Genomic DNA, 455,142 nt, shown 5'->3' with positions numbered 1-455,142 from the left:
GAACCCGCAGGAGTGGGACCAGGTCCAGGCGGCGGTCGCGGCCGGCGAGGTCGACGTCCTGCTGGTCAGCCCCGAACGGCTGAACAACCCGGACTTCCGCGACAACGTGCTGCCGAAGCTGACCGCCAGCACGGGCCTGCTGGTGGTCGACGAGGCGCACTGCATCTCCGACTGGGGGCACGACTTCCGGCCGGACTACCGGCGCCTGCGCACGCTGCTGGGCGACCTTCCCGACGGCGTGCCGGTACTGGCGACCACCGCGACGGCGAACGACCGCGTGGTCACCGACGTCGCCGAGCAGCTGGGCCTCGGCACCGGCGGGGACACGCTGGTCCTGCGCGGCAGTCTCGACCGGGAAAGCCTGCGGCTGTCGGTGTGCCGGCTGCCGACGTCGCAGGCGCGGCTGGCCTGGCTCGCGGAGCACCTGGCCGAGCTGCCCGGCTCGGGGATCATCTACACGCTGACCGTCGCGGCGGCGCACGACGTCGCGTCGCTGCTGAAGGACCGCGGCTACCCGGTGGCGGCCTACACCGGCAAGACCGACCCGGCCGACCGGCAGGCGGCCGAGGACGACCTGCTCGGCAACCGCGTCAAGGCCCTGGTCGCGACGTCCGCGCTGGGCATGGGGTTCGACAAGCCGGACCTCGGGTTCGTCGTGCACCTCGGCGCGCCGTCGTCGCCGATCGCGTACTACCAGCAGGTCGGCCGCGCCGGGCGTGGCGTGGAGCGCGCCGAGGTCGTGCTGCTGCCCGGCGAGGAGGACCGCGCGATCTGGGCGTACTTCGGGTCACTGGCCTTCCCCGACGAGCTGCGGGTGACGCAGGTGCTGAACAGCCTCGCCTACGCCCACCGTCCCCTTTCGACGGCCGCGCTCGAGCCGTCGGTGGAGCTTTCCCGGTCCCGCCTGGAAATGGTGCTGAAGGTGCTGGACGTCGACGGCGCGGTCCGGCGCGTGAAGGGCGGCTGGGAGAGCACGGGCGAAGACTGGCAGTACGACCGCGGGCGGTACCAGCGGGTCGCGGAGGCGCGCGACCGCGAGCAGGACGCGATGCTCGGCTACCTGGCGACCGACGGCTGCCGCATGGAGTACCTGCGGCGGCAGCTCGACGACCCGGACGCGGCGCCGTGCGGGCGGTGCGACAACTGCACCGGCAAGCACTGGGACACGACGATCGCCGACGAGGTCGTCGACGCGACGCGGGAACGCCTGCAGCGGCCCGGCGTCGAGGTCGCGCCGCGGAAGCAGTGGCCGACGGGGATGTCCTCTTTGGACGTTCCGGTGTCCGGCCGGATCTCGGCCGACGACCAGGCCGAGCCCGGGCAGGTGCTCGGGCGGCTCACCGACGTCGGCTGGGGCAACCGGCTGCGGGAGCTCGTCGGCGCCACGGCGCAGGACACCGACGTGCCCGACTCGGTGTTCAAGGCCTGCATCCAGGTGCTGGCCGGGTGGCAGTGGGCGGAACGGCCGGTGGCGGTGGTCGCGGTGCCGTCGTCGACGCGGCCGCGGCTCGTCTACAGCCTGGCGACGCGGCTGGCCGAGGTCGGCAGGCTGGACTTCCTGGGCGCGCTCGACGCGGACGGCCCACCGCCGCGGCAGGCGAACAGCGCGCAGCGGCTGGCCGACCTGTGGCGACGGCTGAGCATGCCGGCCGACCTCGCGGCGACGTTGCCGGGCGGGCCGATCCTGCTGGTGGACGACGTCATCGACACGGGCTGGACGATGACGCTCGCCGCACGCCTGCTGCGGCGGGCCGGGGCTCCGGCGGTCCTGCCGTTCGCGCTGGCGAGCACGGCGTAAGGGAGAGGAGGACAAGGAACCGGCCGGGTCGGGATCTTTCGCACCGCGAACGAATGTGGCAAAGTCCCGTTCCACCTTCGGGTGACGTGGAGGCCGCCATGACCGAGTCCACCGTGCGGGTGACCCAGCGGCACCGGCTGCCGGTGCGCAAGCTGTTCGCGGCGAGCGCGGGCAATGCGCTGGAGTGGTTCGACTGGACGATCTACGCGACGTTCAGCATCTACTTCGCCAGCGCGTTCTTCCCCGCCGGGAACGACACCCTCGCGCTGATCAACACGTTCGCCACCTATGCACTCGCGTTCTTCTTCCGGCCGCTCGGCGGTGTCCTGCTCGGCCGCTTCGCCGACACCCGGGGCCGGAAGCCCGCCATGATCCTCACCATCCTGCTGATGGCCGGCGGCTCGGTGGCGATCGGGCTGTTGCCGACGTTCTCGCAGGTCGGCTGGCTGGCGCCGCTCCTGCTGCTGCTCGCCCGCGTCGCGCAGGGGCTTTCGCTCGGCGGGGAGGTGTCGAACGCGTCGGCCTACCTGGGCGAAATCGCGCCGCCGGCGCGTCGCGGCCGGTACTCGGCGTTCTTCTACATCTCGACCGGGTCGGCCGTGCTGGTCGCGACCGTGCTCGGGTTCGTCCTGGCCAGGACGCTGGACAAGGCCGAACTCTCGTCGTGGGGCTGGCGGCTGCCGTTCCTGCTGGGCGGCGTCTTCGGCCTGGTCGGGCTGTGGCTGCGGCGCAGCCTCGCCGAAACCGAGCTGTTCGAGCAGACGAAGACCAAGGCCCGCAAGATCGAGCGCCCGCTGCTGACGACACTGACCCACCACCCGAAGGCCGTCGGCCGGCTCGTCGGCTTCACGATGCTCTCGACCCTTTGCTACTACACGTTCTTCAGCGCGCTCACGTCTTTCGCGGTGAAGACCCGGCACGCCGACGCCGACGCCGTCTTCCTCGCCCTTTCGGTGGGCACGGCGTTGTTCATCGCGCTGCAGTACCCGCTCGGCGCGCTGTCGGACCGGGTCGGGCGGAAGCCACAGCTGCTGGTCTGGTCCGGGGCTACCGCGGTGGTCGTCGTGCCGCTGTCCACTTTGATCGGACCGAACGTCGGCGGGCTGCTCGTGGTCTTCTGCGTCGGGCTCGGGCTGTACACCGCGATGACGTCGATCGCGCCGGCCATCATGAGCGAGCTGTTCCCCACCGAGCTGCGCGGGCTGGGGATCGGGGCCTGGTACAACCTGACCGTCGCGATCTTCGGCGGTACCGCCCCGCTGCTCATCACGCTCTTCGGCACGATCTCGCCGACGCTCTACTTCTGGTACGTCGCCGCCGGTGCCGCCATCGCGTTCGCGGTGATCCTCACCCTGCCGGAGACCAAGGGCAGCGAGCTGCGGTAATCCCTTCGTCACCGGTCGGTCACGCTCGCTACGCTGCGGGCTCCGCGACCGAACCGAAGGAGGGACACCGTGCAGCAGACCGCCGACGTTACCGAGGAGCTGGCGCGCCGCGTGGTGGCCGCCGCCGGCCGGGCGCTGGACGTCGAGCTGACGCCGGAGCAGGCGCTGATCCAGGCGTCGCCGCGCGAGGGCGTCGACTACCAGGGCAACCTCGCGATGAGCCTGGGCAAGCGGCTCGGCCGCCCGCCGCGCGAGGTCGCCCAGGCGATCGCCGGGGCGCTGGAGCTCGACGGCATCGCCGATGCCCCCGAAATCGCCGGGCCGGGCTTCCTCAACTTCGTGCTGCGCAGGGAATGGCTCGAAGCGCGCACCGGCGCGCTGCTCGGCGATCCGCGGCTCGGCGTGCCGGAAACCCCGGCGCCCCGGCGGATCGCGCTCGACTACAGCAGCCCGAACGTGGCCAAGGAGATGCACGTCGGGCACCTGCGCTCGTCGGTGATCGGCGACGCGCTCGCCCGCCTGCTACGCTTCGCCGGGCACGAAGTGCTGCCGCACAACCACCTCGGCGACTGGGGCACGCCGTTCGGCATGCTCATCGAGCACCTCGCGGACGCGCCCGCCGGGCAGCGCGCGATCGCCGACCTCGATGCCTTCTACCGCGAAGCGCGCCGGAAGTTCGACAGCGACGAGACGTTCGCGACGCGGGCACGCAGCCGCGTCGTGCTGCTGCAGAGCGGCGACGAAGAGACGCTGGCCAGCTGGCGGGAGCTCGTCGCCGAGTCGACCCGGCACTTCAACGAGGTCTACGCCCTGCTCGGGATTTCCCTGACGGACGCGGACATCTACGGCGAGAGCTTCTACAACCCGTACCTCGCCACCGTGGTCGACAACCTCGAAAAGGCCGGGCTGACCGAGGTCAGTGACGGCGCCGTCTGCGTGTTCCCCGAGGGGTTCCGCAACCGCGAAGGCGACCGGCTGCCGCTGATCGTCCGCAAGCGCGACGGCGGCTACGGGTACGCCGCCACCGATCTCGCCACCGTCCGGTACTGGACGGCCGAGCGCGGCGCGACGGACCTGCTCTACGTCGTCGGAACGCCGCAGGCACAGCACTTCGCGATGCTGTTCGCCACCTGCCGTGCGGCGGGCTGGCTGACCGGCCACGCCGAACACATCGGCTTCGGCACGGTGCTGGGTGCCGACGGCAAGACCATGCGGACCCGCGCCGGCGAGACGATCAAGCTGGCCGACCTGCTCACCGAAGCCGTGACGCAGGCCGCCGCGGTCGTCGCCGAACGCAGTGAGCTCGACGCGGCGGGACAGGCGGAAGTGGCCCGGGCGGTGGGCATCGGCGCGGTGAAGTACGCCGACCTGTCCGGTGACCGCGAACGCGACTACGTCTTCGCCTGGGACCGGATGCTCGCCAAGGAGGGCAACACCTCCGTGTACCTCCAGTACGCGCACGCGCGGACGCAGTCGATCCTCCGGAAGGCGGGCGGACGGCCGGACGGCACGCAGGTGCTCCTGGAAGCGCCGGCGGAACGCGCTCTGGCGCTGAAGCTGCTTCGGTTCGGCGAAGCACTGAAGGCGGCGACGAGCGCCTACGCGCCGCACAAGCTCTGTACGTACCTGTACGAGACGGCGGTCGCGTTCTCCCGGTTCTTCGAAGAATGTCCGGTCCTGAAAGCAGCTTCGCCCGAGTTGCGCGCGTCCCGGCTCAGGTTGACTACGCTGACGTCGCAAACGCTCGTGCTCGGGCTCTCCCTGCTCGGCATCGAAGCGCCCGAACGGCTTTAGCGGAGACCACTGTGGAACTGCCTGGCGACCTGCTCGCCCTGCTGCGCGAACCGAGCCTCTGCTTCCTGGCGACGTCGATGCCGGACGGCTCGCCGCAGCTCACCCAGACCTGGGTGGACACCGACGGCACGCACGTCCTCGTCAACACCGTCCTGGGCCACCAGAAGCAGCGCAACCTCGAGCGTGACCCGCGGGTGGCGCTCAACGTCGCCGACCGCGACCGGCCGTCGCGCTACTACGCGATCCGCGGCCGCGTGCTGGAGATGACCGAGGACGGCGCGGTCGAGCACATCGAGAAGCTGGCGCAGCGCTACCTCGGCGGCCCGTACCCGTGGTGGGGCGGGCGGGACCAGACCCGGGTGCTGCTCACGATCAAACCGGATCGGATCACGCCGTCATGATCATCGTCGCCGGCTGGCTCGCCGTCGCCCCCGAGGCGCGGGCCGCCTACCTCGCAGGCTGCACCGAAGCCGTGCGGCTGGCGCGCGAAGCGCCCGGCTGCCTCGAGTACGCGCTGGGCGCGGACCTGCTCGACCCCGGCCGGGTGACGGTGTACGAGCGCTGGGAGTCCGACGAGGACCTCGAGCGCTTCCGCGGGTCCGGGCCGTCGGCCGAGCAGGCGGCGCGGATCCTCGACGCGTCGGTGGCGCGCTACCGCATTTCGGCGGTCGAGGCGCCCTGATCCGCTAGCAGCGCCACCAGTTCGCCGGCCAGGCCGCGGCCGACCGGCTCCCGCGTCGCGAGGAGCCGGTACCAGAGCGTGCCGAACACGACGTCGATCACCGTGCCGGGCGCGACGCGCGCGGGCAGTTCGCCGCGCTCGCGGGCGCGGTCGACGATCGTGCCCAAAGCGTCCCGGCGGCGGAAGAGGAAGTCCTCGCGGAACCGCTTGCCGAACTCCGGGTCGAGCTGCGCCTGCGCCATCAGCGCCCGGAGCGTGTCCGCGACCTGGTCCTTGTCCCCGAGTTCGAACGTGCTGTCCAGGAAGCGGGCCAGGTCGGCGCGGAACGACCCCTCGTCGGGGATCCGGATCTGCAGGTCCGCCTTCGTCGCGAGCGCGTCCAGCAGGACGTCGGCCTTCGAGGGCCACCAGCGGTAGATCGTCTGCTTGCCGACGCCGGAGCGCGCCGCGATGCCTTCGACGGTCAGGGCGCCGTAGCCCGCCTCCGCGACCAGTTCGAGCGTGGCGGCGAGGATCGCCAGCCGGCTCTGCTCACTGCGCTTGCGGCCGGGACGGGACTGGTCGGTCATGGGATCCGATGGTAGCGTTCATTTTGAAACGAGACGTACCGGTTCGAAATGAGGAACAAGCATGAGCATCGCTCTCGTCGCCGGCGGCACGTCGGGCATCGGCCTGGCGACCGCGCGACGGCTGCACGCCCGGGGTTACGACGTCCACATCATCGGGCGCGGCAAGGAACGTCTCGACGACGTCGCCGCGAGCGACCCGCAGCTGACGGGGCACCAGGCCGACGGCGGCGACGCTGTCGCGATGGCCGCGCTGGCCGAGTCGCTGGGCACGGTCGACGTGCTGGTGGTGAGCCTGTCCGGCACCGAAGGCCTGGGGCCGATCGCCGAACTGGACCTCGCGACGCTGCGCCGGGCCTTCGACGCGAAGTTCTGGGCGCACCTGACCACGATCCAGGCGGTCCTGCCGCACCTGGCCGCGGACGGGTCGATCACGCTGCTCAGCGCGATCACCGCCCGGGCCGCGATGGCCGGCACGGCCGGGATCGGCGCGCTCAACGCGGCGGTCGAAGCGCTGGTCAAGCCCCTGGCGGTGGAACTGGCGCCGCGGCGGGTCAACGCCGTTTCGCCGGGGGTCGTCGACACGGCCTGGTGGAGTGGTTTCCCGGCGGAGATGCGGGAGGGGTTCTTCGCGCAGACGGCGGCGGCCATCCCGGCTCGGCGCGTGGCGACGGCCGACGACGTGGCCGAGGTGGTGACCCTCGCGGCGACGAACGCCAACCTGACCGGCACGGTACTGGAAGCCGACGGCGGTGCCCGGCTGGTCTCGGTGTGATCAGCGGGGCATCACGCGTGACCGGGAAGGCATCACGCGTGATTGAGGGGGCATCACGGCGATGCCCGGCGGATCACGCGTGATGTCTGGCGGGTCAGCGGCGCAGGGGGACCAGGTTGTCGGCGTGCACGACCTCGCGGCGCTGCTCCGCCGGGAGCTCGGGTGTTGAGCGGCCGATGAGGTCCGGCAGCTCCGTCGCGTCGAAGGCGACTACGCCGCGGGCCACCGGGCGGTCCTTGGCGTCGACCAGGTCGACCACGTCGCCGGCCTGGAACTCGCCCTCCACGCCCGTGATCCCGGCCGCCAGCAGGGACCGGCGGCGGACCACCGCGGTCACCGCGCCGTCGTCGAGGCGGAGCTTGCCCGTGGTGTCCGCCGCGTAGCCGAGCCAGAACCGGCGGGCCGAGAGGCGGGTGTCCGCGGGGGCGAAGGCCGTGCCCGGGGAAGCCGTCGTCAGCGCGGCCGACGCTTCCGACGCCGCCGCGAGCAGGACCGGGATGCCCGCTCCGGCCGCCGTGCGGGCGGCCGCCAGCTTGGACACCATGCCGCCCGTGCCCAGGCCGGAGCTCGACATGCCGACCGCGATCCCGTCCACATCGGACTCCGACAGGACCTCGGTGAGCTTGCGGGTGGCGCCCTGGCGGGGGTCGCCGTCGTACAGGCCGTCCACATCGGACAGCAAGAGCAGCGCGTCCGCGCCGATCAGGTGGGCCACCAGGGCCGCCAGGCGGTCGTTGTCGCCGAAGCGGATCTCCTCCGTGGCCACCGTGTCGTTCTCGTTGACCACCGGGACCGCGCCGAGCGCCAGCAGCCGCGAAAACGTCCGCTGCGCGTTCCGGTAGTGCGAGCGGCGGACGACGTCGTCGGAGGTGAGCAGCACCTGCCCGACCGTCAGCGAATACCGCCCGAACGACTCGGCGTAGGCGTGCGCCAGCGCCAGCTGCCCCACGCTCGCCGCCGCCTGCTGGGTCGCGAGGTCCTTCGGCCGCTTGCCGAGCGAAAGCGGAGCGAGTCCGGCGCCGATCGCGCCCGAGGACACGAGCACGATCTGCGTTTCCCGGGCCACGCGCTCGGCGATCGCGTCGACCAGCGCGTCCAGGCGGGCGACGTCGAGGCCGCTGCCCGCACTGGTCAGCGCCGACGAGCCGACCTTGACCACCAGCCGCCGGGCCCCGGCAATGGCCTCGCGGGTGCCGCTCACTCGTCGACGTCCAGGTCGTCGAACTCGCCCGTGCCGTCCCGCCGGATCCGGCGGGCTTCCTTGCGCTCGGCCGCGCCGATGCGGTCGTTGCGCTCGAGCCGGACGTCGGTGCCGCGGCCGGACAAGTGCATCGCGACGCTCGGCGTCGACGGCTCCCACTCGAACTGGACGTCGCCGATCGTGACCGGGCTGCCCGGCCGCGCGCCGAGCTTCGCCAGCTTGTCCTCGACGCCGAGGCGGTTGAGCCGGTCGGCCAGGTAGCCGACGGCCTCGTCGTTGCCGAAGTCGGTCTGGCGGATCCACCGCTCCGGCCGGGAGCCGCGCACGATGAACGCGCCCTCCTCCTCGGGATCGACGTCGACGGTGAACCCGGAGTCGTCGACGGCCAGCGGCCGCAGCACGATCTTCTCCGGCTCCAGCACCGGCTGCGCCTCGCGGTACTGCTCGACGACGGCGGCCAACGCGAACGTCAGCTCGCGCAGCCCCTTGCGGGAAGCGGTCGAGACTTCGAAGACGCGCAGGCCGCGGGCCTCGAACTCGGGGCGGACGAACTCGGCGAGCTCGGCGGCCTCGGGGATGTCGATCTTGTTGAGCACGACCACACGCGGCCGCTCCTCGAGCTTGCCGCCCAGGCCCGGCGTGTACTTGGCGAGCTCCGCCTCGAGAGCGTCCACATCGGACAGCGGGTCGCGGCCGGGCTCCAGCGTCGCGCAGTCGACGACGTGCACCAGCACCGCGCAGCGCTCGATGTGGCGGAGGAAGTCGAGCCCCAGGCCCTTGCCCTCGGACGCGCCGGGGATCAGCCCGGGCACGTCGGCCATCGTGAACACCGTGTCGCCGCCGGTGATGACACCGAGGTTCGGCACCAGCGTGGTGAACGGGTAGTCGGCGATCTTCGGCTTGGCCGCGGACAGCACCGAGATCAGCGACGACTTGCCGGCGGACGGGAAGCCCAGCAGGCCGACGTCGGCGACCGACCGCAGCTCCAGCACCAGGTTGCGGCTTTCGCCCGGCTCGCCCAGCAGCGCGAAGCCGGGGGCCTTGCGGGCCTTCGAGGACAGTGCGGCGTTGCCGAGCCCGCCCCGGCCGCCCTGCGCGGCGACGAACGTGGTGCCCGGGCCGATCAGGTCGGCGACCATCTCGCCGTCTTCGGTGAACACGACGGTGCCGGACGGCACCTTCATCACCAGGGACTCCCCCGCCGCGCCCGCGCGGTTGCCGCCCTGGCCCATCTTGCCGCTGCCGGCCTTGGCGTGCGGGCGGAAGTGGAAGTCGAGCAGGGTGTGCACGTTGGGGTCGACGACCAGCAGGACGTCGCCGCCGTTGCCGCCGTTGCCGCCGTCCGGGCCGCCGAGGGGCTTGAACTTCTCGCGGTGCACCGAGGCGCAGCCGTTCCCCCCGTCACCGGCGGTCAGGTGGATGACCGCTCGGTCCACGAATCGGGACGCCATGACTTGCCTCACTTCACTCAACACTGCGACGAAAAGGGTACGAACAAAACAAACGAGGGGTGGCACCGGATATTCCGGCCCCACCCCTCGTCAGAGGTCTAGATCGAAGCCGAAACTCAGGCTTCGACCGGCACGATGTTGACCGTCTTGCGGCCACGCTTCTCGCCGAACTGGACCGCACCGGTGGCCAGCGCGAACAGCGTGTCGTCGCCGCCACGGCCGACGTTCACGCCGGGGTGGAACTTGGTGCCACGCTGGCGGATGAGGATCTCACCGGCGTTGACCTGCTGGCCGCCGAAGCGCTTGACGCCGAGGCGCTGCGCGTTCGAGTCACGACCATTGCGGGAGCTGGACGCACCCTTCTTGTGAGCCATGGCTCAGCCCTCTTTCTGAAAAAGCAGATCCGGAAAAGTTCTTACAGGGAGATGGCGGTGACCTCGACGCGGGTCAGCTTCTGCCGGTGACCCTGACGCTTGTGGTAGCCCGTCTTGTTCTTGAACTTGTGGATCCGGATCTTCGGACCCTTGGTCTGCTCGACGACCTTGCCGGTGACCGAGACCTTCGCCAACGCGTCGGCGTCCGTGGTGACATCGCCACCGTCGACGTACAAAACGGCGGGGAGGATGTGCTCGGTGCCCGGCTCGCCCTCGAGCTTCTCGACCTCGACGACGTCGCCGACGGCCACCTTGTACTGCTTGCCGCCGGTCTTGACGATCGCGTACGCCGACACGGAAGTCTCCTGCATTACTCGACAATGGGTGGGGGCTCCGCGCGATCGGCCCACCTCCGGAAAGGTGGTCCTGGACTCACGCAGGCGACCTGCTCTGGTGGCAGGCCGTACTACAGGTTACGTGGGGTGCCCCGGTGCGTTACCACCGGGGTCCCCCAAGTAGTTCACTCAGTCGTTCACTGGCTCTGGTCCGAGGCGTGCACCGGCGGACCCGCCGGCCGCGACGCCGCCCGGCGCGGACGGCGCCGGGTGGGGCGCACGGCCGGTTCGGGCACGCTGACCTCGGGTTCGGCGACCGGCTGGGCGGCCTCCGAAGACTCGTTGACCGGCACTTCCGCCGGCTCCGGCGCCGAGGTCCGCTCGACCGGCGGCTCCTCCAGCGGCACCGGCGTCTCGTCCGCCTCGGTGGTCACCGGGACGTCCGCGACCTCCGTGGCCGGCTCGACGGCTTCCTCGCGCGGCTCGGTGACTTCGGCGGCTTCCGCCGTGTCGGTCACCTCGGGAGCGGGCCCGTTGCCGTTCAGCGCGCCGTGCTCGTGCGGGTGCTCCTTGGCGGCCTTCGAGGCGTTCGCCATCGCCGCCACCGCGGACGCGATCGATTCGCGCTTCTCCGGCGGCGGAACCGCGTGCACCTCGGCCTTGGCGGCTTCGGCCTGCTCCTTGGCGGCTTCCTCGCCCTTGCCGCGGCCCCGCGACCGGCGGGAGCTCTTCTCCCCGCCGCCGCTGCTGCTGCCGCTGTTCCCGCCGTTGCCGTTCCCGCCGTGGGAGTGCGAGCCGCCGCCGGTGCGCTGCACCTCGGTCGAGACGAGCACGCCCCGGCCCTTGCAGTGCTCGCACGGCGTCGAGAACGCCTCCAGCAGGCCCGTGCCGATCTTCTTGCGGGTCATCTGCACCAGGCCGAGCGAGGTGACCTCGGCGACCTGGTGGCGGGTGCGGTCGCGGCCGAGGCACTCGGTGAGGCGGCGCAGCACGAGCTCGCGGTTGGACTCGAGCACCATGTCGATGAAGTCGATCACGATGATGCCGCCGATGTCCCGCAGCCGGAGCTGGCGGACGATCTCCTCCGCCGACTCCAGGTTGTTGCGGGTCACCGTCTCCTCGAGGTTGCCACCCGATCCGGTGAACTTGCCGGTGTTGACGTCGATCACCGTCATCGCCTCGGTGCGGTCGATGACCAGGTAACCCCCGGAGGGCAGCCAGACCTTGCGGTCGAGCGCCTTGGTGATCTGCTCGTCGATCCGGTGGTCGGCGAACGCGTCGCCGGTGCCGGTGTAGCGCCTGAGCCGCTCGGTCAGCTCCGGGGCGACGTGCCGGACGTAGTCGTTGATGGTCTCCCACGACCGGTTGCCCTGGATCTCGAGCTTGGTGAAGTCCTCGGTGAAGAGGTCACGCACGACCTTGACCAGCAGGTCGGGCTCTTCGTAGAGCATGGTCGGCGCGCCGCCCTTCTTGCCGGAACCGGCGGCGGCCTTCTCCTTGATGGCGTCCCACTGCGCCTTCAGGCGGTCGACGTCGCGGCCCAGCTCCTCCTCGCCGATGCCCTCGGAGGCGGTGCGGATGATGACACCCGCGTCCTCCGGGACGATCCGCTTGAGGATGTCCTTGAGCCGGCGGCGCTCGTTTTCCGGCAGCTTGCGGGAGATGCCGGTGGCGCCGCCCGCGGGCACGTAGACGAGGAAGCGGCCGGGCAGCGAGATCTGCGTGGTCAGCCGGGCGCCCTTGTGCCCGACCGGGTCCTTGGTGACCTGCACCAGCACCGAGTCGCCGGTGGACAGCGCCTGCTCGATCTTGCGGGCCTTGCCCTCCAGGCCGGCGGCGTCCCAGTCGACCTCACCGGCGTAGAGCACGGCGTTGCGGCCGCGGCCGATGTCGATGAACGCGGCTTCCATGCTCGGCAGCACGTTCTGGACGCGGCCGAGGTAGACGTTGCCGACGATCGAGCCGGAGCCCGACTGCGTCACGAAGTGCTCGACCAGCACGCCGTCCTCGAGCACCGCGATCTGCGTCGAGTCGCCCTTTTCGACGACGACCATCGTGCGCTCGACCGACTCGCGCCGGGCCAGGAACTCGGCCTCGGACAGGATCGGGGCGCGGCGGCGGCCCGCCTCGCGGCCGTCGCGGCGGCGCTGGCGCTTGGCTTCCAGCCGGGTCGAGCCGCGCACGCTGCGCACCTCGTCGCGAGCCGGGCGCTCACGCTCGGCTTCGGCGGCCTTGGCCTGGCGGACGTGCGTGACCGTGTTCGGCGGGTCGTCCGGGGTGGCGGTCTCGGCGTCGTCGCCGTCCGAGCCCTTGCGGCGGCGACGGCGGCGACGGCGCTTGCTGCCGCCCTCACCCTCGTCGGTGTCGCTGTCGGAGTCCGCGGCTTCCTCGGCCTCTTCGACGTCCGCTTCGTCCTTGACGGGCTTTTCGTCCCCGTTGCGGGAGCGGCGGCGCGGCTCTTCGGGCTGCTCGTCGTCGGTCTCGGCGGTGTCGTCGCCCCCGTCGGCGCCCTTGCCGCGGCCACGGCCACGGCGGCCGCGGCGGCGGCGACGCCGGCTGCCGGCGTCCTCGCCGTCTTCGTCGAGGTCGGCGGCCGGGGTGGTGTCCTCGGCCTCTTCCTCCGCGAGCTCGGGCTCCGGGCGGCGCGGCTCCGGGCGGGGCTCCGGCTCCGCGAACGGGTCCGCCGGCTTGCGGGCCGGCTTGGCCGCCGCGGGCTCCGGCGGCAGGAAGACCGGCGACGGCGCGGCGAACACCGGCAGGTGCGCGCGCGCCTTCTGCCGCGGCCGCGGCTTCTCGGCCTCGGCGGCCGGCACCTCCGGCACCTCGGGCACCGGCGGCGCCGCGGGCTCGGCCTGCCGGACCGGCTCGGCGGCCGGGGCTTCTTCGACGTCGCCGGGCGCGAAGGCCTCGGCCACCTTGAGCGCCACTTCCCTGGTCACGCTCGACTGCGCGCTCCGGACGCTTTCGCCCAGCTCGGCCAGCTTCGCGAGGACGTCCCGGCTGTGCGACTCGAGCAGCTTGGCCAGCGCGTGCACCCGGATCCGGGCGGGCAGGTCGGCCAGCGGGCCGGTCGCGGGTGTGGCGGGATTCCCGCCGGTGTGCTCGGCGGGTGTTTCCGCGTTCGACATGTGTCTCCTCCGCCCCCGGGCGCGTCTGCCGGTTCTCACCGGCAGGGACGCGGCCGCGCAGGGGCCCCTTTCTGTTCGTTCCGCCGTGGTGGTCACCAGCGGCGGGAATCCTGGCCCGACGACCGGGCGCCGCACCACCGACTCCGATGGCGCACAACCCGGTCAAAGGTCTGCTCGGCGGCGTGCGTGGCCAGGCTGTCGCGACCCCCGGGCCGCCCGCCACGTCGTCCAGCCGCCCGCTCCCGGGCGGCGACGCGCGTCGTGCTGTACATGCACATCACCGGGCCACAGCGCCGCAGGCAGCACCTCTCACGTGCGCCCCGCGGCCCAGCGGCCACCCCGAGTATCCCACACCGGGTGACCGCGCCGGTGTACTCGGTACCTCCGCCCACACCGCCGGGCGCGCCGCGGGCCCCACCGGCCGGGGGAACTTGGCCGTAGCGCTTGTCCGCCGGGCACGGGGTGGCTACCGTGCGGCTCGGGGTGACCGGGATCTCGCGCGCCGGCACCCGCGGTTCCTGCATCCGGTGGGAGGTCCGGTGTCCCTGCTGGCGCGGCCGCTGCGGGCGGCCGTGTGCACCGTCCTGGTGCTTTCGGGATGCGTCACCGCCGGAGCGGCGGCGGCCGGCGAGCCCGCCTGCGGCCACGGCCGGAGCCTGCGCTACGTCGTCACCTTCGACCGCGGCACCCCCGAGGCCACGGCCCGCGCCCAGGTCGAGGGCGCGTGCGGCGCCACGACCGTCTACTACCCGCAGATCGCCGTCGCGGTCGCCACCTCCGGCGACCCGGGCTTCGGCGGCCGCATCGGGCTCGACCGGGCGTTCAGCGCCCAGGCCGAGCGGCTGGCCGCCCAGCGCGCCACCGACTCGGCGAAGCCGCAGCCCACCCGGGCGACGCTGCCGGTGACCGACCCCGAGAAGGTGCCGCGCGCGGACCTGAGCGCGCAGCAGTGGGACATGCGGATGATCAACGCGGGCCCCGGCCGGGCCGTCCCGGAGGGCAGCCACGACGTCGTCGTCGGCGTGCTCGACTCCGGCATCGACCCGCGCCACCCGGACCTGAGCGACGCCCTCGACCGCGACGACTCCGCCGGCTGCCTGACCGGCGCCCCCGACCGTTCGCCCTCGGCCTGGGCGCCGACGACGTCGGTGCACGGCACGCACGTCGCGGGCATCATCGCCGCGGCCGACGACGGGCACGGGGTGACGGGGGTGGCACCCGGGGTGCGCGTGGCGTCGGTGAAGGTGATCGACGACCGCGGCTACGCCGACCCCGAGGCCGCGGTGTGCGGGCTGATGTGGGCGGCCTCACGGCACATGCGGCTGACGAACAGCAGTTTCTTCGTCAACCCGTGGTCGCTGTCGTGCATCCGCGGCAACGACCGCGGGGTGGTGCACGAAGCGCTGGCCCGGGCGGTGGAGTTCAGCACGTCGGCCGGCACGCTGAACGTCGCGGCGGCGACCAACGAGGCGGTCGACCTCACGCCGTCGGCCCGGTCCGGCTCCCCCGGGGCGGGCAGCGGCTGCGAAGCCCTGCCGGCCGCGCTGCGGGACGTCGTCGCGGTGTCCGCGGTCGGCGCCGACCGGGTGAAGGCGGGCTACAGCTCCTACGGGCTGGGCGTGATCGATGTCACCGCGCCGGGCGGGGAGTCGGGCGAGTGCGTGCTCTCGACGGTGCCGGGCGGGTACGCGCCGCTGTGCGGGACGTCGATGGCGGCGCCGCACGTCACCGGGGTGCTTGCGCTGCTGGCGTCGGCGGCCCCGGACGCCCGGCCGCGGCAGCTGCGCCGGACGCTCGACGCGCAGGCGATGCCGATGCCGTGCCCGGCGGACTACGACCTCACCGGCGACGGGCTCCAGGACGCCTACTGCGCCGGGTACGAGGGGTTCAACGGCTTCTACGGGCACGGGATGGCGGACGCGCGGGCGGCGGCCGGGCCGCGGGGACGGCCCGACCCGGCCCGGTGACCGGCTCACGTGAGCAGGAGCTTGGCGATCCGGCGGGTCGACGCGTACAGGCCCACGGCTCCCAGGACCACCAGGTAGGCCAGGTTGCCGAGCATGCCGGGTGACAACAGGCCCGTCGCCAGCCCGCGCATCAGCTCGATCGCGTGGTAGAGCGGGAGGCACCGCACCACCCACTGCAGCGCGTCCGGGTACACCGACAGCGGGAAGAACGTCGTGGCGAACAGGAACATCGGCGTCAGGACCAGCTGGATGTAGTCGAACTGCGCCGTGGAGCGCAGGTACGTCACCAGCGCCATGCCGATCGCCGAGAAGGCCAGGCCCACCAGCAGCGCCGCCGGGACCATCAGCAGCGCCCACCACGACGCCAGCAGCCCCATCGCCGCCGCGATGGCGAGGAACGCCACCGCGTAGAGGCCGCCGCGCGTGATCGCCCAGCCGATCTCGCCGAGCGCCACGTCCAGCGGGCCGATCGGGGTCGCCAGCATCGCGTCGTACAGCTTCGCGTAGCGCAGCTTGAAGAACAGGTTGTACGTCGACTCGAACACGGCGCCGTTCATCGCCGACGTCGCCAGCAGCGCGGGCGCCACGAACGCGACGTAACTCATCGGCCGGCCGTCGGGGCCGGCCACCTCGGTGACCAGCTTGCCGAAGCCGAGCTGGAACGCCAGCAGGTAGAGGAACGGCTCGACCGCGCCGGACAGGAAGATCAGCCAGCCGTTGCGGGCGACCATGACCGAGCGCTCGACGAGCATGCGGGCGCGGCCCGCGTACAGCCCGGGCGGCAGGATCCGCAGCACGAGACCGGCACGAGCGGGGACGTCCACCATCAGACCACCAGCCTCCGGTAGAAGGCCCGGTGCGCGAGCGCCCACCCGGCCGCGAACAGAGCCGCCAGCACCGCGAAGTGGCCGAGCATCGCCCAGCCGCCGACCCCGCCGATGCTCACGCCGCGGGCCAGCTGGGTGCCGTGCCACAGCGGGGAGATCCAGGCCAGCCAGCGGATCCCGCCCGGCAGCTGGGAGGTCGGGAAGAACGTGCCGGAGAACAACGTCATCGGCATCACGACGAAGCGGAAGATCAACCCGAACCGCTGGCCCTCGTCGAAGGTCCGCGCGGCCAGCGCGGCCATCGGCGTGGTGCAGGCGAGCCCGGTGACCGTGCCCGCGACGACGACCAGCACCACCCCGGGGCCGGTCCAGGCGCCGAAGAACATCGCGACGAACGCGTAGATCGCGCCGGCCAGCGTCAGCCGCATGGCCGACCAGATCAGGTGGCCGCCGAAGACCTGGCCCGGCGACACCGGGGTGGCCGTGACGGCGAGGTAGTCCTTCTGCCACTTGAACCCGGACAGCACCGGGTAGCTCGACTCGCCGACCGCCTGCTGCGCGGCCCCGGCGGCCAGCATCGCGGGCGCGATGTACTGCAGGTAGGACAGCCCGCCGGTGACGGCGCCGGGCCGCACCTGCGAGCCGAAGCCGAGGCCCATCGCGGCGAGGAAGAGCACCGGCTGGAGCCCGGTGGAGTAGAGGGTGGACACCCAGTGACGGCGGTACCAGGTCCAGTACCCCTCGACGCGCAGCCAGGCGCCGTGCCACTTGCCGACGACCCGGCCGGTGGATTCGACGGTGGTCATCGCCGCTCCCGGTGGAGGTCGGGGTGGCCGCGCCACGGCGCGGTGCGGCGATGACTCGGCCTGCCGCCGGCCGCGGCGTGGCGACGGGCGGGCAGTGGTCCACGCTCAGCGCCGCGGGTGGGGCAGGCGGCCAGAGGTCCACGCCCGCCACCGGCCACGGTGAGGCGGGCGGGCAACGGTCTGCGGCCGCCGCCGCGGGCGGGCAACGATCCCTGCCCTCCGCGGGCGGGCAACGTTCCGCTCCCGCCGCCGGTGAGGCGGCCGGGCTGAGCTGCGCGGTATCCGGGCATCAGTCCACCAACGTCCGGCCGGTCAGCCTGAGGAACACGTCCTCCAGGGAGCTGCGGCGCACCAGGCTCGACAGCGGGCGCGCGCCCCGCGAATGCGCCCGCTCGAGCGTGTCCTCGCCGTCGTCGCTGTAGAGCAGGACCCGGTCCGGCAGCACCTCGATGCGCTCGGCGAGCCCTTCGACCTGCTGGGCCGCCGCCACCTGCTCGCCCGTCGGGAACCGCAGCTCGACCACTTCGCGCGTCGAGTACCGGCTGATCAGCTCGGCGGGCGAACCTTCCGCCGCGATGCGGCCGTGGTCCATCACCACCAGCCTGTCGCACAGCTGCTCCGCCTCGTCCATGTAGTGCGTCGTCACGATCAGCGTCGTGCCCTGGGCCTTCAGCCGGAACAGCCGGTCCCACAGCAGGTGCCGGGCCTGCGGGTCGAGCCCCGTCGTCGGCTCGTCGAGCAGCAGCAGCTCCGGGTCGTTCACGAGCGAGCGCGCGATCGTCAGCCGCCGCTTCATGCCACCGGACAGCGGGTCGACCTTGTCGTCGGCCCGGTCACCCAGCTGGGCGAACTCGAGCATTTCCTCGGCCTTGCGCCGGGCCGCCGCCCGCGACAGCCCGAAGTACCGCCCGTAGATCAGCAGGTTCTCCCGGACGGTCAGCTCGACGTCCAGGTTGTCCTGCTGCGGCACCACGCCGAGGCGCGCGCGGATCCGCGGCCCGGCCACGTCCGGGTCGGCACCGAGCACGCGCAGTTCGCCGTCGGTCCGCGGCGACACGCACGCGATCATCCGCATCGTCGACGACTTCCCGGCGCCGTTCGGGCCGAGGAAGCCGAACGCCTCCCCGCGCCGCACTTCGACGTCGATCCCGCGCACGGCCTCGAACTCGCCGAAGCGCTTCACCAGTGCCTTGGCCTGCACCAGGGCCGGTCCCCGCTCCTCCGATTCGTCCACGCTCCGCACCATAGGACCGGGCACCGACAAAAACCGAACGGATTAGCCCCGAACCGTCACGACGAGCGTCCGCGTCACCCCGTTGACCGTCACCGACAGCCGCGCGACGCCCGGCCGCAACGCGGTCAGCACGCCGGTCGACGGGTCGAACGCGACGACGCCCCGGCCGACCGTCCAGTCCGCGCTGACCGGGTACGCCACCGGCACGTCCCGGGTGCCCTGCCGCAGCGTCGCGCGGACGTCGGCGCGAGCACCGCGCGCCAGTTCCGCAGGACCCGTGACGGTCAGCGAGTCGACGTTCGGCCGCGTCTCGAACCGCACCGGCCGGGCGCGGTCCGCCGGGTCGACGCGCAGCAGCGTCCAGCCGACGAACCCGCCGTCGCCGGGCGCGGCCGCGGGCGCCTTGCCCGAGTTGCCGTTGACCAGGTACGGCACGCCGTCGACCCGCGACAGCGAGAACACGCCGGCGTGGGAGGCCACCGAGGCGGCGGGCTTGCCCGAGGCCTGCTCGAACCCGGTCAGCCACTGGGTCAGCAACGTCGCCTCCTTCCGGTCGCCGAGCTGGGAGTTCCCGGTCGGGCTCGGGTCCTTCACCGGGTGGTGCATGGCGACGACAACCCCGTGGATCGACCGGTCCGAAGCCGCGGAGTCGAGCGCCGAGCGCAGCATCCGGACCTGGTCGAACCCGCCGGCCCGCAGCGAACCGCGCGAGGAGTCCAGCAGCACCAGCCGGATGCCGTGGACGTCGACGACGCGGTGGGTCTCGCCGAAGGCGGCCTGGAAGTTGGCGAGGCCGTTGCCCGCCTCAGCTTCATGGTTGCCCGGCACGTAGTACCAGGGCACCTTGCCGTCCAGCTCCTCGGTGATCACCGCGCGAGCCAGCACGAAGTCGGGCGCCGTGCCGCGGTCGACGAAGTCGCCGTTGATCAGCACCAGGTCCGGCTTCGCCGCGACGGCTTCGCGCAGCGCCCGCCGGGCCTGCGCGACCAGCGGGCCCGTGGGGTCGTCCGCGGTGAACTGGGCGTCGCTGACGACCGCGACGCGCAGGCCACCCGCGAGGGTGCCGTCGGTGACCAGCGCCGGGTCGCGCGGAGCCGGATCCGCGGGGACGGACGTCGTGGGCGCCACCTCGAAGGTCAGGTTGTCGAACACCAGCCGGCCCTCGTACTGCTGGTCCGGCACGTTTTCCACGGCGTAGAAGCGCGTCAGGCGCTGGCCGTCGGGCAGCCCGGCCGGGACCGCAGCGGTGACGTACCGCCAGCCCGTCCAGTCGACGCTCAGCGCAAGATCCACAATGGACGCGACGTTCGCCGCGTCGCGCAGTTCCGCCCGCAGCCACGCGCCCTTGCCGTCGCCGTTCACCCACAGGCCGATCTTCTGGGTGCCGGCCGGGACGGGCAGGGCCGCCGACGGCGTGACGTACGCGGCGCGCGTGGCGGTCGTGCCGGTGAGCCGGTAATCCAACGCGAGCCCGGCGCCGCCGTCGCGCCCGGGCGCCGCCGACAGTGCCGCGCCGACGACCGCCGGGAACACCGTGGCCGTCCAGCCCGCCGGACCGTCCAAAGGAGACGCGACCTGCGGCACGGTGCCGACCGACGCGGCCAGGTGCGTGGTCAGCCCGGCTGCCGCCGCGGTGATGGCGGTCGCGCCGGAGGAGGTCAGCGCCGTCACCGCGTACCCGTCCCCCGACGGCTCGACTTTCACGACGGAGTGGTCGTAGTCGAGCTTGACGTCGTCGGGCTCCAGCCAGGTGCCGTAGCCGTCGGTGTCGTAGCCGTAGACCTTGAACGTGCTCTTCGCGCCCACGGCCGACAGCGCGACCTGCTCGGTGCTCGTACCGAGCCGGACCGGTTCGCCCAGCACGGAAAGCGTCGTCTTGCCGGACGCGCGACCGGACTTCGCGACGACGTCGATTTCGCCCGCGTTGTGGCCCGTGACGACCCCGTGGGTCACGGTGGCCCGCCGCGGGTCGGACGTGCTCCAGCGCGGGTCGGCGGCCACCGCGGCGCCGGTTTCGTCGTGGCCGTCGGCGACCAGGTGCCGGGTCAGGCCGGACAGCACGCGGTTCGCGTCGGCCGTCGCGACCGCGGGCGCCGGAGCGAAGCCGGTGAGCCGGCCGCTGCCCGGCACGGTCGCGAAGCCGATCCCGTTGGGCACCAGCCGTTCCCCGCCGTCGGACGGCGCGTTGCGGACGCTCGGCGCGGCTTCGCCCTCTTCGCGTGCCAGGAGCGTCGACGAGCCGCCGCCATCGAGGTTGATCGCGTCGTCGGCGCCGAGGCTCTTCAGGTGCCGGGCCAGTTCCAGCTCGGTCATCCCGCGGCTGTCGGCCTGCCGTCCGTCCACAGTGGCCAGCCAGAGTTTCGTGCCGTCGGCGGAGAACCCGACCGCGGTCCGCGGGTGCATGGCCACGTTGTCGACCGGCTGCACGACGCCGTCGCGGAGCAGGACTTCGTTGCCGCCCACCGCGACCGCGATCTTCCCGGCGTCCGAGCGCGGCGCGTACGTGACGCCCACCGGGTCACCCGGCTTGAGCGCCGCGAGGGCGTCGGCCCCGGCTTCGCGAGCCAGGAGCAGGGTCGTGCCCGCCGCGATGGGACCGGTCGCGGGCTGCTCGCGCGTGGCGGTCACGACCCCGTCGCGCAGCTCGACCTCGCGCACCCGGGACGCTCCGGCTACCGAGGTCGCGCGGCCGGAGGCACCCCACAACGGCGTGTAGACGCCGATCGCGTCCTGGCCGAGGACCGGGCTGTTGAAGTTGGTCGCCTTCGCGGTACCGCCGGGCAGCGTCACGGTGGCTTCGAGGAAGACCGAAGCCAGCTGCGCCTTGCCTTCGCCGGTGATCGACGCGGTGAGGTTGTGCCCGGCGGCGGGTGCGGTCTGCAGCTGCCCGCGGTCGATGCCGACGCCGATCGGCGCGCCGGTGGCGTTGATGTCGAAGAAGTCGCCGTTGACGCCGGCGACCGCGCCAGTCCGGGCGACCTGCTGCGAGAGGGGCGTGCGCGCGGAAACCGTGCCGGGGCTGAGGTAGGCGGGGCGGAGCACCTTGCTGCCCAGGTCGACCGTGAGGGTGTCGCCGCGGATCCAGCCTGCCGGGTCGAACCGGTCGAACTGGGTGAGGTTCAGCCCCGGCGCGACCTCGGTGGTCGCGCTGCCGGTGACGAGCCCGTCGTCGGGGTCCGCGGCGGCGAAAGTGGTCACGCCTTCGCGGGCCGACGACGCGGCGGGCGCGGCCTCGACCGGCGGCGTGCCGAGCGGTGCCGCGAGGGGGCCGGCGTGGGCGGGAACGACGAACGCCGTCGCGAAGAGCGCGGCGAACGGCAGCAGAACGCGTGACTTCTTCACCAGGTACCCCGGTATCGAGTGAGAGTGAGCCGGACCAGCACAGCGCAGTGGCACGGCCGGGGGAAGACTTCCCGGTGAACGCCGCCTGAATGGTCTAGAACACCCTCAGGGCGTCAGGGGCGCGGCCAGCAACGCGGCCGCGGCGGCCCCCTCGGTGCGGGGGTCCGGGCCGGTGCGCTTCCACAGCCGCAGCAGGAGATCCCGGGCGGGCGCTTCGACGCTCGCCCCGTCCGAAGCGGCCGGGCCGAGGGCGGGCGGCTCGCCGGGGTGGACGGTCCAGACATCGCCGGTGTCGGTGGCGCGCAGGGAAACCGGCCCGGGCAGCTCGGGCACGGCGTGCCACCGGGTCACGCGCGGCAGGAGGGTGCCGAGGACCTCGTCGACGCCGTCCGCGGCCACGGCCGGGTCGAGGGTGAAGGCGGTGCCCGCGGCGCTGTGCGCGTCGGCGAGGTGCACCGCCGTCTCGTGCACCTGGCGGCGGAACCAGAACGCCTTCGTCTTGGCGGTACCGCCGAAGTGCCAGCAGGGGTCCCCGGGAGTGGCCCGCTCGAGGGCGTCGAGCAGGAGCCGCGCGCTTTCGGCGTACCAGGACGCCAGGTCGGCGCCCGGGCCGTCCTCGAAGTTCTGCCGCTGCACCTCACCGGTCGTGACGACCGTGGCGGCCCAGCGGTGGACGTTCCCGAGGTGCGTCCCGAGGTCTGCCAGGGTCCACCCGGCGCAGTCCGGCACGGTTGCCGCCGGGTCGGCGGTGCGCAGGACGCCGGCGAAGCCGTCGGTCAGCTCGCCCAGCACCGGGAGGTAGCCGCGGGCCGGGAACGGCATCGTGGTCATGGTGGCTCCGAAACGGGAACCGGGGCCACGCTCGCGCGTGGCCCCGGTGACGATCACAGGTCGGGGAACCAGAGCTTCAGCTCGCGCTCGGCCGACTCCGGCGAGTCCGAGCCGTGGACCAGGTTGAACTGGGTCTCCAGCGCGAAGTCGCCCCGGAGGGTGCCCGGCGTGGCCTTCTCGACCGGGTCGGTGCCGCCGGCCAGCTGGCGGAACGCCGCGATGGCGCGCGGGCCCTCGACGGCGAGCGCGACCAGCGGGCCCGACGTGATGAACTCCAGCAGCTCGCCGAAGAACGAACGCTCCTTGTGCTCGGCGTAGTGCTCCTCGGCCAGGGCCCGGGGGACGGTCCGCAGCTCGAGGGCGGCGAGCTTGAGGCCCTTGCGCTCGATCCGCGAGATGACCTCGCCGACGAGGCCGCGCGCGACGCCATCGGGCTTGACCAGGACCAGCGTGCGTTCAGTCACGACGGTGTTTCTCCTTGTTGGGGTTGCGTGTCGGTGCGCGCGAGCCTAGCCGACCCTTCTCAGCGGCCCTGCGGGTGCAGCTTCTTCGACCACAGGGACGCCCCGGTGGCGTCGCGCAGGTCCACCGTGAGGTCGCCGCTCGCGCCGTCGACGTTCAGCTCCCCGAAGTGCTGGAAGCCGTCGATCGGGGCCGTGTTCGCCGTGGGCGGGGCGTGCACGAAGACGGCTTCCGGGCCGAACGTCGGGTCGAGCTGGTTGGGGCCGAACGCGCCCGCGTTCAGCGGTCCCGAGACGAACTCCCAGAACGGGTCGAAGTCCTGGAACGCCGCGCGGTCGGGCGAATAGTGGTGCGCCGCCGTGTAGTGGACGTCCGCGGTCAGCCAGACGACGTTGCGCACGCGACGGCGCTGGATCTCCCGCAGCACCCAGGCCAGCTCGGTTTCGCGGCCGCCGGGCGCGCCCGGGAGGTTGTTCGCCACGGCTTCGATCGCGGTGCCGTCCGGGACGACGAGGCCCAGCGGCATGTCCGCCTGGACGATCTTCCACGTCGCGGTGCTGCGGCCGAGCGCGTCGGCCAGCCAGCGGGCCTGGGCGTCGCCGAGGATGTGGCCCGGCTTGGTCTGGTCCGCGGTGTTGGCGTCGCGGTAGGTCCGCATGTCCAGCACGAAGATCTCGACGCGCGAGCCGTAGCTGAAGCTGCGGTAGACGCGGCCGTCGACGGCCTGGCGCGAGTCGATCGGGTGCCATTCGTGGAACGCCCGGTACGCCCGCGGCGCGAGTACGTCGACGCGCTTCTCGGTGTAGGCCGGGTTGTCGAGGATCTTGCCCGGGTACCAGTTGTTGAGCACCTCGTGGTCGTCCCACTGGACGTAGGAAGGCACCTGCGCGGCGAAGCGCTTGAAGTTCTCGTCGAGCCGGTTGTAGGCGTGCTGGCCGCGGAACTCGTCGAGCGTCTCGGCGACCTTCGCCTTCTCCGGGGTGACGACGTTGCGCCACGTCCGGCCGCCGGGCAGCGAGACGGTCTCCGTCAGCGGGCCGTCGGAGTACACCGTGTCGCCGCTGTGCAGGAACAGGTCCGGGCGGCGGGCGGCCATCGCGGAGAAGATCGTCATCCCGCCCAGGCCGGGGTTGATCCCCCAGTTCTGGCCGACGACGTCGCCGGACCACAGGATCCGGGTGTCGCGGCGGCCCACCGGCGCGGTGGCGAAGCGGCCGGTCAGCGGCTCGCTCGTGGTGCGCCCGTCGAGCGCCTCGGCCGTGACGCGGTAGTGGTACTCGGTGCCCGGCCGGAGAGCGGCGACGCGCACGCTGCCGGTGCCGCCGCTGTCCGGGCCCACGAGCGGGCCGGGCACCCGGCGGGCGTGCCGGAACGACGGGTCCCGCGCGATTTCGACGACCAGCCGTGACGGCCGGTCCGCGCGCGACCAGACGATGGCGGAGCCCGGCGTGACGTCGCCGGACTGGACGCCGTGGGTGAGCACCGGCCGGCCCCCGCGCACGAGCGGGACGGCGGCGAAGGCCGTCGACGGCAGGGCGAGCGTGGCGGCGGCGCCGGTGAGGCCGGCCTTGAGCAGCGTGCGGCGGGAGTGGTGGGTCGGTTCGGTCATGCGCGGTTTCTATCCCGCCCCGGCCAACGCCGGCTTGCGCGCGGATGAACGAACATTGCGGTTTTCCCCATTACCGGCGGAGGTCGCCGTCGGTAGCTTGGTGATCACGACAAGGGGGTCAGATGAGACGATTCACGAAATCCCTCGCCGTCCTCACGGCGGCGCTTTCGATCACCACGCTTGGCACGGGCGTCGCTTCGGCGGGCCAGGAAGGCAGCTCGAAGGCCGTCCTCCGGTACACCGAGCACGGCGTCCCGCACATCGTCGCGAAGGACTTCGCCGGGCTCGGCTACGGATACGGCTACGCGGCGGCGACCGACAACGTGTGCGAGCTCGCGAACATCTACCTGACGGTGAGCGCGCAGCGGTCGAAGTACCTCGGCCCGGAGGGCGGCGGCTACCCGTCGCTGTCCGAGGCGGCGAGCAACCTGCACAGCGACCTGTTCTTCCAGCGGATCAACGATTCCGGCGTCATCGAGAGGCTGGTCGCGCAACCCGCGCCGATGGGGCCACGCCGCGAAGTCCGGGAGATCGTTTCCGGCTACGTCAAGGGCTTCAACGCCTACCTCGCGCGCACCGGCCGGTCCGGGATCTCCGACCCGGCCTGCCACGGCGCGGACTGGGTGCGGCCGATCACCGAGCAGGACTTCTACCGGCACTTCTACGCCATCGCGGTCACCGGTGGCCAGGGCGTGGTCACCGAAAGCCTGTTCACCGCGCCGCCGTCCGGTGCCACGCCGGCCCCGGGCACCGCCGCTCAGCTCTCCGACAGCGTCCGGCAGGCGCTCGGCGGGAGCGGGCTCGGCAGCAACGGCATCGCGATCGGCGCCGAGTCGACCGCGGCGGGCCGGGGCAGCGTGCTGCTCGGCAACCCGCACTACCCGTGGCAGGCCGGGCGGCGGTTCTGGCAGAGCCAGCTGACCATCCCCGGCAAGTTCGACGCCGCCGGCGCGAGCCTGCTCGGGATGCCGTTCGTCCAGATCGGGCACACCGCCGATGCGGCCTGGACGCACACGGTGTCCACGCCCGTGACGTTCGGCCTCTTCGAAGTGCCCCTGAAGCCGGGCGATCCGACAACCTACCTCGTCGACGGCAAGCCGGAGAAGATGACGTCCCGCGAGGTCACGGTCCAGGTGCGCCAGGCCGACGGCTCGCTGAAACCGGCGCGCCAGACGTTCTGGTCGACCCGGTACGGGCCGGTGATGGGCGACTTCCAGGGCGTTCCGCTGCCGTGGACGACGAAGTCGGCGTACGCGGTGCGCGACGCCAACGCGACGAACCTGCGCGGGCTGAACACGTGGTTCGAGCTCGACCAGTCCCGCAGCACGGCCGACGTCGTCCGCGCCCTGAGCCGCACCCAGGGCGTCCCGTGGGTCAACACGATCGCCACCGACCGGGCGGGCAACGCGCTCTACGCCGACATCCAGGTCGTCCCGCACGTCACCGACGAACAGGCGAAGGTGTGCAGCACTCCCTTGGGGCAGGGGACGTTCGAGCAGGTCGGACTGGCCATTTTGGACGGATCGAGGTCGTCGTGCCAGTGGGGTTCCGACCCCGGCGCGCTCGAACCGGGCATCTTCGCGCCGTCGCGGCTTCCGCAGCAACAGCGCCGGGACTACGAGCTGAACACCAACGACAGCGCCTGGCTGGCGAACGCCCGCGCGCCCATCACCGGGTACCCGCACATCGTCGGGGACCTCGGCACCGAACGCTCACCGCGCACCCGCGAGGCCCTGCTCACGGCCGAAAAGGGCGGGTTCACCACGGAGTCGATGAAGAAGATGCTCTTCGCCGACCACAGTCTGTTCGCCGACCTGACGGCGGCGGACCTGGCGAAGCTGTGCGCGTCGTTCCCGGGCGGCCAGGCGCCGTCGTCGTCCGGCCCGGTGCCGGTCGGGCCGGCGTGTTCCGCGCTGGCGAACTGGGATCACACGTACACGCTGGACACCCGCGGCTCGCTGCTGTTCCAGCGGTTCGCCGCACGGCTGGGCGACGTGCCCCGGTTCACGGTGCCGTTCGACCCGAAGGCGCCGCTGACCACACCGAACACGCTCAACTCGGCGAATCCCGACGTCCAGAAGGCGTTCGGGGACGCGCTGGTGGAGCTCCGCACGGCGGGACTCGCCCCGGACGCGCGGCTGCGGGACGGCCAGGCGGTCACGCGCAACGGCGAGCGCATCCCGATCCACGGCGCGCCGGGCTTCCTGGGCGTGCTCAACGTGATGACGCCGGTGTGGGACCCGGCACGCGGGAACGTCGAGGTCCAGCACGGGTCGAGCTACATCCAGGTGGTCGGGTTCAGCGGGCACGCGTGCCCGGACTCCTCGACGTTGCTGACGTATTCGCAGTCGGCCAACCCGAAGTCGCCGTACTTCAGCGACCAGACGAAGCTCTACAGCCGCGGCGAGTGGGTGAAGGAACGCTTCTGCGAAGCGGACATCCTGCGCTCGCCGGCGTTGCGGATCGTCGTGCTGCGCTAAGCGGTCGCGGGCGGCGCCGCTTCCGCGGCGCGAGGGTGACCTCGAACCCGGCCGACGGCCTCGGGTCGCCGAGGGCGCTGCCGCCGAGCGGCAGTTCCGCGGGCGTGTAGCGCGGCGCCGGTCAGCCGGGCCGCAGGGCAGCCGGGCCGCAGGGCAGGCGGGCCGTCCGGCGTTCGGTCGGTCGGGCCGCCGGCGCCGCGGGCAGCCGGGCCGCGGGACCGCCGGGCCGCGGGGCCGCCGGGTGGTCGGTCAGCCGGGCGGCCGGGGCCGCCAGGCCGCGGGGCCTCGGGGCCCCGGGGCCTCCAGGCCGCAGGGCAGCGATGCCGCCGGGCCGCCAGGGCCGCAGGGCCGCGGGGCCGCCGAGTGGTCGCTCAGCCGGGCGGCCGAGGCCGCCAGGCCGCGGGGTCGCAGGACCGCAGGGCCGCGATGCCGCAGGGCAGCCGGGCCGCCCGGCGTTCGGTCGGCCGGGCCGACAGGGCCGCCGGGCCGCCGGGGGGTCGGTCAGCCGGGCGGTCCGGCCGCCGGCCAGCCGCTGGCTTCGCCCAAGACCACCCCCGAGCCGCTAGCACCATATCCGGATATGCGGACACAGTGCCGGGATGCGTGTTCTCGTGGTGGGCCAAGGCCCGGTGGCCCGGGTCTTGGCGACGTCCATGGCCGACGGTCACCAGGTCGGTTTCGCGGTGCGCGAGCGAACCGACGGCTCCCTGCTCGTCGAGAGCCGCCGGCTCCGCATCGCGGGCCCCGCCCGACGGCTTGAACGGCGACGCGTCGAGCTGACCGCGGCCGAGGACCCGGCACCGGGCTGGGACGCCATCATCAGCACCGCCTCACCCGCCGAGCCGGGAGTCTCCGAGCTGCTCGGCCGGTCGGCGGCGACAGTCGTCGCCGCGGTCACGCAGGCGCCGTCCGAAGTCGAGGTGCTGCGCGAGGTGGCGGGTGACCGGCCGTGGGGCCTGGTGGTCCCCGAGTTCTTCGCCGGCGGTGCCGAGCCGGTGTGGTGGTGGCAGCCGGGGCGGGTCCGGTTCACCGTTGCCGGTCCCGCGTCGGCTTCGCTGCGGTCCTTGTTCGCCCAGAACCAGCGGAGCTCACCTCTCGCGGCTCCGCTGGTGTCCGCGGCGGGCACGATGCCCGTCATCGCCGGACTGCACGCCGCGGGCTTCGACCTCGCCGCCGCTCGCCGGTCCGCAGGCACGCTCGCGGCCGCCGCGACCCAGGCGCGCGACGCGGTCGCGGCCGGGTTCGGCGGTCCGCGTCCGCGTCCGGTATCGCCGCACGCCGTGCGCGCCGCGGTGACGGTGCTCCCCCGCCTGGCGCCGTTCGACGTCCAGGGCTACCTCAGCGATCACTTCGGCGGGCACAGCGCGCAGACTGTCCGGATGCTGCGTGACTGGGTGGAGCTGGGACGCCGCCACGACCTCCCGACCGGCGAGCTCGAGCGCCTGCTGCACCCGGCTCTGGAGGTGGACGGATGATCGAGGACGCGCTCACCACGGCACTGCCTGTGCTGCGGGCGCTCGGCGAGGCGACCCGGGTGCGGATCATCGGGGTGTTCCTCGAGCGGGGCGGCTCCGCCACCGTCGGCGAGGTGCAGGCGGCGCTCGGGCTCCCGCAGTCGACGGTGTCGCGTCACCTGCGGATCCTGCTCGACGCCCGCCTGCTGACCGTGGGCCGGGCGGGCCCGCACCGGATCTACCGCCTCGACGTCCCCGCCGACGCCCTCGACGCGCTCGACGCCCTCACCACCCGGGTGCGCGAGTGCCAGGAGGCGCCGCACCCGTGAGCGTCACCGAGGGGGCTGCTGGCTCGCCAGGGTGCCGGCCGCCATGCGGCGGGCGACGTCGCGGCGCAGCCACAGCAGCCACAGCCAGACCGCCAGGAAGATCACGCCCAGCACGGTGATCGCCGGGAGCCAGAACACCAGCGCGATCAGCACCACCTGCAGCCCCAGGATCAGCGGCACCGCCCACGGCCGCTTGACGAATCCGCACGTCACCAGCAGCAGAACCGCGACCGCCAGCACGGTCCAGCCGGTGCCGGTGCCGATCCCGCCGCCCAGCTTGTTCACCACCGGCAGGGCCAGGGCGACCGTGATCGCCTCCAGGATCAGCGTCCCCGACATCACGCCGCGGAAGCCCTTCATCGGGTCCTTCGGCTTGGGGGTCTGCTCGCTCACGCCGGCTCCTTCCCGAACAGCGTGCGCGCCTCGCCCACAGTGACGACCGAGCCGGTGACCAGCACGCCGCCGCCGGCGAGGGGCTCCTCGGGGTCGTCGTTGGTCTCCACCAGCGCGATCGCCGTCTCGATCGCCGTCTCCAGGTCGGTCTCGGCGACGACGCGGTCTTCGCCGAACACCGAGATGGCCAGCTGGTTGAGCTCTTCCAGCGGCATCGAGCGCGGCGAGGAGTTGCGGGTGACGACGATGTCCGAGACGACCGGCTCCAGCGCGTCGAGGATGCCGTGGGCGTCCTTCTCGGCCATCACGCCGACCACCGCGACCAGGCGGCGGAAGGCGAACTCCTCGGCCACGGTCGTCGCGAGCGCGCGGGCGCCGTGCGGGTTGTGCGCCGCGTCGAGCAGCACCGTGGGCGCCGAGCGGACGCGCTCGAGCCGTCCCGGCGTCTCGACCTCGGCGAAGGCCTCGCGCACGGCCTCGGCGACCAGCTGCCGGTCCTTGCCCGCGCCGAAGAACGCCTCGACCGCGGCCAGCGCGAGCGCGGCGTTCGCGGCCTGGTGCGCGCCGTGCAGCGGCAGGAAGATCTCGTCGTACACGCCGCCGAGACCCTGCAGCTTCAGCAGCTGCCCGCCGACGGCGATCTCGCGTTCCAGCACGCCGAACTCGCTGCCCGCGCGGGCGACCGCGGCGTCGACCTCGACGGCGCGGTCCAGCAGCACCTTCGTCACCTCGGGGTCCTGCTCGCCGATGACGGCGACCGAGCCGGCCTTGATGATCCCGGCCTTCTCCTTCGCCGCGCCGAGGATGTCCGGGCCGAGGTATTCGATGTGGTCGAGGCCGATCGGCGTGATGACGGCGACGTCGGCGTCCGCGACGTTCGTGGCGTCCCAGGCACCGCCCAAGCCCGCCTCGAGGACCGCGGCCTCCACCGGCGCGTCGGCGAACGCCGCGAACGCCATCCCGGTGAGGATCTCGAACTTGCTCATCGCGACGCCGTCCGCGGCGGCACCGTCCACCATGGACACGTACGGCGCGATGTCGTTCCACAGCTCGGCGTAGCGGGCGGCGGAGATCGGGCGGCCGTCGAGCGCGATCCGCTCGGTGACCAGCTGCAGGTGCGGGCTGGTGTAGCGGCCGACGCGCAGGCCCATCCGGGTCAGCAGCGCGTCGATCATCCGGGCCGTGGAGCCCTTGCCGTTCGTGCCGGCGACGTGCAGCACCGGGTAACCGCGGTTCGGCTCGCCCAGCAGCTGCGTCAGCGCCGAAATCCGGGTCAGCGACGGCTCGATCTTCGTCTCCGGCCAGCGCTGGTTCAGCTCGGCCTCGACGGCCATCAGCTCACGCCGCGCCTCGGGGCCGTCCGGGCTGCCGTACACCTCGGGTTCGCCCTGGTCGTCGAGCTCGTGCAGCTCGGTGTCCTCGGGCACGGTCAGGTCGGGCACCGGGCCGGTGGCGAGGTTGTCGCCCAGCTGGCCGACGCCGCCGATCCCGCCGCGCGCGCCGCCGCCGGCTTCGAACGCGGTGTCCCGCGCGTCCAGCTCCGGGTCGTGGTCGTCCGAGTCCTCGTACCCCTGGGCACCCAGCTCGTCGACACCCGCGAAACTGTCCAGATCCGACAGGTCCGGCCTGCGACCTGTCTCATCCTGCGGCACTGAATCTCCTCCGGCCTGGGGTTTTCACTTGCTCAAGCGAGTCTACGTGCGGTCGGAGGTGGCACTCTCGACGCATGCCGTTCAACCACAACGACCACTACCACCCCCTGCTGCTCGACCTGCTGCCGCCGGGTCCGGGGATCGCGCTGGACGTCGGGTGCGGCACCGGCCGGTTCGCGCGGCGGCTGGCCGCGACCGGCATGGCGGTGGAGGCGGTCGACGTCTCGGCGGCCATGGTCGAGGCGGCCGCGGGCCTGGGGTCGCCGGGGCCGGGCGAGATCGTCTACCGGCGGGCCGACGTCACCACCGACGCCCTGCCGCAGGCGCACTACGACTACATCTCGTGCGTCGCGTCCCTGCACCACATGCCGTTCGAGACGGTCACCAAGCTGCGCCGCGCGCTGGTGCCGGGCGGGGTGCTCGCGGTGCTCGGCCTGGCCCGGCCGAGCACGCCGGCGGACTGGGCGAAGGCTGTCGCGGCGGTCCCGGTCAACGCGCTCGCGCGGCTGGTCGTCTACGCCGGCGAACGGCTGAACGGCGGCCCGGAGAACGGCCCGAAGGCCCCCGTCGTCGACGACTACCCCACGCTGGCCGAGCTGCGCCGTGAGGCGGCCCGGCTGCTGCCCGGGAGCACGGTCCGGCCGTTGCTCTTCTGGCGCACCTTGATCACTTACCGTGAGCAAGGTGACGGTGACCCGGCAGGCGGGTGAAGTCCGGCCCCGAGCCGCCCGGCGCTGGCTAGAAGTGGAGCCAGCCTTTCCGGAACAGAACGGGGTCTCCATGCGCATCACCCGGCTGCTCATCGCCGTCGTCTCGGCAGCCACCCTCCTCACCACGTCCGCGGCCGCCGCGTCGGCCGCGGACCCGTTCCACCACTACGTCGCCCTCGGCGACTCGTACACCTCCGGGCCGTTCATCCCGACCCAGCGGTTCGACCCGCTGGGCTGCGGGCGGTCGACGGCGAACTACCCGTCGGTCGTGTCCGCCGCGCTCCACGTCGGCGAGTTCACCGACGTCAGCTGCGCCGGCGCCGACACGGGCTCGATGACCCGGCCCCAGCAGGTGCCGTTCAACGGCACGAACCCGCCGCAGCTGGGCGCCCTGCGCCTCGACACCGACCTGGTCACCCTCGGTATCGGCGGCAACGACTCCGACGTCTTCGGCCGGCTGATCGCGACGTGCCCGGGGCTGCGCGCGAGCGACCCGACCGGCAACCCCTGCGAAGACCACTTCACGAGCAACGGCGTCGACACGGTGAAGACGGCCATCGACACCCTCCGGCCCCGCGTCGAGGCCGTGCTGGCCGGCGTCCACCAGCGCTCGCCGGGCGCCCGGGTGCTCGTCGTCGGCTACCCGCGGATCGCGCCCGAGAACGGCTACTGCCCGGACGTCCTGCCGTTCGCCGACGGCGACTACGCCTGGCTGAACCGGGTCCAGCAGGACCTGAACCAGGCCCTCGAAGACGCGGCGGAGGGCGGGGCCGCGGAGTTCGTCGACACGTTCGGCCCCTCGCGCGGCCACGACGCCTGCGCACGCGGCGGCTCGGCGTGGATCAACGGCAAGGACCAGAACGTCTTCGCCGCGGCGGCCTACCACCCGCTCAAGACGGGAATGGCCGGGGTGGCCGCGGTGGTGCTCAAGTCCCTGCGCTGAGCGCCGGAACTGTCGGCCGCGGTGGCGCTCAAGTCCCTGCGCTGAGCGCCGGAACTGTCGGCCCTGCCCGGTAGCGTGGAATTCGGGGGCTGCCTGGGCCGGTTCGTGCGGAGCGGCCCCCGAATCCGAGGCTAGCGAGGGGGTCCGACAGAACCGGCTCGCCGCTCAGGCCTGCTCGGTCACGAAGTCCAGCACCAGCCGGGCGAATTCGTCCGGCAGCTCGGCCGGGGCGCCGTGGCCCGCGTCGATCCAGGCGGTGCGCGCCGCCGGGATCGCGGCGGTGAGCTCGTGCTGCTGCTCCGCCGTGATCAACCGGTCGTGCGCGCTGCCGAGCACGAGCACCGGCGCCGTGATCGCGCCCAGCACCGGCCGCAGGTCGACGCCGCGGTCGGTCTCGATCTGGCGCGCGGCGCCCGGCTGGATCACCTCGGCGAGCGTCTTCACGAGCTGTTCGTTGCCCTCGGCGGTGGCCTGCTCCCAGTAGCGCGGGCCGAAGGCCATCAGCGGGAGCATGCGGGCGAAGGTCGCGTCACCCTGCTCCAGCAGGTCGAGCCAGTAGCGGAACTCCGCGTCCTGCCGGACGTCGGTGACCGGCCAGGCGGCGTGCAGCACCGCCGACCGCACCCGGTCCGGGTGGGTGCCGGCCAGGTGCGCCGCCACGACGCCGCCGAGCGAGTGCCCGACGACGTGGGCTTCGCCGAACCCCGCGTGATCCAGCACGGCCCTGGCTTCGGCGGCCAGGTCGGCGACGTCGACCGGGCCGCCGTGGTCGGCGGTCCGGCCCGAGCCGCTGAAATCCGGGGCGAGCACGGTGAACCGGTCGGCGGCCGACGCCGTCAGCGGCCCCCACTGCTCGCGGGACGCGGCGGTGCCGTGGAGCAGGAGCAGCGCGGGACCGGAACCGGTCCGGTCGTAGTGGACGACGGCTTCGCCGCCGCCGAGGGTCACGGGAACCGTGGGCATGGTTTCTCTCCTTCAGGCGGCGACGGCGCGGAGGGCCGCGGTGAACGCTCGCGGGTCCTCCTGGTGCGGGATGTGCCCGCAGCCGGCGATGACGTGCACGTGCGCACCGGGCGTGAAGGCCGCGCACGCGCGCGGGACCTCGAGGGGGATCTGGGCGTCCAGCTCGCCGTGCAGGTAGTCGATCGGCACGGTCAGGTTCCCGAGCCGCGGCCGCGGGTCGTAGGTCGTCGCCTCGGTGAACAGCTCGTCGATGTAGACGCCCGAGTCGAGCAGCTGGCGGACGGTCCAGTCGATCAGCCCCGGCGTGGCTTTCGCGAACCAGCCCGGCACCCAGTCCGAGAAGGTCCCGACGCGGTCGTCGACGAGTCGTTCCCGCAGCTCGCGGACCCGGTCGAGCATGCCGGTGCCCGGCCAGTAGCCGGGGCTGTCGACGGCGACGACCTTCTCGACCAGGTCGGGGCGGGCGAGGGCCAGCTCGGTGGCGAAGACGCCGCCGATCGAGGAGCCGACGACGGTGGGGTGGATTTCCAGCGCTTCGATCACGGCGGCGACGTCGGCGGCGATGCCGTCGATGGTGTTGCCGTCGGCCGGGTGGTCCGAGCGGCCGCACCCGCGCCAGTCGAGGGTGACGACGCGGTGGTCGCGGACGAGGTCCGGCAGGCACGACTGCCAGACGCGGCCGCTGGTCCCCCAGCCGTGCAGGAACAGCAGTGCCGGGCCGGCGCCGGCGTCTTCGTAGTGGAGCCGGGTACCGCGGACGTCCAGGTAGGGCATCGGTTTCTTCCTTTCGCTCGCCTTCGAGCCAACCGCCGACGCCCGCGCCGGCCAATGAGCAACCGGCTCCTACACTCATCACGAACGATGATGAATGGGGTGCCCGTGGAGCTTCGTCAGCTGAGGTACTTCGTGGCGGTCGCCGAGGAGCTGCACTTCGGGCGCGCGGCGGAGCGGCTGCACATCGTCCAGCCGGCGGTGAGCCAGCAGGTGCGGCGGCTGGAGCGGGAGCTGGGTGTTTCGCTGTTCGGGCGGACCACGCGGAGCGTGTCCCTGACGGAGGCGGGTCAGCGCTTCCTGCCGCACGCCCGCGCGGTGCTCGCGGCGGCCGACCGCGCGGCCGACTCCGTCACGGAGTTCCGTTCACCGGCGGCACTGGTCCGGCTGGGCACGAGCGAAGGCCTCGGCGACCGCCTGGACGTCTTGCTGAGCGCGTTCGCGCGCCTCGTGCCCGGCGCGCAGCTCGAGCTGGTCCACGCACCGACGCTCCAGCGTCTGCAGCGAGTCCGCGACGGTTCCCTGGACGCCACCATCGTCCGCGGCTCGTGGCCGTCGCCGGGCCTCGACTTCACTCCTCTGTGGACGGACGAAGTCCTGGTCGCCTTACCGGCTTCGCATCCGCTGGCGGCTTCGGAGGTGGTTTCGTTCGCCTCACTGGCGGCGCTCCCGGTGCGGTTGAGTTCGCCCGCGCGGAACCGGCCGTTGTACGACCTGGTGGTGTCCTGCTGCTGGGAGGCAGGCTTCGAGCCGGTGCTGGGCAAGGAGTTCACGACGGCACAGGACACGTTGGGCACACTCGGCTTCGGCCGTCCACACTGGACGGTGTTCTACCGGGCACACGCGAACCTGTTGCCGGTGCCGGGAGTGGCGTTCCGGCCGTTGCGGGACCCCACTCCCCGGATGCCGACGTACCTGGCGACACCGGCGGACCGGCGGGTGACCCCGGAGCTGGTGGCCCTGATCGAAGCGGCCCGGGTGACCGAACCGAACTGAGCACCTCAGTCCACGATCTGGATCTTCGCCACGGCGACCCGGTAGCCCAACGCCTCGATCTGGCGAGCGTGCACCATCAGGTTGACCTTGCTGAAAAAGAACAGCGACTTCCCGAGCGGGCCCGGCTTCGGGGTGGCGATCGCGTAGACGAACGTCCAACTTCATCAGGTGGCCCCGGTACTTGCCTTCGTGCATCAACGCAGCCGACACGCTTCCCTGAGCGAACAGGTGCGACAGCGTGCTCGACTTCGTCGCGTTTTTGACGCAGAGCAGCTCCCGCTCCGGCGTCAGCACGTCGCAGACCTCGATGCGCCGGTACCGGCTGAACACCAGGTTCTTCTTGTCGAGCAGCTGCCACTTTCGACGGCGCGCCAAGCGCTCGTTGTACAGGCAGTCCACGCATCGAGAACTCGTTGATGTTCAGCTTCAGCGAGTCGGATCCGGCAGCGGTCGAAGCGAACGTGGCGTCGGTCACCGTCCGCCAAGCCGGCGAACCCATTCTTCAGCCGGTTCGACACCGAGGTCGGCGAACGCGCTGGCGGCGGGCAGGATCGTTTTCCGGCTCCGCGGCGACTGACATTCGCGGTGACCTTGAGCCCGAAGCCGGGCTCCACGGTCACCGGCTCGAGCGCGTGGTGCCCGGTACCGAACGTCACGGCGAAGACCCGGCCCCGCAGTCCGACGAAGAGCACCCCGCGCTGGATTGGGTTTTCAGTCGAGACAGGCAGGTTGAGCGTGATCTGCCTGGCTCTGCGCTCCTTGGCCGCTTGCCCGGATATGGGCGCGACGTCCTTCGAAGCCCGACGTGTCCCAGCCTGGTTCGCACGGCCCTGTCAGTGCGTTGGTACGACGAAGCCCGGCACCTCGGGTGAGGTGCCGGGCTCGAACGTAGGAATGCCGCCCTGGCTCAGGAAGCCGGGAGTGCCGCCAGCCTCGCGGTGATGCGCTCGATGTCCGACGCCGCTGTCTGACGCCGGGTTTTGATCTTCTCGATCACCTGGGCCGGGGCCTTCGCGATGAATGCCTCGTTGCCGAGCTTGGCGTCCGTCTGGGACAGCTCCTTCTCGGCCGCCGCCAGGTCCTTCTGCAGCCGCTTGCGCTCGGCCGCCACGTCGACCGTGCCCGAGAGGTCCAGCTCCACCGTCACCACGCCGTCCGCCAGGGCGACCTCCAGGGACGCGCTCGCCGCGAACTCCGGCGACGGTGCCGTCAGGCGCACCAGCGAACGGACCGCCTCTTCGTGACCGCCCGCGTAACCCGCCAGGCGGGCCGCCACCTTCTGGCCCGGCTTCAACCCCTGGTCCGCGCGGAAGCGGCGGATCTCCGTCACCAGCTTCTGGACGTCCGCGATCCGGGCGTCCGCCACCGGGTCGACGTACGCCGAGGAGGCAGCGGGCCAAGCCGCGATCACCAGCGACTCACCGCCGGTCAGGGCCTTCCAGAGCTTCTCCGTGATGAACGGGATGAACGGGTGCAGCAGCCGCAGGACCGTGTCCAGCACGTGGCCCAGCACCGCCTGCGTCGACGAAACCCGCTCCGGGTCCCCTTGGTACAGCTGGACCTTCGCCAGCTCCAGGTACCAGTCGCACAGCTCGTTCCAGGTGAACTGGTAGAGCGCGCCGGCCACCTTCGCGAACTGGAAGTCCTCGAACAGGCCGTCCACTTCGGACACCAGCGCGCCCAGGCGGCCCAGGATCCACCGGTCCGACTCCGTCAAGTCAGCAGCAGCCGGAAGAGCGGAAGAGACCGAAGCCCCGTTCATCATCGCGAACTTCGTGGCGTTCCACAGCTTCGTGCAGAAGTTGCGGGAGCCCGCCGCCCACTCGTCGGCCAGCGCCATGTCCGCGCCCGGGTTCGCGCCGCGGGCCAGGGTGAAGCGGGTGGCGTCCGCGCCGTACGCGTCCATCCACTCCAGCGGGTCGATCACGTTGCCGCGCGACTTCGACATCTTCTTGCCCTGCGCGTCCCGGATCAGCCCGTGCAGGTACACGTGGTCGAACGGCTGCTTCCCGTCCATCTGGTGCACGCCGAACATCATCATCCGGACGACCCAGAAGAACAGGATGTCGTAGCCCGTCGACAGAACGCTGGTCGGGTAGAAGCGAGCCAGGTCCTCCGAAGCGGAAGGCCAGCCCAGCGTCGACATCGGCCACAGGCCCGACGAGAACCACGTGTCCAGCACGTCCGGGTCCTGCGTCCAGCCCTCACCGGACGGCGGCTGCTCGTCCGGGCCGACGCACACGACCTCGCCGTCCGGCCCGTAGTACACCGGGATCCGGTGACCCCACCACAGCTGGCGCGAGATCGTCCAGTCGTGCATGTTGTCGACCCAGTCGAAGTACCGCTTGCCCAGCTCCGGCGGGTGGATCTTGGTCCGGCCGTCGCGGACGGCGTCGCCGGCCAGCTTGGCCAGCTCCTCGACCTTGACCCACCACTGCAGCGACAGCCGCGGCTCGACGACCGTGTCGCACCGCGAGCAGTGCCCGACGGCGTGCACGTACGGCCGCTTCTCCGCGACGATCCGGCCGGCCTCCCGCAGCGCGGCGACGACCGCCGGGCGCGCCTCGAACCGGTCGAGCCCCTCGAACGGCCCCGGCGCGGTGATCTCGGCGCGCTCGTTCATGATCGTCAGCATCGGCAGGTCGTGCCGGCGGCCGATCTCGAAGTCGTTCGGGTCGTGTGCCGGGGTGACCTTGACCGCGCCGGTGCCGAACTCGGGGTCGACGTGCTTGTCGGCCACGATCGGGATGCGGCGGCCGGTCAGCGGCAGCTCGACCTCGGTGCCGACCAGGTGCGCGTACCGCTCGTCGTCCGGGTGGACGGCGACGGCGGTGTCGCCCAGCATCGTCTCGGCGCGGGTGGTCGCCACGACGATGGCGCCGTCGCCGTCGCCGTAGCGGATCGAGACGAGCTCGCCGTCGTCGTCGTTGTGGTCGACCTCGATGTCCGAGAGCGCGGTCTGGCAGCGCGGGCACCAGTTGATGATCCGCTCGGCGCGGTAGATCAGGCCCTCGTCGAAGAAGTTCTTGAACACCGTCTGGACGGCCTTGGACAGGTTCTCGTCCATGGTGAACCGCTCGCGCGACCAGTCGACGCCGTCACCGAGGCGCTTCATCTGGCCGAGGATCTTGCCGCCGTACTCGGCCTTCCACTCCCAGACGCGCTCGACGAACTTCTCGCGGCCCAGGTCGTGGCGCGAAAGGCCCTCCCCGGCCAGCTGGCGCTCGACGACGTTCTGCGTCGCGATGCCGGCGTGGTCCATGCCCGGCAGCCACAGCACCTCGTAGCCCTGCATGCGACGGCGGCGGCTCATCGCGTCCATCAACGTGTGGTTGAGGGCGTGGCCCATGTGCAGGCTGCCGGTGACGTTCGGTGGCGGCAGTACGATCGAGAACGGCGGCTTCCCCGACGAGGCGTCGGCCGTGAAGTACCCGGCCGCTACCCAGCGGTCGTACATCGGTGCTTCCTCGGCGGCCGGGTCCCAGGCACCCGGAAGGTCGGTGGTCTGCTGCGGAGCGTTCTCGGTCACAATGGACAAGTCTACGAACCCGTCACGGCGGGTCACCCAGGGGGAAGGCACTCTCGGATGGCAGAGCCTCAGCAGCCACAGGATCCGGACGACCGGAGCCTGGAGACGCACCCGGACCTGATGAACCCGGACTGGCAGAAACACGCCGAACGGGACGCCTGGCTGGGCGCGAAGAAGGAGCTGAAGAAGCGCCGGAAGCGCGAGCGCCGCGCCGGCGGCTACCAGCAGCCGGGGCAGAGCCGCTGGCCGGGCGTGCTGGCCCTGCTGATCGTGGTCGTCCTGGTCGCGGCGGCGATCATCGTGCACCAGATCCAGGGCGTCGGCGTCAACGAGGACCCGTTCGTCTTCTTCGGCTGACCGCGTAACGCCCGTCCCCCGCCGTCGATGATCAGTCGTCGACCTTGGGGGAAGCACGTGGACGAGGAAAACCTGCTCGACTCGCACCCGGACCTGATGGACCCGGAGTGGCGCAAGCACGCCCGGACCGACGCGTGGCTGGGCGCGAAGAAGGACCGCAAGCAGTTCCGCAAGCAGCAGAAGCGCGCCGCCCGCGGGCCCCGCCGCCGGTGGTGGCTGTTCGCCGTGTTCGTGGCGATCGTCGCGGTGACGACGGCGGCGATCGTGCTGGCCGGCCGCCGTCCCGCCGCCGAAACCGCCGCACCCAACCCGACGGCGGTGCCGCAGTTCGCCCGCGTCGACCTGGCCCGGCCGTACGCGAACACCCCCGCCGACACCTGGCCGAAGGGCATCGACGGGATCACCGCGCCGCCCGGGGCGCCCGCCGAGGCCGATGCCTACGCGAAGGTCAAGCAGGCGATCCACGCCGCGCGGCTCGACCCGGCCGTGCTGACCGGCCACGACCCGAAGGCCTTCGCCGCGCTGTTCGCGCCGGACGTGCGCAAGCAGCTCACCCCGGTGCTCGCCGCGAAGCCGACGAAGGACGACGGCGGCTTCTCGTCCTACGTGACCGAGATCGCCGACGGGTACCACCTGCTCGACGCCGGGCCCCGCACCTTCGGGACGCTCACCGCCCACCCCGGGAGCAAGCCCGGGGAGCTGGCCGTCGACGCGAAGTACGTCGTCGCCTACGCCTTCGACAACGTCCACCCGGAGTCCCTGACCAGCCCGGCGGAGATCGTCAGCTTCCTGCGCGTCGACGAGACGTACGTCCTGCGCAGCGGCTCCGGCTTCGCGAAGAGCAGCCAGGGCCTCTGGCTCGACGACGGCAAGAGCGCGTTCTCGGCCGTCGGCTGCGCGGCGGCCAAGGACGGCTACCTGGCGCCCGGCTACGCCAACCCGCCGTCCGGCCCGGCCACCGGTCAGGACCAGGACGCCCCCGGCTACTACGACCCGAAGTACCCGGTGCCGACCCTCGACGGCTGCCCCGCCTGACCCGCGAACGCCCCCTTCACGGACCTTCGTCACACCCAGATGCACAGTCTGAGCTGTACAGTTAAACTGTGTGCATGGGCGAAGTACCTGCGCACGTGGCCGAGAGCGCCGGCTGGCTCCGCGGGGTCGTCGCGCAGCTGCACCGGCGGCTGCGCCAGGTCGACAACGCGGGGATCCTGACGCCGTCGCAGTCCGCCGTGCTCCACCGGCTCCACCGCGAAGGCCCCGCCACGCAGGGTGAGCTGGCCGCCGCCGAGCACGTGCGGCAGCAGTCGATGGCCGCCACCCTCGGCGTGCTCGACGAGCTGGGCTACCTCGCCCGCACCCCTGACCCGGCCGACCGGCGCCGCGTCGTGATCAGCCTGTCCGGCACCGGCCGCGACACCGTGCGCGGCATCCAGCAGCACCGCGAAGAGTGGCTGGCCCAGGCGCTGCTGGACGAGCTGTCGCCCGCCGAACTCGACGCCGTCACCCGCGCGCTTCCGCTGCTGCAGCGCGTGGCCCAGCACTAGAAGGAGTTCTCACGAGCACCGTCACCGCTCCCGCCCCCGCCAAGTTCGGCGCCCGCCTGGTCACCCCGCTGGTGGCCGGCGCGGTGCTCAACCCGATCAACTCCACGCTCATCGCCGTCGCGCTCGTGCCGATCGGGCACACCTTCGGCGCCGGCCCGGGCCAGACCGCCTGGCTGATCTCGGCGCTGTACCTCGCCACGGCCGTCGGGCAGCCGGTGGTCGGGCTGCTGGTGGACCGCTACGGCGCCCGCCGCGTCCTGCTCGGCGGCGCGACCCTCGTGATCATCGCCGGGATCGCGGGCCTGCTCCCCATCTCGGTCGGCTGGCTGACGGGCGTGCGGGTGGTGCTGGGCCTGGGCACGTGCGCCGGGTTCCCGGCCGCGATGGCCGTGCTGCGCCACCACGCCGAGGCGACCGGCCAAGGCGTGCCAGCCCGCGTGCTGTCGGTGCTGTCGATGTCCGCGCAGACGGTGATGGTGATCGGCCCGGCGCTCGGCGGCGTGCTGATCGGCCTCTTCGGCTGGCCCGCCATCTTCGCGGTGAACATCCCGCTCGCCGGGCTGTCGCTGGTGCTGGCGCTGCTGTGGGTACCCAAGGACGAGCGTGGCGAGCGCGCCGCGAAACCGATCGACGTGCTCGGCATCGCGCTGTTTTCCGCGACCCTGCTGGCGCTGCTGTTCTTCCTGATGAACCCGGGTGCCGAGCTGTGGCTGCTCGCCGTCGTCGCCGCCTTCGCGATCGCGTTCACCACGGTCGAACTGCGGCGCGACACACCGTTCCTCGACCTGCGGATGCTCGCCGCCAACGGCGCGATCCTGCGCACCTACCTGCGGCAGGCGCTCAGCTTCATGGCCATCTACGCGATCATGTTCGGCTACGTGCAGTGGCTGGAGACGACGCGGCAGCTGTCCGAGGAGGCCGCCGGGCTGATGCTGCTGCCGATGTCGGGCACCGCGGTCTGCGCCGCGGCCTTCTCCGGGCGCGCGTCCGGGATCAAGGCGCGGCTGGTCACGGTCGCCGTGGCGCTCGCCGGCGGCTCGGCCCTGCTGCTGTTCGTCGACGACGGCACGTGGGTCGGCGCGCTGCTCGCGCTGGCGGCGTTGTTCGGCCTGGCGCAGGGCCTGACCAGCGTCGCGAACCAGACGACGCTCTACCGCGAGGCACCCGCCGAGCAGATGGGCACCGCCAGCGGCCTGTTCCGCACGGCCCAGTACCTCGGCGCGATCGTCGCCTCGACGCTCATCGCGCTCTGCTATGGCCCGCACGCCGACTCGGCCGGGCTGCACCGGCTGGCCGTCGCGCTCGTCGTCGTCAGCGCGCTCCTGCTGGCCGTCACCGTCTTCGACCGGGGGCTGCGCACCGCCGAAGTGTGACCCACCCCCTGTTCGCGCCCGCGATCATCGAGGCGCACGATGAACACATGACCCGTGAAGCGCCGGCGCAGGACGTGGACGAGACCCGCCTCGAGGTGGGCAAGCCGAAGGGCTGGGCGGCCGGGATACCCGGCGTGGCGGTGTCGCTCGCGCGCAGCGTCGAGCAGATGGGCACCGGCCGGACGATCAAGGCGCTGCGGCTGCTGAACCAGCGCGAAGGCTTCGACTGCCCCGGCTGCGCGTGGCCCGAGCCTCGCGAGGTCGACGGCGAGAAGCGCAAGCTCGCCGAGTTCTGCGAGAACGGCGCCAAGGCCGTCGCCGAGGAGGCCACGAAACGGCGGGTCGGGCGGGAGTTCTTCGCGGCGCACCCCATCGACGAGCTGCGGGAGAAGACCGACTACTGGCTGGGCCAGCAGGGCCGGATCACCGAGCCGTTCGTGCTGCGCGAAGGCGCGACGCACTACGAACCGATCTCCTGGGACGACGCGTTCGAGCTCGTCGCGGGCGAGCTGAAGGCGCTGACCGACCCGAACGAAGCGATCTTCTACACCTCGGGCCGCACCAGCAACGAAGCCGCGTTCCTCTACCAGCTGCTCGTGCGCTCGTTCGGCACCAACAACCTGCCGGACTGCTCCAACATGTGCCACGAGTCCTCCGGCGCCGCGCTCGCGGCCACCACCGGCATCGGCAAGGGCTCGGTGAGCCTCGCGGACATCCACAAGGCCGACCTGATCGTCGTCGTGGGGCAGAACCCGGGCACCAACCACCCGCGGATGCTCTCGGCGCTCGAGGAGGCCAAGGGGAACGGCGCGAAGATCATCGCGGTGAACCCGCTGCCCGAGGCCGGGCTGATGCGGTTCAAGAACCCGCAGAACGTCCGCGGCGTCGTCGGCAAGGGCACGCCGCTGGCCGACGAGTTCGCCCAGGTCCGCCTGGGCGGCGACCTGGCGCTGTTCCAGGCCGTCGGCCACCTGCTGCTGGCCTGGGACGCCCAAGCGCCCGGCGCGATCGTCGACCGCGGGTTCGTCGAGCACGCCACCGAGGGCTTCGAGGACTACGCGAAGCACCTGCGCGAGATCGACTGGCCCGAGGTCGAGCGCGCGAGCGGCCTGCCGCGCGAGCAGATCGAGCGCGTCGCGCGGATGATCGCCGCGTCGGAGCGCACGATCTACTGCTGGGCGATGGGCCTGACGCAGCACAAGCACGCCGTGCCGACGATCTCGGAGCTGGCGAACCTCGCGCTGATGCGCGGGATGATCGGCAAGCCGGGCGCGGGCCTGTGCCCGGTCCGCGGCCACTCGAACGTCCAGGGCGACCGGACCATGGGCATCTGGGAAAAGATGCCGCAGTCGTTCATGGACGCCCTCTCCGCCGAGTTCGGCATCGACGTCCCGCGCGAGCACGGCCTCGACACCGTCGACTCGATCCGGGCGATGCGCGACGGCCGCGGCAAGGTGTTCTTCGCCGTCGGCGGCAACTTCGCCTCGGCCACGCCGGATTCCGAGCTCACCGAGAAGGCGCTCGGCTCGTGCTCGCTGACCGTGCACGTCTCGACGAAGCTGAACCGGTCGCACGTCGTGCACGGCCGCACCGCGCTGATCCTGCCGACGCTCGGGCGCACCGAGCGGGACGTCCAGGCCTCGGGCGAGCAGTTCGTCACGGTCGAGGACTCGATGTCGCAGGTGCACACGTCCCGCGGCCGTCTGAAGCCCGCGAGCGAGCACCTGCTGTCGGAGGTCGCGATCGTCTGCCGCCTGGCGGAGCACCTGTTCGGCGCCGGGCACGCGGTGCCGTGGCGGACGTTCGAGACCGACTACGACCTGATCCGCGACCGGATCTCGCGGGTCGTGCCGGGCTGCGCCGACTACAACCGCCGCGTCCGCGAGCCGGACGGGTTCGTCCTGCCGCACGCGCCGCGCGACTCCCGCGAGTTCACCGGCACGGCCAACGGCAAGGGCAACTTCACGGTGTCCGAGCTGGAGTACCCGCACGCGCCGGAAGGCCGGCTGCTGCTGCAGACGATGCGCAGCCACGACCAGTACAACACCACGATCTACGGGCTGTCCGACCGCTACCGCGGGATCGAGAACGCCCGCCGCGTCGTGCTGGTCAACCCGGACGACCTCGCGGCGCTGGGCCTGGCCGACGGCGCCGTGGTCGACCTGGTCTCGGAGTGGCGCGACGGCGACCGGCGGGCGCCGGCGTTCCGGGTCGTGGCGTACCCGACGGCGCGCGGCTGCGCGGCGGCGTACTTCCCGGAGGCGAACGCGCTGGTGCCGCTGGACTCGGTCGCGGACAAGTCGAACACGCCGGTGTCGAAGGCGATCGTGGTGCGGCTCGAGCCTCAGCCCTGATAGTCGCGCTGCAGGGTGTTGGTCATGTCCGTGACCATGGCCTGGACGTTGTCGAGGGTCGCGGGCGGGATCAGCGCGGCCTCGGTGCCGCCGTCGGAGATGGCCAGGCCGAGCACGACGTTCCCGCTGCGCACGGCGGCCCACTGCTCGGAGAACCCGGCCTCGTCGCCGACCCCGGTGACGAGCCGGACGCCCGAGTGGTCGCCGAGCGCGTCGGTCATCAGCTGGCTGGCCTTCGCGGCGGCCTGACCGGCGTCGGACCCGGTGAACCGCACGACGGCGATCGTGACGAGCCGGTAGTCCTGCAGGTTGGGCTTGCCGCCGCCGAGGTCGCGGGCGTAGAGGCGCTTGCAGCCGGTGAGGTCGTTGTCGTCGCTGGCGCGGTCCTCCGGCACGACCTTGGTCGCGGCGGCCTTGACGGAGTCGGGCGGGAGCTCGACGGTCCCGGGCGCGAGCTGGAGCCGCGCGTTCGGGCCGGGCAGCCGGCAGGCGTCGATGGGATCGGGATAGTGCGCGGTCGCGGACGCCGACTGGCACCCGGCACTGAGCACGGCCGAAGCGAGCACGGGAAGGAACCAGCCTCCGCGGGCGACGCTGCTACGCATAGATTCCGGACTTTCCGTATTTTCTCGAAATTGACTTTCCGGATGATCACCGGTCCGGTGATCTTTTCCGGTTCGCCGCGGCGATGCCGCCGACGGTCACCGCACCCTGCCTCACCAGGGGGACAGCGTCAAGACCAATCACCCGGGTGGTCCGCCGTGGTCCGGTCGGCGGAAAACAACTTCGCGGTGGGTCGCGGAAATTCTTCGCAGCTTTTCGCGGAATCAGTCGAAAAGGGGAACAATCCTTTGCCGCGGGGTGGGGGTAATTCACGGGGGTGAGGCGGTGATCGGCCACGCGCGAGCGGTCACTCACGTAGGTGACCGGTTCGAGGTGATCGGCTCATCCCCGGCCGCACAGAGCGCCGCTGGGCGTGGTGGGGTGGGGTGGGGGCGGGCGGGCGCGGCTGTGGCCCGGGGGTCAACTCGCGAAGGCGACCCCGGCCGAGGCAATCGCTCATCCCCCGGCCCGCCAGAGTGCCGCTGGGCGCGCGTGTGGTGGGGGGGTGGCGCCCGGGTGCGCCTGCGGGCCGGGCGGGCACACGCTTGCAGGCGCCCGGATGGCCTGCGGACCGGGCGGGCACGCGCCTGCTGGCGCCCCGGGTGCGCCTGCGAGTGGCCGGGCACGCCCGTGTGAGCAGGCGGGCGCGCCCGTGTGAGTGGCCGGGCACGCCCGTGTGGGTGAGCGCCGCCGTCAGCTCACGCAGATGACCCCGTCCGAGGTGATCGGGTCATCCCCGGCCCCCGCCGGAGCGCCGCCACCGGCCGACACCCCTGGTCCCGAGTACACCGACCCCAGCAGCACCTCGACGTGCCCCGCCGGCACCGACGCCGACTCCTGGGTCGTCAACCCGCCCAGGAGCTTCGCCACCTCGGCACCCCGCGAAGCGAGGTCCGGGCCGAACCTGACCAGGGACGTGCGCCGCGGTGCCGTCGGGCCGATCGTGCCCGGGGTGAACCCCTTGTCCTTCAGGAAACCGGACACCCGCGCGGCCAGGCCGTCGCGCGTTCCCGCGTTCGCGACGTCGACCGTGACCGGGGCGGCCGCGGGCGTGGCCGGGGGCGCCCCGACCAGGCTCGCCGCGAACGCCTTCACCGCGGCCGGGTCGACCTGGACCGCCGTGGCGCGGTGGTCGGCCGGGTCGTAGCGGTAGTCGACGTTGACCACCGGAATCGTCACGAACTGGATGCCGCCGCCGCTGACCCCGCGCATCTGCGCGACGAAGTCGAGCAGGTTCCACGACGCGTCCAGCACCACCGAGCGCTTCACCGCGTCGATCAGGTCCGACACCTTTCCGGGATCCGCCAGCGTGCCCGCCGAGAGCACCTGCCGCGCGAGCCCGGCGAGGAACACCTGCTGCCGCCGGACGCGGCCGAAGTCGCCGCCCTGGACGTTGTCGCGCTGACGGACGAAGGCCAGCGCGTCCGCGCCGGCGACCCGCTGTGGCCCGGCCTGGAAGTCCGCGCCGGAGTTCTTGTCCTTGGTCGCCGCCTTGAGGCAGACGTCGACGCCGCCGACCGCCTTGCTGATCTCGTAGAAGCTGAGCAGGTTGACCTCGGCGAAGTGGTCGATCTTGACGCCGGTGAGGTCCTCGACCGCCTGCCGCGTCGCGCGCCGCCCGGCGGTGAGGGCGGCCTGGTCGATCTTCGCCTTGTCCGTCTCCCCCGCCGTGCGCTGCCGCCGCGCTTCGCCGGCCTTCGCCCGCCCGAACGCCGCGTTGATCTTGCCCTTCCCGCCGGGCAGCGACACGTAGCTGTCCCGCGGGATGGAAAACGCCTTCACGTCGTGAGTCCCGTTCGGGATCCGCAGCACGATCAGGGTGTCGGTGAGGTCGTCGCCGTTCGCGCCGACCCGCAGTTCACGCAGCACCTCCGGGGCCAGGGGCTTGCCCTGCGCGTCGGTGCGGGAGTCCCGGCCGACCAGGAGGATGTCGAGCGAACCGTCGGCGGGCTGCTCCCCCGGCCGCGTCCGGGAGTCCGGGTCGATCACGCTGTCGCGCGCGACGTCGTCGAGGGCGTGGAGGTTCGCGTAGCCGTACGCCGTGCCACCGAAAACGACCAGGGCCAGCCCCGCGACGACGATCTTCCCCAGAACATGCACGCCCTACCGACGCGCGCCGTCCGCCGGCTGCTGCACGCGTGAGGCAGGTCACATCCGCAGGTGCGAGGCGCCGTTGACGTCGAGGATCGCACCGGACGCCCAGGTCGCCTCGGCGGAGGCCAGGTAGACGACGGCCGCGGCGACCTCCTCGGGCGTGCCGACCCGCCCGAACGGGCTCTGTGCGCGCACGGCGTCGTCGATCCGGTCCGCCACGCGCGCGGTGGCGGTGAAGCCGGGCGCGACGGACGTCACGGAGATCCCGTGCGGCGCGAGGGAAACGGCGAGCGACTGACCGAACGCGTGCAGCGCCGCCTTGCTCGCCCCGTACGCCGGGTGGTCGGGCTCGCCGCGGAACGCCCCGCGCGACCCGATGTTGACGATCCGGCCCGGCGCGCCGCGCTCGATGAGGTGCCGGGCGACGCAGTAGCTCACGTTCGCCGCGCCCACGAGGTTGACGTCGAGGGTGCGCCGCCAGATCCGCTGCCAGTCCCCATAGGACACCGAGGCGACCGGGTGCGCGGTCTCGGGCGACGTCGCGACGGCGGCGTTGTTCACCAGCACGTCGACGCCGCCCAGCCCGGTTTCGGCCGCGTCGGCGATCCGCCGCGCCGCCTCGGGATCGGCGAGGTCGCCCCCGACCAGCACGTGCCCTTCGCCGGGCAGCGCCGCCAGGGTCTCCTCGGCGTCCGCGGCCCGGTGCCCGTAGTGCACCGCCACGCGGTCTCCGCGCGCCGCGAAGGCGAGCGCCACGGCTCGCCCGATCCCCCGCGAAGCGCCGGTGACGAGAACGCCGCTCACGGCACTCCTCTCGGTCGGGTGCCGCCATGATCCCACGCGGCGTCCGGCCCAGCCCGCTGGCCGGACCGGAGCAACATCCCCCACAGCAGCGTGAACGCCCGGCGAATTCGATCTTCACCCGGTTCCGGCGCGCGCCACCCTCCCTACACTCCGGCGGAGGAGTTTTCCTTACCTGACTGGGGGTTTTCATGATCCGGCTGCGCCACGCCGTCATCGCCACCGGGATCGCGGCCGCCACGGCGACCGCCGTCGCGGGCCCGGCCGACGCGGCGACCTACTCCAACATCCGCAACGACCAGACCCGGCAGTGCATGTCGATCGCGGGCGGCGGGAGCACCGCGAACGGCGCCAACGTCATCCAATGGCTCTGCAACGGCGGGCCCGAACAGGCCTGGGGCTGGTCCGGCCGCAGGCTGGTGAACTTCAAGAGCGGCAAGTGCCTCTCGGTCGCGGGCGGCGGCAGCACCGCCACCGGCGCCGAACTCGTCCAGTGGACGTGCAACGGCGGCGCCGAGCAGAACTGGTCCTTCACCGGCGGCCACCTGGTCAACGGCAAGAGCGGCAAGGTCGCGTCCCTGGCCGGCAGCGGCAGCTACGAAGAGGGCACCAAGGTGATCCAGTGGTACGACAACGGCGGGGACGAGCAGTACTGGTTCTTCGTCGACGCGATCATCGACGCCTGACAGCCCGCGGCGCCCGGTGCCACCGCACCGGGCGCCCGCGAGCTAGCCGAAGAGCTGCACGAGCTTCAGGAACAGCTGGTACACGCCGTAGCCGAAGGGTAGCACCACCCACGCCCAGGCGAGCACCATCAGCGGCACCCGGTTCGGCCGGGTCTCCTGCTCCGCCATCACGCCTCACTCCTCGCGGCCTGGCCCGCCGGGGCGGGCTCGTGGAACTTCTCCTTCACCGGCCGCACCAGCTCGTTGGCCACGAAGCCGACGACGAGCAGGCCGATCATGATGTAGAACGACGTCGTGTACAGGTCCGGGCCGGACTTGCCCGCCGCCTTCTCGCCGTCGGCGATCCGGTTGACGATCAGCGGGCCGAGCACACCGGCCACCGACCACGCGGTGAGCAGCCTGCCGTGGATCGCGCCGACCTGGTAGGTGCCGAAGAGGTCCTTCAGGTACGCCGGGACCGTCGCGAACCCGCCGCCGTAGAACGAGAGGATCACCATCGCGCACAGGATGAACACGAGCTTCGACGAGTTCTGCGTCAGCGCGATCACCAGGTACAGCACCGCGCCGACGCCGAGGTAGGTGCGGTAGATGTTCTTGCGGCCGACCAGGTCCGAAGTGGACGACCAGACGAACCGGCCGAGCATGTTGCACAGCGACAGCAGCGCGACGAACCCCGCCGCCGAGGCCACGCCCACCGGGGTCGAGGTGTTCTTGAAGAAGTCCTGGATCATCGGCGACGCCTTCTCCAGGATGCCGATGCCCGCGGTCACGTTGAAGCACAGGACGACCCAGAGACACCAGAACTGGGGCGTCTTGATCGCGTTCGCGGCCGAGACGTTCGCGGTGCTGATCATCGCCTTGCCGTGGTCGGTCTTCGGCTCCCAGCCCGCCGGCTTCCAGTCGTCCGCCGGGACCCGGACGAGCAGCCAGCCGAGCGACATGAACACGGCGTAGACGACGCCGTGCACGAGGAACGCCGTCGCGATGGTGCCCTTGTCCGGCGAGGTGCCGAGCATCGAGGACGACCACGGCGACGCGATCAGCGCGCCACCGCCGAAGCCCATGATCGCGATCCCGGTGGCCATGCCCGGCCGGTCCGGGAACCACTTGATCAGCGTGGACACCGGCGAGATGTAGCCGATGCCCAGGCCGACGCCGCCGATGCCGCCGTAGCCGAGCACGACCAGCCAGAACTGCCCGGTCGCCACGCCGAGCGCGGAGATGAGGAACCCGCTGGCGAAGCAGCACATCGACACGAACATCGCCCAGCGGGGGCCGTTGCGTTCGACGAGCGTGCCGCCGAACGCCGCGGACAGCCCCAGCATCACGATGCCGAGCTGGAACGGCAGCGAACTCTGCGTGCCGTTGAGGTGCATCGTCTTCTCGAGCGGGGTCTTGAAGACGCTCCATGCATAGGCCTGCCCGATCGACAGGTGTACCGACAGGGCCGCCGGCGGCACCAGCCAGCGCGTCCAGCCTGGGGGTGCCACGATCCGGGATCGGTCCAGGAAGCCGAGAGCCATCGGTTCCCTCCGTACTCTGGGGATGATGGAGGGAATGTATTACTAAATACCCGGCGTTGCACCATACGGGTGTCGAACTTCCGGGCAGCGAAAGGTGTGCTGATGGGCAGGGTGACCGTGCGCAGGCCGGTGCGGCGGATCTCCGCGACCGGGGACCGGCGCCGCCCCGACGCGCTGGCGGCCGAAGAGCCCCTCGAGCTGCGGGTCGGCGGCAAGGCGCTGGCCGTCACCATGCGCACTCCCGGGAACGACGTCGAGCTGGCCCACGGCTTCCTGCTGTCCGAGGGCGTCATCGGCGGCCGGGCCGACATCGCCGTCGCCCGCTACTGCGACGGCGTCGACGACCAAGGCCGCAACACCTACAACGTGCTGGACATCGCCCTGGCCGACGGCGTCCCGCCGCCGGACACCGGCGTCGAGCGGAACTTCTACACCACCTCTTCGTGTGGCGTCTGCGGCAAGGCCGCCCTGGACGCGGTCAAGCTCCGCACCCGCTTCTCCCCCGCCGAGGCGGCGTTCGCGGTGAAGAGCGAGACCCTGTCCGGCCTGCCCGACGCGCTGCGCGCCCGGCAGAAGGTGTTCGCCAGCACCGGCGGCCTGCACGCGGCGGCCCTGTTCACCCCGGACGGCGAGCTCGACGTCGTCCGCGAGGACGTCGGGCGGCACAACGCGGTCGACAAGGTGCTCGGCTGGGCCGTCCTCGAAGGACGGATCCCCGCGCCCGGGCTCGGCCTGCTGGTGTCCGGGCGCGCGTCGTTCGAGCTGGTGCAGAAGGCCGCGATGGCCGGGATCGGGCTGCTGGCCGCGGTGTCGGCGCCGTCTTCGCTGGCCGTCGAGCTGGCCGAGGAGAACGGCATGACGCTGATCGGCTTCCTGCGGGGCGACTCGATGAACCTCTACACCGGTGACCACCGCCTCCTGACCTAGCCGACGGGCACCCAGTTGCCGTGGAAGCCGTTGGGCACGCGGTCCGGCAGGTGGATCGCCGCGACGGTCTCCAGGGTGCCGGCGTCGAGCAGCGTCAGGTCGCTGCGCTGCGTCGCCGGGTCGAAGACGAAGCCCATCAGGACGCCGTCGTCCTCGGCCGCGTCTTCGTGGCGGGGGACGAACACGAACTCGCCCGGCTGCCGTCCCGCGCCGAACGCGCGCTCCTGCCGCGAGCCGGTGTGGAAGTCGTGCTTGAACAGCGAGCCGCCGGGGTTCGCGCCGCCGTCGGCCGACATCGCGTAGCCGTAGCGGTGGCGACGGCCGACGAGCCGCTCGTCGACGCGCGGGAACTCCTGGCCGCGGTCGTCGAGCCGCTCCTCCAGGACCTTGCCCGCGGTGAGGTCGACGGTCCAGCGGTCCAGCGTCGGGCCGCCCTCGTCCGGGCCGTGCAGCTCGCGGTCGAACATCTTCGGGTGGCGGACGACGTCGAGCACGACACTGTCGCCGTCGTCGTAGGCGTTGAGCGGGTGGAAGACGTAGCACGGCTCGACGTCGAACCAGCGGACGTCCCCGTTGCCGCCCTCCCGCGGCATGACCCCGATCCGCGCCGGGTACTTCGGGTCCCAGCGGTACGGCAGGCCGCCGTTCGCGCCGAGCTTGCGGGCCATCATCGCGGTGACCGGGTCCGGCACGCGGACCTTGCCGACCATGGCCGAGAGCACCAGCTTCGCGGGCGTGCGCAGGGCACCCGGCACGTTGGCGGCGACCGCCATTTCGGCGTTGAACGTGACCGGCAAGTCGTAGAACACGACGTGCTTCTCGGTCAGGGAGAAGTCGTGCATCATCGGTGACCCGGTGACCTCGACGTCGACCGTGCGGCGGGCGCGGCCCTGCGCGTCGATCACCGAGTACTGGACCTTGTGGCCCATGCCGAAGAAGTACGACACGGCGTGCAGTTCGCCGGTGCGCGGGTCGCGCTTCGGGTGGGCGGTGTAGCCGCCGGGGAGCGTGCCGTCGAAGTCGCAGCGGCCGACGGTGTCGAGCTCGTCGGTCAGCTCGTAGATGGGCGCGCCCGCCTCGACGAGAGCGAGGGTCTTCCCGGCGTGGCCGATGACGTTGGTGTTGGCGCCGAGCGCGTCCAGTCCGCAGAACCGGCTCGCGTCCTCGCCGTTCAGGGTCGCGGCGACCGCCGGGTTGCGCACCCAGCGGTTGCGGTACCACTCGGCCTTGCCGCCGCGCAGGCGCACGCCGTGGACCATGCCGTCGCCCATGAACCAGTGGTAGGCGGCCGGGTCTACTTCGGACAGCGGGTTGGGCCCGTTGCGCAGGTAGCGGCCGTCGAGGAACTCGGGAATCCGGCCCGTGACGGCCAGTTCGGTGATCGTGTGCTCCCGGCTGACCGGGGCGAAGTTTCCTTCGAGGAACTTGTTGCCCATGACTGACCCCTCCGAACGGACCCATAACTGAGTTATGTATTCTTTTATAACAGGGTTATGGGAGACTGGCAAGCATGAGCCCGAAACCCCGCGCGACCGACGTCAAGGACCGGCTGGTCGAGGCCGCCATCCGGCTGATCGACGACGGCGGCCCCGAGGCCCTGCAGGCCCGCAAGCTGGCCGCCGAGGTCGGCGTCTCCACGATGGCCGTGTACACCCACTTCGGCGGCATGGCCGCCCTGGTCGACGAGGTGGCGCGCACGGGGTTCCTGCGGCTCAGCGCGAGCCTGGCCGAGGTCGGCGAGAGCGACGACCCGGTGGCGGACATCTACCTCCTGGCCCGCACCTACCGGCAGACGGTCGCCGAGCGGCCGCAGCTGTTCGCGGTGGTGTTCGGCCAAGCCGCGCCCGGCGGCAAGCGGGCGACGCTGTCCGATCTGACCACCGAGGCGGGCCGCGAAGCCGCCCAGGAGGGTCTGGAGGCCTTCGGGCACATCGTCCGGGCGACCGAGCGGGCCATCGAGGCCGGCCGGTTCCGGCCAGCGGACAAGTACCAGGCGGCCGCCCAGCTGTGGAGCGCGCTGCACGGGTTCGTCACGCTGGAGGCGTCCGGCCACTTCGGGGCCGGTGAACAGGGGATAGACCACATTTTGGTACCCCTCGGGATCACCCTCGCGGTGGGTCTCGGGGACACTGTGGACAGGGCCGGAAGCTCGGCCGAAGCCGCGAAGGCGGCGTGGCGGGCGAGGACCGGAAACGCCGGGCAGGGTGGGAACGACTAACCCGGCGAGACAGGACGTGAGGGGAACGCGGAGCAGGCGCGCGGCGTCCTGGTAGTAGCAGGTGGGGACGGAGACAGGTGAACGACGAAAACGGGGAGCACGGGCACGCAGAGCCCTCCGGGGATGCGCGCTCCGCGGGTGCGCGCGCCGCGGGTGCGCGCGCCGGGGCCGAGTGCGGCGGCGCCTCCGCGGGCGAGCCCTCCGGAGCCGGGCGCTCCGACGCCGAGCTCTCTGCCGGGGCCGCGCGCTCCGCGGGTACGCGCGCCGGGGCCGAGCTCTCTGCCGGGGCCGAGGGCGGGCCCTCCGGGATCGAGCGCAGCGGCGTCGAGCCCGAGCGCTCCGCGGGCGAGCCCTCCGGGACCGAGCCCGCCGCCGGAACCGAGCGCTCCGCAAGCGAGCCCTCCGAAGGTGAGCGGAGCGACGCCGTGGGGGCGGCGGTCCGTGACGCGCGCCGGTGGCTCAGCCGCCGTTCGGTGCTGATCGCGGGTGCGTCCGGGCTGGCCGTGACCGGGCTGGCCGTCGGCACCGCGACCGGCAAGCTGCCCTTCAGCCAGGCCCTGCAGCGGGCGCTGGGCGTGGCGTCGTCGAACCCGACGACCCAGCTGGGCAGCACCCGCGTCGAACGCGTCTACTCCGCCGCCCGGGGCCGGATGGTCGACCTCGTGTTCATCCTGCCGTCGAAGACGCCGCCGCGCGGGCTCCCGATGTCGCTCGTGCTGCACGGCCTGCACGGCAACGCCCGCAGCGCCGCGCCGACCGGCACGCTCAAGCAGCTCGCCAGCGACGTCGCCCGCAAGGCCGTCCCCGCGTTCGGCTTCGTGGCCGTCGACGGCGGCGACAACTACTGGCACCAGGTGCACCCCGGCGACGACCCGATGGCGATGCTGCTGGAGGAGGTCCCGCAGTGGCTGCGGGCCCGCGGCTTCGCCGGCCCCACCGGGCAGCCGTTCGCCTGCACGGGTGTCTCGATGGGCGGGTTCGGCGCGCTCGTCTACACGCGCCGCCGGGTCGAGCGGCGCCAGCCGCCCGCCGCCGTCGCGACGCTCGCCCCGGCGCTGATCCTGTCGTGGCAGGAGATGGCCAAGCGGCACATCTTCACCGGCCTCCAGGACTGGACGGCGCTGGACCCGCTGCGCCACGTCGACGAGACCAAGGGCGTGGCCAACGGCATCTGGTGCGGCACGGAGGACCCGTTCATCACCGGCGTCCGCCGCTACATCGAAGCCGCGCACCCGGCGGTCGCGCACACCGCGCACGGCAAGCACGGCGACCCGTTCAACCGGACGGTGGTGCCGAGCCTGATCAGCTTCCTCGGCAAGCACGTCCCCCGCACCGACTGAACCGGCTCAGCCGCAGCGGAAGTGCACCCGGGTCGTCGTGCGGCCCGGCACCCAGTACGTGCGGACCAGGTCGGCCAGGCGGTTGACCAGCAGCAACCCCCGGCCGCCCAGCGTCGTCGCCGACGGCGGGACGCGGCCGGCCAGCGGCTCGAGGATGGTGCCGGCGTCGGTCACCTCGCCGATCAGCTGCTCCGGCTCCGCCCACAGCCGCAGCACGCCGGTGCCGCCGCCGTAGAGCACGCTGTTCGTGGTCAGCTCGGCGATCGCGAGCGCGAAGTCGTCGCGCCGGGGCCGGCGGAGGCCGTGCCGGGCGGCCCAGATCTCCGCGAAGCCGCGCAACGACGCCAGCTGCCCGATGTCGAACGTCCGCTCGACGGCGGCCGGCGGCGGCGCGAGCGGCCGCGTGAAGTCCGCGCGCACGCCGTCGGGGTCGAAGCGCGGGCTGACGAACGGCCCTGCTGGACCCCACAGCTCGGGGTGGGTGCGCTCGGCGTCGGCGAGGACCTCCAGCGGCAGCTCCGCGAGGTCGTACGGGCACAGCACGGCCAGGTCGCGGCCCGCGAAGGCGTTGTTGATGAGGGCTTCGTGCTCCACGCACGCCGGGTATTCGACGTCGGAGCGGCCGTTCCAGATCGGCTCCCCCACGATGCGCACCGGACCGGGGTGCTCACCGGCGAAGGCGAGCAGCACCGACGGCAGGATGGCACCGGGGTTGCGGCCCGCTCGCTGCATGTCGATCAACCGGACCTCGCCCGCCCGGTCTTCCAGCGCCTTCTCGATGAGCAGGAGGTTCCGGCCCGGAACGGCGACGGCCGCCGGCTCGCCCCGGTCGAGGCCGTCGAGCAGGAACGGAATGACGCCGTCGAGGTACTCGCTGTCACCGCGATAGAAGAGTGCCGGATGCCGGAACGGTCTGAGGGCATCTACCACGGGGTTGTCTTACCCAACCGGCGGCAGCGTCAAACCCTCCGGACGGAGGGAATTCACTCGACCCATCGGCCCACGACCGAGATCAGCCAGAAGCCGACCGTGGTCGCGAGGGCGAACAGCAGCACCCAGTTGAACAGCTGACGCCGGTCGGTCACCCCGCGGGCCTGCCACAGCCCGTAGCCCGCGACGACGAACAACGGCACCGGGATCAGCGGCAACGGCGACAGCCGCGCCACCACGGCCACGACGCACGTGCCGGTGAACACGGCCAGCACGCCCATCAGCACGCGGTTCAGCCACGGGTACCGGTCGAAGACGGACGCGATCACGCGCTCGCTCAGCTCGCGGAACCCGAGGGCCGTCCCGGCCGGGGCGTCCCCGGCGGGCACCGGGGCCGGATCCGGTGGCGGCGGCGCCTGCACGCCGCCACCGGGGACCGTGCCCCCGGAACCCGGGAAAGAGTCAGCAGTCATTCAGCTTTTCCTGTCGGTCTCCGGGCCGGGTGGCCCGGAGACGCCCGGCCTCAGGCCGACTTCTCGCCGCGCTCGCTGCGCGCGCGCCGCGTCGGCTGCCGGGCGACGATCGTCGGGTTCACGTTCTCCCGGACGGTCTGCTCGGTGATGACGACCTTCGCCACGTCGTCGCGGCTCGGGATGTCGTACATGACCGGCTGCAGCACCTCTTCCATGATGGCGCGCAGCCCGCGGGCACCCGTGCCCCGCAGGACCGCCTGGTCGGCGATGGCCTCGAGCGCGGTCTTGGTGAACTCGAGCTCGACGTTGTCCATCTCGAAGAGCTTCTTGTACTGCTTCACCAGGGCGTTGCGCGGCTGGGTGAGGATGCTGACCAGCGATTCCTTGTCCAGGTGGCTGACCGTCGCCACGACCGGGAGCCGGCCGATGAACTCGGGGATCAGGCCGAACTTGATCAGGTCCTCGGGCATCGTGTCGGAGAAGACGTCGCTCTCCTCGATCTCGGACTTCGTGCGGATCTCCGCGCCGAAGCCGAGGCCGCGCTTGCCGACCCGCTCGTTGATGATCTTCTCCAGCCCGGCGAACGCGCCGGCCACGATGAACAGCACGTTCGTCGTGTCGATCTGGATGAACTCCTGGTGCGGGTGCTTGCGGCCGCCCTGCGGCGGGACCGAAGCGGTGGTGCCCTCGAGGATCTTCAGCAGCGCCTGCTGGACACCCTCGCCGGAGACGTCCCGCGTGATCGACGGGTTTTCGCTCTTCCGGGCGATCTTGTCGACTTCGTCGATGTAGATGATCCCGGTCTCGGCCCGCTTGACGTCGTAGTCCGCCGCCTGGATGAGCTTGAGCAGGATGTTCTCGACGTCTTCGCCGACGTACCCCGCCTCGGTCAGCGCCGTGGCGTCCGCGATCGCGAACGGCACGTTCAGCAGCTTCGCGAGCGTCTGCGCGAGGTAGGTCTTGCCGCACCCGGTGGGGCCGAGCATCAGGATGTTCGACTTGGCGAGCTCGACCGACTCCTCCTTGGAGTCCTTCGGCCCGGCCTTGTCGTCCGCCTGGATCCGCTTGTAGTGGTTGTAGACCGCTACCGCGAGGGTCCGCTTGGCGTCTTCCTGACCGATGATGTACTGCTCGAGGAACTCGTGGATGTCGGCGGGCTTGGGCAGCTCGTCGAGCTTGACGTCGCCGGCCTCGGCCAGCTCCTCCTCGATGATCTCATTGCAGAGGTCGATGCACTCATCGCAGATGTAGACCCCGGGGCCGGCAATGAGCTTCTTCACCTGCTTTTGGCTCTTCCCGCAGAAAGAACACTTCAGCAGGTCTCCGCCGTCACCGATCCGTGCCATGGCCGTTGACCTCGTCCCCTCCGGCGCGGTTGTCCGCGCCTGACGTGTGTTGCGACGGTGCGACCCGCGGTCACGCACGACCGAGCGGAGCCTCACGCATTGCCACTGACGGTACCCGTCCGATGCCGTGAGCGGGAACACCCGCGAGCGCCGGGAGCACGTCAGAGGACGACCCTAAACCAGGATGCCGGTGTATGTCGTCTTCTCGACACACACCGGCCTGGCGGATCTACAGAGCCGACGCCTTACGGTACGGCAGAACCTCGTCGATGATGCCGTACGCCTTGGCCTCTTCGGCGGTCAGGATCTTGTCCCGCTCGATGTCGGTCTTGATCTGGTCCGGGTCCTTGTTCGTGTGCTTCGCCAGGATGACCTCCATCTGGCGCCGCACCCGCTGGATCTCGTTCGCCTGGATCTCCAGGTCGGAGACCTGCCCGTAGGTGCCCTCGGTGGCCGGCTGGTGGATCAGCACGCGCGAGTTCGGCAGCGCGTAGCGCTTGCCGGGCGTGCCGGCCGCCAGCAGCACCGCGGCGGCCGAGGCGGCCTGGCCCAGGCAGTACGTCTGGATGTCGGGGCGGACGAACTGCATGGTGTCGTAGATCGCCATCAGCGAGGTGAACGAGCCACCCGGCGAGTTGATGTAGACCAGGATGTCGCGGTCCGGGTCCTCGTGCTCGAGGTGCAGCAGCTGGGCCATGACGTCGTTGGCCGACGCGTCGTCGACCTGCACGCCGAGGAAGATGACCCGCTCTTCGTACAGCTTGTTGTACGGGTTCGACTCCTTGACGCCGTAGCTGGTGCGCTCGACGTAGGACGGCAGGATGTACCGCGACTGGGGGATGTTCGGAGCCCGGAAGTCACCCGGGAGCCTGAAGTTGCTCATCGAAAGTCTCCTTGGTGCTTCGGGCTCAGCGAGAGCCCGCGCGGGCGATGTCGGCGGTGAGGACGTGGTCCACGAACCCGTAGTCCTTCGCCTCCTGGGCGGTGAACCAGCGGTCGCGGTCGCCGTCCTTGATGATCTGCTCGACGGTCTGCCCGGTCTGGTCCGCGGTGATCCGGGCCAGTTCCTGCTTCCACTTGTTGAACAGGTCCGCCTGGATCGCGATGTCCGACGCCGTGCCGCCGACACCGGCCGAGGGCTGGTGCATCAGGATGCGCGCGTGCGGCAGCGCGTAGCGCTTGCCGGGCGTGCCCGAGGAGAGCAGGAACTGCCCCATCGAGGCCGCCATGCCCATCGCGTAGGTCGCGACGTCGGGGCGGATCAGCTGCATCGTGTCGTAGATGGCGAACCCGGCGGTGACCGAGCCACCCGGCGAGTTGATGTAGAAGCGGATGTCGGACTCGGCGTCGTCGGCGTCGAGCAGCAACAGCTGCGCGGTGATGCGGTTCGCGATCTCGTCGTTGACCTCGGAACCGAGGACGACGATGCGCTCCTGGAGCAATCGCTCGAACACCGAGTCGGTGAGGGTGAGCCCTGCGGTGCCGGTCCGCGCCTCGGGCGTGTGCTGCGTCACGTCTGCCTGCCTTTTCGCCGGCAGCGGCCCGGTGCTGACGGCCGCCGCTGTCGTTTCAGATGCTTGAGATCTTGTATCCGACCCTAACGAACTTGGGCGGCGCAGAATGCCTGACACCGCCCAAGTTCGCTCACAGCTTCACTCCGCCGGAGTCTTCGCCGTTTCGTCGGTGACCTGCGTCTCTTCGGTTGCCGCGTCGACGGCCGGCTCGTCGCTGCCGAACAGCTCCGAAAGGTCGACCTCGGCACCCGAGCCGTCGGTCACGGTGGCCTTGCGGACCACCGAGGCGAGGGCCTTGCCGCGCCGGACGTCGGCGTAGATCGCGGTCAGCTGGCCCGACTGCTGGGCGCGCTGGACGTACTCGTCCGGGCTGATCCCGAAGCGCTGGGCCTGGTAGATGATCCGCTCGGTGAGCTCGCCGTCGTTGACCGAGACCGCTTCCTTGTCGGCGATGGTGTCCAGCAGCAGCTGCGTGCGGACGGCCTTCTCCGACTCGGTGCGGGTCTCCGCGTCGAACTCCTCGAGCGTGCGGCCCTCGGCCTCGAGGGCCTGCGCGAACTGGGCCTCGTCGTGGTCGAACGGGTGGATCGCGTCGTGCTTGCGGTTCTCGATCTCGGAGTCGAGGACCTTCTCCGGGATCGGCACCTCGGTGCGCTCCAGGAGCTCCTCGAGCACCTTGTCGCGGGCCTGGACGCCCTGCTGCATCTTCTTGACGCGGCCGAGCCGCTCGCGCAGGTCGTTCTTCAGCTCTTCGATGGTGTCGAACTCGCTGGCCATCTGGGCGAACTCGTCGTCGGCCTCGGGCAGCTCGCGCTGCTTCACCGACTGGACGGTCACGGTCACCTCGGCGTCCTTGCCGGCGTGCTCACCGGCGACGAGCTGGGTGGTGAACGTCTTCGTCTCGCCGGCGGTGGCGCCGACGATCGCCTCGTCGATGCCGTCCACGAGCTGGCCGGAGCCGATCTCGTAGGACAGCCCCGAGGTGGCGGCCTCCTCGACGGCCTCGCCGTCGACGGTCGCGGCCAGATCGATCGAGACGAAGTCGCCGGTCTCGGCCGGGCGCTCGACGCCGGTCAGCGTGCCGAAGCGGGCCCGCAGCTCGTCGAGCTGCTCGTCGACCTCGGCTTCGTTCAGCTCGACGTCGTCGACGGTGATCGCGAAGCCGTCCAGGTCGGGCAGCTCGATCTCCGGGCGCACGTCGACCTCGGCGGTGAACTCGAGCACGTCGCGGTCCTCGAGCTTGGTCACGTCGAACTCGGGGTTGCCGAGCGTGCGGACCTCGTTCTCGCGGACGGCCTCGATGTACTTCGCCGGGATGGCCTCGTTGACGACCTCGTCGAGCACCGGGCCACGCCCGATCCGGCTTTCCAGGACGCGAGCGGGCGCCTTGCCGGGCCGGAAGCCCGGGATGCGCACCTGCTGGGCGATCTTGCGGTAGGCGCGGTCGAAGTTCGGCTTGAGCTCGTCGAACGGCACCTCGACATTGATCTTGACTCGCGTCGGGCTGAGCTGCTCGACGGTGCTCTTCAAGGTCTTCTCCTCGAGCGGTAACGATTGTGGTGGACAATCCTGCGGAAATGGCCCCGGTCACCTGCAGACCGGGACGTCCGAGTCTAGGCCAGTGGCCCGCGCGGCCCGGGCGGGGGCCACCTGCGGCGTCACTGCCCGAGCATCCGGCCGATCACCCAGCGCATCTGGCCGCTCGCGTGCTCGGCCGAGCCGCTGGGCTGCACCAGGTGGGAGAGCAGCAGCCGGACGAACGCCTCGACCGCGACCGCCCACTCCGACGGCGTCAGCCGGACCTCGGGGTAGCAGTGCGCGAAGAGCGCGGCGACCGTGTCGACCGACCGGCCGAGCACCGCCTCCGGCCGCGACGTCAGCAGCGGGAGGAAGTCGTCCCGGCCGCCCTGGACCCCGCCCAGCGCGATCTCGAGCAGCGGGTTGACGCGCGCCGCTTCGAGGGTGTGGCGGAACGCCGCGGTGACGCCGTCGACCGGGCGGCCCGGGTGGGCGAGCACGACTTCGGTCACGCGCTCGGCGAAGCGGTCGGTCTCCCGCAGCATCAGCGCCTCGGCGAGCTCGGCCTTGGACCCGAGTTCGTTGTAGACGGTCTGCCTGCTGACGCCGACGTGCGCGGCCAGCTTGCCCATCGTCACGGCGGCCCAGCCGTCCGCGGCGATGAGCTCCGCCGCCGCGGCCAGCAGCCGCTCCCGGGTGCGCGCCGGGCCGGGGTGGGTGACGGCCTTCACACCACGAGCTTACCGGGCGCTTCCGTTCCGCTGGCCGACACCTTTTTTCGAAGCCTGCTACAACGTTTACAAACGCCGATCGGTTGTCTACGGTGACTCCCGCCTCGCCAGGAGCTTCTCGACCGAGGAGACCGCTCGATGCCCGTCGTCGATACCCCGCCGCGTGGCTCCGGGACGTCGTCGCCGGTGCCGTCCCGCGCGGTGCCGTCGCCGCGCATCCCGCTGCCCCGCCTCTCGGTGCCGACGCTCCTGCTGTTCGCCGGCGGTGTCGCCCTGTGGGTGACCGCGACCTGGCTGCTGCTGGCCGGCGTCGCGCCGCCGGTGTTCACCGTGCCGCTGCACGCGATCGTCACCTTCACGATGTTCACGGTCGTGCACGAGTCGGCGCACCACGCCGCCGGGAAGCTCACCTGGGTCAACGAGCTGCTCGGCCGGCTGGCGATGCCGTTCGTCGCCGCCTACGCCTCGTTCCCGCTGCTGCGGTTCATCCACAGCGAACACCACCGCAACACCAACGCGGACTCGCACACCGACCCCGACGCGTGGACGTCGCAGGGCGCCTGGTGGTCGCTGCCGTTCCGCTGGCTGACCATCGACTTCTGGTACGCGCGGTTCTACGCGTCCCGCGTGCGCGGCCGGCCACCGCAGGAGCGGGCCGAAACGATCGTGCTGCTGTCGCTGGCGTTCGCCGCGGCCGCGTCGCTGATCGCCGCCGGCCACGGCCGGGAGCTGCTGCTCGGGTACCTGCTGCCGCAGCGGCTCGGGCTGGCCGTGCTGGCCTGGTGGTTCGACTGGCTGCCGCACCACGGCCTGCCCGCCGCGAAGCCGCGGGACAAGTTCGGCACCACGCGGGTGCGGGTGGGGCTGGAGTGGCTGATGACGCCGATGATGCTGTACCAGAACTACCACCTGGTGCACCACCTCCACCCCGCCGTGCCGTTCTACCGGTACCTGCGGGCGTGGAAGGACAACCGCGAGGCGTACCTGGCCCGCGACGTCCCGATCATCACGGCGTGGGGCCGGGAGCTGACGCCGGCGGAGTACCGCGCGTGGCGGCGGCTGGCGGACGACCTCGGCGACCGGGAGCCCTGCCCGGAGCCGCCGCCGCTCGGCCCGAGCCGGTTCCACCGGCTGCGGGTCCGGCAGGTCCGGCCGCTGACCGCGGACGCCGTCGCGATCACCTTCGACGTCCCGCCGCACCTGGCGGCGGAGTTCCGGTTCACGCCGGGCCAGCACGTGGCGGTCCGCGCGGTGCTCGACGGGCAGGCCGTGCGGCGGACGTACTCGATCTGCGCGCCGGCGAACTCCGGCGAGCTGCGGATCGCGGTGAAACGGCGTCCCGGCGGCGCGTTCTCGGGCTTCGCGACGACGACGCTGGCCGCGGGCGACTTCCTCGACGTCCTTCCGCCGTCCGGCGGGTTCACGCTCACACCGGATCCTTCGCGGACCGCGCACTACGTCGCGCTGGCCGCGGGCAGCGGCATCACGCCGGTGCTGTCGATCTTGGTCAGCGCGCTGGCCGCGGAGCCGCACAGCCGGGCGACGCTGCTGTACGTCAACACTTCGGGCGCGACGACGCTGTTCGCGCGGGAGCTGAGCGCGCTCGCCGACGGCTTCGGCGGGCGGCTGCACGTCGTCCACTACCGGACCGACGAGCGCGACCCGGACCTGCACGCGCACCGGCCGCGGCACTTCGACACGGTCGGCGAGGCGCTCGCCATCTCGCACGAGCGGTACCAGCGCGGGCGCCTCGACGGGACGCGGCTGCGCGCGCTGCTGCAGAACCGCCTGCACCCGGCGAAGGTCGACGAGTGGTTCCTGTGCGGGCCGCGCGGCCTGACGGACCTGGCCCGGCGGACCCTGGCCGACGCGGACGTCCCGGAGGAGAACGTCCACTTCGAACTCTTCCGCGGCGCGGCGCCCCTGCGCGACCCGGCGGGAACGCCCGCCCGGCTGGCGGTGACCCTGGGCGGCACGACGACGTGCGTGGCGGCCGAGGCCGGCGAGACGGTGCTGGACGCGGCCCTGCGGGCGGGGTTCGAGGTGCCGTACTCGTGCACGGGCGGCGCGTGCGGCACGTGCCGGGCCACGCTGCTGCACGGCCAGGTCGACATGGACGTCCGCTACGCCCTCACGGAGGACGACGTGGCGGGGTGCCGGATCCTGACGTGCCGGGCGCGGGCGACGACCCCGGAGGTCGCGGTCGACTACGACCGCCGCTGACCCCCGGGCCGCCGCCGCGGGTCAGCCGGTTTGCGTGGGCGCTCCCGGGGGCGGCGTCCCCTGCTGGCCACCTCCGGGTGCCTGAGCGCCCGTTTCCCCTTCGGTCACCGAAGTCGCCGTTGCCGAGTCGCCGGATTCCGTCGCCACCACCGTCACCGTGTCGCCCGCGGCCACACCCGTCGCCTGGGCCGAGGTGATCGTGTACGTCTTCGAGAACCCGTCGTCGCTCTGGGCGGTCAGGGACGTCGCGCTCAGGGCCGTCACCTTGCCGGTCTGGAGGATTTTCGTGACGTAGCCGCCGTTTCCGTCCGACGACACGTACTCGCCGTGCAACGCCGAGCCCAGACCGCCGCCCGGGCCGCCGGTCATGCCGCCGGGGCCGCCGGTCATCCCGCCCGGCCCGGCCGCGGCGTCGGTGGACGCCGACGACGACGCGGCCCGGATCGCCGCTCCCCCGCCGGCCACGATGGCCACCGCGACGGCGCCCGCCGCGATCTTCTTGCCCGGCGACCGGCTCGGCCGCGGGGGCGTCCCCGGTGCGGGCGCCGCGCCCCATGTCTGGTCCGAAGTGGACGGTGCCTGCGGTGTGGTCATGTGTTGCTCCTTGACGAGATCCTTCGGTGCGATCCACGGTGGAGCCGGTCGCTGTGTGCGCACTGTGCCTGCCGTCAGCCGTTCCTGTGACCGGAGGAATCGGACACCCGGTCACCGCACAGCCGCCTCACAGGCAGCACACATCCCGCACACACGGCGCGGACGGACGCTGAAGCCATGGCCGCGCGCACCACCCCGCCCCGCCCCCACCGGATCGGCCGGCCGGGGCGGCTCTCGCTGCGCACGAAGCTGACCGGCTCGATGGTCGCGCTGCTCACCGTGGTGTGCCTGGTCGTCGGGGTGGTCAGCGAGTTCGCGCTCGACGTCTTCCTCACCCGCCAGGTCGACCAGCAGCTGTCGGCCGCGGCGACCCGTTCACTGGTCTTCGCGAGCAACGCCGCGCCGCAGGACGGCGGCCCGCAGCCCCAGCCGGACGGCCAGACGGGCGAGCACCCGCTGGGGCAGAACGTCGGCACGGTGAGCGGCACCTTCTCCGGGCAGCGGCTCGTCCACGACGAGAGCATTTCGGAACACGGCGAGCGCCTGAAGCTCACCGACGCCCAGCAGGCCGTCATGCGGTCGGTGCCCGTCGACGGCAAGCCGCACACGGTGTCCTTCGACGACCTCGGCGAGTACCGGCTGATGGCGCTGCGGGTCACCGCGACGGGTGACGTCGTCGTCACCGGCCTGCCGATGCAGCCGGTCAACGACACGCTGCTCACCGTCGGGCTGATCCTGTTCGGCGTCGCCGCCGCGGGCGTGCTCGGCGCGGCGTTCCTCGGCGCGTTCGCGGTCCGCCGCACGCTCCGGCCGCTCGACCGCGTCGCGGCCACCGCCGGGCGGGTCACCGAGCTGCCGCTCGACCGCGGCCAGGTGGCGCTGTCCATCCGCGTCCCCGAGGCCGACACCGACCCGCGGACCGAGGTCGGCCAGGTCGGCTCGGCGCTGAACCTGATGCTCGGCCACGTCGCGCAGGCGCTGGAAGCGCGGCACGACAGCGAGATCCGCGTCCGGCAGTTCGTCGCGGACGCCAGCCACGAGCTGCGGACGCCACTGGCCGCGATCCGCGGGTACGCCGAACTGGCCGCCCGCGGCAGCGCGCTGGTGCCGCCCGACGTCGCCCGTTCGATGGGCCGGATCCAGTCCGAGGCCGTCCGGATGACGGCGCTCGTCGAAGACCTCCTGCTGCTCGCCCGGCTCGACGCGGGCCGTCCGCTGGAAGCGCGCGAAGTCGACCTCACCCGGCTCGTCGCCGACGCGGTCGGCGACGCCCGGGTCGCCGACCGCGACCACCGGTGGCTCCTGGAACTGCCGCCGGACCCGGTGCTCGTGCACGGCGACGTCCAGCGCCTGCACCAGGTGCTGGCCAACCTGCTGGCCAACGCCCGCACGCACACCCCGCCCGGCACCGCGGTCGTGACGGCGCTCGCCCGCACGAAGGACACCCACAGCGCCGTGCTCACGGTGACCGACGACGGCCCCGGCATCGCGCCGGACCTGCTGCCCGACGTCTTCGAGCGGTTCGCGCGCGGCGACTCGTCGCGCTCCCGCACCGCCGGCAGCACCGGGCTCGGGCTGGCGATCGCGTGCGCCGTCGTCGTCGCCCACCACGGCTCGATCGAGGTGCACAGCCGCCCCGGCCGGACGGAGTTCGCCGTGCGCCTCCCCGTGACCGTGCCCGCACAGCGAGTGCACAGCGTCGGCACAACCCGGCCCCAGCTCGAGACCGGAAGCTGACCCCATGACCGCTGTGACATCCGGGGCTTCGCCCCGGGCCGGGGGCTCCGCCACCCGGGGCCCCCGAAAAGAAGCCGCTCTCGCGTCACCTGAAACCCCCGCCGTGACCCCGTCTCCGCCCGCCCGCCGGACCTGGCACCGGCCCGCGCTCGCCGCGCTGCTGCTCGCGACCGCCGTGCTCTACCTGTGGGGCCTCGGCGCGTCCGGCTGGGCCAACGCGTTCTACTCCGCGGCCGCGCAGGCGGGTTCGCAGAGCTGGAAGGCGCTGTTCTTCGGGTCCAGCGACGCCGCGAACGCGATCACCGTCGACAAGACCCCGGCCGCGCTCTGGGTGATGGGCCTGTCGGCGCGGCTGTTCGGCGTCAGCGCGTGGAGCGTCCTGGTGCCGCAGGCGCTGATGGGGGTCGGCTCGGTCTGGCTGCTGCACGCGACGGTCAAGCGGACCTCCGGCCCGGCCGCCGGGCTGGTCGCCGGCCTGGTGCTGGCGCTGACCCCGGCGGCGGCGCTGATGTTCCGCTTCAACAACCCGGACGCCCTCCTGGTGCTGCTGCTGGTCGCCGCCGCGTACTGCGTGGTCCGCGCGCTCGAGAAGGCGAGCCCGCGCTGGCTCGCCCTGGCCGGCGTCGCGGTCGGCTTCGGCTTCCTGGCGAAGATGCTGCAGGCGTTCCTCGTGCTGCCCGCGTTCGCTCTCGCGTATCTCGTCGCCGCTCCGGCGTCGCTCGGCAAGCGGCTGCTGCACCTGCTCGGCGCGCTGGCGGCGACGGTGGCCGCGGCGGGCTGGTACCTCGTGGTCGTCGCGCTGTGGCCGGCGGCCGACCGGCCGTACATCGGCGGGTCGCAGACGAACTCGCTGTGGGAGCTGGTCTTCGGCTACAACGGCTTCGGCCGGATCACCGGCGACGAGGTCGGCAGCGTCGGCGGCGGCGCCGGCCGCGGCTGGGGCTCGACCGGCCTGACGCGGCTGTTCGGCAGTGAGATGGCGGGCGGGATCGCCTGGCTGCTGCCCGCGGCGCTGCTCGCGCTGGGCGCCGGCCTGTGGTTCACGCGCCGGGCGCCGCGCACCGACCGCTCGCGGGCCGCCCTGCTGCTGTGGGGCGGCTGGCTGCTGGTGACGGCGCTGGTGTTCAGCTACATGGGCGGGATCATCCACCCGTACTACACGGTCGCGCTGGCCCCGGCGATCGCCGCACTGGTCGGCACGGCGGCCGTCCAGCTGTGGTGGCTGCGGGCGCAGCCGGCGGCGTCCGGGCTGCTCAGCGGCGGTGTCGCGCTGACGGCGCTGACGACGTACCTGCTGCTCTCGGCGTCGTCCTGGCAGCCGTGGCTGGCCCCGACGGTGCTGGTCGGCGGGCTGCTGGCCGCGGTCGCGCTGTTCTTCGCGGCACACCTGACGCAGTGGGCGGCATCGCTGGTCGCCGCGTTCGCGCTGGCGGTGCTCCTGACGGGCAGCGGCGCGTACACGCTGGCCACGGCGGCGACGACGCACAGCGGAGCGATCCCCTCGGCCGGCCCGTCATCGGGTTTCGGCGGCGGCTTCGGCGGCTTTGGCGGCGGTCGTGGCGGCGGCCCGGGTTCCCTCCTCACGACGACGATGCCGGGCACCCAGCTGACGGAGCTGCTCCGCAAGGACGCGGCCAAGTACACCTGGACGGCGGCGACGGTGCTCTCGAACGCGGCAGCGGGCTACCAGCTGGCGAGCGACGCCCCGGTGATGGCGGTGGGTGGCTTCAACGGCACCGACCCGTACCCGACGCTGGCGCAGTTCCAGCAGTACGTGGCGAACGGCCAGATCCACTACTTCCTCGGTGAGGGCATGACAATGCAGGGTTCGACCGGCTCGGACGCGGCCCAGCAGATCGCGGAGTGGGTGGCTTCGCACTACGAGGCCTCTACTGTGGACGGAGTGACGGTCTACGACCTCACCGCGGCCTGAGGCACCCCGACGAAAGCAGGGTCCGGGCTCGCCGACCTGGTCAAGGAACCCGGGCCTTGGCACACTGGTGGTGCCCCGGCGAACAGGAGTTCCTGCCGATGACCGAGCCCTGGATACGGGCGGCCCACTCCGCAGACCTGGTTCCGTTCGCCGCGGCACTGGGCGACCGCCGATTCCTCATCGACCGCCTCGACCGCCAGCGGAAAGGCCGCGGCGTCCTGTTCTTCGCCTGGCTCGACTGCCGGCCGGCCGGAAACGTCTACCTGTGGCTGGAGGAAGCCGAGGAGTGGCCCATCCGCCGGCACCTGCCCGGCGTCGCGCTGCTGACCCACCTGCAGGTCCACGACGACCTGCGCAACCGCGGCGTCGGCCAGGCGCTGGTGGGAGCGGTGGAGCAGCACCTCGTCGAACAGGGCCACGAGCAGGTCGCGCTGGCGGTCCGGACGGACAACCACGACGCGGCCCGCCTCTACCTGCGTCTCGGTTACCGGGACTGGGGCCACGGCGAGATCACTTGCTATGCGCAGAGGCGACTTCCCGGAGGCGGGGTGCTGGAGGAACCGGAGCGGTGTCACGTGCTGGTGAAGGACCTGCCGATACCGTCACCGCCGGCTCCTCGAGACGAGTCACGGGCCGTCGGCGCTTCGCACGGGCATTGATCCCACCGCCGGGTTGCGCGAGGTGATCGACCCCCAACATGGAGAGCACCCCCTTGATTCCCACGCCACGCTGGTCATCGAGTTCGCTGACGTGGTCGCGCCAGCGCCGGGTGTCCTCCTGCCAGGCAGCGAGGTACTGGACGCACAGCTCCGGCTCAATGTGGTGGCTTCGCCCGATCGCCGCCTTCAGCGAGTCGACCATCCTGGCTTTCTGCCCGGGTTCGATCGACGATCGCTCGACTCGGGTGATGGTCGTGAGGATGACTTGCCGACGGTGGGGCAGGAACTCACGCCAGTACTTCTCGTCCGCGTGTTCCAGACCGAGACCGTTGTCCAGGAGGCCGTAGATACCCTCGGCGAGGGTGTCCCCCAGTTCCTCGCTGCGGGCGCGCCGGGCATCGCGGAACGGGTCGTAGGGGTTCTGGACAGCCGTCCCGGTCACCGCCGGTGATCTCAGCGTCCGACCATCGAGCAGGAAGAACCAATCTTCGTTGTAGATGTTGGGGAAGAACGAGCTGAACGCGGGCTTGCCGACCACGAGCGCGCCCCCGCCGATGAAGGTTTCCTGGGCAGCGCCGATCGATCGCAGGGCGTGACACAGGACCGAGTTGTCGGGCATGCCCGCGTTTCGGAGGCCGACCACTTGGTGGTCCTTGAGCAGTCCCGCGGCGGCGGCCAGATCCGCGGGCCTGGGCAACACGATGTCGTCGTCGAGGAAGAGGATCCGTTCCCAGCCCGCGAGCAGGGCGATGAGCAGGCCGAGGTTCCGCTTGAGGCTCGTGTCGACCCTCCGGTGGAAGCGGCTACGGCGAAGCAGCTCATCGGTGGCGAATTTGGGTACGACCGGTCTGGGCAGCAAATCCACCTCGATCGCCGTCACCCGTCGAACGCCGGCGAGCTTCGCCTTGAGGGCCGCGTTCGACGCGTCGGCACGCAAGCTGCACAGCAGCACGAGGTGCGCATTGTTCCGCTTGGCCGCTTTGATGGCCTGCGCCAGGTAGGCGGCCGGGCGTCCGTTGGGCACGATGATCGCGTCCAGCTTTGCCCTCGGTGCTTCTCTGGCCTCGACGCTCGTCAGGAGCCCCGTGTGCGAGATGTGTTGCCGCGCGTTCACTCGGCTTCGGGCCACTCGTGCAGCCGGTTGTCCGCCACCGTCCAGTCCGGGGTCAGACCTCTTCCGCCCAGCACCGGCACCCGGCTGATGATGCTGAACGACTCCGCTCCACCGAACCGGCTCCGGAGGTGCTCCTGGTTCCGATCGCGGAACCGCTCGTCCGTCAGGGCTCGTACCGCGCCCAGCGTGCCACGACCGTACATACCATTGCACACGGTCACAGTGCGCTTCCGGTTGAACGGACTGACGCCCCGGTAGAAATGTGCCACGTCTTCCAACAGGTGACCTTCGCTGTCCAGCTGGGGTGGGAAGAGCACGGACCCGCTCTCGCGCCGGACCAGGAACCCACCGGGTTCGCTGGTCGGCGCCTGGTCGTTCCGGGCGACCTGTTCGACCGGGAGGTCCACGCGCTCGATGACGTCGCGGGTCACGCTGTTCCAGTCGACGCCACCCAGGAGTACGAGGTGCGTCGTGTAGTCGTCGGGGGTCAGCTCTTCCGTCGTGTGGAAGCTGACGCGGTGCTTGGGGTTGACAGACCTTATGTGACCGAACAGTTCGATCAATGCGTCGGGGTCGGCATACGTGTACAGCGAGACGAAGTCGGCGCTCTCAGGATCCGCGTACGTCAGGTGTTGCCGCAGCTCCGGGGGCAGCTGGGCGCAGACGATCGTGACGTCCTCGTTCTCCGGGAAGCGCCAGACGTCGGCCTCGTGGTCGGCGGCGCGCTCACGCCCGTCGCGGAGCCAGAGCAGCTCCTCGAGCAGCGAGTCGTGCCGCCGGCGCTCCTCGTCCGTCAGCTGGTCGAGTGGGAGGACTCGCACGAGCTCGCCGCTCACGGACCGCCGCGTGGCGAACAGCGTCGCGTAGGCGTTCAGCCGCCGGATCGGTGGCGCGACGGGTTTCTCGGCGTTCTCCCAGGAGGAGATGAGCGAGATGCTGAGGGGCTTGCTGCCGCCGAGCGCGTGAGCGAGCTGCGCCTGGGTGATTCCCGCGTCGGGCCACTGCTCCTCCCGCAGTGCGCGCAGACGCCGGGCGAGCGCGGGACGGCGCGACTCGGCTGGGGACACGACTCCGCCGCCCTTCAGTAAATTTCAGTGGCGTGAGCAGAGGCACAATTGTACACACGAACGGACGAGTTGAGTCCGCCGACCCGCCGCCGTCGTCACGGAACGCTGGTTGGTCGAGGTTTTCCCGGCAGCGAACAGGTAACACCGCCTTCTCCTCGGTTGCTCCAGCCTACTCCAGCACTTACAGTCGATTTCACTGAATTTAGATAAATCAGGCTGAAGAGCTGCAGGTGGCTGTACCACCCGCACGGGCTTCGGCGTTTCGCGAACTGGATCCCGCCTTGTGAGTCAGCTGGCACACGGGACGGGACGACCCGGAGGTTTCCTGGATCCACAGCAGAGGGAGGCGTACTCATGGACCCCTACACCACCGCTCCGCGCAGCCGCTGGCGCCGGGGCGTCTACGCGGCCGGTCTGGTCATTCCCTTCACCGCCTCCCAGCTGTGGGCGCTGCTCGTGCTGCTGCGGCTCGCACCGCTCGACGGGCTCGTGGGTCAGGCCTTCGTGCTGGTCCTGCTGGGTTCGGTCGTCGCGATCTGGGCGGGCTGGCGCTGGACCTGGCAGCTCGGCAAGGACCGGGACCGGCGGCCCGGGGCCGCCGCCAAATCGAGGATCCCGTCATGACGTCCGGGCCGGCGATCGTCGCGGCCCTCGTGGCGGGCATCGCCGTCGGACGTCTCACGCGCCACCTCGGCGGCGCCCTCCGCCGCCGGTTGACCGGAAGGAGCACGGAAATGACCAGCAGGCACGCCCCCACGCGGCCGTCGTTCCCCGTTCGGCTTTACCACTGGCGGTGGGAAATCCTGGCCGTGACGCTGCTCCCCTACGGCGTGGTGACGTTCGCCCTGTGGGCCGGCCCGCTGTGGGCGACGGTGGTCCTCGGCACCGCCCTCGGCCTGGCGGTGTTGTACCGCCGCCGGGTCCGGGACCGCATCCGCGCCGTCGTGCTGCAGCACCGCCTGCGGGCGACGTTCCCGCAACTGCCCCTCCCGGGCGGCCACCGCCCGGCGATCCTGTGGAGCCGCCCCCGCGGCGGCGACATCGTGGTGTCGCTGTTCGGCCGCGAGGCGTTCGAGCACCTGCACCGCAACCGCTCGGTCCTGGCGGCGGCGTGCTCGGTGCCGGAGGTGTACGTGGACCGCCACCCGAGGTACGCGAGCCTGGTGACGCTGACGATCAGCCCGACGCCCCCGAAGCACGAGCCGGGGCGGACTTCCCTGCCGAGCAACGTCGTGCCCCTGCGGGCGCACAGCTAAGGCGCCGAGACGCCCAGCACGTCGGCGAGCAAGGCGGACAGTTCGCCGCCGTGCCACGAACTGGCCGAGAACCGCTCCTGGGCGCCCCCTTGCCACTGCACGGTGTTCTCGCCGGTCCGGAGGGTGAGGCCCTGCTCCACGGGGACGAAGGCGCCGATATCCCGGACGTCGGCGACCCCGTGGAGCAGCTTCTGGATCCGCTCGACTTCCACGGTGGAGGGGGCAACGGCGACCAGTGACCAGTCCCCCCAGGTCTGAGCCAGGTCGAACGGCTCCAGCCCGGCTTGTTCCGCCACCTCCGTGACGGCGGGATCGAGCCGGATGTCCGTGGTGATCGTCGCGCCGAGGCCATTGGCGTCGCACAAGGCGCGAACTGTCGCGAACAACCCGTCCGACACGTCCATCGCCGCGCGGGCCACCTCGTGATCCGAAAGGAGCCGGCCAGCGCTGATCTGGGCCATCGGGTGGCAGGCGCGTTCCCAGACGGCCTCGGAGTCCGAAATCTTCGCGTACCCGGCTTTCAGCAGGGCAGCCGCCCAAAGGTAGCCCGGTGAACCGATCAGCAACAGGCGGTCGCCCTCTTTCGCTCCGACCCGTCTCAGCCGCTTTCCTGGGGCACAGCAACCGATCGCCGTCGCGGAAAGATGGGTCACCTCGCCGTCGCGCAGGTCGCCGCCGACGACCCGGGTGCCGTGTTCGGCACAGCACTCGTCGACTCCGTCGAGAAGTCGCTCGAAGTCGCCTACTTTTGTGCTCGTCGGCAGCGTGTAGGTCGTCAACAGGCCGAGAGGTCTGGCGCCGGCGGCCGCAAGATCGGACAGGTTGATCGTCGCCAGCAACCAGCCCTTCCGATACCAATCGGGAACGTCGAGGATGTTCACCAGCGGTGTCGGACAGACATCGGTGGTGGCGACCAGTTCGCAGGGTGATTTCAGGAGCCCCAGCATGGCACTGTCGTCGCCGAAACCCTCCGTATCACCGTAGCGGGGTTCGAGCACATGCTCCTGGATCCCTCGCTCGCCGAGGTCACCCAGCCGGACCTCACGACTTGCGGACATGGTCGGCCAATCGTGACGCCGCGACGGCGTGGTCACTGGAGTAGTTGTGCGGCATGGCACCGTATGGCAGGGCACTTCCCGCGGAGGCGAACAACATCAAGTTGCAGATCCGGGTGGCCGGGTACAACAGGACGGGGTGCCGAAGGTGGTTGACGATCTCCAGCGTGAGCACCGCGCCCTTCTCCTGACCGAAGCCGGGACTGACTTGCCCGCAGAGCACCACGCTGATACCGAGCCGGGCGTAATCACTGGTGCCGTCGACGAGCCCGGCGAGGTTCTCGGAAAGACCGATCTTCTCCAGCGTCGGCGCGAGCACGACTTCGCCGGGCTCGACGGGCAACCGGCCCCGCGCGTCGAGATCCCGGGGAACGAGGGCCGGGTAGGTGGACCTCTCGGCGATGTCGACGGGCCCGGAGGAGACCAGGCCGAACGCCTCGTACCCGAGCCGCAGGCTCAGCGCGGCCGGCCGTACCAGCGCGGGGTCGAACGGATCCACCCGCAGGTCGCCGGAGTCGAGGGCGCGGCGGATGGCCTGGTCCGTCAGGACGCCGAAGCGCCTGCGCTGGAGGGGGACACGGTGCGCGCCAATCGGCGTCGGCGACGTCACGGATCCCCCCGGCGAGATGCGGTCAGAACGTCCCTCGCGAGCAGACGGAAGTCTTGTACCGAAAGGGGCAGGTTCGGCTGTTCGTCACTCGCGTGCGGTTTGCAGTAGACGACGGTTGCGGGGGTCCGCAACGGCCCCTGGACCACCAGAGTCGCCGTGAGACCACCATCGATCGGCCGCGCGGTGTGCACGACCGACGTGTCGCAGAAGTACACGTCGCCTTGCTGCGCATACGAAGTGGCGACCTGCTCGAGCCGCGCTTCGCCGTCCGCGACAAGAGCGGCGGGATCCTTCGGGTCGGTTCCGTAGCGGTAACGCCGGTACAGCGGGCCATCCTCGGCGGTTTCGGCGAATTCGACCATGTGCATGCCGGTTCCCGCCAGCACTTGCGAGGCGAAGTCCCAGCGGTGACTGTGGGGGTTCGGCTCGCCGATCGGCGCGGTTTCGCCCGCGGGCCAGACGTGCAGCCTGATCCGGAAGTCCCGTTCCGGCGAGGCGATCAGGACGAGTTTCGCGAACCCGTTCGGGTGCCAGTACGACCGGCTCGCGACCTCGGCTGCCGCGACGTCGTCGCGAGTCAGGTCCGTCAGCAAGGCCATTGTTCGGCTCGATTCCCTGGTGACCCGCTCCGCGGCTTCCATCAAGCGCGTCCGGTCGGACCGGTCGCCGTCCGAAACCCGGGGCTCCACGAGCTCCCGCGGGAGCCTGCGCGCGGCGATGTGATCTGCGGCAGGGGACGTCGTGCTCATCGAGGGAGTTCTCTATTCGCGGGCGGCGGATTCAGGGACGGAGCGGCGAAGGCCACTGCGGCAGCCCGCAGGGCCGTCACAGCGTCGAGAGTCATCCAGATCGGGAGGTCTCCACTGCCCCAGGCCCACAGACCGACACCGGCTTCGTAGCGTTCCCACAGGGAGCCGAGCGCGCGGTTCAGCCGCCCAATGGGCACGGACGGTGCTTCCGCCAGCGCTTGGACCACCCATGCCGACGTGAAGTGTTTCACCGCAATACGGACGGGCGGCCGGTCGTCCGGCTGCGCCAGGCCAAGGTCTTCGGCAACGCCGTCGTCCGGGCGAGTCCGCTCGATGAGCCACTGCGTGCCCCCCTCGACGGCATCCTCGACGTCAGCGCGGTCTTCACCCCCGCGGAGCACGGCCCGCAGGGCCACGACGGCCCTCGCGGTGTGCGCCACGGACGGCATCGGCGCCACCAGTCCCGGTTCCTTCTTCTCGCCCCATAGGGGGACATTGTCGAAGTGGAGCCGGGCGGCGAGGAGGTCGTCCGTCAGCCGGCGGGTCAGCGGACTGTCGGCCCCAAGCCGGGCCGAGGTGCGCAGCGCAGTCGACAGCAGGAACGGCCGGGTCCGGCTGTAGTTGTCGAGCGAATGCTCGAGGTACTTCCGTGCTTCGTCGGCCGAGAGGACGGTGCTGGCTTGCAGCAACGCGTCGACGACCGCCGCGGTGACCTCGGGGCGGCGACCCGCGGATCGGCCCTGCCAGCCGACCTCGGAACGTTTGGCGTAGAGGTTCTCGATGACCGGGTGTAGGTCGATGTAGGGCTCACCCAACGCCACCATGGTGCTCACGCCGAATGCGGTGGAGAGCGTGGTCTGCCGGCCACCGCTCTGGAGGTTGTGCCGCCAGCCGACCGCCCGGCCGTCCTCATCGCGGATCAGGTGCTCGGCGAGGCGGTGTCCCGCCCGCCGGAAGACGTCGCGAAGAGAGCCGCCTGTCTCGAGGACCCCACCAGCCGACGGCACGGCCGATCGGGCCGCTTCCACCAGCTCGACCAGGGCATTCGCTGCGCGGAAGTGATCATCGAGCAGTCGGGTGTTCTCCGCCGACGGAAGGTAGCGCCCGGCCTCCCACTGGGTGAGGTTCGCCCGGCTCACCCCAACGACCCGGGCCACGTCCGCCTGGGTCTGCCCGGCGAACTTCCGCAACCGGCGCAGCTCCACGCCGACCTCCTCAGCCGACACCTTCTTCACGTCGGTACCGATCGGCCGCAACTCAGGGAACCGAGAATGTAGGTAACCGCCAGTCATTTCGCCTACCTACTGAGGTAGGCGACTGTAGGGAGGTGACAGTTTGTGGACACAGAGCGCACCTTATCCCAACTGTGGCTCTTTGTTGGTGCGGACCTGTCCTGACTCGCCCGAACGGCACGAACCAGCAGCTCAAGCACATCTTTATCCCACGCGGGCCCGCGACCGTGCGCAGCTGGAGCGCTACTCAACGGTCCCGATGGGTTTCGAAGGCGGCAGGATGCAGGATCACAACCCTGCCTACGTCCTGCCAACGTGGTTGGTTCGTTCGCCTGGTGGACCGCCTTACGCTCGGTGTTCGCCGGTGAGGCGGACCCGCGCGACTGCGTCGCCGAGAGCCTCGCCGCCGAAGAACACCCACCAAGCGGCCCAACCCGATGTTGTGGCTCTACCACTGGCGCTACGAGGTCTTCGGCGGGACGGTTGTGCCACGGGGACGCGCACCGCACAGCAACCGCACAGAGAGAACACACGATCACCAAAGCGGGACCGGCGACGGTGGTCCCATGACAGCCACCGCCTCCGCAGCACGGCCCGGGACCGTCCCGGTCGATCTGGCCGGCCCGCAGCCTGTTCTCGACGTCGTCATCCCGGTCTACAACGAAGAGACCGACCTCGAACCGTGCATCCGCCGGCTGCACGACCACCTGGCCGAGCACGTCTCCTACCCGTACCGGATCACCATCGCCGACAACGCGAGCACCGATGCGACGCTGCAGGTGGCCGAAAGACTGGCCCGGGAGTTCCCCGAGGTGGCCGTCCACCACCTCGACGAGAAGGGCCGCGGCCGCGCGCTCAACGCCGTCTGGCGAGCCTCCGACGCCGCCGTCCTCGCCTACATGGACGTCGATCTCTCCACCGATCTCGCCGCGCTGGGGCCGCTCGTCGCGCCGCTGCTGTCCGGGCACTCCGACCTCGCCATCGGCAGCAGGCTCGCCCGGGGGGCGCGAGTCGTGCGGGGGCCGAAGCGCGAGTTCATCTCCCGGTGCTACAACCTCATCCTCCGCTCGACGCTCGCCGCGAAGTTCAGTGACGCCCAGTGCGGCTTCAAGGCCATCCGCGCCGACGTCGCTCGCGAGCTGCTGCCGCACGTCGAGGACACCGGCTGGTTCTTCGACACCGAGCTGCTCGTCCTGGCGCAGCGCGCCGGGCTGCGGATCCACGAGGTGCCCGTCGACTGGGTCGACGACCCGAACTCGTCGGTCAACATCGTCAAGACCGCGACCGCGGACCTCAAGGGCATCGCCCGCGTCACGAAGGCCACGTTCACCGGCGAGATCCCGATCAGCAGGCTGCGCGAGCAGCTCGGCCGGCAGCCGATCGGCGTCGACGCGCCCGGGGTGCCGCCCCGGCTGGTGACGCAGCTCGTGCGGTTCGCCGCGATCGGCGTCACCAGCACCCTCGCCTACCTGGTGCTGTTCCTGTTGCTGCGCACCGCCGTCGGGGCGCAGCCGGCGAACTTCGCCGCGCTGCTGGTGACGGCGATCGGGAACACCGCGCTGAACCGGCGGCTCACCTTCGGCATCCGCGGGCGCACGGGCGCCGGGCGCCACCAGTTCGAAGGGCTGATCGTGTTCGGCCTCGGGCTGGCCCTGACGAGCGGTTCGCTCGCCCTGCTCCACGGATCCACCACCCCCGGCCTGGTCCTCGAGATCACCGTGCTCGTGCTGGCGAACCTCGCCGCCACGGTGCTCCGGTTCCTGCTCCTGCGCGGCTGGGTGTTCAACCCCCGCCGCCAGGCCGCCACTCAGAAGGAGTACTGATGACCGCCGTCCTGCCCACTCCGGTCACGCAAAAACCCAAGCACCGCAAGGAGTCCGACGCGCACGCGCCCCCGCGCTGGGTCCGCCCGGCGGTGTTCGGGCTGCTGGCCGCGACCGCGGTGCTGTACTTCTGGAACCTCACCGCGTCCGGCTACGGCAACTCGTTCTACGCCGCGGCCGTGCAGTCCGGGACGCAGAGCTGGAAGGCGTGGCTGTTCGGGTCGCTCGACTCGGGCAACGTGCTCACCGTCGACAAGCCGCCCGCGGCGCTGTGGGTCGGCACGGCGTTCGCCCGGATCTTCGGGTTCTCCAGCTTCACCGTGCTGGCGCCGCAGGCCCTGATGGGTGTCGCGTCCGTCGGGATCCTGTACCTCACGGTCAAGCGGACCTCGGGCCCGGTCGCCGGGCTGATGGCCGGCGGGGTGCTCGCGGTGACGCCGGTCGCGGCGCTGATGTTCCGGTTCAACAACCCGGACGCGCTGCTCGTGCTGCTCATGGTCGCGGGTGCCTACTTCGTCGTGCGCGCCACGGAAAAGGCGAGCCCGCGCTGGCTCGCGCTGGCCGGGGCCGCGGTCGGGTTGGGCTTCCTGACGAAGATGATGCAAGCGTTCCTGGTGCTGCCGGCGTTCGGCGTCGTGTACCTGCTCGCGGCGCCGACGTCGCTGGGCAAGCGGCTGCTGCACCTCGGCGGCGCGGTGGTGGCGCTGGTCGTCTCGGCGGGCTGGTTCATCGCGCTGGTCGACTTGTGGCCGGCGTCGTCGCGGCCGTACATCGGCGGGTCCGAAGGGGACAGTCTGCTCGAACTCGCCTTGGGCTACAACGGTTTGGGCCGCATCTTCGGCGGCGAGGGCAACGGCGGCACGGGCGGCGGCGCGATGGGTGGCGGCAACACCGGGTTCGGCGGGTCGACGGGCCTGTTCCGGATGTTCGGGTCGAGCTTCGGCACCGAGATCTCGTGGCTGCTGCCCGCCGCGCTGATCGGGATGGTCGCCGGGCTGTGGTTCACGCGCCGCGCGCCGCGCACCGACCGGACCCGGCCGGCGCTGGTCCTGTGGGGTGGCTGGCTGGTCGTGACGGCGTTGGTGTTCAGCTACATGAGCGGCACCGTGCACCCGTACTACTCGGTCGCGCTCGCCCCGGCGATCGCCGCGCTGGTCGCGATTTCGGGCCGCGCGCTGTGGCAAGGCCGGGAGAACCCGGCGCCGCGGGCGGTGCTGGCCGGGATGGTCGTGGCGACGGCGGTGTGGTCGTTCATCCTGCTCGACCGGACGCCGGACTGGTTCCCGGCGCTGCGCTGGATCGTCGCGGTGCTGGGCGTGCTGGTCGGCACGGTGCTCGTGATGGGCGTGCCGTCGCTGAAGAAGGCCGCCACCGTCGTGGCGGCGACGGTGGTCCTGACGGTGGGCGTCTCGACCGCGGCCTACGGCGTCACGACGGCGTCGGTGGCGCACAGCGGCTCGATCCCGACGTCCGGCCCGACGTCGAGCGCGATGGGCGGCGGCTTCGGCGGCGAGGATTCGTCGTCGAGCGCGATCGGTGCGCTGCTGGCGAAGACGACGACGAAGTGGGCCGCGGCGACGACGGGTTCGCAGAGCGCGGCTTCGCTGGAACTGGCCAGCGGCAAGGCGGTGATCGGCATCGGCGGCTGGAGCGGTTCGGACCCGGCCCCGACGCTGGCGGAGTTCAAGGCGTACGTGGCCGCGGGCGAGATCAAGTACTACATCGAAGGCGGCCGCGGCGGCGGGCCGGGCGGTGGTTCTTCGGAGATCACGGCCTGGGTGACGGCGAACTTCACCGCCACGACGGTCGACGGCCAGACGGTCTACGACCTGCAGAGCTGACGGGCACGCGAAGGGCCCTGGCTCCCGGAACCATCCGGGAGCCAGGGCCCTTCGCCTGCGTGCTACCGGCCGACACCCGCTTGGCGGGCAGACATTCCCTGACCGGTGGCTTAGCATCATTCGTTCGCCGCGCGGGGAGGAGCAGCGTGATCGGTCTCGACCGCTCCGAAATCCACCTCGCCCAAGAACTGCAGCAAAAGGGACTTTCCCGCTCGGCATCGATCCTGGCCATCATCATGGCCACCCGCGGCTATTCACGGTCGGAAAACGATCTCATCGAGATAGTCCGGCAGTACCCGGGCTTGGAATCGGCGGAAAAGGCGCGCGATGCCGTGGGCGAACTCCTCGGGCTCGGCTGGTTGATTCCGCTGGAGGTGTACGGCAAGCGATTGACCGTCCAGGCCCCGGCTCTCCGTTCTTTGATCGCCGCTCACCTGGGGCAGCCCGACGTCGAGAAGCAGCTTTCCCGGTTTCGCGTGGACCTCGGCGCCTACGTCAAGGTCGTCGGCCCGATGCCGGAACCCGCCGTCTTCCATTCCTACCTGCGGCTGCTCGAATCGGCGCAGAACGAGATCTGCCTGCCGATGCTGGTCACCGCACCCTACGAGGACACCGTCGAAGTCCTGCGCGATCGCGCGAAGGCGGGAGTGCGGGTCAAAATCCTGCTCGCCGAACCGGCCCTCGCCGCGAAGATCAGGTCGGCGAACGTGCAGGCGATTTCGGCGGAACGGATCCGGGGGTGGCAGCAAAACTTCCGCGACTGCCCCCGCGCTTCCGTTCGCCTGTGCCGGAACGCCGAAGACATGGAACTGGCGACATGCTTCTCCGTGGACGGCCGGACTGTGCGCTTCGACATCTACGATCCCTACGGGCAGCAAAGCCTCGAAGGGATCATGCTGGAAGTCGCCTCGCCGCAGGGTCTGACCCCCAACTTCGTCCGCATCTTCCTCCGGCTGTTCGATGACGCCTGGTCGCGCTCGGTCGGCGTCGGCGTGCTCGCCCGGATTCTCCGCGTGCTGCTGGGGTCGTGGAAGCTGGGGATCGCGGTCATCGCGCTCACGCTCGCGTTCCTGCCGGTGCAGCTTCCGCACTGGTCGGAGATCCTGATCGGCGTCAGCTGCGGGATCGCCGCGCCGTTGATCGTCGAGGAAGCTCCCAAGGCGGCTCGCCGGTTCCGACGGCGGAAGACCGGCTAAACCCGCCGGAGGTGGTGGCTGACGTCGCCGATGAGGTCCACCGTTGCCCGGCGCTCCGTGAAGTGCCACTTGCCGGAACGGCGGGTGAAGCTGTCCTCGTACCGGCCCGCCGCGATCGTCTGCAGCGGCAGTCCCGGGACCGCCTGCAGCACCGTGAAGTAGGCCCGGCCCACCGCTGTGCCGAAGGACACCTCCAACGCGATGTTCGTCGTCACGTGCTTCGTGCGCGGTGTTCCGTCCTCGTACACGATCACCGATCCGCGCAGCATTCGCTCGACCTCCGCCGCTCCTCGCGCCGGTGTGCCGCTTCCCACGAACGCCCCCCTCCGCGAACAACGCGCCCACGCCGGCGAAGTCGCCCGCGTCGACCAGGGACGCGTACGCGGCGATCAGGTTCTCGAGTTCCCGGTAGTCGTTCACCGGGAAGATCGTACCGAGCCGGCACCGACGGCACAGGAAAGTCTCAGACGGCCCACAGGTTCGGCGCGGATCATGGAGGACAGAGGGGACGAGGAGGCCGCGATGATCACGACACGTCCGGGTTACCCGCGCTGGCACACCGCGAGCGCCCAGGGGCCGCGCTCGCTCAACGCCGATGCCGTCGGGGCGTACGCCGCCGCCGGGGGGCCGGGCATCGTTTTCGCACTGGCCGATGGGGTCGGGGATGATCCCGCCGCCGCCCGGGCCGCGCGGACCGCCGCCGCGGCCGCCGCTCGTACTCCTGTCCACAAAGGACCCGTCGAGGCCGTTCTCGCCGCGCAGCGCGCCGTCCGCGAGCAGACGCTCGGGGACGCCGTGCTCGTCGTCGCCATGCCGGCCGAGCACGGCGGGTACCGCATCGCCTGGGTCGGCGACGCCCGCGCGTACGCCTGGGACGGCACCACGCTCAGCCGCCTGACCACCGACCACACGCTCGCCGAGTACTTCCGGGCCCGCCACCAGCCGGTGACGCCGCGGATGGAGCACGTGGTCACGACCAGCGTCCGGACCGCCGAAGAGCACGAGATCGCCACGGTGGAGACGACGAGCGCGGGCCTGCTGCTGACCAGCGACGGCGTGCACAAGCCGCTGGCGGGCAGCGGGATCCGGGCCGTGCTCGCGCAGCCGGGCACCGGCGCCGCCGAACTCGTCGACGCCGCCCTCGCGCGCGGCGGCTCGGACAACGCGACCGCCCTCTACGTCGAACCCCTGGAGGCGGCCGACAACACGACGGTCCGATTTCCCGTCGCCGCGTGAACCCTAGGGCCTGTCCTCAAAGCTGGGTGGGTGATGCCCGCGGGTGGAGGACCGGCATCCCCGAACGCCGGTCCTCTGGTTCAAGGACCAGAACCCTAGGCAGCGCGCTTCAGCTGCCGGTACTCCCGCAGCACCAGGACGATGATCACGACGTCGAGCGCGGCGAAGAACGGCAACGCGATCGAGTGGGTGTGCACCGCCCGGACGATCTCGTAGACGACGAACGCGGCGAGGATGACGGCCGCGACCGGGTAGGCGCGGACGATCTTGCGCGCCAGCGCCCACACCAGGCCGAGCTTGATCAGCCCGTGGGCGAGCAGGTACGCGACGGCGAACGTCTTCGTGTCGCCGTGGAGGAAGTTCTCCGTCGCCGACTGGAGGTGGCGCGCCAGTGTGCCCGACGGGTCGCCCAGGAGGTCGCGGGTGATCACGGCGTGGGTGAACCCGCTGACGGTCGACGCCGGGATGAACGCGAGGATCAGCGCCCCGACGACCTGCAGCGCGCCGTCGAGGCCCTTGATGGCGATCGCGATCCGGAAGAACCTCTCGGTCGCCGTCGTTTTCTGGTCGGACATGCCCCCAGCTCAGCACGAACGGCGGATCAATGCACGTGGAGGCACCTTTCGCACCGTTCGTGCCGGGCTGTCCGGCCGGTCGGGTCGGTGCCGTAGAACGGGAAGCACGCCGCGCCGCAGACGGCCAGGAAGATCGGCCCGCACCGGAGGGGGTGCGGGCCGACCTGGTGGGCGACGGCCAGTGCGCGCCGCCGTGCGCCCGCTTCGGGGAGCCAGCCGTGGTCCGGGAGGGTGGCGCGGACCCTGGCGTCCAGCTCGTCGGCGCGGGTGACGAGGTCCGCGCCGAGGTCCGTGAGCCGCTCCCCCAGGTCGCGGAGGATGTCCGGGCGCGGCGGCTCGTCCCCGACGGTCCTCGCCAGCCACGCCAGGTCGAGCGCGAGCGAGCCGTGGAGGTCGCGGATGCGGTCGAGCAGCCGGTGGTCCCGCTCGGCGTCGGTCAGCACCGCGCCAGCCACGCCGACGCGCATTTGCCACAGGTCGGGTCGAACCAATTCCCTCCGAGCTGCGGAACGTCGCGCACGGCGACGGTCACCTCTTCCCCGCACAATGTCACGAACCGTTCTTCCGGACGCGGAGGGAACGGCCCGTCGAACGCGTGGCGCTTTCCCTCCGCCTGCTGCCACCTCAACATGACGTCCATACAAGCTGTCCTGCCCGGCTGACACCAAGACACCGAGAGGGTGGTCGGCCGCGGAATCCGGCCTTCCGGCATCGCCCACGCGCAATCCGGTCAGCGGTCCTGCGCCGACCTCACCACGTCTTCCGCGAAGGCGACCGCCGACTTCACGCCTTCGTCGCCGAAGATCGGGCCGTTCGTGTACAGGCCGTCGATGATGAACATGATCCGGTCGGCCAGCCGTGCCGGCTCCGGTGCCGACGTCTCGGCGGCCAGCTCGCGCAGCTGCGTCCGCACCCGCACGAAGTGGTCCATCGACACGCGGTGGGCCGGGTGCTCCCGATCCGGGAACTCGGCGAAGGTGTTGCGCAGCGGGCACCCCCGCGTCCCGGGCTCGGTGACCCGCAGCCCCACCTCGCGCACCAGTTCCACCAGCTGCGGGCCGGGGCCGTCCGCCGCCGCCTTCGCGCCGGCGACGATGTCGTCCCAGTCGCCGCTGCAGCGCCTCAGGTAGGCCACGACCAGGTCGTCTTTTCCCGCGAACTGGCTGTAGAGCAGGTTCTTGCCGCACCCGCACTCGTCGATGATCTGCTGCATCCCGACGGCGTGCACGCCGTAGGCGTTGAACAGCCGGGTGGCGGTTTCGAGGATGCGCTCGCGAGCATCCGGCGTCGGCTTGCGCGGCATCCGCCCATCGTACCGGACCGGACGGTCCACATCTTGAATTCCCGGTTGACAACGCATCCCGGCCCCGGCCATGATTCGGACCGTTCGGTCCCGGACCGATCGGTCCGACTCAACTGGGGGTTGCCTTGACCGTCTCCGCCTCTCCGTCCGCGGTCCACGACCGCCTGACCCCGCGCGCCCGCGGCCTGCTCCTCGTGCTCTGCGGCGCCATGTTCCTCGACGCGCTCGACGTTTCGATGAAGGGCGTCGCGCTGCCCTCCATCGGCGCCGAGCTCGGCATGTCCACCGGCTCCCTGCAGTGGGTGGTCAGCGGTTACGTCCTCGGCTTCGGCGGCTTCCTGCTGCTCGGCGGCCGGGCCGCCGACCTGCTCGGCCGCCGCCGGATGCTGATCGGCGCGCTCGCGGTGTTCACCGTCGCGACCGCGCTCGGCGGCTTCGCCACCAGCGGGCCGCTGCTGGTCGCCGCCCGGTTCGTCACCGGGATCAGCGCCGCGTTCAGCGCACCCGCCGGGTTCTCGATCATCACGACGAGCTTCGCCGAGGGCCCGGTCCGCAACAAGGCGCTGTCGATCTACACCGCGACCGGCGCGACCGGCTTCTCGCTCGGGCTCGTCGCGGGCGGGCTGCTCACCGACGTCAGCTGGCGGTGGGTGTTCCACGCGCCGGTGCTCGTCGCGCTGGCCACGCTGATCGGCGCGTTCGCCGTGGTCCCGCGGTCCCCGGCCGCGCCGGGCCGGGGGTTCGACATCGCCGGCTCGGCGACCGTCACCGCGGCGATGCTGCTCCTGGTGTTCACGCTGGTCGAAGCGCCGGACGCCGGCTGGGCGTCGATCCGGACGCTCGGCTCCCTGGTGGCCGTCGCGGTGCTGCTGACGGCGTTCGTCGTGATCGAACGGCGGGTGGCGAGCCCCTTGGTGCGCCTCGGCATCCTGCGGTCCGGCGCGCTGGTGCGGGCGAACATCGCGGCGATGTCCCTGCTCGGCGGCTGGGTCGGCGCGCTGTTCATCATCACGCTGTACCTGCAGGGCACCCGCGGCTGGTCGGCGTGGCAGACCGGGCTGGCGGTGTGCCCGAGCGGGCTGGTCGTCGCGGTCCTGGCGCCGCGGATCGCCGCGCCGCTGGTCGGCCGGTACGGCTCGGGACGCGTGGCGCTGGCCGGCCTGGCGTCGTCGGTGGCGGCGTACGCGCTGCTGCAGTTCCTCGACGGCGCGGCCGGCTACGCGACCCTGATGCTGCCCGCGTTCCTGCTGGTGGGGCTCGCGTTCACGCTCACCTACGGCCCGCTGACGATGGCGGCCGCGGACAGCGTCCCGGCGGCCGACCAGGGCCTGGCCGGCGGGCTGGTGAACACGGCGTTCCAGGTCGGGCCGGCGTTGGCGCTGGGGGTGGTGACGGCGGTGCAGGCCGCCGGTGGCCTGCGGGCCGCGTTGGTGGTCCCGCTGGTCGTGGCCGTGCTGGGGGTGGCCGCGATGCTCCCGTCCCTGCGCCGCGCCTGAAAGCGTGACGGCCTCCCCGGTGCCGGGGAGGCCGTCACGGTGTCACATGGCGGGTGGCGCCGACTTCGTGCCCCACGCCGTGGGCGTGTCACTCAGCCGGAACCGGATCTTGCCCGCGCGGAGCAGGTCCGCGTGGGAGATCCAGCTGCGGTCGTAGCTCCGGTGTCCGATCTGGACGTCCTTTGTGTACTGCAGCTTGGACGCGCTCGCGCCGGGTGCCTCGATCTCGATCTTGCGGCCGCCGGCCGGGCGGATCTCGACCTTCTCGAACATCGGCGTGCTGAGCAGGTACGTCCCGGAGCCGGGCTGGGCCTCGAAGACGCCGGTCATGCCGAAGACCAGCCACGACGAAATGGTGCCGAGGTCGTCGTTGCCGGGCATGCCGTAGGGCGTGTCGGTGAAGAGCGTCCGCGCCGCGCGCAGCACGGCCGAGGTCTTCCACGGCGCGCCGGTCCAGCTGTACATCCAAGGCGCGTGCAGGTCGGGCTCGTTGTTGGGGTTGAAGGCGAAGTTGTTGTGGTAGTCGTACGCGCCGTGGACCCAGGAGTCCTTGGCGGCCTTCGCCGGGTCGGTGAGCAGCAGCGGCATGTCGAAGAAGGTGTCGAGCCGCTGTTCGGCCTGTGCGGGGCCGCCCATCAGGCCGAACAGCTTCGCCGTGTCCTGCTGGGCGAGCCACTGGTACTGCCACGGCGTGCCCTCGTGGAAGCCGGTGGACTTCGCCGGGTCGGGGTCGCCGACGCCGGTGCCGTCCGCGGCCTTCGTGCGCGGGAAGCCGGTGAAGCCGTGGGATTCGACGCTGGTGTCCCACAGGTGGGTGAAGTTGCCGCACCGGTCGCGCAGCGTCTTCGCCTTGTCCTGGTAGCCCAGCCCGGAAGCCATGGTGGACAGCGCGCAGTCGGCGAGGGCGTACTCGAGGGTCGCCGAGCCGGCCTGGCGGGTGTCGCCGTAGGTGTAGCCGGGCAGGTCCTGGTAGCCGATCCAGCCGTTCTTCACGTAGGTCGGGTTGCCGTCCCGGCCGCGGAAGACGGACTGGTCCGCCGGCACTTCGTTGGCGTTGCGCCACAACGCGTCGAAGAGCCGGCGCGCCGTCTGGTCGTCGAGGAGGCCGCGGCGGTAGTTGTCGACCACCCACGGCGTGACGGGGTCGCCGCTCATGACGTTCGTCTCGCCGCCGGCGAGCGCCCAGCGCGGGACCCAGCCGCCGTCCTGGTAGATCTTGAGGACGGACTTGGTCATGTCCGCGGCCTTGTCCGGGTGCAGGAGCGCGACCAGCTGGTTCTGCGAACGGTAGGTGTCCCACAGGGAGAACATCTGGTAGTACGTGTCCCGGCTGCGGTGGACCTGGTCGTCGAAGCCGCGGTAGGAACCGTCCACATCGGACCCGACGGACGGGTGCAGCAGCGACCGGTACAGCGCGCTGTAGTAGGTCCGCTGGTCGGCGGTGGTCCCGCCGGCGACGCGCAGGCGGTTCAGCTCGTCTTCCCAGGTGTCGTGGGCCGCCTTGCGCGCTTTGTCGAACGACTTGGGCTGCTCGGTGGTGCGGTTCAGCCGGGCGCCGTCGATGGAGGTGTAGGAGAGGCCGACGGAGGCGCCGACCTGGCTCTTGTCGCTGCCGAAGGTGAGCCAGGCGCCGGTGCGCTGGGAGCCGAGCTTGGCGTCGCGCTGGTTCGCTGTCAGCTTGTTGTCGGTCCAGGTGCCGAAGCCGGTGAACTTGCGGTCGAACTTGGCGGAGAAGAAGACCTTGTAGCGCTCCTTCTGCGTCTCCCAGCAGAAGTTGCCGCCCTGCAGCCAGCCTTCGACGGTGTCGTCGCCGACGACGTGGACGTCCCCGGCGTAGGTGTAGCCGTTGCTCTCGCCGACCTCGATGAGGACGTTCTCGCTCGTCGCGCCGGCGGGGAAGGTGTAGCGGTGCTGGCCGGTGCGCTGGGTGGCGGTCAGCTCGGCTTCGATGCCGTTGTCGAGCTCGACCCCGTAGTAGCCGGGTTGCCGGGTTTCGTTGGCGTGGCTGAACTTGGCGCCGTACTGCGCGGGGTCACTGCTGGTGACGGCGCCGGTGGTCGGCATGAACCGGAAGTTGCCCATGGTCTGGCAGCCGACGCCGGAGAGGTGGGTGTGGCTGAAGCCGAGGGTGGTGTCCTGCGCGTAGTCGTAGGACGCGTACTTCTTGAGCTGGGTGTCCGGGCTGAGCTGCACCATCCCGAAGGGGGTGGTGGCGCCCGGGAAGGTGGTGCCGTCCCCGTTGTTGCCGATCGAGGTGTCGACGAGGGTGGTGGGGTCGTCGGCGAATCTCGGTTGGCTCTGGGCCTCGGCGGGTGTCGCGAGGGCCATGGCGGTGGCCCCGGCGAGCAGGGTGGCAAGGACGCGCGTCCGCGTTCTCATCCGTTTCCTCCTGACAACGTTGTCAAATCCACGGTGGGATCTTTTCCGTTGTCCGGTGGACAAATCAAGCCCCGAAGGTCGCCCAGCATCTGCGGGCCGTCCGCGGCGATGACGACCTGGTGGGCGAAACCGGTCCGGTCAGCCGAGGGCGTCGAGCAACTCGCGCTCGCGCCGCGCGCTGAGGCCGGCGCGCCGTTCCCGGTCCAGCCCCTGCTCGCGTTCCCAGCTCAGCGTGTCGGCCAGCAGCTCCGCCCGGGGCCGGTGACGCAGCCCCGCGGCGCGCGCCGCGGCCCCGTCCCGGGCCGACCACCCTTCCCAGCCCGGCTCGACCAGCCACATCGCCAGCGATTCGGGCCCCATGTACTCGGCCACGCCGTTGGCGAGCAGCCACGCCGGTTCGGCGGCGACCACCGGACCGGTGTGCCCGCCGGCGGCGCGGGACAGCTCGATCCACTCGCCGAACGGGACGACCGGGCCGACAGCGTCGTAAGTGCCGGCGGTTCCCGTCTCCGCGGAGCCGAGCAGCCAGGCGGTGAGGTCCCGCACGTCGACCACCTGGGTGGGCACGGCCGGGGTGTCGGGGACCAGCATCGGCCCGCGCGGATCGCGGGCGGCGCGGGCGACCCAGTAGCCGGAGCGCCCGGTGTGGTCGCCCGGGCCGCCGATGAGCCCGGCTCGGGCGATCAGGAGGCGGTCGCCCACCGCGGCCGTCGACGCCTGCTCGCAGGCGACCTTCGCCTCGCCGTACAACTCGCGGTCGACCTCGCTCCGGTCCGTCGGGGCGAGCAGGGCCGCGGACTCGTCCGCCCCCGGCGTGGCGTGGGAGGCGTAGACGTTGCCGGACGAGACGTACACCCAGTGCCCCGCCTTGCCGCCCAGCGCGTCGAGCGCTCCCCGGACGAAGCCCGGCTGCCACGACACCTCGACGACGGCGTCCCACACCCGGTCGAGCAGGGGCTCGTACGCCGACGGAGCACGCCGGTCGGCGGCGACCAGTGTCGCTCCGTCCGCGACTTCCCCGCTCTCGCCCCGCGCGAGGCAGGTCACCCGATGGCCGCGTTCGATCGCCTGCCGCGACAGCTCCCGGGCCACCCAGGCCGTTCCGCCCAGGACCAAGATCTCCATACGGACACACAACCACGGGATCGCCGCCCCACCGGGCGGATTCGCTGACAGCGGACGCCTCGTGCCTCAGATCTGGTGCGTCACGTGGCCACCGAGGATCGTCGCCGTCACGGGGAGGTTGCGCAGGTCCGCGGGTGACAGGACCGACGGGTCCGCCGCCGTCACCATCAGGTCCGCCACGTCCCCCACCGCTACTCCGCGGCGGCCGCCCGAGGCTGCGGCCAGGGCGTCGGCGAGGGGGATCGCTTGCTCCGGGTGCCACGGCGGGCGGTCGTCGTCCGTGCGGGAGATCGCCGAGGCAATTCCGTCCCACGGGTCCAGCGGGGCCACCGGCGCGTCCGAGCCGAACTCCAGGCGGGCTCCCGATTCCAGCAACGAGCGGTAGGGGAACGCCCGCGACGTGCGGCCGTGCCAGTGGCGGTCCGCGACGTCGCGGTCGTCCGGCTGGTGGGCCGGCTGGACCGCCGCGATCACGCCCAGCGCGGCAAAACGCGGGATGTCGGCGGGCGCGAGGAGCTGCGCGTGCTCGATCCGGCCCGGGCAGCCGACCTCCTCGAACGCGTCCAGCGCGATCGTGTTCGCCCGGTCGCCGATCGCGTGCACCGCCGGGAGCAGGCCGTGCGCGAAAGCCCGTTGCATCAACGGAACCAGCGCGGACGGCGGGAGTTCGAGCGAGCCCGGCGAGTCGCCGCCCGGGTAAGGGTCGTGGCAATAGGCCGTCCTGGTGTTCAACGACCCGTCCACGAAGAGCTTGAACGGGCCCACCGTGAGCAGCCCGCCCGAGTCCGGCAGGACGTCACCGGTGCGGTGACCGCGCTCGATCGCCTGGTCCAGCAGGTACCGGGCGATCACGCACGAGATCCGGGCCGACGGCGCGCCCCGGCGGGTCCAGTCCGCCACCGTGTCCGCGTACTCGTAGTCGGCGATCTCCGTCACGCCCCGCGCGGCCGCCGCGGACACCGCTTCCGCCACCCACTGGTCCTGGACGTCGATCGCGGCCGTCGGCAGCTGGGCCGTCGCACTCATGCAGTCGTTCTCCAGCAACACACCCGTCGGGTGGTCGCGGCCGATCAGCTTCAGCGCCGCCGGGCTCAGCCACAGCGTGTGCAGGTCCGCGCTGAACAACGCGACCGCGCGCCCCGGCAGCGCCCGCTGCAGCAGGTCCTTGTGCGGCTTGTCCGGCCACAGCCCGTCGCGGAATCCCGCGCCCACGACCAGTTCCGCCGCCGGCGCCGGCGTCGCCAGCAGGTGGGCGAGCAGCAGCTCGATCGCCTCCGCCGCCGACCGCGCCGCGTCCAGGGGGATCCGCCGCCGGGACGTCGCCCACTGCACGAGGTGGACGTGCGCGTCGACCAGCCCCGGCAGCAGCGTCCCGCCGTGCCCGTCGACGACCCGCGCCGCGAACCCGGCCGAACCCGGCTCGGTGATCGCTGTGACGCGGCCGTCGTTCACCCGGACGTCCGCGAGCTCCCCGCCGAGCCCCGGCCGCACGCGGCGCAGCAGTAGATCATCCATGCGGACCACCCTGCCAGCCCGACCCCGTCCGGGTGAAGCACGGCGTGAGATGGGAATGAGATGGGTATCAGCTACCGTTGTAATCCTTGGCAGCCGTCGCCCGCCGAAGGGTCAGGGCCGGTCCATGGGCGCCGCCTTCACAAGCCGCGCAGGGTTCGACTCCCTCGGTTGCCGCTCGATTCCCGGGGCGAGGCCTGTGCGCGGAAAGCGTGCACCAGCCTCGCCTCGATGTGTCTCCTGGGGGTCGAACCCCCAGCCCCCCCGCCGTGGTCGCGTATCCGTGTCACCCCACCGGAATGTCACGCCTTCGCAACGCCGCCAGGCCACCCACGCCGGCGACCACCGCGATCGCCACCAGGCAGAGCACTGGCGTCACCGAGAACGTTCCGCCCGGCAGCCGGGCCACGTGGGCGAACGGGGAAATCCCCAGCACCGCCTCGTCCCACTGCAACGCCGATCCCACGAGCGACAGCAGCAGGAACGCCGCCAGCAGTCCCCACGCCGCCGCCGCGAAACGCGGGACGAAACCGATCAGGGCCGCCGCCAGACCGGCCAGCACCCACACCGCCGGCAGCTGGGCGAGCGCCGCCGGGACCAGCGAAGCGCCGCTCCCGTACGCCAAACCGGTCGCCAGCCCCGTCACCGCCACCAGCAGCGCCGAGCCGAACACCGCGAACGTCAGGTGCGCGAGGGCCCAGCCGAGCCGGCCGACCGCCGTCGCCAGCACCGGTTCCGCCCGGCCGGCCGCCTCTTCCGCACGCAGCTTCAGCGTCGCCTGCACGGCGTAACCCGCCGCCGCCAGGCCGAACAACGTCATCGTCCCGGCCAGGTACGCGTCCATCACCGCGCCCCCGCCGCCCATGCGGGAGAACAGGTCCGCGACGGCCTGGTTGTCCCGCATCATGTCCCCGACGTTCTGCGCGACCCCGCCCATCAGCAACCCGACGAGCGCCAGGCAAACGGTCCAGACCAGCAGCGTCCCCCGCTGCAGCCGCCAGGCCAGCGCCAGCGGCGACCGCAGCGACGCCTTCGCCGTGGCCCGCCCCAGCCGGGCCGGGAGCAGCGCCGCACCGAGGTCGCGACGCGCCGACAACGCGACGGCCAGCACCACCAGCAAACCGGTCGCGAAGACCCCCAGGCCGAGGACCCACCACCGTTCCCCCGCGAACGGCCGGAGCCGGTGCGCCCAGCCGATCGGCGACAGCCACGCGAGCCAGCCCGCGGAACCGCTGCTGTCGCCCGCCGCGCGCAGCAGGAACGCCAGCACCAGCACGCCGATCCCGGTCCCGCGCGCCCCGCCCGCGCCCCACGTGAGCTGCGCGGTGACCGCGCCGACGCCGGCGAACACCCAGCCCGCCAACGTGAACCCGCCGCCCAGCGCGAACGCACCCGCCGCCGGGACACCCTGCGCGGCGACGCCGAGCCCGACCACGAGGCCGTGCACCAGGCACGCGCCGCACGTGGCGAGCACGGCCGCCGCCAGACCCGCGTGCCGCCCGACGACGGTCGCGCCGGTGAGCTCCCGGCGACCCGCCTCCTCCTCGGTCCGGGTGTGCCGGACGACGGTGAGCAGCGCGATCAGCCCGACGACGACCGGGACGAACCCGCACTGCCAGGCCAGCAGGTTCCCCACGGACGGCCCGTACAGCGGGCCGTTGCGGACGACGAAGGTCGCGCTGGTCACGTTGAGGTCGTAGAAGTGCTGCCGCGCCGCCGCGTCCGGGTAGGCCGCCTCGATCGACGACAGATAACCGATCGGCGCGAGCGCCAGCCCCAGGATCCACACCGGCATGAGCAGCCGGTCGCGGCGCAGCACCAGCCGCAGCAGCGACCAGGTGCCGGTCATCGGACCGCTCCGACCGGCTCGTCCTGCTGGTAGTGGCGGAGGAACAGCTCCTCGAGCGTCGGCGGACGGCTCACCAGGTTCCGCAGCCCGGCTTCGGCCAGGTGCCGCATGACGTCGTCCAATTCGGACTGGTCGACGGACAGGTGGACGTGCGAGCCGTACGAGCTCAGGTCGTGGACCCCCGGCAGCGAGGCCAGCTCCGCCGGCACGCGCGCGAGCGAGGCGTCGATGGTGATCCGGCCCAGGTGGCGCAGTTCGTCGAGGGTGCCCGACTCGACGGTGCGGCCGGCCCGGATGATCGTGACGCGGTCGCACAGCGCCTCGACCTCGGAGAGGATGTGCGACGACAGCAGCACGGTCCGGTCGCCGCGCTCGCGTTCCTCCTCGATCACCTGCCGGAAGACCTCCTCCATCAGCGGGTCGAGCCCGGACGTCGGCTCGTCGAGGACCAGCAGCTCGACGTCGGACGCGAGCGCGGCGACCAGCGCGACCTTCTGCCGGTTGCCCTTCGAGTACGTCCGGCCCTTCTTGCGCGGGTCGAGGTCGAAGCGCTCGACGAGCCCGGCGCGGCGCCGGCCGTCGAGCCCGCCGCGCAGGCGGCCGAGCAGGTCGATGACCTCGCCGCCGGTGAGGTTGGGCCAGAGCGTGACGTCGCCCGGCACGTAGGCGAGCCGCCGGTGCAGCTCGGTGGCGTCCCGCCAGGGATCGCCGCCGAGCAGGGTGGCCCGGCCGCCGTCGGCCCGCATCAGCCCCAGCAGGACGCGGATCGTGGTGGTCTTGCCGGCGCCGTTGGGCCCGAGGAACCCGTGCACCTCGCCGGTGTGGACGGTCAGGTCGAGCCCGTCGAGGGCCCGCGTCCGGCCGAACGCCTTGGTGAGGCCGTCGGCGGTGATCGCTTCGGCCATCGTCATTCCTTCCGTCGGTAGGCGGCCAGCGCTTCGCGGGCCTTGTCGAGAACTTCGGAGTCGCCGAGCGGGTTCAGGAACAGGTGCCCGGCGGCCAGCGACATCCGCAGCATCGCCTCGTGCGTGCCCGGCTCCTCGCCGAGCGCCCGGGCGACGTGGTCCTGCAGGATCATCAGCCCGCCGGTCATCGCGGCGAGCGCGGCGGCGACGCCCCGCGGGTCGGGCAGGTCCATGCCCTGCTCGCGGAAGTAGCGTTCGGTGCCGTCGACGATCTCGACGAACTGCGCGGCGGCGGCTTCGGAGCCGTCGATCATCGCGCGGCCCAGGTAGCGGCGGAAGAGGAGCTGCCGGGCGTCGAACGTCGGGAGGAACCCGGGGTCGGCGATGCCCTTCGCCAGCACCTCTTCCTTGAACTTCAGCAGCTCGTCGAAGACGTAGGTGTCGCACGCCTCGCGCAGGCCGTCCTTGGAGCCGAAGTGGTGGCGGATCAGGCCGCCGGAGACGCCGGCCGCCTTGGCGATGTCGAGGATCGACGTCTTTTCCATGCCGCGCTCGGTGAAGAGCCTGATCGCGGCGTCGCGGATGCGGGCCCGCGCGGTGAGGTCTTCGGAGCTCATACCCGTCCTATATTCCCGTGTAGTCGACTACACGGAAATATAGCCCACTACATGTGCGTATAGCAAGGCGGCACTTTCACGCGAAGGTGCCGCTTCACGTGACCGCCCAACCGCTCAGTCCGTTAGGCCATTCGGCTCGCAACCAATTGCGGTCTATGGGCTAACTGTCTTATTGCTGCCGAAGATCCCACCCTGTGTACTGCTCGGACGCACATCTTCACGAAGGGTCGTTTCAGTGACACAGCACAGATCGCGCTGGAGACGGCGGGCCGGGATCACCGTCCTCGCCACCGCACTCGGCGCCTCCGTCCTCGGCGTCGCCGTTCCCGTGGCGTCCGCCCAGCAGGCCCCGCCGACCAACGGCGCCGCCGACGGCAAGACCCTCGACGAGCACGACCGCGCGCTCGTCGCCGAAGCCGAGAAGGCCGGGAAACCCGATGTCACGCTGCTGATCGCGGCGGAAAAGGGGCAGACCGGCGCCGCCGTGAACGAGCTCAAGGCGCTCGGCGGAACGGTCCAGTCCACCGACACGAAGCTGGACTACGTCAAGGTCAGCGTCCCGACGGACAAGGCCGAGAAGGCCGCGAAGCTCAAGTCGGTCAACGCCGTCGACGTCGACGGCCTCGTCTACCGCGACGACCCGAAGCTCGACGGCGCGCAGGACCCGGCGCCGCAGCCCGCGCCGGGCAAGAACACCCCGCGCGTCAACCCGTACCTGCCGACCGGGGACACCTACGCGGCGCAGTTCGGCCAGGTCCTGCCCAACTGGGACGGCAAGGACACCACGGTCGCGGTGCTCGACTCCGGCGTCGACCTCGACTCCCCCGCGCTGGCCACCACCAGCCACGGCGAACGCAAGATCGTCGACTGGTACAACGCCAACGCCACCAACTCCGGCGACGGCACCTGGGTCAAGCAGTCCGCCGCGACCTACACCGGCACCTTCACCGCGAACGGCAAGAGCTGGACGGCCCCGGCGACCGGCGGCCCGTACACGTTCGGCCTGTTCACCGAGACCGCGGGTGACCTGGGCGCCGCGGACAGCGAGACCGGCGGTGACGTCAACCGCGACGGCGACCGGGCCGACTCCTGGGGCGTGCTGCAGGACAGCGTCACCAAGGAGGTCCGGGTCGACCTCAACGGCAACGGCGACTTCTCCGACGAGAAGCCGATGATCGACTACAACAAGAAGTACGACGTCGGCTTCTTCGGCACCGACAACCCGGCGACCGACATCGCCGAGCGGATGGCCTTCGTGGTCCAGACCGACAAGGCGGGCTACGTCGGCATCGGCATCGCCGGCGCCGAGCACGGCTCGCACGTCGCGGGCATCGCCACCGGCAACGACCTGTTCGGCGGCCGGATGGACGGCGCGGCCCCGGGTGCGAAGGTGCTCGCGGTCAAGGTCTGCCTCACCGGCAGCGCCTGCACCTCGAGCGGCCTGGTCGACGGCGTCGTCTACGCCGCCAGCCACGGCGCGGACGTCATCAACATCTCGATCGGCGGCCTGCCGGCGCTCAACGACGGCAACAACGCCCGCGCGGAGCTCTACAACCGCACGATCGCCGAGTACAACGTCCAGATCTTCATCTCGGCCGGCAACAGCGGCGCCGGGGCGAACACCGTCGGCGACCCGTCGGTGGCTTCGGACGCGATCTCGGTCGGCTCGTACATCACCAAGGAGACCTGGCTGTCGAACTACGGCTCGGTCACCAAGAACGCCGAGTCGCTGCACCCGTTCTCCTCGCGCGGCCCGCGTGAAGACGGCGGCTTCAAGCCGGACATCATCGCGCCCGGCGCGGCGATCTCCACCACCCCGCGCTGGGAGGCGCCGAGCCCGGTGGCCGGCACCTACAGCCTGCCGGCCGGCTACGCGATGCTGCAGGGCACGTCGATGGCGGCGCCGCAGGCGACCGGCGCGGCGGCGCTGCTGGTGAGCGCGTACAAGGCGACGCACAACGGGCAGCGGCCGCCGGTCGCGCAGCTGCGCGCGGCGATCAAGTCGACCGCGCGGTTCGTGCCGGGCATCGGCGCGTACGCCCAGGGCGCGGGGCTGTTCAACGTCCCGGCCGCGTTCGTCGCGCTTTCGCTCAACCCGAAGCCGGACGCCGTTTCGACGTCGGTCGAGGTGCACACCGCGCTGTCGGGCCTGCTGGCCAAGCCGAACACCGGCGTGGGCATCCACGACCGCGAAGGCGTGACCACGGGCAAGGCGTACAGCCGGACGTACACGATCACCCGCACCACGGGTTCGGCGCACCCGGTGCCGTACTTCGTGCGGTGGGTCGGCAACGACGGCACGTTCTCCTCGGGGTCCACGGTGGTCCTTCCGCTGAACACCCCGGTGTCGTTCACCGTCGGCGTCAACCCGAAGAGCGCGGGCGTGCATTCGGCCCTGCTCTACCTGGACAACCCGCTGACCGTCGGCATCGACGTGCAGACCCTCAACACGGTCTTCGCGCCGCAGGAGTTCACCGCCGCCAAGGGCTACCAGGTCGACGTCTCCGGCAAGGCCGCCCGCAACCAGGCGACCAGCTACTTCGTGCGGGTGCCGCAGGGCGCCAGCGCGCTGAAGGTGGATCTGGACGCCGGCGGCGGCGCCCCGGGCAAGGGCCAGGTGCGGTTCCTGCGCTACGACCCGACCGGTGTGCCGGCCGAGGCGAGCACTTCCACGACGTACTGCTACCTGCCCGACGCGGGCGCGGGCTGCCCCGGCGGTACGCCGACCAGCCGCACCATCGCCAACCCGCTGCCGGGTGTGTGGGAGATCGTCGTCGAAGCGCGCCGGACGTCCGATGTGGACGATGCGGCGTACAAGCTGTCGGCGTCGGTGCTGGGCACGGCGATCTCGCCGAACCCGGACACGATCGCCTCGGCCACGCTGAACACGCCGATCTCGCGGTCCTACACCGTGCAGAACACCCTCGGCGCGTTCAACGGCCACCTGATCGGCGCGACGCTGGGCAGCGCCAAGACCCAGCGGCCGTCGATCACCGAGGGCGTGCAGCAGCAGTACCAGATCGCGGTGACGCCGGGCTCGACGGCGCTGACCGTGACGATCGGCAAGACGTCCGACGTCGGCGCCGACCTGGACCTGGTGCTGTACAACTGCTCGACCGGCTCCTGCGTGCAGGCGGGGTCGAGCGCGGACGGTGACTCCGAGGAGTCGGTGACCGTGGCCAACCCGGCCGCGGGCACGTGGGTCGCGCTCGTCGACGGGTACGCGGTGCCGAGCGGCAGCACCGAGTACGACTACCTCGACGTGTTCACCAACCCGGCGTTCGGTTCGGTCGCGTTGTCCGACCCGGTCGCGGCGCACGCGTCGGGCAGCTCGTGGACCGTGCCGGCGACGGTGACCGCCACGGCCGCCCCCGCGGCGGGCCGGACCCTGCGCGGTCAGCTGACCGTGCAGACCGACACCGGTGTCACGGTCGGCACCTCGCTGGTGCAGATCACCGCGGTGAGCTAGTCGGTTCGTGAAGGCCGCCTTGCGGGACTCCGTGTCCCGCAAGGCGGCCTTCACCCTTTTCAGGCCTCCTGGGCCCGGGTCAGGAACGGCGCCGGATCGGCCAGCACCCGGTGCACCACCCGGCCCGCGGCGCCGAGCGTCGCGGCGTCGACGCCGAGGCGCGAGGCCGACAGCACCGGCGGGGCACCCCGGAGCCCGCCCAGGCGGGTGGCCAGGACCTCCGACACCGGCCCGGACAACCACGGGTAGAGCTGCGTGAACACCCCGCCCAGCACGATGCGGTCGAGGTCGAGGAGGTTCACCGCCGACGTCAGCGCGATGCCCAGGGCCCGTCCCGCCGCCGCGCACGCCGCCACCGCCACGCGATCGCCGCGCTCGAGGGCGGCCAGCAACGCCGGCACGGACCCCGCGTTTCCCGCCGCCAGCAACGCTTCCTGTCCCGCGTACGTTTCGAGGCAGCCGTTCCCGCCGCACCGGCAGGCGGCGCCCTCCGGCGCCACCACGACGTGGCCCAGCTCGCCGGCCAGCCCGGTCGCGCCGGAGAACAGCACGCCGTTCACGACCAGGCCCGCGCCGATACCGACTTCGCCGGAGACGTAGAGGAAGTCGCGCTCGCCGTCGCCGTACCAGAGCTCGCCCAGCGCCGCCAGGTTCGCTTCGTTGTCCAGCTCGACCGGGATCGGCAACCGCAGCAGGTCGGCCGGGCGGACGTCCTGCCAGCCGAGGTTGGGGGCGCTGAACAGCACGCCGTCGCCGACCGGGCCGGACACCGCCAGCACCGCGCCCGCCACCTCCAGCCCGAGCCGGTGGGTCTCCGTGAGCGCCTCCGTCGCCAGCGCCTGCAGCTCCCCGAGTACCTTCTTCGGCCGCGAGCCCCGGTTGTCGCGCTCGCGGCGGGCGGCGAACCGGACCCCGCCGGTGAGGTCGAGCACGCGCGCCGCGAGGTAGTCGACGTTGATCTCCAGCCCGAGCGACGCCACGCGCGCTCCGCTGAGCACGACCTCCACCCCCGGCCGGCCCCGCTCGCCCGCCCGCGCGGGCCCGGTCTCGGCGAGCAGCCCCGCTTCGACCAGGTCGCCGACGAGCTTCGACACCGTGGACTTGGTCAGCCCGGTGATCTCGGCGAGCGCGGCCCGGGTCAGCGGGCCGCCGCGGCTGACCGCGCCCAGCACGACCTCGAGGTTGCGAGCGCGCATCGAGTCGTGCCGCACGGCCTGGGTCATCGCGTCCTCCTGCCGGGCACACCGGGTGTTTCCGCGAAGACCTTAGCCGCCCCTTGACGCCCGGGACCCTCGCGGCGCATATTTAGTCTACAACGTGAACTAAATGAAGGGACAGTCATGAGCGACTACGCCCCCCAGCCGGCCGACAAGTTCACCTTCGGCCTCTGGACCGTGGGCTGGCCCGCGAACGACCCGTTCGGGGTCGCCACGCGGCCGCCGCTGGACCCGGTGGAGAGCGTGCACCGGCTGGCGGAACTGGGCGCCTACGGCGTGACCTTCCACGACGACGACCTGCTCGCGACCGAGCCGGACCGCGACAAGGCGATCGAAGCCTTCCGCAAGGCGCTCGCCGAGACCGGCCTCAAGGTCCCGATGGCGACGACGAACCTGTTCACGCACCCGGTGTTCAAGGACGGCGGCCTGACCAGCAACGACCGGGACGTCCGGCGGTACGCGCTGCGGAAGGTGCGCCGCAACCTCGACCTCGCGGCCGAGCTGGGCGCGGAGACGTACGTCGTGTGGGGCGGCCGCGAAGGCGCCGAGTCCGACGCCGCGAAGGACGTCCGGGCGGCACTGGCCCGCTACAAGGAGGGCCTGGACCTGCTCGCCGACTACGTCGTCGAGAAGGGCTACTCGCTGCGCTTCGCGCTGGAGCCCAAGCCGAACGAGCCGCGCGGCGACATCCTGCTGCCGACCATCGGGCACGCGCTGGGCTTCATCTCCCAGCTCGCGCGCCCCGAGATGTTCGGGCTCAACCCGGAGGTCGGGCACGAGCAGATGGCCGGGCTGAACTTCGTGCACGGCATCGCGCAGGCGCTGTGGCAGGGCAAGCTCTTCCACATCGACCTCAACGGCCAGCACGGCCCGAAGTACGACCAGGACCTGATCTTCGGCCACGGCGACGTCAAGAGCGCGTTCTTCCTGGTCGACCTGCTGGAGAACGGCGGCTACGACGGCCCGCGGCACTTCGACTACAAGCCGCTGCGCACCGAGGACCCCTCGGACGTGTGGGTGTCGGCGGCGGCGAACATGCGGACCTACCTGATCCTCAAGGAGAAGGCCCGCAAGTTCCGTGAGGACCCGGAGGTCGTGGAAGCCCTGGCGGCGTCCCGGGTCCCGGACCTCGCGACGCCGACGCTGGCCCCGGGCGAGTCGTTCGACGACCTGCTGAACGACGACTTCGACCTCGACGCGGCGGGCCGGCGCGGGTACCACTTCACCCGCCTGAACCAGCTGGCCCTGGAGCACCTCCTCGGCGTCCGCTGACGCGGAAGGGGGCCGCGGCGCCGGTCACGGCGCGGCGGCCCTCCTTTTCGCGCTACGACACCGTCAGCGTGTCGATGTCGAACAGCGAACCCGTGCCACCCCGGAAGACGAGGTGGAGCGGGCCGGTGCCGGGTGACACGGTCGCGGAGACCGTCCGGAACGTCTCCCAGCTCCCCGTGACGGGAACCGTGACCGAGCCCAGCAGGGTGCCGGTCGGGGAGCCGTCGCGGATCTCGATCGTGCCGCCCGCGCCCGCCGACGAGACGACGGCGCTGAACCGCGTGATGCCCGCCGTGCCCACCTGGGAGAACCCGGCCCAGTCGCCGTCCTCGACGTACCCGAGGGTCTGGCCGCCGCTCGCCGGGGCGTGCGACGCGATCTGCACGCCCGAGCCCGACGTGAACGCCTCACCCTCCACAGTGGACGCCGAAGCTCCGCAGTTCGCCGCGGCCACCCCGGCGGCGTACCGGATCCCGCCGAGCAGCTCGGCCCGGAAGGCGTCGTCCGCGTAGGACTCGATCGTGTGGCCGAGCCCGGTGTAGAACGCGCGGCCGTCGCCCTGCGGGTGACACCAGGTGATCGGGTGGTCGGCGCCCATCTCGCCGCCGGTGTAGCTGGACTCGTCCAGGGTCTGCAGGACGTGGACCCGGTCGCGGGGGTTGGTCCGGTAGTTGTACAGCTCGTCGGTCCGGTTCCACACCGCCGGCAGGTGCGCCGTCGCCGGGTGGGTGCCGTCCTCCGTCACGAAACGAGCCGCCTGGATCGCGGGGTGGCTCTTGAACCAGGCGCCGACGAGGGTGCCGTACCACGGCCAGTCGTACTCGGTGTCGGCCGCGGCGTGGACGCCGAAGTAGCCGCCACCACCCTCCACATAGGATTCGAACGCTGCCTGCTGCGTCGCGTCCAGGACGTCGCCGGTGGTCGAGAGGAACACCACCGCCCGGTACTTCGCCAGCTCCGACGGCGTGAACAGCGACGCGTCCTCGGTCGCCGTGACGCCGAAGCCGTTCGCGGCGCCCAGTTCCCGGATCGCCTGGATCCCCGCCGGGATCGAGTCGTGCCGGAAGCCGGCCGTCTTGGAGAACACCAGCACGTCGTACGCGGGATCGACCTGGGTCGGCATACCGTTCAGGCTAAAGGAATCGACGTCGAAGAGGTACCCGGAACCGCCGCGGAACACGAGGAACAGCGGCCCGGTACCGCTCGACACCGGCGCCGTGACGGTCTGGAAGGTCTCCCAGCCGCCGGTGTCCGGCACGCTCACCGAACCCAGCAGCGTGCCGGTGGCCGAGCCGGAGCGGACCTCGATCGTCCCGCCGGAACCGGCGGAGGACACCCGCGCGGTGAAGCTCCGCGCGCCCGCGGTGCTCACCGGCGCGTACCCGGCCCAGTCGCCGTTCTCGAGATAGCCGAGGGTCTGTCCGCCGCTCGCCGGAGCGTGCGGCGCGGCTTCGACGCCGGAGCCGGAGGTGAACGCCTCGGCCTCGATCGCCGGCGAGGTGGTGGCGAACGTGAAGGCGTCGAGGTCGAACAGGTTGCCCTGCCCGGTGACGCCCGTGAACACGAGGTACAGCGTCGTGCTCCCGGACGGCTGACCGGCCAGGTTCGCCGTGACGGTCCGGAACGTGTCCCAGTCGCCGGTGTTGGCAACCGCCGCCGAACCGAGCAGCGTGCCGGTCGGCGAACCCGCGCGGACCTCGAGGGTGCCGCCGGGGCCGCCCGAGGAGACCCGCGCGCTGATCGACGTCGCGGTGCCCAAGGCGTACGGCGTGAACGAGATCCAGTCGCCGTTGTCGGTGTAGCCGACGGTCCGGCCGCCCTCGGCCGCACCGTGGTCGGCGAGCTGGATGCCGGACTGCGCCGCGAAGTGCTCACCCTGGCGGTGCCGTGGCTGCAGCTTGTGCACGCTGTGCGAGGTCAGCCCGCCGTTGTCGGTGTACTGCGCGTCGAAGACCCCGAAGATGTTCGCCGCGGCGTCGTGCTCGCCGTCGACCGGGATCGCGATCGAGCCCGTGCACCCGGTCTGCTGGGTGATCTGGTGCTGGTGGCTGTCGTGGCCCAGCAGGTAGGTGACCTTCACCTTCGCGCAGTCGAGCGGGCCGTCCTCCGGGTCGCTCCCGGTCACCTGGAACGGGACGGTGTCGCCGAAGGAGAACAGCTGCCCGTCCGCCGGAGCGCTCAAGGAGATCGCCGGTGCCGTGTTGCCGACCGTGACGACCAGGCTCGCGCTGCCGGTCAGGCCGTCCGGGTCGGACACCGTGAGCGTCGGCGAGTAGGTGCCGTCGGTCGTGTAGGTGTGCGCCGGGTTCGCCGCGGCCGACGTCGCGCCGTCGCCGAAGTCCCAGCGGTAGGTCAGCGCCCCGCCTTCGGGGTCGTTGCTGCCCGCGGAGGAGAAGTTCACGGTCAGCGGGTTCGGCCCCGACGTCTTGTCGGCCGCGGCCTTCGCGACCGGGCTGCGGTTCGAGCCCGCGAGGTATTCGATCCGGTACAGCGCCTGGTTGTCGTCGCCGGTGCCGTAGTCGAGGACGTACAGGGCGCCGTCCGGGCCGAACGCCATGTCCATCACCTGCGTGCCGGACCAGGGGAAGTCCTCGATGGCGCCGCGGCTGCCGTCGGGGCCGACCGTGACGGCCTTGATCCACTTGCGCCCGTACTCCCCGGCGAAGTACTTGCCGTCGAGGGACTGCGGGAACTTGACCGGGGAGTCCAGGGCGGCGTCGAACCGGTAGACCGGGCCGCCCATCGGCGACTCCGAGCCGCTGCCGAACTCCGGCGGCGAGCCTTCGTCCCCGGCGTACTTGATCCACGCGGGTTGCGGCACCGGCAGCTGGGCGAGGCCGGTGTTGCGCGGCGAGGAGTTCACCGGGCCGCCGGCGCAGTCGTACTTGGCGCCGGACGGGCCGCTCGGGAACACGAAGTGGTTGTACGTCTCGGTTGTCGTGTTCGAGCCGGTGCAGTACGGCCAGCCGAAGTTGCCCGGCCCGGTGATCCGGTCGAACTCGACCTGGCCCTGCGGCCCGCGGGCCGGGTCGGTGACGCCGGCGTCCGGGCCGTAGTCGCCGAGGTAGACGACGCCGGTCGGTTTGTCGACACTCATCCGGAACGGGTTGCGGAAGCCCATCGCGTAGATCTCCGGCCGGGTGCTCGCGGTGCCCGGCGCGAAGAGGTTGCCGCTCGGGATCGTGTAGGTCCCGTCCGGCTCGGGGTGGATCCGCAGGAGCTTGCCGCGCAGGTCGTTCGTGTTGCCGGCCGAGCGTTGCGCGTCGAACTGCGGGTTGCGGGTGGTCCGTTCGTCGATCGGCGAGTAGCTGTCGGAGGAGAACGGGTTGGTGTCGTCGCCGGTGGTCAGGTAGAGCCGGCCGGCCGCGTCGAAGTCGATGTCACCCCCGACGTGGCAGCACTGGCCGCGGTCGTTCGGCACCTTGAGGACGACCTTCTCGCTGCCCAGGTCGAGGGTGTTGTCGGTGTTCAACACAAACCGTGACAGGTGCAGCTCGCCCTTGAACGGCGCGAAGTCGGCTTCGGCGCCGTCGACCGGCGCGTCACCGTCCGGTGTGGACAGCCGCGGCGAGTAGTACAGCCAGATGTACCGGTTGGTGGCGAAGCCGGGGTCGGCGGCGACGCCCTGGAGGCCTTCCTCGTCGTGGGTGTAGACGTTCAGCTTGGCCGCGACGGACGTCGCGCCGGTCGCGGTGGTGACGCGGACGGTGCCGTCGCGGGAGGTGTGCACGACCGAGCGGTCCGGGAGCACGGCGAGCGACATCGCCTCGCCGAGCTCGGCCGCGCCGGTGGCGAGGGCGACCTGCTGGTAGTCGGCGGGCGGGATGTCCGCCCGGGCTCCAGCGCCGCCGGTGAGCAGGAGGCCGGCGCCCAGCACCGCGGTGCCGAACACCCTCGCCCACTTCCGTGGAGACAAGGACATGTCGGATTCCTTCCTGATTTCGAGCGTGCTTCGCCCCGGAAGGGCGCGAAGCCGTTTCGTTCACCTTCCGACGGGGCTGGCGGCCACCCGTGCACAGAAGTCGCGGTGCGAAGAGCCGGCACGCGTGATCAGACGGGCGTCACGCGTGTCCGGGGGGCATCTCGCGTGAGCCGAGGGGCAGCACGCGAGATGCCGCGGGACTACTTCGAGGAGAAAGCGGCGTCGAAGGCCGCGGTGGGTGGGGTGAAGTTGAGCTTGCGGACGAACTCCAGTGCCTCGGGGGCGCCGGTGAGGCGGTCCATGCCCGCGTCTTCCCACTCGATCGAGATCGGGCCGGCGTAGCCGATGGCGTTGAGCATCCGGAAGACGTCCTCCCAGGGCACGTCGCCGTGGCCGGTGGAGACGAAGTCCCAGCCGCGGCGCGGGTCGGCCCACGGCAGGTGGGAGCCGAGGCGTCCGTTGCGGCCGTTGAGCTGTTTGCGGGCCTCCTTGCAGTCGACGTGGTAGATACGGTCCTTGAAGTCCCAGAGGAACCCCACCGGGTCGAGGTCCTGCCAGACGAAGTGCGACGGGTCGAAGTTCAGCCCGAACGCCTCGCGGTGCCCGATCGCCTCCAGCGTCGCGACGGTGCTCCAGTAGTCGTAGGCGATCTCGCTCGGGTGCACCTCGTGGGCGAAGCGGACCCCGACCTCGTCGAACACGTCCAGGATCGGGTTCCACCGCGAGGCGAAGTCGGCGTACCCGCGCTCGATCATCGACGGCGGCACCGGCGGGAACATCGCCACCGTGTGCCAGATCGACGAGCCGGTGAAACCGACCACAGTGGACACGCCGAGCTTCGCCGCGGCCCGGGCGGTGGCCTTCATCTCCTCCGCCGCCCGCTGCCGGACGCCCTCGGGCTCGCCGTCGCCCCAGATCCGAGCGGGCAGGATGGCCTCGTGCCGCTCGTCGATCGGGTGGTCGCAGACGGCCTGGCCGACGAGGTGGTTCGAGATGGTCCACACCTTGAGGTCGTACTTCGCCAGCGTCTCGAGCTTCGCCTGGACGTAACCGTCGTCGGCGAGCGCTTTGTCGACTTCGAAGTGGTCGCCCCAGCAGGCGATCTCGAGACCTTCGTAGCCCCAGCCGCTCGCCAGTTCGCACACTTCCTCGAACGGCAGATCGGCCCACTGCCCGGTGAACAACGTCAAGGGTCGTGCCATGTCCTACCTCCTGGTGGGTTCGGTCGCGACGGGGGTCCAGACGCTGTTCGCCGCGGCGCTCTCCTCGACCGCCGCGAGCACCCGCTGCACCTGCAGCCCGTCCGCGAAGGACGGTTCCGGGTCCTCGCCCGCGGCCAGCGCGGCGAGCAGGTCACGCACCTCGTGGGTGAACGTGTGCTCGTAGCCGAGCCCGTGGCCCGGCGGCCACCACGCGGCGACGTACGGGTGGCCGGGCTCGGTGACCTGGATGCGGCGGAAGCCGCCGAGCTCCGGGTCCTCGGTGTGGTCGTGGAAGGCGAGCTCGTTCATCGCCTCGAAGTCGAAGGCGAGGCTGCCCCCCGAGCCGTTGACCTCCAGGCGCAGCGCGTTCTTGCGGCCGCTCGCGAACCGCGTCGCCTCGAAGCTGCCGACGGCGCCGCCGGCGAACCGGGCGGTGAACAACGCGGTGTCGTCGACCGTGACGCGGCCGCGTTCCGCCGCCTTCTCCGCCGACAGCCCGGCCGAGGAGGTGACGAGGGGCCGTTCCGTCACGAAGGTTTCGGTCAGGCCGCTGACGCCGGTGATCGGCGAGCCGGTGACGAACTGGGCGAGGTCGATCGCGTGGGCGCCGATGTCGCCCAGTGCGCCGGACCCCGCCTTGTCCTTCTGCAGCCGCCAGACGAGCGGGAACTCCGGGTCGACGATCCAGTCCTGCAGGTACTGCGCGCGCACGTGCCGGAGCTCCCCCAGCCTGCCCTCGGCGACGAGCCGCCGCGCGAGGGCGACCGCTGGCACCCGCCGGTAGTTGAAGCCGACCATCGACCGCACCCCGCGGGTCGCCGCCTCGGCCGCCGCGGCGGCCATGGCCTCGGCTTCGGCGACCGTGTTGGCGAGCGGTTTCTCGCACAGCACGTGCTTGCCCGCGGCGAGCGCGGCCAGCGCGATCTCCGCGTGCGTGTCGCCGGGCGTGCAGATGTCGACCAGGTCGACGTCGGCCGACTCGATCAGGCGTTTCCACTCCGTCTCCACCGAGGCCCAGCCGAGCTTGGCCGCGGCGGCCTCCGCGGCCGCCCGGTCGCGGCCGCAGAGCACCGCCATCCGCGGCTCGACCGGGAGGTCGAAGGCCCGGTGCACGGTCCGCCACGCCTGCGAGTGGGCCGCGCCCATGAAGGCGTAGCCGACCATGCCGACGCCGATCTGCCGGCCGCTCATTCGAACGACACCGGCAGGTACTTGTCCACGTTCTCCTTGGTGACGACGGCCGAGAAGAGCGTCACCGTGGCCGGCACCTCCTGCTCGGCCAGGTCGCCGAGCCCCTTCGCCTGCCCCAGCAGCCGGGCCAGCTTGACCGCGGAGGCGGCCATCGTCGGCGGGTAGAGGACGGTCGCCTTCAGCACCGACGAGTCCGACTTGATCTGCTCCATCGCCGCCTTCGACCCGGCGCCGCCCACCATCAGGAAGTCCGACCGCCCGGCCTGCTTCACCGCCTGCAGCGCGCCGACGCCCTGGTCGTCGTCGTGGTTCCAGATCGCGTCGAACTTCGGGTGCGCCTGCAGCAGCTCGGCCATCCGGGCCTGCCCGGTCGGCACGGTGAACTCCGCGGCCGCGCGGCCGACCTTGCGGATGCCCGGGAAGTTCGCGAGCGCGTCGTCGAAGCCCTGGGTGCGCTGGCGCGTCAGCTCGAGCGTGTCGATCCCGGCCAGCTCGAGCACCGTGCCCTTGCCGCCCAGTTTCTGGCCGATGTAGTTGCCCGCGTTGACCCCCATCCGGTAGTTGTCGCCGCCGATCCACGTCCGGTAGCTCTGCGGCGAGTCGAAGATGCGGTCGAGGTTGATCACCGGGATGCCGGCGTCCATCGCCTTGCGCCCGGCCGGGGTGAGCTGCTTGCCGTCGGCGGGCAGCACGACCAGGACGTCGACCTTGCGGTTGATCAGCGAGTCCACCTGCGCCGACTGGGTGGCCGCGTCGTTCGACCCCTCGGCGACGACGAGCTCGACGTCCGGGTGGCGCCCGGCCTCCGCCCTGGCGTTGACGGTGATGGCGTTGAGCCAGCCGTGGTCGGCCTGCGGCCCGGCGAACCCGACGGTCACCTTCTTGCCGGGGGTGTCGGCCGCGCCCTGGGTGACGGTCGCGGCGGCCGGTTCGTCGGAGTTGCTCGTGCACGCGGCGAGCGCGCCGACGCCGAGGGCCGACGCGCCGGTCAGGAACGCGCGTCTGCGGAGGGAGTGGTTCATCGGGAATTCCTCTCGGTCGAATACCGGCGCTGGACGAGGACGGCGAGCACGATGAGCACGCCCTTGGCGAGCTGCTGCACCGCGGTGGGGAGGTTGTTCAGGGTGAACAGCACGCTGATGGTGGTGAAGACGAGGACACCGAGGACGGACCCGACGAGCGTGCCGCGCCCGCCCGAGAGCAGGGTGCCGCCGATGATCACCGCGGCGATGGCGTCGAGCTCGTAGAGGTTGCCGTTGCCGCTGGTGCCGGAGCTGGTCAGGATGATCAGCATCACGCTGGCGATGCCGCAGCACAGTCCGGAAAGGACGTACAGCAGGCAGGTGTGCAGCCGGACGTTGAGGCCGGCCAGGCGCGCGGCTTCGAGGTTGCCGCCGATCGCGTACGTGCGGCGGCCGAACGTGGTGCGGTTGAGCACGATCCACCCGGCGACGGCGACCGCGGCGAAGATCAGCACCAGCGGCGGGACACCGAGCACGTAGCTGTCCTGGTAGCCGAGGTCGACCAGCGCCTGGTTCTTCGGCGCCACGGTCTGCGTGCGGCCCTGCGAGATCTGGATGGCGAGACCGCGCGCGGAGGCGAGCATGGCGAGGGTGCCGATGAAGGCGACGAGCCTGCCGTAGGCGATGAGCAGCCCGGTCACCAGGCCGCAGCCGACGCCGACGGCGAGCGCGCAGAACACGATCCCGCCGATGCCGAAGGACTGCGTCGCCTTCGTCGTCGCCCAGACCGTCGCGAGCGCGACCACCGCGCCCACCGACAGGTCGATGCCGCCGCCGATGATCACGAACGTCATCCCGACCGTGATCACGCCGATCACCGACGCCTGCGTCAGCAGCAGCACCAGGGTGCCGGTGGACAGGAACTGACCGGGCTCGGTGAGCGCCCCGATCACCACCAGGATCACCAGGACCCCGACCAGGCCGAGGTTGCGGACCTCGGCGAGTCTTCTGCGCCCGGGCGCGGCGGGCACCTGCTCGGCCAGCTGGTCAGTCATGGACGTGCTCCTCCAGGATGAGATCCAGCACGCGGCGCTCGTCGAGCTCACGCGCGTCGGCTTCGGTGACGACGTGGCCTTCGCGCAGCACCAGCACCCGGTCGGCCAGCCCGAGCACCTCCGGCAGTTCGCTGGACACCAGCAGGATCGCGACGCCGGAGTCGGCGAGCTCGCGGATCACGCGGTACAGCTCGGCGCGCGCGCCGACGTCGACGCCGCGGGTCGGCTCGTCGAGCAGCAGCACCCGGCAGCCCTTGAGCAGCCAGCGCGCGACGACCGCCTTCTGCTGGTTGCCGCCGGAGAGCTTGCCGGCCACCCGGCGGACGTCGGCCGGGCGCAGGTCGAGGGCTTCGGTGTGCGTGCGCACGGCGTCGACCTCGGCCTTCGCGCTGAACCAGCCGAACCGCGCGTACCGCCGCAGCGACGGCAGGGAAACGTTGCGCGCCACGGAGTCGTGCAGCAGCAGCGCCTGGCTCTTGCGTTCCTCCGGCGCCAGGCCGAGCCCGCCGCGGACGGCGGCGCCGACGCCGTTCCCCAGCGGTTTGCCCGCCAGCCGGATCTCCCCCGCCGTCGCCTTGCGGGCGCCGTAGACCGTCTCGAGGACCTCCGACCGGCCCGAGCCGACGAGCCCGGCGAGGCCGAGGATTTCCCCTTCCCGGAGCGAGAACGTGACGTCTTCGAACGCGCCCGTCAGGCTCAGGCCGGTGACGCCGAGGATCTCCGGCCTGCCGTCGTGGGCGCCTTTTTCCGGCCGCGGCGGGAACGGGAACTCGACCCGGCGGCCGGTCATCCGGGCCACCAGGTCGCCGGTCGGCGTGGTGCGGGCGGGCAGGCCGGCGGCGACGGTCCGGCCGTCCTTGAGCACGCTCACCCGGTCGCCGATCTCGCGGATCTCGGCCAGCCGGTGGGAGATGTAGAGCACCGCGACCCCGCGCGCGGTGAGCCCGCGGATGACCCGGAACAGGTTCGCGACTTCGTCGGCGGCGAGCACCGCCGACGGCTCGTCGAGCACGATCAGCCGCGCGTCGAGCGAGAGCGCGCGGGCGAGGCTGACGATCTGCTTGCCGGCCGCGGACAACGTGCCGACCTCGCGCTCGGGCCGGATTTCCCGGTGGCCCAGCCGGTCCAGCAGTTTCCGCGCCTCGGCGCGCATGGTGGCGCGGCGGACGAACCCGCCGCGGGCCTGCTCGTGGCCGAGGAAGACGTTCTCCGCCACCGAAAGGCCGTCGACCAGGTCGAGTTCCTGGTACAGCGTGGCGATGCCGTGGCGGATCGCCGCGGTGGGGTTCGGCAGCCGCACCGGCGAGCCGTCGATCCGGATCTCGCCGGTGTCCGGCCGGTGCGCGCCGGCGAGGACCTTGATCAGCGTGGACTTGCCGGCGCCGTTCTGCCCGAGCAGGCAATGCACCTCGCCGGCCTCCACGCTCAGCTCGACGTCGTCGAGCGCGCGCACGCCGGGGAACTGCTTGCCGATCCCCGTCATCTCCACGAGCGTCATCCGCTGTCCCTCTCCGCCCGCACCGGCACCAGCGCCGGATCGTCGAACACCGCCTGCAGCGCCACGTGCGCGCCACCTCGCGAAGCCGCGGAAAACCCGAGCCAGGACAGCTCGACGCGGCAGCCCCCGATGTCCGGGGCGATCACCCTGGCCTCGAGCTCGGTCATCATCGGGCCGAGCAGGTACGGGCCCAGCTGGGCGAAGTAGCCGCCCAGCAGCACCACCCGCGGGTTGAAGACGTTGATCAGCACGGCCGCGCCGACGCCGAGACCGGTGCCGACCTGCGCGAGCGCGTCGAGGGTCCGCTTGTCCTTCAGCTGGGCGCGGCGGCGGATCAGGTCGAGCCGCTGTTCGAGGTCGAGCGACGGGTCGTGCACCGGGTCGCTCGGCGACGCGGCGAGCCGCAGCATCCCGGCCAGCCCGACGAGCGTTTCCCAGCAGCCGCGGCGGCCGCAGCCGCAGACCCGGCCCGCCGGGTCGAGCTGGATGTGCCCGATCTCGCCGGAAAACCCTTCCGCACCGCCGAGCAGCCTGCCCCCGGAGATCACGCCGCCGCCGACGCCGATCTCGCCGGTCAGGTAGACCAGGTCGGCCGTTCCGGCGACGCTGCCCATCGCGTACTCGCCGAGCGCGCCGAGGTTCGCGTCGTTGGCCGTGCGGATCGGGAACGACGGCGGCCCGAGCCGCCGCGTCAGCCGGTCGGTGATGCCGCGGACCACCGGGACGTCGGTCCAGTGCAGGTTCGGCGCGAAGGCGACGGTGCCGCTCGTGACGTCGACCAGCGCCGGGATGCCGACGGTGACGCCGGCGGGCGCGACACCGAGCCGGCGGCACTCCCGCAGCGCCCGCGCGGTCAGCTCCGCGCCGGCGTCGAGCACCTTCTCGACGGGAAGCGCTTGCACGTCGAGCGCGACGCGTTGTTCGAAAAGGACGGTGCCGGTGAGGTCGAGGGCGAGCGCGGTCAGGTAGTCGACGTTGATCTCCACGCCGATCCCGCCGACCCCCCGGCCGTCCAGCTCGACGATCGTCCCCGGCCGCCCCACCGCGCCGGCGCGTTCCCGCTCGCCTTCGCGGGCCAGCCCGCGTTCGACGAGTTCGGAGACCAGGCTGGACACCGTCCCCTTGTTCAGCCCGGTGTCGGCGGCGATCGCCGCCCGCGACCGGGGCCCCGCGTCCCGCAGGTGCCGCAGCACCAGCGCGAGGTTGCTCCGCCGGACGGCGGTCTGATCGGCCGGGCGCACCGGTTTGAGCGGGAAGGAGGAGTCCACGCCGACACCACCCCAGTTCGTCTGGTGGGACAACAAATTAGGTCCGGCGGAACGGGCGGGTCAACGAGGTTTGTCCGGTGACGGCGCGGGACGAAAGCCGCAAAAGCGAGCTGACCAGCGAAACTATCGAACGGGTCAGCGGGGGTCGTCCCACGGATGGAGCACGGGTTAGGGAGTGCGGGCGCCGTAATCCCCCCGCCGAACGGGACGGTACCGGTGGCCGGGACGGGCAGCCGAAAGCCGTGCGCGGCAGTGACTTTCGGCAAGGGACCGCTGAAAGTTTCAGGAGGAGGCAGAAACTTTCAGCGGCGCAAGGTCGGACGGCTCAGGCGACGGGGAACGTCAGGGTGCCCAGCGCCGCCACCAAGGGCGCGAGTTCCGGCAACGCCTCCGCTTCGGCGAGCGCCTCGGCCAACGCCGTGTCGTGGGTCGGCCGCGCCGCCGTCAGCAGGGCCTGGCCCGCCGGCGTCACCTCCGTGTAGATGCCCCGGCGGTCGTCCGCGCAGAGGTAGCGGGCCAGCAGCCCGCGGCCCTCGAGCCGCGTCACCAGCCGGGTTGTCGCCGACTGGCTGAGCACCACCGCGTTGGCGAGCTGGTTCATGCGCAGGTGGAAGCCGTCCTGGCGGGCGAGCGCGTCGAGGACGCTGTACTCGCTCACCGACAGCTGGTGGTCGCGCTCGAGCGCGCGCTGCAGCTTGTCCTCGATCCGCGCGTGGAGCGCGGCCAGCGTGCGCCAGCCCTGCGCGCGGGCTTCGACGGCGTCGTCGTCCAGTGACACGGTTCACCTCTCCCCGGCTTGCACGCGCTCCTTGCACGCTGCACCATCAAGCTTGTGCAATATACGGCGCCTGCAACTATCTCGGACGCTCGTAGTTGCTCACGCTCACAAGTCTACTCCGGAAGAAGGAAGTCCATGCCCGCCGCTCTGCTCGCACTGGCGATCAGCGCTTTCGGGATCGGCACCACCGAGTTCGTGATCATGGGCCTGCTGCCCGAGGTCGCGGGCGACCTGGGCGTCTCGATCCCGTCCGCAGGCCTGCTCATCTCGGGCTACGCGCTCGGCGTCGTCGTCGGTGCCCCCGTGCTCACCGCGCTCGCCTCGCGGGTCCCGCGCAAGACCGTGCTGGTCGCCCTGATGGGCCTGTTCATCGCGGGGAACGTGCTCTCGGCGCTCGCCCCGGGCTACGGCCTGCTGATGACCGGCCGGGTTGTCGCGGCGCTGAGCCACGGCGCGTTCTTCGGCGTCGGCTCGGTTGTCGCCGCATCGCTGGTCGCCCCCGCGAGGAAGGCCAGCGCGATCGCGCTGATGTTCACCGGGCTGACCGTGGCGAACGTGCTCGGCGTGCCCGCCGGCACCGCGCTCGGCCAGGCCTTCGGCTGGCGCTCGACGTTCTGGGTGGTCAGCGCGCTCGGCGTCGCCGGGGCGCTCGGCATCCTCGCGCTCGTGCCGCACCAGGCCCCCGACCCCCACGGCGGCCTGCGCGGCGAGCTCGCCGTGTTCCGCCGCCCGCAGGTGTGGCTCGCCCTGGTCATGACGGCGCTCGGCTTCGCCGGGGTGTTCGCCTCGTTCACCTACATCGCGCCGATGATGACCGAGGTCGCCGGCTTCTCGAGCGGTGCCGTCACCTGGCTGCTCGTGCTCTTCGGCGGTGGCCTCTTCGCCGGCAACCTGCTCGGCGGCCGGGCCGCGGACCGCAAGCTCATGCCCAGCCTGTACGTCATCCTCGCCGCGCTGGCGCTCGTGCTGGTGGCCTTCGTGTTCACCGCGCACGCCCAGGTGCCCGCCGCGATCACCATCGCGCTGTTCGGCGCGGCGGGCTTCGCCACCGTGCCGCCGCTGCAGGCCCGCGTGATGGCCAAGGCCGACGGCGCCCCGGCGCTGGCGTCGGCGGCGAACATCGCCGCGTTCAACCTCGGCAACGCCGGCGGCGCGTGGCTCGGCGGTCAGGCGATCGACGCCGGCCTCGGCTACACCGCCCCCAACTGGATCGGCGCCGCGCTCGCCGCGGCGGGTCTCGCCGTGGCGCTCGTCTCCGGTCTGCTCGACCGCCGGGCCCCGGCCCGTTTCGACGCCGGGGAACGGGTACCCGTCCGATGAACCACCCACCGAAAGGAACCCTTGTGACCAGCGTGCCCGTGATCGAACTCAACAACGGCGTGCAGATGCCGCAGCTCGGCTACGGCGTGTTCCAGGTCCCGGACGACGAGACCGCCACCGCCGTGAAAACCGCCCTCGAAGCGGGCTACCGCAGCATCGACACCGCCGCCGTCTACGGCAACGAAGCCGGCGTCGGCCAGGCGATCCACGAGTCCGGCATCGCCCGCGACGAGCTCTTCGTCACGACCAAGCTGTGGAACTCCGCCCAGGGTTACGACTCGACGCTCAAGGCGTTCGACGAGAGCCTGGCCAAGCTGGGCCTGGAGCAGCTCGACCTGTACCTGATCCACTGGCCGACGCCGCGGCGCGACCGCTACCTCGACACCTGGCGGGCGTTCGAGAAGCTCTACAAGGACGGCCGGGTCCGCGCGATCGGCGTGTCCAACTTCCAGCCCGCGCACCTGGAGCGCCTGCTCGACGCGGCCGAGATCGCCCCGGCGGTCAACCAGGTCGAGCTGCACCCCTACCTGCAGCAGCCGGAGCTGCGCGAGTTCGACGCGAAGAACGGCATCGCGACCGAGGCGTGGAGCCCGCTGGCCAAGGGCGGCAGCCTGCTCGGCGACCCGGTGGTCGCGGACCTCGCGGTGAAGCACAGCCGCACGCCCGCGCAGATCGTGCTGCGCTGGCACCTGCAGCTGGGCAACGTCGTGATCCCGAAGTCGGTGACGCCGTCGCGGATCGAGGAGAACTTCGACCTGTTCGGGTTCACCCTCTCGGAGGAGGAGCTCGAATCGCTGCGGCCGCTGGACCGCGGCGAGCGCACCGGCCCGGACCCGGACACCTTCAACGCCGGCTGACCGGCCTCACGGCTTGCGGGCCACCCCGCCCAGGGTGAGGAAGTTCAGCTCGCTCAGCGGGTGCAGCCGGGGGCCGTCCGGCCACCATTCGTGCAGGTAGACCAGCCCCGGCCGCAACAGCTCGGTGCCCGCGAAGAACGCCGTGATCTGCTCGCGGGTGCGGTGGACGCTGCCCAGCCCGGTGCCCTGGAAACTGGTCTCCAGCAGCCGCGCCAGCTCCTGGCGGGGCGAGTCCTCTTCCGGGTCGAAGTGGTGCGTGAGCAGCAGGTACGACCCGGGCGCGAGCGCGTCGACGTACGCCGCCACGATCGACTTCGCACGCTCGAAGTCGTCGATGTGGTGGACGATCGACGTCAGGATCAGCGCCACCGGACGGGTGAAGTCGAGGTACTCCTGGACGACCTCGTCGGCCAGCGTCTCGGCGGGCTTCGTCAGGTCGGCGCCGGTGACGTGGGTCAGGTAGTTCTCCTCGAGCAGCGCCCGGCCGTGCACCTGCACGACCGGGTCGTTGTCGACGTACACCACCTGCGCGTCCGGGTTGTACCGCTGCGCGACCTCGTGGGTGTTCTCGGCGGTCGGCATGCCGGAGCCCAGGTCGAGGAACTGGTCGATGCCGCGTTTGCCGGCGAGGAACCGGACCGCGCGGACCAGCCAGTCTCGGTGCTCCTTCGCCATGGTGCACGCACCGGGCGCGATCGCCAGGAGCCGCCGCATCGCTTCGCGGTCGACCTCGTAGTGGTCGTGGCCGCCGAGCAGCGCGTCGGACAACCGGGCCAGGCTCGCCTTGCTGAAATCGAGGGCGGCCGAGCCACCCTCGGTTCCGGACCGCAGGTCGCCAGGCGTCATCGGCTGTTCTCCCACTCTTCGCGTGGCGGACGGACCCCTGCCCGGGCTCGCTCACCGTGTCCGGCAACGGACAGTGCTCAGACTACGACATGCGGTGCACCAAGTGAACCGGGCACAAGGGCCTTGCCTGCCAGGGACAACTACCCGAACCGGACCTCACGCCAGCTGCGTCCGCCGTCCGTGGTCCGGTACACGGCGGAGCCGCCGTCGGCGTCCGGCTGACCGTCGACGACGACGCCGGTGTCGCGGCCGGGGAAGTCGAGATCGGCAAGGGCGAGCCCCCGGTCGGGCAGCACGGTTGTCGTCCAGGTGCGGCCGCCGTCGGCCGTGCTGTGCAGGAAGCCGGTGCCGCCGCCTTCCGCCGCGACCGTCGCGGACGTCGGCGAAGCCGCGCCGAAGGCCTGCGTGATCCCGGTGAAGGGCACCGCGTCGTCCCCGCTGAACGTCCCGCCGAGCTGCGGCGCGTGCCGCAGCCGCCGCTCGGTCGAGCCGGGCTGCGGTGAGCCGGGGCTGCTGCTGCACAGGGCCACGACCTGCCGGTCCCGGACCCCGGCGAGGGAGGCGACGGTCCCCGGCGGGCACGGCGGGTCGGCCGGGGTGAAGCGGACGCCGTCGCGCGAGGTCCAGTACCCCTCGGTGCCGTAGTCCGCGCCGAGCGCGACCTGCAGGCCGCCGCCGACGGCCAGGTCGCCGTAGGTGAGGGCGCCGGTGACCGCGAACCCGGGCACCGGGGCCAGCACCGGCGAGCCGGCTGCCGCCGAGTACAGCCGCGTCGAGCCGCGGCCCTCGCCGTAGGTGGTGAGCACGGCGAAGACGCGGCCCCCGGTCTCGGTGATCTTCGAGAGGTAGAACGGTTCCCGCGCGCCGATCAGGCCGACCGGGTGCCAGCTCGCGCCGCCGTCCCTGGTCGCGCGCACGTGGACGCCGTCGCTGACGTAGGCGACGCGGTCGGTGACGAACTTCAGCGCGACGTGGTTGTGGTTGTCCGGCAGCGGCATCGGCGGCGCGCCCAACCGCCGCCAGTGCCCGCCGCCGTCGGTGGTGCCCAGCAGCGCGGGACACCACGCCCGCGCGCACGGCGAGTACCCCAGGACGTACCCGGTGCCCGGCCCGGTCCAGCTCGTCGACGCCGGCCGGAACCCCTTCGGCACCACGGTTTCCGCCGTCGCGGGCGAGGCGAACACGGCCAGGAGGGCGAGGACGGACACCAGCAGCGCCGAGCGCCGGGGAGTTCTCATGATCACCTGGACGTCCCGCGCGGGACGGGGTTGCGCACCCCGCACGAGGTTCCGCCGCGCGGCTCAGCGGGACGCGGCCAGCCGGGCGTCGAGCTCCGCGAGGTCGGCGACGAACCAGACGTCCCGGCCGCGGTTCGACTCCCGCACGACGTCGCGGAACACCGTGCTCGCCTCGACGTGGTGGCGGACGTCGCCGACGAGCACCAGCCGGTAGCCGTACTGGACGATCTTCGAGAAGAAGTGCCCGATCAGCTTCGTGCGCATGTCGAAGAACCTCGCGGGGAACCGCTCCACCGGCACGACGAGGACGTCGGCGCCGAGGCCGTAGGTGGCGCCGACCAGGTCGACCGCGTCCTGCTCGGTGGCCAGCTCCGGCCCTTCGGCCGGGGCGTGCCACACGCTGGTGCCCTGCCGCACTTCGATCACGATCGGCCTCCGTTCAGGAACGCCGCGACGGCGGCGGCCCAGCCGGGCAGGAAGTGCCCGGCGTCGTCGACCAGCCGGACGTCGGCGTCCGGGCGGGCTTGCCGCAGCTTCGCCGCCGCCTCGCGCTGGTCGAGGAGGACGTCGTGGGCGCCGAAGTGGGCCTGGACCGGCATGCGCAGGTCGCGCAGCCGCTCGACCGGCACCGTCGGGATCGCCTCCAGGCGGGGCTTGAAGTGCTCGAACGTCAGCAGCGTGAACTCGCCGACCGCGCGCTGCGCGGCGTCCACCGGGCCGTGCGTGCCCTTCGCGACCATGGCCAGTGACCGTCGGCGTCCCCAGCCGCCGACCAGGCTGTACGCGGCGAACTTGAGGATCGGCGCGATCCGGCGGCGGCCGATCCCGGCCGGGTTGACCAGGGCCAGCGCCGTGACCCGGTCCGGGCGGCGCAGCGCATGGTCCAGTGCCCACCAGCCGCCCAGCGAGCCGCCGAGGAAGGCCGCGCGGGGCAGTTCGAGCGCGTCGAGGACGTCGTCGAGCCACTCGGCGCAGGCGGGCGACCCGAGCGGCGGCCGCGCCTCGACGGTCCGGCCCGGCTCGCCGGGCGCGTCGACGGCGTAAACGCGCAGGGAGCCGGCGAGGGTCGCGATGTCGGGCAGCCAGTGCGCGGCGGTGCCGCCGGAGCCCTGCAGCGCCACCACGGGCGGCGCGTCCGGCGGGCCGGAGACCACGGCGAAGGTGCCGCCGAGGCGGGTTTCGACCGTGCGCGGCTCGGCCGGGACGGGCCAGCGGGCGAGGAGGGCGTCGTACCGGCGGCGGACCGCCCGGGCGCCTTCGGCCGAGCGGTAGATCGTGCTCACGCCAGGCCCTCGGTGAAGCTCGCGACGAGCCGCAGCAGGTCGGCGCCGGCGGCGAGGTCGCCGAGCACGATGATCTTCACGGTGGACCGGTCCCCGTCGTAGACGGTCTCGACGCGCAAGGGCCGCTCGCCGCCGTCCCGCGGCCCGTTCACCGAGGCCACGACCAGGGTGGCGATCCGGTCGGCCGTCGCCCGGTCGACGCCGCCGACCTCGACGACGCCGGACAGCTCGGCGGGCCGTTCCGGGCGTGGGTCGGCCACCGGGAGCCCGGTGAAGGCCTCGAGGTCGTCCGCGGCGATCCGGTACTGCTTGCCGATGCGGACCGCCTTCAGCCGCCCGTCCCGCACGTAGTTCCGGACCGTCCGGACGTGCAGGCCGAGCTTCGCGGCGACCTGTTCGACGGAGAAGACCTCCATGACCCTCCTTGTGTTCCCCAAACTACCCTATCACCGCCGCCGTCGGGGAAGTTTTCGGTAGGAGCGGTTCGCCGACCTGGGCACCGGGTACCCCGTGGTGCCACCGTACGACCAGCTGCGTCCACATCGGACAGTCGAAAGGACGGCGAGGACGATGCCGTATCCCCCGCCCGCCGAGCCGTACGAACCACGGTACGAGCCCGCGGAAACCGAAGAAGTCGTGGAGCGCACCCACCCGCGCATCCGGCTGGTGCGCACGCTCAACGCCCTCATCCACCTCGTGTGCGTGCTGTTCGCGTTCGTCCTCGCCGTGCACATCGTGCTGGTGCTCGGCGAAGCGAACTCGGCGAACGGCTTCGCGCACCTGATCAGCGAATGGTCCTCGGGCGTCTCGCTCGGCCTGCGCAACCTCTTCACGCCGGATTCCGAGAAGCTGGCGACCTTCCTCAACGACGGCCTCGCGGCGGTCATCTGGCTGGTCATCGGCGGGATCCTGACCGACGTCGTGACGCGCATCGGTGTACCTGGACCCAAGCGGGTCTGGTACCGCCGCAGCTACCGCTGAACCGCGAAGAAGGCCTCCCCCGGCGCGGGGGAGGCCTTCTTCGTGCGCTGGTCAGCCCTGCGGCTGTTCGACACCCGGTTGGACGGGCTCCGGTTCGGGTTCCGGCCGGGCCTCGCGGGCGGGCTCGCCGCCGCGGGGTGCGGGAACGCCCTCGCCGGCGATCGCGTCGAAGTGTTCACGGCACCAGCGGCCGTAGCGCCTGGCCTGCACAGTCATCGCGTCCACCTCCTCTCGCGGGCGATCCGGGTCACACCCTCAGCGTCCTCCGCCGGAGTGCCAAAAGCCAACAGATTTAAGCGGGACTTAACACACGAACGAGTGATCGTCCACAGAGGACAAAAGGGTCAGCCCGCGAACTCGCGCACGACCGTCCGGCAGAAGGCCGGCAGGTCGTCCGGGTTGCGGCTGGAGACCAGGCCGTTGTCCACTACAACCTCTTCGTCGACGACCGTGCCGCCGGCGTTACGGATGTCCGTCCGGATGCTCGGGTACGACGTCAGCGTGCGGCCACGGACGACATCCGCTTCGACGAGCGTCCACGGACCGTGGCAGATCACCCCGACCGGCTTGCCGGCGCGCACGAAGTCGGCCACGAACCGGACCGCGTCCGGGTCGCTGCGCAGGTTGTCCGGGTTCATCGTGCCGCCCGGCAGCAGCAGCGCGTCGAAGTCGCCGACCTCGACGTCGGCCACCTTCCGGTCGACCGGGAACCGGTCACCCTTGTCGATGTCGCCGTTCATGGCCTGGATCTCGCCGGTGTCGAGCGACACCAGCTCCACCGTCGCGCCCTCGTCGAGGACCGCCTGACGCGGCTTCTCCAGTTCGACCTGTTCGACGCCGTCCGCGGCCAGGATCGCGACCCGGCGTCCCTGCAGTGCGTTCGCCATGGGACTCCTGTCGTCGGGAACAAGTGCACCGGGGAATTACCCCCTCGCACCGCCGTCAAACCCGGTCCACATAGGACTGGAACAGCCGGGGCGCCGCCACCCGGACCCCGCCGACGATCGATCAGTCGGCGCACTCCACGGCCAGCACGGCGATGTCGTCGTGGGCCGAGCTGCCGAGCCAGTCGCGCACGGCCTGGCGCAGCCGCCGCACCACCTCGCGGGCCGGCTCGCCCGCCGCGGCCGTCAGCACCGCGCGCAGCCGGTTGTCGCCGAACAGGTCCGTCTGGTCGTGCCGGTTGCGGGCCTCGGTGATGCCGTCGGTGTAGAGCAGGCAGATGTCGCCGCGCTCCAGCCGCACCCGCGCCTCGGCGAACCGGGCCTGCGGCGAGATGCCGACCAGCGTGCCCGGGACGGTGACCTCTTCGACGACGCCCGCCCGGCGGACGATCAGCGGCGCCGGGTGCCCGCCGGAGGCCAGCGTCAGGTCGACGCCCCCGTCGGACGGCTGCGCCGTGCCGAGCACGAGCGTGGCGAACCGGCTGCTGCCGCCGGCGATGAGCAGTTCGTTCAGCAGCCGCAGCAGCGTCCGGCCGTCGCGTTCGACCATGGCGAGCGCGGTCAGGGCGTGCCGGACCCGGCCGGTCAGCGCCGCGGCCTCGGGGCCCTTGCCGCAGATGTCGCCGAGCACGAGGAACGCGCTGCCGTCGTCGTGCGGGAGGACGTCGAAGAAGTCCCCGCCGACCGCGAGGACGCCGCCCGCGGGCTCGTACCAGGTCTCGAACCGGGCGCCGTCGAGCTCGGGCGGGTCGACCGGGCGCAGCGTGGTCTCCAGGCCGCGGGTCGCCTCCTCCTGGCGGGCGTAGCGCTGGGCGTTGGCCAGCGCCGTCCCGGCCGCCTTGGCGAACTCCACCACCGCGCGGGCCTGCTCGGCGCCGAAGTCCGGGTCGGCACGGCGGCCGAGCAGCAGCGCGCCGGTGACCTCGGCGCTCGCGCTCGGCCCGAGCGAGACGACCGAGACGTCGGCGTGCCCGGCGAACCGGTCGGCGACGACCGACGGCAGCGTCGCGACCTCGGGGGCGGGCACCGGCGCCAGCTGCGGGCGCCCGGTGGCGCCGAACGTCGCCGCCAGCACCGGCGCGATCTGCGCCGGGACCCGCCGGATCCGGCCGTGGCCCTGCGCGGCCGGGCGCTCGCAGCTCCACCACTCCCACCGGCCACGGGTGGTCGGCAGCAGCACGAAGACGGTGTCGGCCAGCGCGGACGCGGCCAGCTCGGCGATCACCCTGGCGGTGCCGTGGCGCCCGCGCGCGGCGGCCAGCCGCGGACCGGCCTCGGCGAGGAAGTCGCCGACGTGCCGCTGCGGGACGTCGTCCGCGGTCACCGTCCAGGCGTGCCAGCCGCCGGGCAGCGCGCGGATCCGGGCGGGGCGGCGGTGACCGTCCACTTCGACGTGTCCCACCGACGGCTCTGCGGGGGTCCGGGTGGCGGAGCCCCCGGCCCGGGGCAAAGCCCCGGATGTCACAGTTCCGGCGATCGGGTGCAGCTTCGGCTCGGTGTCCCCGGTCAGCGCCCGCGCGGCCGGGTTCGCCCAGCGCAGCGCGCCTTCGGCGTCCTGGAGGAACACCGCGTCGCGCACGTCTTCGAGGACGGCCCGCCCGAAGGCGTCGAAGCCCGGCGGCCCGTCCTCACCGGTGATCGGCGGCAGGGCCGCCGAGGCCGGCGCCGGACGTGACACCATGCACGGACCTCCTGCCTCCGGACTGCTATCGCACGGCTACCGCGTGAGCGGGCGGACTGGCTCGAAGTGTAGGGCGAATCATGGCACGCTGGTTCGACAGCCATGGCTGGCGCATGCGTGGTGGAGAGGGTCGGCACACATGACAACGGAATCCCAGAGCGAAGCGGCGGCACTGGAGCGGGTGCTCGTCGCGGTGCGGGATCTCGGGGACGGCAACTTCCGCCGGCGGCTCGTGCCGCACGGCGACGGTATCTCGGCGCAGCTCGCGGTGGCGTTCAACGACATCGCGGAACGCAACCAGCGGCTGGTCAGCGAGCTGCTGCGGGTGCGCGCGGCCGTCGGCCAGGAAGGCAGGCTCAGCGAGCGGCTCGAGGGCGAGGTCGGCCCCGGCGGCTGGGCCACCGCCGTCGACAGCGTGAACGGCCTGGTCGAGGACCTCACCCGGCCGGCGATCGAGCTCGACCGGGTGCTCGGCGCCGTCGCCGACGGCGACCTGTCCCAGCCCATGACCCTGACCCTCGACGGCCGCCCGCTGCAGGGCGCGTACGCCACGCTGGCGAAGACGGTCAACGGCCTCATCGCGCAGCTGTCGCGCTTCGCCGCCGAAGTGACGAGGCTCTCCCGCGAGATCGCGGGTGAGGGACGTCTCGGCGGCCAGGCGGTCGTCCCGGGCGTGTCCGGGACGTGGCGCGACCTGACCGACTCGGTCAACTTCATGGCCGACAACCTCACCGAGCAGGTCCGCAACATCGCGCAGGTCACCACCGCCGTCGCGCGCGGCGACCTGACCCAGAAGATCAACGTCGACGCCCGCGGCGAGATCCTCGAGCTCAAGAACACCATCAACACGATGGTCGACCAGCTCTCGGCGTTCGCCGACGAGGTCACCCGCGTCTCCCGCGAGGTCGGCAGCGACGGCAAGCTCGGCGGCCAGGCCCAGGTGCCGGGCGTCGCCGGGACGTGGCGCGACCTCACCGACTCGGTCAACCTGATGGCCGACAACCTCACCGACCAGGTCCGCGGGATCTCGCAGGTGGCGACCGCGGTGGCCAACGGCGACCTGACGAAGAAGATCGACGTCGACGCCCGCGGCGAGATCCTGCAGCTGAAGAACACGCTCAACACGATGGTCGACCAGCTCTCGGCGTTCGCCGGCGAAGTCACCCGCGTCGCGCGCGAGGTCGGCAGCGACGGCAAGCTCGGCGGCCAGGCCCAGGTGCCGGGCGCGGCCGGGACGTGGCGCAGCCTCACCGACTCGGTCAACCAGATGGCCGACAACCTCACCGACCAGGTCCGCAACATCTCCCACGTGACCACGGCCGTGGCGAAGGGCGACCTGACCCAGAAGATCACCGTCGACGCCCGCGGCGAGATCCTCGAGCTCAAGACGACCATGAACACCATGGTGGACCAGCTGTCCGCCTTCGCCGACGAAGTCACCCGGGTGGCGCGCGAGGTCGGCACCGAGGGTCAGCTGGGCGGGCAGGCGCAGGTCCCCGGCGTCGCCGGCACCTGGCGCGACCTCACCGGCTCGGTGAACTTCATGGCCAACAACCTGACCACCCAGGTCCGCAACATCGCCCAGGTCGCCACCGCCGTCGCGCGCGGCGACCTGACGCAGAAGATCGCGGTCGACGCCCGCGGCGAGATCCTCGAGCTCAAGACGACGCTGAACACGATGGTGGACCAGCTGTCCGCGTTCGCGGACGAAGTCACCCGAGTGGCGCGCGAAGTCGGCACCGAAGGCAAGCTCGGCGGCCAGGCCACCGTGCCCGGCGTCGCCGGGACCTGGAAGGACCTCACCGACAACGTCAACTTCATGGCGAACAACCTGACCGACCAGGTCCGGAACATCGCCACGGTGACGGCGGCGGTCGCGAAGGGCGACCTGACGCAGAAGATCACCGTCGACGCGCGCGGCGAGATCCTCGAGCTCAAGACCACGCTGAACACGATGGTCGACCAGCTGTCCGCCTTCGCCGACGAAGTCACCCGCGTCGCCCGCGAAGTCGGCACCGAAGGCAAGCTCGGCGGCCAGGCCACCGTCCGCGGCGTCGCGGGCACGTGGAAGGACCTCACCGACAACGTCAACGTCATGGCCGACAACCTGACCGACCAGGTGCGCAACATCGCCACGGTGGCGAGCGCGGTGGCCAACGGCGACCTGTCCAAGAAGATCCGGATCGAGGCCCAGGGCGAGGTCGCGGCCCTGGCCGAGACGCTGAACGGCATGGTCGAGACGCTGCGCGCGTTCGCCGACGAGGTCACCCGCGTCGCCCGCGAGGTCGGCACCGAAGGCATCCTCGGCGGCCAGGCCCGCGTCCCCGGCGTCGCCGGGACCTGGAAGGACCTGACCGAGAACGTCAACTTCATGGCGCACAACCTGACCAGCCAGGTCCGCAACATCTCGCAGGTCACCACCGCCGTCGCGAAGGGCGACCTGACGAAGAAGATCGACGTCGACGCCCGCGGCGAGATCCTCGAGCTCAAGACCACGATGAACACGATGGTCGACCAGCTCTCGGCGTTCGCCTCCGAGGTCACGCGCGTGGCGCGCGAAGTCGGCACCGAGGGCAAGCTGGGCGGCCAGGCCGAGGTCGACGGCGTGTCCGGCACCTGGCAGCGGCTCACCGAGAGCGTGAACCAGCTGGCCGGGAACCTGACCACGCAGGTCCGCGCGATCGCGCAGGTGGCGACCGCGGTGACGGCGGGCGACCTGACCCGGCACATCACGGTCGACGCGTCCGGCGAGGTCGCCGACCTCAAGGACAACATCAACCAGATGATCGCGAACCTCAAGGAGACGACGAGGACCAACCGCGAGCAGGACTGGCTGAAGACGAACCTCGCGCAGCTGTCCGGGCGGATGCAGGGGCACCGCGACCTCGCCTCGGTCGCCGCGCTGATCCTGTCCGAGCTGGCGCCGCTGGTCCGCGCGCAGCAGGGCGCGTTCTTCCTGGCCCGCGACGACGACCGCGACGGCACGGTCCTCGAGTGCATCGCCGCCTACGGCCTCGCGCAGTCCCGCGCCGGGCTGCGGTTCGCGATCGGCGAGTCGCTGATCGGGCAGGCCGCCGTCGACCAGCGCACGATCCTGGTGCGGGAGGCGCCGCCGGAGTACGCGCTCGTGTCGTCCGGGCTCGGCGCGGCCGCGCCGGTGAACCTCATCGTGCTGCCGGTGCTGTTCCAGGGCGAGGTGCTCGGGGTGCTGGAGCTGGCCTCGGTCAACGAGTTCAGCACGGTGCACCAGGACCTGCTGGAGCAGCTGCGGCACACGATCGGCGTCAACGTGAACACGATCCTGTCCAACTCGCGGACCGAAGCGCTGCTCACCGAGTCGCAGCGGCTCGCGCAGGAGCTGCGGGCGCGGTCGGAGCAGCTGCAGGCCCAGCAGGGCGAGCTGCGGCGGTCCAACACCGAGCTCGCCGAGAAGGCCGCGCTGCTGGCCCAGCAGAACCGCGACATCGAGGTCAAGAACAGCGAGATCGAGCAGGCGCGCCAGGAGCTGGAGGAACGCGCCGGGCAGCTGACGGTCGCGTCGCAGTACAAGACCGAGTTCATGGCGAACATGTCGCACGAGCTGCGGACGCCGCTGAACAGCGCGTTGATCCTGGCGAAGCTGCTGTCGGAGAACCCCGAGGGCAACCTGACGGAGAAGCAGATCCAGTTCGCGAAGACGATCTACGCGGCGGGCTCGGACCTGCAGCAGCTGATCAACGACATACTGGACCTGGCGAAGGTCGAGGCGGGCCGGCTGGACATGCAGATGTCCGACATCACGCTGCCCGAGCTGGTGGACTACGTCGAATCGCTGTGCCGCCCGCTGACCGCGGACAAGGGCCTCGAGTTCGCCGTCCACATCGACCCCCCGGTGCCGGGCAGCGTCCACACCGACGAGCACCGGCTCCAGCAGATCCTCCGCAACCTGCTCTCGAACGCGGCCAAGTTCACCGACGAGGGCGGCGTCCGCCTGCACATCCGGGCCGCCGACCCGGCCGAGGTGGAGCAGGAATCGCTGAAGAACGCGCCGGGCATCATCGCGTTCGCCGTCGAGGACACCGGGATCGGGATCCCGGAGGAGAAGCTCGCGGTCATCTTCGAGGCGTTCCGCCAGGCCGACGGCACGACCAGCCGCAAGTACGGCGGCACCGGCCTGGGCCTGAACATCAGCCAGCAGCTCACGGAGCTGCTCGGCGGCGAGCTGCGGGTGGTCAGCGAACCGGGCGTCGGTTCGACGTTCACGCTGTACCTCCCGGTGGCGGCGGCCAACCTGATCGACCCGGTGACGGCCCTGTCGACCCCCCGCCTGCCCCCGGTCCCGAGCACGGTCGTGGTGGCGGCCCCCGACGTCGCCCCGAAGCGCTTCCACGGCGAAAAGGTCCTCATCGTCGACGACGACCTCCGGAACGTGTTCGCCCTGGCCGCGGTGCTGGAACAGGCCGGCCTGGAGGTCATCTACGCCGAAACGGGCGTCGACGGCATCCGCGCCCTGGAGCGCAACGAGGACACGGCCCTCGTCCTGATGGACGTGATGATGCCCGAACTGGACGGCAACGCGACGATCGCGGCGATCCGCGCGGAAGCGGCCAACGCCGATCTCCCGGTGATCGCGGTGACGGCCAAGGCCACGGCGGAGGACCGCGCCCGCACCCTGGCCAGCGGCGCGGACGACTACATCACGAAGCCGGTGGACACGGACAAGCTCCTGGACGTGATCGCGGCCTCACTGGAGGCCGACGCCGCGTCGTCGTACGAAACTGGAGCGGGTGACGGGAATCGAACCCGCGTAGCTAGTTTGGAAGACTAGGGCTCTACCATTGAGCTACACCCGCGTGCCCCCGGAAGTACCCGGGTGCATCGCTAGCTTAGCGTGACGCGCTAGGCTGATCACACACCCCCCTGGGGGTGCCACGGGATGTGGCGCAGCTTGGTAGCGCATTCGCTTTGGGAGCGAAGGGTCGCAGGTTCAAATCCTGTCATCCCGACCAGTTTTGAAGCTTTGACCTGCGGAAACGCCAGGACCCCCGTCCAGACGGAAGCCCGGCGTCTCAGTTTGCGTCTCTGTACAAGCTGTTATACGGGGTTGGACAACCACGCCCGGCGTCCGGTTGCGACGGAGCCCGCGGCCGCCTGGCCTCGTCCCGCAGGAAGATCGGTGATTCCGGCTCGGCGAAGAGGTGCCACCCACGGCGCAGCCCGAGAACATACGGACACATTCTCAAAACTTTCCGAAAACGGACGTTACGCAACTGGATCCAGAAGCGACTGTGACATCAACCGGACGGGCTCCGAGTCCGCCAACCCGCCAGCACCTGGCAGGAGTGCACAGTGCCGAACGTAATCGCAAACCTGTTCAATCGGGGAAATACCGATAATGCGACGGATCCGATCCCGGCCGGCGCGACCAATCTGACCCTCGGCACCGCGTTCGTCGGTGCGGTGACCCTCATCGTCAACCAGTTCACCGGCTGGAGCACCAAACTTCTCGGCCCCAACCCCAGCTCGGGGTCGCAGGCTGCGCTGGCGATCGCGATCATCGGTGCCATGGCAATAGTTTTCGCCTCGGATCTGCTCGCCCGTGGTTACGCCTCCGGACATGCAACGACGCCGACCGCGGCCGAAACCCCGTCAGAGCCCAAGACCGCGGAAAGCACCGTCATCACCGTGTCGATTCCCGAACTGCCCAACGCGGAAGAGCACAACTGGCGGGTTGTTCAGGTCGAGGGAGACAAGGTGCTTCTGATCAAGAAGGACCAGCCGGCGCAGTGGCACCTGATCAGCAAGGTTCGTGGCGAGTAATCGGCTTGCCTGGCAGCCAGCTCGAATCGTCAGGCCGCGGCCGCCCCGTCTGGCCTCGCCTGCCGCTGGCGGGCCAGCTCCAAGCCTGGGCCCGTGAGCCGGTCATACGCTGCCGGGCGGTTCGTCAGCAGGAGGAGGAACGCCGTTGCGGGCCCTCTTACCTCCAGGCCTGACCCGACGTCCCACTCTGCGTCCTCCGCCACCATGCGGATCCCCGCCAGTTGCTTGCGCGGGTTGAACGGGAACCGGAGCTTCCAGAGGCTGCCCAAGCCCGCCACCGCGTCCTCTGGGGGGATCCGCACCTCGCGGCCCAGGACCAGCGCGATGTCCTGCGTGTGCGTCAACACGTCCATGATCGTCGAGTCCGGGCCCGCTCCCGGAGCCGGCGGCACCCGGCGGGACGCGGCGAACTCGCGCAGCTGCGCCACGATCGAGGCGGGCGGTGCCGCGGCCAGGCGCCGGGCCGAGTCGCGGACCATGCGGTTGAAACTGCCCCTCGCGCGGATCGCCTCGCGGAACCAGTCCCCCGCGCCGAACTGGGCGTTGCCCGCCACGTGCGCCGCCACGTCGCGGATCCGCCACCCCTCGCACAGCGAAGGCCGCTCCCAGTCCTCGGCGGACAAGCCGTCGAGGAGGTCCGCCAGCCGCAGCCGGCCCTGCTCCACCCCGGACCACGTCCGTGCCACGTCCATGCGGGAGTCCTTGCCTACGAGGGAACCGGCCGCCCACGACGATACGAGCGCTCCCCGCCGCCGGGTTGTCCCAGATTGCGCGGTCCCGTGCCGATGTCGCCCCAGCCGGGTCCGGACAACCACGTCGCCAGCGTCTGCGCGACCAGCTCCGGCCGGTCCTCCGGGGTGTGGTGGCCCGCCACCACCGGGTGGTGCACCACCTCCAGCGCCGCGAAGTTCGCCGCGCACCAGTCGATCATCGGCTGCGTGAGCATCGTCCCGTGACCCGGCTCGAACGTGATCAGCAGCTTCGGGACCGCCGGGGTCGCCCCCAGCCAGCGGCCGAACGCCTCGATCCGGGCCACCACCGGAGCCGGTTCGCCCCCGAGCGGCAACGAGCGCGCCCACCGCAGCAGCGGGACACGCGACTCGCGGGTTCCGTACGGCTTCGCGTACTCCGGCGGAAGCCCGGCGAAGACGTCGCCGTCCAGGACCAGGGACTCGCCCACCCCCGGCGTCTTGATCGCGCGGAACAGCTCCGCGCCCGCCGGCGGGAACTCCTCCCACGACATCGGCTTCAGGACCGCTTCGGTGAACGCCAGCCCCCGGACGCGCGAGGGGTGGCGCGACGCCCAGTCCGCCGCCAGCGCGCCACCCCAGTCGTGGCCGACCAGGACCACGTCGTCCAGGTCGAGGGCGTCGAACCAGGCGTCCAGGTAGCGCGCGTGGTCGTCGAACGAGTACTCGATGTCCGGCTTCGCCGAGTCGCCCATGCCGATCAGGTCCGGGGCCAGCCGCCGCCCCGGCAGGGACGGCATCACGTTGCGCCACAGGAAAGACGACGTCGGATTGCCGTGGAGGAACACCAGCGGTGCACCGGTGCCGGACTCGCGGTGCGCCAGGACCGTCACTTGAACACCCCCGCGAACCGCGCCGCCCACTCCGCGAACGGCTTCGGCGCGCGGCCGAGTACCCGCTCCACATCGGGGCTGACCTGCTGCTCGCCCGCCGTCGGAGCGCCCAGGACGTCCAGCGTCACGTCCACGACCTGCGCGGGCATATGAGCCAGCATCGCCGCGCGCGCCTCCTCGCGGGTCTGCGAGACGAACCGCACCGGCTCGCCCAGTGCCTCCCCGATCGCCGCGGCCTGCTCCCGCGGCGTGATCGCGGACGGCCCGGTCAGCACGTAAGAAGCGCCCGCGTGCCCGGCTTCCCGCAACGTCGCCGCGGCAACCGCCGCGATGTCGTCCGGGTCGACCACGGGCAGGGCGACGTTCCCGAACGGCGCGACGACCTCCCGCGACGAGCGCACGCTTTCCGCCCACTGCAAGGTGTTCGAGGCGAACGCGGCGGGCTGCAGCATCGTCCACTCCAGACCCGAGCCGCGCACGGAGTCCTCCAGCACCGCCGGGTGCCGTCCGGTCGCGACTCCCTGGGACGACAGCAGCACCACCCGGCCCACACCCGCCGCTTTCGCGCGCCCGAGCACCTCGTCGAGCGGCACGAACGCCCCCGACACCATCAGGAACACCGCCGACGCGCCTTCGAACGGCAACGTCCCGGGCTCGGCCAGATCCCCTTGCCGGACAACGACTCCCGGCGGCGCGTCGGCGATCCGGCGGGACACCGCCGTCACCTCTTCGCCCGCCTCGGCCAGCTTGCGCACCAACGGTGCTCCGACATTTCCCGTAGCTCCCACGATCACGATCATGGGACGGACGCTACCTTCGCCGGTATAGTAGGTACCTAGAGGAAAGTATTGGCTGGAGGCCCGAAAAGTGATCAGGACCACAGCGACCCCCGAGCTGGCCTGCCCGATCGCCCCGGTGGTCGACATCGTCTTCAGCCGCTGGACGACACCGATCCTGTGGGCGCTCCACGAGTTCGGGCGGCAGCGGTTCGTCGAGCTGGAGCGCCGCATCGCGACGATCACGCCGAAGGTCCTCACCCAGCGGCTGCGGCAGCTGGAGCGCGACGGCCTCGTGGTGCGCACCTACCACGCCGAGGTCCCGCCGCGGGTGGAGTACGAGATCAGCGAGCTGGGCCGCAGCCTGGGCCCGTTGTTCGCGACGCTCTCCGAGTGGTCGGGCAACCTCGGCAAGGTCGAAGCGGCGCGAGAGGCCTACGACTCCCGCGGTTCGGCCAGGTAGTCCTCGCCCGCGGCCACGTCGGCCGCCGACGCCGTCGCACGCTCGCGGGCGAGCGCCGCCGAAAGGATCTTCACCGCCTGCCGGCCCGAGGAAGTGCAGGTGCAGGTCCTCCCGGCGCAGCGTGACGTCCGGGTTCGGGCGGAGCCGGCGGCAGGTCCGCCCGAACCCGAGCATCGCGCTACCGCGGCACGTCCAGGTAGTCGAGGTTCGCCGGGCCGTCGGCGGTGGTCGCGGTGACGCGGACCGTGTGCGGGCCCGCGGTCAGGTTCACCGCCTTCGTCACCGTGCTCCACGTCGTCCACGCGCCGGTCGGCGGGAACGGCACCCCCGCGGCGACGACCGTCCCGTCGACCGCCACGTCCACCGGGCGCGCCGCCGTCGTGCCGTTCGCGTAGCCGAACGTCAGCGCCGACGCCGGCCCGGTCACCTGCCATTCGACCGAGCTGCCGACGGCGTTGGCACCGTTCGCGAAGCCGGTCCCCGAGAAGCCCGCGTGGTTCGCGTCGACCGTGCCGCCCGCCGAGAGCGTCGCGGATTCGGCTTCGTAGCGCGTCGCGGTGCCGGCCTTGGAAACGCGGTACAGCACCGTGGCGTGCGACGGCACCGACGCGCTGATCGCGCCCGTGGTGGTCCGGGTCGCCTTGCTCCACAGGTCTTTCAGCGTGTACGACGTCGCGCTGCCGATGCCGGTCGCGGCCGCGGTCGTGCTGATGGTCGCCGTCGCGGCGGTTTCGTTGGACAAGGCGACCGCGCGATCGCCGTTGGCCAGCACCTTGCTGTAGACGACGAGGCCGGCGTTCGCGCTCAGCACGGTCGCCTGCTTGCCCAGCGGGTCCTGGTCGAGCGCGATGACGTCGGTGTTCTTGAGGATCGCGAAGTCGGCGTCCGACACCTTCCGCAGGTCGCTGCCGATGAGCAGCGGCGCCGCCATCATCGCCCAGAGGCCGAAGTGCGTGCGGTACTCCGCCGCGGTCATCCCGCCGTTGCCGACCTCCAGCATGTCGGGGTCGTTCCAGTGGCCGGGCCCGGCGTACTGCGCGAGGCCGCGGTTGGCCTGCGCCTTGCCGATCATGCTCGACCACTTGTCGGAGATGTCCCCGGTGGTGCGCCACAGGTTCCCGACCGGCGCGGCCCACGTCCACGGCTTGTTCTGGCCCCACTCGCAGATCGAATACGCGATGGGGCGGCCGGACTTCGCGAGCGCGTCCCGCATCGCCTTGTAGCGCTGCTGGGCGTCGACGCCCTGGTTGTTGCAGTTGTCGTACTTCAGGTAGTCGACACCCCAGGAGGCGAACAGGTTCGCGTCCTGCTGCTCGTGGCCGAGCGCGCCGGGGAAACCGGCCTTGTTGCAGGTCTTCGTGCCGGCACTGGTGTAGATGCCGAACTTCAGGCCCTTCCCGTGCACGTAGTCGGCGAGTGCCTTGATACCGCTGGGAAAGCGCGCCGGGTCGGGCACGAGGTCGCCCGCCGGATTGCGCGACGGCAGCGCCCAGCAGTCGTCGATGTTGACGTAGGTGTAGCCGGCGTCCTTGAGCCCCTTGCTCACGAAGGTGTCGGCGACGCCCTTGATCATCGCCTCGTCGAACTCGGGACGGCACTGCGTCGAGTTCCAGTTGTTGAAGCCCATCGGTGGCGTCCGCAGCAGCCCGTTCTCGAGGGCGAGCGCCTCGGGCTGGCAGAGGACGAGACCGCTGGCCGCGATCGCGAGCGCGGCGGCCGCGCCCGCGATGCGCCGAAGTGAGGACATGCGTACTCCCGGAGGTGGAGACATCAGAGGTCTGCACCCGTTAGTAAAGAGACTTGCCTAACCGGGAGTCAAGAGATCATGTATCAGATATGAGATCGGGTTTCCGCTGGCCGGGACGCTATTCGGTCGCCTGGCGCGCCGTCGCCATCGCGCGCTCGGTCTCCCAGAACGCCCGCATCGACCGGACCAGCCCGTCCTCGCCGACGCGGTAGACGAACACCCCGTCGGTGTCGACGCGGTAGCCGCCCGGCAGGTACGTCGTGATCGTCCCGACGTTGGCGCACTCGTCCCCCGCGGCGTGCGAGTCGCGGATGACGAACTCGAAGCGCTCGACGTTGGCGATCGTCATGTCCCAGAACGCGCTGATCCCCTCGCGGCCGTGGTGGCCCTTGCCCTCGGCGTCGAACATCGAGGGCCCGACCGGGTCCTCGACGACGGCGTCGGGCGCGAACAACGCCAGCCAGGCCTCCTTGTCCCCGGCCGTCACCGCGGTCATCGACGCGAACGCCGCGCGCCGCGCCGGCGGCTGCTCTTTCCCGGTGTCCCAGCTGACCTGCACGCCCATGGGTGTCACTCCTCGAACTTCGCGATGATCTCGGCGCCGAACTTGCGGATGGACTCGAGCTTCGGCTCGACCGGCGCGTCGAACCCGACGCCGTCGAACACCCACGGCATGGTGATGACATCGGTGACGCCCGCCTCGGCCTGCTCGCGGTAGCCGTCGAGGCCGAACTTGTCGATGCAGACGGCCTGGTACTCGAACGGGTCGCCGGCGCGGCCGCGCTCGGCCAGCAGCTCCTTGAGCCGGGCGATGGTGTCGCGCAGCTCCTCGAGCTTCATCATCGCCGACGACCAGCCGTCGGCGACGCGGGCCGCGCGCTTCAGCGCGACTTCGGTGTGGCCGCCGATGTAGAACGGCACCCGGCTCGGCGGCGCCGGGCTCATCTGGATCTTGTCGAAGTCGTAGAACTCGCCGTGGTACTCGACCATGCCGCCGTCGAGGATCAGCCGGAGCACGTCGATGGCCTCGTCGACGCGCTTGCCGCGCCGCTCGAACGGCACGCCGCAGTACTCGAACTCCTGCGGCAGCCAGCCGACGCCGAGCCCGAGGCCGAACCGGCCGCCGGTGAGCACCGCCGCCGACCCCACCTGGCGCGCCAGCAGCACCGGGTTGCGCGAGCCGAGCTTCAGCACCGACGTGTAGAAGCGGATCCGGCTGGTGACCGCGCCCATCGACGCGGCCGCGACGAGCGGGTCGACCCACGGCGTCTCCGCGGTCCAGAACCGGCTGCCGTCCGGGGTGTACGGGTAGTCCGTGTCCACCGTTTCGGCGTAGAAGAGCGAGTCCGGCAGGGCGATGGAGGCGAAGCCGGCCTCTTCGGCGGCCCGGGCGAGCTCGCCCAGCTGATCGAGGGGGTTCATCGCGATCGACAGGGTGAACTTCATGCGTCGAACTATAACGTGTTCTAGTTTCTTCGGCCAGGTCCGACGGTGTGCCGGATCACTTACCGGGAACCCTCCGCGTAACGTCCGCGTTGTCCGAATCAAAGGTGACTTCCCGTCACCGACGCCCGAACTTCTGGGAGTGGTCCATGGGCACCGCGATCTTCCTGATCGTGCTCGTCGTCGTGATCGTCGGTGGCGGCCTGTATTTCTCGCGGCAGCGGGCCGCGGCCCGGCAGCGGGAGCTCGACGACGCCAAGGCCGACGCCCGCCGCCTGGTCGAGCGGCTCGGCGGGCAGGTCCTCAACCTCAACGGCAACGACACCGCGTCGATGCAGGCGATGGCCGACGCGAGCGAGCGCTACAACGCGGCCGGCTCCCAGCTGGAGCAGGCCCGCACGATCGAGCAGGCCCGGCTGGTCAAGGACACCGCCGTCGAAGGCCTCTACTACGTCCGCGCCGCGCGCGTCGCGATGGGCATGGACCCCGGCCCGCAGCTGCCGGAGGAGGCCGAGCGCGAGCGCGCCGGCAAGGTCACCGAGCGCCGCGACGTCGACGTCGAGGGCCAGCACTACGCGGCCTCGCCGGACGCGGGCCAGGACACGCCGTACTACTACCCCGGCGGCCGCGTGGCCGGGCGACCGGTGCCGCAGGGCTGGTACAGCGAGCCGTGGTGGAAGCCCGCGCTCGTCGCCGGCGCCTGGGGCCTCGGGTCGATGTTCCTGTTCAGCGCGATGTTCTCCGGCATGGGCGGCATCGCCAGCGCCTCGGCGTGGGAGTCGGGCTACGACGCGGGCCAGCAGGACGCGCTGGAGTCCGGTGACGCGGGCGGCGACGGCGGCGACATGGGCGGAGACGGCGGAGGCGACTTCGGTGGCGACGCCGGCGGCGGCGACTGGGGCGGCGGTGGCTTCGACGGCGGCGGCTTCGACGGCGGCGGGTTCGACGGCGGCGGCTTCGACTTCTGAGGCCCCGGCTTCAAGCGCCCCGATGTGGTTTTGGTTGCGTCCGACGCACCGAACGCCGCATCGGGGCGTTTTGCGTCAGGCCGGCTGGCAGGTGGGGCACCAGTAGAGGTTCCGGCCCACCAGCTCCGACGTCGCCACCGGCGTTCCGCACACCAGGCAGGGCTCGCCGGTGCGGCGGTAGACGTACACCTCGCCGCCGTGGCGGTCCACCCGCGCTGCCCGCCCCATCGCCTCCGGGAGGTGTTCCGGGCGGACCGTGTCGATGCGGCCCACGCGGACGCCGGCCCGCATCAGCGTCACCAGGTCGGTCCACATGGCGTCCCACAGCGCCCGGTCGAGGGCCCTGCCCGGCGTGAGAGGCGCGACGCCGTGGCGGAACAGCACCTCGGCGCGGTAGACGTTCCCGACGCCGGCGAGCACCGCCTGATCCATCAGCAGCGCCGCGATCGAGACCTTCGAGCGCGAGATGCGCGCCCAGGCCAGGTCGGGTTTCGCGTCGCGGCGGAGCGGGTCGGGGCCGAGCCGCGCCTTGATCGCGTCCGCCTGCTCGGGCGCCAACAGCTCGCACCGGTTGGGCCCGCGCAGGTCCGTCCAATGTGTCCGGCCGGCCAGCCGCAGCCGCACCTGGCCCACCGGATCCGGCACGGGCAGCGTGGACTCGCCGAAGGTGCCGTAGAGGCCCAGGTGGATGTGGACGACCCCGTGCGGCCCGTAGTCGTGGAAGAGGTGCTTGCCGTGCGCCTCGGCGCCGACGAACACCCGACCGTCCAAACGGGACGCTTCGGCGGCGAACCGGCCTTGCGGGCTGCTCACCTCGACCGGGGCGCCGGCGAACCGGCGCTGGTGCAGCCGCGCGAGCCGGTGGAGCGTGTGCCCCTCGGGCATCAGGCCTCCGGCAACGCCGGCGGGATCCCGGTGCGCTCGTAGTCCAGCAGCTGCTGGACGCGGCGGGCGTGCCGCTCCTCCGGCGAAACCTCCGTCGCGAGGAAGGCCTCGACGATCTCGGTGGCCTCCTCGGCGGTGTGCATCCGGGCGCCGACGCCGATCAGCTGGGCGTGGTTGTGCTCGCGGCACAGCTTGGCGGTCTCGACACTCCAGGCCAGGCCGGCCCGCGCGCCGGGGACCTTGTTCGCGGCGATCTGCTCACCGTTGCCGGAGCCGCCGACGACGATGCCCCGGCTGCCCTCGTCGGCCACCACGCGCCGCGCCGTCTCGACGCAGAACGCCGGGTAGTCGTCGGCCGCGTCGTAGACGTGCGGGCCGATGTCGGTGACCTCGTGGCCCTGCTTCTCCAGGTGAGCCACCAGGTGGTTCTTCAGCTCGAAACCGGCATGGTCGGATCCCAAGTAGACACGCACGGCTGGGAGTCTGCCACCACGCTCCGTTTCGGGCATGCTCCGGGGGTGGGCATCTGGGAGCAAACCGGCCACGACGTCCGGTTCGATTGGGGCGCCGAAGGCGTGGCCGCGCTCGGCCGCGAATGTGGTGTGCTGGTCATCGTCGACGTGCTCTCCTTCAGCACGACCACGGACCTCGTGGTCGGCCGCGGCGGCCGCGTGCTGCCGCTCCGGTGGCGCGACGAACGCGGCGGCGAGGGCGGCCGGGCAACCGTCCGGCAGCGTCTTCTGTGACGGAAATCCCTCCGGGCCGCTGCTCGCGCTGCCCAACGGCGCGACCCTGGGCGACGCCGCCGCAGCGACCGGCGAGCACACGCTCGTGGCGTCGAGGACCAGCTGGCCGCCGGGGCGATCGCCGGGCACGAGCTGTTCACCGAGGCGGCGCTCGCGGCACGGTCCGTTGACGTCGCGGCTCGGGCAGGCTGCGTGGCTCTGGCAGGCTGCGTACCGGGGCGCGAGCTGATCGAATCCGACGTGAGCGGGACCGCTCCCGTCCTGAGCGAAGGAGTACTGGCATGACCGACCGCTGGATCGAGGTCGCCGACGGCGTCCACGCCCGCCGCTACGCGGAGCTGGACCTGACCGTCGGGCTGGTCGTCGGCGCCGAGCGGTGCCTGGTCGTCGACACGCGCGGCGACCTCGAGCAGGGCGCCGAGCTGGCCGCCGCGGTCCGGGAGATCACGCCGCTGCCGTGGGCGGTCGTCTACACGCACGCGCACTTCGACCACGCCTGGGGCACCGAGGCGTTCCTGCCCTGCGAGATCTGGGCGCACGAGCGCTGCGCGGCCGAGCTGAGCGCGGACGCCGGGGCCGCCAAGGCCAAGTGGGTGGCCCACTACCGCAAGGAGGGCAGGCCGGAGATCGCCGACGCGATTTCGCGCACGACCATCGCGGCGCCGGACCACACCTTCACCGGCCGCGTCGAGCTGGACCTGGGCGGCCGCACGGCGGTCCTGCTCCACCCGGGCCGCGCGCACACCGACCACGACGTGGTGGTGCACGTCCCGGACGCGGCGGTCGTCTTCGCCGGCGACGTCGTCGAGCACGCCGAGGCGGGGTTCAGCGCGTTCTCGTTCAGCGACGAGACCGACCTGACCGCCTGGCCGGACACGTTCGACGCGATCCTCGCGCTGGAACCCCGCGTCGTCGTCCCCGGCCACGGCGACCCGGTCGACGCGGACTTCGTGCGCTACCACCGCGACGGCCTGCACGAGCTGATCACGCTCAAGGCGGGCCTGGGCCGCGGCGAGACGACCGAGGTGGCCGCCGTGGCCGCGTCCCGCTACCCCAGCGACGTCACCCTGGCCGCCCTCGCGACCCCCTGAAAGCGGCTCAGTCGAAGTTCAGTTCGCCCGAACGGGTGCGCTTGAGTTCGAAGAAGTCCGGGTAGCTCGCCAGCGCGACGGCGCCGTCGAACACCTTCAGGGCGTCTTCGCCGCGGGGGATGGAGCTCAGCACCGGACCGAAGAACGCGACGCCGTCGATGTGGATCGTCGGGGTGCCGACGTCCTGGCCGACCGGGTCCATGCCCTCGTGGTGGCTCTTCTTCAGCGCCTCGTCGTACTCGGTCGAGTACGCGGCTTCGGCCAGCTCGGCGGGCGCGCCGATCGCGGCCAGCGCCTCCTTGACGACCACGTCGTAGTCCTTGTTGCCCTGGTTGTGGTAGCGCGTGCCGAACTCGGTGTAGTACTCGCGCAGCACCTCTTCGCCCTTGAGCTGCGACAACGCCACGGCCACCCGCACCGGGCCCCAGCCCTTCGCCAGCAGTTCCTTGTACTGCTCGGGCAGCTCGTCCCGGCCTTCGTTGAGCACCGACAGGCTCATGATCCGGAAGTGCAGGTCCAGGTTGCGGTGCTTCTCCACCTCCAGGATCCAGCGGGAGGTGATCCACGCGAACGGGCAGATCGGGTCGAAGTAGAAGTCGACCTTCGTGGGCTGCTCGGCAGCGGTCATCGGGGTGCTCCTGTGCGAAGTCGGGTCACGGCTGACTGTGGGCGGACCCCCACACTGCGGGCCAACACCGGCGAACACGGGCTTGTTCCCCGTCGCCCCCCACCCCGTCGCCATGATTGGATGCGGGGAGTTGAAAACCGATCCCACGACCAGAGGTGCCTGTGCCCGCCCCCAACCTGACCCGCGACCAAGCCAAGCTGCGCGCGGACCTGCTCGATGTCACCGCCTACGACATCGAGCTCGACCTGACCGACGGCCACGGCGGTCCCGGGGAGAAGACCTTCGCGTCGAAGACCACCGTCCGGTTCTCCAGCGCCCGGGCCGGCGAGCCGAGCTGGGTCGACATCGTCGCCGACCGCGTCCGCTCCGCCACCCTCAACGGCGCGGACGTCGACGTCAGCGGCTACGTGGAGGACAAGGGCATCGCGCTGACCGGCCTGGCCGAGGCGAACGAGCTCACCGTGACCGCCGACTGCCGGTACATGAACACCGGCGAAGGCCTGCACCGGTTCGTCGACCCGGTCGACGACGGCGTCTACCTGTACACGCAGTTCGAGACGGCGGACGCCAAGCGGATGTTCGCCTGCTTCGACCAACCCGACCTCAAGTCGGTCTACCGGCTCACCGTGATCGCGCCGAAGGACTGGAAGGTCATCTCGAACACGATGGCCGAATCCAGCGAGGAGACGCCGGAAGGCGCCGTCCGCACGGTGTTCAAGGAGTCCGAACGGCTCTCGACCTACCTGGTCGCGCTGATCGCCGGGCCGTACGCCGAGTGGCGTGACGAGTACTCCGACGCCCACAAGACCATCCCGCTCGGCATCTACTGCCGCGCGTCGCTGGCCGAGCACATGGACGCCGACCGGCTGTTCACCGAGACGAAGCAGGGCTTCGCCTTCTACCACGAGAAGTTCGGCACGGCCTACCCGTTCTCCAAGTACGACCAGCTGTTCGTGCCGGAGTTCAACGCGGGCGCGATGGAGAACGCCGGCGCCGTGACGTTCCTCGAGGACTACGTCTTCCGCAGCCGCGTCACCCGCTACGCCTACGAGCGGCGCGCCGAGACGCTGCTGCACGAGATGGCGCACATGTGGTTCGGCGACCTGGTCACCATGCGCTGGTGGGACGACCTGTGGCTGAACGAGTCGTTCGCGACCTTCGCGAGCGTCCTGGCGCAGGCCGAGGCGACCGAGTACAAGAACGCGTGGACCAGCTTCGCGAACATCGAGAAGTCGTGGGCCTACCGCCAGGACCAGCTGCCCTCGACGCACCCGATCGCGGCCGACATCGTCGACCTGCACGCGGTCGAGGTGAACTTCGACGGCATCACCTACGCCAAGGGCGCGAGCGTGCTCAAGCAGCTCGTCGCCTACGTCGGGTTGGACCACTTCCTCGACGGCCTGAAGGTGTACTTCGGCAAGCACGCCTGGGGCAACGCGACGCTGGCCGACCTGCTGGGCGCGCTGGAGGAGGCGTCCGGGCGCGACCTGTCGTGGTGGAGCGCGCAGTGGCTGGAGACCACCGGGCTGAACTCGCTGAGCCCGCGCTACGAGATCGGCGCGGACGGGAAGTTCACGTCGTTCGCCGTCGTGCAGTCCGGCGCGAAGCCGGGCGCCGGTGAGCTGCGCACCCACCGCGTCGCGGTCGGCGTGTACGACGAGGACGGCGGCAAGATCGTCCGGAAGCACCGCGTCGAGCTGGACGTCGACGGCGAGCGCACCGAGGTGCCCGCCCTGGTCGGGCAGCCCGCCGGCAAGCTCGTGCTGGTCAACGACGACGACCTGACCTACTGCACGATGCGGCTCGACCCGGCGTCGCTGACGACGCTGATCGACCGCATCGCCGACATCACCGAGCCGCTGCCCCGGACGCTGTGCTGGTCGGCGGCGTGGGAGATGACCCGCGAGGCCGAGCTGAAGGCCCGCGACTTCGTCACGCTGGTGCAGCGCGGCATCCACACCGAGAGCGAGGTCGGCGTCGTCCAGCGGCTGCTGCTGCAGGCCCAGACCGCGCTGAACTCCTACGCGGAGCAGAACTGGGCGGCGTCGACGGGCTGGCCGGCGTTCACCGGGCGGCTGCTGGAGCTGGTCCGCGGCGCCGAGCCGGGCTCGGACCACCAGCTGGCGTTCGTGAACTCGCTGGCCGGGTCGGTGCTGGACTCCTCGACCCTGGAGGTGGTCGCCGGCTGGCTGGACGGCTCGGCGCCCCTTGCCGGGCTCACGGTGGACACGGACCTGCGCTGGCGGCTGCTGCACGCGCTGGTGGCGCACGGCAAGGCCGGCGCCGGGGAGATCGACGCCGAGCTGACCCGCGACAACACGGCAACGGGCCGCCGCCAGGCGGAACGCGCGCGGGCGCTGCGCCCGACGGCGGAGGCCAAGGCCGACGCGTGGCAGCGCGCGGTGTACGACGACGAGCTGCCCAACGCGGTCAGCGACTCGCTCATCTCGGGCTTCTCGCACCCGGGTCAGAAGGCGCTGCTGGGCTCGTACGTCGCGCGGTACTTCGAGGTGATCGACGAGGTGTGGCAGCGGCGCTCGAGCGAGCGGGCGCAGCCGATCGCGATCGGGCTGTACCCGTCCTGGGCGGTGGACCCGGAGACGGTGACGGCGTCGGACGGCTGGCTGGCCGGCGACCACCCCCAGGCCTTGCGACGGCTGGTTTCGGAAGGCCGGGCGGGGATCGTCCGGGCCCTGGCGGCCCGGGACTTCGACGCGCAGGCCTGAGCCGGCGAACGACGAAGGGCCCCGCACCAAGCCGGTGCGGGGCCCTTCGTCTTGCTTCAGGTCAGCGGGGCGCCGGGCCCGCCTGGTCGGACAGCATGCGCAGCGCGTTCACCAGGCCGTTGACCAGCCCGCGCACCAGGTCGCCCTCCTTGAAGGACGCCACCATGCTGGCCACCGCCAGCTTGGCGCCGCGGTCCGGCAGGCGCAGGTGCGCGGCCTTGCCCGTGACGATCTCGATCGTGCGCTCGCCGGGCGAGACCGCGATCAGGACCGAGTTCGAGGGGTTCGCCGTCGACGCGTGCAGCTTCTCCGCCGCCACCCGGCTTTCCGAGCCCAGCTCGCCGAGGTACAGGCTGAAGTCCAGGCCGGTCTCCCGGCTCGCGAACGTCAGCGCCTCGTCCAGGCGGGCCAGCTGGCGGGTCGTGAAGGGGCCCGCCGGCGCGGCAGGCTCGTACATCTTCGCGGCCGACACGCGGCCGCTGGACGTGAGGCCTTCGCCGTAGCCCAGTTCGGACTCGTCGACGCGCTTCGTCAGCTCACCAGTTGCCACGAGCGCCTCCCGCTGCGGTCGGGGCGCCCTCGGGCGCACTGTTCTCGGCGCCGGCGTGCCGGTGCCCCTCGCCGACCCCCTCGGGGTTGGCGCTCCACCACATGGCCGGGTAGTCCCAGGCCTGGCCGGACCGGTGCCGCGGGGCACCGCCGGACCTGCGCCGGAGCGTCAGCAGCCCGGCGAGGCCGTAGATGGCCAGCGGGATCACGGCGAAGACCACGATCGTCTCGACAACGTTCACGGCGCTGAGCGTATCGGATGACCTTTGCGGCCACCGCGCGCGCCGCACTCGACCGTTCGTCGTAAGCCGACCGCCGTCCGCCGCTTGGCTCGCGGGCACTGGAACGTTGGGGCGAAGACCGTCGGGCCGAAAGGTTGCAACTCAACGTACAGGCGGCCGCACCCGCCGCTGTCGTCTTGTCGCAGCCTTGAAATCCTCGTAGCTTTTTCACCTGTACGGGCCTTGCGCCCCGCTCCCCAGCTCCAGCAGGTAACGCACCGGTCCCAGGAGGCCTTGCCATGAACAGCGTCGACACCCCCGCACAGGCGATCACCGAGACCTTCTCGTCACCGAGCGACATCGAATTCGTGCCCGGGACGCGTGTGACGGCGGGCACAAGGGTTACCCGGGGTACACGTGTCACTCGCGGTACACGGGTGACGGCGGGAACGCGCGTCACGATGGGCACCCGGGTGACGGCCGGGACGCGGGTCACGCGAGGCACCCGGGTCACCCGGGGCACGCGGGGCACGATGGGCACGCGAGTGACGACCGGCACCCGCGTCACCTGCGGCACGCGGGTCACTCGCGGCACACGCGTCACCATGGGCACCCGCGTCACCTGCCAGAGCGACTACGCGCTCGCCGCCTGAGCTCCGCCGACACTGTTCGACCAGGACCGCACGCACCACCGAGCACCGCGCACGACCTGAGCACGTTCAACAGAACACCGTGCAAGCACCCGGCTCGCCCCGGCCGCCGCAAGGCAGCCGGGGCGCCGGCTTGTCCGGGCTCCGCCTGCCCCGCGAAAGCCTCAGGCGGCGGAGCCGAGATACGGCCGCCAGAGCGGGTCGGCCTCCTTGGAGTGCGCGAGCAGCCGCCAGTGCGGGCCGTGGGGGGCCCGCGGGACGACGCGGAGCCGCCAGCCGATCTCCGAGAGCAGCCGGTCCGCCTTGCGGTGGTTGCACTTGGCGCAGCAGGCGACGCAGTTGGTCCAGGCGTGGGGGCCACCGCGGCTGCGGGGGATGACGTGGTCGATCGTCTCGGCCCGCCCTCCGCAGTAGGCGCAGCGGTACCGGTCGCGGTGCATCAGCCCGGCGCGGGTGAGCGGCACCTTCGCCCGGTAGGGCACCCGCACGTACGTGCTGAGGCGGATCACCGAGGGCACCGGCAGCGACACCGTCGCCGCGTGCAGCTCGATCCCGCCGGGGTCACCGTGCACCACTTCGGCCTTGCCGCACATGACGAGCACGACCGCGCGCCGCAATGGCAACGCGGTCAGCGGCTCGAAAGTGGCGTTGAGCAGGAGCACCCGGCGCCGGCCCCAGGCCGGGGCGGCCGGATCCCGGCCTCTACTACGCTGTCCGGGCGGGCGGGTCACTCCCCCTGGGCGGGTCCCCGGCCCCGCCGGAACGGTTCCGCCGGATGCGGAACCCCCCGGAAAGGCACGCAGAACCACCTCTGGCGTCTCATCGGCCGTGGCTTGGCCGGAGACGCCGCGGGGGCTGGGTTGTCGGTCTGGCACTCGACCACCTCCAGGGGCGTAGGCATAGTCGACCACAGAACAGGCCCCCAGCGCACGTGTGTTACAAGACGTGTCACATCCGCGCGACCCAACATCCACTTGAAGTTGGGGTGACCGACCTGATCGGAAGGATGATCGAACCCCCGTGTCCCCTTTCCTCCCCGTCGACAAGCCGCCGTGCGTCAACGACCCCAGCACCTTCTGTTACCAGGTGTTCAAGGTGACGAACAACGAGTGGCTGGCCGGCTCGGCGAACTGGCTGCTGACCAAGCCGCTGAAGATCCTGCTGATCATCGTGATCGCGTTCCTCGTGCGGCTGCTCGTGCGGCGCCTGATCAACCGCGTCACGACGCTCCCGAAGTCGAACGGCAAGATCCCGGCCCTGCTGCGGCCCCTGCGCGAGCGCGCCCCCGAGGTGCTCGGCTCGGCCGTCATCGAACGCCGCCGCCAGCGCGCCAAGACCATCGGCTCGGTGCTGAAGTCGATGGCGACGTTCCTGATCTACGGCCTCGCGTTCATCCTCGTGCTGGGCGAACTCGGCATCAACCTGGGCCCGATCATCGCCTCGGCCGGCATCATCGGCGTCGCCATCGGGTTCGGCGCGCAGAACCTCGTCCGCGACTTCCTCTCGGGCATCTTCATGATGATCGAGGACCAGTACGGCGTCGGCGACGTCGTGGACATCGGCGAAGCGACCGGCACCGTCGAGGCCGTCGGCCTGCGGATCACCACGCTGCGCGACCTCAAGGGCACGGTCTGGTACGTGCGCAACGGCGAGGTGCTGCGGGTCGGCAACTCGAGCCAGGGCTTCGCGGTCGCGGTCGTCGACGTCCCGCTCGGCTACTCGGCCGACGTCGAACGCGCGTCCTCGGTGCTGGCGGCCGCCGCCGCCACGGCCACCGAGAGCGACCTGCTCAAGGACAACATCCTCGAGCCGCCGGAGATGCTCGGTGTGGAAAGCGTCACACCCGAGGGCATCCAGCTGCGCCTGACCGTGAAGGTGCGACCGGGCAAGCAGTGGGCCGTGCAGCGGGCCCTGCGGGCGCAGCTGCTGGCGGCGCTGGAAGAGGCCGGGTTCGAGCCCCCGCTCGGCCGGCTGTTCCCCACCGTGGCCCCGGCGATCGAGAAGTAGCGCCGTTACGCTGGGAAACGGGTTCGCGACCTTCCGGCAGGGACGGGACCGGGCGTCGGGAACCCGGACCGGAAGGGCAAAATGGAAGGCGTGTCTGCAGTGAGCGAACCGGCGAACCTCTACGAAGCGATCGGTGGCGAACCGACGTTCCGCCGGATCGTCGGGCGGTTCTACGAGGAGGTCGCGCGCGACGAGATCCTCCGCCCCCTCTACCCCGAGGAGGACCTCGGCCCGGCCGAGGAGCGCTTCCGGCTGTTCCTGATGCAGTACTGGGGCGGCCCGCACACCTACTCCGACCAGCGCGGGCACCCCCGGCTGCGGATGCGGCACGCGCCGTTCAAGATCGGGCCGATCGAGCGGGACGCGTGGCTGCGCTGCATCCGGATCGCGGTCGACGAGGAGAACCTCGACGAGCCGTACCGGCAGCAGCTGTGGGCGTACCTGGAGATGGCCGCGCACAGCATGATGAACAGCTTCGTCTGATGAGACCGGCGCCCGGGGCCGGTCCGGCCGGGAAGGCGGACGGGGGCTGGTGGCGGGACGCCGTCTTCTACCAGGTCTACGTCCGCTCGTTCGCCGATTCGGACGGCGACGGGATCGGCGACCTGGAGGGCATCCACTCCCGGCTCGGGTACCTGGAGCTGCTGGGCGTCGACGCGCTGTGGCTGACGCCGTTCTACCGCTCCCCCATGGCCGACCACGGCTACGACATCGCCGACCCGCGCGACGTCGACCCGATGTTCGGCACCCTCGGCGACTTCGACGTGCTGCTGACCGAGGCGCACAAGCGCGGCATCAAGGTCACCGTGGACGTCGTCCCGAACCACACCAGCAACCAGCACGCCTGGTTCAAGTCGGCGATGGCGGCCGCGCCGGGCAGCCCCGAGCGCGACCGCTACATCTTCCGCGACGGCGTCGGCCCGCGCGGCGAGGACCCGCCGAACAACTGGGTGAGCGCGTTCGGCGGCCCGGCCTGGACCCGGGTACCGGACGGCCAGTGGTACCTGCACCTGTTCGCGCCGCAGCAGCCGGACCTGAACTGGACCAACCCCGAGGTCGCCGCCGACCTGGAGCGGACGCTGCGGTTCTGGCTCGAACGCGGCGTCGACGGCTTCCGCATCGACGTCGCGCACGGCATGGCCAAGCCGCCCGGCCTGCCGGACATGGACCCGCGCGCGGACCCGCTGGGGCCGAGCCACTACTACGACCCGCGCTGGGACCACGACGGCGTCCACGAGATCCACCAGATGATCCGCAAGGTGCTCGACGAGTTCCCGGACGCGATGGCGGTCGGCGAGATCTGGGTGACCGACGAGGAACGGCTTTCGCGCTACCTCCGGCCGGACGAGCTGCACCTGGCGTTCAACTTCCGGCTGGTGCTGACCCACTTCGACGCCGACGCCATGCGCACGGCCATCGAGCGGTCCCTGACGGTGCCGGCCCGCACGGGCGCGCCGGCGACGTGGACCCTGGGCAACCACGACGTCTGGCGGCAGGTCAGCCGCTACGGCGGCGGTTCCGCCGGGGTGCGCCGCGCGCGGGCGATGGCGCTGGTCGAGCTGGCGCTCCCGGGCGCGGTGTACCTGTACAACGGCGAAGAGCTGGGCTTGGCGAACGTCGAGCTGGCGCCTTCGGACATGGCCGACCCGCGGGCGAAGGCCAGCGGACCGGAGTTCGGGCGGGACGTCGCCCGGGTGCCGCTGCCGTGGGAGGGCGACCTGCCGCCGTTCGGCTTCTCGCGCAACCCGCGCACCTGGCTGCCGATGCCCGCGGAGTGGGCCGGGTCGACGGTGGAGAAGCAGATCGAGGACGCGGACTCGACGCTGTCGCTGTACCGGGCCGCGATCGAGCTCCGGAAGACCCATCCGGCCTTCGGCGGCGACGAACTGGAGTGGTACGGCGCCCCGGCGGGGTGTTTCGCGTTCCGCCGCAAGGGTGGCGGGCTGGTGTGCGCGTTGAACACGTCGGCGAGCCCGATCCAGCTGCCGCCGGGTGAGGTGCTGCTGTCGAGCAGCCCGCTGGTGGCGGGGAAGCTCCCGGCCGACTCGGCCGCCTGGCTGGTCTAGCCGCTCTGGTCGCCCGAGCCCGAGCCGTCGTCGAACGCGCCGCTCGCCAGCCACGCCACCAGCGCCGCCGCCTGGACGTACGGGGCCGCCTGGGCGGCCGCCCGGCCCGCCGCACGCGTGCGGCCCCACCTCTCAGGTCTTTCGGCCCGCTCCGGCGCCTGCTCGCCCGCCGGGCGGTCCCGCCGCCACTGCGTTTCCTCGTCGGTGCGCACCGAATCCAGGAACTCCGCGGTCGGGTCTTCGTCCGGGGTCATGCCCCCAGCGTGCCACCGCCCGGCGAGGAACGGTGGCCGCCGTAAGGACTTCGTCAGAACAGCAGCGGCAGCAGCGCGTGGCGGCGGCGCAGGATCGCGCCGTAGCGGGCGTCCAGGCGCAGCCACGAGTCGGTCGCCGTCACGCGGACGACGTCGCCCGGTACGTCCGAATCCACGAAACCCATGCCGGACAACGCGAACAGGCACCGCATCTGGACCTTGACCTCCATCGAGCCGCCGGTCACGGTCAGCACCGCCTGGTCCATCAGCGACGCCGGGGGCGTGCCGTGCGGACCGGCGTTGTCCCTGGCCAGGGTCACGCCGCGGTCCGCGAGCTCCGCGACGACGTGCGCCGGGAGCTCGTCGACCAGCTGCCAGCGGCCGGGCGGCGGCAGTTCGCCGTGCCAGAGCAGGTCGCGGGCCGGCCCCGGGTCCATCCGCGGCCCGCCCGCCACGGTCAGCGCCGCGAGCAGCTCGTTGCCGGACACCGTGACGTCGCCGGGCGTGACGTCCCCGGCCACCGCGCGGGTGGCCAGGCATTCGAACGGCGTCGCCGTCCAGGCCTCGACCACGCCGTCGCCGCGCTGCCGCAGCCGGACGGCCGTCTGGCCGTCCAGCCGGACCGCGCGGGCGACGAACGCCCCGAGGGTCTCCCGGTCCGCCGCGTCCGGCACGAACAACTCAGGCATCCGCGAACCCCTGCTTCAGAAACTCCGACTCGGCCGGGCTGAGCCTACGCGGCCGCAGCGCGACCGTGTCGTACGGCGCCAGCACCGTCTCCGCCGTCACGGCCACGGGGTCCGACGAAGCCGGCCCGTTGTGGACGCGGTAGGCCAGCGTGAAGCTCGCCGCCTTCAGCTCGGTCAGGTCGATGTCGACGCGCAGCTGCTGCCCGGACACCACGATCGGCGCCTTGTACCCCACCGCGAGCCGGACCACGACGATGCCCTTCGGCAGCTGCTCCAGCCCGGCCTCGACGGCCTTGTCGAACAGCAGCGGGATCCGCGCCTCTTCGAGCAGCGTCACCATCTTCGCGTGGTTGATGTGGCCGTAGACGTCCATGTCCGTCCAGCGCGGACGGACCTGCGCAACGTAGGTCACCGCACCGTGCTCCGGATCTGGCGGGCCGCCACCGACAGCATCGCCAGGTCGAGCCGGCCGGACTTGGTGATCTCGTCGAGCGCGACGCGCGCCCGCTGCAGCCGGGACGCGTTGGTCTTCTCCCACTGGGCGATCTTGGCGTCCCCGGACGAGCCGGGATCGCTGTGCCGCAGCGCGTCCAGCGTGATCGCCCGCAGCGAGCCGTAGACGTCGTCGCGCAGCGAAAGCCGGGCGAGCGCGTGCCAGCGGTTGCCGCGTTCGAGCTTGCTGATCTCGGTGAGCATCTCGTCGATGTCCAGGTGCGCCGAGAGCGCGTAGTACAGCTCCGCCGTCTCCGCCGGGCTGTGCTGGGCGTCGACGCCGACCTGCTGCTCGGCGAGCTCGGCCACCTCGGTGACGTCGAGCAGGCCGAAGGTGTGCAGCAGCAGCGAGACCCGCCGGGCGAGCCCGGCCGGCACGTTGGCGGCGACCAGCTCGTCCGCGTGCGCCTGCACCGACTCGGCCTCGCGGCCGCGGAGCAGGTCGCCGATCTTCGGCACCAGTTCGCCGAGGACGCGGCCGAAGCGGTTGATCTCCGACAGCAGCGCCAGCGGCTGCGGCCGGTTCGTGAGGAACCAGCGCGCGGCGCGGTCGAGCAGCCGCCGCGTCTCCAGCACCATCGCGTCGGCGACGTCGGTGTGCACGACGTTGTCCAGCGCGTCGATCTCGGCCCACAAGGCCGGCAGGTCGAACACCCGCGTCACCACGGCGTACGCGCGCACCGCGTCGGTCGCGGTCGCGTTCATCTCCTCCATGAGCCGGTAGACGAAGGAGATGCCGCCGCCGTCGACCACCTCGTTCGCGACGAGCGTGGTGATGATCTGGCGGCGCAGCGGGTGCTCCCCGATCGCGCCGGCGAACCGTTCGCGCAACGGCTTCGGGAAGTACTCGGGGAGCCGGTCCGCGAACACCTTCGAGTCGGGGAGTTCACTGGCCAGCAGCTGGTCCTTGAGGTCCAGCTTCACGTGGGCCAGCAGGGTCGCCAGCTCCGGCGAGGTGAGGCCCTTGCCCGCCTTCTCCAGCTCGCGGAACTCGGAGTTGCTCGGCAGCGCCTCGAGCTTGCGGTCGAAGGCGCCCGCGGCCACCAGCGCCTGCACCTGGCGCGCGTGCACCGACACCATCGGCGCGGCGTGCGCCCGGCTGACGCCGAGGACGGCGTTCTGCCGGTAGTTGTCCTTGAGCACCAGCGCGCCGACCTCGTCGGTCATCTCCTCCAGCAGCTCGTTGCGCTGCTCGCGCTCGAGCTTGCCGGTCTGGACGAGGTGGTCGAGCAGGATCTTGATGTTGACCTCGTGGTCGGAGCAGTCGACCCCGGCCGAGTTGTCCAGCGCGTCGGTGTTGATCTTGCCGCCGGTCTGGTCCGGGCCGCCGCGCCGGGCGAACTCGATCCGGCCGAGCTGGGTCAGGCCCAGGTTGCCGCCTTCGCCGAACACCTTGACCCGCAGCTGGTGCCCGTCGACGCGGATCGCGTCGTTGGCCTTGTCGCCGGCGGCGGCGTGGCTCTCGGTCTCGGCCTTGACGTACGTGCCGATGCCGCCGTTCCACAGCAGCTCGACCGGCGCCAGCAGGATCGCCTGGATGAGGTCCATCGGCGCCAGCGCGGTGACGCTGTCGTCGAGCCCGAGCGCCGCGCGGACCTGCGGGCTGACCGGGATCGACTTCGCCGTCCGCGGGTAGATCCCGCCGCCTTCGCTGATCAGCGACCGGTCGTAGTCGTCCCAGGAGCTGCGCGGCAGGTCGAACAGCCGTCGCCGCTCGGCGTACGACGTCGCCGCATCGGGGTTCGGGTCGAGGAAGACGTGCATGTGGTTGAACGCGGCGACGAGCCGGATGTGCTCGCTCAGCAGCATGCCGTTGCCGAAGACGTCGCCCATCATGTCGCCGATGCCGACGACGGTGAAGTCCTCGGTCTGGGTGTCCTTGCCCAGCTCGCGGAAGTGCCGCTTGACGCTCTCCCAGGCACCCTTCGCCGTGATGCCCATGGCCTTGTGGTCGTAGCCGACCGAGCCGCCGGACGCGAACGCGTCGCCGAGCCAGAAGCCGTACTGCGCGGAGACTTCGTTGGCGATGTCGGAGAACTTCGCGGTGCCCTTGTCGGCGGCGACGACCAGGTACGAGTCGTCGGCGTCGTGCCGGACGACGCCGGGCGCCGGCTTGGTCTTGCCCTCGATCCGGTTGTCGGTCAGGTCGAGCAGGCCGGAGATGAACATGCGGTAGCAGGCGATGCCCTCGTTCAGCTGGGCGTCGCGGTCGATGCTCGCGTCACCGCTCGAGGCCGGCGGGCGCTTCACCACGAAGCCGCCCTTCGCGCCGACCGGCACGATCACCGCGTTCTTCACCGCCTGCGCCTTCACCAGGCCGAGGATCTCGGTGCGGAAGTCCTCCCGCCGGTCCGACCAGCGCAGACCACCGCGCGCGACCTCGCCGAAGCGCAGGTGCACGCCCTCGACGCGGGGCGAGTACACGAAGATCTCGAACCGCGGGCGCGGCTCGGGCAGGTCGGGCACGCCGCCCGGGTCGAGCTTGATCGCCAGGTACGGCCGCGGTTTCCCGTCGGCGTCGGTGACGTGGTAGTTCGTGCGCAGCGTGGCCCGGATGACGGCCATCAGGCGGCGCAGGATCCGGTCCTCGTCGAGGCTGGTGACCTCGTCGATCATCGTGTTCAGCTCGGCCGAGAGGGCGTCGGTGGCCGACTCGCGGTCGGCGTCGGGCAGCTTCGGGTCGAACCGGGCCTCGAACAGCCGCAGCAGCTTGGTGGCGACCTGCGTGTGGTGCAGCAGCGTGTTCTGGATGTAGTCCTGCGAGAACGCGCTGCCGGCCTGGCGCAGGTACCGCGAGTACGCGCGCAGCACGGCGGCCTGGCGCCAGGTGAGCCCGGCGCGCAGGACGAGGCCGTTGAGGCCGTCGACCTCGGCGTCGCCCCGCCACGCGGCCTCGAACGCGTCCTGGAACCGGCCGCGCAGCTCGTCGACGGCGCCGTCGTCCGACTCGTCGAGCATCTTGTGGTCGACGCGCAGGCCGAAGTCGTAGATCCAGCACGCACCGCCGTCCTCGCGGTGCAGCTCGTACGGCCGCTCGTCGACGACCTCCACGCCCATCGCCTGCAGGACCGGCAGCACCTTCGAGAGCGTGACGCCCTCGCCGCGCAGGTAGAGCTTGAAGCGCCGCTCGCCCTGCCCGGCGTCGGCGGGCTGGTAGAACGACAGCGCGAGGTCGCCTTCGTCGGTGAGCGAGTCGAGCGCGCGCAGGTCGGCCAGTGCCTCTTCGGCGGCGAAGTCCTCCTTGTAGCCCTCGGGGAACACCATCGCGAAGCGCTGGCCCTGCTCGGTCGCCGACTCCTCGCCGACGATCCCGACCGCGACGCCGCCGTCGGCGCGCTCCCGGCGTTCGTCGAGGATCGCCTCGACCATCCGGTCGTCCCAGGTGCGGACGGCGTCGTTCAGCCGGTCCTGGATCTTGAGCGTGTCCGGCTCGAGCCGGCGCGCCGGGTCGGTGTGGACGACGAAGTGCACCTGGGCCAGCACGGTTTCGCCGATGCGGGCGCTGTATTCGAGCTGGGTGCCTTCGAGCTCTTCGAGCAGGACCTCCTGCATGGCCAGCCGCGAGCGCGTCGTGTAGCGGTCACGCGGGAGGTAGACGAGGCAGGAGTAGAAGCGGCCGTACGGGTCGCGGCGCAGGAACAGCCGCAGCCGCCGGCGGTCCGACAGGGTGATCGCGCCGGTTGTCGTCGCGTACAGCGAGTCGGTGTCGGCGGAGAACAGGTCGGCGCGCGGCCAGTTCTGCAGCACCTCGAGCATCCGCTGCCCGGAGAACGACTCCATCGGGAAGCCGGCGCGGTGGATGACCTCGCGCACCCGCTTGCACACCACCGGGATGTCGAGCACGTTCTCGTGCAGCGCGGTGGTGGTGAACATGCCGAGGAAGCGGTGCTCGCCGGTGACCTTGCCCTCGGCGTCGAAGGTCTTCACGCCGACGTAGTAGGGGTAGACCGGGCGGTGCACGGTCGAGGGCGCGCTCGCCTGGGTCAGCACCAGCAGCGTCGGCGCGAGCGCGGAGGCGGCGGTGTCCGGGCCGGCGGTGAGGCCGCGGGCGGCCAGGCTGTCCTGGCGCAGCACGCCGAGCCCGGACGCGAGGACCGCGCGCAGGGCCGGCTCGTCGGCGTCCGGGTGGGGGTTGTCGATCAGCTCGTAGCGGCGGTAGCCGAGGAACGTGAAGTGCCCGTCGGCCAGCCAGCGCAGCAGCCGGGCGCCCTCGGCCACCTCGGCCTGCGGGAGCCGCGGCGGGTCCGTCTCCAGCTCCTGGGCGAGCTGGCGGGCCGTCTGGGCCATCTTGTCGGCGTCTTCGACGACCTCGCGGACGTCGCCGAGCACGCTGGAGAGCCGGTTGTCGAGCTCGCGGGCGCGGTTGCGGTCGGTGACGAAGTCGATCTCGATGTACATCCACGACTCGGCGGCCGAGTTCGCGGGCGGTTCGGCCGGGTCGGCCTCGGGGTGGACTTCCTGCAGCTCGCCGGTCAGGTCGCGGCTGACGACGACGATCGGGTGGACGATCCGCTGCACCTGCACGCCGTCACGGGCGAACTCGGCGGCGATCGAGTCGACCAGGTACGGCATGTCGTCGGTGACGACCTGCACGACGGTGGCTTCGCGGGCCCAGCCGTCTTCGGCGACGGTCGGGTTCAGCAGCCGCACGGCCGGGCGGCCGGGCATCCGGTGCTTGGCGAGCTGCAGGTGCGAGCGGACCGCGCCGACCAGGTTGACGGGCTCGTCGCCGACGATCTCCTCGGCCGGGATGTGCCGGTAGTAGAGCCGGATGAGCTCCCCGATCTCCGGCGCCAGGCCGGCGGCGGCGTCGATCAGGTCGTCCCTGATCTGCTCCGGGCTGGCCGGGGAGCGCTGGCCGAATTCGGGTTCGGCGTCGGCTCCGGTTCCGGGTAGGGACGAGACTCCGGTCGAGCTCATTTGAGGCAACTCTCCAGTATGCGTGAGGTGGCACCGCGCGGTTCGGCGTTGAACCGGACCACCCCACACTAATGCGCGGAGCTCGGGGATCACACGAAGACCCGGAGGTTGCCCGGGGCCGGAAAACCCTTCCCGGCCAGCGGATTCCCGTGATCGGTCAAGCTACTGGCGGGTTGTCTTCCGGAGGGGTGCGCGGCGCTGACCAGCCGCGCTCAAGGGGTCTCACCGGGCCCGGAACCAACATGATCGGTTCAGTCGACCGGAACTCCTCCGGGTTCGACGCCGTTCGGCGAACGGTGTCGGCCGGTCGGCGACCCCGGGAGTGCGACCGATCCCACTGCTCCGGGTCCACGACGCTTCGGCGACGCATCGGGGTGTCTCGCCGACGAACCGGGGTGCGGCAGGGGTGAAATCCGGGCGTTCCGGTCAGTCGCCCGAGCCGTGGCGTCGGGAGTCCGAGACCTCCGCGCCGTGGCCGTTGCGACCGTGACCGTTGCGGCGGCCGGTGTCCTGCGAACCCAGCTGCTTGACGAGGGCCGCCGCGCTGGCCGTGCCCGCCTGGTGCTCGGCCAGCGCCCGGGCCAACAGGTCGGCGAGGCCCGCGTCCGGCGGCGGCTCGTCCTCCGCGATGGCTCGCGCGTAGCTCTCCGGGAAGGGTGCCGTCGCCGGCGTCCAGTGGCCGAAGTCCTCCATCGGCTCCAGCGACGGAGGCATCCGCAGCCGCGGCAACCAGGGCTCGGCTTCGTCGCGGTAGTCCGGCGCCGACGGCGGAACGTCCTCCGGCCGCGGCGGCGGGGCGAGCTCCGGCTCGGGCCGCGACGGCTCCTCGGCACGGGTCTCAGCACGCGTTTCGGCGTCTTCCGCCCGGCGGCGGCCGCCTCCGGCACCGCCCGACGCGGAGATCCCGAGTCGGTCGAGCACGGATCGCGCGGCCTCCGAGCCGTGCTCGGCGTCGTGCCGGGTCGACGGTGCGGCCTCGCGGCGCGGCCGCTCCTCCGGCGTCCACGGCTCCCGCTCGGCGGCGGGCTCGGGGGCCAGCGGCAACGCCGGCGTGACGCGGGTGGGTGCCGACTCCCGCTCGGCGGCCGTCTCACGCAGCCGCGATTCGGCGAGCGCGGCCCAGGAGAACTTGGTCTTACCGCTTTCGGCGCTCGCCGCGGGCGGCTGCTCCGGCTCGGCGCGACGCGCCGGAGGCTCGGACCGAACCTCGATGGGCTCGAGCGAGCGCTCCGGCTGCGGGTCCGGCGCAGCGCGGCGCGCCGGCGGTGCGGACCGCACCTCGATCGGCTCGAGCGAGTACTCCGGCTCCCGGCTGCGCTTCCCCGTGGGCCGCACCTCGGCGGGTTCCCGCTCCGGCGCCAGGCGGACCTCGGCGGCTTCGGGACGCGTCGACCGCACCTCGATGGGCTCCGGCCGGGCCGGTGGCGGCTCCGGGCGCCGTTCGACGACAACCGGCTCCCGGCGCACGCGAGGCTCGGGCCGGGCCGGGGACGCGGGTTCGTCACGCACCGCCGGCATCAGCGTCGTCTCGGCCGCGTCCGCCGTGACCCGCGGCCGTTCGAACGACCACGCGGGCGCCGGCTGCCGCGGCTCGGCTGCTTCCTCCCGGCCGAACGACCACGCCGGTGTCCGCGGTTCCGGGGCCGGTTCGGGCCGAGGGGCGACCGGCGCGGCCGCCTCCCGCACGGCGGGCTCCGGCACGGCGGGCTCCCGCACGACCGGTTTCCGCTCGACCGGCGCCGGCTCGGCCGCGACGACCGGGACCGGCCGCGACGGCACCGCCTTCAGCACCTCGTCGAGGTCGACCGAGGCCGGCTCCCCGGTGCCGAACTCGCCGGCCAGCACGTTGCACGCCTGCCGCCGGGCTCGCGCGTGGAGCTGCTCGGCCGCCCGCGAGCGGTACAGGCACGCGATGGCCTCCTCGGCCTGCCCGAAGCGTTCCTGCAGCTGCGCCAGCTCGAGCCACAGCCGGGCGGTGACCGCCGGCAGCCCGTGCCGTTCGGTGCTCGCCACGGCTTCGCGGACGAGCTCGATCGCCGCCTCACCGGCACCGGCGGGCAGGTGGATCCGCGTCGCGACGGCCAGCCGCAGCCAGCCCATCGGCGCGACGCCCGCCGCCCGCACGGGTTCGGCCAGCACCGGCTCGGCGATCTCGTACGCCATTTGGGTGTCGCCGCGGTCGAGCAGGGTGCTGACCAGCAGCAGGACGAGCCGGATCCGGACGAGCCCGCCGTCGTCGGCCGGGTTGTCGAGCTTCTCCAGGAACCCGAGCCCGGTCCGGGCGGCGTCGGCCGCGGCGGTGAGGTCGCCGTGACGTCGTCGGTGCGCGGCCGTGCCGACGCGCAGCAGCGCCCGCACCAGCAGCTGGGTGTCGGCGCCGAGGGAGTCGTCGCCGAGGACGAGCTTGTCCGCCTCGACGAGCACGCGGTCCAGTTCCGACTTGCGCCCGATCTGCGCGAGGCAGCCGACCAGGTGGCACAGCGCGGCGGCGCGGTGCACCGGTGAGACGACGGGGTCGGTGAGCACGGGCCGCAGCGCGGCGAGCCCGGTCAGCGGCACGCCCAGGCTGCGGGCGCAGACGGCGAGGTCGATGCGCAGCCGGGCGGCGATGTCGCCGTAGCCGGCGTGCTCGGCCGCGCGCAGGGCCGCGACGGCGCGGCCGACCGTGCCCGGCCGCTCGCCGAGCCGGACGCGCGCCGACACGACCAGGCTCTCGGCCCGGATCCACTGCTCGTCGGCGCCGGCGGCCTCCGACAGCGCGGCCGCGCGTTCGCCGAGGACCAGGGCGAGCTCGGGCGCCCGCAGGTGCAGGGCGTCCGCCCGCTCGATCAGCCGTCCGACTGCGGAGAGGGTTCCCCCGGCATTGGCGGAGCGCCCGCTCTCCGTGTGCGAGAGCGGGCCCGTCCGGTGCTGCTTGCTGGCTTCCACGGGGAAACCCGCCCCCTCAGTCGCGGGTCAGCTTGCGGTGGGTGACACGGTGCGGGCGGGCGGCCTCGGCGCCCATCCGCTCCACCTTGTTCTTCTCGTACCCTTCGAAGTTGCCCTCGAACCAGAACCACTGCGCCGGGTTCTCGTCCGTGCCTTCCCAAGCCAGGATGTGCGTCGCGACCCGGTCGAGGAACCACCGGTCGTGGGAAATCACGACGGCGCAGCCGGGGAACTGCTCCAGGGCGTTCTCCAGCGAGCCCAGCGTCTCGACGTCCAGGTCGTTCGTCGGCTCGTCGAGCAGGATCAGGTTCCCGCCCTGCTTGAGCGTCAGCGCCAGGTTGAGCCGGTTGCGCTCACCGCCGGAGAGCACGCCCGCCGGCTTCTGCTGGTCCGGGCCCTTGAAGCCGAACGCGCTGACGTACGCGCGCGACGGCATTTCGGTCTGGCCGACGTGGATGTAGTCCAGCTCGTCGGAGACGACCTGCCAGACGGTCTTCTTCGGGTCGATCCCGCCACGGTTCTGGTCCACATAGGACAATTTGACCGTCTCGCCGATCTTGACCACACCGTTGTCCGGCTCCTCGAGCCCGACGATGGTCTTGAACAGCGTCGTCTTGCCGACGCCGTTCGGGCCGATCACGCCGACGATGCCGTTGCGCGGCAGGTCGAACGACAGGCCGTCGATGAGGACCCGGCCGTCGAAGCCCTTCTGCAGCTTCTCGACCTCGACCACGACGTTGCCCAGCCGCGGGCCCGGCGGGATCTGGATCTCTTCGAAGTCGAGCTTGCGGTGCTTGTCCGCCTCCGCCGCCATCTCCTCGTAGCGGTCGAGGCGCGACCGGGACTTCGTCTGACGGGCCTTGGCGTTGGACCGCACCCACTCGAGCTCGGTCTTCAGGCGCTTCGCGAGCTTCTGGTCCTTCTTGCCCTGGACCTCGAGGCGCTCGCGCTTCTTCTCCAGGTACGTCGAGTAGTTGCCCTCGTAGCCGACAACCCGGCCGCGGTCGATCTCCATGATCCACTCGGCCACGTTGTCCAGGAAGTACCGGTCGTGGGTGACGGCGAGGACGGCGCCTGCGTAGCGGGAGAGGAACTGCTCCAGCCACAGGACACTCTCGGCGTCCAGGTGGTTGGTGGGCTCGTCGAGCAGCAGCAGGTCGGGCGCCGACAGCAGCAGCTTGCAGAGCGCGACCCGGCGGCGCTCACCACCGGAGAGGTGGGAGACGCCTTCGTCCGGCGGCGGGCAGCGGAGCGCGTCCATGGCCTGCTCGACGGTCGAGTCGAGTTCCCAGGCGTCGGCGTGGTCCAGCTCCTCCTGGAGCTGCCCCATCTCCTCCATCAGCTCTTCGGTGTACTCGGTCTCCATGAGCTTGAGGACCTCGTTGTACCGGTCGAGCTTGACCTTGACCTCGCCGAGACCCTCCTCGACGTTCTGCCGGACCGTCTTCTCCTCGTTGAGCTCCGGCTCCTGCATGAGGATGCCGACGGAGGCGCCGGGCTGGAGGAAGGCTTCGCCGTTGCTGGCCTGCTCGATCCCCGCCATGATCTTGAGAACGGTGGACTTACCGGCACCGTTCGGGCCCACCACGCCGATCTTGGCGCCGGGGTAGAACGCGGTGCTGACGTCGTCGAGGATGACCTTGTCCCCGACGGTCTTGCGCACCTTCTTCATGGTGTAGATGAACTCGGCCATACCCACGATCGTAGAGCGCACCTGATCGCGACTCGACGCCGGTCACCGTCGGACTACCGAAAGTCAGGCAGACGTCACCGGAACGCCCCTTTTCGCAGGATCCGGAGGAGGCTCAAGCTCAACCAGAAGTCGAGACTCAGTCGGCCCGCTTGCCCTCGGCGAGGTTCTTCAGCATCGCGTTGTAGGCGTTCAGCTCTTCGTCGCCGGTCACGGCTTCGCGCCGGTCACGCCGCTTCGCCTCGCGCTCGTCCTGGCGCGCCCACTGCACCAGCAGCGCGACGAGCACCAGCAGCACCGGGATCTCGCCGGACGCCCAGGCGATGCCGCCGCCGAGCCGCTGGTCGGTGAGCAGGTCGCTGACCCAGGGCAGGCGCAGCTGGCTGTAGAACGCCTGCCCGATCACGGTCTGCGTGCTCATCAGGATCACGCCGAAGAACGCGTGGAACGGCATGGCGGCGAACATCATGCCGAGCCGGCCGAGGTACGGGATCCGCCGCGGCGCCGGGTCGACGCCGATCACCGGCCAGTAGAAGACGTACCCGGCGAGCAGGAAGTGCGCGTTCATCGCCAGGTGCGCCCAGTGGTAGTTCAGCGCGTTGTCGAAGAGGCCGGAGAAGTACAGGGCGTAGAACGAACCGACGAACAGCAGCAGCGCGACCGCGGGGTGGGTGAGGAACCGCGACACCGGGGAGTGCACGAAGGCGACGAGCCATTCGCGCGGCCCGGGCGGGGCGTCGCGGCCCGCGACCGGCAGGGCGCGCAGCGCGAGCGTCACCGGCCCGCCGAGCACGAACAGCACCGGCGCCACCATCGACAGCAGCATGTGGCTGCCCATGTGGACGCTGAACATCGCGGGCGAGTAGCGGCCGATGCCCGACGACGTCGCCATCAGCAGCACCACGCAGCCGGCGATCCAGGCGACGGTGCGGCCCACCGGCCAGGTGTCGCCGCGGCGCAGCAGCCGCCGGACGCCGGCGAGGTAAAGGCCGCCGAGGACGAGCGCGACGGTCCCGTAGACCAGGTCGAAGCGGGTGTCGAAGAGCAGCCGCCAGACCGTCGGCGGGCCGTCGAGGTTGTAGCCGATCAGCAGCTCGGTGGTGGACGGCTGGGTGATCGCGTCCGCCGGTGGCGGCGTCCTGGCCAGCCCGGAGGCGATGCCGATGGTGACGAACATGATCAGGATCTCGACCGACGCCAGGCGCAGCAGCTGCCCGCCGCCCTTGCCGTCGACGAGGTCCGCGACGCCCTTGCGGCGCTGCTGGTGGCCGAACACCCCGAGCAGCACCAGCGCGACCGCCTTGGCGACGACCAGCAGGCCGTAGTCGGTGGTGAACAGGTCGTTCAGGCCGATCCGGACCAGCGCGTTGACCGCGCCGGAGAGCGCCATCACGATCCAGCAGACCAGCGCCAGCTTCGAGAACCGCTGCGCGGCCAGGCTCAGGTGGTTCCCGCGCCGGTAGCCCAGCGCCAGCAGCGCGACCAGGCCGCCGACCCACAGGGCCGCGGCGACCAGGTGGAACAGCAGGCTGTTGGTGGCGACGTCGTGCGAACCGCCGCTGGCCGAGTGCCCGGTGACCGCGACCGGGACGAGCCCGCCGACGGCGAGGAAGAACAGCACGGCCGTCCAGCCCCAGGTCAGGGCGAGCCGGCAGCCGAGCGCGACGAGGATCGCGATCAGCGCGGTCCACAGCCAGGCCTTCGGCTGCTCGATGGCACCGACGAGGTCGAGCAGCGTCTGCGGGTCGAGGACGTCGCCGAACGGCTTCCCGGCGGTGTCGGCGGCGGTGAAGGCGACCGAGAGCAGGGCCGCGGCGAACCACACCCAGGCGGCGACGCCGGCCGCGCGCAGGGCGCCGTAGCCCTCGGGGCCGAGCGTGCCGGACTTCTGCGGCGGCACCAGGAACGCGGCCAGCAGCAGCGACCCGGCGCAGATCACCGAGGCGGCTTCGGACAGCACGCGCATGACGGTGATGCCGTACTTGGTGACCAGCCCCGGATCGGGCAGGCCGGCGATGACGTACCCGGCCCCGCCGGTGAGCGCGATCAGCCCGATCGCGACCACGGCGGCCAGCAGCACACCGACCGCGAGCAGGGGCAGCACACTGGCCCGGCGCTGGGTGGGGACGTCGGATTTCGTCGCGGACACGCCACTGAGGGTATGCCCAGCCCCGGTCAGGCCCGTGTGACGGGCAGGATGGGAGCGTGAGAATGATCCTCCTGCGGCACGCCGAGGCACTCGGCAACGTCGACGAGCTCGCCTACACGCGGATCCCCGACCACGCCCTGCCGCTGACCGAAAAGGGCGAGCGGGAAGCGCTCGCGGTGGCACCGGAGATCGCCCGGCTGCTCGACGGCGTCCGGCCCGCGGTGTACGTCAGCCCGTACCTGCGCACCCGGGAGACGTTGCGGCTGCTGGACATCGAGGCCTCGTGCGAACGGCTCGTGCAGGAGCCTCGGCTGCGCGAACAGGACTGGGGCAACCTCCAGGACCCGGCCGAGCAGGAGATCCAGAAGGCGCGGCGCAACGAGTTCGGGCACTTCTTCTACCGGCTGCCGTTCGGCGAGTCCGGCGCGGACGTCGACAACCGCGTCGCGGCGTTCCTGTCCGATCTGCGCCAGCGCGACGAAAGTCACCCCGAGACGGTCCTGATCGTGTCGCACGGGCTCACGCTGCGGCTGCTGTGCCGCCGCCTCTTCGGCTGGAGCATCGAGCTGTTCGAGTCGCTGTCCAACCCGGCCACCTGCGAACACCGCGTCCTCGACGAGCAGGCTGGCAAGTGGACGCTCGACCGCCCGTTCGCCCAGTGGCGCGACTCACCCGACGGGGAAACGCAGCTTTAGCGGCGCGGTCAGCACGACGCGGGTGCCCTGCCCGGGCGCCGAATCGATGCGCGCGGTGCCGCCGATCTCCGCCAGCCGCGCGTGGATCGAGTTCTCGATGCCGAACCCGGACCGGCGCGCGCCGAGGTCGAACCCCGTGCCGTGGTCGCGCACGGACACCGTGATGACGCCTTCGCGCTCTTCGAGGCACACCACGGCTTTCGCGGTCTTCGCGTGCTTCAAGGTGTTTCGCAGCGCTTCGCGCGTGGCGTCGTGAAGCGCGTTGACGACGCCTTCAGGGACTTCGGTGGGCTTCGCGAGCACGACGAGGTCGACGCGCAGGCCGTCCGCCGTCATCTCGACCGCCAGCGCGCCGAGGCGGTGTTCGAGGCCGCCCGGCTCGGCGGGCGCGTCGCCGTCGAGGCTCAGCCGCAGGCGCAGGGCGTGCGCGCGGGCGGTGCGGCGGACCTGGTCGAGGCTGCCGATCGGGTCGACGACGTCGCCGGGGGCCGGCAGCGCGAGGGATTCCATCACCTGCAGCACGGTGTCGTGCACGTCCCGGCGGTGCCGCTCCCGCTCGGCGGCCCGGCCGCGCTGCTCGCCCAGCCCGAGCGCGTACCGCATCGACCCGGCGACCAGCAGCACGATCGCCAGCGCCGTCACGGCGGCCGCGACCAGGGCGAGCAGGATCCACGTCGCGGGCGCCGACGTCCCCGATACCGCGGCCATGCCGTACCGCAGGAGCACGGCGGCGGCGATCGCCACCGCGCCCGCCGGCGCGCCGCGCAGCAGGGTCCACACCATGACCGTGCCCATGATGTTCGGCCAGGTCAGGGTGAGCAGGTCGGGCGAGTGCGCGGCGAACGCGGCTGTGGCCAGGCTCGTGACGAGCGTGTACGCGGTGTCGGCGGCCAGCACGGTCCGGATGCCGCTGCTCAGGCGGAAGACCCAGGCGACTTCGAGGAGGTTCGGGACCACGTAGACGGTCGCCGCGAGCCAGAGCGCGGCGGCCCCGAGCGTGTCGGTGGACCAGATCGCCTGCAGGAACAGGGCCAGCCGGAACGCGACCGGCACGAGCACGAGCCGGGGCACGGCCCCCTGCACCAGCGAAAGCCCGGCTCCACCGGACCGCACGCCCCGGGCGGCGAGCGCCCCCGCCCCGCCGAGCAGCACAACCCTCACGACGTCCTCCCCGGACCAAGGCCCCTACCTTGATCAGCCGACCTGAAATTAAAACGTCGCCGTATTCATTTCAGTTTACCGACGGGGATCAGCTTGCCTGGCGCACCGTGAGCCTGTCAACGGCCCGGCCGTGGCGGAAACCCCGGTCGCGGCACGGATTTCGTACCGGGAGCGGCTACCGGCCGACCATCGCGGCCGCTTCCTCGCGCCGTCGCGACCGGCGCGCGGCGACCGCGGCGGGCAGGATCAGCGCCGCGACGAACGCCACGAACACGAACGCCACGCTGTAGTCCGTCACCTGCGCGATGCCGCCGATGATCGGCGGACCGCCGAGGAACCCGGTGTAGGCGATGGCCGTGACGAAGCCGATCTCCCGCTCGCCGCCGGCGCCGTCACCGCGTTTCCCGGCGTCGCCGGCGAGGCTGAGCGCGAGCGGGAACGACGCGGCGAGGCCCGCGCCGGCGAGCGCGAAGCCGGCGTAACCGACGGCGGCGACCGGGATCGTGGCCGTGGCGAGCAGTCCGGCCGCGGCCAGCGCCGAACCGGCGGCCAGGCAGCGGGTGGGGCCGAAGCGCCGTTGCGCCCACGAACCGGCGAGCCGGGTCAGCGCCATGACCAGCTGGAACCCGGCGAACGCGAGGGCGGCGGCGCCCTGGCCGACGCCGCGTTCGGCCGTCATCAGCAGCGCGGACCAGTCCGAGGACGCGCCCTCGGCGATCGCCGAGCACAGCGCGACCGCCGCGAGCAGCCACAGCACCGGACGGCGGATCGGCGCACGGCCGGGGGTCGAGACAGGGGCGTCGGGGTGCTCCGGGTGGATGCCCGGGACGGCGCGGACCACGAGCAACAGCACCGCGACGGCGACGACGGCGGCCACGGTGAGGTGGCGCGCCGGGGACCAGCCGTGACCGGCGGCGAGGCCCGCGGCCAGCGAACCGGCGAGCGCGCCGAAGCTGAAGCCGGCGTGGAACACCGCCATGATCGGCTTGCGCGACCGGCGTTCGACAGCCACGGCGGCGACGTTCATCGCGACGTCGAGCATCCCGACGCTCGCACCGATCACGAGCAGCGCCCCGGCCAGGAGCGGCACGGTGGGCGCGAACCCGATCAGCACCAGCGAACCGGCGGCCAGCGCGGTGCTCCCGGCGACGACCGCCCGGGCCCCGGCCCGCTCGATCAGCCGTCCGGCCACGGAAGCGGCGGCGAGCATCCCGACGCTCGCACCGAGCAGCGCGAGACCGAAAACCCCTGGCGAGGCGTGTACCTGCGCCGCGAGCGCGGGGGTGCGCGACGCCCACGAGCCCAGCGCGAGCCCGTTGAGGGCGAACACGGTGAACACCGCGATCCGGTCCCGCATCACTGCCCCCTTCCGTTGTCCCAGCTTGACTTAAGCGCTTCAGAAAGTCCACGGGTTTCCGGCTAGGCTGCGCGGATGACCCGGCGGCGCCGTCCCACGCTCGACGACGTCGCCGAGGCTGTCGGCGTCTCGCGGGCCACGGTGTCGAACGCCTACAACCGGCCCGACCAGCTGTCCGCGCAGCTGCGGGAACAGGTGCTGCGGGCGGCGGCGGAGCTGGGTTACGCCGGCCCGGACCCGACCGCGCGGAGCCTCGCCACCAGCCGCACCGGCGCGGTCGCCGTGCTGCTGGACACCTCGCTGTCCACGGCGTTCTCCGATCCGGCGCTGTCACTGACGCTGGACGCGCTGGCGCGGGTGGTCGACCCGCGCGGGCACGCGCTGCTGCTCCTGCCGGGCGGCCCGCCCGCTTCCCGCGTGCTGTCCGCGCAGGCCGACATCGCGGTCGCCTATTCGCTGGTCGACGACGCCCCGGCGCTGGAGGCGGTGCGGGCGCGGGGGCTGCCGCTGGTGGTGATCGACCAGCCGCTGCTGCCCGGCGCGGCGCGGATCGGCTGCCAGGACCGGGTGGGCGCGGCGCTGGCCGCGCGGCACCTGCTGGACCTGGGGCACCGGCGGTTCGGGATCTTCGCCGCGTGCAGCCACGTCACGCCTGGCGGTGGGCCGCTGACGGTGGCCTCGGCGTCGTCGGCGGCGTTCCGGGACACCCGCGAACGGCTCGGTGGCTACCTCGACGAGCTGGGTCCCGGCTGCGAGGTCGTCGTCCACGAAGCCGCCGGACTCAGCGCGGAGAGCGCGCTGGAGGGCGCGTTCGCGCTGCTCGGGCGGTCGCCGCGCCCGTCGGCGGTGCTGTGCATGTCCGACCAGCTCGCGCTGGCCGTGCTCGCCGCCGCGAGGGAGCTCGGGATCGGTGTGCCGGGTGAGCTGTCGGTGGTCGGGTTCGACGACAGCCCGCCGGCGTCGTGGTCCTCGCCCCCGCTGACGACGGTCCGGCAGGACCTCGCGGCCAAGGGCCGGATCGCCGGGGAGCTGGTGCTGCGCCTGCTGGACGGCGGCGAGGTCCCTCCGCCGGCGGAGGTGCCGGTTTCGCTGGTGGTGCGGGGCAGCACCGCCTAGCACCGTCTTCGGCCGTCCGCAAGACCGTTCCGCGCGGCTGTGGACAACCATTTCTTCGCCGGGCAGTTGTCCACAGAATCGAAATCGCGGGCTGACAAACCCGTCCCCGCCCGCCAATCTGGAATCACCGGTTCACCGCGGCCACCCGGGCCGCGACTCCAGAGAGGAAATCGCAAATGTCTTCACGTCGTCTTCGCGCCCGGCTCCCGCACGTCTTGGTCCTCGCCGTGGTCGGGCTCCTGACCAGCGCCGGAGTGGCCACCGCCGCGCCCGGCCAGGCGGATCCGGGCTGCCGGAAGGGCGAATTCTGCCTGTGGTCCGCCGACGGCTACGGGGGTGACGCCCAGCGTTTCGACCTGCGCACGGCGAATCCCGGGGAATGCATTCCACTGCCCGAAGGATTCGACGGATCGTCGTTCGCGAATCTGATGAGCCGCGACGTCACGGTGTACCAGAGCGAGGAATGCTCGACCGAGGGAGATTTCGTCACCTATCCGGGTGGCGGCACGTTCGTGCCGGACGCGCCCTTCCTGGTCCGCGGGATCCAGATCTGGGAGTGATCCCCTGAGCTGGGCCCGAACCGCCGCCCGCTTCCCGGAGCGAGTCGGCTCGCGGCGACGGCCGGGCCCGTCCGGGGCCGCTCCCCCGACAGCGGCCCCATCCCGTGGGCGCGCCTCTGCGGCGTGGCGCGCCCACGGGCCTCCCCGAGGTCCGCGGCGCCCTCACCACGCCCAGGCCCATCCACAGCACCGACAGGAGTCACGCTCACCCCGGGGTTCCCGCCACGCCCCGCTCCAGGCGAGCGTCCATCCGACGCGGCACCCTCCGCTGGATGACACTCCCACCCCGCCCGAAGCCTCGCCCACAACACCCACAGGAGGTGACACCGTGCTTTCACCCGGCCTCGAATCGCCCCGGCCACCCGGGTCGCCGCGGTGAAAGGTCCACACCACTTCACCCGCACGGGTCACGAGATCACGTCCTCGCCGGGGCGTCACCCCTGGTGTCCTCGTCGTCACCGAACTTTCCGAATTTACGTCGAACGAGACCTGAAACGATTCGCCGGTGTCGAACGATCGAGAGGATGGCGACGACTAAGCTGCCCGTGCCGGGCGACCGGCACGACCGGCAGCCAGCCGTCGGCGCGGGCCCTCGTAGCTCAGCTGGATAGAGCAAGAGCCTTCTAATCTCTAGGTCGCAGGTTCGAGTCCTGCCGGGGGCGCCACCAGGGAAGACGCCGTGCGCAGGTCGCGCACGGCGTGTTCAAAGCAAGAGATTCGCCTCACACCCGGACGTGTCGTCCAGGACGTCATGTCCCACAGTGGACGGTAGCGGCCCGCATTCTCCTTGCCCCGCACCCGACCGGGCGACAGCCGGCGCGTGCGGCCAACTGGCCCAACAAATCCGGCGCCCCGCACCCCCGAGACAATCTTGTTATCCGAACGGTGATCCCGCTCGCCGTTCTTCCCCGCGACCGGGCGATCACACCGAGCAATGACTCCGTGGTGCCGCCGACGCGCCCCTCCGACCTTTCGAGGACGAACACCATGACGGACCAGAATTCCACCCCCCGACACCACCGCCGCCGGACGAACGGCGCCGCTCGCGCCGTGTTCGCCGAGGCGCGGCGCGCCGGACTGGTGCAACGGCACCTGAGGAAGCTGAGCCGCCTCGCCATCCGGCAGGCCGAGGAATCTGCGGACCCCGCGTCCACGCGACGGCCCGACGTCCCGCTCGACCGCACCCCGCCCACCCCGGATACGGCGGCCCCGCACCCCCGCACGCCTCCGTCCACTTCGGAGGCCGCCTGACTGTCGCTTGTAGACGGTGGTCGCCCGCCCGGGGCGGGCCCTACCCGAATCACGGGCGCCGCGCATCTTCCAGATTGCTCTCTTGGGGCGGTCTGACCTCGCCCCCGGGGCCCCTGACGGTGAAAGCGCTGCTCAGAGCCTCCTCACCGGGGAGAGGACGCCCGTTCGGACCACACGAAGGTGGAATTTCCCCGCCGGAAACAGCATGATGGAAGAACGAGGCGGCACGCCCCGCCCCGGTCTGACGAATGCGGAGGACGTTCCGGTGCCAGATCCGATGGTGAGGAAGCTGCTGAACGCGATGGAGCGAACGGCGGGCTACAGCCACACCGGCTACCTGCTCAACGGGCTCACCGGCCCCGGCCCCTTCGCGGCGCCGGCGTACCTCGCGCCCGTCTGGCACCCGGACCTGCGCCTTCAGCCACCGCTCAGCCGCCAGGAACGCGAGGCCTTCGAGCGTCTGACCGCCTGGTTCTGACTTCCCCCCGGCCGGGGTTTCGGGTCGGTCCTGCGATAGGTGCCGCACGCACGGAATTGGGCATATCTCCACGTCAACCCAGCCGCCTGGCCGGGTTGATCGGCAGCGGTCTCGCCGGGCGAACGGGGCCGGCCGTGCGTGTGGGAAGCCGGGCGGGCGTCCCGCCCCGTCTACCCAAGCGGCGGAGTGCGCCTGGCCCGGACTAGGCCAACCCGGCAACGCCAGGCCGGGTCCCGGCCCAGGCGAGCACGGTGAACACCGCACCCAGCACTCCGCGCGCCCGGCAACCCGCCCACCGAGCGCGCAGCCGGAAGTGCTCCGGCACTGCAGCACCGACAACCCGGTCCACAACCGGCCCCAGACCGCGCCGTGCCCACCGGAGTCAGGCCGCCTCCGCTAACCCGCCCGCCACCAGCCCGGGCAGCTTCTCCGCCACCTCGATCGGGGTCGGCTGTGCGGCCAGTTCCGCCGCCAGCGTCTCCGCCGACCGGCGGTAGCCGGGCCTGGACAGAATCTCCTCGCACCGCGCCGCGATCGCCGCCGGGGCTATCTCGTTCGGGAGGAGGCGGATGCCCGCCCCGGCCTTCGTTATTGCTGCTCCGTTGTCGAACTGGTCGTCGAACACCGGGAGGACCAGCTGGGGCAGGGCTGCCTCGATCGCCGTCAGGGCCGTGCCCTGGCCGCCGTGGTGGATGGCCGCGTCGCACGTGGCGAACACCGGGGACAGGGGCATGCGGCCCACGTGGTGGACCTCCGGGGGCAGTGCCGGCCAGCCCGCCGCGATGCGGTCGTCCACGGCCACCACGATCTCCACCCCGAGGCCCGCCAGGGCCGCGACGATGTCGGGCACGCTCCCGGCGACCTGGCTGCGGCCCGTGCGCGGCACCACCGTGCCCAGCGTCAGGCACACCCGCGGCCGGCGACGGCGGCGCAGCACCCAGTCCGGTACCCGGGCTTCGCCGTTGTACGCCAGCGGGCGGATGCCCGTGTGGCCGGCCGCGTGCGGCAGGCGCAGGGACGGGGGCCACGGGTTGAGCACCGCCGCCGGGCGGGGCAGGGCCTCCAGGCCGCGGGCCGCCAGCTGGACCGACAGCTCCTTCGCCGCCGCCGTGCGGTACTCGGGCAGGGCCGCCACTCCCCAGTGCAGCTCCACCTGCGGGATCCCCAGGTGCCACGCCGCGAGCGGGCCGGCGAACTCGGCTCGCTCGCTCACCACCACGTCGGGCTGCCACTCCCGCATGACCACCGACGTGCCCGGCAGGCTGCGGGACGCCATCCGGCCGAACACCCGGCCGTGGGCCGCGCGTTGCTCCGCCAGGCCGGCGCTCGGGCGGTCGTCGGCGACCAGGTCGGCGAAGCGCTCCGCCGGTCCCGAGGACGCCGCCGGCAGGCCCGAACCGAGGACCGTCGGGACGAAGTCCGCCGCGCTGAGCACCAGGACCTCGTGCCCGGCCGCGCGGCAGGCCCACGCCAGCGGGACCAGCGGGAAGAAGTGACCGGGCAGGGCCACGGTGGTGAACAGGATCCGCACAACGTCCCCCTGGCGCCCGACGCGGTCAGTACGTGACGACGGCGCGGAACCGCACCTCGCCCTTGCCGACCTTCCGGACGGCTTCGGCGACGTCTTCGGCCGCGAACGTCTCCACCAGCGGCTTGACCTTGCCCGCGGCCACCAGGTCCAGCGCCTCGCGCAGGTACTCCGTGCCGTTGTGGGTCGCGCCGATGATCTGCTGGCCCAGTCCGAAGAACGGCAGCATCGGCGGCAGCGTGAACGGCTCCGTGACGTCGATGCCGGCCAGCACCAGCCGACCGTTGACGTTCAGGCCGGTCATCGCGTCCGCGGCCGCGCGGTAGGACGTCCCGGTGACGAGCACGACGTCGGCCCCGCCGGCCGCGCGCAGCTCTTCGCCGTTGGACACCACCGTGCCCGCTCCGAGGTCACGGGCCAGGTCGTGCTTCTCCGGCGAGCTGGTGACGGCGATGGTGTCGAAGCCGCACGCGCGGGCGTACTGCACGGCGAGGTGACCCAGCCCGCCGATGCCGACCACCGCGACCCGCTCCCCCGGCTTCGGGTCGGCCGAGCGCAGCGCGCTCCAGCTCGTGTATCCCGCGCACAGCACCGGAACCGCCAGCTCCGGCGACAGGTGGTCGGGGATGAGCACGGTCTGGTCGGCGGCGACGGCGATGTACTCGGCCTGTCCACCTTGGACGGTGAAGCCGGTGGAAACCGGGGCGGCGCAGGCAAAGGCAGCGCGCGCGGACAGAGGCAAGCCGAGCCGGCAGTAGTCGCAGCTGCCGCAGGTGCCGCGGATCCAGGTGGTGCCGACGACGTCGCCGACCCGGCGGCTGGTGACCGCGTCACCGACCGCGACAACCTCGCCGACCGGCTCGTGGCCGGGGATGGCGGGGTCGAACGCCGGGAACGGCAGCAGGCCCTTGGTCACCAGGACGTCGTTCGAGCAGATCCCGGACGCCCGCACGCGGATCAGCACGTCCGCCGGGCCGGGCTCGGGGGTCGGCACCTCCCGCAGCTCCCACTCCTCGTTGACCCCGGGGATTACCGCAGCCTTCATGACCATCATCCTCACTGGACGGAAAACGTTCGGGACCCGCACGGGCAACGGTGCCAGGACAGCCCCCGCCCGAGCGTCTCCCCGGCTGCGGAAGCCAAGCCGCGGGACGGGGGGCTGCGGAAGCGGAGCTGTCGGGCAGTTCAGGCCACGCGGGCCGCCCAGGGCGCACACGCGGCGTGGGCCGGGCGGGCCACGCAGGCAACTCAGGCGACTGGGCCGGTTCAGGGCACGCGCGCGGCCCGGTCGCGCCGCCCGCGCGGGCGGCGCGGGCGGCGCGGGCGGCGCGGGCGGCCTAGGCCCTCAAGCCACGCGGGCAGCTCAGGCGGCATGGCCGCGCAGGCAGCTCCGGCGGCTCGAGCAGTTCATGGCGCGCGGGCGGCTCAGGCCGCTGGTGCGGCCCAAGGGGCTCGGGCCGCGCGGTGGCTCGGGCAGCTCAGGCGGCACGGGCCGCTCAAGCCAGGCAGGCAGCTCAAGCCGCGCGGGTGCCGCGGGTGCGTCGTCCGGTGCACTCGCGCACGGAAGAAATCACCCGGTCGACGTCCGCGTCGGACAGGGACTGGTGCATCGGCAGCAGCAGCGTCTTCGCCGCGGCAGCCTCGGCGCCAGGCAACACCGCGTCGGAGCCGTACGCCGCGACCTGGTGCAGCAGCGGGTAGCGGAACGTCGTGTACACCCCGCACTCGTACAGGTCGCGGGCCACCTGGTCGCGGATCCCGTCGTCGAACTGGAGCCAGTACATGTAGTACGACGACGTGTGCCCGGCGGGCAGGGGCGGTGGGACGCGCAGCCCGGGCACCCCCTCCAGCCCCGCGTCGTACGCCCCGGCGACCTCACGTCGCCGGTTGATGAACTCGTCCAGGCGGCTCAGCTGGACCGTGCCGATGGCGGCTAGCACGTCGTTCGTGGTGGAACGGCGGGAAAACGACGTCACGTCGAAGTCCCACCAGCGGGTCTGGGCGCGCATCGCCTGGTCGTACCCGCTGCGCTGCTCCATGCCCAGGTAGGCGATCTTGGGGGCGCGGGCGGCCAGCTCCGGGTCGCGCACGCACAGCATGCCGCCGTCCACGGTGACCACGATCTTGCCGTGGTCGAAGCTCCACACGCCGATGTCGCCGAAGGTGCCGCAGCTCTGGCCGTCCACAGTGGACGCGATGGCGACGGCGGCGTCCTCGATCAGGAAGATGCTGCGGTCGCGGCACAGCTCGGCGATCCGCGCGACCTCGCCCGGGTAGCCGCCGTAGTGGAGGATCAGCACCGCCTTGGTGCGCTCGGTCAGCACCGCCTCGATGTCCTCGACGCGCGGGTTCAGCGTCGCTTCGTCGACGTCGCAGAACACCGGCACCGCGCCGCGGGAGGCGATCGCGTTGCCCGCGCCCACGAAGCTCGGCGTCGGCAGCACGACCTCGTCACCCGGCCCGATCTCCAGGAGCTCCATCGCGATGAACGTGGCCTCGGTGCAGGAGTTCGTCGACGTCACGTGCCCGGCGTCCACCCCGATGTGCCGCGCGAAAGCCGACTCGAACTCGTGCGTGCGGGTGCCGCGGCCGATCCAGTTGCTCTCGAACACCTCCCGGACGGCCGCGAGCTCGCGCTCGCCGAGCGCCGGCTGCATGACGTTGATCATGGGCTCCATCGGGACTCCTCGAGATGGCTGGATCACGGGCGGGTCCGGCCGGATCGCGATGGCGATCCGGCCGGACCCTGGGTTTTCCGTTGTCGCGGCCGGCCGTCAGGCCTGCGCCGCCTCCGCGGAGGTCTCCCCTTCCGCGGCGGCACCTTCCGGCGCGGCCTCCGGCGGCGGGCCCGTGGGCGGCGCCGGCGGGACCGGGATGTGCCGGAGGGTGACGAAGGCCAGCGCGGCCAGTGCCACGAACACGACCGCGCAGATGCCCGCGGTGGTGTTCAGGGCGCTGGTGAACGCGTTGCCCGCCGCGGAAAGCAGGTCCTGCGCGACGGCCGGCGGCTGCGAACCCGCCGCCTGGACCGCGGAGGAGATGCTTTCGCGGGTCGCGTCGGCGGCCGGGCCGGTGACGCTGGCCGGCACGGTCAGGTGGCTGTGGTACGCCGCCGTCGCGATGCTGCCGAGCGCGGCGATGCCGAGCGCGACACCCAGCTCACCACCGGTCGACTGCAGCGAAGCCGCCGACCCCATCTTCTCCGGCGGGGCCGAACCCATGACGACCTTGTTCACCAGGACGCCGATCGGGCTGCCGCCGATGAAGATGATGCTCGAGCCGAGGATCAGCACGGCCACGCCCGAAGTCGTGTCGTACAGGCTCAGCACCAGCATGCCGACCGCCGCGATGAGCATGCCGACCATCATGATGATGCCGGGCCGCACCTTCAGCGACAGCGGGTTGGTCACCTGGATGCCGATCACCATGATCACGGCCGGGATCAGCAGCAGCAGCGCGGACTTCAGGGCCGTGAAGCCCTCCACCTCCTGCAGGTGCTGGGTCACGAGCAGGCCCGTGCCGCCCTGGATCGCGGCGAACAGCAGGCCCAGGATCAGGCCACCGGAGACGGCCTTGATCGCGAACAGGCGGACGTCCAGCAGGGGGTTCGCCAGCTTGAGCTGCCGGACCACGAACAGGACGCCGAACAGGACACCCGCCACCGCCACCAGGACCGGCGCGACCGCCCAGCCGGAGCGGACGACCTCCTTGAGGCCCCAGATGAAGGGCAGGATCGCCAGCAGGGACAGCAGCACGCTCACCAGGTCGAGCTTGCCCGCGTTGGGGTTCTTGAACTCGGGCAGCAGGATCGGCCCGAACACCAGCACCAGCACCATGATCGGCACCGCGAGCAGGAAGACCGAGCCCCACCAGAACGAGGCCAGCAGCAGGCCGCCGACCACCGGGCCGAGGGCGATACCGGCCATCATCGAGGTGGCCCAGACACCGATCGCGGCACCCATCTGCTTCGGGTGCTGGAACATGCCCATGATCAACGCGAGCGTCGAGGGCATGATCGTCGCACCCGCGATGCCCAGCAGGGCGCGGATGACGATCAGCATTTCGGGGTTGGTCGAGAACGCGGCGATCGCCGAAAGGATGCCGAAGGCGGTGGCGCCGGTCACCAGGACCTTCCGCCGCCCTATCCGGTCACCGAGCGTGCCCATGGTCACCAGGAACCCGGCGATCAGGAAGCCGTAGATGTCGGTGATCCACAGCTGCTCGGTGCTGCTCGCGCCCAGGTCAGCGCTCAGGTGCGGGAGCGCGAGGAACAGGACGTTGATGTCCATCATCGTCAACATCGTGGGGAGGGCGAGCACCGCCAGCCCCCACCATTCCCGCCGCCCGGCCAAGGGCGGCGCGCCGTTACCGGTCACTTTTCATCATCCTCTCTCCATCAAAGCCGCCGGCCAACCGAGGGATCACAAAGGCCAGACGCACAGGGCGTTGTGACTTCGAGGTCGGTTCGTACGGTGAGTAACTGTCCCAGAGCCCGCTCGTCACGAGCATCTTCCGGAATGCGGTGCGACCCGCGCCGGGAACTGTCCGGCCGAACCGTGCGTTTCCCACTGTTATCCCCCGGTGAAACAGGCCCTGACCTGCGGCCACGGATTCCCGCGGCGGGCCGGAGCCCGACGGCGGAATCGGGACTCAGATGTATGCGGTGTCCGGTTCCAAACCGCACAGAATACGACCGTACAATTCCGCGGCGGTGGTCGGGTTGATCAACGCGTGCAGGCTCGCGGCCTGCAGGTCGTGCAGGATGCCCTGGATCGGCACGTGCTGGTAGATCGACGCGCCGCCCGCGCCGGCCGCGAGGATGTCGACGGCCTCCTTGGCCAGCTTGCAGACCTCGCCGACGTCCGCCCGGTTGCGGGCCCGCTCCTCGAGGGTCCACGGCACACCCTCGACGGCCTTCCAGTCCACCGTGGACGTGATCCGGCGGGCGTGGAACTCGGCCTGGTCGATCTTCTGCGAGGCCTCGGCGACCTGCAGGTGCGTGACGGCGGCGTCCGACTGCTTCGAGTACGCGGTGTAGGCGATCCGGCGGCCCGGCAGCCACTCCAGGAAGTTCTCCTTGGCCGCGCGCGCCAGGCCGAGGAGGGTGCCGACGCTGCTCGCGCCGGCCACCGGCACCAGCGGCGCGCGGTAGATCGGGATCCGCGCGTTGCGCTCGGAGACCGTGTTGCCCTGCACGACGGTCGGCATCGGCAGCGCCCGCTCGGCCGGGACGAACACGTCCTGCGCGATCGTGGTGAGGCTGCCCGAGCCCTTGAGGCCGGTGGCGAACCAGTCGTCGACGACCTGCAGGTCGTCCATCGGGACCAGGGCCATCAGCGGGTACGGCTCGGAGCCGTCGCCCGGGTCGAGGATGGCGATGATCTCCTGCCAGTGCGCGTGCGGCGCGCCGCTGATGAAGCTCCACTTGCCGTTGACGACGTAGCCGCCGGAGACGGTCTTGGCGAAGGCGGTGGGGCTGAGGGTCCCGCACACCCGGACGTCCGGGGTGGCGAACACCTCCTCCTGCACCTCCTCCGGGAACATGCAGACCATCCAGCCGGGGATGGAGTAGACCGAGGCGACCCACGACGCCGAGCCGTCCCCGCGGCCGAGCTGCGCGGCCACCTCCATCAGCGTGGTCGTGTCCGCCTCGTAGCCGCCGAACCGGGCGGGGACGCGGAGCTTGAAGATCCCCGCGTCGGCGAGGGCGTCGATCGTCTCTTCGGTGAGGCGGCGGTCCTCGGCGGCCTTGCCCGCGTTCCTGCGCAGCAGCGGGACCAGGCCGGCCGCGCGTTCGACGAGCTGGGCGCGGGTCGGAAGGGGGGTGCTCGGCACCATGACCTCCACGGTGTGACAAAAACGACGGAGGCCCGGCCGGGCGGCTCCGGGCGCAACAGGACGCCGCGCGCGTCCCCGACGTTCGCACCCGTTCCCGGTGGTCGCACCTCACGGGATGCGGCCGCCGGAGGTCGCGCAATCCGGAAGAGCCGGACGAGCCGGAAAGGGCCGCCGAGGAGGCCAAGCGGAGAGACGCGCCGTCGGCGCGTGCCGCCCGACACTGGCGCAAACCCGTCCTTGACCGGAGGATGCGCATGCGAGTCACCACCGACCGGCTGGCCGTACCCGGCGCGAGCCTGTACTACGAGGTCCGCGGGGCCGGCCCGGCGTTGCTGATCATCCCCAGCGGCAACGGCGACGCCGCGCCGTTCGTCCCGCTGGCGGAGACCCTCTCCGACGAGTACACGGTGATCACCTACGACCGCAGGGGCTTCTCGCGCAGCCCGCTCGACGGCCCGGTCGGCGACGACCGGATGGCCGACGACGCGCACGACATCGGCGCCCTGCTGCGGCACCTCGCCCCCGGCCCGGCCGCGGTGTTCGGGTCGAGCTCCGGGGCCATCGTCGCGCTCGCCACGCTCGAACGGCACCCCGACCTGGTGCACACGGTCGTCGCGCACGAGCCCCCGCTCGCGTCGGTGCTGCCGGACGCGGAACAGTGGCTCGGGTTCTACGCCGACCTGTACGAGACCTACCAGCGCGAGGGTGTCGACGCCGCGCGCAAGGCGTTCCGCTCGGGCATGGGCATGGAAACGACGACGAAACCGCCGCGGCGCACCGAACTGCCGCCGGACGAGCTCGCCGAGATGCTCGGCCGGATCCGCCGCAACCACGTGTTCTGGTTCGAGCACGAGCTGCTGCCCTACCCGGCCTACCGCCCGAACCTGCGGCTGCTGAAGTCCTTTTCGGACAAACTGGTGCTGGCCGGCGACGCCACGGCGCGCGACCGCTTCCCGTACCGGCCCAACACGGTGCTGGCCGAGCACACCGGCAACCCGATCGTGCACCTGCCCGGCGGGCACGTCGGCTACGTCACCCAGCCCGACGAGTTCGCCGTGGCGCTGCGGGAGGTCGTGCGTCCGGGCAGCCGGGTACCCCGGTGACGGATCAGGCGGCTTCTTCGTGCAGCCGGAGCAGGGCGTACGCCGAAACCGTCGTGTTGTCGCGGATCCCGCCGGTCCGGATCAGGTCCTCGAACTCCGCGCGCGGGCACCACCGGTGCCGCATGTCCTGCTCCTCGTGCTCGCGGTCCGGTTCGCCCTGGACGAGCTCCGTCGCCAGGAACACCGTGCACATCTGGCCGCTCGCGCCGTGCCAGGCGGCCAGCCGGCCGATCGGCACCATCGAGCCGGCGCGCAAGCCGGTCTCCTCGGCCAGCTCGCGGTGCGCCAGCTCGAGCGGGTCGCCGTCGCGGCGGCCGGGGAAGCACCCCTGCGGGAACTCCCAGTACCGCGCGGCGATCGGGTACCGGTACTGGTCGACGAGGTGGAACCCGCCGCGCTCCGCGGCGATCACCACGGCGAAGTCGGGCCGGTCGATCACCGAGTAGACGCCGTGCGAACCGTCGGGGCGCTCGATGGCGTCCTCGCGGACGCTCAACCAGGCGTTCTCGTACACCTGCCGGGTGGAGATCTGCCGGATCACCGGGAGATCGGCGTCAGCCATGGCTTCACGATAGGCGCGGCCGGGCGGGCGGCGCTTCTCTGGCGGTGCTCCACAAGCAACAGAGGAGACGCGGCCGGCGGCGGCCCGCGCGGACCATGGTCGCTGGGGAGATCGGCGGTCCGGCCGGCCACCGGCAGGACCGGTCCGCCGTGTCCGGCTCGTTCGCCCCCGACGAGTTCGTTGCAGGACCCGCGCTCGGTGCCGCTGCCGGCCCGCGAGCCGGCCCCGGAGGCATCATCACCCGATTGGAGACGCGAATGCGTTTTCTGCCCGACAAGGACCAGCTCCGAGTGGCGGTGATCGGATTCGGCTACGTCGGCTCGTGCATCGCCGCGACGCTGGCCGGCCGGGGGTTCGACGTGATCGGCGTCGACACCGATCCCCGCCTGGTCGACGAGCTCGCGCGCGGCCACTGCCGGTTCGCCGAAGAAGGTCTCGCCGAGCTGATCTTCCGCGGCCTCGCCGACGGGCACCTCCGCGTGACCACCGACATCGCCGAGGCCGGCACCGCCGACGTCGTGCTGATCGCGGTCGGCACGCCCGTGCGCGAGGACGGCTCCCTCGCCGAGGAGCAGCTGCGCGGCGCCTGCCGGGCGCTGAGCGCGCACCTGCGGCCCGGCCAGCTGATCGTGCTGAAGAGCACCGTGCCACCGGGGACCACGCGCGGCATCGTGCTGCCGCTGCTGGAGGAGAGCGGCCTGACCGGCGGCACCGACTTCGGCCTGGCGTTCACCCCCGAACGGCTCGCCGAGGGCACCGCCCTGCGCGAGCTGCAGACCTTCCCGATCGTCGCCGGCGGTCTCGGTGCGGACAGCGAGGCCGCCGCGGAGGCGTTCTGGCGGCGCACGCTCGGGGTCGAGGTGATCCCCCGCGATTCGCTGGAAGCGGCCGAGATCGTCAAGCTGGCCAGCAACTGGTGGATCGACCTGAACATCGCGCTGGCGAACGAGCTCGCGAAGTTCTGCGCGCTCTACGGGGTCGACGTGCTCGACGTGATCACCGCGGCGAACACGATCCCCAAGGGCGCGGGCAACGTGAACATCCTGCTCCCCAGCGTGGGCGTCGGCGGCTCGTGCCTGACCAAGGACCCGTGGATGGTGTGGCGCTCGGCCGACCGGCTCGGGCTGCAGATCCGGACGGCCCCGGCCGGCCGGGAGGTCAACGCCGGGATGCCGGAGTACACCGCGCAGCTGGCCGTCGACGAACTGGTGCGCCAGGGGAAGAACCCCACCGGCAGCAAGGTGGCCGTGCTGGGCCTGGCGTTCAAGAACGACACCGGGGACCTGCGGGCCACGCCGACCGTCGGCGCGGTGAAGACGCTCGCCAAGGCGGGGCTCACCGTGGCCGTGTACGACCCCCTGGTCGACGCGGACGCGGCCGAGGAGCTGTTCGGCGTCCGCCCCGCGGCCACGCTCGAAGAGGCCGTGCGGGACGCGGACTGCCTGGCGATCCTCGCCCTGCACCGCGACTTCCACGACCTCGACTTCGCCGCCCTGCCGGTCGCGGAGAACTGCCTGGTCCTCGACGGCCGGGCCTACTACCCCAAGGAAAAGATCGCCGAGCTGCGCGCCGCCGGGTACGTCTACCGCGGCATCGGCCGCGGGGATGCGATCCCCGGTCCGGACGAAGGCGCGCAGCGGATCTGGACGGAGACCGGACGATGAGCACCCACCCCGCCCGCCACGCCGTCGTCACCGGTGGCACCGGTTTCGTCGGCTCGCACCTGGTCGAGCGCCTGGTCGACCGCGGCGACCGCGTCACCGTCCTGGACGCGGTGGCGCCGCGCTTCCCGGTCGAGGGCGTCCGGTACGTCACCGGCGACCTGCGCGAGAGCGCGAAGCTGGCGGAGGTCATCCGGCCCGGCGTCGACGTCGTCTACCACCTCGCCGCGGTCGTCGGCGTCGACCAGTACCTGGCGCGCCCGCTCGACGTCATCGACATCAACTACGCCGCCACCCGGTCGGTGCTCGACCTCGCGCTCGAGGCGGGCGCGAAGGTCGTCCTGGCCAGCACCAGCGAGGTGTTCGGCAAGAACCCGGCGGTGCCGTGGGACGAGGACGGCGACCGCGTGCTCGGCGGCACGTCGCACGACCGGTGGTCCTACTCCTCCAGCAAGGCGCTGGCCGAGCACCTGACCTTCGCCTTCGCCCGCCAGCGCGGCCTGGACGCGACGATCGTGCGCTACTTCAACGTCTACGGCCCGCGCCAGCGGCCGGCCTACATCGTCAGCCGGTCGATCCACCGCGCGCTCAACCGGCGGTCGCTGGTCGTCTACGACGAGGGCAGGCAGACCCGCTGCTTCACCTTCGTCGACGACGCGATCGAGGGCACGCTGCGCGCCGCGGACCACCCGGGTTCGACGGGCCAGGCGTTCAACATCGGCAGCATGGCGGAAACCACCGTCGGCGAGGTCGTCCGGCTGGTCGGCGAGATCACCGGCGTGACCGACGTCGTCGACGTCGACACCGGCGAAAAGCTCGGAGCGTCCTACCAGGACCTGCCGCGGCGCGTGCCGAACAACGCCAAGGCACAGGCGATCCTCGGCTGGCGGCCCGAAACCGCGCTGCGCGACGGCCTGGTCAAGACCGTCGAGTGGGCGCGCGGGGCGGACTGGTGGCTCGGCCAGGACGACAGCGGCGCGGAGTGAGGAAGCCATGACCACGAACAGTGAGGGCCAGTCCATGGGAACGAAGTGTCGGGTGTGCGGCGGCCGGGTGGCCGAGTTCGTCGACCTGGGCAACCAGCCGACGGCGAACGGCTTCCTGCTCCCCCACGAGGTGGCCGGCGAGTTCCGCTTCCGCCTCGCGGTCGGGGCGTGCGAGGACTGCACCATGGTGCAGCTGATGGAGGAGGTACCGCAGGAGCTGCGCTACCACGCCGGCTACCGGTACCAGGCCTCCGGTTCGGCGGGCCACCGCGCGCACTTCCGGGCCGACGCCGAGTGGTTCCTCGCCAACGAGCTCACCGGCGACAACCCGTTCATCGTCGAGATCGGCTGCAACGACGGCGTGATGCTGTCGGCGATCGCCGAGGCGGGGGTCCGGCACCTGGGCGTCGAGCCGTCCGGGAACGTCGCGGACCTGGCCAGGGCGAAGGGGGTCCAGGTGCTCTCGGCGTTCTTCGACGAGCAGACCGCGACCGCCGTCCGCGGCGCGCACGGGGCCGCGGACGTCATCTTCGGCGCCAACACGATCTGCCACATCGCCCACGTCGAATCGCTGTTCCGGGGCATCGACGCGCTGCTGTCGGCGGACGGCATCTTCGTGTTCGAGGAGCCCTACCTCGGCACGATCATCGACGGCATGGCGTTCGACCAGATCTACGACGAGCACGTGTTCTACTTCAGCGCGGGTTCGGTGCGCCGGATGGCCGAGCGGTTCGGCTTCGAGCTGGTGCACGCCGAGCACATCGCCATGCACGGCGGCGAAGTCCGGTACACCATCGCCCGCCCGGGCGCGCGCACGCCGTCGGCGGCGCTCGACGCGCTCCTCGCCGAGGAGGAGGCGGGCAAGCTCTCGGAGCCGCTGACGTTCACGCGGTTCGGCCGCAACGTGGAGCGCATCCGCGACAACCTCGTCGGGCTGCTCACCCACCTGCGGGCCGAGGGCAAGACGGTGGTCGGCTACGGCGCGCCGGGCAAGAGCTCGACGGTGACGACGTACTGCGGGATCACCACCGACCTGATCCCGTTCGTCGTCGACTCGACCCCGGGCAAGCAGGGCCACCTGCTGCCGGGCTCGCACCTGCCGGTGAAGCCGCCGTCGGCGTTCACGGACGACTACCCGGACTACGCGGTGCTGTTCGCGTGGAACCACGCGGCGGAGATCACGGCCAAGGAGCGCGGCTTCCGCGCAGCCGGCGGCAAGTGGATCCGCTTCGTGCCCGAGGTCGAGGTGTTCTGACGCTTCCGCTGGTTCGTGAAAGGCCCCGCCGGATTCGCCCGGCGGGGCCTTTCCGTTCGTGCGGGACCACCGGCCACTGTGGACAGCAGAAAGCCGCCACCCGAACAGGGTGGCGGCTTTCCCACTGCCTGACGGATCAGCGGCGCCGGTGCTGGACGACCAGCTTCTCCAGGTCCGGGATCACGTCGCTGGGCGACGGCATCGCCAGCCAGTCGTCGTGCAGGGCCTCGGCCGCGTGGCGGTAGTTGCGGTCCGTGGCCACGTTCCAGACCAGGTCGCGGATCTCCTCGACCGTCTTGGCACGGTGGTCGAGGCGGACGCCGGCGCCGGTCGAGATGACGAAGTCCGACACCACGGTGGACTCGACCTTCTTGGCCGGCAGCTCCCAGTGCGAGGTGGCCGCGTCGGGCTCGCCCTCTTCGCGCTCGTCGAACTCCCAGCCGAGGCGGTAGGTGCCGGTCTTGTTCACGTCGCCGTCCTCGACCAGGCGCATGAGCAGTGACACGCCCTCGACGTCGCAGACCAGCTGCGGGACCTTGTGCGCCACCGCCGAGGAGTACGTGCCGATGCCGCCGTGGTGGATCAGGGCCGAGCACGTCGGGAGCAGGTGCGGCAGGTTGACCCAGTCGATGACCTTGACGTTCGGCGGGATCTCCTCGACGTCGGCCAGCTGCGCCTTGTCGAGCGTCGCCACGATCTCGAGGTCGTCGAGCTCCCCGAGGGCCTTGAGGATCTTCGGCGCGCGGTCCCAGTCGCCCTTGATGAACCGGCGGGTGGACTCCCCCAGCGACAGCGCGACGCGGCGGCGGTTCTTGCGGCCGCAGCACTCACAGCGCGTCGCCTCGGGGCGCTGGTAGAGCCACTTCGGGAACGGCTCCGGGTCGACGTACGGGACGTGCCGCATCGGCAGCTTCTTGGTGCTCGTCGGCAGCCGCAGGCCCTCCAGCATCGTCTCGATGCTCCACTGCCCGACGAGCAGCTCGTCGTCGACCTCGTAGCCGTACTTCTGGGCCAGCGGCCGGATCAGCGTGGCCAGCGGGTTCGGGTCGAGGCCGGCCGCACGGAGGGCGGACTCGTTCTCGGCCAGCCGGTCGAGGCTCCAGCCGAACATGTCGTGCCCGATCAGCAGCCGCGTGTGCGCCGCGCCGCAGACCTTCGCCGCGACCGCGGCCGCCGGGATGGTGGCGTCCCACGAGATCAGGTCCGGCTGCCAGGCCTTCGCGAACTCGATCAGGTCCTCGGCCTCGGAACGGTCGAGCCGCACGTAGTCCGACGTCGGCTGCATCAGCCACTGGTAGAACACGATCCAGTGCTCGCGACCCTCGGGCGACAGGCCCATCACGTCGGCGTAGCGGTTCACGATGTCCTGGTGGTGCGGCGGGGCGCAGTCGTCGGTGAGCCGCACGGGCGGCTGGTCCGGGTCGCCGAGCAGGACCGGCGTCAGGCCCGTCTTGACGATCAGGTCCGCCGAGCTGTGGTGCGCGGCGATGCGGACCTCGTGACCGGCGCTCTGCAACGCCCACGCCAGCGGGACCACCGGGTAGAGGTGCGCCAGTGAGTTCGGATAGACGGTGAACAGGACTCGCATCGAATCTCCTCGACTCCGGATGAGGTGTCGTCGCCGGTGGGGGTCAGGCGCACCCGGCCCGGCTGGAGCCGCGGTCCGCACGAGCGGCGGGACACCGTGCCGGCGGCACACGCGACGCCGGTTCCGGCGCGAAAATCCTGACTACAGCGAGGATCGTCGCCCGGGCCGCGGCAGCGCATCTCCCGCCGTGCGGTGGGCCCGTGCGCTGTGCAAACGAGGAGACGCAGTGCCCCCGCACCACGCCGATACTTGGCGTCTGCCCACCGGAATCCGGCCGGATCGCGCGCCGTCGTGGAGGACGCATGAGTACGTTCAGTTTCCTGGACGAGAAGACGATCGCCTACGTGGTCAGTTCGTGCACGCCACCCGACGCGGTGGTCAGCAGCCTGATCGAGGACACCGCGAAGGTCGGCGAGCTCGCCGAGATGCTGACGCCGATCGAACAGGCCGGCTTCCTGCACCTGATCGCGAAGCTGGTCGCGCCGAAGACGGTCGTCGACGTCGGGACGTTCACCGGACTGTCCTCTTTGGCCTTCGCGCGCGGGCTCGCCCCCGGCGGCCGCGTGATCACCTGCGACGTCACCGAGGACTGGGTCGGCATCGCCCGCAAGCACTGGGAGATGGCCGGCGTCGCCGACCGGATCGAGTTCAAGCTCGGTCCCGGCCGCAAAACGCTGCCCGGCCTGGTCGGCGAAGGCGAAGCGGACCTGGTGTTCATCGACGCCGACAAGACGTCCTACCCGTACTACATCGACGCGGTGACGCCGATGCTGCGCTCGGGTGGCCTGCTGATCCTCGACAACGTGCTGCTGCACGGCAGTGTCGCGGCACCCGAAGACGTCGAGGAGGACCTTCCGCGCTACGCCGCCGAAGTCGTCGCCGGGGTCAACGCCAAGCTCGCCGTGGACGAGCGGTTCGAAACCGTGATGCTGCCCATCGCCGACGGCGTCACGCTCGCCCGCAAGAAGTGAACGGACAGGGGGAAGTGGCCATGAGCGAACAACCGGACGGCCCCGGCCCGGCCGCGGAGAACCGTCCGGCCCGGCCGCTGAACGGTGCCGAGTACATCGAGAGCCTGCGCGACAACCGCGAGGTCTACATCAACGGCGAGCGCGTCAAGGACGTCACCGAACACCCGGCGTTCCGCAACCCGATCCGGATGACCGCTCGCCTGTACGACGCGCTGCACGACCCGAAGTACAAGGACGTGCTCACCGCGCCGACCGACACCGGCAGCGGCGGGTACACCCACCGGTTCTTCCGCACGCCGCACAGCGTCGAGGACATGGTCGCCGACCAGAAGGCGATCGCGACCTGGGCGCGGATGAGCTACGGCTGGATGGGCCGCAGCCCGGACTACAAGGCGTCCTTCCTCGGCACGCTCGGCGCGAACTCCGAGTTCTACGCGCCGTTCGAGGAGAACGCCAAGCGCTGGTACAAGGAGTCGCAGGAGAAGGTCCTGTACTGGAACCACGCGCTCGTGCACCCGCCGGTCGACCGCAAGCGGCCGCCGGACGAGGTCCGCGACGTGTTCGTGCACGTGGAAAAGGAAACGGACTCGGGCCTGATCGTCAGCGGCGCCAAGGTCGTCGCGACTGGGTCGGCGCTGACGCACTACAACTTCATCGCCCACTACGGCCTGCCGATCAAGCGCCGCGAGTTCGCGCTCGTGGCGACGATCCCCATGGACGCCAAGGGGATGAAGCTGATCTGCCGCCCGTCGTACACGGCGATGGCGAACGCGGTCGGCTCGCCGTTCGACTACCCGCTGTCCTCGCGGCTGGACGAGAACGACACGATCCTGGTGCTGGACAAGGTCCTCATCCCGTGGGAGAACGTCTTCATCTACGGGGACCTCGGCAAGGTGCAGACGTTCACCGGGCAGTCCGGGTTCATCGAGCGCTCCACCTTCCAGGGCTGCACGCGCCTGGCGGTCAAGCTGGAGTTCATCGCGGGCCTGCTCGCCAAGGCGCTCGAGATCACCGGCACCGAGGACTTCCGCGGCGTGCAGACCCGGCTCGGCGAAGTTCTCGCGTGGCGCAACCTGTTCTGGGGCCTCTCGGACGCCGCGGCGCGCAACCCGGTGCCGTGGCGCGACGGCGCGCTGCTGCCGAACCCGGCGTACGGCCAGGCCTACCGCTGGTTCACGCAGGTCGGCTACGCGCGGATCCGCGAAATCGTGCTGCAGGACGTCGCGAGCGCGCTGATCTACATCAACTCCAGCGCCGAGGACTTCAAGAACACCGAGATCCGCTCCTACCTCGACACCTACGTCCGCGGCTCGAACGGCATCGACGCCGAAACCCGCGTCAAGGTGATGAAGCTGCTGTGGGACGCGGTCGGCACGGAGTTCGGCGGCCGGCACGAGCTCTACGAGCGCAACTACGCCGGCAGCCACGAGAACACCCGCATCGAGCTGCTGTTCGGCCAGGTCGCCTCCGGGCAGGTCGACGACTACAAGCGGTTCGTCGACACCTGCCTCAACGAGTACGACCTCGACGGCTGGACCGTGCCGGACATGCACCGGTGAAGTGGGCAAGACGCGAGGTGTCCGTGGCCGGGGACGCAACGAAGATGAAGCCGGGGAACGAGGGCCGGTGACCGCGGCCGTCCTGGGGTACCGCGGCGGTTCGGCCGAGAAGAACTTTAGGAGTGAGTGATGTCCGCAGAAGACGCCCCTCGCGTGCCGCTCGAGGCGACGGAACTGACCAACCCGCCGCAGCTGCTCGCCAAGCTCGGCACCGACAGCCCGATCCACAAGGTGTCGATGCCCGACGGCATGCCGGCGTGGCTCGTCACCGGCTACCGCGAAGCGCGGCGCGCGCTGTCCGACCCCCGCCTGGCGCGCAGCGACAAGGTCGCCGACCCGACGCTCAAGCCGTACCTGGCGCTCTACAACGACGACTTCTTCCGCCACTCCATGGTCTTCAACGACCGGCCGGACCACACGCGGATGAAGAAGCTCGTGTCGCAGGCGTTCACCCCGCGGTACATGGAGAACCTGCGCCCGCGGGTGCAGGAGATCACCGACCGCCTGCTCGACGGCATCGCCGCCGCCGGCACCGCGGAGGTCGTCGAGGACCTCGCCATCCCGCTGCCCAACGAGGTCATCTGCGAGTGGTTCGGCGTCCCCATGTCGGACCGCGCGGAGTTCCGCGAGTACTGCGGGATCGTCACCGGGCTCGGCGAGGTCACCGACCAGAACGACATCTTCCAGGCCGGCCGCTGGTTCGACGACTACCTGACGAAGCTGATCTCCCAGCGCAAGGAGACCGGCGGCGAGGACATGATCTCGGCGATCCTGTCCGGCCAGGAGGGCAACGCGACCCTGTCGGACATCGAGCTGCGGTCCAACATCTTCCTGATGCTGATCGGCTCGGTCGAAACGGCGGTCAACATGATCGCCAACGGCATCCTCGCGCTGCTGCGCAACCCGGAGCAGCTGGCCGCGCTGCGGGCCAACCCGGACCTGGTGCCGAAGGCGATCGAAGAGATCCTGCGCGTCGACCCGCCGGTGGTCACGGTGACCTACCACTTCGCCAAGGCCGAGGTCACCATCGGCGACGTCGTCGTGCAGCCGGGCGAGCACGTGGCCATCTCCTTGACGGCGACGAACTACGACGCCCGCGACTTCCCGGAGCCCGGCAAGTTCGACCTGGAGCGCCAGACGCCGCACCTGGCGTTCAGCCACGGCATCCACTTCTGCCTCGGCGCGCCGCTGGCCCGGCTGGAGGGCGAGATCTTCTTCAAGAGCCTGCTGGCCCGGTTCTCGGACATCCAGCTGGCGATCCCGGAGGGCGACCTCGGCTGGAAGCCCAGCTACTTCGTCCACCGCCTCAACGAGCTCCCGATCCGCTTCACGGAGGCCTCCTCCGCCGCGGCGGCTTAGGTTCGTTGCTCCCCGAGCCCCGGGTCCGGTTCGCCGGCCCCGGGGCTCTTTCGTGCGCCGGGACGGACGGCTCGCGTACCTGGACGGACGACTCGCGTACCCGGACGGACGACACGCGTACCCGGAGGGACGACACGCGTACCCGAAAGGACGACACGAAGAAGAGCCGCCTCGCGCGGGTGGCGCGAGGCGGCTCCGGTGTGCCCCCAGGTCAGGCCGCGCGCGGCGTTCCCGCTTCACGAATGCCTCCTCCGCCGCGGCGGCCTAGGTTTGCTGCCCCCGAGCCCCGGGTCCGTTCGCCGGCCCCGGGGCTCCTTTCGTGCGCCGGGACGGACGACACGCGTACCCGGAAGGACGACACGAAGAAGAGCCGCCTCGCGCGGGTGGCGCGAGGCGGCTCCGGTGTGCCCCCAGGTCAGGCCGCGGCGCGGCGTTCCCGCTCGGTGACCGCCTCGTAGTAGCGGGCGATCGCCTTGTACGACTCCTTCGGCTCGATCCGGTAGGTCGAGAAGTGGTCGAAGTAGTCGTCGCGGATGGTCTTCGTGATCGTCATGCTCGCCGTGTCCAGGTCCCACTGCGGGTCGTCGGAGTGCGGGTGCGTCGGGTGGACGAACTCCGTCACCGCGACGCTGTAGATCCCGAACTCGTCGTACAGGCGCAGCCGGTCCAGGTGGAAGTCGGCCTGGGCCTGCTCGTCGCGGACGAAGCCGTCGAACACACGCGGCGGCTCGACCGTGCGGTCCACGATGTCGAAGCCCAGCAGGCCCTTCTCCGACGCGCCCGCGTACGTGAAGGTGCCGTACTCGGCGATCATGATCGGCTTGCCCCACTTGCGGTACGCGTCCAGTTCGGCGATGTACGCGGAACGGCTCGGCTTCGCGTGGAAGTAGTCCGTGATGCCGATGTAGTCGAACGGCGTCCAGTCGACCCGCTCGAACGAGCCGGCCGAGTAGGTGATGCCACCGGTGAAGTTCGCCCGCGCAACCTTGACCGCCTGGCCCAGGAACGCGTTGAGCTTCAGCTCGACGTCGTCGTGGTCGATCGGGCCGACCGGGCGCAGGAAGTGGTGGTCGGAGTCGGGGAACGCGTTGCCCATCCGGTTGTGGTAGAACTCGCCCGGCATGATCCCCATGGTCTGGATCGCGTGCGTGCACCCGACGCTGACGTGGATGTCCGCGCCCTGCTTGCGGAACTTCTCGCCGAGGCGGGCGGTCTCGGCGATGTGCTCCAGCACGTCCGGCTGCTCGCCGTCCATCAGCCGCGGCTGCAGCCACACGTGCAGGCCGCGCTCGACCGCGTGGGCCGTGGTGGCTTCGAGGCGGTCGAACAGGGTGCCGTAGATCGTCACCGAGTTGGCCTTGAGCCCGTCGGCGATCGAGTCGATCTCGGTGCGCATGATGTCGTCGTTCCACACCATGCGCGAGTTGTGGCCCTGGCCCGTCTCGTGGTTGGACCCGCAGTCGTAGGCGACCCCGCGGTAGGTGAGACCTCTCCCCTGCGGCGCGAGGATCTCGTGTTCGGTCATTTCGTGCTCTCCTAAGCCGCTACGCCGCGCGCCGGCGCTGCTGGAAGATGTCGTTGATCCCGGTCAGGCCCGAAAGCATGGTCGCGAAGTCCGTCTCGCGCGGACGCAGCTTCTGCGGGTCGATCTGCTCCTGGGCCTTGTCCCAGTAGTCCTCCTTGTTCTTCGTGCGGTCGTAGAAGAACCGCACGAAGTCCAGGACGGAGTCGAGGAAGGTCCGGTAGCTCTCCTCGTACAGGCCGAGCAGCTCGTCCTCGACCGACGGGTCGTGCAGCACCCCGTCGATCGCGTCGGCCAGTGCCCGCGCCCCGCGCAGCGCCAGCGTGACGCCGGTGGACAGCAGCGGGTCGACGAACGCGGCGGCGTCGCCGACCAGCGCCCAGCCCGGGCCGTGGAAGCGCTCGGCGGTGTAGGACCAGTCCTTGATGTTGCGGAACCCGCTCGCCCGCGTCGCGCCCTTGACCAGGGTGCTGACCTCTTCGGTCTTGCCGAGCTCCTCGAAGTACAGCTCCTCCAGCGACTTGCCGGACTTCTGGTACTCCTCCAGCGGCGTCACGTAGCCGACGCTGACCGTGCCGTCGTGGAGCGGGATGAACCAGAACCAGCCGGTGGGGCGGTTCTCCGAGATGATGTCGCCGGCCTTGGTGCCGCTGTAGAGGTTGCAGCCCTGCCAGTACGTCCAGGTGGCGATGTTGCGCAGGTCGTCGTGCCAGACGACGGAGTCGAAGTGCTTGGCCAGCATGTGGGTCTGGCCCGAGGCGTCGATCACGAACTTCGCGTGCGCCTCCTTCGTCTCCTTGCTGCCCTTCTCGGCGTAGGAGACGCCGACCATGCGCTCGCCGTCGAAGAGCGGCTCGCGGACGGTGACCTCTTCGAGCACCTTCGCGCCCAGCTCACGGGCCCGGCCCAGGACCAGCGCGTCGAAGTCGGCGCGGCGGACCTGGTAGGCGTAGTCGTAGAGGGCCGACTCGGTGAACCGGAAGCCCCAGGTGCCCTGGTTCTTGCCCCACAGCAGGGTGCCGCCGTACTTCTTGGTGAAGCCCATGGCGTCCAGGCGCTTGATCAGCCCCAGGTCGTCCAAAGTGGGCAGGGCACCGGTGATCAGGGACTCGCCGATGTGGTAGCGCGGGAACTTCTCGCGCTCGAGCACCAGCACCTTGTGCCCCATGCCGGCCAGCAGCCCGGCCGTCGCCGCGCCACCCGGTCCCCCGCCGATGACGACGACGTCGTAATCCTCTTCAGTTGCGCTCATGTGCGCCCTTCCTCCTCGAGATCGCCGCTGCTGATGCATTCGGGGGTCCAGGGGGCTTGCCCCCGGCTGGGGTCCGGGGCTCGGCCCCGGAAGACACAGTGCGTCAGAGTGCCCACAGTGGACGGTTGGGGTCGGCCAGGCCGGAGGCGAGGATCCCGCGGTAGTCCTCGATCATCCGGATCGTCGTCTCCCGGTCGAACTGCTCGGTGTTGTAGCGCGCGGTGCCGGCGATCTCGCCGTCGGCCAGGATGTCGAGCGCCCACAGCACCCCGTTGGGGATGTCCGAGGTGTCCTGGCACGCCTTGGTGCGCTTGCGGACCTCGGCGTACTCGACGTCGCCGACGGTCTCGGCGTCGGTCATGCCCGGGAACTGCAGCACCTGGATCGCGCAGACGGCGTTGTCGTCCCGCTCGTAGGTCTTGTTGATCTCCGGCGCCTGCGCGACAACCTCGCTGAACGGCAGTTCGTGCGCGTAGGCCTCCAGGCAGGTGGCCCGGATCCGCAGCACCAGCTCGGAGAAGGTGCGGCAGCCCTCGATGTCGGTCCGGAGCGGGACCAGGTTGAAGAACGGCCCGACGGTTTCGAGGAACGACTGGTCGGTGCGGCCGGAGGTGATGATCGGCACGACCAGGTCGGTGGCCCCCGACATCCGCGCCAGCAGCGCGTTGAAGGCGGCCAGCAGGACCATGAACGGCGAGCAGTGCATCACCCGCGCGAGCTCCATCGTGCCGCGGGTCAGCTCGGCGTCGAGCAGGAACCGCTCCACCGCGTAGACGGCCGCGGTGTCGGGCGCGAGCGTGCGGTCGGCCTTGATGTCGAGCATGCGCCCGCCGCGCAGCTTGCCGCCCCAGTACTCGCGCGACGCCTGGGACTGGGCGCTGGCCAGGTCGTCGATCTGCCACACGGAGAACTCCCCGTACTGGCGGGCCTCCGGCAGCGCAGGCACGTCGAACCCGCGGCGCCGCGCGTAGCTGACGGCCAGTTCGTGGATCAGCACGTGCAACGACCAGCCGTCGCCGGCGGTGTGGTGCACGATGAGCACCAGCACCCCGTCCCGCTCGTCGAAGCGGCCCAGCTCGGCCCGCAGGTGCGGCAGCGCGTCGGCCCCGAGCCGGCCCGCCTCGACCGAGTTGACGAAGTCGTCGACCTGCTCGTCGCGCGGCCGTCCGTCGTCGGTGATGTCGTGCAGCACCAGCTCGGGCGAGCAGGGCGGGTGCACGCGCTGGTACTGCTCGCCCCCGTCGCGGACGATTTCCGTGCGCAGGATCTCGTGCCGTTCGACGACGTCGTCGAGCGCGCCCCGCAGCGCGGCCAGGTCCAGCTCGCCGCGCACCCGCCAGCCGTGGATCACCAGGTGCCGCGGCCCGAACGCGCCGTCCGTCTCACCCTTGTCGAAGATGCACAGCAGACCGAGGTTGGCCGACAGCGGGTAGCGGCCGGCCGTGGCGCCGGCCTCGGAGATGCTCATCGCGGGTTCCCTTCGTAACGGCGCGAGCGGGCGGGGGTCAGGAGTGGTCGCGCTGCCGCTCGGCGGCCTGGTACAGCGCGGTGATGTTGCCGCTGCCGAACCCGCGGGCCCCGAGCCGCTCGATCAGCTCCAGGAAGATCGTGTTCCGGGGGTGCACGGACCGGGCGAAGATCTGGTACAGCTGGCCGTCGTGGTCCTCGTCGACGAGCACCTGCTGGTCGCGCAGGTTCGCCACCGAGTACTGCTCCGGCGCCACGCGCTGCAGCAGGTCCGCGTAGTAGGAGTCGGGGGTGCCCATGAACTCGACGCCCCGGTCGCGCAGCAGGTCGACCGCCTCGATGATCCCGTTGGTGGAGAAGGCGATGTGCTGCACGCCCGCGCCGCCGTGGTCCTTGAGGAAGTCGTCGATGTGGCCGGGCTCCTTCGAGGTGTCCGGCTCGATCAGGGTGAACGTGACGCTGCCGGACTTGCTCTGCACCACCTTCGTGGTCATCGCCTGCGCGCCGACCGCGATGGTCTCGTCGAAGATCAGCTCGAAGTTCAGCACGTCCCGGTAGAAGTCCACCGTGGCGTCGAGGTGGCCGCTCTCCACGCACACCGCGAAGTGGTCGATCTCCAGCAGGGCGCCGGGTTCCTCGGCGTTCGCCGCGATCGGCGCCGGCGGCCCGGCCGGGTACTCGACGAAGGTGTGCAGCGTGTCGCCGAAGCCCATGATGCTGGCCGTGACGACGCCGCCGGCGGTGCTCGGCCGGGCGACCGGGCGGGCGCCGCGGGCGACGGCCGCCTCGAAGGCCGCCGTCGCGTCGCTCACCCGCAGCGCGATGTCCGAGACGCCGTCGCCGTGGTGGTCGACGTAGGCCGTGCCCGGGTGGTCTTCGACCAGGGGCTCGCTGAAGACGAACCGGACGTCGTTGGCGCCGATCTCGATCGAGCGGACCGCGGCCCAGTCCGGCCCGGCGTCACCCAGCGGCCGCTCGCCGAGCCCGTACCCGCGCACCAGCCAGTTCCGTGCCGTGTCGAGGCTGCCGACGTAGAAACGGACGTAGTCCAGCTCGAGGCCGTCGAGGACCGACGGATTCGGGGTGGCCATGGGAAACCTTCTTTCCTCTGTTCCGGGATGTGCGCGGTGGGCGGCGTCCGGGAGTCAGGCGGCGCGGTGGGCGGCCGGGTTCGGCCGCAGGTCGCGCCAGTTCTCGGCGATGTAGTCCAGGCAGGACACGCGGCCGCGCGGGCCGTGCACGACCTCCCAGCCCGCCGGGACCGGGATGCCGGACGCCCACAGCGAGTGCTCGCCCGCGGCGTTCACCAGGACGGTGTAGTTCTTGTCCGGGTCGTCGAAGGGGTTGGTCATCTCGGTCTCCCTCAGAGCACCTGGGCCAGGCCGGCCACGGTCGGAGTGTCGAAGAGCGTGTTGATCTTCAGTTCCACGCCCAGCTCGGCGCGGATCCGGTTGAGCAGCCGCATCGCCAGCAGCGAGTGGCCGCCCAGGTCGAAGAAGCTGTCGTCGACGCCGACCTCTTCGACGCCGAGCACCTCCGAGAACGCGCGGCAGAGCGCCTCCTCCTTGGGGCCGCTCGGCGCGCGGGACGCGCCCGCGGTCTCGAACTCCGGCTGCGGCAGGGCGGCGCGGTCGAGCTTGCCGTTGGCCGTCAGCGGCAGCCGCTCGACGACGACGAACGCGGCGGGCAGCATGTACTCGGGCAGGCGGGCGCGGACGCGCTCGCGGATGGCGCCGGTGTCCGGCTCGCCGTCCTCGGCGACCAGGTAGGCGACCAGCCGGACGTCGCCGGCCTTGACCTCGCGGGCGACGACGGCGACGTCCGCCAGGCCCGGGTGCCCGGCGATCGCGGCCTCGATCTCGGCGAGCTCGACCCGGAAGCCGAGGATCTTCACCTGGTCGGTGGCGCGGCCGACGAACTCGATCTCGCCGGCGGTGGTGCGGCGCACCAGGTCGCCGGTGCGGTACATCCGGGAGCCCGGGGCGCCGAAGGGGCTGGCGACGAAGCGCTCGCCGGTCAGGTCCGGGCGGCCGGCGTACCCGAGCGCGACGCCGGTGCCGCCGAAGTAGAGCTCGCCGACGGTGCCGTCGGGGACCGGGTCGAGCCGCTCGTCGAGCACGTGCAGCTCGACGCCGTCCATCGCGCGGCCGACGGGGACCACGGGGCCGGGGGTGTAGGGCGCGGTGATCGCGGAGGTCGTGCTGAACACGGTGCCTTCGGTCGCGCCGTACATGGCGCGCACGACCAGGCCCGGGTTGACCTCGAGCACGCGGGCCACCGCGGTGGGCGCGATCACGTCGCCGCCGGTGAGGACCTCGCGGACGCCGGCGAGGCTCTCCGGCGCTTCTTCGGCCACGACGCGGAACAGCCCGGCCGTGAGGTGCACGCCGGTGATCTCGTGCTCGGCCAGCAGCGCGCCGAGGGACGGGATGTCGAGCTTGCCCTCGGGCGCGACGAACACCGAGCCGCCGTGCAGCAGCGGCACCCAGATCTCGTAGGTCGACACGTTGAACGCGTGCGGCGCGATCAGCAGGACGCGGGCGTGGTGGCCGGTGTCCCAGACGGAGTCCAGCGCCAGGGCCAGCGCGTCGGTGTGGCGCACGGCCACGCCCTTCGGCTCGCCCGTGGAGCCCGAGGTGTACATGACGTACGCCGGGGCGTTCTCGTCCAGGGTGACCGCGGGTGCGGTGACCGGCTGGTCCGAGAGGTCCTCGGAGGCCAGCACGACGTCGGCGACCGACGGGATCCCGCGGCCCTTCGACGCCTCGTCCGTGACGAGGATCGTGGCCTTCGAGTGGTCGATGATCCACTGGCGGCGGTCGGCCGGGTAGGCCGAGTGGATCGGCTGGTAGAAGGAGCCGGCCTTGAGCGCGGCCAGGAACGTGACGACCACGTCGGCGCTGCGCTCGAGCAGCACGGCGACCGGGACGTCCGGGCCGGCGCCGAGGGCGGCGAGGCGGTGGGCGAGCCGGTTGGCGCGCTCGTCGAGTTCCCGGTACGTCAGCGTGCGGTCCGGGCCGGACACCGCCACCGCGTCGGGGGTTCGGGCGGCCTGCGCGGAGAACGCCTCATGAACGGACCGGGCCATGATCACCACTCCAATTTCCTCGAATTCCTGCAGCGCCGGTTCCGACGCTAACCACGGGCGCGGCGGGCCACGTCTCCGTCTTTGCGGGCTTGGATCCCTTGGCAGGCAAGGAGAATCCGGGGTATTCCGGGCAGGGCGGCGACAGCCGCGGCCGTCGCCGCGGCTGTCGCTGCCGGAGTTCCTCAGGCGGCCTGGCCTGCCGCGCCCTCGGCGGGCTGGTGCGCCAGCACGCGCTGCACCAGGTCGGGGTCCATCAACGCGGTCGGCGGGTCGATCAGCCCGGCCACGCGCATGAACGACTTGACGATCTCCTGGTCCTTCGACGCCGCGTACTGCAGCAGGCCCATGAAGGCGTTGCCCTGCTCGATCTCCGGGGTGCGCTCGCCCTCGACGTCCGGGAAGGCGAGGTCACCGCTCGCGGACACCGCCCACGGCGCGTCGACAACCTGGCCGATGTCGCGGAAGTAGGCGTACTGGTCGACGTCGCCGGCCCGCAGGTGCTCGCGCAGGGTGGCCGCCTCCCAGGCGGCGACGCTCATGCCCTGGCCGTAGACCGGGTTGAAGCTGCAGATCGCGTCGCCGAGCACGAGCAGGCCGGCCGGGAACCGGTCCAGGTGCTCGTAGCGGCGGCGGACGCTCGCGGGGAAGCCGAAGGACGACGGGTCGTCGAGCGGCTCGGCGTCCTTGATGCCGTCGTAGACGTCCGGCACGGGCAGCGACTTCGCGAAGGCGAGGAACCCCTCCGGGTCGGTCGGCGGGTGGTCGCCGAGGATGCCGGTGAGCGACACGATGCAGGTGTCCTGGTCGGACAGGCCGAAGAAGGCGCCGCGCGGGTGCTGCGGCGAGGCCACCGGGTTGATCGACCAGGTGTCGGTGAACGAGCCGGCCGGGCGGCGGTAGAACCGCGTGGTGTAGGCGAGGCCGATCTTGACGCGGTCCTCGGTGGGGCGCGCGTAGCCGAGCTGCTCGAGCCACGCCGGCGTCCGGGACCCGCGGCCGGTGGCGTCGAGCACGAGGTCGGCGCGCAGCACCTTCTCGGTGCCCTCGGTGTCGCGCACCCGCACGCCGATCACCCGCGAGTTGTCCGAAGTGGACACCAGGCCGAGGATGTCGTGCTGCTCCAGGTAGGTCACGTTCGGGATGGCGGCGACCCGGGTGCGGACGTGGTTCTCCAGCACCGGCCGGGTCGGCGTCACCGAGACGAGACCGGTGTGGGTGTAGGGCAGCCGCAGGCCGTTGAAGTACCAGCGCATCTCGCCCAGGTCGCCGACCGGGGCGCCGCCGGCGCGCAGGTCCTCGGTGAAGCCGGGGAAGAAGTCTTCGAGAACGCGCTGGCCGCGCGCGTGCAGACCGTGCGCGTGCCGGGTGTGCGGCGTGCCCCGGCGCGGGGTGGTCACCCCGAGCAGGACGTCCCGGTCGAGAACGAGGACGTCCTCGTAGGACTCCGACAGCACCCGGGCCGCCAGGCTGCCGGCCATGCTGCCACCCAGGACGACGGCGACGCTTCCGACCTGTCCGGCCATGTGCCGGCCTCCTTGGTGTGAGAGTTCGTGGACCGGCCGCCTCCCCCGCGGCGGCCTGGTGCCCAGCCTCACATCCCGTACGGCGGCCGGACGTCTCATGGTTTGCCTGCCCGGCGGCCCGGAGAACGCTCGAAGAAATCCGCGGCGCCCGGTGTCGGTCATCCGGGACGCGGGTCGGCACGAGACGCACCCAGGTGGCGTCGGGGTGCCTCGACGCCCGCTGGCTGGCCGCAATGGAGGGCCGCGGGCGACACCGCCTTCGCCGCAACCGAGAAACCTCATGGGGGCTAGGCCCGGGCCGAGCCCCGCCGGAACGCCCCCAGACCCCCGGGCACGCCGAAACGCCGAAGGGGATCCCCGCGCGAGCGAGGATCCCCTTCGGCGAAGAACCCGCCGTCAGCTCGGGAAGGTGCCGCTCGTGACGTTCACGAACGTGCCCGTGATCGCGCCCGCGCGGTCGGAGGCCAGGAACGTTGCCGTGGCCGCCACCTCGGCGAGCGTCGGGGACTTCTTCGTCATCCGCATCCCGTCGAGGTGCTGCAGGAGGCCCTGGAACGCCTCGTCGTCCATCTGCGGGCCACCGCTGAACGCCGCCAGCTTCTCCGGGGACAGGGTCTCGGGCAGGCCCGCCGTCCAGATGCCGAGCACGCGGACCCCGGCCGGGCCCAGTTCGGCCGCGAGGTTGCGGAACAGCGTGTCCATCGCCGCGTCGGCCGGGCCGGTGGCACCCATCATCGGGCTGCCGTTCGCCGAGCCGCTGTTCAGGCCCAGGATCACGCCCGAGCCCTGCTCCACCATGTGCCGGGCGGCCGCCCGGGCGGTGAGGTAGTTCGTGGTGAGCCCGGTGAGCACCGGCCCGGTCACGTCCTCCGCGATCATGTCGACCAGCGGGGTGCCCTGCACGTCGCCGCGGGTGATCAGGTTGATCGAGATGTCCAGGCTGCCGCTCTCGGCCACCACCGCCTTGGCGTGCCGCTCCACCGCGGCCTCGTTCAGCGCGTTGACCACGTTGGCCTTCGCCCACCCGCCGGCGTTGGTGATCTCCTTGACCACCGGGGTCAGGTTCTTGCGGGTGCGCCCGGCGCAGTAGACCCGGGCGCCTGCCTTGGCGAACGCCTTCGCCACTTCACGGCCGATCGATCCGCCGGCTCCGTAGACGATGGCGTTCTTGTTCTCCAGGGACATCGAATTTCCTTTCCTGTTCCACGCGTGCACGGTGCACACGGAAGTGGCCTGGCCCCCAGCCATCGCGTCGACCCGGCCGCCGAAGGGCGGAATCGGGTCGGCTGTCCGAGCACATGGTTGTGCCATCGCGACGCGGGCCGCATCTTCCGGGTTGCGCTCACCGCCTGCACTCGGCTGTATCGAGGTTCAGGCGAAAGAAGGACTTGACTACTCCGTACGGCGGGTTCTCCGCCGAGCCTCAGCTCGGGAAGATGCCGCTCGTGACGTTGACGAAGGTGCCCGTGATGGCGCCCGCTTCCGGCGCGGCGAGGAACGCCGCGGTCGCCGCGACCTGGGCGAGCGTGGGCGACTTCTTGGTCATGCGCATGCCGTCGAGGTGCTGCAGCAGACCCTGGAACGCGGCGTCGTCCATCTGCGGCGCGCCGCTGAAGGCCGCGAGCTTCTCCGGGGACAGCGTTTCGGGCAGCCCGGCCGTCCAGATGCCCGCGACGCGCACGCCCGCCGGGCCGACTTCGGCGGCGAGGTTGCGCACGAGGGTGTCGATCGCGCCGTCGGCGGAACCGGTCCCGCCCATCATCGGGCTGCCGTGCGCGGACCCGCTGTCCAGCGCGAGGATGACGCCGGAGCCCTGCTCGACCATGTGCCGGGCCGCCGCGCGCATGGTGATGAAGTTGGTGGTCACGCCGGTGATGACCGGGCCGGTGAAGTCCGCCGTCTTCATGTCGATCAGCGGGATGCCCTGCACGTCGCCGCGGGTGATCAGGTTGATCGAGACGTCCAGGCTGCCGCCCTCGACGACCACCGTCTTGGCGTGCTCCTCGACGGCCGCCTCGTCGAGCGCGTCGAGCACGTCCACCGAGGCCGAGCCGCCGGCCGCCTCGATCTCGTCGGCCACCGCCTGCAGCTTCTCGAGGGTCCGGCCCACCAGGAACACGTGCGCGCCGTCGGCGGCGAACGCCTTGGCCACCGCCGCACCGATCGAACCGCCGGCGCCGTAGACGATCGCGTTCTTCTTCTCGAGCGACATCGCTCTCTCCTTCGCGTCTCTTCGCGTGCTGTGCTGCCCGCGTTGTCGGACATTGAGACGCAGACGAAAGCGAAAACTCATCGCCCCCGCCGGAGGAGATCGGTCAGAGCGTGAGCGGGAGGCCGAAGGCCGGGAAGAGGTGGGGCTCGAAGGAGGTGATCTCGACGATCCGGCCGCCTTCGATGCGCAGCACGTCCAGCACCTGGGCCCGGTAGACGGTGGTGCCGGGGCGGCGCAGGTAGCCGGCCGCGGCGGGCTGGCGGTTCGCGAAGGTCGGCAGGTGCTTCCAGGTGCCCTGGAAGTGCGGCGACGCGGGGTCGATCGAGGGCTTGATGAACGCCATCATCGCGTCCCGGCCGACGAACCAGAACGGGTTCGGCGGCATGGTCAGCACGACGTCCTCGCTGAGCAGCTCGGCGACCACGGCGGCGTCGGCCTGGTCGGCCGCGTCCATGTAGCGCTGCAGGATCTCGCGCTCCTCGCCGGTCGGGCGCGCCGACGCCGTCCAGTCGGCCCGCCGTTCGGGCAGGTGGCGGCGCAGGGCCGGCCGGGCCCGCTGCAGGGCGCTGTTGACCGAGGCGACGGTCATGTCGAGCTGCTCGGCGGTGTCGGCGGCCGGCCAGCCCAGCACGTCGCGCAGGATCAGCACGGCCCGCTGCCGGGGCGGCAGGTGCTGGATCGCGGCGAGGAAGACCAGCTCCATCGTCTCCCGGGAGACCGCGGCACCCTCCGGCTGGACCTCGGTGGAGGCGACGTCCTCCAGCAGCGCGTCCGGGTAGGGCTGCAGCCAGGTCACCCGGGCCGGCGCCTCCGCGGCGCCGCTGTCCATCCCCGGCACCGGCTCGTAGCGCTGCGGGCGCCGCTCGTTGCGGCGCAGGAAGTCGAGGCAGGCGTTGGTCGCGATGCGGTACAGCCAGGCCCGGAAGGTCGAGCGGCCCTCGAAGGCCTCCCGCCGGTTCCAGGCCCGCAGGAAGGTCTCCTGCACCATGTCCTCGGCGTCGTCGTACGAGCCGACCATCCGGTAGCAGTGCACCTGCAGCTCGTGCCGGTACGGCTCGACGAGGCCCGCGAAGTCCCATTCGTCACCCGACCGCACCGCGGCCGTGACGACGTCGTCCTCGCCGCCGGTTTTCGTCACGCCGCCGTCCGTGACGCCGTCGGAGCCGGTTTCCGTCACGTCCGCGTCCGTGACGTTTTCTTCCGTCACGGCCGGGGCCGTGACGTTTTGCGGCGGGTTCACCGTCACGCGGGCGGGCGTGACGTTTTGCGGGGTCTCCCCCACGGCGGCGTCGCGGGCCAGCTGCGCGATCCGCCGCAGCCTGCCGACCGTCGAGGCGAGGTCGGTGACGTCGGTGTAGAACTCCTCGGGCAGCTGCGGCGCGAGCCGGCGCACGCGTTGCTCGATGTCCGAGATGAGGGCGGGCACGGCCGTGTCGGCGCTCGGCTGCCGCCGCTCGCGGTAGGCCTTCTGCCGGCAGGCCGGCGAGCAGTACTTGGACGTGCGGCCGCGGCCGCCCTCGCGCGCGGGCAGGGGCGTGCCGCAGCTGGGGCACCGGCCGTCAGTCACGGCCCCGAATCTACGCAGCCGGGTTCCCGCCCGCCACAGCACCGCGTCTCTCGTCGTGCGCCCTGGGTGGGGCGGTTCGGCCCGCACCGCAGAAATGGAGGCGCCACCAGCTTTTCCTCCCGATCATCCTCGTATGCGGGCGAGCCGGGCCAGGCCGACCCATCCCCTGCGAAGGAGAACAAGCCCATGGCGACGAGCGTCCCGATCTCGGAGGCGGACTACCTCCGGATCCTCATCCACGGTCACACCGCGTTCGAACTGCTGCGCACGGGTCTGGAGTTCGACCTGTTCCAGAAGCTCGAGGACAGCGGCGGCCTGGACCTCACCGAGACCGCGGAGGCGCTCGGCGTCGAGGAGTACCCGGCGCGCGTGCTGCTGCTCGGGCTGGCGTCGCTGCTGCTGATCGAGAAGAAGGACGGCAAGTTCGTCAACGCCCCGATCGTGCGCCGGAAGCTGCTCAAGGACGGCGAGCGGTTCCTCGGCCCGCTGATCGACATCCAGGACAAGATCATCAACAAGACCCTGGTCGACTTCGCCGAGTCGATGCGGCAGAGCACCAACGTCGGCCTGCGCCACCTCGACGGCCCCGGCGACACGCTGTACTCGAAGCTCACCGCCACGCCGGACCTGCAGAAGGTCTTCTACGACAACATGGGCGACGCCTCGAACCGCGCGTTCGAGCAGTTCCTGGAGTACTACGACTTCAGCGGGATCAAGCACGCGATCGACATCGGCGGCGGCGACGGCACCAACTCGGTCAAGCTGGCCGAGCGCTACCCCGAGCTCGAGATGACCGTGTTCGACCAGGAGAGCGTCACCCGGCTCGCCGCGGACAAGATCGAGGACCCGTCGGTCCGCAAGCGCGTCCACTTCCACCCGGGCGACATGCTGAAGGACCGGCTGCCCGAGGGCGCCGACGCGATCCTGTACTTCCACATCTACGAGATCTGGTCGCTGGAGCGCAACACGGAGATGCTGCGCAAGTGCTACGACGCCCTCCCCGAGGGCGGCACCGTGCTCGTCTACAACTTCGTCTCCAACGACGAGGGCACCGGCGCCCTGTCCGGCGGGCTCGTCTCGCCGTACTTCCTGGCGCTCGCCTCCGGCGAGGGCATGACCTGGTCGGCGGCGGACATGGAGAAGTCCGTGCGTGACGCCGGCTTCTCGCGGGTCGAGCGGTTCGCCGACCTCGGCTTCAGCCACGCCCTGGTGGTGGGCCACAAGTAGCCCGGAGCCCGATCCGGGCGGGCCGGAACCGGCTCGCCCGGATCTTCGGTGTCCTTGCCCGGCGCCCGCCGCTCGCGGGACGAACGAAAGAAGGCCGATGAACTTCCCCGAACCCGTCGCCATCATCGGGATGGCTTGCCGTTTCGCCGCGGGAATCGAGTCCCCAGAGTCGTTCTGGGCGCTCCTGCGCGACGGTGGCGACACCGTCGGCGAGCTGCCCGCGGACCGCTGGGAGTGGCACGCCGGCCAGAGCCGCGAGCACGCCGCGGTGGTCCGGGACGTGACCAAGCGCGGCGCGTTCCTCGACAACGTCAAGGAGTTCGACGCCGACTTCTTCGACGTCACGCCCCGCGAGGCGGCCCTGATGGACCCGCAGCAGCGGATCACGCTGGAGCTGGCCTGGGAGGCGCTGGAGCACGCCGGGATCCCGCCGCGCTCGCTGGGCGGCTCGGACGCCGGGGTGTTCATGGGCGTCGGCGCCGACGACTACGGGCGGCGGCTGCTGGAGGACCTGCCGCGGATCGAGGCCTGGACCGGCATCGGCAGCTCGTTCTGCGCGGTCGCCAACCGCGTCTCGTACGTGCTCGACCTGCGCGGGCCCAGCATGGTCGTGGACACGGCCTGCTCGTCGTCCCTGGTGTCGATCCACCTGGCCGCCCAGGCGCTGCGCTCCGGCGAGTGCCCGGTGGCCCTCGCCGGCGGCATCCTCGTGATGGCGGGCCCGGGCCTCTCGGTCGTGCTCGACGCGGCCGGCGCCACCTCCCGCGACGGGCGCAGCAAGTCGTTCGACGCCTCGGCCGACGGCTACGGCCGCGGCGAGGGCGGCGGCGTCGTCGTGCTCAAGCTGCTCAAGGACGCCCGCCGCGACGGCGACCGCGTGCTCGCGGTGATCCGCGGCAGCGCGGTGCAGCAGGACGGCAAGACCAACGGCATCATGGCGCCCAACGGCGAAGCGCAGGCGCACCTGATGCGCCGCGCCTACGACGCCGCCGGCATCGACCCGGCGACCGTCGGCTACGTCGAGGCGCACGGCACCGGCACCAGCGTCGGCGACCCGCTCGAGGCGGGCGCCATGACCGCCGTGTTCGGCGCCGGCCGCCCGGCCGACGCGCCGTGCCTGATCGGCTCGGTCAAGCCGAACGTCGGCCACCTCGAAGCCGGCGCCGGCGTCGCCGGGGTGATCAAGACCGTGCTGGCCCTGCGGCACGCCGAGATCCCGGCCAGCCTGAACTTCACCACGCCGAACCCGAAGATCCCCTGGGACACCTCGGGGCTGCGCGTGGTCACCGAGAACACGCCGTGGCCGGCCGGCGCCACCCCGCGCCGCGCCGGGGTGTCCGGGTACGGCTACGGCGGCACCATCGCGCACGTGATCCTCGAGGCGGCCGACGACGCCGGCGACGAGGCCCGGCCGGCCGTGGCGGCCGGGACGCCGAAGGCGCTCCCGCTGTCCGGCGCGAGCGAAGCCGCCGTCGCGAAGTACGCCGGGCGGCTGGCGAACTGGCTGTCCCGCAACCCGGACACCTCCCTGGCCGACATCGGGTACACGCTTTCGCGACGGCGCCAGCACCTCCCGTACCGCGCGACCGTGGTCGCCGAGAGCACCGGGACGCTCCGCACGAAGCTCACCGACTTCGCCGCGGGCACCGGCGGGACGTCCGGGCGCGCGCTGCCGGAAACGGCGCGCCAGGACCTCGTCTGGGTCTTCTCCGGCCACGGCTCGCAGTGGACCGGCATGGCGCGGGAACTGCTCGCCACCGAGCCGGCGTTCGCCGCCGTGATCGACGAGATCGAGCCGGTCTTCCGCGCCGAGCTGGGGATCTCGCCCCGCGCGACGATCGGCTCGGACGACGCGCAGCCGGTGGACGTCATCCAGCCGATGATCTTCGCCGTCCAGGTCGCCCTGGCCGCGCTGTGGCGCGACCGCGGCGTGCACCCCGACGCCGTGATCGGGCACTCGGTCGGCGAGATCGCCGCGGCGGTCACGTCCGGGATGCTCACCCTCGAACGCGGTGCCCGGCTGGTCTGCCGCCGGTCCGTGCTGCTGCGGCAGGTCGCCGGCCGGGGCGCGATGGCGATGGTCAACCTGCCGCCGGACGAGGCCCGGCGGCGGCTCGCCGGCCGCACCGACGTCGCCGTCGCGGTCGCCGCCGCCACCGGCTCGACCGTGTTCTCCGGGGACATCGACGCCGTCCAGGAGCTCAGCGAGGAGTTCGGGGCCGAAGGGCTCGTCGTGCGCCGCGTCGACTCCGACGTCGCCTTCCACAGCCCGCACATGGACCCGCTGCTGGATTCGCTCGCCGCGGCCGCCGCCGACCTGCCGCCGACGCCGGCCGAGCTGCCGGTGTACAGCACCGCGCTGGCCGACCCGCGGTCGGAGGCCCCGCGCGACGGCGCCTACTGGGCCACGAACCTGCGCGGGACCGTGCGGTTCGCCGAGGCCGTCGCGGCCGCGGCGGCCGACGGCTACCGGCTGTTCGTCGAGGTCTCGCCGCACCCGGTGGTCGAGCACTCGATCAACGAGACCCTCGACGAGCTGGGCGTCACCGACGCCGTCGTCACGCACTCGCTGCGGCGCAACCGGCCCGAGCGCGAAACCCTGCTGGGGAACCTCGGGGTGCTGTACTGCGCCGGCGCCGACGTCGACTGGGCGGGGCACTGGCCGGACGGCTCGCTGGTGGACGTGCCGACCACGGCGTGGCAGCGCAAGGAGCACTGGGTCGACGACTCGGTCGGCCGGTCGTTCCTCACCGAGCAGCACGACCTCGACAGCCACACGCTGCTCGGCGGCCGGATCAACGTGCACGGCGCGAACCCGGCGCAGGCCTGGCTGACCTACCTGGACCGCGACTCGCGGCCGTACCCGGGCGACCACCCGGTGCGGAAGGTCGAGATCATCCCGGCCGCGGTGCTGCTCAACAGCTTCCTCACCGCCGCGGCCACGGCCAAGGGCACCTGGCACGAGCTCTCCGACGTCGCGCTGCGCGTGCCGGTGAGCGTCACGCGGCCCCGGCACCTGCAGATCGTGCTGCAGGACGGTGCGTTCCGGCTGTCGTCGCGGATCATCGAAGACGGCGACGAGGGCGACGACAAGGGCTGGGTCACCCACACGACCGCGTCCGTCTCGCCCTTCACCGGCAAGATCCGGGGCCAGCGCTCGGAACCGCACACCACCGAGGACCTGCCGACCGGGTACGTCATCGACCGGCTCGCCACCCTCGGCGTCGCCGCGATGGGCTTCCCCTGGACGGTCGAGGAGATCCGGCGGGGCGACGGCACCCTCGTGGTCACCGTGAACACCGACCCCGGCTCCGACGAGCTGCCCGAGACCTGGGCGCCGCTGCTCGACGGCGCGCTGTCGGCGGCGTCGGTCGCCTTCGGCGGCCCGCCGATCCTGCGGATGCCCGCCCACATCCACCGCGTCGTCCTCGCCGGCCAGTCGCCGTCGCGGGCGCGGGTGACCGTGCGCGTGGTCGCGGACGACACCGTGGACGTCGAGATCGCCGACCTCGACGGCACCGTCGTCGGCCGGCTGGCCCGGCTGCGCTACGGCGTGCTGGACAGCGAGGCCGGCGCCGTGACGAGCCCGCGCCAGGTCGTGCACCGCCTGGCCTGGCGCCCGGCCGAGGGCACGGCCGCCGGGTCGGCGCTGAACCTGGTGCTGGTCGGGCCGGACTCCCCGGTGCTGCGCCGCGTCACCGAGGGGCTCGACGCGCTCGGCGTCGCGCACCTCGTCGCCGTGAGCCCCGAGGCCCTGCCCGCCGGGGTGCTCGGCCGGGACCACACCCTGCTCGTGGTGCCCGCCGCCGGCGCGTCCGGCGACGCCGCCGCCGAGGGGGCCTGGCTGCTCGCCCGCACGGCGCAGCGCGTCGCCGCGACCGGCGAGGCGAAACCCGCCCGCGTCTGGTGCCTCACCGAAGGCGTGCGCGAAAGCGCCGACGCCACCTCGCTGGGCCACGGCTCCCTGTGGGGTGTCGGCCGGGTGATCGGCGGCGAGCACCCGGACCTCTGGGGCGGCACCGTCGACATCGGACAGTCCGAAGAGGACATCCGAGGGCTGGTCGAGGTGCTGCGCGCGATCCGCGGCGAAGACGTCGTCGTCGTCCGCGACGGCACGGCCTCGGTCGCCCGCCTGCACCGCCTCGAAGGGGAGCCCACCCGGCCCCGCCTCGAGAGCCGGCCGCACGCGACGTACCTGGTCACCGGCGGCCTCGGCACGCTGGGCCTGGAAGTCGCGCACTGGCTGGCCGACCGCGGTGCCCGGCGGATCGTGCTCGCCGGCCGCCGCGGGCTCCCGCCGCGCGCCCGCTGGGCCGAGCTGACCGACGAGGCCGAGATCGCCGCCGTCGACTCGGTGGTGGCGCTGGAACGCCTGGGCGTCACCGTGTTCCCGGTCGCCGTCGACGTCGCCGACGCCGAGGACGTCGCCGCGAAGCTCTCGCCGGAGGCGCTCGGCCTGCCGCCGTTCCGCGGGGTGGTGCACGCCGCCGGTGTGCTCGACAACCGCACGCTCGGCCGGCTCGACGAGGCGTCGCTGCGCCGCGTCATGCGGCCGAAGGTCGAGGGCGCACTGAACCTGCACCGGCTGTTCCCGCCGGGCTCGCTGGACTTCTTCGTGCTGTTCTCCTCGTGCGGCCAGCTGCTCGGCCTGCCCGGGCAGACCAGCTACGCCGCGGGCAACGCGTTCCTCGACGCACTGGCCGCGCACCGGCGGGCGAGCGGGGACACCGGGGCCGCCAGCTACGCGTGGACGTCGTGGCGCGGGCTGGGCATGTCGACCTCCACCGCGGTGATCGACGCCGAGCTCGCCGCCCGCGGCACCGCCGACATCAGCGCCACCGAGGCGTTCGGGGCCTGGGATCTGGCGGCCCGCCACGACCTCGGGTACGCCGTGATGCTGCGGACCCTGCCCGCGGAGCCGGGGATGCGGAAGCTGGCCCTGCTCTCGGAACTGCCCGAGGAAGCCGCGGCCGGTGCCACGGCCGCCGACCTGGTCGACGTCCCGTGGGCCGGGCTCACCGGCGGCGAGCTGACGGCCGCGGTCACCGAGGAGATCCGCAAGCAGGTCGCGGCGGAGACCGGGCTGTCCCCGTCCGAAGTGGACTCGCGGCGGCCGCTGATCGAGATGGGCCTCGACTCGGTGATGACCGTGCGGATCCGGCGGGGGCTGGAGCGGCGCTTCCGGTTCGCGCTGCCCGCGACGTTGTTCTGGGACCGCCCGACCATCGAGGCGGTGGCCGCGCTGCTGACCGAGCGGATGGCCGAGGAGACGGGGGAGCCTGAATGAGTTTCGAGGGTTTCGTGCCCTGGCCCGAGGACCTGGCCCACGCCTACCGGGCGGCCGGGGTCTGGCCCGGCCGGACGATGGGGTCGTACCTGTGGGAGTGGGCGGAGACCCGGGGTGACCGGGTCGCCGTCGTCGACGGGGAGACCCGGCTGACCTACCGCGACCTCGCCGTCCGCGCGGACGCACTGGCCGTCCGGCTGGCCCGGCGCGGGCTCGAGCGCGGTGACACGGTGCTGGTGCAGCTGCCCAACACCTGGGAGTTCGTCGTCGTGACGGCGGCCCTGCTGCGGCTGGGCGTCGTCCCGACGATGATGCTGCCCCCGCACCGCGACCACGAGCTGACCGCCATCGGCACCCACGTGGGGGCGCGCGGCCTCGTCGTGCCGGGCACCTGGCGCGGGTACGACCACCAGGAGCTGGCGTTCCGGGTGGCCGCGGCGCTGCCCGGGCCGGCCGAGGTGCTGGTGGTCGGCGACGACGTGGCCGACGGTGCCGTCGACGTCCGGGCCCTGCTGACGCCGGACGGCGACGTCGAAGAGCGGCGGCGGTGGCTGGACGAGCACGGGCCGGCGCCGTCGGACATCGCCGTGTTCCTGCTCTCCGGCGGCACCACGGGCGTGCCGAAGGTGATCAGCCGGACGCACGACGACTACCTGTTCAACATCGTCCACTGCGCGCGGGCGTGCGCGTTCGGCGAAGACACCGTGTACCTGGCGGTGCTGCCGGCCGGGCACAACTTCCCGCTCGCCAGCCCCGGCCTGCTCGGCGCGCTGCACGCGGGCGGCCGGGTGGTGTTCTCGGCGTCGCCGCGGCCGGAGCCGGTGTTCGCGCTGATCGAGGCGGAGCGCGTCACGGCGACCTCGGCGGTGCCGGCCGTCGTCCTGAAGTGGATGGACGCGGCCGCCACGCTGAAACCGGACCTCTCGAGCCTGCGGTACCTGCACGTCGGCGGCTCGATGCTGGCGGCCGACATCGCCGAGCGGATGGCGCGGACGCTCGACTGCCGGCTGCAGCAGGTCTACGGGATGGCCGAGGGCCTGATCTGCTACACCCCGCCGGACGCGTCCGACGAGGTGGCGTTCGGCACGCAGGGTCCGCCGGTCAGCGCGTTCGACGAGCTCCTGATCGTCGACGAGGACGGTGCGCCGGTGCCGCCGGGCGGGACCGGCGAGCTGCTGACGCGCGGACCGGGCACCCCGCGCGGCTACTACGGCGTCCCGGACCAGAACCGGCTGTCGTTCACCGAAGACGGCTGGTTCCGCACCGGCGACCTGGTCCGCCTCACGCCGGAGGGCCACGTGGTGGTCTGCGGCCGCGTCAAGGACCTGATCAACCGCGGCGGCGAGAAGATCTCCGCCGGCGAGGTCGAGACGCTGATCCAGGAGCTCCCGGAGGTGGCGGAGGTCGCGGCGGTGCCGGCCCCGGACCCGCTGTACGGCGAGCGCGTCTGCGTGTTCGTCCGCTTCCACGGCGGGTGTTCCCTGTCCCTGGCGGAGATCAGCCGCCTGCTGACGGAGCGCGGCCTGGCGGCGTTCAAGATCCCCGAGCGGCTCGAGGTCCTGGACGCCCTCCCCCACACAGCGGTCGGCAAGGCGGACAAGAAGGCCCTGAAGGCGCTGCTGACCGAGCTGGACAACGTCCCCCGCGCGGCTTAGGGCTGCGCGGAAGGCCCCGCGACCCGGACTCGGGTCGCGGGGCCTTTCGCTGTGATGCCCTTTTAGTCACGCGTGATGCCTGTCTGATCACGCGTGATGCCTCCGCAGACACGCGAGTTCCGCGCCCAATCACGCGACTTCCGCCTCCGCTCACCACGAGTTCCGTGTCCGGGAAGGCATCACGCGTGACTGAGCGGACATCACCCGTGACTGGGGAGGCATCACCCGGGTCCGAAACCCGGGCACAGCAAAGCGAAGGCCGCCGCCGGGTGCAGGGGGACCCGGACGGCGGCCTTCGCGGGGTGACCGTCGTGAAAGGACGGTCAGGCGGCGCGGCCGGCGGCTCGGCGCGCGGTTTCGGCTCCTTGGGCCGCGATCACCGCGGCGTCGAAGTTCGGGGCCTGCCCGACTTCGGGGACGTACTCGGCGTGGACCACCGTGTCCGCGGCGTCCACCACGAACACCGCGCGGGCCAGCAGCCGGAACTCCTTGATCACCACGCCGTACGCGAGACCGAACGACAGGTCGCGGTGGTCGGACAGCGTCCGCACCCCCTCGACGCCCGCCGCGCCGCACCAGCGGGCCTGGGCGAACGGGAGGTCCACCGACACCGTGAGCACCGAGGCCTCGCCGAGCTCGGTCACCGCTTCGTTGAAGCGGCGCGTCTGCATGTCGCAGACCGGCGTCTCCAGCGACGGCACGACCGAGATCACCCGCGTCGTGCCGCTCAGCGAGGAGAACCGGACCGGGGCCATGTCGTTGGCCAGTGCGGTGAAGTCCGGCGCCTGGTCGCCGACGGCGACCGCCGGGCCCAGCAGCGTCACCGGGTTGCCCCGGAACGTCGTGACGCCGGTGCGTTCGGTGCTCGTCATGCCCGCCCCCTCAGCCCTTGACCGGGCTGGTCTGCTGGGACACCACGCGCCACTCGCCGTCGACCTGCGCGGCGACCCACGTGCCGCGGACCGTGCGCTCGGCCGGCACCGCGGTCTCGCCGTCGTAGAGCACGCCGCCGTCGGTGATCACGACGGCCACGCCCGGCTCGAGGACCTTGACCTCGATCGGCTCGGTGTGCAGCTTGGTCCCGGCGAGCCGCGCGCCGAAGGCGTCGGTGAAGAACGCCAGGATCGCCTCACGCCCGTTGATCTGCTCGTCGTCGACGAGGATGCTGCCGTTCTCGGCGAACGAGTCGGCGAACGCGGCGGCGTCGTTCGCGTCCCAGGCGGCCCGCGCGCGCAGCTGAGCGGTCAGCGCGGCGCTCTCCTCGCCCTGGGTGAACTTGCCGTAGTAGGTCGCCCACTGCTTGGCCCCCGCGACGAGGGACGATGCCTTCTCGGACATCCGGCTCTCCTTGGCTGGTCAATTGGCTCGAATCTCCGTGGCCAGCATTCCCCGCCGCGCCCCCGCCGGGCATCTCCTCTCCTGCGGGAAAAAGCGCCGGAACCGCGGCAACGCAGGAGAGGTTTCCGGCTCGGCGCGCGTGTGACCATAAAGCTTGTCTGGGCCGATCGTATCCCTGCCGTTGGTTGGCCGACCGATCGAAGGAGAAGCAACAGTGTCCGCACCCACTTCTGACGACCAGGCCAGGCTGGACGACTACTACGGGCCCTTCACCTCGGAAAAGGAAAAGGAAGCCCTCGACGTCCCGCTGCGGCTGATCGCCGCCTGGAGCAAGAACGACGGCTACGGCGTCGCCAAGGCCTTCACCGAGGACGGGATCCTCATCCTGCCCGGTGACGTGCTGAAGAAGGGCCGCGACGAGATCGGCTCGTTCATGGCCGCCGCCTACGCCGGGCCGTTCAAGGGCACGGGTGTCACGGGCAAGCCGGTCAACCTCCGGTTCGTTTCGGACACCGTCGCCCTGATCCGCACGCACGGCGGCATCCTCGCCCCGGGCGAGACCGAGATCGACGAAGAGCTCGCCGTCCGGTCGACCTGGGTTGTCGTGAAGCGCGACAACGAATGGCAGCTGGCCGTCTACCAGAACAGCCCGCGCGGCTCCGGCGCCACCCTCCGCTGGTAAACGAAACGAACCGGGAGATCATTGTGCCGACCAATTCGTGGGGCGATGCCACCGCGATCCTCGCCGCGCACGGAGTCGCCGAGGACACCTCTTTCTACCGCGAATTCACCAGCGCGGACGAGAAGGCCGTCCTCACCGTTCCGCAGCGCATCCAGGACGCCTGGCTGAAGAACGACCCGGACGTGTTCGCGGACGTGTTCACGGCCAACGGCAGCCTGCTCCTGCAGGACAACCAGCTCACCAGCCAGGACGAGATCCGCGCCTACATGCGCGCCGGGTTCTCCGGCCCGCTCAAGGGCGCGCACGTCTACGGCTGGCCGCTCGAGGTCAAGTTCCTCGACGAGAACGTCGCGATCGCGGTCACCGAGGGCGGGATCATCCGCGCCGGCGAGTCCGAGATCGCGCCGGAGAACCAGATCCGCGCGGTCTGGGTGGTCGTCCGCAACGCCGACGGCGAGCTGAACCTGTTCTCGCACCAGAGCAGCCCGGTCAAGGGCTGAGCGTTCCCGTGAAGGCCTCCTGACCGGCACCGAGAGCCGGCCGGGAGGCCTTCACGGCATTTTGGGAGATGGCAGGCGCCACCGGCGGGACTAGCGTCCCTGGCGGGCCCGCCAGGCCCGTCCGGCGGCCGACGAGCGGGGGAATTCCGATGACTACGGCACCTTCCGGCGACCCCGTCGACCCGGCGAAGGCCAAGCCCTTCCCGTCGGTCGCGCGCTACGAACGGGCGCTGGCCGAGATCCGCGCCGCCGCGGCCGCGTACTACGCCGGCCAGGACGTGCTCATGGACGACGACGCCTACGACGCCCTGCTGGCCCGCGCGATCGCGACCGAGGCCGCGCACCCGGCGTGGAAGGCCGCCGACACCCCGACCGAGGCCGTCGGCGCGGGCGTCGCGCCGGGGACCGAGATCCCGCACAGCACGCCGATGCTGGGGCTGGACAACGTCTTCGACACCGAGTCGCTGCGGAAGTGGATCGCCCGGCTCGAGCGCGTCCTCGGCCACCCGGTCGCGGCCTACACGGTCGAACCGAAGCTGGACGGCCTCGCCGTGGCGGCCCGCTACTCCCGCGGCCGGCTGAAGCTGGTCCTCACGCGCGGCACCGGGACGATGGGCGAGGACGTCACCACCCGCGCGATCCTGGCCAAGGGCCTGCCCGCGAAGCTGTCCTCGCCCCGGACGATCGAGGTCCGCGGCGAGGTGTTCATGACCGACGAGGACTTCGCCACGGCCAACGAGCTGCGCACCGGGCACGGCGAGCCGGCGTTCGCGCACCCGCGCAGCGCCGCCGCCGGGACGCTGCGCGCGGTCGACCGCGCCTACTCCGCGCCGCTGTCGTTCGTCGCCTACTCCGTGCACGGGATGGCCGACGACGAGACGCACTCCGAAGCCATGGCCCAGCTGGAAGAGCTGGGTGTCGCGACGACGGCCGCCGCCAAGCCCGCGCTGAAGGTCTGCCGCGGCGCCGAAGAGATCGAGGCGGCGGTCGCCGAGATCCGGGACCTGCGCGGCGCGCTCGGCTACGGCGTGGACGGTGCCGTCATCAAGGCCGACCGGCCCGCGGACCGCGCCGCCGCCGGGGCCTCGACCAAGGCGCCGCGCTGGGGCGTGGCCGTGAAGTTCCCCGCCGACACCCGCAGCACCCGGTTGCTGGCCATCGACGTCCAGGTCGGCCGCACCGGCGTGATCACCCCGGTCGCGACGCTCGAGCCGGTGTTCATCGACGGCGTGAAGGTCGTTTCGGCGACCCTGCACAACTTCGACGACCTCGAGCGCCGCAACGTCCGCGTCGGCGACACCGTGTTCGTCCGCCGGGCGGGCGACGTGATCCCCGAGATCACCGGTGCCAAGCTCGACGAACGGCCGGCCGACGCGCAGCCGTTCACCCCGCCGGAGGTCTGCCCCGACTGCGGGTCGGCGATCGACCGCTCCCAGACGCGCTGGCGCTGCACGGGCGGCCGGGTCTGCGGGGCGCGGAAGATCCTCGCCCACTACGCCACCCGCGAGGCGATGGACATCGAGGGCATGGGCGGCAAGATCATCGACCTGCTGGTGGCCGAGGGCCTGGTCGCCGACCCGGCCGACCTGTACGACCTCGACGTGCCGCGGCTGGCCGCGCTCGACGGCCTCGGCGAGATCTCCGGCGGCAAGCTGGTCGCGGCGATCGAGCTCACCAAGCGGCGGCCGCTGTCGAGCCTGCTGACCGGGCTCGGCATCCGGATGGCCGGGCGCGCGGTGTCGCGGCGGCTGGCCCGGCACTTCGGCTCGATGGACGCGCTGCTGGCGGCCACGACCGAGCAGCTGCAGGAGGTCGAAGGCGTCGGCCTGGAGCGGGCGGTCACCATCGCCGGCGAACTGGCCGAGCTCGCCCCGGTCATCGAGAAGCTCGTGGCTCGCGGCGTCACCATGACCGAGCCGGACTTCGCGGCCCCGGCCGCCGCGGCCGCGCCCGCCGGCCTCCCGCTCCGCAAGGCCGACGGCTCCCCGATGCGCGTGGTGGTGACCGGCGCGGTGCCCGGGCTGAAGAACCGCGACGAAGGCAACCTCGCCGTCGAGCGGCTCGGCGGCACGCCGTCGGGTTCGGTGTCGGCCAAGACCGACCTCGTGGTCGTCGGCGACGGCTCGGGCAGCAAGGCGGACAAGGCCGAGGCCCTGGGCGTCCGGATCCTGCCCGCCGAGCGGTTCGCCGACCTCCTCGCCGCCCACGACTCCGGAGACGCCGGGCGGGCCGCGGAAATCCTCGCTTCCTGAACACGAAAAGGCCGCCGCCGGAATTGCCGGCGGCGGCCTTTTTCGTCGGCTCAGCGGAAATGGATGTCGACGCGGTCGAGGGCCGTGACGGAAGCGTCGTAGGCGCCGAGCGTGCATTGCACCGCCGCGCAGTCGACCGTCACGTCGACGCCGTCGCCGATGTTTCCGACGTAGGTCTTCTGGGCCACGATCGTCGTGTACGCGACGCCGTTCGCGTCACTGTGGACTTCGACGACCGTCGCCGGGTTGCCGGCGCAGCCGGTCGGCACCCAGCCGCATTCGCCGACCCAGAACGTGCCGTTCGGCGGCAGGCCGACGACCACCGCCGCCACGGTCGCGTTGGCGGACAAGGCGAACGTCGGCGCCGCGAAGAGGTGGACCGGCGACGCGGTGGAGGCGGAGGCGGCGGGCGCGGCCACGGCCGTCAGCCCGGCGGCCACCGCCGCCACGGCCGCGAACCGGCGGATTCTCGTACGCATGGCAGAACTCCTGTCATTCGACAGCGATGAGGAAAGGAAAGTCGGACCCCTGCCCGGATCGTACGGTAACGCCGGGGTTACCCCGGCATTTCCGGAAAACCACAGTGATGATTCGTGCGTTCCGCACGAACCGAGACGCCCGCCTTCGGGCCGTCGCCGGAAAATCGGGCGGAGTACTCCCGAGGAGGTCGACCCATGCACCTTGCCGCCCCGGTGGCGCCGATCGCGCCCCACCCCCTGTTGTTGTTCTTGCTGGGCCTGCTGGTCCTGCTGACCCTGGCCAAGCTGCTCGGCCGCCTCGGCGAGCGCTTCGGGCTGCCGTCGGTTGTCGGCGAGCTCGTCACCGGCCTGCTGCTCGGCCCGTCCCTGCTGGGCCACCTCGCGCCGGGCATCTCGAACTGGCTGCTGCCCGCGCAGCCCGCCGAGCAGGTCCACCTGATCGACGCGGTCGGCCAGTTCGCCGTGCTGCTGCTGGTCGGCATCACCGGCACGCACCTGGACACGCGCATCCTGCGCCGCCAGGGCCGGGTCGCCGCCACCGTCAGCCTGTTCGGCCTCCTGCTGCCCTTGGCGCTGGGCATCGCGCTCGGGTTCGTGCTGCCGGGCTCCCTGCTCGGCGGCAAGACCGACCGGTGGGTGTTCGCGCTGTTCATCGGCGTCGCCATGTGCGTCACGGCGATCCCCGTCATCGCCAAGACCCTCACGGACATGCGCCTGCTGCACCGCAACATCGGCCAGCTGACCCTGGCGGCCGGGATGGTCGACGACGCGGTCGGCTGGCTCCTGCTGTCGGTGGTCTCCGCGGCGGCCACGGTCGGGGTCACGGCCGGCGTCGTCTCGCTGTCGGTGGGTTACCTGATCGGGTTCGTCGCGCTGGCCGGGACCGTCGGCCGCGTCCTGGTGCGAAAGCTGATGGACCTCGCCGCTCGCCGGGAGGAGGCGGGCCCGGCGGTCGCCATGGCGGTGATCATCCTGCTGGGGTTCGCGGCCGCCACGCAGAGCCTCGGGATGGAGCCGGTGTTCGGCGCGTTCGTGGCCGGCATCCTGATCTCGCAGTCGCGGGCGGCGCAGGCGAAGCTCGCCGGGCTGCGGACCGTGGTGCTTTCCGTGCTGGCGCCGCTGTTCCTGGCCACGGCCGGGCTCCGGATGGACCTGACCGCGCTGTGGCACCCGACCACGGCGCTGGCCGCGATCGCCCTGCTGGCGCTGGCCATCGTCGGCAAGTTCGTCGGCGCCTACGCCGGCGCGCGGGTGAGCAAGCTCAGCCGCTGGGAGGGGCTCGCCCTCGGCGCGGGGATGAATTCCCGTGGCGTGATCGAGGTGATCGTGGCGCTCACCGGCCTGCGGCTCGGCGTGCTCAACACCGCCACGTACACGATGGTGGTGCTGGTCGCGATCGTGACGTCGGTGATGGCCCCGCCGCTGTTGCGGGTGGCGATGCGCCGGGTGGCCCGCACCGACGACGAGCGGTTGCGGCAGCTCGACCACGAGGAGTGGCTGGGGCACTCACTGTCCACACCGGACGTAGTCGAGCAGCGCAAGGCCGCTTGAGGAGTCCACGGAGGACAAGGCAAAGGGCCTTCCCGCACCGCGCGCGGGAAGGCCCTTTCCCTTTCGCTTCAGAGCATGCCCGCCAGCCCGGCGTAACCGCCTTCGGCCAGCCGTTCGCCGGACGTCGTCGCGTACGCCGCGTCGGCCTCGATGCCCAGGCCCTCGACCATCCGGTTCATGAAGTTGAACAACGCGCAGACGAGCACGGCGTCGTGCAGGGCCCGCTCGTCCCAGCCCGCCGCGAACACCGCCTCGGCGTCGGCCTCGGTCATCCGGGACGGCGTGCGCGTCAGCTTGCCCACGTAGGCCAGGACCGGCTTCAGCTTGTCGTCGACCGGGGAGGACTCCAGGTCCGCCACGGCCGCCGTCAGCACACCTTCCGGCACCCCGAACGCCTCCGCCGTGACGGTGTGGATGCCGTGGCAGTAGTCGCAGCTGTTCACACCGGAAACGTAGGCCGCGATCATTTCGCGTTCCCCCGGTGAGAACGGCGACTCCCCGCGCAGCAGCGTTTCGTGGAACGCCAGCAGGTGGCGCGCCGGGCCGGGGTAGGACCGGAAAACCTGGAGCAGGGTCGTTTCAGCCGGCAGCGACTTCAGATACGACATCGGGATCTTCCTTTCGGTCGGCGAGCCGGTCGATCTCGTCCCGGCGGATCCAGCAGGCCGTCAGGTACGCCCGCGCCGCCGGGCCGGCGTCCGGCACGGCGCTCGCGACCCGGTCGGCCGAATTCGCCCACTCCTGCCGCAGCGCTCCCGCCTCCGGCCGTCCCGGCGCGGCGTCGACCAGCGGCCGCCACGCCCGCCACTGCGCCAGCCCGGCCGCGGTCAGCCCGGCCAGGTCGGCCGTGAAGACGCCGTGGCGGGCCCGGTCGACCGCCTGGGTGACCAGTCCCGGGTTGTCGGCCAAGCGGGCGAAGCCGAGCCCGGCGACCAGCCGGTCCGGCTCCAGGCCCAGCAGGACCACCCCGACCTCCGTGCCGGGCGGGGCGTCCACGTCGGGCAGGGTGAAGCGCGAGTCGTAGGGCTCCTCCTCGGTGCCGGGCGGGGCGTCCACCTCGGGCAGGGTGAAGCGCGAGTCGTAGGGCTCCTGCTCAGACACCGGCACCCACCTTGGCCCTGGCCGGCGCCGCGGCGGGGGCGTCACCGCGCAGGCTGCGCGCGATCGCGTCGGCGACGCGGGCGGTGGCGACGCGGTGGCCGTCGATGTTGCGGGCCGCCGGGCCGAGCACCATGCCCGCGGCCGCGCCGACCACGGACACCCGGGGGGCGTACGCGTAGGCCAGCGTGCGCTCGTCGAGCTCCGGCCAGCCGTCCCGCTCCCCGACGAGCTCTTCGGGCATCAGCCCGCGGCCGGTCTCCGGCGTGGTGCCCAGCGCGAGCACCGCGCAGTCGCCGGCGACCCGGCGTCCGCCGGCCAGCCGCAGCACGGCCGTGCCGCCGGCCCCGGCCGCCACCCCGGTGATCGCCTCGCCGCGGTGCACCACCAGGCGTCCCTCGGCTTCGGCCCGCTCCAGCAGCGGGCGGAACTCGAACATGATCGACGCCCGGCGGAACTCGGCGATCAGCCGCAGCCGGTCCGCCCAGCCGACGTTCCCGATCCGGGCGCGGCCCTCGGGCCGGAAGAACTTCGAGTTGACGTCGGCGCACTGGTAGCGCTCGCCCGGCTCGCGGACCACCCAGTGCACCTCGCGGCCGGCCGCGAGGGCGTTCGAGATCAGGTGCGCCGAGGTCAGGCCCGCGCCGACGACCACCTGCCGCTCGACGGCAGGAGGCACCCGCTCGTCCCAGTGGGTGACCCCCGGGGGAGCTGCCCCGCCGCCCCACCACTCTTCGGGCGCCTCGCGCCGCTCCTCGCCGGGACAGAGCACGACGTGGCGGGCGGTGACCGGACCCCGGTCGGTCCGCACCGTGACGTCGCCGTCCGCCGGGACGACCTCGCGGACCGTGGCCCGCCAGGTCTTCTCCGCCACCCGGTGGGTGTCCACCAGGTGGTCGCAGTAGGCCTCGAAGACGTCGACCGGCACGACCGAGCGGTGCCCGGCCTGCGCCATCCGGACCTCCCGGCGCTCGACCGGCGTCAGCCGCCCCCAGTGCAGCCGCGCGAAGTCGAGCAGCTCGCAGTCGCGGTAGCCCTCGACGCCGGGGTGGTGCTCGTACGGCGAGCGCAGCACCCGCTGGCCGAGGAGGTCGATGCGGTCGAAGAACCGCCCGCAGGGCCGGCCGGCCCGGTCGAGCACGACCACGTCGGTCACCCCGTGGTGCCACAGCGCCGACGCCACGGCCAGGCCCGCCGGGCCCGCCCCCACGACGACGACGTCGGCCCGCCCCGGCGGCACCGCCCCGCGGCCGGGGGCCGGCGCGGCGGGCAGCCGCGGCCAGTCCCGGCCCCGGGGCGACTCGAGCAGGTGCGGCCCCGGGATGAAGCTGCTCACGAGGTCCCCCGGCGTCCGGTCGGCATCCGGTTCAGCCGATCACGGTGACCGGGACGATCAGCTCGACCATCGGCCGCCGGGTCATCCCGTTGGTGACGAGCTCCTCCAGCGTCTGCTGGGACTGCTCCATGCTGTCGGTGGCGATCGGGCTGTACCGCGAGTAGGAGTAGGCCGGCTTGCGGGCGCTGGTCTCCATCTCGTACACCTTGAGCACGGCCTCCCCCGGCCGGACCTCGCCGCCGTAGAAGGTCAGCCGGCGCTGGTCGGGCGTCATGAACGACTTCGAGAACTGCCTCGACATCACCAGCGACTCCGGGTCGTTGACGAACGTCGACTCGGAGTCCATCACGACCTGCATCGCGACCCACGTCTGGTCGGTCAGGTTGGTTTCGGACTTGATGATCTGCCAGCGGCCCGGTTCGGGCAGGTTGACGCTGACCGAGACGTCGTGGTCGGTGGTGTCGATGGCGCCGGAGATCATCAGCACCCTGCGGCGGACGTCGGCGACCCCGGCCATCTGGATGTCCCGCGCGCGGACCCGGCCGGATACATCCAGACCGGCGAATTCCGGTGACGACATTGCGCAGCCTCCTTGATTTTGCCCCCCGAGAACCCCCATGAACTGCGAACAAGGCGAGAATTCCACAGGGCCGGAGACACTGTCAAGATGACGAATGCACGGTTGCCGGGGCCATACCGCTCATCCCACTGGAACTTCTGCACCCGCGGCCACTGCGGCCGATCGGAGCAATGGGCGTTACGCGGTGCGGCGGAGTCAGCCGTCGTCGACTTCCACTTCGACATCGGCCGCGATCTCGGCCGCGATTTCGGGCATCGCCGTCGAGGCGTCGTCGTCCAGGGAGCCGACGTAGAGGATCTCGAACGCGGATTCGGCCCGCTGGACATTGATCTTCACCATCAGGTCGGCTTTCACCAGAATGATGAAGTTCGAAATGTCGTCCGGGTCGCCGAATACGTCGTAAATGAGGAAAACAGAACCGTCGCCGATGGCGAACAATGCTTCGTAAAGCACGTTCCGTTCGGCCTGGGTCGCCGAGTCCGCCCATTCTTCGAGCACCTCGACACCCGCAACGAGCTGGAGGCGCATAGCCATCCGCTGGCCTCCCTACCGAGCGCGCGCCGACGAGCCGGGGCCGGTCCCGGACCACTTCCGGGGCCTGCGTTGTGTCCCCGGCGGGCGCCGGGGACACCCGGTGCGAAACAGCTTCCAGTCTGGCGGTGTCCGGGCCGCTCCGGCATCTCGGATCTTGCGGCTGTCGGACCACCGGTCAGTTGTAGCCGAGCACGATGGTGTCGCGGAGGTACTCCCGCTGGGCCGGCGCGGGGATCTCCCCCAGCGCCTCGGCGACCAGCCGGCCGCCTGCGTCCTCCGGCGCGGTGCGGGGCCCGGGAACACCCAGCCCGTCCACCGGCGGTTCACGATCGATCCGGGTCTGGGGCGCGGTCATCGCGGTACCTCCGTTTCACTCCTGGTGACCAACCATGGTGCGGCACGGGCGTCGAGATCGCATCGCGCGCCGGTGGCCGTTCGATCGAGCCACGACGGTCCGCAGCAGGCAAGACGCGGGCCGCGCCGGGACAGGGGTGTGCTGGACAGGCCCGAGTTCCGCCCGCCCTGAACCCCCGAGGTGCGTGATGACCGAGCGTCCGGCCCCTGACGAAATCTTCACCCGGGACGACGACACCCGGAAAGCCCCGGCGCGCTCGATCGCGGCCCGCCGGTGGTCCCCGGCGCCACCGTGGGACAGCGACGAGTTCGACGCCTACGACGTTTTCGAGGCCGGTGAAGCGGCCTGAGGACGGGGAAACGCCCCCGGCGCTGGGGAACCGCCGGGGGCGTTCATCCGGCCCGTGTGGGCCTGCTTCGGGCGCCGGAACCGCGCTAGGGGCGGTCGGGGGACACGCCGGCCGGGTTTCGCGGGTTCTGCCGCGGGTTCCTCGCCGCCTGTGCCACGCACCGGCACACACCCGCCGGGCCCCGCGGAATCACCGCTGAGAGCCCGCCAGACCGCCGCACGTTGCTCGCCGCCAACGCTGGGAGCCCGCCAGACCGCCGCGCATTGCTCGCCGCCAACGCCGCGCGCCCGCCAGGCCGCCACCTACCGTCTCGCCGCCAACGCCGCGCGCCCGCCAGACCGCCACCTACCGACTCGGCCGCCTGCTGCTCGCCGTCAACGCCGCGCACCGGCACTGGCCCCGCGGCTTCGTCACCGCGGCAAGCGCGCCACCTACCGGCTTGGCCGCCTGCTCCTCGCCGCCGACGCCGCGCATGGGCCCCGCGGATCCGTCACCGCGGCAAGCCCGACAGGCGCCATGCACCTGGCCGGGCCACCAGGGGCGCGTCGCGGCGCCAGGCCGGGTCGCCCCAGGGCGCCCGCGCGGGAGCCGGGGCCGGGGGTGGTGCGGCCGCGACGAGCAGGGCGGCGACCAGGGCCGCCAGCTCGACGTCGTCCGGGAGGCCGCGGACCACCCGGAAGCCGGGCACGGCCGGTTCGGTTGCCGCCATCGGAGACACCTCGGGTACTGGTTTCGGGAGTGCTCAGATCGGGTGGTTGCCGTGCTTGCGCTGGGGGCCGGGCTTGCGCTTGTCCTGCAGCATGGCCAGCCCGCGGGCGATCGCGGCGCGGGTGTCGGCCGGGTCGATCACGTCGTCGACCAGCCCGCGCTCGGCCGCGTACTGCGGGTCCAGGTACTCGGCCGTGTACTCGCGGACCAGCTTGCCGCGCAGCTCGGCCGGATCGTCCGCCGCGGCGAGGTCACGGCGGAACAGCACGTTCACCGCCCCCTCCGCGCCCATGACGGCGATCTCGTTGGTCGGCCACGCCAGCGACAGGTCGCAGCCGATCGACCGGGAGTCCATCACGATGTACGCGCCGCCGTAGGCCTTGCGCAGGATGACCTGGATCCGCGGCACGGTCGCCTCGCAGTAGGCGTGCAGCAGCTGCGCGCCCTGCCGGATGATCCCGCCGCGCTCCTCGTCCACGCCGGGCAGGAAGCCCGGCACGTCGACCAGGGTGACCAGCGGGATGCCGAAGGCGTCGCAGAACCGGACGAACCGCGCCGCCTTCTGCGACGCCGGCCCGTCGAGCACACCGGCCAGCACGCACGGCTGGTTGCCGACGAACCCGACGACCCGGCCGTCGACGCGGGCGAGCGCGCAGAGCACGTTCGGCGCCCAGCCTTCGTGCAGCGCGAAGAACTCGCCGTCGTCGGCGATCTCCGCGAAGACGTCCCGCATGTCGTAGGGCCGGTTCGGCTCGGCGGGCACCAGCTCGGCCAGCCGCGGCCGCCAGTCGGCGGTGGCACCGGTTTCGCGCGTGGCCGGGGCCGGCTCGAGGTAGTTGCGCGGCAGCAGCGAGACGAGGTACCGGACGTCGGCCAGGCAGCTCTCCTCGTCGTCGTGCACGACGGTGGCCACGCCGGAGTGGCGGCCGTGGGTGTCCGCGCCGCCGAGCTCGTCGGCGGTGACCCGCCGCCCGGTCACCGACTCGACGACGTCCGGCCCGGTGAGGAACATCCAGCCGGTGTCGCGCACCATGAACGTGAAGTCGGCCAGTGCGGGCGAATACGCCGCGCCGCCGGCGCACGGGCCGAGGATGACGCTGATCTGCGGGATCACCCCGGACGCCTCGACCTGGCGGCGGAAGATGCCGCCGTAGCCGTTGAGCGCCATCACGCCTTCCTGGATGCGCGCGCCGCCGCTGTCGTTGAGCGCGATCACCGGGGAGCCGGTGGCCACGGCCAGGTCCAGCACCTTCTGGATCTTCGCCGCGTGCGCCTCGCCGAGCGAGCCGCCGAAGACGGTGAAGTCCTGGGCGTAGACGAACACCCGGCGCCCGTCGATCGTGCCGGAGCCGGCGACCACGCCGTCGGTGTACGGGCGGTTGTCCTCGAGCCCGAGCCCGCGGGCCTGGTGGCGCCGGTAGGGCTCGACCTCGGTGAAGGAGTCTTCGTCCAGCAGCAGGGCCAGCCGCTCGCGCGCGGTGAACTTGCCGAGGGAGTGCTGCCGCCGCACCGCGTCGAGCCTGCCGTCGGCCACGTGCGCGGCCAGCTCGTCGCGCCGCTTGCGCAGCAACGGCATGCCCGGCTCGGGTTCGGGACCGGTCGCCGGGTGCAGGGAGATGACCTGGGCTTCGCCGGCGGGCAGCGACCGGCGGTGGTGCCCGTGCCCGCGGCGTTCGCCGTCGGACAGGGGCACCACGTCGGCGTCGTCGGTGCGCTGGGCGCCGGCGTCGGACGGACCGCTCACGCCGCGTCCCGCAGGCGGCCGAGGCGCTCCTGGTGCTCCTGCTCCATTTCCGCGACGATCGTGCTCCACACGATGCCCCGGCCGAGCCGCGGCATCGGCCGCGCCACCACGGGCGGCGGCTCCGGCGCGGGCGCGGGCGCCGCTTCGGCGGCGACGGGCGCGGCGATCGGGTCCCGGACCAGCCGGAACGGGCGGGCGGTGCCTTCGGTCTCCTCGTGCGCGGTCATGCCAGTGCCTTTCCGGTCGGTCCGGCGCCGGCGGAGCCGGCCCCGGCTGCTGGAGCTGTCGAACGAGCTTGCCGGTCGTCGGCCGGGCGAACAGGCGGCTCGGCGAGGGGACGCGGTGCCGGCCCGGAACTTCGCGGCCCCGATCGGCTCGCCGTGGCCTCCGCCGGACGCGGTTCCGGTCCGGGGGTGGCCGTTCCGGAGCCTCCCACCCCCGAACGGCCCGCCGCGCCTTCCGCCGAGCGCAACTCCGCTCGCGGGGCAACCGTTCCGGAGCCTCGCGGCCCCGAACGGCCCGCCGCGCCTTCCGCCGAGCGCAACTCCGCTCGCGGGGCAACCGTTCCGGAGCCTCGCGGCCCCGAACGGCCCGCCTCGGCTTCCGCCAGACGCGACTCGGCTCCCGATGTAGCCCTCCCGGAGCCTCGCGGCCCCGAACGGCCCGCCGCGACCTCCGCCGAGCGCGGCTCCGGCCCCGGAGTAGCCGCCGCGTCCTCCACCGAGCCCACCGCGCCCACCACCCGGCCGGCCCGCCGCGCGCTGATACGGCCGGTTGCGGCCAGCCAGGCCACCGTGTCCGCCAGCGTCTCCGCGAGCGGCCGGGCCGTCACCCCGGCGGCCGGGGCTCCCGGCTCGACCGGCACGGCGACCGCGCACACGTGGATCGCGCCGTACTGGACCGGGACGTGTCCCGGCCACCACCGCTGGACGAGGTCGGCGGCGCGGCCGACGACCGTGAGCGCGCGGGCCGGCAGGAACACCACCGGCAGCCGGCGGCCGGTCACCGCGCGCACCGTCTCGACGTACTCGCGGGTCGACACGAACGCGCCGGGGCCGAAGACGTCCGGACCGGGTGCGGCCGGCCCGTCGAAGAGCCGCGCGTGCTGCTCGGCGCTGTCGCGGACGTCGCCGATCGGGAGGCCGCCCGTGGGCCAGATCGGCGTCAAACCGCGCAGCAGGTCCCGCACCCGGGCGTTCTGGTCGCCCAGGTGCGGGTCGTGCGGGCCGAGCAGCGCCGGCGGCCGCGTGATCGTCACCGGGGCACCGAAGGCGCGGTACCGCCGGGCGATCGTCTCGGCGGCCGCCTTCGAGGCCAGGTAGGCCTCGCGCGACCGGCCGACCGGGGTGCCCGGCCCGATCGTGCCTGCCGCGGCGGGGTACAGCGCCCCCACCGTCGACACGTGCACGATCCGGCCGGCGCGGGCGCGGCGGGCCGCCCCGAGCACGACATCGGTGCCGTGCTCGTTAACCCGCCGCAGTTCGGTGCGCCGCCGGGGATCGAAGGTGTAGACGCCGGCGGCGTGCAGCAGACCGTCCACACCGGACACGAGCCGCGCGGCGGCGGCCGGGTCGGTGACGTCGCCGGGGACGACCTCGACCGCGTCCGGGGCGACCCCGAGCGGACCGAGCGCGGCCGGAACCCGCGCCGGGTCGCGGGCGAGCAGCCGCACCCGGTGCCCGTGCCGCAGCAGCGCCGCCACGGTGTGCGCACCGAGGAAGCCGGTGCCCCCGGTCACCGCCACCAACATCGTGTCCCCCTTGCTCTGCTCGGTCAGGCCGCGCGGGCGCGGCCGTCGACCTCGTGGTACCCGCCGCCGTAGAACACGAGGGCGTCGTCCCCGCCGCCCCGGCTCGACGTCAGCACCCGGCCCAGGAAGATCGAGTGGTCGCCACCCTCGTACACGGCGGCGAGCTCGCACTCGAGCCAGGCCAGCGCCCCGCCCAGCAGCGGCGCCCCGGTCTTCGTCCCCGGCGTCCAGTTCACCGAGTCGAACTGGGCCATCCCGTTGGGACGGCGCCAGTCGGCGAAGTACTTGGACAGCTCCTGCTGGTCGGCCGCCAGGATGTTCACGGCGTACGAGCCGGCGCTGACGATGGCGGCGTGCATCCGGGCGGCCCGGGACACGCAGCACAGCACCATCGGCGGCTCCAGCGAGACGGACGAGAACGCGTTGGCCGTCATGCCGTGCCCCGCCTCGCCGCCCGCCGTGAGCACCGTGACGCCGGTGGCGAACTGCGCCATCACCTCGCGCAGGCCGGTCTGGGTGGACAGGTGCCGGCGGCCCGGCGGGGTGGGCAGCCGCTTCAGCACCGTCCGGTCGATGGTTTCCCCGGCGTCGGCCACGTCACGCTCCCTTGCCGTTCACCGCGGAGGTGGCGTACGGCGCCAGTGCCTCGCGCAGCTGCTCGGGCACCCGCGACGGCACGGTGGCCGTGTTCGGGCCGCGCATGCACGCGATCCGCTGCCGGCCGCGGGCGACCAGCCGCTCGCCGTCCGGGTGCAGGTGCACGTAGTCGAAGGCGAACTGGATCTGCGTCGAGGTCAGTTCCTCCAGCCGCAACCGGATGGACAGCTCGTCGAACGCGGTGATCTCGGCGAAGAACTCGCACTCCACCTTGAGGGTGAAGAGCTTGAGGTCGTGCCGGACCTCTTCGAGGACCGCGGGCGCCTTCTCCTTCAGGAACATCTCCCGGCACCGGCCCTGCCAGCGCACGTAGTTCACGTAGTAGACGTTGCCCACCAGGTTGGTCTCTTCGAAGCCGACCGTGTGGCGGATCTCGTAGTAGTCGGACATGCTCAGTTCTCCTCTGCCTGCAGCACCGCGAAGACCACCGGCTCGGTCCGGTCGTTGACGGTCGTGGCCCAGGTCGCGATCCGGGCCGACCCGCAGGCCAGCAGGGCCCAGCCGTCGGGCTCCACCCGGTGCACGGTCAGGGACTCGGTCATCGCGCCCGTCTTGCGGACGCATTCCAGCGCACTCCAGACCCGGGTGTTCGCCACCTCGACCGGCTCGCCCGCGTCGGCGGCCAGCAGCCGGCCGACCGAGAGCAGGTCTTCGCCGAGCAGCCCGGCCCAGTCCTCCTCGGTGCGTTCGAGCACCGTCTCGACGTCGCACGTCACCTGTCCGGTGCCGGCCACGACCAGGGTCAGCCGGGAGCTGTGCGACGCGGTGATCTCGCCGCCGTCGATCTCCGGCTTGCCGTCCGGGCGGTAGCGGATCTCCACCGTCCGGTCGAAGGCCCGGCTGGCCGCCAGCGCGGTCTGGGCGCGGCGTTCGGCGATGCCGCCCACCTCGACGCCCGCCGGGTCGGGCTCCAGCACGACCGCCCGGCTGCCGCCGAGCATCCGCTCGCAGGCCCGCTCCAGGTAGGAGCCCAGCATCGAGGGCACCCACGGCCCGGCCCCGTCGGTCTTGCGGACCGCCCGCAGCATCAGGCCTTCCCAGCGCTCCACCAGTTCGCCGTCCGGGTTGCGGACGTCGAGGTCGTAGACGTAGCTGTCGCCGTCCTGCAGCCGCTCCTTCGCGTCCAGCAGCACGTACTCGGGGTGCTGGGCGCCGGGCTCGGCCAGGTAGAGCTTTTCGATGCCCTGCGGCAGCAGCGTGGCGTCGGGGACGCAGCACTGGATGGCGTGCATCATCGCGTCCCGCGTGCCCGGGTCGGCCAGCAGCCGCTCCTGCGGCAGGAACGGGGCGAACCACGTGGTGTCCGCCGTGGTGGCGATCTCCGCCACGGCGTGCCGCGCGCTCGCCCGCCGGTAGCCGACGACCCGCTGGAACCGCTTGCCCTGGAACAGGACCGAGCCGTACAGCTCGGTGATCGGTTCCACGGGCACGGACGGCACGTCCACCTCCCGCCGCACCGCCGGGCCGATCTCCGCGGGCCTCGCGAAGTTCAGCCGCGCCTTGAAGTGGTCGGCGCTGAAGCCGGTCTCGTCGCTGCGCAGCACGACGTCGACGGTGTCGGCGTCGGCCGCGACGGCGGCCAGCCGGATCGTGGTGGACCCGCCCGGCGAGACGATGATCGGGCGCAGGAACTCCACGTCGGACAGCACCGGCGCGCCGGTCCGGTCGAGCGTGGCCGCCGCGACCTGGGTCATCGCCTCCATCCCGAGCACGGCCGGGAACAGCAGCTGCCCGTCGAGCAGGTGGTCGGCCAGGTACGGGTCCGACCCGGCGGACAGGTCCGCCTCGGTGATCAGCTCGACGCCGGGGTAGTGCACGACCGCGCGGTCGACGAACCGGGTCAGCGGCAGTTCCTTGCGCTGGATGGGCAGCGTGGCCAGCCCGCCGGTGCGCCCGCAGACGACCAGCACCGGCGGCACCGCCGGGTCGGCCAGCGCCTGCTTGAGGATGGCGATGCCGTCCTCGGTCGGGATCGGCGTGATGCCGTCGCGCTTGAGGGCGCTGACCACGCCGAGCTTCTCGCCCATGCCCGTGCCGGACCAGACCGACCACTCGAGCGCGACCGCCCGCGCCTGCGGGTATTCGCGGCCGAAGCGCAGGGTCAGCTCGGTCATCCAGTCGTTCGCCGTGGCGTAGTGCGCCTCGCCGCGCAGGCCGGCCCGGCCGATGATGCTGCCGAACGTGACCAGCAGCTTGATCCGGTTCTTGTCGACCGCGTCCAGGACCGCGGTGAGGCCCCCGATCTTCGGCGCGAGCGTCTTGCGGAACGTGTCCTCGGTGAGGCTGAACAGGGCGGCGGGCTCGTTGCGCCCTGCCCCGTGCAGCACCGCCGTGACCGGGCCCAGCTCGGCCTGCATCCGGGCGATCGCGTCGGCCACCTGCGGCGCCGAGGTGACGTCGGCGCGCTCGTAGCGGTAGTCGATGCCCGCGGCCGCCATCCGGCCGAGGTTCTCGGCCAGCTCGGTGTCGTCGGCCGGGTCGCTGCGCCCGAGGAGGGCGAGCTTCGCGCCGGAGTCCTTGGCCAGTGCCAGGGCGCTCTCCGCCGTGATGCCCTTGCCGCCACCGGTGACGAGCAGGACGTCGCCCGGCTCCAGCGACTCGGGGACCGGGCCGGTGGGCGCGGGGGCGACCGCGGCGAGCCGCGGCACCGTGCGCCCGCCGTCGGCGCCGTAGCGGACCTCGCAGAAGTCCGTGGTCGCGGCGACCTCGGCGACGACGAGCCGGACCGCCTCGGTGACCGCGGCCGGGTCGGCCGGGGCCGGGTCGGCCAGGTCCACGATCGTGGTGCGGGCCGACGGGTCCTCGAGCCGGAGGGTCTTCGCCAGGCCGGACGCGCCCAGGCCGTGCTGGACGACGACGAAGCGCGTGCCGTTCGGTGCGGCCATGACGCTGCGGCCGGCGTCGAGGAACAAGCCGGTGTGGCTCGCGTCGCAGTCGGCGGGCAGGCAGAGCAGCACGCCGTCGCCGGCGCCCGCACGGGCCAGCGCCGCACGCAGCGGCTCGGCCAGCGGGTGCCCCGGCGTCGAGAACACTTCCCAGCGCGAGTTGCCCACGCCCGGCGTCAGGTCGGCCGGCGGCCGCGGAGCCGGGACGTACTCGACCGCGAACGGGCGGACCCACGGGCCCGCGCCCGGGACCTCGCCACCGGTCGTGTCGGCGGGCTTCGCGGTCTGCGCGAGCTCGTCGATCATCTCGGCGAGATCGCCGAGGCAGACCGTCGCGAAGTTCGGCATGCCCTCGAGGGCGGGCCGGCCGAGCGCCCGGGTGACGTCGTTGACCAGCTGCCCGACCGTGATGGAGGACAGGTGCAGGTTGTCGAGCGGGTGGGTGTCCGCGGTGACGGTCTCCAGCGGCAGCTCGACGCGCTCGGCGGCGAGCCGGCGCAGCAGGTCGAGCGTGGTGTTCGCGCTGCTGTCGTGCACCTCGGCCGCCGAAGCGGACTCGGCCTTCTCCGCGGCCAGTTCCGCGGCCAGCTCGCTGTCGATCTCCGGCGCCGCCTCGCACGGGCTGGCGAGGAAGTTGAAGACGCCGTCCTCGGGCAGCGAGCGGACCACGCGGCCCTCGAAGAGCGGGGCCGGCGTGACCGGAGCACCGGCCGCGAAGGCCGCGCCGGCCACCCGCAGCACCGCGCTCAGCGTGGTGCTGTCGGTGTCCACCGCCAGCACCGGCGTGCCCGGGGCGATCTCCTCGAACAGGCCCGAGAGCACCCGGCCCGGGCCGACCTCGACCACCAGGTCGCTGCGCTCGGCCACCTTGGCGGCGGCCTCGCGGAAGCGGACCGGCAGCACGATCTGGTCGCGCAGCAGGGACGGCAGGTTCTCGGCGGCGTGCAGGACGTCACCGGTCACGGTCGAGACGACCGCGCGCTCGAGCCGGGCGAACGGGATCTCCTCGAGCCGCTCGGTCATCGCCGCCGCGGCCGGTTCGACCAGCGGCGAGTGGAAGGCGTGCGACACCTTGAGCCGGGTGGCGGTGACGCCCTCGGCGTGGGCACGGGCGACCACCCGGTCCACGGCGACGGCCGGGCCCGAGATCACGGTCTGCTCGGGCGCGTTGTAGCCCGCGATGACGACGTCGGAGCCCAGGCCGAGTTCCTCGGTCCGGCTCGGCGACGCGGCGATGCCCGCCATCGCGCCGCCGCCTTCGCCGGCGGTGGTCTCGGCCATCACCTTGCCGCGGATCTTGGCCAGGCCCAGCACCGCGCGCTCGTCCAGGGCACCGCCCCAGTGCAGGGCGGTCAGCTCGCCGAGGCTGTGCCCGGCCGCCGTGTGCGCCTCGATGCCGAGCAGGTGCAGCACCCGCAGGGCGGCCAGCGAACCGGCGACGATCCGCGGCTGGGCGACCTCGGTGGCGACGTGGTCGGCCCCCGCGGGCAGGCCCGCGGCGCGGAAGATGTCGTCGGCGGCGGTGAACCGGCGCCGCACGGCACCGTCCACCGCGCGCCCCGACCCCTGGCCGGGGAACAGGAACCCGATGCGGGGCCGGCCGACGCCGTGGCCGGCGAAGATGCCGTCGGTGGCGGCGAAGACGCTGCCGTCGTCGCCGAGCAGCTCGAGCAGCCGGGTCAGCTTGCGCTCGGCCTCCTCCGGGCCGGTCGCCACGACGGCGGCGCGGGCGGGACGCCCGGCCAGTTCGCCGGCCAGCTGGCCGGCGAAGTCGGTGAGCTCGGCCATCGACAGCTTCGGCACGACCTCCAGCAGCCCGGTGATCCGGGCCCGCAGCGCGTCGACGTCGTCGGCGTCGAACAGCAGCAGCTCGGCGTCCTGGCGGCCGGAGACCAGCGCCCGGGTCCGCTCGTCCAGCTCCGGACGGCGCGGGGCGCCGGGCGCCTCGGTGACGGTGACGTGCGAGTTGATCCCGCCGAAGCCCATCGCCGAGACACCGGCGCGGACCGGGGCGTCGGACGGCCACAGCTGCGCCTCGCGCGGCACGAACATCCGGGCGGAGTCGCCGGTGAGCTTCTCGTGCGGGTCGAAGTGGCCGGTGGCCGGCGGGATGACCTGGTGGTAGACGGCCAGGGTCGCCTTGATCAGGCCGGCGACCCCCGCCGCGGCCTTGGTGTGGCCGATGTTGCCCTTGATGGTCGACAGCGCGGCCGGGGCGGCCAGCGGGTCGGCGTCGTGGCGGGCGGTCGAGAGCGCCTCGATCTCCGTGGCGTCGCCGAGCGCGGTGCCGGTGCCGTGGCCCTCGAAGTAGGACACGGTCTCGACGCCGTAGCCCGCGCGGTCGTAGGCGCGCTTGATGGCGAGCCGGTGCCCGGCCGCCTCCGGCCGGGTGATGCCGCCCTTGCCGTCCGAGGACACGCCCCAGCCGCCGATCGAGGCGTAGATGCGCTTGCCCTGCTCGATCGCGTCGCTTTCGCGCATCAGCACGAGCATGCCGGAGCCTTCGCCCGGCCAGAAGCCGTTCGAGTCGGCGTCGTAGACCTTCATCTCGCGCTTGGCGAGCGCCCCGGTCTTGGCGAAGCCGATCACCTCGAACGGGTCGATCGAGAGGTCGACGCCGCCGGCGATGGCGACGTCGAGGTCGCCCTGCGCGAGCGCGTTCGCCGCGTTCACCACCGACAGCAGCGAGGACGAGCAGGCGCCGTCCACCGTGTAACCGCCACCGGCGAAGTCGAAGTAGTTGCAGACGCGCCCGGCGATCGTGTTCGCCAGCCCGCCGGCGAGGGTGTCCTCGTTGATCTCCGGGAACGGCTCCTTGTACTGGACCTCGAGCTCCCGCAGGAAGGACGCGGTCTCGTCGTCGCCCCAGCCGCGCTCGGACAGCGCGGCCGCCACCGTGCGGCGGACGTAGGGCCAGCGCAGGCGCATGATGTTGGCGCGCGAAAACTCGCCGGTGAGGCTGTTGCCGATGACGACACCGGTCGCCTCCTTCGGCAGGCCTTCGCCCTCGGGGAACCCGGCGTCGGCGAGCGCCTGCGCGGCCACGTCCAGCGCGAGCCAGTGCGTGGTGTCCGTGGCGCGGAACGTGCTGCCCGCGACCTTGTAGGCCACGCGGTCGAACTCGAAGTCGCGCAGGACCGCGGCCTTCTGCGCGTAGAACCGGTCCGGCGCGGCCGGATCCGAAGAGTAGTAGTCGGCCCGGTTCATCCGTTCGTCGGGCAGCCGGCGGAACGCGCGGCGGCCCGCCAGCACGTTCTCCCAGAGCTCTTCCAGCGAACGGGCGTCCGGATACCGCAGGCCGATCCCGACGATCGCTATCCGCTCAACGCTCATGCCACCGCACTCCCAATAGCTCTCGAGCCCGTCCGCCGCCCGGAGGCGACGTTCCCGGTGCTGTCCGGCGCGGGTCTCGCCCCCGGCCGAGTCGTTCGTCCGGCGCCGGCGGCAGGTCCCACCGTCGCCCGGCGCAGTCCGGTCAAGCATGGACTCCCGCGCCCCTAGCTTCTTCTTTCCGACTGCCCCGGACGCCGGTTGCGCAACGGGGGACAAATCCCCGGCGCGCGCCCGGCATGTCCACATCGGACACTCAGGGCGTGAACTGCCCCGGACGGCGGCCGTCGCCGGCCGGCCCCCGGTAGGCCTGCGCCAGTTCCAGCCACTGCCGGGCCAGGCCGCCCTCGGTCCGCACGTCCAGGTCGTCCGGGTGGCGCCGCCGGGTGACCAGCAGGCAGAAGTCCTCGGCGCTGCCGGTGACGCGCTCCTGCGAGTCCTCCGGCCCGAAGGTCAGCAACCGGCCCGAGGGCGTCGTGATCTCGAAGCGGAACTCCTGCTCGGGCGGCGTCAGCCCCCGGGCCTGGTAACCGAAGTCGCGGACCCGCACGGCGAAGCCGACGAGGTGGGCGAGGCGGTCGGTGCGGACCGGCCGGACGCCCAGCGCGTCGGCGATGTCCTGGCCGTGGGCGAAGACCTCCATCATCCCGGCGCACGCGAGCACGTACGGCGGAAGCGGGTTGACCAGCCACGGCACCAGCTCGGTGCCGGGGACCGCGGCGAGCGCCTTGACGCCCTGGTCCCGCTCGGCGCGCCAGCGGTTCAGCAGGACCTCCGCCGGGCCGCCCAGGTACTCCTGGAGAGCGCCGTTGACGGCGGCGTCGAGGTCTCCGCCGATCGACTTCGTCATGGCGACGAAGGCGTCGGGCTGCGCCGCGGCGAGACCCGCGATGCGGAAGATGAACGCGAGGTGCCCGATCTGGTGGCGCACGGTCCAGCCGGGCGCCGGCGTCGGGGTGTCCCACTCCGGTTCGGCAAGGCCGGCGACGAGCGCGTCCACGCCCTCGGCCTCGGTCGTCAGGTCGGCGATCACGGCCGTCGTGTCAGTCACCGGCTGTCCTCTCCATCATCGGTCCTTCGTGGACACTCAGGGACGGTGCCGGCGGCCGCCGCGCACAGGGCGGGGGTGGGGTGGGCCCCGGTGCGGCGGCCGCCGGGAACGGATCGCCCGGCCGGGACGACGGCACGCCGGGCGCGTCTCGGCTGTGTCCGGTGCTGCGCTCGACCGGCCGGTCGATCCGCTCCTCCCCGAATCATCGCCCGCGCCCGCCGGACCCGTCTTCTCCTCGTGGGCGCAGGGAAAGGCGGCCACCCAGCTCTTCGGCCGCGGCGTGAGCGGCCCACGAGACGAGCTCGATCAGGCCGCGGTCGTCGTCGCGGTCCTCGCGGGCGGCGGCGATCACGAGGTCGTCGACCTGGTAGGGCGCCTTCGCCACGAGCAGCGCCAGCCGCGCGGCCGGCCGTTCCGCGGCGGGCAGCTCGGCGAGCGGCCCGTCGGCCCACGACCGGCCGAGCCCCGGCGGGCGGCCGTCCCAGTCCTTGAGCTCCCGCCGGACGAGGTCGCGCACGCGGGGCGGCAGGACGCCGTCGCCCGCCGCTTCGAACGCCGCGCCCGCCCTGGCGAACGCGTCGGCGAGCGTGCTGCCCGGTGCGGCCCAGGCCGGGCCGTCGGCGCTCGTCGCGGGCAGCAGTTCCAGGGCCTGCCCCGCCGGGGGCGGCGGCCCCGGCCGGAGGAAGTGGCCGAGCACGGCCTTCGCCGTCCCGCGCGCCGACTCCGGCACCTGGTCCGGCAGGGGCGACGCGCCGAGGAACACGGCGACCACCCGGTTGAGGTAGTGGAAGGCGGTGGCCACGGCGGTGAACTCGGCCGCGGCCGCGGCGGGCACCCCGGGTGGCAGCGGGCCCGCGCCCCGGGCCCAGGCGGCGAGTTCGCGGGTGTCGGGATCGGTGATCCCGTCCGGCTCGTTCGCCACCAGCGCCGCCGCGGCGGCCGGATCGCCCAGCGAGCCGAGCGCCATCGCGTGCACCTCGACGCAGTACGGGCAGTCGTTCGCGGCCGAGACGGCGGCCGCGACCACCTCCCGGTCCGCCCGGCTCGAGACCCCGGCCGCGACCAGCGACTCGCGCAGCACGAGCCACGCGGCGGCCAGCACCGGCGGCGACGGCGAGTGCAGCGCCATCGGCGGGGCGAGCATCCCGAAGTCCCGCTCGACCTGCCGGTACACCGCCCGCACCAGCCCCCGCGCCCGCCGCGGCCGCACGGCCTCGACGTGCTTGACGTCCTTCAGGGTCCGCCGCAACGCGACCCGCACCAGCCCCGGCGCCATCCGTCCTCCAAAAATTACGGGCATCACGCGTGATCAGAGGGGACACACACGTGATCGGAGGGGCATCACGCCGATGCCCCTCCCCTCACGCTTGATGCCCTCCAGTCACACGTGATGCCCGGCTGATCACGCGTGTGCGCTGTTTCCGTGCTCAGTTGCCGGCGACGAGGTCCAGCTTGGACACCGCGCGGCGGCCCGTGATCGAGCCGTCGGGGGCCGGGGCCCCGTACTTGACGTCGATGCCGCGGGCCTGCGCGGCCCGGACGATGCTCGGCACCGACCGCTCGGCGAGCGCGGCGATGGTCATCGCCGGGTTCACGGTGAGCGCGCCCGGCACCGCCGAGCTGTCGGTGACGAAGATGCCCGGGTGGTTGCGCAGCTCGTGGTTCGCGTACAGCGCCGAGGTCGCCGGGTCGTCACCGATCCGGCACGACGCCAGCGGGTGCACGGTGTAGGCGCCCACGACGTCGTTGGTCCACGGCGACACCGTGCCGATGCCGTCCTTCTCGATGATGGCCTTGCAGTCGGCGTCCGCGAGCGCCCAGCCGCGGCGGGTGTTCGTGGTCGGGTCGTAGCGCAGCGAACCTCGGCCCAGCATCTGCTGCGAGATCCGGTAGGCGTTGCCGGTGGGCGGCGGGGTGCCGAAGACGCCTTCGTTGTCGTCCTCGGTCATCAGGAAGATCGTGAGCCAGTTCGCCCACTTCTTGAGGATCTCCTTCTTCTCCGCGCCGAACCAGCGCGGCTCCTCGCCGCCGGGCACCTGGGCGAGGATGGTGCCCAGCCCCGGCGGGAAGTACAGCTGCTCCAGCGAGTACCGCTCGTACTCCGGCAGCGAGCCGTCGAGCTTGTCCCAGTTCGCCACGGTCGGGCCCTTGCCGATGTGGTTGGCCGAGTACACCGGGCCGTCCTCGCGGGAGAGCCCGAGCACCTCGCGGACGCGGTCCTCGTCGATGATCGCGGTGTTGAGCCGCTCGCCGTTGCCGGAGAAGTACCGGCCGACGCCGTGCGGCATGGTGCCGAGCGCCGCCTCCGACCGCTGCAGGATCACCGGGGTCGCACCGGCGCCGGCGGCGATGATGACGATCTTCGCCTCGATCACGCCGGTGCCGGTGTGCACCCGGTAGTCCTCTTCGTCGACGATGTCGAAGTAGACGCGGTAGCCGCCGTCCTCGGTGCGCTCCAGCCGCTGGACCTCGTGCAGCGGCCGGATCTCCGCGCCGTGCGAAAGGGCCGCGGGCAGGTAGTTCGTCAGCATCGACCGCTTGGCGTCGAACTTGCAGCCGGCCATCATGAAGTTGCAGTTGACGCAGGTGTCGTTGTCCACCGCGACCGGCGCCGGGTTCGCGGTGCGCCCCGAGTGGTTGCAGGCCGCGGCCCACAGGCCGCCGGCGTAGGAGACGTCGCTCCAGTCCTGTTTGGACACCGGGATCGACTCGTCGACGCGGTCGTACCACGGCTCGAGCGTGTCGCGGGAGATGACCGAAGGCCACATCCGGCGCCCGATGCTGCCGTGGCGCTCGAAGACGAACCGGGGCGCCCGCGGCATCGCGGCGAAGTACACCACGCTGCCGCCGCCGACGCAGTTGCCGCCCAGCACGCTCATCCCGTCGCCGACGACGAAGTCGAACGCGCGGGTGTAGGACGAGCCGAGCAGGTAGTCGTGCTCGAAGTCGGCCGCGGCCAGCCACGGCCCGCGCTCCAGCACCGTCACCTTGGCCCCGCCCGCGGCGAGGTGGTAGGCGGGGATGGACCCGCCGAAACCGCTGCCGACGATGACCACGTCGGTCTTGTCCAGTGTGTTCATGCGGGGCTCCCCGATGCCGTCGTGTCCGGGTGGAGTTCGGCCAGCTTGCGGCCGTAGCCGTACTTCGGGAACCGCCAGAACCCGTCCGCGTCCGGCGGGGTGTACCCCAGGGCCAGCAGCCCGGGGTGGCCGTCGCGGATGGCCTCGGCGGTGTGCAGGTGCGCGGCGCTGTCGAAGGCCATGTTGCAGAACAGGGCGAGGCTGACCCAGCCGTCCTTCTCCGGGTGGCCGGGCGTGGTCAGCCGCCGCACGAGCTCGCGGCGGTGTTCGTACGGCAGCGCGACGAACGGCGGGACGTCGTGGTCGAGCTCGACCGCCGCCTCGCCCGCGTACGCCTTCGCGTGGTCGTTCAGCGACTGCGCGAGGTAGAGCAGGCCGGCCGTGACGCCGGTGGCGTCGAAGTGCAGCAGGTCGAGCGCGCCCGCCGCCACCGACCCCGGGCCGGGGGCGGCCCCGGCGATCGCCCGGTCCTCCGGGAACCGCTTCTCCCCCGGCACGATCGTGTCCGCGTAGGCCTCGAGGGTCATGTTCTTGACGCGTTCTTCTTCAGTGGCCTCGGGTTGCACCGGCCTACCTCCTCGTCGAATGTCCTGGATGGATCAAGCCGCTCGCCGCGCCTCCGCCGCCCGCGGGTGCACGGTCATCGGCAGCCCGCCGCGCACCCGCAGCGACAGCATCGCCTCGGGTTCGACGGCGTAGCCCGGCAGTTTGCGCAGCCGGAGGTCGCGCGCGGCCAGCGCCAGCACGAACACCGCCTCCATCACCCCGAGGCTGTTGCCGATGCAGAACCTCGGCCCGGCGCCGAACGGGAGGTAGGCGTACCGCGGCGGCCGCCCGGCCGGGTTCGCCGGGTCGAACCGGCCGGGGTCGAAGCGCTCCGGGTCGGTCCAGAACTCCGGGTGCCGGTGCAGCGTGTAGGGCACGACGACGACGTCGGAGCCGGCCGGCACGTGGTACCCGCCGATCTCGTCGTCGGCCTGGGCGATCCGCGGCAGCAGCCACACCGGCGGGTACAGCCGCATGACCTCTTCGACCACCGCCACGGTGTAGGTGAGCCGCCGCAGGTCCTCGTGGTCGGGCAGCCGGTCGCCGAGCACCTCGGTGGCTTCGGCGTGCAGCCGCTCGCCGACCTCGGGGTGCTCGTCGATCAGGTGGAACGCCCAGCCGAGCGTGCTCGCCGTCGTCTCGTGCCCGGCCAGCAGCAGGGTGATCAGCTCGTCCCGCATGCGCTCGCGGGACGCGCCGTCCTCCGACCCCGACGCGAGCAGGCGCGACAGCACGTCCTCGCCGCCCTCGACCGGGTTCGCGAGCCGCTGGTCGACCAGCTCGTCGGCGATCCGGCGCAGGTCGTCGCGGGCGGTGCGGAACTCCAGCTGCTTCTTCAGCGGCACCCACTGGGGGACCGCGCTCAGCGTGACGGCCTCGAACATGGCCTGGTCCTGCACGGCTTCGAACGAGTGGCCGAGCGTTTCGTAGCCGCCGAGCTCGGCGTCGAGCAGCGTCTTGCCGAGCACGCCGAGGGTCAGCCCGGTCATCTCGTGCAGGATCTCGACCGGACCGTCGTGCGCGGCGAGCCGTTTGACCAGACCGTCCACTTCGGACGCCACCACGGCGGCCTGCCGCGAGATCCGCTTGGGCTGGAACACCGGCTGGATGGTCCGGCGCTGCTTGCGCCAGGTCTCACCGTCGCTGGTGAGCAGGCCGTCGCCGAGGGCCCGGCGGGCCTCCTGCAGGCCGATGCCCTTGTGGTAGTTCGCGGCGTTGTCCGCGAGGACGTGCTTCGCGAGGTCCGGGTGGTTCACCAGGTACATCGCCTTCGGGCCGATGGCGATGCGGACGACGTCGCCGTAGGCCTCGGCGTTGTCGCCCATGAGGGCGAGCCGGTCGGTGAAGAGCTGCTTCAGCAACCGGAAGGTCGCCCGGCGCGGCGGCCCGGGCGGCGCGGTGCGCGCCGCCCGGGCGTTGTGCTGCGAGCCGGTCATGCCGCGACGGCCCCTGGCTTCTCGTCGCCGTCCGCCGCCACCGGCGGGGCGATTTCCAGCTTGGCCTTCTGCGCGGCCTGGTCGGCCTCGAACTTGATCCGCGCCTTGTTCGAGAAGTGCAGGCCCCACAGGAACAGCCCGCGGATCAGGCAGACGGTCGCGGTGGCCAGGAACAGGCCGTACGCGACGTGCACGGCGGTGAAGAAGCCGTACGCGAGCGCCACCCCGGACCCGAACGCGAACTGCGAGGCCGGCTTCGACGGCGACGTGCCCGGGTCGGTCACCATGTAGTTGGTGTAGAGCACGAACGCGACGCCGGTGCCCATCGCCAGCGCGCCGGGGATGGAGGTCCCGAAGAGCCAGCCGCGGACGAAGGCCTGGATGACGAAGAAGCTCAGCCAGCCCGCGATCAGCCACATCCGGTTGGTCAGCTTCGCGTTGAGCAGCGTGCCCGACGCCAGGATGATGCCCACGATCAGCCAGCCGACCCACGTGTCGACCTGCTCGGTGAAGTGGTACGGCGGGGCGATGCTCGCCCACGGGAACACCAGCAGGATGATCGTGATGCCGAAGTTCGACGGGTTCATGTAGTGCCGCATGCGGCCGTACACCGGCGCCTGCAGCACCCACTTCGCGCCGACGGCGACGACGACGCCGAACATCATCACGAAGATCTGGTCGTTGACGTAGGTCAGCATGTTCAGCGCGAGACCGGTGATGTGCGCCGGGAGCAGGAACTCCGCGAGCCCCTTGAACCCGTTGCCCTTGAACCGGACCTCACGCTTGGTCACGCGGGCGTTGATGATCTCGAGCAGGATCTCGGTGGTGTACGCGGTCGCCAGCGCGATGAACGGGTACAGCCACGGCTGCTCGAAGCCGAGCACGGTGTAGCCGAGGATGTTGAAGATCGAGATCGAGATCGCGAACCGGCGAAGCGCGGTGACGACCTTGTTCGTCCGCTTCGGTGGCGCGCTGTCCACTTTGGTCAGAGTCGGGGTGGTCATGCGGTCACATCTCTTCCTTCGCCGTGGTGCCGAGCTGGTAGGCGTGGCAGCCGGGTTGCAGCTTCAGGTCCTGCGTCCGCAGCTGGCCGGTCCGGTCCCGCCACTGCAGGTGCACGTCGAGCGGGCCGCTGACGTCGTGCCCGAGACCGATCTGGATGTCGAAGCTGCGCCGGCCGGCCTCGCCGCTGCTGCCGTCGACCCGGCCGAGGTACTTCTTGCCGTCCGCGGTCGTCACGGTGACCTGGGCGCCGATCGCGGGCGGACCGGCGGCGGGCAGCGGACCGGGCGCCACCGGGGCGTCGGTGGTCAGCTTCAGCTGCAGGTACTTCCCGGGGTTGGGGCTGTCGTTGTGGTAGAAGATCGGCTGCTCCCACTGCCGCGCCACCGCGAACTCGGGCAGGCCGTCCCCGTCGGTGTCACCGACGGCGATGCCGCGGGTGGGCACCGGCACCGCCAGGCCGAGCTGCGGCGCGAGGTCGGCGTACCGGCCGTCGGCGCTCTTCACGAAGAAGTGCAGCGTCTGGTCGCCGCCGATGTCGTCACCGGCACGCGCGTTCGGCCACCAGAACGGGTTGGACAGCAGGCCGTCGTGGGCCGTGGCGATCTCCTGCAGGTTCGGCCAGCGGTTGACCTGGCCCTTGACGAAGCCGGTGGCCTGCGCGATCTGGTTCTCGCCGCTGTTGTTGAAGTCCTGGATCTTGACGTCCCAGCCCCAGCCGGACCACGCCGTGCCCTTCGCGGCGCTTTCGTCGTGGAACGGCGCGACACCGTTCTTGAACTGCCTGGTGAGGTCCGCGTTGTCGGTGGCCTCGTTCATGAACTGGAAGTTCGACTCTTCGATGCCCCACGACGTCGTGATGTTGCTGACGAACAGGTCGTAGAGGCCGTCGTGGTTCAGGTCGCCGAAGTCGACGCCCATCCCCTTGAAGGAGTCGTGGCCCAGCACCTTCGACTTCGGGTCGGCGATCCCGCGGACCCCGGTGACCTCGGCGAGCTCGATGTGGCCCGGCGTGGACTTGTTGTACAGGAAGTGGTCGTGCCCGAAGTCGTTGGCGATGTAGAGCTCCGGCAGGTTGTCGCCGTCGACGTCGGTCGCGCTGGAGGCCAGCGTCCAGCCCAGCCGTGCGGACTCGGGGATGCCCTGCGACGCGTCGGTGAACTTCACGCTCGGGTGTGCGCCGGACGTGGCGCCGGTCCAGCGGAAGATGTACTTGGCGCCGGAGTTCTCCGCGTGCGACATCGACTGGTTCAGCGTGATGCCGCCGTCGGCGTTCGGGTCGAGGACCCGGCTGTCCGGGAAGTAGTTCCCGACGAAGACGTCGACGTGCCCGTCGCCGTCGAAGTCGCCGATGGTGACGGAGTCGGTGTTCCACAGCGCGCCGTTGTACTTGCCGTCCGGGCCGCGGTGGTTGCCCGGCACGAGCTCGGTCGGCTGGAACGCCGAGGCGTCGAACTTGGTCGCGGTGGCCTTCTGCAGGAACAGCACCGGGGTGCGGCCCCAGTAGTAGGCCAGGATGTCGGTCCGGCCGTCTTCGTTGTAGTCACCGGGGACGCAGCCCATCGGCGCCATGTAGTCCCACGTCGGCAGGGCCGGCGCGGGGTCGAGCGCGAAGGGCGCGTACCGCGGGCCCGAGTCCGGCGCCGGCGTGATGACGACCTGGTCGCTGCGCGGGTCGACCAGGCAGAGGTCGTTGGCCTTGCCGCTGCCGCTGATGTCGTTGAGCGCGATCGCGGCGCCGACCGAGGAGATCCAGGCCGCGATGTGCTCGTACTCCTTGTTCACCGTCCGGATCGACTGCGACTTCGCCGCGGCGGGCAGCGCGATCGTCATCGGGGTGAAGTGGAACTTGTCCGCCATCTGGTCCTGTTCGGCGGCGGAGACGCTGGGCAACCGGGCGACCAGGAACAGGCCGAGGATCAGCGCCAGCGCCACGATGCCCGCCAGCTGCTTGCGCAGCCAGCCGAAGGTCGCGGTCATTTCTTCTTCCCTCCGTGGGTCAGCACTTCTTCGGCGATCCGCTGCCGCCAGGTTTCGAAGGCCGGGACATCGTCACCGTCGACGACCACGTCCGGCCGGACGTCTTGGGTGATGGCCGCCGCGCGCTCGGCCGTGAGCCCGCAGATCGCCTGGGCCGCCATCTCGGTTTCCGGGATCAGCAGGCCCGAGCGCACCCGGCACTCGGCGGCGAAGGCGCTCCCCTGCGCCAGCGGCCCGTGGTGGATCCCGGCGCGGTCGACCAGTTCCGCCAGCTCGTCGGCCGTGACGCCGCACGCGTAGGTCGAGGCCAGCCCGACCCCGGCGTACAGGTCACCGTGGCGCGACTCGGGGAACTCCTCGATCGTCTTGGTCACCAGTTCGACGTCGGTGCCGCAGATGAACCACAGCGCCCGGCCGATGCCCTGGTCGATGGCCCGCAGCGCGTAGCCGTCGTAGCGCCGGTCCGGCCAGGAGAAGTTCCGGTCCTGGTACTGCTGCCGGATGTACTTCTCGGTCTTGAAGTACGCCTGGTGGAAGCCGTAGCCGTCGAGCACGAGCCAGCGCAGCAGCGGGTCGAACGCCGACGCCTTCGGCCACGCGAACCGCGGGAGCCGGCACATGGCCCAGCCGACCCCGACGTAGATGATGTAGTCGTGCTTCTCGCCGGGGCCGGCCAGGAACTCGGCGATGTTCGTGCTCTTGCCGAACGGCAGCCCGTCGAGGACGCCGTACCCCATTCCCGCGCCCTCGTAGGCGAAGCCGCGGAACTGCGTCGGAATGCGCTCGAGCCATTCCTCGGCCTGCTCGACCGAGCGCGCTTCGACCGCGTGCGCGTACCCGAGGAGGAATTTCTCCCCGACCGTCTCGAGCCGTTCTTGAGCGGCTGGGCTCTTCCTGTGGAAGCCGCGCTTGACCAGCAAGGTTTCCGAAACGTCCGGTGTCAGGATTCGGCGCCTGAGCGCGCGCCAACCATTGCCCAACGCACTCTCCCCCTTTTTCGGGTAAGAACGAGTTCCACTGTGTCCTTCCACGCTCACATAAGCCGTGGTCACGGGTCTACTCCACAGTTGCGAGCGCCCGCTTCAGCTCGCTTCGCGCAGCTTCCCGGCCCCGAACTCGGCGCGGATCCGGGCCCGCCACAGCTCGTACGGCGGCACCGGGCCGACGTCGTCGAACGGCACCTCCGTGCGGTCCGCGAGCGCCTCGGCGGCCTCGACGGTGAGGTCCGCGAGCACGCCCGCGGCGAGCCGGCTGTGCTCCGGCACGTACGTCGAATAGGTGCGCGCCTTGATCGCGAACACCACCCCGAGCGCCAGTTCCGCGTGGTGCGGCCCGGAAAGGCGGCGCAGGGCCGCCAGTCCCGCCTGGCCGGCCCCGCCGGCGAACGTCGCCGCCAGCCCGACCCCGCTCCACAGGTCCGGGCGCCGGGCCTCGGGGAACGCGTCCACCGCCGCGGCGACGGCTTCGGGCACCCCGCCGTGGATGAACCACAGCGCCCGGCCCACGCCCTGGTCGAAAGCACGCGGGAAGTAGTCCGCGCGCCCCGCCCACGGGTACGGTGCCGGCTCGGCCTGTTCGTCCACCCACCGGCGGGTGTCGAAGTACGCCCGGTCGAAGCCGTAGCCGTCCACGGCCAGCCAGCTCATCACCGGGTGGTGGTGGACCCCGGTCAGCTCCGGCAGGATGTTCTTCCACAGTGGACGCGGCAGCCGGGCCATCGCGAACCCGATCCCGATGTAGGTGAGGAAGATGTGCGGCTCCCCCGGCCCTTCCAGCAGTGCCTTCGTGCGGTCGCGGCCGCCGCCCGGCATCGCGTCCAGGATCGTGTACCCCATGGTCGCGCCCTCGTACGCGAACCCGCGCTGCTCCGGCTCGACGAGCGCGAGCCGCCGTTCCAGCTCCCACAGGGAAGCGCCTTCGATCGCCCACTCGAACCCGCACACGACAGCCTGCGGCACCGCCTCCAGCCGGGCCGTCGCCGCCGTGGGGGTGACCGGGAAACCGCGCTCCTCGAAACCGACGGAGGCCAGGGACGGTGCGAGCACGCGCTTGCGCAGCACACCGAAGAAAGTCGACATCGGAATTCCTCGTATTCGTTCGAAGGTGGTCAGGCCACGGCGCGCAGGTGCGTCCGCTGGGCGGCGAGCACCCGCTGGCCGGCCGGCGACTGCCGCGACGCGAGCGTGATCGCGATCGGCGGATCGATCAGGGACGGCGGGCGCAGCCGCATCGTCACGACCGCCGGCTCGAACTCGGCCACCGTCGCCGCCGAGGTGGCGATGGTGAACGCCGGCCCGGACGGCGCCTGCCGCACCGCACCGTGGTCGGCGACCGCGATCACCGTCCAGTTGCCCTCCGGCACGCCGTCGATCGTCAGCTCGGCGGACCGGGTCTCGGCGAGCCCGCCGAAGGCCACCGGGCCGCTCTGCGGCACCGCGTCGGCGAACACCCCGACGAGCACGGTGGCCGGCCCGGCGTTCTCCGGCATCCCCAGCCGCACGGTCAGCCGCCCGCTGCCCGACTGCAGGGACGCGCACGAACTGCCGGCCGCCCGCAGGGACCGCAGCGAAGGCAACCGCTGGAAGTACGCCGAATGAGCCACGAGCAGCTCACCGACCTCCGGTTCGCGGTACTCGGTCGGGGTCATCCCGACCGCGCGGACGAACCGGCTGGTGAACGTGCCCACGCTGCTGTAGCCGACGCTGCAGACGATGTCCGACACCGTCAGCGACGTGGTCAGCAGCAGCCGCTTCGCCTCGAAGAGCCGCACCGCGGTGAGGAACCGGCCGGGCGTCACCCCGGTCGCCTTGGCGAAGATGCGCGAGAAGTGGAACGGGCTCACGTACACCTCGGACGCGAGAGCCGACAGCGTGATCGGCTCGAAGTAGCGATCAAGGATCATCTCGATCGCGCGCAGAACGGCGGGCTGGACGACCTGGTCGAGGTCCTGCCTGTATCGCTCCACACCAGCCGCCGGCTCACCGCCGTCGGCACCCCCGGACGCAACCGATCGCAAGATCATCAGTCCAACCTCGAATTTCTTACGGCGTCAAAAACCCATCGCCCTCAGGTAAGACGCCCGGCCTCGCAGGCCGGTGGACCTCCGATCGAGACTCGCAGGAGGACGGCGCAGCCTGGGAACAACGCCCGTGCGCGCCTCCTGTCCCCGGCGTGCGGAACGCACGCCCGTGGCGTGCACTTCGCACGGGCCCGATCTGACAGACGCTCGGATACGGCGGGTGATAGCCGTCGCGGATCCCCGTCACCCGGCCGCGGGGATGATCGGGACCTGGGGTTTGCCCGGGCCGGCCGGCCCGGGGAGGTTCGCGGCGGGGGCGCGAACCGTGCGGAATCCACGGGACCGCCGAGCGAAACACATCTTGACTCTGGTGGACGGCTCACTGGCTGGTGCCCCGCCGCTCTGTCACATTCGACAGTGGACAGCCCGGGGTCGGCCACCACGACCCGGCGAGGCTGCACTGGGGAGCTCGAGACATCGGAGCAGGAACACTGGAGGCGCCCGGCATGTACTCCGAAAAGAAGCTATCGGACGGACTGGTCGGCGTGACTCAACGGCCGGTCGAACCACCCGAACGTGTGGTCCAGTTCACCGTCCTCGGCCCGCTGAGCGTGCTGCGCGACGGCGTCGACTACGCGCCCACCACACCGAAGATCCTGCAGCTGCTGGCCCTGCTCGTGATGCGGCCCGGCAAGATGGTGCACGTCGACTCGATCACGCAGGAGCTGTGGGCGAGCGACCCGCCCCGGACGGTCCGGACCACGCTGCACACCTACATCTACCACCTGCGGCGGTGCATCGAGCAGAACAGCCTCGCCGAAAGCGCCGAGGCGATGCTCGCCACCCGGGCACCGGGCTACATCTTCCGGATCGACCCGGCGCAGGTCGACGTCTTCCGCTTCGGCCGGCTCCAGCAGGAGGGCCAGGACCTGCTGCGCCAGAACGACCACGCGGCCGCGGCGCTCCGCTTCCGCGCGGCCCTGGACCTCTGGTCCGGCCCGCCGCTGGCCAACGTCCACTGTGGACCGGTACTGGCACCGTACACGATGGAGCTGCTGGAGCAGCGCCGCAACACCCTCCACATGCTCATCGAGGCCGAGATCACCAGCGGGCGTCACCGCGAACTGATCGGGGAACTGCGGTCGCTGACCGCGGGGAACCCCCTCGACGAGGCGTTGCACGGGCAGCTGATGCGGGCCTTGGGCCGCAGCGGACGCCGGTCCGACGCGATGGCCGTCTACCGCAGCATGCGCAAGCGGCTGAGCGAAGAACTCGGCGTCGAGCCGTGTGACGAGCTGCAGCTGCTCCACCGCGACCTCATCTCCGAAGGCGACCACCACTGACGCGTCCACCGCACGACAGAAGTGAGGATCAATGACCGCACGCACCCGCACCTACGGCCAGTTCTGCGGGCTGGCCCGCGCCATGGAGCTCGTCGGTGAACGCTGGGCCCTGCTCATCGTGCGCGACCTGGTGCTCGGCCCGAAGCGCTACACCGAGCTGCAGGCCGGCCTGCCGAAGATCCCGCCGAGCATCCTTTCGGCGCGGCTCAACGAGATGGAGGAGACGGGCGTCATCCGCCGCCGCATCCGCCCGGACCTCGACGCCGGTCTGGTGTACGAGCTGACCGAGTACGGCAGCGAACTCGACCACATCCTGCTCGACCTCGGCCTGTGGGGCGCCCGGTCGCTGAGCCACCCCGGCCCGGACGACGTCTTCACCCTGGACGCGGCGATCCTTTCGCTGTACACGACGTTCCAGAGCGAAGCCGCGGCCGGCGTCCAGGTGACGTTCGAGCTGCAGTACCACGACTCGATGATCCTGCACGCGATGGTCGACGACGGGGCGCTCAAGGTCTCCGAGGGCCGCTACCCCGACGCCGACCTGATCATCCGCTCCAGCCAGGGCGCGGCCCTCCTGGACGTGATCGGCGGCCAGGTCAGCCCGGCGGAGGCGGTCCGCACGGGCAAGGTGTCGATCGACGGCGACCTGCGCGACCTCGAGCTGTTCACGCGCCTGTTCCGCCTGACGGCGGCCCCGGAGATCCAGGACGGCGTCACCCTCCACTGAGGACGGACGCACTCCGGCGAGCCGGCGGGACTTCCGGTCCCTCCGGCTCGTTCCGGTGCGCTCACACGCGCCCGCGGTGCGAAGCCGCGGCGCCTGTCGTGCTCCCGCGCCGCCCGAGGACAAGACCCCTCACTCGAGCCGCTCGGCCTGCTCTTCGAGGTACCGCCGCTCCGGCACGCTCGCCGTCAGCCGCGCGGCCCGGCGGTAGTGCTCCCGGGCCGCCGCCACCTCGCCCGCCCGCTCCAGCAGGTGCGCGCGGACCGCGTCGAGGCGGTGGCTCTGCTTCATCCGGCTGTCGCCGGCGATCGTGTCCAGCAGCTCCAGGCCGCGGGCCGGGCCGTCGACCATCGCCACCGCGATCGCCCGGTTCAGGGTCACCACCGGGCTGGGCGCCAGCTCCTGCAGGACCTCGTAAAGCTGCGCGATCTGCACCCAGTCGGTCGTCTCCGTGCTCGGCGCCTCGTCGTGCAGGGCCGCGATCGCCGCCTGGACCTGGTACACCCCGACGGGGCCGCGGCCGAGCGTTGCGCCGATCAGCGCGGCGCCCTCCGCGATCATCGACCGGTCCCAGCGCTCGCGGTCCTGCTCGGCCAGCGGCACCAGGGTCCCGCCGGGACCGGTGCGGGCGGGCCGGCGGGCGTCGGTGAGCAGCATGAGCGCGAGCAGGCCGGCGACTTCGCCGTCACCGGGCCGCAGCGCGCGCACCGCCCGGGTCAGCCGGATCGCCTCGTGCGCGAGCTCGGGCACCTGCAGATCGGTGCCGGAGGTCGCGGTGTACCCCTCGTTGAAGATCAGGTACAGCACCTGCAGCACCACCCGCAGCCGCTCGGCGTACTCCGCGGGCGCCGGTTCGCCGAACGTCGAACCCGCGGCCGCGATGCTCTCCTTGGCGCGGGTGATGCGCCGGGTCATCGTCGCTTCCGGGACCAGGAACGCCTTGGCGATCTGCGCGGTCGTGAGGCCGCCGACCGCGCGCAGGGTCAGCGCCACCTGCGACGGCTCGGAAACGGCGGGGTGGCAGCAGAGGAACAGCAGCGTCAGCGTGTCGTCCCGATCGGACGGCCGCTCCTCGCCGGGGCCGGCCACCGCGGTGGCGTCCGCCGGTTCCCGCACCGCGACGGACTCTTCCCGGCGACGGCGGGCGCTTTCGCTGCGCCAGTGGTCGGTCAGCCGGCGCGCGGCGACGGTGACGAGCCAGCTCTGCGGGTGGTCCGGCACCCCTTCGGCCGGCCACTGCGCCGAAGCGGCGATCAGCGCCTCCTGCACGGCGTCTTCGCAGGCGTCGAACTGGCCGTAGCGGCGCACGAGGACGCCGAGCACCCGCGGGACGAGCGGCCGGAGGAGCTCGCCGACCGCGGCCGGCGAGCTCACCCGGTGAACTCGGACTCGGTCTCCGCGTCGGCGAAGAACACCACCGGGCGGACCTCGATGCCGAGCCCCTCGATCTTCGCGTCCGGGATCATCGCGGCCACTTCGCAGGCCCGTTCCCGGCTCGCGCACTCGACCAGGTAGTACCCCGCCAGGAACTCCTTGGACTCGACGAACGGACCGTCGGTGACGGCGGGCACGCCCCCCGCGACCCGGACCACCGCGCTGTCGGCCGGGCTGCCGAGCGCCTGGGTGCTGATCATCTCGCCGGACTCGCGGATCCGGCGGATGAACTCGCCGTGCCCGGTCATCACCTCGTCCCGGTCCTGGTCGGTCAGCCCGTCCCAGACGTCCGGGTTCATGTACATCGCCAGCAGGTACTTCATTTTCCGCCTCCCCGCGCTCGCCAACGGCCTGCCGGCGAACATAGCCGATCCGGTACCGCAATCCACGAGTGGTCGGCGGCCGTGTCACAGGAGCAGCATCTACGCCTCGGCACCAACCGTCCGGAGGACACCCCCATGCAAGACGTGCACGCCGACCTCGCCTCCGAGGCGGACATCCTCGCGGACCTGATCCGCGACCACGAGGGGGCGGTGATGCTGCCCGTCGGCCGGGCGATCACCGCCCACCTGGCCGAGCTGACGGTCGTCGCCCGCCGGATCGTGCTGGGCGTCGAGGGCGAAGAAAGCGCTGTCGCGCCCCGGATCACGAACTCGGGCATGCTCGGCGACGCCGTGGTCGCCTGGCTTTCGGAACACCGCAAGGCCACCGACCTGCTGGCCACCGCGACCGAGGACATCCCGTGGCCCGGCGGGGCGATGCGGCCCTCGGTGCTCGCCGCGGCCCTGCTGACCGCGCTGTTCGCCCGCGGCCAGGACATCGCGGACGCCGTCGGCGTGCGCCTCGAGCGCAACGACAGTGTCGGGCACGTCGCCTACTACGGCGTCCGCACCCGGGACGCCGCCTACGCCGGCCACGGTGCCCCGCCCGCCGGGCCGTTCCGGTTCGAGTTCACCGCGCCATCGGGCGCCCGCTGGGAGTTCGGGCCGGCGGAGGCACCGGACCGGGTCCGCGGCCCGGCCGTGGACTTCTGCCTGCTGTTCACCGGCCGCCGCCCGCTCACCGAGCTGGCGATCACCGCCACCGGCGGCGAAGCCACCCGCTGGCTGGGCCTGGCACAGGTGCGCCGGGATCCACTCTGGACGTCCGAAGTGGACTGAAGGATCAGGCGAAGCGGTCCGGGTCGCCGGCGCCGCGGCGGACGATTTCCGCTTCGCCCGAGGAGAAGTCGACCACCGTGGTCGGCTCGGTGCCGCAGTCCCCGGAGTCGACGACCGCGTCGACGGCGTGGTCGAGCTCTTCCTTGATCTCCCAGCCCTGGGTGAGCGGCTCGGCCACGCCCGGCAGCAGCAGGGTGCTCGACACGAGCGGCTCGCCGAGCTCCGCCAGCAGCGCCTGCGTGACGACGTGGGCGGGGATGCGCACGCCCACGGTCTTCTTCTTCTCGTGCATCAGCCGCCGCGGCACCTCCTTGGTGGCCGGCAGGATGAACGTGTAGCTGCCCGGCGTGGCCGCCTTGATCGCGCGGAACACGGCGTTGTCCACGATGACGAACTGGCCGAGCTGCGCGAAGTCCTGGCAGACCAGCGTGAAGTGGTGGCGCCGGTCGAGCTTGCGGATCGAGCGGATCCGCTCGAGACCGTCCTGGTTGTCCAGCCGGCAGCCCAGCGCGTAGCAGGAGTCCGTCGGGTACGCGATCAGGCCGTCCTGCCGCACGAGCTCGGCGACCTGGCCGACGGCACGCCGCTGGGGGTTGTCGGGGTGCACGTCGAAGTACCTCGCCATGCCGCGAGCCTAGGCCCCGGCCCTCCCCGGCGCCCGGCGGCCCACGGGCCGCGCGGTAATCCCGGCCTTGAGAGCCCGGCAGCCCACCTCGGCGGTCCCCGGGCCGCGCGGTGATCCCAGCCCTGAGAGCCCGGCAGGCCCTCCCCGGCGGCCCACAGCCGCGCGGTAATCCCGACCCCGAGAGCCCGGCAACCCTCCCCGGCGGCCCCCGGGCCGCGCAGTAATCCCGACCCCGAGAGCCCGGCAACCCACCCCGGCGGCCCCCCGGGCCGCGCAGTAATCCCCACCCCGAGAGCCCGGCAACCCTCCCCGGCGGCCCACGGCCGCGCGGTGATCCCAGCCCTGAGGCATCCTTCCCCGGCTTCGAACGCACGCCGACCGCGGAACCCGGCGATCGCCGCTCCGAGAGCGTCCCCGGCGGCCGCCGGCGTCTTCCACCTTGCCGCGATCGCCGTCGAACGGGTGACGCACCCCGTTCGCGGGCGGAGAATCCGCGGGGTGCACACAGGCGCTGTCACCCAGGAGGCGATCATGACCCAGCTGGTGCTGCCCGATCTCACCCGCACCGGACCGAAGCCGCCGCGGCCGCGAGCCGTGCCCGCCTCGGCGTACGAGTTCGTCGGGCCGGCCGGCCGCGTCACGCTGGCCGGGCTGTTCGCCGGGCACCACCGGCTCGCGGTGCACCACCGGATGCCGGACCTCGGCCTGCCCGGCGCCGCCGTGCCCGCCGGCGAGATCGCCGACGCCCTGCACGCGACCGGCACGCGGCTGGTGGTCGTTTCTTACACACCATATGCGAAGTTGGCGCAGTACGGCCGCCACTTCGGACGGGACCTGCCGGCGTATTCCGCCGTGGGCAACGGGTTCGGCGCCGACTTCCCGGCGACCGGGTACCTGGCGGGCACCGGCCGCGACGAGCAGGCCGACACGCCCGGGTTGAGTTTTTTCCGCCGGGACGGCCGGTTCGTGCGGCACCTGGGGTCGATCGCCGTGCCGTACCTGGATTTCGCCCGCCTCGCCGGCGGGCTCCTGGACTGAACCAGTATTGGACCAGTAGGCCGGTCCGGGCGGGAAATCCCGCGGTGCGGCCACTCTTCGCCGTAACGACGGGCCGCCGACATGAGTTAGGATCGACCGAAGCATGCAGATCGAGTTCAGCCCGGACCGCGCTGCCGGCCCGGGGAGCCGCCGACCCGCCGGAGGACCGTCACCGATGTCTCCGGGAGCCGCGCCGAGCAGAACCGGTGCTCTGAACGCCGTCACCGAACCCCGCGGCACGAGCGTCGTCGACCGGCGCCCGAAGCTGGCGGCCTACCTGGCGGCGGCGATGATCACCGTGGTTGTCGCGGGCTTCGGGTTCGTCCTCCTCGCCACGCTGCTGCCGCTGCCGATCAGCCCGCTGCAGGTCGGCTACGTGATCGGCACGGTCGCGGTGCTCCTGGCGATCCAGCTGCTCCACTTCAGCAGACCCTCGGTCCAGCTCGACTCCCCGGCCAGCCGGCTCTTCCTGGTCGTCCTGGCGGTGCTGGGCTACGTGCCGGTGCTGACGTTCGACGCCATGTGGTCGGCGATGCCGGTGTTCTTCGGCGGCGCGGTGCTGCTGGTCCTGCAGCCGCGGCTCGCGTGGCCGTTGTTCGCGCTCAACCTCGGGGGCGTGCTCTGGATCGAGCTGGTGTACGACCCGCCCCTCCTGGCGGTCTACACGCTCGAGGGCGTGGCCTTCTACAGCCTGTCGTTCTACCTGCTCACCCAGCTGGCCCGGATGATCCGCGAGCTGCACCGGGCCCGCACCGAGCTGGCCCAGCGGGCGGTCGCCGAGCAGCGCCTGGCCTTCGCCAGGGACCTGCACGACCTGCTCGGCATCAGCCTGTCCGCCATCGCCCTCAAGGGTGAACTGGTGCACCGCCTGCTGCGCAAGTCGGCGAGTTCGGCCCGGGCCGAACTCGCCGAGATGACCGCCATCGCGCAGCGCACGCTGTCCGACGTCCGGGCGGTGTCGCACGGCTACCGCGAGCTGTCCCTGGAGAAGGAGTTCCGCACCGCGCAGTCGCTGCTCACGGCGTCCGACATCGCCGTGCGGGTCCACCTCGACCAGGCCGAACTGCCGGTCCAGGCCCGCACGCTGCTGGCGAAGGTGCTGCGCGAAGGCGTCACGAACGTCCTGCGCCACAGCGACGTCGAGCACTGCGAGATCGAGGTCCGCCGTCAGCACGACCGGGTGAGCATGGCGATCGTCAACGACGGCGTCGACCCCGACCAGGTCCCGGACGGCTCCGACCTGCTCGCCCGGCTCCCCGGCGAGGTCGCCGCGCTGGGCGGCGAGGTGAGCACCGGGCTCGGCGACGACGGGCGGTTCCGGCTGCGGGTCGAGCTCCCGCTCCCCGACCAGGCCGACCCGGTGGCCGCGACGGACGAAAGCGAGCAGGCCCACGCCGAGTCGCGGCGGATCCGCCTGCTCCTGCCGGTGACCTTCGGCCTGCTCGGCCTGGCGGCCGTGCTGCACGAGCTGCTGCTGACCACCAATCCCTGGCACATCGCGCTGGTCGTCGGGTCGGTGGCGGCCCTGCTGACCCTGCAGTTCGCCTACTTCAACCGGCCGGCCACGCGGCTGCGCTCGGGGCAGAGCATCGCGATGCTGTTCGTCCAGGCCTGCCTGATCTACCTCCCGCTGCTGCCGCTGCAGCACGACTGGGTGAGCATGCCGTCCCTGCTCATGGGCTGCGGGCTGCTGGTCCTGCCGCCGGCCGCGGGCTGGCTGCTGTTCGCCGCGAACACCGGCGTCTACCTCTGGCTGCAGTACATCGCCGGGCAGGCGGGGCAGGACACGCTGTACGCGGTCCTGTTCTCCGCCGGCACGGTGATCACCGGCCTGATCGTGTTCGGGATGCTCTGGCTCGTCCGGCTGGCGGCCGAGCTGGACCACAGCCGGCGCCGGCTGGCCGAGATGGCCGTCGCCGAAGAGCGGCTTCGGTTCGCCAGGGACCTGCACGACCTGCTGGGGATGAGCCTCTCGGCGATCGCGCTGAAGAGCGAGCTCACGGCCCGGGTGCTGCCACTGGACCGCGACCGCGCGACCGACGAGCTGGTCGAGATCCTCGGCCTGACCCGCCAGGCGCTCACCGACGTCCGGTCGGTGGCCAGCGGGTACCGCGAGCTGTCCCTGGACAGCGAGTCCCGGTCGGCCCGCTCGGTGCTGGCGGCGGCCGACGTCCGGGTCCGGATGGAGATGCTCCAGGACGAGCTGCCGGTCCCGGTGCGCACGGTGCTGGCGGTGGTGCTGCGCGAGGGCGTCACCAACGTGCTCCGGCACAGCAGCGTCGAAACGTGCGAAATCGCCATGCGCCGCACGGACGGCGGAGTGGCGCTCGAAATCGTCAACGACGGCGTCAACGGGGCCGGCCGCCCCTCGGGCCACCCCGCGAACCCGGACGGCAACGGCAACGGAAAACCCGGCGGGACGACCCCGGGCAGCGGCATCGGGAACTTGACGCACCGGGTCACCGACCTGGGCGGCGAGCTGACGGCAGAAGTAGCCGACGACGGCCGCTTCCGGCTCCGCGCGGTGGTCCCGGTCTGAGAGCCGGGCAGCGCGAACCCGCGGCGGGCACGGAATCGGGCAATCGCCGCACCGAAACCCTCCCCGCGCCTCTACCCGGCTTCGCGCGGTGGTCCCGGTCTGAGAGCCGGGTATTCCCGCCCGGCGGCGAACGCAGAGCGGCCGCGAACTCGCCGCCCTGGAGCCTTTCCCCGGCCGGCGCACGGCGGGCGCCCGGCAATCGTCGCAAAGAAGCCGCCCTCAGCGGCCGCGACCGGCTCCGCGCGCGATCTCGGCCTCGAGAGCCGGAAACCCTCCCCAGGTGGCCGCTACCGGCTCAGCGCGGTAGCGGCCACCCGGCGGTCACAACCAGCCGGAATCGCGGGCGATCCGGATCGCGTCCACCCGGTTGCGGGCCCCCAGCTTGGCCACCACCGTCGTGAGGTAGTTCCGCACCGTGCCCGCCGACAGGTAGAGCCGCGCCGCCACCTCGACCGTGCCGTAGCCCTGCGACGTCAGGCGCAGCACGTCGAGCTCGCGGACCGTCAGCGGGCAGTCCACGCTGTCCCACGCCGCCAGCGCGAGGTCGCCGTCGACCATCCGGCGGCCGGCCACCACGCCGCGCACGGCGTTGGCCAGCTTGTCCGGCGGCGCGTCCTTGAGCAGGAACCCGCTCACCTTGGCGTCCAGCGCCCGCCTGAGCGTCCCGGGACGCCCCAGGCTGGTCAGGATCAGGGTCCGGCACCCCGGCAGCTGCTCGTGCAGCTCACCGGCCGCGGTGAGGCCGTCCTTGCCCGGCAGGTCGATGTCGATGATCGCCACGTCCGCCCCCGCGGACCGGGCCGCGGGCAGGATCTCCGGCCCGGACGCCACCTCCGCGACGACGTCGATGTCGGGCTCCAGCCGCAGCAGAGCCACCAGCGCGCCTCGGACGATGTGCATGTCTTCGGCAACGAGAACTTTGATCACGAGGCGCCTCCGCCTTAACGAACTCCCCAGAACCCCCAGTTAAACATTTCCGCGAAGGTCCCGGTTGCGCCGATCGGGGTCTCCACGAAAAACGCTCGAGGGGCACGGACGCAAAACTCATGGAGTACACCGCCATGCGCATCCGGACGACTACCGGTCGTAAGGCAAATCCGCGTTAACCCACCCGTGAGAAATTTTCCGGATCACTGCGGCCAGTGGGCGGCGAGACGCGAGGAAGCCGGCCACCCGGGCGCGTCCAGCACCCCGATGACCGGCTCACAAGGGGGTCGGACCAGCACGAATACTGGTCCAAACCAGTTAGGCCGCCAGGTCCATACCACCCGCGACCTGGACGAGACAGGTGGGCACCGAGGCGCGGATGACGGCGCCACCGGAACGCTGATCGAATCTGTCGATCACGAGATCGGATTCGAAAGCTCGGACATTTTCAACCTCGACGCCCAGTTCGGCGAAAAGGACGCGGACATCGGCAGAGAAGTGTGCAGACATTTGATGCTCCCCAGTGGCGAAGATTTGGTGCTTCACGTGCCACAAATGTTCCGCCGACGCACTCTCCGGAGCCAGTGTCCGCATCATCGGGGCACCGTGCTTTATGGCTGCTCCGGGTAGTCTCTCCGCCACATCCGGATGGAGCATCAAGCCCTGATTACTCGACCGATCGGGTGAGTTTTCGTCACGATACGAGGTCGAGCGGGCGCGCTCAGCGAGAGGATTCGCTCGCCGTCACTCCGATGCATGCCCGTTCGGGGCCCGTCCTACACATCTTTCGCGAGGATGTGCAGAACGTCCTCCCGGGCATATGCAAAACGCATGTCCGCGGTATGTGAAATCCATTCGGAACGGTGCACTGAGCACTTAAGAAGTAGACGGCAGGAGACCTACAGTTCAGCCATACCAAATTGCCGTTGCCGATCACGTTCGCAGGGGAACGCGGATCGGCCGGCCCGGCGACTGGAGGGACGGCCACCATGGACGAGATCGTGCGGCAGGCCGTGGCACGCGCCATCATGACCATGCGGGACAACCTGGGCGACCGGCTCACCATCGACGACCTGGCCCGGGCCGCGATGTTCAGCAAGTTCCACTTCACCCGGGTCTTCCTGCGGGTGACCGGGCTCTCGCCGGGGCGGTTCCTCTCGGCGCTGCGGCTCGCGGAAGCGAAACGGCTGCTCGTGACCACGGACATCTCGGTGGCGGACATCAGCCACCAGGTCGGTTACAACAGCGTGGGCACGTTCAGCGCCCGGTTCAGCGGCAGCGTCGGCTTCTCCCCCACGGGGTACCGGCAGCTGCGCGGGACGTCCCCGCGGATCGGCGAACGCGCCGGTCAGGCGGGGTCCGACGGGACCGTGCGCGGCCACGTCTGGCGGCCGCCGGGCGGCGACACCGGGCCGGTGTTCGTCGGCCTCTTCCCGGCCAAGATCGCCGAGGGCGCACCCGCCCGGTTCGCGATCGTGCCGGGCGCGGGCCAGTACGCGCTGACCGACGTGCCGCTCGGCTCCTGGTACGTCATCGCCCACGCCTACGGGTCCTGCCCGCAGGACGACCGCGGCCCGCGGCCGCTGACCGGCTTGTCCGGGCCCGTGACGGTGCACCGAGGGGTCGCCGCGAGCCTGGTCGACGTCCGGCTGCGGCCGCGGCACGGCTTCGACCCGCCGGTCCTGCTGGCGCTGCCCGACCTGCGCCACGCCGCGGCCCGCCGCCCGGTCGCGGTCTGAGCACCCGGCGGGCGTCCCGGGGAGGGACGCCCGCCGGCGCCGGCGCGGGCGGGAATGGGGATTCCCGCGCGGGCCGGTCACACCGGGTCCATTCCGGGTTCGCGACGGCCGTTCTGCGGTCGCGAACGGAATGGGAAGCGATTCACGGGGTGCCGGTCGTTCCGCGGGACCGGCGAATCCTCCGGCAGGATCACCCAATGGCGTACAATTCCTCGCGGGGGAAGCTCGACTGGGGGAAGCGAGGGAACGACGTGATCAGGGTTCTGCTGGCCGAAGACATGGACATGGTCCGCGGCGCCCTCGTCGCCTTGCTGAGTCTCGAATCCGACATCGAGGTTGTCGCCGAGGTGGACTCCGGCGACGAGATCCTGCCCGCGGCCAAGTCCACCCGGCCCGACGTCGCCGTCATCGACATCGACCTGCCGGGCAAGGACGGGCTGACCGCCGCCGCCGAAATCCACGAACACCTGCCGAGCTGCCACACGCTGATCCTGACGAGCCTCGGCCGCCCCGGCACGGTCCGCCGCGCGCTGGACGCCAAGGTCAACGGCTTCCTGCTCAAGGACGCGCCGTCGGACAAGCTCGCCAACGCGGTGCGGTCGGTCGCGATCGGCAGACGGGTGATCGACAGCGAGCTCGCGCTGTCCGCCTGGGAGGCCGACGACTGCCCGCTCACCCCGCGCGAGCTGGAGATCCTCGCCCTCGCCGCGCGCGGGCGCAACGTCGCCGACATCGCGGCGGACCTCTTCCTGTCCCCCGGGACGGTCCGCAACTACCTCGCCGCGTCCGTCACGAAGCTCAACGCCCGCAACCGGGTGCACGCGATCAGGATCGCCACCGACGCGGAATGGCTTTGAGCCGCCCCGGGGCCGGTCCCGGCAGCTGACCGCGGTCCGGGAACGGGGCCAGCGGGACGGTGGCGCACAGGACGTGCTCGCCGCCGGGCCGCACCCCGGCCGTCAGGTCCCCGCCGAGCAGGCTCACCCGGTGCGCCAGGTTCCGCAGTCCCCAGCCGTGCTCCTCCCCGCAGTCCGGCGTTCCGCCCGGCACGACACCGTCGTTCGCCACCCGCAGCCACGCCTTGCCCCGGGCCACGCCGATGCCGAACTCGCACCACGACGCCTTGCTGTGCCGCACGACGTTGGTGACGCTCTCCCGCAGCATCGTGGCGAACGTCGTGGCCACCGCCTCGGGGAGCTGCTCGGGCAGGTCCGGGTCGAACTGCACGGTGACCCCGGCCGAGACCAGCACCGCGGCCGCGGCCCGGCACTCGTCCGCCAGGGAGACCTCCCGCTGCCCGGCCGCCACCGAGCGCACGTCCGCGAGCGCCTTGCGGGACATGGTCACCAGCTCGGTGAGCTCCTGCTGGGCCTGGGCGGGCTGGGCGTCGACCAGCCGCCGGATCACCTCGACCTTGAGGGTGATGGCGGACAGGCTCAGCCCGAGCAGGTCGTGGGTGTCCCGGCAGAACCGCATCCGTTCCTCGGCGACCACCCGGGTGGTCAGCTCACGGCGGCCGTCTTCGCGTTCGGCGGCCAGGCGGACGAACCAGGCCAGGCCGAACACGGCCACCGCGGCGACCGCGGTGAGCGCCGCGCCGTGCAGACCGTCCGCAATGGACACCGTGCCGGCCCGGGCGGACAGGAGCCCGACCCCGGTCGAGACGAACACGAGGACCGGCACCGACACCACCGGCTTGGCCACCAGCAGCACGCTGCCCACGAAGAAGCTGCTGAGCACGCTCCACGCGACACCCAGCTGCAGCACCGGCAACAGCCCCAGCACCGCCTGCAGGGCCAGCACGGGCCCGCGGAACCTGATGCGCCCGTAGCCGAACCCGACCAGGTGCACGGCGATGAGGGCCACGGCGTAGCCGCACGCGGCGAGCGAGACGGGCCAGGACCGGACCTCCCGCAACGGCCCCAGCAGGCCGAGCACGCCGATGCCGAGGCAGACGCCGGCGTGCACGGTGTAGACGAGCCGGGCGGGAAAGGCCTTGCCGGGCAGCCGGTCCGCGACGTCCGGACCGGACCTCGCCCGCGTTGCTCCTTTCGCGCGTCCCCAATACTGCGATCGGAGTCTTGCTTCAGGCACTCTTACAGTAGCGATCACCGCAGCGCCTCCCCAGAATGCGCCCAGGTTCCCCAGAACTGCAATCTAACAGCCGTTCCTGAGAATCCGGGTCGCCGCCACGGGGGATTTTCCGGGCCGTGCGCCTACTCCGGGAAATCCAGGACGCACTCGCCGACGCTGACCTCGGCGGGCCACTCCAGCTTGAGCGCCCGGTCGACGCGGTCGCCGGAGTCGACCGGCACGGCGTGCGCCGCCAGCCCCATCGCCTTCGCGGCGAGGTAGAACACCTGCTGCAGGGCGCCCACGTGCAGCAGGGTCGTGGCGTAGGCCGCGCCGCCGAGCACCCAGGCGATCCGGGACATCCGCGCCGTCATGGTCAGCAGGGCCGACGGGCGGCGGTGGCTGCCCGCGGCGATCATCGCCATGTCCAGCAGGTTGTCCAGGACCGCCGCGTCGTCGTTGATCAGCGTGAGCGTGTGCCACAGCGGGTCGTAGTGGTAGATGCCGGGCGCGAGATCGGTGCAGCGGTTGATGCCGACGTAGATCTCCAGCTCGTACAGGCAGGCGACGCTGAAGTAGGGCCGCTGCGACGCCTCGTGGGACGGCCCGCCGGGCAGGTGGGCCGGTCCGACCGACCGGACCCGCGCGGCGCGGAACAGGAACTCGCCGATCTGCCGCGCCGAGAGGGCCCGTTCGCTGAACTCCGGGCAGGTGTGATCGCTCTCCAGCAGCGTCGTCAGCGACGGGTCGCGGGCTTCGAGGACCGGCGGAGCCGGCCGGTGCAACGGGAACGTGGGTCCGGCGGTGACCTGCTTGACCACCGGCGGCTCGGCGCCCGCCCGGCCGGTGCCGGGGTCCGGCGGCGCGCCCTTCTGCCAGGTGCGGCTGCGCGCGTGGAACATCAGGTCGTCGTGCGACCAGATCGCCATCTCGGGGTCGCCGTGCTCGGTGAAGCGGCCTTCGGCGTCGCCCAGGAGCACGACCCCGGCGGCGACGAGGAACTCGACCACGTCGGCGACCACCGCCTCGGCCACCCCGGTGGCCGCGGCCAGCTGCTCGACCGTGACCGGGGAAGCCAGCGAGGACGCGATGAGCATCGCGGGCGGCCGGAGGAGCGCGACCTTGTACCGCGCGCCCGGCGACTCGGCCAGCAGCGCGCCTTCGTCGGCCCGCAAGGCGGTGAACCGGGACAGCCGGACCTGCCGGCCGGGCGGCAGCGGCCCGTCGGGGAAGACCGGGAACTGCGTCACCGGGATCGCCGAGAGCACCGGCCCGCGGCCGTCGTTCAATGCGAGGGAGTGCACCACCGACCCGGAGAGCCGGGTGAGGATCTTGCGCAGGGAACTTCGCCAGGCGTCGCCGCCGGCGTGGCCCGAGACCGCCAGGTTCGCCATCGACACCGGCCCGAGCGCGAGCCTGCCGAGCGATTCGCGGACACCGTCGGCCGTACCGGGGAAGTCGTACTCGCCCCACCAGGTGATCGCGACGAGGGACCCGTCGTCACCCGCCTCGATCAACGTGTCTTCGGTCAACGACCACAGCCGGATCGTTTCGGCGTGCCCTTGCGGGCTCTCGGCAGCCAACGCAAACTCCTATACCCACGACGAAAACGCCGTTCGATGCACGCAGTGTGCTAGAGGAACATGGGGAACGGATTGAGCCGCTCGTAGGGCGTCGGTGCGGCGAGCCTGCCCAGGCGCACCGGGACGTCGAACAGCCGGCCGGGCGCGTACCGGGCCCAGAAGGGCCGGAGCCCGGGTGCCAGCACCTTGACGACCGGAACTCCGACGTCGGGCCGGGTCTGGTCGAGCACGAGCAGCTCACTGCCCGCGGCCGCCAGCGTCCGGGCCAGCGCCTCGACGTCGTCGCGCACGTCCGCACGATGGACGAAGCCGAAGTCGGCCGCGGTCCGCGTCCGCTCCCCGGCGACGGGGCGCAGGTAGGGCTGGCTGGCCACGGTCGCGTACTCCAGCCACCGGGCCGCGTCCGGATCGTCGACGTCGTGCCCCCGCTCGAGCAGGTCCGGGATCATCTGGTTCAGCTCGGTCACCGCGCGCCGCAGGGCGATCCGCGGGTCGAGGTGGGCGCCGAAGCCGAACATGATGTGCTCGTGGGGCCCGTCGGTGCGGCGCGACACGGCGACGAACACCGGGACGCCGAGGTCGGACGTCACGTCGAGGGCCCACAGCTCCCGGCCCAGCCCGGCGTAGTGGCCGACCATCTCCTCCAGCCAGCTGTCACCGAAGGACCCGAGGTCGAGCCCGGCCACCGGCGTGCGGTTGTACCACCAGAGCGCGACGGCGTCGCGCTCGACGAGTTCGAGCGTGCCCTGCAGGACGGCGTCCTCGAGGCTGCTGCCGGCCGCCGCGCCGTTGGAGTCCGCCTGCAGGCCCCGGATCCCGCAGGTGGCGGGCACCCCGTAGTACAGGTACCCGGTGGGCAGCAGCCGGCGGCGGCCGGCCAGGGACCACACGGGGGTCCAGTCGATCGCGGCGGCCGGGTCGAACCGGTCGGCGACGTGCTGGAAGAGGCCGTGCGCGGCGTTCCACTCGGCCCGCTCGCGGTACTGGCGCTCGGCGAAGAGCATGCAGTCGTTGGGGTGCACGGCCTCCTCGCCGAGCTCCTCGAACGACGCCCGGATGCGCAGCTCGTCGCCCTGGTAGTTGCCGGAGAAGCGTTCCGCGGCCTCGCAGAGGGCGCCGACCTCGGCGTCGATCGGGCTGACCCCCTTGCCGCCGTTTTCGGCGCGCAGCCCGGCCTGCATCCCGGCCACGCCGGTCATCCCGCGGGCCACGTTGAACCCGGACCGGTAGGAGTTGACGAACGGCGGCGCCGCCGGGTCGCGCCGGATCTCCTTGATGATCCCGGTGACCGGGCTGACCAGGTGCCGGTACCGCTCGAGCGTCTCCGCCGGCGTCGCGGTGCGGTGCCCGCCCCCGGTGGAGGTGGTCTTGCGGGCCGGCGCGAGCCGGACCGGGCGCGCGGCCTGCGCGGCCACCATCGCGGTGTCCCCGCAGCCGGGGCACTGCGGCCGCCGGCGCAGCTCGTGCCGCTTGCCCTGCAGGTCGAGCGTGTCGAGCACCCACACGCTCTGCTGGCCGCTGTGCCGGTAGCCGGCCAGCCACTTGCTCGCCTCGAGCGCGATCAGGTGCGCCGCGGCGGCGGTCAGCGACGGCAGCGCGGCGGCGGGACGGCGCGCCGGGCCTTCGTGGCCGAGCAGCTCCTGGGCGCACGCCTCCGCGTGCCGGTGTCCCCACAGCCGGTTGGTCAGGCAGTGCCAGCAGGCGGATTCGCCGGGCCGCAGCACCGGCCCGATCCACACCTGCGCGGCGAACGGCCGGGCCAGCAGCCACGGGCGCCCGGTCCGCCGGTGCTCGGCGTCGAGCTCGCCCAGCCGCGGGTCGAGGTAGTCGGTGCACAGCACGATGCTCAGGTCCGCCGCGTCGGCCGCCGTCCCGGCCGGGGCGACCTCCAGGCCCGCGTCGGCCAGCGCCCGCTCGACGACGCCGGTGTCGACGTCCTCACCGACGGCGACCAGCCGGACCCCGGGGCGGGTGACCCGCGAGGTGACCGAGGCCGTGTCGATGCCGCACGCGTCCCAGTAGGCCAGCTCCCGCTCGTCGACCGCGGGTTCGGGCGCCGGGCGGACCGACACCAGACCCGCCTCCATCAGCTGGGCCAGGATGGCCGCCACCTCCTCGGGAGCCATCCCGGCCGGCCGGGCCCGGAGCACCTCGGCGAGTTCGCGGGTGCCGTCGAGCAGCGGGGCGAGCGACTCGATGCGCGCCCCGCGCATCGCGATGACACCCTGTTCGGAGAAGAGGTAGGCGCCCTTGCCGGCGTGGACCTCGGCGCGCAGGTGCCTCTTGAAGGCGAGGACGGGAGTGCCGGCGGCCGGCGTCATCGTGGAGCGTGACCGCTGCGGCGCGGGTTGCACGGCTGATCCACTCATCTGCACTCCTGTTTCCCGTGCGCGCGATCCGAGAACCCGGATTCTTCTCCGGTGCCCGGACCTGCGGCCAGTGCGCCGCGCACCGAACGCCATATGCGAAACGCATGTCCGTTCGCGTGAAACGCATGTGCGACGGGTGCACTTCGCACTGGTCGCCGCCACCCGTGGTTCGTCAACCTGGTTCGCGAGGGCACTGCGCCCGCGGGCTCCGCCCCGGCCCGTTCGACAGAGACCCACAAGTGAGGATCGAGTATGACGACCACTCGCACCTACGGACAGTTCTGCGGCCTGGCGCGCGCTCTCGAGATCGTCGGGGAGCGGTGGTCCATGCTCGTCATCCGCGACCTCGTGCTCGGCCCGAAGCGCTACACCGACCTGCAGCGTGGCCTGCCGCGCATCCCGGCCAGCATCCTGTCCTCCCGGCTCAACGAGCTCGAGCAGGCCGGCGTGATCCGCCGCCGGGTGCTGCCGCAGCTGGACGCGAGCCTCGTCTACGAGCTCACCGAGTACGGCAGCGAGCTCGACCACATCCTGCTCGACCTCGGGCTGTGGGGGGCGCGGTCGCTGGGGCACCCGAAGGACGACGAGGTCTTCACCAACGACGCCGCCATCCTTTCGCTCTACACGACGTTCCAGCAGGAGGCCGCGGCCGGCGTGCACGTCACCTACGTGCTGCGCCACCACGACTCGCTGATCATCCACGCGATGATCGACGACGGGACCCTGAAGGTCGGCTCGGGCGACCACCCGGCGGCCGACCTGGTCATCGAGCCGCAGGGCCCCGAGCTGATCGACCTGGTGAACGGCCAGCTCACCGCGTCCGAGGCGATGGCGACGGGCCGGGTGCGCATCGAAGGGGACTTCGCGCACCTCGAGCTGTTCACGAAGCTGTTCCGCATCCCGCCGAAGCCGGAGCTGCCGGACGGCCTCGCCTTCCACTGACCTCTCCTCCGGCACGGCGAAGGGGCCGGCACCTGTCTCGCGGACAGGTGCCGGCCCCTTCGCCGAATGCCGGACAGCCGCACAGGATCGGCAATCCGGAGTAACGGACCGGACGTATCCGGCGGTTAAGGTCGACGAACCCGCCGTTTTCCGCAATCCGCACAGAGGGGTACGCATGTCGACGTCCGAACTCGCTCGGCCGTCCGGCTTTCTGGGGAACCTGAACAGCAGGAACCACCACCGGGCGCTCGCCGTGTTCATGATCATCGTGATCGCCCACTGGGCCGAGCACATCGTCCAGGCCGTCCAGATCTACGGCTTCGGCTGGCCGACGTCCCGCGCCCGCGGCGTGCTCGGTCTGCCGTTCCCGTGGCTGATCTCGCAGGAGTGGCTGCACTACGGCTACGCCCTGGTGATGCTGGTGTTCCTGTGGGTCCTGCGGCACGGCTTCGCCGGGCGCTCGCGCCAGTGGTGGAACCTCGCGCTGGGCATCCAGTTCTGGCACCACATCGAGCACCTGCTGCTGTTCATCCAGGCGCAGAGCGGCTGGCGCCTGGCCGGGCAGAAGGTGCCCACCAGCATCATCCAGCTGCTGGTCCCGCGGGTGGAGCTGCACCTGTTCTACAACACGATCGTCACCATCCCGATGATCGTCGCCGTCGTCCTGCACCGGCGTGCCTCGGCCGCCGAGCGGGAGCTGACCCAGTGCCTTTGCGGTCAGCCGAAGCAGCCCGCGCTCGCGGCGTGAAGCGCGCGCTGGCCCTGCTGGCCTTCCTGATCGGCTGGCTGGTGCTCGGCGCGACTCCCGCCTCCGCGCACGTCGAGATCATCTCGTCGACCCCCGGGGACGGCGCCCGCCTGAGCGCGGCGCCGTCCCTGGTGTCGGTCACCCTCTCGGAGAACGTCGGGATCCAGCCGGGGTCGATCAAGGTCGTCGACCTCGGGGGCAGGCAGGTCGACTCCGGGCCGGTGTTCCAGCCCGGCGACGTCGCCGAGCAGGTCGCGGTGCGGCTGAAGCCGGACCTGCCGGACGGCAGCTACCTCGTCGAATACGCCTTCGTCTCGGCCGACTCGCACCCCGTGCGCGGCACCGTCGCCTTCGTGGTCGGCAACGGTCCGCTGGTGACCTCCGCCGGCGCGGTGTCCGCGGCCACCGGCACGGACGCGGGCGTCGACGCCGTGTCGACGGCCGTGCGCTGGCTGGCCTACCTCGGCGTCGTGCTGCTCGGCGGGCTGGCGTTCGTCGTGCTGTGCCGCCCGGCCGCCCGCACCGACCGCCGGGCCCGGCGGCTGCTCCACGCGGGGGCCGGCCTGGTCGCGGCGACCACCGTGGCGGCGTTCGTGCTGCAGGGCCCGTACGCGGCCGGGCGGGGCCTCGGCGCCGTCTTCGACCCCGGGCTGCTGGCCGATACCCTGCGCGTCGCCTACGGGAAGCTGCTGCTGCTGCGGCTGGCCGCCGTGGCCGCGCTGCTCGTGGTGCTGCCCCGGCTGCTGCGGCCGGACCAGCCGGACCGCCTGCGGTCCCGCTACGAGAACCTGGCCATGGTGACGGGGTTCCTCGTGCTGCTGACGTTCTCGGCCACCGGCCACCCGGTCACCGACCCGATCATGTTCGTCTCGGTCACGGCGGACCTCGTGCACTTCGGCGCGATCGCCGTCTGGGCGGGCGGCCTGGTCCAGCTGGCCCTGTGCCTGTACCGCCCGGCCGGCGGCGAAGACCCGGCCCCCGCGGCCACCCGCTTCTCCGGCCTCGCGGCGGGTTCGGTGACGGCGATCGCCCTCAGCGGCGCCGTGCTGGCCCTGCGGATCATGCCGTCGCTGTCGACGCTGTGGACGACCCGGTTCGGGCTGATCCTGCTGCTGAAGATCGCCGGGTTCGCGGTGCTGCTGGCGGTGGCGAGCCGCTCGCGCCGCGCGGTGCGGCGGGGCACGACCGGATCGGCCGCCGCGGGCGGCACGGCCACGGTGACCGCCGACCTGCGCAAACTGCGGCTCGCGGTCGGGGTGGAGGTGCTGCTCGGCGTGGTGGTGCTGGCGTTGGCGGCGATGCTGACGGTGACCCCGCCGGGAGGGTGAGTCCGGAGGTGTCCTGGCTCGTTCCGCTCGCCCGGCGAGCTGAACGAGCCGTTCCGGCCCCTGCCGGTCAGATCCCCGGCCGGACCGGCGGCGAGAAGGGCCCCCAGCTGAACGCGGGCAGCCACGGCTCCGGCGCGACAGTCCAGTCCAGGGCGGTGAGCTGCGCGACCGACCGCCGCCCGGCGAGCGCGCGGTAAAGGTCGTGAGCCGGGGCGGTCACCGTCACCGCCGCCGGGCCCTCGCCCGCCGTGCACTCCGCGCCTGCCGTCTCGCGCAGCCGCACCGCCGGCAGCCCGTGCCCGGCGAGCGACCTCGAGAAGCCGCGGACCAGCACTTCGAAGCTCGGCGCCCATGCCGGGTGTCCCTCGGGCGGCGGCGCCCCGAGCGCGGCCCGCAGGTCCAGCTCGTGGGTGAAGGCGTCCATCAGCATGATCTCGCCACCGCGTCCACCGGCCTCGGCCAGCAGCGGGTCGAGCCGCTCGCCGACGGCGTCCCAGCGGTCGAGCAGGTCCGGCACCGCCGAGGAGCCCACCGGGGACGGTGGCCGCCCGCCGAAGCGCTGGAGCACCCGTTCGCCGATCTCGACGAGGTGACCCAGCAGGTCGGCGACGGTCCACTCCGGACACGCCGGCACCGCGAGGCTCCCGGCGCCGGGCCGCTCGCGCAGCAGCGCGCGGATGCCGTGGCGCACGGCCGGGTAGCCGTCGACGTCCCGGAGACTCCCTGTCACACGCCCCCACCTCACCTGGCACCATCGGTGCCTCCGGCCCAGTATGCCCAGGTGACGGGCCCCGCGGTTCTCCCCGCGTGCCGTCGCCGGAAGACCCCGGGAGGTCGTGACCTTGCCCACGCTGTGGTCCACGCCGGCGCAGTGGGACCTGCTACCGCCGGTCCTGCTCGCGCTCGTGCTGAGCGTCGCCATCGGGCTCGAGCGCGAGGCCGCCATGAAGGCCGCCGGGCTGCGGACGCACGGCCTGGTCGGCGTCGGCTCGGCCGTGTTCATGCTCGTGTCGAAGTACGGCTTCGCGGACCTGCTCGGCCTCGACCACGTCTCGCTCGACCCGTCGCGGATCGCCGCCCAGATCGTCTCCGGCATCGGCTTCATCGGCGCCGGCCTCATCTTCGTCCGCCGCGACGCGGTGCGCGGCCTGACCACGGCGGCGACGATCTGGCTCACCGCCGCGGTCGGCACGGCGTGCGGCGCCGGGCTGCCGGTGCTCGCCGCCGGCACGACGATCGCGCACCTCGTGGTCACCCGCGGTTTTCCCCCGCTGCAGCGGTTCGTCGCGCGGCACCGCCGCGAGCCGCCGGTGATCCGGCTGAGTTACCTCGACGGCCACGGCGTGCTGCGCGCGGCGCTCGCCGTCTGCACCGGACGGGGCTGGAGCGTGCACCACGTCGACGTCGACCACGAGTCCCTTTCCGAGGAGGGGCACCGGATCGCGGTCGTGGCGCTGCGCCTCGACGGCCGCGGTGATCTCTACGACCTCGCCGGGGAACTCGCCGAACTGCCGGGCGTGCGGAGCACGTCCACCGGCCGCGGGGAACCGCTCGACGAATGATCGCCCGCCCGGGCAGCGCGCGGCGGTGGGTTTGCGGCACACTGGGGTGCACCCGGAATTCCCCGGTAACGCAAGGAAAACGTGCGGCCGGGGAAAAAGCATCCAATTCGGAGGTGAGGCATGGCCCCCGGCGGTGGCGAGGACGTGGCGCGGACGCAGCCCGGATTCGACCTGGCGTGGCGCGGTTTCCACCGCGCGCAGGTCGCCGAATACGTCGCGTGGGCCGAGGCCGAGATCCGCAGGCTGACCGCCGAACGCGACTCGGCGCGGCAGCGCGGGGCCGCGCTCGCCGAGCAGAACCGTGAACTCCTCGTGAAGATCGACCGCATCAGCCGGACCCCGATCGCGCCGGACGCGCTGCAGGAGCGCTCGCGCCGGATGATCGAGCTCACCCGCGAGGAGGCGGCCGAAATCACCGCCCACGCAACGGAAACCGCGGAGCGGATCCGGCGCGAGGCCGAGGAGGAGGCCGTCCGGCTCACCGAGAAGGAACGCGAGCTGGTCGCCGCGGCGGAAGCCGATCGCGAACGTCAGCGGGCCGAGCACGAGGAGCTCGTGCGGGCGGCCGAGCAGCGCCGGCGTGAGCTCGACGAGGCCGCGGCCCACCGCCGGGCCCGGCTGGAAGAGGATCACACCCGGGCGATGAAACTGCGCCGGGCCGACTCGATGCGCGAACTGGCCGAGCAGGAAGCGGCCGCCCGGGCCAAGGCGGATCAGCTGGTCGCCGAAGCCACCCAGCGCGGCGAGGCGATGGTCAGCAGCGCGGAACGCGAGGTCGCGGCCCTCACCGAGGTCCGGGACAAGCTGCACGCCAGTCTCACCGGCTGCCGGGCTTTGCTGGCCGAAGCGGCCGTCGCCCTCGACGACCGGCCGGCGCCGATCGACCCCGAAGCCACCCTGCCGATGTCGAAGAGAGTGCCCGTCCAGCGGCGCTCGCCCGCGGACGATCTGTCGGACGCCGTGGGGTGACCCCTTGTCCCCCGGCCGGGGAACACCCATGATCGGAAGATCGCCCGGCCGAGGTGAGGGGGAGCCATGCGTACGACGCTGGGGCGGTCCGCGCTGGCCGCGGCGCTGGTGGCGGGCACGCTCAGCGCGTGCGGCGGCGGCTCCGGGCTGACGATCAACCTGTACGTCTCGCCGGAGAACAACCTCCAGCACGTCGTCGACGCCTGCACCGCGGCGGCCGGCGGGCGGTACCGGATCGTCTACCACAAGCTCCCGCGCGGCGCGGACGGCCAGCGCGAGCAGATGGTGCGCCGGCTGGCCGCGGAAGACCCCTCGCTGGACGTCCTCGGCCTCGACGTCACATGGGTGCCGGAGTTCGCCGAAGCCGGCTGGGTGGTGCCGTGGACCGGCGCCGCCGAGGCCGAGGCGACGCGGGACGTGCTGCCCGGGCCGCTGTCGACCGCGCGCTGGAACGGGAAGCTGTACGCGGCGACGAAGCACACGAACGTCCAGCTGCTCTGGTACGACGACCGGCTCACGCCGTCGCCGCCGAAGACGTTCGACGAGATGATGGCGCAGGCCAGGGCCCTGAAAGCGGCCGGGAAGCCGTCGTCGATCCTGTTCACCGGCGCCCAGTACGAGGGGCTGGTGGTGTTCTACAACACGCTGGTCGCGTCGGCGGGCGGGCACATCCTGTCCGACGACGGCAAGTCCGCGCTGATGGACGAGGGCGCCGTCCGCGCCCTGGAGCTGCTGAAGACGCTCACGACGGCCGGGATCACCGACCCGTCGCTGGGCAACTCGAAGGAGGACGAGGTCCGGCAGGCGTTCCAACGCGGTCAGGGGGCGCTGGAGCTGAACTGGCCGTACGTCTACGCGTCCTACGCGAAGGAAAAGCCGCAGGACCTGGCGCACGTGCGCTGGACGCGGTACCCGTCGGTGGTGCCCGGCCGGCCGAGCCGGGTCACGATCGGCGGCTTCAACCTGGCGGTGAGCACGTACTCGCCGCACAAGGCCGAGGCGTTCGAGGCGGCTCTGTGCCTGCGCAGCCCGGCGAGCCAGAAGTACCAGGCGATCGAGGACGGCCTGGCGCCGACGACGCGCTCGGTCTACGACGACCCGGCGCCGCTCGCCCCGGCCGACCCGGGCTCGACCATGGCGGCGAAGTTCCCGATGAAGCCGGACATCCTCGCCGCGCTCGCCGACGCGGCGGTGCGGCCGCTGACCCCGGCGTACCAGAACCTGTCGACGGTGATTTCGAAGGTGCTGTCACCGCCGTCGGCCATCGACCCGGAGGCCACCGCGGCGGAGCTGCGCGAACGGCTGACCGACGCGCTCGACTCGCGGGACATCATCCCTTGATGTCCCTGCGACGGGTGCTCGCCCTGGGCGCGGCGGTCGTGACGCTGGCCGCGTCGACCACGCTGGCCAACCGCGTGCTGCCCGGGTGGGCGTACCCGGTGTGCGGCCTGGTGGCGGCGCTCGTCCTGGTCGCCCTGGGCCGCGCGGCGGGGTGTTCGTGGACCGACCTGGGGCTTCGGGCGGTCCGCCGCCCCGCGCTGGTCGGCCTGGGTGGCGCGGCCCTGGTGGCGGTGGTGTTCGGGATCGCGCTGGCGGTGCCGGCGCTGCGCACGGTGTACCAGGACGGCCGCGTCGGCGACCCGGACCTCGGCCAGCTGCTGTGGCTGACGTGCGGCCGGATCCTGTTCGGGACGGTCCTCATCGAGGAGGTGGCGTTCCGCGGCGTGCTGCCGGGCCTGTTCGGGGCGTCGGACGACCGGTGGCGCTGGCCGCCGATCCTCTGCTCGGCCGCGCTGTTCGGGTTGTGGCACGCGCTCCCGGCACTGGCGATCGGCCGCAACGCCGCGGTGCACGCGGTGTTCGGCTCGACCCCGGTGGTGGTGCTGCAGGTACTGGCCATGACGGCGGCGGCCGTCGCGGGGATCTTCCTGCACTGGTGGCGCCACCTGGGCCGGGGCGTGCTGGCCTCGGTGCTCGTCCACTTCACGACGAACGCGGGCGGCCTGACCCTGGCGGTGCTGGTCCGCTGAGCCGCGAGCGCACGCTGGCGCCCCCGCCGCGGTGAGGGTCTCCGCGGAGCCGGTCCGCCGAGCTACGAGCGCACCAACCGCGCGATCGCGTCGGACGCCTCGCGAACCTTCAGATCAGCCTCCTCGCTACCCGCGGCGGCCGCCTGGACCACGCAGGTCGCCAGGTGCTCGTCGAGCAGCTCCAGCGAGAACGACTGCAGCGCCTTCGTCGCCGCGGAGACCTGGGTCAGGATGTCGATGCAGTACTTGTCCTGCTCGACCATCCGCTGCAACCCGCGGATCTGCCCCTCGATCCGGCGCAGGCGCTTGAGATAGGCCTCCCGCTCGGTGCCGTAACCCGTCATCGCCCACCTGTCCCCGTCGTCGCCAACCCTCGCGGCCGAGTATACCCACCGGGTGTATCGGCCCGGGGCCTCAGCGGAACCGGCGCAGCCGCAGGCTGTTGCTCACCACGAACGCCGACGAGCACGCCATCGCCGCACCCGCGATCATCGGGTTCAGCAGGCCGAGCGCCGCGAGCGGCAGCGCCGCCACGTTGTACGCGAACGCCCAGAACAGGTTCCCCTTGATCGTGGCGAGGGTGCGCCGGGCCAGCCGGATCGCGTCGGCCGCCGCCCGCAGGTCGCCGCGCACCAGCGTCAGGTCGCCGGCTTCGATCGCCGCGTCGGTGCCGGTGCCCATCGCCAGGCCCAGGTCGGCCTGGGCGAGCGCGGCCGCGTCGTTGACGCCGTCGCCGACCATCGCGACCACCCGGCCCTCGGCCTGCAGCCGCTTGACGACGTCGACCTTCCCCTCGGGCAGCACCTCGGCGACGACCTCGTCGATCCCGGCTTGGGCGGCGATCGCCCGGGCCGCGCCGGCGTTGTCGCCGGTCAGCAGCACCGGCGTCAGGCCGAGTTCGCGCAGCTCGGCGACCGCGCGGGCGGACGTCGGCTTGATCGTGTCGGCGACGGCCAGCCGTCCGCGGACCTCGCCGTCCCAGCTGACGCTGACCGCGGTTTCCCCGCCGCGGGACTCCGCCCGCCCGACGCGCACGGCGTGTCCCTCGACCACGCCTTCCACACCGATGCCGGCGGTGCTGCGGAAGTCCGTGACGGCGGGGAGCGCGCCGAACCGCTCCCGGGCGGCGGCCGCGACGGCGCGGCCGATCGGGTGCTCGGAGGCGGCCTCGACGGCGCCCGCGAGCCGCAGGACCTCGCCGTCGCCCTCGACCAGCGTCATCCGGCCGGTGGTGACCGTGCCGGTCTTGTCGAGGACCACGGTGTCGACGCGGCGGGTGGACTCGAGCACCTCGGGGCCCTTGACGAGGATGCCCAGCTGAGCGCCGCGGCCGGTGCCGACCAGCAGGGCCGTCGGCGTCGCGAGGCCGAGCGCGCACGGGCAGGCGATGATCAGCACGGCGACGGCGGCCGTGAACGCGGCGTCCGCGGTGCCGCCCGTCGCGAGCCAGCCGACCAGCGTGGCCAGCGCCGCGAAGACGACGGCCGGGACGAACACCGCCGAGACCCGGTCGGCCAGGCGCTGGACCTCCGCCTTGCCGGTCTGGGCGGCCTCCACAAGTCGCGCCATCTGCGCCAAGCGGGTGTCCGCGCCGACGCGGGTGGCGCGCACGAGCAGCCGTCCGCCGGCGTTGACGGTCGCGCCGGCGACGGCGTCGCCCGGCCCGACCTCGACCGGCACGGACTCGCCGGTGAGCATGCTGCTGTCGACGGCGGAGCCGCCTTCGGTGACGACGCCATCGGTGGCGATCTTCTCGCCGGGACGGACCACGAAGACGTCGCCGGGGTGGAGGCTCTCGACCGGGATGAGGTGCTCCTCGCCGTCGCGAAGCACTGTGACGTCCTTCGCGCCGAGGTCCATGAGCGCGCGCAGGGCCGCGCCGGCGCGGCGCTTGGCGCCGGCTTCGAAGGCGCGGCCGGCGAGGATGAAGGTGGTGATCGCCGCGGCGACCTCGAAGTACAGGCTGTCGGTCGCCGTCCCGAAGAACAGGGCGTACAGCGACCAGGCGACGGACGCGACGACGCCGAGCGAGATCAGCGTGTCCATCGTGGCGGTGGCGTGGCGCAGGTTGACGGCGGCGGCGCGGTGGAACGGCCACGCGCCCCAGCTGACGACCGGGGCGGCGAGGACGAGCGAGACCCACGGCCAGTAGGCGGACTGCCAGGCCGGGACCATCGCCCCGACGATCAGTGGGAGGGTGAGCCCCGCCGAGAGCAGCAAGCGCTTGCGCAGCGTCGGCGCGTCGTCGGGCTGCTCGGGTTCGGGGAGCCGCGCGGAGTACCCGGCGGCTTCGACGACGGCCTTGAGGTCGTCGACCGACAGCGCGCTGGGGTAGCTGACCTGCGCTCTCTCGGTGGCGTAGTTGACCGTCGCCGTCACGCCGCCGAGCTTGTTGAGCTTGCGCTCGACGCGGGCCGCGCAGGAGGCGCACGTCATCCCGCCGATGGCGAGTTCCGCGGTGGTCACTTCGGCCGGCTCACGCGACCAGGCGGTAACCGGCCTCGGTGACGGCGGCGGCCACGGCGTCGGCCGGCAGCGGGGCATCGCTGGTGACGGTGACGCGCCCGCTCTCGACGTCGACGTCCACCTGGCGGACGCCGTCGAGCTCGGAGACCTCTTCGCGGACCGACGTGGCGCAGTGCCCGCAGGTCATGCCCTCGACGGTGTAGGTCGCTTCGGCCATTTCCCGCTCCTTTCGTTGCCTTCCTTTATACCCATCGGGGGTAGGGGTTCGGCATCCGGGCGGGCAGACTCGCGGCATGCGGAAGCTCTACGCGATCGGGATCGGCGCCGGTGACCCGGAACACCTGACGGTGCAGGCCATCGACCGGCTCAACCGCGTCGACGTCTTCTTCGTGCTGGACAAGGGCTCGGAGAAGGCGGACCTGGTGCGGTTGCGGCAGGAGATCCTCGACCGCTTCGTCACGCGCCCGGGGTACCGGGTGGTGCTGGCGCAGGACCCCCCGCGCGACCGCACCCCGGACGACTACCGCGCGGCGGTCGCCGACTGGCACGCGGCGCGGGCCGAGGTGTACGAGAAGCTGATCCTGTCGGAGCTGGGGCCGTCGTCGTCGGGGGCGTTCCTGGTGTGGGGTGACCCGTCGCTGTACGACAGCACGATCGCGTTGATCGAGGCGGTCCTGGCGCGGGGGAACGTCGAGTTCGAGTACGAGGTGATCCCGGGGATCAGCAGCATCTCGGCCCTGGTGGCCCGCCACCGCACGACGATGAACCAGATCGGCCGGGCGGTCCAGCTGACGACGGGCCGCCGCCTGGCGACCGGCTGGCCCGAGGGGGTCGACGACGTGTTCGTCCTCCTGGACGCCCACACGACGTTCGACCAGTTCACGGCGGAGGGTCTCGAGATTTTCTGGGGAGCTTACGTGGGCACGCCGGAGGAGATCCTGATCTCCGGCCCGCTGACCCCCGCTTTGGCGGCCGAGATCCGCGAGAGGCGAGCCGAGGCGAGGGCTCGCCACGGCTGGGTCATGGACACCTACCTCCTCCGCCGCCCCAACCACTAACCCTTGCGGCCGGCCGGCTGGTCCGGGCGTGGCGAGGCAGCACGCGTGATCGGGCGGGTATCGGCTGTGCCTGGGAGGCATCACCCGCGCTTGGCGGGGCATCACTCGGCCGGCCAGTCCCGCCGTGCCGTGGTCCGGGCCGTAAGTCGCGTGATCCGGGGCGGGACTCACGTGAGTGGACCCGGATCTCGTGTGATTGGGGCCGGAACTCGCGTACCCGGACGGCCGAATCGCGTACCCCAGCGGCCGGCTCGCGTACCTGGGCGGCCGGCTCGCGTGCCTGGGCGGCGGGCTCGCGTACCTGGATAGACGACTCGCGTACCCAGGCGGCCAAGGCGCGTGTCGGGAGGGACGGTCGGTGTGATCCGTCGGTGTTTGGGCATAGAAAAGGGGGCCTGGGCCGGGAGACTTGCGTCTCGACCGGGCCCAGGCCCCTCTTCCGAAGTAAGTTCGGCGGTGTCCTACTCTCCCACAACCCTTCGGTTGCAGTACCATCGGCGCTGTCAGGCTTAGCTTCCGGGTTCGGAATGGGACCGGGCGTTTCCCTGACGCTATAACCACCGAAACACTACGAAACAACACACACAACGTGTGGTGTTTCAGAGCTGTAGAGTGGATGCGTAACATCTTCGTGGGCAAGTCCTCGGCCTATTAGTACCAGTCAACTCGACAACACATTACTGTGCTTCCATTTCTGGCCTATCAACCCAATGGTCTGTTGGGGGCCTTAACCCACAAAGGGTGGGATACCTCATCTTGGAACAGGCTTCCCGCTTAGATGCCTTCAGCGGTTATCCCTTCCGAACGTGGCCAACCAGCCATGCCCCTGGCGGGACAACTGGCACACCAGAGGTTCGTCCGTCCCGGTCCTCTCGTACTAGGGACAGCCTTCCTCAAGTATCCTACGCGCGCGGCGGATAGGGACCGAACTGTCTCACGACGTTCTAAACCCAGCTCGCGTGCCGCTTTAATGGGCGAACAGCCCAACCCTTGGGACCTACTCCGGCCCCAGGATGCGACGAGCCGACATCGAGGTGCCAAACCATGCCGTCGATATGGACTCTTGGGCAAGATCAGCCTGTTATCCCCGGGGTACCTTTTATCCGTTGAGCGACACCCCTTCCACCAGGTGGTGCCGGATCACTAGTCCCGACTTTCGTCCCTGCTCGACATGTCTGTCTCACAGTCAAGCTCCCTTGTGCACTTGCACTCAACACCTGATTGCCAACCAGGCTGAGGGAACCTTTGGGCGCCTCCGTTACTCTTTAGGAGGCAACCGCCCCAGTTAAACTACCCATCAGGCACTGTCCCTGAACCAGATCATGGCCCGAGGTTCAGATTCCCAATTCGACCAGAGTGGTATTTCAACAACGACTCCACAGCCACTAGCGTGACCACTTCACAGTCTCCCACCTATCCTACACAAGCCGAACCGAAAACCAATACCAAACTATAGTAAAGGTCCCGGGGTCTTTCCGTCCTGCCGCGCGTAACGAGCATCTTTACTCGTAGTGCAATTTCGCCGGGCCTGTGGTTGAGACAGCCGGAAAGTCGTTACGCCATTCGTGCAGGTCGGAACTTACCCGACAAGGAATTTCGCTACCTTAGGATGGTTATAGTTACCACCGCCGTTTACTGGCGCTTAAATTCTCAGCTTCGCCCCGAAAGGCTAACCGGTCCTCTTAACGTTCCAGCACCGGGCAGGCGTCAGTCCATATACATCGTCTTGCGACTTCGCATGGACCTGTGTTTTTAGTAAACAGTCGCTTTCCGCTGGTCTCTGCGGCCACCCACCCCTAGCCCGAAAAAGGCTTCAAGGTGTTTGGCCCCCCTTCTCCCGAAGTTACGGGGGCATTTTGCCGAGTTCCTTAACCACAGTTCACCCGATCGCCTTGGTATTCTCTACCTGACCACCTGTGTTGGTTTGGGGTACGGGCCGTGCATGCACTCACTAGAGGCTTTTCTCGGCAGCATAGGATCACTCTACTTCGCCTCAAACGGCTACGCATCACGTCTCAGAGTATATAAAGCACGGATTTGCCTATGCTTTCTCCTACACGCTTACACCAGGACAACCATCGCCTGGCGGAGCTACCTTCCTGCGTCACCCCATCGCTTGACTACTACGAAATCAGGTCCCACGCTCCACACACACCCCTCCGTCCGAAGACATTGGGACGCGGCTTTGGGTGGTTAGTATCAAACGCCTCGTCATGGGCGCACATGCTCGGGTACGGGAATATCAACCCGTTGTCCATCGACTACGCCTGTCGGCCTCGCCTTAGGTCCCGACTTACCCTGGGCGGATTAGCCTGGCCCAGGAACCCTTGGTCATCCGGCGGCAGAGTTTCTCACTCTGCATTCGCTACTCATGCCTGCATTCTCACTCCCACACCCTCCACCACTGGTTTCCACCGTGGCTTCCCTGGATGCAGGACGCTCCCCTACCCATCAACACGACTACACAACACTCTCAAGGAGCGAAGCGGATCTCATGTGTCAATGACACAGCTTCGGCGGTGTGCTTAAGCCCCGCTACATTGTCGGCGCAGGACCACTTGACCAGTGAGCTATTACGCACTCTTTCAAGGGTGGCTGCTTCTAAGCCAACCTCCTGGTTGTCTGGGCAATCCCACATCCTTTCCCACTGAGCACACACTTAGGGGCCTTAGCTGGTGTTCTGGGCTGTTTCCCTCTCGACGACGAAGCTTATCCCCCGCCGTCTCACTGCCACGCTCTCACTTATTGGTATTCGGAGTTTGGTTGATTTCGGTAACCCGGTAAGGCCCCTAGACCATCCAGTAGCTCTACCCCCAACAAGAAACACGTGACGCTGCACCTAAATGCATTTCGGGGAGAACCAGCTATCACGGAGTTTGATTGGCCTTTCACCCCTACCCACAGCTCATCCCCTCAGTTTTCAACCTAAGTGGGTTCGGGCCTCCACGACGTCTTACCGTCGCTTCACCCTGGCCATGGGTAGATCACTCCGCTTCGGGTCTAGACCACGCGACTCATTCGCCCTATTCAGACTCGCTTTCGCTACGGCTACCCCACACGGGTTAACCTCGCCACGCAGCACTAACTCGCAGGCTCATTCTTCAAAAGGCACGCCATCACCCAACAAAGCAGGCTCTGACGGCTTGTAGGCACACGGTTTCAGGTACTCTTTCACTCCCCTCCCGGGGTACTTTTCATCTTTCCCTCACGGTACTCGTCCGCTATCGGTCTTCAGGAAGTATTTAGGCTTACCGGGTGGTCCCGGCAGATTCACAGCAAATTCCACGAGCTCGCTGCTACTCGGGAACACCAAACAAACAATCCACACCGTGTTTTCGCGTACGGGGCTCTCACCCACTCCGGCCGCCCATCCCAAGGCGTTCCACTAACACGAGTAATCATTCCGAGGACTGTCAGATCCTCGACGCTGGGTCCCACAACACCACACACACAACGCCTGACAGCTTGACATGTGCATGGTTTAGCCTCTTCCGCTTTCGCTCGCCACTACTCACGGAATCACTTTTGTTTTCTCTTCCTACGGGTACTGAGATGTTTCACTTCCCCGCGTTCCCTCCACACACCCTATATATTCAGGTGCGGGTAACACCACATCACTGGTGCTGGGTTTCCCCATTCGGAAATCCTCGGATCACAGCTCGGTTGACAGCTCCCCGAGGCTTATCGCAGCCTCCTACGTCCTTCATCGGCTCCTGAAGCCAAGACATCCACCATGTGCCCTTAACAACTTGACCACAAAGATGCTCGCATCCACTCTACAGTTCTCAAACACCACACCAGAAACAAACAACGTTCCAGGACTGTGTCCAGCCCCGAGGCGTGTTGCCTCAGGGCCCAACAGTGTGCTTCATGAACAACCACTCCCCAAGGCGCCGGCTCAACGTTCCACGCGGTAAACCGCAGTACTAGCCAAGACATTGCCAACCAGAAGCGACCATAACCAGTAGTTCCACGATTCCTTGAGCAACCAGAGCAAAACCACATTCGAGTTTTAAACTCCAGCCACTCCCGACCGAAGCCGGGATGTGTTGTGCTCCTTAGAAAGGAGGTGATCCAGCCGCACCTTCCGGTACGGCTACCTTGTTACGACTTCGTCCCAATCGCCAGTCCCACCTTCGACCACTCCCTCCCCTTACGGGGTTGGGCCATGGGCTTCGGGTGTTACCGACTTTCATGACGTGACGGGCGGTGTGTACAAGGCCCGGGAACGTATTCACCGCAGCGTTGCTGATCTGCGATTACTAGCGACTCCGACTTCACGCAGTCGAGTTGCAGACTGCGATCCGAACTGAGACCGGCTTTAAGGGATTCGCTCCACCTCGCGGTATCGCAGCCCTCTGTACCAGCCATTGTAGCATGTGTGAAGCCCTGGACATAAGGGGCATGATGACTTGACGTCATCCCCACCTTCCTCCGAGTTGACCCCGGCAGTCTCCCACGAGTCCCCGCCATAACGCGCTGGCAACGTAGGATAAGGGTTGCGCTCGTTGCGGGACTTAACCCAACATCTCACGACACGAGCTGACGACAGCCATGCACCACCTGTACACCAACCACAAGGGAAGCCCCATCTCTGGGGATGTCTGGCGCATGTCAAGCCCAGGTAAGGTTCTTCGCGTTGCATCGAATTAATCCACATGCTCCGCCGCTTGTGCGGGCCCCCGTCAATTCCTTTGAGTTTTAGCCTTGCGGCCGTACTCCCCAGGCGGGGCGCTTAATGCGTTAGCTACGGCACGGACAACGTGGATGTCGCCCACACCTAGCGCCCAACGTTTACAGCGTGGACTACCAGGGTATCTAATCCTGTTCGCTCCCCACGCTTTCGCTCCTCAGCGTCAGTATCGGCCCAGAGACCCGCCTTCGCCACCGGTGTTCCTCCTGATATCTGCGCATTTCACCGCTACACCAGGAATTCCAGTCTCCCCTACCGAACTCAAGTCTGCCCGTATCGACCGCACGCTCCACGTTAAGCGTGGAGATTTCACGGCCGACGCGACAAACCGCCTACGAGCTCTTTACGCCCAATAAATCCGGACAACGCTCGCACCCTACGTATTACCGCGGCTGCTGGCACGTAGTTAGCCGGTGCTTCTTATCCAGGTACCGTCACTTGCGCTTCGTCCCTGGCGAAAGAGGTTTACAACCCGAAGGCCGTCATCCCTCACGCGGCGTCGCTGCATCAGGCTTTCGCCCATTGTGCAATATTCCCCACTGCTGCCTCCCGTAGGAGTCTGGGCCGTGTCTCAGTCCCAGTGTGGCCGGTCACCCTCTCAGGCCGGCTACCCGTCGTCGCCTTGGTAGGCCACTACCCCACCAACAAGCTGATAGGCCGCGGGTTCATCCTGCACCGCCAGAACTTTCAACAACCCCCCATGCGAGAAGTTGTGATATCCGGTATTAGACCCCGTTTCCAAGGCTTATCCCAGAGTGCAGGGCAGATTACCCACGTGTTACTCACCCGTTCGCCACTCATCCCCGGCCGAAACCGGTTCAGCGTTCGACTTGCATGTGTTAAGCACGCCGCCAGCGTTCGTCCTGAGCCAGGATCAAACTCTCCAACAATGAACAGTTTAATCGAGGCAAATTAATGCTCTCAAAGGAACCTCACACGAGGTTCAAAAATAAGCTCTACTGGCTTAGTTCACTAGCACACTGTTGAGTTCTCAAGCAACACACCCCGAACCCGCCGCGATCAAGCGGCCCGCTCGAAGCGAGTCATTCCTAGCAGTTTTGGTGGGACACCCACTCAATCGCCTTCAGCGAGAGCTTGGTTCGTGTCCCGGCGGCCACCCGGTTTCCCTGGCGACTTGGAGAACTTTACATGCCCCGAAAGGCCGCCGAACAGGGGGGTCACTTAACAAGATCAGCGCAGGTCAGACCCCATGACGAAGCCCGTCCGCGCCCCAGTCTGCCCCGAACCGCCCGCGAGCGCCACCGAACCGACCCGCCAGCACTACCGATGAGCACCATCGAAGAACATTGCTCCGAGTACATTGCACCGTATTGCTCCGCATCAGAGCTCCGATTAGCGTCGGCCGCATGAGACTCGCCTACGACGACCTGGGCCCGAAGACCGCGAGCACGACCATCCTGCTCGTCCACGGCCACCCCTTCGACCGCTCGATGTGGCGACCCCAAGCCGAGCGCCTGGCCAGGAGCGGCTACCGCGTCGTGACGCCCGACCTCCGCGGGTACGGGGAGTCGAAGAGCCAGGACACCGAGACCGGCCTCGACGTCTTCGCCGGAGACCTCGTCGAGCTCGCCGACCACCTGGAGATCGGCCGCTTCGTGCTCGGCGGCCTCTCCATGGGCGGCCAGATCGTCATGCAGCTCGTCGCGGACCACCCCGCCCGGGTCCGGGCCCTCCTCCTGGCCGACACCTTCGCCGGCCTCGACACCCCCGAGGCGAAGCAGGCCCGCTACGACACCGCGGACCGCATCACGGAGGAGGGCATGCACCGGTACGCCGACGAGCTCCTCCCGAAGATGATCTCGAAGCGCACCCGCGAGACCCGGCCCGACGTCGAGGCGCACGTCAGGAAGATGATGCGCGACGCGCCGAAGGAAGGAGCCGCGGCCGCGCTCAGGGGACGCGCCGAGCGTCCCGACTACACGCCCACCCTGAAGCACATCGAAATCCCCACGCTGGTCGTCGTCGGCAGCGACGACGAGTTCACCCCGGTCGCCGACGCCGAGCTCATCCACCGGCGGATCCCGGCTTCCACCCTGGTGGTGATCGACGGCGCGGGCCACCTGCCTAACCTGGAGTGCGAGACCGAGTTCGACGAGGCACTCAGCACCTTCCTGACCAGCAGCGGAGCCACGCCATGACCCAGCAGACCGTGTTCGTGACCGGCGCGAGCGCCGGCTTCGGCGACGCCATCGCGCGCCGGTTCGTCGCCGAGGGCGCCCGGGTGATCGCCGTCGCCCGCAGTGCGGACAAGCTCGAGAAGCTCGCCGGCGAGCTCGGCGACGCCGTTCTCCCGGTGACCCTCGACGTCAGCGACCCCGAAGCGGTCAAGGCCACCATCGACGACCTGCCCGCCGAGTGGCGGCAGGTGGACGTCCTGGTCAACAACGCCGGCCTGGCGAAGGGCCTCGAGCCCGCCCACAAGGCCGAGCTCGACGACTGGGACGCGATGATCGCGACCAACGTCCGCGGCCTCGTGCACGTCACGCGCGCCCTGCTGCCCGGCATGGTCGAGCGCGGCCGCGGCCACGTCCTCAACATCGGCTCGATCGCCGGCACCTACCCCTACCCCGGCGGCAACGTCTACGGCGCGACCAAGGCGTTCGTCCACCAGTTCAGCCTCAACCTGCGCAGCGACCTGCACGGCACCGGCGTCCGCGTGACGAACGTCGAGCCCGGCATGGTCGGCGGCACGGACTTCTCGAAGGTCCGGTTCGACGGCGACCAGGAGAAGGCCGACAAGGTCTACCAGGGCACGACGCCGCTGACCGCGGACGACGTCGCCGAGTCGGTCTACTGGGCGGCGAGCCAGCCGGCGCACGTGAACATCAACGTCATCGAGCTGATGCCGGTGGTCCAGAGCTTCTCGGCCCTGCAGATCTACCGCGAGAGCTGAAAGAGGTCGGCCAACGCCTGCTGACCCGGGTCCAGCTCGGTCAGCAGGCGCTTCGTCCGCGGCCGCCCGCCGGTCGACGGGTACCGCAGCACCAGCTCGCCGATGCCCGCGAGCTGGTCGAGCAGTTCCCGCACGGACAGGTTCATCCCGGCCCGGTCGGCCTCGCGCCGCATCAGGTGCGTGACGGTCGCGGCGAGCACCGAGACGAGCCCGTGCGCGGCGATCCGCTGCCGCGTCCACTCCCAGCGCGGGGTCGGCCCGGTGACGGCGGGCCCGGTGAGCCAGCGGAACGTCGATTCGAGGTGGGTGCGGGCCCGGTAGGCCGTGACGACCTCGGCGACCGGCCAGTCCCGGTCGGTGACCAGCACCTGCTTGCCGAAGAACTCGTCGTCGAGCCGGGCCAGCCCGGCGGTGTCGATCCGCCGTTCGACCCGGATCTCGCCGGGCCGGGTGCCGCTCAGCACGGCGGTGAGCACGCGCTCGATGCGCCGGCCCCGCGTCACCCGGCCGATCTCGGCGTGGACCTGGGCGCGGTCGCCGCGGTGGGTCCCGGCGGCGAGCGCCTCGGCCAGGCCGTCGAGCTCGCGGGTCGCGGTGGCCAGCTCGTCGGCGAACGCGCGGGACTGCGCCGCGTGCAGGGTCGCCGAGTGGGTCAGGATCACCCGCCGCCGGACGCCGTCGACGACCGCGTGCGTGTCCAGCGCGGTGAGCCCGGCGAACCGCTCGGGGTCGACGCGCTTGCGCGCGGACGCCGGCTGCGTCAGCAGCTCGGGGTGGTCGGTCAGCGGCAGTGACCCGACGAAGCCGCTTCGCGAGCCGAGGTCGAGCTGCGCCGCCTGGCCGGAGTGGAAGACGAGCGTCGCCGGCCCGAGCTCCGCGGTCAGCGAAGCGAACGTCGGGGCGGTGCCGTCGTCGCGCCGGTACAGCCGCGACGCGAGGGGGATCGCGCCGTCGCGGGTGACGCGCAGGCCGACCCCGGCGAGGACGCCCTGGCAGGCCGAAGGCAGCGTGCAGTCCGCCGGTGCGAACGCGGCGAACTGCGGGACGTCGACGGCGAGCGCCGCGTGGTCGTCCAGGGTGTCCAGGACCGCGGCGGCGACGGTCTCCTCGATGCGCGCGATGCGCTCCGGCGTCAGCCGTTCCAGCGCCCGCCAGACGCCGTCCACTGTGGACAGCCGGGGCCGCAGGAAGTCCGCGACGGCACAGGTGGCCCACCATTCGGGGAGGGGCGTGCCGGGCGCGGTCGCCCGGTGCAGCACCGCGATGGCGAGCGTCAGGCCCAGCGAAGGCTTCGCGCGCTGAGGACCCGCGACCTCGTCGACGCGCCGGACGAAGCCGAGCCGCTCCAGCGTCGCCCACACCGCCGCGACGTCTCCGTAGGTCCGGTACGACGTCGACGCCGGTTCCCCGCCCGGGACGGCGCGGGCGATCTCCTCGGCCGTCCCGAGATAACGCTGCGTCACCACCCGCGGCTTGCCGTCGACCCGGGCGGACTCCGCGAGGTAGTAGTACGTCCGTCCGCCGATCTTCTTCCCGACCACCGATGCCACCCTTTAGGTAATACACGCCGGGGAGCTGATCGACAACCTCGCCACCAGGCTGACCTGCGACGACCCTCCCGGAGGCCGGGAGGGTGAGCCGGGTGCGCAACACACACTGGCTGGTCGGGCGACGCCGGTCCTAGCGTGGGTGGAATGGGACCCGAACCCGACGCCACCGCCCCGACCGCCTCCGCGATGCGCCGCGCGCTCGCCCGGGCGCGTGACGGGAAGACACTCGACGTAGCCGAAGCGAGCGTCCTGCTGCACGCCCGCGGGGACAACCTCGCCCAGCTGTCCGAGTACGCCTCGCGCATCCGGGACGCGGGCCTGGCCGAGGCCGGGCGGGCCGGCATCATCACCTACAGCCGCAAGGTGTTCATTCCCCTGACCCGGCTGTGCCGCGACCGCTGCGGCTACTGCACCTTCGTCACCGTGCCGGGGCGGCTCGAATCGCCGTTCCTCTCGCCCGACGAGGTCCTCGACATCGCCCGCAAGGGTGCCGAAATGGGCTGCAAGGAAGCCCTCTTCACCCTCGGCGACCGGCCCGAGGACCGCTGGAAGGCCGCCCGAGAGTGGCTGGACGCGCACGGCTACGACGACACGCTGTCCTACGTCCGGGCGATGGCGATCCGGGTGCTCGAGGAGACCGGCCTGCTGCCGCACCTCAACCCGGGCGTGCTGACCTGGCAGGACTTCCAGCGGCTCAAGCCGGTCGCGCCGTCGATGGGCATGATGCTGGAGACCACCGCGACCCGGCTGTGGAGCGAGAAGGGCGGCCCGCACTACGGCTCGCCGGACAAGGAACCCGCGGTGCGGCTGCGGGTGCTCGAAGACGCCGGACGCAGCTCGGTTCCGTTCACCACCGGCGTCCTCATCGGCATCGGCGAGACGTTCGAGGAGCGCGCGGACGCGCTGTTCGAGATCCGCAAGGTCGCCAAGACCTACGGCGGCATCCAGGAAGTCATCGTGCAGAACTTCCGGGCCAAGCCGGACACGAAGATGCGCGCGACGCCGGACGCCGACCTCGAGGAGCTGGCCGCGAACATCGCCGTGGCGCGGCTCGTGCTCGGCCCGAAGATGCGCATCCAGGCGCCGCCGAACCTCATCGGCAGCCAGTACGACCTGATGATCCGCGCCGGGATCGACGACTGGGGCGGCGTCTCGCCGCTGACCCCGGACCACGTCAACCCGGAACGCGCGTGGCCGCAGATCGACGAGCTCGCCCGCCGCACCGAGAAGACCGGTTTCGAGCTCAAGGAACGGCTCACCATCTACCCGGAGTACGTCAAGGCCGGCGAGCCGTGGCTGGACCCGCGGATCACGCGGCACGTGGCGGCCCTCGTCGACGCCAAGACCGGGATGGCCCGCGAAGGCGCGATGCCGGTCGGCATCCCGTGGCAGGAGCCGGACGGCGGCTGGCAGCAGTCCGGCCGCACCGACCTGCACACCGAGATCGACAGCAGCGGCCGCACCGAAGACCGCCGCAGCGACTTCGACTCCGTCTACGGGGACTGGAAGGAGATCGGCGACCGGATCAAGACCGGGCCGCAGAAGTTCGACACGGACATCCTGGAAGCCCTGCGCAGCGCGGAAAAGGACCCGGCGGGCCTCTCCGACGACGCCGCGCTGGCGCTGCTGCACGCCGACGGCAAGGAGCTGGACGCGTTCACCCGGATCGCCGACGACCTGCGTCGCGAGACGGTCGGGGACGACGTCACGTTCGTCGTCACGCGGAACATCAACTTCACGAACGTCTGCTACACGGGTTGCCGCTTCTGCGCCTTCGCGCAACGTCGCACCGACGCCGACGCGTACACGCTCTCGCTGGAGCAGGTCGGCGACCGCGTCGACGAGGCGTGGGCCGCGGGCGCGACCGAGATCTGCATGCAGGGCGGCATCCACCCGGACCTGCCGGGCACCGCGTACTTCGACCTCGCGGCCGAGGTCAAGCGCCGTCAGCCGGAGATCCACCTGCACTCCTACAGCCCGATGGAGGTCGTGAACGGCGCTTCGCGGACCAACCTGTCCCTGAGGGACTGGCTGATCAAGGCGAAAGAGGCCGGGGTGGACTCCCTGCCGGGCACCGCGGCGGAGATCCTCGACGACGACGTCCGCTGGGTCCTCACCAAGGGCAAGCTGCCGACGTCGGAGTGGATCAAGGTCGTCACCACCGCGCACGAGGTCGGGCTGCCGACGACGTCCACGATGATGTACGGCCACGTCGACACCCCCGCGCACTGGGTCGCGCACCTGAAGCTGCTCGCGCGGCTGCAGCGCGAGGGCCTCGAGAAGCACGGGCGGCGCGGGTTCACCGAGTTCGTGCTCCTGCCGTTCATCCACCAGAGCGCGCCGATCTACCTGGCCGGCCTGGCCCGCCCGGGCACGACGCTGCGCGAGAACCGCGCGGTGCACGCGCTGGCCCGGGTGCTGCTGCACGGCATGATCGACAACATCCAGAGCTCCTGGGTGAAGCTCGGTGAAGAGGGCAGCCGCGCGGTGCTGCAGGGCGGCGTCAACGACATCGGCGGCACGCTGATGGAGGAGACGATCAGCCGGATGGCCGGCGCGTCGCACGGGTCGTACAAGACGATCAGCGACATGCGCGCGATGGTCGAACCGCTGGGCCGCCCGCTGCGGCAGCGCACGACGGGCTACGGCACGCCGTCGCCCGAGCGGATCGCCGCGGCGGAGGCTTCGGACGGCGTCGCGACGGCGGTGCGCAAGCCGCTCCTGCCGCTGCTGACCCCGTAGGACGGTAGCGGGCGCCCGGGCTCCAGGGCGCCCGCTACTCTTCCGCGCCATGGGGGTTTCTCGCTTCGCACCACTTCTCTTCGTCGCGCTTCTCGCGGGTTGCGGCACTCCGCCGCCCCCGCCCGCTCCGACGCCGACCACCACCCCGAGCCCGACGTACGGGCCGCCGCCGACGGCCGGTCTTTCGCTTTCGGTCGGTCAGGTCGAGGCCGGGCTCGGCCACCGCGCGAGCGTCCTGACGCTGACCAACCGGGACACCGCACCGCGGAAGGTGACCGGCTACCCGGACCTGAAGATCCTCGCCGGGGACGGTTCGCCGCTCGAGGTGAAGGTCGAGCACGGCACGTCCTACTTCGCGCGCGACCTCGGTCCGCAGGACCTGACCGTCCCGCCCGGCGGGAAGGTCGTGGCCGTGCTCGCGTGGTCGGCCACCGTCACGAGCGGCGACACGCGCACCGGCGCGGCAATCTCGGTCGTGCCGGTGCCGGGCGAACCTGAGCAAAAGCAGCCCCTGGACACCGATCTCGGGACCACGGACTCCGTCACCGTCAGCTCGTGGGCCACCGGAATCGGCAACTGACCACTTTGTGTCACCGCTCACAAACCGACAGTTGACCAGCGGGATTCTGTGCTAACTCTGTTCCTTCAACCGCCGGAAGGGACCTCGACGATGAGCACCCCCGTAGCGTCACTGGAAATGGTCGACACCGACCGCTACCCGCTCACCGATCCCGGAAGCCCCGCCTGGCGGGACGTCGTCGCCCGCACCCGCGCGGAGCTCGCCGACGTCGGGTGCAGCGTGCTCGCCGACTTCGTCCGGCCGGAGCTGCGGGAGGTCCTGCGGGCCGAGTGCGCCGCACTCGCGCCGCACGCCCACACCAAGGTCGAGCGGGTCAACGCGTACAACATCGCGCTCGACACGCCGCTGCCCGAAGACCACCCCGGCCGGACGATCATGGAACGCGGCAACGCGTTCGTCGCCCGCGACCACATCCCGGCGGCGACGATCATCAGCAGGCTCTACACCAGCCCGGTGTTCCAGCGGTTCGTCGCCGACTGCTTCGGCCTGTCCGAGCTGCACGAGCTCGCCGACCCGCTGTCGGGGCTCACGCTCAACGTGATCGCGCCCGGCCGCGCGCACCCGTGGCACTTCGACACCAACGAGTTCACCGTCAGCATGCTCACCCAGGAGCCGGCAGCGGGCGGGACCTTCGACTACTGCCCGAACATTCGGTCCGCCGACGCCGAAAACCTCGACGACGTGCGGGCCGTGCTGGCCGGCGACACCCGGCCCGTGAAACGGCTCGACCTCCGTCCGGGCGATCTTCAGCTCTTCAAAGGACGCTACGCCCTGCACCGGGTCAGTACGGTGGAAGGCGTGACCGCGCGGCATTCCGCGATCTTCGCCTACAGCGAGCGCCCGGGGGTCATCGGCAGCGCGGAGCGGACCAGGCAGCTGTTCGGCCGGGTCCTGCCGGAACACCTCGCGGGGCGCGCCGTGCGGGGCGACGAACTGCTCGACTAGTCCATCCATGCCCCCACCGCCGCCCTCAACGGACAGCGGAGCTGCGACTAGATCAGGAGCCTGGCCCGTGCCTTTCGACTCGACCGGCAAGATCTCGTTCGACCACATCTACACCGCCCCCGATCCGCGTCCCTTCTTCGGCACGCTGCGCCGCGTGGACTACGGCATTCCCCAGCTGGCGAAGCCGTACTTCGCGAAGCTGGCCGGCGAGCACCCCGCCGAGCGCCCGACCGTGCTCGACGTCGGCTGCTCGTACGGCGTCAACGCGGCCCTGCAGCGGTGCGACGCCACCATGGACGACCTCTACGCCCGCTACACCGACCCGGCCGTGCGCGCGCTGGACCACGCGGCGCTGGTCGAGGCGGACCGCAGCCGCGTCCGCGGCGGCAACCCCCGGTTCTACGGCCTCGACAACTCGGCACCGGCGCTCGAGTACGCGCTTTCCGCCGGGTTCCTCGACGAGGCGATCCACGCCGACCTCGAGCACGACGACCCGGACGAGACCCAGCAGAAGCTCCTGGACGACGTCGACCTCGTCATCTCGACCGGCTGCGTCGGTTACGTCACCGAGAAGACGCTCGCCCGGATCGCGCGCGGCGCGCGGCCGTGGATGGCGCACTTCGTGCTGCGGATGTTCTCCTACGAGCCGGTCGCGGAAAGCCTGGCCGAGCTGGGGTACGACACCGCGGGCGTCGCGGGCGTGTTCCGGCAGCGGCGGTTCGCGTCCGAAGAGGAGCAGACGCAGATCCTGGACACCCTGGCCGCCGCCGGGGTCGACCCCACCGGGCTGGAGTCCGAGGGCTGGCTCTACGCGCAGCTGTATGTTTCCCGTCCCGAGGGCGCGGCCGCGGAGCTCGCCGCCGCGCTCGAGAATCCCGAGCGAGAAGGATGATCGTGAGCAGTCCGGACTGGTCCACCCGCACCTTCGGCAACGAGGACCGGCTTCCCCGCGTCCCCGTCCCCACGCTGGAGGACAGCGGCCGCCGCTTCCTCGAGTGGTGCGGCCCGCTGCTGACGCCGGACGAGCTGAAGGAGACCGAAGCCGCGGTCGCGGAGTTCCTGGCGCCGGAGAGCCCCGCGCACGGACTGCAGGCCGCGCTCGAGGAGTACGACCGCTCGCCCGGCGTGCGCAGCTGGCTCGACACCTTCTGGCCGTACCGCTACCTCGGCCGCCGCGACCGGATCGCGCTCAACGCCAACTTCTTCTTCCTGTTCCGGGAGTCGTCGCTGGGCCAGGTCGAGCGCGCGGCCGAGCTGACCGCGTCCGCCGTGGACTACAAGCTGCGGCTCGAGGAAGAGCTGGTGCCGCCGGTGCTCGTCCGGGGCGCACCGCAGTCGATGGTGCAGCACCAGTACCTCTTCTCCGCCACGCGGATCCCGGGCGAGCTGCTCGACACCGCGCGCACGCGGTTCCCGTCGCCGGAGCGGCACATCGTCGTGTTCTCGAAGGGCACGCCGTTCCGGATGGACGTCCTCGCCGAGGACGGGCGCCCGTACTCACCGGCGCAGCTGGCCGACGGGCTGCGCGCGATCCTGAAGGACGACCACGTCACCGACGTCCCGGCCGGTCCCTTCACGACGAAGGCGCGCGCGGAGTGGGCGGCTTCGCGGGCCGCGCTCCTCGAAGCCGGCAACGCGGAGGCGCTGGAGACCGTCGAGACCGCGCTGTTCTGCCTGTGCCTGGACGACTTCACACCGGCGGACGCCCTGGAGGCGGGTGACCGCCTGCTGTACGGCGACAACCGCTGGTACGACAAGGCCGTCTCGCTGATCGTGTTCGAGGACGGCACCGCGGGGATCAACGTCGAGCACTGCGAGCTCGACGGCACCACGATCCTCGGCTTCACCGACGCGATCCTCAGCGGCGAGCGGCTGCCGCGCGCCGCTGCCGAGGGGGTTCCGGGCTTCGAGCGGGTCGACTTCACGCTGACCGACACCCTCCGCGAAGACGCGCGCGCCGCCCGAGAAGCCTTCAAGGCCTACGCGGACGCGACGGCGACGCAGACCGTGTCGTTCGACTTCGGCGCCAACCGCGCGAAGGAGCTGGGGATGTCCCCGGACGCCTTCGCGCAGATGTCGTACCAGCTCGCGCATCGCCGCGCGAAGGGCCTGACCGGTGCGACGTACGAGTCGATCGCGACGCGGCAGTTCCAGAACGGCCGGACCGAGGCCATGCGGGTCGTCACGCCCGAGGTCGTGCGCTTCGCGGACGTGATGACCTCATCGAGCGCTTCCCCGGAGGAGAAGCGCGAAGCCTTCCGCACTGCGGCGGCGAAGCACGTCTCGCGGGCGAAGGAGTGCCAGGCCGGGGACGCGCCGGAGCAGCACCTGTGGGAGCTGCAGCTGATCGCGAAACGGCGTGGGGAAGCCACGGACCTGCCGCTGTACTCCTCGCCGGGCTGGCTGAAGATGCGTGACGACTACCTGAGCACCAGCTCGGCGCCGTCGGTCAACATCCAGTACTTCGGCTTCGGTTCGACGAGCCCGCAGTGCATCGGCATCGCGTACGTGCTGCTGCCGGACCGCTGGAACATCTACCTGAGCACGCCGAAGCACGTGTCGGCCGAGATGTACCGCTTCGCCGAGGAACTGTCGAAGGCGGTCACGGAGCTGCAGGAGCTGCTGGCTCAGGAGCGGCCAGGCGTTGGGTGATGAAGAGGGCGGCCCGGTCGAGGGCCTGACCGGCTTCGTCCAGAGTGCCGGTGAAGGCCTGGAACACGTGCGGGACGTCGGCGGTGACGTCGAGGATCACATCGGTGCCGGCGTCCCGGGCGCGGGTCGCGAGCCGGACCGCGTCGTCCAGGAGCAGCTCGTTCGTGCCCACCTGGAGCAGGATGGGCGGGAACCCGGTCAGGTCCGCGTGCACCGCGGGCGCGAGCAGGGGCTGATCGGGGTTCTGCCCCGCGAGGTACCAGGCGCCGGTGTACGCCATGCCCTCCTGGGTGAAGAACGGGTCGATGCCCTCCTTCGTCACCATGGTGGCCCCGGACCGGGTGTGGTCCAGACCGGGCGAGAACGCCACGATCCCGGCGGGCATCGGCACGCCCGCGTCGCGAGCGGCCAGGCAGGTCGTCACGGTCAGGCCACCGCCGGCGGAATCCCCGGCGAAGACGACCGAGGCCGGGTCGGCCCCGGCCTCGAGCAGGCTCCGGTAGGCGGCCAGGCAGTCCTCGATCGCGGCCGGGAACGGGTGCTCGGGCGCGAGCCGGTAGTCCACTGAGATCGCCCGCACGCCGGTGCGCCGGACGAGGTTCGCGGTGAGCGCCAGCGCGGTCCGCGGCGAGCCGAGCGCGAAGGAGCCGCCGTGGAAGTACAGGATCGTCCCCGGCCGCGGCGCCGCCTCCGGCTCGACGAGGAGCGCCGGCCAGCCGGCGAGCGTGGTCGGGCTCTGCCCGATCCCGTCCGGCACGGGGAAGGTGCTCATCAGCTCGGCGAAGCCCGCCCGCATCCGCTCGACGGGCAGCGGCTCGAAGGCCTGCGGCGCCCGACGGAGCACCTCGTCCACGGCGCGGCGCTGATCCCGGCTCATTCGTCCTCCTGGGGTTCGCGGACCGAGTGCATGCCGTGGCATGCACTGTTAGAGTACATGCCGTGGCATGCACATCGGCGACCGAGCAGCTTTTCGACCACCTCGTGCGGTGCGAGACCCGGCTCTACAACGCCGTCGGCGAGCGGCTCAAGGCCGAGCACGGCATCGTCACCTCGCAGTTCGAGTTGCTGCGCCACCTGCGTCACCACCCGCGCTCCCGGGTCGCCGACATCGCCACGACCTTCGCCATCGGCATCGGCGCGACCAGCAAGGGCATCGACCGCCTCGCGGCGCGCGGCTGGGTCCGGCGGGTGCCCCACCCCGCGGACCGGCGCTCCTCGCTCATCGAACTGACGTCCGCGGGCCGGGAGCTGACTGCCGCGGCGGAGCGGACCTTCCGCGAGCAGCTCGAGAGGCTGATGGCCCCCGCGATCGGCGAGGAGCGGGCCCGAAGTCTCGTCCCGGCGTTCGCGGCGCTTCGCCAAGCGCTCGAAGAGCAGGACATCGGGCTCCCGACAGGCTGACGGGGCGACGCGGGTTCAGAGCAGGCGGCGCAACCAGGTCAGCCGGGCGGCGCGCGCCGCCCGGCTGAGCCGCGCTTCCGGCGCCAGCGAGTCGAAGCCGTGGAAGCCGCCCGGCCACACGTGCAGTTCCGCTTCGCCGCCCGCCTGCCAGATGCGGCTCGCGTAGGCGACAACCTCGTCGCGGAACGTCTCGGCGGTGCCGACGTCCAGGAACGCCGGCGGCAGGCCCGAAAGATCCTCGGCCCGGGCCGGCGCCGCATACGCCGGGACGTCTTCGAGGTCGCCCAGGTACGCTGTCCAGCCGACGTTGTTGGCCGTGCGGTCCCACAGTCCGCGGCCGTCCAGGTCGACGGCCGACGGCGTGTCGTTGCGGTCGTCGAGCATCGGGCAGAGCAGCAGCTGCCCGGCGAGGGACGGCCCGCCGCGGTCGCGGGCCAGCAACGCGGTCGCGGCCGCGAGCCCGCCGCCCGCGCTGACCCCGCCGAGCACCAGCGGGGCAGCGAACCGCTCGGCCGTCCACAGCAGACCGGCGTAGCAGTCCTCGAGCGGCGCCGGATACGGGTGCTCGGGGGCGAGCCGGTAGCCGGGCGAGACCACGGTCAGGTTCGCCTCGCCCGCCCAGGCCAGGAGGTTCGGCACGTCGGCGCCGAGGTGGCTGCCGACGATCGTGCCGCCGCCGTGCACGTAGTAGAGGACACCCGCGCTCGACTCCGGCGTCATCACCAGCAGCGGGACGTCTCCCGCGTACTCCTCGGCAACCTTGTACGCCGGGTACGCGGCGGCCAGCTCCGCGACGGTCCGGTGCTCGGCCGCGTTCAGCTCCCGACGGCCGGGGATGTCCTCGAGCGAAGCCAAGGGCGGGCGCAGGGCGCGCAGGGTTTCGACGACGGGCGCCAGCTCGGCGTCGAAGGGCGGCGGGGTCATCGCGTGGGATCCGAGACGACGAGCACCAGCGACCCGTCGAAGGCGGGCTGTTCCCGCAGCTTGCCGTAGCGGCGTTCCCACGTGCCGTCGTCGAGGTCGTGCCGCAGCTCGGCGGCGAAGCGGTGGTGCACGCGGTCGTCGACGAAGCTCCACGCCGAGCACGACAGCCGCGCGCCCGGGTCGAGCAGGCGTTCCGGCCGGGCGTAGTAGGCCTCGTTGAAGCCGTCGGTGCAGTCGATCGGGATCGGCACGCCCAGCACCGAAGTGTGGCCGCCGAGCCCGTCGGCGATGTCGTCGACCGACGGGTAGCGCCCCGCCTCGGTCTCGATCACCTCGGGCGCGTAGTCGAGCAGCCAGAACCTCCGCAGCAGCGCCGGGTCGCAGGTCAGGATGGCGATCGGGCCGCGGGTCACCCGGCGCATCTCCTTCAGCCCGGCCCACAGGTCGTTCCACTGGTGCACGCTGAACGTGCTCATCGCGCCTTCGAACGCCCGGTCCGGGAACGGCAGCTTCTCGGCGACCGCGTCGACCGCCGGCGGCAGGTGCGCCGGGCGCTGCGCGCGCATCGACGCGGACGGCTCGACCGCCGTCACTTCGCGGTCGGCGGGCTCGTAGGCGCCGGCGCCCGCGCCGACGTTCAGCACGGTCCGCGCGTCGCCCAGCGCGTCGAGGATGTACTGGCCGATGCGGGGATCCGGCTTCCGGTAGTCGGTGTAGACCCCGCCGATCGCGCCGTAATCCGCGTCCCCGGCGCTCCCGTCCGCACGTCGCTGGCTCATGACAGAAAACTATCAGCGCGGTCCGCCGTCGAGGGCGTTGCTCCGCGAGGCGTAAGCGAACGCCGGGCATCCGGCCCATCCGTCAATTCCTGTCGCAAAGTTGCGTAAGTTCGTCCAACTATTGCGATTTCCTGTCCAGGATTCGTATGATCCGGATCACAGAGGTCCCCACCTGCTGCGGAAAGGCCAGTGCTGCCCATGTCTCCCAGCTCTGTCTTCAGCGCGCCCAAAATACGACTCGGCGCTTTGGCCGCGGCCGTGCTCACGGCCGCCGGCCTCACGATCGCCGCCGCCCCCACGGGGAGTCCGGCGCTCGCCGCCGGGCGCGGCGCGAGCGTGCCGTTCCTCGAACAGGAAGCCGAAACCGCCGCGACCAACGGTTCCGTGATCGGCCCGAACCGCGCCGCGGGCACGCTCGCCGGCGAGGCGTCCGGCCGCAAGGCCGTGACGTTGTCCGGCCAGGGCCAGTACGTCGAGTTCACGCTCACCGCACCGGCGAACTCGATCGACTTCCGGTACAGCGTCCCGGATTCCGTGACCGGGACGATCTCGCTGTACGTCGGCGGCACCCACAACCGTGACCTCGCGCTGACGTCGAAGTGGGCCTGGTACTACGGCTCGTACCCGTTCACCAACAACCCGGGTGACGGTCACGCGCACCACTTCTACGACGAGACCCGCGCGCTGCTCGGCACGTCCTACCCGGCCGGCACGAAGATCAAGCTGCAGGTCGACGCGGGCGACGTCACGCCCGTGACGCTCGACCTCGCCGACTTCGAGCAGGTCGGCGCGGCGGCCACGCGGCCGGCGAACTCGGTGTCCGTCACCGACTACGGCGCCACCGCGGGCGACACGAGCGACGACGCTCCGGCGTTCGACTCGGCGGTCGCCGCGGCTCGCAGCCAGGGCAAGGAAGTCTGGATCCCGTCCGGGACGTTCACCCTCGGCCACCACATCACCGTCGACCAGGTGACGATCCGCGGCGCCGGGCCCTGGTACTCGGTGCTCACCGGCCCGCGCGCCGGGATCTTCGGCAAGGGCGAACCGGCGAGCTGCGGAACGTCCACGTATCCCGGCAATCCCGCCGTGCCCGGGGTGAGCAGCGCGGTGAAGCTCTACGACTTCGCGATCATCGGCCAGGTCGACGCGCGCGTCGACTGCGACCAGTCCAACGCCATCGGCGGGGCGCTGGGCGGCGGCTCGGTCGTGCAGAACCTGTGGCTGCAGCACACGAAGGTCGGGCTCTGGCTCGACGGGCCGTTCGACGGGCTCACCGTGTCCGGCAACCGGGTCCTCGACCAGACCGCCGACGGGCTGAACCTGCACCAGGGCATCAGCAACGCAGCCGTGACGAACAACTTCCTGCGCAACACCGGCGACGACGGGCTCGCGATGTGGTCCGAGCACGACGCCGACCACCACAACACGTTCTCCTTCAACACCGTGCTGCTGCCGATCCTCGCCAACAACATCGCGATCTACGGCGGGCACGACAACACGGTGTCCGACAACGTCGTGGCCGACAACCAGGACCAGGGCGGCGGCCTGCACATCGCGAACCGGTTCAGCGCGGTGCCGCTGTCGGGCACCACGACCGTCGCGCGCAACACCGCGATCCGCACCGGGGTGCTCGACTCGAACTGGCAGTTCGGCGTCGGCGCGCTGTGGTTCGACGGCCGCGACTCGGCGATCACCGGCCGGGTCGACGTCAGTGATCTCGACCTGCTGGACAACAACTACGAGGCGATCCAGTTCATCGACGGTGCCACCACGGACGTCCACTTCACGAACGTCCGGATCAGCGGCGCCGGCACGTTCGCCTGGCAGCTGCAGTCCAAGCCGTCGGGTTCGGTGAAGAACGTCGTCGCGACCGGGATCGGGCGGGCCGGGGTCTACAACTGCCTGGGATCCGACGCGATGAGCGGGCTGGCCGACCAGGGCGGCAACTCCGGCTGGACCACGACGTACTGCGGCTCGTGGCCGACGCCGGTGTACGGCTCGGACAACGGCGGCACGACCACTCCCCCGACCACCACCCCGACTCAGCCGGGCGGGAACCTCGCGTTGCACAAGAGCGTCAGCGCGTCCGGTTCGCAGGGTGGTTTCCCGCCGGGCAACGCCGTCGACGGCAACGCGAGCTCCTACTGGGAGAGCTCGAACAACGCGTCCCCGCAGACGCTGACCGTCGACTTCGGCAGCACGGTCAGCGTCTCGCGGCTGGTGCTGAAGCTGCCGCCTTCGTGGGGCGCGCGCACGCAGACCCTGTCCGTCGACGGCGTCAAGGCGTCCGCGACCTACACGTTCGATCCCGGGTCCGGGAACACGGCGACCGTGACCTTCCCGGCGACGTCGGTGCGCACCCTGCGGCTGACGTTCACCGGCAACACCGGCTGGCCCGCCGGGCAGCTGTCCGAACTCGAAGCCTATTCCTCCTGAAAGGTGATGATGATGTCTCGTGTTCCCCGCGGCGCGGCGCTGCTTGCCGCCGCTCTCGCCGCGTCCGGTCTGACCGTGCTGTCCGGCAGCACCCCGGCCGCGGCGGCGACCTGCCCGACCACGGCGTCCGGCGGCGCGAGCGTGCCGTTCCGGACCGTCGAGGCCGAGTGCTCGGCGACGAACGGCTCGGCCATCGGCCCCGACTACACGCAGGCCAGCCTGGCTTCGGAAGCCTCCGGGCGGCAGGCGGTCCGGATCGGGACCGGCCAGTACGTCGAGTTCACGCTGCCCGCGGCAGCGAACGCGATCAACGTCCACTACAGCGTCCCGGACGGCTCCTCGGGCCGGTTGTCGGTGTACGTCAACGGGACCAAGCTCGGCAGCGGGCTCTCGGTGACGTCGCGGTATTCCTATGTGGACACTTCATGGATCCCGGGCGCGAAGACGCACCACTTCTTCGACGACGCGCGGTTGCTGTTCGGGCAGAACGCCTCCGCCGGCGCGAAGGTGCGGGTGGCCGCCGACTCCGGTGACGTCGGTCAGGCGACGATCGACCTCGCCGACTTCGAGCAGGTCGGCGGCGCGGGCACGAAGCCGTCGAACGCGCTGTCCGTCACCGACTACGGCGCCACGGCGAACGACTCCTCGGACGACTCGCAGGCGTTCCGCAACGCGCTGTCGGCGGCGCGTTCACAGGGGCGCGAAGTCTGGGTGCCGTCCGGCCGGTTCGAGATCGGGTCGGCGCTGCAGATCGACCAGACCACCGTCCGCGGCGCGGGTCAGTGGTACACGGTGCTGCACGGCAACAACATCTTCAACAACGGCAGCGCGTCCGGGAACATCAAGCTGTACGACTTCGCCGTGTTCGGGGACGTCACCGAGCGCAACGACGGCAGCCCGGACAACGCGTTCCACGGCGTCCTGGGGAACGGGTCCGTCGTGAGCGGCCTGTGGATCCAGGACACCAAGTGCGGGCTGTGGCTGATGAACGGCGCGTCGTCGAACGTCACCATCGAGAACAACCGCATCCTCGACACCCAGGCCGACGGCGTGAACTTCGACGGCGCCGTCACGAACTCGACGCTGCGCAACAACTACCTGCGCAACAACGGCGACGACGGCCTCGCGCTGTGGTCCAACGGCCAGGCCGACTCGGGCAACTCGCTGGTCAACAACACGATCGTGCAGCCGAACCTGGCCAACGGCATCGCACTGTACGGCGGCTCGAACAACACCGTCAGCGGCAACCTGGTGCAGGACACCAACGCCCTCGGCGGCGGCTACCTGGTCGCGAACCGGTTCAACTCGGTGCCGCTGTCCGGCACGGTCACGCTGTCGAACAACACGGCGCTGCGGGCCGGGGCGCTCGACCCGAACTGGCAGTTCGGCGTGGGCGCGCTGTGGTTCGACGCGCGGGACCAGGCGATCACCGGCGTCACGATCCGGGTCACCGGGTTCACCGCGATCCAGAGCCCGTACGAGGCGATCCAGTTCATCGACGGCAACGGCGCCGGCAAGCCGATCCAGGGCGTCACGATCGACGGCGTCACGGTGCAGGGCGTCGGCACGTTCGTGGCGCAGTCGCAGACGCAGGGATCGGTGTCGATCAGCAACCTGACGGCGTCCGGCGTCGGCGTCACCGGGACGTACAACTGCCCGTACCCGACGTCGATCCCGCGCATGACCTTCAGCGGGTCGGGCAACAGCGGTTGGACCGGCACCTGGGGTGACTGCTCGACGTGGCCCGCGCCGAACTCGGGGCCGCCGCAGCCACCTACGTCCGGCAGCAACCTCGCGCGCGGCAAGGCGATCAGCGCGTCGGCGTCCGTCGGTGGCTTTCCGCCGTCGAACGCGAACGACGGCAACGCGGACACGTACTGGGAGAGCGCGAACAACGCGTTCCCGCAGACGCTGACGGTGGACCTCGGCGCGGCTTCGTCGATCAACAAGGTGACGCTGCGGCTGCCGCCGTCGTCGGCGTGGGGCGCGCGGACGCAGACGGTGACGATCTCCGGCAGCACCGACGGCGGCTCGTACACGACGCTGGTGGGTTCGCGCGGCTACGCGTTCGACCCGGCTTCCGGCAACACGGCGTCGGTTTCGTTCACGGCGACGTCCCAGCGCTTCGTGCGGCTGACGTTCACCGGCAACACCGGCTGGCCCGCCGGTCAGGTGTCCGAGTTCGAGGTGGCGGCTTCGTAACCCGGACGCTCCGCAAGCCCGTACCGGTCGTGACACCGGTACGGGCTTGTCTTACTTTTGCGCTCGGTTGCTGTAAAGTTTCAGCCATGACGCGTCGCCTTGCCGAAGTCGCCCGCCAGGTCGGGGTCAGTGAAGCCACGGTCAGCCGGGTGCTCAACGGCCGGTCCGGGGTTTCCGCCAGCACCCGCGCCGCCGTGCTCACCGCGCTGGACGTGATGGGGTACGAGCGACCCACCCAGCTGCGCGGCGAGCGCGCCCGCCTCGTCGGGCTGGTGCTGCCGGAACTGCAGAACCCGATCTTCCCGGCGCTGGCCGAGATCATGGGCAACGCCCTCGCCCAGCAGGGGTTCACGCCGGTGCTGTGCACCCGGACCGCGGGCGGGGTGTCGGAGGCGGAGTACGTCGAGCTGCTCCTGCAGCAGCAGGTGTCGGGCGTGGTGTTCGCCGGCGGGCTGTACGCGCAGGCGGACGCGGTGCATTCGCACTACCACCACCTCGTCGAGCGGCGGCTCCCGACGGTGCTGATCAACGCGGCGGTCGACCACCTCGGGCTGCCGCAGGTCTCGTGCGACGACGCCGTGGCGGTCGAGCAGGTCGTCGGGCACCTGAGCTCGCTCGGGCACGAGAAGATCGGGCTGGTGCTCGGGCCGTCGGACCACGTGCCGTCCCAGCGGAAGCTCGAAGCGTTCCAGGCGTACGCGGCGAAGCTGGGGTTGCCGGTGCTGGACGAGCTGGTGGAACACGGGATGTTCTCGATCGAGGGCGGCCACGCGGCGGCGGCCCGCCTGTACCCCCGCGGCGCGACGGCGGTGCTGTGCGCGAGCGACCTGCTGGCCCTGGGCGCGGTCCGAGCGGCTCGCCGGCAGGGGCTGTCGGTGCCGGACGACATTTCGGTGGTCGGCTACGACGACTCGGCGCTGATGAACTGCACGGACCCGCCCCTGACGACCACGCGCCAGCCGATCGAGGCGATGGGCCGGGCGGTGGTGGAGCTCCTGGTGAAGCGCATCAACGGCGGCGAGGTGGCGGCGGAGGAGCTGCTGTTCGCCCCGGAACTGGTGGTCCGGGGGTCGACGGCGCGCCGGATCGCCTGAGGCTCGGGGCTCAGGGCGCGGCAGCTTCGGCTGCCGCGCCTTTTTCGTACGCCCCAGCCCGACCAGGGCAGGCTGTTGGCCGGGTGAGCGACGGGTTCGAAACCCTCCGCTCACGCAGCGCCCTCCCGGCGCCTGACGCACCAGGCAGTCGGTTCACGTACCCAGGCAGTCGGTTCACGTACCCCGGCAGTCGGTTCACGTACCCCGGCAGTCGGCTCGCGTACCCCCGCAGTCGGCTCACACACCCCCGCAGTCGGCTCGCGTACCCCGACGGTCGGCTCACACACCCCGCAGTCGGCTCGCGTACCCCGACGGTCGGCTCACACACCCCCGCAGTCGGCTCGCGTACCCCGACGGTCGGCTCACACACCCCCGCAGTCGGCTCGCGTACCCCGACGGTCGGCTCACGCACCCCGGCAGCCGGCTCGTCCGCCTGCCGAGCCGACCCTCCAGCGACGCGACCGACTCTCCGAGCACCCGGACCATCGCGCTTTTTGCGCCCGCCCCGGCCACGCCCCCGCCCCGAAACAGCCCCCGCCCTCCCTGGGGGGCGTGCCCTTGTCCAGCGTATCGGCGCCCCCCGACGAAAAGCCGGGGTACGGCCTGAGCCGGGCGTACTTGTCCACATCGCGGCCCTCCTGTGGACTACGCGTCCTGTTCGTAACTTGCAACTTCTCGTCGTCTTATTGCGTCGATCTGCTCTCACACTTTAGAGTGACCGCAATCACGTGACAGCCGTCGCGACCCTGAGAAGAGGCTTGAGATGAGCAGTCCCCGGTCCCGATCCTTGCCCCGGCGCGTGTTCTGCCTGCTGGCCGCCGGTGGGCTCGCGCTCACCGTGGCCGCCTGCGGTGATGGCGATGACGCCGCGCAGACCGGCGGGAAGGTGAAGATCACGGTCACCGGCCAGCCGCCGACCAGCCAGCCGTTCGAGCGCAGCGTCTTCGACGCCGACGTCAAGGAGTTCGAGGCTTCCCACCCGAACATCGACATCGACCCGCACGAGGGGTTCATGGACCCCAAGACCTTCTCGGCGAAGCTCGCCGGCGGGCAGCTGGAAGACGTCTACTACGTCTACTTCACCGATCCGGCGCAGATCATCGCCCGGCACCAAGCCGCGGACATCACGGAAGCCGCGAAGAGCGTTCCGCACATTGACGACATCAAACCGGAACTCCTCGACAACTTCCGTGACGCCACCGGCAAGCTCTACGGCCTGCCGACCATGAACTACACGATGGGCCTGCTCTACAGCCGCCCGCTGTTCCAGAAGGCCGGGCTCGACCCGAACACGCCGCCGAAGACCTGGGACGAAGTCCGCGAAGCCGCGAAGAAGATCTCCGCGCTGGGCAACGGCGTCGTCGGGTACGCCGACTACAGCAAGAACAACCAGGGCGGCTGGCACCTGACCGGCTGGCTCTACTCCATGGGCGGCGACATCGCCCGCAAGGACGGCGACAAGTGGGTCGCCGACTTCGACAACGAAAAGGGCAAGAAGGCCCTCCAGTACCTGCACGACATGCGCTGGACCGACAACTCCATGGGCGCCAAGCAGCTCCTCGAGGCCCAGGACGTGCAGCGCATGATGGGCGCCGGCCAGCTCGGCATGTACATGGCCGCCCCGGACAACGTGCCCGTCCTGGTCAAGCAGTTCAACGGCAAGTACGAGGACTACGGCGTCGCCGGCATGCCCGGCGGCCAGGGCACCCTGCTCGGCGGCGAGGGCTACATGCTGAACCCGAAGGCCTCGCCGGAGAAGGTCAAGGCCGGCCTCGAGTGGATCCAGTGGAAGTACCTCAACCCGGACCGCTTCGAAAAGCACATCCAGCAGTACGTCGACGGCAAGCAGCCGGTCGGCCTGCCCGCCGAGCCGACCCCGGACGTCTGGAAGGGCGCGGTGCGCGAGCAGCAGCTGGCGCTGAAGGCCAAGTACGCCAACGTCCCCGCCGCGAACTACCAGTCCTACGTGGACACCACGAGCAACATCAAGGGCAGCATCGAGCCGCCGAACGCGCAGCAGATCTACGCCGCGCTCGACAGCGTGATGCAGGCCGTGCTGACCGACCAAAACGCGAACATCGACCAGCAGCTCTCGTCGGCCGCGTCGAAGGTCAACAGTGTCCTCGCCCAGGTCAAGTAGCCTCCTCGCCTGGCCCGCGGCGAAACCGTCGCGGGCCGGGCGCCCGGCCGCAACGCAGGTGAACCGGACCCGGATCAGGCGCAAGCTCAAGGAGAACCTCACCGCGTACGGCCTGCTCTGCGCCGCGCTCGTGGTGTTCGCCCTGTTCTCCTGGTACCCGATCGTCCGGGGTGTGCTGCTCAGCTTCCAGCAGGTCGACTTCGTCAACGCGCCGACGTGGGTCGGGTTCGGCAACTTCACGCGCCTGTTCGAAGACCCGCTGTTCGGCGTCGCCTGGCGCAACACGCTGCTGTTCACCGGGCTCGCGCTGGTCTTCGGGTTCGCCGTCCCGTTCCTGACCGCGGTGCTGCTCAACGAAATCCGGCACGCGAAGGCGTTCTTCCGGCTCGCCGTCTACCTGCCGGTGATGCTGCCCCCCGTGGTCACCGCGCTGATGTGGAAGTGGTTCTACGACCCGGGTCCCGGCCTGTTCAACTCCGCACTCGGCGCGGTCGGCCTGCCCGGCGGCCAGTGGCTCGACTCCTCCACCACGGCGATGCTGTCGCTGGTCTTCGTCTCGACGTGGGCCAACATGGGCAGCACCACGCTCATCTACCTGGCCGCGCTCGGCACGATCCCCGGCGAGCTGTACGAAGCCGCGGAACTCGACGGCGCCGGGCTGTGGAAGCGGCTGCGGCACGTGACGTTCCCGCAGACCCGGTTCGTGCTGCTGGTGCTCCTGCTGCTGCAGATCGTCGCGACGATGCAGGTGTTCACCGAGCCGTACGTGATGACCGGCGGCGGCCCGGACGACTCCACGGTCACCGTGCTCCTCCTCCTGTACCGCTACGCCTTCGTCTACAACGACTTCGGCTCGGCCAGCGCGATGAGCCTGCTGCTGTTCGTGGCGCTCGGCGTGTTCTCGGCCTGGTACGTCCGGCTGACCCGGAAGGCGGACCAGTCATGAGAACCCTCGTCTCCCCCGGCGCGTTGCGCAGCCCGCGCGGCAAGGCCGTCTACGGCGTGGTCTTCGCCTGCACGCTCCTGGTGTTCGTCCTGGCCTTCATGTTTCCGCTCTACTGGGTGATCACGGGGGCGATGAAGTCACCGCAGGAGCTGGCGCAGACCCCGGCGACGCTCGTCCCGCACGAGTGGCACCCGGAGACCTTCGCCGACGCCTGGGACCAGCTGAGCCTCGGCAAGTACTTCCTCAACACGCTCATCGTCGCCGGTGGCGCGTGGCTGGCGCAGCTGGCCATCGACGTCCCGGCCGCGTTCGCGCTGTCGAAGCTGCGGCCCAAGTTCGGCAACGTCGTGCTCGGGCTCATGCTGGCGACGCTGATGCTGCCCGCGACGGCCCTGCTCGTCCCGACCTACGTGACGGTGACGGACCTGCCGCTGCTGCACCTGAACCTGATCAACTCGCCGACCGCGGTCTGGCTGCCCGCGGCGGCGAACGCGTTCAACATCTACCTGCTGAAGCGGTTCTTCGACCAGATCCCGGACGAGCTGATCGAGGCGGCGCGCATCGACGGCGCCGGGCCGGTGCGCACGCTCTGGCGGATCATCCTGCCGATCTCGCGGCCGATCCTGGCCGTGGTGTCGATCCTCGCGGTGGTCACCGCGTGGAAGGACTTCATCTGGCCGCTGCTGGTGTTCCCGGACACCGAAAAGCAGACGCTCTCGGTGATGCTGCAACGGGTGGCGATCGACATGCCGCTCAACGTGCTCGTCGCCGGGATGGTGCTGGCCAGCCTGCCGATGGTGGCGCTGTTCCTGGCGTTCCAGCGGCAGATCCTCGCCGGGCTGACCGCCGGCAGCGTCAAGGGCTGAGCCGGGTTTCACAACGACTAGGAGGGGCACTTTCGTGACCGACAAGACCGGCTGGTGGCGGAGCGCGGCGATCTACCAGGTCTACATCCGCAGCTTCGCGGACGGCAACGGCGACGGCGTCGGCGACCTCGCCGGCGTGCGCGCCCGGCTGGACCACCTGGCCGACCTGGGGATCGACGCGATCTGGTTCACCCCGTGGTACCCGTCGCCGATGGACGACGGCGGCTACGACGTCGCCGACTTCCGCGACATCGAGCCGCTGTTCGGCACCCTCGCCGAGGCGGAGGAGCTGATCGCCGAGGCGCACGCCCGGGGTATCCGGGTGATCATCGACATCGTGCCCAACCACTGCTCCGACGAGCACCGGTGGTTCCAGGCGGCCGTCGCGGCCGGCCCGAACTCGGCGGAGCGGCAGCGGTTCTGGTTCCGGCCCGGCCGCGGCCCGGACGGCAGCGAACCGCCGAACAACTGGAAGTCGCGCTTCGGCGGGTCCGCGTGGACGCGCGTGCCGGACGGCGAGTGGTACCTGCACCTCTACAGCTCGCGCCAGCCCGACTTCAACTGGGACAACCCGGAGATCCGGGCGGAGTTCGAGGACGTGCTGCGGTTCTGGTTCGACCGCGGCGTCGACGGCTTCCGCATCGACGTCGCCGACGGGCTGGTCAAGGACCCGCGGCTGCCCGACGTCGACGACGGCGACGAGACGCCGTTCTCCGACCAGGAGGGCCTGCACGAGATCTACCGGTCGTGGCGCAAGATCGCGGACAGCTACGCGGGCGAGCGGGTGCTGGTCGGCGAGATGTGGCTGCCGGACATGTCCCGCGCGGCGCGCTACCTGCGCCGCGACGAGCTGCACTCGGCGTTCAACTTCGACTTCCTGGTCTGCCCGTGGGACGCCAAGCGCTTCCGCGACGTCATCGACCGGACGCTGAAGGCGCACGACGAGGTCGGCGCGCCGGCCGCGTGGGTGCTGTCGAACCACGACGTCACGCGGCACGTCACGCGGTACGGACGGCAGGGGGACACCGGGTTCAGCTTCGCGAACCGCCTGCACGAGCTGCCGGTGGACCGGGAGCTGGGCACCCGGCGGGCCCGGGCGGCGGCGCTGCTGACGCTGGCCCTGCCCGGCGGGCTGTACGTCTACCAGGGCGAAGAGCTCGGGCTGTGGGAGGTCCTGGACATCCCCGACGAGCTGCGGCAGGACCCGGTGTGGGCCCGCACGAACGGCGCCGACCCCGGCCGCGACGGCTGCCGCGTGCCGATCCCGTGGTCCGGCGACGCCCCGCCGTTCGGCTTCGGCTCGGGCGGCGCCTGGCTGCCGCAGCCCGGCGAGTGGGCGGGGTACACGGCCGAGGCCGAGGCGGCGGATCCGGCGTCGATGCTGTCGCTGTACCGCGCGGGCCTGCGGCTGCGGCGGGAGCTTCCGGCGGACGGGTTCGAGTGGCTTGCGCCGGCCGAGGGCGTGCTGGCGTTCCGGCGGGGGTTCACGTTCGTGCTGAACTTCTCGGCCGGGCCGATCCCGCTCCCGGACGGCGAAGTCCTGCTGGCCAGCGGGCCGGTCGGCGGCGGGGAGCTGCCGACCGACACCGCTGTCTGGCTGAAGTCCTAGGCGGTCAGCTGCAGGATGTCTACGCCGCGGACGTTGTCCGCGACGTAGACATACCGGCCGTGCCAGTACGGCGCCCACGCGCTCGCGTCGCCCGGGCGGTAGTAGGCGATCTGCCGCGGGTTCGTCGGGTCGCTGACGTCGAGGAAGCGCGTGCCCTGCGCGTAGAACGACTGCACCAGGACCTTGCCGCGGACGTCGAAGTAGTGTGCGGAGCAGTCGTCGGACGCCGGGTCGCTGCCCTCCTGCCCTTCGACGCTCCAGGTGCCGACGCTGCGGAGCCGGAACGGCTGTTCCGGCGTCGAACGCCAGCCTTCGCCGTGGTAGGACCCTTCGAGCGAAGAGATCGTCAGGACGCCGTCGCCCGCGCAGCCGTCGACGAAGTTCTCCTCCGTCGCGTAGATCAGGTCCTGGCCGCGCCAGGCGCCGTCCGCGGCGCGGTGGCCGGCCGGGTGGAAGCTGTTGTGCATGAACCGCGACGGCGCCGCCGTCTCCGAGATGCCGCCGCCGGCGTAGGGCACCGGCTCGTGCGCGGTCGCGCGGCGGAGCTTGTTCGTCAGCGGGTCGCGGTGCACGCCGTTCGTCCAGTAGCCGCGCACGCCGCCGCGGCCGGACACCCAGGCCACGCCGTTGTCGTCGACCTGCACGTCGTGCACGTAGTCGGTCTTGCCGTCGTTGCGGGCCAGCTCGATCGGCTCCGGGTTGACCTTCGGGTGCTTCGGGTCGCGGATGTCGGTGACCCAGATCGGGCGGCCACCCCAGTCGGCCGGCTGGTCGTCGGCCTTCGCCGGGCCGCCGGTCCACAGGTAGCGGCAGCCGTCGACGCAGCTGGTCGTGTGGCCGGCCGGCACCTTCACGTAGCTGAGGATCGCCGGGGCCTCGGGCTTCGAGACGTCCACGACGTAGATGCCGGACTCGCCGGTGTGGGTGGTGCCGCCGAACGCACGCGGGTCCCGCGACAGGAACACCAGCTTGCGGTCCGGGTCGACCTCGGTGTCCTCGGTCTCCCACAGCCCCGGCATGCTGACCTGGCCGACCAGCTTCGGCGCCACCGGGTCCTTCAGGTCGTAGACCTTCAGCCCGAACTCGCCGGACACGACCATCACGTCCCGGTGGTGGTGGTACTGGAGGAAGTTGATCGAGATGGCGCCGGCGGCGTCGGGCACGTTGCCGACCGGCCGGACGTTCTTGATCGCCCCCGGGTCACCCGCCGTGCGGGCGGCCGGTACGGCGGGTTTGTCGTCCTCGCCGCAGGCGGCGGCCGGTAACCCGGTCGCGACCAGGGTGGCGCTGACGGTGACGGCGGCGAAGCACGACCGCAACCAGGTGCGCACGCGGAACCTCCCAGAACGCTACGAGCGTGACCAACCGAACGGTACGACGGAGATCAACCGGACACAACCGTCTTTGGTTGTCTTCCGACTGGTAGGACTGGCGCATGCGCCTGCTCGTCCTCCTCGCCGTCGTGGCCCTCGCCGTCACGGGCTGTTCCGACCCCGATCCGGCCCGCCCCGGCGTCCTGTCCGCCGGCATCCGGGAGCCCGCGACGCTGCTGCCCGCCGACGTCGCCGACCAGGCGGGCCGGCTGGTGACCGGCGCGCTGTGGACCCCGCTGGCCGACTACGACGCGGCGTCCGGGAAGGTCACCCCGCGCGCGGCCGAGTCGATCGCGAGCGCCGACCGGGTGCACTGGACGGTCAAGCTGCGGCCCGCGACCTTCCACGACGGGACGCCGGTCACCGCGCAGTCCTACGTGGACACGTGGAAGGCGATCGCGGACGCGAAGTGGTTCTCCTCGCCGATCCTGACGAAGCTGTTGCGCGCCCGGGAGATCAAGGCCGCGGCTCCGGACACGATCGCGCTGACGCTCGACCGCCCGTCCGGCCAGGTGCCCGCGCTGCTCTCGGCGCCGGGCCTGGTGCCGCTGCCCGCGTCCGTGCTCGCTTCCCGCGATTGGAACGGCTTCGCGAAGGCGCCGATCGGCAACGGCCCCTACCGGCTCGACGGACCGTGGAAGCCCGGCTCGGGTGGCACCCTCAAGCGAGTCGGCGAAGGCAAGGCCGCGGAGATCGAGCTGCGGGTCGGCGAGCCGGCCGCCCAGTACGACGCGGTGAAGGCGGGCACGCTCGACCTGGCGACCGAGGTGCCCGGCGAGCAGCACGAGGCCATGCACGGCGACTTCGGCGAGCGCCACGCGACCTGGGCGCTGCCGCAGGCCGGCTACCTGGCCTTCCCGGTGACGAACCCCCGGTTCGCCGACGCGACCGTCCGCCACGGCTTCGCGCTCGGCGTGGACCGCGCCGCCCTGGAAGCCGGGCCCCTCGCCCACCAGGTCGACCCGGCCAAGGCGCTGCTGCCGCCGTCGGACGCCCCCGGTGAGCGGTCCGGCACGTGCCGCCCGTGCAGCTTCGACGCGGCGGCAGGCAAGGCGCTGCTGAAGCAGGCGTCCTTCCCCGGCGGTGCGACCGTCTACTTCGGACCCGGCGCCGAAGCCTGGACGCGGACGCTGGTGGTCGGGCTGCACCAGGCCCTGGACGTTTCGGTGACCGCGCAGGCGATCCCGCACAACGGGACCCTCGACGGGCCGGCCACTTTGGACGTCAAGCTGGTCACGGCGAGCCCGTACGAGCTGCTTTCGAAGCTGGCCGAGGAGTCGGGGTACACCGACGAGGTCTTCCGCCAGAACCTCGCCCTCGCCGACGCGGCGGCGAGCGCGGAGGAGGCGGGCGAGCTGTACCGGCTGGCGGAGAACCAGCTCCTGCGCGACCTGCCGGTGGCCCCGCTGTGGTCCGGCCACGGCCACGCGGTCTGGTCGGCACGGGCCCACGACGTCACGACGACGCCGTTCACGGGACCGGTGCTGGCGGGGATCTCGGTGTCGTGACCTGGGATCCCGCGCCGCTGTCCGAGGTGGCCGAGCTGTTCTCCCGGACCGGGGCCCCGTAGTGGATCGCGGGTGGGTACGCGATCGAACTCGCCGTGGGACACGCGTTCCGCGAGCACGGCGACGTCGACGTCCTGCTGCTGCGGCGCGACCAGGCGGCGGTGCAGGAGGCGCTGCCGTCGTGGGAGTGGTGGGCGGCCGACCCGCCCGGCACGCTGCGCCCGTGGCGGCGCGGCGAGGTGCTGCCGCCCGGCGTCGACGACGTGTGGTGCCGGCCGGGGCCGTCGGCGCCGTGGCGGATCCAGGTCATGCTCGACGAGAGCGAAGGCGGCGAGTGGGTCTCGCGCCGCGACCCCGCCGTGCGGCGGCCGATCGGCGAGCTGGGCGCGGTCTCGCCGGACGGCCTCCCCTACCTGGCCCCGGAAGTGCAGCTCTTCGCCAAGGCGCGCCACACCCGGCCCAAGGACGAGCAGGACTTCGCCGCGACCCTGCCGGTGCTCGGCGACGCTCAGCGGCGCTGGCTCGCCAGAGCCCTGGAGCAGGGCCATCCGTGGCTGGACCGCCTCTAGACCGTGGCGTGCTCGACCACGGTCTCGATGAACGCCGTGGTCAGCGGATCGGGTTCGGCGCGGGTGTAGGCGGCCAGCGTCCGCCGGACCGGCACGCCCGGCCGCAGCACCCGGCCGTCGAAGCGGGCGGGCAGGACGTTCGCCGGGACCAGCGCCGGGCCGAGACCCGCCGCGGCCAGGATCGGCGCGGCGGCCGTCTGCTCGGTGCGGACCGCCGCGCGCGGGCGGAAGCCCGCCGCCGCGCACGCCGCGTCGACCAGCTCGGCCAGGCCGTTGCCCGGGGCGTAGTGCACCCACGCGCAGCCGGCGAGCGTCGCCAGGTCGACCACGCCGGTCGCGTCGTCCTCCGCGGCGCCGTCGGCGGGCAGCACGACGACGAACTCCTCGACGCCCAGCTCCCGCACCGGCCCGGCCCAGCCGCCGGGCCGCGGGCCGAGCGCGACGTCGGCCTCGCCCGCGGCCATCGCGTCCCGCAGCTCGTCGGCGTGCCGGAACTCGATCAGCCGGACGTCGACCTCGGGCCGGTCGCGCCGCCACACGCGCAACGCGGGCGGCAGCACGCCGAGGCCGACCGAGTACACCGTCGCGACCTGCAGCTCGCCGGCCGTCGTGCCGGAGGCGAGGCGGGCGGCGCAGCGCGCGCGTTCGGCGTCGGCCAGCGCCGCCCGCGCGTGCGGCAGCATCGCCCGGCCCATCGGGGTGAGCCGGACCGCGCGGGGCAGCCGTTCGAGCAGGGGCCCGCCGAGGCTCTGTTCGAGGGCCCGCATCTGGTGGGACAACGCGGGCTGCGTCACGTGCAGCTGCTCGGCGGCGCGGGTGAACGAGCCGGTGTCGACCACCGTGACCAGGTACTCGAGCTGCCGCAGACTTGTCATGAACGCACCTTATCGCTGCCGTGACAACTAAGCCTTGGACTTATCGCGCGGGCGTGACCAGCATCGGTGGCATGACGCGAAAGACCGCCTTGGTCGCCGGGGCCAACGGCATCATCGGCAAGAACCTCATCGAGCACCTGCGCGGGGACGGCGGCTGGGACGTCGTCGGCCTCTCCCGCCGGGGCGGGCCGGGCACGGTCGCCGTCGACCTGCTCGACCCCGCCGACACCCGGGCGAAGGTCGGCCCGCTGAGCGCCACGACGCACCTGTTCTACGCCACCTACCAGGACAAACCGACGTGGGCGGAGCTCGTCCCGCCGAACCTGGCGATGCTGACGAACCTGGTCGACGCCGTCGAGGCGGCGGCGCCCGGCCTCGAGCACGTCAGCCTGATGCAGGGCTACAAGGTCTACGGCGCGCACCTCGGCCCGTTCAAGACCCCGGCGCGCGAGACCGACGCGGGGCACATGCCGCCCGAGTTCAACGTCGACCAGCAGGCGTTCCTCGAACGGCGGCAGGGGCCGTGGAGGTGGTCGGCGATCCGGCCGTCGGTGGTCGGCGGCACCGCGCTGGGCAACCCGATGAACCTGGCGCTGGTGATCGCGGTGTACGCGTCGATCTCGAAGGAACTCGGGCTGCCGCTGCGGTTCCCGGGCAAGCCCGGCGCGTACGACAGCCTGCTGGAGATGACGGACGCGGGCCTGCTGGCGTCGGCGACGGTGTGGGCGACCGGGCACGAAGGCGCGTTCAACATCGCGAACGGCGACCTGTTCCGCTGGAGCGAGCTCTGGCCGAAGCTGGCGGCGTACTTCGGCCTGGAGGTGGCCCCGCCGCTGCCGATGTCCCTGCCGGTGGTGATGGGCGACAAGGGTCCACTGTGGACGTCGATGGCGGCTCGCCACGGCTTGACGGCGTCCTATGCGGACGTCTCGGCGTCGTGGGCGTTCGGCGACTTCGTGTTCGGCTGGGACTACGACATGTTCGCGGACACGTCGAAGTCGCGGCGGGCGGGGTTCCACGAGTACGTCGAGACGGAGCAGATGTTCTACCGGCTCTTCGACGAGTTCCGGAAGGCGCGGGTGATCCCCTAGCCGCGGCCGATGAAGGGCATGGTCGTCGCGGTGATGGTGAGGAACTGGACGTTGGCGTCGAGCGGCAGGGCCGCCATGTACCGCACCGCGTCGGCCACGTGCCGGACGTCGAACGTCGGCTCGGCGAGGATCCGGCCGTCGGCCTGCGGGATGCCGGCGGCCATCCGCTCGGTCATCTCGGTGGCCGCGTTGCCGATGTCGATCTGCCCGCAGGCGACGTCCCAGGCCCGGCCGTCGAGCGAGATCGACCGCGTCAGCCCGGTGACGGCGTGCTTCGTCGCGGTGTAGGCGACGCTCGCCGGCCGCGGCGCGTGCGCGGAGATCGAGCCGTTGTTGACGATCCGGCCGCCGCGCGGGTCCTGCTCCTTCATCAGCCGCACGGCTTGGCGGGCGCAGAGGAACATCCCGGTGAGGTTGACGTCGACGGTGCGCTTCCAGTCCTCGACGGACAGGTCGGCGACCGTGCCGCCCGCGGAGATGCCCGCGTTGTTGAACAGCAGGTCGAGCCGCCCCCACCGCTCGCGGACGGCGCCGAAGAGCGCCTCGACGGCTTGTTCGTCGGAGACGTCGGCAGGCACGGCCAGCGCGTTTTCGAAGCCCGCGCCGGTTTCGTCGAGAGCATCGGCCCGCCGACCGGCCAGGGCGACGTGGTAGCCGTCTTCCAGCAGCGCCCGGGCGACCGCCCGCCCGATTCCCGACCCCGCTCCGGTGACCACCGCGGTCTTCGCCATGACGCCTCCTCGGATGCCTGCCAGACTGCCCACATGGGACTTCGCGAAAGCTTCCAGGCCGGGCTGGCCCGGCAACTCGGCCACCCTAGCGGCCTGCGCGGCCGGGTCGTCGGCGCGATGCTCAACCGCGGCAACCGCAAGCCGATCACCAAGGCCGTCGCGGCGCTGGGTCTCGCGGGCGGCGAAACGGCCCTCGACATCGGGTTCTGCGGCGGGCTGGGGCTCGCGCTGCTGCTGCGGGAGGCCGGCACGGTGCACGGCGTCGAGATCTCCACGACGATGCTCGAGCGGGCCCGCCGCGCCTTCCGCCGGGAGATCGCCGCGAACCGGCTGCGGCTGCACGAAGGCCCGATCACGGCGTTGCCCCTCGACGACGGCTCGGTCGACGCGATCATCACCACGAACACCGTGTACTTCGTCGACGACCTCGACGGCGCCTTCGCCGAGGTGGCGCGGGTGCTGAAACCGGGCGGCACGTTCGTGCTCGGCATCGGCGATCCGGAGTCGATGAGCGGGTCACCGCTGTTCACCGAGCACGGCTTCCGCCTCCGCCCGGTCGCCGAGGTCGAGGCCGCGCTCACCCGCGCCGGGCTCGGCGTGCGTCGGCACGAGCGGCTCGGCCACGGCGAAATCGGCTTCCACCTGCTGGTCACCGCGCCGGAATGACGAAAAACGGGGGCCCGGCTCGCGCCGGACCCCCGTTTCCGAGGAACTACTTGGCCGCCACGCCGAGCGCCGCCAGCGCCGGGCCGGCCATGATCACGCCGGTGCCCGTCACCGTGTCGAACCCGGGCGTGCCCAGGTCGATCGCGCTCGACACCAGGGCCGAGCGGATCTGGGCCGGGGTCGCGGTGGGCTTGCCCGACAGCAGCAGCGCCGCGATGGCCGCCGCGTGCGGGGCCGCCGCCGACGTCCCGAAGAACGGCTGGAAGCCGCTCACCGAGGTCGCCACGCCGTCGGCCGCCGTGATGTCCGGCTTGTTGCGGACCGTGCCGCCGGTCGAGGACACGTTGCCCGGGGTGATCGCGGTGCCGTCGGCGTTGTAGAACAGGCGCCGCTTGCCGTCGGAGGAGAACCGCTCCCACTTGCTCGACGCGGTGTAGAGGCCGGGGTAGGGGCCGGCCGGGTTGGCCGGGTCACCGGTCTCCAGGGGACGGGTGAACGCGCCCGCCGCCGGGGCCGCCGCCACGCTGAACGCGTTCGCCGCGGCCGAGTGGCCGTTGGTGACGCCGTTGGTGCTGAACGCCTTGAGCGAACCCGAAGCCACGAACCGGCCGCGGATGACGTTCAGCGCGAGGAACCGGTCGGCGCCGCTGTACTTGACCACCGCGACCTTGTAACCGGAGCCGGTGCTGGGCACCGAAGCGATCTCGTACGGGTTCTGCGAACCGGACTGGCCGTTTTCGCTGGAGGCCACGACGCTGCCCGAGGAGTTCAGGATGAACAGGTCGTAGTCGTTGGCGGACTTGCCCCACGGGTCGGACCAGAACAGCGTCACCGGGCGGCCGAGCGAGCCCGCCGAAAGCGCGTCGAAGTTCTGCGTGGTGGTGCTCGGGTCGAAGTCGTGCGGGGTGCCGGTGACGCCGCTGATCTTCGTCGAGGAGGCGCGGAAGTCGCCTTCGTAGTAGCCGCTGGTGCCGTCGGTCGCGTTGCCCGAGTTGCCGGCCGAGGAGAAGTACAGCGCGCCGGCCGCGGTCACGTCGTTGACCGCCTGCGCGACCTGCGTGTCCTGGAACGGCGACTCGTCGAAGTAGGAGACGTCGTCGACGATGATCTGGCAGTTGCCGGTGCTGCGCAGCGCGCGGATGTTCGAGGCGAAGCCGGCTTCGCTGGTGAAGGCGGTGGCGAAGCCGAGGGTGGCGTTCGGCGCGAGGTCGTGGATGATCTCGAGCATCGCGGTGCCCTCGTCGCCGCTGCCCTTCTGGCCGGCCAGGACGTCGACCGCGGGGAGTTCGCCGGCGGCCTGCGACTTCGCCAGCGAGTCGACGCCGTCGGACAGCACGCACACCTTGACGCCGGAGCCGCTGACGCCGTAGGTCGTGCGGGCGGCGTCGGCGCCGTGCGCCTTGTCGCCTTCGGACACCTGGGTCGCGGCGGCCGCCTTCGCGGCCACGGCTTGGCGCAGGTCCCGGTTGCCGGGTTCGCTCCAGGTCGTGGCCTGCGCCGCGGGCTTGACTTCGGCGACGTCGCCGCGGCCGGCGATCGCGTCCAGGGCGGACAGCGGGAGGTCGGCGCGGACGGTGCCGTCCGGCGAGGTGAAGCGGACGGCACCGCCCGCCGCCTTGACGGCGTTCGCGACGGCCTGGCCGTGGGCGGCGATGTCGACCGAGACGGTGCCGGCGCCGCTGACGCCGACGCCCGAGCGGTAGTCGGGCAGCTTCGCGGCCAGCGACCGGTCCGCCCGCAACCGCTTCTCGACGACCAGTTGGCTCGATTGCTTGCGCTCCGCGGGGGTCAGGCTCTGCTTGATGCTCTGCAGCGCGCCGATGCCCGCCCCGGTGCGCGCGGCCGCCGCGTCCACCGTGGACGGCTGCGCCGCCGAGACCCCTGTGGTCAGCAGCAACGCGCCGACCGTCAGCGGAACCGCGTGCGCGGCGACCCGGCTGAATCTCACCATCGATGTCTCCCTGTGGTACTCGGCCACTCGACCGAATGACACCCAACCGGGTGTAATGGGGAGAATCTAGATAGTGACCGGTCAGGGGTCCACCGACCAAAGTCGGAATCGTCCGGACGACCACATGCTGGAACGGTCAGGACCGGAACGCACCTCAGGAAAAGGTGAGAACTATTTTTCCCCGGCCGTGTCCGGTCTCGATTTCCCGGTGCGCGGCCGCCGCCTCGGTGTACGGGTAGGCGCGGCGGACGTGGAACCGCAGATCGCCTTTCGCGTAGAGCGCGGCCAGCTCAGCGAGCCGGGCGGCCGACCGTCCGGACTTCGAGACGAGCACCCCGAGCTCCGCGGCTCGGCCGTGGTCGACGAGCGTGAGGATCCGTTTCCGGTCCTTCACCAGTTCGAGTGAGAGGTCAAGGGCCGCGCCGCCGGCGCCGTCGAGCACGGCGTCGATCCCCAGCGGCGCGACGCGTTCCTTCAGCCCTTCGCCGTAGACGACGGGCGTGGCGCCCAGCCCGCGCACGTAGTCCTGGTTGGCCTCGCTCGCGGTGCCGACCACGTCGGCGCCCGCGAGCTTCGCGAGCTGGACCGCGGCGGTGCCGACCGACCCGGCGGCGGCGTGGACGAGCAGCGTCTCGCCTTTCCGCAGGTTCAGCGCTTCCAACGCGATCGACGCGGTCTGCGTGCCCGCGGTGAACCCGCCGGCCACCTCCCACGGCATTTCCGGCGGCTTCGGCGTGACGTCGGTGGCGGGGACGACGATGTATTCGGCGGCGGCCTGCACGGCGGTGAAGCCGAGAACTTCGGTCCCGGCCTCGAGTTCGCCTTCGTCGACCACGCCGGCGAACTCGTTGCCGGGCACGCGCGGCCAGGTGAGGGCGAGACCGGGCGGCTCCCACCCGGCCCGCACGGCGGCGTCGTACGGCTGCACCCCGGCGGCCTTGACGCGGACGCGGACCTGCCCGGGCCCGGCGTGCGGCTCCGGCAGGTCGAGGACGCGGAGCACTTCGGGCCCGCCGAATTCGGTGAACGCTACGGCTTTCATGGCGTCAGCCTGATACTTCGAGTTACCTTGAAGTCAAGAGCGGCCCCGGAAACTGTCGGTGCCCCGCCGTACTGTGCGCGCATGACCGACATCCGGATCGCCCGCGCCGAACCCCGGCAGGCCGGCGCCCTGACCGCCCTGATGCACGCTTCCTCGGCGTACCAAGGTGATTACGCATCCATCCTCGAGGGCTACGAAGTCACGCCCGCGTACGTCGAAACGAACCCGACGTTCATCGCCACGGCGGCGGACAACATCGTCGGCTTCTCCGCGCTGCGGCAAGAGGAACTCGACCTGCTCTTCGTGGCCGACTCGGCGCAAGGCCTCGGCGTCGGCGCACGCCTCGTCACGCACCTGCTCGGCGAGGCGCGCGAGCGGGGGTTGAAGAGCGTCCGGGTCGTCTCGCACCCGCCCGCGCTGGAGTTCTACCTCCGCATGGGCGCGCGGCGCACCGGCACGATCCCGCCGAAACCCCCGAAGATCCGCTGGGAACGGCCGGAGCTCCGCTTCGACGTCCCTCAATGTTGACGGTTCGTCGAAAACGAGCAGAGATCAGCACCCCTGAGCCGCTGCTCCGCCGAGGTGCAGATCACCGCGAAGTGTCCTGACCCGCGAACCCACGGGTCAGGACAGAGCAGGCTCACATGTTGATCATGTGCCCCGCGAGGCCGTGGACGGCTTCCTTCACCGCTTCACCCAGGGTCGGGTGAGCGTGGACGTTCCGGGCCACCTCGTGCACCGTCAAATCCCACTGCTGGGCCAGCGTCAGCTCCGGCAGCAGCTCCGTGACGTCCGGGCCGATCAGGTGGCCGCCGATCAGCTCGCCGTGCTTGGCGTCGCTGATCAGCTTGACGAAGCCGCCCGCGTCGCCGAGGCCCTGGGCCTTGCCGTTGGCCGTGAAGGGGAACTTCGCGACCTGGACGTCGAAGCCCTTCTCGCGGGCCTGCTCCTCCGTCCAGCCGAAGCTCGCGATCTGGGGCTGGCAGTACGTCGCGCGCGGGATCATCGGGAAGTCGAGTTCCATCGTCTCCGCGCCCGCGATCGTCTCCGCCGCCACCACGCCCATCGACTCGGACGCGTGGGCCAGCATCAGCTTCGCCGTCACGTCGCCGATCGCGAAGATGTGCGGGACGTTCGTGCGGCCCCGCCCGTCGATCGCGATCGCGCCGCGCTCGGTCAGCGACACGCCCGTCTTCTCCAGGCCGTAGCCCTCGACCCGGGGCTGGAAACCGATGGCCTGCATGACCTTGTCCGCTTCGAGGACCTGCTGCCCGTTCTTCTCCGAAGACACCGTCACGCGCACCGACGCGCCCGAGTCGTCGATCGACTCGACGCGGGTCGAGGTCAGCACCTTGATCCCGAGCTTGCGGTAGCGGCGCGCCAGCTCCGCCGACACCTCGGCGTCCTCCAGCGGGACCATCCGGTCGAGGAACTCGACGATCGTGACGTCGACGCCGTAGTTGTGCAGCACGTAGGCGAACTCGACACCGATCGCGCCCGCGCCGGCGATGACGATGCTCGACGGCAGCTCGCTGGAGAGGATCTGCTCTTCGTAGGTGACCACGCGAGAACTGCGGGAGGTCCCCGGCAGCAGCCGCGTGGTCGCCCCGGTCGCGATGATGCAGTGGTCGAAGGTCACCTGCGAGCCGTTCACCTCGAGGGTGTGGTCGTCGACGAAGGTGCCGTGCCCGTCGATCTCGGTGATCTTGTTCTTCTTCATGAGGAAGTGCACGCCCTTGACGCGCCCGTCGGCGACCTTCCGGCTCCGCTCGTAGGCGGCCGTGTAGTCGACCTTGATCGGGCTGTCGGACGAGATGCCGAACGCCTTCGCCTCCTGCGTCACCACGTGCGCCAGCTCGGCGTTGCGCAGCAGCGCCTTCGACGGGATGCACCCGACGTTCAGGCAGACACCGCCCCAGTACTTCTCCTCGACCACCGCGGTGCTCAGCCCCAGCTGGGACGCGCGGATCGCCGCGACGTAGCCGCCGACCCCGGCCCCCAACACGACGACATCAAAGTGTTGTGCACTCATACGCCCGAAACTACCCCTTCGGGCAGGTCCGGGCGGGGTGACGCGGGCCTCAGGCGGCGACCGGGCGTTCCTCGCCGCGGATCGACTCCAGCAGCGACGTCACCGCGCCCATGATCCGGGCCGTCGCCTCCTCCAGCACCTCGCGGGTGAGCGGGCGGTCGCGCAGGTCGGACAGGTCGACCGGCGGTCCCGCCACCAGCTCCACCGTCTTGCGCGGCACCACGCGCGGGAACCGGGCCGTCGACGGCAGCAGGTGGTGGGTGCCCCAGTTGGCCACCGGGATCACCGGTGCGCCGGTCTCCAGGGCGGCGCGCACGATGCCGGTCTTGCCGCGCATCGGCCAGCCGGCCGGGTCCTTCGAGAACGTGCCTTCGGGGAAGACCGCGACGCACTCGCCGGCCCGCACCGAGGCGACCAGGTCGCGGTAGGCCTCCGCCGCCGTCGCCGCGCCGCGGTACACCGGGATGTGACGCCCCGAGCGCATCACGCGGCCCACCAGCGGCAGCTTCCACAGCGACGCCTTCGCCAGGTACCGCGGCACGCGGCCGGCGGCCAGGCAGAACGCCGTCAACGTCGTCGGGTCGGCGAACGACAGGTGGTTCGACGCCACCAGCACGCCCCCGGACTTGGGGATGTGGTGCGAGCCGCGCACGCGGAAGCGGGTCGTCTGGGCGAGGAACTGCCAGACCACCTCGATGGCGAAGCTGTACCAGGCGCCCCGGCCGGCGCGGGCGAAGCGCCGGCCGTAGGCGATCATCTGGCGTCGGGTGAGCAGCTCACCTTCGGTCTCCAGGGCGGTCCAGCGGTCCATGACTGTCATTCGTAGCCCACGACCGGCCGGATCGGCCCCCGCGCGCGCCGAACGCGGCGCAGATCACAGCCGCTCGAGCACCACCACGGGGATCTCGCGGTCGGTCTTCTTCGCGTACTCGTTGTAGTCCGGCCAGACGGCGGCGAGCTTCTCCCACAGCTTCGCGCGCTCCTCACCGGAGGCCGTGCGGGCGCGGGCCTTGAACTTGTCCGCCTTGACCTGCACGCCGACCTCGGGGTGCTCGACGAGGTTGAAGTACCAGCCGGGGTGGTTGGGCGCGCCGCCCTTGGAGGCCACGATCACCGGGTTGCCGTCGACCTCCTGGTAGATCAGGGCGAACTTGCGCTCCTGGCCGGTCTTGCGGCCCTTCGTGGTCAGCACCAGCGTCGGGACGCCTTCCTTCCACTCGTGGCCGACCTCGCCGTCGGTCTCCTCGTAGCGGCGGACGTGCTCGTCACCGAACAGCATGGGCGCTTCCTTTCGCGTTCTTCAGGGTGTGGCGGGCTCACCACATGACGGTTCCCCTGGGGAACAACAAACACGCCGCTGCGGATCTTCCCGGCACTTTTCACTCGTTCGGGGGACCGTCGCCGAGCAGCGGCTTCTCCGCCCGCCCCCTCCTCCCAGTAGATTGCACCGACCGAGCACACGGGTACGCCCGAGACCGATCTTGGAGGAGCCATGAAGGCCCGGCCGCACGTGACACTGGAAGACGTGGCACGCAGCGCGAACGTCTCGCTCGCGACGGCGTCGCGGGTGCTCAACGGCACCGCGTCCGTCCGCGCCGACCTGCGGGAGCGGGTTTCCGCCGCCGCGGCCGAACTGGCTTACGCCCCGAACGCGCACGCGCAGGCCCTGGCCGGCGGGACCCACCGCACGGTCGGCGTGATCTGCCACGACGTCAGCGACCCGTACTTCGCCGCGATCGCCGGCGGGGTGATGCGGGTGGCCACGGACAACGGGCTGCTCGTGATGCTGGCCGGCACGTTCCGCGACCCGGACCGCGAGGTCGCCTACGTCTCGACGCTGCGCGCCCAGCGGGCCGCCGCCATCCTGCTGATCGGTTCGGCGTTCGAAGACCGGGCGTGGGAACGGGCGATGGCCGCCGAACTGGAGCCCTACCGGCGTGGCGGCGGGCAGGTCGCGGCGGTCAGCCGCCACCGCGGGCTCAAGATCGACACCGTCCAGCCGGACAACAAGGGCGGCGCCGCGGAGCTGGCCAAGGCGCTGGTCGGCCTCGGGCACAAGCGGTTCGCGGTGCTCGCCGGGCCGCGGCGGCTGAGCACCGTGATCGACCGGCTGGCCGGTTTCTCCGGTGAGCTCGCCGCGCACGGCATCGAGCTCCGCGAGGAGGACGTCGTCGAGGCCGCCTTCACCCGCGACGGCGGCTACGACGCGACGAAGCGGCTGCTCGCCGGCCGCAAGCGCAAGCTGCCGACCTGCGTCTTCGCCGTCACCGACGTGATGGCGATCGGCGCGCTGACGGCGTTGCGCGAGGAGGGCCTGTCCGTCCCCGGCGACATCTCGGTGGCCGGCTTCGACGACATCCCGGTGGTCCGCGACCTCGCCCCGGCGCTGACCACCGTGCGGCTGCCGCTGGAAGAGCTGGGCGAGCGGGCGATGGACCTGGCGATCAAGGGGTCCGGCGGCACCCGGCCGCGGACGATCCGGCTCTCCGGCGAGGTCGTCCTGCGCGAAAGCACCGCGCGTCCCAAGCGCTGACCGGACGGGCCTTGTCGTGCTCCCGCGCAGGCCCTACCGTGGTTGGAGAAAGCGCTTTCTTACTCGCTCGGAGGTTCCCGATGCTCGTGCTCCCGGTTCCCGGCGGCGGGCTCCTGGACTGGTCACCGTCCGGCCCGCCGCTCCCCGAGCCGCCGGGGACGCCGCCGGCGTCGAGGATCGCCTACGCCGCCGCGCACGTCGTGGCGGACGCCTTGGCCGACGAGCCCTACGCGGTGGACTGGGACGCGACGCTGGCCTTCCGCGAGCACCTGTGGTCGACCGGTCTCGGCGTCGCGGAGGCGATGGACACCGCGCAGCGCGGGATGGGCCTCGACTGGGCCACGACGCAGGAGCTCGTCGCCCGCACCGGCGCGATCGCGGCCGGACGGCGCTGGGTCGCCGGGGTCGGCACCGACCAGCTGCCGCCGGGCCCGGCCACCGTGTCGTCCATTGTGGACGCCTGGCGGGAGCAGCTCGACCTGGTCTCCGGTGCGGGCGCGGTCCCGGTCGTCATGGCCAGCCGGGCGCTGGCCGCGGCCGCCACCAGCCCGGACGACTACCACGCGGCCTACGGGAAGCTGCTGTCCGGGACGAGCGGGCCCGTCCTGCTGCACTGGCTGGGCGAGCAGTTCGACCCGGCGCTGGCCGGCTACTGGGGCCACCACGACGTCCGCGCCGCGGCCCGGGAACTGACGACGCTCTGCGCCGAGCACGCCGGCACCGTGGCGGGGGTCAAGATCTCGGTGCTCGACGCCGAGGTGGAGACCGGGTTCCGGCGGGCGCTGCCGGACGGCGTCGCGTGCTACACCGGCGACGACTTCCACTACCCCGAGCTGATCGCCGGTGACGGCGAAGGCCACAGCGAAGCGCTGCTCGGCATCTTCGACCCGATCGCCCCGGTCGCCGCGGCGGGGCTGCGTCGTCTGGACGACGGCGACCGCGCCGGGTTCCGCGCCCTGCTCGACCCGACCGTGCCGCTGGCCCGCGAAATCTTCCGCGCCCCGACCCGGCACTACAAGACCGGCGTCGTCTTCCTCGCCCACCTCAACGGGCACCAGGACCACTTCCGGATGATCGCCGGCCAGGAGTCCGCGCGCACGATCACCCACCTCGCCACGCTGCTGCGGCTGGCCGACGAGGCCGGCGTGCTCGCCGACCCCGACCTGGCCGTGGCCCGGATGCGGCCGCTGCTGCAGGTCGCGGGGGTGGCGTGATGGACCCCCGGCTGAGCCTCAACCAGATCACCACCAAGGCCTGGTCGCTGCCCGAAGCGGTGGCCGGCTGTGCGGCGGCGGGCGTCGGCTGGATCGGCCTGTGGCGCGACAAGGTCGCGGAAACCGGCGTCGACGAGGCCGCGCGCCTGCTCAAGGAGCACGGTGTCCGGGTTTCGTCGCTGTGCCGCGGCGGGTTCTTCACCGGCGTGACGCCGGAAGGGTCCCCTGTGGACGGTGTCGCGCAGACCCGGGAGGCGATCGACGAAGCCGCCGCGCTCGGCGCCGGCGTCCTCGTGCTGGTCGTCGGCGGGATCGCGGGCAACGACCTCGCCGCGTCCCGGCAGCGGGTCGCGGACGCCGTGGGCGAGCTCGCGCCGTACGCCGGGGAGCGCGGGGTGCGGCTCGGGCTGGAGCCGCTGCACCCGATGCAGTGCGCGGACCGGTCCGTGCTGTCCACTGTGGACCAGGCGCTGGCGATCGCGGCGGAGCACCCGGCCGAGCAGGTCGGGGTGATCGTCGACGAGTTCCACGTCTGGTGGGACCCGCGGATCGAGGAGTCGATCGCGGCGGCCGCCGGCCGGATCGCCGGGTTCCACGTGTGCGACGTCCTCGTGCCGCTGCCCGACCCCCTGCTGGGCCGCGCGCTGCCCGGCGACGGCCCGATCGACCACCGCCACCTGCGGGCCCGCGTCGAGGCCGCCGGCTACACCGGCCCGATCGAGGTCGAGGTGTTCAACGCCGGCCTGTGGGCGCGGCCGGGTGCGGAGGTGCTCGCCGAGACCGTCGCGGCGTTCGAGCGGTACGTGGCCTGAGGGTCGGCCCGCCGATACGCTGGGCCGGTGTGGCGGACGGGGGGACGCACGGTGAAGGCGGACGAGCACCACGACGACGGGACGGTCCGGAGCGTGCTGCGCGCCTTCGACCTGCTCGCCCACTTCACCGAACAGCGCCGGACCTGGGCGGTCAAGGACCTCACCGCGGCCAGCGGTCTCGCGAAGACGACGGTGCTGCGGCTGGTCGCCACCTGCGAGCAGCGCGGCCTGCTCTGGACGCGCCCGGACGGGCAGGTGACCGTCGGGCCCGGCATGCTCCGCTGGGCGCAGCTGGCGAACACGGCGTGGCAGCTGCCCGAGCCGGTCCGCCAGGTGCTGCGCGAGCTGGCGGCCGAGTGCGGCGAGACGGTCAACCTGTACGTGCGCAGCACCGCCGTGCTGGTCTGCGTGGCCCAGCAGGAGGGCCCGCGGGCCATCCGGCACGTCGGCCGCGTCGGCGACGAGCTGCCGCCCGGGTGCGGAGCCGCCGGGCAGGTGCTCGCCGGCGAGGCCGAGGGCCCCGCGGTCAGTCACGGCGAGCCGGAGGCGGGCGCGTCCAGCGTGGCCGCGCCGGTGCACGACGGGGACGGCCGGGTCCTGGCCGCCCTCACCCTCACGGGACCGTCCAGCCGATTCGGCGAGCCGCAGGTCGCCGCGCTCGCCGACAGCGTCACCGCGGCCGCACGACGCATTTCGCGGATCGGGTTCGGCACGAGACCGGAATAGGGAGCGGCCGGCCCGGATCGATATGGCTTCCGCCACGCTGCTCCCCGCGGTTCGTTGGTTAGGCTTCCGGCATGCCGAACCTGCTGGTGGTGGAAGACGACGCGGCGATCGGCAGCGTGCTCGAATCGACCCTGCGACTGCACGGTTACCAGGTGTGCTGGCGGCGCGACGGCCGCACGGCGCAGCAGGCCGCCGAAACCGGCGAATTCGACCTCGTGCTGCTCGATCTCGGCCTGCCCGACCTGGACGGCGTCGAGGTCTGCCGCCGCCTGCGGACCGCCCTGCCCGCCGCGGTGCTGGTGATCCTCACGGCCCGGCAGGAGGAGATGGACGTCGTCGTCGGCCTCGACGCCGGCGCCGACGACTACCTCACCAAGCCGATCCGGCTGGGCGAGCTGCTGGCCAGGGTGCGGGCGCACCTGCGCCGCGGCGCCCCGGCCGGGGCCCGGCCCCCGGTGACCATCGGCGGGCTGACCGTCGACATCGCCGGGCGCCGCGCCAGCCTGCACGGGCGCGAGGTGGTGCTGCGGGCCAAGGAGTTCGACCTGCTGGCCCGGCTCGCCGAGCAGCCGGGCGTCGCCGTCAGCCGCGAGACCCTGATGTCCGAGGTCTGGGACGCGCACTGGTACGGCTCGACGAAGACGCTGGACGTGCACATCGCCGCCGTGCGCCGCAAGCTCTCCGCGGCCGCCGGACCCGACGCCGAGGTGCCCCGGATCGCCACCCTGCGCGGGCACGGCTACCGGCTCGAGGATCCGGCCCGGACCGCGGCCGAAGGGTAGCCGTGCGCCGCCGGATCACCTCGCTGACGGTGCTCGCCGCGCTGGTCGCGACCCTGCTCTTCGCCCTGCCGCTGGGCTTCGCGGTGTGGCAGTACTACCACGACGACACCAAGGGCGACCTGGAGCGGGCCGCGGACGCCACCGCGCTCGCCGTGGCGGAGGACCTGAACGCCGGGCGTCGGCCCGCCGTGCCCCCGCTCGACGAGGAGGACGACGAAACCGGGGGCGAGGTCGGGGTCTACGCCGCGGACGGGCGGCTGCTCGCCGGGCACGGGCCCGCCGTCGGCGGCACGGTCGAGCGGCAGGCGGCGAAGGCCACGGTGGACGTCGTCATCGGCCGCGAAGGCGACGAAATGGTGCTGGCGGTGCCGGTGGTCAGCGGCTCCCGGGTGACCGGCGTGGTCCGTGCCGCGCTGCCGCTGTCCCAGCTGCGGCTGCGGATCGTGCTGACCTGGGTGGGCATGGCCGGGCTGGCGGTCGCGACGACGGGGATGAGCTGGCTGATGGCCCGGCGGTTCACCACGCGGCTGGTCCGGCCCCTGGAGGAGCTGGCCGCCGCGGCCGAGCGGCTCGGCGACGGCGACTTCACCGCCCGGTCGCCGCGCGCGGGCATCGCCGAGATCGACCAGGTCGGCGTGGCGCTGGACACCACGGCCGCCCGGATCGGCGAGACGCTGGAACGCGAGCGCGCGTTCTCCGCGGAGGCGTCGCACCAGCTGCGGACCCCGCTGACCGGGCTGCGCCTGCAGCTCGAAGCCGCGTTGCACACGCCCGGCGCGGACCCGCGCGAGGCGATCCGAGCCGGGATCGCGTCCGCCGACCGCCTGGAACGCACCATCGAGGACCTCCTGGCCCTCGGCCGGGAACGCCGGGCACCGCGCGCCGAGCTCGACCTCGACGCCCTCCTCGACGAGCTCCGGCAGTCCGGCGAGGCCCTGCTGGAGCCGCGCGGGCGGGCGCTGCGGATCGTCCGGGAGGACCCGCCGCCGGCGCGGGTGGCGGCCGCGGCGGTCCGGCAGGTGCTCGGCGTGCTGCTGGACAACGCGGTGACGCACGGGCGGGGCACGGTCACCGTGACCGCCCGCGACGCCGGTGACGCGCTCGCCATCGACGTCGCCGACGAAGGCCCCGACCTCGGCGAGACCGACCCGTTCGCGGCCACGACCGGCGGCCACGGGATCGGCCTGCCGCTGGCGCGCAGCCTGGCCGAAGCCGAGGGCGGCCGGCTGCGGCTGAGCCGCCCGGCCCCGCCGACGTTCACGCTCCTCCTCCCGGCCGACGACCCGGCCACCCCGGCGTGACCGGGCAGGCATCACCCGTGCTCGGCGAGGCATCACCCGTGTCTGGAGGGGTATCACGCGTGTCTGGAGGGGCATCGGGGTGATGCCCCGGGAATCACGCGTGATGCCCCGCTGGACACGCGTGATGCCCTTTCCGGTCCTGGAACGATTCGCCACGATCCGTGCGCGTTGTGCAATGAATCACCTGTGATTCATCTGTACGCGCAATGTTCTCCTGTTTTGCGGGTCAGAGACGGCCGATACCGTCGTCGGCATGAATCTGCGAGCCGCGACGGGGCGGCGGAAACCGGTCGCCGACCTGGTCGCCGAAAGTGATCATGGCACGTTGAAGCGGTCGCTCGGGCTCGGGCAGCTCACGATGCTGAGCATCGGGGCGACGCTGGGCAGCGGCATCTTCGTCGTGCTCGGCGAAGCCGTGCCGGTGGCCGGCCCCGCCGTGGTGCTTTCGTTCGTGCTCGCCGGGATCACCGCGCTGTTCTCGGCGCTGTCCTACGCCGAGCTCGCCGGCATGATCCCGCTGTCCGGTTCGTCGTACTCCTACGCGTACGCCACGCTCGGCGAGCTGGTCGCCTGGGTCTGCGGCTGGTGCCTGGTGCTCGAATACGGCGTCTCGGTGGCGTCGGTGGCCGTCGGCTGGGGCCAGTACCTCAACGAGCTGCTGCGGCTGGCCTTCGGCTTCGCGATCCCGGACGCGCTGAGCCGGCCGCCGGGCTCGGGCGGGATCGTCAACGTGCCCGCCATGGTCGTCGTGGTCCTCGCGATGCTCCTGCTGCTCTCCGGCGCGAAGGAAAGCGCGCGGGCCAACGCGGTCATGGTCGTGATCAAGATCGGCACGCTGGTGCTGTTCTGCGCGATCGCGTTCAGCGCCGTGCGGGCGCGGAACTTCACGCCGTTCCTGCCGCTCGGCCTGGCCGGGATGAGCGCCGGGGCCGCCAAGCTGTTCTTCTCCTACATCGGGTTCGACGCCGCGTCGACCGCGGGCGAGGAGGCGAAGAACCCGCAGCGCGACCTGCCGCGGGCGATCCTGCTCTCGCTCGGCATCGTGACCGTGCTGTACTGCCTGGTCGCCGTGGCCGCGGTCGGCGCGCTGCCGTGGCAGGAGTTCGACGGCCAGGAAGCCGCGCTCTCGCACGTGCTCGGGGTCGTGTCCGGCAACCCGTTCTGGGCCGCGCTGCTCGCGGTGGGTGCGATCGTGGCGATCTCCAGCGTCGTGCTGACCGTCCTCTACGGACAGACACGCATCCTGTTCTCGATGTCCCGCGACGGCCTCGTCCCGGCGTCCCTGTCCAAAGTGGACGCCAAGTCGGGTACGCCGCGGATCAACACCCTCGTCGTGTCCGGCTTCGTCGCCGCACTGGCCGCGTTCATCCCGCTGGGGAAGCTGGCCGACGCCACCAGCATCGGGACGCTGTTCGCGTTCGGCCTGGTCAACGTCGCCGTCCTGCTGCTGCGCAAGCGCCAGCCCGAGCGGCCGCGCTCGTTCCGCGTCCCGCTCGCGCCCGTGACGCCGATCCTGGGCGTGCTCTGCTGCGCGTACATGATGCTCAGCCTCGACGGCGCCACCTGGGTCGTCTTCGGCGGCTGGATGGCGCTCGGCCTGCTGATCTACTTCGGCTACGGCATCCGGCGATCCAGGCTGGCGAGAGCGTGAAGGTCGCGATCCACCAGGGGCCGTACGCCGAGCTGCCGGACGCGGTCGCGGAGTCCGGCGCCGACCTCGTCGTCACGGCGGAGCTGATCACCACCGGCTACCACATCGGCGCCCGCACGCACGAACTCGCCGAACCCGCCGACGGTCTCACCGCCGCGCGGATGTCCGCGCTGGCCAGGAAAACCGGCGTCGCGCTGGCGTACGGCTACCCGGAATCCGACGGCGAGCACGTCCACAACAGCGTCCAGCTGATCGACTCCGCCGGGCGGCGGCTGGCGAACTACCGCAAGACGCACCTGTTCGGCGACCTCGACAAGGCGTGGTTCACGCCCGGTGACGAGGCCGTCGTCCAGGCCGACCTCGGCGGCGTCCGGGTCGGGCTGCTGATCTGCTACGACGTCGAGTTCCCGGAGCTGGTCCGCGCGCACGCGCTGGCCGGCACCGAGCTGCTCGTCGTGCCGACCGCGCTGATGAGCCCCTACGAGCTGGTCGCCGACACGCTGGTGCCGGCGCGGGCCTACGAAAGCCAGCTGTTCGTCGCCTACGCCAACCGCTGCGACACCGAACAGGAGCTGACCTACTGCGGGCGCTCCTGCGTGGTCGCACCGACCGGCGAAGTCCTGGCACGGGCGGGTGCCGGGCCCGACCTGATCACCGCCGACGTCGAGCGGGCCGCCCTGTTCGCGTCCCGCCTGGAAAACACCCACCTGGCCGACCGACGGCCCGAACTGTACCGGGGAACCACCGCATGACCTCCGCCGTCCCGACCGCGATCCACCACGACGAACCGGCGGGCCGCCCGATCACGATGTTCGGCCCCGACTTCCCGTTCGCCTACGACGACTACCTCGCCCACCCCGCCGGTCTGGGCTCGGTGCCCGCCCACCGGCACGGCACCGAGGTGGCGGTGATCGGCGGCGGCCTCTCCGGCATCGTCACCGCGTACGAGCTGATGAAGCTGGGCCTGCGGCCGGTGGTGTACGAGATCGCCGAGATCGGCGGCCGCCTGCGCAGCGTGCGGTTCCCGGGCTGCCCGGACGACGTCGTCGCCGAGATGGGCGCGATGCGCTTCCCGCCCGCGTCGACCGCGCTGTTCCACTACATCGACAAGGTCGGCCTCGAGACCACGCCGTTCCCGAACCCGCTGGCGGCCGGAACGCCCAGCACCGTCGTCGACCTCAAGGGACAGAGCCACTACGCGCGCACGCCGGAGGACCTGCCCGCCGTCTTCGGCGACGTCGCCGCGGCCTGGGACCGCACCCTCGCCGAGCACGCCGCCTTCGCCGAGATGCAGACGGCGATCCGCGACCGCGACGCGAAGACGGTCAAGCGGCTGTGGAACGACCTCGTGCCGCGGCTGGACAACCAGACGTTCTACGGCTTCCTCTGCGACTCCCCCGCGTTCGCCTCCTTCCGCCACCGCGAGATCTTCGGCCAGGTCGGCTTCGGCACGGGCGGCTGGGACACCGACTTCCCGAACTCCATCCTCGAGATCCTGCGCGTCGTCTACACCGGCGCCGACGACGAGCACCGCAGCATCGTCGGCGGCAGCCGGCAGCTGCCGCTACGACTGTGGGAGCACGCGCCGGGGGAAATCGCTTTCTGGCCCGCGGGCACCAGCCTCAGCTCGCTGCACGGCGGACGGCCGCACCCCGGCGTCGCCCGGCTGCACCGCACCGCGCCGAACAAAGTCACGGTGACCGGCACCGACGGCCACATCAGGACCTTCCCGGCGGCGGTGTTCACGGCGCAGAGCTGGCTGCTGCTGTCCAAGATCGAATGCGACGCCGCGCTCTTCCCGATCGACCACTGGACGGCGATCGAGCGGACGCACTACATGGCGTCGTCGAAGGTGTTCGTGCCGGTCGACCGGCCCTTCTGGCTCGACCGCGACCCGGTGACCGGCCGCGACACGATGAGCATGACGCTCACCGACCGGATGCCGCGCGGCACCTACCTGCTCGGCGACGACCCCGCGAAGCCCGCGGTCATCTGCCTGTCCTACACGTGGGCCGACGACTCGCTGAAGTGGCTGCCGCTCTCGGTGACCGAGCGCGTCGAGGTGATGCTGCAGTCGCTGCGCGAGATCTACCCCGGCGTCGACGTCCGCCGGCACATCACCGGCGACCCGGTGACCGTTTCGTGGGAGGCGGAGCCGCACTTCATGGGCGCGTTCAAGGCCAACCTGCCCGGGCACTACCGCTACCAGCACCGGCTCTTCACGCACTTCATGCAGGACGAGCTGCCGGAGCGCTACCGCGGCCTCTTCCTCGCGGGCGACGACGTCTCGTGGACGGCGGGCTGGGCCGAAGGGGCGGTGCAGACGGCGCTCAACGCGGTGTGGGGCGTGCTGCACCACTTCGGCGGCGTAACCGATCCGGCGAATCCGGGCCCCGGAGACGGCTTCGAGGACATCGCGCCGATCACTCTGCCGGACTGACCGTGCCCCGATCGTGGCAAGGCATCCGACATCGTGCTGATTGCCCTGCCCCCCGCAAGGGGCCATGCGACGATGGGGCCATGAACACCGAGCCGGCGCCGAGATGGCGAAGACTGGAACCGGACGAACGGAAGGAACAGATCTACGCTTGCGCGGCGCGGCTGTTCGGTGAACGCCCCTACTCCGCAGTGTCCACTTCGGACATCGCGGCCGCGGCAGGCGTCGCGCGGGGGTTGATCAACCACTACTTCGGCACGAAACGTGAGCTGTACCTGGAAATCATCCGCCGCGCGCTGACCGTGCCGCGGCTGGCGGTGGAAATCCTCCCCGACGGGCCGCTGGAGCTGCGCGCGGACGTCGCCATCGAGTGGTTCCTCGACATGGTCACCAGCCAGGAGCGGATGTGGCTGGCCGCGATCGCGCCCGAAGGCATCGGCCGGGACCTCGAGGTGGAGCGGATCCTCGAAGAGGCCGACCGCGAATCCGCCGACCGCGTGCTGGAGGCCGTCGGGCTGTCCAGCGCGAGCGACCACGGACCCGAGCTCAACGCGCTCGTGCGCGCGTTCGGCGGCATGGTGAAGTCGGCGGGCCGGGAATGGCTCGTGCGCCGGTCGCTGACCCGCGACCAGGTGCACCTGCTGCTGGCCAAGTCGCTCGTGACCCTGGTCGGCGAGATCTTCCCGGCCATCCGGCGGGAACCGCCGCGCACGGCCGCCCCGGCGCCGCGCCAAGGCGGCGATTGACAGACCGAAGCCCCCGGCGCCACGAGGGGGAGGAGGGCGCCAGGGGCTCCGGGTCGATGGGCGAACCACCGACGCACGCCCACGGTACGCCGGAGCGCTGTCAAGTCGCTGTCAGCCCCGAGCCGCCCGATTCGTCCAGTTCGGCCAGCCGGTGCGCGAGCCCGTCGAGACACCGCTGAACGGCGTAGTCGTAGAGCTGCGCGTAATACCCCGCGGCGAGGTCGGGATCGCCCATCAGGTCGTGCATCGCCGCCCCCAGCTCGGCCATCCCCGGCAGGTCGGCGCGCTCCCGGTAGGTCGCGTACTCCTCGGTGTTGTCGATCCGCAGCGCGAGCGCGCCGTCGCGGTCGTCCTCCATCGCGACGAACTGGCACGCGGTCATCAGCAGCAGGTTGTAGGCCAGCACGCTCTCGCGGCCGAACCCCGCGTTCAGCAGCACGCCGACCCCCGCGTCGATGCTGCGCGCGGCCGCCCGGACCGACGGGCCGAACAGCGCGAGCCGCCGCGCGCACCCCGGGTACGTCCGCAGCAGCGCGCGCAGCCCGGCCAGCAGCTCGGTGAACCACTCCTGCCACGGCAGCCGCTCGTCGGGCAGCTCCAGCAGGCCGACCACCCGGTCGACGACGGCGTTGACCACCGCGTCCCGGTCGCCGACGTGGTGGTAGATCACCGCCGGGTAGGCCTCGACCGAGCGCGCGAGCTCCCGCAGCGTCCAGTTGTCCAGGCCGCGTTCGCCGGTCAGGGTGGTCGCCGCGCTGATGATCCGGTCGGCCGTGAGCGCCGGCAGTCCCGCGGCGGCGCGTGACCGGGGGCGCTGTCCGGTGCCCGAGGATGAGGTCGGCATGGGGCGTAACGGTAACCGCACGGGCCGTGTCCGTGCCAGCTCCGCGCGGGTACGGCAGGATCGAAGGCATGGCACGCGCACAGGCCAACGGTCTCGAGCTCGAATACGACACCTTCGGCGATCCGGCGGACCCGCCCCTGGTGCTGGTGATGGGCCTCGGCGCCCAGATGATCACCTGGGAGGACGGCTTCTGCGAGCTGCTCGCCGGCCGCGGGTTCTTCGTGGTGCGGTACGACAACCGGGACGTCGGGCTGTCCACCTGGCTCGACAACCTGCCCGCGCCGGACCTGGCGGCCCTGGCCGCCGGCGACCTGACGAGCGCGCCGTACCGGCTCTCGGACATGGCCGACGACGCCGTCGGGCTGTTCGACGCGCTCGGGATCGCCCGGGCGCACGTCGTGGGCGCGTCGATGGGCGGGATGATCGTGCAGCAGCTGGCGATCGACCACCCGGACCGGCTGCTGTCGGTCACGTCGATCATGTCGACGACCGGCGACCCCGCGGTCGGGCGGGCCGAGCCGTGGGCGCTGGCGCTGCTGACGCGCCCGCCGGCGAACACCCGCGAGCAGGCCATCGCCGACAGCGTCGAGGGCTACCGCGGGCTCGGCTCCCCCGGCTACCCGGACGACGAGGCGTTCCTGCTGGCCAAGGCGGCGCTGCACTACGACCGCGCCCGCCACCCGGTGGGCACGCTGCGCCACGCGGCGGCGGTGATGGCCTCCGGCGACCGCACCGCGGGACTGCGTTCGGTCCGGCTGCCCGCCCTGGTCGTGCACGGCGACGCCGACCCGCTGATCAACGTCAGCGGCGGCAAGGCGACGGCGGAGGCGATCCCGGACGCGGAGCTGGTCGTCATCCCGGGCATGGGCCACAACCTGCCGCGCGCGGTCTGGCCGGAGCTCGCCGACGCGATCGGCCGCGTGACGGCCCGGAGTAGATAAGGCGTAAAGAACCGGCGGCCCGCGCGTAGGGAATGTGTCCTGGGTCATGCTCCCGGCCGCGGTCGCGAGTGTGCTGGCGGGCATGACAGGTGGTTTCGGGTTCCCGTTCGGCTGCGTGGCCGCCCTGGCCGCGCTGATCGTCGCGGACCTGGCCGGAGCGACGGAGCACCCGTGGTACGCGCTGGTCACGCTGGGCGTGGTCGTGGCGCGGACCGCGTACCGGACCTCCGCCGGCGCCGCGGCCGGGGTGGCGGTGATCGCCTGGTCCCTGCACGACGGCTTCGTGCTCGGCCGCGCCGGCGAGCTGGCCTTCGACCGGGCTTCGGTGGTGGGGGCGTTCGTGTTCGGCTCGGCATTCGTGGCGGGCCTGCTCGCCCACGCGACCCTCCCGGCACGCGAGTTGACCCTCCCGGCACGCGAGCCGACTGTCCGGGCACGCGAGTTCACCGGCCGGATCCTCCCGGCCCCGTGATCAAGTCCGGCGCGATCGGGAGGCCCGCCGGGCGGAGGAGATCGATGCACGCGAACCGACCCTCCCGACGCGCGAGTTCACCCGCCGCGCCCTCCCGGCCCCGTGATCAAGCCCGGCGGGATCGGGCGGCCCGCCGGGCCGCCAAGGCGGCGATGATCCGCGGCAAGCCCGCCGGGTGCAGAGGGTCGATGCCGGTCAGGTCGCGGACCCGGCGCAGGCGGTAGTCGACGGTGTTGGGGTGGACGTGCAGCTGCGTCGCGGTCCGGCGCCGGTTCGTCTCCGACGCGAGGTACGTCTCCAGCGTCCCGACCAGCTCGGGGTGCGCCTCCAGCGGCGCGAGCACCGCGGCGAGCCGGTCGCGGGCCGCGCCCGGGCGGGTCAGCTGGTACTCGACCAGCACGTCGTCCAGGCGGTACAGGCCCGGCGGACGGCCGAACCACCTGAGCACGTCCAGCACCTCGCCGGTCTGCCCGGCCACCTCCCGGACCTCCTCCGGCGCCGCCGTCTCCGCCGCGGCCAGCACGTCGACGCCCGCCGCGCGCCCGGCCGCGTCGAGCACCTCGTGCCACCCCGGCACCTCGCACAGCCGGCCGGCCAGCGGGAGCAGGACGAGGCCGCCGGGACCGTCCAGGGACGCGAGGACGCCGTCGCCGCAGAAGCGTTCGAACGCGGCCAGGAACCGGCGGAGCTTGCGGCGGACCGCGATCTCGGCGTCCACCCCCGGCGACGCCTCGTCGGCGTGCGGCCCGAGTTCGACGCTCAGCACCAGGTACCGCGCCGGCAGGGCGATGCCGGCGCTGCGGGCGACGACGTCGACCGGCCCGCCGTCGACGAGCACCGATAGCAGCGTGCGCCGCGCCGTGTGCTCCTGCCCGACCTTCGTGCGCAGCTCCTCCAGATAGCCGCGCGTGACGGCGCCCGTGACGGTGCCGACGAACGCGAGCACCCGGTCGGCGACGACGAGGAGGTCGGCCACGTCGGCGCTGCCCGCTTCGGCGGAACCGACGGCGAAGATCTCCCGCGCACCGACGTGGTACGCCGTCAGCACCGCCTCCAGCGGGAAGCCCTCTTCGGCCCGGCGCACCGCGGACGCGCCGATCTGCCGCAGCTCGGCGGCGTTGAGCTCCCGGTCCTCGCGCAGGCTCCGCGCGAAGGCGCGCACCGCCTGCCGGGTGATCCCCGCGATGTCGCCGGCCAGCTCCTCGACCGGCAGCCGCCGGTAGTCGGCGACCTCGGCCTGGATGCGGGTCAGCACCCGCGTGATCAGCTCCGGCTCCTCCCGGGTGAGCCGCTCGTGCACGCGCTGCCCGCCGAGGGCCAGGTCCCCAGCCGGTTTGTGCTCGGTCACAACCGATCCCCCCGTTCTCTGCCCGGACTCCCAGTCAATCCGGCCACGCCGGGTGCCGATGGTGTCACGGAAGCCAACCATCGGCACAACGTCAAGGAGGGCGGCGTGCGCACGAGGACAACGGCGTTCATCGCGATCATGGTCACCGCGCTGGCGAGCGCGACGGCGGGCACGGCGACAGCGGGCACCACCGGGGAGTACGTGGCCCTGGGGGATTCGGCGGCGGCCGGGCCGCTGATCCCGCCGCCGGACCTCTCCTCCCCGGGCTGCCTCCGGTCGCTGCTCGACTACCCGCACGTCGCCGCGAAGGAACTCGGCGTCCCGCTGAAGGACGTCACGTGCTCCGGCGCGACGACCGCGGACATGACCGCGCCGCAGCGGACGTCGTCCGGCCCGGTGCCGCCGCAGCTGGACGCGCTGAGCGCGCAGACCCGCACGGTCACGGTGACCATCGGCGGCAACGACATAGGCCTGGTCGGCGCGGCGACGAGCTGCATCAACCTGCTGCCGGGCATCGCCGGAGACTGCGTCGACCGGTACACCGCGGGCGGGCACGACCAGCTGGCCGAGAAGATCGCCGCGTTCGAGCCGACGTGGGGTGCGCTGCTGGACGCCATCCACGCGCACGCGCCGAACGCGGACGTCTTCGTCGCCGGGTACGGGACGTACCTGCCGCACAACGGGTGCTGGCCGATCGCGCCCCTGACCCCGCGCGACGCGAACTACATCCAGGGCAGCATCGACAAGACGAACGCCGCCCTGGCCCGCCAGGCCGCGGCGCACGACGCCCGCTACGTCGACGTCAGGACGGCTTCGATCGGGCACGACGTGTGCAAGCTGCCCGGGGTGAAGTGGTTCGAGAGCCTGGTCCCGACGTCGATCGCGGCGCCGCTGCACCCGAACGCCGACGGCATGCTCGCCATCGGCGCCCTGGTCGCCTCGGCCGTCGGGGCGCCGGTCAGCGGCTCGACGGACAGCGGGTCGCCGGTCAGCGGGTGAAGTCCCAGCGGGACGCACCGTAGGGCTCGGCGCAAGCAACGCCGATCGCCCGGGTGGGCACGAGTCGGTACAGGAACCACGGCGCGGGTCCGGCGCTCGGCGCCATGAACGGCGCGTGGAACCCGCCGCTTTCCACCGTCGCGGGCCAGCCGCCCTCGCGGTAGACGGCGGCGACCCGTTCGAGGGTGGCGGGATCGGCGACGTGCTCGGCCTCGCCCTCCAGGGTGAGGTCGAGGCCGTTCAGCCGCACCGACACGGTGCACGCCGGGTTCGCCGCCAGGTTGCGGGCCCGGCGGGTGCCCGGCCCGCTCACGAAGTACAGGGCGTCGTCCACCCAGATGGCGCCGACGCCGGCGGCGTGCGGGCGCCCGTCGGGGCGGACGGTCCCGACGAAGAACGTCAGGTTCTCGTGCGGGGTCTGGGTGGCGAGGAGCTCGCGCGCCCTGCTCCACGGCAGCGCCGCGGACCCGTTCTGGTCGAGGTTCTTGGTGTTCGTCGGCTCGGTCATGCCTACGCGTCGAACGGGACGACGGCGGATCGACACGCGGCGAGGGTTTTCGCGCCACCGGGATCGTCATCGCTGGTCGCGGGCACGATCGCCAGCTCGTCGATCCCGGCTTCGGCGTACTCCCGCGCCTTCGCGGCGACGTCCTCGCGCGAGCCCAGCAAACCCACGGCCGCGATCGCCTCGGCCGGCACCGCGGCCAGCAGCTCACGCGGGTGCGGGCGGGTGCGCGCGAAGTCCACCAGGGCACCGAACCCGGCCTCGCGGAACATCTCGCCGTACCCGGGCGCCGCCAGGTACCCGACGACACCGCGGCGCAGCTGCTCGATCTCCGCGGGGCCCGGGTCCACCGCGCCGACCACCCACGCGGCGACCGGCGGCGGCGTGGTGCCCGCCCGCGCGGCCGCGTCCCGCAGCCCCCGCACCAAAGAAGCCGCGGCGGCGGGGCTGACCAGGTTGACCACCATGCGGTCGGCGTGCCGCGCGGCGACGTCGAGGGCCCGCGGGCCGAACGCGGCGATCGTCAGGGGCGACTTCGGGGCGGCGAGGCGCAACCGGTACCCGCGGGACCCGACCACGGTGCCGTCCACAGTGGACTTCTCGCCGGAAACCAGCTGCCGGACCGCGATCGCGGACTCCGCCAGGGCCGTCGCCGCGCGGTCGCGGGACCGGCCGTGCCAGCCGCGCACGACGACGTCGCTGGACGTCCCCAAGGCCACCCCGGTCGAGCGGCCGGTCAACGCCGCCACGGACGCGACACCCACGGCGATCGTCGCCGGATCCCGCACCGTCACCGCGAGAGGCCCGAAGGTGAGGGAGATCCGCGAGGTCGCCGCGCCGATCGCGGTGCCGAGCGCGAACGCGTCCCACGTCGCCATCTCGCCGATCCACAGCTCGGGGTAGCCGGCGGCCTCGGCGGCGCGCGCGGTTTCCAGCGCCTCCTCCGGCGGGCGGTCCTGCCAGAGCCCCAGCGACACCGAAAGCCTCATGCGGATGCCTGCACGATCATGGTGACCACGGTAGTGAACGAGCCGCCGACGTTCAGCGTCAACGCCGTCCGCGCGCCCTCGACCTGCGTCTCACCCACCGTGCCGGTGACCTGCCGGGCCACGTCGTGCAGCATCCGGACGCCGGTGGCGCCCACGGGGTGGCCGAGGCCGATCAGGCCGCCACCCGGGTTGATCCCGGCCGCGTCGAGCCCGCCGCCGGCGACGAACCGGCCCGCCCCGCCGGGTGGCGCGGCCCCGAGGTGCTCCAGGGCGACCAGCCCGGTGATCGTGAAGCAGTCGTGCAGTTCGACGACGTCGAGGGCGTCCGGCCCCGGCACGTCCGCCCGCCGGTAGGCGTCGACGACGGCGCCGCGCAGGTGCGGGAACAGGTACTCGCCGCCGGAAGCGAGCTTCTCGGCGAGGCCGATGTGCGCGGTGCGGTGCCCGAACCCCGCGATGCGCGGGAAGCCGCCACCGAGGCGTGCGGCGAACGCGGGCGAGGCCAGCACGACCGCCGCGGCGCCGTCGGTGATCCGGCCGCAGTCCTGCTTGCGGAGGCGGCCTTCGACGACCGGGTTCAGGGCGTCGTCGGGCCCGAACGCCCCGGCCGGGAAGCGCCAGTCGCGGGCCTGGGCCAGCGGGTTCAGCGCCGCCCGCGCGAAGGCGTGCTCGGCGAACAGGCCGAGGTGCGCGGGGTCGAGGCCGTACCGCTCGTCGTACGCGGAGGCGACGTCCGCGAACAGCGCGGGCCACGGGAACGCGGCGGCGACGGCTTCGTGCCCGGCCCAGGCGGCGGACCCGAGGTGCTCGGCGGCGCGCTGCCCGTCGGTGTTGCGCATCAGCTCGACGCCGACGACCAGCGCCACGTCGTAGCGGCCCGCCTCGAGGTCCGCGCACGCGGCGAGCACCGCGGTGCCGCCGGACGCGCACGCGGCTTCGTGCCGGGTCGAGGGCACCCCGTCCAGCTCCGGGACCGCGGCCACCAGCAGCCCGCCCAGCTGGGCCTGGCCGGTGAAGAGCTCGGCCGCGAGGTTCCCGACGTGCGCGACCTCGACGTCGCTCGCGCTCACCCCGGCGTCGGCCAGCGCGGCGGGCACCGCCTCGGCGAACAGCTCGAGGATCCCGCCGCCCTCCTTGGTGACGTTGCGCGCGAAGTCGGTCTGCGCCCCGCCCAGCACGAACACCGTCATGGCTTCACCCCAGGCTTTCCCGCAGCTGCCGCTTGAGGATCTTCCCCACCGGGTTGCGCGGCAGGGCGTCCGCGTACTCGAGGCGTTCCGGCAGCTTGAACGCGGCCACCTTCTTCTCGCGCAGGTACGCGACCAGCTCGTCGAGCGAGGGCTTGCGCGAACCCGGCACGACGACCGCGCACACGCGCTCCCCCATGACGTCGTCGGGGACGCCGACCACGCCGACGTCGGCGACGTCCGGGTGCCCGGCCAGCAGGCCCTCGATCTCGGCCGGCGAGATGTTCATCCCGCCGCGGATGACCAGGTCCTTGGCGCGGTCGACGTACCGCAGGAACTCCCCGCGGTCCCCCGCGATCTCGAAGACGTCGCCGGTGCGGAAGTGCCCGTCCTCGTCGAAGGACGACGTGTCGAGCGGTTCCCCCAGCGAAGTGAGGTACCCGGCGAAGACCGTCGGCCCGGCGATGTGGAGCTCGCCGGGCCGCCCGGGTTCGGTCACGCGCTCGCCGGTGACCGGGTCGTGCAGCCGCACCGACGTCCAGCCGGCGACGGGCGTCGACCAGGTGACGGCGGAGGCGTAGTTCGGGAAGTAGCTCGCGCGCTGGTCCGGGTCCGGGATGTCCACCGGACCGGACAGCAGCGCGGTGCCTTCGTTGGAGCCGAAGAAGTTGATGATGTCGATGCCGTGCCGCCCGGCCCAGGTGCGCACCAGCCACGGCGAGAGCGGCGCCGAACCGGATCCGATCTTCCGCAGCGCCGAGATGTCCACTCCGGACAGGATCTTTTCGTTGTGCAGCAACATGGTGAGCAACGTCGGCGGCGCCAGCGTGTACGTCACGCGCTCGGCCGCGAGCTGCGCCAGGAACACCGGCAGGTCGAACGGGTGGTGCGGGACGAAGACCGCGCCGGTGAGCAGCCACGGCAGGAACATCCCGCCGATGCCGGCCATGTTCGTCATCGGGAACGGCGACAGCAGGACGTCGTCACGGGTGATCCCCGCGGCTTGGACGCAGCCCGCGGCTGTCGCGAGCCAGTCGCCGTGGCAGCGCGGGACGGCCTTCGGTTCGGCTTCGGTGCCGGACGTCCAGCAGATCGTCACGCAGTCGTCGACGTCGGCTTCGGTCAGGGAGGAGTCCAAAGTGGATTTCTCCGCTTCGGACAGCGGGTCTTCGGGCCAGGCCAGGGCGCCGGCCGGTTCGTCGTCCCCCGGGCGACGACGAACCGGACCGACGGCGCCGAAGCGCCTAGCCCAAGGGCCGCCCCGGCGAGCGGGTGCTCGCCGTATCTGGATGCCGTGACCACCCCGACGGCCCCGGTGCGCCGGCACATCGGGCCCATCTCGTGCTCCCGGTAGGACACCGGGAACGGGGTGACGACCGCGCCGATCCGCACGATCGCGAGGAACGCCTGGACCAGGGCCGAGCAGTTCGGCAGCTGCACAGCCACTACGTCCCCTGCTCGCACCCCTCTGGCGAGCAGGAACGCGGCCAAGACGTCGACGCGTTCGTCGAGCCGGCTCCAGGTCCACCGCACCGGGTCGCGTCCGACCAGTGCGGTGGTGTTCGGTGGATCGACCAGCGCGAGACCCTCCGGGTCGGCACCTACCCGCTCCTTCACGAGCCGGTCGATCGTCTCCGCACTCCACCATCCCCGCGTCCGGAAGTCCCGGGCGCGACCCTCTCGATGGCACTTCATGCGCGGAGGGTGTCCAGCTGGTCCGCCCGGACCCACGTCGCGTGGAAACCGAGCGGGACCCGCTGGGGAAGCAGGACCCTGGCCACGGGTCCGGCAGCGAGATCGGCGGCGTCGAAGATGTCCAGTTCCGAGCGTCCCTCGCGCTCGTCCTGCACGAACGTCACCAGATAACCGTCCGCCGAATCGACGGGTGCTCCTTCGCGGGGTGCGAACGGAGCCTCACTGCCCCACCGGCCGGGACCGAACCGGTATTCGGTCTTGGCGCCGGCAAGATTGTCGTAGCGCACGAGCCCGTCGAACTTCAGCGTCGACTCGGGCGAGATGTGCACCGTGTAGGAGTACCGGTTCCGCCGGCCGACCCCGCGGGCGTCGACGGTCGGGAACTCGGTGTTGTCGTCGTCGAGCGGGGCCTCGCGGCACACGCCGGTCCGCAGGTTGAAGCGGTAGCGGTGCAGCGACGCGTCCAGCCGCAGGTAGGAGAGCATCTTCGCGAGCGGGGTGTGCGCGTCGGCCCGAGGCTGGGGCTTCTGCACGCGGCAGACGTCGAGGACGGCTTCTTCGCCCTGCTCCCAGGCGTTGACGACGTGGTAGATGTAGCACGGGCTCGCTTCGAACCACTTGATCTGGCTACCGTCTCCGTAGCGTGGCATCACGCCGAAGCGGCTCGGCATCGAGCGGTCGAAGTGCAGTTTGTGACGGCCCAGCTTCGCGGCTTCGACGTCCTGGACCAGCGGCAGGTCCATCAGCACCGCGTAGTGCTCGGTGATGGCCATGTCGTGCGGCAGGCGCGGGCCCGGGAGCTCGATCTCGGTCGTGTTCACGACCTGGCCGTCGGCGCTGATGACGCCGTAGCGCAGGTACGGCGGGCGCGGGCCGTAGTCGAACCAGAACAGCTCGCCGGTGGCCTCGTCCACCTTGGGGTGGGCCATCATGTCGCCGACCAGCGTGCCGAGGAAGTCCTCGGCGCCCAGCGTCTCCAGCGAGAGCGGGTCGACCGAGTACGGCGAGCCGCACAGGTACCAGGTGGCGAGGACGCGGCCGCGGTGGAAGATCACGTCGGTGTTGGCGTTGTCCTTGAGCCCGAGGCCGTGCGCGTTGCCGAAGGGGTTGTCCTTCGGGTCCTCCATCACGCCGGTCCAGAGCGCCTTGCCGGCGGCCGACTCGGCCTCGAAGGCCTTGGTGCGGATCCAGCGGTTGCGGTAGCGCGCCTTGCCGTTCTCCAGGTGGACGGCGTGGATCATGCCGTCGCCGTCGAACCAGTGGTAGCGGCCTTCCGGGGCGAACCGCGGGTTGGGGCCGTTGCGCAGGTAGACGCCGTTGAGGTCCTTCGGGATTTCGCCGATGACCTGTAGGTCTTCGGCATCGACCTCGGTGCCGACGGGGGCGTAGACGCCCAGGAGGTAGGGGTTGGCCTCGCCGGTGTCCGCCGTCCGGGCCACCATCAGCGGCTGTTCGGAGGTGCTGGTCATCGGGCTGCTCCCTGATTCTCGGGCTCACCGCGCTGGCTGATGGGGATGAGACTATGATTTGTGTACCCAGGTGTCAATAGGCTTCTTATCCTGTAGTCAGGTGTACGCTGAAGCCGTTAGGTAAGAGGGGGATGGTTTGGTCGAGGCGACTGCACAGCGCATCCGGCCGGCGGGGGATCCGCTCCGCCGGGCGCTCGAGCTGGTCGGCGACCAGTGGACGCTGCTCATCCTGCAGAGCCTGTTCCTGCGCTTCCGGCGCTACGAGGAGCTGCGCCTGCGGCTGGGCATTTCGCCGACGGCGTTGTCCGGGCGGCTGCGGGACATGGTGGACGCGGGCATGCTCACGCGCGTGCCGTACCGGGACGCGCGCCGCACGCGGCACGAGTACCGGCTCACGGAACGTGGCCTGGAGCTGTGGCCGCTGCTGATCTCGATCTGGGCGTGGGAGCGCGAGTGGGTCGAAGGGCGCCGCGAGGTGCTGCCGACGCTGATCCACCTCGACTGTGAGCTGGCTACATCAGCGCCCCTCGGCTGCGGGGCCTGCGGGCGCCGGGTCGATGCCCGTGACGTGCGGGCGTCGCGCCTGGACAGCACCGGCGTCGCGGCGGCGACGGCGTCCAAGCGCTTCCGCCGCAAGGACGCCGAGTCACTGGCCGGCGACCCGCTGATGTTCTTCCCCGACACGATGGAGCTGCTCGGCGACCGCTGGTCGACCGGTCTGCTGGTGTCGGCGCTGCTCGGCTGCCGGCACTTCTCGGAGTTCGAGCGCGAGCTGGGCATCGGGCCGAGCGTGCTGTCGGCCCGGCTGAGCAAGCTCGTCGAGGTGGGCGTGCTGCGCACGGGCACGGCCGCCACCCGCACGGACGCGCGCGACTACCGGATGACGGCGAAGGGGCTGGCGTTCTTCCCGGCGCTGGCGTTCATCGCGGAGTGGTCACGCGGCTTCGAGGTCGTGGGCCAGGAGCCGGACATCACCCTGCACCACGTCGAGTGCGGCAACCGGCTGCAGCCGATGCTGCTGTGCGACCATTGCGGTCGGCCGCTGACCCGCAAGTCGGTCCAGTTCGGCGGCGTGCCGTCGCCCAAACGGTGAGCACTGTGGCGAAATCGACTCGCCAACGGCTCCGGCCGATGCCAGGCTGGAGTGGTCACACGTCGTCACTTTCGGAGGTAAGCATGAGTGAACCGGATCCCTCGCCCACCGGCGAGGAGGACGACGTCAAGCGCAAGTTCCGCGAGGCACTGGAGCGCAAGCAGGCGCACGCGCGCACGGGAGCCTCCCACGAGAACGCGGGCGGCAAGAACCAGCACGCCCACGGCCCGGCGGCGAACAAGCGAACGTTCCGCCGCAAGAGCGGCTGAGACTCCAGGCCGCTGAAGGCCACCACCGCGGGGTGGTGGCCTTCAGTGCGTTCAGGGGGTGAACGAGCCCAGGTGGTCCAGCACCACGAACTCGCTACCCGGGCTCGCCGCCGCCACTGCGGACCGCAGCACCTCCAAACCCCCGTTCGGGTCGTGTGCCTGGCCCAGCGGCAGGTCGAAGTCATCCCAATGCGTAGCCGCCACATAGCGCGGGTTTCCCAGGACACGCAGCAGCCGCGGGACGTACTGCGTCACCTTCGCGCCTCCCACCGGCAGCAGCACCACATCGGGCCGCAAGCCCTGCAGTTCCGGCTCCACGTAGTTCGAGCCGCCGAAGTTCAGGACGGTTGCCCCGCTTCCCGAAACCGCGTACGCCAGGGTTCCGCCCTCCACCAGGTCCTCGATCACCCGCGGCCGGTCGCGGCGGGAGAGCGGGCGCGAACCCGGGAACGGCACCTGGGCCCGTGCGCCCACCGCCGAGTGGAGGGAACGGAGGATGCGGATCGAGTAGCCGTCGAAGGTCAGGTCTTCGCCGCCGCTGGCCACCGCCAGCTGGTCCTCCGGGGCACCCAAAGCCGCCATGAGACTCAAATGCGTCTCGGTCCCGAAGACCGTCGCGCCGGTGCGTTTTGCCAGGTAGGGGACGTCCGTCAAGTGGTCGTAGTGGCCGTGGGTCACCAGGATGTGGTCCGCGCGCAACGAGCCGCTGTCGAGGTAGCTGTCGATCAGCGCCCGGTTCACCGAGAGCGGCGTCTTCGGGTCTGCACCCGCCTTCGTGTACGTCCCCGTCTTGAAGCGGGTCAGCCACGGGTCGATGAGGATCGTCTTCGCCCCGACGCGGATTTCCCACCCGTTGTTCCCCCACCACCGCAGCGTCATGCCGGAAGCCGGAGAAGCCGAGGCGGAAGCCGCCGGGGCGCCCGCCAGGATGGCCGCCGCCGCCGCGCCCGCGCCGAACAGCCCGCGTCTGCTGAGTCCTGTGTTCATACCGGGCACCTGACCACGGACCGCGCGGTGCTGTCCAAGATCGAGACGTCGGCAAGTCGATAGGGAAACGGCTATCGTCGCAGCGTGGACCACCTTCGTTCGCTGCGGTACTTCCTCGTCGTCGCCGACGAACTGCACTTCGGCCGCGCCGCGGACCGGCTCGGGATCGCGCAGCCGCCGCTCAGCCAGCGCGTCAAACGGCTCGAAGCCGAGCTGGGCGCGAAGCTGTTCGACCGCGGCCGCCGCGTCACGCTCACCGAAGCCGGTGAGGTGCTCCGCGCCGAAGCGCGGGACCTGCTCTCCCGCTGGGACCGGATGACGGCGCTCGTCGCGAAGGCGGAACGCGGCGAGACGGACGCCCTGCGCGCGGGCGTGCCGCCGGAGCTGCCCGGGCGGGTGCTGGCCGCGATCCTCACCGAGTTCGCGGAGCACCACCCCGCCGTCCGGCTCGACCTGCAGGAGCTGACCACCGCCGAGCAGGCCCGCCTGCTGGCCGACCGCGAGCTCGACGCCGGGCTCCTGCAACTGCCGGTGGACGTCGTCGGGCTGGACCTCGGCCCGGCCGTCGACACCCCGCTCGGCGTCGTCCTCCCCCGCGACTCGCCGCTGGCGCGCCGCGCCGAACTCGCCCTCGCCGACCTGGCCGGCGAAGGTCTGGTCCACTCGCCGCGCGCGGCCGCGCCGGGCAGCTACGACGCGCTGCTGCGCACCTGCTGGGACCACGGCTTCCGCCCGGCGTCGATCCGCCACGCCCGCAACCCGGAGTTCGTGCTCGGCCTGGTCCTGGCCGGCCACGGCGTGGCCTTCGAGCCTCGCGCCCGCAAGGAACCGCGGGTGGTCTGGCGGCCCCTGACCGGCCAGGTCCTCCGCGAGCGGATGGCGTTCGCGTGGCCGTCGTCGAGCCCGCACCCGCAAGCCGCGAAACTCGCCGAAATCACCGCCGGCGTGCTGAAGGACGACGGCGTCTCGCGGATCGTGCCGGAGCCGCCCACCGCCCGGCCGTGGGACGTCTTCTACGAGCGCAGCTGATCGACCGCCGCACGGGCCGCGTCGCCGATCGCGCGGTCGATGTCCGGACGGCGCAGTGTTTCCGCCCCGCCCACCGTGAACACCGCCACCGCGTACGAAGTGCCGTCCGGGTAGGTCGCGATGCCGATTTCGTTGCGGATCCCCGGCATCGTGCCGGTCTTGCCGGCCACCGCCACCTCCGGCGGGAAACCGGCGGTCAGCCGGTGCCAGCTGACCTGCGCCGACATCCACTCGCGGACCTGGGCACCGGGGCCGGGGTCGCTCCAGATCGCCGAGAGCAGCGTCGTCATCTCGCGCGGCGTCGTCGCGGAAGTCCGCAACGGATCCAGCGCGCGCAACGGCCGTCCCGCACCGGTGTCCTCGATGATCGTGCGCAGCAGATCCCGCGGGGCGCCGATGACGGAAGTCCGCGTCAGGCCCAGCTCCGCCAGCAACGAGCGGACGTTCTCGACGCCGACGCGGTCGAACAGCAGGTCCGCGGCCGTGTTGTCGGACACCGAAAGGGCCAGCAGCGCCGCGTCCCGCAGGCTGTACTCGGCGTCGTCCGCGAAACCCGCCGAGCCGGTGCCGCCGAGCCGGTCCGCCGCCGCGGCGCGCACCCGGTCCGCCGGGTCCAGCAACCCCGCGGCGACCTGGCGGGCGAACTCGTACGCCAGCGCCACCTTCACCACCGACGCCAGCACGACCGGGGAATCGGCGTCGACACCGACGCAGGCAGGAGAACCGAGACGGCGGGCGTGCAGGAAACCCCGCACACCCGCCGCCGCGAAGATCTCTTCAGGAAGAGGACTCACCCGGTCATGATGGACCGCAGCCGCCCGACCTCCGCCATCCGCCGCTCGGCGAGCCGGTCGGCCGCCGTCGCCGGGGGCACGCCGTCGGTCTCGGCCAGCGCGAACACGGCCTTCGTCGTGTCGTAGATGGCCGTGGTCTTGCGCTTCGCGCGCTCGAAGTCGAAGCCGTGGCGCTCGTCGTCGACCTGGATCACGCCGCCGGCGTTGACCAGGTAGTCCGGCGCGTACAGCACACCGCGGTCGGCGAGCTGCTTGTCGACGCCGGCGTGCGCGAGCTGGTTGTTCGCCGCGCCGCAGACGATCTTCGCGCCGAGCACCGGCACGGTCTCGTCGTTCAGGACGCCGCCCAGCGCGCAGGGCGCGAAGACGTCCAGCTCGGTCCGCAGCAGGGTGTCCACATCGGACGCGACCTGCACGCCCGGGTAGCGGTCGAGCGTGCGCGAGATCGCCGGGGCGTGGACGTCGGTGATCGTCACCTGCGCGCCGGCGTCCACGAGGTGCCCCACGAGGATGTGCCCGACCTTGCCGACGCCGGCCACGCCGACGCGCTTGCCCGCCAGGTCGGGGCTGCCCCAGAGGTGCTCGGCCGAGGCCCGCATGCCCTGGAAGACGCCGAACGCGGTGAGCACGGACGAGTCGCCGGCGCCGCCGTCCTCGGGCGAACGGCCGGTGACGTACTGGCTTTCGCGGGCCACGACGTCCATGTCGTGCACGTACGTGCCCACGTCGCACGCCGTGATGTAACGGCCGCCCAGGGACTGCACGAAACGCCCGTACGCGCGCAGCAGCGCTTCGGACTTGAGCGTCTTCGGGTCGCCGATGATGACGGCCTTGCCGCCGCCGAGGTCGAGGCCGGCCAGCGCGTTCTTGTAGGCCATGCCCTTGGACAGCGCGAGCACGTCGTCGAGCGCGTCCGCTTCGGTGGCGTAGGGGTGGAAGCGCGTCCCGCCCAGTGCGGGGCCGAGCGCGGTGGAGTAGATGCCGATGATGGCCTTCAGGCCACTGGCCTGGTCGTGGCAGTACACGACCTGTTCGTGCCCGGAGTTCCGGGCGAACACTCCTTCGGTCACGGTGGTGACTCCTTTGTCTCCCGCGCCCGGTTCGTGGCCGGGACGCGCTTCACGGGTTGGCGGGATCCCGGCGCGCGGAGGTCGTCCGCCCGTTGGGTGCCCGGCACCAACCTAGATCCCCGGTGATCGCCGGACCAGTGGAGGTCTCGCGATACGGACCGGTAGCCGATCTTTCGGGGGTCGGGGGGCATGCCCCCGGCTGGGGTCTGGGGCTCGGCCCCGGAAGACTCAGCCCCGGACCACCGTGCCGAGGGTGGTCATCGCCGTCTCCAGCTGCGTGTCCGACAGGTACGGCGCCGGCCCGAAGCGCAGGTACTGCCCCCGGCTGTCGGTGCGGACGCCCTCCACGGCCAGTGCCGCCTGCAGGCCGGCGGCGTCGGCGCAGCGCAGCGAGAGGAACCCGCCGAGCCGGTCGAGCGGCGTCTCGCGGTCGCGGCTCACGACGTCGGCGGGCAGGTCGAGCTTGTCGAACACCGACGCGAGCAGCCCCACCTGGTGCTGCGACACTTCGCGCAGGAACTCCGGCGTGAGCCCCTGCTCGGCGAAGAACCGCTGGACCCGGACGCCGCGGTAGTGGCTGGCCGGGTCGTAGGTGGCGCCGGCGAACCGGTCGCCGCCCGTGGCGTACGGGACCGCTCCGGGGTGGCGCACGTCGGCCAGCGCGCCGAACTCGGCGTACCAGCCGGTGATCACCGGCCGCAGCTCCTGGGCGTGCGCGGGCAGCCGCAGGAAGCAGTTGCCCTCGCCCAGCTGCAGGTACTTGTAGCCGCCGCCGAGCACCCACGCGTTGGTGAGCCCGAGGTCGTGCAGCGCGAACGGCACGACGCCGAGCGCGTGGTAGGCGTCGACGACCAGCTCGATCGAGCGGCCGCGGCAGACGTCGGCGAGGTGCGCGAGCCCCGGCACCAACCGGGACGTCTCGAACAGCACGGCCGACACGAGCACCGCGGCGGTGTTGCCGTCGACTTCGCCGGCGACGCGCTCGGCGAGCGTGGTCACCGGATCGAGCGGCACCCGCACGACCTCGACGCCCTCTTCTTCGAGGCGGGCCAGCTGACGGCGCAGCGTGTGGAACTCGCCGTCGGTGGTGACGAGACGCGGTCTTCGCGGCAGCTCCATCGCCGACAGGAAGCGCAGCACCAGGTCGTGCGTGCTCGCGCCGAGCGCGTATTCGCCGTGCGGGTCGCCCAGCAGCAGCCGGAAGCCCGCGCGCAGCTCGTCGGCCTTCGCGAAGGCGCGCTCCCACTTGGCGTCGACGTCCCGCGCGGCGTCCGCGAAGGACTCCAGCAACCCCTCCTCCGCGACGTCCGGCCACGCCTGGTGCGAGTGCCCGGACAGCAGCAGGCGCTCCCGCACCGAGAACCGCGAATAGTGCGCGGCCAGGGCGTTGTCGTCCGCGCGCAGATCGTCCAAGGTGGTCACAGTCGGCTCCGTACTGCCCAGAGATCCGGGAACATCGGCTGGAAAAGCGTGGTACGCAGGTAGGTCGCGCCGGATGATCCTCCCGTCCCGGTCTTGTCGCCGATGGTGCGTTCGACCATCTTCACGTGCCGGTAGCGCCACTCCTGCATCCCTTCGTCGAGATCGACCAGACACTCCGCGACGACCGACGGTCCGCCGTCGTCGCTGTACACGTCCAGCAATATCGCCTGCAGGGCCGGGGACGGCTCCACCGGTCGAGTGACGTCTCGATCACACTCCACGGAATAGCCAGAAGCCTTGAGATACGCGAGAAAAGAGTCGAACAAGGACGGTCGCGCCATCGCTTCGGAAATGCGTTTCCGCTGCTCGCCGCCTTCGGGGTAGTGCGCGAACACGCGCTCGTCGCGGCGCCCGAGCACCGCTTCCAGCTCGCGGAACTGCGCCGACTGGAAGCCGCTCGAAGCGTCCAAACGGGCGCGGAAACTGGTGAATTGGCTGGGCGTCATGGTTTCCAGCACGTCGATCTGCGCGACGGCGACCTTGAGGATCGTCAGGATCCGGCGCAGCGTGCGGATCGAATGGGCAGTGTTGCCCTGTTCGAGATTCGCCTGGAGGAACGCGGCTTCGTGCAGGATCTGCTTGAACCACAGCTCGTACACCTGGTGGATCACGATGAACAGCAGCTCGTCGTGCTCGTCCGACCGCAGGCGCTGGGCGTTCAGCACCTCGTCCAGCCCGAGGTACGAGGTGTAGCTCAAAGCTTCCTGGGTCGCTTGGCTGGTTTCGGTCATCCCTTGGTCACCTCGTCGAAATGGCGCTGAGCGGGTTGCGCGAGCGCGGTGTACAGATCGTGGAACAACTCGACCGCGGCCGCCCGGCGGTCCGGTGCGGGCACCAGGTCGGCGGGCAGTTCGGGGTCGAGCGAGGGGAACATCCGGAAGGTGTGCACCAGCCGGGTGCGGACCTCGAACGCTTCGGCGTCCGGGGTGTCCCTCCCCGCGTACCCGCCGAACTGGTCGACGAACGCGGTGTACCGCGCCGCCAGGTCGTCGAGGTCCCAGGCCCGGCCGGCGAACCGGCGGACGTCCAGCGCGGCCGAGGGACGGCCGAGCAGCAGCCCGGCGTGCTCGGTGACGTCCAGCTCGCCGAGCAGGGCGACGACCTCCGCCTCGCGGTCGTGCGGGGCGATCCAGGTGCCGTCGGAGTAGGGCCCGAACCCGAGGAACCGCAGCCGCCGCACCAGGCGTTCCCGGGCTTGGCGGCGGCTCTCCGGGATGCTCTGCCACAGCACGGTCCACTCGCCGGCGGCGCGCTCGCGGCGGCCGAGGGAGAAGATCCGGTGGTCGCCGTCGGCGAGCAGCGCGATGGTCCGGCGGGTCAGCGAATAGTGCACGGTGCGGCCTTCGCGGTGGCGCTGCAGCAGGCCGCGGCGCACCAGGCGGGTCAGCGCGATGCGGGCCGCGCCGTCGGAGAAGCCCAGCTCGGCGAGCACCGCCACCAGGCCGCCCGACCACACCCGGCGGGTCTCGCGCGGGTGCACGTAGCTGCCCAGCAACGTCACGACCAGCTCCTGGGGGCTGGCTTCGAAGGCGTCGGCGGGCATGGGCGCAACTCTATACACCCCAGGCCGCTGCGGTGTAGCTTGATTTGCGTGACGTACTTCGCGGACCTCAGCTCGCGCCAGGTCGCCGCGCTGGCGGACGGCGAGCGCGTCCCGGTGCTGCTGCTGCCGCTGGGCGCGATCGAGCCGCACGGCCCGCACGCGCCGCTGGGCACGGATCCGCTGATTTCGCGCGGGATGTGCGAACGCGCGGCCGACCGGCTGGCCGCCGACGAGGACGTCCACGTGCTGGTCCTGCCGGAAGTGCCCTACGGCGTGACGCGCTTCGCCGCCGGGTTCGCCGGGGGCGTCCACATCGGCGAAGAGACGCTGCACGCGCTGCTGGTGGACATCGGCGCGGCCCTGATCGGCCAGCGCCTCCGCCGGATCCTGCTGGTCAACAACCACTTCGAACCCGCGCACCTGGTGACGCTCCGGCGTGCGGTGGAGACCCTGAACTTCGCCTACGACGGGCGCGTCGCCCTGCTCGACCTGGTCCGGCGGCGGCACGCCCAGCGGCTGACCGAGGAGTTCCGCTCGGGCGAGTGCCACGCGGGGCGCTACGAGACGTCGCTGGTGCTCGCCGACCGGCCCGAGCTGGTCGACCAGGCGCTGATGCGGACGCTGCCGCACGTGCCGGTCAGCCTGGCCTCGGCGCCGGAGGACGGCGGTTTCCGCGAGATGGGGATGACCGAGGCGTACTGCGGCAAGCCGGCCGAGGCGACCGCCGAAGAGGGCGATACGACGTTCTCGACGTTGACCGACCTGCTGGTGGAAGCGATCCGGGAGCTGGCCCGTGAGTGAGCCGTTCAACCTCGCCACGCACTTCCTCGACCGGCACGTGGCCGAGGGCCGCGGCGACCGGACCGCCCTGCTCGTCGGGGACCGTTCGGTCAGCTACGCCTCGCTGGCGCGCCTGGCCAACCGCGCCGGGCACGTGCTGCTCGACGCCGGGGTCCGCCGGGGACAGCGGGTGCTGCTGGCGCTGAGCGACGGCGACGAGTTCGTCGCGGCCTGGTACGGCGCCCAGAAGATCGGCGCGGTCACCGCCGAGGTGTACCCGTTCCTCCAGCCCAAGGACTACGCGTACTACCTCGGCTACACCGAGGCCGTCGCGGTGCTCGCCGACGCCGTCACCCTGCCCGCGTTGCGCGCAGCGGGCGCGCGGAACCTGCTGGTCACCGGCGTACCCGACGACGAGCTGCGGCCGGGCGAACGTCCATTCCGGACCTTGGTCGACGCGGCACCGGACTCGCTCGACGCGGCACCGACCACTGTGGACGACGTCGGGATCTGGAAGTTCACCACCGGCAGCACCGGCGCGCCCAAGGCGTGCGTGCACCCCCTGCGCAGCCCGCTCGAGAGCTTCGAACGGTACGCCGTCCAGGTACTCGGCCTGCGGGAAGACGACCGGGTGCTCGCCGTCCCCAAGCTGTTCTTCGGCTACGCGCGCGACCTGGTGGCGCTGTTCCCGTTCGGCGTCGGCGCGGCCGGGATCGCGTTCCCCGAGCGCAGTACGGCGGACCTGGTCTTCGAGCTGATCGCCCGGCACCGGCCGACCGTCCTGGTCAACGTGCCGACCATGATGAGCGCGATGGTCGCCCACCCGGCCGCGGCGGAGCAGGACCTGAGCTGCCTGCGGATGACGACGTCGGCGGGCGAGGCGCTGCCGTCGGAGCTGCACCGGAAGTGGGACGCGGCCTTCGGCGTGCCGGTGGTCGACGGGATCGGCTCGTCCGAGGCCTACCACATCTACCTGTCGAACCGGCCGGGCGAAGCACGGATCGGCACGCTCGGCACGCCCGTGCCCGGCTACACCGCCCAGGTTGTCGACGAGCTCGGGAACCCGTTGCCGGACGGGGAAATCGGGCGGCTGCGGGTGACCGGGCCGACGATCGCGCTGGAGTACTTCGGCGACGCCGAGAAGTCCGCGCGGACGTTCGACGGCGACACGCTGACCTCCGGTGACCTGTTCAGCCGTTCCGAGGGTTTCTTCCGCCACCACGGCCGCGCCGACGCGCTGCTCAAGGTCGGCGGGGTGTTCGTCGCGCCCGGCGAGATCGAGGACTGCCTGCTCGGCCATCCTTCGGTGGTGGACTGCGCGGTGGTCGGCCACGAGGTCGACGGCCTGGTCGTGCCGCGCGCGTATGTCGTGGTGCGGGCGGGTGCCCCGGTGTCGGCGGACGAGCTCAGGGACCACGCGAAAGCCCACCTGGCCAAGCACAAATACCCCCGCGAAGTGGTGTTCATGACGGAACTCCCCCGTACCGCCAACGGAAAGCTCGACCGGCGCGCGCTGGCGGGCCGCCCGTGAGCCGCCTGGTCGTCGTCACCGGCGGCACCCGCGGCATCGGGGCCGCGATCGCCGAGCGGTTCCGGGCCGCCGGGGACGAGGTGCTCGCGCCGGGCCGCGCCGAGTGCGACGTCACCGACGAGGAAGCCGTGGCGGCGTATTTCGCCTCCGCGGGGCCGGTGGACGTGCTGGTGAACAACGCCGGGATCTCGTCCAGCGCACCGGCCGCGAAGACCTCGCTCGCCGACTGGCGCGGGCAATTCGAGGTCAACGCCACCGGCGCGTTCCTGTGCACCCGGGCGGTGCTGCCGGGGATGCGCGAACGCGACCGCGGCCGGATCGTCACGGTGGCGTCGACGGCCTCGCACGCCGGCTACCGCTACACCGCCGGGTACACCGCGTCGAAGCACGCGGCCGTCGGGCTGATGCGGGCGGTCGCGGCGGAGCTGGCCGGCACCGGCGTCACGGCGAACGCGGTGTGCCCGGCGTTCGTCCGCACCGACATGACGGCGACGTCGGTGGCGCGGATCCAGGAACGCACCGGACGCGCGCTTCCCGAGGCGGAATCCGCGCTGGCGGCGGCATCGCCGCTCGGCAGGCTGCTGGAACCTTCGGAGGTGGCCTTCGCCGTCGCCTTCCTGGCGGCGCCCGAAGCCGCCGCGATCAACGGCCAGACCCTCGTACTCGACGGCGGAGGAATCCAGAAATGAGCCCGTTCCGCGCGACCGCACCGCTGACGAAGGAGTGGGAACACTTCGAGTTCACCGTGGCCGACGGGGTGGCCACGGTGACGTTCACCCGCCCCGAAAAGCTGAACGCGCTGACCTTCGACGTCTACGCGGACCTGCGCGACCTGATCACCGAGCTGCCGCAGCACGAGGACGTGCGGGTGCTGGTGATCACCGGGCAGGGCCGCGGGTTCTGTTCGGGCGGCGACGTCGAGGAGATCATCGGCGAGCTGCAGAAGTTCGAGACGGCGGAGCTGCTCGAGTTCACGCGCATGACGGGCGCGGTGGTGAAGGCGCTGCGCGAGTGCCCGCTGCCGGTGATCGCGGCGGTCAACGGCGTCGCGGCGGGCGCGGGTTCGGTGATCGCGCTGGCCAGCGACTTCCGGCTGCTGGCGCGGTCGGCGAAGTTCGCGTTCCTGTTCACGAAGGTCGGCCTGGCCGGCGCGGACATGGGGTCGGCCTACCTCCTGCCGCGTCTCGTGGGTCTCGGCCGGGCGACGGAGCTGCTGATCCTGGGCGACAAGGTGTCCGCGGAGCGCGCTTCCGAAATCGGGCTGGCGACGCAGGTGGTCGACGACGCCGAACTGCCCGCGACGGCGTCGGCCTTGGCGCGACGGCTGGCGGACGGCCCGGCCCTGGCGTACGCGACGACGAAGGTGCTGCTGACCCGCGAACTGGACATGGACCTCGGCAGCGCGATCGAGCTGGAGGCGATGACGCAGGCCCTGCTGATGACGGCCAAGGACCACAAGGAGTTCTACGCGGCGTGGTCCGCGGGCCGCGAACCCCGCTGGACCGGCCGCTGAGCCGGCCGGCCCCGGATCGGGTTTGAGGACGGGCGTTTCGGGCATTCTTCCGTAGACCTGCTCAGGGGAAGAGTGGCGAATCCATGGTGCAGAAAGAAAAACCGTTGTCCCGGATCGAATCGTGGGCGGTCGGGCACCGGCTGTGGGCCTGCCTGTTCGTGGCCGTCTTGTGCGGCGGAGCCGCCTGGTGGTTGACGGTGAAGTACGACCGGCCGAGCACCGGCGAGTTCGTTTTCTGGGCCGTGATCCTGATTCCGCTCGGGGTCGGGCACACTTGGTTCGTCCTCACCCGCCTCAAACGCCGGCGCGGCCGGGCCTGAGCAGCTCGTCGAAGAGCGTGTCCACGAGACCGCGGGAAACCACAGCTCCGGTGAGCGCGCCGTAGACGATCGGGCCGACCAGGGCGTCGATCGCGGCGTCGGGACCCAGCACGGGCGCGATCTCGCCGGCGTCGATCGCCCGCACGAACATCGCGCGTTCCTGCTCACGACGGGGCCCGAGGTACCGCGAGTGGAAACTCTCCGCCGTGCCGGGGTTGTGCTGCGCCTCGGCGATGAGCGCGAGCAGGATCTTCCCGGCGGGGTCGCGCGTGAGGAACCGCGCGAAGCCGCGCAGGTAGCCGCGGATGCCGGCGGCCGTGGCCTCCTCCGCGGGGACGGGGATGCACTTCGCGCTGTCCTCGATGAGCGTGTCGAGGAGGATCTCGACCTTCGACGGCCACCAGCGGTAGATCGTCTGCTTGGCCACCCCGGCCCGGCGCGCGATCGCCTCGACGGTCAGCGCTCCGAAGCCGTGCTCGACGAGCAGGTCGTCCGCGGCGTGCAGCACCGAAAGGCGGGCGGCCTCGTCGCGCCGGTTGCCGGAGCGGGGCCGGGGGTTCGCGGCGGGCATGCGGACACGATACCGGCCGCCGGTCCCGGATCTCGTGCTACTGTCTAGACGCAACGTCTCGTCTAGTCAATCCGGAGTCCTCATGCCCGACGCACTCGTCCTCGGCGCCTCCCGCGGGCTGGGGCTGGTCCTCGCCCGCGAACTCGTGCGCCGCGGCTGGCAGGTCGTCGCCACGACCCGCGGTGGCGCCGCCCCGGACGGGGTGACGGTCGAAACCCTGGAGATGACCAGCCCCGAAGAGCTGGCCGCCCTGCGCTCGCGGCTGACCGGCCGCCGGTTCGACCTGCTGTTCGTCAACGCGGCCATCGACCGCGGGAACCTGCCGATCTCCGACGTCCCGACCGCCATGTTCACCGAGGTGATGGTCACGAACGCGTTGAGCCCGCTCCGCGCGCTGGAGGCCCTTCGCGACCTGGTCGTCCCGGGCGGAACGATCGCGGTCATGTCGTCCGAGCAGGGCAGCATCTCGCGCAACACCGAGGAGGGCTACGAGCTCTACAAGGCCAGCAAGGCCGCGCTCAACCAGCTGATGCGCAGCTACAGCACCCGCCACGCCGGCGACGGGCACACCAAGCTCCTCCTCGACCCCGGCCACAACCGGACCCGGCTCGGCGGTCCCGGCGCGCCCCTGCTCCCCGAGGAGAGCGTCCCGGCGGTCGTCGACGTCCTCGAGGCGCAGGCCGGCGCCCCCGGCCTGCGGTTCCTGGACCGCCACGGCGAGGTCGTCCCGTGGTAGCGCGTCAGGGCACCACTTCGCCGAGGCCGATGAGGTTGCCCTCGCTGTCGCGGAACCACGCCGCCCGCTCGCCGCTGCCCTTGCTCGGGTAGTTGCCCGCGATCTCCATGATCCCGTTCACGGCGCCCTCGTACTCTTCGAACACGACGCCGCGGGTCCGGAGGACCGCGACCGTCGCTTCGAGGTCGTCCACGTAGAAGGCCAGCTGCGTGAACGAACCGTCGGCCGCCCCGGCCGAGGCGTACAGGCAGAAGACACCCGACGCGCCCTCGTACCGCAGGCCGCCCTCCCGCTCTTCGACCGCCTCGAGCCCGAGCTTCTCGGCGTACCAGCGCCGGGCGCGGGCCAGGTCCTGGGTGGGGACGCGCGCTTCGATCCGGACGTTGCTCAGCATCACCTGATGGTAGGCGTCACGGCGATCGCCGACTCCTCCAACGACCCGAAATACAGCTTCCCCCGCCACTCGCGGACGCCCACCAGCATGTGGAAGCCGTCGATCTCGCCGCGCAGCTCGCGCTCCACCTTGCCGTCCGCCGCGACGCCCAGCACGCCGACTTCGCGGCCCGGGTTCGGCTGCAACGCCGTCGGCAGCCGCCGGATGCCCGCCCGCAGCGGTGCGGGCAGCTTCCTGACCACGTCCAAGGCCGCCACCTTCGGGGACGCCTGCGTGATCCAGATGAGCCCGTCGGAACCGGTCGCGATGTTGTCCGGGAAGCCCCACAGGCCGTCGACGAAGACGTCGGACCGGCCCTGCCGCGAGCCCCGCAGCCAGACCCGCGACACCCGGCACGCGCCCGTCTCCGCGACCGCCACGAACGACTCGTCGGGGGCCAGCGCGACGCCGTTCGCGAACTGAAGGCCGTCGAGGAGGAGGTCGATCGCGCCGTCCGGGGAGCGGCGCAGCAGGCGGCCGCCCGCCGTCTGCTCGATCAGGTTGTCGCGCCAGTGGTCGATGCCGAAGCGGCGCGAGGAGTCCGTGAAGTACACCGTGCCGTCCGCGGCGACGGCGGCGTTGTTGCAGAAGACGAAGTCCAGGCCCAGCGCCGACGTCGCCAGGACCGACGGCGTGCCGCCGGCCCGGCGCACCACCAGCAGGCCGGCCCGCGCGTCGCAGATCAGGAGCTCGTCGTCGCCGTACAGCTCCAGCCCGAGCGGGCGGCCACCCGTGTCGGCGATGACGTCGATGCGGCCGCCGTCGGGCGAAACGCGCAGGACGCGCCCGTCGTCGACGCCGGTGTAGATCCGGCCTTCGCCGTCGACCACGACGTCCTCGGGGCCGTGCCCGTTCACCGGGATGAGCTTGACCTCGCCGAACCGCATCGAGCGTCTCCTACCGATAGGTGAGCAACCGGGCCGCGTCCGCCTCGAAGTGCGGGTGTTCGTTGAACGACAACATCGTGACACCGCCGCGCCCGGACACCAGCTTGGTGATCCCGCCGTTGACCGTGACGCGGTTGAGCTTGAGCAACCCGGTTTCGGGGGCACCCATCAGGAGCCCGCAGACCGTGGCGATCACACCGCCGGAGGTGAACACGACCGCGTGCTCCCCCTTGCCCAGCGACGCCACGAGGTCCGCCAGTGCGTCGCGGCAGCGCGCGAGGAACGCCGGCCACGTCTCGGCGCACGGGCCGTCCTCGCCCGCCTCGGTCCAGGCGGTGAGCGCGGCGTCCAGCAGCCCCTGGTAGGCGCGGGAGTCCTCCTCCTGCGGTGCCCCACCGGCGTGGTGCAGCGCGATGTCGACGTGGTCGTACTCGTTCCAGCGCGGGTCCTCGACCACCGGGACGTCGCTGCCGAGCACCTTCAGCGCGGTGGCCGCGGTGTCCCGCTGCCGCGCCAGCGAGCCCGAGCGGACCTGGCTGAAGGAGACGTTGCGCCGCAGCAGTTCCGCACCGACCACAGTGGACTGCTCGAAGCCGCGCGGGGACAGCGCGTCGTAGTCGGAAGCGCCGAACGACGCCTGGCCGTGGCGGACCAGGTAAATGGCGCCCACTAGGCCCGTCCCTTCGCGATGATCTCGCGGCAGCGCCAGTCCAGGTACCCGACGAACTGCCAGAAGTCCTTGAACGCCGGGTTGCGCGTGCCGCCGTCGTGGTAGCGGCGGTACAGCTGCTGCAGCACCGCGGCCAGCCGGAACAGGCCGTAGACCTCGTAGAACCGCCAGTCGCCGACCGCGATCCCGGTCTTCTCGGCGTAGCGCGCGACGAACTCCTCGCGCGTGAACATGCCGGGCAGGTGCGTCGGCTGCCGCCGGCTCGCGTGCATGGCGTCGTCGTCGCCGGCCTGCACCCAGTAGGCGAGCATGCTGCCGAGCTCCATCAGCGGGTCGCCGAGGGTGGCCATCTCCCAGTCGAGGACGCCCACGATGTTGAGCGTCTCCGGGCCGTCGAGCACCAGGTTGTCGAGCCGGTAGTCGTTGTGGATGAGGCAGATCTTCACCTCGGCGGGCTGGTTCTCCGCCAGCCACGCGCGCACCTCGGCGAAGTCGCCGACGTTGTCCGTGCGCGCCGCGACGTACCGGTCCGACCAGCCGCGGATCTGCCGCTCGACGTAGCCCGCGCCCTTGCCGAGGTCGGCCAGCCCGGCCTTCCCGACGTCGACCGCGTGCAGGTCGACCAGCCGGTCGACGACCTTGCCGGACAGCTCACGGGCCTGCTCCGGCGTCAGAGTCATGCCCTCGGGCAGGTTGCCGCGCAGGATCAGGCCGTCGAGCTTCTCCATGACGTAGAAGTCGCCGCCGAGCACCGCCGGGTCGTCCCCGAAGGCCAGCATCCGCGGGACGTACGGGAACACCGGCTTCAGCGCGTGCTGCACGCGGTACTCGCGCCGCATGTCGTGCGCCGACGCGGCTTTGTGCCCGGCGGGCGGGCGGCGCAGGATCAGCTCGCGGCCCGGGTAGGTCAGCAGGTACGTCAGGTTCGACGCGCCGCCGGGGAACTGCCGGACGCGCGGTGGCTCGGCCCCGAGCCCCTCGACCCGCACGGCGAGCCATTCGTGCACCGCGGCGGCGTCGAAAGCGTCTTCGGCGCGGACTTCGACGGCGGTGCTCATGCGAACTTCCGCAGCACGGCGGCCGGGACCACGCGCATCGCGAGGCTCAGCGGCACCCACGGCCACGCCGGGACGTAGGCCCGCGCCGGCTCGGCCTCGATCGCCTTCACCAGCGCCCGCGCCCCGGTGTCGGCCTTGGCCAGCAACGGGTTCCGGCCGATCCGGTCGTTCATCTCCGACTCGATGTAGCCCGGCCGGACGTCGGTGACGGCGATGCCCCTGCGCTTCAGCTCGAGGCGGGTGCCGTCGACGAACGCCGAAATCCCGGCCTTCGAAGCGGCGTACGCGGTGAGGTTGCCCGGCAGGCCGCGAATGGCGCTGAACGACGAGATGACCGCCAGGTGCCCGGCGCCCTGCTCCCGGAAGATCCCGGCGGCGGCCTCGATCTGGGCGGCGGCCGCGACGAAGTTGACCTCGAGGGTCTGGCGGTTGGCGTCGAACCGGCCCTTGCCGATCGGCTGCCCCTTCCCGAGCCCGGCGTTCACAATCACCCGGTCGAGGGACCCGAGCTCGGCGCGGAACTCCGCGAAGACGGCGAACACGCGGTCGTGGTCGGTGACGTCGAGGGTGCGGGTGACGACCTTGATCCCGGGGTGCGCCTCTTCGAGCTCCTTGGCGAGGTTCTCGAGGCGTTCCGTGCGCCGCGCGCACAGCGCGAGGTTGCGCCCCTTCGCCGCGAACTGCCGGGCCATGCCCTCGCCCAACCCGCTGCTGGCGCCGGTGATCAGGATGTTCTTCCGGAGCGTCATGACCGGGATATTACCCGTAAGTAATAAAACCGGTGGCCCGGCGCTGGGGGCGTCGCCGGGCCACCGGTCATCGCGCGGCCACCCCGGCCGGTCGCACAACGCGGCCGGGTGAGCCGGAGCCGTTTGTCCAACGGCTGTCCACCTGCGCCCGGGTGGGCCGTGAGGGGGAGGCGGAGCCACCGGCGCAGGCAAGTCATACAAGCGCGTCCGCCCAGGCCGGGGCAATGGTTCACAGTTGCCAGTACTAGCCCGTTCGCCCGAGTGACCCGGCCCGGCGAGCCCGGGGCGGACGGGCGGGGGCGGCACCGGGAATCCTGCTAACGTGCTCCGTGTCGGGGATCGTCGGGGGACGGCACGGGGCGGGTCGGATTTCAGCAATGGCGGGCAGCACGGCGGGTGACGGCCAGGACGGCGGGCGCACCGCGTTCGCCACGCAGCTGCGCGCGGCCATCGCCACCAGCGGGCTGTCGCTCGACCGGATCCAGGCGCGGCTGCGGGCCCGCGGCGTCGTCGTCAGCGTCACCGCACTCAGTTATTGGCAGTCCGGCAAGCGCCAGCCGGAGCGGCAGAGCTCGCTCTCGGCGGTCCGCACGCTCGAAGAGATCCTCGACGTCCCCGCCGGGGCCCTGCTCGGGCTGCTGCCCCCACCCCGGCCCCGCGGCGGCGCCGGACGGCGCCAGGCGGGCGCCGAGCCGATGTCGTTCCCGCGCGAGGTGCTGCAGCCGCTGCTGGACAAGGTCGGCGCGCCGCACGCGCTCGACCGCCAGCAGCCGCTCAAGATGGTCGGGCTGCACGACCTGTGCGAGATCGCCGAGGACGGCGGCCAGCGCGCGGTGACGGCCCGCGCGGTGTTCCAGGCGGCCGCGGACGGCCAGGACCGCTGGCTGCTGGTCTACACGCAGGACGACCCGGCGGCCGGCGTCCCCGAGCTGCACACGGTGCGCAACTGCCGGGTCGGGCGCGCGGAGATCGACGAGGCGCACGGCCTCATCGTCGCCGAACTGCTCTTCGACCAGCCGATCGACCGCGGCGAGACGCACTTGATCGAGTACACGCTGACCAACGGCGGCCCGCCGTACCCGGAGTGCCGCAACACGCACTACCGCGAGTTCCGCCGCCCGGTGCGCGAGTACCTCCTGGAGGTCCGCTTCGCCCCGGGCACGGCCCCGGACCGCTGCTGGCAGTACTCCCGCCACGGAACAACGGGCACCCTGGCCCGGCGCCCGCTGAAGCTCGACGGAGCGGACGGAGTGCACGCGGTGGCCCTCGACTTCGGCCCGGGCGTCTTCGGCATCGACTGGGATTGAGGCTGGTTCGGCTCACCCAGCCTTCCCCTCAGGAGAGCTTGGTGCGCAGCACCTTCCCGGTCGCGTTGCGCGGCAGTTCCTCGAGGAACTCGACGTCCCGCGGCACCTTGTACCGCGCCAGGTTCGCCTTCACGTAGTCCCGGACCTCGTCGGCGTCCAGGGAAGCGCCCTCCGCCCGGACCACGAACGCCTTGAGCCGCTGGCCGAATTCGGGGTCCTCGACGCCGATCACCGCCGCCTCGATCACGTCTTCGCGCTCGACCAGGAGGTTCTCCACCTCGATCGGGAAGACGTTCTCGCCGCCGGAGACGATCATTTCGTCGTCGCGGCCGTCGATGAAGAGCAGGCCGTCCTCGTCGAAGTGGCCGACGTCGCCGCTCGAGAGGAGGCCGTCGATGATCTCCTTGTGGCGGCCGTCGGTGTAGCCGCCGAAGCTCAGGCCGCTGCCCACGAACACCCGGCCCGTCACGTTCGGCTCGGTGATCTTCCGGCCGTTCTGGTCGTACAGCGCCACCTTGCAGCCGACCGGCGCGCGGCCGACCGTGCCCGGCGCCTTCGCCCAGTCCTCCGGTGTCGCGACCGTCGCCACCGCGACCTCGGTCGAGCCGTAGAGGTTGTGCACCACCGGGCCGAACGCCTCGTTCGCGCGGTTGCCGAGGTCCGGCGACAGCGCCGAGCCGGCGACGAAGATGATCCGCAGCGACGACGTGTCGTACTTCTCGCGGATCTCCTTCGGCAGGTCGACGATGCGCTGCAGCATCGTCGGCACCAGCACGAGCGCCGTGCACCGGTGCTCGGCGACGCCGCGCAGCGCCTCCTCGGGGCCGAACTTGCGCCGCATCACGACCTTCGAGCCGAGCGCGAAGGACAGGATGAACTGCGACAGGCCGGTGCCGTGGAACAGCGGCGCGCCCATGTACGTGGCTTCGTTGGACCGCAACGGGATCCGGTCGAGGAACTGCGCCGACGCCAGCGCCGAGGTGTGCGGCCGCGGCGCGCCCTTCGGCGTGCCGGTCGTGCCGCTGGTCAGCAGCACGAAACCCCCCGGCTTGGCCGGCGCGGGCCACGGCCGGTCGTCGGTGCTCGCGATGATCTCGTCGAGCACCGGGACGGTCCGGTCGGTCAGGTCGGTGCCCGGGTCGACCCACGCGAGGTACCGGTCGACGCCGTCCGGGATGGCGTCGAGCAGGCCGCTGAACTCCTGGTCGTACACCAGCGCGGTGACGCCCTCGCGCTTGGCGACGTCGGCCAGCTGCGGCTTCGCGAACCCGGTGTTCATGAGCAGCAGGCGGACGCCGAGCTTGCCCGACGCGGCCATCGTGATCACCAGGCCGCGGTGGTCGCGGCACAGCGCGGCGACGACCTGGCCGGGCTCGATGCCGCGCTCCGACCACGCCCTGGCCAGCGCGTTCGACTGGTCGTCCAGCTGCTTGTAGGTGAGCGGCCCGAGCTCGTCGACGATGCCGACGGCGGTCGGGTCGCGGCGCGCGGAGATGTGGTTCGCGCCGGCGAACGGGCCGAACTTCCGCAGCGCGACCAGTGAGCGGACGCCCTCGTCGAGCCGCGGGAAGGGAACGAGGCCCGCTCGACGCATCACGTCGACGCTGCGCGCCGTCTCGGCCACCTTGTCCGCCACCTGCGTTGCGAGCGCGACCAAGCTCATCCGGGCACCTCCGTTGCTGCGGGAAGAGAGCCCATGCCGACGGCGGGCGTACCGGCGGTATGGGAGCTACTGGACAGTAAACCAAGCGGGCCGCGAGCGCACCAGCCGTGCGTGTGCCGAAACTGTCGGTGGTGGTCGGCACAATGTCTTCGTGCAGGTGATCGCGGGGCAGGAAGAGGACGGGAGCTTCACCGTGCACACGCCGTCCTCGACCGTCGAGGGCCTGGACGAGGCGGATTTCGCGGCGTTGGCCCGTGAGCTGGAGGGCTCGCTGGCGCCGCGCTGGGTGTTCCCGTCGGTGGAGCTGCTGTACCCGGTGCTGGTGGCGGCCGGCCTGCGGGTACACCGGTGCTACGACGTCGCGCTGGCGGAGGGGCTGCTGCTGGCGTACGAGGGCGCGGAGGACCAGTCGCGGAGCCTGCGCGCGGCCTGGGCCAGGGCGAACGGCGAGGAACCACCGCCGGATTCGGCGGCCGTCGAGCTGGCGCAGCCGACGCTGTTCGAGACCCGCGTGCCGACGCTGCCCGACGGCGTGACGGTCGTCACGGCGGTCCGGCGCGTGCTCGCGGAGCAGGAGCGGCGCGTGGCCGCGGCCGAGCACCCGGACCGGCTGCGGCTGCTGCTGGCCGCGGAGTCGGCGAGCGCGCTGGCCGCGGTGGAGATGTCGGCCGACGGCCTGCCGTGGCGGGCCGACCTGCACGAGGAACTGCTGATTTCCCGCCTCGGCCCGCGCGTGTCCGCCGGCCGGCGGCCGAAGGTGCTGGTCGAGCTGGCCGCGAAGATCACCGAGGCGTTCGGCGGGCGGCCGGTCAACCCGGACTCGCCGCCGAGCGTGGTCCGGGCGCTGGCCCGCGCCGGGATCGAGGTGCCGGCGGCGCGGAAGTACCTGCTCAAGGGGATCGACCACCCCGCGGTCGGGCCGCTGCTCGAGTACAAGGAGCTGTCACGGCTGCACGCCGCGAACGGCTGGGCGTGGCTCGACGAGTGGGTCCACGACGGCCGGTTCCGCCCGCACTACGTCGTCGGCGGGGTGGTGTCCGGGCGGTGGGCCAGCCGCGGCGGCGGGGCGCTGCAGATCCCGAAGGTGCTGCGGACCTGCGTCCGGGCGGATCCCGGCTGGAAGCTGGTGGTGGCCGACGCGGCCCAGCTGGAACCGCGGGTTCTCACGGCGCTGTCAGGCGACCGGCGCCTGGCCGACGTCGCGGCGGCGACGGACCTGTACGCGCGGCTCGGCGAGGCCCTGTTCTCGGGCGCCCGCTGGGTCCCGGCGCGGGACGACGACCGCGACGACCGCGCGCGGGCGAAGATCGCGATGCTCTCGGCGATGTACGGCGGCACGTCCGGCGAGGCGGGGCCGTTGCTGGGGCTGCTGCGGCAGCGGTTCCCGGACGCGGTGTCCTATGTGGAACACGCGGCACAGGCGGGCGAGCGCGGCGAGCGGGTCCGGTCGCGGCTCGGCCGGACGTCACCGGCGCCGTCGGCGGCTTGGCGCGCCCTGACCGGCGGGCTGGCTTCGGACGAAGCGGCGGAGCTGAAGGCGCGCCGGGCTTCCCGCGGCTGGGGCCGGTTCACGCGCAACTTCGTGGTCCAGGCGAGCGCGGCCGACATGACGGCGGTGATGCTGGCGACGCTGCGCCGCCGCCTGCCGTCCCCGGCGCACCTGGTCTTCTTCCAGCACGACGAAGTGATCGTCCACGCGCCCGCCGCCCTGGCCGACGAGGTCTCGACGTCCATTGTGGACAGCGTGACGGAGGCGGCCAGAATGCTGTTCGGCCCGGCCTGCCCGGTGCGGTTCCCGATGCAGGTCGCCGTGGTGGACACCTACGCCGACGCGAAGTAACTTCGCTACCGTTCTGATCAGTGACCACATGGGCGATCGCCGGAGCACCCCTTCGGCGCAATCGGGTCGCTGCCTGTGAGCCGAATCGCCGGTCGAATGGAACAAAGTCAACCGACCAGCGCTTTCGCGCACCGAAGGGTGCTGACTAGGTTCGGCTCATATGGCGAAGAAATCGACCAGAAAGCTGCTGGGGAGCCTGTGGGGATACCTGCTCCTGGCCGCGGTGCTCTGGCTGTGGTTCCTACCATCGGTCGGTCCCGGCGTGATCGCCATCCTGTCGGCGCTGGTGGTGCTCTACACCTTGTTCCAGGCACCGATGTGGTGCTGCGCCGAGACCCGCAACCGCGAACTGTGCCGCAACAACGCGTACGGAATTCTGCTCGGCTGTCATCTGCGACAACATAAATGGCAGAAGGTCAAGATGGTCATCCGGCAGCAGTACTGGGGGAAGCTGGTGCGCCGGGTTTTCAGCAGTGTCGGCGGGCAAGCCGCGACTTTCTCCGCCTTTGCCGGGATGGTCTCCGCGTGTGCGGCAACCGTGACCCTGATCGCCAAATGAGACCGTCGAAGGCCCGAGCCGGCCTGACTCGGCGTAGTCCGCTACGCCGACGCGAAGTGAGCCGTGCCGGTCCCGCCGGGGGCCGGCACGGCTCGTCCGGCTACGGGAACATCGGGAGGCTCTGCGTTCCGACGTCCTGGTTCGGCAGCGTTCGGCCCGGGTTGCCGCGGAAGTCGGTCCAGCACGGGTGCACCCGGAAGTCCGCGCCGACCGCCGCCGCGGTGTAGTCGCCGATGAACACTCCCTGCAGCTCCTTGCCGGTCACCGCGCCCGTCGAGACGAACTGGACCTGCGGGTTCGCCGTCTGCGTCGTGATCCGGCGCAGGGGTGACATGCGGTCGCCCCAGCCCGTCGCGTACGCGTAGTCGAGGCCGATGCCGTGCGGGTCGTAGGCGCGCGTGTAGAACGTCACCGCGACCCGCCCGGCCAGCGCCGCGACCGCCGGGAACACCTCGTCGGCGCCCGTGCCGATCTTCACCGGCTTGGACCAGCCGTGCCGGCCGTCGGAGCCGCTCAGGAACGCGTCGCCGTTCGTCCGCACCGACTCGCCGTCGCGGTAGACGCCGTTGCGGTCGTCGGCCCAGGTCACCCACAGGTGGTCGGTCACCCGGTCGTAGGTCAGCTGCGGGAAGCTGTTGACGCGGAAGTTCTCGCCGGTCAGCGCGTTGTTGGCGACGTCTTCGTCGACCGGGAAGTCGAAGTCGAGCGCCACCTCGGTGTGCCGGAAGGTGCGGCCGCCGTCGCGCGAGGTCGCCACGACGACGGCGTCGTGGTCGGCCGGCTGGTCGCACGCGGCCGTCGCGCACACCGACGTCTCGTAGGCGACCTGGAGCGTCCCGTCGCGGGTGACCACCGGGTTCGAGCCGCTGCCGTACGGCGTGATCCCGCCGTGGAAACCGGACAGCGACGGCGAAACCCGGCGCATCGGCGACCACGTCCGGCCGAAGTCGCCCGACTTCGACAGCACGATCGGCGACTCGGTGAACGCGCCGTCGGCGTCGTAGGTGAACTGCGTCCAGGTCACGTAGACGTCGCCGGAGACCGGGTCGGCGGCGATCCACTCCTTGTCGTTGAAGATGTTCGTGGGCGTAGGCGTGCCCGCCGGCGTGACGCCGTCGAGGTGCAGGATCGCCGGGTCGCCGAAGCTGCGCCCGCCGTCGTGGGACACCGAGACGGCGATGCCGCTGGCGAGCTGCTGGTCTTCCGGCACCTCCGCCCGGCTGAACACGAGAGTCGCGTAGTAGACGGTGTTGTGCGGCCCGAACGCGATGGCCGGGTCACCCGCGGCGTCCATGTAGGACAGCGGTGCCGCCGCTCCGGTCGGGAAGTCGAGGTGCGGCAGCTGGACGTTCGCCCAGGTCCGCCCGCCGTCGAACGAGGTGTAGGCGAAGCCGCCGGAGTCGTTGCGGGCCTCGCGCGTGTTGTACAGCCGGTAGTCGTTCGCCCCGGCGACGATGTTGCGCGGGTTCTCCGGGTTGACGGCGATGGTCGTCTCGTTCTGGGCGGTGCTGCAGCCGGTCTGGCTGCCGGTCGGCACGATGGTGTCACCGTCGATGACGTCGGTGTTCGGCGCGAGCGGCCGGTAGGGGTTCGGGTGGCCGAGGTAGGTCTGGCACAGCGCGGACAGCGCGGGATCGTCGCCGTCCTCCTCTTCCTCCTCGGCGAACCGCTCCTTGAGCAGCGGATTCGGCACATCGTGCCGCGGCCCCTCCGCGGCCGCGGCGATCTTGTGCTTGCCGTGCGCGGGATCCACGGGCAGCGGCGCACCCCCGGCGGCCGCGTGGGCGGCCGGCGCGAGCACGACGGCGAGTGGCAAGAAGAGCGCGGTGCAGGCGGCGACGATTCTCCGTCTGGCGGACGAAACACCCAAGGACATCGGAAAGTCCTTTCCCAGGAAGGTCTCCAGCCGACCCAGGCTTGACCCGCGAAAGGACGCGGTCAACCGACGGAAGTGGGGAGCCGGACATTCCCGGCGTCACGCCAGTGCGTCGTCCAGGGCCTTCGTGATCCGCTTCAGCGACACCGGGTGCGCCGTCCCCAGCGTCTGGGCGAAGAACGAAACCCGCAGTTCCTCGATCATCCACCGCACCTCGCGCAACGCCGGTGACGACGTCCCCGGCGGCAGCGAAGCCAGCGCGTCGGCGTACTCGCCGGTGATCCACGCGATGTCCGCCGTCCGCTGCAGGTCGCGCGTCGGCTCCGTGGGCAGCTTCTCCAGGCGGCGGGAAATCCCCTGCAGGTAGCGCACCACGTGCCGAAGGCGGGAAGCGCCGGTCGCCGTCACGAAGCCCGGGTACACCAGGCCGGAAAGCTGGGCGCGGATGTCCGCCAGGGACTCCGCCGGGCCTCGGGACGACGGCAGCTGCACCTCGACGTCGTTCGCCGCGCGGAGGATCTTCTCCACCTCCGTCAGCACGTCCAGCACCGCCGGGTGCAGGCCCGCGCGGACCTTCTCCAGCAGCACCTTGAAGCTCGTTTCGTCCCAGGCCGGGCCGCCGCCGGCCGTCATCAGGGCGTCCACCGCGCAGTCGACGCAGTCCTCGAGCAACGCCGCCACGCTGCCGTGCGGGTTGCGGTTCAGCACCAGCTTCGACGAGTTCGACAGCGACCTCGTGATGAACTTCATCGGCGAGTTCAGGTTCAGCCGCAGCATCCGCCGCGTGCCCGCCCACATCGCGTGGTCCTGCTCCGCCGGGGTGTCCAGCAGCCGCACCGCGACCGTCGCCCCTTCGTCGACCAGCGCCGGGTACGCCTTGACGTCGTGCCCGCGCTGGCGGGAGGAGAACACCTGCGGCAGCGAGCCGAACGAGGGTTTCGTCAGCCCGGCCTTCTCGAGGGTGTTGGCCGCCTTCGAGATCGTCTCGCGCACCTTCGGCGCGAGGCGGCGCTGCAGCTCGGCGATGTCCTTGCCCTCGGCCACGCGCCGCCCGCGCTCGTCGACCACCCGGAACGTCATCTTCAGGTGCTCCGGCAGCGACGCGACGTCCCAGTCCGCGTAGGGCACCGTGATCCCGCGCAACGCACGCAGCTCGCGGCCCAGCACCTCCAGCAGCGGACCGTCCGAAGGGGACACTCGCGTAAGGACGTAGGCCGCGGTGTCCGGCGCCGGGACGAAGTTGCGCCGCAGCGCCTTCGGCAGCGACTTGATCAGCTGCGTCACCAGCTCCTGGCGCAGCCCCGGTACCTGCCAGTCGAACCCGTCGGGCGTCACCTGGTTCAGCACCGGCAGCGGGACGTGCACGGTGACGCCGTCGGCGTCCGCGCCCGGCTCGAACTGGTAGGTCAGCTTGAAGACCTGCGTGCCCTGCGTCCACGAGTCCGGGTAGTCCGATTCACGGACCCCGCCCGCGGTCTCGTTGATGAGCATGGACTTTTCGAACGACAGCAGGTCCGGATCTTCGCGCTGCGCCTTCTTCCACCAGCTGTCGAAGTGCCGCACGGAGACGACGTCCGCCGGGACCCGCTCGTCGTAGAACTCGTACAGCGTCTGGTCGTCGACGAGGATGTCCCGCCGCCGCGCGCGGTTTTCGAGGTCTTCGACCTCTTCCAGCAGCGCCCGGTTCTCGGCGAAGAACTTGTGCCGCGTCTGCCAGTCCCCCTCGACCAGCGCGTGCCGGATGAACAGCGCGCGCGACATCTCCGGGTCGATCCGGCCGTAGTTGACGCGGCGGTCGGCGATCAGCGGGACGCCGTACAGCGTCACCTTCTCGGTCGCCATCACCGCGCCCTGCTTGCGTTCCCAGTGCGGCTCGGAGTAATTGCGCTTGACGACGTGCTGCGCCAGCGGCTCGACCCACTCGGGTTCGATGCGCGCGTTGACCCGCGCCCACAGCCGCGACGTCTCGACCAGCTCGGCCGACATCACCCAGCGCGGCTGCTTCTTGAACAGCGCCGACCCGGGGAAGACGCCGAACCGGGCCCCGCGTGCGCCCAGGTAGTCGCCCTTCGCCGGGTCCTTGAGCCCGATGTGCGAGAGCAGCCCGGCGATCAGGGACGTGTGCACCCGCTGCGGGTCCGCCGGCGTGGTGTTCAACGAGATGCCCAGCGGTTTCGCCAGCTGACGCAGCTGGCTGAAGATGTCCTGCCACTCGCGCAACCGCAGGTAGTTCAGGTACTCCGTGCGGCACATGCGCCGGAACTGGTTGCCCGACAACGTCTTCTGCTGCTCGGCGACGTACTCCCACAGGTTCAGGTACGCCAGGAAGTCCGACGTCGGGTCCGCGAACCGCGCGTGCTGCGCGTCGGCGGCCTGCTGCTTCTCCGCCGGCCGTTCGCGCGGGTCCTGGATCGACAGTGCCGCCGCGATGATCATGACCTCGCGGACGCAGCCGTTCTTCGCGGCCTCCAGGACCATCCGGCCCATCCGCGGGTCGACCGGCAGCTGCGCGAGCTTGCGGCCGACGTCGGTCAGCCGCCGGTCGGCCGGGTTCACGCTGTCGAACGCGCCGAGCTCCTGCAGCAGGCCGACGCCGTCGGCGACCTGGCGGCGGTCCGGCGGCTCGACGAACGGGAACGCCGCCATGTCGCCGAGGCCCAGCGACGTCATCTGCAGGATGACCGACGCCAGGTTGGTCCGCAGGATCTCCGGGTCGGTGAACTCCGGCCGGCTCTCGAAGTCCTCTTCGGAGTAGAGCCGGATGCAGATGCCGTCGGAGGTCCGGCCGCAGCGGCCCTTGCGCTGGTTCGCCGACGCCTGCGACACCGGTTCGATCGGCAGCCGCTGCACCTTGGTGCGGTGGCTGTAGCGGGAGATCCGCGCCGTGCCCGGGTCGACGACGTACTTGATGCCCGGAACGGTCAGCGACGTCTCGGCGACGTTCGTCGCGAGCACCACCCGGCGCCCGGTGTGCGACTGGAAGACGCGCTGCTGGTCGGCCGCCGACAGCCGCGCGTACAGCGGGAGGACCTCGGTGTTGCGCAGGTCCGCCCGGTTGAGGACGTCCGCGGTGTCGCGGATCTCGCGCTCGCCGGAGAGGAACACCAGGATGTCGCCGGGGCCCTCGGCGCACAGCTCCTCGACGGCGTCGAGGATGCCCTGGGTCTGGTCGCGTTCGTCAGCGTCCCCGGAGCCCTCGGGGTCGTCGGGGTCGACCAGCGGCCGGTAGCGCACCTCGACCGGGTACGTCCGGCCGGAGACCTCGACGATCGGCGCGTCGTCGAAGTGCTTCGAGAACCGCTCCGGGTCGATCGTCGCCGAGGTGATGATCACCTTCAGGTCGGGGCGGCGCGGCAGCAGCTGCTTGAGGTAGCCGAGGATGAAGTCGATGTTGAGGCTGCGCTCGTGGGCCTCGTCGATGATCAGCGTGTCGTACTGGCGCAGCGACCGGTCGGTCTGGATCTCGGCCAGCAGGATGCCGTCGGTCATCAGCTTGACCAGCGTGTCCTGGCCCGACTGGTCGGTGAACCGCACCTTGTAGCCGACGGCGTCGCCGAGCTCGGTCTTCAGCTCGCTCGCGATCCGGTCGGCGACCGTGCGGGCGGCCAGCCGGCGCGGCTGCGTGTGCCCGATCTGGCCGCGGATGCCCCGGCCGAGCTCGAGGCAGATCTTCGGCAGCTGGGTGGTCTTGCCCGAGCCGGTCTCCCCCGCGACGATGACGACCTGGTGCCGCTCGATGGCCGCCCCGATCTCGTCCTTGAGCTTGCTGACCGGCAGCTCGGCGGGGTATTCGATCTTCGGCACGCTCTCGCGGCGCGACTGCACGCGCAGCTCGGCGGCGTCGACGTCGGCGGCGATCCGCGCGAGGACGGCGTCACGGTCGCGCGCTTTGCGGGCGCCCTCGAGCCGCCGGCGCAGCCGCTGCTCGTCGCGCGGCATCAGCTCGGGCAGGCGCGCACGCAGCGCTTCGAAAGGGGGTGGCGTGGACATACTCGGGCCAAGGATAGCCGTGCGTGACGAACCGGGCCTCCGAATATCCCCGTGGCGTGACCGGGCGCACCCCCGGACGCGGCGAAGGCCCCCTCACCGGGCCGAGACGCCGGTGCGGGGGCCTTCACGGACCAGGAGCGTCAGCCCTGCTGGCCGGGCTGCTGCGGGTACTGCTGCTGCGCGCCCGGAGCCTGCTGCGGCGGCTGCGGCGCGGCCTTCGCGCGGCCGGTGACCACCGAGACGCCGATCAGCGCGAGGCCGACCAGGCCGAGGATGATGCCGAACGCCGGCTGCATGTCGGTGGCCCAGGACAGGATGCGGAACTCGTAGTCGAACTGCTCGAGGATGAGCGTGCCGAAGCCGAGCACGGCGAAGAGGATGCCGATGCGCATGGCGATGCCGGACATGGAAAACCCCCAACGGGAAAGGAAAACGGGAGCCGGCCGCCCCCGACGGCCCGCGATGGGACTCGAACAGTAGCGGCCGCCCGCGCGGCTGTCCCCCGCTTTCCCGTTTCGTTATCTCAGCTTCGCTGGAGCGAGTCCGGGCCCAGGTCGGCGAGGGTGCGGTGGCCGGAAAGGCCCATGGTCAGGTCGAAGTCGGCCAGCAGACCGCGCAGCACGTGGCGCACGCCGTCCTCGCCCGCGTGGGCCAGCCCGTACACCCACGGGCGGCCGACCAGCACCGCCCGCGCGCCGAGCGCGACGGCCTTGAGCACGTCGGCGCCGGTGCGGACCCCCGAGTCGAACAGCACCTCCAGGCGGTCGCCGACCGCCGCGACGATGCCCGGCAACGCTTCCAGGGCCCCGATCGCGCCGTCGACCTGGCGGCCGCCGTGGTTCGAGACCACGATGCCGTCCATGCCGGCGTCGACCGCGCGGCGCGCGTCGGCGACGTGCTGGATGCCCTTGAGGACGATCGGGCCGTCCCAGTGCTCGCGCAGGAACGGCAGCTGGTCCCACGTCCGGTCGGTGCCGGTGAGCATCCCGATCCAGCGCAGGATCGCCATGTTCGGGTCTTCTTCCGGGGTCTTCTCGAGCAGGCCGCGGAACACCGGGTCGGTGAACGGGACCGCGCAGCCCTCGCCCTTGAGGAACGGCAGGTACGCCTGGTCCAGATCGGACGGTCGCCAGGCCAGCGTCCACGTGTCGAGCGTGACGACCAGCGCCGTGTAGCCGGCGTTCTTCGCCCGCTTCAGCAGGCTCGCGCAGACGTCCGCGTCGCCGGGCCAGTACAGCTGGAACCAGCGCGGGCCGTCGCCGTTGGCCGCGGCGGCGTCCTCGATGCCGGTCGAGGACGCCGTCGACAGGATGAACGGCAGTCCCACGGACGCGGCGGCGCGGGCGGTCGCGGACTCGGCGTCCGGGTGGACGATCGACTGGACGCCGACGGGCGCGACGGCCACCGGCGCGGGCAGCCGGGTGCCGAGCACCGTCGTCGCCAGGTCGCGGTCGGTGGCGCCGGTCAGCATCCGCGGCACGACGCGCCAGCGGTCGAACGCCTCGCGGTTGGCGCGGGCGGTCGCGCCGGAGCCGGCCGCGCCGGCGACGTAGGAGAACGGGCCGGGCGCCATGACCTCGCGGGCCGACGCTTCGAGCTTCGTCGCGTCAGTCGAGCACGGCGGCAGCTGACCACCGAGTCCTTGCAGGTAGAGCTCGTTCTGATAGCTGCCGAAGCGTTCGGTCACGGCTGCCTCCTCACCTTCGAGGGGGCACTGTACTCGCCGGTAACGGCTCAGGCCGGGGCACGCCACATCGGCTGCATCGGCGGCCCGCCGGGCGGCGAGAACGCGGGCCCGTGGTCGCGGAACCCGAGCCGCCGGTAGAGCCGCGCGCTGTCCGGCGAGCTGGCTTCCAGGTAGGTCGGCACGCCCTCGGCGTCGAACCGGGCGAGGCCGTGCCGGAGCAGCCGCGCGCCGGCGCCCTGGCGCTGCCGGCCGGGCACGACGCCGAGGAACTGGGCGTGCCAGTGCGGTTCCGGCGGTTCGCGCTCGGCCATCAGGGCGAGCAGGACGCCCAGCCGGTCGAGTTCGGCCGCCTGGAGCCCGGCGACCGGGCCGCCGCCGTCACCGCCGCCGCCGCCGCTGGGCAGCCAGACGATCGCCGCCGAGCGGTCCGCCGTCACCTCGACGCGGCCGGCCGCGAACCCGGCCCCCACGATGTCGCGGAAGAACGCCGGGTGGGCGCCGGTGCGGCGGCGCTCCTCGCCCGGGAACACCCAGCGGCTCACCGGGTCGTCGTGGAACGCGGCGGTCAGGACGCCGACCACGGTGTCCGCTTCGGACGGTTCGGCCGCGCGGACGTCGCTCATCGTGCCTCCCGCACGAGTTCGTCGTCGTCCCGCACCGGGCCACCGATCCCCGCGTAGACGTCCGGACGCCGGGTGCGCAGCGCTTCGGCCCGCAGGAAGCCGGCCAGCCCGGCCAGCACCAGCAGCCCCGGCAGGCCCCAGCGCAGCAGCGGGACCGAGCCCGCCGGGCCGAGCAGGACGTCGAAGTGGGCGACGATCAGCACCAGGACCGCGGTGAGCGCCACCGCCGCGAGGGCGGGCGCGCCCCGGCGCCGCCACCACGTCTCGCGGCCGGGGTAGCGCCGGAAGAACCCGATCACCGACAGCGAAACCGCGATCATGATGATCGTGACCCCGGTCGAGGCGGTGACGCCGGTCCAGGTGAACAGTTCGGTGAACGGGTCCCGGCCGGCCAGCGCGAACACCGAGACGACGACCACGCTGATCGCGGTCTGGACCAGCGAGCCCCCGATCGGGGCGCCGGTGCGCTTGCTCGTGCGGCTGAAGCCCTCGGGCAGCAGCCCTTCCCGGCCCAGTGCGAAGAAGTACCGGGCGGCGGCGTTGTGGAAGCTGAGCAGCGCGGCGCACTGGCCGGTCAGGAACAGCACGTACGCCGTGTCGGCGAACGCCGGCCCGACGTGCTGCGCGCCGAGCCCGAACACCAGGCCCGGCCCTTCGGCCACGGCCCGCTCGACGATGTGCTCCGGGCCGACCGCGACCGCCATCCCGAGTGACGAGGCGACGAACAGGACCGCGGTCAGGGCGATCGCGACGTACGTCGCGCGCCCGACCGTCCGGCGCGGGTCGCGGCACTCTTCGCCGTAGGTCGCGGCGCCTTCGAACCCGGTGAAAACCGCCAGGGAGAAGGCGAAAACGGCGCCGGCGCCCGCTGTGAACAGGCTCGACGGCGCCAGCGGGACCAGCGAAACGGCGCCACCGGCGGGGTGGGTGAACAGGGCGACGTCGACCACCACGAGCACCGCGACTTCAAGGCCCAGCGCGACGCCGAGCACCTTCGCGTTGAGGTCGATCCGCAGCACCCCGCCCGCCCCGACGACGAGCACCATCAGCAGCGAGACCGGCCACCACGGCACGCTGAGCCCGAACACCGCGTCGAGCCAGGTGGCGGCGGAAAGGCCGAACAGGCCGTAGATGCCGAGCTGGATGGAGCTGTAGGCGAGCACCGTCACGTAGGAGACGGCGGCGCCCGCCGACCGCCCGATCCCGTGCGCCACATACGGGTAGAAGGCGCCGGCGTTCGTGGTGTAGCGGCTCATCGCGGCGTACCCGACGGCGAACAGCGCCAACACCGGGGCGAGCAGCACGAACGACAGCGGCACGCCGACGTTGCCCGTCACCGCGTAGGTCGCCGACACCCCGCCGGCGACCGCGAACAGCGGACCCGCCGCCGCGACGACGAAGAAGACGATCTGGGCGGCACCGAGCCGCCTGCTGCCGAGGCCGTGACGCCCCGGCGTCCGGGTTCCCATGAACCTTCCCCCACGCCGTTCGTGATCTTGGCGGCGGTGCCCCAGAGTAGGGGTGCGCCCCGGGCGGCGGTACGTCCGTTCGGGGTAAAGCGTGACGGCACCGAAAGCGGGCCGAAGCCGTAGCGCTATCTTCGACGCCTTCGCCGAGAACCCCCGGGGGCCCGTTTCCGTCATGCGCCGGCTCACTTTGGTCGATGCCTTCTTCTTCCTCGGCCACGACGAGTTCACCGGGCGGGCGGTGCTCAGCCGGACTTCGCTGGGCATCGGCCTCGCCGGCGCGGCGTTGTGCGACCTGCTGTTCACCGACCGGATCACGGTGGAAGACCGGAAAGTCCGCCCGATCACCGGACGGCCGCCGGGCATTCCGGCGGCCGACCGCGTGTTTTCCGGAATTGTTTCGGAAACGACGACGTACCGGGTGCGCGACTGGGTCGACCACCTGCGTGAAGAACTGCCGTCGGTCGCCGCGGACCACCTCGTCGCGCGCGGGCTCGTCGAGCGGGTCCCCGATCGGGTGTTCTTCCGCCGGACCCACCGCTACCCGCCGGCGGACCTGCTCGTGTCGACGGCGGCGCGCAGCCGGGCGCGGGCCGCGGTGTTCGGCGTCGACCGGCCCGACCCGCACGCGGCCTGCCTGGCGCTGCTGGCCTGGACCGCGGGCGTCGACAACCTGTGCGAGCCGGAACTCGGCCGGGCGCAGGTGCGCGAGTGGATGGCCGACACCCACCACGCGCTGCCGCGGCGGATCGCCGACGTCATCAGCGGGGTCGCCGAGGTGGCGGCAGCTGTCGTCTACACGGGCGACCGCAGATGAACCCTTTCGGCGGCTCCGGGTGGCGGAGGTCCCGGCCTGGGGTGATCCTCCGGATTCCTTTGTGACCGGCGGGTAACCTGGGCGCGTCCGCCGTCGACGTCAGCCAGGAGGAGACATGCCCGAGGAGCGCGAGTACGCCGTGGTCCTGTTCGGCGCCACCGGGTTCACCGGCGGGCTCACCGCCGAGTACCTGGCGCGCCACGCGCCGGCGGACCTGCGCTGGGCGCTGGCCGGGCGCAACCGCGGCAAGCTCGAAGCCGTCCGGGCGCGGCTCGCGGAGATCGACGACCGGTTCGCCTCGCTCGACCTGCTCGTCGCCGATTCGGGTGATCCGGCGTCGCTGCGGGCGGTCGCCGAAGCGGCGAAGGTGGTCATCACGACGGTCGGCCCGTACCTGACGCAGGGCGAGCCGCTGGTGGCGGCGTGCGCGGAAGCCGGCACCGACTACGTCGACCTCACCGGCGAGCCCGAGTTCGTCGACCGGATGTACCTGGCGCACGACCGCCGCGCCCGCGAGACGGGGGCGCGGCTGGTGCACGCGTGCGGGTTCGACTCGATCCCGCACGACCTCGGCGTGTGGTTCACCGTGCGGCAGCTGCCGGAAGGGGTCCCGCTGCGGATCGACGGCTACGTCCGGGCGAGCGGGATGCCCTCGGGCGGCACGTTCCTCAGCGCGCTGACCGTCATGTCCCGGCTGCCCGCCGGCGCCCGGGTCGCCCGCGAGCGGTCGGCCGCCGAGCCGCGGCCCGCCGGGCGGTTCGCGCGGGCCCCGCTCGGGCGCCCGCACCGGGTGGCCGGCCCGGGCTGGTGGGCGGTGCCGCTGCCGACGATCGACCCGGAGGTCGTCCGCCGGTCGGCGGCCGCGTCCGAGCGGTACGGGCCGGACTTCACCTACCGCCACTTCGCCGCGGTCAAGCACCTGCCGGTGCTGGCGGGCGGCGCCCTCGGGGTCGGCGCGCTGTTCGCGGCGGCGCAGATCCCGCCGGCGCGCCGCGCGCTGTCCCGCCGGCTGGCCCCCGGCGACGGCCCGAGCCCCGAACGCCGGGCGCGTTCGTGGTTCTCGGTGCGGTTCCACGGCGAAGGCGGCGGCTCCCGGGTCGTGACGGAGGTGTCGGGCGGCGACCCCGGCTACGACGAGACGGCGAAGATGCTGGCCGAGTCGGCCCTGTGCCTGGCCACCGACGACCTCCCGGAAACCGCGGGCCAGGTGACGACGGCGACCGCGATGGGCGGCGCACTCGTCGATCGGCTCACGAAGGCAGGCCTGCGCTTCGAGACGCTGTGACCGGGCCGGCCGCGGTGACGACGTAGTCCGCTTCGTCGAACGAGCCGACCCGCGTCCGCAGCCGTCCGGTGGAGAACGGCCAGCTGAAGCTGTTGCGGCCGTTGACGTCCGTGTAGTAGCTCGAACACCCGCCGGACTGGTAGACCGTGCCCGGCAGGGCCGCCTGGACCTCGGCGTTGAACGCCGCCTGCGCCTCGGGGCGGACCGCCAGCGAAGCCCGGCCCGGCCGCAGCGTCCGGGTCACCGCGGCCACCGTGTGCCGCAGCTGCGCCTCCAGGATCGTGAACGCCGACGAGTGCCCGGTGCCCAGGCTCGGCCCGAGCAGCAGGTACAGGTTCGGGAAACCGGCCACGCTCGTCCCGGCGAACGCCTGCGGGCTGCCCTGCCAGTGGTCGTCGAGGCTGCGGCCGTCGCCGTCGAACACGCGCGCCGACACCGGCATGTCGAGGATGTGGAAGCCGGTGCCGAAGATGATGGCGTCGACCTCGGCGGCCGAGCCGTCGGCACCGAGCACCCGGCTCCCCTCGATCGAGGCCACGGCCGCCGGGTGGACGTCCACAGTGGACGACGTCAGGGAGCGGTAGTAGGTGTTCGACATCAGCAGGCGCTTGCAGCCGAGCGTGTAGTCCGGCGTGAGCGCCTTGCGCAGCACGGGATCCCGGACGTTCCGGCGCAGGTGCGCCAGCCCGATCCTCTGCACCTGCCGCAGCAGCCACGGGTGCCGGAACCCGAAGCCGAGCGTCTCCATCGCGCCGTACTCGGCCGCGCGCAACGCCCGCCGCAGCGCCGGGAACCGCCGCAGGAGCGCGCGTTCCAGCCGCGGGACGGCGTGGTCCGGCTTCGGCAGCACCCACTGCGCGGTGCGCTGGAACAGGTGCAGCCGCCCGACGCGGGGCACGATCTCCGGGACGAACTGCACCGCGGACGCGCCGGTGCCGATCACCGCGACCCGCTTGCCCGTCAGGTCGTAGCCGTGGTTCCAGCGCGCGGAGTGGAAGACCTCGCCGGGAAAGCCGTCCAGGCCGGGCAGGTCCGGGATCCGCGGCTCGTGCCACGGCCCGGTGCCGGCGACCAGGATCCGCGCGGTGTAGCGGCCTTGTGACGTCTCGAGTTCCCACCGGGCGTCCCGGGAGTTCCACTGGGCCCGCGTCAGCTCGACGCCGTACCGGATCCTGCCCGTGACGCCGAAGCGCGTGGCCGTGTCCCGCAGGTAGGCCCGGATCTCGGCCTGCCCGGCGAACGCGCGCGTCCACTCCGGATTGGGCGCGAAGGAGTACGAGTACAGCGCGGACGGGACGTCGCAGGCGCAGCCGGGGTAGGTGTTGTCGCGCCAGGTCCCGCCGAGCTCGGCGGCCTTCTCCAGCACGGCCAGGTCGTCGACCCCGGCCTGCGTCAGGCGGATGGCGGCACCCAGCCCCGACGCGCCGGCACCGACGACGAGGACCGCGAAGTGGCGTTGTTCCATTTTCGGAGACTAACAGTATCTCGATACTGTCGGTACCCCGATTCCGGACCTGGCTAGAGTGCAGGCATGGCCCGACTCACCCGCGCGGAAAGCCAGGCGCGCACCCGCGAGCAGCTGATCGAGACCGCCAAGGTGCTCTTCCTGCGCGACGGCTACTCGGTGACGTCGCTGGAGAAGGTCGCCGACGAGGCCGGATACTCGAAGGGCGCGGTGTATTCGAACTTCCGCAACAAGGACGAGCTCTGCCTCGCCGTGCTCGACCGGATCCACGACGAGCAGGTCGCCTTGGTCGCCGGCGCCCTGGTCGGCGCCGAAGGGGTCGACGGGCTGCTGACGGCGTTCCAGACCTGGGCCGAACGCAGCATCGGCGACGAGGCGTGGACCGCGCTCGAGGTCGAGTTCGCCACGAACGCCCGGCGCAACCCGCACGTGCGCGCCGAACTGGCCAAGCGGGACCGGGCGATCCGCGACACCATCGCCGGCCTGCTCACCCGGTACGCCGAGCGGTTCGGGATCACGCTCCCGATGTCGGCCGACGACGCCGCGACGGCGTTGCTCAGCCTCGGCATCGGGCTCGGCGTCCAGCGCGCGATCGACCCGACGATCCCGGTGAACGTCCTGCCCGCCGTCATCCGCCTGTTCGCCGGGGCCCGCTGAACGTCCTTTGAGGACCTCGTGCGGTGGTCCAGACCGTTCACGAACATGAACGAATTCCGCCTCTTGTGGACCCCGTTGACCCTTCGCTACCGTGTCGCTACGCCGCAGCACCACCCGATGCCCCGATACCGGTCGCCCCCGGGCCGCCGGATTCCGGGCTTCGTCCGCCATGCCCGAAGTGCCGTGTCCCCGCACGGCGAATTCCGCGGAAAGGGTTTTCCCCATGAGCAAGAAGTTGCGGCCGGTCCTGATCGGTGCGCTCGGCGCGGCCTCGGTCGCGGCCCTCGTGATCACCACCCCCGCGCTCTCCACGGCGGCACCCGCGCCACTGGCCGCCAGCAGCGCGGCCACGCTCGCCGCCGGGGACCTTTCGGCCCCGGCCAAGAAGGAAATCGCGATGAAGCTGGTCTCCAGCGCGGAAAACTCCTCGCTGGACTGGAAGGCGCAGTACAAGTACATCGAAGACATCGGCGACGGCCGCGGCTACACCGCGGGCATCATCGGCTTCTGCTCCGGCACCGGCGACATGCTGGAACTCGTCGAGGCCTACACGAACTCCGTGCCGGACAACCCGCTGGCGAAGTACCTTCCCCCGCTGCGCAAGGTGAACGGCACCGACTCGCACGCCGGGCTCGGCTCGGCGTTCGTGAGCGCGTGGAAGCAGGCCGCGGCCACCAGCGCGTTCCAGACCGCGCAGAACAACGAGCGCGACCGCGTCTACTTCAACCCCGCGGTGAACCAGGGCAAGTCGGACGGCCTCAGCACGCTGGGCCAGTTCATCTACTACGACGCCATCGTCATGCACGGCCCCGGCGACAGCTCCGACAGCTTCGGCGGCATCCGCAAGACGGCGATGAAGAAGGCGAAGACGCCGGCCCAGGGCGGCAACGAGACCACGTACCTCAAGGCGTTCCTCGACGCCCGCAAGGTCATCATGAAGCAGGAGGAGGCGCACGCCGACACCTCCCGCGTCGACACCGAGCAGCTGGTGTTCCTCAACGCGGGCAACTTCGACCTGCACACCCCGCTGAAGTGGAAGGTGTACGGGGACTCCTACACCATCAACTGACGTCGCGCGCGGCCCGCGTGGCACCGTTAGGCTCTCCGGCATGCGCAGGAGGTCCCTCGGTGCCACGCTGGCCGCGGCCGCGTTGCTGACCGGCGCCGCCGCCCCCGCCGGAGCGGCCTCGCCGGCCTTCCGCGGGACGGCCGGCCAGGTGGTCACCGTCGTCGCGGACTCGGCGGCCGCGACAACCGCCGTCCTCACCGCCTGGGAACGCACCGGGGACGACTGGGTCCGCGCGCACGGCCCGATCCGCGCGTACGTCGGGAAGAACGGCGTCGGCCAGGCGAGCGAATCGACGTCCCGCACCCCGGCCGGCGTCTGGTCCCTGACCGAGGCGTTCGGCGGGAAGCCCGCGGTCACCCGGCTGCCCTACCGCCGGGTCACCACCACCGACTGGTGGGTGTCCGACGCGAAGTCCCCGCACTACAACACGCACTTCTCCTGCGCACCCGGCACCTGCCCGTTCGACGAGGCCGCCGGTGAGAACCTCGGCCGGGCGGGCGCCGTCTACGACCAGGCCGTCGTCATCGACTACAACCGCGATCCCGTGGTCCCGGGCGCGGGCTCGGCGTTCTTCCTGCACATCGCCGACGGCCGCCCGACCGCGGGCTGCGTCGCGATCCCCGCCCCGGACCTCGACGCCATCCTGCGCTGGCTCGACCCGGCCCGGCACCCGGTCATCGCCATCAGCGGCTGAGCAGCTCGTCCGCCGTGCGGGTGTTGATGATCCGCTCCGGCCCGATCCCGGCCTTGATCGCGCGTTCGCAGCCGAACCCCTGCCAGTCGAGCTGGCCGGGGGCGTGCGCGTCGCTGTCGATGGCGAACTCGCAGCCGATCTCCGCGGCCAGGCGGAGCAGCTTCATCGGCGGGTCGAGCCGCTCGGGCCGGGAGTTGATCTCCACCGCGACGCCGTTCTCGCGGCACGCGGTGAACACGGCTTCGGCGTCGAACTCCGATTCGGGACGCCCGCGGCCGACGACCAGCCGGCCGGTGCAGTGCCCCAGCACCCGCACGTGCGGGTTCCGGACCGCCGCGAGCATCCGCCGGGTCATGTCCCTCGACGGCATCCGCAGCTTCGAGTGCACGCTCGCGACGACGAAGTCCAGCTGCCCCAGCAGCTCCTCCTCCTGGTCGAGGGAGCCGTCGTCGAGGATGTCGACCTCGATGCCCTGCAGCAGCCGGAAGGGCGCCATCAGTTCGTTGGCCTTGGCGACGATCTGCATCTGTGTGCGCAGCCGGTCCGGCGAGAGCCCGTTCGCGACCGTCAGCCGCGGCGAGTGGTCGGTCAGCACCATCCACTCGTGCCCGACGTCCCGGCCGGCCACCGCCATCTCGCCGATCGAACTGCCCCCGTCCGACCAGTCGGAGTGGGTGTGGCAGTCGCCTTTGAGCGCCGACCGCAGGGGCTCCCCGTCCGGCAGCTCCTTCTCGACGATCTTCGACCGGTACGCCGGGTCGCGGTCGGCCAGCGCGTCCTCGATGACGCCGGCGGTGGCCTTGCCGATGCCGGGCAGCGAGGTCAGCGTGCCGCTCTCCGCCAGCCGTTCCAGCTGCTCGCGGGCGGTCTTGTCGACGGTCGCGGCGGCGTTCCGGAACGCGCGGACCCGGTAGGTCGGTTCACCCGCGCGCTCCAGCTGGAACGCGATCTCCCGCAACGCCCACGCCGGATCCATGGAACCTGTCTACCCCCTCCGGGGCAGTTCGTGCAGCTCGACGTCCGTCAGCGCGCCGGCCTCGATCCGGCAGGTCTGGTAGGTGCAGAACGGCTGGCGGCGCCGGTCGGTCGGCGAACCGGGGTTGAGCAGCCGCATCCCGGCCGGGGTGACCGTGTCCCACGGGATGTGGCTGTGCCCGAAGACCAGCACGTCGGTGTCCGGGAACTGCGCGTCGCACCGCTGTTCCCGGCCCTGCTTCGCGCCCGTTTCGTGGATCACGGCCAGCCGGACGCCGTCGAGGTCCGCCCGCGCGATCTCCGGCAGCCGCGCCCGCAGCGCCGGGCCGTCGTTGTTGCCGTAGACGCCGATCAGCCGCTTGCTGCGGGCTTCCAGTTCGTCCAGCAGGGCGACGTCGACCCAGTCGCCGGCGTGCACGACGACGTCGGCGGTCTCGACCTCCCGCCACACCTGCTCCGGCAGCGCGCGGGCGCGGGCGGGCAGGTGCGTGTCGGAGATGAGCAGCAGCCTCATCCGATGGCCTTCAGCACCCGTTCCAGGAACCCGCCGATGTGGTCCTTGAGCAGCGACGCCGCGCCCTCGGCGTCACCCTTCTTGGCCGCGCCGAGCACCGCCTTGTGCTCGGTCCACTCCTTCTTCCAGCTGGGGTTGGCCTCCCAGCCGACGACGCTGATCAGCGCCGCGCGGTCCTTGAGGTTGTCGAGGATGCTGACCAGCAGCGGGTTGCCGCAGCCGCGGTAGAGGGCGCGGTGGAACCGGCGGTTCAGCAGGCTGAGCGCGGCCTGGTCCTTGTCCGCGATCGCCGCCGACGCCTCCTTCAGCGCGTCCGCGGCGTCTTCGAGCAGCTCGGGGTCGCGCTGCTCGACCGTCCGGCGGACGGCTTCGGGCTCGAGCACCATCCGCACGTCGTAGACGGACTTCGCGAGCTCGGCGTCGACCGTCACCACGGAAGCGCCCTTGTACGGGCTGAAGGTGACCAGCCCGGAGTTGGACAGCACCTTGAGGGCCTCGCGCACCGGCGTCTTCGACACCCCGAGCCGCGCGGCCAGCTCCGCTTCGACGAGCGGCTGGCCGGGGACGAGCTCCCGGGTCAGGATCCCGCGGCGGATCTCCTCCAGGACCACTTCGGTCCGGGAGGCGGGCAGGCTGAACGTCCCGGTCATGGCGCGCTCCCTCGGTCGTGTCGGAGCCCATTCAACCAGGCCCGCGAGATCGTATATCAGATGCCATACTGGATCCCATGATGAAGCCCGAGGAGCTCCGCAGCCACCGGTGGTACGGCGGCGAGGAGCTGCGCAACTTCAGCCACCGCGCCCGCAGCCGCCAGCTCGGCTACAACCCGGAAGAGCACCTCGGCAAGCCCGTCATCGGCATCCTCAACACGTGGTCGGACATCAACCCCTGCCACATGCACCTGCGCGAACGCGCCGAGCAGGTCAAACGCGGTGTCTGGCAGGCCGGCGGCTTCCCGCTGGAGTTCCCGGTGGCCACGCTGTCGGAGACCTACCAGAAGCCGACCCCGATGCTCTACCGCAACCTGCTCGCGATGGAGACCGAGGAGATCCTGCGGTCCTACCCGATCGACGGCGCCGTCCTCATGGGCGGCTGCGACAAGACCACCCCGGCGTTGCTGATGGGCGCGGCCAGCGCGGGCCTGCCCGCCATCTTCGTCCCGGCCGGGCCCATGCTGCGCGGGCACTGGCGCAACGAAGTCCTCGGCAGCGGCACCGACATGTGGAAGTACTGGGACGACAAGCGCGCCGGCCTGATCGGCGACGCCGAACTGTCCGAACTGGAGCGCGGCCTGGCCCGCTCCCCCGGGCACTGCATGACGATGGGGACGGCGTCGACGATGACGTCGGCCGCCGAGGTGCTCGGCGTGACGCTGCCCGGCGCCGCGTCGATCCCCGCCGTCGACTCGGCGCACCACCGGATGGCCGCGGCGAGCGGCGCCCGGATCGTCGGCATGGTCTGGGAGGACCTCACGATCACGCAGGTGCTGGACAAGCGGGCGTATTCGGACGCGATCACCACCGTGCTCGCCCTCGGCGGCTCGACCAACGCCGTGATCCACCTGATCGCGATGGCCGGCCGCAGCGGGATCCCGCTGAGCCTGGCCGACTTCGACGCCATCGCGCGGCGCGTGCCGGTGCTGGCGAACATCCGCCCCGGCGGCGACTGGCTGATGGAGGACTTCTACTACGCCGGCGGCCTGCCCGGGCTGCTGTCGCGGCTGACCGACCTGCTGCACACCGACCGGCTCACCGTCACCGGCCGCACCCTCGGCGAGAACCTCGAACCGGCGCTCGTGCACAACGACGACGTCATCCGGCCGCGGGACAACCCGGTCGCCGCCGAGGGCGGGGTCGCCGTCCTGCAGGGCAACCTGGCGCCGTCCGGTGCGGTGATCAAGCACATCGCCGCCGAGCCGCACCTGCTGACCCACACCGGACCGGCCGTGGTGTTCGAGAACTACGCGGACCTGAAGAAGCGGATCGACGACCCGGCCATCACCGCGGACTCGGTGCTGGTGCTGCGCGGCTCCGGGCCGCTCGGCGGCCCGGGCATGCCCGAGTACGGGATGCTGCCGATCCCCGCGCACCTGCTGGAGCAGGGGGTCCGGGACATGGTCCGGATCTCCGACGCGCGGATGAGCGGCACCAGCTACGGCGCGTGCGTGCTGCACGTGGCGCCGGAATCGCACGTCGGCGGCCCCCTCGCCCTGGTCCGCGACGGCGACCTGATCACCCTCGACGTCCCGTCGCGCGCCCTGCGGCTCGAAGTGCCCGACGAGGAACTGGACCGCCGCCGGGCGGACTGGACCCCGCCCGCGCCGCGGTTCGAGCGCGGCTACGGCGCGCTCTACAGCGAGCACATCACGCAGGCGGACGAGGGCTGCGACTTCGACTTTCTCGCCCGGGCGGGCCACAACCCGGAGCCCGACGCGGGCTGAGGCCGCCTCGGTTGACCGTTCCGTGACCGGTTCATCCCCCGTTAGGGCGAGTCGTACGGCTTGTCCGGGTGCCCCGTACGCTGAGGCCCGTCACCGGCGGGACCCGGTGCCGCGTTGAAGGGGTGGAGAGTTGCCGTACGAACCGCGTTGGCCCGAGTCACACGGTGAGCAGACGGACGTCCTGCCGGTCGTCCGGCCCGAACCGGATCCGGACCCGGGCACCCCTTCCGCCCGGCGACGCACCCTCCGCAAGGCCGGCTGGGTCGCGGGCGGGGTGTTCGGCCTGCTCGTCGCGGTCTACGGGATCGACCTGCTGGTCAGCCAGGGCAGCGTCCCGCGCGGGGTGACCGTGGCCGGGGTCGACGTCGGCGGGATGGACCGCGACGCCGCCGAGCAGGAGCTGCGCGGCAAGATCGAGCCGCGGCTCACGCGCCCGCTGGCCGTGACCGCGGGCGACGTCCAGGGCACGCTGTCGCCGACGCTCGCCGGGCTGCGCCTCGACTGGCCGCAGACGCTCGACCAGGCCGGCGAGCAGCCGCTGAACCCGTTCACCCGGCTCTCGTCGCTGTTCTCGAGCCGCGAAGTCGGCGTCGTCAGCCACGCCGAGGACGCCAAGCTCACCGCCGCGCTCGAGTCGCTGCGCGGCCAGGTCGACCGCGACCCGGTCGAAGGCACCGTGAAGTTCGACGGCGCGAACCCGGTCGCCGTGCCGCCGAAGACCGGGCAGAAGCTCGACGTCCCGGCCGCGACCGCCGCCGTCATCGAGCACTGGGCACGCGGCGAGACCCTCGCGCTGCCGGTGTCGAGCACGCCGGTCCGCACCACCCCCGAAGGCGTCCAGGCGGCGCTGGACCAGTTCGCGCGCCCCGCCGTCTCGGGCCCGCTGGTGATCAAGGGCGAAGGCAAGAACGCCACCGTGAAGCCGGAAGCGATCGCTGCGGCGATCACCTTCGAACCGGCCGACGGCGGCGGGCTGACGCCGAAGATCGACAACGGCAAGATCGCCGAGGCCGCCGGGCCGCAGCTCAAGTCCACCGAGAAGGAGGGCAAGGAGGCGACCATCGTCTTCGAGGGCGGCAAGCCGACGGTCGACCCGTCCACCGACGGCCGGACCATCGACTGGGACCCGAGCCTCAAGCCGCTGCCCGACGTGCTGAAGAAGACCGACGGCCGCGAGGTCCCGGCCGTGTACAAGGACAGCCCGGCGAAGGTGACCACCGAGCAGGCCAACGAGCTGGGCGTCAAGGAGGTTGTCGGCGAATTCACCACCGGCGGCTTCGCGCCCGAATCCGGCACGAACATCCGGGTCGTCGCGCAGAAGGTGAACGGCGCCATCGTCAAACCCGGCGAAACGTTCAGCCTCAACGGGTTCACCGGCCCGCGCGGCAAGGCGCAGGGTTACGTCGAGGCGGGCGTGATCAAGGACGGCGCCCCGGGGCGCGAGGTCGGCGGCGGCATCTCGCAGTTCGCGACGACGCTGTACAACGCGTCCTACTTCGCGGGCATGAAGGACGCGGGACACAAGGAGCACAGCTACTACATCAGCCGCTACCCCGCCGCGCGCGAGGCGACGGTGTTCCAGAACCCCAACGGCTCCAGCGTCATCGACCTCAAGTTCACGAACGACTCGCCGACCGGCATCGCCATCCAGGCGATCTGGACGCCGTCGTCGATCACCGTGAAGCTGTGGGGCACCAAGCGCTACACCGTCGAGTCGATCCCCGGCGGCCGCTCCAACCCGAGCGACCCGCAGACCAAGCCGGGCCCGGCCGAGAACTGCCACGCCTCGAACGGCGCCCCCGGGTTCACCACCACCGACACCCGCGTGCTCAAGGACGCCGCCACCGGCCGCGAGGTCAGCCGGTCGACCCGGACCGTCCACTACAACCCGCAGCCGAAGATCACGTGCGGCGAGGGGTAGCGCCCTCCTAACGGACGTTCACGCAGAGCGTCCGTGGCGGTACCGTGGGTGCGCATGACGGCACGCGCGGTCGGGTTCCGGGACGTCCTCGCGGTGACCGAGTTCCGGGCGCTGTTCTCGGCCCAGCTCGTCTCGGTCACCGGTGACCAGCTGGCGCGCGTCGCGCTGTCGATCCTGGTCTACGACCGCACGAACTCCCCGGGCTGGGCCGCGCTGACCTACGCGCTGACGTTCCTGCCGGACCTCGTCGGCGGGCCGCTGCTGTCCGGGCTGGCCGACCGGTACCCGCCGCGCACGGTGATGGTCTGGTCCGACGTCCTGCGCGCGGTCGCCGTGACGGCGATGGCCGCGCCCGGGCTGCCGCTGCCGGCGGTGGCGGCGCTGCTGGTCGGCGTCCAGCTGTTCAACCCGGTGTGGAACTCCGCGCGGGCGGCGCTGCTGCCGCAGGTGCTGCCGGACGAGACGTTCGTGCCCGGGATGGGCCTGCTGATGATGCTGGTGCAGGTGGGGCAGGTCGCCGGGTTCGCGCTCGGCGGGCTGCTGGTGGCGGGTCTCGGCACCGGCGGCGCCCTCCTCGCGGACGCGGCGAGCTTCGCGGTGTCGGCGGTCTTCCTGGTCACCGGGGTGCTGGCGCGGCCGCCGCGCGCCGAACCGGGCGTCCGCTGGTGGCCGCACGTGCGCGCGGGCTGGACCGTGGTCGTCGGCGACCCGCGCCGGCTCGCGCTGGTCGCGCTCGGCTGCGTCTCCGGCATCTACATCGCGGGCGAGGCGATCGCCGCGCCCTACGCCGCCGAACTCGGGGGCGGCGCCGTGGTGGTCGGGCTGCTGCTCGGGTCGTACGCGCTGGGCAACGTGCTGGGCATGGCGGCGCTGTCGCGGATCCCGCCGTCGCGGCGCGGACGGCTGCTCGGGCCGCTGGCCGTGCTGGCGTGCGCGGCCTTGCTGGGCTGCGCGCTGCGACCGGACCTGGAGGCCACGTTGGCGCTGCTGACCCTGTCCGGGGTGGCCAGTTCGTACAACCTGATCGCGAACACGACGTTCGTCCAGCTGACGCCGGACGGCCAGCGCGCGCAGGCGTTCGGGTTCGCGCTGACCGCGTTGCGGGTGTCGCAGGGCCTCGGCGTGGTGCTGGCCGGCGTGGCGGCCGAGCGGGTGGCACCGCACGGCGTCGTCGCCGCGGCCGGGGCACTGGGTGTGGTGGCCGCGGCCGGCGCGGCCAGGCTGTGGCGGCGGGCGCAGCCGGACCCCCGGTGACCGGATCCCCGCGGGGGACCGGTCACCGGGCGCCGGTCAGGACCGCGTCCAGTCGGTGGGGCACTCGGGCAGCGGTGACGAGACGCCGGGGCGGGTCCAATCGGTGGGCAACCGGCGCACGGTCCAGTCGGTCGGCAGTTCGCGCGCGGTCCAGTCGGTCGGCAGCTGCCGCGTGGTCCAGTCGGTCGGGATCGAGCGGGTCCAGTCGGTGGGGAGCTGCCGGGTCCAGTCGGTCGGCCGCTGCGCGCGGCGGCGGGAGGGGACGATGTTGTTGCCGGGCAGGAAGTGCGACATGATTTCTCCTGTAGGTGAGGGATCTTGCACGGTAGGTAACCGGACCGTAGCCTGACCGGCCTAGTGACACACCGCGTTCATTCGATTACAGTGACGATTTCCGCGAAGAGTTCCGTCCTGAGAAGAAGGGCGTTTCGTGGGATTGTCCGGGTCCCAAGGGCGAAAGCCCAGCTCAGAACGTCCACGATCAGGTATCCGTACGTGGGCGATGTGGAAGCTGGCCACTCCGGTGTTCGGCTACGTCCTCGTCGTCGACGCACTGGCGCTGGTCGCGGTCCTCGCGACGGCCGCGCTGGTGCCGATCACGACCCAGTCACTGCTGTGGTGCGGCCTCATCCTGGCCGGTGAGATCGTGCACCTCGAAGCGGCGCAACGCATCGAGCGGATCCGCGAGCTCGCTGCCGACGGCAGGCCGCACATGCACCTGCAGTCGATCTGGATCTTCGCCGGGCTGCTCCTGCTGCCCCCGCCGCTGGCCACGCTCGTCATCGTCGTCAGTTATGCCCATTCCTGGGTGCGCGTCTACAAGCGACGCGGCGTGATTCACCGGAAGGTGTTCTCCGGCGCCACCGTGATCCTGGCCTGCGCCGCCGCGGGAGCCGTGTTGTCGGCGGGCACCGGGCACGTGGCGCCGTACGTGCCGTACCTGGACGGCTTCGGCGGGATGACCGCGCTGCTGGCGGCCGGGCTCGTCTACTTCGGCCTCAACTACGTGCTCGTGATCCTGGCGATCCTGATGAGCAACCCGGGCAAGCCGCCGCGGCAGGCGTTCGGCAACCCGTCCGACGTGCTGATCGTGCTGGCCGCGGTCGGCGTCGGCTGCGGCATCGCGCTGGTGATGACGGTCCGGCCGTGGCTGCTGCCGGTACTCATGGTGACGCCGGTGGCGCTGCACATCGGCCTGCTGCTGCCGCAGTTCCAGGCCGCCGCGCGCACCGACTCCAAGACCGCGCTGCTCGCCCCGGAGTTCTGGGTCCAGCTGGCCCGCAACGAGCTGGCCCGCGCCGCGGAGCTGTCGTCGACCGCGGGCGTGCTGATGATCGACATCGACCACTTCAAGGCCATCGACGACGGCAACGGCCACCTGGCGGGCGACGAGGTGCTGCGCGCGGTCGCGGCCGCGATCCAGGGTTCGGTGCGCGGCGGCGACTACGTCGGCCGCTTCGGCGGCGACGAGTTCGTGGTCCTGCTCCCGGGCACCACGAGCACGGAGATCGCGTCCGTCGCGGACCGGATCCGCACGGCGATCGCCCGGATCGAGGTGCCGGTCCCGGTGATCCGCCCAGGCAAGCCCGAGGTGATCAGCGGGCTGACGGCGTCGATCGGCGCGGCGGTGTACCCGGAGACGGCGACGGAGTACACGATCCTGCTGCAGGCGGCCGACGACGCGGTGTTCGAGGCGAAGGCGGCGGGCCGGGACCGGGTGGTGCTGGCGACCACCCGCACCGAGCTGACCCGCCCGGAGATCCCGGACGTCCTCTGATCTCCGGACGGGCCGGGCGCTACGGCAGGGTGGCCAGCGACTGCTCCAGGGTGGCCGCGGACAGCTCGTTGTCCACCATGTCCCCGGCGAGGTAGGCGCCGTACGCCGGCAGGTCGAGGTGGGCGTGCCCGCACAGCGCCGTCAGGATCACCTTCTCCTCCCCGGTTTCCTTGCACCGCAACGCTTCCTGGATGCAGGCCGCGAGCGCGTGCGTCGGCTCCGGCGCCGGGATGATGCCTTCGGACCGCGCGAACCGCACGCCCGCGGCGAAGCACTCCTGCTGCCCGACGGCCATCGCCTCGATCAGGCCCAGCTCGTAGATGTGCGAGATCAGCGGCGACATGCCGTGGTAGCGCAGGCCGCCCGCGTGGATCGGGTCCGGGATGAACTCGTGGCCGAGCGTGTGCATCTTCAGCAGCGGCGTGAGCCCGGCGGTGTCGCCGAAGTCGTAGGCGTACTTCCCGCGCGTCAGCGACGGGCACGCGGCCGGCTCGACCGCGCGGATCACCGGGTCCATCCGCCCGGCCAGCTTCTCCCGCAGGAACGGGAAGGCGAGGCCGCCGAAGTTCGAGCCGCCGCCGGTGCAGCCGACCAGGACGTCGGGGGTGTCGCCGGCCAGTTCGAACTGCTTCAGGGCCTCTTCGCCGATGATCGTCTGGTGCAGCAGGACGTGGTTGAGCACGCTGCCCAGCGCGTACCGCGTGTCCGGGTCCTGCGCCGCCTGCTCGACCGCCTCGCTGATCGCGATGCCGAGGCTGCCCGTCGAATCCGGGTGCTGCTTGAGGATCGCGCGGCCGGACTCGGTCAGCTCGGACGGGCTCGGGTGGACGGTCGCGCCGAACGTCTCCATCATCAGCTTGCGGTAGGGCTTCTGGTCGTAGGACGCCCGCACCTGCCAGACCTCGCACTCGAGCCCGTACTGGGCGCAGGCGAAGGCGAGCGCGCTCCCCCACTGGCCGGCGCCGGTCTCGGTGGTCAGGCGGGTGACGCCCTCCTGCGCGTTGTAGAACGCCTGCGGCACGGCGGTGTTCGGCTTGTGGGAACCGACCGGGCTGACGCCCTCGTACTTGTAGTAGATCCGCGCGGGGGTGCCCAGCGCCTTCTCCAGCCGGCGCGCGCGGAACAGCGGTGACGGCCGCCAGAGCCGGTAGACCTCCCGGACCTCCTCCGGGATGTCGACATAGCGATCAGTCGTCACTTCCTGGGCGATGAGCGCCTGCGGGAACAGCGGGGCCAGGTCGTCCGGGCCGACCGGCTCGCGGGTGCCGGGGTGCAGCGGCGGGGGCGGTGGCTCGGGCAGATCGGGGATGACGTTGTACCACTGGGTGGGCAGATCATCTTCGTCCAGGATGTACTTGGTCTTCTCAGCCATCGCGCCTCCTTGGTCGGCACCTCAACTTAGGACGCGGCCGCCCGCGGAGCCAGCGGCGCAACCCGGCCGGTTAGGGTGACCGCGTGAATCGGCCGCCCGCTACCCGGCGCGTGCCCTTCCGGGGTGTCGGAGTGCTCGTCGAACTGGTCCTCCTGCTGCTCTGGTTCGTGCTCTTCGCGCGTCTCGACGCCGCCGTGGGCAAGGACTTCGCGGCGGCCAACGCCCACGCGCTGGCTCTCCGGTCCGCCGAACACGCGGTGCACCTCGACATCGAGCTGAGCGCGAACCGTTGGCTGGCCGCGAATCCGGTCCTCGCCCACCTGGCGGTGTACCTGTACCGGCTGTACTACGTCGTGGTCGCCGGCACCCTGGTGTGGGTGTTCGTCCGGCACGCCGGCGTCTACCGCCGGGTGCGCCGGACGATGGTCGCGATGATGGCCCTCGTCCTGCCGGTCTACTGGGCGGTGCCGATGTCGCCCCCGCGGTTCGCGCTGCCGGGCGCCGTCGACATCGTGGCCCGGTACGACATCCTGAGCCAAGCCGGCTGGACGAATCCCAGCCACCACACGGCGATGCCCAGCCTCCACGTGGGCTGGTCGTTGTGGTGCGCGTACGCGGCGTGGTCCGCGCTCCGGGGCAAGCATCCCCGTCGGGCGCTGCTGCCGTGGTTGTTCCCGCTCCTGATGACGGCGGACGTGCTCACCACGGGGAACCACTACGTTCTCGACGTCGTGGGCAGCGTCGTGTTGCTGGCCGTTTCGATCGTCGCCGCGTCGCTGTGGGGGCGCCTCGCCATGCGCCTGCGCCGCGTCAGGCGTCGGCGCTGGGTTCGGCCAGGCCGGCCGCCGTCAGAGTGAGGTGCCGGGCCAGCGCCGCGGCCGCCGCGTCGGCGTCGCGTGCCAGTGCGGTCTCCTCCAGCCGGCGGTGTTCGCCGAGGTGGTCCCGACCGGGGCTGCGGTGGGCCGACCAGCGGCGAGCGAGTTCGCTCGCCGTCCACAGGCGGTCGAAGGTGTCCAGGAGCATCGCGTTGCCACAGCCCTCGAGCAGGGTGCGGTGGAAGATGCGGTGCGCCTCGGACCAGGCGTCGCTGTAGTGCTCGCCCTCCCCGGGGACGAACGCCGGGGTGCGGGCGAGGCGGTGGTGGGCGGCCCGCACGCGAGCCTCCCAGTCCAGGTCGCCGCGCTCGATCGACATCCGCAGGAGGACCGGTTCGACGGTCCGCCGAGCCTCCGCGATCTCCTGCCAGCGGCGATCGGAGAAGGCCGGGACGGCGAAGCCGCGGTTCGGCAGCCGGTCGGCGAGGCCCTCGCCGACCAGGCGCACGAGCGCCTCCCGCACGACGACCAGGCTCACCCCCTGCTCCTTGGCGAGGTCCTGGGGTTTCAGCGCATCGCCGGGCGCGTGGGCGCCGTGCATGATCGCGTTCCGCAGGTGCCCGTAGACCTGCTCGGAGAGCATCGGCTTGCCCGTTCGCGTCATGCCGTGACTATAGACGAAGCCCCGGATAATCGATTATCTGTGTTATGGTCGATTCGAACCCTCAGTAGCAAGAAAGGAACGACGCCATGAGCGTTGCCGACCCGTTCGCCCGCCTCCCCGAGGCGGCGAGCTTCACCGTGTCCAGCACCACCGTCACCGACGGTGCCGCCTGGCCGCCCGAGCAGCTCTCCGCCGGCGTCCCCGGCGGGAAGGACCTCTCTCCGCAGCTGTCCTGGAGTGGCGCCCCCGCGGGCACCAAGAGCTACGCCGTCACCGTCTACGACCCGGACGCCCCCACCGGCTCCGGGTTCTGGCACTGGGCGGTCGCCGACATTCCCGCCACCTGCACCGAGTTGCCCGAGGGCGCGGGCGACGACACCGGTTCGGGCCTGCCGGAGGGCGCGTTCCAGCTCCCCAACGACGCCCGCCTCGCGCGTTACCTCGGCGCCGCCCCACCGGCCGGGCACGGCCCGCACCGCTACTTCGTCGTGGTGCACGCGCTCGACGTCGAGTCCATCGGCGTCCCGGCCGACGCCACCCCCGCCGTCCTCGGGTTCACCATGACGTCGCACGCCCTCGGTCGCGCCGTCCTGGTGGCCACGGCGGAAACGCCGGGCCCCGAACGGATCGAGGTCTCCCGGCTCATCCCGGCCCCCGCCGGCGCCGTCTTCGCCGTCCTGACCGATCCGAAGGGCCACGTGGACATCGACGCGTCCGGCATGCTCATGGACGCCGAAGGAGCACCCGTCACCCGGCCCGGCGACCGGTTCGTGGTCCACATGGACCGCGAGGCCCTCGGCGACGTTCCGCTGGGGCGGTACGACGTCGAGGTCGTCATCACGAAGCTCATACCGGGCCAGGAAATCGCCTGGACGGTCGAGGGCCGAGTCGCTCCGCACGCCCGCCACACCTACGGCTACCGGCTGGAGCCCGCGCCGGAGGGCACCCTCGTCACTTCGTACTACGACTGGTCGGAGGTCGACGAGGAGTGGCGCAAGCGGGTCGGATTCCCGGTGGTTTCGGAGTCCGCGCTCAAGGCGACCCTCGGCATCCTGGAGCGCACGGTGCGGCGGAACGCCTGAAGGGTCATCGGCCCTTCGCAGCGCGGCGGGGCGCCGCCGAGCGAGGTGGGGTCGAGCGCATGTGGTCGCGCACCGGGGCCAGCAAACCGGCCAGGGTCTTGACGTCGTCTCGCGAAAGCGGCTCGAACAGCAGGCCGCTGACCACGCCGATGTGCCCCGGCAGCACCTCGGCCAGCAGCGCGCGCCCGGCGTCGGTGATGGTGACCGTGACGCTCCGCTCGTCGTCCGGCGAGGGAGCGCGCACGACCAGGCCCGCCTTCTCCAGCAGTCCGGCCTGGTAGGTCAGACCACTGCGGCTGTAGACGACGCCGTCGGCCAGGTCGGTCATGCGGTGACTGCCCGTCGGCGAGTCCCCGAGCCGGGCCAGCAGCTGGAACTGCACGTAGCTGAGGTCACCGGCCTCGCGCAGCTGCTGCTCGACCGCGTGCCGGAGCAGGCTCGTCACCTCGATGAGGACGAAGTAGGCGCCGAGCTGCACGGGGTCGAGCGACGGTGGTGCGTCAGACATGCCCGCAGCTTACTGCTTTGAATTCGAAGGGGTTCCGCCGAAGCAGCCACCCCGTTCGGGCACACTGGCGCCATGTCCTTGTCCGAGCTGGGCACCGCGGTCCGCTGGTTGCGCGAACACACCGAGCCCGCGGCGGCCGGGCTGCCGGCGGGCGGACTCCGAGACAACGGACGGCGGGTCCGCGGCCTGCGCCGGGAGGAACTGGCCGAGCTCGCCGGGGTGTCCGCGGACTACATCCGGCGGCTGGAACAGGGACGACGGCACCCTTCGGCCGGCGTGGTGACCGCCATCGCCCGCGCTCTGCGGATCGGCCGGGCGGACTACGAGCGGCTCTGCGCCCTCGCCGGGTATTCCGCGGTCGACGGGCAGGTGCCGCGCGAGGCCGGGGCGGCGGCGATGCGGCTCCTGGAGCGCTTCGACGGCACCCCCGCGTTCCTGACCGACGCGGCGTGGAACGTCGTCGCCGTCAACCGTGCGTGGATGGCGCTCGGAGGCGGGGCGCCGGCCGGGCCGGCCCGGGATTGGAACGTCGCGTGGCGCACGTTCTGCAACGCGCGCGAGGAGATCGGCCGCACCGACGAGCACCAGGCCGGTTTCCGGGCGGTGCTCGCCGCCCGGCTGCGTGACGCGCACCTGCGCTACCCGGCCGATGCGTCGCTCGCCGAGCTCGTCGACGAGCTGCGGACCGCCAGCCGTCCGTTCGACACCCTGTGGCGCACACCGAAAACCGTCTCCACCTACGAGAACCGGGCCGCGTTCCAGCTTCCGGACGGTGCCGACGTCACGCTCGACGGCGCCCTGCTCGAAGTGCCCGGCGACGGCCTGATGGCGGTGGTCCTCACCGCGGCACCGGACTCGGCCGACGCGGCCCGGCTCGAGGAGGTCGTCCGCACCGCGGACGGCCCGGCCGTGGTCAGGGTGGGCCAAGCCGGCCCAGGCTGACCGAGCCCGTTGCCACGATCCTGAGACCCGTGTGGATCAAGGGCGCCCTCCGGTGGTGACCGGCTTCACTTGCTTCAAATTCGAAGCAGTAGTAGCGTGACCATAGTTGCTTCAAATTCGAAGCAAGAGAGCCAAGGGAGACCAGCGATGAAGGCAGTGCGTTTCCACGAGTACGGCGCCCCCGACGTCCTGCGCTACGAGGACGTGGAGCAGCCGGTTCCCGGAGCCGGGCAGGTCCGGATCCGCGTCGCCGCGACGTCGTTCAACTCCGTCGACGGCAACATCCGCGGCGGCTTCATGCGCGGCCCCATCCCGGTCGAGCTGCCCCACACTCCCGGCATCGACGTCGCCGGCACGGTCGACGCGCTGGGCGAGGGCGTCACCGGCCTCCAGGTCGGCGACGAGGTCATCGGCTTCCTGCCGATGGACGGCAACGGCGCCGCCGCGGAGTACGTCCTCGCGCCGGCCGAGGCCCTCACGCCCGCGCCCAAGGACGTCCCACTGGCCGACGCGGCCGCGCTGCCGCTGGTGGGGCTGACCGCGTGGCAGGCGCTGTTCGACCACGGCAAGCTGGAGTCCGCGCAGCGCGTGCTGGTCAACGGCGCCGGCGGCGCGGTCGGCGGCTACGCCGTGCAGCTGGCCAAGGGGGCCGGGGCCTACGTCATCGCCACGGCGAGCCCGCGCAGCGGCGACGCGGTCAAGTCGGCCGGCGCCGACGAAATCATCGACCACACCACCACCGGGGTGGCCGCGGCGGTGACCGAGCAGGTCGACCTCGTGCTCAACCTCGCGCCGGTCGACCCGGCCGAACTGGCAGCGCTCGCCACAATCGTCCGTCCGGGCGGGGTCGTCGTGAACACGACGGTGTGGATGCCCGCTCCCGCCGACGAAGAACGCGGCGTTCGCGGCATCGACCTGTACGTCCGCAGCGACGCCGGACAGCTGGCGAAGCTGGTGGAGCTGGTCGACCGCGGCGAACTGCGCGTCGACGTCGCCGAGCGGGTCCCGCTGCCCGAGCTGCCGGCGCTGCACGCGCGCGCCGCCGAGGGCGCGGTGCACGGCAAGGTCGTCGTCGTCCCGGCCACCTGACACACCGGCGTCGGTCCGGCAACCAACCGAATGACCTCGCGGGGCGTGGAGGAACCATGAAACGCACCCAAACGGCTTTGCTGGCCGCCACCTTGGCGTTGGTCCCGATGTTGACGGTCACCTCGGGCCCCGCGGCGGCGCGCGACGGCGGCGGCTGCACGTGGACACCGGCCACGCTCCCCCTGCCCGCCGGGCAGACCCGGGGGTACGTCTCCGCCGCCGCGAACGGCGGCTGGTTCGCGGGCAGCGGTTCCTCCACCGCGATCCGCTGGCACGACGGGGTGGCCGAAGACCTCGGCCGGGCGTTCGGCAAGCCCACCGACCTGAACGACATCAACTCGGCGGGCACGGCGGTCGGCGTGACCTACGATCTCGGCGGCTTCGAAGACGACGCGGTCGTCTACCGGGACGGCCGGTTCACCGCGCTGCCGCTCCCGCCGGGCCGCCGGTCGGCCCGGGCCCTCGCCGTCAACGACGCCGGTGACGTCGTCGGGACCGCACTGGGCATCGGGGACAGCTTCGACCTGACGATCTGGCCGGCCGCCGCGCCGGGCACGGTGCTGACGATCAACCCCGATCCCACCACCTACGGCTACGTCAGCCCGGTCGAGATCGACGAGCAGGGCCGCATCCTGATCAGCGCGTCGACCTCGCAAACCGACTACTTCGTGCGGTACCCGGACGGGACGATGACGAAGCTCGCGCTGGGCACCGAGTACGTGAGCGCGTTCCGGAACGGCCGCATCGCGGGGGAAAGCTACGAGAACGAACAGTTCGTGACGGCCGAATGGGACCTGACCGGCACGATCGTCCGCCTGCTCGACAAATGGGCGACCGAACCCGTCGTCGATTCCGGCACCCGCACGGCCGGCACCTACCGGACCGCCGACCGCGGCTACGCGCTCGGGGTCTGGGAAGGCGGAGTCCTCACGGACACCCTCGTCACCAGTGCGGACTACGGTGATTTCGGCAGCCCTGTGATCACCGACGACGGCATCGTCGCGACCACGATCGGCGATACCGTGACGACCTTCCGCCACACCTGTCCCGCGTAGCCCGCTTTCCCGGTGGCGCAGTGGTCCATCGTTCCGCCATGGTCGATCGCCTCCGGGACAACGCCCGCGCCCCGCCGGCGGACGTGTTCGACTTCGACGTCGCCCGCCTCGATCCCGTCGAACCGGTGCGGCTGGCGTCGGACGGCGATCGACCAGGTCGCCGTCGAGGAACTGCCGGCGTCGCTGAGCACCTGCCTGCCCGGCTACGTGTTGCTCACCGAAGACGGCGACGCCTACGAACCCCTGTGAGTCACGCCGGCTGGTTTTTGGCGTTGAAGCGCGCTTTCTTCTGCCGGTTCCCGCACGTGTTCATGTCGCACCACCTGCGGGTGCGGCTTTGACTGGTGTCGAAGAAAGCGGCTTGGCAGGTCGGCGACGCGCACAAGGCCAGTCTTCCGTCTCGTTCGCCGGCGATGATGCTGATCGCGTCGGCGGCGATCACGCCTAGGGCGTCTTCCACGCAGGACGCCGAGCTGAGCCGCCACCGCCGCTCGCCCTCGGGCGTCAGGACGGCCGCGGCCCGGCCCTGAGCGCTGCGGTCATTGATGACCCGGACCGCGGACGCCGGGAGCGGCTCGTGGATCGCGGCCGCGGTCGCGGCGGCGTGGATCGATTCCCTCAGTTCCCGGGCGAGTTCGAGCTGGGCGGGGGTGCAGGACTCCACGGCGAGGCCGTTCACCGCCAGCCAGTCGACGAGCCGGCCCGGCGTGGGAATGCGCTCCACGGGCGTGCCACGACGCTCCGACAAGGTCCCCGTGAAGCTGGTCGCCAGCACGTTACCCAGCCGGAAGTCGGGGAACCGAGCGTGCATGGAACCACCTTAGCAGGTTGCGACCCGTCGCCCGGCCGTGTTAGAACCGTCTTAGCCGGTTCCGCCGACGACCAGGAGGTCCCATGCCCAGCGACGTGCAAGCATTCGAAGCCCACGCACCGGACGCCGACCTCGACGAGCTGCGCGCGCGGCTGGCCGTGGCACGGCTGCCGGAAGCCGAGACGGTGCACCGCCGGTGGGAACAGGGCGTTCCCCTCGCCGACCTCGTCGACGTCGTGGAGTACTGGCGCACCGGGTACGACTGGCGGTGGTTCGAAGAGCGCCTCAACCGGATCGGCCAGTTCCGCACGACCATCGACGGGCTGGGAATCCACTTCCTGCACCGCCGATCCGCGCGCGCGGACGCCACTCCCCTGCTCCTGACGCACGGCTGGCCGGGCAGCGTCGCCGAGTTCGCCGACGTGATCGACGAGCTGGCGAATCCTCACGACGCCGACGCACCGGCGTTCCACGTCGTGGCCCCGTCGTTGCCGGGCTTCGGTTACAGCGACAAGCCGGCCACCACCGGGTGGGGCACCGAAAAGATCGCGGCCGCCTGGGTGGAACTGATGGGAAGGCTCGGCTACCCCGAGTTCGCCGCCCACGGCGGCGACTGGGGAGGCGTGATCACCACGATCCTCGGCGGCCGGTTCCCGGCGCACGTTCTCGGCATCCACACGACGACCCCGCAGGCACCGCCCGGGTTGACCACGGACGGGCTGACGGCGACCGAGCGCGCGTGGACCGAGGAAACCCGCGATTTCTGGCTCAACCGCGCGGCGTACGCGAAGCAGCAGGCGACCCGGCCGCAGACCATCGGCTACTCGCTCGTCGACTCACCCGTCGGGTTGCTCGCCTGGATCCTCGACAAGTTCGCCGAGTGGACGGATACCGAAGACAGCCCGTTCGAGACGATTTCCCGAGACCGCATCCTGGACGACGTCACCCTGTATTGGCTGACGCGGAGCGGCGCGTCAGCGGCTCGCATCTACTACGAAAGCCACGATTCGCTCGACCCGGAACTCCGGGTCGACGTCCCGTCGGCGATCAGCGTGTATCCCCGCGACATCGAGAAGTGCCCGCGCGCGTGGGCCCAGGAGCGGTTCCGGCGGATCGTCCGGTGGACGTCGCCCGAAACCGGAGGACATTTCCCGTCGCTGGAGGTGCCCGGGTATTTCGTCAAGGACTTGCAAGAAGGCCTCGCGGCAGTGCTGGCCGCCGCTCGGTGACCCCGGTTGACTCATGTCAGGTTCCTGACATACAGTGGGGGATGTCAGGAACCTGACACGAAGAGAAGGAGCACCTCATGCCCGCCACCGGTCCCGACTTCATCTCGCTCCAGGCGCGCGACCTCGACGCGTCGCAGGCGTTCTACGAGCAGTACCTCGGCCTCGTCCGCTCGCCGGCCGGCCCTCCGCACGCCGTCGTCTTCGAGACGAAGCCGATCGCGTTCGCCCTCCGCGAGGTCATTCCCGGCACCGATCTCGCGTCCGTCGCCCAGCCGGGCATCGGTGCCGCGATCTGGCTGCACGCCACGGACGTCCAGTCCATCCACGACGCCCTCGCCGCCGACGGCCACCCGATCGTCTCGGCCCCGATCGACGGCCCCTTCGGCCGAACGTTCACGTTCGCCGACCCCGACGGCTACCAGATCACGCTCCACGACCGCAGCTGACCGGCCTGGGCGAACGGGATCGCTTTGGAGGACTCGAGAGCCGGGAAGAACACGGGGGCGTCGCGGAAGCGAATCCGATGACGGCCGGCAACAGAACGTTTTCCGGCGAGCTGGGCTGCCTGCTCGCGGCGGCAGCCCGTCCGGAATGACCGGCCACCGGATTGCCCGTAGCCGGGCCTATCGGAATCATCGAAGCCATGGCACAGAAAGCGACATCGGCGGCGCAGGGGTGCATCTTCTGCGCCATCGCGACGCGGCAGGCCGAGGCCAGCGTGGTGCACGAGGACGAGACCGTTGTCGTCTTCATGGACCTGAACCCCGTCACGCCCGGCCACCTTCTCGTCGTGCCACGCAAGCACGCCGTGGGCCTCGAAGACCTCGATCGAGCCACGAGCTCGCACGTCTGGACGGTCGGTCACGACATGGCACGGGCCTTGCGCCGCTCACGCTTGGGCTGCGAGGGAATCAACGTCCTCCTGTGCGATGGCGAAGTCGCCTTCCAAACGGTGTTCCACTTCCACCTTCACGTCATCCCCCGCTACGCAGGAGACGGCTGGACCCTCAAGGCCGAATTCCCGGAACGCGAGAGAGCGCTCCTCGACAGCGACGCGCAAGCGATCAGAGACGCCATCGCGTCGACGGACTGACGGGTGGCTTCCGCCCATGCTGCGAACGAGCAGTGCACGCCCTTGCCGAGGAGCGGGCGTTCCCCTGTCCGCGACAGGATCACTGCGCCGGTATGCCGCTACTGCCTCGCGAGTGCCCAGGGCATGAGTTTCTCGGCGAGCGCCCGGCTGAACGGACGCACCAGGTTCTGCAGTTCGGTACAGGCGGACTCGCCGATGTGCGCGTAGGGAGTCACGCTGTTCTCGTCGGTCGCTTTCTCGATTTCCGCTCGGCGGGCCGCGCCGTCGGAGGTGAACGTCAGGTCGGCGTCGCCGGTGAGCGTCTCGGCGGCCGCACGCAGGAGAGCGGCGGCTCGGCGCATCTCGGGAGAGATGATCGCGTCCCCCAGGGTGCCGCGCAGGGCCCGATCGGCAGCGGCTTCCGGGGCAAAGTGGATCATTCCGTGGTGAGGCTCGAGCAATCACCAAGTCCGCCGGGCCGTTTCGATCACCGGGTCAACATACCATCCGGTCGGTACGACAGGGGGTCTTCCGACGGCACGGCGGACCACTGCCGTCGCACATCGCCGAAGCGTCGAGGAATAGCCGCAGGGAAGTCCGCCGGCGGAGCGCCAGTACCGCGGGTCGGCCGCCCCCGGAACAGGAACACCGAACTCCCTCGTGCCGATGAGGTTATCGGCTTGTGGGCAACGGTAAAATGGAGTCGTGGTGCTGTCCGGGGAACAGTGGTTGGCACGGGTCTTCCGACCGGCCGTGGCCGGGGTGAGCCGTGCTCGGCGCGAACGGTCCGTCGGCGTGGTTTCCGTGGATCCGTTGCGCATGCTGGGAAGCCGGCTCGCGGCACAGGTCGAGGCGCTCGGTGATACCGGCGTGCTCACCGACGAGCAGGAAAGCGCCGCGCTCGACGCCCTCGAGGAGGCCGGGATCAGGCCGGAAGTCCGGTCTGTGTCGTCCTCGGCGTCGTCCTCGACGGCCGCGGGTACCTTCGCTCCCGTGGCTGTGCGGGCGGGTTCGGCGCCGGTCGTGGCCCGCGAGCCGGCCGAGCCGCTCGATCCGCCTGCGTTGCGAGGGGTGCTCGTGGGGCCGCGGCAACTCGGACACCTCGGCGGGCGGCCGGTGACGCTGATCTCGGCGGAGCTGTGGAGCGACCGGTTCTTGGTCGACCTCTACACCAACCCCGGGCCGGAGGACCGCGACAAGCGAGCGCAGGCCTCGCGTGAGCACCTGGAGTGGATGAAACGCCAACGCCGCGGGCAGGCCACCGAGCGACCGGGCCGGGCGGTTGCCGGCTCGCCACTGGCCGACCTCACCTGGGAACTACGCGACGAGCAGGGCACCGCGTATCGCCGGACCGGCGGCTCGGCCGAATCGGGAGGCCAGCTGGACCGGCAGCGAATGCAGTGGTCTCCGGCACCCCCCGCGCATTCCGGACACCTGACCCTGCTCGCCACCGACACCACCGGCACGATCGTGCTCAACGCCGAAATCCCCCTCCCCGGGCCGACCACGTGACACCGTGCATCCGCGGTTGACACCATCACGGCGCACGCCCACGCCGGATGTCGCTACATCCGGTTTGCGGCCTGCTTGACGGTCTTGATCACCGGCGCGGTCTCGATGTGGGTGATCGCCGGCAACGCGGCGACCCGGGTCGTCAAGTACCGGTACAACTCCCCCTGGTTCGCGCACGCCACGCTCGCGTAGAGGTTCGTCGGCCCGGTCGTGGCGGCGGCGAACGCGATCTCCGGATGTCCGGCCAGCGCCATACCGGTCTCTTCCAGGTGCGCGGGGGCAACCGAGAGCCAGAGCATTGTTCGGGGGCCGACACCGAACAGGCTCGGGTCGACGTCGATGTCCAGGTACAGCACCCCGCGTTCGCGAAGCTCGGTCATCCGGCGCCGGACCGTCGTCGGTGACCAGCCGGTCGCCGCGGCCAGCTGCTCGAGCTCGGCCCGGCCGTCGGTGGCCAGCGCGGCGAGGAGCTTGCGGTCCCCGTCGTCGAGCCGCACCGGTCCCGGCCGGTGCGGCACCGGGAGCGGACGCAGCCGCTCGATCGCCGCCTCGTCCAGCGACCCGAGCTTGGCGACCAGGCTGTCCGGGCCGCCGTAGAACGCGTGCAGCACGGAGTGCGCGGTCACTCCCTCCACGCGGGGGGTGCGCGGGAGCTTGGCCAGCAGCAGCGCCTCGCTGTCGGCCTCGCTCTCGGTGCGGACCGTGCAGGTGATCTCGGTGCCCCCGGAGGTGATGCTCACCCAGGACGTGTCGGGGCGGCGGGCCAGTGCCTCGGCGACCGGGACCGACGCGGCGGGCGCACAGCGCACCCGCAGGAACCACAGCACCGCGCCCAGCGCGGCCGGGTCGACTCCGCCGAGCACCCGCACCGCCCCCGCCGACCGCAACCGGGCGTACCGGCGGGCGACGGTGCGATCCGACACGCCGAGAACCTCGGCGATCGTGCTGAAGGGGGCCCGGCCGTTGATCTGCAAGGCGTGCACGAGCCGACGGTCCAGCTCGTCGTAGTCGGATTCCACCGTTCCGAGCGTAATGCGAGTCGGATACCGACGCAGGTGGGCTTGTTTCTGGCGTGACGGTGCCGGCCTGCGGATCGTTGTTCTCATCCTGATCGACAACCAGGGGAGAATCCATGGACACCGATGTGCTCGTCGTCGGCGCCGGCCCGACCGGCCTGACACTGGCCAACGAACTGCGGCTGGCGGGAGTGTCGGCCGTACTGGTCGACAAGCTGTCACAGCGCAGTGCGTTGTCCAAGGCAGGCGGCGTGCAGTCCCGCACACAGGAGGCATTCGACCAGCGCGGCTTGCTGGAACCGTTGCTGGCCACAGGAAACCACCCGATCGGCACCGCGCACTTCGCCGGAATCACGCTCCCGCTGACCCGGGACAGGCACCGCCACCCGTGGCGGTCCATCCCGCAGGTCGTGATCGAGGGATTTCTCGAACAACACCTTGCCGCACACGACATCCATGCGCGGCGGAACCACGAACTGACCGGCGTCACCCAGGACGAGGACGGGGTCACCGCGACCTTCGCGAACGGTGATGTCCTCCGCTCCCGCTATCTGGTCGCGGCCGACGGTGGCCACAGCACGGTGCGATCGTTGCTGGGGGCCGATTTCCCCGGCCGGCCGGGCACGATGACCACTGTCGCCGCCGACGTGCGATTGAGCGGCGACGACCGGCCGATGACGCACGCTCGCAGCGAAGACGGGCACTGGGTGTCGGTGTTCCCGCTCGGCACCGATCCGCGGGGCAGGCCGCTGCGCCGGCTCGCGCTGGGCGGGCCGGGCCGGTCACTGCCCCGGGAGGTCCCGGTGACCGAGGACGAGATCCGCGAGGGTCTGCGCACGGTCTTCGGCTCCCGCGTGGAGCTGCTCGAACTGCGCTACGCCCGCCGCATCAGCAACGCGGCACGACAGGCCGCACAGTACCGGCACGGACGGGTGTTCCTGGCCGGCGACGCCGCCCACGTCCATCTCCCGATCGGCGCACAGGGCATGAACACCGGGATCCAGGACGCACTCAACCTCGGGTGGAAACTGGGTGCCGCGGTGCACGGCTGGGCCCCGGAACACCTGCTCGACACCTACCACACCGAACGCCACCCGGTCGCGGCCGCCGTACTGCGCAACGTCCAGGCACAGAGCCTGCTGATGGACCAGGAAGGCACCGGCCACCCGGACCTGGCGGCGGCCAAGGAACTGTTCGCGGCCCTGGCTCACCTGCACGACGTGCAGTACCACCTCGACGACGTGTTGTCCGGGATGGGCATCCGCTACCCGATGCCGGGCGCCGAGGACCGGCCGCTGGTCGGCCTTCCCGCGCCGGACCTGGACCTCGGCCCGGTCCGGTCGCACGAGCTGCTGCGGCGCGGGCGCGGCGTCCTGATCGACCCAGCCGGCAAGTTCACCAAGGTCGCCGCCCTCTGGCAGGACCGGGTCGACCGCGCGGGCCAGGGCGCCGACACCCCACCGATGCTCATCCGGCCGGACGGCTACGTGTGCTGGGCAGGCAACCCGGACGACCCCGAACCGGCACTCGCCCACTGGTTCGGCGAGCCACGCTGATCAACAGCACCCCGACCGCTCCCGGAGTTGCCGGACACCCGCACATGCCGCTGACCGCGCAGCCGCAGGTGCCGATGAGCGCACGTCCATGAGAGGTTTCCATTGCACTGGGTCGGCCGGGGCCGCGAGCCCAGGTCCTGGTCGATCATCCGGTGGGCGACGAGCTTGCCGAGGTCGTCGTCGAACAGGCCGATCAGCCCGCGTGATCGCGCACCTGCTTCGGCAGACCGCTGATTCCGTACCGGGACGCGAAACGATGATCGCCACCGAAGACTGCGTCAACGTCCCCGCCAACCGGCCAATACCCCTACTTCGGCACCTGGAAGCCGCCGGTTATCGGCTCCAGCAGTTCCGCCAGCCTCAGCGGGGTGCGGTCCTCGAACATCGGGCCGATCAGCTGCACTCCGACCGGCAGGCCCTCGGGGGACCGGCCCGCCGGTATCGCCGTGGCGGGCAGGCCGGGCATGGTGGCCAGGCCCGCCCAGACCAGCTGGTCGAAGTACGGGTACTCGACGCCGTCGATGGCGATGCTCCGTTCCATGGGGTTGGGGTGGTGGTCGTGCGGGAACGCGGGTGTCGGCGTGATCGGGCACACCACCGCGTCGAACTCGGCGAACAGCCGGCGCCAGCCGTGGCGGTGGACCTCGCGGCGGTTGTTCGCCTCCATCCAGTCGCGGTGGCTGAACACCATCGCGCGCAGCCGCTCGGCGTCCAGGCTCCGGTCGTCGGCGCTCAGTCCGGCGACGCGGGTTCGCAGCTCCTCGTCCGAGTCGACGGGAAAACGCGCCACTGAGCCCGAAATCAGCAACTGCATGGAGAGCATCGCGGCTTCGGTCAGCTCGGGCAGCAGCGGGCTGTGCCGTTCGACGCGGGCGCCGCCGTCGGCGAGCGCGGCGGCCACCCGGTTCACGCCCGCCCGCACGGCGGCCCCGGTCGGGAGGAGCGGGTGCTCCTCCAAAACCAGGACCCGGAAATCGCCGAGCCGCTCGTGGCGGGCGGGCGGCAGCGCCAACCGGTGCGCCACGCCGCGCGTCAGCGGGTCCGGTCCGGCCATGACGTCGAGCAGGAGCGTGAGGTCACGGGCGGTGCGCGCCATCGGACCGACGACGGCGAGGTCGAGGTCGACCGGCAAGGCGGGCTCGGACGGCGGGACCATGCCGCGGCTGGCCGCCAGCCCGAGCGTCGGCTTGTGCGCGTAGACGCCGCAGAAGTGCGCGGGGGTGCGCAGCGAGCCGGCGATGTCGGAACCGATGGACAGCGCACCGAACCCGGACGCCAGGGCCGCCGCCGACCCGCCGGAGGACCCGCCCGGCGTGCGAGCGGGATCCCACGGGTTGGTGGTGGTGCCGTAGATCTCGTTGAAGCTCTGGATGTCCTGCAGCCCCAACGGCACGTTCGTCTTGCCGAGCACCACCGCGCCCGCGGCCTTGAGCCGCGACACCTGGACCGCGTCCTCGGCGGGCAGGTAGTTCCGGTGCGGCGGCATGCCCCAGGTCGTGGGCAGCCCGGCGACGTTGTAGCACTCCTTGACCGTCACCGGAACGCCGAGCAGCGGCCGGTCCTCGCCCCGCGCGCGTGCCTGGTCGGCACGGTGTGCCGCGGCCCGCGCCCGCTCGAAGTCCGGCACGCAGATCGCGTTGATCACCTCGTCGGCGCGCTCGATCCGGGCGATCGCCTCTTCGGTCAGTTCCCCCGATGTCACCGCACCGGCGCGCAACGCGGCGACGAGTTCTTCGGCCGGCTGAAAGCTCCATTCCATGAATCCGAAGCTAACGACCCACCACAGAGGACACGAAATCCCGGCCGGCGCAACGGTTGAGGGCTCTTTGCCGACGAAGTCGCGCCGACGAAGGCGCCCACCGCAGGTCAGCGGGCCGGCTCCCCCGCGCAGGCCATGAAATGCCGGATCGCGCAACGGGACGGATGTCTCAGCCGTCGAACGGCCCGTGTCCTAGGATCTCGCCGTGGCCTCGACAAATTCACGGACCGCCGGGCTTTGGTCGATCCGAAGACACATCGTCGCGGTGGTCTTGATCGGTCTCGGCGTCTTCGCGGTCGCCACCGTGTTGTTGTGGCTGGCGTTGGGGCTGCCCGCCACGCCGAGCCCGGACACCAGGCTGAACGTCATCAAGATCGCGTTGTCGGTGGTGGCGGGCGTCGGCGGGGTGGTGGCGCTGGTGGTCGCCTACCGCAAGCAGCGGATCGGCGAGGCGGCCGAAGCGCGCGAGCACGTCAAAGTCCTGAACGAGCGCTTCGCGAGCGCGTGTTCCCAGATCGGCCACGAGAAGCCGACCGTCCGGCTCGCCGGGGTCTACGCCATGGCGAGCCTGGCCGACGAGTGGCTCGAGCAGCGCCAGGTGTGCATCGACGTGCTGTGCGCGTACCTGCGCATTCCTTACGAACCCTCGCTGGATTCACCGTGGTACCACGACGAAGAATCCGAAATACGCCTCTCGATCACGAGCGTGATCAGCGACCACCTTCGTCCCGGCGCGCCGGTCAGCTGGCAGGGCCACGAATTCAACTTCCTCCGCGTCATGCTCCGCTCCGCGGATTTCGCGGACATCCAGGTGACCGGCGGCCGGCTCTTGTTCAGCCTGGCCCGGTTCGTCGGCGGCTGGACGTCGTTCGACGGGATGCGGGTCAGCGGCGGCGAAGTCTGGTTCGGCGGCGCCGCCTTCGACGGCGGTGAGGTGACCTTCCACGGCGCCGAGTTCACCGGCGGCGAAGTCGACCTGTCCAAGGTCAGCACCGACGACTACACCACGCCACCCGTGTTCGACCAGTGGCAGACCCCGCCGCCGGGACTTCTGCTGCCCACGCCCGGAGGTCCGGCAACTCACGAGTGAGGTGCCTGTCCCAACTGGTCGCGACGGCGGGTCAGGGCCGCCGTCTCGGCGGTGTTGCCCGCCAGTTCGATGGCCTTGTCGTAGGCCGCGCGTGCCTCCTGGCTGCGGCGAACGCGGCGCAGCAGGTCGGCTCGGGCCGCGTGGTAGGCGTGGTACTCCGCCAACGGGCCGTCCAGCCGGCCGATGGCCGCCAGTGCCACCTCCGGGCCGTCGAGTTCGGCGACCGCGATGGCCCGGTTGAGCGCGACGATCGGCGACGGGTCGACGCGGACGAGCTGGTCGTAGAGGGCGACGATCTGCGACCAGTCCGTGTCGCGGACGTCGTGGGCGGAGGTGTGCACGGCGTTGATCGCGGCGAGGATCTGGTAGCGGCCCGGAGCGACGCCGGCAGCGAGCCGCTCACGCACCAGCCGGTGGCCCTCGGCGATCAGGGCCTCGTCCCAGGCTCCGCGGTCCTGCTCGTCGAGGGTGACCAGTTCGCCGCCGGCCGAGACCCGGGCCGTGCGGCGGGCTTCGGTGAGCAGCATCAGCGCCAGCAGCCCGGCCACTTCGCCGTCGTCCGGCAGGAGGGCGCGGATCAGGCGGGTGAGCCGGATCGCCTCGGTCGTCAGGTCGTGCCGCACGGGATCGGTGCCGGGGCCGGTGGCGAGGTAGCCCTCGTTGAACACGAGGTACAGCACGGTGAGCACGCCGGTGACGCGCGCCGGGAGGTCCTCGGCGGACGGCAGGCGGTAGGGGATGCGCGCCGCCTTGATCTTGGCCTTCGCGCGGGTGATCCGCTGCCCCACGGCACTTTCGGCCACCAGCAACGCGCGGGCGATCTCGGGCACGGTCAGGCCGCCGACCATGCGCAGCGTCAGCGCCACGCGGGCCGGCATCGCCAGCGCCGGGTGGCAGCAGGTGAAGATCAGCCGGAGCCGGTCGTCGTCGATCGCGCCGGACGGCTCGGGCGGGTCGTCGTCGTGCACCATCCGAGCCTCCTTGTGCTTGTCGTCGCGCTTGCTCTCGCGCCGGATCCGGTCGATGGCCTTGCGCTGGGCGGTGGTGGTCAGCCAGGCGCCGGGGTTCGGGGGCACGCCGTCGGCAGGCCACCGCTCGACGGCGATGGCGAACGCCTCGGCCGTCGCCTCCTCGGCGATGTCGAGGTCACCGAAGCGCCTGGTCAGGGCGGCGACGACCCGGGCCCACTCCTCGTGGTGGGCCCGGGTGACCGCCTCGCGGACGTCGACGTCGCTCACCGGAACGGTCGCACCTCGATCTTCCGGTCGCAGACCTTCGACGCCTCGGTGGCGAGCTTGAGCGCCACGTCCAGATCGGGGCACTCCCACACCCAGACGCCGGCGAGGTACTCCTTCGACTCCACGAACGGCCCGTCGCTGAACACCGCCTGCTCACCCCGGTTGTCGATGACCGTGGCCGCCTCGGTGTCCGCGAGCCCGCCCGCGAAAACCCAGTAGCCGTCGGCGACCAGCCGGTCGTTGAACGCGCTGATGGCCGGCTGCCGGTCGGTGCTGCCGGGATTGCTCTTGTCGTCGATCACGGAAACCAGGTACTGCATCCGAAGATCCTCCTCGTGTGGGTCGGGAATGGACGTCAAGCCGCCGGCGCGTACTGCGGGCGCCCGGCGGGCCGGTAGACCTGGACCGTGACGCCCTTCGAGTCCACTCGCGACTCGACCAGGTCGAGCGCGAGATCCGCGCCGGTTTCGGGGAACAACCGCGTGCCCTGGCCGAGAACCACCGGGATGGTCAGCAGCGTCATCTCGTCGACCAGGTCGTTCTCGAGCAGCCACCGGACCAGCGTGCCGCTGCCGTGCACCTGCAGCTCACCGCCCGGCTGGGCCTTCAGGTCCGCGACGGCGGCCGCGAGGTCGCCGGAGAGCACGGTGGTGTCCGGCCACTTCGGAGCGCTGAGGGTGGTCGACGCGACGTACTTGGGCCGCGCGTCCAGCGCCTGCCAGACGGGCTCCCAGCCCGGGACGTCCTGGGCCGTCCCGGCCCCCCAGGAGCCGGCGAACAGCTCGTAGGTCCGGCGTCCGAACAGGAACGCCTCGGCACGCCGGTAGGTCCGGTTGATGAGCGCGCGGGTCTCGTCGTCACCCTTCCCCCGGGCCCAGCCGCCGCGCTCGAACCCGTTCCTGCGGTCTTCCTCCGACGCGTGGCCGTTGCCCTGCACCACTCCGTCGAGGGTGACCTGAGTCATCGTCGTCAGCTTCACGATCACGGTTCCCTTCCCCGGAGCCACCCCTCGTGGGCGGCCTCACCCCTGCTACGAACACCTCCGCCCCGATCCGACAACGCCTCCGGAATTCTTTTCGACAACCTGAGCCCTACGAGTCCTGCACCGCCGTGCGGGTCACCGGGTGGTCCGGTCCGAGGACGCGCGCGCACGCCTCCGCCAGCTCCCGCCGCCGCGCGGGCGCGGCCGGGTCCCCGACGCCGGCCAGCGCGTGCACGTACCGGTGCCGGATCAGCAAGGTCTGCTGGTGGTTGTCGCCCCACAACGTGCGGGCCCCGTCGACGGCTTCGGTGAGCACGGGCAGCGCGGCCGCCGGATCTCCGGCGTCGACCAGAGCGCCGCCGAGGTTCCACTGGCAGATGACGCGGAACGTCGGGTCGCCGTCCTCGAGGGCTTCGACGTCCGTGAGCAGCTCGGTGAACCGCTCGGCACCCGCCGCGTCGCCGTGCGCCGCGCGGAACCACACGCAGTACTCGAAGCGGGCGGCCAGGGTGAGCCGGTCGGCCGGGCCGCACGCCCGCCCGGCCTGCGCGGTGACGTCCCCGGCGATCGCCAGCGCCTCGCCGACCTCACCGGTCGCCCCGAGCTGCCGGGCGAGCCCGATGCGGGCGGACTGGGTCCCCCGGTCCCCCGGGCCGGACAGAGCTGTGCGCTGGGCGACCACCTGGCGCGCCAACGGCAGCGCCGCCGCCGGATCACCGAGGCCTCCGAACTTTTCGCCGCTCTCCCACACCAGTGCGTCGAGGATGTCCAACCGGTCGCCGGGTTCGAGGCCGGGGGCCTGCTCCGCGCGGTCGAGGATCTCCTCCAGCAGCTCCACCGCGCGATCCGACCGCCCCGCGTCGCCGAGGCCGTTCGCGACACTCGTCGCCGGCAGGTACTCGCCCGCGTCGAGCAGCCGCCGCACCGCCCGCTCGACGAGAGCGAACTGCCCGTCGAACGACGCCCGCCAGCCCACTTCGACGAGGTCCGCGAGTTCGACGTGGTCGATCAGGAGCTTCCACGTCGCCGCCGGGATCCGGGAGCCCGTGGCGGCGGCCGCGTCGACCAGGTAGTCGAACGCCAGGTAGCCGCCGGCGACGGGCTCGAGCATGCTGCTGGTCGCGTAGACCGGCCGGGTGGCCCAGTCCAGCGCCGCGCTCCAGGTCCCGGGCCGGGCCGATTCGGGCAGGTAGACAGAGTGCAGCGCGCGCAGCAGGTCCTCGGGCAACGGGCGGTGGTAGCCGCCGAGCCGCGCGTCGACCGCGGCCGACACGATCGCGGCGCCCCGGGCGTCCCGCGCGTCCTGCCACGCCAGCAGCAGCTCCGGCCCGGCGGCCATCACCTCGGCGACCCCGTGCGACCGGGTGTCCCCCAGCGCCTGCCCGATCCGCTCGTCCTCGACCGCTTCGGCACGCGCGAGTTCGCCGTCGGACCACCTCCGGTCCAGCCGGATCTCCCTGGTCACCGCGTTCAGGATTTCCCGCCCCGCCCGCGCGCTCTGCCTGTCCGACGCCACGCGCTGCCCGTCGTGGCGCGGGCTGAGGTCGTCCCGCTCGTGGGTGCGGATCGTGGCGAGCACCGTGACGCCGTCCCAGACCACGGGCGGTGAGCCGAGGTAGCGCTCGAGGTCGTCGAGCCACACCACACCGCGCCTCTTGCGGCGGGCGACGGAAAGCGCGGCCGGCAACGCCTCCGGCGTCAGCGGGCGGACGCAGACGTGGCGCGGCAGGGTCGCGCGCAAGGCTTCGTACGCGAGCCTGGTCTTGCCCGCCGTCGAATCGCCGACGACGAGCACGAAACCACCCTCGAGCAGGGCGCTCTCCAGTTCGGGCGTGCGGTCGCGCGGGACGAACGGCGGGACTCGCGAGCCTTCGGACAGCGCCGCGCGGTGGACACCCATCCCGATCGGGTCGTTCAGGTCGCGGACCCGCGCAACGCGCACCTCAACCGGCCGCCGGTGGCCGGTTTCGATCACCACCGACACGACGACCAGCAGCCCGACGGCGACCCAGCTCGCGACCGCCCACGCGTCGGCGAGTTCGACCGTGTTCGTGGCGACGTTGCCGACGAGCGCCAGCACGACGGGCAGCACCACGAACGTGATCGCCGATGGACGCCGCACCCAGCGGAATCTACTCCCCGCGGGTGCCGATCGCGGAGCTCATCCGGACGAGTCCCGGGCCAGCTTCAGGTTCGACTGGTGGGGGCCGGAGAGCCAGTCCTGCTCGAGACGCGCGTCGGATGGTTCCTCACCTCGCCGCAGGACGTCGAGGTAGGCCCGGTCGGCGGCGAGGCGGGCCGCCACCTCGCGCCCCCGGGCCACGGCGCCGTGGCCGGGGACCAGGACATCGACGTGCCGGACGGCCTCACCCAGCCGGTCGAGGGCCGCCGCGTAGGCGCTCACCTGACCGGGGCGGCGAGGGTCGAGCATCGGGATCAGGACGTCGGAGAGCATGTCGCCGGCGAGCAGGACGCCCCGGTCGGCGAGGAGGATCGCCGCGTGGCCGGCGGCGTGCGCCTGGTGCTCGATGACCTCGCCCGGCACCGGTCCCCCGTCCGCGGGCAGCGGGGTGAGGAGCGCGACCAGATCGAGCGGGATGCCCGACGCGCTCTCCTCCGCCATCTTCTGCGCGCGCTCCCGGGCTTCGGCGGCGACTTCGGCGCAGGCGCGGGTGGCGTAGCGCGGCACGTCCCCGAAGCGGGAGTGCCAGAGCAGGTGGTCCCAGTGCGGGTGCGTGGAGAACCCGGCGACCACCGGAACACCCAGCCGGTCCACGTCATCGGCGAGCTGGGCCAGATCGGCGCCGTCGATGCCGGGGTCGACCACGATCAACCCGTCGTCCCCGCCCACCACGACGGCGTTGCTCCAGACCCACTCGCTCTGCCGCACCCAGACACCGTCGGCCACCTGCTTCAGCATCGGCTCACTCTGCCAGGTGACCCGATCGGACGCGAGCACCGACACCTCCCGGGTTCGCGCGACGCTCGGTGCGGGCCCGGGCGATCCGTTCTTCCAGGTCCTCGAACCACTGCCGCCCGGGTTCGCCGCAGCTGTCGCGGATCTCGTGCTTGAGGTCGGAGGTGTTGGCGTTCAGGGTCCGCACCAGGTTCAGCCCCTGGTCGACCTGGGTCCGCAGTTCGCCGTGCGCACGGGCCAGGTGCGCCGCGGCAGCGCGCATTTCGGCGTGAGCCCGCTTCCCGGGCAGCCAGTTCCGCTGCGTGAGCCGCGCCCGGCGCACCACGGACGACATCGTGCCGAGCGAGGCCTGCGCGGACTGGTAGGCCACGTGCGCGGTGTCGGCACACTGGTACGACTCGCGGTGGAACGTGCGCAGCGCGGGAAATTGGACGTCGACGCGGGTCGACGGCCGATCGGCGCGGTTCCGGCCGCGGAGTTTCGCCACTCGCGCTTGCACCTGCCCGGCCTGCCGGCGCACCCGCTCGTTCTCGGCGCGGACGCGACGCAGGGCGCGACCGGCTTCCGCCGTCGCGACGCGGATCTCCTCGGCGGTGACGGGTTCCGGACGGCGGTCCCACCGCGCGATCGCGACGAGCACCGCGAGCCCGGCCAGCGCCGCGATGCCGAAGATCGGCAGCCCGTCCGCGATGACGTGGTCGGTGCGCCCGGCCCGGGTCGACTGCACGAAGACGGCGCCGTCGACCACGGCGAGCAGGATCGCGGCCCGCCCTGACATCCCCAGCCACCGCTTTTCCGGACGCACCGGCCCGCCGCGCAGCCGGCCCTTCCCGGCCAGGACGAGCCGGACCAGCACCAAAGCCAGCAGCGGCGAACCGATCGAGGCCCACCGCCACTCCGCCAGGTAGGGCGTCAGTTCCGGCGCACCGCTGAGCGCGATGCGGGCCGCGATCGCCGGCGCGGCCAGCACCATCGTCAGCGGCAGGCCGAAGAACACGGCCGACACCAGGCCGGCGCACCCACCGCAGCCGTTGCGGTCACCGGCCACGGCTCACCGACGCCGTCCGCGCCCGCTACCGGGACCCTGCGCCCTCCGCCGGGCGCCCTGCTGCCCGGAACCGTGGTGGGACACCGCTTTCCGCGGTGCGAGCGCGGCCGCGCCGGAGCCGTTGAGCACCTTGTCGACGACGACCGCGACCCCACCGGTCAGGTCGGAATGGTGCTGGACGAGCATCGTGGTGAAGTGCTGGGTCAGCTCGATGTAGGCGCGGCGTTCGTCCAGGGGCAGCCCGGGCTTGACCGTTTCCGCCTGCATGTTGATCATGCACCGGCGGAGGTCCTGCGCGCTGAGGTCGGCCCGGCCGAGCTCTTCCTGCATCTGGTGCAGGGTCGCGGAGGACTCCTGGCGGCGCCGCTCCAGCAGCGCCAGCGTGATCTCCTTCGCGTCCGCAGCCTGGGTTTTCTCCAGGTTGATCCGGCGCATCTCGGTGACCAGCGCGTAGGACTCCGCGATGACCCGGCCGGCCGCGCCGAGCGGGCTCAGTGACTCGGCGATCCGTGACACGGCCTCACCGAACACCAGGTGGCCACCGGCCAGGCTGACCAGACTCTTCGACACACGAACCGCCTTCCGGGAAAATCGGTTTCCGGCGGACGCGTTCCACGAGCGACGCCCGGCCTGCGGCGAGGTAGTCGAGCCGCCGCGGCGAAGCGTTACAGTTCGCTCCGCCGCCGGCTTCGGCGAGAATCCGGTGGCGCCGCCGCCGGGCACGAGGCCCGGCGACGGCATTGCGCGAGGCCATCCCCGATCGCTAGTTGCGGTACCGGAACAGGATCCGCCCCCGGTTCAGGTCGTACGGGCTGAGTTCCACCAGCACCCGGTCGAACGGCAGGATCTTGATGTAGTTCTTCCGGATCTTCCCGCTGATGTGCGCGAGCACCTTGTGCCCGTTCTCCAGCTCCACCCGGAACGTCGCGTTGCGGAGGCACTCCGTCACGGTGCCTTCCACTTCGATACCGCCTGCGTTGTCCGCCATCAGCGCAGCACCAGCTCGAGGTTGCTGTTGACCCGTTGGGCGCCGGCGCCCGCGAACAGCGCCGTCGCGGCCTCGTTGGCATCGTTGACTTCCGCGGACGCCCGGGGGATTCCCGTGCGGTGCAACGAATCCAGTGCGTGGGCGAGCAGGGCGCGGCCGATGCCGCGACGCCGCCGGTCGGCGCGGACCGCCACCAGCCCGATCCGCCCGTGCCCGCGCCGGCCCGGGACGAGCCGGAGGAAACCCGCGTAGCCGCGCGAATCCGCGGCCACCACGTAGTTCGGCAGATCCAGCGGCGCGTCCGGCCGGGCCAGGACTTCGGCCGGCATCTCCGCCCAGCCGACCGTGGCCTCGACTTCGGCGCGGATCACGCGGTCCAGTTCGCGCAGCGGGTCTTCTTCGGCCGTCACGATCGTCACGCCCGGCGGCAGCGGGGCTCGCGCCGGCCGGGTGGGTGCGAAGCATTCCCATTCACGACGCCGCGTCGTGAAGCCGGCCAGGTGCCATTGGGTGGTCAGGTCGACGTCGGCCTCGTCGACGACCGTGTACAGCGGCCTCGGCAGGGCCTCCAGCATGACATCGGCGAGGCGGCCGAAGTCGGCTTCGTGCCACGTGTCGATGCTGAGGAAGAGCCGGCCGTCGGGCCTGTGGGAAACTTCGCCGCGGCCGACGACCCGGTCGTCGTCGAGAACGTGCCAGTGCCGTTCCGCGACCCGGGTCACCACCGCGGTGGTTTGCTGAGGGTTCATGAGCTGTCGCCTTTCGGGGATTGCCAGTTCGAGGCGCTCCCGGCGACACCTACGTCAGTCGCCCGACCGTGACGACGAGGGGGAGCACCCACATCGATACAGCGTTCATGGGTCTCACCTCCTCGGGCGAAGTCACGGTCTGCGGGCAGGTTAGCAGGCGCGCCCGCGCGCCCCCACCGGATTTCCGGCGCCGGACCGGTCAGGAATCGAGAAGCGCCGGTCACCGGGCCGGACCTAGCGTTGCCGCCATGACCTCAATCACCACGATCACCCTCGAAGCCACCGACCCCGCCGCCGCCGAGCGCTTCTGCTCCGCCGCCTTCGGGATCGGCACCCAGCTGCGGTTCCGGGCCGCGCAGGAGCCCAGCACCGGTTTCCGCGGATTCACCCTCTCCCTCACGGTGGCCCAGCCGGCCGACGTCGATTCGCTGATCGGCACCGCTCTCGAAGCGGGGGCCACGGTGCTCAAGCCCGCCACGAAGTCCATGTGGGGCTACGGCGGCAGCGTGCGGGCCCCGGACGGGACCGTCTGGAAGGTCGCGACCTCCGCGAAGAAGAACACGGGCCCCGTCACCCGGGAGTTCGACGCCCTCGTGCTCCTCCTGGGGGTCGCCGACGTGGCCGCGAGCAAGAAGTTCTACCTCGACCGCGGCCTGACCGTCGCGAAGAGCTTCGGCCGCATGTACGTCGAGTTCGACGCCGGATCGAGCCCCGTGAAGCTGGCGCTGTACCGGCGCCGCGCCCTCGCCAAGGACGCCGGCGTCGCCCCGGAGGGCACCGGTTCGCACCGGATCGCGGTGGGCGGCGCGGCCGAGCCGTTCACCGACCCGGACGGCTTCGCCTGGGAGACCACGGCGACGGCGACGCTGCCCTGATCACCGCCAGAACGGCAGGCAGATCCAGTAGGCCGCCGCCACGACGGGAACCAGCAGGAAGAGGACGGTCGCGGGCACCCCGGTCACCCACCTCGACGGCCGGCGCCCCGCGACCGCTGTCATCCTCTCCCGCATCCGCAGCCGGATCCGCGGCGACGGCACCGCGGCCGACCAGCTCGCTTCGAGCGCGGCCTCGATCTCCCCGATCCGGCTGCTGCTGATCTGCCGGACGGCGCGGATCCGCCACAGCATGGCTATCCAGCCGAGGGTCACCACGAGACCGAAGAAGGAGAACAGGACGAGCACGGCAGGCGGCAGCCCGGACACCCCGCTGGACGCCGCCGAGAAGGCGATCAGCGCGCTGTTCAGCGTGATGAGCAGGCCGCCCATCCGGAAGTAGATCTGGTCTTCGTGGAAGTAGTGCGCGGAAAGCAGCTTGTACTCCTCCAGCAGCCACTTCTCTTCGCTTTCCGTCAACGTCATGTCCGGTAGTCGCAGGTGACGGCCGCGGCGCTAACAGAAGCACTCGTTCGGAGCAGATCTGCGGCCCGGCGGCGGAGTCGGCAGACTGGTTCCGTGCCGGAACTGCCCGAAGTGGAACTCGCCCGCCAGGTCCTCGCCGGGGCGCTCGGCCGGAAGATCCGGGACGTCGACGACCGCGACGACTGGGTCTGCCGTCCGCACGCGCCCGGGGACATCGGCGCCGCGCTGCGGGGTGGGCGGCTGACCGACGCGCACCGGCGCGGCAAGACCCTGTGGTGCGAAACCGAAGGCGGGGACGGGCGGCCCGGGCCGCACCTCGGCCTGCACCTCGGGATGGCCGGGCAGCTGCGGTTCGGCGGCGAGAGCGGGCCGCCCGGGCCGCAGCGGTTCCGCGACCGCGAAGAGAAACCCGAGTGGTTCCGGTTCGGGATCACTTTCGCGGACGGCGAACAACTCCGCCTGTTCGACACCCGGCGGCTCAGCCGGGTGCGGCTCGACCCCGATCTCGACGCGCTCGGCCCGGACGCCGGCGAGGTGTCGCTCCGGGACTTCCGCGAGCGCGTCGGCCGCGGGCGGGCGCCGCTCAAGGCGCGGCTGCTGGACCAGTCCGTGCTGGCCGGGATCGGGAACCTGCTGGCCGACGAAACGCTGTGGCAGGCGGCGGTGCACCCGGCCCGGCCGGTGAACGAGCTGGACGACGACAACCTCGCGAACCTCCACAAGGCACTCCGGAAGGCCCTGCGCGCCGCGATCCGGCGCGGCGGCGTCCACACCGGCGAGATCATCGGGCACCGCCGGGCCGGCGACCACTGCCCGCGGTGCGGGGCGGAGATGGTCCACGGCACCGTCGGCGGCCGGTCGACCTGGTGGTGCGCGAAGGAACAGGCCTAGCGGGGGCCGAGGCCGGTGCGGCCGTCGAGCAGCTCGCGCGCCGCGTCCAGGTGGCCGGCGTGCCGGGCCGTCTCCTCGATCATGTGCAGCACCACCCCGCGCAGGTCGGTGATCTCCACGCCGAGCCGGCCGGGGTGGCGGCCCCGCGGCGGCGCGGGCAACGGCGTCGCGGCGAAGATCTCGTCGGACCGGCGGCACTGGTCGCGGTAGAACGCGAAGACGACCCTGGGCGGCCGCGGCGTGGTCAGCGGCTCGTGGTCGTCACCCCAGGCGAGCGGGTCGGCGGTGCCGGTGACGATCTCCTGGAACCAGTGCCGCTCGGCGTACCCGAGGTGCTCGACCATGCCCAGCGGGGTCCAGCCGGACGGCAGGACCGCGGTCGTCAGGGCCTCGGCGCCGAGGCCGCCGAGGATCGCCAGGACGCTTTCGCGCTGGGCTCGCAGGAACATCAGCAGCGTGTTCTTCTCGCCGTCGTCCACGATCGCGGACCTTAGCGCGCGGGTGCGCACCCTGGCGGGCGGTTTTTGTCGGTGGCACGCGGTAGCGTCGCGGACATGGCAACACTGGTCACCTTCCACGCCCACCCGGACGACGAATGCCTCCGCACCGCGGGCGTCATGCGCAAAGCCGTCGAAGACGGGCACCGGGTCGTGCTCGTCGTCGCCACCAAGGGCGAGGTCGGCGAGGTACCCGACGGCTTCCTCGCCGAGGGCGAAAAACTGGAGGACCGGCGCGTCCAGGAGGCGCACGCGGCCGCGGAGATCCTCGGCGTCGAGCGCGTCGAGTTCCTCGGCTACCGCGACTCCGGGATGATGGGCGAGCCGACGAACGACGACCCGGCGTGCTTCTGGCGCGCGGACGTCGAGAAGGCGGCGGAGCAGCTCGCGGCGATCCTGCGCGAGGAGTCGGCCGACGTCCTCACGGTCTACGACGACAACGGCGACTACGGCCACCCGGACCACATCCAGGTGCACCGCGTCGGCCTCCGCGCGGCCGAGCTGGCCGGCACGGCCCGCGTCTTCCAGGCGACGTTCAACCGCGAATTCATGCAACGCGGCTTCGAAGCGGCGGTCGAGCAGGGTCTGATGCCGCCCGAGGCGGCACCGAAGCCCCCGGAGAACGTGGAGTTCGGCAAGCCGGCGGCCGAGATCACGGCAGCGGTCGACGTGGCCAAGTACGCGGCGGTGAAGCGCGCGGCGATGCGCGCCCACCCGAGCCAGATCAGCGAGGACATGTTCATGCTGGCCATGCCGGACGAGGCGTTCGAGTTCGCGTTCGGGACGGAGTGGTTCATCCGCGCGGGCCAGGGACCGGGGATCACGGAGACGGACTTGATGGCTGGTCTGTGAGCGGTTGGCCACCCCGGCGGCCGAGGCCGGGGGTGAGGCTGGGCCGGGGCGCGGGGGCGAGGCCGGGCCGGAGGCGAGGCCGGGCCGGAGGCGAGGGTTGGACCGGAGGCGAGGCTGGGCGGGTGCCCGTGTGGCGGTGGGATCGCAGGCCGCCGGGCGCGTCCGGCAACCCGCGCCTGGGCGCCCGCGTCAACCGCAAGACCCAGCCTGGCGAGGGTGGGCCTTCCCCCGCCGCGCGGGCCGCGCCCGCCGTTGCCCGCGCGGCCGATCATTCCCAACCCCGCGAGCGCCCCGCTGACCCGCGCCCGGCAGCCGGGCGCCGGCCGAGTGCGGCGGTTACCTCCGGCCCGGGCGCACCCCCAGCCCGGTGGGGTGTGCGGTCCCGGCGGGTTCTGCCGTTCAATGGTCACCATCGCCTCATGGCCGCTACCCCGGGAGGGCTCGTGCGCAGGACCATCGACTGGGCGGATGGCGCCATCGTCATCATCGACCAGACCGCGCTGCCCGCCGACTACCGGCTTCTGCACCTCCGGACCGTCGATGAGCTCGTCGACGCCATCCAGCGACTCGCCGTCCGGGGCGCTCCCGCGTTGGGGGCCGCCGGGGCGCTGGGGGTTGCGCTCGCCGCTCGGCAAGGTGGTGATGTCCGCTCGCTCGCCGAGGTCATCGCCCGCGCCCGGCCGACCGCCGTGAACCTTGCCTGGGGCGTCGAACGCGCGCTCGCGAAGCTCGACCAGGGCGCGGACGCCGTCCTCGCCGAAGCCCTCGCCCTGCTCACGGAAGACGAAGAACTCAACAAGGCCGCGTCCGGGCACGCCGCCGAGATCGTGCTCGACGTGTGCCCGCGGCGGCCGCTGCGGTTGCTGAGTCACTGCAACGCCGGACGGCTCGCGACCGTCGGCTGGGGCAGTGCGCTCGGCGTCGTCTGGCACCTGCACGAACGCGGGCTCGTGGAAGAAGTCCTCGTCGACGAGACGCGCCCGCTCCTCCAGGGCTCCCGGCTGACGGCGTGGGAACTCGCGGAAGCGAAAGTCCCCTACCGCGTCCAGCCCGACTCGGCGGCCGCCGCCGCGATGGCGCGGGGGCTGGTCGACTGCGTGCTCGTCGGTGCCGATCGGATCGCCGCGAACGGCGACGTCGCCAACAAGATCGGCACCTACGGCCTGGCCATCGCCGCGAAGCACCACGGCGTGCCGTTCGTCGTCGTGGCGCCTTCATCCACAGTGGACAGGAAGCTCGCCGGCGGCGCGGACATCGTCATCGAGGAACGCGACGCCCGCGAGCTCACCGGATACGCCGGGGTGCCGATCACCCCGCCGGACGCCGAGGCGTTCAACCCCGCGTTCGACGTCACCCCGGCGGAGCTCATCACGGCCGTGGTCACCGAACACGGCCGCTTCACGCCTTAGGGGCGCGGCCCGATCTCGCGGCCGCCGTCGGTCACCGTGATCGCCATCGCCGGGCAGGAGTCGGCCGCGTCCAGCACCGTCTCGTCGCCGTCCACCTCGGAGGTGACCGTGCGCGCGACCGCGCCGTCCAGCGCGAACACCTCCGGCATCAGCGCGGCGCACATCCCCGACCCGATGCAGGTGTGTTCGTCGATCTCCACGTGCCAGCTCATCGTCACCATCCGATCGGCATCGACCGCGGTCCGCGGACGAGCATCTGCGTCTTCCACACGATATCGCCGGCCAGGTGCAGGCCCGGCAGCTCGGTGACCAACGCGCGCAGCGCCTCCTGCAGCTCGAGCCGCGCGAGGGGCGCACCGAGGCAGTGGTGGACACCGTGGCCGAAGCCGAGGTGGTGGTTCTCCGGGCGGTCGAAGCGCAGCTCGTCCGCGTCCTCGAACTGCAGCCCGTCCCGGTTGGCCGCGCCGACGGCCACCAGCACCGGCTCGCCCGCCCGCACCAGCACGCCCCCGACCGTGACGTCTTCGGTGGCGTAGCGCGGGAAGCCCGCGCCGGCGCCCAGCGGCACGAACCGCAGCAGCTCCTCGACCGCGGCCGGGATCAGGCCCGGGTCGGCGCACAGCCGCTCCCACTGCCCGTGCTGGTCCAGCAGTGCGTAGACGAAGTTCGGGATCTGGCTCGCGGTGGTCTCGTGGCCGGCGACGAGGATGCCGACGCACAGGTCGACCAGCTCCAGCTCGGTCAGCCGGTCCCGGGTGTCGCGCGCCTCGATCAGCGCCGTCATCAGGTCGTCCCGCGGCTCGCCGCGGTGCTCGGCGATCAGGCCGCGCATGTACTCGCGCAGTTCTTCGCGGTTGCGCTCGAACTCCTCGGGCGTCAGGCCGCTGGTGGACAGGGCCGCGTCGCTCCAGACCCGGAACTTCGGCCGGTCGGCGACCGGGACGCCGAGCAGCTCGCAGATCACCGCGACCGGGATCGGCAGCGCGTAGCGGTCGACGAGGTCGGCGGGCGGGCCGGCGGCCTTCATGTCGGCGATCAGCCCGGCCGCCAGGGAGGCGACGCGCGGCCGGAGCAGCTCGACGCGCCGCATCGTGAACGCCTTCGCGACCAGCGTCCGCAGCCGCGTGTGGTCCGGCGGGTCCATCTGCAGGATGCCGCCGTCGCGGACCACCGGTGAGCGGCGCGGGGCGTCCTTCTCCTTCTCCATCGCCCGCGAGAACCGGCGGTCGCCCAGCACCAGCCGGGCGTCGGCGTAGCGGGTGGCCAGCCACGCCGGCTCCCCGTAGGTCATCTTCACCCGGACCAGGCCCTCGGCTTCACGGGCGGCCGCGTAGGCCTCGTTGAGGTCGAGCCCGGCCTCCTCGTTGAAGGGGTACGAGAGCGGTTCGGTGTGCGTGACGGTCATGCGGAACCCCCGTGCTCCAAGTTTGTAAGCAACTGCTTACAAACGCTACACGCCGCCGTGGCTCACGTCGAGCAGCGCGCTGATCACGCACGGTCGTCACCGTAACGGAAAGTTTCCGTCCGGATGTCACGGTGCGCCATTGCCGGGTCACGCGACCCTAGGTTACGGTGACCTAGGTGTGGATCGAGATCCTCTTGCTGGCGAAGCTGGCCCGCGAACCGATGCACGGTTACGAACTGCGCAAGGCCGTGGAGTCCTCGACGGGCCACACCTTGTCGAACAACTCGCTCTACCCGACCCTGCGGCGCTTCGTCGACGCCGGTGCGGTGAGCCGCAGCGCGGAGGAGCAGGAGACCAAACCGCCGCGGCACGTCTACACGATCACCGACGTCGGCCGGGAGCTCCTGCGCGACATGCTCGCGGACTTCCCGGCCGAACTGGCGCTCAACGAGCCGGAGTTCCTGGCCCGCGTCGGGAACTTCGGGCAGCTGAGCGAGGAGGAACGCGCCCGCGTGCTCGAAATCCGGGAACGGGCCCTGATCGCCGAGCACGCCCGGCTGACCGGGCTCGCCGCCGGGCAGGCCGACCCGTGGAGCCGCGCGGCGCTGCACCACGTCCTCGGGAAGTTCGACGCCGAACGCCGCTGGCTCGCCGAGCTGAAGACCGATTTGAGGAGCGACGCATGACCACCACCGAACAGACGCCTCGGCTCCCCTTCGCCCGCGCGAACGCGCTCGCGATCGCCCCGGACTACGAAGCACTCCGGCAGCGGGCGCCGATCAGCCGCGTGCTCACCCCCGCCGGCGACCCGGCGTGGCTGGTGACCTCCTACGAAGAAGCCAAGGAGGTCTTCCGCGACCGCCGCTTCGGCCGGTCGCACCCGGCGCCGGAGCAGGCGTCGCGGATTTCCCACGCCGCGGTGCAGGACGGCCCGAGCGGCGACTTCGAAACCGAAGAGCAGGAGCACAAGCGGATGCGCCGGATGCTGGCGCCCGCGTTCTCCGCGCCGCGCATGCGCGCCCTCGGCGACCGCATCGCGGAGCTGACCGACCGCTGCCTCGACGAGCTCGCGGCCGCGCGTGCCGCCCGCCCCGGCGAGCCGGTCGACCTGACCGACTTCCTCGCGTTCCCCCTGCCGGTGCTGGTGATCTGCGAGCTGCTCGGCGTCCCGTACGCCGACCGCGAGCACTTCCGCGGCCTGTCCGAGCGGATCGCGATGATGGACGGTGGCGAGGACGCCCAGGCGGCGATGACGGAGTTCAAGGCCTATATGACGAAGCTGGCCGACGCCAAGCGCGCGGACCCGCAGCCCGACGTCATCTCCGACATGGTCGCCGTGCAGGCCGACGACCCGGCCTTCACCGACGACGACCTCGCCCGGATGGGCGCCGGCCTGCTGTTCGCCGGCCACGAGACGACGTCCACGCGCATCGCGATGGGCACCCTGTTCCTGCTCAGCGACACCGGCCGCCGCGACCGCTTCGCCGCCGACCCCGACGGCCAGGTGAACCAGACCGTCGAGGAGATCCTGCGGCTGACCGCCACCAGCGGCACCGGCCTGCTGCGGTACGCGCACGAGGACGTCGAGATCGCCGGGACGCGGATCAGGCGCGGTGACGCCGTCCTGATCTCCAGCGACGCGGCCAACCGCGACGCGGCGGTGTTCGCCGACCCCGACGCGTTCGACCCGGACCGGACGCCGAACGTGCACCTCGCCTTCGGCACCGGCGCGCACGTCTGCATCGGCGCCAACCTCGCCCGCACCGAGCTGCGGACGGTGTTCCCGAAGCTGTTCCGCCGCTTCCCCGGCCTGCGGCTCGCGGTCGGGATCGACGAGATCGGCGTCCGCACCAACCGCGTCGCCGGTGGCGTCGACCGCGTTCCGGTGGAGTGGTGAGCCGTGAAGATCACCGTCGACACCGGGAGCTGTGTCTCGTCCGGGCAGTGCGTCCTGCTCGCGCCGGAGACGTTCGACCAGGACGAGGGGGACGGCACGGTCGTCCTCCTCGCGGCCGAGCCGCCCGAAGGTGAGCGGGAGGCGGTCCGGCAGGCCGAACTGACCTGCCCGGCCGCCGCGATCCGCCTCTCCGGCGCGTAGGGCAGCCGCGCTCGCGTCCGGTTTGCCGGTTAACCTGCTCCGATGACGGAACAGCCGGGCCGGAAACGGGACGCGGGCGCGACGCGGCAGGCGCTGCTGGACGCCGCCGCGAAGCTGTTCGCCGAGCGCGGCTTCGACCGGACGACCGTCCGGGACATCGCCGACCTGGCCGGGGTCAACCAGTCGCTGCTCTTCCGCTACTTCGGCAGCAAGGAAGCGCTGTTCGAGCAGGTCATCGCCCGCAGCGGGCGCGAGCACCTCGAAACCCACCCGCCGGAGCGGCTGCTCAGCGCGTCGCTGCGCAGCATGCTCGCGCCCGGCGGCGACCGGAACCGGACGCTGGAGACGTACCTGCGCTCCTCGGGCAGCGGCGACGTCGGGGCGGTGCTGCGCGAGGAGATCGGCGACGAGTACGCCCGGATCCTGGCCACGCTGACCGACGCCCCGGACGCCGAGCTGCGCGCCGACCTCGCGCTGGCCTGGCTGATGGGCATCGGGGTGGTCCGCGAGCTCACCGGCAAGCAGCCGCTGGCCGGCGCCGACCCCGACGACATCGTCCGGCTCGTCCTCACCGCCGTCCGGACGCTGCTGGAGCGGGCCGAGTGATCACGGCAGCGCCCGGCGCAGCAGTTCCGCCAGGTGCACCGGCTGCCGGCCCGACTCCTGGGCGATCTGCGTCCGGCAGCTGAAACCGTCCGACACCACCACCGTCTCCGCCGACGCCGCGCGGATCGCCGGGAGCATCCGGTCCTCCGCCACCGCCTTCGAGACGTCGTAGTGGCCGCGCTCGAAGCCGAAGTTGCCCGCCAGGCCGCAGCACCCCGAGTCGAGCGTCGTGTTCCGCACCCCCGCCGCGGCGAGCGCCGACTCGTCGGGGCCGAAGCCGAGGACCGCGTGCTGGTGGCAGTGCACCTGCGTGATCGCGTCGACGTCCAGTGCCGCGAACGGGATCGGCGCCCGCTCCAGCAGTTCCGCGAACGTGAACGTCCGGGACGCCAGCAGCGAAGCACGCGCGTCACCCGGCATGAGCGCGGGCAGGTCGCCGCGGAACAACGCCGTGCAGCTCGGTTCCAGGCCCGCGACCTCGTAGCCGTCCTCGAGGTACGGCGCCAGCACGGAAAGCGTCCGGTCCAGGACGCGGCGCGCGACACCCAGCTGGCCCGTCGACACCCACGTCAGTCCACAACAGACGCCGCGGTCCGGCAGCACGACGTCGTAGCCCCCCGCGGTCAGGACTTCGTGCGCCGCTTCCAGCACCGATGGCGTCAGGTAGTTGTTGAACGAATCCGGCCACAGCACCACCCGGCGCTCCCCCGAGGCCCTCCGCCGGAGATCCGCGCGCGACGACGTGAACGGGGACGCGGCGAACGAAGGCAGCGCCCGTTCCGGCGCGATCCCGCCGAGCCGTTTCACCAGGCCCGCCAAGCGCGACCGCCCGACGGCGTTGGCCAGCCGCGGAGCGAGCGCGCTGAACCGCAGCCACAGCGGCAGCCAGCCCATCGAGTAGTGCGACGCCGGGCGCAGCCGCCGCCGGTAGTGCTGGTGCAGGAACTCCGCCTTGTACGTCGCCATGTCGACGTCGACCGGGCAGTCGGACAGGCATCCCTTGCAGGACAGGCACAGGTCGAGGGCCTCGTGGACCTCGGCCGAGCGCCAGCCGTCCGTGATCACCTCGCCGTTGATCATCTCGGCGAGCAGGTGCGCGCGCCCGCGCGTCGAGTGCTTCTCCTCGCGCGTGGCCCGGTAGCTCGGGCACATCACGCCACCGCCGCTGGTGTTGCGGCACTTGCCGACCCCGACGCAGCGCCGCATCGCCTGCCCGAAGTTCCCCCGGTCCTCCGGGTAGCCGAGGAAGACGGCGTCCTCGACGGAGGACGGCGTCGGGCGCACACGCAGGTCCGCGTCGATCGCCCGCGGTGTCACCAGGATGCCGGGGTTCATCCGCCCGGCCGGGTCGAAGATCGCCTTGAACCGCGCGAAGACGGCCATCATCTCCGGGCTGTACATCCGGGACAGCAGCTCCGACCGCGCCTGCCCGTCGCCGTGCTCGCCGGAGAGCGAGCCGCCGTGCGCCGCGACGAGGTCCGCCGCCTCCTCCAGGAACCGCCGGAACCCCGCGATCCCCGGCGCGGACAGCAGGTCGAAGTCCAGTCGCATGTGGAGACAGCCCTCGCCGTAGTGGCCGTAGACCACGCTGCGGCGCCCGTGCGAGCGCATGAGTTCCTTGAACTCGCGCAGGTACGCGCCGAGGCGCTCGGGCGGGACGGCGGCGTCTTCCCAGCCGGGCCAGGCCTCCGAGCCGTCGGCGAGCCGCGTCGCGAGCCCGGCGCCCTCCTCGCGGATGCGCCACAGCCCGCGTTGCGCGGCCGGGTTGTCGACGATCGCGAAGCCGGTGAGGTCGAGCGACGCGGCCAGGTCCCGGGCCTGCGAGGCCGGGTCGTCGCCCGCGAGCTCGACGAACAGCCAGGCCCCGCCCGGCGGCAGGTCGCCCGCGCGGCCGGGCAGCATCGCGACCAGCTCGGCGTCGACGCCCTCGACGGTCAGCGGGGACCACGGCAGGATCGACGGCACGGCGTCGGCCGCCGCGATGTCGGACGGGAAGCCCAGCACGGCGAGCACCTTGCGGTCCGGGAGCCGCGCGAGCGAAACCGTCGCCTCCAGGATCGTCACGCAGGTGCCCTCGCTGCCGACGAGCGCCTTCGCGACGTCGAACCCGTTCTCCGGCAACAGGTGTTCGAGGGCGTAGCCGGACACCCGGCGCGGCCAGGTCGAGAGTTCCTTGCGCAGCAACGCCAGGTTGTCCCGCACCAGCGCGCGCAGCTCGTCGAAGATCGGGCCTTCGGTGGGTTCGTCCCGGCCCACCCGCAACCGCGTGCCGTCGTAGAGCAGCACATCGAGCGAGCGCACGACGTCGACCGTGCGCCCCCACGCCACCGAGTGCGAGCCGCACGCGTTGTTGCCGATCATCCCGCCGAGCGTGCACCGGCTGTGCGTCGACGGGTCCGGCCCGAACCGCAGGCCGTGCGGCGCCGCGACCGCCTGCAGGTCGTCCAGCACGGTCCCGGGCAGCACCCGCGCGAGCCGCGACTCCGGGTCCAGCGAGAGGACCCCGGCGACGTGGCGCGAGGTGTCGATGACCAGGCCGGGCCCGCACGCGTTGCCGGCGACGCTCGTGCCGCCGCCCCGCGCGATCACCGGCAGGTCACGATCGCGAGCGGCCGCGACCGCGGCGACGACGTCGTCGACCGTCTCCGGCAGCACCACCCCGCGGGGCACGTGGCGGTAGTTGGAGGCGTCGGTCGTGTACAGGGCGAGCGTGGCGGCGTCGGTGAGGATCTCCACACCCCCATTCAAGTCGACCGGGCGCTCCCGTACCTCTCCAGCCGGGTATGTCCGAAACCACATCTCGTGTGCGATCGTGGGCGCGTGACGGCAAAGGAGCACGTCGCCGAGTACAGCGCGGTGCTGGGCGAGCTGCTGCGCGAGCGCGAGAAGCTGCTCGGCACGCTCGACCGCGTCGCCGCGCTGCACGGGACCGCGCGCCTGATCCGGGAGACGGTCGGCGCGAAGGCCGGGTTCGTCGCCGAGCTCGACCGGCCCGAGCTGGCCGTGATCCGCTGGATGTCCGGCACCCGGACGGACTCGCTGCAGGACCTCGAGGTGCCGGTGGGCCAGGGCATCGGCGGGCGCGTGCTGGCGACCGGCCGTCCGGTGCGGGTCGCCGACTACGTCAGCTCGCCGACGATCACCCACCACTTCGACGCCCAGGTCCGCGGCGAGGGGCTGGCCGCGATGCTCGCCGTCCCGATCGTCGCGCGCGGCGAAACCGTCGCCATCGCCTACGCGGCCATGCGCGAGCCCGCCGACTTCGGCGACGACGCCGTCCGGCGGATGGAGGAGGTCGCGTGCCAGGCCGGGACCGCCTTGCACCTGGCGAAGGTCGCCGAGACGGACCGGTCGGCCGCGGTGGCCGGCGAGCGCCTGCGGATGCAGAGCGCCCTCCACGACTCGGTCGGCGCGCTGCTGTTCTCCATCGGGGTCCAGGTGCGCGACCTGCACGACGACTTCCACGGCAACCCCGGGCTGGAAGCGCGGCTGCGCCGGCTGGAGGGGGACGTCTCGGCGGCCGCCGGGGCGTTGCGGGAGTCGCTGCTGGCGCTGTCGGAATGCAGCCCGGAGCGGGCGCTGCCGGTCGAGCTGGCCGAGCACTGCCGCTCGTTCCAGGCACGCTGCGGCGTCCCGGCGCGGTTCGTGCAGCTCGCGGCCGTGCCGCCGCTGGACGCCGAACGCACCGCGCTGCTCGTCTCCGCGGTCCGCGAAGGCCTGCTCAACGTCGAGAAACACGCCGGGGCGTCCTCGGTGATCGTCAGCCTGCTGCCCAGTGACGACGGGGTCCAGGTGGTCGTCGCGGACGACGGCGCCGGCACGGCGGCCGTCCCCGGCACGGGCATGGGCCTGCGGACGCTGACCGGGCGCGCCGCGCGGCTCGGCGGCCGGGTCAGCCTGGTCCGCGACGACGACGACGGCTGCACCCTGCGCGCGTGGGTGCCGCTGGTGCGGCCGTGACTCCCGCGACCGTGTTCGTCGTCGACGACCACCCGGTGGTCCGCGACGGCGTCACGCTGCTGCTGCGCTCGGACCCGTGCCTGAGCGTGGTCGGCTCCGCGGAGTCCGGGCGGCTGGCGATCGAGCGGGTGGCGTCCCTGGCGCCGGACCTGATCCTGCTCGACCTGCGGCTGCCGGACATGCTCGCGCCGGAGGTCGTCACCGAGCTGCGCCGGGTGCACCCGGACGGGAAGATCGTCGTGTTCACCGCGCACGGCGACCACCAGGGCGTGCTGGCCGCGCTGGAGTCCGGGGCGCACGGCTGCCTGCTCAAGGACGCCGCCGGCGCGCAGCTGGTGACCGAGCTGCGCCGGGTGCTGCGCGGCGAGCGCGTCGTCGACCCGCGGATCCTGCCCGACGCCGGGCAGCGCTCGGACGCGCTGGCCCGCAGCGGCCTGACCCGCCGCGAGTACGAGGTCCTGCGGCTGGCGGCGCAGGGGCAGACGAACCCGGAGATCGCCGAGTCGACGGGCCTGGCGCGCAACACGGTGAAGACGTACCTGCAGTCGGCGCTGCACAAGCTGGGGGCACGCAACCGCGTCGAAGCCATCGGCAAGGCCAGCGAAGCCGGGCTGCTGTGAGACCCTCGGCCGGGTGACGATCGACCTGCACACGCACAGCACCGCCTCGGACGGCACGACGCCGCCCTCGGAACTCCCGCGGCTGGCCGCCGAGGCCGGGCTGACGGTGATCGCCCTGACCGACCACGACACCTTCGCGGGCCTGGACGCGGCCATCGCGGCCGACGCGGGCGTGGAGGTGGTTCGGGGCGTCGAGATCTCGTGCCGCCTCGACGACGCGGAGGTGCACCTGCTCGGCTACTTCGCCGACCCCGGCAACGCGCCGCTGGCCACCGAGCTGGAACTGATCCGCACCGACCGCGAGCGCCGCGCGGTGCGGATGGTCGAGCGCTGCCGCGAGCTGGGCGCGCCGATCACCCTCGACCGGGTGCGGGCGATCGCCGGCGGCGCCCCGCTGGGCCGTCCGCACATCGCCGCGGCGCTGGCCGCCGTGGGCATCACCGACGCGTTCACCCCGGACTGGATCGCCGACGGCGGCCGCGCGGACGTCCCGAAGCACGTCTTGTCCACAGAGGACGCGATCACCCTGGTCCGCGCGGCCGGGGGCGCGACCGTGCTGGCCCACCCGCGCTCGGTGAAACGCCGGGCGGAGGTCACGGACGCGCAGCTGGCCGGGCTCGCCGAGGCCGGGCTGGCCGGCGTCGAGGGCGACCACCCGGAGCAGGCCCCTGAGGTCCGCGCGCGGTTGCGTGAAGTGGCCGCGGAGCTGGGGTTGCTCGTGACCGGGTCCAGCGACTTCCACGGCGACCGCAAGCCGGTCCGCCTCGGCGAGTGCACGACCTCGCCCGAGGTGCTGGCGGGTCTGCGCGACGGTTCTCGCCACCCCGGGTAACCGGCCGCGCACGCAACCACCGCTCGTGTCCGTTTTGTGGCCGACGGGGTCTCCAGGTGGGGGTATCGGATCATTGCGGCCGAACGCAGGATGACCGCCACCGACGGTGACTCACGTCACACGAGTGGAGGAGGCGTCTTGCGTCCTGGAGTGAGTCCGTGCTGACCGTGCGTGGTCTGCGAGTGCGGTACGGCCGGTCGACGGCCGCCCTGCACGGTGTCGACCTCGACGTTTCCGCCGACGGCGTGCTGGCCGTGCTCGGCAGCAACGGGGCCGGGAAGTCCACTTTGCTCAGAGCCGTCTCGGGCACGCTCCGCATGCACCGGGGCGCGATTTCCGGCGGCGAGATCCGCTACGACGGCCACGCGCTCGGCAAGCTCGACCCCGCCCGGATCGTCCGGCTCGGCGTCGTCGGCGTGCCCGAGGGGCGGCAGGTCTTCGCCCGGATGACCGTCGAGGAGAACCTGCGGGCCGGCGGCATCGGCGCCCGGACCGCCGCGGACCGGACCGCCGCCCGCAAGCGCGTCGGCGAGCTCTTCCCCGTCCTCTCCGAACGCGCGAAGCAGCGCGCCGGGCTGTTGTCCGGCGGGGAGCAGCAGATGCTCGCGATCGGCCGGGCGCTGATGTCCGCGCCCAAGCTGCTGCTGCTCGACGAGCCGTCGCTGGGGCTGGCGCCGAAGATCGTCGAGCAGATCGGGAAGACCATCCGGGAGATCCACGAGCAGGGCACCGCCGTCGTGCTGGTGGAGCAGAACGCCGTGATGGCGCTCGACGTCGCCGACCACGCCGTGGTGCTGGAGGTGGGCCGGGTCGCGCTGGCCGGGACGGCCGCCGAGCTCGCCGCCAGCCAGGACGTCCAGCGGCTCTACCTCGGCGGGCACGCCGAGTCGCAGGAGACCGCCGAGGCCGAGGCACAGACCGCGCGCGAACGCCTCGCGGGCCGGACCCTGTCGAGGTGGGCCGGATGACACCGCCGGAACTGCGCGTCGACGACTTGTCCCTCCGGTTCGGCGGGATCCGCGCCCTCGACGAAGTGAGCTTCACCGTCGCCCCCGGCTCGCTGCACGCGCTGATCGGGCCGAACGGCGCCGGGAAGTCCAGCTGCTTCAACGTGATCAGCGGCCTCTACCGGGCGAACGCCGGCCGCGTGCTGCTCGGGGAGAAGGACCTGACCGGGCTCGCGCCGCACAAGCTCGCCGGGCTGGGCATCGGGCGGTCGTTCCAGAACGCGGCCCTCTCCCCCGGCTCGACCGTGCTGGACAACGTCATGCTCGGGCGGCACGCGCTGACCCGCGGCGGCTTCCTCGAAACCGGGCTGCGGCTGCCGTGGACGGTCCGGGCCGAGCGCAGGCACGCGGACCGCGTCCGGGAGATCTGCGCGTTCCTCGGCCTCGGGCCGGTCGTCGACGCCCCGGTCGGCGCCCTCCCCTACGGCGCCGTCAAGCGCGTCGACCTCGCCCGCGCGCTCGCCGTCGAGCCCGTGCTGCTCCTGCTCGACGAGCCGGCGGCCGGGATGAACGCGTCCGAGACCGCCGAGCTGGCCGGCACCATCAGCGAGATCCGCGCCGAGCTGGGCATCTCGATCCTGCTCGTCGAGCACGACATGGGCCTGGTGATGGGCATCGCCGACCGGGTCACCGTGCTCGACTTCGGCCGCCGCATCGCCGACGGCACCCCCGCGGAAGTCCAGTCCGACCCGGACGTCATCAAGGCCTACCTGGGCACGGAGGCGGCGTGAACACATTCCTGCAGCTCGTGGTGAACGGCCTCGGCAAGGGCGCGGTGTTCGCGTTGCTCGCGCTGGGGTTCGTGATCATCTTCAAGGCCACCGAGGTGGTCAACTTCGCCCACGGCTCGCTCGTGCTCTTCGGCGGCTACCTCGTCGTGGTGACGCGGGACGCGCTCGGCTGGGTGGGCGCGTCGCTGGTCGGCATCGTCTCCGCCGGGCTGCTCGGCCTGGTGGTGGAGCGGCTGCTGCTGTCGCGCTCCCGGCACGCCGACGCGAACAGCCTGGCGCTGCTCACCATCGGCGTCGACGTGATCGTCACCGAGGAGATCGTGCGGCGCCTCGGCGTCACGCTGCCCTTCCTCGGCGGCGCCTGGGACGCGAAGCCGTTCCAGATCGGCGGGATCACGCTGTTCCGCACGCACCTGGTCGCCCTCGGCGTGGCCGCGGTGCTCATCACGGCGTTCTGGCTGGCCTTCAAGTACTCGAACTGGGGCGTGGCGATGCGGGCGCAGGCGGAGAACCGCGAGGCCGCCGCGCTGATGGGCATCCGCAGCTCCCGCGTCACCGCGACCGCGTGGGTCGTCGCCGGGCTGCTGGCCGGCGTGGCGGTGCTGTTCATCGCGACGCAGGACTTCTCCGGCGCCGGGCTGTCCCGCGGCACGCACTCGATCGCGCTGGCCGCGTTCCCCGCGGCGATCCTCGGCGGTCTCGACTCGACGGCGGGCGCGGTGATCGGCGGCCTGGTCGTCGGTCTCGTGGAGGCGTTGTCGGCGCAGTACGTCTCGTTCGACTTCTCCAAGAGCGCGGTGTTCCTGGTGATGCTGGTGGTCCTGGTGGTGCGGCCCTCCGGGCTGTTCGGCACGAGGGAGCGAACGCGTGTCTGAGAGCACCGTGTCCGAAGTGGACACCCCACCCGCGGCCGACGCGCCACCGTCGCGCCCGGCGCGCAGCCCGGCGAAGCTGGTGCGCACGGTCGCGTGGCTCGCGCTGCTGGTCGTTCTGCTCGCGCTGCCGCTCTACCTCGACGCGGCCTGGCTGAAGGCCGGGCAGTACATGATGATCGGCGCGGTCGGGGCGATCGGGCTGACGCTGGTGGTCGGGCAGGCCGGGCAGCTTTCCCTGGCCCACGCGTTCTTCCTGCTCGCCGGCGGGACCGCCTACACCGTCCTTTCCGGACCGACCGGCGACAACCGCGTGGTCGGCTTCGGCCTCGACCCCGGCCTGTCGCTGCTGGGCGCGGTGGTCGTCGCGGCGCTGCTGGGCCTGGCCTTCGCCCCGGTCGCCGGCCGGCTGCGCGGAATCTACCTCGGCGTCGCCTCGCTGGCGCTGGTGTTCCTCGGCCTCTACTTCGGACAGTCGGCCGAGGAGCTCACCGGCGGGACGTCCACCGGGCGCACGCCGGCGTCGTTCTCGCTGTTCGGGTTCCCCTTCACCAACGACGGCCCGCAGCTCGAACTGCTCGGCGTGCCGATCCAGCAGTCCGAGCGCATGTGGTACCTGTTCCTGCTGCTCACGGTCATCGCGTTCGTCATCGCCCGCGGCGCGGTCCGCGGCCGGGTCGGGCGGTCGTGGCGGGCGGTGCGCGACAACGAGGCCGCGGCCGCGGTGATGGGGGTCAGCGTGATCCGCGCCAAGGCCGGCGCGTTCGCCGTCTCCTCGGCCTACGGCGGCCTCGCCGGCGCGATGACCGTCCTGTGGTTCGACATCCTCAAGCCGGACGAGAGCGAGTTCGGCACCTACGGCATCAACGTGTCCATCGCCTACCTCGCGATGGTCATCATCGGCGGGCTCGGCTCGGTCCCCGGCGCGCTCGTCGGCGCCCTGATCGTCAACGGCCTGCCGCAGGTCCTCGCCCTGTACTCCGCCGATCTGGGCTGGTTCTCCGGCACCGGCGACGGCGCGCTGACCCCGATCCTGGTCAGCTCGTTCGTCTACGGCGCCGCGATCATCCTGGTCGTGCTGTTCGAGCCGGGCGGGCTCGCCGCGATCGGCCGCCGGCTCACCCGGCGGAGGACACCCCGCCGTCACCCCTCGGAGGAATCATGAAGCGAACACACCTGGCGGCGGCGCTGGCGGCCGTCCTCGCGCTCGGCGCGTGCAGCACGAAGGCGAACGACTCCGGCTCGTCGGGCGCCGACAGCTCCGGCGTCAAGACCGGCAAGGGGGTGACCGCCACCGAGGTGACGCTCGGCGTGATGACCGACAAGTCCGGCGTGTTCAAGAACCTCGGCCTCGGCGTCACGCAGGGCAACGAGCTGTGGGCCAAGGACTTCAACGCCGCCGGCGGCGTCTGCGGACGGCAGGTGAAGCTCGAAGAGGTCGACCACGGCTACAAGGCCGACACGGCGAAGACGCTGTACCCGCAGATCGAGCCGAAGGTGCTCGGGTTCGTGCAGCTGCTCGGCTCGCCGGTGGTGGCCGCGCTGAAGCAGAACCTGGCCACGGACAAGGCCGTCGCCGCACCCGCGTCGTGGTCGTCGGAGCTGCTCGACAACCCGTACGTGATGATCGTCGGCACCACCTACGACCTGGAGATCATCGACGGCCTGTCCTACCTGCAGGAGCAGGGCCTGATCAAGGACGGCGACACGATCGGGCACGTCTACATCGACGGCGAGTACGGGAAGAACGGCCTGCGCGGCTCGCAGTTCTACGCCAAGAAGCACAGCCTGTCGGTCAAGGAAGTGAAGATCACCTCGACCGACAGCGACCTCACCAACGTCGTCACCGGGCTGAAGGGTGCCGGCGTCAAGGCCATCGTGCTGACGACGACGCCCGCGCAGACCGGGTCCGCGGTTTCGACCAACAAGGCGCTCGGGTTGAACGTGCCGGTGCTGGGCAACAACCCGACCTTCGACCCGGCGCTGCTGAAGAGCCCGGCCGCCGGGGCGCTCGACAAGCTGACCGTGGTGGCCAGCAGCGTGCCGTTCTCGGCCGACCTGCCGAAGGCCAAGGACGTCGCGGCGAAGTACAAGGCCGCCTACAAGGAGACGCCGAACGGCGGTGTCCCCTACGGCTACGCGGTCGGCGAGGTGTGGGGCGCGGTGCTGAAGAAGGCCTGCGACAACAAGGACCTCACCCGCGACGGCATCGCCGCGGCGCTGAAGCAGACGACGTCGGCGAGCACCGACAACCTGGTCGCGGCGCTCGACTTCTCCAAGCCGGGGACGCCGGCGACGCGCCAGGTCTACGCGGCCACCCCGGACGCCACCGCCGAGGGCGGCGTCCGGTACGTCAAGCCGCTGTTCGAGGCGCCCGAGGCTAAGGAGTACGTGGCCCCGCACCAGAAGTGAGCCGGCGTCGCGCCAGCGCGGCCGCCTCCCGCAGCGGGGTGGTCGCGTTGGCCTTCGCCGCCGCCAGCAGGTCCGCGACGGTCTGCTCGATCGTCTCGACTCGGGCGAGCGCGGCCTCGTGGTCCAGCCCCTCGGCCTCCCGCGAAAGGGTGTACAGGATCCCGCCCGCGCTGGCGACGTAGTCCGGGATCCACAGGACGCCGCGGTCGGCGAGGACGTCGGCGACGCTGTCGTCGGTGAGCTGGTTGTTGGCCGGGCCGACGACGAGGGGCGTGTCGAGCCGGGCCACCGTCTCGGGGCTCAGCACGCCGCCGACCGCCGCCGGGATGACGACGTCGGCGGTCAGGGTGAGCGCTTTCTCGGGCTCGACCCAGGTCAGGCCCTGTTTTTCGGCGTCGGCGCGCTTGGCCGGGTCGATGTCGGACACGACGACGCCGGCACCGGCTGCGTGCAGGCTCGCCGCGAGGTGGGCGCCCACGGAGCCGTAGCCGCTGATCACCACCCGCCGGCCGGTCAGGTCCGCCGAGCCGGCCGCCGCCCGGAGCGCGGCGAGCACGCCGACGGCCGTCGGGCCGCTGGAGGAACCGGTTCCGCCCGCCGACTCGGGCGTGCAGAACGCGTACGGCGAGGCCTCGCGCAGGACGAGCATGTCGGCCGGGCCGGTGCCGACGTCCGGGCCGGCCAGGTAGGCGCCGCCGAACTCGGCGATCAGGTCGGCGTGGTCGAGCAGGACGGCCCGGCGCTCCTCCGGCGAGAGCACGCGACCCGGCTCGGGCGCGATGACGCTCTTGCCGCCCCCGAACGCGAGCCCGGCGACGGCGCACTTCGCCGTCATCGCCTCGGACAGGCGGAGGACGTCGCCGATGGCTTGTTCGAGCGTGGCGTACGGCTTGAAGCGGCACCCGCCGACGGCGGGGCCGAGCGCGGTCGAGTGGATCGCGACCATGGTGGTGATGCCGGATCGACGGCCCCGGCGGGCTACGAGTCGCTCATGTGCGGTCATAGCTGCCGAAGTTAGAGTGATCGTCGACGGCGTCGGCTGGTCGCCGAACTTTATTCGCTCACGCCCGGGAGGTCACGGTGCTCGACGAACTTGATTCGGCGATCGTGCGGCAGCTGCAGGAGGACGCGCGGCAGACCAACCGCGACATCGCCCGCAAGGTCGGCATCGCGCCGTCGACGTGCCTCGAACGCATCCGGCTGCTGCGCGAACGCGGCGTCATCCGCGGCTACCACGCCGACATCGACCTGGCGAGCCTCAACCGCGGCGTCCGGGCCCTCGTCACGGCGCAGGTGCGGCCGCTGAGCCGGGCGGTGATCGACTCCTTCCAACGGTCGATCGCCGAACTGCCGGAGGTGGTCTCGGTGTACGTCACGGCGGGCAGCGACGATTACCTGATCGAAGTGACCACCCCGGACATCGACGCGTTGCACGCATTCCTCACCGACCGGCTCGCGTTGCGCCGGGAGATCGTCGGATTCCGGACGTCGATCGTTTTCCGCCACACGCGCAAGACGACGCTTGAAGCGCTCCCCTAGGGGTATCCGGGGGCTACCCGGAAAGGCGCGACACGCCACCCCTACGTGGACCCCTGAAATCCCCCGGTTCGCACGCTGGGAGGCGGAAACTGTCGGTGGTGAGGCGTCTAATGAGCACGACGGGAAGGAGGCGCCGCCATGATCACCGAACTGAACCACCGTGAGCGGGCCACGTTGAGAGCCGTGGCCGGGGGCCACGCCGAGATCAGCTGCAGCTGCGAGCCCGACCTCTTCATCGACGGCCTGAGCTGCTGCGACCAGTCCACCGTGCACCGGCTCGCCCGGCTCGGGATGATCGCACCGGCCCGCCCGGGCAAGTGCGGCGAGCTCGTGCCCGCCCTGCTCACCGAGGCCGGCTCGCAGGCGCTGGGCGAGGTCCTCGCCATCGCCGCGTAATTGCGTTGCCACACACTGGGGTCACTGTCAGCATCACCCGATGCACGTATTCCTCGAAACCGAGCGGCTGATCCTCCGCCGATTCACCGAGAACGACGCGGACGCGCTCTTCGAGCTCTACGACGACCCGGCCGTGATGAAGTACCTCAATGGGGGCCGGCCGGCGGACCGCACCGAGATCGTCACTCTCGATCTTCCCGCGTTCCTCGGTTACTACGAGCGTTTCCCCGGTTACGGGTTCTGGGTGGCCATCGAGAAGCGCACCGGTGATTTCCTGGGGTGGTTCCACTTCCGCCCGCGGCCGCACGATCCGCCCGACGAGCCGGAGCTGGGGTACCGGCTGCACCGGAAGGCGTGGGGCCAGGGCTACGGCACGGAAGGCTCGGCGGCGCTGATCGCGAAGGGCTTCACCGAACTGGGGGTCCGGCGCGTGACGGCGGCCACCATGGTCGTGAACCAGCGCTCGCGCCGTGTGATGGAAAAACTGGGGATGAAGCTGGTCCGCACGTACTTCGAGGAGTTCCCGGAGCACGAGCGGGCGCCGGGCAGCGAGCACGGCGACGTCGAGTACGCGATCACCCGCGAGGAGTGGGCCGCGGCCCGGGGCTCGTGAGTGCCGCGGGCCGCGGCACTCACGAGCCTTCGGCTCAGCGGTAGACCTCGAACTCGTAGATCCGCGCGGCGCCGTTGCCGTTGTCGGCCGGGTTGGTGACGTTCAGCTTCACGTACCGGGCCGACCGGGTGGTGATCGGGTGGTACGTGCGGCTGGCCCGCGAACCGCTCACGGACGCCACCGTCGTCCACGTCGAGCCGTCGGTCGACGTCTGGATCGTGAACGCGGCGGTGTTCCAGCCCGTCGTCTCGCCGCCGAGGCCGGCGTGCTTGACCACGAACGACGACACGTTCTGCGCCGAGCCGAGGTCGACCTGCAGGAACTTCGTCGCGGCGGTGGTGCAGAACTTGCTGTTGTTCGCCAGGCTGCCGTCGACGGCGTTGGCCGCGCCCTCGGCCGAGTTGCACGACGCCGAGCCCGTGGCCGCCTTGCCCTGCGCCAGGTTCGTCCCGAGCTCCGGCGCGGCGGGCGGCGGCGTGAACCCGTCGTTGTAGGACGGCGGGACGTCCGCCGTGCTCGTGCCCCACCCGCTCGGCGACGAGCCCATCGTGTAGCTGAGCGTCGACGCGCCCGCGATGTCGCCGTAGCGGATCCACGACTTCGTCGTCGCGGTTCCGTTGACGCTGAGGCCCTGCACGTACTGCGCGCCCTGGCCCGCGCCGGCGCCGGTGATCTGGATCGTCCCGCCCGGCCGGATGATCGAGACCGAGGAGAACAGCGGGCCGTGCAGGGCCAGGACGTCCGCACCCGGCGTCGCCGGGTACATCCCCAGCGCGGCGAAGACGTACCACGCCGAGGTGGCGCCGAGGTCGTCGTTGCCGGGCAGGCCGCCCGCGCCGGTGGTGAACGACTCGTTCATCACGCGCCGCACGGCCGAGCTGGTGCCCTGCGGGTAGGCCGCGTAGTTGTACGCCCACGGCACGCCGTGCTCTGGCTCGTTGCCGATGTAGAAGTACGGCTGGGTGAGGCCGCCGTTGAGCTGGGTGAAGTGGTGGTCCAGCCGCTGGACGGCGGTCTTGCGGCCGCCCATCAGGTTGATCACGCCCTGGTAGTTGTAGGGCACCATCCACGTGTACTGCGAGGGGTTGCCCTCGGTGTAGCCGCTGTTGCTCGACGGCACGACCGGCCAGGCCCACGTGCCGTCACTGCCCCGTGGCTGGACGTAACCCGAGTCGGTGCCGAACACGTTCTGCCACCACTGGGCGCGCTGCATGTACGTGGTGTACTTCGTGGTGTCGCCGACCGCCTTCGCGAACTGCGCCACCGCGAAGTCCGACGCCGAGTACTCGAGCGAGTCGGACGGGTCCTCGTAGACGTAGTGGCGGCTGAGGTAGCCGCTTTCCCGGCCGCGGATCGCCTGTCCCTGCGTGGTGCCGCCGCTCGCGCTCTTGTCCATGAGCGTCAGCGCAGCCGCGGTGTCGAAGCCGCGGACGCCGAAGGCGTACATGCTGCCCACGACGATCGGCCCGGGGTCGCCGGTCATCACGAAGTGCTCGTTGCTGTTGTGCGACCACTTGGGCAGCAACCCGCCCTGCTGGCCGTCCAGCACCATCGACTTCGCGATGTCGCCGGCCTCGTTGGGCGCGATCAGCCCGATCAGCGCGGCCCAGGACCGGTAGATGTCCCAGCCGGAGTAGTTCTGGTAGACCGTGTGCGACGCGGTGTGGACCGCCTGGTCGAACCCGCGGTACTGGCCGTTGGTGTCGCTGGCGATGTTCGGGTTCTGGAACACGTGGTACAGCGCCGTGTAGAACTTCTGCAGGTCCGCGGCCGTCCCGCTGCCCACCTGCACGCGGTTGAGGATCGCGTTCCAGCTCGTGTCGGCCGCGCCGCGGATCCCGGCGAAGTCGAAACCGGGGTTCTCGGCGGCGAGGTTCGCCTGCGCGTTGGCCAGGCTGACGAACGAGATGCCGACCTTCGCCTGCACGGTGGTGTTGCCCGAGGTGTCGAACGTGAGGTAGCCGCCGGAGTTCGTGCCGCTGGTGCTCGCGGACCCGGCGTTCACCGTGCCGCCGAGCCAGGTGCCGAACCCGCTCGGCGCGCGGTCGAACTGGATGACGTAGAAGATCTGGTACGTCTTGGAGGATCCGCAGAAGCCGCCACCGGTCACGGAGCCGGTGACCTGGCTACCGCTGATGCTGATCGACCCGTTCCGGCTGCCGGTCGCGCTGCGGCTGGTGTTGACCAGCAGGCGCGCGGACGTCGTGTTCGGGTAGGTCAGCTTCATGAAGCCGGACCGCTGGGTGGCCGACAGCTCGACGGTGGTGTTGTAGGTGTCGAGCTTGTTCTTGTAGTAGCCGGGCGCGGCCGACTCGTTCGCCTTCGTGTAGCGGCCCGCGTACCCGGTCCAGCCGGTGCCCGGTGAGGTCCCGATCGCGCCGGTGATCGGCAGCAGGCCGAGGTCTTCGTTGTTGGGACAGCCGGCGCCGTTGAAGTGGGTGAGGCTGAACTCCTCGATGCTGGTGTCGCTGTAGCGGTACCCGGACGGCGACGCCGTCGGGGTGTCCGGGCTGAACTGCGCCATGCCGAACGGCACGGCCGCCCCCGGGTAGGTGCTGCCCCCGGCGCCGCCGGGCACCGGGTTGGGCGAGTTGCTGTTGTCCGTGCCGATGAAGGGATTCACGTACTGCGTAAGGGCGAGCGTCGCGGCCGTGGCGGGCGCCGCGGGCAGTGCGGCGAGCCCCGCCCCGGCGAGGACCGCGGCGAGCAACGCTCCGCGCAGCCCTCTGCTGAGCCTCGAGAGTGGTCCGGACATGAAACCCTTCCTCTCCTTGTCGCACGCAGTTCGCCGGGCGACAACGTTGTCGGGCGTCGTGACAACGTTGTCAGTCCGGCCTGCGCCGCGCTGACAACGTCCAGGGGATCGAAGTGGTACCGGAACTCGGTGGCACGACATGGTGCCACGGAAGGGCGGGCCGGCGGAAGCGCCGAAAGTTCGTTGTGCGGCAAGCGTTTGCGGGACCGGACCACTCGGGGCCCGTGGACCACTCGCTCCGGCCGGGCGGCACTGCGCGAACACCGAACTCGCGTGATCAGAGACGCGAGTCACGGCTCGGATCACCGGACCTGCACCCAGGTCTCGCCGAGGTTCGTCGTCGTGGCTTCGCCGTTCGTCAGGTCCGCCAGCCAGCTCTCGAAAGCCGGAGCCTCGCCCGGGGCCAAGCCGATCTCGAAGTGGGCTCGTTCGTCGAAGCGGGTGGCGTGGAGCGCGTACGGCGACGCGCGGAGGTCGTTCTCCAGCCGGCCCGCGCGGTCGTAGCTCACCGCCACCTCGACCAAGCTGAGACGCCGGTGTTCTAGTACACCAACCACTTCCAATGCGTCCGAAACGGACTGGCCGTACGCGCGGATCAGTCCGCCGGCGCCGAGGAGGACCCCGCCGAAGTAGCGCGTCACGACCGCGACCGTGTCGGTCAGCTCGCGGCGGCGCAGCACCTCCAGCATCGGCGTCCCCGCGGTGCCCGCCGGTTCGCCGTCGTCGCTGGAGCGCCGGGTTCGCCCATCAGGGCCCAAAACGAACGCGTGACAGTGGTGCCGCGCCCCCGGATCCGCCCGGCGGCGGGCCGCGATGAAGGCGCGCGCGGCCTCCTCCGACGGCACCGGAGCCAGCGCGCAGAGGAACCGGGAGCGCTTGATCTCGATCTCGTGGACGCCTTCACGAGCCACGGAGAGATAACGATCAGTCATCGGACGAGTCCGCCATGCACTCAGCTTCTCACCCCGGCGTGGCGCTCCGGCACGTGCCCCAGACCACATGGGACAGACATTTCCCCAGGTCAGGAGCACCGGAGACCGCTCTGCGGGAGCTCCAGCCCGACATATGGGACTACCCTGGGCCCCGTCAACGTAAGCGTGGCGTTTCCCACCCGGGGGCAACGATGTATGTCGATAACAGCGAATTCACACTATCGTCATAAGACCCCGGCGAACCCGGGAGTAACACCGCGCGCTCCGTCCGGCCCCCACCACAGTGGCCGGTCTGTGCGCGCACGCAGGACCCGACATGTTCGGCTGCCCAGTGTTGTGCGGCCTCCCAGATGACCCGCGTCCGGTTTCCGGCGTCACTAAGCGAACACAGTGCCGCTCGGCCGGTGCCACGCGGCATCCAGCACCTCGACAACAGCAACTGTTCTCGACTGACCATCGCGGTACCGGACCACTTCGTTAACCGGTTCAGCTCGAACCACTCGATGGAGTGAGTACCGGTCGCGCCAACGCCTTGGGAGGCGGCCAGCCGTGACCCACCGTGCCAGTTCCCTGCCCCCGTCCGGGGAGCAGCTCAGCAACGCCGAGGCCAAGGGCCTCTACCGGAGCGACTACGAACACGACGCCTGCGGTGTCGCCTTCGTCGCCGACCTGACCGGGCGCCGAGATCATGCGATCGTCGCCAAGGCCCTGGTCGCGTTGCGCAACCTGGAACACCGCGGGGCTCGGGGCGCCGAACCGGACACCGGCGACGGCGCCGGCCTGCTGATCCAGATCCCGGACGAGTTCTACCGCGAGGTCGTGGACTTCACCCTGCCCGAGCCCGGCGCGTACGCCGTCGGCACGGCTTTCCTGCCGCAGGACGAAAAGCGCCGCGGCCGGGCCATGACGACCATCGAGCGCATCGCCGCCGAGGAGGACATGCGCGTCCTCGGCTGGCGCGAGCTGCCGGTGCACACCGAGCACTGCGGGCCGACCGCGGCCGAGACCATGCCGCACTTCACGCAGCTGTTCCTCGCCGCGCGCCGCCCGAAGCCGGAGCACTCGGACCCGCTGCACATCGAGCGCAGCGCGTTCTGCGTCCGCAAGCGCGCCGAGCACGAGCTCGTCGAGGACGACGTCTACTTCCCCAGCCTCTCCTCGCGCACGATCGTCTACAAAGGAATGCTCACCGAGCCCCAGGTCGAGCGGTTCTTCGCCGACCTGACCGACGAGCGCGTCACCAGCGCCATCGGCCTCGTGCACTCCCGCTTCTCCACCAACACGTTCCCGTCGTGGCCGCTGGCGCACCCGTACCGGTACGTCGCGCACAACGGCGAGATCAACACGCTGCGCGGCAACCGCAACTGGATGGACGCCCGCGAGGCGCTGCTGGAGACCGACCTGATCCCCGGCGACCTCAAGCGGATCTACCCGGTGATCACCCGCGGCGCCAGCGACTCGGCGTCCTTCGACGAGGTCCTGGAGCTGCTCCACCTCGGCGGCCGCTCGCTGCCCCACGCCGTCCTGATGATGATCCCGGAGGCCTGGGAGAACCACCAGGAGATGGACCCGGCGCGGCGCGCCTTCTACGAGTTCCACTCGACGCTGATGGAGCCGTGGGACGGCCCGGCGCTCGTCGCCTTCACCGACGGCAGCCAGATCGGCGCGGTCCTGGACCGCAACGGCCTGCGCCCCGGCCGGTACTGGGTGACCGACGACGGCCTCGTCGTGCTCGCTTCCGAGGTCGGCGTGCTCGACATCGACCCGGCGACGATCGTCCGGAAGGGACGCCTCGAGCCCGGCCGGATGTTCCTCGTGGACACCGTCGAAGGCCGGATCGTCGAGGACGAAGAGGTCAAAACCGAACTCGCCACCGCGCACCCGTACGACGAGTGGGTCGACGCCGGCCTGCTGCACCTCGAAGACCTGCCCGAGCGCGACCGCGAAGTGCCGCTGCACGCCGCGCTCGTCCGCCGCCAGCAGGCGTTCGGCTACACCGAGGAAGAGCTCGAAGCCATCCTCGAGCCGATGGCCCGCACCGGCGCGGAGCCGATCGGCTCGATGGGCAACGACTCGCCGCTCGCGACGCTGTCCAGCCGGCCGCGGCTGATCTTCGACTACTTCATCCAGCTGTTCGCCCAGGTGACGAACCCGCCGCTGGACGCCATCCGCGAGGAGCTCGTCACCGCGCTCGGCACGCAGATCGGCGCCGAGCCGAACCTGCTGGTCGGCGACGCGTCGTCGTGCCGCCGGATCGCGCTGCCGTTCCCGGTGCTCGACAACGACCAGCTCGCCAAGCTGGTGCACGTCAACGACGACGGCGACCTGCCGGAGTTCCAGGCCGTCACCGTGCTCGGCCGGTACAACGTCCACGGCGGCGGCGAGGCGCTCGTCCAGCGGCTCGACGAGATCCGCGCCGAGGTGTCGGAAGCCATCGAAGACGGCGCCCGGCTGATCGTGCTGTCCGACCGCGGCGTCGACGAGAACCACGCCCCGATCCCGTCGCTGCTGCTGACCGGCGCGGTGCACCACCACCTCGTCCGCGAGAAGACGCGCACGCAGGTCGGCCTCATCGTCGAGGCCGGCGACGCGCGCGAGGTGCACCACATCGCGCTGCTCATCGGCTACGGCGTCGCCGCGGTGAACCCGTACCTGGCGATGGCGACCGTCGAGGAGATGGCCCACCAGGGCCTGATCCCGGGCGTGACGCCGAAGCAGGCGACCTACAACCTGATCAAGGCGCTGGGCAAGGGCGTCCGCAAGACGATGTCGAAGATGGGTGTTTCGACCGTCGCGTCCTACACCGGCGCGCAGATCTTCGAGGCGATCGGGCTCGGCGAAGAGGTCATCGAGAACTGCTTCACCGGCACGACGTCCCGCCTCGGCGGCGTCGGCTTCGACACGCTCGCCGACGAGGTCGCGAAGCGGCACAAGTACGCCTTCCCGGCCGACGGCGTCCGGGCCGCGCACCGCGAGCTGGAGACCGGCGCGGACTACCAGTGGCGCCGCGAAGGCGAGCCGCACCTGTTCAACCCGCAGACGGTGTTCAAGCTCCAGCACTCCACGCGGGCCGGGAAGTACGAGGTCTTCAAGGAGTACACCAAGGCCGTCGACGACCAGGCCGAGAAGCTGCTGACGCTGCGCGGGCTGTTCGACTTCAAGTACGGCAAGCGCGCCCCGGTGCCGATCGAGGAGGTCGAACCGGTCTCCGAGATCGTCAAGCGGTTCGCCACCGGCGCGATCTCCTACGGCTCGATCTCGATGGAGATGCACCAGACTCTCGCCATCGCGATGAACCGCCTCGGCGGGAAGTCCAACACCGGTGAGGGCGGCGAAGACGCGGAGCGCCTGTACGACCCGGAGCGGCGCTCAGCGGTCAAGCAGGTCGCCTCCGGCCGCTTCGGCGTCACGAGCGAGTACCTCGTCAACGCCGACGACATCCAGATCAAGATGGCGCAGGGCGCGAAGCCCGGCGAAGGCGGGCAGCTGCCCGGCGCGAAGGTGTACCCGTGGATCGCGAAGACGCGGTTCTCGACGCCGGGCGTCGGGCTCATTTCCCCGCCGCCGCACCACGACATCTACTCGATCGAGGACCTGGCGCAGCTGATCCACGACCTGAAGAACGCCAACCCGAACGCGCGCATCCATGTGAAGCTCGTGTCCGAGGTCGGCGTCGGCACGGTCGCAGCCGGCGTCTCCAAGGCGCACGCCGACGTCGTGCTCATCTCGGGCCACGACGGCGGGACGGGCGCGTCGCCGCTGTCGTCGATCAAGCACGCCGGCGGCCCGTGGGAGCTCGGCCTGGCCGAGACGCAGCAGACGCTGCTGGCCAACCGGCTGCGCGACCGGATCGTGGTGCAGACCGACGGCCAGCTCAAGACCGGCCGTGACGTCGTCGTCGCGGCGCTGCTCGGCGCCGAGGAGTTCGGCTTCGCGACCGCGCCGCTGGTGGTGTCCGGCTGCATCATGATGCGCGTCTGCCACCTCGACACGTGTCCCGTCGGTGTCGCGACGCAGAACCCCAAGCTGCGCGAGAAGTTCAGCGGCAAGGCCGAGTACGTCGTCAACTTCTTCGAGTTCATCGCCCAGGAGGTCCGGGAGTACCTGGCGGAGCTGGGTTTCCGGTCGATCGCCGAGGCGGTCGGGCACGCCGAGTTCCTCGACAAGCGCAAGGCCGTCGAGCACTGGAAGGCGGCCGGGCTGGACCTGTCGCCGATCTTCCACGTGCCCGAGATGGCCCCGGCCGGGCTGCGGCTGCAGCAGACGAAGCAGGACCACGGCCTCGAGAAGGCCCTGGACAACACGCTGATCCAGCTGGCCGAGGGTGCGTTGAACTCCGGCGACAAGGTCCGGCTGGAGCTGCCGGTCCGCAACGTGAACCGGACCGTCGGCACCATGCTCGGGTCGGAGCTGACCAAGCGGTGGGGCGGCGAAGGCCTGCCGGACGACACCATCGACGTCACCTTCACCGGCACGGCGGGCCAGTCCTTCGGCGCGTTCGTGCCGAAGGGCATCACGCTGCGGCTCTACGGCGACGGCAACGACTACGTCGGCAAGGGCCTGTCCGGCGGACGGCTGATCGTGCGGCCGCCGCGGGAGGCCCGGATCGCCGCCGAGGACCACATCATCGCCGGCAACGTGATCGCCTACGGCGCCACCAGCGGCGAAATCTTCATCCGCGGCAAGGTCGGCGAGCGGTTCTGCGTGCGCAACTCGGGCGCGCTGGCCGTCGTCGAAGGCGTCGGCGACCACGGCGGCGAGTACATGACCGGCGGCCGGATGGTCGTGCTCGGCCCGATCGGGCGCAACTTCGCGGCCGGCATGTCCGGCGGCGTCGCGTTCGTGCTGGACCTGCCCGCGCACCGGGTCAACCCGGAGATGGTCGACCTCGACCCGCTCGACTCCGAGGACGCGGACTTCCTGCGCGAAACGCTGGAAAAGCACTACAACGAAACGGAATCCGCGGTCGCGCGGGAACTGCTGGCCGACTGGGACGCGGGGATCGACCGCTTCGGGAAGGTCATGCCGAAGGACTACAAGCGCGTGCTCGCCGCCCAGGTGCAGGCGGAGCGCGACGGGCGCGACGTGAACGAGGCGATCATGGAGGCCGCACATGGCTGACCCCAAGGGCTTTCTGACCACCACCCGCGAAGAGCCGAAGCGCCGTCCGGTCGACCTGCGGCTGATGGACTGGCGGGAGGTCTACGAGGACTTCGCGTCCACGAAGCTGGAGAAGCAGGCCGGCCGCTGCATGGACTGCGGCATCCCGTTCTGCCACCAGGGCTGCCCGCTCGGGAACCTCATCCCGGAGTGGAACACCCTGGTGTGGCGGGAAGACTGGCAGCAGGCGATCGAACGGCTGCACGCGACCAACAACTTCCCGGAGTTCACCGGCACGCTGTGCCCGGCGCCGTGCGAAACCGCGTGCGTGCTCGGGATCAACGACGACCCGGTGACGATCAAGCGGGTCGAGATCTCCATCGTCGACCGCGCCTTCGAAGAGGGCTGGGTGACGCCGCAGCCGCCGACGTCGAAGACGGGCAAGAAGGTCGCGGTCGTCGGGTCCGGCCCGTCGGGACTCGCCGCGGCGCAGCAGCTCACGCGCGCGGGCCACAGCGTCGTGGTCCTCGAGCGGGCCGACAAGATCGGCGGGCTGCTGCGCTACGGCATCCCCGAGTTCAAGATGGAGAAGCACCGCCTCGACCGCCGTCTCGCGCAGATGGAGGCCGAGGGCACGGAGTTCCGGACGTCGGTGAACGTCGGCGTCGACGTTTCGGCGGCCGAGCTCCAGGCGTCCTACGACGCGGTCGTGCTCGCGGGCGGGGCCACCGACTGGCGCGACCTGCCGATCCCCGGCCGGGAACTCGACGGCATCCTGCAGGCGATGGAGTTCCTGCCGCCGGCCAACCGGGTCGCCGCGGGCGAGCTGGAGAAGTCGCCGTTCGACGCTTCCGGCTTGGACGTCGTCGTCATCGGCGGCGGCGACACGGGCGCGGACTGCGTCGGGACGTCGCACCGCCAGGGCGCGCGTTCGGTGACGCAGCTGGAGATCATGCCCAAGCCGCCGGAGTCCCGGTCGGACGCCCACCCGTGGCCGACGTACCCGATGATCTACCGGGTGTCCTCGGCGCACGAAGAGGGCGGCGAGCGGATGTACGCGGTGAACACGCAGGAGTTCCTGGGCGACGATTCCGGTCGTGTCCGGGCCCTGAAGCTGGTCGAGGTCCGCAACGAGGGCGGCAAGTTCGTCCCCGTGGCCGGGACCGAGCGCGAGCTGCCGGCGCAGCTGGTCCTGCTGGCGATGGGCTTCCTCGGGCCGCAGAAGAAGGGCCTGCTCGAAGACCTGGGCGTCGAGCTGGACGCGCGCGGCAACGTGGCGCGCGACAAGGCGTTCAAGACGAGCCTGGACAACGTGTTCGTGGCGGGCGACATGGGCCGCGGCCAGTCCCTGATCGTGTGGGCGATCGCGGAAGGCCGCTCCGCCGCGGCGGGCGTCGACGCGTACCTCACCGGCCGCGGCTTCCTGCCCGCGCCGATCGCGCCCACGGACCGGCCGATCGCGTAGAGCCCGGCGCCGGCGGGTGTGTCACTGTCGCCACCCCCGCCGGCGCTGTTCCACTTCTCAGCCGTAGTAACCCTTTTCGAGGTCGGCCGGCAGCCCCGGGTGCCCCGGCTGCCAGCCGAGCAGCTCCCGGGTCTGCTCCGCGGACGCCGGCTGGTCGATCGCCAGGACCGCGCCCAGGAAGCCGAGTTCCTCGGCTTCCACGGACGTGACCGGCAGGTCGAGGCGGCGGCCGACCACTTCGGCGACGTCGCGGATCCGCACGCCCTCGTCGCCGACCGCGTGCAGCACCGAACCCGCCGGTGCCCGCTCCAGGGCCAGGCGGAACAGGTGGGCCGCGTCCAGGACGTGCACCGCGGGCCAGCGGGCCGTCCCGTCGCCGACGTAGGCGGAAATGCCCTTTTCGCGGTCCCACGCGACCAGGCGTGCGATGAGCCCGTGGGCGTCGCCTTCGCCGTGCACCGAGCGCGGCAGCCGCACGAGGGACGCGCGGACCCCGCGCTCGGCCGTCCTCAGGACGGCGCGGGCGATGTCCGCCCGGCCGGCCACCGGGCCCATGCCGACGGCGTCGTCCTGCTCGGTCGCCGCGCGCCCGGGCACCACCGGGGTCCCCGAGGCGGCCACGAACGGCTTGCCCGAACCCTCGAGCGCGGCGCCGATCGCGGCGACGGCGGCCGCGTCGGTCCGGATCGCGGCGTCCAGCCGGCTGAAGTCGTGGCCGAAGGCCAGGTGGACGACGCCGTCGGCGGCATCCACGCCCGCCTTGAGCGCGGCGAGGTCGTCCAGGTCGCCGCGGACCACGTCGGCGCCCATGGCGGTGACGGCTTCCGCCGAGGCGTCCGACCTGGCGAGGCCGACGACCCGGTGACCCGCTTCGAGGAGTTCGGGGACGAGGGCCGAGCCGATCCAGCCGGACGCGCCGGTGACGAAGACACGCATGGGGTGCTCCCGTTCAGTGATGACACTTGGTGCCATCACCGTAGCACCTGCGACGACACCGGGTGTCATCGCTTAGGCTGGGCCCATGAGCCGCTGGGAGCCGAACGCACGCGAGCGGCTGATGCACGCCGCCGTGGAGGCGTTCCTCGAGCGGGGCTACGACAACGTCACCACGGCCGAGATCACCGAACGGGCCGGGCTGACGAAGCGCACCTTCTTCCGCCACTTCGCCGACAAGCGCGAAGTGCTCTTCGCGGGCCAGGAAATCCTGAGCCGGATCTTCGCGGAGGCGATCGCGGACGCCCCCGCGTCGGCGACCCCGCTCGAGGCGGTCGCGGCGGCGCTGACGGCCGCCTCGGTGCCGTTCGGACCGGAACGGCGCGAGTGGGCGGTGAAGGTCCAGGCGGTGGTCTCGGCCCACCGCGACCTCCAGGAGCGCGAACTGCTCAAGCGCGCGACCCTGGCCGCCGCGATGGCCGGCGCCCTGCGCGAACGCGGCGTCCCCGACCCGGCGGCGAGGCTCGCCGCGCAGATCGGCGGGCTCGCTTTCTCGACGGGCTTCGCCCGCTGGATCGCCCCGGAGAACGACCGGGACTTCGCGTCACTGGCCGCCGAAGCCCTCGCGGAACTCGTGGAAGCGACCGCGACGCTGGGCTGAGTTCCCTTCCCGATCCGCCCGGACGACGTTTTCCGTGGAAATGGCGCGTTCAACTTAATCTTTCGTGTGAATCCGCCGGACGGGTGGCATCTGCGGCCCTCGTCATTGCACTCTGTATTCAGGGGCCACGGTCGGCCGCAGGGGGGACTCGGCCGACCGTGGTACCGCCGAGAGGCGGTTTTGCACACGGGAGGGGACCCGAAATGAGTGTCGATCTGTCCACCACGCTGTCTTGGACCACCGCGACCGGTGACGCCGCGACGATGCTCGGCGAACTGCAGCCGAACATCCTCAAGGCCCACGTCCGCGATCACCTTTCCGCGCTGTTCCTCGGGTTCGGGGACGCGGCGGAGGCGCGGGGCTTCCTGGTTGCGGTCACCGGGAAGATGAAGTCCGCCCAGGCCCACCTCGACGAGGTCGGCGCGTTCAAGGCCGAGGGCGCGGCGGGAACGCCGTACGTCGGCGTCGGGCTCACCGCGGCCGGTTACGGCGTCCTCGGCGTCGAGAACTTCCCGCAGGACAAGGCTTTCCTGCGCGGGATGGCGGCGACGGCGACGCGGCAGAAGCTGAACGACCCGCCGCGCTCGACGTTCGATCCCGGTTACCGCGCCGAAATCCACGCCGTCGTGCTCGTCGGCGACGCCACCGACAAGGCGATGACCGCGCGCCGCAACGAAATCCTCGGCCTGCTGCCCGACTCGGTCACGGTGCTGGCGGAGGAAACGGGCCTCGGCCGGGTCAACGCGCGCGGCGAGGGCATCGAGCACTTCGGGTACGTCGACGGCCGGAGCCAGCCGTTGTTCCTCACCGAAGACGTCGACGCGGAAAAGAACAACACCGACGGCATCAACGTGTGGAATCCGGCGGCGCCGCTTTCCCAGGTGCTGGTCCCGGACACCGCGGCGCCGGATCCCGGCGTGCATTTCGGCAGTTACTTCGTTTTCCGGAAGCTCGAACAGAACGTCCGGCGGTTCAAGCAGGCCGAAGCGGATCTGGCCGACACGCTGGGCCTCGCCGGCGAGGACCGGGAACGCGCCGGGGCGATGCTCATCGGCCGGTTCGAGGACGGCACGCCGTTGACCACCCAGCGGGAGGACGGCGCGGAAAGCCCGGTGTCGAACAACTTCACCTACGACAGCGACCGCGCCGCGCTGAAGTGCCCGTTCCAGGCGCACATCCGCAAGACGAACCCGCGCGGCTCCGGTGGCGCCGAGGAAGCGCCCGACGAGCGGCTGCACCTGATGGCCCGCCGGGGCGTCACGTACGGCGAGCGGCCGGACGACCCGAACGCCGACGTGCCGCCCGCGGCGCGGCCGAGCGGCGGGGTCGGGCTGCTGTTCATGGCGTTCAACTCGGTGCTGGGCAACCAGTTCGAGTTCACCCAGTCCCTCTGGGCGAACAACCCGGGCTTCCCGATCGTCGACGGCGTCACGCCGGGCCTGGACCCGGTGATCGGGCAGGGCGAACGCGGGCCGTCCGACTACACCGTCGACTGGGGCGGGTCGGCGCAGCGCACGGCCGATCCGGTGCCGCAGTCGGTGACGTTGCGGGGCGGCGACTACTTCTTCATGCCGTCACTGGCCTTCCTCCGGTCGCTCTGACCACTGCCGGACCCGGCGGGGCGAGGACGTCGAGGCCTCGACGTCCTCGCCCGAGATTCGTTCGGAGCGCTGCCCCGGCCGGCTCAGAGCGTCGCGAGCCGGTCCAGGGCCAGCAGTCCCGCTCCCAGCCGGCCCGCCTCGTCCCCCAGCTTCGCGATTCGCAGCTCCGGCATCTTCTGGAACGTCAGGTGCGCCGCCAGCCACGCCCGCACCGGCTCCAGCACGTAGTCGGCCGCCGTGAAGAGCCCGCCGCCCAGGACGATCACCTCCGGGCCCAGCAGCGTCAGCAGCGTGCGGATCCCGTGGCCGAGGCCGTCGAGGGCGTCCTGGACCACCGCCACCGCCACTTCGTCACCACCCCGGGCCAGCTCCACCACCTCGCGGGCACCGTCGGCCGGACGGCCCGTCCGCTCGGTGTAGCGGCGGGCGATCGCGGCCGCCGAAGAGATCGCCTCCAGGCAGCCCGTCGCGCCGCAGCCGCACTTGCCCGGGTGGCCGACGTCGATGTGCCCGACCTCGCCCGCCTGCCCGTGCGCGCGGTGGATGCGGCCGTCGAGCAGCAGCGCCGCCGCGATCCCCGTGCCGACCGGGATGAACGCCGCGTTCGTCGCCCCCTGGCCGGCACCCACCCGGAACTCGGCGATGCCGCCCGCGGTGACGTCGTGGCCGAACGCCACCGGCAGCCCGAGCCGCTCCTCCAGGAGCTCGCCGAAGTGGACCTCGCGCCAGTCCAGGTTGGCCGAGAAGTGGCAGATCCGGGTCTCTTCGTCGACGATCCCGGGCACCACGACGCCGACGACGGCGGGCCGCCCGGTGCCGGCCTGCTCCGCCAGCGAAGCCACGATGTCCGCGACCTGCCCGGCCAGCGCGGTCCCGTCCGCGCTGCGCGCCGTCTCCGCGCGCAGTGCCGCCTGCGGCCGCAGCTGCTCGTCGAGCAACGCCGCCTTGATCGTCGTCCCGCCCACATCGAGGGCCGCCACCATTCGAGTCACCGCGGCATTGTCACATTGACGCGCCCGGAAGCGCGGACCTACGCTCAACCGGCCAGACGACGGAATCCGGAACGCGGTGCAAGTCCGCGCGGTCGCGCCACTGTGACCCCCACCAGGGGGAAGCCAGACCCGGACCGTCGTATTCGACCCCGATGAGGCCGCGAAAGCCCGAGGAGGCCACCCATGACCCACCAGGCAGCTCCCGCCGTTCCGCTCCCGATCCGCATCCCGGTCCGCGAGATCCTCCCGTGGGCGGTGTTCGTGGTGCTCCTCGCCCTGATCGCCGTCTACTTCGTGAGTGCCGAGCAGGGCGCCACCGCGGTCTTCGCGAACATGTACGTCCACGAATTCGTGCACGACGGCCGGCACCTGCTCGCCTTCCCCTGCCACTGATCGGCGGGCGCGCGCTCCCATGATGAAGACCCTGCTGGTCCGCGGCATGCTCGCGGGCCTGATCGCCGGCGTGCTCGCGTTCGGGTTCGCCTACGCGTTCGGTGAGCCGTCGGTCGACACCGCCATCGGCCTCGAGGACTCCGGCGGCCACGAACATTCCCACGACGCGGGAGCGGCCGGGCACCACGAGGAGGAGCTCGTCCCGCGGGACATCCAGAGCACCGTCGGGCTGCTCGCCGGCGTCGTCGTCTACGGCGTCGCGATCGGCGGGCTGCTCTCGCTCGCCTTCGCGTTCGCCCAAGGCCGGCTCGGCAACCTGCGTCCGAGGGTGACGGCCCTGCTGCTCGCCGCGGGCGCGTTCGCCGTGGTGTTCCTGGTGCCGTTCCTCAAGTACCCGGCCAACCCGCCCGCGGTGGGGCAGGCCGGCACGATCGGCTCCCGGACCGAGCTGTACTTCGGGTTCGTCGCCGTCTCACTGCTCGTCGGCATCCTCGCGACGGTGTTCGGCCGCAAGCTCGCGGACCGCCTCGGCGCCTGGAACGGGTTCCTCCTCGCCGCGGCGGGCTACCTCGTCGTGATCGGCGTCGTGGCCTGGCTGATGCCGGTGGTCGACGAGGTCCCGGCGACGTTCCCGGCGTCGACGTTGTGGAGCTTCCGGATGGCGTCGGCCGGCACCCAGCTGACGCTCTGGCTGGCGCTGGGCCTGGCGTTCGGCGCCTTCGCCGAGAAGGCGCTGACCAGGAAGGGCGCCACCGCTGCCGCGAGCTGAGCCGGTCCCCTAGAATCCCGCCAACGGGATTTCCGAGGGGGAGCACCATGACCGAGAACGATCCGTCGCGCCCGGCGGGTTCGGCGCCGCCGAACCCGCCGCAGTGGATGGTCATGGCGCCGCCGCCCGCGGTGCCGCCGGGACGAAACGGCTTCGCCGTCGCGTCGCTGATCCTGGGAATCCTCGGCATCTGCGGGTTCTCGCTGGTGCTCGGGCTGATCCTCGGGATCGTCGCGCTGGTCCAGATCAACAAGCGGAACCAGACCGGCCGCGGCATGGCGATCGCCGGGATCGTGCTCAGCCTGCTGTGGGTCGCGGCGATCACGATCGGCCTGATCGTGTTCAGCGACCGGCTGCTGGTCGGCGGCAGCCTGGCCCCGACGGCGCTCGGCATGAAAGACGGCGAGTGCTACGTCAAGCAGGTGAAGATGGACGCCGACATCACGAAGACGGCGTGCACCGTGCCGCACGACGGCGAGGTGTTCGCCACGTTCCCGCTGGACCAGGCGACCGACGACCAGCTCGAGGCCGCCGCGAAGGCGGGCTGCCAGACCCGTGCCGACAAGTTCTTCCCGCCCGGCCTGTTCCAGCCGTCCGACTGGGACGTCGCGACGTTCTACCCGGACGCGGCGGCCTGGCAGGCGGGCAAGCACAACGCCGTGTGCGCGTTCCAGACCCAGAAGGGCCAGTTCACCGAGCCGATCGAGCGTTAGGGCGCGCCGGGCGGGACGAACGGCAGGTCCTCCGGCGCGCCCCGCTCCAGGACGGTGAGCAGCGCCGCGGTGTCCAGGTGCTCGTCGACGGCGTCCGCCAGCTTGTCCAGCATCTGCTCGCGCAGGTCACCGAAGCCGGGGGCGTCCGGTGACGGGGTCCAGCCGGTGCCCGCCTGGGCCGCCGCTTCGGTGAGCCACGCGCGGCGGAAGGCGTCGTTCTCGAACGCGCCGTGCCACATCGTGCCCCAGAGCGCGCCGTGGCGGACGCCGTCCAAAAAGGACTCCGGGGCCGTGGTGACGGTCATCGAGCCGTGGTGGATCTCGTAGGCGTCGACGGGATGGCCGCGCCACGTCCCCGACGGACGAGCGAGGACCTTCTCCGCGGCGAACGTCACCCGCGCCGGCAGCAGGCCGAGGCCCGCCACCTCGCCCGCGCCGGACTCGACGTCGTCCACAATGGACTCGGCGAGCATCTGGTAGCCGCCGCAGATGCCGAGCACCGGCCGGCCGGCGACGGCGCGGGCCGCCACCGCCGTGTCGAGACCGCGGTCGCGCAGCCAGGCGAGGTCGCCCACGGTGGCCCGCGACCCGGGCAGCACGACGACATCGGCCGCGGCGACCGTGTCGGGGTCGGCGGTCAGCGTCACGGTGACGCCCGGTTCGGCGGCGAGCGCGTCGACGTCGGTGGCGTTGGACGCGCGCGGGAACCGCACGACGGCCACCCGCAGACCGGAGTGGTGCGCTTCGCGGCGCCAGCCCGCCGCGGCGAGGGCGTCTTCGGAGTCGATCCACACCCGGTCGAGCCACGGCAGCACGCCCAGCACGGGCCGCCCGGTGACCTTCTCGAGGCTGTCGAGGCCCGGGCGCAGCAGCCCGACGTCACCGCGGAACTTGTTGACCACCCAGCCCGCGACGAGCGCCTGGTCCTCGGCCGAGAGCAGCGCGAGGGTGCCGAACATCGCGGCGAGCACGCCCCCGCGGTCGATGTCGCCGACGACGAGCACCGGCAGCCCGAACCGCCGGGCGAGCCCCATGTTGACGTAGTCGCCGCCGCGCAGGTTGATCTCCGCCGGGCTGCCGGCGCCTTCGCAGACGACGACGTCGTAGCGCGCACTGAGGTCTTCAAAGGCGGCGAAGGCGATCTCGGCCAGCCCCGCGCGGCCGGTGGCGTACTCGCCCGCCTCGAGGGTCCCGAACGGCTTCCCGAGCGCGACGACGTGACTGCGCCGATCACTGCCGGGCTTGAGCAGAACAGGATTCATCGCGGCTTCGGGTTCGACGCCGGCGGCCCGGGCCTGCAGCCACTGGGCCCGCCCGATTTCGGCACCGTCGGCGCAGACCATGGAGTTGTTGGACATGTTCTGCGCTTTGAAGGGCGCAACGCGCACCCCGCGGCGAGCAAGCCACCGGCAGATTCCGGCGGTGACCAGGCTCTTGCCGGCATCGGACGTCGTTCCGGCGACGAGCAGGCCGCTCATCGCCCGGCTCGCCGGTCGTCCCGAGCAGCCGCAATCGCGACCACGGCCGCCGCCACCCCGACCAGCCGGGACAGCCGCACCGCTCGTCGCAGGTCCACCGGCTCCGGGTCGCGGCCCTCGCCGAGCCGGGAGCGGCTCTCGACCTCGCCGCCGTAGCTGTTCGTGCCGCCCAGCCGGATGTCCAGTGCCCCCGCGAACGCCGCTTCCACCTGCCCCGCGTTGGGGCTCGGGTGCCGTCCGCCGTCGCGGCGCCACATCCGCCACGCACCCCCCGCGCGGCCACCGGCCAGCGGCGCGCACACCGCCGTGAGCAGCGCTCCGATCCGCGACGGCACCAGGTTGACCACGTCGTCGGCGCGGGCGGCGGCCCAGCCGAAGCGGCGGTAGCGCGGCGACCGGTAACCCACCATCGCGTCGAGCGTGTTGAGCGCCCGGTACCCGAGCAGGCCGGGCACCCCCGCCACCGCTCCCCAGAACAGGGGCGCGACCACGGCGTCCGAGGTGTTCTCCGCGATCGACTCGGTGGCCGCGCGGGTCAGCTCGGCGGAGTCGAGCGTCGTCGCGTCGCGCGCGCAGAGGTGCGAGAGTCTCTGACGCGCTTCAGGCACTTCGCCCGCTTCGAGCAGCCTGGCCATTTCGGTGCCTTCGTCCGCGAGGCCGCGGCCGCCGAGGACGACCCACGTAGACGCGGCGGTGAGGACGAAGCGCGCGAAGGGACGTCGCCGCGTCGCAGCCTGAAGCGCGACACCGAGGCCTACGGCACCGAAGGCGCACAACCCCGCGTACGCGGCTCCGCGCGCCTGAGAATCCGCCCACATGCGCCGCTCGAGGCGAGCCGCGGCGGTACCGAACAAGGCGACCGGATGCCCCTGTCGGGGGTCACCGAACAGTGCGTCGGCGAGATATCCGGTAACGAGTCCGGCCGCGGTTGTCCCTAGACGGAGTGGCACGTGGCGAACGGTAGCGCGTGCACCAGAATGCCGGGTATGACTGTGCCGAAAGCCGCCTCCGCGGGAAAACGTAAGCCGGCGGGGCTGAGCCACCGGCTCGCCGGGTACCTCGAGACCCTGGCGCGGGCACTGCGCCGCTACGGCCGCGACGAAGGCAAGGTGCTGGTCCTCGGCGGCGTCCGCTCCGGGAAGTCCCGGCACGCCGAACGGCTCGTCGCCGGCCACCCGCACCTCGTCTACGTCGCGCCCGGCCTGCCCGCGGGCGACGACGACGCCGATTGGGCCGCGCGGGTGGCCGCCCACCAGGCGCGGCGGCCCGCGCACTGGAAGACCGTCGAGACCACCGACCTCGCCAACGTCCTCCGCACGGCGACCGAGCCGCTGCTGATCGACTGCCTCGGCACCTGGCTGTCCCGGGTGCTCGACGACGTCGGCGCGTGGCGGCAGAAGCCGGGCTGGGAGCACCGCCTGGACGACCGGCTCGAGGACTTCCTGGCCGCGTGGGCCGCGGCGCGGGTGCCGGTGGTCGCGGTCAGCAACGAGGTCGGCAGCGGTGTGGTGCCCGCAACGTCGTCCGGGCGGCTGTTCCGTGATGTGCTGGGCGCACTCAACAACCGGGTGTCCGCCGACGCCGACCGGGTCGTGCTGGTCGTCGCGGGCCGGGCGCTCGACCTGTAGCAGGAGGCGCCCGTGTTCGACGTACCCGTGCCCGACCCCGCCGCCCGCGCCGCCGCGCTGGAGCGGCTCGACGGCCTGGTCAAGCCGCTCGGCGCGCTCGGCAGGCTGGAGGAGATCGCCGCCTGGCTGGCCGCCGCGCACGGCAGCGTGCCGCCGCGGCCGCTCGACGACGTGCGCGTGGTCGTCTTCGCGGGCGATCACGGCGTGTCGGCGCTCTCGGCGTACCCGCGCGAGGTGACCGCGGCGATGGTGCGGGTGTTCCTGGCCGGGAAGAGCGGCGTGAACGTGCTGGCCGCGCAGGTCGGCGCGAAGGTGCGCGTGGCCGACCTGGGCGTCGACTGGGACGGCGCCGACGTGCCGCCCGAGGTGACGGCGCACAAGATCCGCCGCGGCTCGGGCTCGATCGACGTCGAGGACGCCCTGGCGCCGGGCGAGGCGCGGGCGGCGTTCGACGCTGGCCGGGCGATCGCGGACGAGGAGCGCGCCGCGGACCTGCTGATCCCGGGCGACATGGGCATCGGCAACACGGCGATGTGCGCGGCGCTGGTCGCGGCATCGCTGGGCCTCCCGGCTTCCGAGGTGGTCGGCACGGGCACCGGCGTGGACGCGGCGGGCCTGGAGCGCAAGACGGCGGCGGTCTCGGCGGCCCTGACGCGGACGGCGGGCCGGGCGGAGGACCCGTTCGAGCGCCTGACGGCCCTGGGCAGCGCGTGCGTCGCGGCGACGGCGGGCTTCCTGGTCCAGGCGGCGGTGCGCGGCATCCCGGTGCTGCTCGACGGCGTGTTCTCCGGCGCGGCGGCCCTGGTGGCCCGCGACATCGCACCGGGGGCGGAGCAGTGGTGGCTGGCCGGGCACCGCTCGACGGAGCCGTCCCAGGCGTTCGCGCTGAAGGCACTCGGGCTGGAGCCGATCCTGGACTTCGGGCTGCGGCTCGGCGAGGGAAGCGGTGCGGTCCAGGCGGTCCCCACGCTGCGAGCGGCCCGCGCGATCCTGGCGGACATGGGCCTTTTGGCCGACCTGGCGTGAGCCGATGGGGTGACGCCGTGCGGATGGCCGTCGGGACGCTGACCACCGTCCCCGTCCCGGCGCCTCGCCTCATCGACCGGCGGGTCGCCGGCGGTGCCATGCTGCTCGCGCCCCTCGCCTCCCTCCCCCTGGCCGTCGCCGCCGGGCTGGTCGTTGCCGCTGGGCAGGCCGTGCACCTGCCTGCCCTCGCCACCGCGGCTCTGGCCCTCGGGGCCGTCGCCCTCGGCAGCCGGGGGCTGCACCTCGACGGGCTCGCCGACACCGCCGATGGGCTCGGCGCCTCCTACGACCGCGAGAAGGCCCTCGACGTCATGCGCCGGGGCGATTCCGGCCCCACCGGGGTCGCGACCCTCGTGTTCGTCCTGCTCGTGCAGGTCGGTGCGCTCGCCGGGGCCGTCGGCGCCGGGCACGGGGTCGCCGCCGCGGTCGCCGGTGTGCTCGTCGGGCGCTGCACGCTCTCGATGTCCTGCGCGAAAGGTGTGCCGTCGGCGCGGCCGGAAGGGTTGGGCGCGACCGTCGCCGGGGCGGTGCCCCGGGCCGCGGCGATCGCCGTGGCGGTGGGCGCGGCAGGACTGGGTGCGCTCGTGCCCGGTCTGCACTGGTGGCGCGGCGTCGTCGCGGTCGTGCTCGCCTACGCGGCCGCCGCGGCGCTGCTCCTCCGCTGCACGAAAAGGCTCGGCGGGATCACCGGCGACGTCCTCGGCGGCTGCCTCGAGGTCTCCGTGGCCGCGGCGCTGCTCGCCCTTTCGTGGTGATCTGTCAACCCGCGGCGGCCGGTCGGCGTGTAATGAGGGAGAACGCCGACAGGGGAGGTGGTCGAGCCGTGCCTCGGCCGGAAACGATGGCGGACGGGCCCGTCGCGGAACTGTTCCGCCGGCACCGGCCCGACCTGCTGCGGCTCGCCGTGCTGCTGCTCGGCGACCGGGCCTTGGCCGAGGACGTCGTCCAGGACGCCTTCGTGGCGCTGCACCGGAAGTGGCCCACCCTCGCGGACCCGGCGGCCGCCGCCGGGTACCTGCGGGTGTCGGTGGTCAACGGCGCGCGGTCGGCCCACCGGCGCCGGACGACGGCCTGGCGGCACCTCAAGGCCGGTGAACCGGAGGCCCTCCCCGCCGCGGACGCCGGCGTGCTGCTCGCCGAGGAACACCGGACGGTGCTCGCCGCGGTCCGGCGGCTCCCCCGCCGGCAGCGCGAGGTGCTGGTGCTGCGCTACTGGGCCGGGCTTTCCGAGGCCGAGATCGCGGACACCCTCGCCGTCTCCCGCGGAACGGTCAAGACCTGCGCGTCCCGCGCCCTCGCCAAGCTGGCGGACCTGCTCGGAGGACCCGATGGACACTGAACTCGAGAACCGGCTGCGGCGCGCGTTCGAGGCGCTGGCGTCCACAGTGGACACGGAAGGGGCCGCGCCGGCCGCGGCACCCCGGCGACGGCTGATGCCCGTCTTCGCCGCCGCGGCCGCCGTGGTCCTGGTCGCCGCCGGCGTGGTCTTCGCCGTCACCCGGCCCACGCCCGAAGCCGTGGGACCCGGAACGCCGGCGCCCACCGCGTCGCCCTCCGCGTCGGCGCGGTCGTTCCCCTTCGACCTGCTGACCCATTGCGGCGTCGACGAAGCGAAGATCGGCGACACCTACTTCGAGGCCGAGGAACCGCTCATCGGACCCGCCGCCAGCGCGCCCGCCGGGTGGGACAACCCGTACCAGCGCGGCACCATGACGCTGCTTTCCCCGGACACCGCCGTCTTCCGCGACGACCACGGGCACGAAGTCCGCTTCCGCGCCCGCCCCGGGGCGACGGCGTTCAAGCACCTCTGCGACTGACCGGCGGCCGCCCGCGCCCGCACGGGCACGGGCGGCCGGGTCCCGGCTCAGTCGCCGTGGTTGTAGATCTGGTACAGCTCATCGAAGTCGTGCGCGTCCGGCAGCTGGCTGATCGGCGGCGCCTCCCCCTGCGTCATGCAGCTCGCGTTGTCGAACCGGTGCGCCAGGCCGAGGACGTGCCCGAGCTCGTGCTGAGTGCTCTTGCGCGCCTGGGTCGCCGTGGTCACCGTGGTGTTGTTGAGCTGGACGTAGACGCCCTCGTAGTTGTGGCCGGCCGAGTCCCAGCCGTTCGGGAAGTACGTGACGCCGTAGATCCCGTCGTTGGCACTGTATTCGGAGACGTTCACGCAGTGCAGCCAGCTCCCCGGGCAGCTGGACTGGTAGTAGGAGTCGACGCCCTGCGCCTCGTTCCACTTGTAGGTGGCCGTGGTGACCGGCCACTTCACGCCGGTGTGGTCGACGAAGTAGATCTGCGAATGCGCGAGGCCGTTGTGGGCCCAGTGGTGGCCGAGGTAGTGGCTCCGCGTCCGCACCTCGGGGATGTCGAGCGCGGGCTTGCTCTTCGGCCACGCCCGCGCGCACAGCGTCTTCGCCTGCGCCGCCGGCAGCGCACCGGAGTCGACGCGGTCGAATTCCGCGACCCCGGAGAGCTTCCCGTCGGCGGCGAAGCACGCGACCCGCGCGTCCGGCTCGTCGGCGACCCAGTCGTAGGCCTGCTCCCGCATCTCCTCCCGGCTCAACGGCGGCGCCTGCTCCCGCGTGATCTTCGCCGGGTCCAGCACCGGCTGCTTCGCCGGGTTGACGTTGGCGGGTGCGGGCGGCTTGCCCCGGTCCGGCGCCGCGCCGGCCACACCCGCGGTCAGGCCGGCGCCGAGCAGCGCGGCCATCGCGACCGCGACACCGCCGCGGCGCACAGTGGTTCCCAATGATCGAAACACGTTTCTCCCCTTGACGACGTGCTTGATGGCGAACAGCCGCGCGCGGTGGATCCGGGCAGCACGAAGAAGGTGAATGACCCCCAAGTCCCCCCGCCGGGCGAAAATCGGCCCGCGGCCGGTTTTCGATTCTGCCGCGCGGCGAGGAAATTCCTCAATCGGCTGGACGAGTGAACAAGATTTTCAGCGCGGCGAGGAACGCGTCGGTCGTCGCGCGGTCACGGACCGCGAGGCGGAGGTGATCCGGGCCGAGCCCGGGAAAGGTGTCACCGCGGCGAACGGCGTAACCCGCTTCGCGCAAGCGCGACCGGATATCCACCCCACCAGGGACGCGCACCAGCACGAAGGGACCACGCGGATCGCCGAGCACCGTGACACCCAACGCGGTCAGCCCCGACACCAGGTATTCGCGGTCCGATTCCGCCGCGACCGCCAGTTTCTCCGCTTCCTCCAAAGAGGACGGACGGCAGCACGCGACCGTCGCGACACCGGCCAAAGTGGACACCGACCACGGCACCTGCACCGCCCGCAGCCGCGCGACGACGTCCGCCTCGGCGAGCACGTACCCCGCCCGAAGCCCGGCCAGGCCCCAGGTTTTCGTCAGGCTGCGCAGCACGGCGACGCCGGGCACCCCGCCGGCCAGGCTCTCCGCTTCGCCGGGGACCGCGTCCAGGAACGCCTCGTCCACGACCAGGAGCCGGCCGGGCCGGGCCAGCGCGCGCAGGGCCGAGGCCGGGTGCAGCACCGACGTCGGGTTCGTCGGGTTGCCGACGAACACCAGGTCCGCGTCCTGCGGGACGAGCGCCGGATCCAGCACGAATCCGTCCGCCTCGGACAGGATTACGCGGGAAACCGCGTGCCCGGCGGCCCGAAGCGCGGCCTCCGGCTCGGTGAACTGCGGGTGCACGACCACTGCCCGACGCGGCCGGAAGGCCGAGGCCAGCAGTGTGAACGCCTCCGCCGCGCCCGCCGTGACCAGGACTTCCGCCTCGGGACGGCGGTGCCGCGCCGCCACCGCCCCGACTGCCTCCACAGTGGACGGATAGGCGGCCAGCGAGTCCAAGGCGGACGCCAGCTCCTGCCGCAACCACTCGGGCGGCCGCGGCAGGCGGACGTTCACCGCGAGGTCCACCAGCCCCGGCCCGACCTCGCGGTCGCCGTGGTGGTGGAGGTCGTAGCCCGCCGACGCGCTCCCTCCCGCGGCGGCGGAATCAAACACCGTCATGGGCCCGGACCCGGGCGGCGAACCGCCGGGCCAGCTCGGGGTAACCGGCCCAGTGGACGTGCAGGTAGGACGCGTGCAGCGTCGGCGACGCGAAGCCGTCCAGCTGCCGGTCCCAGCCCCAGGCCGCCGAAACGCCGTGCGACGGCGTGACTTCGGTGCGGTGGAACTCGTGCCCGGTGACGCGCTGCCCCGCCGTCGCCAGGAGGTTGGCCTCGACGGCGACCGCGCGCCGGTAGCCGAGCTTGCCGCGGGCGGTCATCTTGGCGTCCGCGGGCACCGCGCCGACCATCGGCACCCCGTCCAGCGACTGGCACAGGTAAAGGAGTCCCGCGCACTCGGCGCTCACCGGCATCCCGCGTTCGATCGCGGACGCCACTTCGGCGCGCAACGCCGTGTTCGCCGACAGCTCGGCCGCGTGCACCTCGGGGAACCCGCCGCCGAAGTACAGCCCGGCGCAGCCGTCCGGCAAGGCCTTGTCCCGCAACGGGTCGACGTCCACGACGTCGACGCCGCACGCGGCCAGCAGCTCGAGGTTTTCGGTGTAGCGGAAGGTGAACGCGGGCCCGCCCGCGGCCGCGACCGTCACCCGCGGGCCGTCCACACCGGACGGTTCCCACGCCGGGGCCGCAAGCCGGGACGCCCCCGACGCGATCCGGACGATCGCCTCGAGGTCGACGCCTTCGGTGACCCACGCGGCCAGCGACGGCAGCACGCGCTGCGCCTCCGTGGCCCGCTCCGCCGCCGGGACGAGCCCGAGGTGGCGGCTCGGCGCGTGGATCTCTTCGTTGCGGTACAACGCACCCAGCAGCGGGACGCCGGTGGCCTCCAGCGCGGACGCGATCTCGTCGAGGTGCCGCTGGGAACCGAGCTTGTTGAGGATCACCCCGGCGAGCCGCACGCGGTTGTCGTAGTGGGCGAAGCCGAGCACGGTCGCGGCGACGCTGCGCGAGGCGGCCGAAGCGTCGACGACCAGCACCACCGGTGCTTCGAGCAGCCGGGCGACGTGCGCGGTCGAGGCGTAGCCCTCGGTACCCAGCGCGCCGTCGAACAGGCCCATCACGCCTTCGATGACGGCGATGTCGGCACCCTGGGAACCGTGGCGCAGCAAGGGAATGAGCCGGTCCTCACCCTGGAGGAACGGGTCGAGGTTGCGCGCGGGGCGCCCGGTCGCGAGCGCGTGGTAGCTCGGGTCGATGAAGTCGGGCCCGACCTTGTGCCCGGACACGCGGTGCCCGGCCGCACGCAGCGCCGCCATCAACCCGGCGGCGATGGTGGTCTTGCCGTGCCCGGAGCCGGGCGCGGCGATCACCACGCGCGCTACCACTCGATCCCCCGCTGGCCCTTCTGGCCGGTGTCCATCGGGTGCTTGACCTTCGTCATCTCGGCGACCAGGTCGGCGGCCTCGACGAGCTCCGGCGGCGCGTACCGGCCGGTGATGACGACGTGCTGGTGCCCGGGCCGCGAGACCAAAGCGGACACCACGTCGCCGACGTCGAGCCAGCCCCACTTGAGCAGGTAGGAGAATTCGTCGAGGACGTAGAAGTCATGCGTCTCGGCGGCGAGCCGTCGCTTGATCTCGGCCCAGCCCTCGCGCGCGTTCTCGGCGTGGTCGTCTTCGGTGCCGGACTTGCGCGCCCAGCTCCAGCCCTCGCCCATCTTGTGCCACTCGACCGGCCCGCCCTCGCCGGTGTCTTCGTGCAGCTTGCCGAGGGCGCGGAACGCGGCTTCCTCGCCGACGCGCCATTTCGCCGACTTGACGAACTGGAACACGCCGATCGACCAGCCCTGGTTCCAGGCGCGCAGCGCCATCCCGAACGCGGCCGTCGACTTGCCCTTCATCTCACCGGTGTGCACGGCGAGCAGCGGCCGGTTGCGGCGCTGGCGCGTGGTCAGCCCGTCGTTGGGAACGACTTCCGGTTTTCCCTGCGGCATCAGGCAGCCCTTCCAGTCCGGGCGCGGACGGCGTCGGCCAGGGACTCGGCGGCGACGCCGGCCAGGGGCACGTGCTCCGCGCCGAGGTGGGCGGCGAGGTCGGCGGCCAGGCCGAGCCGCATCTTGCCGCTTTCGCAGTCCATGACGATCGTCGTGACGCCGGCGAGCAGTCCGGCCGCGGCCTGGGCGCGCGCGACCGCGTCGGGGCCGCTGGTGGCGCGGCCGTCGGTGACGACAACCAGCAGCGGGCGGCGCCGCGGGTCGCGGATCTCCTCGACGCGCAGCACGCGCGCCGCCTCCAGGAGTCCTTCGGCCAGCGGCGTGCGGCCGCCGGTCGGGAGGCCTTCGAGCCGGGCCGCGGCCGCGTCGACGCTGATCGTCGGCGGCAACGCGAGTTCGGCGGCGTGGCCGCGGAAAGTCACGAGCCCGACCTTGTCGCGGCGCTGGTAGGCGTCGAGCAGCAGCGACAGCACGGCGGACTTGACCTCGCGCATGCGCGCCTTCGCGCCCATCGAGCCGGACGCGTCGACGCAGAACAGCACGAGGTTGCCCTCGCGGCCTTCGCGCAGCGCGAACCGCAGGTCCTCCGGCCGCAGCTTCAAGCCCGCGCCGTCGCGGCCGCGGGCCTTCTGGTGCGGCGCGGCGGCCTTGACGGTCGCGACCAGGTGCGGCCGCCCGTCGCGGACGCTCGGCGGCTGGACGCCGATGGTGCGGCCGCTGTCGGTGATCGCGCGCGAACGGCGTCCGCGCTCGCCTTCGCCCATGCCCTTGACGCGGAACACGCGCGCCTTGAACGTTTCCCCGGCGCCGACGGTCTTCTGCTGCCCGCCGCTCTGCTGGTGCCGCGGCTCGCCCTGCGGCGCGTCGCCCTGCGGAACTTCCTGCGGCGCTTCCTCGGGCGTCGACCCGGATCCGGGACCGTCGTCGTCCGGCCCTTGGTCCGGTTGGCTGTCCTGCAGCGCCTGCTCCAGCTGCTCTTCCGAGATCCCGGGGGCGTCGAAGGGGTTGCGGCGGCGCCGGTGCGGGAGCGCGAGCCGCGCGGCGACGCGGACGTCGTCGGTGGTCACCTCGTCGCGCCCGGCCCAGGCCGCGTGCGCGACCGCGGTGCGCGCGGTGACGATGTCCGCGCGCATGCCGTCGACCTCGAAGGACGCGCAGACCTCGGCGATCTGGCGCAGGGCGTCGTCGGGCAGCTTGACGGCGGGCAGAAGCCGTTGCGCCGCTTCGATGTCCGCGGCCAGCTGGGCGTCCTGGGCGGCGTACTGCGCGGCGAAGGCGTCAGGATCGGCTTCGTAGGCCAGCCGGCGCCGGACGACCTCGACGCGCTGCTCCGGGTCGCGGCTGGAGGCGACCTCGACGGTCAGGCCGAACCGGTCCAGCAGCTGCGGCCGCAGCTCGCCCTCTTCCGGGTTCATGGTGCCGATCAGCACGAACCGCGCCGCGTGCGACACCGACACGCCCTCGCGTTCCACGGTCGCGCGGCCCATCGCGGCGGCGTCGAGCAGGGTGTCGACGAGGTGGTCGTGCAGCAGGTTGACCTCGTCGACGTAGAGCAGCCCGCGGTGCGCGGCGGCCAGCAGGCCGGGCTGGTAGTCCGTGACGCCTTCGGCGAGCGCGCGCTCCAGGTGCAGCGAGCCGACGACCCGGTCCTCGGCCGCGCCGACCGGCAGCTCGACCAGTTTCGCGGGCCGCCGGTGGCTCGGGGCTCCCTCGTGGGGGCCGTCCGGGCAGAGGGGGTCGGGAGCCGCGGGATCGCAGGAGAACCGGCAGCCGTCGACGACGTCCACGCCGGGGAGCAGGCCCGCCAGCGCGCGGACCATGGTCGACTTCGCCGTGCCCTTCTCGCCGCGCACCAGCACCCCGCCGACGGCGGGCGAGATCGAGGACAGGACGAGCGCCAGGCGCAGGTCCGGCATCCCGACGACGGCGGTGAACGGGTACGGCTTCAACAGCACTCCTCCGGCTCGGCGACCGGCCGATCATCGCACAGCGCCCGCCTCGCTTAGGGTGGGAAATCGTGCGCGAAGAATCACGTCGGCCAGGGGCCGCCGAGGAGGCCCCCCGGGGCAACGCGGCACGCCTGACGGTGGTCGGGATCGGCGCCGACGGGTGGGCCGGGCTGTCGGAGCAGGCGCAGGCCCTGATCCTCGGCGCCGACGTCGTGCTGGGCGCGCCGCGGCAGCTGGCGTACCTGCCCGCGGAGGTCCACGGCGAGCCGTGGCCGACCCCGTTGCTGCCCGCGCTCGACGCGGTGATCGCCGAGCACCTCGGGGCCCGCATCTGCGTCCTGGCCAGCGGTGATCCGTTCTTGTCGGGGGTCGGCACCACCCTGGTGGCACATGGATACGAAGTCGAGGCGCTGCCCGCGCTCTCGTCGGTGACACTGGCCAGGGCCCGGCTGGGCTGGTCCGCCGAGGAGACCGAGGTGGTGACCCTCGTCGGCCGGTCGTC

Annotated in this window: 401 protein-coding genes, 3 tRNA genes, 3 rRNA genes and 2 pseudogenes (2 of these 409 cut by a window edge); 184 read left to right on the top strand and 225 right to left on the bottom strand. The window is 71.7% G+C overall.

Going from position 1 to position 455,142, the window contains the following annotated elements; translation table 11 throughout:
* From ACH54P_RS42980 to ACH54P_RS42960, 5 genes are all read left to right on the top strand, one after another.
* Positions 1-1,798 carry the 3' portion of a RecQ family ATP-dependent DNA helicase gene (locus ACH54P_RS42980; RefSeq protein ID WP_489909042.1) on the top strand. It extends 314 nt beyond the left edge of the window, so 1,798 of the gene's 2,112 nt are visible here — the last part of the coding sequence; its start codon lies off the left edge, out of view; its stop codon occupies positions 1,796-1,798.
* A gap of 98 nt (positions 1,799-1,896) precedes the next feature.
* Positions 1,897-3,183, top strand: coding sequence for an MFS transporter (locus tag ACH54P_RS42975; protein ID WP_489909041.1), 1,287 nt, complete (start codon positions 1,897-1,899; stop codon positions 3,181-3,183).
* Between the two features lie 69 nt (positions 3,184-3,252).
* Positions 3,253-4,977, top strand: coding sequence for an arginine--tRNA ligase (argS, locus tag ACH54P_RS42970; RefSeq protein WP_489909040.1), 1,725 nt, complete (start codon positions 3,253-3,255; stop codon positions 4,975-4,977).
* An 11-nt stretch (positions 4,978-4,988) separates the two neighbouring features.
* The gene (locus ACH54P_RS42965) at positions 4,989-5,378 is read left to right on the top strand and encodes a PPOX class F420-dependent oxidoreductase (RefSeq protein WP_489909039.1); all 390 of its coding nucleotides are present in this window, start codon (positions 4,989-4,991) and stop codon (positions 5,376-5,378) included.
* Complete coding sequence (locus ACH54P_RS42960) at positions 5,375-5,659, top strand: putative quinol monooxygenase (protein WP_489909038.1); 285 nt, start codon at positions 5,375-5,377, stop codon at positions 5,657-5,659. Before ACH54P_RS42965 ends, ACH54P_RS42960 begins: the two co-directional genes overlap by 4 nt.
* Here the strand turns inward: ACH54P_RS42960 and ACH54P_RS42955 are convergent.
* Entirely contained in the window at positions 5,629-6,228 is a 600-nt protein-coding gene (locus ACH54P_RS42955; RefSeq protein WP_489909037.1) for a TetR/AcrR family transcriptional regulator, read from the bottom strand. The two genes, ACH54P_RS42960 and ACH54P_RS42955, sit on opposite strands and share 31 nt — an antisense overlap.
* 61 nt (positions 6,229-6,289) lie before the next feature.
* Here ACH54P_RS42955 and ACH54P_RS42950 point away from each other — a divergent pair, with 61 nt between their 5' ends.
* The gene (locus ACH54P_RS42950; protein ID WP_489909036.1) at positions 6,290-7,000 is read left to right on the top strand and encodes an SDR family oxidoreductase; all 711 of its coding nucleotides are present in this window, start codon (positions 6,290-6,292) and stop codon (positions 6,998-7,000) included.
* Between the two features lie 94 nt (positions 7,001-7,094).
* Here the strand turns inward: ACH54P_RS42950 and proB are convergent, their stop codons facing one another.
* The 5 genes from proB to ACH54P_RS42925 all read right to left on the bottom strand — a co-directional run bounded on the left by proB (position 7,095) and on the right by ACH54P_RS42925 (position 13,489).
* Positions 7,095-8,201 carry a glutamate 5-kinase gene (gene proB, locus ACH54P_RS42945; RefSeq protein ID WP_489909035.1) on the bottom strand — a complete coding sequence of 369 codons (1,107 nt, stop codon included), beginning with the start codon at positions 8,199-8,201 and terminating at the stop codon, positions 7,095-7,097.
* Complete coding sequence (gene obgE, locus ACH54P_RS42940) at positions 8,198-9,652, bottom strand: GTPase ObgE (protein WP_489909034.1); 1,455 nt, start codon at positions 9,650-9,652, stop codon at positions 8,198-8,200. The genes proB and obgE overlap by 4 nt, the downstream gene beginning before the upstream one ends.
* 116 nt (positions 9,653-9,768) lie before the next feature.
* Positions 9,769-10,026, bottom strand: coding sequence for a 50S ribosomal protein L27 (gene rpmA, locus ACH54P_RS42935; RefSeq protein ID WP_489909033.1), 258 nt, complete (start codon positions 10,024-10,026; stop codon positions 9,769-9,771).
* 41 nt (positions 10,027-10,067) lie between these two features.
* Positions 10,068-10,382, bottom strand: coding sequence for a 50S ribosomal protein L21 (gene rplU, locus ACH54P_RS42930; RefSeq protein WP_003067132.1), 315 nt, complete (start codon positions 10,380-10,382; stop codon positions 10,068-10,070).
* A 176-nt stretch (positions 10,383-10,558) separates the two neighbouring features.
* Positions 10,559-13,489, bottom strand: a complete 2,931-nt coding sequence (locus tag ACH54P_RS42925) for a translation initiation factor IF-2 N-terminal domain-containing protein (protein WP_489909032.1) — start codon at positions 13,487-13,489, stop codon at positions 10,559-10,561.
* A gap of 539 nt (positions 13,490-14,028) precedes the next feature.
* Here ACH54P_RS42925 and ACH54P_RS42920 point away from each other — a divergent pair.
* Positions 14,029-15,456 (top strand): S8 family peptidase, encoded by a 1,428-nt coding sequence (locus tag ACH54P_RS42920; protein ID WP_489909031.1) that lies wholly within the window; start codon positions 14,029-14,031, stop codon positions 15,454-15,456.
* A gap of 5 nt (positions 15,457-15,461) precedes the next feature.
* Here ACH54P_RS42920 and ACH54P_RS42915 read toward each other — a convergent pair whose 3' ends face one another.
* The 7 genes from ACH54P_RS42915 to ACH54P_RS42885 all read right to left on the bottom strand — a co-directional run bounded on the left by ACH54P_RS42915 (position 15,462) and on the right by ACH54P_RS42885 (position 24,567).
* Positions 15,462-16,283, bottom strand: coding sequence for an ABC transporter permease (locus ACH54P_RS42915; protein WP_489909030.1), 822 nt, complete (start codon positions 16,281-16,283; stop codon positions 15,462-15,464).
* Positions 16,283-17,089, bottom strand: a complete 807-nt coding sequence (locus ACH54P_RS42910) for an ABC transporter permease (protein ID WP_489909029.1) — start codon at positions 17,087-17,089, stop codon at positions 16,283-16,285. The genes ACH54P_RS42915 and ACH54P_RS42910 overlap by 1 nt, the downstream gene beginning before the upstream one ends.
* Before the next feature lie 289 nt (positions 17,090-17,378).
* Positions 17,379-18,335 (bottom strand): ABC transporter ATP-binding protein, encoded by a 957-nt coding sequence (locus ACH54P_RS42905; RefSeq protein ID WP_489909028.1) that lies wholly within the window; start codon positions 18,333-18,335, stop codon positions 17,379-17,381.
* 30 nt (positions 18,336-18,365) lie between these two features.
* Positions 18,366-21,665 carry a phosphodiester glycosidase family protein gene (locus ACH54P_RS42900; protein WP_489909027.1) on the bottom strand — a complete coding sequence of 1,100 codons (3,300 nt, stop codon included), beginning with the start codon at positions 21,663-21,665 and terminating at the stop codon, positions 18,366-18,368.
* A gap of 105 nt (positions 21,666-21,770) precedes the next feature.
* Positions 21,771-22,496 (bottom strand): maleylpyruvate isomerase family mycothiol-dependent enzyme, encoded by a 726-nt coding sequence (locus ACH54P_RS42895; protein WP_489909026.1) that lies wholly within the window; start codon positions 22,494-22,496, stop codon positions 21,771-21,773.
* Between the two features lie 53 nt (positions 22,497-22,549).
* Positions 22,550-22,960 carry a nucleoside-diphosphate kinase gene (ndk, locus tag ACH54P_RS42890; protein ID WP_364564059.1) on the bottom strand — a complete coding sequence of 137 codons (411 nt, stop codon included), beginning with the start codon at positions 22,958-22,960 and terminating at the stop codon, positions 22,550-22,552.
* 59 nt (positions 22,961-23,019) lie between these two features.
* Positions 23,020-24,567, bottom strand: coding sequence for an alkaline phosphatase D family protein (locus tag ACH54P_RS42885; protein ID WP_489909025.1), 1,548 nt, complete (start codon positions 24,565-24,567; stop codon positions 23,020-23,022).
* A 122-nt stretch (positions 24,568-24,689) separates the two neighbouring features.
* Between ACH54P_RS42885 and ACH54P_RS42880 the strand changes: the two genes are divergently transcribed.
* The 3 genes from ACH54P_RS42880 to ACH54P_RS42870 all read left to right on the top strand — a co-directional run bounded on the left by ACH54P_RS42880 (position 24,690) and on the right by ACH54P_RS42870 (position 28,830).
* Positions 24,690-27,047, top strand: coding sequence for a penicillin acylase family protein (locus ACH54P_RS42880; protein ID WP_489909024.1), 2,358 nt, complete (start codon positions 24,690-24,692; stop codon positions 27,045-27,047).
* A gap of 599 nt (positions 27,048-27,646) precedes the next feature.
* Positions 27,647-28,522, top strand: coding sequence for a hypothetical protein (locus ACH54P_RS42875; protein ID WP_489909023.1), 876 nt, complete (start codon positions 27,647-27,649; stop codon positions 28,520-28,522).
* The gene (locus ACH54P_RS42870) at positions 28,519-28,830 is read left to right on the top strand and encodes an ArsR/SmtB family transcription factor (RefSeq protein WP_489909022.1); all 312 of its coding nucleotides are present in this window, start codon (positions 28,519-28,521) and stop codon (positions 28,828-28,830) included. Before ACH54P_RS42875 ends, ACH54P_RS42870 begins: the two co-directional genes overlap by 4 nt.
* A 3-nt stretch (positions 28,831-28,833) precedes the next feature.
* Here ACH54P_RS42870 and ACH54P_RS42865 read toward each other — a convergent pair whose 3' ends face one another.
* Positions 28,834-29,223: a DUF4233 domain-containing protein gene (locus ACH54P_RS42865; RefSeq protein WP_489909021.1), complete on the bottom strand. Its 390-nt coding sequence runs from the start codon at positions 29,221-29,223 to the stop codon at positions 28,834-28,836.
* Positions 29,220-30,875 (bottom strand): bifunctional tetrahydrofolate synthase/dihydrofolate synthase, encoded by a 1,656-nt coding sequence (gene folC, locus ACH54P_RS42860; protein WP_489909020.1) that lies wholly within the window; start codon positions 30,873-30,875, stop codon positions 29,220-29,222. The genes ACH54P_RS42865 and folC overlap by 4 nt, the downstream gene beginning before the upstream one ends.
* A gap of 74 nt (positions 30,876-30,949) precedes the next feature.
* On the opposite strand from folC, the gene ACH54P_RS42855 reads away from it, so the two are divergent.
* Positions 30,950-31,585 (top strand): class I SAM-dependent methyltransferase, encoded by a 636-nt coding sequence (locus tag ACH54P_RS42855; protein ID WP_489909019.1) that lies wholly within the window; start codon positions 30,950-30,952, stop codon positions 31,583-31,585.
* Between the two features lie 70 nt (positions 31,586-31,655).
* Positions 31,656-32,528 carry an SGNH/GDSL hydrolase family protein gene (locus ACH54P_RS42850; RefSeq protein ID WP_489909018.1) on the top strand — a complete coding sequence of 291 codons (873 nt, stop codon included), beginning with the start codon at positions 31,656-31,658 and terminating at the stop codon, positions 32,526-32,528.
* Positions 32,529-32,693: 165 nt separating this feature from the next.
* On the opposite strand, the gene ACH54P_RS42845 is transcribed toward ACH54P_RS42850, so the two are convergent.
* Both ACH54P_RS42845 and ACH54P_RS42840 read right to left on the bottom strand, forming a co-directional pair.
* Positions 32,694-33,491, bottom strand: a complete 798-nt coding sequence (locus ACH54P_RS42845) for an alpha/beta fold hydrolase (protein WP_489909017.1) — start codon at positions 33,489-33,491, stop codon at positions 32,694-32,696.
* A gap of 12 nt (positions 33,492-33,503) precedes the next feature.
* Positions 33,504-34,265, bottom strand: coding sequence for an alpha/beta fold hydrolase (locus tag ACH54P_RS42840; RefSeq protein ID WP_489909016.1), 762 nt, complete (start codon positions 34,263-34,265; stop codon positions 33,504-33,506).
* A gap of 99 nt (positions 34,266-34,364) precedes the next feature.
* Between ACH54P_RS42840 and ACH54P_RS42835 the strand changes: the two genes are divergently transcribed.
* Positions 34,365-35,258, top strand: coding sequence for a LysR family transcriptional regulator (locus tag ACH54P_RS42835; RefSeq protein WP_489909015.1), 894 nt, complete (start codon positions 34,365-34,367; stop codon positions 35,256-35,258).
* A gap of 5 nt (positions 35,259-35,263) precedes the next feature.
* Here the strand turns inward: ACH54P_RS42835 and ACH54P_RS42830 are convergent.
* The 3 genes and pseudogenes from ACH54P_RS42830 to ACH54P_RS42820 all read right to left on the bottom strand — a co-directional run bounded on the left by ACH54P_RS42830 (position 35,264) and on the right by ACH54P_RS42820 (position 38,787).
* Positions 35,264-35,657, bottom strand: a pseudogene (locus tag ACH54P_RS42830) (DUF6119 family protein).
* Positions 35,546-35,962 (bottom strand): DUF6119 family protein, encoded by a 417-nt coding sequence (locus ACH54P_RS42825; RefSeq protein ID WP_489916958.1) that lies wholly within the window; start codon positions 35,960-35,962, stop codon positions 35,546-35,548. Before ACH54P_RS42825 ends, ACH54P_RS42830 begins: the two are co-directional and overlap by 112 nt.
* A 203-nt stretch (positions 35,963-36,165) precedes the next feature.
* Positions 36,166-38,787, bottom strand: coding sequence for a valine--tRNA ligase (locus ACH54P_RS42820; RefSeq protein ID WP_489909014.1), 2,622 nt, complete (start codon positions 38,785-38,787; stop codon positions 36,166-36,168).
* Positions 38,788-38,844: 57 nt separating this feature from the next.
* Here ACH54P_RS42820 and ACH54P_RS42815 point away from each other — a divergent pair, with 57 nt between their 5' ends.
* The 5 genes from ACH54P_RS42815 (at position 38,845) to ACH54P_RS42795 (ending at position 44,418) form a co-directional block, all read left to right on the top strand.
* Positions 38,845-39,144 carry a hypothetical protein gene (locus tag ACH54P_RS42815; RefSeq protein ID WP_489909013.1) on the top strand — a complete coding sequence of 100 codons (300 nt, stop codon included), beginning with the start codon at positions 38,845-38,847 and terminating at the stop codon, positions 39,142-39,144.
* Between the two features lie 57 nt (positions 39,145-39,201).
* Positions 39,202-40,179 carry a hypothetical protein gene (locus tag ACH54P_RS42810; RefSeq protein ID WP_489909012.1) on the top strand — a complete coding sequence of 326 codons (978 nt, stop codon included), beginning with the start codon at positions 39,202-39,204 and terminating at the stop codon, positions 40,177-40,179.
* A 74-nt stretch (positions 40,180-40,253) separates the two neighbouring features.
* Positions 40,254-40,691, top strand: coding sequence for a MarR family winged helix-turn-helix transcriptional regulator (locus ACH54P_RS42805; protein ID WP_489909011.1), 438 nt, complete (start codon positions 40,254-40,256; stop codon positions 40,689-40,691).
* Between the two features lie 71 nt (positions 40,692-40,762).
* Positions 40,763-42,064 (top strand): MFS transporter, encoded by a 1,302-nt coding sequence (locus tag ACH54P_RS42800; RefSeq protein ID WP_489909010.1) that lies wholly within the window; start codon positions 40,763-40,765, stop codon positions 42,062-42,064.
* A gap of 47 nt (positions 42,065-42,111) precedes the next feature.
* Entirely contained in the window at positions 42,112-44,418 is a 2,307-nt protein-coding gene (locus tag ACH54P_RS42795; RefSeq protein ID WP_489909009.1) for an FdhF/YdeP family oxidoreductase, read from the top strand.
* Here the strand turns inward: ACH54P_RS42795 and ACH54P_RS42790 are convergent.
* The 3 genes from ACH54P_RS42790 to ACH54P_RS42780 form a co-directional block, all read right to left on the bottom strand.
* Entirely contained in the window at positions 44,409-45,023 is a 615-nt protein-coding gene (locus ACH54P_RS42790) for a hypothetical protein (protein WP_489909008.1), read from the bottom strand. The two genes, ACH54P_RS42795 and ACH54P_RS42790, sit on opposite strands and share 10 nt — an antisense overlap.
* 691 nt (positions 45,024-45,714) lie before the next feature.
* Positions 45,715-47,121 carry an LCP family protein gene (locus ACH54P_RS42785; RefSeq protein WP_489909007.1) on the bottom strand — a complete coding sequence of 469 codons (1,407 nt, stop codon included), beginning with the start codon at positions 47,119-47,121 and terminating at the stop codon, positions 45,715-45,717.
* Positions 47,122-47,169: 48 nt separating this feature from the next.
* The gene (locus tag ACH54P_RS42780; protein WP_489909006.1) at positions 47,170-47,919 is read right to left on the bottom strand and encodes an SDR family NAD(P)-dependent oxidoreductase; all 750 of its coding nucleotides are present in this window, start codon (positions 47,917-47,919) and stop codon (positions 47,170-47,172) included.
* A 188-nt stretch (positions 47,920-48,107) separates the two neighbouring features.
* Here ACH54P_RS42780 and ACH54P_RS42775 point away from each other — a divergent pair, with 188 nt between their 5' ends.
* Positions 48,108-48,602, top strand: a complete 495-nt coding sequence (locus ACH54P_RS42775) for an RICIN domain-containing protein (protein ID WP_489909005.1) — start codon at positions 48,108-48,110, stop codon at positions 48,600-48,602.
* Between the two features lie 42 nt (positions 48,603-48,644).
* On the opposite strand, the gene ACH54P_RS42770 is transcribed toward ACH54P_RS42775, so the two are convergent.
* Together ACH54P_RS42770 and ACH54P_RS42765 are read right to left on the bottom strand one after the other, a co-directional pair.
* Positions 48,645-48,770, bottom strand: coding sequence for an MFS transporter small subunit (locus ACH54P_RS42770; RefSeq protein ID WP_489909004.1), 126 nt, complete (start codon positions 48,768-48,770; stop codon positions 48,645-48,647).
* Entirely contained in the window at positions 48,770-50,125 is a 1,356-nt protein-coding gene (locus ACH54P_RS42765) for an L-lactate MFS transporter (protein WP_489909003.1), read from the bottom strand. Before ACH54P_RS42765 ends, ACH54P_RS42770 begins: the two co-directional genes overlap by 1 nt.
* A gap of 102 nt (positions 50,126-50,227) precedes the next feature.
* Here ACH54P_RS42765 and fdhD point away from each other — a divergent pair, with 102 nt between their 5' ends.
* A complete protein-coding gene (gene fdhD / locus ACH54P_RS42760; protein ID WP_489909002.1) occupies positions 50,228-51,052 on the top strand; it encodes a formate dehydrogenase accessory sulfurtransferase FdhD in 825 nt (274 codons plus the stop codon).
* Here the strand turns inward: fdhD and ACH54P_RS42755 are convergent.
* A complete protein-coding gene (locus ACH54P_RS42755; protein WP_489909001.1) occupies positions 51,049-52,488 on the bottom strand; it encodes a carotenoid oxygenase family protein in 1,440 nt (479 codons plus the stop codon). The genes fdhD and ACH54P_RS42755 overlap by 4 nt on opposite strands.
* A 74-nt stretch (positions 52,489-52,562) precedes the next feature.
* On the opposite strand from ACH54P_RS42755, the gene ACH54P_RS42750 reads away from it, so the two are divergent.
* The gene (locus ACH54P_RS42750) at positions 52,563-53,270 is read left to right on the top strand and encodes a TetR/AcrR family transcriptional regulator (protein WP_489909000.1); all 708 of its coding nucleotides are present in this window, start codon (positions 52,563-52,565) and stop codon (positions 53,268-53,270) included.
* Positions 53,271-53,695: 425 nt separating this feature from the next.
* On the top strand, positions 53,696-54,610 hold the full coding sequence (locus ACH54P_RS42745; RefSeq protein WP_489908999.1) for an alpha/beta hydrolase: 915 nt from the start codon (positions 53,696-53,698) through the stop codon (positions 54,608-54,610).
* A 6-nt stretch (positions 54,611-54,616) separates the two neighbouring features.
* Here ACH54P_RS42745 and ACH54P_RS42740 read toward each other — a convergent pair whose 3' ends face one another.
* From ACH54P_RS42740 to ACH54P_RS42710, 7 genes are all read right to left on the bottom strand, one after another.
* Entirely contained in the window at positions 54,617-55,540 is a 924-nt protein-coding gene (locus ACH54P_RS42740; protein WP_489908998.1) for an anti-sigma factor RsbA family regulatory protein, read from the bottom strand.
* 53 nt (positions 55,541-55,593) lie between these two features.
* Complete coding sequence (locus ACH54P_RS42735) at positions 55,594-56,013, bottom strand: hypothetical protein (protein ID WP_489908997.1); 420 nt, start codon at positions 56,011-56,013, stop codon at positions 55,594-55,596.
* A 50-nt stretch (positions 56,014-56,063) separates the two neighbouring features.
* On the bottom strand, positions 56,064-57,359 hold the full coding sequence (clpX, locus tag ACH54P_RS42730) for an ATP-dependent Clp protease ATP-binding subunit ClpX (protein ID WP_285449452.1): 1,296 nt from the start codon (positions 57,357-57,359) through the stop codon (positions 56,064-56,066).
* Positions 57,360-57,588: 229 nt separating this feature from the next.
* A complete protein-coding gene (locus ACH54P_RS42725; RefSeq protein ID WP_489908996.1) occupies positions 57,589-58,242 on the bottom strand; it encodes an ATP-dependent Clp protease proteolytic subunit in 654 nt (217 codons plus the stop codon).
* Between the two features lie 25 nt (positions 58,243-58,267).
* Positions 58,268-58,873 carry a ClpP family protease gene (locus ACH54P_RS42720; protein ID WP_086839928.1) on the bottom strand — a complete coding sequence of 202 codons (606 nt, stop codon included), beginning with the start codon at positions 58,871-58,873 and terminating at the stop codon, positions 58,268-58,270.
* 138 nt (positions 58,874-59,011) lie between these two features.
* Positions 59,012-60,403: a trigger factor gene (gene tig / locus ACH54P_RS42715; RefSeq protein WP_489908995.1), complete on the bottom strand. Its 1,392-nt coding sequence runs from the start codon at positions 60,401-60,403 to the stop codon at positions 59,012-59,014.
* A gap of 128 nt (positions 60,404-60,531) precedes the next feature.
* Positions 60,532-61,122 (bottom strand): TetR family transcriptional regulator, encoded by a 591-nt coding sequence (locus tag ACH54P_RS42710; RefSeq protein ID WP_489908994.1) that lies wholly within the window; start codon positions 61,120-61,122, stop codon positions 60,532-60,534.
* 138 nt (positions 61,123-61,260) lie between these two features.
* Between ACH54P_RS42710 and ACH54P_RS42705 the strand changes: the two genes are divergently transcribed.
* Entirely contained in the window at positions 61,261-63,345 is a 2,085-nt protein-coding gene (locus tag ACH54P_RS42705; protein ID WP_489908993.1) for a fatty acid desaturase, read from the top strand.
* 21 nt (positions 63,346-63,366) lie between these two features.
* Here the strand turns inward: ACH54P_RS42705 and ACH54P_RS42700 are convergent, their stop codons facing one another.
* Complete coding sequence (locus ACH54P_RS42700) at positions 63,367-63,939, bottom strand: hypothetical protein (protein ID WP_489908992.1); 573 nt, start codon at positions 63,937-63,939, stop codon at positions 63,367-63,369.
* 177 nt (positions 63,940-64,116) lie between these two features.
* Between ACH54P_RS42700 and ACH54P_RS42695 the strand changes: the two genes are divergently transcribed.
* The 3 genes and pseudogenes from ACH54P_RS42695 to ACH54P_RS42685 all read left to right on the top strand — a co-directional run.
* A complete protein-coding gene (locus ACH54P_RS42695; RefSeq protein WP_489908991.1) occupies positions 64,117-65,676 on the top strand; it encodes a sensor histidine kinase in 1,560 nt (519 codons plus the stop codon).
* A 103-nt stretch (positions 65,677-65,779) separates the two neighbouring features.
* Positions 65,780-67,609: a glycosyltransferase family 39 protein gene (locus ACH54P_RS42690; RefSeq protein WP_489908990.1), complete on the top strand. Its 1,830-nt coding sequence runs from the start codon at positions 65,780-65,782 to the stop codon at positions 67,607-67,609.
* 98 nt (positions 67,610-67,707) lie between these two features.
* Positions 67,708-68,094, top strand: a pseudogene (locus ACH54P_RS42685) (GNAT family N-acetyltransferase); the annotation flags it as partial.
* A gap of 25 nt (positions 68,095-68,119) precedes the next feature.
* Here ACH54P_RS42685 and ACH54P_RS42680 read toward each other — a convergent pair.
* Positions 68,120-69,382 (bottom strand): hypothetical protein, encoded by a 1,263-nt coding sequence (locus ACH54P_RS42680; protein WP_489908989.1) that lies wholly within the window; start codon positions 69,380-69,382, stop codon positions 68,120-68,122.
* The gene (locus ACH54P_RS42675) at positions 69,379-70,449 is read right to left on the bottom strand and encodes a helix-turn-helix domain-containing protein (RefSeq protein ID WP_489908988.1); all 1,071 of its coding nucleotides are present in this window, start codon (positions 70,447-70,449) and stop codon (positions 69,379-69,381) included. Before ACH54P_RS42675 ends, ACH54P_RS42680 begins: the two co-directional genes overlap by 4 nt.
* Before the next feature lie 354 nt (positions 70,450-70,803).
* Here ACH54P_RS42675 and ACH54P_RS42670 point away from each other — a divergent pair, with 354 nt between their 5' ends.
* On the top strand, positions 70,804-71,073 hold the full coding sequence (locus ACH54P_RS42670) for a hypothetical protein (RefSeq protein ID WP_489908987.1): 270 nt from the start codon (positions 70,804-70,806) through the stop codon (positions 71,071-71,073).
* On the top strand, positions 71,070-71,705 hold the full coding sequence (locus ACH54P_RS42665; RefSeq protein WP_489908986.1) for a hypothetical protein: 636 nt from the start codon (positions 71,070-71,072) through the stop codon (positions 71,703-71,705). The genes ACH54P_RS42670 and ACH54P_RS42665 overlap by 4 nt, the downstream gene beginning before the upstream one ends.
* On the opposite strand, the gene ACH54P_RS42660 is transcribed toward ACH54P_RS42665, so the two are convergent.
* The 4 genes from ACH54P_RS42660 to ACH54P_RS42645 form a co-directional block, all read right to left on the bottom strand.
* A complete protein-coding gene (locus ACH54P_RS42660; RefSeq protein ID WP_489908985.1) occupies positions 71,702-72,763 on the bottom strand; it encodes a thiamine-phosphate kinase in 1,062 nt (353 codons plus the stop codon). The two genes, ACH54P_RS42665 and ACH54P_RS42660, sit on opposite strands and share 4 nt — an antisense overlap.
* Complete coding sequence (dcd, locus tag ACH54P_RS42655; protein ID WP_489908984.1) at positions 72,747-73,370, bottom strand: dCTP deaminase; 624 nt, start codon at positions 73,368-73,370, stop codon at positions 72,747-72,749. Before dcd ends, ACH54P_RS42660 begins: the two co-directional genes overlap by 17 nt.
* A complete protein-coding gene (locus tag ACH54P_RS42650; protein ID WP_489908983.1) occupies positions 73,367-73,969 on the bottom strand; it encodes a hypothetical protein in 603 nt (200 codons plus the stop codon). Before ACH54P_RS42650 ends, dcd begins: the two co-directional genes overlap by 4 nt.
* Before the next feature lie 146 nt (positions 73,970-74,115).
* The gene (locus ACH54P_RS42645) at positions 74,116-75,345 is read right to left on the bottom strand and encodes a helix-turn-helix transcriptional regulator (RefSeq protein ID WP_489916956.1); all 1,230 of its coding nucleotides are present in this window, start codon (positions 75,343-75,345) and stop codon (positions 74,116-74,118) included.
* A 572-nt stretch (positions 75,346-75,917) separates the two neighbouring features.
* On the opposite strand from ACH54P_RS42645, the gene ACH54P_RS42640 reads away from it, so the two are divergent.
* The 3 genes from ACH54P_RS42640 to ACH54P_RS42630 all read left to right on the top strand — a co-directional run bounded on the left by ACH54P_RS42640 (position 75,918) and on the right by ACH54P_RS42630 (position 80,211).
* Positions 75,918-77,174, top strand: a complete 1,257-nt coding sequence (locus ACH54P_RS42640; protein WP_489908982.1) for a bifunctional glycosyltransferase family 2/GtrA family protein — start codon at positions 75,918-75,920, stop codon at positions 77,172-77,174.
* Positions 77,174-79,015 (top strand): ArnT family glycosyltransferase, encoded by a 1,842-nt coding sequence (locus ACH54P_RS42635; protein WP_489908981.1) that lies wholly within the window; start codon positions 77,174-77,176, stop codon positions 79,013-79,015. The genes ACH54P_RS42640 and ACH54P_RS42635 overlap by 1 nt, the downstream gene beginning before the upstream one ends.
* A gap of 146 nt (positions 79,016-79,161) precedes the next feature.
* Positions 79,162-80,211, top strand: a complete 1,050-nt coding sequence (locus ACH54P_RS42630) for a hypothetical protein (RefSeq protein WP_489908980.1) — start codon at positions 79,162-79,164, stop codon at positions 80,209-80,211.
* Here ACH54P_RS42630 and ACH54P_RS42625 read toward each other — a convergent pair.
* On the bottom strand, positions 80,208-80,480 hold the full coding sequence (locus tag ACH54P_RS42625; protein ID WP_489908979.1) for a nuclear transport factor 2 family protein: 273 nt from the start codon (positions 80,478-80,480) through the stop codon (positions 80,208-80,210). The two genes, ACH54P_RS42630 and ACH54P_RS42625, sit on opposite strands and share 4 nt — an antisense overlap.
* Positions 80,481-80,733: 253 nt before the next feature.
* Here ACH54P_RS42625 and ACH54P_RS42620 point away from each other — a divergent pair, with 253 nt between their 5' ends.
* On the top strand, positions 80,734-81,447 hold the full coding sequence (locus tag ACH54P_RS42620; RefSeq protein ID WP_489908978.1) for a PP2C family protein-serine/threonine phosphatase: 714 nt from the start codon (positions 80,734-80,736) through the stop codon (positions 81,445-81,447).
* Between the two features lie 95 nt (positions 81,448-81,542).
* Here ACH54P_RS42620 and ACH54P_RS42615 read toward each other — a convergent pair whose 3' ends face one another.
* The 4 genes from ACH54P_RS42615 to ACH54P_RS42600 form a co-directional block, all read right to left on the bottom strand.
* Positions 81,543-82,022 (bottom strand): DUF2127 domain-containing protein, encoded by a 480-nt coding sequence (locus ACH54P_RS42615; protein WP_489908977.1) that lies wholly within the window; start codon positions 82,020-82,022, stop codon positions 81,543-81,545.
* Positions 82,023-82,048: 26 nt separating this feature from the next.
* On the bottom strand, positions 82,049-82,489 hold the full coding sequence (locus tag ACH54P_RS42610) for a hypothetical protein (protein ID WP_489908976.1): 441 nt from the start codon (positions 82,487-82,489) through the stop codon (positions 82,049-82,051).
* Positions 82,459-82,653 carry an HC3 family zinc finger protein gene (locus tag ACH54P_RS42605; protein WP_489916954.1) on the bottom strand — a complete coding sequence of 65 codons (195 nt, stop codon included), beginning with the start codon at positions 82,651-82,653 and terminating at the stop codon, positions 82,459-82,461. The genes ACH54P_RS42610 and ACH54P_RS42605 overlap by 31 nt, the downstream gene beginning before the upstream one ends.
* Positions 82,654-82,752: 99 nt before the next feature.
* Positions 82,753-83,325, bottom strand: coding sequence for a TetR/AcrR family transcriptional regulator (locus ACH54P_RS42600; protein ID WP_489908975.1), 573 nt, complete (start codon positions 83,323-83,325; stop codon positions 82,753-82,755).
* A 125-nt stretch (positions 83,326-83,450) separates the two neighbouring features.
* Between ACH54P_RS42600 and ACH54P_RS42595 the strand changes: the two genes are divergently transcribed.
* Positions 83,451-84,821 carry an MFS transporter gene (locus ACH54P_RS42595; RefSeq protein ID WP_489908974.1) on the top strand — a complete coding sequence of 457 codons (1,371 nt, stop codon included), beginning with the start codon at positions 83,451-83,453 and terminating at the stop codon, positions 84,819-84,821.
* A gap of 42 nt (positions 84,822-84,863) precedes the next feature.
* Here the strand turns inward: ACH54P_RS42595 and ACH54P_RS42590 are convergent, their stop codons facing one another.
* The 6 genes from ACH54P_RS42590 to ACH54P_RS42565 all read right to left on the bottom strand — a co-directional run bounded on the left by ACH54P_RS42590 (position 84,864) and on the right by ACH54P_RS42565 (position 93,208).
* Positions 84,864-87,200 (bottom strand): GH92 family glycosyl hydrolase, encoded by a 2,337-nt coding sequence (locus ACH54P_RS42590; RefSeq protein ID WP_489908973.1) that lies wholly within the window; start codon positions 87,198-87,200, stop codon positions 84,864-84,866.
* Positions 87,201-87,338: 138 nt separating this feature from the next.
* A complete protein-coding gene (locus tag ACH54P_RS42585) occupies positions 87,339-88,325 on the bottom strand; it encodes a Rossmann-fold NAD(P)-binding domain-containing protein (protein ID WP_489908972.1) in 987 nt (328 codons plus the stop codon).
* 66 nt (positions 88,326-88,391) lie between these two features.
* Entirely contained in the window at positions 88,392-89,840 is a 1,449-nt protein-coding gene (locus ACH54P_RS42580; RefSeq protein WP_489908971.1) for an amidohydrolase, read from the bottom strand.
* A gap of 283 nt (positions 89,841-90,123) precedes the next feature.
* Complete coding sequence (locus tag ACH54P_RS42575) at positions 90,124-91,686, bottom strand: ABC transporter permease (RefSeq protein WP_489908970.1); 1,563 nt, start codon at positions 91,684-91,686, stop codon at positions 90,124-90,126.
* Complete coding sequence (locus ACH54P_RS42570) at positions 91,683-92,591, bottom strand: ABC transporter ATP-binding protein (RefSeq protein ID WP_489908969.1); 909 nt, start codon at positions 92,589-92,591, stop codon at positions 91,683-91,685. Before ACH54P_RS42570 ends, ACH54P_RS42575 begins: the two co-directional genes overlap by 4 nt.
* A gap of 2 nt (positions 92,592-92,593) precedes the next feature.
* Positions 92,594-93,208: a TetR/AcrR family transcriptional regulator gene (locus ACH54P_RS42565; RefSeq protein ID WP_489908968.1), complete on the bottom strand. Its 615-nt coding sequence runs from the start codon at positions 93,206-93,208 to the stop codon at positions 92,594-92,596.
* A gap of 235 nt (positions 93,209-93,443) precedes the next feature.
* Between ACH54P_RS42565 and ACH54P_RS42560 the strand changes: the two genes are divergently transcribed.
* The gene (locus ACH54P_RS42560; protein ID WP_489908967.1) at positions 93,444-96,677 is read left to right on the top strand and encodes a S8 family serine peptidase; all 3,234 of its coding nucleotides are present in this window, start codon (positions 93,444-93,446) and stop codon (positions 96,675-96,677) included.
* A gap of 59 nt (positions 96,678-96,736) precedes the next feature.
* Here the strand turns inward: ACH54P_RS42560 and ACH54P_RS42555 are convergent, their stop codons facing one another.
* Positions 96,737-97,900 (bottom strand): ROK family transcriptional regulator, encoded by a 1,164-nt coding sequence (locus tag ACH54P_RS42555; RefSeq protein WP_489908966.1) that lies wholly within the window; start codon positions 97,898-97,900, stop codon positions 96,737-96,739.
* A 117-nt stretch (positions 97,901-98,017) separates the two neighbouring features.
* Here ACH54P_RS42555 and xylA point away from each other — a divergent pair, with 117 nt between their 5' ends.
* Positions 98,018-99,166 (top strand): xylose isomerase, encoded by a 1,149-nt coding sequence (gene xylA, locus ACH54P_RS42550; protein ID WP_489908965.1) that lies wholly within the window; start codon positions 98,018-98,020, stop codon positions 99,164-99,166.
* Positions 99,167-99,218: 52 nt separating this feature from the next.
* Here the strand turns inward: xylA and ACH54P_RS42545 are convergent, their stop codons facing one another.
* The 8 genes from ACH54P_RS42545 to ACH54P_RS42510 all read right to left on the bottom strand — a co-directional run bounded on the left by ACH54P_RS42545 (position 99,219) and on the right by ACH54P_RS42510 (position 111,042).
* On the bottom strand, positions 99,219-103,088 hold the full coding sequence (locus ACH54P_RS42545) for a carbohydrate-binding protein (protein ID WP_489908964.1): 3,870 nt from the start codon (positions 103,086-103,088) through the stop codon (positions 99,219-99,221).
* A gap of 200 nt (positions 103,089-103,288) precedes the next feature.
* Positions 103,289-104,290, bottom strand: coding sequence for a sugar phosphate isomerase/epimerase family protein (locus ACH54P_RS42540; protein ID WP_489908963.1), 1,002 nt, complete (start codon positions 104,288-104,290; stop codon positions 103,289-103,291).
* Positions 104,291-104,293: 3 nt separating this feature from the next.
* A complete protein-coding gene (locus ACH54P_RS42535) occupies positions 104,294-105,481 on the bottom strand; it encodes a Gfo/Idh/MocA family protein (protein ID WP_489908962.1) in 1,188 nt (395 codons plus the stop codon).
* Positions 105,478-106,503, bottom strand: a complete 1,026-nt coding sequence (locus tag ACH54P_RS42530; RefSeq protein WP_489908961.1) for a substrate-binding domain-containing protein — start codon at positions 106,501-106,503, stop codon at positions 105,478-105,480. Before ACH54P_RS42530 ends, ACH54P_RS42535 begins: the two co-directional genes overlap by 4 nt.
* The gene (locus tag ACH54P_RS42525; protein WP_489908960.1) at positions 106,500-107,498 is read right to left on the bottom strand and encodes an ABC transporter permease; all 999 of its coding nucleotides are present in this window, start codon (positions 107,496-107,498) and stop codon (positions 106,500-106,502) included. The genes ACH54P_RS42530 and ACH54P_RS42525 overlap by 4 nt, the downstream gene beginning before the upstream one ends.
* Complete coding sequence (locus tag ACH54P_RS42520; RefSeq protein WP_489908959.1) at positions 107,491-108,996, bottom strand: sugar ABC transporter ATP-binding protein; 1,506 nt, start codon at positions 108,994-108,996, stop codon at positions 107,491-107,493. The genes ACH54P_RS42525 and ACH54P_RS42520 overlap by 8 nt, the downstream gene beginning before the upstream one ends.
* Entirely contained in the window at positions 108,993-110,264 is a 1,272-nt protein-coding gene (locus ACH54P_RS42515; protein ID WP_489908958.1) for an ROK family transcriptional regulator, read from the bottom strand. The genes ACH54P_RS42520 and ACH54P_RS42515 overlap by 4 nt, the downstream gene beginning before the upstream one ends.
* A 325-nt stretch (positions 110,265-110,589) precedes the next feature.
* Positions 110,590-111,042 carry a MarR family winged helix-turn-helix transcriptional regulator gene (locus ACH54P_RS42510; protein WP_489908957.1) on the bottom strand — a complete coding sequence of 151 codons (453 nt, stop codon included), beginning with the start codon at positions 111,040-111,042 and terminating at the stop codon, positions 110,590-110,592.
* 135 nt (positions 111,043-111,177) lie between these two features.
* Here ACH54P_RS42510 and ACH54P_RS42505 point away from each other — a divergent pair, with 135 nt between their 5' ends.
* Complete coding sequence (locus tag ACH54P_RS42505; protein ID WP_489908956.1) at positions 111,178-112,362, top strand: MFS transporter; 1,185 nt, start codon at positions 111,178-111,180, stop codon at positions 112,360-112,362.
* A 23-nt stretch (positions 112,363-112,385) separates the two neighbouring features.
* Positions 112,386-113,219 carry an aldo/keto reductase gene (locus tag ACH54P_RS42500; protein ID WP_489908955.1) on the top strand — a complete coding sequence of 278 codons (834 nt, stop codon included), beginning with the start codon at positions 112,386-112,388 and terminating at the stop codon, positions 113,217-113,219.
* Between the two features lie 6 nt (positions 113,220-113,225).
* On the opposite strand, the gene ACH54P_RS42495 is transcribed toward ACH54P_RS42500, so the two are convergent.
* The 5 genes from ACH54P_RS42495 to ACH54P_RS42475 form a co-directional block, all read right to left on the bottom strand.
* Positions 113,226-114,065: an SAM-dependent methyltransferase gene (locus ACH54P_RS42495; RefSeq protein WP_489908954.1), complete on the bottom strand. Its 840-nt coding sequence runs from the start codon at positions 114,063-114,065 to the stop codon at positions 113,226-113,228.
* 140 nt (positions 114,066-114,205) lie between these two features.
* Entirely contained in the window at positions 114,206-115,303 is a 1,098-nt protein-coding gene (locus tag ACH54P_RS42490) for a sialidase family protein (protein WP_489908953.1), read from the bottom strand.
* 63 nt (positions 115,304-115,366) lie between these two features.
* Positions 115,367-115,729 carry a DUF4180 domain-containing protein gene (locus ACH54P_RS42485; RefSeq protein ID WP_489908952.1) on the bottom strand — a complete coding sequence of 121 codons (363 nt, stop codon included), beginning with the start codon at positions 115,727-115,729 and terminating at the stop codon, positions 115,367-115,369.
* Entirely contained in the window at positions 115,726-116,586 is an 861-nt protein-coding gene (locus tag ACH54P_RS42480; RefSeq protein WP_489908951.1) for an alpha/beta fold hydrolase, read from the bottom strand. Before ACH54P_RS42480 ends, ACH54P_RS42485 begins: the two co-directional genes overlap by 4 nt.
* Complete coding sequence (locus ACH54P_RS42475) at positions 116,583-117,002, bottom strand: helix-turn-helix domain-containing protein (protein WP_489908950.1); 420 nt, start codon at positions 117,000-117,002, stop codon at positions 116,583-116,585. The genes ACH54P_RS42480 and ACH54P_RS42475 overlap by 4 nt, the downstream gene beginning before the upstream one ends.
* 154 nt (positions 117,003-117,156) lie before the next feature.
* On the opposite strand from ACH54P_RS42475, the gene ACH54P_RS42470 reads away from it, so the two are divergent.
* Complete coding sequence (locus tag ACH54P_RS42470; protein ID WP_489908949.1) at positions 117,157-117,567, top strand: hypothetical protein; 411 nt, start codon at positions 117,157-117,159, stop codon at positions 117,565-117,567.
* Positions 117,568-117,618: 51 nt separating this feature from the next.
* On the opposite strand, the gene ACH54P_RS42465 is transcribed toward ACH54P_RS42470, so the two are convergent.
* From ACH54P_RS42465 to ACH54P_RS42455, 3 genes are all read right to left on the bottom strand, one after another.
* Positions 117,619-117,783, bottom strand: a complete 165-nt coding sequence (locus ACH54P_RS42465) for a hypothetical protein (protein WP_489908948.1) — start codon at positions 117,781-117,783, stop codon at positions 117,619-117,621.
* Between the two features lie 128 nt (positions 117,784-117,911).
* Positions 117,912-118,454: a type 1 glutamine amidotransferase domain-containing protein gene (locus tag ACH54P_RS42460; RefSeq protein WP_489908947.1), complete on the bottom strand. Its 543-nt coding sequence runs from the start codon at positions 118,452-118,454 to the stop codon at positions 117,912-117,914.
* A gap of 121 nt (positions 118,455-118,575) precedes the next feature.
* Positions 118,576-120,192, bottom strand: a complete 1,617-nt coding sequence (locus ACH54P_RS42455; protein ID WP_489908946.1) for a PP2C family protein-serine/threonine phosphatase — start codon at positions 120,190-120,192, stop codon at positions 118,576-118,578.
* Between the two features lie 139 nt (positions 120,193-120,331).
* Between ACH54P_RS42455 and ACH54P_RS42450 the strand changes: the two genes are divergently transcribed.
* A complete protein-coding gene (locus ACH54P_RS42450; RefSeq protein WP_489916952.1) occupies positions 120,332-124,999 on the top strand; it encodes a HAMP domain-containing protein in 4,668 nt (1,555 codons plus the stop codon).
* Here the strand turns inward: ACH54P_RS42450 and ACH54P_RS42445 are convergent.
* A tRNA-Gly gene (locus ACH54P_RS42445) sits at positions 124,951-125,024 on the bottom strand. The two genes, ACH54P_RS42450 and ACH54P_RS42445, sit on opposite strands and share 49 nt — an antisense overlap.
* 79 nt (positions 125,025-125,103) lie before the next feature.
* Here ACH54P_RS42445 and ACH54P_RS42440 point away from each other — a divergent pair.
* Together ACH54P_RS42440 and ACH54P_RS42435 are read left to right on the top strand one after the other, a co-directional pair.
* Positions 125,104-125,180: transfer RNA gene (locus ACH54P_RS42440), tRNA-Pro, on the top strand.
* Positions 125,181-125,520: 340 nt separating this feature from the next.
* On the top strand, positions 125,521-125,991 hold the full coding sequence (locus ACH54P_RS42435) for a hypothetical protein (protein WP_489908945.1): 471 nt from the start codon (positions 125,521-125,523) through the stop codon (positions 125,989-125,991).
* Between the two features lie 29 nt (positions 125,992-126,020).
* Here ACH54P_RS42435 and ACH54P_RS42430 read toward each other — a convergent pair whose 3' ends face one another.
* The 3 genes from ACH54P_RS42430 to ACH54P_RS42420 are packed head-to-tail and all read right to left on the bottom strand — an operon-like array spanning position 126,021 to position 128,373.
* Positions 126,021-126,683: a maleylpyruvate isomerase family mycothiol-dependent enzyme gene (locus ACH54P_RS42430; RefSeq protein WP_489908944.1), complete on the bottom strand. Its 663-nt coding sequence runs from the start codon at positions 126,681-126,683 to the stop codon at positions 126,021-126,023.
* Positions 126,684-126,697: 14 nt separating this feature from the next.
* Positions 126,698-127,573, bottom strand: coding sequence for an alpha/beta fold hydrolase (locus tag ACH54P_RS42425; protein WP_489908943.1), 876 nt, complete (start codon positions 127,571-127,573; stop codon positions 126,698-126,700).
* Entirely contained in the window at positions 127,570-128,373 is an 804-nt protein-coding gene (locus tag ACH54P_RS42420) for an NAD(P)H-binding protein (protein ID WP_489908942.1), read from the bottom strand. Before ACH54P_RS42420 ends, ACH54P_RS42425 begins: the two co-directional genes overlap by 4 nt.
* Positions 128,374-128,440: 67 nt before the next feature.
* On the opposite strand from ACH54P_RS42420, the gene ACH54P_RS42415 reads away from it, so the two are divergent.
* Entirely contained in the window at positions 128,441-128,812 is a 372-nt protein-coding gene (locus ACH54P_RS42415) for a winged helix-turn-helix transcriptional regulator (RefSeq protein ID WP_489908941.1), read from the top strand.
* A gap of 178 nt (positions 128,813-128,990) precedes the next feature.
* Here the strand turns inward: ACH54P_RS42415 and ACH54P_RS42410 are convergent, their stop codons facing one another.
* From ACH54P_RS42410 to ACH54P_RS42400, 3 genes are all read right to left on the bottom strand, one after another.
* On the bottom strand, positions 128,991-130,559 hold the full coding sequence (locus ACH54P_RS42410) for a carbohydrate-binding protein (RefSeq protein ID WP_489908940.1): 1,569 nt from the start codon (positions 130,557-130,559) through the stop codon (positions 128,991-128,993).
* A gap of 118 nt (positions 130,560-130,677) precedes the next feature.
* Positions 130,678-131,124, bottom strand: coding sequence for a nuclear transport factor 2 family protein (locus ACH54P_RS42405; RefSeq protein ID WP_489908939.1), 447 nt, complete (start codon positions 131,122-131,124; stop codon positions 130,678-130,680).
* 5 nt (positions 131,125-131,129) lie between these two features.
* Positions 131,130-132,005, bottom strand: coding sequence for a TIGR03619 family F420-dependent LLM class oxidoreductase (locus ACH54P_RS42400; protein WP_489908938.1), 876 nt, complete (start codon positions 132,003-132,005; stop codon positions 131,130-131,132).
* 146 nt (positions 132,006-132,151) lie between these two features.
* On the opposite strand from ACH54P_RS42400, the gene ACH54P_RS42395 reads away from it, so the two are divergent.
* Positions 132,152-132,970, top strand: a complete 819-nt coding sequence (locus ACH54P_RS42395; protein WP_489908937.1) for a hypothetical protein — start codon at positions 132,152-132,154, stop codon at positions 132,968-132,970.
* 75 nt (positions 132,971-133,045) lie between these two features.
* Here the strand turns inward: ACH54P_RS42395 and ACH54P_RS42390 are convergent, their stop codons facing one another.
* Both ACH54P_RS42390 and ACH54P_RS42385 read right to left on the bottom strand, forming a co-directional pair.
* Positions 133,046-133,855 carry an Fpg/Nei family DNA glycosylase gene (locus ACH54P_RS42390; protein WP_489908936.1) on the bottom strand — a complete coding sequence of 270 codons (810 nt, stop codon included), beginning with the start codon at positions 133,853-133,855 and terminating at the stop codon, positions 133,046-133,048.
* Positions 133,855-134,328, bottom strand: coding sequence for a ribose-5-phosphate isomerase (locus ACH54P_RS42385; protein ID WP_489908935.1), 474 nt, complete (start codon positions 134,326-134,328; stop codon positions 133,855-133,857). The genes ACH54P_RS42390 and ACH54P_RS42385 overlap by 1 nt, the downstream gene beginning before the upstream one ends.
* A 45-nt stretch (positions 134,329-134,373) precedes the next feature.
* Here ACH54P_RS42385 and ACH54P_RS42380 point away from each other — a divergent pair, with 45 nt between their 5' ends.
* Complete coding sequence (locus ACH54P_RS42380; RefSeq protein ID WP_489908934.1) at positions 134,374-134,601, top strand: hypothetical protein; 228 nt, start codon at positions 134,374-134,376, stop codon at positions 134,599-134,601.
* Positions 134,602-134,882: 281 nt separating this feature from the next.
* On the top strand, positions 134,883-135,692 hold the full coding sequence (locus tag ACH54P_RS42375) for an MBL fold metallo-hydrolase (RefSeq protein ID WP_489908933.1): 810 nt from the start codon (positions 134,883-134,885) through the stop codon (positions 135,690-135,692).
* 7 nt (positions 135,693-135,699) lie between these two features.
* On the opposite strand, the gene ACH54P_RS42370 is transcribed toward ACH54P_RS42375, so the two are convergent.
* Positions 135,700-136,320, bottom strand: a complete 621-nt coding sequence (locus ACH54P_RS42370) for a mycothiol-dependent nitroreductase Rv2466c family protein (RefSeq protein WP_489908932.1) — start codon at positions 136,318-136,320, stop codon at positions 135,700-135,702.
* Positions 136,321-136,481: 161 nt separating this feature from the next.
* Here ACH54P_RS42370 and pepN point away from each other — a divergent pair, with 161 nt between their 5' ends.
* Positions 136,482-139,046, top strand: a complete 2,565-nt coding sequence (gene pepN, locus ACH54P_RS42365; protein WP_489908931.1) for an aminopeptidase N — start codon at positions 136,482-136,484, stop codon at positions 139,044-139,046.
* A 61-nt stretch (positions 139,047-139,107) separates the two neighbouring features.
* Here pepN and ACH54P_RS42360 read toward each other — a convergent pair whose 3' ends face one another.
* Entirely contained in the window at positions 139,108-139,596 is a 489-nt protein-coding gene (locus ACH54P_RS42360) for a DUF5130 family protein (RefSeq protein ID WP_489908930.1), read from the bottom strand.
* On the bottom strand, positions 139,583-139,837 hold the full coding sequence (ctaJ, locus tag ACH54P_RS42355; protein ID WP_395926708.1) for an aa3-type cytochrome oxidase subunit CtaJ: 255 nt from the start codon (positions 139,835-139,837) through the stop codon (positions 139,583-139,585). Before ctaJ ends, ACH54P_RS42360 begins: the two co-directional genes overlap by 14 nt.
* Positions 139,838-140,253: 416 nt before the next feature.
* Between ctaJ and ACH54P_RS42350 the strand changes: the two genes are divergently transcribed.
* Positions 140,254-140,469, top strand: coding sequence for a hypothetical protein (locus ACH54P_RS42350; protein ID WP_489908929.1), 216 nt, complete (start codon positions 140,254-140,256; stop codon positions 140,467-140,469).
* Positions 140,470-140,630: 161 nt separating this feature from the next.
* Here ACH54P_RS42350 and ACH54P_RS42345 read toward each other — a convergent pair whose 3' ends face one another.
* Positions 140,631-141,128 carry an HNH endonuclease gene (locus ACH54P_RS42345; protein ID WP_489908928.1) on the bottom strand — a complete coding sequence of 166 codons (498 nt, stop codon included), beginning with the start codon at positions 141,126-141,128 and terminating at the stop codon, positions 140,631-140,633.
* Between the two features lie 358 nt (positions 141,129-141,486).
* Here ACH54P_RS42345 and ACH54P_RS42340 point away from each other — a divergent pair, with 358 nt between their 5' ends.
* The 3 genes from ACH54P_RS42340 to ACH54P_RS42330 all read left to right on the top strand — a co-directional run bounded on the left by ACH54P_RS42340 (position 141,487) and on the right by ACH54P_RS42330 (position 144,539).
* A complete protein-coding gene (locus ACH54P_RS42340) occupies positions 141,487-142,473 on the top strand; it encodes a mechanosensitive ion channel family protein (protein WP_489908927.1) in 987 nt (328 codons plus the stop codon).
* A 99-nt stretch (positions 142,474-142,572) separates the two neighbouring features.
* Positions 142,573-142,956: a globin gene (locus tag ACH54P_RS42335; protein WP_489916950.1), complete on the top strand. Its 384-nt coding sequence runs from the start codon at positions 142,573-142,575 to the stop codon at positions 142,954-142,956.
* Positions 142,956-144,539 (top strand): glycoside hydrolase family 13 protein, encoded by a 1,584-nt coding sequence (locus ACH54P_RS42330; protein ID WP_489908926.1) that lies wholly within the window; start codon positions 142,956-142,958, stop codon positions 144,537-144,539. Before ACH54P_RS42335 ends, ACH54P_RS42330 begins: the two co-directional genes overlap by 1 nt.
* Here ACH54P_RS42330 and ACH54P_RS42325 read toward each other — a convergent pair.
* The 7 genes from ACH54P_RS42325 to ACH54P_RS42295 form a co-directional block, all read right to left on the bottom strand.
* Positions 144,536-144,793 carry a hypothetical protein gene (locus tag ACH54P_RS42325; protein WP_489908925.1) on the bottom strand — a complete coding sequence of 86 codons (258 nt, stop codon included), beginning with the start codon at positions 144,791-144,793 and terminating at the stop codon, positions 144,536-144,538. The genes ACH54P_RS42330 and ACH54P_RS42325 overlap by 4 nt on opposite strands.
* Before the next feature lie 53 nt (positions 144,794-144,846).
* Positions 144,847-145,482, bottom strand: coding sequence for a DUF8010 domain-containing protein (locus ACH54P_RS42320; protein ID WP_489908924.1), 636 nt, complete (start codon positions 145,480-145,482; stop codon positions 144,847-144,849).
* Complete coding sequence (locus tag ACH54P_RS42315; RefSeq protein ID WP_489908923.1) at positions 145,475-145,894, bottom strand: acyl-CoA thioesterase; 420 nt, start codon at positions 145,892-145,894, stop codon at positions 145,475-145,477. The genes ACH54P_RS42320 and ACH54P_RS42315 overlap by 8 nt, the downstream gene beginning before the upstream one ends.
* A complete protein-coding gene (locus tag ACH54P_RS42310; RefSeq protein ID WP_489908922.1) occupies positions 145,891-150,894 on the bottom strand; it encodes an NAD-glutamate dehydrogenase in 5,004 nt (1,667 codons plus the stop codon). Before ACH54P_RS42310 ends, ACH54P_RS42315 begins: the two co-directional genes overlap by 4 nt.
* Before the next feature lie 426 nt (positions 150,895-151,320).
* Positions 151,321-153,822, bottom strand: a complete 2,502-nt coding sequence (locus tag ACH54P_RS42305; protein ID WP_489908921.1) for a hypothetical protein — start codon at positions 153,820-153,822, stop codon at positions 151,321-151,323.
* 16 nt (positions 153,823-153,838) lie between these two features.
* Positions 153,839-155,515, bottom strand: coding sequence for an energy-dependent translational throttle protein EttA (gene ettA, locus ACH54P_RS42300; protein WP_489908920.1), 1,677 nt, complete (start codon positions 155,513-155,515; stop codon positions 153,839-153,841).
* 136 nt (positions 155,516-155,651) lie between these two features.
* Positions 155,652-157,661 (bottom strand): bifunctional copper resistance protein CopD/cytochrome c oxidase assembly protein, encoded by a 2,010-nt coding sequence (locus tag ACH54P_RS42295; protein WP_489908919.1) that lies wholly within the window; start codon positions 157,659-157,661, stop codon positions 155,652-155,654.
* Between the two features lie 56 nt (positions 157,662-157,717).
* Here ACH54P_RS42295 and ACH54P_RS42290 point away from each other — a divergent pair, with 56 nt between their 5' ends.
* Positions 157,718-158,356: a phosphoglycerate mutase family protein gene (locus tag ACH54P_RS42290; protein WP_489908918.1), complete on the top strand. Its 639-nt coding sequence runs from the start codon at positions 157,718-157,720 to the stop codon at positions 158,354-158,356.
* Here ACH54P_RS42290 and ACH54P_RS42285 read toward each other — a convergent pair.
* Both ACH54P_RS42285 and ACH54P_RS42280 read right to left on the bottom strand, forming a co-directional pair.
* A complete protein-coding gene (locus ACH54P_RS42285; RefSeq protein ID WP_489916948.1) occupies positions 158,330-159,508 on the bottom strand; it encodes a sensor histidine kinase in 1,179 nt (392 codons plus the stop codon). The genes ACH54P_RS42290 and ACH54P_RS42285 overlap by 27 nt on opposite strands.
* 184 nt (positions 159,509-159,692) lie before the next feature.
* Entirely contained in the window at positions 159,693-160,874 is a 1,182-nt protein-coding gene (locus ACH54P_RS42280) for an MFS transporter (RefSeq protein WP_489908917.1), read from the bottom strand.
* Between the two features lie 75 nt (positions 160,875-160,949).
* On the opposite strand from ACH54P_RS42280, the gene ACH54P_RS42275 reads away from it, so the two are divergent.
* The 5 genes from ACH54P_RS42275 (at position 160,950) to ACH54P_RS42255 (ending at position 164,279) form a co-directional block, all read left to right on the top strand.
* Entirely contained in the window at positions 160,950-161,990 is a 1,041-nt protein-coding gene (locus ACH54P_RS42275; RefSeq protein ID WP_489908916.1) for a LacI family DNA-binding transcriptional regulator, read from the top strand.
* Between the two features lie 176 nt (positions 161,991-162,166).
* Positions 162,167-162,550, top strand: a complete 384-nt coding sequence (locus ACH54P_RS42270; RefSeq protein ID WP_489908915.1) for a peptidase inhibitor family I36 protein — start codon at positions 162,167-162,169, stop codon at positions 162,548-162,550.
* A 588-nt stretch (positions 162,551-163,138) separates the two neighbouring features.
* Positions 163,139-163,215 (top strand) — tRNA-Arg (locus tag ACH54P_RS42265).
* Positions 163,216-163,537: 322 nt separating this feature from the next.
* A complete protein-coding gene (locus tag ACH54P_RS42260; RefSeq protein ID WP_489908914.1) occupies positions 163,538-163,801 on the top strand; it encodes a hypothetical protein in 264 nt (87 codons plus the stop codon).
* A gap of 265 nt (positions 163,802-164,066) precedes the next feature.
* Positions 164,067-164,279: a hypothetical protein gene (locus tag ACH54P_RS42255; RefSeq protein WP_489908913.1), complete on the top strand. Its 213-nt coding sequence runs from the start codon at positions 164,067-164,069 to the stop codon at positions 164,277-164,279.
* A gap of 382 nt (positions 164,280-164,661) precedes the next feature.
* Here the strand turns inward: ACH54P_RS42255 and ACH54P_RS42250 are convergent, their stop codons facing one another.
* The 5 genes from ACH54P_RS42250 to ACH54P_RS42230 form a co-directional block, all read right to left on the bottom strand.
* Entirely contained in the window at positions 164,662-165,810 is a 1,149-nt protein-coding gene (locus ACH54P_RS42250) for a nucleotide disphospho-sugar-binding domain-containing protein (RefSeq protein ID WP_489908912.1), read from the bottom strand.
* Positions 165,811-165,835: 25 nt separating this feature from the next.
* Positions 165,836-166,852, bottom strand: coding sequence for an alcohol dehydrogenase catalytic domain-containing protein (locus ACH54P_RS42245; RefSeq protein ID WP_489908911.1), 1,017 nt, complete (start codon positions 166,850-166,852; stop codon positions 165,836-165,838).
* Between the two features lie 469 nt (positions 166,853-167,321).
* Positions 167,322-168,485: a DegT/DnrJ/EryC1/StrS family aminotransferase gene (locus tag ACH54P_RS42240; protein WP_489908910.1), complete on the bottom strand. Its 1,164-nt coding sequence runs from the start codon at positions 168,483-168,485 to the stop codon at positions 167,322-167,324.
* Positions 168,486-168,581: 96 nt separating this feature from the next.
* Positions 168,582-170,183: an MFS transporter gene (locus tag ACH54P_RS42235; RefSeq protein WP_489908909.1), complete on the bottom strand. Its 1,602-nt coding sequence runs from the start codon at positions 170,181-170,183 to the stop codon at positions 168,582-168,584.
* 274 nt (positions 170,184-170,457) lie between these two features.
* Positions 170,458-171,645, bottom strand: coding sequence for an acyl-CoA dehydrogenase family protein (locus tag ACH54P_RS42230; protein WP_489908908.1), 1,188 nt, complete (start codon positions 171,643-171,645; stop codon positions 170,458-170,460).
* 254 nt (positions 171,646-171,899) lie between these two features.
* Here ACH54P_RS42230 and ACH54P_RS42225 point away from each other — a divergent pair, with 254 nt between their 5' ends.
* Positions 171,900-172,748: an alpha/beta fold hydrolase gene (locus tag ACH54P_RS42225; protein ID WP_489908907.1), complete on the top strand. Its 849-nt coding sequence runs from the start codon at positions 171,900-171,902 to the stop codon at positions 172,746-172,748.
* 4 nt (positions 172,749-172,752) lie between these two features.
* On the opposite strand, the gene ACH54P_RS42220 is transcribed toward ACH54P_RS42225, so the two are convergent.
* A complete protein-coding gene (locus ACH54P_RS42220) occupies positions 172,753-173,310 on the bottom strand; it encodes an NUDIX domain-containing protein (RefSeq protein WP_489908906.1) in 558 nt (185 codons plus the stop codon).
* Positions 173,311-173,567: 257 nt separating this feature from the next.
* Here ACH54P_RS42220 and ACH54P_RS42215 point away from each other — a divergent pair, with 257 nt between their 5' ends.
* From ACH54P_RS42215 to ACH54P_RS42205, 3 genes are read left to right on the top strand one after another with little or no spacing between them, the layout of a single operon-like run.
* A complete protein-coding gene (locus tag ACH54P_RS42215) occupies positions 173,568-174,974 on the top strand; it encodes a nucleotide sugar dehydrogenase (protein ID WP_489908905.1) in 1,407 nt (468 codons plus the stop codon).
* Positions 174,971-175,957, top strand: a complete 987-nt coding sequence (locus ACH54P_RS42210; protein WP_489908904.1) for an NAD-dependent epimerase/dehydratase family protein — start codon at positions 174,971-174,973, stop codon at positions 175,955-175,957. The genes ACH54P_RS42215 and ACH54P_RS42210 overlap by 4 nt, the downstream gene beginning before the upstream one ends.
* 34 nt (positions 175,958-175,991) lie before the next feature.
* Complete coding sequence (locus ACH54P_RS42205) at positions 175,992-177,212, top strand: methyltransferase domain-containing protein (protein WP_489908903.1); 1,221 nt, start codon at positions 175,992-175,994, stop codon at positions 177,210-177,212.
* 136 nt (positions 177,213-177,348) lie between these two features.
* On the opposite strand, the gene ACH54P_RS42200 is transcribed toward ACH54P_RS42205, so the two are convergent.
* Positions 177,349-178,800, bottom strand: coding sequence for a nucleotide disphospho-sugar-binding domain-containing protein (locus tag ACH54P_RS42200; protein ID WP_489908902.1), 1,452 nt, complete (start codon positions 178,798-178,800; stop codon positions 177,349-177,351).
* Positions 178,801-179,102: 302 nt separating this feature from the next.
* On the opposite strand from ACH54P_RS42200, the gene ACH54P_RS42195 reads away from it, so the two are divergent.
* The 3 genes from ACH54P_RS42195 to ACH54P_RS42185 all read left to right on the top strand — a co-directional run bounded on the left by ACH54P_RS42195 (position 179,103) and on the right by ACH54P_RS42185 (position 182,689).
* Positions 179,103-179,771 carry an O-methyltransferase gene (locus ACH54P_RS42195; protein ID WP_410642207.1) on the top strand — a complete coding sequence of 223 codons (669 nt, stop codon included), beginning with the start codon at positions 179,103-179,105 and terminating at the stop codon, positions 179,769-179,771.
* A gap of 20 nt (positions 179,772-179,791) precedes the next feature.
* Entirely contained in the window at positions 179,792-181,330 is a 1,539-nt protein-coding gene (locus ACH54P_RS42190; protein WP_489908901.1) for a 4-hydroxyphenylacetate 3-hydroxylase family protein, read from the top strand.
* Positions 181,331-181,459: 129 nt separating this feature from the next.
* Complete coding sequence (locus ACH54P_RS42185; protein ID WP_489908900.1) at positions 181,460-182,689, top strand: cytochrome P450 family protein; 1,230 nt, start codon at positions 181,460-181,462, stop codon at positions 182,687-182,689.
* Positions 182,690-183,104: 415 nt separating this feature from the next.
* On the opposite strand, the gene ACH54P_RS42180 is transcribed toward ACH54P_RS42185, so the two are convergent.
* From ACH54P_RS42180 to ACH54P_RS42135, 10 genes are all read right to left on the bottom strand, one after another.
* A complete protein-coding gene (locus ACH54P_RS42180) occupies positions 183,105-184,214 on the bottom strand; it encodes a hypothetical protein (protein ID WP_489908899.1) in 1,110 nt (369 codons plus the stop codon).
* 19 nt (positions 184,215-184,233) lie between these two features.
* Positions 184,234-185,463 carry an NAD(P)/FAD-dependent oxidoreductase gene (locus ACH54P_RS42175; protein WP_489908898.1) on the bottom strand — a complete coding sequence of 410 codons (1,230 nt, stop codon included), beginning with the start codon at positions 185,461-185,463 and terminating at the stop codon, positions 184,234-184,236.
* A 103-nt stretch (positions 185,464-185,566) separates the two neighbouring features.
* On the bottom strand, positions 185,567-186,931 hold the full coding sequence (locus ACH54P_RS42170) for a condensation domain-containing protein (protein WP_489908897.1): 1,365 nt from the start codon (positions 186,929-186,931) through the stop codon (positions 185,567-185,569).
* A 37-nt stretch (positions 186,932-186,968) separates the two neighbouring features.
* Positions 186,969-188,021, bottom strand: coding sequence for a 4-hydroxyphenylpyruvate dioxygenase (gene hppD, locus ACH54P_RS42165; protein ID WP_489908896.1), 1,053 nt, complete (start codon positions 188,019-188,021; stop codon positions 186,969-186,971).
* Positions 188,022-188,075: 54 nt separating this feature from the next.
* The gene (locus tag ACH54P_RS42160) at positions 188,076-188,282 is read right to left on the bottom strand and encodes an MbtH family protein (protein ID WP_489908895.1); all 207 of its coding nucleotides are present in this window, start codon (positions 188,280-188,282) and stop codon (positions 188,076-188,078) included.
* 11 nt (positions 188,283-188,293) lie between these two features.
* On the bottom strand, positions 188,294-190,018 hold the full coding sequence (locus tag ACH54P_RS42155) for an amino acid adenylation domain-containing protein (protein WP_489908894.1): 1,725 nt from the start codon (positions 190,016-190,018) through the stop codon (positions 188,294-188,296).
* Between the two features lie 182 nt (positions 190,019-190,200).
* Positions 190,201-191,541 carry an FAD-dependent oxidoreductase gene (locus ACH54P_RS42150; protein WP_489908893.1) on the bottom strand — a complete coding sequence of 447 codons (1,341 nt, stop codon included), beginning with the start codon at positions 191,539-191,541 and terminating at the stop codon, positions 190,201-190,203.
* A gap of 396 nt (positions 191,542-191,937) precedes the next feature.
* Positions 191,938-192,726: an SDR family NAD(P)-dependent oxidoreductase gene (locus ACH54P_RS42145; protein ID WP_489908892.1), complete on the bottom strand. Its 789-nt coding sequence runs from the start codon at positions 192,724-192,726 to the stop codon at positions 191,938-191,940.
* Positions 192,727-192,964: 238 nt separating this feature from the next.
* Positions 192,965-193,834 carry an SDR family NAD(P)-dependent oxidoreductase gene (locus ACH54P_RS42140; protein WP_489908891.1) on the bottom strand — a complete coding sequence of 290 codons (870 nt, stop codon included), beginning with the start codon at positions 193,832-193,834 and terminating at the stop codon, positions 192,965-192,967.
* Positions 193,835-193,856: 22 nt separating this feature from the next.
* Positions 193,857-195,320: a sigma-70 family RNA polymerase sigma factor gene (locus tag ACH54P_RS42135; protein WP_489908890.1), complete on the bottom strand. Its 1,464-nt coding sequence runs from the start codon at positions 195,318-195,320 to the stop codon at positions 193,857-193,859.
* Positions 195,321-195,506: 186 nt separating this feature from the next.
* Here ACH54P_RS42135 and ACH54P_RS42130 point away from each other — a divergent pair, with 186 nt between their 5' ends.
* From ACH54P_RS42130 to ACH54P_RS42120, 3 genes are all read left to right on the top strand, one after another.
* The gene (locus ACH54P_RS42130) at positions 195,507-196,547 is read left to right on the top strand and encodes a methyltransferase (protein ID WP_489908889.1); all 1,041 of its coding nucleotides are present in this window, start codon (positions 195,507-195,509) and stop codon (positions 196,545-196,547) included.
* Positions 196,548-196,644: 97 nt separating this feature from the next.
* A complete protein-coding gene (locus tag ACH54P_RS42125) occupies positions 196,645-201,834 on the top strand; it encodes a type I polyketide synthase (RefSeq protein WP_489908888.1) in 5,190 nt (1,729 codons plus the stop codon).
* On the top strand, positions 201,831-203,489 hold the full coding sequence (locus ACH54P_RS42120) for a (2,3-dihydroxybenzoyl)adenylate synthase (protein ID WP_489908887.1): 1,659 nt from the start codon (positions 201,831-201,833) through the stop codon (positions 203,487-203,489). The genes ACH54P_RS42125 and ACH54P_RS42120 overlap by 4 nt, the downstream gene beginning before the upstream one ends.
* 323 nt (positions 203,490-203,812) lie before the next feature.
* On the opposite strand, the gene tpx is transcribed toward ACH54P_RS42120, so the two are convergent.
* On the bottom strand, positions 203,813-204,361 hold the full coding sequence (tpx, locus tag ACH54P_RS42115; RefSeq protein ID WP_489908886.1) for a thiol peroxidase: 549 nt from the start codon (positions 204,359-204,361) through the stop codon (positions 203,813-203,815).
* Between the two features lie 10 nt (positions 204,362-204,371).
* Positions 204,372-204,827 (bottom strand): SgcJ/EcaC family oxidoreductase, encoded by a 456-nt coding sequence (locus ACH54P_RS42110; protein WP_489908885.1) that lies wholly within the window; start codon positions 204,825-204,827, stop codon positions 204,372-204,374.
* A 214-nt stretch (positions 204,828-205,041) separates the two neighbouring features.
* Between ACH54P_RS42110 and ACH54P_RS42105 the strand changes: the two genes are divergently transcribed.
* The 3 genes from ACH54P_RS42105 (at position 205,042) to ligA (ending at position 208,261) form a co-directional block, all read left to right on the top strand.
* Positions 205,042-205,509 (top strand): SgcJ/EcaC family oxidoreductase, encoded by a 468-nt coding sequence (locus ACH54P_RS42105; protein WP_235190988.1) that lies wholly within the window; start codon positions 205,042-205,044, stop codon positions 205,507-205,509.
* 23 nt (positions 205,510-205,532) lie between these two features.
* On the top strand, positions 205,533-206,009 hold the full coding sequence (locus tag ACH54P_RS42100) for an SgcJ/EcaC family oxidoreductase (RefSeq protein ID WP_489908884.1): 477 nt from the start codon (positions 205,533-205,535) through the stop codon (positions 206,007-206,009).
* Positions 206,010-206,158: 149 nt separating this feature from the next.
* Positions 206,159-208,261 carry an NAD-dependent DNA ligase LigA gene (gene ligA / locus ACH54P_RS42095; protein WP_489908883.1) on the top strand — a complete coding sequence of 701 codons (2,103 nt, stop codon included), beginning with the start codon at positions 206,159-206,161 and terminating at the stop codon, positions 208,259-208,261.
* Between the two features lie 50 nt (positions 208,262-208,311).
* On the opposite strand, the gene ACH54P_RS42090 is transcribed toward ligA, so the two are convergent.
* Positions 208,312-208,740, bottom strand: coding sequence for a neocarzinostatin apoprotein domain-containing protein (locus ACH54P_RS42090; protein WP_489908882.1), 429 nt, complete (start codon positions 208,738-208,740; stop codon positions 208,312-208,314).
* 195 nt (positions 208,741-208,935) lie between these two features.
* Between ACH54P_RS42090 and ACH54P_RS42085 the strand changes: the two genes are divergently transcribed.
* Complete coding sequence (locus ACH54P_RS42085; RefSeq protein ID WP_489908881.1) at positions 208,936-210,291, top strand: cation:proton antiporter; 1,356 nt, start codon at positions 208,936-208,938, stop codon at positions 210,289-210,291.
* Between the two features lie 68 nt (positions 210,292-210,359).
* Here ACH54P_RS42085 and ACH54P_RS42080 read toward each other — a convergent pair whose 3' ends face one another.
* From ACH54P_RS42080 to ACH54P_RS42055, 6 genes are all read right to left on the bottom strand, one after another.
* Complete coding sequence (locus ACH54P_RS42080; RefSeq protein WP_489908880.1) at positions 210,360-210,899, bottom strand: carboxymuconolactone decarboxylase family protein; 540 nt, start codon at positions 210,897-210,899, stop codon at positions 210,360-210,362.
* Positions 210,871-211,392 carry a DUF6187 family protein gene (locus ACH54P_RS42075; protein WP_489908879.1) on the bottom strand — a complete coding sequence of 174 codons (522 nt, stop codon included), beginning with the start codon at positions 211,390-211,392 and terminating at the stop codon, positions 210,871-210,873. Before ACH54P_RS42075 ends, ACH54P_RS42080 begins: the two co-directional genes overlap by 29 nt.
* The gene (locus tag ACH54P_RS42070) at positions 211,385-212,725 is read right to left on the bottom strand and encodes an NAD(P)-binding protein (RefSeq protein WP_489908878.1); all 1,341 of its coding nucleotides are present in this window, start codon (positions 212,723-212,725) and stop codon (positions 211,385-211,387) included. Before ACH54P_RS42070 ends, ACH54P_RS42075 begins: the two co-directional genes overlap by 8 nt.
* A gap of 31 nt (positions 212,726-212,756) precedes the next feature.
* Positions 212,757-213,242 (bottom strand): DUF6423 family protein, encoded by a 486-nt coding sequence (locus ACH54P_RS42065; RefSeq protein ID WP_489908877.1) that lies wholly within the window; start codon positions 213,240-213,242, stop codon positions 212,757-212,759.
* Between the two features lie 258 nt (positions 213,243-213,500).
* Positions 213,501-213,839, bottom strand: coding sequence for a DUF6235 family protein (locus tag ACH54P_RS42060; protein ID WP_489908876.1), 339 nt, complete (start codon positions 213,837-213,839; stop codon positions 213,501-213,503).
* A gap of 175 nt (positions 213,840-214,014) precedes the next feature.
* A complete protein-coding gene (locus tag ACH54P_RS42055) occupies positions 214,015-214,194 on the bottom strand; it encodes a hypothetical protein (protein WP_489908875.1) in 180 nt (59 codons plus the stop codon).
* A 187-nt stretch (positions 214,195-214,381) separates the two neighbouring features.
* Here ACH54P_RS42055 and ACH54P_RS42050 point away from each other — a divergent pair, with 187 nt between their 5' ends.
* A complete protein-coding gene (locus ACH54P_RS42050; RefSeq protein ID WP_489908874.1) occupies positions 214,382-214,543 on the top strand; it encodes a hypothetical protein in 162 nt (53 codons plus the stop codon).
* Positions 214,544-215,033: 490 nt separating this feature from the next.
* Here ACH54P_RS42050 and ACH54P_RS42045 read toward each other — a convergent pair whose 3' ends face one another.
* The 17 genes from ACH54P_RS42045 to ACH54P_RS41965 form a co-directional block, all read right to left on the bottom strand.
* Positions 215,034-215,252, bottom strand: coding sequence for an acyl-CoA carboxylase epsilon subunit (locus ACH54P_RS42045; RefSeq protein ID WP_489908873.1), 219 nt, complete (start codon positions 215,250-215,252; stop codon positions 215,034-215,036).
* A gap of 33 nt (positions 215,253-215,285) precedes the next feature.
* Positions 215,286-216,827 (bottom strand): acyl-CoA carboxylase subunit beta, encoded by a 1,542-nt coding sequence (locus tag ACH54P_RS42040; protein ID WP_489916946.1) that lies wholly within the window; start codon positions 216,825-216,827, stop codon positions 215,286-215,288.
* Between the two features lie 164 nt (positions 216,828-216,991).
* The gene (locus ACH54P_RS42035; protein ID WP_489908872.1) at positions 216,992-217,222 is read right to left on the bottom strand and encodes a DUF6222 family protein; all 231 of its coding nucleotides are present in this window, start codon (positions 217,220-217,222) and stop codon (positions 216,992-216,994) included.
* On the bottom strand, positions 217,219-218,745 hold the full coding sequence (locus ACH54P_RS42030) for an SDR family NAD(P)-dependent oxidoreductase (RefSeq protein ID WP_489908871.1): 1,527 nt from the start codon (positions 218,743-218,745) through the stop codon (positions 217,219-217,221). The genes ACH54P_RS42035 and ACH54P_RS42030 overlap by 4 nt, the downstream gene beginning before the upstream one ends.
* A gap of 23 nt (positions 218,746-218,768) precedes the next feature.
* On the bottom strand, positions 218,769-219,341 hold the full coding sequence (locus ACH54P_RS42025) for a flavin reductase family protein (protein WP_489908870.1): 573 nt from the start codon (positions 219,339-219,341) through the stop codon (positions 218,769-218,771).
* A 1-nt stretch (position 219,342) separates the two neighbouring features.
* Positions 219,343-219,792 (bottom strand): acyl-CoA thioesterase, encoded by a 450-nt coding sequence (locus ACH54P_RS42020; RefSeq protein WP_489908869.1) that lies wholly within the window; start codon positions 219,790-219,792, stop codon positions 219,343-219,345.
* Between the two features lie 2 nt (positions 219,793-219,794).
* Positions 219,795-225,620 (bottom strand): type I polyketide synthase, encoded by a 5,826-nt coding sequence (locus tag ACH54P_RS42015; protein WP_489908868.1) that lies wholly within the window; start codon positions 225,618-225,620, stop codon positions 219,795-219,797.
* 253 nt (positions 225,621-225,873) lie between these two features.
* Positions 225,874-226,668, bottom strand: a complete 795-nt coding sequence (locus tag ACH54P_RS42010) for a TIGR03084 family metal-binding protein (RefSeq protein ID WP_489908867.1) — start codon at positions 226,666-226,668, stop codon at positions 225,874-225,876.
* A 202-nt stretch (positions 226,669-226,870) separates the two neighbouring features.
* Complete coding sequence (locus ACH54P_RS42005; RefSeq protein ID WP_489908866.1) at positions 226,871-227,944, bottom strand: carboxymuconolactone decarboxylase family protein; 1,074 nt, start codon at positions 227,942-227,944, stop codon at positions 226,871-226,873.
* 151 nt (positions 227,945-228,095) lie between these two features.
* Positions 228,096-229,748 carry a GMC family oxidoreductase N-terminal domain-containing protein gene (locus ACH54P_RS42000; RefSeq protein WP_489908865.1) on the bottom strand — a complete coding sequence of 551 codons (1,653 nt, stop codon included), beginning with the start codon at positions 229,746-229,748 and terminating at the stop codon, positions 228,096-228,098.
* Positions 229,745-230,314, bottom strand: a complete 570-nt coding sequence (locus ACH54P_RS41995; protein ID WP_489908864.1) for a DUF5987 family protein — start codon at positions 230,312-230,314, stop codon at positions 229,745-229,747. Before ACH54P_RS41995 ends, ACH54P_RS42000 begins: the two co-directional genes overlap by 4 nt.
* A 33-nt stretch (positions 230,315-230,347) precedes the next feature.
* Entirely contained in the window at positions 230,348-231,730 is a 1,383-nt protein-coding gene (locus tag ACH54P_RS41990) for a cytochrome P450 (protein ID WP_489908863.1), read from the bottom strand.
* Complete coding sequence (locus ACH54P_RS41985) at positions 231,727-232,734, bottom strand: enediyne biosynthesis protein (RefSeq protein ID WP_489908862.1); 1,008 nt, start codon at positions 232,732-232,734, stop codon at positions 231,727-231,729. Before ACH54P_RS41985 ends, ACH54P_RS41990 begins: the two co-directional genes overlap by 4 nt.
* Before the next feature lie 4 nt (positions 232,735-232,738).
* Complete coding sequence (locus ACH54P_RS41980; RefSeq protein WP_489908861.1) at positions 232,739-234,712, bottom strand: CRTAC1 family protein; 1,974 nt, start codon at positions 234,710-234,712, stop codon at positions 232,739-232,741.
* Entirely contained in the window at positions 234,709-235,692 is a 984-nt protein-coding gene (locus ACH54P_RS41975) for a DUF1702 family protein (protein WP_489908860.1), read from the bottom strand. The genes ACH54P_RS41980 and ACH54P_RS41975 overlap by 4 nt, the downstream gene beginning before the upstream one ends.
* A 102-nt stretch (positions 235,693-235,794) precedes the next feature.
* On the bottom strand, positions 235,795-236,790 hold the full coding sequence (locus ACH54P_RS41970) for a DUF1702 family protein (RefSeq protein WP_489908859.1): 996 nt from the start codon (positions 236,788-236,790) through the stop codon (positions 235,795-235,797).
* Between the two features lie 29 nt (positions 236,791-236,819).
* Complete coding sequence (locus tag ACH54P_RS41965) at positions 236,820-237,734, bottom strand: helix-turn-helix domain-containing protein (RefSeq protein ID WP_489908858.1); 915 nt, start codon at positions 237,732-237,734, stop codon at positions 236,820-236,822.
* Between the two features lie 503 nt (positions 237,735-238,237).
* Between ACH54P_RS41965 and ACH54P_RS41960 the strand changes: the two genes are divergently transcribed.
* Together ACH54P_RS41960 and ACH54P_RS41955 are read left to right on the top strand one after the other, a co-directional pair.
* The gene (locus ACH54P_RS41960) at positions 238,238-239,074 is read left to right on the top strand and encodes an AfsR/SARP family transcriptional regulator (protein ID WP_489908857.1); all 837 of its coding nucleotides are present in this window, start codon (positions 238,238-238,240) and stop codon (positions 239,072-239,074) included.
* A gap of 31 nt (positions 239,075-239,105) precedes the next feature.
* Positions 239,106-239,801, top strand: coding sequence for a winged helix-turn-helix transcriptional regulator (locus tag ACH54P_RS41955; RefSeq protein ID WP_489908856.1), 696 nt, complete (start codon positions 239,106-239,108; stop codon positions 239,799-239,801).
* Positions 239,802-239,930: 129 nt separating this feature from the next.
* Here ACH54P_RS41955 and ACH54P_RS41950 read toward each other — a convergent pair whose 3' ends face one another.
* Together ACH54P_RS41950 and ACH54P_RS41945 are read right to left on the bottom strand one after the other, a co-directional pair.
* Positions 239,931-241,172 carry an RNA polymerase sigma factor gene (locus ACH54P_RS41950; RefSeq protein ID WP_489908855.1) on the bottom strand — a complete coding sequence of 414 codons (1,242 nt, stop codon included), beginning with the start codon at positions 241,170-241,172 and terminating at the stop codon, positions 239,931-239,933.
* Positions 241,169-241,555: a YciI family protein gene (locus ACH54P_RS41945; RefSeq protein WP_489908854.1), complete on the bottom strand. Its 387-nt coding sequence runs from the start codon at positions 241,553-241,555 to the stop codon at positions 241,169-241,171. Before ACH54P_RS41945 ends, ACH54P_RS41950 begins: the two co-directional genes overlap by 4 nt.
* 135 nt (positions 241,556-241,690) lie before the next feature.
* On the opposite strand from ACH54P_RS41945, the gene ACH54P_RS41940 reads away from it, so the two are divergent.
* The gene (locus ACH54P_RS41940) at positions 241,691-242,392 is read left to right on the top strand and encodes a maleylpyruvate isomerase family mycothiol-dependent enzyme (RefSeq protein ID WP_489908853.1); all 702 of its coding nucleotides are present in this window, start codon (positions 241,691-241,693) and stop codon (positions 242,390-242,392) included.
* Positions 242,393-242,396: 4 nt separating this feature from the next.
* Here ACH54P_RS41940 and ACH54P_RS41935 read toward each other — a convergent pair whose 3' ends face one another.
* Positions 242,397-243,017, bottom strand: a complete 621-nt coding sequence (locus ACH54P_RS41935) for an L-threonylcarbamoyladenylate synthase (RefSeq protein ID WP_489908852.1) — start codon at positions 243,015-243,017, stop codon at positions 242,397-242,399.
* A 531-nt stretch (positions 243,018-243,548) separates the two neighbouring features.
* On the opposite strand from ACH54P_RS41935, the gene ACH54P_RS41930 reads away from it, so the two are divergent.
* Positions 243,549-244,055, top strand: coding sequence for a DUF899 family protein (locus ACH54P_RS41930; RefSeq protein ID WP_489908851.1), 507 nt, complete (start codon positions 243,549-243,551; stop codon positions 244,053-244,055).
* A gap of 175 nt (positions 244,056-244,230) precedes the next feature.
* The gene (locus tag ACH54P_RS41925) at positions 244,231-246,594 is read left to right on the top strand and encodes a sensor histidine kinase (protein ID WP_489908850.1); all 2,364 of its coding nucleotides are present in this window, start codon (positions 244,231-244,233) and stop codon (positions 246,592-246,594) included.
* 321 nt (positions 246,595-246,915) lie between these two features.
* On the opposite strand, the gene ACH54P_RS41920 is transcribed toward ACH54P_RS41925, so the two are convergent.
* Positions 246,916-247,521 carry a response regulator transcription factor gene (locus tag ACH54P_RS41920; protein ID WP_489908849.1) on the bottom strand — a complete coding sequence of 202 codons (606 nt, stop codon included), beginning with the start codon at positions 247,519-247,521 and terminating at the stop codon, positions 246,916-246,918.
* Positions 247,522-247,839: 318 nt separating this feature from the next.
* Positions 247,840-248,031 carry a hypothetical protein gene (locus ACH54P_RS41915; RefSeq protein ID WP_489908848.1) on the bottom strand — a complete coding sequence of 64 codons (192 nt, stop codon included), beginning with the start codon at positions 248,029-248,031 and terminating at the stop codon, positions 247,840-247,842.
* 479 nt (positions 248,032-248,510) lie between these two features.
* Between ACH54P_RS41915 and ACH54P_RS41910 the strand changes: the two genes are divergently transcribed.
* Both ACH54P_RS41910 and ACH54P_RS41905 read left to right on the top strand, forming a co-directional pair.
* Positions 248,511-249,260 carry a helix-turn-helix domain-containing protein gene (locus tag ACH54P_RS41910; protein ID WP_489908847.1) on the top strand — a complete coding sequence of 250 codons (750 nt, stop codon included), beginning with the start codon at positions 248,511-248,513 and terminating at the stop codon, positions 249,258-249,260.
* A gap of 251 nt (positions 249,261-249,511) precedes the next feature.
* Positions 249,512-250,117 (top strand): response regulator transcription factor, encoded by a 606-nt coding sequence (locus ACH54P_RS41905; protein ID WP_489908846.1) that lies wholly within the window; start codon positions 249,512-249,514, stop codon positions 250,115-250,117.
* On the opposite strand, the gene ACH54P_RS41900 is transcribed toward ACH54P_RS41905, so the two are convergent.
* From ACH54P_RS41900 to ACH54P_RS41890, 3 genes are all read right to left on the bottom strand, one after another.
* A complete protein-coding gene (locus ACH54P_RS41900; protein ID WP_489908845.1) occupies positions 250,086-251,354 on the bottom strand; it encodes a sensor histidine kinase in 1,269 nt (422 codons plus the stop codon). The two genes, ACH54P_RS41905 and ACH54P_RS41900, sit on opposite strands and share 32 nt — an antisense overlap.
* A 122-nt stretch (positions 251,355-251,476) precedes the next feature.
* A complete protein-coding gene (locus tag ACH54P_RS41895) occupies positions 251,477-252,916 on the bottom strand; it encodes a SagB/ThcOx family dehydrogenase (protein WP_489908844.1) in 1,440 nt (479 codons plus the stop codon).
* 50 nt (positions 252,917-252,966) lie between these two features.
* Complete coding sequence (locus ACH54P_RS41890; RefSeq protein WP_489916944.1) at positions 252,967-255,237, bottom strand: TOMM precursor leader peptide-binding protein; 2,271 nt, start codon at positions 255,235-255,237, stop codon at positions 252,967-252,969.
* Between the two features lie 300 nt (positions 255,238-255,537).
* Between ACH54P_RS41890 and ACH54P_RS41885 the strand changes: the two genes are divergently transcribed.
* The 3 genes from ACH54P_RS41885 to ACH54P_RS41875 all read left to right on the top strand — a co-directional run bounded on the left by ACH54P_RS41885 (position 255,538) and on the right by ACH54P_RS41875 (position 258,303).
* On the top strand, positions 255,538-256,227 hold the full coding sequence (locus tag ACH54P_RS41885; protein ID WP_410642144.1) for a winged helix-turn-helix transcriptional regulator: 690 nt from the start codon (positions 255,538-255,540) through the stop codon (positions 256,225-256,227).
* A 175-nt stretch (positions 256,228-256,402) separates the two neighbouring features.
* Positions 256,403-256,975 carry a hypothetical protein gene (locus ACH54P_RS41880; protein ID WP_489908843.1) on the top strand — a complete coding sequence of 191 codons (573 nt, stop codon included), beginning with the start codon at positions 256,403-256,405 and terminating at the stop codon, positions 256,973-256,975.
* Positions 256,972-258,303, top strand: coding sequence for a copper resistance CopC/CopD family protein (locus ACH54P_RS41875; RefSeq protein ID WP_489908842.1), 1,332 nt, complete (start codon positions 256,972-256,974; stop codon positions 258,301-258,303). The genes ACH54P_RS41880 and ACH54P_RS41875 overlap by 4 nt, the downstream gene beginning before the upstream one ends.
* Before the next feature lie 67 nt (positions 258,304-258,370).
* Here ACH54P_RS41875 and ACH54P_RS41870 read toward each other — a convergent pair whose 3' ends face one another.
* A complete protein-coding gene (locus ACH54P_RS41870; protein ID WP_489908841.1) occupies positions 258,371-259,033 on the bottom strand; it encodes a maleylpyruvate isomerase family mycothiol-dependent enzyme in 663 nt (220 codons plus the stop codon).
* 112 nt (positions 259,034-259,145) lie between these two features.
* Between ACH54P_RS41870 and ACH54P_RS41865 the strand changes: the two genes are divergently transcribed.
* The 4 genes from ACH54P_RS41865 to ACH54P_RS41850 all read left to right on the top strand — a co-directional run bounded on the left by ACH54P_RS41865 (position 259,146) and on the right by ACH54P_RS41850 (position 262,864).
* Positions 259,146-259,865, top strand: a complete 720-nt coding sequence (locus ACH54P_RS41865) for an MgtC/SapB family protein (RefSeq protein WP_489916942.1) — start codon at positions 259,146-259,148, stop codon at positions 259,863-259,865.
* Positions 259,866-259,985: 120 nt separating this feature from the next.
* On the top strand, positions 259,986-260,834 hold the full coding sequence (locus ACH54P_RS41860; protein WP_489908840.1) for a M protein: 849 nt from the start codon (positions 259,986-259,988) through the stop codon (positions 260,832-260,834).
* 66 nt (positions 260,835-260,900) lie between these two features.
* The gene (locus ACH54P_RS41855; RefSeq protein ID WP_489908839.1) at positions 260,901-262,175 is read left to right on the top strand and encodes an ABC transporter substrate-binding protein; all 1,275 of its coding nucleotides are present in this window, start codon (positions 260,901-260,903) and stop codon (positions 262,173-262,175) included.
* Positions 262,175-262,864, top strand: a complete 690-nt coding sequence (locus ACH54P_RS41850; RefSeq protein WP_489908838.1) for a CPBP family intramembrane glutamic endopeptidase — start codon at positions 262,175-262,177, stop codon at positions 262,862-262,864. Before ACH54P_RS41855 ends, ACH54P_RS41850 begins: the two co-directional genes overlap by 1 nt.
* A gap of 62 nt (positions 262,865-262,926) precedes the next feature.
* On the opposite strand, the gene ACH54P_RS41845 is transcribed toward ACH54P_RS41850, so the two are convergent.
* The 3 genes from ACH54P_RS41845 to ACH54P_RS41835 form a co-directional block, all read right to left on the bottom strand.
* A complete protein-coding gene (locus ACH54P_RS41845) occupies positions 262,927-263,208 on the bottom strand; it encodes a metal-sensitive transcriptional regulator (RefSeq protein WP_489908837.1) in 282 nt (93 codons plus the stop codon).
* Positions 263,209-263,278: 70 nt separating this feature from the next.
* Complete coding sequence (locus ACH54P_RS41840) at positions 263,279-265,300, bottom strand: heavy metal translocating P-type ATPase (protein ID WP_489916940.1); 2,022 nt, start codon at positions 265,298-265,300, stop codon at positions 263,279-263,281.
* Positions 265,301-265,340: 40 nt separating this feature from the next.
* Positions 265,341-265,547, bottom strand: coding sequence for a heavy-metal-associated domain-containing protein (locus tag ACH54P_RS41835; RefSeq protein WP_489908836.1), 207 nt, complete (start codon positions 265,545-265,547; stop codon positions 265,341-265,343).
* Between the two features lie 76 nt (positions 265,548-265,623).
* On the opposite strand from ACH54P_RS41835, the gene cobF reads away from it, so the two are divergent.
* On the top strand, positions 265,624-266,388 hold the full coding sequence (gene cobF / locus ACH54P_RS41830; RefSeq protein ID WP_489908835.1) for a precorrin-6A synthase (deacetylating): 765 nt from the start codon (positions 265,624-265,626) through the stop codon (positions 266,386-266,388).
* 448 nt (positions 266,389-266,836) lie between these two features.
* Here the strand turns inward: cobF and rrf are convergent.
* The 3 genes from rrf to ACH54P_RS41815 all read right to left on the bottom strand — a co-directional run bounded on the left by rrf (position 266,837) and on the right by ACH54P_RS41815 (position 271,971).
* Positions 266,837-266,953 (bottom strand): 5S ribosomal RNA (rrf, locus tag ACH54P_RS41825).
* A 66-nt stretch (positions 266,954-267,019) separates the two neighbouring features.
* Positions 267,020-270,143, bottom strand: a 23S ribosomal RNA gene (locus ACH54P_RS41820).
* Between the two features lie 307 nt (positions 270,144-270,450).
* A 16S ribosomal RNA gene (locus ACH54P_RS41815) occupies positions 270,451-271,971 on the bottom strand.
* Together the 16S, 23S and 5S rRNA genes form the textbook arrangement of a ribosomal RNA operon.
* A 477-nt stretch (positions 271,972-272,448) precedes the next feature.
* On the opposite strand from ACH54P_RS41815, the gene ACH54P_RS41810 reads away from it, so the two are divergent.
* Together ACH54P_RS41810 and ACH54P_RS41805 are read left to right on the top strand one after the other, a co-directional pair.
* Positions 272,449-273,240 (top strand): alpha/beta fold hydrolase, encoded by a 792-nt coding sequence (locus ACH54P_RS41810; protein WP_489908834.1) that lies wholly within the window; start codon positions 272,449-272,451, stop codon positions 273,238-273,240.
* Positions 273,237-273,995: an SDR family oxidoreductase gene (locus ACH54P_RS41805; protein ID WP_489908833.1), complete on the top strand. Its 759-nt coding sequence runs from the start codon at positions 273,237-273,239 to the stop codon at positions 273,993-273,995. The genes ACH54P_RS41810 and ACH54P_RS41805 overlap by 4 nt, the downstream gene beginning before the upstream one ends.
* Here the strand turns inward: ACH54P_RS41805 and ACH54P_RS41800 are convergent.
* Positions 273,980-275,536 (bottom strand): IS1634 family transposase, encoded by a 1,557-nt coding sequence (locus ACH54P_RS41800; protein ID WP_489908832.1) that lies wholly within the window; start codon positions 275,534-275,536, stop codon positions 273,980-273,982. The two genes, ACH54P_RS41805 and ACH54P_RS41800, sit on opposite strands and share 16 nt — an antisense overlap.
* Before the next feature lie 153 nt (positions 275,537-275,689).
* Between ACH54P_RS41800 and ACH54P_RS41795 the strand changes: the two genes are divergently transcribed.
* The 5 genes from ACH54P_RS41795 to ACH54P_RS41775 all read left to right on the top strand — a co-directional run bounded on the left by ACH54P_RS41795 (position 275,690) and on the right by ACH54P_RS41775 (position 282,464).
* Complete coding sequence (locus ACH54P_RS41795) at positions 275,690-278,287, top strand: bifunctional FO biosynthesis protein CofGH (RefSeq protein WP_489908831.1); 2,598 nt, start codon at positions 275,690-275,692, stop codon at positions 278,285-278,287.
* Positions 278,288-278,336: 49 nt separating this feature from the next.
* The gene (locus ACH54P_RS41790) at positions 278,337-278,867 is read left to right on the top strand and encodes a DUF4232 domain-containing protein (protein ID WP_489908830.1); all 531 of its coding nucleotides are present in this window, start codon (positions 278,337-278,339) and stop codon (positions 278,865-278,867) included.
* Between the two features lie 90 nt (positions 278,868-278,957).
* Positions 278,958-279,812 carry a HalD/BesD family halogenase gene (locus ACH54P_RS41785; protein WP_489908829.1) on the top strand — a complete coding sequence of 285 codons (855 nt, stop codon included), beginning with the start codon at positions 278,958-278,960 and terminating at the stop codon, positions 279,810-279,812.
* Positions 279,813-279,879: 67 nt separating this feature from the next.
* Entirely contained in the window at positions 279,880-280,704 is an 825-nt protein-coding gene (locus ACH54P_RS41780; RefSeq protein ID WP_489908828.1) for a class I SAM-dependent methyltransferase, read from the top strand.
* On the top strand, positions 280,701-282,464 hold the full coding sequence (locus ACH54P_RS41775; RefSeq protein WP_489908827.1) for a choline/carnitine O-acyltransferase: 1,764 nt from the start codon (positions 280,701-280,703) through the stop codon (positions 282,462-282,464). Before ACH54P_RS41780 ends, ACH54P_RS41775 begins: the two co-directional genes overlap by 4 nt.
* On the opposite strand, the gene ACH54P_RS41770 is transcribed toward ACH54P_RS41775, so the two are convergent.
* A complete protein-coding gene (locus ACH54P_RS41770) occupies positions 282,415-283,341 on the bottom strand; it encodes an alpha/beta hydrolase (RefSeq protein ID WP_489908826.1) in 927 nt (308 codons plus the stop codon). The genes ACH54P_RS41775 and ACH54P_RS41770 overlap by 50 nt on opposite strands.
* 62 nt (positions 283,342-283,403) lie before the next feature.
* On the opposite strand from ACH54P_RS41770, the gene ACH54P_RS41765 reads away from it, so the two are divergent.
* A complete protein-coding gene (locus tag ACH54P_RS41765; RefSeq protein ID WP_489908825.1) occupies positions 283,404-283,865 on the top strand; it encodes a MarR family winged helix-turn-helix transcriptional regulator in 462 nt (153 codons plus the stop codon).
* Positions 283,866-283,880: 15 nt separating this feature from the next.
* On the opposite strand, the gene ACH54P_RS41760 is transcribed toward ACH54P_RS41765, so the two are convergent.
* Positions 283,881-284,789 (bottom strand): alpha/beta hydrolase fold domain-containing protein, encoded by a 909-nt coding sequence (locus ACH54P_RS41760; RefSeq protein WP_489908824.1) that lies wholly within the window; start codon positions 284,787-284,789, stop codon positions 283,881-283,883.
* Positions 284,786-285,568, bottom strand: a complete 783-nt coding sequence (locus ACH54P_RS41755; protein WP_489908823.1) for a class I SAM-dependent methyltransferase — start codon at positions 285,566-285,568, stop codon at positions 284,786-284,788. Before ACH54P_RS41755 ends, ACH54P_RS41760 begins: the two co-directional genes overlap by 4 nt.
* Positions 285,569-285,766: 198 nt before the next feature.
* Here ACH54P_RS41755 and ACH54P_RS41750 point away from each other — a divergent pair, with 198 nt between their 5' ends.
* The 7 genes from ACH54P_RS41750 (at position 285,767) to ACH54P_RS41720 (ending at position 296,861) form a co-directional block, all read left to right on the top strand.
* A complete protein-coding gene (locus ACH54P_RS41750; protein ID WP_489908822.1) occupies positions 285,767-288,004 on the top strand; it encodes a discoidin domain-containing protein in 2,238 nt (745 codons plus the stop codon).
* Positions 288,005-288,010: 6 nt separating this feature from the next.
* Positions 288,011-290,206: a discoidin domain-containing protein gene (locus tag ACH54P_RS41745; RefSeq protein ID WP_489908821.1), complete on the top strand. Its 2,196-nt coding sequence runs from the start codon at positions 288,011-288,013 to the stop codon at positions 290,204-290,206.
* Between the two features lie 86 nt (positions 290,207-290,292).
* A complete protein-coding gene (locus ACH54P_RS41740) occupies positions 290,293-291,300 on the top strand; it encodes a LacI family DNA-binding transcriptional regulator (RefSeq protein ID WP_489908820.1) in 1,008 nt (335 codons plus the stop codon).
* A gap of 763 nt (positions 291,301-292,063) precedes the next feature.
* The gene (locus ACH54P_RS41735) at positions 292,064-293,440 is read left to right on the top strand and encodes an ABC transporter substrate-binding protein (protein ID WP_489908819.1); all 1,377 of its coding nucleotides are present in this window, start codon (positions 292,064-292,066) and stop codon (positions 293,438-293,440) included.
* Positions 293,418-294,386 carry a carbohydrate ABC transporter permease gene (locus ACH54P_RS41730; RefSeq protein WP_489908818.1) on the top strand — a complete coding sequence of 323 codons (969 nt, stop codon included), beginning with the start codon at positions 293,418-293,420 and terminating at the stop codon, positions 294,384-294,386. The genes ACH54P_RS41735 and ACH54P_RS41730 overlap by 23 nt, the downstream gene beginning before the upstream one ends.
* Positions 294,383-295,252, top strand: a complete 870-nt coding sequence (locus ACH54P_RS41725; RefSeq protein WP_489908817.1) for a carbohydrate ABC transporter permease — start codon at positions 294,383-294,385, stop codon at positions 295,250-295,252. The genes ACH54P_RS41730 and ACH54P_RS41725 overlap by 4 nt, the downstream gene beginning before the upstream one ends.
* Before the next feature lie 34 nt (positions 295,253-295,286).
* Positions 295,287-296,861: a glycoside hydrolase family 13 protein gene (locus ACH54P_RS41720; RefSeq protein ID WP_489908816.1), complete on the top strand. Its 1,575-nt coding sequence runs from the start codon at positions 295,287-295,289 to the stop codon at positions 296,859-296,861.
* On the opposite strand, the gene ACH54P_RS41715 is transcribed toward ACH54P_RS41720, so the two are convergent.
* Positions 296,858-298,192, bottom strand: a complete 1,335-nt coding sequence (locus ACH54P_RS41715; RefSeq protein ID WP_489908815.1) for an LVIVD repeat-containing protein — start codon at positions 298,190-298,192, stop codon at positions 296,858-296,860. The two genes, ACH54P_RS41720 and ACH54P_RS41715, sit on opposite strands and share 4 nt — an antisense overlap.
* A gap of 104 nt (positions 298,193-298,296) precedes the next feature.
* Between ACH54P_RS41715 and ACH54P_RS41710 the strand changes: the two genes are divergently transcribed.
* Entirely contained in the window at positions 298,297-299,742 is a 1,446-nt protein-coding gene (locus ACH54P_RS41710) for a peptide ABC transporter substrate-binding protein (protein WP_489908814.1), read from the top strand.
* A 95-nt stretch (positions 299,743-299,837) separates the two neighbouring features.
* Positions 299,838-300,311 (top strand): nucleotidyltransferase domain-containing protein, encoded by a 474-nt coding sequence (locus ACH54P_RS41705; RefSeq protein WP_489908813.1) that lies wholly within the window; start codon positions 299,838-299,840, stop codon positions 300,309-300,311.
* Here ACH54P_RS41705 and ACH54P_RS41700 read toward each other — a convergent pair.
* The gene (locus tag ACH54P_RS41700; RefSeq protein WP_489908812.1) at positions 300,308-301,186 is read right to left on the bottom strand and encodes a LysR family transcriptional regulator; all 879 of its coding nucleotides are present in this window, start codon (positions 301,184-301,186) and stop codon (positions 300,308-300,310) included. The two genes, ACH54P_RS41705 and ACH54P_RS41700, sit on opposite strands and share 4 nt — an antisense overlap.
* Before the next feature lie 71 nt (positions 301,187-301,257).
* Between ACH54P_RS41700 and ACH54P_RS41695 the strand changes: the two genes are divergently transcribed.
* Positions 301,258-302,277: an SDR family oxidoreductase gene (locus tag ACH54P_RS41695; protein WP_489908811.1), complete on the top strand. Its 1,020-nt coding sequence runs from the start codon at positions 301,258-301,260 to the stop codon at positions 302,275-302,277.
* Here ACH54P_RS41695 and ACH54P_RS41690 read toward each other — a convergent pair.
* The gene (locus ACH54P_RS41690) at positions 302,274-303,008 is read right to left on the bottom strand and encodes an SDR family oxidoreductase (RefSeq protein ID WP_489908810.1); all 735 of its coding nucleotides are present in this window, start codon (positions 303,006-303,008) and stop codon (positions 302,274-302,276) included. The genes ACH54P_RS41695 and ACH54P_RS41690 overlap by 4 nt on opposite strands.
* Before the next feature lie 33 nt (positions 303,009-303,041).
* Here ACH54P_RS41690 and ACH54P_RS41685 point away from each other — a divergent pair, with 33 nt between their 5' ends.
* On the top strand, positions 303,042-303,674 hold the full coding sequence (locus ACH54P_RS41685) for a class I SAM-dependent methyltransferase (RefSeq protein ID WP_489908809.1): 633 nt from the start codon (positions 303,042-303,044) through the stop codon (positions 303,672-303,674).
* 46 nt (positions 303,675-303,720) lie between these two features.
* On the opposite strand, the gene ACH54P_RS41680 is transcribed toward ACH54P_RS41685, so the two are convergent.
* Together ACH54P_RS41680 and ACH54P_RS41675 are read right to left on the bottom strand one after the other, a co-directional pair.
* On the bottom strand, positions 303,721-305,625 hold the full coding sequence (locus tag ACH54P_RS41680) for a S8 family serine peptidase (protein ID WP_489908808.1): 1,905 nt from the start codon (positions 305,623-305,625) through the stop codon (positions 303,721-303,723).
* A gap of 154 nt (positions 305,626-305,779) precedes the next feature.
* Entirely contained in the window at positions 305,780-306,667 is an 888-nt protein-coding gene (locus tag ACH54P_RS41675; RefSeq protein ID WP_489908807.1) for an NADP-dependent oxidoreductase, read from the bottom strand.
* 81 nt (positions 306,668-306,748) lie between these two features.
* Between ACH54P_RS41675 and ACH54P_RS41670 the strand changes: the two genes are divergently transcribed.
* On the top strand, positions 306,749-307,195 hold the full coding sequence (locus ACH54P_RS41670) for a GNAT family N-acetyltransferase (RefSeq protein WP_489908806.1): 447 nt from the start codon (positions 306,749-306,751) through the stop codon (positions 307,193-307,195).
* Between the two features lie 112 nt (positions 307,196-307,307).
* Here ACH54P_RS41670 and lpdA read toward each other — a convergent pair whose 3' ends face one another.
* The 3 genes from lpdA to ACH54P_RS41655 all read right to left on the bottom strand — a co-directional run bounded on the left by lpdA (position 307,308) and on the right by ACH54P_RS41655 (position 309,978).
* Positions 307,308-308,699 (bottom strand): dihydrolipoyl dehydrogenase, encoded by a 1,392-nt coding sequence (lpdA, locus tag ACH54P_RS41665; protein WP_489908805.1) that lies wholly within the window; start codon positions 308,697-308,699, stop codon positions 307,308-307,310.
* Positions 308,700-308,748: 49 nt separating this feature from the next.
* Positions 308,749-309,510, bottom strand: a complete 762-nt coding sequence (locus ACH54P_RS41660) for a lysophospholipid acyltransferase family protein (protein ID WP_489908804.1) — start codon at positions 309,508-309,510, stop codon at positions 308,749-308,751.
* A 63-nt stretch (positions 309,511-309,573) separates the two neighbouring features.
* Complete coding sequence (locus ACH54P_RS41655; RefSeq protein ID WP_489908803.1) at positions 309,574-309,978, bottom strand: nitroreductase family deazaflavin-dependent oxidoreductase; 405 nt, start codon at positions 309,976-309,978, stop codon at positions 309,574-309,576.
* A 213-nt stretch (positions 309,979-310,191) separates the two neighbouring features.
* Between ACH54P_RS41655 and ACH54P_RS41650 the strand changes: the two genes are divergently transcribed.
* The 10 genes from ACH54P_RS41650 (at position 310,192) to ACH54P_RS41605 (ending at position 320,901) form a co-directional block, all read left to right on the top strand.
* On the top strand, positions 310,192-311,232 hold the full coding sequence (locus tag ACH54P_RS41650) for a LacI family DNA-binding transcriptional regulator (RefSeq protein WP_489908802.1): 1,041 nt from the start codon (positions 310,192-310,194) through the stop codon (positions 311,230-311,232).
* Between the two features lie 80 nt (positions 311,233-311,312).
* A complete protein-coding gene (locus tag ACH54P_RS41645) occupies positions 311,313-312,446 on the top strand; it encodes a dihydrodipicolinate synthase family protein (protein WP_489908801.1) in 1,134 nt (377 codons plus the stop codon).
* On the top strand, positions 312,446-313,258 hold the full coding sequence (locus ACH54P_RS41640) for a sugar phosphate isomerase/epimerase family protein (protein WP_489908800.1): 813 nt from the start codon (positions 312,446-312,448) through the stop codon (positions 313,256-313,258). The genes ACH54P_RS41645 and ACH54P_RS41640 overlap by 1 nt, the downstream gene beginning before the upstream one ends.
* Before the next feature lie 27 nt (positions 313,259-313,285).
* On the top strand, positions 313,286-313,984 hold the full coding sequence (locus ACH54P_RS41635; RefSeq protein WP_489908799.1) for an IclR family transcriptional regulator: 699 nt from the start codon (positions 313,286-313,288) through the stop codon (positions 313,982-313,984).
* A 71-nt stretch (positions 313,985-314,055) separates the two neighbouring features.
* Positions 314,056-314,766, top strand: coding sequence for a response regulator transcription factor (locus ACH54P_RS41630; RefSeq protein ID WP_489908798.1), 711 nt, complete (start codon positions 314,056-314,058; stop codon positions 314,764-314,766).
* Positions 314,767-314,768: 2 nt separating this feature from the next.
* Positions 314,769-316,067 carry a sensor histidine kinase gene (locus ACH54P_RS41625; protein WP_489908797.1) on the top strand — a complete coding sequence of 433 codons (1,299 nt, stop codon included), beginning with the start codon at positions 314,769-314,771 and terminating at the stop codon, positions 316,065-316,067.
* 253 nt (positions 316,068-316,320) lie between these two features.
* Positions 316,321-317,718, top strand: coding sequence for an amino acid permease (locus ACH54P_RS41620; RefSeq protein ID WP_489908796.1), 1,398 nt, complete (start codon positions 316,321-316,323; stop codon positions 317,716-317,718).
* Entirely contained in the window at positions 317,715-318,470 is a 756-nt protein-coding gene (locus tag ACH54P_RS41615) for a carbon-nitrogen hydrolase family protein (protein WP_489908795.1), read from the top strand. Before ACH54P_RS41620 ends, ACH54P_RS41615 begins: the two co-directional genes overlap by 4 nt.
* A complete protein-coding gene (locus ACH54P_RS41610; protein ID WP_489908794.1) occupies positions 318,467-320,158 on the top strand; it encodes a flavin monoamine oxidase family protein in 1,692 nt (563 codons plus the stop codon). The genes ACH54P_RS41615 and ACH54P_RS41610 overlap by 4 nt, the downstream gene beginning before the upstream one ends.
* Positions 320,159-320,238: 80 nt before the next feature.
* Positions 320,239-320,901, top strand: coding sequence for a TetR/AcrR family transcriptional regulator (locus ACH54P_RS41605; protein ID WP_489908793.1), 663 nt, complete (start codon positions 320,239-320,241; stop codon positions 320,899-320,901).
* A gap of 100 nt (positions 320,902-321,001) precedes the next feature.
* Here ACH54P_RS41605 and ACH54P_RS41600 read toward each other — a convergent pair whose 3' ends face one another.
* Positions 321,002-321,745, bottom strand: coding sequence for a TetR/AcrR family transcriptional regulator (locus ACH54P_RS41600; protein WP_489908792.1), 744 nt, complete (start codon positions 321,743-321,745; stop codon positions 321,002-321,004).
* A gap of 68 nt (positions 321,746-321,813) precedes the next feature.
* Here ACH54P_RS41600 and ACH54P_RS41595 point away from each other — a divergent pair, with 68 nt between their 5' ends.
* Positions 321,814-322,686: an alpha/beta fold hydrolase gene (locus tag ACH54P_RS41595; RefSeq protein ID WP_489908791.1), complete on the top strand. Its 873-nt coding sequence runs from the start codon at positions 321,814-321,816 to the stop codon at positions 322,684-322,686.
* An 82-nt stretch (positions 322,687-322,768) separates the two neighbouring features.
* Positions 322,769-323,158, top strand: coding sequence for a hypothetical protein (locus tag ACH54P_RS41590; protein WP_489908790.1), 390 nt, complete (start codon positions 322,769-322,771; stop codon positions 323,156-323,158).
* 106 nt (positions 323,159-323,264) lie between these two features.
* On the opposite strand, the gene ACH54P_RS41585 is transcribed toward ACH54P_RS41590, so the two are convergent.
* Positions 323,265-324,506, bottom strand: coding sequence for a PucR family transcriptional regulator (locus ACH54P_RS41585; protein ID WP_489908789.1), 1,242 nt, complete (start codon positions 324,504-324,506; stop codon positions 323,265-323,267).
* 138 nt (positions 324,507-324,644) lie between these two features.
* On the opposite strand from ACH54P_RS41585, the gene ACH54P_RS41580 reads away from it, so the two are divergent.
* Positions 324,645-325,505, top strand: coding sequence for an SGNH/GDSL hydrolase family protein (locus ACH54P_RS41580; RefSeq protein ID WP_489916938.1), 861 nt, complete (start codon positions 324,645-324,647; stop codon positions 325,503-325,505).
* On the opposite strand, the gene ACH54P_RS41575 is transcribed toward ACH54P_RS41580, so the two are convergent.
* The 6 genes from ACH54P_RS41575 to ACH54P_RS41550 form a co-directional block, all read right to left on the bottom strand.
* Positions 325,495-326,013 (bottom strand): pyridoxamine 5'-phosphate oxidase family protein, encoded by a 519-nt coding sequence (locus ACH54P_RS41575; RefSeq protein WP_489908788.1) that lies wholly within the window; start codon positions 326,011-326,013, stop codon positions 325,495-325,497. The two genes, ACH54P_RS41580 and ACH54P_RS41575, sit on opposite strands and share 11 nt — an antisense overlap.
* Positions 326,014-326,015: 2 nt before the next feature.
* A complete protein-coding gene (locus ACH54P_RS41570) occupies positions 326,016-326,999 on the bottom strand; it encodes an LLM class F420-dependent oxidoreductase (protein ID WP_489908787.1) in 984 nt (327 codons plus the stop codon).
* On the bottom strand, positions 326,996-328,189 hold the full coding sequence (locus ACH54P_RS41565; RefSeq protein ID WP_489908786.1) for an acetyl-CoA acetyltransferase: 1,194 nt from the start codon (positions 328,187-328,189) through the stop codon (positions 326,996-326,998). The genes ACH54P_RS41570 and ACH54P_RS41565 overlap by 4 nt, the downstream gene beginning before the upstream one ends.
* 4 nt (positions 328,190-328,193) lie before the next feature.
* On the bottom strand, positions 328,194-329,324 hold the full coding sequence (locus ACH54P_RS41560; protein ID WP_489908785.1) for an ANL family adenylate-forming protein: 1,131 nt from the start codon (positions 329,322-329,324) through the stop codon (positions 328,194-328,196).
* Positions 329,309-329,803 carry an AMP-binding protein gene (locus tag ACH54P_RS41555; RefSeq protein ID WP_489908784.1) on the bottom strand — a complete coding sequence of 165 codons (495 nt, stop codon included), beginning with the start codon at positions 329,801-329,803 and terminating at the stop codon, positions 329,309-329,311. The genes ACH54P_RS41560 and ACH54P_RS41555 overlap by 16 nt, the downstream gene beginning before the upstream one ends.
* Positions 329,804-329,877: 74 nt before the next feature.
* Positions 329,878-331,350, bottom strand: coding sequence for a carotenoid oxygenase family protein (locus tag ACH54P_RS41550; RefSeq protein ID WP_489908783.1), 1,473 nt, complete (start codon positions 331,348-331,350; stop codon positions 329,878-329,880).
* A gap of 136 nt (positions 331,351-331,486) precedes the next feature.
* Here ACH54P_RS41550 and ACH54P_RS41545 point away from each other — a divergent pair, with 136 nt between their 5' ends.
* Together ACH54P_RS41545 and ACH54P_RS41540 are read left to right on the top strand one after the other, a co-directional pair.
* On the top strand, positions 331,487-332,443 hold the full coding sequence (locus ACH54P_RS41545; RefSeq protein WP_489908782.1) for a winged helix-turn-helix transcriptional regulator: 957 nt from the start codon (positions 331,487-331,489) through the stop codon (positions 332,441-332,443).
* An 83-nt stretch (positions 332,444-332,526) separates the two neighbouring features.
* On the top strand, positions 332,527-332,712 hold the full coding sequence (locus ACH54P_RS41540; protein WP_489908781.1) for a DUF5302 domain-containing protein: 186 nt from the start codon (positions 332,527-332,529) through the stop codon (positions 332,710-332,712).
* Between the two features lie 51 nt (positions 332,713-332,763).
* Here ACH54P_RS41540 and ACH54P_RS41535 read toward each other — a convergent pair whose 3' ends face one another.
* Positions 332,764-333,699, bottom strand: a complete 936-nt coding sequence (locus ACH54P_RS41535) for an MBL fold metallo-hydrolase (protein ID WP_489908780.1) — start codon at positions 333,697-333,699, stop codon at positions 332,764-332,766.
* Positions 333,700-333,783: 84 nt separating this feature from the next.
* Between ACH54P_RS41535 and ACH54P_RS41530 the strand changes: the two genes are divergently transcribed.
* Positions 333,784-334,728 carry a LysR substrate-binding domain-containing protein gene (locus tag ACH54P_RS41530; protein ID WP_489908779.1) on the top strand — a complete coding sequence of 315 codons (945 nt, stop codon included), beginning with the start codon at positions 333,784-333,786 and terminating at the stop codon, positions 334,726-334,728.
* Here the strand turns inward: ACH54P_RS41530 and ACH54P_RS41525 are convergent.
* The 5 genes from ACH54P_RS41525 to ACH54P_RS41505 all read right to left on the bottom strand — a co-directional run bounded on the left by ACH54P_RS41525 (position 334,713) and on the right by ACH54P_RS41505 (position 339,617).
* Positions 334,713-335,522, bottom strand: a complete 810-nt coding sequence (locus ACH54P_RS41525; RefSeq protein ID WP_489908778.1) for a serine hydrolase — start codon at positions 335,520-335,522, stop codon at positions 334,713-334,715. The two genes, ACH54P_RS41530 and ACH54P_RS41525, sit on opposite strands and share 16 nt — an antisense overlap.
* Entirely contained in the window at positions 335,519-336,592 is a 1,074-nt protein-coding gene (locus ACH54P_RS41520; RefSeq protein WP_489908777.1) for a Glu/Leu/Phe/Val dehydrogenase dimerization domain-containing protein, read from the bottom strand. The genes ACH54P_RS41525 and ACH54P_RS41520 overlap by 4 nt, the downstream gene beginning before the upstream one ends.
* A gap of 228 nt (positions 336,593-336,820) precedes the next feature.
* Positions 336,821-338,014, bottom strand: coding sequence for a kynureninase (locus ACH54P_RS41515; protein WP_489908776.1), 1,194 nt, complete (start codon positions 338,012-338,014; stop codon positions 336,821-336,823).
* Entirely contained in the window at positions 338,011-338,805 is a 795-nt protein-coding gene (locus ACH54P_RS41510; protein WP_489908775.1) for a tryptophan 2,3-dioxygenase, read from the bottom strand. Before ACH54P_RS41510 ends, ACH54P_RS41515 begins: the two co-directional genes overlap by 4 nt.
* Positions 338,802-339,617: a PaaX family transcriptional regulator gene (locus ACH54P_RS41505; protein ID WP_489908774.1), complete on the bottom strand. Its 816-nt coding sequence runs from the start codon at positions 339,615-339,617 to the stop codon at positions 338,802-338,804. Before ACH54P_RS41505 ends, ACH54P_RS41510 begins: the two co-directional genes overlap by 4 nt.
* A 48-nt stretch (positions 339,618-339,665) precedes the next feature.
* Between ACH54P_RS41505 and ACH54P_RS41500 the strand changes: the two genes are divergently transcribed.
* The 5 genes from ACH54P_RS41500 (at position 339,666) to ACH54P_RS41480 (ending at position 343,761) form a co-directional block, all read left to right on the top strand.
* Entirely contained in the window at positions 339,666-340,418 is a 753-nt protein-coding gene (locus tag ACH54P_RS41500; protein ID WP_489908773.1) for a creatininase family protein, read from the top strand.
* Complete coding sequence (locus tag ACH54P_RS41495; RefSeq protein ID WP_489908772.1) at positions 340,411-341,928, top strand: benzoate-CoA ligase family protein; 1,518 nt, start codon at positions 340,411-340,413, stop codon at positions 341,926-341,928. Before ACH54P_RS41500 ends, ACH54P_RS41495 begins: the two co-directional genes overlap by 8 nt.
* Complete coding sequence (locus tag ACH54P_RS41490; RefSeq protein ID WP_489908771.1) at positions 341,925-342,617, top strand: SDR family NAD(P)-dependent oxidoreductase; 693 nt, start codon at positions 341,925-341,927, stop codon at positions 342,615-342,617. The genes ACH54P_RS41495 and ACH54P_RS41490 overlap by 4 nt, the downstream gene beginning before the upstream one ends.
* Positions 342,614-343,441, top strand: a complete 828-nt coding sequence (locus tag ACH54P_RS41485) for an enoyl-CoA hydratase family protein (protein ID WP_489908770.1) — start codon at positions 342,614-342,616, stop codon at positions 343,439-343,441. Before ACH54P_RS41490 ends, ACH54P_RS41485 begins: the two co-directional genes overlap by 4 nt.
* Positions 343,442-343,524: 83 nt before the next feature.
* Positions 343,525-343,761: a hypothetical protein gene (locus ACH54P_RS41480; protein ID WP_489908769.1), complete on the top strand. Its 237-nt coding sequence runs from the start codon at positions 343,525-343,527 to the stop codon at positions 343,759-343,761.
* Here ACH54P_RS41480 and ACH54P_RS41475 read toward each other — a convergent pair.
* Complete coding sequence (locus ACH54P_RS41475) at positions 343,736-344,332, bottom strand: TetR/AcrR family transcriptional regulator (protein ID WP_489908768.1); 597 nt, start codon at positions 344,330-344,332, stop codon at positions 343,736-343,738. The genes ACH54P_RS41480 and ACH54P_RS41475 overlap by 26 nt on opposite strands.
* A gap of 82 nt (positions 344,333-344,414) precedes the next feature.
* Between ACH54P_RS41475 and ACH54P_RS41470 the strand changes: the two genes are divergently transcribed.
* On the top strand, positions 344,415-345,068 hold the full coding sequence (locus ACH54P_RS41470; protein ID WP_489908767.1) for an SDR family NAD(P)-dependent oxidoreductase: 654 nt from the start codon (positions 344,415-344,417) through the stop codon (positions 345,066-345,068).
* A gap of 4 nt (positions 345,069-345,072) precedes the next feature.
* Here the strand turns inward: ACH54P_RS41470 and ACH54P_RS41465 are convergent, their stop codons facing one another.
* From ACH54P_RS41465 to ACH54P_RS41445, 5 genes are read right to left on the bottom strand one after another with little or no spacing between them, the layout of a single operon-like run.
* On the bottom strand, positions 345,073-345,462 hold the full coding sequence (locus ACH54P_RS41465; RefSeq protein WP_489908766.1) for a VOC family protein: 390 nt from the start codon (positions 345,460-345,462) through the stop codon (positions 345,073-345,075).
* A complete protein-coding gene (locus tag ACH54P_RS41460) occupies positions 345,462-346,388 on the bottom strand; it encodes an SMP-30/gluconolactonase/LRE family protein (protein WP_489908765.1) in 927 nt (308 codons plus the stop codon). The genes ACH54P_RS41465 and ACH54P_RS41460 overlap by 1 nt, the downstream gene beginning before the upstream one ends.
* 10 nt (positions 346,389-346,398) lie before the next feature.
* The gene (locus ACH54P_RS41455; RefSeq protein WP_489908764.1) at positions 346,399-347,058 is read right to left on the bottom strand and encodes a histidine phosphatase family protein; all 660 of its coding nucleotides are present in this window, start codon (positions 347,056-347,058) and stop codon (positions 346,399-346,401) included.
* On the bottom strand, positions 347,058-348,116 hold the full coding sequence (locus ACH54P_RS41450) for a phosphotransferase family protein (protein WP_489908763.1): 1,059 nt from the start codon (positions 348,114-348,116) through the stop codon (positions 347,058-347,060). Before ACH54P_RS41450 ends, ACH54P_RS41455 begins: the two co-directional genes overlap by 1 nt.
* Entirely contained in the window at positions 348,113-348,865 is a 753-nt protein-coding gene (locus ACH54P_RS41445; protein WP_489908762.1) for an SDR family oxidoreductase, read from the bottom strand. The genes ACH54P_RS41450 and ACH54P_RS41445 overlap by 4 nt, the downstream gene beginning before the upstream one ends.
* A 377-nt stretch (positions 348,866-349,242) precedes the next feature.
* On the opposite strand from ACH54P_RS41445, the gene ACH54P_RS41440 reads away from it, so the two are divergent.
* Complete coding sequence (locus ACH54P_RS41440) at positions 349,243-350,172, top strand: hypothetical protein (RefSeq protein WP_489908761.1); 930 nt, start codon at positions 349,243-349,245, stop codon at positions 350,170-350,172.
* Positions 350,173-350,200: 28 nt separating this feature from the next.
* Here the strand turns inward: ACH54P_RS41440 and ACH54P_RS41435 are convergent, their stop codons facing one another.
* Positions 350,201-351,835, bottom strand: a complete 1,635-nt coding sequence (locus tag ACH54P_RS41435) for an acyl-CoA synthetase (RefSeq protein ID WP_489908760.1) — start codon at positions 351,833-351,835, stop codon at positions 350,201-350,203.
* A 151-nt stretch (positions 351,836-351,986) separates the two neighbouring features.
* Between ACH54P_RS41435 and ACH54P_RS41430 the strand changes: the two genes are divergently transcribed.
* Complete coding sequence (locus ACH54P_RS41430; RefSeq protein WP_489908759.1) at positions 351,987-353,675, top strand: bifunctional 3'-5' exonuclease/DNA polymerase; 1,689 nt, start codon at positions 351,987-351,989, stop codon at positions 353,673-353,675.
* Positions 353,676-353,835: 160 nt separating this feature from the next.
* The gene (locus tag ACH54P_RS41425) at positions 353,836-354,234 is read left to right on the top strand and encodes a hypothetical protein (protein WP_489908758.1); all 399 of its coding nucleotides are present in this window, start codon (positions 353,836-353,838) and stop codon (positions 354,232-354,234) included.
* Positions 354,235-354,334: 100 nt separating this feature from the next.
* Here the strand turns inward: ACH54P_RS41425 and ACH54P_RS41420 are convergent, their stop codons facing one another.
* The 6 genes from ACH54P_RS41420 to ACH54P_RS41395 form a co-directional block, all read right to left on the bottom strand.
* Positions 354,335-356,110, bottom strand: a complete 1,776-nt coding sequence (locus tag ACH54P_RS41420; protein ID WP_489908757.1) for a sialidase family protein — start codon at positions 356,108-356,110, stop codon at positions 354,335-354,337.
* 99 nt (positions 356,111-356,209) lie between these two features.
* Positions 356,210-360,100 carry an ATP-dependent RNA helicase HrpA gene (gene hrpA, locus ACH54P_RS41415; protein ID WP_489908756.1) on the bottom strand — a complete coding sequence of 1,297 codons (3,891 nt, stop codon included), beginning with the start codon at positions 360,098-360,100 and terminating at the stop codon, positions 356,210-356,212.
* A 140-nt stretch (positions 360,101-360,240) separates the two neighbouring features.
* On the bottom strand, positions 360,241-360,507 hold the full coding sequence (locus ACH54P_RS41410; RefSeq protein WP_489908755.1) for a hypothetical protein: 267 nt from the start codon (positions 360,505-360,507) through the stop codon (positions 360,241-360,243).
* Positions 360,508-360,623: 116 nt separating this feature from the next.
* Positions 360,624-361,787: a lactate 2-monooxygenase gene (locus ACH54P_RS41405; RefSeq protein WP_489908754.1), complete on the bottom strand. Its 1,164-nt coding sequence runs from the start codon at positions 361,785-361,787 to the stop codon at positions 360,624-360,626.
* Positions 361,788-361,834: 47 nt separating this feature from the next.
* Complete coding sequence (locus ACH54P_RS41400) at positions 361,835-362,410, bottom strand: GNAT family N-acetyltransferase (RefSeq protein ID WP_489908753.1); 576 nt, start codon at positions 362,408-362,410, stop codon at positions 361,835-361,837.
* Positions 362,407-363,879, bottom strand: coding sequence for an APC family permease (locus ACH54P_RS41395; RefSeq protein WP_489908752.1), 1,473 nt, complete (start codon positions 363,877-363,879; stop codon positions 362,407-362,409). The genes ACH54P_RS41400 and ACH54P_RS41395 overlap by 4 nt, the downstream gene beginning before the upstream one ends.
* A 172-nt stretch (positions 363,880-364,051) precedes the next feature.
* Between ACH54P_RS41395 and ACH54P_RS41390 the strand changes: the two genes are divergently transcribed.
* Together ACH54P_RS41390 and ACH54P_RS41385 are read left to right on the top strand one after the other, a co-directional pair.
* Positions 364,052-364,693 carry a GOLPH3/VPS74 family protein gene (locus ACH54P_RS41390; RefSeq protein ID WP_489908751.1) on the top strand — a complete coding sequence of 214 codons (642 nt, stop codon included), beginning with the start codon at positions 364,052-364,054 and terminating at the stop codon, positions 364,691-364,693.
* A gap of 115 nt (positions 364,694-364,808) precedes the next feature.
* Complete coding sequence (locus ACH54P_RS41385; protein WP_489908750.1) at positions 364,809-365,978, top strand: saccharopine dehydrogenase family protein; 1,170 nt, start codon at positions 364,809-364,811, stop codon at positions 365,976-365,978.
* Here the strand turns inward: ACH54P_RS41385 and ACH54P_RS41380 are convergent.
* Positions 365,944-367,443, bottom strand: coding sequence for a flavin-containing monooxygenase (locus ACH54P_RS41380; RefSeq protein ID WP_489908749.1), 1,500 nt, complete (start codon positions 367,441-367,443; stop codon positions 365,944-365,946). The two genes, ACH54P_RS41385 and ACH54P_RS41380, sit on opposite strands and share 35 nt — an antisense overlap.
* A 66-nt stretch (positions 367,444-367,509) precedes the next feature.
* On the opposite strand from ACH54P_RS41380, the gene ACH54P_RS41375 reads away from it, so the two are divergent.
* The 3 genes from ACH54P_RS41375 (at position 367,510) to ACH54P_RS41365 (ending at position 369,863) form a co-directional block, all read left to right on the top strand.
* Complete coding sequence (locus ACH54P_RS41375) at positions 367,510-368,100, top strand: TetR/AcrR family transcriptional regulator (RefSeq protein ID WP_489908748.1); 591 nt, start codon at positions 367,510-367,512, stop codon at positions 368,098-368,100.
* A 223-nt stretch (positions 368,101-368,323) separates the two neighbouring features.
* Complete coding sequence (locus ACH54P_RS41370) at positions 368,324-369,169, top strand: chitosanase (RefSeq protein WP_489908747.1); 846 nt, start codon at positions 368,324-368,326, stop codon at positions 369,167-369,169.
* A gap of 40 nt (positions 369,170-369,209) precedes the next feature.
* Complete coding sequence (locus ACH54P_RS41365) at positions 369,210-369,863, top strand: L,D-transpeptidase family protein (protein WP_489908746.1); 654 nt, start codon at positions 369,210-369,212, stop codon at positions 369,861-369,863.
* Here the strand turns inward: ACH54P_RS41365 and ACH54P_RS41360 are convergent.
* Genes ACH54P_RS41360 through ACH54P_RS41350 form a run of 3 tightly spaced genes read right to left on the bottom strand, consistent with a single transcriptional unit; the run spans position 369,853 to position 372,002 of the window.
* A complete protein-coding gene (locus tag ACH54P_RS41360; RefSeq protein ID WP_489908745.1) occupies positions 369,853-370,839 on the bottom strand; it encodes a PHP domain-containing protein in 987 nt (328 codons plus the stop codon). The genes ACH54P_RS41365 and ACH54P_RS41360 overlap by 11 nt on opposite strands.
* 9 nt (positions 370,840-370,848) lie before the next feature.
* Positions 370,849-371,352 carry a metallophosphoesterase family protein gene (locus ACH54P_RS41355; protein ID WP_489908744.1) on the bottom strand — a complete coding sequence of 168 codons (504 nt, stop codon included), beginning with the start codon at positions 371,350-371,352 and terminating at the stop codon, positions 370,849-370,851.
* The gene (locus ACH54P_RS41350) at positions 371,349-372,002 is read right to left on the bottom strand and encodes a GntR family transcriptional regulator (RefSeq protein WP_489908743.1); all 654 of its coding nucleotides are present in this window, start codon (positions 372,000-372,002) and stop codon (positions 371,349-371,351) included. Before ACH54P_RS41350 ends, ACH54P_RS41355 begins: the two co-directional genes overlap by 4 nt.
* A 77-nt stretch (positions 372,003-372,079) precedes the next feature.
* On the opposite strand from ACH54P_RS41350, the gene araD reads away from it, so the two are divergent.
* The 3 genes from araD (at position 372,080) to ACH54P_RS41335 (ending at position 376,967) form a co-directional block, all read left to right on the top strand.
* The gene (araD, locus tag ACH54P_RS41345; protein WP_489908742.1) at positions 372,080-373,792 is read left to right on the top strand and encodes an L-arabinonate dehydratase; all 1,713 of its coding nucleotides are present in this window, start codon (positions 372,080-372,082) and stop codon (positions 373,790-373,792) included.
* A 130-nt stretch (positions 373,793-373,922) separates the two neighbouring features.
* Positions 373,923-375,713 carry a VanW family protein gene (locus ACH54P_RS41340; RefSeq protein WP_489908741.1) on the top strand — a complete coding sequence of 597 codons (1,791 nt, stop codon included), beginning with the start codon at positions 373,923-373,925 and terminating at the stop codon, positions 375,711-375,713.
* Positions 375,714-375,767: 54 nt separating this feature from the next.
* A complete protein-coding gene (locus ACH54P_RS41335; RefSeq protein WP_489908740.1) occupies positions 375,768-376,967 on the top strand; it encodes an MFS transporter in 1,200 nt (399 codons plus the stop codon).
* A 36-nt stretch (positions 376,968-377,003) separates the two neighbouring features.
* Here ACH54P_RS41335 and ACH54P_RS41330 read toward each other — a convergent pair whose 3' ends face one another.
* The gene (locus tag ACH54P_RS41330) at positions 377,004-377,261 is read right to left on the bottom strand and encodes a hypothetical protein (RefSeq protein ID WP_489908739.1); all 258 of its coding nucleotides are present in this window, start codon (positions 377,259-377,261) and stop codon (positions 377,004-377,006) included.
* Positions 377,262-377,469: 208 nt separating this feature from the next.
* Between ACH54P_RS41330 and ACH54P_RS41325 the strand changes: the two genes are divergently transcribed.
* Positions 377,470-378,744, top strand: coding sequence for a diguanylate cyclase (locus ACH54P_RS41325; protein ID WP_489908738.1), 1,275 nt, complete (start codon positions 377,470-377,472; stop codon positions 378,742-378,744).
* Positions 378,745-378,763: 19 nt separating this feature from the next.
* Here ACH54P_RS41325 and ACH54P_RS41320 read toward each other — a convergent pair whose 3' ends face one another.
* A complete protein-coding gene (locus ACH54P_RS41320; RefSeq protein WP_489908737.1) occupies positions 378,764-380,116 on the bottom strand; it encodes a TrpB-like pyridoxal phosphate-dependent enzyme in 1,353 nt (450 codons plus the stop codon).
* A gap of 131 nt (positions 380,117-380,247) precedes the next feature.
* Between ACH54P_RS41320 and ACH54P_RS41315 the strand changes: the two genes are divergently transcribed.
* Positions 380,248-380,973 (top strand): phosphatase PAP2 family protein, encoded by a 726-nt coding sequence (locus ACH54P_RS41315; protein WP_489908736.1) that lies wholly within the window; start codon positions 380,248-380,250, stop codon positions 380,971-380,973.
* On the opposite strand, the gene ACH54P_RS41310 is transcribed toward ACH54P_RS41315, so the two are convergent.
* The gene (locus tag ACH54P_RS41310) at positions 380,927-381,574 is read right to left on the bottom strand and encodes a GntR family transcriptional regulator (protein ID WP_489916936.1); all 648 of its coding nucleotides are present in this window, start codon (positions 381,572-381,574) and stop codon (positions 380,927-380,929) included. The two genes, ACH54P_RS41315 and ACH54P_RS41310, sit on opposite strands and share 47 nt — an antisense overlap.
* Before the next feature lie 107 nt (positions 381,575-381,681).
* On the opposite strand from ACH54P_RS41310, the gene ACH54P_RS41305 reads away from it, so the two are divergent.
* Positions 381,682-382,677, top strand: a complete 996-nt coding sequence (locus ACH54P_RS41305; RefSeq protein ID WP_489908735.1) for a YbhB/YbcL family Raf kinase inhibitor-like protein — start codon at positions 381,682-381,684, stop codon at positions 382,675-382,677.
* 4 nt (positions 382,678-382,681) lie between these two features.
* On the opposite strand, the gene ACH54P_RS41300 is transcribed toward ACH54P_RS41305, so the two are convergent.
* Complete coding sequence (locus tag ACH54P_RS41300; RefSeq protein WP_489908734.1) at positions 382,682-383,185, bottom strand: MarR family winged helix-turn-helix transcriptional regulator; 504 nt, start codon at positions 383,183-383,185, stop codon at positions 382,682-382,684.
* Positions 383,186-383,257: 72 nt separating this feature from the next.
* Here ACH54P_RS41300 and ACH54P_RS41295 point away from each other — a divergent pair, with 72 nt between their 5' ends.
* The 4 genes from ACH54P_RS41295 to ACH54P_RS41280 all read left to right on the top strand — a co-directional run bounded on the left by ACH54P_RS41295 (position 383,258) and on the right by ACH54P_RS41280 (position 386,520).
* A complete protein-coding gene (locus ACH54P_RS41295; protein WP_489908733.1) occupies positions 383,258-384,127 on the top strand; it encodes a helix-turn-helix domain-containing protein in 870 nt (289 codons plus the stop codon).
* A gap of 147 nt (positions 384,128-384,274) precedes the next feature.
* Positions 384,275-385,216, top strand: a complete 942-nt coding sequence (locus tag ACH54P_RS41290; RefSeq protein ID WP_489908732.1) for an NADP-dependent oxidoreductase — start codon at positions 384,275-384,277, stop codon at positions 385,214-385,216.
* A gap of 56 nt (positions 385,217-385,272) precedes the next feature.
* Entirely contained in the window at positions 385,273-386,271 is a 999-nt protein-coding gene (locus ACH54P_RS41285) for a hypothetical protein (protein WP_489908731.1), read from the top strand.
* Between the two features lie 12 nt (positions 386,272-386,283).
* Positions 386,284-386,520 carry a hypothetical protein gene (locus ACH54P_RS41280; RefSeq protein WP_489908730.1) on the top strand — a complete coding sequence of 79 codons (237 nt, stop codon included), beginning with the start codon at positions 386,284-386,286 and terminating at the stop codon, positions 386,518-386,520.
* 1 nt (position 386,521) lies between these two features.
* On the opposite strand, the gene ACH54P_RS41275 is transcribed toward ACH54P_RS41280, so the two are convergent.
* Positions 386,522-387,082 carry a CGNR zinc finger domain-containing protein gene (locus tag ACH54P_RS41275; RefSeq protein WP_489908729.1) on the bottom strand — a complete coding sequence of 187 codons (561 nt, stop codon included), beginning with the start codon at positions 387,080-387,082 and terminating at the stop codon, positions 386,522-386,524.
* Positions 387,083-387,165: 83 nt separating this feature from the next.
* Here ACH54P_RS41275 and ACH54P_RS41270 point away from each other — a divergent pair, with 83 nt between their 5' ends.
* From ACH54P_RS41270 to ACH54P_RS41260, 3 genes are all read left to right on the top strand, one after another.
* Complete coding sequence (locus ACH54P_RS41270) at positions 387,166-388,311, top strand: epoxide hydrolase family protein (protein ID WP_489908728.1); 1,146 nt, start codon at positions 387,166-387,168, stop codon at positions 388,309-388,311.
* A gap of 77 nt (positions 388,312-388,388) precedes the next feature.
* Complete coding sequence (locus ACH54P_RS41265; protein WP_489908727.1) at positions 388,389-388,757, top strand: VOC family protein; 369 nt, start codon at positions 388,389-388,391, stop codon at positions 388,755-388,757.
* Positions 388,758-388,954: 197 nt separating this feature from the next.
* Positions 388,955-389,404, top strand: a complete 450-nt coding sequence (locus ACH54P_RS41260; RefSeq protein WP_489908726.1) for an HIT family protein — start codon at positions 388,955-388,957, stop codon at positions 389,402-389,404.
* 98 nt (positions 389,405-389,502) lie between these two features.
* Here ACH54P_RS41260 and ACH54P_RS41255 read toward each other — a convergent pair whose 3' ends face one another.
* Positions 389,503-389,823 carry a helix-turn-helix domain-containing protein gene (locus ACH54P_RS41255; RefSeq protein WP_489908725.1) on the bottom strand — a complete coding sequence of 107 codons (321 nt, stop codon included), beginning with the start codon at positions 389,821-389,823 and terminating at the stop codon, positions 389,503-389,505.
* Positions 389,824-390,088: 265 nt separating this feature from the next.
* Here ACH54P_RS41255 and ACH54P_RS41250 point away from each other — a divergent pair, with 265 nt between their 5' ends.
* Positions 390,089-390,895, top strand: coding sequence for a hypothetical protein (locus ACH54P_RS41250; RefSeq protein ID WP_489908724.1), 807 nt, complete (start codon positions 390,089-390,091; stop codon positions 390,893-390,895).
* A 53-nt stretch (positions 390,896-390,948) separates the two neighbouring features.
* Here ACH54P_RS41250 and ACH54P_RS41245 read toward each other — a convergent pair whose 3' ends face one another.
* The gene (locus tag ACH54P_RS41245) at positions 390,949-391,914 is read right to left on the bottom strand and encodes an Lrp/AsnC family transcriptional regulator (RefSeq protein ID WP_489908723.1); all 966 of its coding nucleotides are present in this window, start codon (positions 391,912-391,914) and stop codon (positions 390,949-390,951) included.
* A 113-nt stretch (positions 391,915-392,027) separates the two neighbouring features.
* Here ACH54P_RS41245 and ACH54P_RS41240 point away from each other — a divergent pair, with 113 nt between their 5' ends.
* Positions 392,028-393,467, top strand: a complete 1,440-nt coding sequence (locus tag ACH54P_RS41240) for an FAD-dependent monooxygenase (RefSeq protein ID WP_489908722.1) — start codon at positions 392,028-392,030, stop codon at positions 393,465-393,467.
* Between the two features lie 307 nt (positions 393,468-393,774).
* Here the strand turns inward: ACH54P_RS41240 and ACH54P_RS41235 are convergent, their stop codons facing one another.
* On the bottom strand, positions 393,775-395,226 hold the full coding sequence (locus tag ACH54P_RS41235; protein WP_489908721.1) for an amidase: 1,452 nt from the start codon (positions 395,224-395,226) through the stop codon (positions 393,775-393,777).
* Positions 395,227-395,491: 265 nt separating this feature from the next.
* On the opposite strand from ACH54P_RS41235, the gene ACH54P_RS41230 reads away from it, so the two are divergent.
* Complete coding sequence (locus tag ACH54P_RS41230; RefSeq protein WP_489908720.1) at positions 395,492-396,316, top strand: hypothetical protein; 825 nt, start codon at positions 395,492-395,494, stop codon at positions 396,314-396,316.
* Here ACH54P_RS41230 and ACH54P_RS41225 read toward each other — a convergent pair.
* From ACH54P_RS41225 to ACH54P_RS41185, 9 genes are all read right to left on the bottom strand, one after another.
* Positions 396,307-397,554: an RNA polymerase sigma factor gene (locus ACH54P_RS41225; protein ID WP_489908719.1), complete on the bottom strand. Its 1,248-nt coding sequence runs from the start codon at positions 397,552-397,554 to the stop codon at positions 396,307-396,309. The two genes, ACH54P_RS41230 and ACH54P_RS41225, sit on opposite strands and share 10 nt — an antisense overlap.
* On the bottom strand, positions 397,551-397,874 hold the full coding sequence (locus ACH54P_RS41220) for a YciI family protein (protein ID WP_489908718.1): 324 nt from the start codon (positions 397,872-397,874) through the stop codon (positions 397,551-397,553). Before ACH54P_RS41220 ends, ACH54P_RS41225 begins: the two co-directional genes overlap by 4 nt.
* 35 nt (positions 397,875-397,909) lie before the next feature.
* Entirely contained in the window at positions 397,910-398,533 is a 624-nt protein-coding gene (locus tag ACH54P_RS41215; protein WP_489916934.1) for a dihydrofolate reductase family protein, read from the bottom strand.
* A gap of 112 nt (positions 398,534-398,645) precedes the next feature.
* Positions 398,646-400,658 carry a hypothetical protein gene (locus ACH54P_RS41210; RefSeq protein ID WP_489908717.1) on the bottom strand — a complete coding sequence of 671 codons (2,013 nt, stop codon included), beginning with the start codon at positions 400,656-400,658 and terminating at the stop codon, positions 398,646-398,648.
* 39 nt (positions 400,659-400,697) lie between these two features.
* Positions 400,698-401,456: an MBL fold metallo-hydrolase gene (locus ACH54P_RS41205; protein WP_489908716.1), complete on the bottom strand. Its 759-nt coding sequence runs from the start codon at positions 401,454-401,456 to the stop codon at positions 400,698-400,700.
* A 4-nt stretch (positions 401,457-401,460) separates the two neighbouring features.
* Positions 401,461-402,501: a hypothetical protein gene (locus ACH54P_RS41200; protein ID WP_489908715.1), complete on the bottom strand. Its 1,041-nt coding sequence runs from the start codon at positions 402,499-402,501 to the stop codon at positions 401,461-401,463.
* Between the two features lie 3 nt (positions 402,502-402,504).
* The gene (locus tag ACH54P_RS41195) at positions 402,505-403,071 is read right to left on the bottom strand and encodes a hypothetical protein (protein WP_489908714.1); all 567 of its coding nucleotides are present in this window, start codon (positions 403,069-403,071) and stop codon (positions 402,505-402,507) included.
* 193 nt (positions 403,072-403,264) lie between these two features.
* Positions 403,265-403,489, bottom strand: coding sequence for a translation initiation factor IF-1 (gene infA, locus ACH54P_RS41190; protein ID WP_489908713.1), 225 nt, complete (start codon positions 403,487-403,489; stop codon positions 403,265-403,267).
* Positions 403,489-404,238 carry a GNAT family N-acetyltransferase gene (locus ACH54P_RS41185; protein WP_489908712.1) on the bottom strand — a complete coding sequence of 250 codons (750 nt, stop codon included), beginning with the start codon at positions 404,236-404,238 and terminating at the stop codon, positions 403,489-403,491. Before ACH54P_RS41185 ends, infA begins: the two co-directional genes overlap by 1 nt.
* A 248-nt stretch (positions 404,239-404,486) precedes the next feature.
* Between ACH54P_RS41185 and ACH54P_RS41180 the strand changes: the two genes are divergently transcribed.
* Entirely contained in the window at positions 404,487-405,113 is a 627-nt protein-coding gene (locus tag ACH54P_RS41180; protein WP_489908711.1) for a glyoxalase, read from the top strand.
* On the opposite strand, the gene ACH54P_RS41175 is transcribed toward ACH54P_RS41180, so the two are convergent.
* Complete coding sequence (locus tag ACH54P_RS41175) at positions 405,114-405,596, bottom strand: RipA family octameric membrane protein (RefSeq protein WP_489908710.1); 483 nt, start codon at positions 405,594-405,596, stop codon at positions 405,114-405,116.
* 93 nt (positions 405,597-405,689) lie between these two features.
* Here ACH54P_RS41175 and ACH54P_RS41170 point away from each other — a divergent pair, with 93 nt between their 5' ends.
* Complete coding sequence (locus tag ACH54P_RS41170; RefSeq protein WP_489908709.1) at positions 405,690-406,487, top strand: Fpg/Nei family DNA glycosylase; 798 nt, start codon at positions 405,690-405,692, stop codon at positions 406,485-406,487.
* On the opposite strand, the gene ACH54P_RS41165 is transcribed toward ACH54P_RS41170, so the two are convergent.
* Positions 406,484-406,966, bottom strand: coding sequence for a DinB family protein (locus ACH54P_RS41165; protein ID WP_489908708.1), 483 nt, complete (start codon positions 406,964-406,966; stop codon positions 406,484-406,486). The genes ACH54P_RS41170 and ACH54P_RS41165 overlap by 4 nt on opposite strands.
* Positions 406,967-407,041: 75 nt before the next feature.
* Here ACH54P_RS41165 and ACH54P_RS41160 point away from each other — a divergent pair, with 75 nt between their 5' ends.
* Both ACH54P_RS41160 and mtnA read left to right on the top strand, forming a co-directional pair.
* On the top strand, positions 407,042-407,836 hold the full coding sequence (locus ACH54P_RS41160; protein WP_489908707.1) for a PIG-L family deacetylase: 795 nt from the start codon (positions 407,042-407,044) through the stop codon (positions 407,834-407,836).
* 443 nt (positions 407,837-408,279) lie between these two features.
* On the top strand, positions 408,280-409,245 hold the full coding sequence (mtnA, locus tag ACH54P_RS41155; protein WP_489908706.1) for an S-methyl-5-thioribose-1-phosphate isomerase: 966 nt from the start codon (positions 408,280-408,282) through the stop codon (positions 409,243-409,245).
* On the opposite strand, the gene ACH54P_RS41150 is transcribed toward mtnA, so the two are convergent.
* Positions 409,242-409,457, bottom strand: a complete 216-nt coding sequence (locus tag ACH54P_RS41150) for a ferredoxin (RefSeq protein WP_489908705.1) — start codon at positions 409,455-409,457, stop codon at positions 409,242-409,244. The genes mtnA and ACH54P_RS41150 overlap by 4 nt on opposite strands.
* A gap of 2 nt (positions 409,458-409,459) precedes the next feature.
* A complete protein-coding gene (locus ACH54P_RS41145; RefSeq protein ID WP_489908704.1) occupies positions 409,460-410,650 on the bottom strand; it encodes a cytochrome P450 in 1,191 nt (396 codons plus the stop codon).
* A 176-nt stretch (positions 410,651-410,826) separates the two neighbouring features.
* Here ACH54P_RS41145 and ACH54P_RS41140 point away from each other — a divergent pair, with 176 nt between their 5' ends.
* From ACH54P_RS41140 to ACH54P_RS41125, 4 genes are read left to right on the top strand one after another with little or no spacing between them, the layout of a single operon-like run.
* Positions 410,827-411,336, top strand: a complete 510-nt coding sequence (locus ACH54P_RS41140) for a PadR family transcriptional regulator (RefSeq protein WP_489908703.1) — start codon at positions 410,827-410,829, stop codon at positions 411,334-411,336.
* Positions 411,333-412,547, top strand: coding sequence for a cytochrome P450 (locus ACH54P_RS41135; RefSeq protein ID WP_489908702.1), 1,215 nt, complete (start codon positions 411,333-411,335; stop codon positions 412,545-412,547). The genes ACH54P_RS41140 and ACH54P_RS41135 overlap by 4 nt, the downstream gene beginning before the upstream one ends.
* A 3-nt stretch (positions 412,548-412,550) precedes the next feature.
* A complete protein-coding gene (locus ACH54P_RS41130; RefSeq protein WP_489908701.1) occupies positions 412,551-412,748 on the top strand; it encodes a ferredoxin in 198 nt (65 codons plus the stop codon).
* A 42-nt stretch (positions 412,749-412,790) separates the two neighbouring features.
* A complete protein-coding gene (locus tag ACH54P_RS41125) occupies positions 412,791-413,354 on the top strand; it encodes a TetR/AcrR family transcriptional regulator (protein ID WP_489908700.1) in 564 nt (187 codons plus the stop codon).
* Here the strand turns inward: ACH54P_RS41125 and ACH54P_RS41120 are convergent, their stop codons facing one another.
* On the bottom strand, positions 413,355-416,090 hold the full coding sequence (locus tag ACH54P_RS41120) for an FAD-binding and (Fe-S)-binding domain-containing protein (RefSeq protein WP_489908699.1): 2,736 nt from the start codon (positions 416,088-416,090) through the stop codon (positions 413,355-413,357). It lies immediately after the preceding gene.
* Between the two features lie 84 nt (positions 416,091-416,174).
* Between ACH54P_RS41120 and ACH54P_RS41115 the strand changes: the two genes are divergently transcribed.
* From ACH54P_RS41115 to ACH54P_RS41080, 8 genes are all read left to right on the top strand, one after another.
* Complete coding sequence (locus tag ACH54P_RS41115; protein ID WP_489908698.1) at positions 416,175-417,314, top strand: GAF domain-containing sensor histidine kinase; 1,140 nt, start codon at positions 416,175-416,177, stop codon at positions 417,312-417,314.
* On the top strand, positions 417,311-417,934 hold the full coding sequence (locus tag ACH54P_RS41110; protein WP_364731256.1) for a response regulator: 624 nt from the start codon (positions 417,311-417,313) through the stop codon (positions 417,932-417,934). Before ACH54P_RS41115 ends, ACH54P_RS41110 begins: the two co-directional genes overlap by 4 nt.
* Before the next feature lie 13 nt (positions 417,935-417,947).
* Positions 417,948-418,766: a PHP domain-containing protein gene (locus tag ACH54P_RS41105; RefSeq protein ID WP_489908697.1), complete on the top strand. Its 819-nt coding sequence runs from the start codon at positions 417,948-417,950 to the stop codon at positions 418,764-418,766.
* A gap of 158 nt (positions 418,767-418,924) precedes the next feature.
* Entirely contained in the window at positions 418,925-419,734 is an 810-nt protein-coding gene (locus ACH54P_RS41100; RefSeq protein WP_489908696.1) for an ABC transporter ATP-binding protein, read from the top strand.
* A complete protein-coding gene (locus ACH54P_RS41095; RefSeq protein ID WP_489908695.1) occupies positions 419,731-420,504 on the top strand; it encodes an ABC transporter ATP-binding protein in 774 nt (257 codons plus the stop codon). Before ACH54P_RS41100 ends, ACH54P_RS41095 begins: the two co-directional genes overlap by 4 nt.
* A complete protein-coding gene (locus tag ACH54P_RS41090) occupies positions 420,501-421,379 on the top strand; it encodes a branched-chain amino acid ABC transporter permease (protein ID WP_489908694.1) in 879 nt (292 codons plus the stop codon). Before ACH54P_RS41095 ends, ACH54P_RS41090 begins: the two co-directional genes overlap by 4 nt.
* A 7-nt stretch (positions 421,380-421,386) precedes the next feature.
* On the top strand, positions 421,387-422,541 hold the full coding sequence (locus ACH54P_RS41085) for a branched-chain amino acid ABC transporter permease (protein ID WP_489916932.1): 1,155 nt from the start codon (positions 421,387-421,389) through the stop codon (positions 422,539-422,541).
* Positions 422,538-423,788, top strand: a complete 1,251-nt coding sequence (locus ACH54P_RS41080; RefSeq protein ID WP_489908693.1) for an ABC transporter substrate-binding protein — start codon at positions 422,538-422,540, stop codon at positions 423,786-423,788. The genes ACH54P_RS41085 and ACH54P_RS41080 overlap by 4 nt, the downstream gene beginning before the upstream one ends.
* Here ACH54P_RS41080 and ACH54P_RS41075 read toward each other — a convergent pair.
* Positions 423,757-424,791, bottom strand: coding sequence for a Glu/Leu/Phe/Val dehydrogenase dimerization domain-containing protein (locus ACH54P_RS41075; protein ID WP_489908692.1), 1,035 nt, complete (start codon positions 424,789-424,791; stop codon positions 423,757-423,759). The genes ACH54P_RS41080 and ACH54P_RS41075 overlap by 32 nt on opposite strands.
* Positions 424,792-424,868: 77 nt before the next feature.
* On the opposite strand from ACH54P_RS41075, the gene ACH54P_RS41070 reads away from it, so the two are divergent.
* From ACH54P_RS41070 to ACH54P_RS41060, 3 genes are all read left to right on the top strand, one after another.
* Complete coding sequence (locus ACH54P_RS41070) at positions 424,869-425,327, top strand: Lrp/AsnC family transcriptional regulator (protein ID WP_489908691.1); 459 nt, start codon at positions 424,869-424,871, stop codon at positions 425,325-425,327.
* Between the two features lie 138 nt (positions 425,328-425,465).
* Positions 425,466-425,723 (top strand): hypothetical protein, encoded by a 258-nt coding sequence (locus tag ACH54P_RS41065; RefSeq protein WP_489908690.1) that lies wholly within the window; start codon positions 425,466-425,468, stop codon positions 425,721-425,723.
* 40 nt (positions 425,724-425,763) lie between these two features.
* Positions 425,764-426,336: a GNAT family N-acetyltransferase gene (locus ACH54P_RS41060; RefSeq protein ID WP_489908689.1), complete on the top strand. Its 573-nt coding sequence runs from the start codon at positions 425,764-425,766 to the stop codon at positions 426,334-426,336.
* A gap of 34 nt (positions 426,337-426,370) precedes the next feature.
* Here ACH54P_RS41060 and ACH54P_RS41055 read toward each other — a convergent pair whose 3' ends face one another.
* Entirely contained in the window at positions 426,371-429,091 is a 2,721-nt protein-coding gene (locus tag ACH54P_RS41055; protein WP_489908688.1) for a GH92 family glycosyl hydrolase, read from the bottom strand.
* Between the two features lie 302 nt (positions 429,092-429,393).
* Positions 429,394-430,023: a YigZ family protein gene (locus ACH54P_RS41050; protein ID WP_489908687.1), complete on the bottom strand. Its 630-nt coding sequence runs from the start codon at positions 430,021-430,023 to the stop codon at positions 429,394-429,396.
* A 549-nt stretch (positions 430,024-430,572) separates the two neighbouring features.
* Between ACH54P_RS41050 and gltB the strand changes: the two genes are divergently transcribed.
* Together gltB and ACH54P_RS41040 are read left to right on the top strand one after the other, a co-directional pair.
* Positions 430,573-435,144 (top strand): glutamate synthase large subunit, encoded by a 4,572-nt coding sequence (gene gltB, locus ACH54P_RS41045; protein ID WP_489908686.1) that lies wholly within the window; start codon positions 430,573-430,575, stop codon positions 435,142-435,144.
* The gene (locus ACH54P_RS41040) at positions 435,137-436,588 is read left to right on the top strand and encodes a glutamate synthase subunit beta (RefSeq protein ID WP_489908685.1); all 1,452 of its coding nucleotides are present in this window, start codon (positions 435,137-435,139) and stop codon (positions 436,586-436,588) included. Before gltB ends, ACH54P_RS41040 begins: the two co-directional genes overlap by 8 nt.
* 57 nt (positions 436,589-436,645) lie before the next feature.
* Here ACH54P_RS41040 and ACH54P_RS41035 read toward each other — a convergent pair whose 3' ends face one another.
* Positions 436,646-437,524, bottom strand: a complete 879-nt coding sequence (locus tag ACH54P_RS41035; RefSeq protein ID WP_489908684.1) for an SDR family oxidoreductase — start codon at positions 437,522-437,524, stop codon at positions 436,646-436,648.
* An 85-nt stretch (positions 437,525-437,609) separates the two neighbouring features.
* On the opposite strand from ACH54P_RS41035, the gene ACH54P_RS41030 reads away from it, so the two are divergent.
* A complete protein-coding gene (locus ACH54P_RS41030; protein ID WP_489908683.1) occupies positions 437,610-438,182 on the top strand; it encodes a TetR/AcrR family transcriptional regulator in 573 nt (190 codons plus the stop codon).
* Between the two features lie 203 nt (positions 438,183-438,385).
* Positions 438,386-439,783: a Dyp-type peroxidase gene (locus tag ACH54P_RS41025; protein WP_489908682.1), complete on the top strand. Its 1,398-nt coding sequence runs from the start codon at positions 438,386-438,388 to the stop codon at positions 439,781-439,783.
* A gap of 83 nt (positions 439,784-439,866) precedes the next feature.
* On the opposite strand, the gene ACH54P_RS41020 is transcribed toward ACH54P_RS41025, so the two are convergent.
* Complete coding sequence (locus ACH54P_RS41020) at positions 439,867-440,766, bottom strand: ROK family protein (RefSeq protein ID WP_489916930.1); 900 nt, start codon at positions 440,764-440,766, stop codon at positions 439,867-439,869.
* Between the two features lie 192 nt (positions 440,767-440,958).
* On the opposite strand from ACH54P_RS41020, the gene ACH54P_RS41015 reads away from it, so the two are divergent.
* From ACH54P_RS41015 to ACH54P_RS41005, 3 genes are read left to right on the top strand one after another with little or no spacing between them, the layout of a single operon-like run.
* Positions 440,959-441,168, top strand: a complete 210-nt coding sequence (locus ACH54P_RS41015) for a CbtB domain-containing protein (RefSeq protein WP_489908681.1) — start codon at positions 440,959-440,961, stop codon at positions 441,166-441,168.
* Positions 441,169-441,187: 19 nt separating this feature from the next.
* Positions 441,188-441,937: a CbtA family protein gene (locus ACH54P_RS41010; protein ID WP_489908680.1), complete on the top strand. Its 750-nt coding sequence runs from the start codon at positions 441,188-441,190 to the stop codon at positions 441,935-441,937.
* 47 nt (positions 441,938-441,984) lie between these two features.
* On the top strand, positions 441,985-442,650 hold the full coding sequence (locus tag ACH54P_RS41005) for a DUF4190 domain-containing protein (protein WP_489908679.1): 666 nt from the start codon (positions 441,985-441,987) through the stop codon (positions 442,648-442,650).
* Here the strand turns inward: ACH54P_RS41005 and ACH54P_RS41000 are convergent.
* Complete coding sequence (locus ACH54P_RS41000; RefSeq protein WP_489908678.1) at positions 442,647-444,128, bottom strand: cobyric acid synthase; 1,482 nt, start codon at positions 444,126-444,128, stop codon at positions 442,647-442,649. The two genes, ACH54P_RS41005 and ACH54P_RS41000, sit on opposite strands and share 4 nt — an antisense overlap.
* Positions 444,125-445,078 (bottom strand): cobalamin biosynthesis protein, encoded by a 954-nt coding sequence (locus ACH54P_RS40995; protein WP_489908677.1) that lies wholly within the window; start codon positions 445,076-445,078, stop codon positions 444,125-444,127. Before ACH54P_RS40995 ends, ACH54P_RS41000 begins: the two co-directional genes overlap by 4 nt.
* Before the next feature lie 36 nt (positions 445,079-445,114).
* On the opposite strand from ACH54P_RS40995, the gene ACH54P_RS40990 reads away from it, so the two are divergent.
* The 5 genes from ACH54P_RS40990 (at position 445,115) to ACH54P_RS40970 (ending at position 448,599) form a co-directional block, all read left to right on the top strand.
* A complete protein-coding gene (locus tag ACH54P_RS40990) occupies positions 445,115-445,756 on the top strand; it encodes a bifunctional adenosylcobinamide kinase/adenosylcobinamide-phosphate guanylyltransferase (protein ID WP_489908676.1) in 642 nt (213 codons plus the stop codon).
* A gap of 12 nt (positions 445,757-445,768) precedes the next feature.
* Positions 445,769-446,782 (top strand): nicotinate-nucleotide--dimethylbenzimidazole phosphoribosyltransferase, encoded by a 1,014-nt coding sequence (gene cobT, locus ACH54P_RS40985; RefSeq protein WP_489908675.1) that lies wholly within the window; start codon positions 445,769-445,771, stop codon positions 446,780-446,782.
* 23 nt (positions 446,783-446,805) lie between these two features.
* A complete protein-coding gene (locus ACH54P_RS40980) occupies positions 446,806-447,537 on the top strand; it encodes an adenosylcobinamide-GDP ribazoletransferase (RefSeq protein WP_489916928.1) in 732 nt (243 codons plus the stop codon).
* Between the two features lie 68 nt (positions 447,538-447,605).
* Entirely contained in the window at positions 447,606-448,121 is a 516-nt protein-coding gene (locus ACH54P_RS40975; protein ID WP_489908674.1) for an RNA polymerase sigma factor, read from the top strand.
* A complete protein-coding gene (locus ACH54P_RS40970) occupies positions 448,111-448,599 on the top strand; it encodes a hypothetical protein (protein WP_489908673.1) in 489 nt (162 codons plus the stop codon). The genes ACH54P_RS40975 and ACH54P_RS40970 overlap by 11 nt, the downstream gene beginning before the upstream one ends.
* Positions 448,600-448,646: 47 nt before the next feature.
* Here ACH54P_RS40970 and ACH54P_RS40965 read toward each other — a convergent pair whose 3' ends face one another.
* From ACH54P_RS40965 to ACH54P_RS40945, 5 genes are all read right to left on the bottom strand, one after another.
* The gene (locus ACH54P_RS40965; protein WP_489908672.1) at positions 448,647-449,525 is read right to left on the bottom strand and encodes a hypothetical protein; all 879 of its coding nucleotides are present in this window, start codon (positions 449,523-449,525) and stop codon (positions 448,647-448,649) included.
* Between the two features lie 163 nt (positions 449,526-449,688).
* The gene (gene cobC / locus ACH54P_RS40960; RefSeq protein ID WP_489908671.1) at positions 449,689-450,759 is read right to left on the bottom strand and encodes an Rv2231c family histidinol phosphate aminotransferase CobC; all 1,071 of its coding nucleotides are present in this window, start codon (positions 450,757-450,759) and stop codon (positions 449,689-449,691) included.
* Positions 450,746-452,083, bottom strand: a complete 1,338-nt coding sequence (locus ACH54P_RS40955) for a cobyrinic acid a,c-diamide synthase CobB (protein ID WP_489908670.1) — start codon at positions 452,081-452,083, stop codon at positions 450,746-450,748. Before ACH54P_RS40955 ends, cobC begins: the two co-directional genes overlap by 14 nt.
* Positions 452,077-452,691, bottom strand: coding sequence for a cob(I)yrinic acid a,c-diamide adenosyltransferase (gene cobO / locus ACH54P_RS40950; protein WP_489908669.1), 615 nt, complete (start codon positions 452,689-452,691; stop codon positions 452,077-452,079). Before cobO ends, ACH54P_RS40955 begins: the two co-directional genes overlap by 7 nt.
* Complete coding sequence (locus tag ACH54P_RS40945) at positions 452,691-454,640, bottom strand: putative cobaltochelatase (protein ID WP_489908668.1); 1,950 nt, start codon at positions 454,638-454,640, stop codon at positions 452,691-452,693. Before ACH54P_RS40945 ends, cobO begins: the two co-directional genes overlap by 1 nt.
* Positions 454,641-454,708: 68 nt before the next feature.
* Between ACH54P_RS40945 and cbiE the strand changes: the two genes are divergently transcribed.
* Positions 454,709-455,142, top strand: the beginning of a protein-coding gene (gene cbiE / locus ACH54P_RS40940) for a precorrin-6y C5,15-methyltransferase (decarboxylating) subunit CbiE (protein WP_489908667.1). 763 nt of this gene lie beyond the right edge of the window; the window shows 434 of its 1,197 coding nt (coding positions 1-434); it begins with the start codon at positions 454,709-454,711; the stop codon falls past the right edge of the window.

It is taken from the genome of Amycolatopsis sp. N2S4-7 (assembly GCF_058119595.1).
This window is presented reverse-complemented; position numbering and strand designations above follow the sequence as displayed.

Excerpts from the sequence above, each read along its gene's own strand:
- ACH54P_RS41015 (WP_489908681.1), top strand. The coding sequence starts at position 440,959 with ATGACCCACCAGGCAGCTCCCGCCGTTCCGCTCCCGATCCGCATCCCG.
- tpx (WP_489908886.1), bottom strand. The coding sequence starts at position 204,361 with ATGACGAGCACCGAACGCACCGGCGTCACGACGTTCCGGGGCAACCCG.
- ACH54P_RS41425 (WP_489908758.1), top strand. The coding sequence starts at position 353,836 with ATGGCGAAGAAATCGACCAGAAAGCTGCTGGGGAGCCTGTGGGGATAC.
- ACH54P_RS42460 (WP_489908947.1), bottom strand. The coding sequence starts at position 118,454 with ATGGCGAACGCACTGCAGGGACGCCGGGTCGCGATCCTGGCCGCGGAC.
- ettA (WP_489908920.1), bottom strand. The coding sequence starts at position 155,515 with ATGGCCGAGTTCATCTACACCATGAAGAAGGTGCGCAAGACCGTCGGG.
- cobF (WP_489908835.1), top strand. The coding sequence starts at position 265,624 with ATGCGGAAGCTCTACGCGATCGGGATCGGCGCCGGTGACCCGGAACAC.
- ACH54P_RS40980 (WP_489916928.1), top strand. The coding sequence starts at position 446,806 with ATGGCCGTCGGGACGCTGACCACCGTCCCCGTCCCGGCGCCTCGCCTC.
- ACH54P_RS41020 (WP_489916930.1), bottom strand. The coding sequence starts at position 440,766 with ATGGTGGCGGCCCTCGATGTGGGCGGGACGACGATCAAGGCGGCGTTG.
- ACH54P_RS41745 (WP_489908821.1), top strand. The coding sequence starts at position 288,011 with ATGATGATGTCTCGTGTTCCCCGCGGCGCGGCGCTGCTTGCCGCCGCT.
- ACH54P_RS41655 (WP_489908803.1), bottom strand. The coding sequence starts at position 309,978 with ATGCTGTTCGGTGACGAGCACGTCCGCCGCTACGAGGAGACCGACGGC.
- ACH54P_RS42705 (WP_489908993.1), top strand. The coding sequence starts at position 61,261 with ATGCCCGTCGTCGATACCCCGCCGCGTGGCTCCGGGACGTCGTCGCCG.
- ACH54P_RS42260 (WP_489908914.1), top strand. The coding sequence starts at position 163,538 with ATGACGGACCAGAATTCCACCCCCCGACACCACCGCCGCCGGACGAAC.
- ACH54P_RS42870 (WP_489909022.1), top strand. The coding sequence starts at position 28,519 with ATGATCGAGGACGCGCTCACCACGGCACTGCCTGTGCTGCGGGCGCTC.
- ACH54P_RS42465 (WP_489908948.1), bottom strand. The coding sequence starts at position 117,783 with ATGACTGTGCAGGCCAGGCGCTACGGCCGCTGGTGCCGTGAACACTTC.
- ACH54P_RS41855 (WP_489908839.1), top strand. The coding sequence starts at position 260,901 with ATGCGTACGACGCTGGGGCGGTCCGCGCTGGCCGCGGCGCTGGTGGCG.
- ACH54P_RS41025 (WP_489908682.1), top strand. The coding sequence starts at position 438,386 with ATGAGTGTCGATCTGTCCACCACGCTGTCTTGGACCACCGCGACCGGT.
- ACH54P_RS41305 (WP_489908735.1), top strand. The coding sequence starts at position 381,682 with ATGAGCGTTGCCGACCCGTTCGCCCGCCTCCCCGAGGCGGCGAGCTTC.
- ACH54P_RS41355 (WP_489908744.1), bottom strand. The coding sequence starts at position 371,352 with ATGAGGCTGCTGCTCATCTCCGACACGCACCTGCCCGCCCGCGCCCGC.
- ACH54P_RS41885 (WP_410642144.1), top strand. The coding sequence starts at position 255,538 with ATGACGACCACTCGCACCTACGGACAGTTCTGCGGCCTGGCGCGCGCT.
- ACH54P_RS42615 (WP_489908977.1), bottom strand. The coding sequence starts at position 82,022 with ATGTCCGACCAGAAAACGACGGCGACCGAGAGGTTCTTCCGGATCGCG.
- ACH54P_RS41005 (WP_489908679.1), top strand. The coding sequence starts at position 441,985 with ATGACCGAGAACGATCCGTCGCGCCCGGCGGGTTCGGCGCCGCCGAAC.
- ACH54P_RS41175 (WP_489908710.1), bottom strand. The coding sequence starts at position 405,596 with ATGACGTTGACGGAAAGCGAAGAGAAGTGGCTGCTGGAGGAGTACAAG.
- ACH54P_RS42210 (WP_489908904.1), top strand. The coding sequence starts at position 174,971 with ATGAGCACCCACCCCGCCCGCCACGCCGTCGTCACCGGTGGCACCGGT.
- ACH54P_RS41565 (WP_489908786.1), bottom strand. The coding sequence starts at position 328,189 with ATGACGGTGTTCGTGCTGGGCGGGGCGCAGACCGACTTCGCGCGCAAC.
- ACH54P_RS42855 (WP_489909019.1), top strand. The coding sequence starts at position 30,950 with ATGCCGTTCAACCACAACGACCACTACCACCCCCTGCTGCTCGACCTG.
- ACH54P_RS41275 (WP_489908729.1), bottom strand. The coding sequence starts at position 387,082 with ATGCACGCTCGGTTCCCCGACTTCCGGCTGGGTAACGTGCTGGCGACC.
- ACH54P_RS42885 (WP_489909025.1), bottom strand. The coding sequence starts at position 24,567 with ATGACCGAACCGACCCACCACTCCCGCCGCACGCTGCTCAAGGCCGGC.
- ACH54P_RS42015 (WP_489908868.1), bottom strand. The coding sequence starts at position 225,620 with ATGAGCGTTGAGCGGATAGCGATCGTCGGGATCGGCCTGCGGTATCCG.
- ACH54P_RS41845 (WP_489908837.1), bottom strand. The coding sequence starts at position 263,208 with ATGACGGGTTACGGCACCGAGCGGGAGGCCTATCTCAAGCGCCTGCGC.
- ACH54P_RS42590 (WP_489908973.1), bottom strand. The coding sequence starts at position 87,200 with ATGAGAACGCGGACGCGCGTCCTTGCCACCCTGCTCGCCGGGGCCACC.
- ACH54P_RS42905 (WP_489909028.1), bottom strand. The coding sequence starts at position 18,335 with ATGGTGCGGAGCGTGGACGAATCGGAGGAGCGGGGACCGGCCCTGGTG.
- ACH54P_RS41060 (WP_489908689.1), top strand. The coding sequence starts at position 425,764 with ATGCACGTATTCCTCGAAACCGAGCGGCTGATCCTCCGCCGATTCACC.
- ACH54P_RS42475 (WP_489908950.1), bottom strand. The coding sequence starts at position 117,002 with ATGGAGGTCTTCTCCGTCGAACAGGTCGCCGCGAAGCTCGGCCTGCAC.
- ACH54P_RS41030 (WP_489908683.1), top strand. The coding sequence starts at position 437,610 with ATGAGCCGCTGGGAGCCGAACGCACGCGAGCGGCTGATGCACGCCGCC.
- ACH54P_RS42280 (WP_489908917.1), bottom strand. The coding sequence starts at position 160,874 with ATGCGGGACCGGATCGCGGTGTTCACCGTGTTCGCCCTCAACGGGCTC.
- ACH54P_RS41185 (WP_489908712.1), bottom strand. The coding sequence starts at position 404,238 with ATGAACCCTCAGCAAACCACCGCGGTGGTGACCCGGGTCGCGGAACGG.
- ACH54P_RS41475 (WP_489908768.1), bottom strand. The coding sequence starts at position 344,332 with ATGCCCGCCGCGAACCCCCGGCCCCGCTCCGGCAACCGGCGCGACGAG.
- ACH54P_RS41095 (WP_489908695.1), top strand. The coding sequence starts at position 419,731 with ATGACACCGCCGGAACTGCGCGTCGACGACTTGTCCCTCCGGTTCGGC.
- ACH54P_RS42145 (WP_489908892.1), bottom strand. The coding sequence starts at position 192,726 with ATGTCCCTGGAGAACAAGAACGCCATCGTCTACGGAGCCGGCGGATCG.
- ACH54P_RS41650 (WP_489908802.1), top strand. The coding sequence starts at position 310,192 with ATGAAGGCCCGGCCGCACGTGACACTGGAAGACGTGGCACGCAGCGCG.
- ACH54P_RS42960 (WP_489909038.1), top strand. The coding sequence starts at position 5,375 with ATGATCATCGTCGCCGGCTGGCTCGCCGTCGCCCCCGAGGCGCGGGCC.
- ACH54P_RS42200 (WP_489908902.1), bottom strand. The coding sequence starts at position 178,800 with ATGCGAGTCCTGTTCACCGTCTATCCGAACTCACTGGCGCACCTCTAC.
- ACH54P_RS42580 (WP_489908971.1), bottom strand. The coding sequence starts at position 89,840 with ATGGATGATCTACTGCTGCGCCGCGTGCGGCCGGGGCTCGGCGGGGAG.
- ACH54P_RS42805 (WP_489909011.1), top strand. The coding sequence starts at position 40,254 with ATGGGCGAAGTACCTGCGCACGTGGCCGAGAGCGCCGGCTGGCTCCGC.
- ACH54P_RS42240 (WP_489908910.1), bottom strand. The coding sequence starts at position 168,485 with ATGGAGCCCATGATCAACGTCATGCAGCCGGCGCTCGGCGAGCGCGAG.
- ACH54P_RS42695 (WP_489908991.1), top strand. The coding sequence starts at position 64,117 with ATGGCCGCGCGCACCACCCCGCCCCGCCCCCACCGGATCGGCCGGCCG.
- ACH54P_RS41445 (WP_489908762.1), bottom strand. The coding sequence starts at position 348,865 with ATGACGCTCCGGAAGAACATCCTGATCACCGGCGCCAGCAGCGGGTTG.
- ACH54P_RS42175 (WP_489908898.1), bottom strand. The coding sequence starts at position 185,463 with ATGAGCGCAACTGAAGAGGATTACGACGTCGTCGTCATCGGCGGGGGA.
- ACH54P_RS42190 (WP_489908901.1), top strand. The coding sequence starts at position 179,792 with ATGAGCGAACAACCGGACGGCCCCGGCCCGGCCGCGGAGAACCGTCCG.
- ACH54P_RS42225 (WP_489908907.1), top strand. The coding sequence starts at position 171,900 with ATGCGAGTCACCACCGACCGGCTGGCCGTACCCGGCGCGAGCCTGTAC.
- ACH54P_RS42430 (WP_489908944.1), bottom strand. The coding sequence starts at position 126,683 with ATGGACGTGGCACGGACGTGGTCCGGGGTGGAGCAGGGCCGGCTGCGG.
- ACH54P_RS41375 (WP_489908748.1), top strand. The coding sequence starts at position 367,510 with ATGGCCCGACTCACCCGCGCGGAAAGCCAGGCGCGCACCCGCGAGCAG.
- fdhD (WP_489909002.1), top strand. The coding sequence starts at position 50,228 with ATGGGCAGGGTGACCGTGCGCAGGCCGGTGCGGCGGATCTCCGCGACC.
- ACH54P_RS41220 (WP_489908718.1), bottom strand. The coding sequence starts at position 397,874 with ATGCAGTACCTGGTTTCCGTGATCGACGACAAGAGCAATCCCGGCAGC.
- ACH54P_RS41385 (WP_489908750.1), top strand. The coding sequence starts at position 364,809 with ATGCCCGAGGAGCGCGAGTACGCCGTGGTCCTGTTCGGCGCCACCGGG.
- ACH54P_RS41320 (WP_489908737.1), bottom strand. The coding sequence starts at position 380,116 with ATGGCTGAGAAGACCAAGTACATCCTGGACGAAGATGATCTGCCCACC.
- ACH54P_RS41180 (WP_489908711.1), top strand. The coding sequence starts at position 404,487 with ATGACCTCAATCACCACGATCACCCTCGAAGCCACCGACCCCGCCGCC.
- ACH54P_RS41910 (WP_489908847.1), top strand. The coding sequence starts at position 248,511 with ATGGACGAGATCGTGCGGCAGGCCGTGGCACGCGCCATCATGACCATG.
- ACH54P_RS42815 (WP_489909013.1), top strand. The coding sequence starts at position 38,845 with ATGGCAGAGCCTCAGCAGCCACAGGATCCGGACGACCGGAGCCTGGAG.
- ACH54P_RS42375 (WP_489908933.1), top strand. The coding sequence starts at position 134,883 with ATGACCGACCGCTGGATCGAGGTCGCCGACGGCGTCCACGCCCGCCGC.
- ACH54P_RS41255 (WP_489908725.1), bottom strand. The coding sequence starts at position 389,823 with ATGATCCACTTTGCCCCGGAAGCCGCTGCCGATCGGGCCCTGCGCGGC.
- ACH54P_RS42400 (WP_489908938.1), bottom strand. The coding sequence starts at position 132,005 with ATGAAGTTCACCCTGTCGATCGCGATGAACCCCCTCGATCAGCTGGGC.
- ACH54P_RS41770 (WP_489908826.1), bottom strand. The coding sequence starts at position 283,341 with ATGAGCCGGGATCAGCGCCGCGCCGTGGACGAGGTGCTCCGTCGGGCG.
- ACH54P_RS41065 (WP_489908690.1), top strand. The coding sequence starts at position 425,466 with ATGATCACCGAACTGAACCACCGTGAGCGGGCCACGTTGAGAGCCGTG.
- ACH54P_RS41960 (WP_489908857.1), top strand. The coding sequence starts at position 238,238 with ATGTACTCCGAAAAGAAGCTATCGGACGGACTGGTCGGCGTGACTCAA.
- ACH54P_RS41420 (WP_489908757.1), bottom strand. The coding sequence starts at position 356,110 with ATGTCCTTGGGTGTTTCGTCCGCCAGACGGAGAATCGTCGCCGCCTGC.
- ACH54P_RS42925 (WP_489909032.1), bottom strand. The coding sequence starts at position 13,489 with ATGTCGAACGCGGAAACACCCGCCGAGCACACCGGCGGGAATCCCGCC.
- ACH54P_RS42845 (WP_489909017.1), bottom strand. The coding sequence starts at position 33,491 with ATGCCCACGGTTCCCGTGACCCTCGGCGGCGGCGAAGCCGTCGTCCAC.
- ACH54P_RS42775 (WP_489909005.1), top strand. The coding sequence starts at position 48,108 with ATGATCCGGCTGCGCCACGCCGTCATCGCCACCGGGATCGCGGCCGCC.
- ACH54P_RS41980 (WP_489908861.1), bottom strand. The coding sequence starts at position 234,712 with ATGACCGCGACCTTCGGCTGGCTGCGCAAGCAGCTGGCGGGCATCGTG.
- ACH54P_RS41260 (WP_489908726.1), top strand. The coding sequence starts at position 388,955 with ATGGCACAGAAAGCGACATCGGCGGCGCAGGGGTGCATCTTCTGCGCC.
- ACH54P_RS41235 (WP_489908721.1), bottom strand. The coding sequence starts at position 395,226 with ATGGAATGGAGCTTTCAGCCGGCCGAAGAACTCGTCGCCGCGTTGCGC.
- ACH54P_RS41325 (WP_489908738.1), top strand. The coding sequence starts at position 377,470 with ATGTGGAAGCTGGCCACTCCGGTGTTCGGCTACGTCCTCGTCGTCGAC.
- ACH54P_RS42405 (WP_489908939.1), bottom strand. The coding sequence starts at position 131,124 with ATGGGCGTGCAGGTCAGCTGGGACACCGGGAAAGAGCAGCCGCCGGCG.
- ACH54P_RS42755 (WP_489909001.1), bottom strand. The coding sequence starts at position 52,488 with ATGGGCAACAAGTTCCTCGAAGGAAACTTCGCCCCGGTCAGCCGGGAG.
- ACH54P_RS42185 (WP_489908900.1), top strand. The coding sequence starts at position 181,460 with ATGTCCGCAGAAGACGCCCCTCGCGTGCCGCTCGAGGCGACGGAACTG.
- xylA (WP_489908965.1), top strand. The coding sequence starts at position 98,018 with ATGAGCGACTACGCCCCCCAGCCGGCCGACAAGTTCACCTTCGGCCTC.
- ACH54P_RS41695 (WP_489908811.1), top strand. The coding sequence starts at position 301,258 with ATGACGCGAAAGACCGCCTTGGTCGCCGGGGCCAACGGCATCATCGGC.
- ACH54P_RS42565 (WP_489908968.1), bottom strand. The coding sequence starts at position 93,208 with ATGAGCTCCGAAGACCTCACCGCGCGGGCCCGCATCCGCGACGCCGCG.
- ACH54P_RS42750 (WP_489909000.1), top strand. The coding sequence starts at position 52,563 with ATGAGCCCGAAACCCCGCGCGACCGACGTCAAGGACCGGCTGGTCGAG.
- obgE (WP_489909034.1), bottom strand. The coding sequence starts at position 9,652 with ATGGCGTCCCGATTCGTGGACCGAGCGGTCATCCACCTGACCGCCGGT.
- infA (WP_489908713.1), bottom strand. The coding sequence starts at position 403,489 with ATGGCGGACAACGCAGGCGGTATCGAAGTGGAAGGCACCGTGACGGAG.
- ACH54P_RS41685 (WP_489908809.1), top strand. The coding sequence starts at position 303,042 with ATGGGACTTCGCGAAAGCTTCCAGGCCGGGCTGGCCCGGCAACTCGGC.
- ACH54P_RS42090 (WP_489908882.1), bottom strand. The coding sequence starts at position 208,740 with ATGCGTACGAGAATCCGCCGGTTCGCGGCCGTGGCGGCGGTGGCCGCC.
- ACH54P_RS41805 (WP_489908833.1), top strand. The coding sequence starts at position 273,237 with ATGACCCAGCAGACCGTGTTCGTGACCGGCGCGAGCGCCGGCTTCGGC.
- ACH54P_RS41680 (WP_489908808.1), bottom strand. The coding sequence starts at position 305,625 with ATGGTGAGATTCAGCCGGGTCGCCGCGCACGCGGTTCCGCTGACGGTC.
- araD (WP_489908742.1), top strand. The coding sequence starts at position 372,080 with ATGATGAAGCCCGAGGAGCTCCGCAGCCACCGGTGGTACGGCGGCGAG.
- ACH54P_RS41600 (WP_489908792.1), bottom strand. The coding sequence starts at position 321,745 with ATGCCGACCTCATCCTCGGGCACCGGACAGCGCCCCCGGTCACGCGCC.
- ACH54P_RS41010 (WP_489908680.1), top strand. The coding sequence starts at position 441,188 with ATGATGAAGACCCTGCTGGTCCGCGGCATGCTCGCGGGCCTGATCGCC.
- ACH54P_RS41945 (WP_489908854.1), bottom strand. The coding sequence starts at position 241,555 with ATGAAGTACCTGCTGGCGATGTACATGAACCCGGACGTCTGGGACGGG.
- ACH54P_RS42080 (WP_489908880.1), bottom strand. The coding sequence starts at position 210,899 with ATGTCGTATCTGAAGTCGCTGCCGGCTGAAACGACCCTGCTCCAGGTT.
- ACH54P_RS41450 (WP_489908763.1), bottom strand. The coding sequence starts at position 348,116 with ATGAGCACCGCCGTCGAAGTCCGCGCCGAAGACGCTTTCGACGCCGCC.
- ACH54P_RS41735 (WP_489908819.1), top strand. The coding sequence starts at position 292,064 with ATGAGCAGTCCCCGGTCCCGATCCTTGCCCCGGCGCGTGTTCTGCCTG.
- ACH54P_RS42530 (WP_489908961.1), bottom strand. The coding sequence starts at position 106,503 with ATGAACCACTCCCTCCGCAGACGCGCGTTCCTGACCGGCGCGTCGGCC.
- ACH54P_RS41675 (WP_489908807.1), bottom strand. The coding sequence starts at position 306,667 with ATGAAAGCCGTAGCGTTCACCGAATTCGGCGGGCCCGAAGTGCTCCGC.
- ACH54P_RS41150 (WP_489908705.1), bottom strand. The coding sequence starts at position 409,457 with ATGAGCTGGCACGTGGAGATCGACGAACACACCTGCATCGGGTCGGGG.
- ACH54P_RS42065 (WP_489908877.1), bottom strand. The coding sequence starts at position 213,242 with ATGGCCGGGGTCGCCGACGTCCGCCGCAGGGTGCTGATGATCTCCGGC.
- ACH54P_RS41300 (WP_489908734.1), bottom strand. The coding sequence starts at position 383,185 with ATGTCTGACGCACCACCGTCGCTCGACCCCGTGCAGCTCGGCGCCTAC.
- ACH54P_RS42420 (WP_489908942.1), bottom strand. The coding sequence starts at position 128,373 with ATGATCGTGATCGTGGGAGCTACGGGAAATGTCGGAGCACCGTTGGTG.
- ACH54P_RS41955 (WP_489908856.1), top strand. The coding sequence starts at position 239,106 with ATGACCGCACGCACCCGCACCTACGGCCAGTTCTGCGGGCTGGCCCGC.
- ACH54P_RS41540 (WP_489908781.1), top strand. The coding sequence starts at position 332,527 with ATGAGTGAACCGGATCCCTCGCCCACCGGCGAGGAGGACGACGTCAAG.
- ACH54P_RS41930 (WP_489908851.1), top strand. The coding sequence starts at position 243,549 with ATGACCCAGCTGGTGCTGCCCGATCTCACCCGCACCGGACCGAAGCCG.
- ACH54P_RS41985 (WP_489908862.1), bottom strand. The coding sequence starts at position 232,734 with ATGACCACCCCGACTCTGACCAAAGTGGACAGCGCGCCACCGAAGCGG.
- ACH54P_RS42170 (WP_489908897.1), bottom strand. The coding sequence starts at position 186,931 with ATGAGCATCTCCGAGGCCGGCGCCACGGCCGGCCGCTACCCGCTGTCG.
- ACH54P_RS41570 (WP_489908787.1), bottom strand. The coding sequence starts at position 326,999 with ATGAGGCTTTCGGTGTCGCTGGGGCTCTGGCAGGACCGCCCGCCGGAG.
- ACH54P_RS42850 (WP_489909018.1), top strand. The coding sequence starts at position 31,656 with ATGCGCATCACCCGGCTGCTCATCGCCGTCGTCTCGGCAGCCACCCTC.
- ACH54P_RS42310 (WP_489908922.1), bottom strand. The coding sequence starts at position 150,894 with ATGAGCTCGACCGGAGTCTCGTCCCTACCCGGAACCGGAGCCGACGCC.
- ACH54P_RS42875 (WP_489909023.1), top strand. The coding sequence starts at position 27,647 with ATGCGTGTTCTCGTGGTGGGCCAAGGCCCGGTGGCCCGGGTCTTGGCG.
- ACH54P_RS41590 (WP_489908790.1), top strand. The coding sequence starts at position 322,769 with ATGACAGGTGGTTTCGGGTTCCCGTTCGGCTGCGTGGCCGCCCTGGCC.
- ACH54P_RS41890 (WP_489916944.1), bottom strand. The coding sequence starts at position 255,237 with ATGACGCCGGCCGCCGGCACTCCCGTCCTCGCCTTCAAGAGGCACCTG.
- ACH54P_RS41610 (WP_489908794.1), top strand. The coding sequence starts at position 318,467 with ATGACCTCCGCCGTCCCGACCGCGATCCACCACGACGAACCGGCGGGC.
- ACH54P_RS42770 (WP_489909004.1), bottom strand. The coding sequence starts at position 48,770 with ATGGCGGAGCAGGAGACCCGGCCGAACCGGGTGCCGCTGATGGTGCTC.
- ACH54P_RS41620 (WP_489908796.1), top strand. The coding sequence starts at position 316,321 with ATGAATCTGCGAGCCGCGACGGGGCGGCGGAAACCGGTCGCCGACCTG.
- ACH54P_RS42195 (WP_410642207.1), top strand. The coding sequence starts at position 179,103 with ATGAGTACGTTCAGTTTCCTGGACGAGAAGACGATCGCCTACGTGGTC.
- ACH54P_RS41795 (WP_489908831.1), top strand. The coding sequence starts at position 275,690 with ATGGGACCCGAACCCGACGCCACCGCCCCGACCGCCTCCGCGATGCGC.
- ACH54P_RS41725 (WP_489908817.1), top strand. The coding sequence starts at position 294,383 with ATGAGAACCCTCGTCTCCCCCGGCGCGTTGCGCAGCCCGCGCGGCAAG.
- hrpA (WP_489908756.1), bottom strand. The coding sequence starts at position 360,100 with ATGTCCACGCCACCCCCTTTCGAAGCGCTGCGTGCGCGCCTGCCCGAG.
- ACH54P_RS41575 (WP_489908788.1), bottom strand. The coding sequence starts at position 326,013 with ATGACCGAGCCGACGAACACCAAGAACCTCGACCAGAACGGGTCCGCG.
- ACH54P_RS42325 (WP_489908925.1), bottom strand. The coding sequence starts at position 144,793 with ATGACCCCGGACGAAGACCCGACCGCGGAGTTCCTGGATTCGGTGCGC.
- ACH54P_RS42130 (WP_489908889.1), top strand. The coding sequence starts at position 195,507 with ATGGCGACGAGCGTCCCGATCTCGGAGGCGGACTACCTCCGGATCCTC.
- ACH54P_RS41350 (WP_489908743.1), bottom strand. The coding sequence starts at position 372,002 with ATGACCGGGACGTTCAGCCTGCCCGCCTCCCGGACCGAAGTGGTCCTG.
- rpmA (WP_489909033.1), bottom strand. The coding sequence starts at position 10,026 with ATGGCTCACAAGAAGGGTGCGTCCAGCTCCCGCAATGGTCGTGACTCG.
- ACH54P_RS42520 (WP_489908959.1), bottom strand. The coding sequence starts at position 108,996 with ATGACGCTCGTGGAGATGACGGGGATCGGCAAGCAGTTCCCCGGCGTG.
- ACH54P_RS42220 (WP_489908906.1), bottom strand. The coding sequence starts at position 173,310 with ATGGCTGACGCCGATCTCCCGGTGATCCGGCAGATCTCCACCCGGCAG.
- ACH54P_RS41965 (WP_489908858.1), bottom strand. The coding sequence starts at position 237,734 with ATGATCTTGCGATCGGTTGCGTCCGGGGGTGCCGACGGCGGTGAGCCG.
- ACH54P_RS42605 (WP_489916954.1), bottom strand. The coding sequence starts at position 82,653 with ATGTTGAGGTGGCAGCAGGCGGAGGGAAAGCGCCACGCGTTCGACGGG.
- ACH54P_RS42915 (WP_489909030.1), bottom strand. The coding sequence starts at position 16,283 with ATGGTGGACGTCCCCGCTCGTGCCGGTCTCGTGCTGCGGATCCTGCCG.
- ACH54P_RS41935 (WP_489908852.1), bottom strand. The coding sequence starts at position 243,017 with ATGGCGAGGTACTTCGACGTGCACCCCGACAACCCCCAGCGGCGTGCC.
- ACH54P_RS41135 (WP_489908702.1), top strand. The coding sequence starts at position 411,333 with ATGACCACCACCGAACAGACGCCTCGGCTCCCCTTCGCCCGCGCGAAC.
- ACH54P_RS42395 (WP_489908937.1), top strand. The coding sequence starts at position 132,152 with ATGGGCACCGCGATCTTCCTGATCGTGCTCGTCGTCGTGATCGTCGGT.
- ACH54P_RS42005 (WP_489908866.1), bottom strand. The coding sequence starts at position 227,944 with ATGGCGCCGGGGCTGGTGCGGGTCGCGTTGCGGCGGACCCTGAAGGAC.
- ACH54P_RS41040 (WP_489908685.1), top strand. The coding sequence starts at position 435,137 with ATGGCTGACCCCAAGGGCTTTCTGACCACCACCCGCGAAGAGCCGAAG.
- ACH54P_RS41990 (WP_489908863.1), bottom strand. The coding sequence starts at position 231,730 with ATGACCGGCTCGCAGCACAACGCCCGGGCGGCGCGCACCGCGCCGCCC.
- ACH54P_RS42505 (WP_489908956.1), top strand. The coding sequence starts at position 111,178 with ATGCCCGCCGCTCTGCTCGCACTGGCGATCAGCGCTTTCGGGATCGGC.
- ACH54P_RS42700 (WP_489908992.1), bottom strand. The coding sequence starts at position 63,939 with ATGACCACACCGCAGGCACCGTCCACTTCGGACCAGACATGGGGCGCG.
- ACH54P_RS41265 (WP_489908727.1), top strand. The coding sequence starts at position 388,389 with ATGCCCGCCACCGGTCCCGACTTCATCTCGCTCCAGGCGCGCGACCTC.
- ACH54P_RS42660 (WP_489908985.1), bottom strand. The coding sequence starts at position 72,763 with ATGTCCGCAAGTCGTGAGGTCCGGCTGGGTGACCTCGGCGAGCGAGGG.
- ACH54P_RS41630 (WP_489908798.1), top strand. The coding sequence starts at position 314,056 with ATGCCGAACCTGCTGGTGGTGGAAGACGACGCGGCGATCGGCAGCGTG.
- ACH54P_RS42140 (WP_489908891.1), bottom strand. The coding sequence starts at position 193,834 with ATGAGTTTTCGCTTTCGTCTGCGTCTCAATGTCCGACAACGCGGGCAG.
- ACH54P_RS41840 (WP_489916940.1), bottom strand. The coding sequence starts at position 265,300 with ATGACGTGCGCCTCCTGCGCGGCCCGCGTCGAGCGCAAGCTCAACAAG.
- ACH54P_RS41400 (WP_489908753.1), bottom strand. The coding sequence starts at position 362,410 with ATGAGCGACGTCCGCGCGGCCGAACCGTCCGAAGCGGACACCGTGGTC.
- ACH54P_RS41660 (WP_489908804.1), bottom strand. The coding sequence starts at position 309,510 with ATGGACCGCTGGACCGCCCTGGAGACCGAAGGTGAGCTGCTCACCCGA.
- ACH54P_RS42150 (WP_489908893.1), bottom strand. The coding sequence starts at position 191,541 with ATGGCCGGACAGGTCGGAAGCGTCGCCGTCGTCCTGGGTGGCAGCATG.
- ACH54P_RS41035 (WP_489908684.1), bottom strand. The coding sequence starts at position 437,524 with ATGCGTGTCTTCGTCACCGGCGCGTCCGGCTGGATCGGCTCGGCCCTC.
- ACH54P_RS42120 (WP_489908887.1), top strand. The coding sequence starts at position 201,831 with ATGAGTTTCGAGGGTTTCGTGCCCTGGCCCGAGGACCTGGCCCACGCC.
- ACH54P_RS41925 (WP_489908850.1), top strand. The coding sequence starts at position 244,231 with ATGTCTCCGGGAGCCGCGCCGAGCAGAACCGGTGCTCTGAACGCCGTC.
- ACH54P_RS42880 (WP_489909024.1), top strand. The coding sequence starts at position 24,690 with ATGAGACGATTCACGAAATCCCTCGCCGTCCTCACGGCGGCGCTTTCG.
- ACH54P_RS42525 (WP_489908960.1), bottom strand. The coding sequence starts at position 107,498 with ATGACTGACCAGCTGGCCGAGCAGGTGCCCGCCGCGCCCGGGCGCAGA.
- ACH54P_RS41640 (WP_489908800.1), top strand. The coding sequence starts at position 312,446 with ATGGACCCCCGGCTGAGCCTCAACCAGATCACCACCAAGGCCTGGTCG.
- ACH54P_RS42840 (WP_489909016.1), bottom strand. The coding sequence starts at position 34,265 with ATGCCCTACCTGGACGTCCGCGGTACCCGGCTCCACTACGAAGACGCC.
- clpX (WP_285449452.1), bottom strand. The coding sequence starts at position 57,359 with ATGGCACGGATCGGTGACGGCGGAGACCTGCTGAAGTGTTCTTTCTGC.
- ACH54P_RS41550 (WP_489908783.1), bottom strand. The coding sequence starts at position 331,350 with ATGACCAGCACCTCCGAACAGCCGCTGATGGTGGCCCGGACGGCGGAC.
- ACH54P_RS42575 (WP_489908970.1), bottom strand. The coding sequence starts at position 91,686 with ATGACCGGCACCTGGTCGCTGCTGCGGCTGGTGCTGCGCCGCGACCGG.
- ACH54P_RS42650 (WP_489908983.1), bottom strand. The coding sequence starts at position 73,969 with ATGGCCTTGCTGACGGACCTGACTCGCGACGACGTCGCGGCAGCCGAG.
- ACH54P_RS42160 (WP_489908895.1), bottom strand. The coding sequence starts at position 188,282 with ATGACCAACCCCTTCGACGACCCGGACAAGAACTACACCGTCCTGGTG.
- ACH54P_RS41760 (WP_489908824.1), bottom strand. The coding sequence starts at position 284,789 with ATGACCCCGCCGCCCTTCGACGCCGAGCTGGCGCCCGTCGTCGAAACC.
- ACH54P_RS41125 (WP_489908700.1), top strand. The coding sequence starts at position 412,791 with ATGACGGAACAGCCGGGCCGGAAACGGGACGCGGGCGCGACGCGGCAG.
- ACH54P_RS42535 (WP_489908962.1), bottom strand. The coding sequence starts at position 105,481 with ATGAGCGGCCGGCAGATCGGCGTCGGCATGGTCGGCTACGCCTTCATG.
- ACH54P_RS42085 (WP_489908881.1), top strand. The coding sequence starts at position 208,936 with ATGCACCTTGCCGCCCCGGTGGCGCCGATCGCGCCCCACCCCCTGTTG.
- ACH54P_RS42330 (WP_489908926.1), top strand. The coding sequence starts at position 142,956 with ATGAGACCGGCGCCCGGGGCCGGTCCGGCCGGGAAGGCGGACGGGGGC.
- ACH54P_RS42975 (WP_489909041.1), top strand. The coding sequence starts at position 1,897 with ATGACCGAGTCCACCGTGCGGGTGACCCAGCGGCACCGGCTGCCGGTG.
- ACH54P_RS42245 (WP_489908911.1), bottom strand. The coding sequence starts at position 166,852 with ATGAAGGCTGCGGTAATCCCCGGGGTCAACGAGGAGTGGGAGCTGCGG.
- ACH54P_RS40990 (WP_489908676.1), top strand. The coding sequence starts at position 445,115 with ATGACTGTGCCGAAAGCCGCCTCCGCGGGAAAACGTAAGCCGGCGGGG.
- ACH54P_RS42725 (WP_489908996.1), bottom strand. The coding sequence starts at position 58,242 with ATGAGCAACTTCAGGCTCCCGGGTGACTTCCGGGCTCCGAACATCCCC.
- ACH54P_RS42765 (WP_489909003.1), bottom strand. The coding sequence starts at position 50,125 with ATGGCTCTCGGCTTCCTGGACCGATCCCGGATCGTGGCACCCCCAGGC.
- ACH54P_RS42950 (WP_489909036.1), top strand. The coding sequence starts at position 6,290 with ATGAGCATCGCTCTCGTCGCCGGCGGCACGTCGGGCATCGGCCTGGCG.
- ACH54P_RS42110 (WP_489908885.1), bottom strand. The coding sequence starts at position 204,827 with ATGTCCGAGAAGGCATCGTCCCTCGTCGCGGGGGCCAAGCAGTGGGCG.
- ACH54P_RS42370 (WP_489908932.1), bottom strand. The coding sequence starts at position 136,320 with ATGACCGCTGCCGAGCAGCCCACGAAGGTCGACTTCTACTTCGACCCG.
- ACH54P_RS42455 (WP_489908946.1), bottom strand. The coding sequence starts at position 120,192 with ATGGTGTCACGTCCGGCGCCGGCCTCGGCGGCCCTGCCGCCGATCACC.
- ACH54P_RS41410 (WP_489908755.1), bottom strand. The coding sequence starts at position 360,507 with ATGTCCGGCATCGCCATGCGCATCGGCATCCTCTTCGCCGTGCTCGGC.
- ACH54P_RS41295 (WP_489908733.1), top strand. The coding sequence starts at position 383,258 with ATGTCCTTGTCCGAGCTGGGCACCGCGGTCCGCTGGTTGCGCGAACAC.
- ACH54P_RS42495 (WP_489908954.1), bottom strand. The coding sequence starts at position 114,065 with ATGACGCCTGGCGACCTGCGGTCCGGAACCGAGGGTGGCTCGGCCGCC.
- ACH54P_RS41285 (WP_489908731.1), top strand. The coding sequence starts at position 385,273 with ATGAAACGCACCCAAACGGCTTTGCTGGCCGCCACCTTGGCGTTGGTC.
- ACH54P_RS42000 (WP_489908865.1), bottom strand. The coding sequence starts at position 229,748 with ATGAACACACTGGACAAGACCGACGTGGTCATCGTCGGCAGCGGTTTC.
- ACH54P_RS42545 (WP_489908964.1), bottom strand. The coding sequence starts at position 103,088 with ATGTCCTTGTCTCCACGGAAGTGGGCGAGGGTGTTCGGCACCGCGGTG.
- ACH54P_RS42470 (WP_489908949.1), top strand. The coding sequence starts at position 117,157 with ATGCCGTATCCCCCGCCCGCCGAGCCGTACGAACCACGGTACGAGCCC.
- ACH54P_RS41755 (WP_489908823.1), bottom strand. The coding sequence starts at position 285,568 with ATGAGCCAGCGACGTGCGGACGGGAGCGCCGGGGACGCGGATTACGGC.
- ACH54P_RS41365 (WP_489908746.1), top strand. The coding sequence starts at position 369,210 with ATGCGCAGGAGGTCCCTCGGTGCCACGCTGGCCGCGGCCGCGTTGCTG.
- ACH54P_RS41075 (WP_489908692.1), bottom strand. The coding sequence starts at position 424,791 with ATGACCGCACATGAGCGACTCGTAGCCCGCCGGGGCCGTCGATCCGGC.
- ACH54P_RS42205 (WP_489908903.1), top strand. The coding sequence starts at position 175,992 with ATGGGAACGAAGTGTCGGGTGTGCGGCGGCCGGGTGGCCGAGTTCGTC.
- ACH54P_RS41360 (WP_489908745.1), bottom strand. The coding sequence starts at position 370,839 with ATGGATCCGGCGTGGGCGTTGCGGGAGATCGCGTTCCAGCTGGAGCGC.
- ACH54P_RS41860 (WP_489908840.1), top strand. The coding sequence starts at position 259,986 with ATGGCCCCCGGCGGTGGCGAGGACGTGGCGCGGACGCAGCCCGGATTC.
- ACH54P_RS41970 (WP_489908859.1), bottom strand. The coding sequence starts at position 236,790 with ATGTCGACTTTCTTCGGTGTGCTGCGCAAGCGCGTGCTCGCACCGTCC.
- ACH54P_RS42270 (WP_489908915.1), top strand. The coding sequence starts at position 162,167 with ATGTCTTCACGTCGTCTTCGCGCCCGGCTCCCGCACGTCTTGGTCCTC.
- ACH54P_RS41605 (WP_489908793.1), top strand. The coding sequence starts at position 320,239 with ATGAACACCGAGCCGGCGCCGAGATGGCGAAGACTGGAACCGGACGAA.
- ACH54P_RS41465 (WP_489908766.1), bottom strand. The coding sequence starts at position 345,462 with ATGCTGAGCAACGTCCGGATCGAAGCGCGCGTCCCCACCCAGGACCTG.
- ACH54P_RS42955 (WP_489909037.1), bottom strand. The coding sequence starts at position 6,228 with ATGACCGACCAGTCCCGTCCCGGCCGCAAGCGCAGTGAGCAGAGCCGG.
- ACH54P_RS41460 (WP_489908765.1), bottom strand. The coding sequence starts at position 346,388 with ATGCGGTTCGGCGAGGTCAAGCTCATCCCGGTGAACGGGCACGGCCCC.
- ACH54P_RS42895 (WP_489909026.1), bottom strand. The coding sequence starts at position 22,496 with ATGACCACGATGCCGTTCCCGGCCCGCGGCTACCTCCCGGTGCTGGGC.
- ACH54P_RS42610 (WP_489908976.1), bottom strand. The coding sequence starts at position 82,489 with ATGCGCGTCGGCGTGGCTGGCGCGGTGCTGACCGACGCCGAGCGGGAC.
- ACH54P_RS42055 (WP_489908875.1), bottom strand. The coding sequence starts at position 214,194 with ATGACCGCGCCCCAGACCCGGATCGATCGTGAACCGCCGGTGGACGGG.
- ACH54P_RS41790 (WP_489908830.1), top strand. The coding sequence starts at position 278,337 with ATGGGGGTTTCTCGCTTCGCACCACTTCTCTTCGTCGCGCTTCTCGCG.
- ACH54P_RS41740 (WP_489908820.1), top strand. The coding sequence starts at position 290,293 with ATGACGCGTCGCCTTGCCGAAGTCGCCCGCCAGGTCGGGGTCAGTGAA.
- ACH54P_RS41670 (WP_489908806.1), top strand. The coding sequence starts at position 306,749 with ATGACCGACATCCGGATCGCCCGCGCCGAACCCCGGCAGGCCGGCGCC.
- ACH54P_RS41785 (WP_489908829.1), top strand. The coding sequence starts at position 278,958 with ATGAGCACCCCCGTAGCGTCACTGGAAATGGTCGACACCGACCGCTAC.
- ligA (WP_489908883.1), top strand. The coding sequence starts at position 206,159 with ATGACTACGGCACCTTCCGGCGACCCCGTCGACCCGGCGAAGGCCAAG.
- ACH54P_RS42490 (WP_489908953.1), bottom strand. The coding sequence starts at position 115,303 with ATGAGAACTCCCCGGCGCTCGGCGCTGCTGGTGTCCGTCCTCGCCCTC.
- ACH54P_RS41880 (WP_489908843.1), top strand. The coding sequence starts at position 256,403 with ATGTCGACGTCCGAACTCGCTCGGCCGTCCGGCTTTCTGGGGAACCTG.
- ACH54P_RS42665 (WP_489908986.1), top strand. The coding sequence starts at position 71,070 with ATGACGTCCGGGCCGGCGATCGTCGCGGCCCTCGTGGCGGGCATCGCC.
- ACH54P_RS41205 (WP_489908716.1), bottom strand. The coding sequence starts at position 401,456 with ATGCTGAAGCAGGTGGCCGACGGTGTCTGGGTGCGGCAGAGCGAGTGG.
- hppD (WP_489908896.1), bottom strand. The coding sequence starts at position 188,021 with ATGGCCACCCCGAATCCGTCGGTCCTCGACGGCCTCGAGCTGGACTAC.
- ACH54P_RS41370 (WP_489908747.1), top strand. The coding sequence starts at position 368,324 with ATGAGCAAGAAGTTGCGGCCGGTCCTGATCGGTGCGCTCGGCGCGGCC.
- ACH54P_RS42790 (WP_489909008.1), bottom strand. The coding sequence starts at position 45,023 with ATGCGTAGCAGCGTCGCCCGCGGAGGCTGGTTCCTTCCCGTGCTCGCT.
- ACH54P_RS42795 (WP_489909009.1), top strand. The coding sequence starts at position 42,112 with ATGACCCGTGAAGCGCCGGCGCAGGACGTGGACGAGACCCGCCTCGAG.
- ACH54P_RS41330 (WP_489908739.1), bottom strand. The coding sequence starts at position 377,261 with ATGTCGCACTTCCTGCCCGGCAACAACATCGTCCCCTCCCGCCGCCGC.
- ACH54P_RS42585 (WP_489908972.1), bottom strand. The coding sequence starts at position 88,325 with ATGGAGATCTTGGTCCTGGGCGGAACGGCCTGGGTGGCCCGGGAGCTG.
- ACH54P_RS41645 (WP_489908801.1), top strand. The coding sequence starts at position 311,313 with ATGCTCGTGCTCCCGGTTCCCGGCGGCGGGCTCCTGGACTGGTCACCG.
- ACH54P_RS42180 (WP_489908899.1), bottom strand. The coding sequence starts at position 184,214 with ATGACCGAACACGAGATCCTCGCGCCGCAGGGGAGAGGTCTCACCTAC.
- ACH54P_RS41915 (WP_489908848.1), bottom strand. The coding sequence starts at position 248,031 with ATGTCTGCACACTTCTCTGCCGATGTCCGCGTCCTTTTCGCCGAACTG.
- ACH54P_RS42215 (WP_489908905.1), top strand. The coding sequence starts at position 173,568 with ATGCGTTTTCTGCCCGACAAGGACCAGCTCCGAGTGGCGGTGATCGGA.
- ACH54P_RS42030 (WP_489908871.1), bottom strand. The coding sequence starts at position 218,745 with ATGTTGGTGGCGGTGACCGGGGGCACCGGCTTCCTCGGTGCGCACACC.
- ACH54P_RS42035 (WP_489908872.1), bottom strand. The coding sequence starts at position 217,222 with ATGACCGCGCACGAGGAGACCGAAGGCACCGCCCGCCCGTTCCGGCTG.
- ACH54P_RS41335 (WP_489908740.1), top strand. The coding sequence starts at position 375,768 with ATGACGGCACGCGCGGTCGGGTTCCGGGACGTCCTCGCGGTGACCGAG.
- ACH54P_RS42275 (WP_489908916.1), top strand. The coding sequence starts at position 160,950 with ATGACCCGGCGGCGCCGTCCCACGCTCGACGACGTCGCCGAGGCTGTC.
- ACH54P_RS42620 (WP_489908978.1), top strand. The coding sequence starts at position 80,734 with ATGATCACGACACGTCCGGGTTACCCGCGCTGGCACACCGCGAGCGCC.
- ACH54P_RS42125 (WP_489908888.1), top strand. The coding sequence starts at position 196,645 with ATGAACTTCCCCGAACCCGTCGCCATCATCGGGATGGCTTGCCGTTTC.
- ACH54P_RS42050 (WP_489908874.1), top strand. The coding sequence starts at position 214,382 with ATGACCGAGCGTCCGGCCCCTGACGAAATCTTCACCCGGGACGACGAC.
- ACH54P_RS41240 (WP_489908722.1), top strand. The coding sequence starts at position 392,028 with ATGGACACCGATGTGCTCGTCGTCGGCGCCGGCCCGACCGGCCTGACA.
- ACH54P_RS41440 (WP_489908761.1), top strand. The coding sequence starts at position 349,243 with ATGGCGGGCAGCACGGCGGGTGACGGCCAGGACGGCGGGCGCACCGCG.
- ACH54P_RS41850 (WP_489908838.1), top strand. The coding sequence starts at position 262,175 with ATGTCCCTGCGACGGGTGCTCGCCCTGGGCGCGGCGGTCGTGACGCTG.
- cobC (WP_489908671.1), bottom strand. The coding sequence starts at position 450,759 with ATGACGGTGTTTGATTCCGCCGCCGCGGGAGGGAGCGCGTCGGCGGGC.
- ACH54P_RS42230 (WP_489908908.1), bottom strand. The coding sequence starts at position 171,645 with ATGGTGCCGAGCACCCCCCTTCCGACCCGCGCCCAGCTCGTCGAACGC.
- ACH54P_RS42570 (WP_489908969.1), bottom strand. The coding sequence starts at position 92,591 with ATGGCCGAAGCGATCACCGCCGACGGCCTCACCAAGGCGTTCGGCCGG.
- ACH54P_RS41810 (WP_489908834.1), top strand. The coding sequence starts at position 272,449 with ATGAGACTCGCCTACGACGACCTGGGCCCGAAGACCGCGAGCACGACC.
- ACH54P_RS42540 (WP_489908963.1), bottom strand. The coding sequence starts at position 104,290 with ATGGCACGACCCTTGACGTTGTTCACCGGGCAGTGGGCCGATCTGCCG.
- ACH54P_RS41710 (WP_489908814.1), top strand. The coding sequence starts at position 298,297 with ATGCGCCTGCTCGTCCTCCTCGCCGTCGTGGCCCTCGCCGTCACGGGC.
- ACH54P_RS42640 (WP_489908982.1), top strand. The coding sequence starts at position 75,918 with ATGACAGCCACCGCCTCCGCAGCACGGCCCGGGACCGTCCCGGTCGAT.
- ACH54P_RS41505 (WP_489908774.1), bottom strand. The coding sequence starts at position 339,617 with ATGCCCGCCGACGCCTTCGAAGCCAGCCCCCAGGAGCTGGTCGTGACG.
- ACH54P_RS41080 (WP_489908693.1), top strand. The coding sequence starts at position 422,538 with ATGAAGCGAACACACCTGGCGGCGGCGCTGGCGGCCGTCCTCGCGCTC.
- ACH54P_RS41485 (WP_489908770.1), top strand. The coding sequence starts at position 342,614 with ATGAGCCCGTTCCGCGCGACCGCACCGCTGACGAAGGAGTGGGAACAC.
- lpdA (WP_489908805.1), bottom strand. The coding sequence starts at position 308,699 with ATGAGTGCACAACACTTTGATGTCGTCGTGTTGGGGGCCGGGGTCGGC.
- ACH54P_RS42320 (WP_489908924.1), bottom strand. The coding sequence starts at position 145,482 with ATGCCTGAGTTGTTCGTGCCGGACGCGGCGGACCGGGAGACCCTCGGG.
- ACH54P_RS42060 (WP_489908876.1), bottom strand. The coding sequence starts at position 213,839 with ATGGCTATGCGCCTCCAGCTCGTTGCGGGTGTCGAGGTGCTCGAAGAA.
- ACH54P_RS41050 (WP_489908687.1), bottom strand. The coding sequence starts at position 430,023 with ATGACTGATCGTTATCTCTCCGTGGCTCGTGAAGGCGTCCACGAGATC.
- ACH54P_RS41270 (WP_489908728.1), top strand. The coding sequence starts at position 387,166 with ATGCCCAGCGACGTGCAAGCATTCGAAGCCCACGCACCGGACGCCGAC.
- ACH54P_RS42600 (WP_489908975.1), bottom strand. The coding sequence starts at position 83,325 with ATGCCGCGCAAGCCGACGCCGGATGCTCGCGAGCGCATCCTCGAAACC.
- ACH54P_RS41835 (WP_489908836.1), bottom strand. The coding sequence starts at position 265,547 with ATGGCCGAAGCGACCTACACCGTCGAGGGCATGACCTGCGGGCACTGC.
- ACH54P_RS41535 (WP_489908780.1), bottom strand. The coding sequence starts at position 333,699 with ATGAACACAGGACTCAGCAGACGCGGGCTGTTCGGCGCGGGCGCGGCG.
- ACH54P_RS41775 (WP_489908827.1), top strand. The coding sequence starts at position 280,701 with ATGATCGTGAGCAGTCCGGACTGGTCCACCCGCACCTTCGGCAACGAG.
- ACH54P_RS41480 (WP_489908769.1), top strand. The coding sequence starts at position 343,525 with ATGGTGCAGAAAGAAAAACCGTTGTCCCGGATCGAATCGTGGGCGGTC.
- ACH54P_RS41435 (WP_489908760.1), bottom strand. The coding sequence starts at position 351,835 with ATGAGCTTGGTCGCGCTCGCAACGCAGGTGGCGGACAAGGTGGCCGAG.
- ACH54P_RS41580 (WP_489916938.1), top strand. The coding sequence starts at position 324,645 with ATGGTCACCGCGCTGGCGAGCGCGACGGCGGGCACGGCGACAGCGGGC.
- ACH54P_RS42040 (WP_489916946.1), bottom strand. The coding sequence starts at position 216,827 with ATGCCGTTGCTGCGCAAGCGGCGCGACGAGCTGGCCGCGCACGTGGCC.
- ACH54P_RS41470 (WP_489908767.1), top strand. The coding sequence starts at position 344,415 with ATGCCCGACGCACTCGTCCTCGGCGCCTCCCGCGGGCTGGGGCTGGTC.
- ACH54P_RS42910 (WP_489909029.1), bottom strand. The coding sequence starts at position 17,089 with ATGACCACCGTCGAATCCACCGGCCGGGTCGTCGGCAAGTGGCACGGC.
- ACH54P_RS41000 (WP_489908678.1), bottom strand. The coding sequence starts at position 444,128 with ATGAGCGGCCTGCTCGTCGCCGGAACGACGTCCGATGCCGGCAAGAGC.
- ACH54P_RS41395 (WP_489908752.1), bottom strand. The coding sequence starts at position 363,879 with ATGGGAACCCGGACGCCGGGGCGTCACGGCCTCGGCAGCAGGCGGCTC.
- ACH54P_RS41750 (WP_489908822.1), top strand. The coding sequence starts at position 285,767 with ATGTCTCCCAGCTCTGTCTTCAGCGCGCCCAAAATACGACTCGGCGCT.
- ACH54P_RS41160 (WP_489908707.1), top strand. The coding sequence starts at position 407,042 with ATGGCAACACTGGTCACCTTCCACGCCCACCCGGACGACGAATGCCTC.
- ACH54P_RS40970 (WP_489908673.1), top strand. The coding sequence starts at position 448,111 with ATGGACACTGAACTCGAGAACCGGCTGCGGCGCGCGTTCGAGGCGCTG.
- ACH54P_RS42625 (WP_489908979.1), bottom strand. The coding sequence starts at position 80,480 with ATGCTGCGCGGATCGGTGATCGTGTACGAGGACGGAACACCGCGCACG.
- ACH54P_RS42390 (WP_489908936.1), bottom strand. The coding sequence starts at position 133,855 with ATGCCCGAGGGGCACACGCTCCACCGGCTCGCGCGGCTGCACCAGCGC.
- ACH54P_RS42450 (WP_489916952.1), top strand. The coding sequence starts at position 120,332 with ATGACAACGGAATCCCAGAGCGAAGCGGCGGCACTGGAGCGGGTGCTC.
- ACH54P_RS41290 (WP_489908732.1), top strand. The coding sequence starts at position 384,275 with ATGAAGGCAGTGCGTTTCCACGAGTACGGCGCCCCCGACGTCCTGCGC.
- ACH54P_RS41940 (WP_489908853.1), top strand. The coding sequence starts at position 241,691 with ATGCAAGACGTGCACGCCGACCTCGCCTCCGAGGCGGACATCCTCGCG.
- ACH54P_RS42735 (WP_489908997.1), bottom strand. The coding sequence starts at position 56,013 with ATGACTGCTGACTCTTTCCCGGGTTCCGGGGGCACGGTCCCCGGTGGC.
- ACH54P_RS41380 (WP_489908749.1), bottom strand. The coding sequence starts at position 367,443 with ATGGAACAACGCCACTTCGCGGTCCTCGTCGTCGGTGCCGGCGCGTCG.
- ACH54P_RS41595 (WP_489908791.1), top strand. The coding sequence starts at position 321,814 with ATGGCACGCGCACAGGCCAACGGTCTCGAGCTCGAATACGACACCTTC.
- ACH54P_RS42045 (WP_489908873.1), bottom strand. The coding sequence starts at position 215,252 with ATGGCGGCAACCGAACCGGCCGTGCCCGGCTTCCGGGTGGTCCGCGGC.
- ACH54P_RS41310 (WP_489916936.1), bottom strand. The coding sequence starts at position 381,574 with ATGCTCTCCGAGCAGGTCTACGGGCACCTGCGGAACGCGATCATGCAC.
- ACH54P_RS42155 (WP_489908894.1), bottom strand. The coding sequence starts at position 190,018 with ATGGCCCGGTCCGTTCATGAGGCGTTCTCCGCGCAGGCCGCCCGAACC.
- ACH54P_RS41690 (WP_489908810.1), bottom strand. The coding sequence starts at position 303,008 with ATGGCGAAGACCGCGGTGGTCACCGGAGCGGGGTCGGGAATCGGGCGG.
- ACH54P_RS42635 (WP_489908981.1), top strand. The coding sequence starts at position 77,174 with ATGACCGCCGTCCTGCCCACTCCGGTCACGCAAAAACCCAAGCACCGC.
- ACH54P_RS41390 (WP_489908751.1), top strand. The coding sequence starts at position 364,052 with ATGCGCCGGCTCACTTTGGTCGATGCCTTCTTCTTCCTCGGCCACGAC.
- ACH54P_RS41055 (WP_489908688.1), bottom strand. The coding sequence starts at position 429,091 with ATGTCCGGACCACTCTCGAGGCTCAGCAGAGGGCTGCGCGGAGCGTTG.
- cobO (WP_489908669.1), bottom strand. The coding sequence starts at position 452,691 with ATGCCGCAGGGAAAACCGGAAGTCGTTCCCAACGACGGGCTGACCACG.
- ACH54P_RS42020 (WP_489908869.1), bottom strand. The coding sequence starts at position 219,792 with ATGTCCGACTACTACGAGATCCGCCACACGGTCGGCTTCGAAGAGACC.
- ACH54P_RS41510 (WP_489908775.1), bottom strand. The coding sequence starts at position 338,805 with ATGACCGAAACCAGCCAAGCGACCCAGGAAGCTTTGAGCTACACCTCG.
- ACH54P_RS42410 (WP_489908940.1), bottom strand. The coding sequence starts at position 130,559 with ATGTCCTCACTTCGGCGCATCGCGGGCGCGGCCGCCGCGCTCGCGATC.
- ACH54P_RS41145 (WP_489908704.1), bottom strand. The coding sequence starts at position 410,650 with ATGACCGTCACGCACACCGAACCGCTCTCGTACCCCTTCAACGAGGAG.
- ACH54P_RS41700 (WP_489908812.1), bottom strand. The coding sequence starts at position 301,186 with ATGACAAGTCTGCGGCAGCTCGAGTACCTGGTCACGGTGGTCGACACC.
- ACH54P_RS42670 (WP_489908987.1), top strand. The coding sequence starts at position 70,804 with ATGGACCCCTACACCACCGCTCCGCGCAGCCGCTGGCGCCGGGGCGTC.
- ACH54P_RS42555 (WP_489908966.1), bottom strand. The coding sequence starts at position 97,900 with ATGACCCAGGCCGTGCGGCACGACTCGATGCGCGCTCGCAACCTCGAG.